This window comes from Mesobacillus jeotgali (assembly GCF_014856545.2).
Lineage (GTDB): Bacteria > Bacillota > Bacilli > Bacillales > Cytobacillaceae > Mesobacillus.
The window spans coordinates 4,511,305-4,835,561 of the sequence record NZ_CP109811.1; the positions used below are offsets into that span (position 1 = coordinate 4,511,305).

General features: G+C 43.8%; 287 protein-coding genes, 3 tRNA genes, 5 pseudogenes and 1 riboswitch (1 of these 296 running past the window's edge). Of the genes and pseudogenes, 73 read left to right on the plus strand and 222 right to left on the minus strand.

Annotation, left to right across the window (positions count from 1 at the left end):
- The 6 genes from fcl to FOF60_RS22905 form a co-directional block, all read right to left on the minus strand.
- Positions 1-764, minus strand: partial view of a GDP-L-fucose synthase gene (fcl, locus tag FOF60_RS22880; protein WP_192471227.1) — the 5' portion only. The gene continues 178 nt to the left of window position 1, outside the view; the window shows 764 of its 942 coding nt (coding positions 1-764); its start codon is at positions 762-764; its stop codon lies off the left edge, out of view.
- A 21-nt stretch (positions 765-785) separates the two neighbouring features.
- Positions 786-1,430 (minus strand): sugar transferase, encoded by a 645-nt coding sequence (locus FOF60_RS22885; RefSeq protein WP_225650025.1) that lies wholly within the window; start codon positions 1,428-1,430, stop codon positions 786-788.
- 46 nt (positions 1,431-1,476) lie between these two features.
- Complete coding sequence (galU, locus tag FOF60_RS22890) at positions 1,477-2,370, minus strand: UTP--glucose-1-phosphate uridylyltransferase GalU (RefSeq protein WP_192471082.1); 894 nt, start codon at positions 2,368-2,370, stop codon at positions 1,477-1,479.
- Between the two features lie 323 nt (positions 2,371-2,693).
- Positions 2,694-3,458, minus strand: coding sequence for a tyrosine-protein phosphatase (locus FOF60_RS22895; RefSeq protein WP_192471228.1), 765 nt, complete (start codon positions 3,456-3,458; stop codon positions 2,694-2,696).
- Between the two features lie 108 nt (positions 3,459-3,566).
- The gene (locus FOF60_RS22900) at positions 3,567-4,238 is read right to left on the minus strand and encodes a CpsD/CapB family tyrosine-protein kinase (RefSeq protein WP_319801594.1); all 672 of its coding nucleotides are present in this window, start codon (positions 4,236-4,238) and stop codon (positions 3,567-3,569) included.
- A 22-nt stretch (positions 4,239-4,260) separates the two neighbouring features.
- Positions 4,261-5,001 (minus strand): YveK family protein, encoded by a 741-nt coding sequence (locus FOF60_RS22905; protein WP_192471084.1) that lies wholly within the window; start codon positions 4,999-5,001, stop codon positions 4,261-4,263.
- A gap of 224 nt (positions 5,002-5,225) precedes the next feature.
- Between FOF60_RS22905 and FOF60_RS22910 the strand changes: the two genes are divergently transcribed.
- A complete protein-coding gene (locus FOF60_RS22910; protein ID WP_192471085.1) occupies positions 5,226-6,011 on the plus strand; it encodes an SGNH/GDSL hydrolase family protein in 786 nt (261 codons plus the stop codon).
- A 49-nt stretch (positions 6,012-6,060) separates the two neighbouring features.
- On the opposite strand, the gene FOF60_RS22915 is transcribed toward FOF60_RS22910, so the two are convergent.
- The gene (locus FOF60_RS22915; RefSeq protein ID WP_192471086.1) at positions 6,061-8,067 is read right to left on the minus strand and encodes an S-layer homology domain-containing protein; all 2,007 of its coding nucleotides are present in this window, start codon (positions 8,065-8,067) and stop codon (positions 6,061-6,063) included.
- 223 nt (positions 8,068-8,290) lie between these two features.
- Here FOF60_RS22915 and FOF60_RS22920 point away from each other — a divergent pair, with 223 nt between their 5' ends.
- Positions 8,291-9,079: a hypothetical protein gene (locus tag FOF60_RS22920; protein ID WP_192471087.1), complete on the plus strand. Its 789-nt coding sequence runs from the start codon at positions 8,291-8,293 to the stop codon at positions 9,077-9,079.
- 45 nt (positions 9,080-9,124) lie between these two features.
- Here FOF60_RS22920 and FOF60_RS22925 read toward each other — a convergent pair whose 3' ends face one another.
- Both FOF60_RS22925 and FOF60_RS22930 read right to left on the minus strand, forming a co-directional pair.
- Entirely contained in the window at positions 9,125-10,294 is a 1,170-nt protein-coding gene (locus FOF60_RS22925; protein WP_192471088.1) for a stalk domain-containing protein, read from the minus strand.
- A 207-nt stretch (positions 10,295-10,501) separates the two neighbouring features.
- A riboswitch (cyclic di-GMP riboswitch) is annotated at positions 10,502-10,584 on the minus strand.
- A gap of 452 nt (positions 10,585-11,036) precedes the next feature.
- Positions 11,037-14,825, minus strand: coding sequence for an S-layer homology domain-containing protein (locus FOF60_RS22930; protein WP_264647618.1), 3,789 nt, complete (start codon positions 14,823-14,825; stop codon positions 11,037-11,039).
- Between the two features lie 275 nt (positions 14,826-15,100).
- Here FOF60_RS22930 and FOF60_RS22935 point away from each other — a divergent pair, with 275 nt between their 5' ends.
- Positions 15,101-15,499 (plus strand): hypothetical protein, encoded by a 399-nt coding sequence (locus tag FOF60_RS22935; protein ID WP_192471909.1) that lies wholly within the window; start codon positions 15,101-15,103, stop codon positions 15,497-15,499.
- Between the two features lie 44 nt (positions 15,500-15,543).
- Here FOF60_RS22935 and FOF60_RS22940 read toward each other — a convergent pair whose 3' ends face one another.
- From FOF60_RS22940 to FOF60_RS22980, 9 genes are all read right to left on the minus strand, one after another.
- Complete coding sequence (locus tag FOF60_RS22940; protein ID WP_192471908.1) at positions 15,544-16,533, minus strand: hypothetical protein; 990 nt, start codon at positions 16,531-16,533, stop codon at positions 15,544-15,546.
- A gap of 113 nt (positions 16,534-16,646) precedes the next feature.
- Positions 16,647-21,086, minus strand: a complete 4,440-nt coding sequence (locus FOF60_RS22945; RefSeq protein WP_192471907.1) for a chitobiase/beta-hexosaminidase C-terminal domain-containing protein — start codon at positions 21,084-21,086, stop codon at positions 16,647-16,649.
- A gap of 129 nt (positions 21,087-21,215) precedes the next feature.
- Positions 21,216-22,295 (minus strand): S-layer homology domain-containing protein, encoded by a 1,080-nt coding sequence (locus FOF60_RS22950; protein WP_192471906.1) that lies wholly within the window; start codon positions 22,293-22,295, stop codon positions 21,216-21,218.
- 65 nt (positions 22,296-22,360) lie between these two features.
- The gene (locus tag FOF60_RS22955) at positions 22,361-24,493 is read right to left on the minus strand and encodes a 5'-nucleotidase C-terminal domain-containing protein (RefSeq protein ID WP_192471920.1); all 2,133 of its coding nucleotides are present in this window, start codon (positions 24,491-24,493) and stop codon (positions 22,361-22,363) included.
- 332 nt (positions 24,494-24,825) lie between these two features.
- Positions 24,826-27,747 (minus strand): S-layer homology domain-containing protein, encoded by a 2,922-nt coding sequence (locus tag FOF60_RS22960; RefSeq protein WP_192471905.1) that lies wholly within the window; start codon positions 27,745-27,747, stop codon positions 24,826-24,828.
- 594 nt (positions 27,748-28,341) lie between these two features.
- Complete coding sequence (locus FOF60_RS22965; protein WP_192471904.1) at positions 28,342-29,430, minus strand: glycosyltransferase family 4 protein; 1,089 nt, start codon at positions 29,428-29,430, stop codon at positions 28,342-28,344.
- On the minus strand, positions 29,408-30,892 hold the full coding sequence (locus FOF60_RS22970; protein WP_192471903.1) for an O-antigen ligase family protein: 1,485 nt from the start codon (positions 30,890-30,892) through the stop codon (positions 29,408-29,410). Before FOF60_RS22970 ends, FOF60_RS22965 begins: the two co-directional genes overlap by 23 nt.
- Positions 30,893-31,071: 179 nt before the next feature.
- Positions 31,072-31,785 (minus strand): WecB/TagA/CpsF family glycosyltransferase, encoded by a 714-nt coding sequence (locus FOF60_RS22975; protein WP_192471902.1) that lies wholly within the window; start codon positions 31,783-31,785, stop codon positions 31,072-31,074.
- Between the two features lie 18 nt (positions 31,786-31,803).
- The gene (locus FOF60_RS22980) at positions 31,804-33,081 is read right to left on the minus strand and encodes a nucleotide sugar dehydrogenase (protein ID WP_192471901.1); all 1,278 of its coding nucleotides are present in this window, start codon (positions 33,079-33,081) and stop codon (positions 31,804-31,806) included.
- Between the two features lie 263 nt (positions 33,082-33,344).
- Here FOF60_RS22980 and csaB point away from each other — a divergent pair, with 263 nt between their 5' ends.
- The 3 genes from csaB to murJ all read left to right on the plus strand — a co-directional run bounded on the left by csaB (position 33,345) and on the right by murJ (position 37,565).
- Complete coding sequence (gene csaB / locus FOF60_RS22985) at positions 33,345-34,454, plus strand: polysaccharide pyruvyl transferase CsaB (protein WP_192471900.1); 1,110 nt, start codon at positions 33,345-33,347, stop codon at positions 34,452-34,454.
- A gap of 276 nt (positions 34,455-34,730) precedes the next feature.
- Complete coding sequence (locus FOF60_RS22990) at positions 34,731-35,906, plus strand: glycosyltransferase family 4 protein (RefSeq protein ID WP_192471899.1); 1,176 nt, start codon at positions 34,731-34,733, stop codon at positions 35,904-35,906.
- Between the two features lie 135 nt (positions 35,907-36,041).
- Positions 36,042-37,565, plus strand: a complete 1,524-nt coding sequence (murJ, locus tag FOF60_RS22995) for a murein biosynthesis integral membrane protein MurJ (RefSeq protein ID WP_192471898.1) — start codon at positions 36,042-36,044, stop codon at positions 37,563-37,565.
- 92 nt (positions 37,566-37,657) lie between these two features.
- Here murJ and FOF60_RS23000 read toward each other — a convergent pair whose 3' ends face one another.
- From FOF60_RS23000 to FOF60_RS23060, 13 genes are all read right to left on the minus strand, one after another.
- Positions 37,658-38,104, minus strand: coding sequence for a HEAT repeat domain-containing protein (locus FOF60_RS23000; protein WP_192471897.1), 447 nt, complete (start codon positions 38,102-38,104; stop codon positions 37,658-37,660).
- Positions 38,105-38,202: 98 nt separating this feature from the next.
- On the minus strand, positions 38,203-40,194 hold the full coding sequence (locus tag FOF60_RS23005; protein WP_192471896.1) for an S-layer homology domain-containing protein: 1,992 nt from the start codon (positions 40,192-40,194) through the stop codon (positions 38,203-38,205).
- 211 nt (positions 40,195-40,405) lie between these two features.
- A complete protein-coding gene (locus FOF60_RS23010; RefSeq protein WP_192471895.1) occupies positions 40,406-41,407 on the minus strand; it encodes a C40 family peptidase in 1,002 nt (333 codons plus the stop codon).
- A gap of 491 nt (positions 41,408-41,898) precedes the next feature.
- The gene (locus FOF60_RS23015) at positions 41,899-43,833 is read right to left on the minus strand and encodes a S8 family serine peptidase (protein WP_192471894.1); all 1,935 of its coding nucleotides are present in this window, start codon (positions 43,831-43,833) and stop codon (positions 41,899-41,901) included.
- Positions 43,834-44,013: 180 nt separating this feature from the next.
- Complete coding sequence (locus tag FOF60_RS23020) at positions 44,014-45,420, minus strand: N-acetylmuramoyl-L-alanine amidase (RefSeq protein ID WP_192471893.1); 1,407 nt, start codon at positions 45,418-45,420, stop codon at positions 44,014-44,016.
- Between the two features lie 369 nt (positions 45,421-45,789).
- Positions 45,790-47,466, minus strand: a complete 1,677-nt coding sequence (locus tag FOF60_RS23025; RefSeq protein ID WP_192471892.1) for a DUF4855 domain-containing protein — start codon at positions 47,464-47,466, stop codon at positions 45,790-45,792.
- Between the two features lie 378 nt (positions 47,467-47,844).
- The gene (locus tag FOF60_RS23030) at positions 47,845-48,219 is read right to left on the minus strand and encodes a hypothetical protein (RefSeq protein ID WP_192471891.1); all 375 of its coding nucleotides are present in this window, start codon (positions 48,217-48,219) and stop codon (positions 47,845-47,847) included.
- Between the two features lie 221 nt (positions 48,220-48,440).
- Complete coding sequence (locus FOF60_RS23035; RefSeq protein ID WP_192471890.1) at positions 48,441-48,596, minus strand: YwzD family small protein; 156 nt, start codon at positions 48,594-48,596, stop codon at positions 48,441-48,443.
- Positions 48,597-48,991: 395 nt separating this feature from the next.
- The gene (locus FOF60_RS23040; protein ID WP_192471889.1) at positions 48,992-50,308 is read right to left on the minus strand and encodes a short-chain fatty acid transporter; all 1,317 of its coding nucleotides are present in this window, start codon (positions 50,306-50,308) and stop codon (positions 48,992-48,994) included.
- Between the two features lie 127 nt (positions 50,309-50,435).
- Positions 50,436-50,918, minus strand: a complete 483-nt coding sequence (locus FOF60_RS23045; protein ID WP_192471888.1) for a C40 family peptidase — start codon at positions 50,916-50,918, stop codon at positions 50,436-50,438.
- A 500-nt stretch (positions 50,919-51,418) separates the two neighbouring features.
- The gene (locus tag FOF60_RS23050) at positions 51,419-51,718 is read right to left on the minus strand and encodes a hypothetical protein (RefSeq protein ID WP_192471887.1); all 300 of its coding nucleotides are present in this window, start codon (positions 51,716-51,718) and stop codon (positions 51,419-51,421) included.
- Positions 51,719-51,837: 119 nt separating this feature from the next.
- The gene (locus FOF60_RS23055; RefSeq protein ID WP_192471886.1) at positions 51,838-53,079 is read right to left on the minus strand and encodes an efflux RND transporter periplasmic adaptor subunit; all 1,242 of its coding nucleotides are present in this window, start codon (positions 53,077-53,079) and stop codon (positions 51,838-51,840) included.
- Positions 53,080-53,091: 12 nt separating this feature from the next.
- Positions 53,092-53,751 carry a hypothetical protein gene (locus FOF60_RS23060; protein WP_192471885.1) on the minus strand — a complete coding sequence of 220 codons (660 nt, stop codon included), beginning with the start codon at positions 53,749-53,751 and terminating at the stop codon, positions 53,092-53,094.
- 267 nt (positions 53,752-54,018) lie between these two features.
- On the opposite strand from FOF60_RS23060, the gene FOF60_RS23065 reads away from it, so the two are divergent.
- Together FOF60_RS23065 and FOF60_RS23070 are read left to right on the plus strand one after the other, a co-directional pair.
- Positions 54,019-55,653, plus strand: a complete 1,635-nt coding sequence (locus FOF60_RS23065) for an SWIM zinc finger family protein (RefSeq protein WP_192471884.1) — start codon at positions 54,019-54,021, stop codon at positions 55,651-55,653.
- 491 nt (positions 55,654-56,144) lie between these two features.
- Positions 56,145-58,970, plus strand: a complete 2,826-nt coding sequence (locus tag FOF60_RS23070; RefSeq protein ID WP_192471883.1) for a DEAD/DEAH box helicase — start codon at positions 56,145-56,147, stop codon at positions 58,968-58,970.
- Positions 58,971-59,012: 42 nt separating this feature from the next.
- Here FOF60_RS23070 and FOF60_RS23075 read toward each other — a convergent pair whose 3' ends face one another.
- The 3 genes from FOF60_RS23075 to ssb (FOF60_RS23085) all read right to left on the minus strand — a co-directional run bounded on the left by FOF60_RS23075 (position 59,013) and on the right by ssb (FOF60_RS23085) (position 60,437).
- The gene (locus FOF60_RS23075) at positions 59,013-59,585 is read right to left on the minus strand and encodes a YdcF family protein (RefSeq protein WP_192471919.1); all 573 of its coding nucleotides are present in this window, start codon (positions 59,583-59,585) and stop codon (positions 59,013-59,015) included.
- A 236-nt stretch (positions 59,586-59,821) separates the two neighbouring features.
- Positions 59,822-60,028 (minus strand): hypothetical protein, encoded by a 207-nt coding sequence (locus FOF60_RS23080; protein WP_192471922.1) that lies wholly within the window; start codon positions 60,026-60,028, stop codon positions 59,822-59,824.
- Complete coding sequence (ssb, locus tag FOF60_RS23085; RefSeq protein ID WP_192471882.1) at positions 60,021-60,437, minus strand: single-stranded DNA-binding protein; 417 nt, start codon at positions 60,435-60,437, stop codon at positions 60,021-60,023. Before ssb (FOF60_RS23085) ends, FOF60_RS23080 begins: the two co-directional genes overlap by 8 nt.
- A gap of 260 nt (positions 60,438-60,697) precedes the next feature.
- Between ssb (FOF60_RS23085) and FOF60_RS23090 the strand changes: the two genes are divergently transcribed.
- Positions 60,698-61,132, plus strand: coding sequence for a YwpF family protein (locus tag FOF60_RS23090; RefSeq protein WP_192471881.1), 435 nt, complete (start codon positions 60,698-60,700; stop codon positions 61,130-61,132).
- 194 nt (positions 61,133-61,326) lie between these two features.
- Here FOF60_RS23090 and FOF60_RS23095 read toward each other — a convergent pair whose 3' ends face one another.
- The 7 genes from FOF60_RS23095 to spoIIID all read right to left on the minus strand — a co-directional run bounded on the left by FOF60_RS23095 (position 61,327) and on the right by spoIIID (position 66,604).
- The gene (locus FOF60_RS23095) at positions 61,327-61,599 is read right to left on the minus strand and encodes a hypothetical protein (protein WP_225650152.1); all 273 of its coding nucleotides are present in this window, start codon (positions 61,597-61,599) and stop codon (positions 61,327-61,329) included.
- A 414-nt stretch (positions 61,600-62,013) separates the two neighbouring features.
- Positions 62,014-62,436 carry a 3-hydroxyacyl-ACP dehydratase FabZ gene (gene fabZ / locus FOF60_RS23100; RefSeq protein ID WP_192471879.1) on the minus strand — a complete coding sequence of 141 codons (423 nt, stop codon included), beginning with the start codon at positions 62,434-62,436 and terminating at the stop codon, positions 62,014-62,016.
- Between the two features lie 87 nt (positions 62,437-62,523).
- The gene (locus FOF60_RS23105; RefSeq protein ID WP_192471878.1) at positions 62,524-62,784 is read right to left on the minus strand and encodes a DNA-directed RNA polymerase subunit beta; all 261 of its coding nucleotides are present in this window, start codon (positions 62,782-62,784) and stop codon (positions 62,524-62,526) included.
- Positions 62,785-62,803: 19 nt separating this feature from the next.
- Positions 62,804-63,652, minus strand: coding sequence for a flagellar hook-basal body protein (locus tag FOF60_RS23110; protein ID WP_192471877.1), 849 nt, complete (start codon positions 63,650-63,652; stop codon positions 62,804-62,806).
- Positions 63,653-63,716: 64 nt separating this feature from the next.
- Positions 63,717-64,535, minus strand: coding sequence for a flagellar hook-basal body protein (locus FOF60_RS23115; RefSeq protein ID WP_192471876.1), 819 nt, complete (start codon positions 64,533-64,535; stop codon positions 63,717-63,719).
- A gap of 327 nt (positions 64,536-64,862) precedes the next feature.
- Positions 64,863-65,867, minus strand: coding sequence for a rod shape-determining protein (locus tag FOF60_RS23120; protein ID WP_192471875.1), 1,005 nt, complete (start codon positions 65,865-65,867; stop codon positions 64,863-64,865).
- 464 nt (positions 65,868-66,331) lie between these two features.
- Positions 66,332-66,604 (minus strand): sporulation transcriptional regulator SpoIIID, encoded by a 273-nt coding sequence (gene spoIIID, locus FOF60_RS23125; RefSeq protein WP_031307660.1) that lies wholly within the window; start codon positions 66,602-66,604, stop codon positions 66,332-66,334.
- Between the two features lie 390 nt (positions 66,605-66,994).
- Here spoIIID and FOF60_RS23130 point away from each other — a divergent pair, with 390 nt between their 5' ends.
- Positions 66,995-67,789, plus strand: coding sequence for a LysM peptidoglycan-binding domain-containing protein (locus FOF60_RS23130; protein ID WP_192471874.1), 795 nt, complete (start codon positions 66,995-66,997; stop codon positions 67,787-67,789).
- Positions 67,790-68,658: 869 nt separating this feature from the next.
- Here the strand turns inward: FOF60_RS23130 and FOF60_RS23135 are convergent.
- From FOF60_RS23135 to FOF60_RS23170, 8 genes are all read right to left on the minus strand, one after another.
- Positions 68,659-69,324 carry a 3'-5' exonuclease gene (locus FOF60_RS23135; RefSeq protein WP_192471873.1) on the minus strand — a complete coding sequence of 222 codons (666 nt, stop codon included), beginning with the start codon at positions 69,322-69,324 and terminating at the stop codon, positions 68,659-68,661.
- A 396-nt stretch (positions 69,325-69,720) separates the two neighbouring features.
- On the minus strand, positions 69,721-71,607 hold the full coding sequence (locus FOF60_RS23140; protein WP_192471872.1) for a DUF294 nucleotidyltransferase-like domain-containing protein: 1,887 nt from the start codon (positions 71,605-71,607) through the stop codon (positions 69,721-69,723).
- Entirely contained in the window at positions 71,588-73,258 is a 1,671-nt protein-coding gene (locus FOF60_RS23145; protein WP_192471871.1) for a sodium:solute symporter family protein, read from the minus strand. Before FOF60_RS23145 ends, FOF60_RS23140 begins: the two co-directional genes overlap by 20 nt.
- Before the next feature lie 46 nt (positions 73,259-73,304).
- Positions 73,305-73,607 (minus strand): DUF4212 domain-containing protein, encoded by a 303-nt coding sequence (locus FOF60_RS23150; RefSeq protein WP_192471918.1) that lies wholly within the window; start codon positions 73,605-73,607, stop codon positions 73,305-73,307.
- Positions 73,608-73,778: 171 nt separating this feature from the next.
- Entirely contained in the window at positions 73,779-73,961 is a 183-nt protein-coding gene (locus FOF60_RS23155) for a hypothetical protein (RefSeq protein ID WP_167831127.1), read from the minus strand.
- 327 nt (positions 73,962-74,288) lie between these two features.
- Entirely contained in the window at positions 74,289-75,893 is a 1,605-nt protein-coding gene (gene ggt, locus FOF60_RS23160) for a gamma-glutamyltransferase (protein WP_192471870.1), read from the minus strand.
- A 108-nt stretch (positions 75,894-76,001) separates the two neighbouring features.
- Positions 76,002-78,002 carry a penicillin-binding transpeptidase domain-containing protein gene (locus tag FOF60_RS23165; RefSeq protein WP_192471869.1) on the minus strand — a complete coding sequence of 667 codons (2,001 nt, stop codon included), beginning with the start codon at positions 78,000-78,002 and terminating at the stop codon, positions 76,002-76,004.
- Between the two features lie 159 nt (positions 78,003-78,161).
- On the minus strand, positions 78,162-79,109 hold the full coding sequence (locus FOF60_RS23170; RefSeq protein WP_192471868.1) for a stage II sporulation protein SpoIIQ: 948 nt from the start codon (positions 79,107-79,109) through the stop codon (positions 78,162-78,164).
- 283 nt (positions 79,110-79,392) lie between these two features.
- Between FOF60_RS23170 and FOF60_RS23175 the strand changes: the two genes are divergently transcribed.
- Together FOF60_RS23175 and FOF60_RS23180 are read left to right on the plus strand one after the other, a co-directional pair.
- On the plus strand, positions 79,393-79,782 hold the full coding sequence (locus FOF60_RS23175; protein ID WP_319801552.1) for a VanZ family protein: 390 nt from the start codon (positions 79,393-79,395) through the stop codon (positions 79,780-79,782).
- Positions 79,783-80,079: 297 nt separating this feature from the next.
- On the plus strand, positions 80,080-81,069 hold the full coding sequence (locus tag FOF60_RS23180; RefSeq protein WP_192471866.1) for a nuclease-related domain-containing protein: 990 nt from the start codon (positions 80,080-80,082) through the stop codon (positions 81,067-81,069).
- Positions 81,070-81,130: 61 nt separating this feature from the next.
- Here FOF60_RS23180 and spoIID read toward each other — a convergent pair whose 3' ends face one another.
- The 37 genes from spoIID to FOF60_RS23365 form a co-directional block, all read right to left on the minus strand.
- Positions 81,131-82,159, minus strand: coding sequence for a stage II sporulation protein D (gene spoIID, locus FOF60_RS23185; RefSeq protein WP_192471865.1), 1,029 nt, complete (start codon positions 82,157-82,159; stop codon positions 81,131-81,133).
- A gap of 270 nt (positions 82,160-82,429) precedes the next feature.
- Complete coding sequence (gene murA / locus FOF60_RS23190; protein ID WP_192471864.1) at positions 82,430-83,737, minus strand: UDP-N-acetylglucosamine 1-carboxyvinyltransferase; 1,308 nt, start codon at positions 83,735-83,737, stop codon at positions 82,430-82,432.
- Between the two features lie 32 nt (positions 83,738-83,769).
- A complete protein-coding gene (locus tag FOF60_RS23195) occupies positions 83,770-84,489 on the minus strand; it encodes a YwmB family TATA-box binding protein (RefSeq protein ID WP_192471863.1) in 720 nt (239 codons plus the stop codon).
- Between the two features lie 364 nt (positions 84,490-84,853).
- Positions 84,854-85,090 (minus strand): DUF1146 family protein, encoded by a 237-nt coding sequence (locus FOF60_RS23200; protein ID WP_192471862.1) that lies wholly within the window; start codon positions 85,088-85,090, stop codon positions 84,854-84,856.
- Positions 85,091-85,479: 389 nt separating this feature from the next.
- A complete protein-coding gene (gene nuoN / locus FOF60_RS23205) occupies positions 85,480-87,000 on the minus strand; it encodes an NADH-quinone oxidoreductase subunit NuoN (RefSeq protein ID WP_192471861.1) in 1,521 nt (506 codons plus the stop codon).
- Positions 87,001-87,006: 6 nt separating this feature from the next.
- Entirely contained in the window at positions 87,007-88,527 is a 1,521-nt protein-coding gene (locus FOF60_RS23210) for an NADH-quinone oxidoreductase subunit M (protein WP_192471860.1), read from the minus strand.
- Positions 88,527-90,389, minus strand: coding sequence for an NADH-quinone oxidoreductase subunit L (gene nuoL, locus FOF60_RS23215; RefSeq protein ID WP_192471859.1), 1,863 nt, complete (start codon positions 90,387-90,389; stop codon positions 88,527-88,529). Before nuoL ends, FOF60_RS23210 begins: the two co-directional genes overlap by 1 nt.
- A gap of 144 nt (positions 90,390-90,533) precedes the next feature.
- The gene (gene nuoK, locus FOF60_RS23220) at positions 90,534-90,848 is read right to left on the minus strand and encodes an NADH-quinone oxidoreductase subunit NuoK (RefSeq protein ID WP_023613593.1); all 315 of its coding nucleotides are present in this window, start codon (positions 90,846-90,848) and stop codon (positions 90,534-90,536) included.
- On the minus strand, positions 90,845-91,369 hold the full coding sequence (locus FOF60_RS23225) for an NADH-quinone oxidoreductase subunit J (RefSeq protein ID WP_192471858.1): 525 nt from the start codon (positions 91,367-91,369) through the stop codon (positions 90,845-90,847). Before FOF60_RS23225 ends, nuoK begins: the two co-directional genes overlap by 4 nt.
- Positions 91,366-91,785 (minus strand): NADH-quinone oxidoreductase subunit NuoI, encoded by a 420-nt coding sequence (nuoI, locus tag FOF60_RS23230; protein ID WP_023613591.1) that lies wholly within the window; start codon positions 91,783-91,785, stop codon positions 91,366-91,368. The genes FOF60_RS23225 and nuoI overlap by 4 nt, the downstream gene beginning before the upstream one ends.
- A 43-nt stretch (positions 91,786-91,828) precedes the next feature.
- Entirely contained in the window at positions 91,829-92,836 is a 1,008-nt protein-coding gene (nuoH, locus tag FOF60_RS23235; RefSeq protein ID WP_192471857.1) for an NADH-quinone oxidoreductase subunit NuoH, read from the minus strand.
- On the minus strand, positions 92,836-93,936 hold the full coding sequence (locus FOF60_RS23240; protein ID WP_192471856.1) for an NADH-quinone oxidoreductase subunit D: 1,101 nt from the start codon (positions 93,934-93,936) through the stop codon (positions 92,836-92,838). The genes nuoH and FOF60_RS23240 overlap by 1 nt, the downstream gene beginning before the upstream one ends.
- Positions 93,937-93,939: 3 nt before the next feature.
- The gene (locus tag FOF60_RS23245) at positions 93,940-95,322 is read right to left on the minus strand and encodes an NADH-quinone oxidoreductase subunit C (protein ID WP_192471855.1); all 1,383 of its coding nucleotides are present in this window, start codon (positions 95,320-95,322) and stop codon (positions 93,940-93,942) included.
- 3 nt (positions 95,323-95,325) lie between these two features.
- The gene (locus FOF60_RS23250) at positions 95,326-95,838 is read right to left on the minus strand and encodes a NuoB/complex I 20 kDa subunit family protein (protein WP_023613587.1); all 513 of its coding nucleotides are present in this window, start codon (positions 95,836-95,838) and stop codon (positions 95,326-95,328) included.
- The gene (locus FOF60_RS23255; RefSeq protein WP_023613586.1) at positions 95,829-96,206 is read right to left on the minus strand and encodes an NADH-quinone oxidoreductase subunit A; all 378 of its coding nucleotides are present in this window, start codon (positions 96,204-96,206) and stop codon (positions 95,829-95,831) included. The genes FOF60_RS23250 and FOF60_RS23255 overlap by 10 nt, the downstream gene beginning before the upstream one ends.
- Positions 96,207-97,094: 888 nt before the next feature.
- Positions 97,095-97,502: a F0F1 ATP synthase subunit epsilon gene (locus FOF60_RS23260; protein ID WP_192471854.1), complete on the minus strand. Its 408-nt coding sequence runs from the start codon at positions 97,500-97,502 to the stop codon at positions 97,095-97,097.
- Between the two features lie 22 nt (positions 97,503-97,524).
- The gene (gene atpD, locus FOF60_RS23265) at positions 97,525-98,937 is read right to left on the minus strand and encodes a F0F1 ATP synthase subunit beta (protein WP_167831110.1); all 1,413 of its coding nucleotides are present in this window, start codon (positions 98,935-98,937) and stop codon (positions 97,525-97,527) included.
- Between the two features lie 87 nt (positions 98,938-99,024).
- Positions 99,025-99,885 (minus strand): F0F1 ATP synthase subunit gamma, encoded by an 861-nt coding sequence (locus FOF60_RS23270; protein ID WP_192471853.1) that lies wholly within the window; start codon positions 99,883-99,885, stop codon positions 99,025-99,027.
- 126 nt (positions 99,886-100,011) lie between these two features.
- Positions 100,012-101,520, minus strand: coding sequence for a F0F1 ATP synthase subunit alpha (gene atpA, locus FOF60_RS23275; RefSeq protein WP_192471852.1), 1,509 nt, complete (start codon positions 101,518-101,520; stop codon positions 100,012-100,014).
- A 24-nt stretch (positions 101,521-101,544) separates the two neighbouring features.
- Complete coding sequence (locus FOF60_RS23280) at positions 101,545-102,081, minus strand: F0F1 ATP synthase subunit delta (protein ID WP_192471851.1); 537 nt, start codon at positions 102,079-102,081, stop codon at positions 101,545-101,547.
- A complete protein-coding gene (locus tag FOF60_RS23285) occupies positions 102,078-102,596 on the minus strand; it encodes a F0F1 ATP synthase subunit B (RefSeq protein ID WP_192471850.1) in 519 nt (172 codons plus the stop codon). The genes FOF60_RS23280 and FOF60_RS23285 overlap by 4 nt, the downstream gene beginning before the upstream one ends.
- Positions 102,597-102,855: 259 nt before the next feature.
- Positions 102,856-103,068 carry a F0F1 ATP synthase subunit C gene (atpE, locus tag FOF60_RS23290; RefSeq protein WP_023613579.1) on the minus strand — a complete coding sequence of 71 codons (213 nt, stop codon included), beginning with the start codon at positions 103,066-103,068 and terminating at the stop codon, positions 102,856-102,858.
- A gap of 71 nt (positions 103,069-103,139) precedes the next feature.
- Positions 103,140-103,850 (minus strand): F0F1 ATP synthase subunit A, encoded by a 711-nt coding sequence (atpB, locus tag FOF60_RS23295; protein WP_192471849.1) that lies wholly within the window; start codon positions 103,848-103,850, stop codon positions 103,140-103,142.
- A 24-nt stretch (positions 103,851-103,874) separates the two neighbouring features.
- Positions 103,875-104,243 (minus strand): ATP synthase subunit I, encoded by a 369-nt coding sequence (locus tag FOF60_RS23300; protein ID WP_192471848.1) that lies wholly within the window; start codon positions 104,241-104,243, stop codon positions 103,875-103,877.
- Positions 104,244-104,249: 6 nt separating this feature from the next.
- Positions 104,250-104,471 (minus strand): AtpZ/AtpI family protein, encoded by a 222-nt coding sequence (locus FOF60_RS23305; RefSeq protein ID WP_192471847.1) that lies wholly within the window; start codon positions 104,469-104,471, stop codon positions 104,250-104,252.
- Between the two features lie 336 nt (positions 104,472-104,807).
- The gene (locus FOF60_RS23310) at positions 104,808-107,084 is read right to left on the minus strand and encodes a S8 family serine peptidase (RefSeq protein ID WP_192471917.1); all 2,277 of its coding nucleotides are present in this window, start codon (positions 107,082-107,084) and stop codon (positions 104,808-104,810) included.
- Between the two features lie 496 nt (positions 107,085-107,580).
- The gene (wecB, locus tag FOF60_RS23315; RefSeq protein WP_192471846.1) at positions 107,581-108,723 is read right to left on the minus strand and encodes a non-hydrolyzing UDP-N-acetylglucosamine 2-epimerase; all 1,143 of its coding nucleotides are present in this window, start codon (positions 108,721-108,723) and stop codon (positions 107,581-107,583) included.
- 12 nt (positions 108,724-108,735) lie between these two features.
- Positions 108,736-109,365: a uracil phosphoribosyltransferase gene (upp, locus tag FOF60_RS23320; RefSeq protein WP_079506306.1), complete on the minus strand. Its 630-nt coding sequence runs from the start codon at positions 109,363-109,365 to the stop codon at positions 108,736-108,738.
- Between the two features lie 178 nt (positions 109,366-109,543).
- Positions 109,544-110,785: a serine hydroxymethyltransferase gene (gene glyA, locus FOF60_RS23325; RefSeq protein WP_192471845.1), complete on the minus strand. Its 1,242-nt coding sequence runs from the start codon at positions 110,783-110,785 to the stop codon at positions 109,544-109,546.
- A gap of 147 nt (positions 110,786-110,932) precedes the next feature.
- Positions 110,933-111,499, minus strand: a complete 567-nt coding sequence (locus FOF60_RS23330) for a TIGR01440 family protein (RefSeq protein WP_192471916.1) — start codon at positions 111,497-111,499, stop codon at positions 110,933-110,935.
- Between the two features lie 48 nt (positions 111,500-111,547).
- Positions 111,548-111,988 carry a ribose 5-phosphate isomerase B gene (rpiB, locus tag FOF60_RS23335; RefSeq protein WP_167831099.1) on the minus strand — a complete coding sequence of 147 codons (441 nt, stop codon included), beginning with the start codon at positions 111,986-111,988 and terminating at the stop codon, positions 111,548-111,550.
- Positions 111,989-112,314: 326 nt separating this feature from the next.
- Positions 112,315-113,610, minus strand: a complete 1,296-nt coding sequence (locus tag FOF60_RS23340; protein ID WP_413632783.1) for a methyl-accepting chemotaxis protein — start codon at positions 113,608-113,610, stop codon at positions 112,315-112,317.
- 42 nt (positions 113,611-113,652) lie between these two features.
- Positions 113,653-114,090, minus strand: a complete 438-nt coding sequence (locus FOF60_RS23345) for a low molecular weight protein arginine phosphatase (RefSeq protein ID WP_192471844.1) — start codon at positions 114,088-114,090, stop codon at positions 113,653-113,655.
- Positions 114,091-114,193: 103 nt separating this feature from the next.
- Positions 114,194-114,748 (minus strand): manganese efflux pump MntP, encoded by a 555-nt coding sequence (locus FOF60_RS23350; RefSeq protein WP_192471843.1) that lies wholly within the window; start codon positions 114,746-114,748, stop codon positions 114,194-114,196.
- Between the two features lie 144 nt (positions 114,749-114,892).
- Complete coding sequence (locus tag FOF60_RS23355) at positions 114,893-115,936, minus strand: L-threonylcarbamoyladenylate synthase (RefSeq protein ID WP_192471842.1); 1,044 nt, start codon at positions 115,934-115,936, stop codon at positions 114,893-114,895.
- Between the two features lie 130 nt (positions 115,937-116,066).
- Positions 116,067-116,522 carry a GNAT family N-acetyltransferase gene (locus FOF60_RS23360; protein ID WP_192471841.1) on the minus strand — a complete coding sequence of 152 codons (456 nt, stop codon included), beginning with the start codon at positions 116,520-116,522 and terminating at the stop codon, positions 116,067-116,069.
- Between the two features lie 141 nt (positions 116,523-116,663).
- Positions 116,664-117,053: a KGG domain-containing protein gene (locus FOF60_RS23365; protein ID WP_192471840.1), complete on the minus strand. Its 390-nt coding sequence runs from the start codon at positions 117,051-117,053 to the stop codon at positions 116,664-116,666.
- 306 nt (positions 117,054-117,359) lie between these two features.
- Here FOF60_RS23365 and FOF60_RS23370 point away from each other — a divergent pair, with 306 nt between their 5' ends.
- Positions 117,360-117,737, plus strand: coding sequence for a globin domain-containing protein (locus FOF60_RS23370; protein ID WP_192471839.1), 378 nt, complete (start codon positions 117,360-117,362; stop codon positions 117,735-117,737).
- 14 nt (positions 117,738-117,751) lie between these two features.
- Positions 117,752-118,093 carry a cupin domain-containing protein gene (locus tag FOF60_RS23375; protein WP_192471838.1) on the plus strand — a complete coding sequence of 114 codons (342 nt, stop codon included), beginning with the start codon at positions 117,752-117,754 and terminating at the stop codon, positions 118,091-118,093.
- 265 nt (positions 118,094-118,358) lie between these two features.
- Here the strand turns inward: FOF60_RS23375 and spoIIR are convergent, their stop codons facing one another.
- From spoIIR to FOF60_RS23435, 12 genes are all read right to left on the minus strand, one after another.
- A complete protein-coding gene (gene spoIIR / locus FOF60_RS23380) occupies positions 118,359-119,060 on the minus strand; it encodes a stage II sporulation protein R (protein ID WP_192471914.1) in 702 nt (233 codons plus the stop codon).
- A 94-nt stretch (positions 119,061-119,154) separates the two neighbouring features.
- Complete coding sequence (prmC, locus tag FOF60_RS23385; protein WP_319801553.1) at positions 119,155-120,021, minus strand: peptide chain release factor N(5)-glutamine methyltransferase; 867 nt, start codon at positions 120,019-120,021, stop codon at positions 119,155-119,157.
- Positions 120,014-121,087 carry a peptide chain release factor 1 gene (prfA, locus tag FOF60_RS23390; RefSeq protein WP_192471837.1) on the minus strand — a complete coding sequence of 358 codons (1,074 nt, stop codon included), beginning with the start codon at positions 121,085-121,087 and terminating at the stop codon, positions 120,014-120,016. Before prfA ends, prmC begins: the two co-directional genes overlap by 8 nt.
- A gap of 289 nt (positions 121,088-121,376) precedes the next feature.
- Positions 121,377-121,826 (minus strand): fimbrillin family protein, encoded by a 450-nt coding sequence (locus FOF60_RS23395; protein WP_192471836.1) that lies wholly within the window; start codon positions 121,824-121,826, stop codon positions 121,377-121,379.
- Between the two features lie 305 nt (positions 121,827-122,131).
- On the minus strand, positions 122,132-122,752 hold the full coding sequence (locus FOF60_RS23400) for a thymidine kinase (protein WP_192471835.1): 621 nt from the start codon (positions 122,750-122,752) through the stop codon (positions 122,132-122,134).
- A gap of 321 nt (positions 122,753-123,073) precedes the next feature.
- Positions 123,074-123,283 carry a 50S ribosomal protein L31 gene (gene rpmE / locus FOF60_RS23405; RefSeq protein WP_041964628.1) on the minus strand — a complete coding sequence of 70 codons (210 nt, stop codon included), beginning with the start codon at positions 123,281-123,283 and terminating at the stop codon, positions 123,074-123,076.
- Positions 123,284-123,426: 143 nt separating this feature from the next.
- Entirely contained in the window at positions 123,427-124,698 is a 1,272-nt protein-coding gene (gene rho / locus FOF60_RS23410) for a transcription termination factor Rho (RefSeq protein ID WP_225650146.1), read from the minus strand.
- A 295-nt stretch (positions 124,699-124,993) separates the two neighbouring features.
- A complete protein-coding gene (gene glpX / locus FOF60_RS23415; RefSeq protein WP_041964630.1) occupies positions 124,994-125,956 on the minus strand; it encodes a class II fructose-bisphosphatase in 963 nt (320 codons plus the stop codon).
- Between the two features lie 251 nt (positions 125,957-126,207).
- Positions 126,208-127,494 carry a UDP-N-acetylglucosamine 1-carboxyvinyltransferase gene (locus tag FOF60_RS23420; protein WP_192471834.1) on the minus strand — a complete coding sequence of 429 codons (1,287 nt, stop codon included), beginning with the start codon at positions 127,492-127,494 and terminating at the stop codon, positions 126,208-126,210.
- A 308-nt stretch (positions 127,495-127,802) separates the two neighbouring features.
- Positions 127,803-128,450, minus strand: a complete 648-nt coding sequence (gene fsa / locus FOF60_RS23425) for a fructose-6-phosphate aldolase (protein ID WP_192471833.1) — start codon at positions 128,448-128,450, stop codon at positions 127,803-127,805.
- A gap of 99 nt (positions 128,451-128,549) precedes the next feature.
- Entirely contained in the window at positions 128,550-129,407 is an 858-nt protein-coding gene (locus FOF60_RS23430) for a class II fructose-bisphosphate aldolase (protein ID WP_102264606.1), read from the minus strand.
- A gap of 319 nt (positions 129,408-129,726) precedes the next feature.
- On the minus strand, positions 129,727-130,095 hold the full coding sequence (locus FOF60_RS23435; protein ID WP_041964634.1) for a response regulator: 369 nt from the start codon (positions 130,093-130,095) through the stop codon (positions 129,727-129,729).
- A gap of 199 nt (positions 130,096-130,294) precedes the next feature.
- Here FOF60_RS23435 and FOF60_RS23440 point away from each other — a divergent pair, with 199 nt between their 5' ends.
- On the plus strand, positions 130,295-130,816 hold the full coding sequence (locus FOF60_RS23440; protein WP_192471832.1) for a DUF2529 domain-containing protein: 522 nt from the start codon (positions 130,295-130,297) through the stop codon (positions 130,814-130,816).
- Positions 130,817-130,922: 106 nt separating this feature from the next.
- Here the strand turns inward: FOF60_RS23440 and FOF60_RS23445 are convergent, their stop codons facing one another.
- The 10 genes and pseudogenes from FOF60_RS23445 to FOF60_RS23490 form a co-directional block, all read right to left on the minus strand.
- A complete protein-coding gene (locus FOF60_RS23445; RefSeq protein WP_192471831.1) occupies positions 130,923-132,524 on the minus strand; it encodes a CTP synthase in 1,602 nt (533 codons plus the stop codon).
- A 256-nt stretch (positions 132,525-132,780) separates the two neighbouring features.
- Positions 132,781-133,350, minus strand: coding sequence for a DNA-directed RNA polymerase subunit delta (gene rpoE, locus FOF60_RS23450; RefSeq protein WP_192471830.1), 570 nt, complete (start codon positions 133,348-133,350; stop codon positions 132,781-132,783).
- Positions 133,351-133,467: 117 nt separating this feature from the next.
- On the minus strand, positions 133,468-133,674 hold the full coding sequence (locus tag FOF60_RS23455; protein WP_192471921.1) for a hypothetical protein: 207 nt from the start codon (positions 133,672-133,674) through the stop codon (positions 133,468-133,470).
- A 343-nt stretch (positions 133,675-134,017) separates the two neighbouring features.
- A complete protein-coding gene (gene icmF, locus FOF60_RS23460) occupies positions 134,018-137,278 on the minus strand; it encodes a fused isobutyryl-CoA mutase/GTPase IcmF (protein WP_192471911.1) in 3,261 nt (1,086 codons plus the stop codon).
- Between the two features lie 20 nt (positions 137,279-137,298).
- Positions 137,299-137,931: a TetR/AcrR family transcriptional regulator gene (locus FOF60_RS23465; protein ID WP_192471829.1), complete on the minus strand. Its 633-nt coding sequence runs from the start codon at positions 137,929-137,931 to the stop codon at positions 137,299-137,301.
- 18 nt (positions 137,932-137,949) lie between these two features.
- Complete coding sequence (locus FOF60_RS23470; RefSeq protein ID WP_192471828.1) at positions 137,950-139,089, minus strand: acyl-CoA dehydrogenase; 1,140 nt, start codon at positions 139,087-139,089, stop codon at positions 137,950-137,952.
- A gap of 640 nt (positions 139,090-139,729) precedes the next feature.
- Positions 139,730-140,860 (minus strand): acyl-CoA dehydrogenase, encoded by a 1,131-nt coding sequence (locus tag FOF60_RS23475; RefSeq protein ID WP_192471923.1) that lies wholly within the window; start codon positions 140,858-140,860, stop codon positions 139,730-139,732.
- 59 nt (positions 140,861-140,919) lie between these two features.
- On the minus strand, positions 140,920-141,771 hold the full coding sequence (locus FOF60_RS23480) for a 3-hydroxybutyryl-CoA dehydrogenase (protein ID WP_192471924.1): 852 nt from the start codon (positions 141,769-141,771) through the stop codon (positions 140,920-140,922).
- Positions 141,772-141,838: 67 nt separating this feature from the next.
- Positions 141,839-143,025 (minus strand): annotated as a pseudogene (locus FOF60_RS23485) (acetyl-CoA C-acetyltransferase).
- Positions 143,026-143,322: 297 nt separating this feature from the next.
- On the minus strand, positions 143,323-145,434 hold the full coding sequence (locus FOF60_RS23490; protein WP_192471925.1) for a (Fe-S)-binding protein: 2,112 nt from the start codon (positions 145,432-145,434) through the stop codon (positions 143,323-143,325).
- 226 nt (positions 145,435-145,660) lie between these two features.
- Here FOF60_RS23490 and cls point away from each other — a divergent pair, with 226 nt between their 5' ends.
- Both cls and uvsE read left to right on the plus strand, forming a co-directional pair.
- The gene (cls, locus tag FOF60_RS23495) at positions 145,661-146,848 is read left to right on the plus strand and encodes a cardiolipin synthase (RefSeq protein ID WP_192471926.1); all 1,188 of its coding nucleotides are present in this window, start codon (positions 145,661-145,663) and stop codon (positions 146,846-146,848) included.
- 35 nt (positions 146,849-146,883) lie between these two features.
- Entirely contained in the window at positions 146,884-147,840 is a 957-nt protein-coding gene (gene uvsE, locus FOF60_RS23500; protein ID WP_192471927.1) for a UV DNA damage repair endonuclease UvsE, read from the plus strand.
- 34 nt (positions 147,841-147,874) lie between these two features.
- On the opposite strand, the gene FOF60_RS23505 is transcribed toward uvsE, so the two are convergent.
- The gene (locus FOF60_RS23505; RefSeq protein ID WP_192471928.1) at positions 147,875-149,134 is read right to left on the minus strand and encodes a M48 family metallopeptidase; all 1,260 of its coding nucleotides are present in this window, start codon (positions 149,132-149,134) and stop codon (positions 147,875-147,877) included.
- A 187-nt stretch (positions 149,135-149,321) separates the two neighbouring features.
- Between FOF60_RS23505 and FOF60_RS23510 the strand changes: the two genes are divergently transcribed.
- The gene (locus tag FOF60_RS23510; protein ID WP_192471929.1) at positions 149,322-149,732 is read left to right on the plus strand and encodes a hypothetical protein; all 411 of its coding nucleotides are present in this window, start codon (positions 149,322-149,324) and stop codon (positions 149,730-149,732) included.
- Between the two features lie 43 nt (positions 149,733-149,775).
- Here the strand turns inward: FOF60_RS23510 and argS are convergent, their stop codons facing one another.
- Together argS and FOF60_RS23520 are read right to left on the minus strand one after the other, a co-directional pair.
- Positions 149,776-151,446 (minus strand): arginine--tRNA ligase, encoded by a 1,671-nt coding sequence (gene argS, locus FOF60_RS23515; protein ID WP_192471930.1) that lies wholly within the window; start codon positions 151,444-151,446, stop codon positions 149,776-149,778.
- Positions 151,443-151,886, minus strand: coding sequence for a YwiB family protein (locus tag FOF60_RS23520; RefSeq protein WP_192471931.1), 444 nt, complete (start codon positions 151,884-151,886; stop codon positions 151,443-151,445). Before FOF60_RS23520 ends, argS begins: the two co-directional genes overlap by 4 nt.
- A 226-nt stretch (positions 151,887-152,112) precedes the next feature.
- Here FOF60_RS23520 and FOF60_RS23525 point away from each other — a divergent pair, with 226 nt between their 5' ends.
- Positions 152,113-152,265 carry a DUF1540 domain-containing protein gene (locus FOF60_RS23525; protein ID WP_192471932.1) on the plus strand — a complete coding sequence of 51 codons (153 nt, stop codon included), beginning with the start codon at positions 152,113-152,115 and terminating at the stop codon, positions 152,263-152,265.
- A gap of 276 nt (positions 152,266-152,541) precedes the next feature.
- Here the strand turns inward: FOF60_RS23525 and FOF60_RS23530 are convergent, their stop codons facing one another.
- The 3 genes from FOF60_RS23530 to speE all read right to left on the minus strand — a co-directional run bounded on the left by FOF60_RS23530 (position 152,542) and on the right by speE (position 155,856).
- Positions 152,542-153,861, minus strand: coding sequence for a short-chain fatty acid transporter (locus FOF60_RS23530; protein ID WP_192471933.1), 1,320 nt, complete (start codon positions 153,859-153,861; stop codon positions 152,542-152,544).
- A 156-nt stretch (positions 153,862-154,017) separates the two neighbouring features.
- Positions 154,018-154,890: an agmatinase gene (gene speB, locus FOF60_RS23535; protein ID WP_192471934.1), complete on the minus strand. Its 873-nt coding sequence runs from the start codon at positions 154,888-154,890 to the stop codon at positions 154,018-154,020.
- Between the two features lie 138 nt (positions 154,891-155,028).
- The gene (gene speE / locus FOF60_RS23540; protein ID WP_102264622.1) at positions 155,029-155,856 is read right to left on the minus strand and encodes a spermidine synthase; all 828 of its coding nucleotides are present in this window, start codon (positions 155,854-155,856) and stop codon (positions 155,029-155,031) included.
- A 271-nt stretch (positions 155,857-156,127) separates the two neighbouring features.
- On the opposite strand from speE, the gene FOF60_RS23545 reads away from it, so the two are divergent.
- Positions 156,128-158,191 (plus strand): transglycosylase domain-containing protein, encoded by a 2,064-nt coding sequence (locus tag FOF60_RS23545; RefSeq protein ID WP_192471935.1) that lies wholly within the window; start codon positions 156,128-156,130, stop codon positions 158,189-158,191.
- A gap of 244 nt (positions 158,192-158,435) precedes the next feature.
- Here FOF60_RS23545 and FOF60_RS23550 read toward each other — a convergent pair whose 3' ends face one another.
- Positions 158,436-158,951 carry a YwhD family protein gene (locus FOF60_RS23550; RefSeq protein WP_192471936.1) on the minus strand — a complete coding sequence of 172 codons (516 nt, stop codon included), beginning with the start codon at positions 158,949-158,951 and terminating at the stop codon, positions 158,436-158,438.
- Between the two features lie 23 nt (positions 158,952-158,974).
- Positions 158,975-159,562: a site-2 protease family protein gene (locus FOF60_RS23555; RefSeq protein ID WP_192472029.1), complete on the minus strand. Its 588-nt coding sequence runs from the start codon at positions 159,560-159,562 to the stop codon at positions 158,975-158,977.
- A gap of 201 nt (positions 159,563-159,763) precedes the next feature.
- Here FOF60_RS23555 and FOF60_RS23560 point away from each other — a divergent pair, with 201 nt between their 5' ends.
- On the plus strand, positions 159,764-159,949 hold the full coding sequence (locus FOF60_RS23560) for a 2-hydroxymuconate tautomerase (protein WP_044392785.1): 186 nt from the start codon (positions 159,764-159,766) through the stop codon (positions 159,947-159,949).
- Between the two features lie 544 nt (positions 159,950-160,493).
- Here FOF60_RS23560 and FOF60_RS23565 read toward each other — a convergent pair.
- The 3 genes from FOF60_RS23565 to FOF60_RS23575 all read right to left on the minus strand — a co-directional run bounded on the left by FOF60_RS23565 (position 160,494) and on the right by FOF60_RS23575 (position 162,818).
- Positions 160,494-161,009, minus strand: coding sequence for a YwgA family protein (locus tag FOF60_RS23565; protein WP_192471937.1), 516 nt, complete (start codon positions 161,007-161,009; stop codon positions 160,494-160,496).
- A gap of 18 nt (positions 161,010-161,027) precedes the next feature.
- Positions 161,028-162,344: an HD domain-containing protein gene (locus FOF60_RS23570; protein WP_192471938.1), complete on the minus strand. Its 1,317-nt coding sequence runs from the start codon at positions 162,342-162,344 to the stop codon at positions 161,028-161,030.
- 252 nt (positions 162,345-162,596) lie between these two features.
- Positions 162,597-162,818, minus strand: a complete 222-nt coding sequence (locus FOF60_RS23575) for a YuzB family protein (RefSeq protein WP_082904432.1) — start codon at positions 162,816-162,818, stop codon at positions 162,597-162,599.
- A 325-nt stretch (positions 162,819-163,143) separates the two neighbouring features.
- On the opposite strand from FOF60_RS23575, the gene FOF60_RS23580 reads away from it, so the two are divergent.
- Entirely contained in the window at positions 163,144-164,010 is an 867-nt protein-coding gene (locus FOF60_RS23580; RefSeq protein ID WP_192471939.1) for an RsfA family transcriptional regulator, read from the plus strand.
- Positions 164,011-164,202: 192 nt separating this feature from the next.
- Here the strand turns inward: FOF60_RS23580 and FOF60_RS23585 are convergent, their stop codons facing one another.
- Positions 164,203-165,048 carry an octanoyl-[GcvH]:protein N-octanoyltransferase gene (locus FOF60_RS23585; RefSeq protein WP_192471940.1) on the minus strand — a complete coding sequence of 282 codons (846 nt, stop codon included), beginning with the start codon at positions 165,046-165,048 and terminating at the stop codon, positions 164,203-164,205.
- Between the two features lie 117 nt (positions 165,049-165,165).
- Entirely contained in the window at positions 165,166-166,143 is a 978-nt protein-coding gene (pta, locus tag FOF60_RS23590) for a phosphate acetyltransferase (RefSeq protein ID WP_192471941.1), read from the minus strand.
- 254 nt (positions 166,144-166,397) lie between these two features.
- Here pta and hemQ point away from each other — a divergent pair, with 254 nt between their 5' ends.
- Both hemQ and gerQ read left to right on the plus strand, forming a co-directional pair.
- Complete coding sequence (hemQ, locus tag FOF60_RS23595; protein ID WP_192471942.1) at positions 166,398-167,141, plus strand: hydrogen peroxide-dependent heme synthase; 744 nt, start codon at positions 166,398-166,400, stop codon at positions 167,139-167,141.
- Positions 167,142-167,376: 235 nt separating this feature from the next.
- The gene (gene gerQ, locus FOF60_RS23600) at positions 167,377-167,913 is read left to right on the plus strand and encodes a spore coat protein GerQ (RefSeq protein ID WP_192471943.1); all 537 of its coding nucleotides are present in this window, start codon (positions 167,377-167,379) and stop codon (positions 167,911-167,913) included.
- Between the two features lie 65 nt (positions 167,914-167,978).
- Here the strand turns inward: gerQ and FOF60_RS23605 are convergent, their stop codons facing one another.
- The 3 genes from FOF60_RS23605 to FOF60_RS23615 all read right to left on the minus strand — a co-directional run bounded on the left by FOF60_RS23605 (position 167,979) and on the right by FOF60_RS23615 (position 169,594).
- Positions 167,979-168,350 carry a DUF423 domain-containing protein gene (locus FOF60_RS23605; protein ID WP_192471944.1) on the minus strand — a complete coding sequence of 124 codons (372 nt, stop codon included), beginning with the start codon at positions 168,348-168,350 and terminating at the stop codon, positions 167,979-167,981.
- An 18-nt stretch (positions 168,351-168,368) separates the two neighbouring features.
- On the minus strand, positions 168,369-168,686 hold the full coding sequence (locus FOF60_RS23610; protein WP_192471945.1) for a YwdI family protein: 318 nt from the start codon (positions 168,684-168,686) through the stop codon (positions 168,369-168,371).
- A 218-nt stretch (positions 168,687-168,904) separates the two neighbouring features.
- Entirely contained in the window at positions 168,905-169,594 is a 690-nt protein-coding gene (locus FOF60_RS23615; RefSeq protein ID WP_192471946.1) for a uracil-DNA glycosylase, read from the minus strand.
- A gap of 165 nt (positions 169,595-169,759) precedes the next feature.
- Here FOF60_RS23615 and FOF60_RS23620 point away from each other — a divergent pair, with 165 nt between their 5' ends.
- On the plus strand, positions 169,760-170,086 hold the full coding sequence (locus FOF60_RS23620) for a YflT domain-containing protein (protein ID WP_192471947.1): 327 nt from the start codon (positions 169,760-169,762) through the stop codon (positions 170,084-170,086).
- Between the two features lie 95 nt (positions 170,087-170,181).
- Here FOF60_RS23620 and FOF60_RS23625 read toward each other — a convergent pair whose 3' ends face one another.
- The 11 genes and pseudogenes from FOF60_RS23625 to fdhD form a co-directional block, all read right to left on the minus strand.
- The gene (locus FOF60_RS23625) at positions 170,182-171,201 is read right to left on the minus strand and encodes a thiazole biosynthesis adenylyltransferase ThiF (RefSeq protein WP_192471948.1); all 1,020 of its coding nucleotides are present in this window, start codon (positions 171,199-171,201) and stop codon (positions 170,182-170,184) included.
- Between the two features lie 366 nt (positions 171,202-171,567).
- Positions 171,568-171,801 (minus strand): molybdopterin converting factor subunit 1, encoded by a 234-nt coding sequence (gene moaD / locus FOF60_RS23630; protein ID WP_192471949.1) that lies wholly within the window; start codon positions 171,799-171,801, stop codon positions 171,568-171,570.
- Positions 171,794-172,258 (minus strand): molybdenum cofactor biosynthesis protein MoaE, encoded by a 465-nt coding sequence (locus FOF60_RS23635; RefSeq protein ID WP_192471950.1) that lies wholly within the window; start codon positions 172,256-172,258, stop codon positions 171,794-171,796. Before FOF60_RS23635 ends, moaD begins: the two co-directional genes overlap by 8 nt.
- Before the next feature lie 370 nt (positions 172,259-172,628).
- Positions 172,629-174,547: pseudogene (locus tag FOF60_RS23640) on the minus strand (molybdopterin biosynthesis protein).
- 13 nt (positions 174,548-174,560) lie between these two features.
- Positions 174,561-175,793 (minus strand): molybdopterin molybdotransferase MoeA, encoded by a 1,233-nt coding sequence (gene glp, locus FOF60_RS23645; protein ID WP_192471951.1) that lies wholly within the window; start codon positions 175,791-175,793, stop codon positions 174,561-174,563.
- 31 nt (positions 175,794-175,824) lie between these two features.
- Positions 175,825-176,424, minus strand: a complete 600-nt coding sequence (locus FOF60_RS23650; protein WP_192471952.1) for a molybdenum cofactor guanylyltransferase — start codon at positions 176,422-176,424, stop codon at positions 175,825-175,827.
- A gap of 16 nt (positions 176,425-176,440) precedes the next feature.
- On the minus strand, positions 176,441-177,250 hold the full coding sequence (locus tag FOF60_RS23655) for a formate dehydrogenase accessory protein FdhE (RefSeq protein WP_192471953.1): 810 nt from the start codon (positions 177,248-177,250) through the stop codon (positions 176,441-176,443).
- A gap of 85 nt (positions 177,251-177,335) precedes the next feature.
- Positions 177,336-178,043 carry a formate dehydrogenase subunit gamma gene (locus FOF60_RS23660; RefSeq protein WP_192471954.1) on the minus strand — a complete coding sequence of 236 codons (708 nt, stop codon included), beginning with the start codon at positions 178,041-178,043 and terminating at the stop codon, positions 177,336-177,338.
- On the minus strand, positions 178,036-178,863 hold the full coding sequence (locus tag FOF60_RS23665) for a 4Fe-4S dicluster domain-containing protein (RefSeq protein WP_192471955.1): 828 nt from the start codon (positions 178,861-178,863) through the stop codon (positions 178,036-178,038). Before FOF60_RS23665 ends, FOF60_RS23660 begins: the two co-directional genes overlap by 8 nt.
- Entirely contained in the window at positions 178,863-181,838 is a 2,976-nt protein-coding gene (fdnG, locus tag FOF60_RS23670) for a formate dehydrogenase-N subunit alpha (protein WP_192472030.1), read from the minus strand. The genes FOF60_RS23665 and fdnG overlap by 1 nt, the downstream gene beginning before the upstream one ends.
- Positions 181,839-181,902: 64 nt before the next feature.
- Positions 181,903-182,696: pseudogene (fdhD, locus tag FOF60_RS23675) on the minus strand (formate dehydrogenase accessory sulfurtransferase FdhD).
- An 855-nt stretch (positions 182,697-183,551) separates the two neighbouring features.
- On the opposite strand from fdhD, the gene pdxK reads away from it, so the two are divergent.
- Entirely contained in the window at positions 183,552-184,376 is an 825-nt protein-coding gene (pdxK, locus tag FOF60_RS23680) for a pyridoxine/pyridoxal/pyridoxamine kinase (protein WP_192471956.1), read from the plus strand.
- Positions 184,377-184,751: 375 nt separating this feature from the next.
- Here pdxK and FOF60_RS23685 read toward each other — a convergent pair whose 3' ends face one another.
- The gene (locus tag FOF60_RS23685) at positions 184,752-185,108 is read right to left on the minus strand and encodes a DUF2512 family protein (RefSeq protein ID WP_192471957.1); all 357 of its coding nucleotides are present in this window, start codon (positions 185,106-185,108) and stop codon (positions 184,752-184,754) included.
- Positions 185,109-185,379: 271 nt separating this feature from the next.
- Here FOF60_RS23685 and FOF60_RS23690 point away from each other — a divergent pair, with 271 nt between their 5' ends.
- From FOF60_RS23690 to bshB2, 3 genes are read left to right on the plus strand one after another with little or no spacing between them, the layout of a single operon-like run.
- Complete coding sequence (locus FOF60_RS23690) at positions 185,380-185,529, plus strand: hypothetical protein (RefSeq protein ID WP_192471958.1); 150 nt, start codon at positions 185,380-185,382, stop codon at positions 185,527-185,529.
- Positions 185,517-185,864: a YojF family protein gene (locus FOF60_RS23695; RefSeq protein WP_192471959.1), complete on the plus strand. Its 348-nt coding sequence runs from the start codon at positions 185,517-185,519 to the stop codon at positions 185,862-185,864. Before FOF60_RS23690 ends, FOF60_RS23695 begins: the two co-directional genes overlap by 13 nt.
- Before the next feature lie 35 nt (positions 185,865-185,899).
- Entirely contained in the window at positions 185,900-186,568 is a 669-nt protein-coding gene (gene bshB2, locus FOF60_RS23700; protein WP_192471960.1) for a bacillithiol biosynthesis deacetylase BshB2, read from the plus strand.
- Between the two features lie 28 nt (positions 186,569-186,596).
- Here the strand turns inward: bshB2 and FOF60_RS23705 are convergent, their stop codons facing one another.
- Positions 186,597-186,932: a hypothetical protein gene (locus tag FOF60_RS23705; RefSeq protein ID WP_192471961.1), complete on the minus strand. Its 336-nt coding sequence runs from the start codon at positions 186,930-186,932 to the stop codon at positions 186,597-186,599.
- A gap of 200 nt (positions 186,933-187,132) precedes the next feature.
- Here FOF60_RS23705 and FOF60_RS23710 point away from each other — a divergent pair, with 200 nt between their 5' ends.
- The 3 genes from FOF60_RS23710 to FOF60_RS23720 are packed head-to-tail and all read left to right on the plus strand — an operon-like array spanning position 187,133 to position 189,552.
- The gene (locus tag FOF60_RS23710; RefSeq protein ID WP_192471962.1) at positions 187,133-187,855 is read left to right on the plus strand and encodes an ABC transporter ATP-binding protein; all 723 of its coding nucleotides are present in this window, start codon (positions 187,133-187,135) and stop codon (positions 187,853-187,855) included.
- Complete coding sequence (locus FOF60_RS23715) at positions 187,845-188,870, plus strand: ABC transporter permease (protein ID WP_192471963.1); 1,026 nt, start codon at positions 187,845-187,847, stop codon at positions 188,868-188,870. Before FOF60_RS23710 ends, FOF60_RS23715 begins: the two co-directional genes overlap by 11 nt.
- 22 nt (positions 188,871-188,892) lie before the next feature.
- Entirely contained in the window at positions 188,893-189,552 is a 660-nt protein-coding gene (locus FOF60_RS23720) for a TetR/AcrR family transcriptional regulator (protein ID WP_192471964.1), read from the plus strand.
- A gap of 315 nt (positions 189,553-189,867) precedes the next feature.
- Here FOF60_RS23720 and FOF60_RS23725 read toward each other — a convergent pair whose 3' ends face one another.
- Together FOF60_RS23725 and FOF60_RS23730 are read right to left on the minus strand one after the other, a co-directional pair.
- On the minus strand, positions 189,868-190,968 hold the full coding sequence (locus FOF60_RS23725; RefSeq protein ID WP_192471965.1) for a PQQ-dependent sugar dehydrogenase: 1,101 nt from the start codon (positions 190,966-190,968) through the stop codon (positions 189,868-189,870).
- 57 nt (positions 190,969-191,025) lie between these two features.
- On the minus strand, positions 191,026-191,886 hold the full coding sequence (locus tag FOF60_RS23730) for a Cof-type HAD-IIB family hydrolase (RefSeq protein ID WP_192471966.1): 861 nt from the start codon (positions 191,884-191,886) through the stop codon (positions 191,026-191,028).
- Positions 191,887-192,317: 431 nt separating this feature from the next.
- On the opposite strand from FOF60_RS23730, the gene FOF60_RS23735 reads away from it, so the two are divergent.
- The 5 genes from FOF60_RS23735 to FOF60_RS23755 all read left to right on the plus strand — a co-directional run bounded on the left by FOF60_RS23735 (position 192,318) and on the right by FOF60_RS23755 (position 198,216).
- On the plus strand, positions 192,318-193,625 hold the full coding sequence (locus FOF60_RS23735; RefSeq protein WP_192471967.1) for an ABC transporter substrate-binding protein: 1,308 nt from the start codon (positions 192,318-192,320) through the stop codon (positions 193,623-193,625).
- A gap of 132 nt (positions 193,626-193,757) precedes the next feature.
- Positions 193,758-194,618: a carbohydrate ABC transporter permease gene (locus tag FOF60_RS23740; RefSeq protein ID WP_192471968.1), complete on the plus strand. Its 861-nt coding sequence runs from the start codon at positions 193,758-193,760 to the stop codon at positions 194,616-194,618.
- Complete coding sequence (locus tag FOF60_RS23745; RefSeq protein WP_192471969.1) at positions 194,618-195,439, plus strand: carbohydrate ABC transporter permease; 822 nt, start codon at positions 194,618-194,620, stop codon at positions 195,437-195,439. The genes FOF60_RS23740 and FOF60_RS23745 overlap by 1 nt, the downstream gene beginning before the upstream one ends.
- A 24-nt stretch (positions 195,440-195,463) precedes the next feature.
- On the plus strand, positions 195,464-196,489 hold the full coding sequence (locus tag FOF60_RS23750) for a LacI family DNA-binding transcriptional regulator (protein WP_192471970.1): 1,026 nt from the start codon (positions 195,464-195,466) through the stop codon (positions 196,487-196,489).
- A gap of 74 nt (positions 196,490-196,563) precedes the next feature.
- A complete protein-coding gene (locus tag FOF60_RS23755; protein WP_192471971.1) occupies positions 196,564-198,216 on the plus strand; it encodes a glycoside hydrolase family 13 protein in 1,653 nt (550 codons plus the stop codon).
- Between the two features lie 52 nt (positions 198,217-198,268).
- Here the strand turns inward: FOF60_RS23755 and FOF60_RS23760 are convergent, their stop codons facing one another.
- Complete coding sequence (locus FOF60_RS23760; protein WP_192471972.1) at positions 198,269-198,757, minus strand: GNAT family N-acetyltransferase; 489 nt, start codon at positions 198,755-198,757, stop codon at positions 198,269-198,271.
- Between the two features lie 234 nt (positions 198,758-198,991).
- On the opposite strand from FOF60_RS23760, the gene FOF60_RS23765 reads away from it, so the two are divergent.
- A complete protein-coding gene (locus tag FOF60_RS23765; RefSeq protein ID WP_413632913.1) occupies positions 198,992-200,359 on the plus strand; it encodes a YjiH family protein in 1,368 nt (455 codons plus the stop codon).
- Between the two features lie 50 nt (positions 200,360-200,409).
- Here FOF60_RS23765 and FOF60_RS23770 read toward each other — a convergent pair whose 3' ends face one another.
- Both FOF60_RS23770 and FOF60_RS23775 read right to left on the minus strand, forming a co-directional pair.
- Positions 200,410-200,817 (minus strand): hypothetical protein, encoded by a 408-nt coding sequence (locus tag FOF60_RS23770; protein WP_192471974.1) that lies wholly within the window; start codon positions 200,815-200,817, stop codon positions 200,410-200,412.
- A gap of 53 nt (positions 200,818-200,870) precedes the next feature.
- Positions 200,871-201,968 carry a PRK06851 family protein gene (locus FOF60_RS23775; protein ID WP_192471975.1) on the minus strand — a complete coding sequence of 366 codons (1,098 nt, stop codon included), beginning with the start codon at positions 201,966-201,968 and terminating at the stop codon, positions 200,871-200,873.
- 347 nt (positions 201,969-202,315) lie between these two features.
- Here FOF60_RS23775 and FOF60_RS23780 point away from each other — a divergent pair, with 347 nt between their 5' ends.
- The 8 genes and pseudogenes from FOF60_RS23780 to FOF60_RS23815 all read left to right on the plus strand — a co-directional run bounded on the left by FOF60_RS23780 (position 202,316) and on the right by FOF60_RS23815 (position 209,234).
- Entirely contained in the window at positions 202,316-202,762 is a 447-nt protein-coding gene (locus FOF60_RS23780; RefSeq protein ID WP_192471976.1) for a c-type cytochrome, read from the plus strand.
- A gap of 21 nt (positions 202,763-202,783) precedes the next feature.
- Positions 202,784-204,654 (plus strand): annotated as a pseudogene (gene nosZ / locus FOF60_RS23785) (Sec-dependent nitrous-oxide reductase).
- A gap of 135 nt (positions 204,655-204,789) precedes the next feature.
- On the plus strand, positions 204,790-205,353 hold the full coding sequence (locus FOF60_RS23790; protein WP_192471977.1) for a hypothetical protein: 564 nt from the start codon (positions 204,790-204,792) through the stop codon (positions 205,351-205,353).
- Entirely contained in the window at positions 205,350-206,663 is a 1,314-nt protein-coding gene (gene nosD, locus FOF60_RS23795) for a nitrous oxide reductase family maturation protein NosD (RefSeq protein WP_192471978.1), read from the plus strand. The genes FOF60_RS23790 and nosD overlap by 4 nt, the downstream gene beginning before the upstream one ends.
- The gene (locus FOF60_RS23800; protein WP_192471979.1) at positions 206,660-207,457 is read left to right on the plus strand and encodes an ABC transporter permease; all 798 of its coding nucleotides are present in this window, start codon (positions 206,660-206,662) and stop codon (positions 207,455-207,457) included. The genes nosD and FOF60_RS23800 overlap by 4 nt, the downstream gene beginning before the upstream one ends.
- On the plus strand, positions 207,454-208,125 hold the full coding sequence (locus tag FOF60_RS23805) for an ABC transporter ATP-binding protein (protein ID WP_192471980.1): 672 nt from the start codon (positions 207,454-207,456) through the stop codon (positions 208,123-208,125). Before FOF60_RS23800 ends, FOF60_RS23805 begins: the two co-directional genes overlap by 4 nt.
- Positions 208,122-208,484 (plus strand): FixH family protein, encoded by a 363-nt coding sequence (locus tag FOF60_RS23810; protein ID WP_192471981.1) that lies wholly within the window; start codon positions 208,122-208,124, stop codon positions 208,482-208,484. The genes FOF60_RS23805 and FOF60_RS23810 overlap by 4 nt, the downstream gene beginning before the upstream one ends.
- A 6-nt stretch (positions 208,485-208,490) precedes the next feature.
- Positions 208,491-209,234 carry a hypothetical protein gene (locus FOF60_RS23815; RefSeq protein ID WP_192471982.1) on the plus strand — a complete coding sequence of 248 codons (744 nt, stop codon included), beginning with the start codon at positions 208,491-208,493 and terminating at the stop codon, positions 209,232-209,234.
- A gap of 328 nt (positions 209,235-209,562) precedes the next feature.
- Here FOF60_RS23815 and ybaK read toward each other — a convergent pair whose 3' ends face one another.
- Both ybaK and FOF60_RS23825 read right to left on the minus strand, forming a co-directional pair.
- On the minus strand, positions 209,563-210,051 hold the full coding sequence (gene ybaK, locus FOF60_RS23820; RefSeq protein WP_192471983.1) for a Cys-tRNA(Pro) deacylase: 489 nt from the start codon (positions 210,049-210,051) through the stop codon (positions 209,563-209,565).
- An 81-nt stretch (positions 210,052-210,132) separates the two neighbouring features.
- Positions 210,133-211,473 (minus strand): UDP-glucose dehydrogenase family protein, encoded by a 1,341-nt coding sequence (locus FOF60_RS23825; RefSeq protein ID WP_192471984.1) that lies wholly within the window; start codon positions 211,471-211,473, stop codon positions 210,133-210,135.
- Positions 211,474-211,651: 178 nt separating this feature from the next.
- On the opposite strand from FOF60_RS23825, the gene FOF60_RS23830 reads away from it, so the two are divergent.
- Complete coding sequence (locus tag FOF60_RS23830; RefSeq protein ID WP_192471985.1) at positions 211,652-213,187, plus strand: FAD-dependent oxidoreductase; 1,536 nt, start codon at positions 211,652-211,654, stop codon at positions 213,185-213,187.
- Positions 213,188-213,358: 171 nt separating this feature from the next.
- Here the strand turns inward: FOF60_RS23830 and FOF60_RS23835 are convergent, their stop codons facing one another.
- Complete coding sequence (locus tag FOF60_RS23835; protein ID WP_192471986.1) at positions 213,359-214,258, minus strand: NAD(P)/FAD-dependent oxidoreductase; 900 nt, start codon at positions 214,256-214,258, stop codon at positions 213,359-213,361.
- A 197-nt stretch (positions 214,259-214,455) separates the two neighbouring features.
- Here FOF60_RS23835 and FOF60_RS23840 point away from each other — a divergent pair, with 197 nt between their 5' ends.
- Positions 214,456-215,517, plus strand: a complete 1,062-nt coding sequence (locus FOF60_RS23840; RefSeq protein WP_192471987.1) for a hypothetical protein — start codon at positions 214,456-214,458, stop codon at positions 215,515-215,517.
- Between the two features lie 229 nt (positions 215,518-215,746).
- Here the strand turns inward: FOF60_RS23840 and pgmB are convergent, their stop codons facing one another.
- Complete coding sequence (pgmB, locus tag FOF60_RS23845; RefSeq protein WP_192471988.1) at positions 215,747-216,415, minus strand: beta-phosphoglucomutase; 669 nt, start codon at positions 216,413-216,415, stop codon at positions 215,747-215,749.
- Between the two features lie 226 nt (positions 216,416-216,641).
- Positions 216,642-218,933, minus strand: a complete 2,292-nt coding sequence (locus FOF60_RS23850; protein ID WP_192471989.1) for a glycoside hydrolase family 65 protein — start codon at positions 218,931-218,933, stop codon at positions 216,642-216,644.
- A 229-nt stretch (positions 218,934-219,162) separates the two neighbouring features.
- On the opposite strand from FOF60_RS23850, the gene FOF60_RS23855 reads away from it, so the two are divergent.
- Entirely contained in the window at positions 219,163-219,531 is a 369-nt protein-coding gene (locus FOF60_RS23855; protein WP_192471990.1) for a heme-copper oxidase family protein, read from the plus strand.
- A 54-nt stretch (positions 219,532-219,585) separates the two neighbouring features.
- Here FOF60_RS23855 and FOF60_RS23860 read toward each other — a convergent pair whose 3' ends face one another.
- Positions 219,586-221,694: a choice-of-anchor J domain-containing protein gene (locus FOF60_RS23860; protein WP_192471991.1), complete on the minus strand. Its 2,109-nt coding sequence runs from the start codon at positions 221,692-221,694 to the stop codon at positions 219,586-219,588.
- Positions 221,695-221,894: 200 nt separating this feature from the next.
- Entirely contained in the window at positions 221,895-223,100 is a 1,206-nt protein-coding gene (locus FOF60_RS23865) for an MFS transporter (protein ID WP_192471992.1), read from the minus strand.
- Positions 223,101-223,286: 186 nt separating this feature from the next.
- Here FOF60_RS23865 and FOF60_RS23870 point away from each other — a divergent pair, with 186 nt between their 5' ends.
- Complete coding sequence (locus tag FOF60_RS23870) at positions 223,287-224,120, plus strand: hypothetical protein (protein ID WP_192471993.1); 834 nt, start codon at positions 223,287-223,289, stop codon at positions 224,118-224,120.
- 37 nt (positions 224,121-224,157) lie between these two features.
- On the opposite strand, the gene FOF60_RS23875 is transcribed toward FOF60_RS23870, so the two are convergent.
- Both FOF60_RS23875 and FOF60_RS23880 read right to left on the minus strand, forming a co-directional pair.
- Positions 224,158-226,389, minus strand: coding sequence for a histidine kinase dimerization/phospho-acceptor domain-containing protein (locus FOF60_RS23875; RefSeq protein WP_192471994.1), 2,232 nt, complete (start codon positions 226,387-226,389; stop codon positions 224,158-224,160).
- Entirely contained in the window at positions 226,367-227,059 is a 693-nt protein-coding gene (locus FOF60_RS23880; protein WP_192471995.1) for a response regulator transcription factor, read from the minus strand. The genes FOF60_RS23875 and FOF60_RS23880 overlap by 23 nt, the downstream gene beginning before the upstream one ends.
- 143 nt (positions 227,060-227,202) lie before the next feature.
- Here FOF60_RS23880 and FOF60_RS23885 point away from each other — a divergent pair, with 143 nt between their 5' ends.
- A complete protein-coding gene (locus FOF60_RS23885; protein WP_264647619.1) occupies positions 227,203-227,526 on the plus strand; it encodes a hypothetical protein in 324 nt (107 codons plus the stop codon).
- Between the two features lie 96 nt (positions 227,527-227,622).
- On the opposite strand, the gene FOF60_RS23890 is transcribed toward FOF60_RS23885, so the two are convergent.
- Positions 227,623-228,087 carry an HAD family hydrolase gene (locus tag FOF60_RS23890; protein WP_192471997.1) on the minus strand — a complete coding sequence of 155 codons (465 nt, stop codon included), beginning with the start codon at positions 228,085-228,087 and terminating at the stop codon, positions 227,623-227,625.
- 61 nt (positions 228,088-228,148) lie between these two features.
- Here FOF60_RS23890 and FOF60_RS23895 point away from each other — a divergent pair, with 61 nt between their 5' ends.
- Complete coding sequence (locus FOF60_RS23895; protein ID WP_192471998.1) at positions 228,149-228,688, plus strand: dihydrofolate reductase family protein; 540 nt, start codon at positions 228,149-228,151, stop codon at positions 228,686-228,688.
- Between the two features lie 17 nt (positions 228,689-228,705).
- Here the strand turns inward: FOF60_RS23895 and FOF60_RS23900 are convergent, their stop codons facing one another.
- Together FOF60_RS23900 and FOF60_RS23905 are read right to left on the minus strand one after the other, a co-directional pair.
- The gene (locus tag FOF60_RS23900; RefSeq protein ID WP_192471999.1) at positions 228,706-229,686 is read right to left on the minus strand and encodes a DUF4179 domain-containing protein; all 981 of its coding nucleotides are present in this window, start codon (positions 229,684-229,686) and stop codon (positions 228,706-228,708) included.
- On the minus strand, positions 229,664-230,197 hold the full coding sequence (locus FOF60_RS23905; protein ID WP_192472000.1) for a sigma-70 family RNA polymerase sigma factor: 534 nt from the start codon (positions 230,195-230,197) through the stop codon (positions 229,664-229,666). Before FOF60_RS23905 ends, FOF60_RS23900 begins: the two co-directional genes overlap by 23 nt.
- Before the next feature lie 137 nt (positions 230,198-230,334).
- Between FOF60_RS23905 and FOF60_RS23910 the strand changes: the two genes are divergently transcribed.
- From FOF60_RS23910 to FOF60_RS23920, 3 genes are read left to right on the plus strand one after another with little or no spacing between them, the layout of a single operon-like run.
- Complete coding sequence (locus FOF60_RS23910; RefSeq protein ID WP_192472001.1) at positions 230,335-231,384, plus strand: alpha/beta fold hydrolase; 1,050 nt, start codon at positions 230,335-230,337, stop codon at positions 231,382-231,384.
- The gene (locus tag FOF60_RS23915; protein ID WP_192472002.1) at positions 231,381-232,253 is read left to right on the plus strand and encodes an alpha/beta fold hydrolase; all 873 of its coding nucleotides are present in this window, start codon (positions 231,381-231,383) and stop codon (positions 232,251-232,253) included. Before FOF60_RS23910 ends, FOF60_RS23915 begins: the two co-directional genes overlap by 4 nt.
- A gap of 9 nt (positions 232,254-232,262) precedes the next feature.
- Positions 232,263-232,637 carry a VOC family protein gene (locus FOF60_RS23920; RefSeq protein WP_192472003.1) on the plus strand — a complete coding sequence of 125 codons (375 nt, stop codon included), beginning with the start codon at positions 232,263-232,265 and terminating at the stop codon, positions 232,635-232,637.
- Positions 232,638-232,675: 38 nt separating this feature from the next.
- Here FOF60_RS23920 and FOF60_RS23925 read toward each other — a convergent pair whose 3' ends face one another.
- Positions 232,676-233,551 carry an SGNH/GDSL hydrolase family protein gene (locus FOF60_RS23925; protein ID WP_192472004.1) on the minus strand — a complete coding sequence of 292 codons (876 nt, stop codon included), beginning with the start codon at positions 233,549-233,551 and terminating at the stop codon, positions 232,676-232,678.
- A gap of 272 nt (positions 233,552-233,823) precedes the next feature.
- Here FOF60_RS23925 and FOF60_RS23930 point away from each other — a divergent pair, with 272 nt between their 5' ends.
- Positions 233,824-235,080, plus strand: a complete 1,257-nt coding sequence (locus tag FOF60_RS23930; protein WP_192472005.1) for a GGDEF domain-containing protein — start codon at positions 233,824-233,826, stop codon at positions 235,078-235,080.
- Between the two features lie 659 nt (positions 235,081-235,739).
- On the opposite strand, the gene FOF60_RS23935 is transcribed toward FOF60_RS23930, so the two are convergent.
- From FOF60_RS23935 to FOF60_RS23955, 5 genes are all read right to left on the minus strand, one after another.
- Positions 235,740-236,120 (minus strand): peroxiredoxin family protein, encoded by a 381-nt coding sequence (locus FOF60_RS23935; RefSeq protein WP_192472006.1) that lies wholly within the window; start codon positions 236,118-236,120, stop codon positions 235,740-235,742.
- A 17-nt stretch (positions 236,121-236,137) separates the two neighbouring features.
- The gene (locus FOF60_RS23940) at positions 236,138-236,485 is read right to left on the minus strand and encodes a DsrE/DsrF/DrsH-like family protein (RefSeq protein ID WP_192472007.1); all 348 of its coding nucleotides are present in this window, start codon (positions 236,483-236,485) and stop codon (positions 236,138-236,140) included.
- Positions 236,486-236,648: 163 nt separating this feature from the next.
- Entirely contained in the window at positions 236,649-237,146 is a 498-nt protein-coding gene (locus tag FOF60_RS23945) for a cupin domain-containing protein (RefSeq protein ID WP_192472008.1), read from the minus strand.
- Between the two features lie 114 nt (positions 237,147-237,260).
- Complete coding sequence (locus FOF60_RS23950; protein WP_192472009.1) at positions 237,261-238,109, minus strand: KPN_02809 family neutral zinc metallopeptidase; 849 nt, start codon at positions 238,107-238,109, stop codon at positions 237,261-237,263.
- Between the two features lie 227 nt (positions 238,110-238,336).
- Complete coding sequence (locus tag FOF60_RS23955; protein ID WP_192472010.1) at positions 238,337-239,464, minus strand: NAD(P)/FAD-dependent oxidoreductase; 1,128 nt, start codon at positions 239,462-239,464, stop codon at positions 238,337-238,339.
- A gap of 289 nt (positions 239,465-239,753) precedes the next feature.
- On the opposite strand from FOF60_RS23955, the gene FOF60_RS23960 reads away from it, so the two are divergent.
- Positions 239,754-240,926: an MFS transporter gene (locus FOF60_RS23960; protein WP_192472011.1), complete on the plus strand. Its 1,173-nt coding sequence runs from the start codon at positions 239,754-239,756 to the stop codon at positions 240,924-240,926.
- Between the two features lie 51 nt (positions 240,927-240,977).
- Here FOF60_RS23960 and FOF60_RS23965 read toward each other — a convergent pair whose 3' ends face one another.
- A complete protein-coding gene (locus tag FOF60_RS23965; RefSeq protein WP_192472012.1) occupies positions 240,978-242,603 on the minus strand; it encodes an ATP-binding protein in 1,626 nt (541 codons plus the stop codon).
- Between the two features lie 192 nt (positions 242,604-242,795).
- On the opposite strand from FOF60_RS23965, the gene pepF reads away from it, so the two are divergent.
- Positions 242,796-244,601, plus strand: coding sequence for an oligoendopeptidase F (gene pepF / locus FOF60_RS23970; protein ID WP_413632914.1), 1,806 nt, complete (start codon positions 242,796-242,798; stop codon positions 244,599-244,601).
- 35 nt (positions 244,602-244,636) lie between these two features.
- On the opposite strand, the gene FOF60_RS23975 is transcribed toward pepF, so the two are convergent.
- From FOF60_RS23975 to FOF60_RS24000, 6 genes are all read right to left on the minus strand, one after another.
- Positions 244,637-245,233 (minus strand): hypothetical protein, encoded by a 597-nt coding sequence (locus FOF60_RS23975; protein ID WP_192472014.1) that lies wholly within the window; start codon positions 245,231-245,233, stop codon positions 244,637-244,639.
- Positions 245,234-245,247: 14 nt separating this feature from the next.
- Positions 245,248-246,423, minus strand: coding sequence for a ParM/StbA family protein (locus FOF60_RS23980; RefSeq protein WP_192472015.1), 1,176 nt, complete (start codon positions 246,421-246,423; stop codon positions 245,248-245,250).
- Between the two features lie 723 nt (positions 246,424-247,146).
- Positions 247,147-247,488 carry a zinc ribbon domain-containing protein YjdM gene (locus FOF60_RS23985; RefSeq protein ID WP_192472016.1) on the minus strand — a complete coding sequence of 114 codons (342 nt, stop codon included), beginning with the start codon at positions 247,486-247,488 and terminating at the stop codon, positions 247,147-247,149.
- A 212-nt stretch (positions 247,489-247,700) separates the two neighbouring features.
- Positions 247,701-250,784 (minus strand): efflux RND transporter permease subunit, encoded by a 3,084-nt coding sequence (locus tag FOF60_RS23990; RefSeq protein WP_192472017.1) that lies wholly within the window; start codon positions 250,782-250,784, stop codon positions 247,701-247,703.
- Positions 250,785-250,964: 180 nt separating this feature from the next.
- Positions 250,965-251,150, minus strand: a complete 186-nt coding sequence (locus tag FOF60_RS23995) for a hypothetical protein (protein WP_192472018.1) — start codon at positions 251,148-251,150, stop codon at positions 250,965-250,967.
- Positions 251,151-251,200: 50 nt separating this feature from the next.
- Positions 251,201-251,350, minus strand: a complete 150-nt coding sequence (locus tag FOF60_RS24000) for a hypothetical protein (protein ID WP_192472019.1) — start codon at positions 251,348-251,350, stop codon at positions 251,201-251,203.
- Positions 251,351-251,558: 208 nt separating this feature from the next.
- Here FOF60_RS24000 and FOF60_RS24005 point away from each other — a divergent pair, with 208 nt between their 5' ends.
- A complete protein-coding gene (locus FOF60_RS24005) occupies positions 251,559-252,551 on the plus strand; it encodes a DUF3231 family protein (RefSeq protein ID WP_192472020.1) in 993 nt (330 codons plus the stop codon).
- A gap of 48 nt (positions 252,552-252,599) precedes the next feature.
- Here FOF60_RS24005 and FOF60_RS24010 read toward each other — a convergent pair whose 3' ends face one another.
- Positions 252,600-254,999 carry a S8 family serine peptidase gene (locus FOF60_RS24010; protein WP_192472021.1) on the minus strand — a complete coding sequence of 800 codons (2,400 nt, stop codon included), beginning with the start codon at positions 254,997-254,999 and terminating at the stop codon, positions 252,600-252,602.
- A 439-nt stretch (positions 255,000-255,438) separates the two neighbouring features.
- Here FOF60_RS24010 and FOF60_RS24020 point away from each other — a divergent pair, with 439 nt between their 5' ends.
- Complete coding sequence (locus FOF60_RS24020; protein ID WP_192472022.1) at positions 255,439-256,668, plus strand: dicarboxylate/amino acid:cation symporter; 1,230 nt, start codon at positions 255,439-255,441, stop codon at positions 256,666-256,668.
- Positions 256,669-256,721: 53 nt separating this feature from the next.
- On the opposite strand, the gene FOF60_RS24025 is transcribed toward FOF60_RS24020, so the two are convergent.
- From FOF60_RS24025 to FOF60_RS24040, 4 genes are all read right to left on the minus strand, one after another.
- Positions 256,722-257,384, minus strand: coding sequence for a hypothetical protein (locus FOF60_RS24025; RefSeq protein ID WP_192472023.1), 663 nt, complete (start codon positions 257,382-257,384; stop codon positions 256,722-256,724).
- 302 nt (positions 257,385-257,686) lie between these two features.
- The gene (locus FOF60_RS24030) at positions 257,687-258,646 is read right to left on the minus strand and encodes a PDR/VanB family oxidoreductase (protein WP_192472024.1); all 960 of its coding nucleotides are present in this window, start codon (positions 258,644-258,646) and stop codon (positions 257,687-257,689) included.
- Positions 258,647-258,666: 20 nt separating this feature from the next.
- The gene (locus tag FOF60_RS24035; protein WP_192472025.1) at positions 258,667-259,125 is read right to left on the minus strand and encodes a dimethylamine monooxygenase subunit DmmA family protein; all 459 of its coding nucleotides are present in this window, start codon (positions 259,123-259,125) and stop codon (positions 258,667-258,669) included.
- Positions 259,122-260,072 (minus strand): heme-dependent oxidative N-demethylase family protein, encoded by a 951-nt coding sequence (locus tag FOF60_RS24040; RefSeq protein WP_192472026.1) that lies wholly within the window; start codon positions 260,070-260,072, stop codon positions 259,122-259,124. The genes FOF60_RS24035 and FOF60_RS24040 overlap by 4 nt, the downstream gene beginning before the upstream one ends.
- Before the next feature lie 307 nt (positions 260,073-260,379).
- On the opposite strand from FOF60_RS24040, the gene ahpC reads away from it, so the two are divergent.
- The 6 genes from ahpC (at position 260,380) to FOF60_RS24070 (ending at position 265,674) form a co-directional block, all read left to right on the plus strand.
- Positions 260,380-260,943, plus strand: coding sequence for an alkyl hydroperoxide reductase subunit C (gene ahpC / locus FOF60_RS24045; protein ID WP_192472027.1), 564 nt, complete (start codon positions 260,380-260,382; stop codon positions 260,941-260,943).
- 13 nt (positions 260,944-260,956) lie between these two features.
- The gene (gene ahpF / locus FOF60_RS24050; protein ID WP_192472028.1) at positions 260,957-262,486 is read left to right on the plus strand and encodes an alkyl hydroperoxide reductase subunit F; all 1,530 of its coding nucleotides are present in this window, start codon (positions 260,957-260,959) and stop codon (positions 262,484-262,486) included.
- A gap of 231 nt (positions 262,487-262,717) precedes the next feature.
- A complete protein-coding gene (locus FOF60_RS24055) occupies positions 262,718-263,248 on the plus strand; it encodes a DUF6431 domain-containing protein (protein WP_225650527.1) in 531 nt (176 codons plus the stop codon).
- A 44-nt stretch (positions 263,249-263,292) separates the two neighbouring features.
- Positions 263,293-264,648, plus strand: a complete 1,356-nt coding sequence (locus FOF60_RS24060; protein ID WP_192473827.1) for a DDE-type integrase/transposase/recombinase — start codon at positions 263,293-263,295, stop codon at positions 264,646-264,648.
- Positions 264,641-265,441, plus strand: a complete 801-nt coding sequence (locus FOF60_RS24065; protein ID WP_192473828.1) for an ExeA family protein — start codon at positions 264,641-264,643, stop codon at positions 265,439-265,441. The genes FOF60_RS24060 and FOF60_RS24065 overlap by 8 nt, the downstream gene beginning before the upstream one ends.
- Positions 265,438-265,674 carry a DUF5348 domain-containing protein gene (locus tag FOF60_RS24070; protein WP_192473829.1) on the plus strand — a complete coding sequence of 79 codons (237 nt, stop codon included), beginning with the start codon at positions 265,438-265,440 and terminating at the stop codon, positions 265,672-265,674. The genes FOF60_RS24065 and FOF60_RS24070 overlap by 4 nt, the downstream gene beginning before the upstream one ends.
- A gap of 540 nt (positions 265,675-266,214) precedes the next feature.
- On the opposite strand, the gene FOF60_RS24075 is transcribed toward FOF60_RS24070, so the two are convergent.
- From FOF60_RS24075 to FOF60_RS24120, 10 genes are all read right to left on the minus strand, one after another.
- A complete protein-coding gene (locus FOF60_RS24075; RefSeq protein ID WP_264647710.1) occupies positions 266,215-267,735 on the minus strand; it encodes a malate:quinone oxidoreductase in 1,521 nt (506 codons plus the stop codon).
- A 196-nt stretch (positions 267,736-267,931) separates the two neighbouring features.
- Positions 267,932-268,468: a GNAT family N-acetyltransferase gene (locus FOF60_RS24080; RefSeq protein ID WP_192472693.1), complete on the minus strand. Its 537-nt coding sequence runs from the start codon at positions 268,466-268,468 to the stop codon at positions 267,932-267,934.
- 172 nt (positions 268,469-268,640) lie between these two features.
- A complete protein-coding gene (locus tag FOF60_RS24085; RefSeq protein ID WP_192472694.1) occupies positions 268,641-269,213 on the minus strand; it encodes a PIN domain-containing protein in 573 nt (190 codons plus the stop codon).
- Positions 269,210-269,959, minus strand: a complete 750-nt coding sequence (locus FOF60_RS24090) for an ImmA/IrrE family metallo-endopeptidase (RefSeq protein WP_192472695.1) — start codon at positions 269,957-269,959, stop codon at positions 269,210-269,212. The genes FOF60_RS24085 and FOF60_RS24090 overlap by 4 nt, the downstream gene beginning before the upstream one ends.
- A 5-nt stretch (positions 269,960-269,964) precedes the next feature.
- Positions 269,965-270,315: a helix-turn-helix domain-containing protein gene (locus FOF60_RS24095; RefSeq protein WP_192472696.1), complete on the minus strand. Its 351-nt coding sequence runs from the start codon at positions 270,313-270,315 to the stop codon at positions 269,965-269,967.
- 198 nt (positions 270,316-270,513) lie between these two features.
- Entirely contained in the window at positions 270,514-270,855 is a 342-nt protein-coding gene (locus FOF60_RS24100; RefSeq protein WP_192472697.1) for a hypothetical protein, read from the minus strand.
- A 3-nt stretch (positions 270,856-270,858) separates the two neighbouring features.
- Positions 270,859-272,835: an AAA family ATPase gene (locus FOF60_RS24105; protein WP_264647620.1), complete on the minus strand. Its 1,977-nt coding sequence runs from the start codon at positions 272,833-272,835 to the stop codon at positions 270,859-270,861.
- Positions 272,835-273,023 (minus strand): hypothetical protein, encoded by a 189-nt coding sequence (locus tag FOF60_RS24110; RefSeq protein ID WP_192472700.1) that lies wholly within the window; start codon positions 273,021-273,023, stop codon positions 272,835-272,837. Before FOF60_RS24110 ends, FOF60_RS24105 begins: the two co-directional genes overlap by 1 nt.
- Positions 273,010-275,127, minus strand: a complete 2,118-nt coding sequence (locus FOF60_RS24115) for a DEAD/DEAH box helicase family protein (protein WP_192472701.1) — start codon at positions 275,125-275,127, stop codon at positions 273,010-273,012. The genes FOF60_RS24110 and FOF60_RS24115 overlap by 14 nt, the downstream gene beginning before the upstream one ends.
- A complete protein-coding gene (locus tag FOF60_RS24120; protein ID WP_192472702.1) occupies positions 275,124-275,660 on the minus strand; it encodes a hypothetical protein in 537 nt (178 codons plus the stop codon). The genes FOF60_RS24115 and FOF60_RS24120 overlap by 4 nt, the downstream gene beginning before the upstream one ends.
- A 432-nt stretch (positions 275,661-276,092) precedes the next feature.
- Between FOF60_RS24120 and FOF60_RS24125 the strand changes: the two genes are divergently transcribed.
- Complete coding sequence (locus FOF60_RS24125) at positions 276,093-276,887, plus strand: DNA-methyltransferase (RefSeq protein ID WP_192472703.1); 795 nt, start codon at positions 276,093-276,095, stop codon at positions 276,885-276,887.
- 64 nt (positions 276,888-276,951) lie between these two features.
- On the opposite strand, the gene radC is transcribed toward FOF60_RS24125, so the two are convergent.
- The 4 genes from radC to FOF60_RS24145 form a co-directional block, all read right to left on the minus strand.
- Positions 276,952-277,461, minus strand: a complete 510-nt coding sequence (gene radC / locus FOF60_RS24130) for a RadC family protein (protein ID WP_192472704.1) — start codon at positions 277,459-277,461, stop codon at positions 276,952-276,954.
- A 34-nt stretch (positions 277,462-277,495) separates the two neighbouring features.
- Positions 277,496-279,106, minus strand: a complete 1,611-nt coding sequence (locus FOF60_RS24135; protein WP_192472705.1) for a recombinase family protein — start codon at positions 279,104-279,106, stop codon at positions 277,496-277,498.
- Between the two features lie 260 nt (positions 279,107-279,366).
- Positions 279,367-280,938: a DNA primase family protein gene (locus tag FOF60_RS24140; protein ID WP_192472706.1), complete on the minus strand. Its 1,572-nt coding sequence runs from the start codon at positions 280,936-280,938 to the stop codon at positions 279,367-279,369.
- A 22-nt stretch (positions 280,939-280,960) separates the two neighbouring features.
- Positions 280,961-281,491, minus strand: a complete 531-nt coding sequence (locus FOF60_RS24145; protein ID WP_192472707.1) for a hypothetical protein — start codon at positions 281,489-281,491, stop codon at positions 280,961-280,963.
- A gap of 230 nt (positions 281,492-281,721) precedes the next feature.
- Here FOF60_RS24145 and FOF60_RS24150 point away from each other — a divergent pair, with 230 nt between their 5' ends.
- The 4 genes from FOF60_RS24150 (at position 281,722) to FOF60_RS24165 (ending at position 284,428) form a co-directional block, all read left to right on the plus strand.
- The gene (locus FOF60_RS24150) at positions 281,722-281,922 is read left to right on the plus strand and encodes a helix-turn-helix domain-containing protein (protein WP_192472708.1); all 201 of its coding nucleotides are present in this window, start codon (positions 281,722-281,724) and stop codon (positions 281,920-281,922) included.
- Between the two features lie 178 nt (positions 281,923-282,100).
- Positions 282,101-283,456: a hypothetical protein gene (locus tag FOF60_RS24155; protein WP_264647621.1), complete on the plus strand. Its 1,356-nt coding sequence runs from the start codon at positions 282,101-282,103 to the stop codon at positions 283,454-283,456.
- Between the two features lie 276 nt (positions 283,457-283,732).
- Entirely contained in the window at positions 283,733-283,939 is a 207-nt protein-coding gene (locus FOF60_RS24160) for a hypothetical protein (protein ID WP_192472710.1), read from the plus strand.
- Positions 283,940-284,200: 261 nt separating this feature from the next.
- Positions 284,201-284,428 carry an HTH-like domain-containing protein gene (locus tag FOF60_RS24165; protein ID WP_192472711.1) on the plus strand — a complete coding sequence of 76 codons (228 nt, stop codon included), beginning with the start codon at positions 284,201-284,203 and terminating at the stop codon, positions 284,426-284,428.
- Between the two features lie 144 nt (positions 284,429-284,572).
- Here the strand turns inward: FOF60_RS24165 and FOF60_RS24170 are convergent, their stop codons facing one another.
- Positions 284,573-285,718 carry a phospholipase D family protein gene (locus FOF60_RS24170; RefSeq protein ID WP_264647622.1) on the minus strand — a complete coding sequence of 382 codons (1,146 nt, stop codon included), beginning with the start codon at positions 285,716-285,718 and terminating at the stop codon, positions 284,573-284,575.
- Between the two features lie 148 nt (positions 285,719-285,866).
- Between FOF60_RS24170 and FOF60_RS24175 the strand changes: the two genes are divergently transcribed.
- The gene (locus FOF60_RS24175) at positions 285,867-286,673 is read left to right on the plus strand and encodes a hypothetical protein (RefSeq protein ID WP_192472713.1); all 807 of its coding nucleotides are present in this window, start codon (positions 285,867-285,869) and stop codon (positions 286,671-286,673) included.
- A 123-nt stretch (positions 286,674-286,796) separates the two neighbouring features.
- Here the strand turns inward: FOF60_RS24175 and rlmH are convergent, their stop codons facing one another.
- The 24 genes from rlmH to FOF60_RS24295 form a co-directional block, all read right to left on the minus strand.
- Positions 286,797-287,276, minus strand: coding sequence for a 23S rRNA (pseudouridine(1915)-N(3))-methyltransferase RlmH (rlmH, locus tag FOF60_RS24180; RefSeq protein ID WP_192472714.1), 480 nt, complete (start codon positions 287,274-287,276; stop codon positions 286,797-286,799).
- A gap of 89 nt (positions 287,277-287,365) precedes the next feature.
- A complete protein-coding gene (locus FOF60_RS24185; RefSeq protein ID WP_413632784.1) occupies positions 287,366-287,536 on the minus strand; it encodes a CxxH/CxxC protein in 171 nt (56 codons plus the stop codon).
- A 335-nt stretch (positions 287,537-287,871) separates the two neighbouring features.
- Positions 287,872-289,104, minus strand: a complete 1,233-nt coding sequence (locus tag FOF60_RS24190; protein WP_192472715.1) for a S1C family serine protease — start codon at positions 289,102-289,104, stop codon at positions 287,872-287,874.
- 183 nt (positions 289,105-289,287) lie between these two features.
- A complete protein-coding gene (locus tag FOF60_RS24195; RefSeq protein ID WP_192472716.1) occupies positions 289,288-290,082 on the minus strand; it encodes an MBL fold metallo-hydrolase in 795 nt (264 codons plus the stop codon).
- A gap of 6 nt (positions 290,083-290,088) precedes the next feature.
- Positions 290,089-290,883 (minus strand): two-component system regulatory protein YycI, encoded by a 795-nt coding sequence (locus tag FOF60_RS24200; protein WP_192472717.1) that lies wholly within the window; start codon positions 290,881-290,883, stop codon positions 290,089-290,091.
- Entirely contained in the window at positions 290,870-292,183 is a 1,314-nt protein-coding gene (locus FOF60_RS24205; RefSeq protein ID WP_192472718.1) for a YycH family regulatory protein, read from the minus strand. Before FOF60_RS24205 ends, FOF60_RS24200 begins: the two co-directional genes overlap by 14 nt.
- A complete protein-coding gene (gene walK, locus FOF60_RS24210; protein ID WP_192472719.1) occupies positions 292,180-294,000 on the minus strand; it encodes a cell wall metabolism sensor histidine kinase WalK in 1,821 nt (606 codons plus the stop codon). Before walK ends, FOF60_RS24205 begins: the two co-directional genes overlap by 4 nt.
- Positions 294,001-294,008: 8 nt before the next feature.
- Positions 294,009-294,719 (minus strand): response regulator YycF, encoded by a 711-nt coding sequence (gene yycF / locus FOF60_RS24215; RefSeq protein WP_192472720.1) that lies wholly within the window; start codon positions 294,717-294,719, stop codon positions 294,009-294,011.
- Positions 294,720-295,002: 283 nt separating this feature from the next.
- Positions 295,003-296,481 (minus strand): M23 family metallopeptidase, encoded by a 1,479-nt coding sequence (locus FOF60_RS24220; RefSeq protein WP_192472721.1) that lies wholly within the window; start codon positions 296,479-296,481, stop codon positions 295,003-295,005.
- Between the two features lie 382 nt (positions 296,482-296,863).
- A tRNA-Phe gene (locus tag FOF60_RS24225) sits at positions 296,864-296,936 on the minus strand.
- Positions 296,937-297,233: 297 nt separating this feature from the next.
- Positions 297,234-297,305 (minus strand) — tRNA-Glu (locus FOF60_RS24230).
- A 40-nt stretch (positions 297,306-297,345) separates the two neighbouring features.
- Positions 297,346-297,421: transfer RNA gene (locus tag FOF60_RS24235), tRNA-Lys, on the minus strand.
- Between the two features lie 319 nt (positions 297,422-297,740).
- On the minus strand, positions 297,741-299,030 hold the full coding sequence (locus FOF60_RS24240; protein WP_192472722.1) for an adenylosuccinate synthase: 1,290 nt from the start codon (positions 299,028-299,030) through the stop codon (positions 297,741-297,743).
- 215 nt (positions 299,031-299,245) lie between these two features.
- The gene (dnaB, locus tag FOF60_RS24245; RefSeq protein ID WP_192472723.1) at positions 299,246-300,610 is read right to left on the minus strand and encodes a replicative DNA helicase; all 1,365 of its coding nucleotides are present in this window, start codon (positions 300,608-300,610) and stop codon (positions 299,246-299,248) included.
- A gap of 121 nt (positions 300,611-300,731) precedes the next feature.
- Positions 300,732-301,181, minus strand: a complete 450-nt coding sequence (rplI, locus tag FOF60_RS24250; protein ID WP_192472724.1) for a 50S ribosomal protein L9 — start codon at positions 301,179-301,181, stop codon at positions 300,732-300,734.
- The gene (locus FOF60_RS24255) at positions 301,178-303,151 is read right to left on the minus strand and encodes a DHH family phosphoesterase (RefSeq protein ID WP_192472725.1); all 1,974 of its coding nucleotides are present in this window, start codon (positions 303,149-303,151) and stop codon (positions 301,178-301,180) included. Before FOF60_RS24255 ends, rplI begins: the two co-directional genes overlap by 4 nt.
- 30 nt (positions 303,152-303,181) lie before the next feature.
- On the minus strand, positions 303,182-304,123 hold the full coding sequence (locus FOF60_RS24260) for a YybS family protein (protein WP_192472726.1): 942 nt from the start codon (positions 304,121-304,123) through the stop codon (positions 303,182-303,184).
- 456 nt (positions 304,124-304,579) lie between these two features.
- Positions 304,580-304,816: a 30S ribosomal protein S18 gene (rpsR, locus tag FOF60_RS24265; protein ID WP_079507585.1), complete on the minus strand. Its 237-nt coding sequence runs from the start codon at positions 304,814-304,816 to the stop codon at positions 304,580-304,582.
- Between the two features lie 50 nt (positions 304,817-304,866).
- Positions 304,867-305,352, minus strand: coding sequence for a single-stranded DNA-binding protein (gene ssb / locus FOF60_RS24270; protein ID WP_192472727.1), 486 nt, complete (start codon positions 305,350-305,352; stop codon positions 304,867-304,869).
- 78 nt (positions 305,353-305,430) lie between these two features.
- Positions 305,431-305,718 (minus strand): 30S ribosomal protein S6, encoded by a 288-nt coding sequence (gene rpsF, locus FOF60_RS24275; protein WP_192472728.1) that lies wholly within the window; start codon positions 305,716-305,718, stop codon positions 305,431-305,433.
- A gap of 523 nt (positions 305,719-306,241) precedes the next feature.
- Entirely contained in the window at positions 306,242-307,342 is a 1,101-nt protein-coding gene (gene ychF, locus FOF60_RS24280) for a redox-regulated ATPase YchF (RefSeq protein ID WP_192472729.1), read from the minus strand.
- Positions 307,343-307,733: 391 nt separating this feature from the next.
- On the minus strand, positions 307,734-309,734 hold the full coding sequence (locus tag FOF60_RS24285) for a molybdopterin-dependent oxidoreductase (protein ID WP_192472730.1): 2,001 nt from the start codon (positions 309,732-309,734) through the stop codon (positions 307,734-307,736).
- A gap of 83 nt (positions 309,735-309,817) precedes the next feature.
- Positions 309,818-310,012: a DUF951 domain-containing protein gene (locus FOF60_RS24290; RefSeq protein ID WP_192472731.1), complete on the minus strand. Its 195-nt coding sequence runs from the start codon at positions 310,010-310,012 to the stop codon at positions 309,818-309,820.
- Positions 310,013-310,029: 17 nt separating this feature from the next.
- On the minus strand, positions 310,030-310,938 hold the full coding sequence (locus FOF60_RS24295) for a mechanosensitive ion channel family protein (protein ID WP_192472732.1): 909 nt from the start codon (positions 310,936-310,938) through the stop codon (positions 310,030-310,032).
- A gap of 364 nt (positions 310,939-311,302) precedes the next feature.
- Here FOF60_RS24295 and yyaC point away from each other — a divergent pair, with 364 nt between their 5' ends.
- Positions 311,303-311,935, plus strand: coding sequence for a spore protease YyaC (gene yyaC, locus FOF60_RS24300; RefSeq protein ID WP_192472733.1), 633 nt, complete (start codon positions 311,303-311,305; stop codon positions 311,933-311,935).
- A gap of 43 nt (positions 311,936-311,978) precedes the next feature.
- Here the strand turns inward: yyaC and FOF60_RS24305 are convergent, their stop codons facing one another.
- From FOF60_RS24305 to rpmH, 11 genes and pseudogenes are all read right to left on the minus strand, one after another.
- On the minus strand, positions 311,979-312,689 hold the full coding sequence (locus tag FOF60_RS24305) for a DUF554 domain-containing protein (protein ID WP_192472734.1): 711 nt from the start codon (positions 312,687-312,689) through the stop codon (positions 311,979-311,981).
- A gap of 69 nt (positions 312,690-312,758) precedes the next feature.
- Positions 312,759-313,608 (minus strand): annotated as a pseudogene (locus FOF60_RS24310) (ParB/RepB/Spo0J family partition protein).
- Complete coding sequence (locus FOF60_RS24315) at positions 313,601-314,362, minus strand: ParA family protein (protein WP_102264747.1); 762 nt, start codon at positions 314,360-314,362, stop codon at positions 313,601-313,603. The pseudogene FOF60_RS24310 and the gene FOF60_RS24315 overlap by 8 nt, the downstream one beginning before the upstream one ends.
- A 539-nt stretch (positions 314,363-314,901) precedes the next feature.
- Positions 314,902-315,795 carry a nucleoid occlusion protein gene (gene noc, locus FOF60_RS24320; RefSeq protein ID WP_192472750.1) on the minus strand — a complete coding sequence of 298 codons (894 nt, stop codon included), beginning with the start codon at positions 315,793-315,795 and terminating at the stop codon, positions 314,902-314,904.
- A 190-nt stretch (positions 315,796-315,985) separates the two neighbouring features.
- Positions 315,986-316,702 (minus strand): 16S rRNA (guanine(527)-N(7))-methyltransferase RsmG, encoded by a 717-nt coding sequence (gene rsmG, locus FOF60_RS24325; protein WP_192472736.1) that lies wholly within the window; start codon positions 316,700-316,702, stop codon positions 315,986-315,988.
- Between the two features lie 147 nt (positions 316,703-316,849).
- A complete protein-coding gene (mnmG, locus tag FOF60_RS24330) occupies positions 316,850-318,730 on the minus strand; it encodes a tRNA uridine-5-carboxymethylaminomethyl(34) synthesis enzyme MnmG (protein WP_192472737.1) in 1,881 nt (626 codons plus the stop codon).
- A gap of 110 nt (positions 318,731-318,840) precedes the next feature.
- Positions 318,841-320,226, minus strand: a complete 1,386-nt coding sequence (gene mnmE, locus FOF60_RS24335) for a tRNA uridine-5-carboxymethylaminomethyl(34) synthesis GTPase MnmE (RefSeq protein WP_192472738.1) — start codon at positions 320,224-320,226, stop codon at positions 318,841-318,843.
- Positions 320,227-320,942: 716 nt separating this feature from the next.
- Positions 320,943-321,563, minus strand: coding sequence for an RNA-binding cell elongation regulator Jag/EloR (jag, locus tag FOF60_RS24340; RefSeq protein WP_192472739.1), 621 nt, complete (start codon positions 321,561-321,563; stop codon positions 320,943-320,945).
- Entirely contained in the window at positions 321,560-322,333 is a 774-nt protein-coding gene (gene spoIIIJ, locus FOF60_RS24345; RefSeq protein ID WP_192472740.1) for a YidC family membrane integrase SpoIIIJ, read from the minus strand. The genes jag and spoIIIJ overlap by 4 nt, the downstream gene beginning before the upstream one ends.
- 162 nt (positions 322,334-322,495) lie before the next feature.
- Positions 322,496-322,858, minus strand: a complete 363-nt coding sequence (rnpA, locus tag FOF60_RS24350) for a ribonuclease P protein component (RefSeq protein ID WP_192472741.1) — start codon at positions 322,856-322,858, stop codon at positions 322,496-322,498.
- A 180-nt stretch (positions 322,859-323,038) separates the two neighbouring features.
- Positions 323,039-323,173, minus strand: coding sequence for a 50S ribosomal protein L34 (gene rpmH / locus FOF60_RS24355; protein WP_013059930.1), 135 nt, complete (start codon positions 323,171-323,173; stop codon positions 323,039-323,041).
- Positions 323,174-324,257: the final 1,084 nt, after the last annotated feature.

The following is a 324,257-nucleotide window of genomic DNA, read 5'->3' on the forward strand; positions in this document are numbered from 1 at the left end:
GCTGCTTTGACTTTCTCAGCTAATTCTTTAATAGCAATATCTTCTCCAACACCAATATTTACAATTTCATTTCCTGAGTATGTGTTCATAAGATATACACAGGCATCGGCCAGGTCGTCAGCATATAAAAACTCACGTTTTGGCGTTCCCGTTCCCCAAACCTCTACAAATGGTTTATTGTTTTCTTTAGCTTCGTGAAACTTTCTTATTAATGCCGGTAAAACATGGGAAGTATGCAAATCAAAATTATCATTTTCACCATATAAGTTTGTTGGCATTACTGAAATATATTGTGTACCATATTGACGGTTATATGATTCACACATTTTAATTCCGGCAATTTTCGCAATGGCATATGGCTCATTAGTTGGCTCAAGCTCTCCTGTGAGAAGATACTCTTCTTTTAAAGGCTGTGGAGCCATTTTCGGATAAATACATGTACTTCCTAGAAATAAGAGTTTCGTTATGTTATTTCGATAGGCAGCATCTATAATATTTGTTTGGATAAGAAGGTTGTCTCGAATAAAATCAGCAGGATAAACATTATTAGCGATAATGCCTCCAACTTTTGCAGCAGCCAGAAATACAAACTGTGGTTTTTCTTCTGCAAAAAAGCTGTCAACAGCATTTTTGTCACGCAGATCCAATTCTTTGCTTGTCTTATATACAAGATTTTTATAGCCTGTTTCCTCTAATCTTCTTACGATTGCTGAACCAACGAGTCCTCGATGACCAGCAACATATATTTTAGAATCTTTGTTCATCATTCTTATTATACCTCATTTCTAATATGCATCTTTAGATCCGAACAAAACTAGCACTGTCTTTATTATGATTTTTAAATCATAAAGAAGCGTTCTTTTTTCGATATACTTAAGGTCTAGTTCGACCATTTCATCAAAACCAAGACTATTGCGCCCACTAACCTGCCATAACCCAGTACACCCAGGTGTGACCAACAATCGTTGTTTGTCATAGTTTGAATACAATTCTACCTCTCGAGGAAGTGGTGGTCTAGGACCAACCAAACTCATCTCACCCTTAAGCACATTAAAAAGTTGTGGGAGTTCATCAATACTAGTCTTTCTAATAAACTTGCCTACCTTTGTAATTCTAGGATCATCTTTCATTTTAAACATGGCGCCTGAGACTTCATTATATTTTAATAACTCTTTTAATTTCTCTTCAGCATCATAAACCATAGATCGAAATTTATACATCTGGAATTCTTTACCGTTCAGACCAATTCTTTTTTGGGTAAAAAAAATCGGTCCTTTTGGGTCTTCAATTTTTATCAGTATAGCAACTGCTATAAAAACAATACTAAGTATTAGTAAACCAAAAATTGACCCGACGACATCAACTATTCTTTTTGCAAAAAGATAACTTGATGGAGTATTTTTTACAATATCGCTGTTTTCAACAAGCAAATATTCTTTCTGTGCATAATTAGACACTTCTAGCCCTTCTTTCACTTTATAGCTTTATAAGATCTTTTTCATGAATGGAAATCAATTCTTTCATGTAGTCTAGGACATCTACTTGAAGATCCTCATGCTGTAAAGCAAACTCGATTGTTGTTTTTATAAAGCCAATTTTTTCACCAACATCATACCGTTTACCTTCAAAGTCATAAGCAAATACTCTTTGAATTTGATTCAACTGCTGAATCGCATCTGTTAGTTGGATTTCTCCGCCTGCTCCTTTTTCTTGCTTATCCAGGAACATAAAAATCTCTGGAGTAAGGATATAACGGCCCATAATAGCAAGATTTGATGGCGCAGTACCAGGTGCTGGTTTCTCCACAAAATTATCAACCTGATAGCGGCGATTTTCCTGTGTTAATGGATCAATGATCCCATAGCGATGGGTTTCGTTATCTGCAACCGTTTGAACACCAATCACCGAGGATAATGTTTCTTCATATTGATTGATAAGTTGCTTTAAGCACGGAGTTTCACTCTGAACAATATCGTCACCGAGTAAAACAGCAAACGGCTCGTCGCCTATGAAATTGCGGGCGCACCATACTGCATGTCCTAATCCTTTGGGCTCTTTTTGGCGAATATAATGAATATCAGCAAGATTTGTAGAATAGCGGACTTTGTCCAGCAATTCCACTTTTCCTTTTTCCAACAAGTTTTGCTCTAATTCCTGCGCAAAATCGAAATGGTCCTCAATTGCACGTTTCCCTTTTCCTGTAACGATAATAATATCTTCGATCCCAGACTCAATAGCCTCTTCCACTATGTATTGAATGGTTGGTTTATCTACAATCGGCAGCATTTCCTTTGGCATTGCCTTAGTTGCTGGTAAAAATCTTGTTCCAAGTCCTGCGGCAGGGATAATGGCTTTCCTTACTTTCTTCACGAATATTCCCCCATACGTAAATTTTGATTGACTAAATATCGCTTTTGATAACTAAAGCATCAACGGCAAAAAATAAATATCTAATGAAAACACACATGTATTAACATGTTCTTTCATTAGATATCTATTGATAAAAAATTTAATAATGGGCATCTAACCCGCCCTCACATCATGCTATCGACAACTCACGTGTCTAAGGATGCTTCAAGACATCCCACAGCATGATCGAGTGCCTCCATGGGTAACGGGCAGGAGGCATCGCCGGTCAGTTAAACTGACATGGATGTATTTTAACTCTGGTTGCCCAATTCACATACCTTGTCTTAGAATATCCCCAGGAATTTTTTCTTTTTGACATGTTGAGGGACTTCTCTGTATACATTCTGTGCTTCAACTAGTAACTCTGCGTTCTCCTTCAACAGGTACACCATATCCATTCCATAGCGGGATTCTATATGATCAAAGGCACTCACCATATGGAAAGCACGGTTTGTGAGATTGTGAGCGTCCGAAGCGATAAAATGAATGAGGTTTGCTTCAATTAATTGTTCTGAAAAGCTCTTTACCTTCTTGCCGAACTTGCCGCTGATGCTGGAAGCTGTCAATTGAGCGAGAGCTCCTTTTTTAATGAATTGATATAACATATCCGGCTTCTCGACAATTTCCTGATTGCGTTCAGGGTGGACAATGATCGGAACCAATCCTTTGAGCTGGATATCAAATAATAGCTTTTCTGTATATCTCGGCACATGGCCAGATGGCAATTCAATGAATATATATTGTGTTCCATTGAGCGTCTGAATTTCACCATTATCCAATCCCTTGATGATTTCCCCGTGGATTGCCGGTTCTTGGCCCTGCAATACTTCCAATGGAATCCCTTCTTTTCGTAACAGAAGGTTTAATATCTCCGTTTTTTCTTTGATCGTCTCTTTCGGGTTATCATATCGTCCATTTTTATGGTGGGGTGTCGCGATGATTGTTTCAATTCCTTCTTGGACTGCCACTTTTGCAAGTGCAACAGAATCCTCCAGAGTTCTTGCCCCATCATCAATTCCTGATAATATATGACAATGTATATCGATCACCATCAACACTCCCTTCCAATAGAATGGTAGATTAATAGGCCTTTTATCATATTACCACCGACAAAATATACGGTAAAGGGTGTATATTGTCGGTTTTTGTCGACTATACTATTTTTTTGCGTAATAATAATAGTAATCTGAATCAGTTAACTTTTTATTGTTTAGAACAGCTCCAAGAAGCTTTCCTTTTGATGAAATCAAAATTTCTTTTGCCTTTGCTGCTTCCTCGATTTCCGTCTTGCCGCTTGAAACTACCAAAATGACTCCATCACATTTATTGGCTAGAATCTGGGCATCGGCAACTGCCAATACCGGAGGGGTATCGAAAACGACATGATCAAACAATTCCATCGCCTGTTTCAAGAATGTGTCCATAGACACAGAACTTAATAGTTCTGCAGGATTGGGCGGTACCGGTCCGCTTGGCAGAATAGAGAGATCCGGAATACTCGACTCTACGAAGGCTTCTTCCAATGTCTGCTGCTTTGTTAGTACGCTAGTCAATCCAATCGTGTTTGTTAGATTGAAAGTGTAATGCACAGTCGGTTTCCTTAAGTCAGCATCAACTAACAGCACTCTCTTTCCTTGCTGAGCAAATGTAACAGCCAGATTGGCCGCAGTGGTGGATTTTCCATCCCCTGGTCCTGAAGATGTTACCATGATTGTGTTTAAATCTTTATCTATGGAGGCAAACTGGATATTCGTTCTGATTGTCCTGTACTGTTCAGTAATTGGAGATTTTGGATCCAGTGCCGAGACAAGCTTCCGACGATTATCCATTGACATCTTTTTGTTTTCTTTTCTAAGAACCAATAGACTCACCCCTTACTCTAGCATTTCTGCTGCTACCTCTGCTTTGCAGATGCGATTCATCAATTTGGGCAATTACTCCAAGCAACGGAAGCTCTAATGTCTTTTCGATATCCTGCTCAGTTTTGATGGTATTGTCGAAGTACTCTAGTAAGAAAGCTAGTCCGACACCCGCCATCAATCCGACTACCATCGCAATCGCAATGTTTAACAACGGCTTTGGTTTGATCGGGGATTGATTATCGACTATAACTGCTTTAGCCAGAATGCTGACATTATCTACTTTCATGATGTCGGCTATTTCCCTGGTGAACACCTCAGCAATTTTATTGGCGATCATTGCCGCCTGGTTGGCGTCAGGGTCCTGTACTGAGATGTTAACAACCTGTGAATTCTGTTCACTTTGAACGGTGACTTTCCCGTTTAGCTGAGCTGTAGTCATATCCAGATTTAAATCATCAATGACAAGGTCCAGAATAGCCGGACTTTTGATAATGACATTATATGTGTTGATCAATTGAAGGTTAGTCTGTACTTCATTATAGTTGTACATGGTTTGCTCATTCTTCGATTGGTTGACGAGCAATTGTGTCGACGCCTGGTAGATAGGGGTTAATAAAAAGAAGCTGATAATGCCGCTCACGGTAACAGCCAAAAGAGTGATTACTGCTATTAAACCAATTCGCTTCTTTAATGTTTGCAGTAATTCTCTTAAACTAATTGTCTCTTCCATTACAATCCTCCAGTTTTTTATAAAAAATCCCTCATAATAATACCATATTTTATTGAATAATTTGTTGTATATTGTCATAATTTTAATAAGGATGTAATTTGACCTCTTACTTGAAATAGTTTAACAGGTATTTATAGTTAATTGAAAGGTATATTTTGTAACTGGAAATAATTAATAGTTTAGTATTACTATTAAGTGAGGAATTAACTAGTTTGGAGGTTGTTATGAAGGTATTATTTACTACCCTGCTCGCTATTGTGTGTATGGGTGTGCTGCTATGGGGAAATATCCACTGGACGCAGAAGACTGCCGTATCAGGAAGTAATGATGCCAGCCCTTCTGTCACTGCAACTAAAAAAGCACCAGTAGAAGGTGACCCGACTGATAGTTTAACACAGTTAACTGAAAATTGGCCTACAGAAGCTGCTGAGAGTTTTGAAAAGGCAATTGAGGAAAAACGCATTTATAAAATTTTATTGGTTGGTTCTCCGGCGCTTGGCGATGACCAGACAGGCTGGGCAGCATCTACTAAAGAACAATTGATTGCTGCATATGGTGAAGAGAATATGGAGGTTGAAATTAGAACCTACAGTTTAAGTTCTCTAGGCTTTATTAATGAAGATGGCGCTGAACAGATTGCGAATGCACAGGCGGATATGGTGCTGTTTGAACCATTCACCTTGATGGATAATGGTGAAGTGTCTGTTGAGAATTCGCTGGCAAATCTCCAGCAGGTGATGGACGAAACATTGGAAGCGAAACCTGAAACTGCGTTCGTGCTGATGCCGCCACACCCTATCTACAATGCGGTTTATTATCCAAAACAAGTAGAAGCACTTAAAAACTACGCAGAGGAAAATGAGATTCCTTACCTCGATCACTGGCAAGCATGGCCAGACTATCAAACAGAAGAAATCAAAGATTACATCTCATCAGACAACAGCCAGCCGAATGAACAAGGACATGAGGTTTGGAGTAAATATGTAATTGAGTATTTAATAAGTAAGTAAAAGTGACAGACACCTTTCATTAAACTGGAAGGTGCCTGCCACTTTTTGTTTATTTATCTAATAGTTCTGCTGATACTAGGAAGTTCGCGAGGATGGCGGCCATTTCATTACGCTGTGTGTAGCCGTTTGGATCGAATGTGCTGTTGCCTTTTCCTTTAACGATTCCCGCCTGGTATACTGCCTCGACACCTGCTATTGCCCAAGACCCTACCTGGTTGGCATCTTTGAAATCTTTGAGTGTCTTCGTTTTATCCAGCTGGCTGAAGTCATACTTAACGAATGAGATCTTCATTGCGCGTTCAATCATGGCTGCTGCCTGGGCACGGGTGATTTTTTCGTTTGGAGCGAATGTACCGTCGCCCATCCCTTTAATCACACCATACTGGACTGCTGCTGTAAGTTCACCCGTTTTGGCAAACCACTCGATTCCTTTCACATCCTTGAAGCTTCCATCATATTTTTCAGTTGGAAGACCAAGTGCTCTCACTAAAAGAACGGCAAATTCTGCGCGGGTCATATGCTTGCCTGGTTCATATTCACCAGTTGCTTTTCCATATACAATGTATTTGGAAGCTAGTGTTTCGATATATTCCTTTGCCCAGCCACTCTTGACATCCTTGAACGTTTTGCTGTTTTCTACGATTGTGTATTCAGAGTTTGTCAAAGACTTGACTGTAGCTGTCTTGCCGTCAAACAATGTCGGGATAGCCGAGAATGTTCCATTTGAATTCAATCTCACGGCAACAGACTTAGCTTTATTGAAATCTTTGTCGCCGGTGATTTCACGTTCGACATATTGTGAGAACTTCGTGATGGATTCTTTCTTTGTCCCTGCAACAGCTTCAATTGTAAAGTCAATTACATCAGAAGCAAGGTTAAGGTCCTTGACTGTTTTGTTTACTGGGTTTACAGAGATGTTGATTTTCACATTATCCGCTGTTGTGCCTAGCTTTGCAGCAAGTTCAGCGATGTTAATTTCAGAAGCAGGTATCTTATATGATGCTTCAGGAGTTGAAATTTCGATTATAGTATTTTCATTCTTCTTTACTGCTTCAGTAAACAATGAAGCCGGAACTTCAGCCTTTGCTTTTTCACCTGATGCAGCTGCTTCAAGGACAACTTCGACAGTATCCTTTTCAGCAGTGATTATGGAAACGATGTCGGCTACCTTTTCAGGCATAACCTTTGTTATCACCTCTACCTTGCCAGAAGGGTTCTTTTCACGGACCACTTCTGCAGCACCCTTCGGAAGTGAAATGACAGTAGGGTCTTCGTTAGTTGGTGGTAATGTATTAGGATTGCCTGCACTATATGCCGCGTCAATGAACGCGTCACGAAGGATTCCCTGCTCAGCGCTTGTGATGATTCCTTTGCTGACAAGCTTATTATTAATGCGATTTTTTATTTGGAATAGACCTTCCAGATTTGTCCCTGTCTTTGTCGCCAACTTCGTATTGAGTTCAGCGTATTTTGCTTCCTTGATCAATTCATCACGGATTTCGACAGCAATGGCCTCGATTGAGCCATTCTCCAACGCCTCTAAAATATCCGCTAGTGGCTTCTCCCACAGTTTTTTCTCGGCATCGACAATGAATTCAAGAATCAGGTCAATGGATCCTGCTCCCATAACCGATTCAAACGCCTGGCCTTCTGCTGAATTTTTGAATGCAGTGTAGTTTGTGCTAATTGTTGATTCGTTCGCGTCATATAGAAGTGTCGCTAGTTTCATAGCGATTTTTTCAGCTGTCACGCCATCGCTCAACTGGCTGTTCACTTTTTCAGAAACAGCTGATGAAATGACTTCCGTCCAGTCCTGTGTGGTGAACTTCGCAGGATGCTTAAAACCAGCTGCTGCTTTATTAAAGATTACCTCCTGATCAGGAGTGAACTGGCTGTAAATAAGAGTGATACGTTCAATCGCTGCTGTGTCCGATGCAGTTTCTCCAGCATGGACTGTTGTAGTAAGTAAGTGGCTAGTTGGTGCGAGTGGCGATAGTGCAATTGATGCAGCAATGATCGCTTTGATTGCCTTGTTGCTGAATGGATACCTTTTCATTTCTGTCTTCCCCCGTGATGTTATTGGCCCTATCTTTCTTGTGTCTATGTAGAGTATAAATACGAGATTATGATACTAGTTTTTTTTGGTAGATACAACGGAATTTTCTATTTTGCAAATATTCCCTTTAACCATTTTCTAGAACTCGTTCCTTTTCTCGACAGATTTATGGTAATATTTAAATGTTTTTACGAATGTTAATCAAAGGAGAGAACACCTAAGAATGAAAAAGTCACTTAAATTCGCTATTATCCCGGTCCTGATCCTGCTTGCGGGTACAGCAGGTGCACTATATTATTTTTTAAATGTGAAAGAATACGATGTAGCCGATGAAAAGGTAGACGAGATTACGAAGACTGAATACAAGGTTGCCTTGCCTGATTTGGGCAGTTTGGGAGATGGGATAGATGGTGGAAGTGATGAGAACAGGGATGACACTGGCTCTGAAGGTTCCGAGGCGGCTTTGGCTGATACTGTTAGTAATAACAAAGCTGCGGTTGCTGATACTGGCAGCAGGACTGAAGCTGGGACAGGCTCTCCTTCTAATATAGAGCGAGAAGCAAGTGTGACCAAAGGCAAGAACATTGATGGTGACACAACGAAAAATGAAAAAACAGAAGGGAAAAAAAGAAAGACTGACGGAGCTAAAAAGCAAGATGTTACAGCCGAAATGATAAAGGCAGCGTACCGTCCATCATTCGAGGCGCTCGAGGCACAAGCAAATGCGAAAATCGACTCACTGATCAGTACAGCTTATTCAGAATACAACACGAAAAAACAGAACGGTGAATCTATCTCAATCACTTATTTTTACCGGAAATACATCTCAGCCGGCAAGGAGCTAGAAGCAAGCACTGACGAAACGTTCAATTATTTATACGAATCCCTGCTTAAGGACTTAAAAGCAAAAGGCTTCAGCGCATCCGAAGCAGCCGAATTCACGACACAATATGAAAACGCAAAAGCAGCACGCGAAACAGCATTGATAGAGAAAGCGAGATCAGTGATGTAAACACAGTGAGGTACCTTCCAGTTTACTGGAAGGTACCTGTCATGTTTAATGCATCAATTCCGGTGGGTTTTTCATTCCTTTTTTACTTATAGCTATATAGATATCACCATGAACGCGGACTTTGAACCATCTGTCGTCAAATTTATACCATTTATCACCGAAAGGCACTACATTAGGTTTAGCTGGCTTATTCAATTCCCCAAAGATGTACTTATAATTATCAGGGAAGTATAAGCGTAGCATCTCTCTTGTAATCGCAGGGTGATAATGATAAAACGCTGACTTTTGATCGTCCCATCCCTTCATGGATATACTTGCCTCGACACCGTGTTTTGTAGGAATAGTATCAAAATAAAAAGTAGAGTATATTAAATCTTTACTGCCAGGTAGATATGCATGGAACAAGCCCGCCTGCGTTTTTCCTTTTTTGTCCCTCAATGCCACCATGCCATAACTTGATACTAAATAATCCGCAATTGACTGACCTTTTGAGGGTCCTTTTCCATCCGCAAACCTTGCCGGGGTATACGAAGTGACATGTTCTCCTTTTACCCATCCTGTGCTGCCTCTGTAAACGACTTGATAAAACCCTTCTTTGGAAGCTATGATCCTGAAACGGTAGGGATATTCAATATATCTCATTTTACGTGCCTTAGTAGAAGGCGCGGCGTACACAGCCGCATATTTTGTTGTCTTTTGCTTATCTTGTGGTAGGTAGGTTTCTTCATGAGAATAACCATCCAGGTAAAGCTTTATGGTTGGATTAATACCGTCCTTCGGCAAAGGCCCGATATAATAAGTTTTTGTCATCTCCCTATAACCAACAGCTGTTTCGTAACCTATCATGTTAAAGAAGCTAAAAGGAACATATTGAACACCATTTATCAATTTAGGACGGGCCTGGTTCCCGCTTGCTTCCCGGAGTTCCTTTTGGACACCATCAATCGTAATATAACTCTTTCCATTTGTGATCTCTACGACATGATCACTTAGTTGAATTCTAGTCGTTCTATAGGAGTGGTCATACTCAAATGTATCACCCATCAGCTTAATTACATTATGCAGAGGTATATAAACTATTCCACCCTCTGTTAATGTTTGTTCTGCAGCCTTTCTGTTCACGAATACATCAAGTTCTGCGGCTTTCACTCCTGGATTAAAAACGAAGGAGATAAACATAATCATACCTAATGCGATAAGTCCTTTTTTAACCATCTAATATCCTCCCTTTTACAAAAAGTTACTTCATTCTTCCATATCCCAATTGACATCCGCAGTTAAATAGTCGCAATTCATTACCCAAGCCTATTTTTGGTTTTTGTCTCCTTTGAAATTATTTTGCCTTTTTAGTCTGTACTAAGAGGTAGCGGACAATAAAAATAACCCGATTAATAAAATCGGGTTGCACCAAACAAAATTAAAATATGCAACCCGACGATCATAGCCATTGCCTTAGACTCGTAGCTTTGCGTCCCACCCTTTCGAATGGTTTGCCAATATATTCTATTAATTTAAATATATGAAAATATACCCAGAAAGTAAAGGGGTTTAAGTAAATATACCTAAACAACAGGCACCCCAGTTACTGGAGGTGCCTGTTGTTTTATCAAGCATTAATGAATCTTTGATATCCCCATATAAAGTATAAAAATACAATTACCAGGATAAGAACAAGATAGCCTAGCTGAACAAAGACTTTTTCCTTTTTCCTGTTTAGAAAAATGGCAATCAACACAGGAAGGGTACTGATAAGATAAAGTATGGCCAGAATGGAGAACTTTATCCCATCCCCTAAATTTGATATAAAGATCATGACCACTGCGAATAAAAGTACTTCAGCTATTCCCAGGCTCATCAACGCGGCAATAAGATAAATCAAACCTGTTTTTTTATTTATCGGGACCAGCTACTCTCTTATAAATTTACATCAGAGGAAGGTGGCATATACCTCCCGCGACTATTTACTATAAGGATATTCATAGATCATCATTTCCTGGATGTAAGGATAGAAGTAATCCAGGCTATGTGCATCAACTGGGTCATTCTTATCGTGAGGGTAAGGGAATTCTAATGCCATCCCTCCCATGCGCTGTCCTTCCATTGCTTTTTCAGCCAGCCTGAGCATATCTTTGTCAATGCTGTAATTGAAGACCACTTCACGGTATTCCTCATTGTTCAGTTTCCAGAACGGAATAGGAGAAGAAAACAATTTCACCCAGGTTGCAGCATTGAATAGCTTTACTGGGAAGTAGAAAGCTGCATTATACGTTCTCGTATTTTGATAGTGATCAAGATTTAAGGAATACGAGACTTTTTCTTCCTGCTTTTTGCTCAATTCTACTTCATCGACTAAATCTTTTTCATAGATTTTATATGATACAGTTTGCGCCAGGTACCCTCCCAGTGAATGACCTGTAATATAGAATTTCGCTGAAGGATATTTCGCAATTACTTCTGCTGCAAACTTGTATGCTTCTGGCAACTGGTAATGGTAGTTCAAGAGGCCAATACCTCCCAAATTCCCGATCCAGTCATTTTTATTATCCCATTTGGCGATGTTATCCGATCCCCGGTAGACGATGACAATATTATTTCCTTTTTTATAGGCATGGGCACCAAAGCCGCTGCTTGAGGTGTTATTATCAACGGCTTTCACCAGATTCCAGTCGCCTACATCCGTGTTTGGATTCGCAAGGCCATGCTTTAAGCGAATGGTCCAATCGTAGCCAATATCCACCACATCCGGCTTGCCATCTACATACCTCTTCAAATTGATATATGACATATCACTCATGATCAAAGTGGTCTTTGGCAGAATTTCCGGAATCTGCCTCCGGGCTGGCAATTCAGATGCATCCGGGAATGTATCTTTGTCCGTGTCTACTTTTAATGGATCGGAAATGGTCACAAAATAGCCGCCATTCATTGGGATATATTGTGTAGTTACTTCCTCTCCATCTTTAAGGCCGTCTCCATCTGTATCCGGATCCTCATAGTCTGTCTTCACCAATTTTCCGTTTCCTAGACGCATACCTTTTTTCTCAAGATAATCAGGCAGACCATCTTCATCTGTATCCTTGGTATAATCAATTGTCTCTTCCGCTGTTTCCTCTAATTGTTTTTCCAATTCATCTGCCTGTTCAGCAAAGAAGTACTTACCGCCTGTTTCGGCTGCGATTTTCTCAAGCAGATTCTGATTGACCCCGTTTCCAAGTCCAATCGTATAAATGATCACCTGATTGTCTTTTGCAAATTGAATTGCTTCATCATTCCAATAGCCATCCCCGTCTGTCAAGAAAATGACAAACCTTAAGTGATCTGGATTTCCATTGTTTTTTATTTCCTCAACCGCTTCCATTACACCATTGTATAAATTTGTTCCACCTGAAGAGTTTATGGTATCAATTGCGTATTTTACCTCTTGCTTGTCTGTAGTCAAACTCACAAGTACCCTTGCTGAGCTATCAAAATCGACTACTGCTGCTCTATCTTCCTCTTTTAGTTTATCAACAAATTTCTTAGAGGCAACCTTTCGAATTTCCGATGGATCATTTCCGTAGCTTCCTCCCATACTTCCAGAAGAATCAATCGAAAACACTACATCAATATTCTTTACCTTTCCGCTTTGATCTAAATCCGGTGGTCTGATTTCTGTAGCCCATGCTTCATCCCATTTCGCTTTATTCAATAGAATATATTTGCTGAAATGCGTGACTTTCGCTGTTACCGTATTGGTTATCGGGTCATGAGTTTGACCTTCAAGCATTTCTAGACGCTGGGCTTCTTCATTATAATAGTAAATAGCTGGGTCAAAGCCTTCTGAAACTACTGCTTCAGCATACTGAAAACTCATGATCACTTCGTCAAAACTTACTAGACTATTGAAATCGTAAGGAGCTCCAATATACCCAGGGATATTCTCGTCAATAAATGCATCTTCATCCTCAACCTTTGTAATCGTGATTGAATTTGCATCTATCGCCGGCCCCGTCATCTCTATTGATGGGGAAACAAGTGGATCTTTTTCCGTTTCCTCTACAACCGTTTCATGCACAATGATTTCTTCTCCATCAGGGGTTCCATTTCCATCTGTATCTTTTTTAAGCGGGTCGAAACCAAGCGGCTCTTCTTCCCCATCCAGGAGACCATCTTGATCGGTATCGGCAATTAATGAATCTGTCTTCTTGGCCATCTCTTCTGGGTCTGTCAATCCATCTAAGTCTGTGTCCTCTTTTAGCGGGTTAGTACCCAATTCATATTCCCTTAAGTTTGAAAGTCCGTCAAAGTCACTGTCTTCCTCGCCATCCATCGTCCCATTGTCATTAGAATCTTTTTTCAATGGATCAGAGAATAACACTTTCAATTCATATGAATCTGACAAGCCATCTTCATCAGTATCATTCTTCATCGGGTCTGTAGTCAATGTAATCTCTTCATGGTCTGGTAGGCCATCCTTATCGGAGTCCATGTCCATCTTCAATTCAACAGTATTGGAAAAACCGCCTTCCTCCGATTGTTGATACGCTTTAACTTTATAATAATATGTTTTACCCGGCTCAAGTTCAGCGTCTTCGAACTTAGTCCTATCGACTCCATTCACTGTTTGGATAAGCGTGAAATTCTGATTATCCTCACTTCTATATACTTTGTAACCTAGCACTTGTTGAATTGAGTTCCAATTCAATGACCATATTGCGGCTCCTGATTCACTTCTTACCCATTCTCCATTAAGAGCAGGTGACGAAATTGGTGCAGGTACTGGAGGCCCTGGAGTCACTGGAGTATCCTCCAATTTTTCGACTGCTAGAACAATGGTTTTGTCAAAACGATATACATCACCAGAGCTTAGCTTTGTTTCGATTGTGGCTGTGATGGTGTAGTCTTTTGTTGTGTTTTGCTGGGCATTGAACACAGCACTTTTCTTGTCTTCAGTTGGAGTCAGCTTGCCTCCGGTTGTCTTCCATTCTACTGCATACTCTCTTGTATCCTGGTCCAGATATTTCACAGATAATGTGGCATCCTGGAAATAATATGGTTTTTCCACATCAGCCGAAAGCAAGAATGCCTTTTTCACGAATTCCTTTTCTGCTGATTGTTCTGGATTGGTCGGAGGTGTATCTATCTTTTTGACATAATTAATATAGCGTGACATAAAAAGGGAGAATTGCAGCCTTGTGAGGTCATCCCCTGGACGGAAGGTTCCATCTCCGTAGCCTGTTGTGATTTTGTTAGCAGCAATTGCTTTGATGTAGCCATGTGCCCAATACGACGCTGGTACATCTTTAAATGTCTCTTTATAAGTATTTGGCGTTTTCAATTTATATGCCTTCGCTAGGATTTTTGCCATCTCTCCGCGAGTCAGTTTTCCCTGCGGATCGAACTGGCCATCACCTTTTCCGCTGATGATTCCTTCCGCTACAGCGGCCGCTATGACATCAAATCCTGGATGGCCTTTTTTAATGTCCTTGAAATGTGGATCTGGACGATTTGACGTGTCCAGCTTCATCTCTCTTGCCAGCATCATGACTGCCTGCAGGCGTGTGATTGGCAGATTCGGTCTAAAAATATTGTCAGCATAGCCATTAATGATACCTAACTCTACCAATTGACCTATTTCTTTTTGGTACTTCGGTAAATCCTTAAACCCCTTTTGCGGGCTCGCAAATGCTGCAGCAGCTATTGATTGAACCATCAACAGCACAACTAAAAACACTGCTAAAGCCCTTCTGATATTCCCATTCCCCACTTACATTCCTCCTAGATTTTTGGTTTTTTGTTCCAAATAATACAGTTCTATATCTTATCCTAATTTCCTTCAGTATTTTAGGTCTTTTTGAGTAATTTTCCATATTTTCAGTTTGTTAAAAGGGGTATTTGAGGTAACAGGCACCTCGCAGTTAAACTGGTTTGTATCTGTTTTTAAAACATAAAAGATGAGAGAAATTAAAAAAAATAATTTTTCCTACAAATATATGATAATGTGAATCTATAGAGACTTAAGGAGGGGAGAATAGTTCTATAATGAAAAATTACTTATTTATTGCTTTTCTTACTGTTTCAACTCTTCTAGCAGCCAAACCAGGAGTTTTGAATCAACCTTCAAATTCAAATGACTATTACAATGAAAAAGAATTCATACATCAGATTAACTTAACAAATCCTCCCAATGAAGACTTATTAATAAGTGATATCCAATTTGCACATCTCGAGGAGCTCAAATCATCCTCAACGGGTCTAATTCGCATGTCATATCCTAATCAGGAAGATAAGGTTGATAGCGATTTCGGAAAGACTGTTATAGAAAACCTAATCGAGAGTAGCTTTACCATTGACTCTGGTGAAGGAGAATCTTTTGAAGATGATCATGTATATAATGATTTGAATATGCTCACAATCACAGTTTCTCATTATAGTTATTAAGTACTTGAACAAAGTACAGGCACCTCCTAAAAGGGAGGTGCCTGTTACTTTGTTATATATTTTCCAAAATCACTTGGAACGTCTGGTGGGTTGTCCATGCTGATGCGGTGGGCAATCATGGTTCCTACTTCTGGATAGAAGTGGTGCCCGTCGAAGTAGTTGGAGGTGTCTTTTGTAACGGTGTTGATGTCCATGAAGTTATAGACACCGCCGAATACTTCGGTGACTTCACTGAGCCACTTTTCATAATGCGGATAGGCACCGGAGTTGATGAGTGCCTGGAACAACGGCTCTGAGATCGGCGTTGTGAACACGATGAATTCTGTGTCCGGGTTCTTGTCTTTTACATTTTGCAGAATTTTTTTGTAGTTCGGATTGTATTCATAATCTCCATAGAAGGTTGTCGTAAATTTCTCTACCTTTTTTTGCAGCTCTTCGTCTGCTTCCTTTTTTGAAAGTCTGATCGTGCTAGCGACATTCTGCCGATCATAGGTCCGCACGAATACAGGTTCATCTTTAATGGAAGCTTTAAAGTTATAACAAGAATACCTAGTTAAATCATAGGAAATGATATTTTTCCAGCGAACGAATGGCTTGTCCAGTGTGCTGGCATACGGTTCGATTGATAATGGTGCCTTGCTCTCAGCCAGGCTTGACTTAAAAAAATCCAGCCCAATGATGACTGTCTTGATTTCTTTTGTGCTGTTCTTTTTTGCAAAGTCGATATAACTCTCATATTCTTTTACCGACATGTTCGCCACTGAGTAATTGTATACGTCCATGCCTTTGAATTCATGCTGATCGATATAGGTGCTGCGGCTGCTGCCTATTAATAATGTATCGACGCTGAATGGCTGGAATTTAATTCGATTCGTTTTTTGCTGGCGTTCATTGATCGTGTCCTGCACATCATTGAACTCATGTTTTCCACCATACATCCACATTGGGTCCATCCAGTAATTGAAACCGCCAATGCCGGCGACCAGCACAATCAGAGTCAACACCAGCCTGACCGCCCACGCTTTGTAAGTCATCTATTTTCACCTAATTACGTCTGCTAGATTTTAGTCTTGATAATTATACAATACAAGATAGTTTACGTATAGACGAAAGGCACCTTCCCACGAATGGGAGGTGCCCTTAAGTTTTAGCTTGCTGTTTCCCAAATTAGGTCTGCCCATTCTGGATGGTCGATGAATGGGTTTCGGTTTTTTTGCCAGTTTTGGTAGATGGTTTCATTGCGGCGTTTTTCGAATTCATCTACTGGGTCTTGTTTGTGCCACTCTAGCAAGGTTGTGAGTTTGCCGTGAAGTGGTGCTGGAGAGGTATTGACTGTGTCTGATAGTTCCAGGTCCAGTTCTCCATTTCCTTCGTAACGAACGGCCATATAAAATAGCATACGGGCAATATCACCCTTCACCCGATTAGGCGGTTCCCATGAATCTCCGTCATAGCGGCACTCGGTACATTCATTGTGAATTGAGCCGCCATTGTCGAAATCTTTGTTACCACGGCTGCTATTGACGGATGCATCCGTAGGTCTTAGGTGATGGATATCTGTTCCTGGTCCAACCGTAGTCCCGAAGTCTCCGTGGGATTTAGCCCAGACGTGTTCCCTGTTCCAGTCATCTGCGTTGCCGCCATTGGTTGTCTTGGCTTGAGATCGCCCTGTATATAACAGGATAACATTGTCCTTATTATTAGGGTCTTCATCCGTTTCCTTCAAAGCCTCCCATACCTGGGCATAGCTCAATTTCTCCTGGACCTTGATAATGTTATAAAGAGCAGACTTTAAGTCTGCTCCCGTTTTGCCATAGGCCGAATCGTAGTAACTGCTTGTTTCAGGAGTCTGGTCTTCTTCAGGGATGAATGGGGAAGAAATTTCTTTCCCCATTGAATCCGTGAACTTGATTCCAGACGTGTCAACTCCGTCAGTGACAGTCCATTTCACTACATTTTCTGCACCTTTGATTTCTTTTACATTGGCATTATCAATGACTACTTCTTTGACAGCTGCACCACTTAGGTCAATTACAGTATCCTGTTGAGCAGGAGAAATTACCACTTTCGTATTTTCAAGTCCATCTCCTTCAACTTTCGCTGTTTTCTTCAGCCAGATACCTTCACTGATTACAGATGTGCTATCTACTTTGATATAGCTGTTCGGTGCCCCTACAACTAGCTTCTTAGTCTTGAAACCAGTCAGATTGTATACCTTGTTATAAACTACTGGTGCTTTCAAAGCCGTCTGGATAAGAAGCGGATCATGGTCACTTCCACGTCCATGCTCTTCCATGAATCCAGAGTTGATGTGAACCATGCTAACTCTAGTCGCGGCTTCCAAATTCTTCGTTACAAGGATATGGTCAAGTACTTGTGCATTACCCTGGTAAGAATATGAATATCTTTGGTCTGCAGGTACTTTTTCAACCATATTCACAAGTTCGTTGCCTTTTAGAGTCTGTAAAGGATTTGAGAACTCGAAGTCATTAAAGTCACCTAATAGAATAATGTTCGCATTAGGATCCTTTGTTTTTACATCTTGAACGAATCCATTCACGACTTTCGCAATTTCCATGCGCTGTACTTCACTCTTTAATACAGGCGGCTGATTTTTACCGAATAACGGCTGGTCTCCGCCTTTTGAGTTGAAGTGGTTTGCTACAACAATAACGCTCTCACCCTGGAAGTTGAATTGAGCTGCAAGAGATTTGCGGCTGTCTTCGAATGCAGGGTTTGTTGGATCAATACGACCTGGGTTCAATGTCAGCTTTCCATTTTCAAAGCCCACTGCTTCTTCAGCAGTTCCTTTTGGTGCTTCCATTAATTCAACACGATCTTCATTGTAAAGGAATCCAACACGGATGTTACCGCCAGGCTGGCCTCCGTCAGTCTTATCTACTGGCGCGATATCAGTATACGTATATGTTGGACCGCCAAGATCTTTGATTGTTTGGATCAATAGTGCAGCACTAGCAGATGCATCTGTTGTACCGCTGTCTGTTGGACCGTCATTGTCCTGTACTTCAGTCAGGCCAACGATATCAGGCGTCTTCATATTTTTTACAATTGCCTCAGCAAGCTTGGTAACTTTTGCAGCGTCCACCTTTGGTGAGAAGTTTTCCACGTTGTATGAAGCAACTGTCAATTTGTCTGCTGCCGGCACGATTGATGTGATTTCACGTTCGTTCGAGCCTGCTACTAATTCAGGAAGATTGGCTTTATTCGTTAATAGCTTGTAGTTGCTGTAACCATAGCTCATAACGCCTGTAATAGAGCCATTGAATTGATCTCCCATTTTTGCAATGAAGCTTTCATCGTTCATGTCGACTGTAATTCTTTCAGGATTGAAGTCACCTTCAGATATACGCAATCCACCATCTGGAATGTTTGCATCCATTGTTCCTGGGATTACGACTACTTCACCATACTTCTGTGGTGCTACAACTTTTGCATCGTCAACCCGAACAAGCATGCCTTCTAAACTTTCATAGAAGTCAATTGCATCTTCTGCTGGATCAAAAATAGCCAATCCATCGTTGTCAATTACTTCGGTTGGAGCTGTGCGGTCAACACCAATAACCACTGGAGCAGGAAGAGTTTCACCGCTGCGGACCTTTTCAACCGTAGATGCAGCAATTTCTGTAGAAGGAAGATCTACCTGGTAACGGTCATCATATCCTTCAATAAAATGCTCTTTGATTTGACCAGAGACTTTTACTACATCTCCAGGAACTAGTCCATGCCCACTTTTATAAACAAGGATGCCATCAGATGTTGCGTCGTTTCCATCACCCTCAAGGTCCTGGATATAGACATCATTCTTGCCTAGAACGTAGGTTACAACACCTTCTACATCATTTACATTTAATCCCTCATATTTAGAGAAGTGACGTTCGCCCTGAATATCATAAATGCGGACAACGTCCTTTTGAATGATGTAGTCATACGTATAAACCTTGCTGCTTGTCAGGCCTTCTTTTACAGCAAGAGCCTTGATTGTCATATCTGCATTTACTGTGATTGGTGCACTATACACTGGGCTGCTGGCTGTTGGTTCACTGCCATCAGTCGTGTAGTGAATAGTTGCGCCTTCTGTATCTGTAGATAATGTTACTGAATCACCAGCTTGAACGAAGCCTGCACCAGGAGTTGCTACTACTGGGCGAACAAAGCTCGGATCAAGAACAATATCAGCTTCCGTCCTAGGAATCAGCTGGTGAACATCACGATAAGCGCCAAGAACGCCTGTGATTGAATCATAACTAGTGTCAACTTCTAACCATTCTTGAGTTCCTGGACGAAGCTGGTAAGAGTCGCCGTTTGCGTCAACAGCCGTATAGTTTCCGCTTGCGAAGCTCTCAACCTTTGATTTGCCTACTTTAACCAGCATTGCTTCATACTGTTCTGTAAGCTGCGCTGCAGTCAATTCTTTAGCAGCCGGAATTTCTTTTTGGCCGAGGACTTTGACATTCTCTGAACTTACTTCCAATTCTAAAAGCGAATTGTAGTCAACTACTTCACCGAATGCTTCCACTTCATCACCAGGCTGTACACTGACTGAACCGTATAGTACGATACCGGCATTTTCATCCTGGATGTAGATGTTTTTGCCGAGTACTGCTGTTACAACACCCGATGTAAGGGCAAAATCACCAGGGTTCATCGTTCTTACTTCGGAAATTGTTTTAAGGCTTAGAACAGTGTAAGTGTATTCTGCGACGTCACTGTTTTCCATACTATCTGCTACAGCAATTGCCTTGATTGTAGTATCTGCTGTGATTGCGATTGGAGCTGAATATACTGTTGATACAATTGTTGGCTCAGAGCCATCAACTGTGTAGTAAATTGTTGCGTCTTCAGTTGTAGTCGTTAATTCTACTTCAGTACCTGCTTTTACTGCTGAAGATGGTACGGAAGCAGTTACAGCTGAAACTTTTGTAGGCTCTTCGGAGGGTGCACCCGCCATTGTGTGGGAGCCGATGTGTTCATAAGTATTCTGAGGATATGCATCCCACTCCGTTTCTGGGACAAACACGTCAGAAATATTTGTGTCGCCGGAAGTAACTGTACTCTTACGTACAAGCGTCATCTCAGCAGTTTTTGCTTCAGTACCCCATGATGATCCTGGGTCAAAACCTACTTGTCCAAAAGAATCAATAACTGTTCCACTATGTTTTAAAACAAGTGCATCATCACCATTGTAGAATGTAATTGTGTGGGTCATATCCCCTAAATCCTTCAGTGCAGGTTCCGCACTAGCATTCACAATTACAAATGTTTCTCCATTGGCAAGTGTTGTTGAGATATCCGTTTGCTTTGAGAAATCTAAGGTTGTCCCAACAGTCTGATTACCATTGGTATAGAGCTCCAGGCTGTATTCAGTCAGATCTACAGCTTGACCGGTACCATTATATAGCTCTATTGCTTTATTGCTGTTCGAACCTTCCACATACTCAGAAATGATAAGGTCACTAGCAAGTGTAGCTGCTTTTACCTGTTGAGCGATAAACGGCAAGAACAGGTTAACCACTAAAGCCAGTGTTAATAAAATGCTTAATGACTTCCTTTGTGATCGGTTAATCATTAATTAAGTCTCCTTTTGAAGAAGTTTTTTTGTATTCCAGAAGATGATAGCCACCTTTTCAGTGGCATTTTTCGACAGGTCTAAAGTCTGACTTTTCACATAACAAAAGATTCTTTTTACATTTTTAAATTAATCTTCTAAAATTGTATCCCCTTCAACTGTTACGTTGAATAATACTACTTCTGTATTACCTTTTAAATAAAGGTCACCCTTTACTGTTGCGTTTTCTAACTTTTCAACTCCAGTTACATCAACTCTTACATCTCCGTAAAAGACTTTTGGATTCTCTGCTGTACCATTGAAGTTCGCTGGATTGACCATTGCCGGACCTGTAGCCCCTCCGCCTCCATTTCCAGCAACAGGTATAGTAAACTCAACAACCCCAGTCACCTTAATACCCTTGAATGTTAAAAGCGTATATTTTGTTCCTTCCTGCTGAATGGATGTCTTTAGCTCTACTGTTACTTCAGCAGAAGATGAACTTATGATTTTAGCTTCTATTACTTCTAATCCATTATCGAAAACAAAATCAGAAGCTTTAAGATCTGTTACATCGTCTTTAAGTTTCAGATGAAGTGTGGTGCTATCCACGGACTGTATACTTAAGATTTCCGATATCACTACATCTTCTTTTGAGGACTTATATAAAAAGATCCCAAAGTCGCCACGTTTTACATTGGCATTGATTCCAAAGTTTTCTGCAGACATCCCTTTGGCAACTCCATTAGCAACAAGAGCTTGAACGGCTGGCTGGTAATTCTTTGGAACATCTTTGAATGACAAATCTGTCCCACCTTTTAAATCAAATCCTTTTTGAATCCAGATTGCCACTTCTCCACGAGTGATTGGACTGTTGGAATCAAATAGCGTTTTTGTTTTACCAGAAGTGATTCCTGCTGCTTTTAGCGCGTTGACTGCAGCTTGTCCGCGGTCAGGCACATCCTTGAACCCAGAATTGGGAGCCTTATCTGTATCTAGGCCCAACACCTTAGCTGTTAAGATGGCGGCATCAATTCGTTTGATTTGCTCACTTATCCCAAACGAGGAGTCACTCATTCCCTTTGCCCCTTTTGATACAAGAAAGTCAATTGAGTCAGCATATCTTGGTGTAACATCAGAAAAATCAGCTGCTGCTGATGAGAAACCTGCTGATGCAACCATTAAAGCTGTCGCAGCTATTGCTACCATCTTGCGGTAAGACTTCTTCATTTACACAAGCCTCCTATGGTGACTAAGCACCTTCCAGTATACTGGAAGGTGCTTGTCACTTATCATTATTTCTGTGTATCTACAATTCTGCCTTCAACTTTTGGTTCAATTGTTTCAAATTGAGTCAAGTAGTCAACGAACATTTCGTAATCTACGAAGCCTGGTTCGCTTACGCGGCCTTCTGCATATGCGTTTGCGAACATTTCGTATCCATCTCCGCCTTTTGCAGTGAATGTGTTTGTAGCAACAAAGTAGTTTTTAGTTAAATCTAGCTCTGTGAACGTTCCATCCACACCTTTTACTTCCACTTTAACGACTCTTTCTCCAGCTGGCTTGCTGCTGTCATAAGAGAATTTCATTCCTGAAATATGCAGGAATGCGCCGCTTTCCTTAGGAGCCTGGCTTACGCTGTGCTCAAGGGCAGCTTTGATTTCAGAACCTTTAAGGTTCATGATGCCTAGTGTGTTACCGAATGGCATTGTTGTTAAAACTTCACCCAATGTAATATCGCCTTCATCGATTGAAGCACGGATACCACCGCCGTTTGTTACAGCGATAACAGTCTCAGGGTTGATTGTCTTAGCTTTTGCAAGCATACCATCAGTGATCAGGTTACCAAGATTGGACTCCTGAGTACGAACGACTGCACGGTCTCCTTCAAGCTTGACTGCAGCAGATGTTCCGATGGACTGGTTTTGAAGCTCAGTCACTTTATCTTTGAAAGGTTTTACTAACTCTACAGCTTTTACATCTTCAGCTTTGTCCTTAAGGGCTACTAGCTCACCAGCATATCCAGTGATTGTTCCCCAGTAGTCAAACTCAACATCTAAAGTACCTAGCAAATCGCTATATTGGCCAGCTTGTACAATTAGAGTAGGCTCATCTTTTTCAATAAGCTTTGGCTCTGTAAGTTTTGTATGTGTATGTCCGCCAACAATGATATCGATTCCGTCTACTGCTTCAGCCAGTCTAAGATCATTATCATATGCAACATTATCGTCATAGCCTAAGTGTGAAAGGGCGATGATTTTATGGATTCCCTCAGCTTCGAAAGCAGCAACCATTCTTTCTGCTTCTTCAACATAATTGCTGAATGTAATTTTGCCAGGACTTGAAATATCCTTTGTTTCTTCTGTTGTTAATCCAAAGATACCAACCTTCTGGCCATCGATTACTTTTACGATACCATCATAGATCTTACCATCTTCGATTTTCTCGCCAATAGTTGCTGTTGCTTGAAGACCATTAAATAGAGCATCTTTTGAGAAGTCAACGTTAGAGCTGACAAATGGGAACTGTGCTCCTTTTACAAACTCAGAAAGGGCCTTATGTCCCTCTGCACTTGCGCCAAGGTCGAATTCATGGTTTCCGAAAGTCATAGCATCATAGCCAAGATAGTTCATTAATGCTAAATCAGCTTGTCCCTCGAACTCGTTAAAATATAGAGTACCAGAGAATGCGTCCCCTGCACTTAGCAATAGAGCATCAGGGTTTTCAGCACGAACTTCTTTAACTGCTGTTGCTAGTTTAGGAGCTTTATCTACATATCCGTGAGTATCATTCGTATGCATTAATGTTAATGCTAGGTCTCCATTTTCAATTGCTTGAGCAGCCTTGAATAGGAAGATTGCATAATCGCCGCGCTTAGCAATTTGATTAACACCAAAGTTAGTATTAGAGAAGCCTTTAGCTACTTCGTTAGCAACCAAAGCTTGAACAGAAGCTTCATAGTTAGAGCTTACATCCTTAAAGTTAAAATCCGATTGACCAAGCAATCCGAATCCTCTTTCAATCCAAATAGCCAATTCTCCACGAGTGATGTAGCTATTGGAACCAAAACTAGTAGCATTCTTTCCGGATGCAATGCCATAGAATTTCAATGCATTTACAGCATCCTTCGCACGATCAGGAACATCCTTGAATCCAGCCTCGGGAGCGCTTACATCATTAAGACCAAGAACATTAGCCAAAAGAACCGCAGCGTCAACACGCTTAATCGACTCATTCACACCAAAATATGTAGAAGATTTACCGTTTGCACCTGCACCTACAACGAAATCAACCGCATCAACATAACGGCCTGATACATCTTTAAAGCTTGCAGCATCTGCAGCAGAAACTGCCGGTGCAACCGCTGACGCAACCATAGCTGCTGTTGCTGCAGTCGCAATGAACTTACGGGAAGACTTAGATACCATATCCATTCATTCTCCTCTTTTCTTTGACTATTTGTGGCACTCGCTGACTCAAGGAACTCATAATCTCGTATGATGATAGAATCAGAGACACCCACAACCATTGTACCAAAAAAGCGGGAGGAACTGACAAATTATTTTCTTTCTTTATAATTTGTTTACAATTTCGACATCTCAATTTTAAAGATCTACTATTGGATTACTTCGTTTCTTTCTGGTATATCAAAATTAGGATGAATCAATCATTTTTCTATCATTCTTATTTTGCATTTAATAACTTTTACAAAGGCAAAAAAGAACCCGTTACAAAATAACGGGTTCTTTCTTTAAGAAAATTATTTTACGATAGTTACTTGGATTTGAACCGGAGCAGAAAGCAAGTTGCTTTCAGAAGCAGCACCAGTTACTGCATTTTCGCCATCAGCATATACTTTATCGATTACAAGTGTAAATGTACCTTTGTAACCAGAAGTGATGTCTAAAGCGTTAGCAATATCTGCATCAGAAACAGTGATTGGAGCAGTTACTCCATTACCATTGTAAGATACATTGCTAGCGTTTGTGATTTTACCAGAGAACTTCAACTCTTGGCCATCAACAAACACTGGTCCATATCCGCCAACTTCAGTAGAAGTAGCAGCTAAACCGTATTGAAGAGCACCGAACGGTACTACATTTCCATCTTGACCTTTTACAGTGATAGCAGGCTTGATTGAGTACCCATCAGCACCAGCTTTTACTGCTACCAATTCAGTTCCATCAACTACGAATTCACCAGCGTTGATTTTACCAAATACTAAGTCTTTCGCTGTTAAAGAAGTTACTTTGCTTAGATCAACAAGGATTGGGCTTGTGTTTACAGTTACTGACTTAGGAGCAGCAAATGTGTTCTTGTATGCGATAGTTTCAGTCGCATAAGTTCCATTGTTTTGAGTAGTGCTTAGTCCGTTATAATCTACTGCAACAGCAACAGATAGGTTTCCAGTTTCAGTTAGGTACTTATAAGCATCAGCTTTGAAAGTAACGTTAGCTTTACCAGAGCCTTTAGTTGTTGAGTCAGAAGATACAGCATCAGCAACAGTAAACCACTTAGCAGCAGCTCCACCAACTGATAGATCAAGGTAGTTAGATACATCAGCAACACGGTTACCGTTAGCATCTAGAGCAAACGCAGTGAAAGATACTGTGTTAGTGTCAAGCTCGTAGGATTTTACAGCGTTAGCATTAAGTTCCTTCGTGCTTGGAGCTATTTCATAAGCAACAGCTTTCACAGCAGGATTAACATCTTTGTAAACAACTGCAATTTTCTTTTGAGACACAGTGCCGTCAGCTTTATGATATGTTACTTTTACGTCAAAGTTTGTAACTGTTTGGTTTGCAACAGCTGTTAAAACTAAGTCGCTTCCAGAAACAGCCAATTCTACAGGGTATTGACCATTTCTTAGCTGGTCCACAGAAACAACTAACTTGCCACCAGTTCCATATGGGTTAGTGATTTCGAATTTGCCATTTGCTACAGGTCCAACAACTGCAGTAGAAGCAAGGTCATGCTTATTACCATTTGTATCTTCCCATCCTAGTTCAACCGTTTGTTGGTTAACGTCTTCTTGAGCTGCACCAAGTTGAGTTTGGTCAGACAAAGTTACAGAAGTAGCACCAACATAAGCATCCTTGAATACTGGAGCAGCTTTCACTTCAACAGCAACAGTCTTTGAGTAAGAACCCTTTGTGATTACAATGTTAGTTGTTCCCACGTTGTGGCCAGTTACATATACACCATTTCCGTCACGTGTAACAGTTGCAACAGTTGCATTTGAAGAAGTTACACTGTAAGAAGTGTCTGCAAGATCCAATTCAGCAGCCATTGGGTTAGTATCAGAATCGTCAGCGAAAACGTGTAGGTAGTGGCTAGTGCCATCAGCGTATAGAGATGTCTTTAGACCTTTACCAAGTTTTGCATCCAACTCGTATGCAGCTGTGTTTGCATAAGTTTCATGGCTTCCACTCTTCACGAAATCTCCATCCTCTAAATAGTTAGAAGAAAGATCTGAGTTTGAGCTAGTTGACTCAAGGAAGAATCCTGCTACATCACCAGTTGTTGCTGGTAATTTAACTTTCACTGCATATTCAGAAGTCTTGAAAGTTGTGCCGTCTTTGTATTGTACTGTAACGCGAACTTTTGCAGTTTCACCAGCATTACCTACTACATCTCCATCAGTTTCAACAACAGAAGTGTTTGTAGATTCAACTGCAGAGATTTGGTAAGCTTCTGTATCAACAGTTTTACCGTTAGAATCTTTAACAGTTACATAGTCTTTGATATTTTCGCCTTTAGCAAATTCAGTTTTAGTTAGAGTAACAGCTTCAATCTTTGTAAGTTCATATTTGAAAGAAACTTTTGCAGATTCAAGAGCTTTATCGCCTTTTACAGACTTAACGTCTTTAACTGTTACTTCGTAAGTTTCACCGTCAACAAGGTCACTTGTTAAAGTTAAAGTAGCTGTCTTTCCATCAGCACTTAAAGTAACTTTCCCAATGTTCATACCTTTGTTGATTGCGAAGTTAGTGTGGTCTACCGCTGAAATCGCAGTATTGAAAGTTACAGTTACTTCGTTGTCAGCAGTTGAAACTGCACTTACAACCTCAGGAGTTTTCGCTACTTCAGCAGCTCTCTTAAGGAAGATTGCAAGATCACCACGAGTAATGTTCAATGCAGTACCGAAAGTTTCTGGAGTTTTACCAGTTGTGATTTCGTATGCATATAGTCCGTTAATATATGGTGCATAAGCGCCCATGTCAGTGAATGGAGCTTTCTCGTCAGTAGTTAGTTCGTATGCTCTTGAAAGCATGATTGCCATTTCGCCACGTGTTACGTATGCAGATGGCGCGTAAGAAGTTTCAGACTTACCTGAAACGATTCCCTTAGCTTTAAGAACAGATACAGCTGCATCATAGCGAGTGCCTGCAGTATCAGCGAAACCTGAAGCTGGTGCAGAAGCAGTGTCAAGCTTAAGAGCTTTTGCAAGCCAGATAGCCAGGTCGCCACGCTTGATGTTGTCGTGAGTTCCGAAAGTAGTCGGAGTAGTACCTTGAGTGATGTTGTTGTCAACTAGGTAGTCAACAGCATCTTTGTACTTTGGTGCTACATCTTCGAAGTTTGATGCAGCGCCTGCAACTGGAGCGATTGCAGATGCAACTAGAGTTGCAGTAGCAGCAGTCGCCACAAATTTGCGGTAAGATTTTGGTTGGTATGCCATTTTGTGTTTCCTCCCTGTTTTGTAAATAAGTTTTTTCTTGGTGCCTCCGGATTGGTAAGATCCGGATTTGAAACGTGTTGTAATAGTTTTATAGTCTATCTCTTCTGTTACCTCTAACTCTGAGAGTCGTTTTCACTGTCTATGTATTACGGAAAATCATTATCTCTCTTAATAGGAAAATAGACAGAAGAAAATAGGTTTACTATACATGTAAACTATTTTACCAAACTTGGTTGATATTTCAACCTTTTTTTACAAATTTCTCCCTATAAAACATATTTCTGCTAGAAAAATAGCTTTAAATCCCTGTTTATGGGCTATTTACCAGCACAACACAAGATGATTATACTACTATTATTCTATTTTTGGAAGATTTACCATGGAAGAATATTGCGAAAACTTCATAGTAATTATTTCCACTTACTAAGACGGAAGGCACAGGGAATAAGTTTCAGGATATTACCGAAAAATTTACTATGTAATTTTTCGAACTTTTCACACAAGTAACTTCTGCCCAAACAAAAAACATGCAGGGTTCCCTACATGTTTTTGGCCCACAAAGATATAACTATGAGTGAATCTTTGGGAGTATGCTTAAATTTTTTTATAAGTTTTTTCTGTGCTTTTTGCCAGCTGGTCGATGGAATAGAGCCTGGATGCTTTTTCGTACAGATTATTCCCGAGTTCAGGAAGGTTCGTTGTATTGATTGCTTCGGTAACGGCTCCTGCCAGTGCTGCTGAGTCTTTGATTGGAACGACCCAGCCTAATGATGGATCGGAAATAAGATCCTTCACTCCGCCGACATCTGTGGAGATGACCGGTGTATGCGCGCGGGCTGCTTCAAGGATGACGAGCGGGAAGCTTTCGCTATATGAAGCGAGCAGTTTTACATCTGAAAGGCACAGATAGGAATGGACATCCTGCTGAAAACCAAGGAAGCGGACGTTTTCTGTTAAACCCTTGTCTCGGACTTCGCGTTCGAGGTCTTCCCTTTCCGGACCATCGCCGATGAGCAGAAGTTTTACGTTTGGTTTTGTTGCCAAAACTTTTTTCAGTGCTTCAAACACGACGGTGTGTCCTTTGATCGGATGCAGCCTTGCGACCATGCAGATGACAAAATCATCTTCTTTTAGTTGAAGGTCTACCCGTGGCAGCTTGCACTGCAGCTTTTCATCAAAGGAAATGCCGTTATAAACCGTGGTGATTTTTTCAGCACGAAGTCCGAAGCCGACGAGCATTTGTTTGAAGCGTTCGGAAACAGCGAAAAAATGGTCGATCTTCTTGATGACCGTCATATTGATTGTCGTGAAAATCTTTCCCTTGATGCCGCCTTTGATGAAATCCTGGGATGGGTCGCTGTGAATGGTGCTGATCCATTTGAATGGAATGGTTTGGCGTACGAAATAGGTGAATAAATTGGCGCGCGGGCCATGTGTATGGACAATCGAAATCTGATTGTCTTTGATTGTTTGCTTGATTTTGCTGATGACAGAAAAATCGTAGCGGGATGACTGGCCGTACACGATGACCGGGATCCCCATTTGCCTTGCTTCTTCTGATAGTTTCCCTTCCTGGAAAACTCCGAGCAGGACTTCCGTATCTTTCAGGTTCTTCAATAAAGAAAGCAGGTGGTTTTTGGAACCACCTGTTTCTCCGCCGCTAATGAGATGAAGGACTTTCATTTTTTCCCCACCCTTTATAATTGATGCCGTGCGTGATGGCTGCGAGCATCATAAAGAAATAAGTTGTGAATGTCTTGTCTTCCCAGATATTGTAGAGAACGCCTACGACATAGACACCGATCAGGACAGCAAGCACAGCTGTTGCCTGGCTGGTGTCTTTTCGCTTTTTCCAGAGGAAGAAGAGCATTCCGAGAAGGAATACGGCAAACAGGATGACACCTGCAGCCCCTGTTTGGGCGATGATCTGGATATATTGATTATCAGAATAGATATTGTGTCCAATTCCATATTCTTCGTAGATTGGCGATCCATTGCCTTTTGCCGCGGAATCACCGAATGTGGCGAAACCCGTACCGATTACGGGGTGATCTTTAAAGATTTCAAAGCCTTTATTGACGATGAACAAACGTCCGGTTGTTTTACTTAGCTCAACTGTGGACATTTCAAAGGTTTCTCTCATGCGTCGTTCTTCATCAGAAGGCTGGTCTTCTTGTCCTGGATCTTCAGGTGTTACATTGCGTTGAATATTTTCTCCAACTCCAGCGTTTTTAAAATAGTTCGTCGCCTGTGTCACTGGAATGTTTATCAATATGATCGACAGAACTGCGGCAACAAAAAGTTTGCCTGTGCGCTGCCAGTTTTTTGAAACAGCCAGGTAAACGGCCAGGGCGATGACAAAACCGATCCATGTTCCCCTTGAGTAAGTAAGAGTAATGACTCCAAACATCAGGATCATCCCGATATTGAGGATGAGTTTTGTTTTGCCGGCGACAAATTGCTTTAGATAGATCGTAAGCATGACAGCCAATGATAGATATACTGCCAGCACATTCGGGTTATCAATCAGTCCGTAGATGCGGACGCGGTTATTATAGGAAAGCGAACGACCGACCCATTTTTCCGGCATAAGATAGGATCGAAGCGACATTTTTTCGACTAGCCCATGAAGGCTGAGAAGTATCGCCATCATGAAGGTTGTCCAAAGGAATTTTAGGATGTCTTCCTTTGTGATATCAAGACGTTTTACAACGTAGTAAACAATATAAGTAATAACGAATGCGCGAACTTGGAAAATGATGACTCCAGGTTCCACGCCTGTGATGAAGGCTGAAATGGCTCCGACTGCAAGGAAGCCGAAGAAGGCCCACTCGAAGATTTGGAACTTGAACAGACTTTTGAAGTTGCCGGTGCGAATTGCCGTGAATGCTACATTCGCGAACCCGGCCAGGATGATGAGATCCCCGACTATTTTTAGTGAGGGGTTGATCTCGATTAAAAATGGTCTTGTCGGGAAATACAAAAGAAGCATTAAGAGTCCATTTTTAGGTGATATAAGTGCATATAATGCTAAAATTGCTGCTGCCCCAAGTCCAGTGATGGTACCAGGGAATAACAAAGCCACTACGAGAACCGGCAGGGCAATGAAGATGAACGGAAAATCTCTCCAGGTTATCGAGTTCATTCGAAAATTCCTTTCTCGTGCTTAATCGACATAGATGATATAAGTTCATGTTTTTTGACGAATTTTGTCTGACTTTTTAAATTATAAACAGGTTTTGTTCATGTTTAAAGTAGTTTTTCCAATTTCGGGCAATTTAAAAGGCTTGAATAGTTAGTTCAAGCCTTTATTTTCGTTCTGTATTATTTTGCGCTGAGGATCCTTGCCAGGAATTTTGGCAATGCGAGCTGGCGCTTGAAACGTTTTGGTTCTTTTAACAGGCGGTACAGCCACTCGATGCCGAGCTTGCGGAAAAATAAGGGTGCGCGCTGGACTTTTCCTGAAAAGACGTCAAAGCTTCCGCCGACTCCCTGGAATACTTTTACGTTCAGCTTCCCCATGTTCTCGCGGATCCACAGCTCCTGCTTCGGGCTGCCCATCGCGACAAACAGCAATTCAGCTTCTGAAGCGTTGATTTTATCAACAATCTTGTCATTATCTTTTTCATACCCATTTTCATAGCCGGAAATCACCAGGCCAGGGTATTTTTCTTCAAGCTTTTGCTTTGCTGTTGTGACGACTTCTTCTTTTGCGCCGTATAGGAAGACCTTGTGGTTCTCCTCAGCGGCAAAGCGGATCAGCCTGTCCATCATATCGACACCAGTCACACGGGAGGAGATGTTGCCGCCCTTCATTTTCGAGGCAAGCAAAATTCCTACCCCATCTGGGATCTGGTAGGTGGATGAGTTGATCAGTTGGCGAAGCTCTTCATTTTTTTCAGCGGCCATGACCTTCTCAGGGTTGACTGCGATAATCGTGGATTGCAGGCCTGCCTTCATTCGTTCACGCAGGTCTGCAATGATTTCTTCGTAATTATAAGGCGAAACATCGACGCCCAGGTAATTTTCTTTTTTCATGGCAAGTATCAAACCCTCTTAGAGCTGGATTGGTTTCAGTCCTGACAAATCACCGATTCTGTATAAAGTAACATAATCGTTATCAAGGTTTGTGCAGTTCTTCGTATCGAAGACGACTGGTGTCTTCATTTTGGAAGCGACAAGTTTGCTGTCTAGCGTCTTGAATTCGTTGTGGTCAGCCAAAACAACGGCAACATGGGCTTCATTCAACGCATCCTCTAATGAAAGAAGCGGGAATGTCACCTGATCCTGCTGGACATGCGGGTCATGTGCCACTGTTTCGAAACGCGGGTTGCGGGCCAGCAATTGATAGATCTCGATTGCAGGACTCTCACGCACGTCATCGATGTTTCCTTTGTAAGTTAAGCCCAGGACAGCAATTTTCGGCTTTTCAATCTGGACCGTCAGTTCTTCGATTTTTTCTGTTACGAATTCTGGCATTGAATTATTGATATCACGTGACAGCTTGATCAGCACAGATTCGTTTCGTGCTTTTTCAACGATGAAATATGGGTCAACTGCCAGGCAGTGTCCGCCTACCCCTGGTCCAGGCTGGTGGATATTGACGCGCGGATGCTTGTTGGCAAGCTCGATCACGTCGTGGGCATTGACGCCTAATTTCGCACTGATTTTAGCAAGTTCATTTGCAAGCGCTATGTTCACATCACGGAATGTGTTTTCCATCAATTTGGACATTTCCGCTGTGAGGGCTTCCGTTTCGATCACGTCACCTGTTACGATCGCGCGGTATACGTCTGCAGCCTTTTTAGCAGCGACAGGAGTTGTTCCGCCGACAATACGAGTGTTTTCGATTAACTCGATTAAGATGCGGCCTGGAAGCACGCGCTCAGGGCAGTGTGCAAGGAAAATGTCGTTTTGCACGTCATGTCCTGCTTCTTGAAGGATTGGCGCGACGACATCGTCCATCGTTCTTGGCGGGATGGTCGATTCGACAATGACAACATCGCCTTTTTTAACGAAAGGAACGATCGCCTTCGTTGCGTTGATGACGTAATCGACATTCGCCGTGTAATCGTGGTGAATTGGCGTTGGCACCGCGATGATGAATACGTCTGCTTCCTCAGGTGTGAGGGATGCGCGAAGCTTGCCTTTTTCAACGGCTTCTTTAACGAGCTCAGGTAGCCCGACTTCTTCAATTGTTACATTTCCATTATTTAAAGAGTTCACTACACGTTCGCTGACATCGACTCCGACAATATCATAGCCGGCTCTTGCAAAGATCGCAGCGGTTGGCAGTCCGATATAACCTAATCCAATGACACAAATCTTTTTCATTAAAAGGACCTCTCTTTTTAAGGCAGTTAATTATAGGTATTTATTGTGATTTTCTGATCAATCTAGCTTTAATTTCTAACATAGTATATCAAATCTTGTCAAACCATGCACCCTTGAACATTGAATGGTTTCGGTTATAATGTTAAAATATTGTTTAGCTTTTGGGTGCTTCGATTTTCGTTCGGCACCTTCTTTTTTTTACAGCTTATTACGCTTATGTTTTACCAACGCAATACTTTCTATATTAAGGAGGAGCAACTTCTTTGAAAATTGTCATCTCAGGATTTTATGGTCTCGGTAATACTGGTGACGAAGCCATACTTGAATCCATTGTCGATAACTTGCGCGAGCATTTGGACCAGCCAGAAATTACCGTATTCTCTTTATCACCGGAACAGACAGCAAAGGAACATAATGTCAAAACCGTATACCGCGGCTGGCGCCATGATTTTAAAGGTAAGGTCAAGGCTTTGAAGGAAGCTGACCTGCTGATTTCGGGCGGCGGCGGTTTGCTGCAGGATACATATCCTACCCGCTTTATTTTCGGTCCCCTTCCGTATTATTTGTTGATTGTCTTTTTGGCCAAGCTAGTCGGGACGAAGGTCATGTTCTTTTCCCAGGGGATTGGCCCAGTAAACTCAACATGGGGCAAGATTTTGATGAAGGTTTTTGCCAATATGGCAGACTTCGTGACGGTACGTGATCAGTTCTCAAAGGACCTGCTTCATAAATTGGGTGTTAAGCGCCCTGAGACGGTTGTGACTTCGGATATCGTGTTCGCTTTTCATCCGAAAAAGGACACAGCTGCAATGGACAGCCTTCAGTTAGAGCGTAAGGATAACCTTGTTGCCGTTTCTGTCCGTCCGTGGTTTGAAAAAGTAAAGCAATTTGAGCAGATTGCTGAAATTCTCGATCACTGGATCGAAGCCCGCGATATCACGCCGGTGTTCGTGCCGATGGAAGGCCATCACGACGACACGGCCAGCAAAAATGTATTGAAGCATATGAAGCATGCTGATAAGTGCCATATCCTTGGAACGAATTTCACACCTAATCAATACTTGAACTTCATCGGCGAATGCCAGATCACGATCGGCATGAGATTGCACGCATTAATTTTCTCCACGCTGACAGGCGTGCCGCATATTGGGTTAAGCTATGACAAAAAGGTCGAAAGCCTGCTCAAGCGCAGCGGCATGTGGCAATTCTCCGCCGTGCTCGAAGAAATGAACGTCGAAGAATTAACTAAGAACGGGTTAGAGCTCCTCGACAACAGGGAAAAATACAGCAAGATCGTTGAAGGCAATGCCGCTGAGATGCGCGTCGAAGCCGTTCGGAATGTTGATTTGTTGAAGGAGAACTTTGGTAAGTAATGAGACCGAGACATGCGAGACATGGGGACGGTTCTTGTGTCGCACCTTGTTAAGTTTTTACCATCGCGACTTAGAGGCAGTTCTAGTGTTCCCCGACCGGCTCTGCTGGTTGGTAACATTCAGTGTCGGTTCTGCTGATTCAATTTGCAAATAACATGATGTGAAAAAGCCCTGGAAATACTGTGTATATTGACCTGTATATATAGTAGGGATTTTTTATAGATAGATACTTCTAGAACTATTTTTCATCGTCAAAATAACCCAGGAGGTGCAATTATGAAAATTCTTATTGCCACCGCTTATGACTACCCGCACGCTGGCGGGCTATCGACTCACGTTGCGACATTAAAGGCGGGACTTGAGGAGCGCGGACATGAAGTGGATGTCCTTTCATTCACGGATGTGGCGCCAGTAGTCCGCAAAATGTACGCACAGGGACCGAGCTTTGTGATCAACAAAGTGAAAAAGGGCCGCGGAATCCTTTGGAGCCACTATGCGCGAAAGAACCTGCTGAAGGCTCTTATTTTAAAAAACAAGAACAAGAATTATGACATCATCAATGCCCAGGATCCTTTCACTACCCTGGCTGCGCTGGAAACGGGAATTCCTGTTGTTTCGACTGTCCATGGTTACATGGCTTTTGAGGCTGTCAGCAAAGGTTCAATTGATGAAGGCAGTCCGGAAGCAAACGAAATGCAGGAAATCGAAATCAAGGCATACCAAAATACCCGTAAGATCATTACGGTTGACCAGCGCCTGAAACAATATGTTAAGGATGTATCTGGTGTTGACGGATTCGCGATCCGCAACTTTATCGATATCCACAGCTTCAAGCCTGATAAGGATAGAAAAAATGCGCTTCGTGATCAGTACGGTGTCTCCCGTGATGAAAATATATTGTTCGTGCCGCGCCGTTTGACGAAAAAGAATGGGGTCATCTATCCGGCGCTAGCCATGCCTGCCGTGCTGAAGGAATTTCCAAACACAAGGTTAATCTATGCAGGAAGCGGCGAAGCGTTGTCAGAAATCAAGAAAATTGTTGCTGAAAATGGACTTGAAGACAGGGTTGACCTGCTTGGTGCTGTGGCACATGACAAGGTTAAAGATTACTATGCGCTTGCCGATGTCGCGCTTGTGCCGAGTGTCCACTCTGCCGGTGTTGAGGAAGCGACTTCGATTTCCGCGCTTGAAGCGATGGGTTCGGGTTCACCGCTGGTCGCCTGTGCAGTTGGCGGCCTGAAGGAAATCATCGAGGATAAAGAAGATGGCCTGCTCGTTGAGGAGAAGAACGTCCAGGAACTTGCGGAAGCGATCATTTTCTTATTAAAGAATCCTGAAAAAGGTGAGGAATTTGCCGCCAAGGCTCGTCAGAAGATTGAAGAGGAATACTCTCATCTTGCGGCTGCTGAGAAATATGAAGAAATCTATTTGAGCGCTTTAGGCCGTAAATAGTTTTTTGTGAGCAGGATTACTGATATGATATAGTTTGAAAGAAGTAAGGCGGCATTGTTTCGCCTTACTTTTATTTAGGCTGTTTTTGGGTAGAGCTTTGATGAAAATTCTTTTATAGAAAGTGACTGAAATGATATGGCAGGATTGAAAAAAACGGCCATTTGGATCACCCTCCTGGCTCTGGTCCTTAAGCTGTCAGGTTTTTTGCGGGAAAGTATCATTGCCAAAGAGTTCGGGGCGAACCACTATACAGACGGATATTTGCTGGCTTTTTCTTTTATTACGCTCGTAGTGGCGATGATTTCCGGCGGGTTCAATAATGTATTCCTTCCAATGTACGTGCAAAAGCGGAAGGAAAGCCCGGAGGAGACGGAGCGGAATGCGAACGGCATTTTGAACGGCACTTTTTTAGTATTCCTTGGAGTGACCATCGCGGGTTACTTCCTAGTTCCTTATATTGTTCCGTTGATTTATGGCAATATGACGGAGACGACAGAAGAAGTAGCCGTTGAAATCACTCAGTTCTTTTTCCTGTTCATGAGTTTGATTGCGGTCAACGGGATTCTCGAGTCTTATTTACAGGGACGTCGGGTGTTTGTGCCTACGCAGGTTTCTAAATTGCTGGCAACCTTGATGGGTGCCGTTTTTGCGCTGTTGTTCTCCGATCAATGGGGAATCTACAGCTTGGCATACGGTTTTATTTTCGGAACCTTCCTCGGAATGGTTATCCAGTTCTTTTTCCTTTTTAAGAATGGGTATAAGTGGCAGCCAACTGTTAAGGTAGAGAAAGAATTCGGCATGGCTTTCCTTGTTCTGCTGGCGCCGGCATTGCTGAATTCGGTTGTTGGGCAGATCAATATGTTCGTGAACAAGTCGTTTGCTTCGGGTACCGAGGTGAGCGGTGCTGTTACCTACTTGAACAATGCCTCCTTGCTGGTGAGCATCCCACAGGCGATTTATGCGACAACCGTGGCGGCGATCATTTTTACCTTATTGTCTGAACAGGTGGACAACCACAAAAAGTTCCAGGGCACTGTATTCATGGGCATGCAGATCACGCTTGTTACATTGCTGCCGATTGCGGTTGGCCTGCTGCTCGTTGGTAAGGAAGCCATTTCGTTTGTATACGAGCGTGGTCGCTTTACGGCGGAGGATACACAGAATACGTATATTGCACTTGTTTATTATATTCCTTTGATTGTTACTCAGGGCTTGCAGTACATTGTTTCCAAATCGATGTACGCCCGGGGCAAAACAGCGATTGTGCTGAGGATCAGTATTACGACGATTGTATTGAACCTTGTCTTCAACTGGATTCTCGTTGGGCCGTTCGGATATCCAGGGCTCGCGCTGACGAGCTCACTCGTTTCGATTTACTATTTGGGAGTTTCGACGTTTGTCGTCTATAAGGATTTTGACCGAGAAGAGCGATTAAGGCTGGCCAAGCTGTTTGCAAGAGTCATCCTGCCGACTCTGATCATGGCAATTCCAATTTATTTGATCAAACAGTTTACAACGATTTCCGAACTGTACTCGCTCATTCAGCTAGGCATTTTAGTGCCGCTCGGTGTAGTGCTTTATGCAGCTGGAATTTACTTCTTCTACCGAGAAGGCTTCAGGCAGCTGCTCGGGATATTGCGTAAGAAGAAATCAGCTTGATATTGATATTTGTTTCTTTTAACACATTAAAGCGGTGGGGGTCTGACCCCCACCGCTTTAATGTGTTGATGTGTACACTTTTTTGACGCGATCTAAATAGGCCATTTTTTCTCCCAGGCCATAGAAGCTCTTCTTCTTACATACTCATGTTCATCCTTCACAAACTGTCTGATTAGGTTACGGGTTTCCTCGTTATTTGATGCAATTTCACCAAGTCCAAATGCAATCTGCCATCTTGTATCAGGGTCTTCATAAGTTACCGCATGGCGAGCAATGGCTATCAGCTGTTCTGGATGTTGAATGAGGAGTTCTAAGATATTTTCACATTCATTATCCCGAGCGAGGATATAGAGGAAGTTATCCAGTATATCATGGTCCCATTGACTTACTGGGATACCAGCGACCAATTCAGCAGAATCCTGATAAATGGATTCCCAGCGGAGATACTCCGTCTCCCACTCACCAGCAGGTGCCGTTCGTGTGTGTTTACTCGCCCAGAGCCTGAACTCATTTACCTGCCCCATGAACTCCTTTTCCAATGAAGAATCCTCCCATCGATACAGCTAGTTTATTCAACAAGATTTTAACACAGTAAAGCGGTGGGGGTCAGACCCCCACCGCTTTACTGTGTTGAAGTTTATTTTACGATTGGCAGGTCTGTGATCAGGTCGGAGCGGATGTAGACTTCGTTCTGCGCTGCTGCGTCTGACATGATCTTGAGCCATTCGTAGTTGTCTGTGTGCTTGACGGATCCTAGGATTGCTACTGGTGATCCTGTGTTTTTATTTGCATATACTAATGCTGATTCTGTTCCAGGATTTACTCTTGCGTTTACTCCATCGACTGTTGTTTGGCCGATACGATATGCACTTGCGCCACGGTCTTTTTTCCCTAAGAACATGTCGACTCTATGCATATGACCGGCAATTTTTTGTCCCCAGAATGGATCTGAAGCGTATTTAACGTTAAATCCGCGAGCCTTGTTTCCTGTGGCAGCGCCGTTAGCGTGTGAACCGACAGGATTGATGTAGTTCTTGTTCAAGTATCGATCTGCAAGAGCATCAATGGCTTCATTTGGTGTAGTAAATTGTTCAGCAAGATCTGTGTTGCTGTCATACGCTTTAATTCCGAACAGGTTATTCCGCTCCAATGCATATTTGCTCATGCCAAAGTCACTTTCATGCATGGCCATTCCAAGAATAAGCAAGGCATTGATATTATGCTTCACTTCTGCTTCTTTCAGGTATGCTCCAAGCCCTTTGATTTTGCTCGCTGTTGTAGCGTTCTTATATCTTGCGAAAGTTGTTGGATTCGATGTGAATAGCGCCTCTTTTTCAGCTAGGACACTATCAATATACCTATTTAACTCTTCGGCAGTGTATACAGTTTCAGTACGGGCCGGTAAATAGTTGAAATACTGATAAGCAGTTCCCACTACGTTTCCAGTCGTATTCATGAACTGGCCGCCATCCCAGCTATAATAATTCTGACCTTGAGCCATGAAGCTAGGTGCAAATCCCATTGTATAGGATACATATGATTTTTTTACAGGGTCAAAGATCGAGTGGACTAATTCACCCTTAGAGTTAACAGAATAGTAGTTTCTGCCTTCGATTAGTTGTAAAGGAACCATCGAAACCTCTTCATGCTTGACGTAGACTGTTTTGCCCGCAAGAATTACTTTTACATAATTCTCTGTAGCATCCACGTATTTCATTTCCTGTCCAGCTGGCAGGTACGTAAATGAAGATGATAAACTAGAATCTTTGTATATATAAGTCAATGCTTTGCCAAGAACAGGCTTTGACCAAACCAGTCCAGCATTCATTTCTACTATTTGCTCATTAACGGTTACTACCTGGTTATTTGCTGTTGCTGCTGTTTTAGCTGCATCAAAGCTTGAATAAGTTTTAGAGCTGTAAACTAGTTCACCATTTGACTGGATAGTAGCCACTTTATAACCCGCTGCTCCTGCTTCACCTGGTTCTTCAGGAATTTGTGCTTCTTCCATTTTGTTTAGCATACGATAGATAAAAGCAGCTGCTTCCTGGCGAGTTGCCGTCTTTTTAGGCAAGAACTTGTATGTACCATCGCCATTTGAAAGACCCTTTATCAAACCATCCCTTGAGTTTTTAGCGACAGCCATTTTGAAATTGCTGTTGATTTCATTTGCATCGGAAAAATTCAACACTGCGTCTTCACGAGAAATTTGCATGTAATTAAACGCTCGGTCTATCATCGCCGCTGCCTGTTCTCTTGAGATCTGCTCATTTGGCCCGAAGGTTGTAGGTGTGTATCCCATGATAATACCCGCTGCTGTGGCACTGTTAATGCCATGTGCTAGACCAGATGATAGCGGGACATCAGAAAACACATGCGGACCTTCAGGTAATTTAAGTGCCCGTGAAATAAATGTCGCAAACTGTCCGCGGCTCACATTAAGATTCGGTTTATAGACGCCTTCTCCATACCCTTGGATCACTTTTTCAGCAATCATCGCGCGCATTTCTGTCTCTAAGGCACTGCCTGTAATATCGTCCTGTGCATAAGCCTTTGGCTGCTGATACGACAATAAACTGCTCACTGTCAACCCGAAAGTCAAGGCGAGCACACCAAATTTCTTCCTCATTCTTTTACCCCCAGATGTAATTTGCCTATTTTTCTGACAATTTTCTCTCTCATTCTACCAATTTATTTACAATTATAATAGACAATTTTCGAATATTTTATAAAATGGTCAAAAACTACTGTCTATTAAGTTTCTCACTTTATATATCGGTCATATTGCTTATTTTTTTAGACAAAATCCTATAGAAAAAGCTGGGAAATATCTTCCCAGCTTATCTTGCGTTGATAGAATTATAGATTGATGCGGCAAATGTCGCACGAGTTGCTTTCAGTGATGAGCCGTATGTGCTGCCGCTAAAGATTGTCGTTGTGTCGATTTTATGCATTGTCAAAATTGCATCATATGCCCAATAGCCAGGTGCAACGTCTGAATACGGTGCGCTTGCTGCTTGAATACCATGGTTGCTTAGCTTGAATGCTCTTTGGACGATTTTTGCCATTTCTGCTTTTGTCATATTGTTGTTTGGACGGAATGTTCCATCAGCAAACCCGCTAATGACTCCAGCTTCCTTGATTGCAGCGATATCAGCTGCGAATTGGTAGTTAGGCGAGACATCCTTGAATCCGTCAAGGGATGCAGGCTTCAGCTTTAGCACACGATTGATGATGGCTGCAGCTTGTCCTCTTGTTACCGGCTGTTCCGGCTGGAAAGTCGTATTGTCAATGCCTTTAATGACGTTTTGGTTGCTTAACGTACGTACAGCTTCATATGCCAGATGATCCTGCGGTACATCCTGATATTCCCCTGGCTGAAGGTTTACTTCTTCCAAAACTCTTTTTGCTCCATAGAATTTTGGTCCCCAATAGGAGCTGTCAAGTGAGTCTATTTTTATACCCTTGCTTGTCGTTGCACTTAGGAATTGATTGTCGCCTATGTATATCCCGGAATGGGTAATTCCCGCTTTATTATATGTTTTTTCGAAGAATACTAGATCGCCTGGTTGAAGTTCTGATTTGGAAACTGCTTTCCCGACGTTATATTGATCAGCAGAAATCCTTGGCATATCCACGCCTACTTGGTCGTAAACATAACCGATATATCCAGAGCAATCGAATCCGCTTGGCGTTGTTCCACCATAAAGATATGGAACTCCTATATATTTGTGTGCGATTTCTACCACTTGTTCTTGTTGTGTTGCTGCCATGGCTGTTTGGAATGGGATCATCGATAGTATTAGCGCTGCCAAGATTAGCTTGGATATGAACTTCTTCATCAGTACACCTCTGCCTCGTTGATTTTTTTGGAAGAAAATATCGTATTTTGCCTCATTGAGGCTATTTTACCAGAATATGAATGTTATAAATTTTACGGTTATATTACAAATCTCGCAAAATCGGTTTACAGTTTTGTAGAAAGGGTAATTATACTTGGTTCTGATGGTATTATTGTATTTAATTAATGAAGAACTTCGAGGTAGGTTTTGTTGGTACCTGTGAGTTACCATCTTTTACCCCTCGACAAAGTTCGACATTTTTTGCTATAACTTATATAAGTTAAGATTTTGGTTGGTAATCTATTTTGGGCTGCCAATCAGCCATTTGTTGACACCGATCTGGTAAATCGGTGTCTTTTTTTGTCGAAAGCGAGGGATTATCCCCTGGAAGAATAAAAGGCGCACATGAATTACTTCATGTGCGCCTTTGTTTATTGTTGGGCTTTAACACACTAACGCACCGGGGGTCAGACCCCCGGTGCGTTAATACTTTACTTTAGTGCTGGATTGTTGGCTTTGGACAGGAAGACGGAGTAGGTGGATCTTTGCATTTTTTCGTTTGGTTTGAAGGTTCCGTCTGTGTATCCTGTTGTGATTTTGGCTGCTGCTAGATTGTAGATTTGCTGGTAGCCGGCCATTCCTGCTGGGACGTCGCTGAAGCTTCCTGTTGGTGCGTTTGGCAGTTTGTATGCTTTCGACAGCATGATCGCCATTTCAGCGCGTGATACATATTCATTCGGGCGGAAGGTTTTGTCTGCCCGGCCGCTGATAATGCCTTGTTCGTACGCTGATTGTATAAATCCGGATGCGAAGCTGCTGCTCGGTACATCGGAGAACCTTGTCGCTCTTTGTGTGCCATTCAGCCCAAGCGCTCTGCCCAGCATGGCTATCGCTTCTGCCCGGGTCACATTATTTGCAGGATGCAGCTGGTTGAAGGCGTCCCCTTTTAGTATATTCACTGAATATAGGTACATCATGTTCCGGCTGTACCATACTGAGTTATCGAGGTCGGGAATCACCGGACTGGAAATCGATACAATCGTTTCATTTACTTTATCCCTAAGCATGGTTCCATTGAGCCATGGATAAATTGTATACTTTATTGATCCGCTTTTGCCATAATCCTCAAACGAAGCGGAAGTTGCTTTATTCGCGATTAACCTGCCATCTCGATAGACAGAATATGCTTGATACTTCTCTAATACAGGCTGCATATTAAGCTTGAGGGAACCCTTCCCTCCAGTGGTAAAGGTAATAGGTGCCTGAGACTGGTCTACAGGAACCTTGTCAGTCTGGACAAGTCCGAAACCATATAAACGATCTCTTCCCGCCATGCCCAGATCCTTCGCGTTTTTTTGTAAAAGAGAACGAATTTGATCATTCGTATAGCCTGGAAATTTTTCTTTATAGAGCGCGGCCATACCGGCAACGAATGGAGCTGCCATCGAAGTTCCGCTCATGGAACCATACCCTGATTTCACAAGGCTTGTTGGGATGGTGGAGTAAATCATTTCTCCTGGAGCCGACAGCTCGATTTCCTGGCCTGTTGCTGATGAAGATGATCTTCGATTATCTGACTTAGTTGACGCTACTGCGATAACGCTAGGGAATTTCGCAGGATACTCGACGTTTTCTTCACTTCCTGAAAAAGTCCCTTCATTCCCTGCCGCAGCGATGACCATGATTCCATTTGCATTGGCCTTGTCCACCATCGCCTTAATTCCCATGTCAGGATATGGTGTCGTCAAACTCATGTTGATAATATGAACACCCTTGCGAATGGCCCAATCGATGCCGGCCATGATCGTGGAGGTTGTGCCGTCACCATTGCCATCAAGTGCTTTTACTGCATAAATCTCCGCACCAGGAGCGACACCGACTATGCCAATATCATTGTTTTTCGCAGCAATGATCCCCGCTACATGTGTGCCATGTCCATTTTCATCAAGGTATGATTTACTGCATGCATTCACACTGATAGAGTCATCCAGCGTACAGACTCCCTCTTTAACAGACAGGTCGGGATGGCTGGAGTCTACTCCAGTATCAACAATGGCCACTTTTACCCCTGCCCCCGTTAAAGTAGATGGCACTTTGGCAGTAAGACTGATATTCGTGTGTCCCCAGGGGGTGGTTTGTGCGCTTGATTCAAACTTATTCTCTTTTTGAAAGCCGGTAATCTTACCAAGAGAAAGTAGCTCCTCAAGCTTTGCTAGTTCCATCACTACTGTGGCCGCCTTAATTGAAGCATAAGACTGAACGAGTTCCCCGCCATTTTCCTCAATCATTTCAAGGGCCATTTCGTCATTAAAGAATACTATGTAACGTTCCGGCTCAGCTTGCAGGTCGATAGTGGAAGCAAAAGATGGGACAGCTGCCGAGGTGATTAATACTAAAGTTAACAGTGAAGCAATCCAGTTTTTCATGCCATTTCCTCGTTTCCTTGAAAAGTCCCTTCTACTTAAAAAGCACAAGTGCCTTGTTCAGCCCTGACAAGCGCTGGAGCAAGACACAAATCGAAGTATAAAATGATTATACTAGAAAAGGAGCCTATTATAAGACTCCTTTCCTATTTTAATAGGTTCATATTATAAATCAATAAATAACTAATTCACATTATTATATAAATACGTTACGTTATAACCTTTTGCTTTGTAATAATCAAGAATGCCGAGGTAAATGGCTTCTGCTGCTTCCTGGCGCCACCATGCGGATGCAAGTTTCTCGTTATCTTTCTTATTATCAATAAATCCTAATTCCACTAGAACTGCAGGCATTGAGTTTTCACGGAGAACATGATAATCGCCATGATCGATTCCACGGTCGTACAGCTTCCATGCTGCCAACAGGCGATTCTGGATTGCCGCTGCAAGTCTTTTACTATCGGAATGGTACGGGTTCGTCGCTGATGTACCATAGTAATAAACCTCGGTACCGTTTGCCGATCCATTAAAGGCATTCGCATGAATGCTGACAAAAGTATCTCCGCCGACACTCTTCGCCAAGCTAACGCGCTGGGAAAGCGTTAAGTACACATCTGTTTCACGCGTTAACTTATAAGAAAAAGGCGTTTTAGCTAAAAGAGCTTTTACTTTAAGTGCTGTATCAAGCACGACTGCTTTTTCCTGGATTCCGTAACCTGATGCTCCAGGATCCTTCCCGCCATGACCAGGGTCAATGATGATCATTTCCTCATTCAAAGGTGTTGATGCAGGCAATGGTTTGTTCATGAAAGAAGGGTATGTGCCAGTTAGGTAAGCACCGTGCACAAGTCCTTCAGCTTCTGCTGAACGTATAAAAACCCAATCTCCTACTCTGTAGGCTGCTTCTACCTTAGTCGCGATCGGCAGCTCATGGACAATAGTGAAATTTGTCGATGGCCCCGTCCGGACATTCAGCGAATCTGCCTTGATCTGCAAATCTCCACCAAATTCAACTTGAGCGTTGATTCGATATTTATAATTGACCGCTCTCGCTAAAAAGACTGAGAAATCTGCTCTTTTAATTTTCAGGTCATAACCAAAGTTCCCTGGTGAGATCCCCTGGGCAATTCCTTTTTCCATAAGTGCATTTGCCGCTGAAATGGTATCCGATCCTCCATAGCCAAACGCTCTGTTAATGAGGAGGGCCATTTCTCCCCGCTTTACGGGTTGTTCCGGCCGGAATGTTCCGTCCTGATAGCCTGATATGATACTCTTTTCGACTGCTGACTGTATGTAGCCTGAAGCAAAACTCCCAGGGTCCACATCTTTGAACATCGTCGCTCTTTTCGTTCCGTTGAGGTTAAGCGCACGTCCAAGCATTGTAGCAGCTTCGGCTCGCGTCACCTCTTTATTAGGGTTAAAATAACCCCCTGTTCCATTGACTATATTTCCACCGGCAAGGTAACTGATTTCAGGATAAGCTCGATGCGAACTATCTACATCTAAAAAGGCAACAGCCGCTTCAGAGCTATTCGCTGTAAATGGCAGGATCAACAAAGCTAGTAAAATACTTGTGACAAAACGCTTCATTCGTCTGCTCCTTTCGTCTTTTTTTTACATTTTAACACATGGAAAACGTGCCTGAATCATCCAATTTAGCTAGAAAAAGGCGAAACATGTTACAAAAATTAGGAGAAAAAGAGTTAATTACTGATTTATCAACGTTTTCAAGACCTGAAAATGGAATAATTTACATGTTTCATATTAGTTGAAATTGGGGAAATTATTATATTTGGCTGTATTGGAAGAGTCTGGAGTAAAAAATAACAATATTTTCATGAAAAAATCCGCCTATTTAGCTATTAAAGCTCCTTGCCCGGTGGCTATTTTACTAGTGACAGGCAACTGCTATTAAATGGAAATCAACTTCCGATAACTGGCAGGTGCCTGTCAATTGTTTTATTGATATGCCAAACTGCTGAGTAATTGATAGGCCTGGTAATAGGCTGGCTGATTCCAGTATTTGACCATTCGGTCTACCATTCCTACACCTTGATAGACGATCAGGCTTTGGCCAGGAAGTTCGTATCTGTGGGCCATTTCAATGTATTGTCTGAAGTTCTGCAGCCCGGCTTCCATCTGGTGTGGGCCGTATTGGTCGATTTCAAGATTGATCCCGCTTCCATATATTTGGGCTTGCAGGAAGGCTCTGTGAAGGCGGGCTTCAGTATCGGTTAGTTTCAGCCTGAACGCATTTGGCTGAAGGTATGCTCCATCAAAGCCATAATTTTTCCAGTGCTCGAAGTTAGATGATGTAGCATGCGGTGAGTAAATGAACGCTCTGTCTCGTTCATGGATTTCATCCGCGACCCTGGTAATCATTTTCTCGTCTTCACGGTGCCCCATCGTTTCACTTAACCAGTAATAGCCCTTGAAATTAAGATTTTCGTAAGCTGCTACATCCCAAAGCATTTCAGTCTGGTCAATGTACCAGGAAACGATTTTCTCACGTTCCGACATGGAATTCGGATGTTCGTTTCCTTCGAGATCGACGATGGATCCCCCCATTTTAGGGTAAGGGATGGCGATATAGACATTGACCGTTTTGCCTAGGCCTTTCGCTGCTTCATTCAGGTTATTAAGCCCTCCTGCTTCGTCAAAAGTCTGACTGAGGTACCACCACCAATCTGAATAATTGGCGTTATTTTTAGCATGGGCCCCGAACTCACCTCCAGGATAGCTCCTCCCTAGAAAAATAAAGCTCTCGAATAAAGTGCCCCAGCTTCCATTTGGTGTGATATATGGCCTGAAGAATTCTGGAGTGAACATTAGATTACGCTCTGCGCCATTATAGATGAGTGTGCCGTTACGGATGCCTGTCTCGTTCAGTGCTCCTGTTTGTTCAGAAAAAGAGACCATTGAATTGCTCACTGGGTGAACGGTCGCTTTCGGATAGGTCATAGCCAGGCTGATAGCTTCCTCAGAATCTCTTACTGTGTGCAGTGTGATTCCATCCTGTTTAACACTGTACTCCAATGGCTTGCTGTAAATCCGCGCTAGGAATATCGAAAATTGAAGTCTGTTCACAGGCATATCCGGCCTGAACGTGCCATCGCTGTACCCGGTCGTTACATCATTGGCAGCAATTGCATCTATGTAAGGATAGTATGGAGATGATTGAGGCGCATCTGTGAATTTCGATTGCCCCTTCCCTTCATATTCAAAACCGACAGCAAGAGCTCTCGCCATATCTTTTCTTGTCAATGGCTCGCTTGGCATGAATTGACCGTTATCCAAAGTGAACATCCCTTTTTCGAGGCTGGCAAGAACCTCTTGATATCCCCTTGTCGTAACAAACATATCTGCAGGTACCGTTGCGGTTTCCCCTTGTGCCGTTAAATTCATTGCCCGTCCCATCATGACGGCTGCGTCAAGTCGGGTGATCGTCTCATTCGGTAAAAACTTTCCTGAAACCCCTCTGATTACTTCCTTTTCGGTAAGGAACTTAATTTCGTGATATGCCCAGTGGCTTCTGGTCATATCGGAAAATTCTGTTTCCGCGGCGGCTGCCTGTGTTGCAAACAAACTGCTGATGCCCATCAGACCGCCCATAAGTAATACTGCTAGTTTTTTCATAGTAGGTACCTTTCTTATTCTCACTATTTTTATTGCTCGATAATATTATTATCGACAGACACTGTAAAATTTTAACACAACTAGGGGTATTTCTTAGTATAAGTTTCCATTTTTTAATGACAGATAGAAAGAGATTAAGGTTACGGTTAGGGATAAATGCTATACAGGAATACTTTAGTGGCGGGGTTGGAAAGAGGTTAAGCTTAGGCGCTGTCGCGTGAAAATGAGGACTAAAATGCAGAAAAGACAGCCCGCGTTATGCGGACTGCCCGATTAGAAATATATATGGCAAGCTTCATGATTACACATGAAAGTTATGATATGTCGAGTCTTGTATCAGGTTCGCAATGCAACTGTATATTCCTGCTCACGATGTGCTTAGTTTTTGTAAGTGTCGATGATGTACTTCGCTTCCATCTTGCATGAGTAATCGAACTCTTTACCATGCTTTGTTTGGAGCTCTTCGATTTCTTCAATCTGTGCCGGAGTCGGCTCTTCATTAAAGACTTTCTCGATTGTTTCATTGATTTTAACAGCAAGTTCTTCATGGAAAACCGGATCAGCTTTCATTTCCTCACTGAGCTGGCTGTACCATGATGAAGAATTGATGATATATTCTCGCCATTCCTTAATGAAATCATTAAGGTTATACTTATTTTCATCCCAGCCAATTCTGCTCATATATTGCTCAAATGACTTAGAAATAGACCTGGAAATGCTAATTTTTATACCTGGAGCAAGATCTTTTAACATCCTATTTAAGGAACCCCCTAAACAAATACTATACTGCACAAAAGTAACATAACTACAATATCATAACTTCATACATAAATACAAATCGACATCATTCAACAGTTTATGGGGGTCAGACCCCCGGGGCTTTAAAGTGATAAAGTATGTTTTTCTCTAACTCTGTATAATAATAAAAAAAAGCAAATGGATATGCCTTTATAATGGCCTTCCATTTGCCTGGTTTATTTGACTACGGTATTTTTAAGATCGTTTTTGAGGTCTTCTACGATCTTGGCTACGGTGATCTCTTTTTCATTCATGCCTTTTTCATAAGCCCTCTTGATTACGTCAAAGAAAAGCTCCTGATTATATTCTGACTGCTTCAACTGTTGTTCCAATGACAAGACCCTCCTGATTACATTATGAATATCATATATAAAACTATTGAAATTGTAAATATAATTCCAGTTAATATATTTGTGAACAATTTTCTACTATTATAGTAGAAAATCTTTTCATACATATTACAGCCAGTTAACAATTAAGCACTCCAAAATTGAAATTAATTACCCTCTTGCTTTAAAGTATGAATTCCTTATTAAAAGGCCACTAAAATAGGCCTGTCTACTTACCATTTCAGGAACAATTGTATGTTAGTCCTTCCCTTTACCTCTTAAGTTAGTTATGTAAACATTTTTTCATGCATAGAGAACTACATGTCTTTAACGCATTAACCCGCCGGGGGTCAGTCCCCTGGCGGGTTAGTGCGTTATTGGGTTGCTGCTTTTTGGTGTTAATACAAAAACAACATGAGTACGGTTGTCAGTGCTCCAACCCAGATGGCAAGCAGAAAGCAGTAGCCCATGATGTGACGGATGTGAAGGCCTACGACGCTTAGAATCGGCAGTGCCCAGAATGGCTGTATTAAGTTGGTCCATGCGTCCCCCCATCCTACAGCCATTGCAATTGTCGCTGGATCCACGCCTAATGCCATACCTGCTGGAACTTGAAGCGGACCTTGCAGTGCCCATTGCCCGCCGCCTGAAGGGGCCAGGATATTGACTAATCCCGCTGCCCAATAGGTGAAGATATCAAAGGTTTCTTTAGTGGCAATTGAAGCCATTCCATCAATGATCGCTTGACCAAGGCCCGAACTGCCAAGTACTGCAATGATCCCGGCATAAAACGGAAATTGCAGAATAATTGGCGAGGTGGAACCTGCTGCTTCTTTAAAAGCCTCGCCGAACTGTCCTAGTGACCTATGGAAGAATAAACCTAATGATAAAAACATGATATTAATAATATTTAGATCAAGGTCACGCCCATTTACGAATTCCATGACCACATAAAAGAGACCAATTAGTCCTATGAGTATTCCCAAAACAGGGGTTCTTTCTAATTTAAGTGCAGGTGTATTTTCCTCAACATCCCCTGAGATTTTCTTCTTCGCCGGAACTTCCTTAGCAATATAAGGCTTTATATTTGTTTTTGGAGCCATTAGACATATGAGAATAGGCATCGTGACGAACAAGGCAAGAAAGATAATAATCGTAGACAAGCTAAAAATTGTTTCTGAAGTTGGTATAACTCCCATTACATCTGCCAGAAAATGATCCGGGGTAGCGACCGTCAAACCAATTGAACTTGATAATCCTGCAGTGTACAAGACTGTAGGTGAATATGCAGCCGCAACCAATAGCGGGAAGTGAGCCTGTTGATTTCGCTTTCCCACCTCTCTTACAAATATCGCTCCGACGACAACCGCAAGCCCCCAGTTGATGTAATACGCGCAAGCTGAAATCACAAATGTTAAAACATATGCTTTATTCGGGGTGCTTCCAAAGGAGGCAAGATATTCGAGCCCTTTTTTCACAAAAGGAACAGATGCCAATACCATGCCAGTCAACAAAAGAAGCACCATTTGCATGGTAAAAGCTAGATACACCCAGAAACCATCACCGAATGACTTGATTAGATCAGCTGGTTCTGTAGGGTTTGTAAAAAAGCCTATGACAAAAACGAATAATGTGAGAAGGACTGCAATGACAAACGCATCTGGCAAATAACGCTGGACTCCCCTGGACAGACGATCAGCAACCGAAGATAACATCCTATCAATCACTCCTTTCTTTTTTATAAAGTATATTTTCATTTAGGCAAAAGATGTCCCACTGAATAAGTTATTTCCCTTTAACGCATTAACCCGCCGGGGGTCAGACCCCCGGCGGGTTAATACGTTAGTGTTTTAAAACACGTTTGGCGCCCACGTATTTTGTTTTCCAGTATTTTGAGTCCATTGATTGGATGGAGACTCCTTTTGATACGGTTACGGCAATGAATTTACCTTTTTCCAGATAGATTCCTGCGAAGGAAACTCCTTTGCCACTTGTATTAAAGAAGACCAAGTCGCCTTCCTTCAGTTCTTTTTTACCGACTGCTTTGCCAGTTTTGTATTGCGCCAGTGCAGTTCGAGGTAATTTAATGTCTGCGGCTGAGTGGTCAAAAACATATTGTGTGAAGCCTGACGCATCGAATCCTTTTTTAGGATCCACACCACCCCATTTATATTTTACCCCCTGGTATAGCTTCGCTACTTCCGTTACCTCCTGGCCCCATGAAACGCTTGCACTTGCTTTTTGCCCCATTGATCCTAAGAAAGCCAGAGAAGCAATTGCAAATATGACCAACCCAATAAAAAATCTTTTTGTTACTGCGCCCATCTTTCCATTCCCCCGATTACTGTATGTTTTGGTTTACATACTGTTAGTCGGAGGATTTCCTGCCTTCGTTTCAGGGAATCGCGCGACAATAAACTCAACTTGTTTTTACATAATCAGCCTTTAATTCAATATTTCCCCCTCTTCAATGAGGCGAATTCACCCGATTGGCTTCTTCATTCGACAAAATTCTATTTTCCTCAAATATACCTTTGGAAATTTGTAGAAACTTGTTTTGTTTATTTTTTTGAAAAAGGCGGTATAAGAGGAATACAAAAATGAAATCCCAAAAAAATACATTACAAAAGGAGTGTTTTACATGAAGGTCAAAGCAGGAAGCTGGAGTATGTTAAGTCAGGAACAGAAGCTAATTTTATTAGAAGAGATCAGCAAGAAGGGACGAAAGCGGAAAGACAATGAGTGATAACCGTCGATATAAACAAGTGCCTGACCCCAGGAATTAACAACTTCTTAGATATGGATGTCAGGCACTAATATTTTTGTTAATTCAAATTCTGCTTCATTACAGGATACACTTTCACTTTGATCCAGAGAACAAACAGGACAAATGGAATGTTAAACAGCAGGCCCGCTAGCAGGAGCGGTCCATAGAATACGGCCCCGATTACAATGACAAAGGTGTACAGAAGCGGAATTAGGTAGACTGGTAGAAATAATATATTCATATAGACGAGAGACATATAAGTTGCTTTTGCGCGGTTTGTATCCGCATCTTTAGCATGCCCCCAGCACTCCTTGATCTCCTCCAAAGTCCGTTTAACCACATCAAAGAAAATCCTCAACACACTCCCCCCTTATAAAACATTTCGAATTTGAAATTCACCTTTAGATAAAGAACGCTTTCACACACTAAAGCAGTGGGGGTCTGACCCCCACTGCTTTAGTGTGTTGAAGCCTCTTTTTATCTTTTGAAGAAGCCTACCATTATGGATTTGAATATTTCTTTACCGGGCTCTTTATTGAATGTTTTTTTGTTCAGGATGCTTGGTTTTAGTTTGCTGAAGAATGGGTCGCCTGCTTTTTGGATTGCTTCTGGGTTTTTGACGACTAGTTCTCCTGGTTTGGCGCCTTTTTTCACTTCGACTTTGCCGTCGAGTGTCAGTCCTTTGGAGATCTTCCGTTTTTCCACTTTACCTAGCTCATTCAGAACATAGATGTAACTTGCTTTCTTCGTCTTTTCTACTGCTTCCTCAGGGACCGTTGCTGCATTCACGACCTGGTCGGTAACGACGGCAACCTCGACGTGCGTCCCTTTTATGAGGTCTGCCTGTTCATCCGTCAGCTCGACTTCATACGGGAAGCGGCTTTCAGTCTTTACTGATGGATCCTGCTCAGGATAGCTGGCGATGCTTGTCAAGGTTCCCTTTACATTCCCCTTGACCAGGTCCGATTTTACGAAGACCTCCATCCCCTCCTGGACTTCCTTCAAATCCTTTTCGGTAAATGCCCCCTCAACTTTGGGGTTGTCTGAAATAATGGTCAGGATGGGATTATTCAAATCATAGTTAATCTTCTTCACGGTGCCGGCCACTTCGCTGTTAATGCCAAGCTGGTCACCGCTGTCCTGGGAGTTTAATGTGTCGTCATATTCATCGATTTCAGCTTGGATCCTCGTTTTCTCACTCTTCTTATCGTAAATTTCTTTTTCAATCGAAACGTTCATAAGTTCGCTGTTGGAAGACCCGCCTGTATCAGATGTCCCATCACCGGCAACCGGAATGCTGTTATCTGTTGCTGATTCAGATACCGATAACAAGTACTCAAGCTGCTGGATCTGTTCGTCGATCAAAGCTGCTTCCCTTACAAGCTGTTGCTTCTCCATTTCCAGCTTGTCCCGCTCTGCTTCATTGCCGTCACCAGCATATTCGTACAAAGGACTGCCGACGTCCACCGGGTCGCCCTCTTTTACCAGGAAGTTCTTAAAGCCCCCTGGAGTGTCTTTGTAATAGACATGATGCTCCTCGACAGGGGTAACGACTCCCTCCGCCTGCAAGGTTTTAGTTAAGCTCTCTTTTCCGGTCGCTGTCCATTTGTTTATATAAGAAGAGCGCACCGCTTTGCTGTCATCTTTTAACGCCAGGTACAGATTTCCCGAAATAAATAGAACGCCTGCCGACATTAAGATCAGTGATTTCTTTTTCATCAGTGCACCCCCTTATAGAATTTTTTCGAATTGGATGAACGAAAACAGCGCCGAGAACAGCCAGAATATCAGATTGATTCCAATTACCAGTAACAGGACAATCCCCGGACGTTTCCCGGTAAGCATTTTGATGTACTTGTATTCTATAAAAATAGCCCAAATTTTGAATAGTGTAATAGCTGCCAGAAAATAGATGATGAAGTCATTATTCGTTATGTATTGTGCAATCACGCCCAATGAAAACGGTGAGGACGTTTTAATCAGCCCAATCCCCGTTGCGAGCGGGATGTTGATCACTTTTTCCAAAAGAAGAACAGGCATAACGTATAGCTGGACAGTAACAAATTTTTTCAGCTCAATATCTGAAAAAGTCCAGAAAAACAATGCCGGAATGAAAATCACCGCAACACCATAAAACAGGCCCCAAATCAACTGCCCGATCATGAACAGCAGTTTTTGAAGTTCATAATTTTCCCTTGAAACTGCAGTCAGATTTTTCGACAAATATTCAGAGCCGATGCCAAAATAAGCACTTATGCCAAAAATCAGTCCGCTAAGCAGGACCAGCATCGTCGTATTCTTCCAAACTCCAGGAACATACTCTGAATCTCGTAATTTATATGTATATAAATCAGGATAAAAAAGGCCGCGAAGCACATGTATTCGGTTCATCTTATGTCCCCCAGATTTTACTTGTATAGTTCATTTTATATGAAAAAAACCAAAAACCAAAATGAAAACCGCCGAATTTTTGAAGAATTACTAAAAAATTGTCAAAACGGGACGTTGGTCACTACTTCATTCAACAATACCAAGAGTAATCCCTGCATTTTTTAAATTGTATATCCCCCTCCTCTAACCACCTTTTTTTGGGTATAATAAAAGAATATGTTTTTTTGGTATTGAATTTAGAAATGCTGCATGAACGGAGGAATACCTGTGGCTGTCATACCTGATCACCAGGCACCGATTTTTAAAGAAGCTGCCGCAAAACTGAATACGATGCTGAAACCCGAGGTCGAGGAGGATGCGCGCCTTGTTCAGAAAGGGCTGATGCTCTATCGCCAGGGGACGGTCCACCATCTGAAGTATATGGTGAAGTCGATCTGGGCGACGGTCCAGGACGTGACCCCGGTTCGTGTATACATAAATGTTTCAGATCCTGAGGAGAGCAGCTGCACCTGCCCTGCTAATTCCTTCTGCCGCCATCGTTTGGCTGCGTTTTTTCAGGCATACAGTGATGTTTCGAGTGTTTCGGACTGGGTCGAAACCTGGCGCAAGCCTGCAAAGGAACAGCTGAATGCGGAAAAATGGGGACTGCAGCGCGCTAAGGATTTGGTAAAAAAGGATACCCGGGCTGGACATGATTATGAGAACTGGGCTGCTTCCTTTCGGGAGAGCTTCGAGGAGATCATCAGGGGTCAGGGCGAACCGAAAGCCTATGTTGTGCCTGGATTGTTCAGGTCCTATATTCGCCGCGTTGAGGTATCCGCTCCGCTGGAGGCCGTTTGGAAAAACCTTTATCTGATCGCCGCGTCGGTCCATTCCTTCAATTTGCTCACAGAATTGGCAGGCGAACTGAGACACGATGAAGAGTCGACAATGGATCGCTATTACCGGCCGCTGTTCGAGGATTTGTTCAATGATGCTGAAGAATACGTCGAGCGCCTTGCATATGGGACGATGCCGTTTTCGTTTGATTCTTTTTTGGAAAAACTGAAGGAAGAAACAATCGGTTTGACGGTGCCCGATGCCACTGTTGGCTATGACCGAATTGATTTATACCGTTTATTATGGGAGAAACTTTTCAAAAATGGCAGCTGGCGTGATGCCGAGCGGATGCGTCTTGAAAACTTTGGCGATGACAAGCGGGACCTGATCGAGGAAATTGCTTTGATCCATCAGCTTGTTTTAGCGAAGCAGGACGGAGAGGCGTTGAAGCGATTCACTGCTCTCCCTGTCGGCTCCCTTCCATATATGTTTTATTGGCTCGACGGTTTCCGCGTGCAGCGCGAATGGAACCGGATGGGCGCTTTCATTGAATATCTCGTCCAGCAGCTGCGGAATTACCTGAAGCTCCTGGGTGATTATTACGCTTGTAAAAAATTCACTCGTTATGCGCTGAAGCTCGTTGGGACGTATACGCGTGAGATTGGCCGCGGCGAGTTGTACGACCGGGCGCTGGCACAGGCGATGCCATACAGCTTTTACGAATATGAAGATTCCTTATTTGAAAAAGAACAATATGAACAGTGGGGCGAATTGCAGTCTTACTTCGGCTTTGAATATAATTCGATTTCAAGCGAGCGGATTAAAGTTTTACAAAAAGCAGCTCCTGAGGTATTGATTCCGCTGTATCACCAGATGATCGGCGATCTAATCGAGATGAAAAACCGCAGCAGCTATAAGCAGGCCGCACGCTTGCTGAAAAAACTGCGTACGGTCTATAAAAAACTGAAGCGCGTTCCAGAATGGGAAGAGTTTTTCGGAAAGCTGCTCGTGAGGACGAAACGGCTGCGCGCCTTCCATGAAGAATGTACACGGAGCAAGCTGATTGAGGTGGAGGAAGCATAGGGACGTATCTTTTGCTCCTTTAGTTTAGAGAAACGAAGGAAGCCTAGGGTGAGGCGCACCCCACTGCTCCTAGTTTGAAGCAATGGCGGCACTTTTTCCGATGAAATCATAATTATGTGTCATCCATCGGACTCATGGTGACCTCTTTTTTGGTGCAAATCGCTTTTTCGCGTCTCCATCGGGGCAATGGCGGCACTTTTTCGGATAAAATCACAATTATGCGCTATCCACCGACCTTATGGTGACCTCTTTTTCAGTGTAAACCGCTTTTTCGTGGCTCCATCAGGGCGATGGCAGCACTTTTTCAGATGAATTCATAATTATGCGCTATCCACCGACCTTATGGTGACCTCTTTTTCAGTGTAAACCGCTTTTTCGTGGCTCCATCAGGGCAATGGCGGCACTTATTTCGGTTTAAGCGCAATTATGTGTGTTCATAAATGTAGCCCCTGTAAAAAAAACAAACTCCCCAATCAAAGGAGGTGCTTTTGATGCTTGAGATTAAGCAGATTCATATAGATGTGATGCCGGTTGCGGGTGGGCGGTATTTTTTGAGTGCTGAGGACTTTGATGGTTTTGACCTTAAGATCTCTGAATGGAAGAAGCTGCTCTTTTTCCGCCATAAGGAGAGTTACTTCGGGACGATGCTGGACTCGGAAAAATGGGGTCCTGCCGAGGGAGTGACTTTGAGCGCCTGGCAGCTGGTGACGCTGTTCGGTGAGGAGAGCTTCAACCGGCTTGTCGAGTGGGAATGGGATGACCTGGGCGATATCTGCCTGTCGACGGCCCATGCGATTTATGATGCGATCCTCGCGAAGGAATGGCATCCTGATTTTACCCAGCTTGATGGCGAGGATTTCCGCTGGAAGCTTCCGGTGAGTGTGCTCGATGAATTTCATGAGCCATTCTGGGAGGAAACGTTGAAAATCAATGACGGTGAGCTTCTCGTGCGGAATTTCGTGGCGGACCTATTCCATCATGCGCTCGATTCTTACTTCCATGAAAACGAGACGATGAAGTATCTGCTTGGAGACAAGCTTGATGTTCTGCGGAAAAAGCAACTATCAGCTTCGCAGCTGGCTGCTTATTTTGACGAAGACCGATGGCTTGAGTGGATTGGCCTGAAGGAAAATCCGGCGCCGTTTTCAATCGGAATGCGTCTCGAAGAACCAATCGATGATCTTGGTGATTGGAAGCTCGGGTTATTTTTGCGCGGCAAGGATGAACCGATGCTGATTGAAGCACGCGATTATGAAAGCTATCCTGCTGGCTGGGACTTTTTCAGCGATAAGATTGAGGATGAAGAAAAGCGGCTTGCATCGATTTTCCCATGGATTGAGGAAGATGGCCGCCTGAAGTCCACCCTCACTGAGGATGAAGCGTGGATGTTTTTAACCGAAGCGAGCGAAACGCTGATTGCGCTCGGCATTGAAATCCTCCTTCCTTCCTGGTGGGAAGCGATCAAGAATGCGAACTTGAAGGTGAAGGCACGCTTGAAGGGACAGACTGGCTACCGCCGCTCGTTTGTCGGCTTGAATGCTATGCTTGATTATGACTGGCGTTTTTCAATGAACGGTGTGGACTTGAGCGAGGATGATTTCCAGCGACTGGTGAATGAAAAGCGCCGGCTTGTTTATCTGAAGGGCCGCTGGATCAAGCTTGACCATGGCTTCATCCGCCAGATCCAGGATTTGATGAAAAAGGCCGATAAGGAAGGCCTGCACATCCGCGACCTGCTGCAGCAGGAGCTGTCTGATGAGGAAGAAGGCAGTGAAGGACTCGAGGACCCAAGAGCGTTCGCGAAAATCCAGATCGAGCTGAACCGTCACTGGAAGCAGATGATGAAGCAGCTCTCGGAAACGAAGGAAATCCCGGATATGCCGGTGCCTGCCGGCTTGCATGGTGAGCTGCGCCCGTATCAGAAGCTCGGCATGAACTGGCTGCTGTTCCTGCGGAAATATGGATTTGGCGCCTTGCTTGCCGATGACATGGGGCTCGGGAAAACGATTCAGCTGATCTCTTATATCCTGTCGGTAAAAGAGCAGGAAAACGACGATCACTCTGCATTGATTATCTGCCCGACTTCCGTTCTCGGAAACTGGCAGAAAGAGATTGAGCGTTTCGCTCCGGACTTGCGCGTCCACCTGCATTACGGGCCAAACCGCCTGAAGGGTAGCGCTTTTACCGAAGAAGCCACAGCCTCTGATATTGTGCTGACATCCTATGGACTGACGCACCTCGATTTCGATGAGCTTGAAAGCATTGAATGGAGCAGCATCGCGATTGACGAGGCACAGAATATCAAAAATGCCGATACGAAGCAGTCGCGTGCGGTGCGAAAGCTGAAGGGCAAGCACCATATCGCCCTGACCGGAACGCCGATGGAAAACCGCCTGTCTGAGCTGTGGTCGATTTTCGATTTCACGAATCGCGGCTATCTTGGCAGCGCCGGGCAGTTCCAGAAGCAGTTCATCCTGCCGATTGAAAAAGAAGACAAGAAGGAAAAAATCAGCCAGCTTCAGTCGCTGATCAAGCCGTTCCTGCTGCGACGGACGAAGAAGGATGAAGAAGTGGCGCTGAACCTGCCTGACAAGGTCGAGCAGAAGGAATACTGCCCGCTGTCTGCCGAGCAGGCTTCGTTATATGAGCAGCTTGTGAAGGACACCTTTGCGCAGATCGAGACCTTGTCGAGCTTTGAGCGCAAGGGCTTGATTTTACAGCTGCTGAGCAGGCTGAAGCAGCTGTGCAACCACCCTGCTTTATATCTGAAAGAGGAGAATCCGAAGCATTTGGTCGATCGTTCTGCCAAAATGGAGAAGATGATCGAGTTGGTGAGCGCCGTCCTCGAACAGGAAGAAAGCTGCATCATTTTTACTCAGTATATCGGAATGGGTGAAATGATCCAATCCGCGCTGAAAAAGAAATTCGGCATTGATGTACCGTTCCTGAACGGCAGCCTGCCGAAGACGAAGCGTGATGAGTTGATCACAAAATTCCAGAACCGCGAGTTCCCTGTGTTCCTGCTGTCGCTGAAGGCTGGCGGCACCGGGCTTAACCTGACCGCGGCAAACCACGTTGTCCACTACGACCGCTGGTGGAATCCGGCCGTCGAGAACCAGGCGACTGACCGCGCCTACCGCATTGGGCAAAGCCGCTTTGTGCACGTGCACAAGCTGATCAGCACCGGAACGCTGGAGGAAAAAATCGACGCCATGCTCGAGAAGAAGCAGTCGTTGAACGACCAGATCATCCAGAGCGACAGCTGGATAACCGAGCTATCGACCGATGAATTGCATGAGCTGGTGTTTTTATCATAGTACCATCACCAGGCCACGAAGCTTTTGCTTTGTGGCTTTTTTTTACCTAAAAGGCAAACTAAAAATATAGCCGATATAGAAAAACAACTCTCGCATGAAAAACCGAACTTTACTATCCAGTGACTTATACACAGAAGTTTGTGTCGGGGATGAGTAGGATTCCTCCATTCCAGTGTTTTTGGCCATTAGCATGGCTCTTTTCATATGTAAAGGATCGCTGACAATCGTAAATGTCCTGAAGTTTTGCTGAACTGCAATTTCATAAGCGTAGGTTAAGTTCTTTTCCGTAATTCTTGATTTCGTTTCAATCAGGATGTCCTCCGGGTTAACATTGTTTTTAATAGCATACTTCCTGGCAACCTCAGACTCTGCGTACATAGCGCCCTCACCCTTGCCGCCGGTAAAAATGATCTTATCGACGTACCCATTCTCATAAAGCCAGATTGAATGATTGACCCGCTCGCGCAAAACAGGAGATGGCTCATCACCCCAGGCAGCAGCACCAAGCACCACAGCCACATCCGTTTTCACATGTTGAATCTTATTACTGAAAGACCAAATGCTGAACGCCGAATAGCTGATGAAAATAAATAGGACTAGTATTATGGCAAGCATTAATCTGACGCCGATTTTTTTGGTCAATTGAAATCAATCCTTTGGCAGGGTGTTTTTTCTCCATTTTAGAAGGATTATCCAGTTTATTCAAATAAATAGAAAAAAACCGGCTATAAAAGCCGGAAGCAATATTGAGGGTATATTGGAGATCGGGTTATTGAATTTCTCTCTTAAAGATCCTTTTTGAGGCTATTATGAGGAAAATTCACAAGTGATGTAAAAAATAATTCCGTTCATTATTTTCTTACGTATTCTTTTCTACTTGAATTTGGTCGTGGCGGTTCGGCAATGAAGGAGTAGACGCGATTGATCTGCTGTTCTTTGGAAGCGGTTTCGAGCTGGCGGACACGCTTGGTGAGTTCGTCGATCTTCTCATTGTTTTTTCCAACCATTTTAATCAGGCTGACAAGCAGCTTTTCGATTGAGTCGGTTTCATTATGCAAATGGAAGCTCCTCTCTCTGCGGTGCTGCTGGTACAGTCTGCGGCTGTTGAGGTGGTTGTGAAGCTTGCGGCGCTTCCCTCGTACTGGCCGGTTTTGTGCTTAAAAACCTTACTCCTTCAGCAACGACTTCAGTCACGTAGACACGTTTACCTTCCTGGTTATCATAGTTCCGCGTTTGGATGCGGCCGGTGACTCCAAGGACGGAGCCTTTTTTACAATAATTCGATGTGTTTTCTGCTGTTTTTCCCCAGAGGATGCAGTGGACAAAATCTGCTTCAATTTCGCCGCTGGCATTTTTGTAATGCCGGTTCACCGCAAGCGTTATATTCGATACCGCCTTGCCATCGGGTGTGTACCTGAGGTCCGGATCCCTGGTCAGCCTGCCGACTAGCGTTACTTGATTGATCACTTTTTCATCTCCTTTCTCCTTGATATCCCGATGATATTCCTTTTTAGGGCTGCGGTAAAATGGCGAAAATCGTGATTTGCCTGTAAAAAACCGAGTCAAACAGTCATGGGAACCCCGGATAATTGAGTTTTCTAACCATATCACCCTGCCAAAAATGATTTTTACCAATTCTGAAATTTTTCTTTCGACAAAATGGCTTTTTTTCGTTTTCGATTCATACTGTGTTATAATTTGGACAAGAATTACGGGAGGTGGTTGACATGAAGACGTTTAAGTTGATTTCAATGCAGCTTGCTGATGATGATTCTTTAGTGGATATCGAAATGAAAGACGGCCTGATTATCAATAAAGAGGATGAGAAAGGAACCTGGCTCGTCGAGGTTTTTGCTGATCATAAATACATTCCGTATTTCCAGGATGCTTGCGACAATGACAAAGAAATCATCGTTCAAGTCGTCATCACCAAACGGGAGAACGACCCGGCAGCCTTTTTGACCAAAGTTTGCTGCGTGAAGAAGCTGAAGACTCATGCCAGCATCCTCTTAACAGGCAAGCTCACCAAGCCGAAGAGCGATTATCCTGAAAAACTGCTGGAGTATCTGCTTGATAAAGGATTCAAGGGCGAGGAACTGCTTGCAGAATTCAAGGAAAAAATCATAACAAGGCCGCAGATTTTGCAGCCGAAAAAAGTGTAATGAAACTCCCGCTGACAGGCTGGAGTTTTTTTTTGCGAAAAAAGAGTGGCTAATTATAGTGGCAGGAATGACTGAGGGTTTCTCTGGGTATAACCCATTGGAGCTCTCCTTATCAAAAATAAATAGGCAGAACTGGCCCGTGCTTTTCGAGGTAAAATAAATGGGCAGGAATTTTCACACCTGCCCTTTTACCATTATTGATCGTTATTGTCTTCGTCGTTCATATCAAGTTGATCTTCAACAGCGTCTTCGCCTGGCTCGTTGTTGTCCTCCATCATGTCACCGTCGTTTTCAGTGTTGATGTCGTTGTTTTCGCCGTTGTTGTCATCCATCATGCCGTCATCGTCGACATTGCCGTTGTCATCCGCCGGATTCTCGATGTCCACATCATCATCTGGAGGAGGATCCTGGTCATTCGCACAGCCTGCAAGGAACATAGCCGATAGCAATGAGCCACCGATTAACATTAATAGCTTTTTCTTCATGAGTAAAAGCCCCTTTCATTAATAGGTATTTTTGAGACCTGTTGCACGGGTCTGCTGTTATATTGCCCACCAATGAAAAAAACTTGCATGTTTTTTTGTAAAAATTACCCGTTTTTTATGCAGATAAATTTTTTCGTGACATTGTCCAGAGGTTATGGAGCATAGTTTATCGAAAATAACATCGTTTTCCATAAAAATTGGACCTCTTATGGAGCTGGTAAAATTATTCTCTTAGTTTTAGTCGATAATTTCTCAAAAATGTCCGTTATTCTCCCGAAACTCATCGTGAATCTTTCACTTATCTTCCAAAATCTCTCGAAAACCGCTCGGAATCTCTCGTTTTTCCTAATTATGTAAAAAAGAACCCACCATGACGCGTTGGGTCCCCTTCTAAACTTATTTAATCGCAAATGTAATCTCTGCTTCACAAGCCAGCTCACCATCTACTGTAGCGACGGCTTTTCCTTTTCCAATCGGCCCGCGCAGCTTGATCATTTCCACCTCAAGGCGAAGCTGATCGCCTGGTTTAACCTGCCTTTTAAAACGGCAGTTGTCGATGCCGGCGAAGAAGCCGATTTTGCCGCGGTTTTCTTCCAGCTTCAAAACGGCAACTGCTCCAACCTGCGCCAATGCTTCCACGATCAGCACACCGGGCATGACCGGGTAATCAGGAAAATGGCCGTTGAAGAATTCTTCGTTTGCTGTTACATTCTTGATGCCCACTGCTCTTTTTCCTTCTTCGATTTCGACAATTTTATCAACAAGCAAAAATGGATAGCGGTGCGGGATGATTTCTTTGATTTGGGTAATGTCCAACATTTTTAGTACCTCCTACTAATACTTACTAACTATTGTACTAAATAAACCAAATAAAAAGGAAGGGAAATCTCCCTTCCTTCTGAAAAATTATTCTCTGTTAACCAGATCAATAATATGAGTCCAAGTTGACTTTTCAAAAACATCCTTCGCTTCGCCCCCGCCCATCACGGCATAACCGAACATGGCGCCCAGCACGATGCTTGCGGCTAACAGAAGGATCACAATCATAATCCGAAGCCAGATCGGAATAAGGCGAACCCGGATTCTTTTCTTTTTTTCGCGTGTCTTCTTGTTCTTTTTCACTTCTTCACGCGTTATTGCTTCTTGATTATTCTCGTTCAAAGCCATTTTGATTGTTCTTCCCCTCTTAACGGATTCCATTCACTAGCCCGAGCATTTGATCGGCCAATGTAATCGATTTTGAGTGGAACTGATAGCTCCGCTGTACATTGATTAAATCCGTCATTTCTTTACTCATATCTACATTCGATTGCTCGAGGACACCTTGCTGGATGGCGATTTGATTCCTCAGAGGGCCTGTCAGGTTCGTCATGACCTCTTCCTCCGTTACGCCAAGCTCAGCCAGATTGTCTGGCAATCCAAGCAGATTCGCCCCTTTTTGCTCTAAAAATTGAGGCTTATTAATCAATACTACACCAAGATTCACTTCTTGGCTTGTCCCATTGTACATTTCCGCTGTTAAAAGGCCTGATTGATTGATATTAAACTTTTTGACATTCCCAGTTATAGTGATTGGCTGGTTGTTCTCGTCAAGAATCGCATGCCCATCACTATTGACAAGCATTGACTCATTATCAGATAGCGGCGACAGGTAAAGTGCACCGTTACGTGTCAATCGCATCGCTGAGCTGCCATCCTCATTCTGGACCATCGCACGGTAAAATTGGCCTTCTGCCGTAAAAGCAGTATCCAACGGCCTGTCCGTCGTCTTGATATTGCCTTGCGTCAGATTCATCTGTATCTGGCCTAATCTTGCCCCATTACCCTGGCGAATATTAAATGGTGTCAGCCGGTTCTGCGGCTCAAGCGCATTATTAGGCTGGTTGCGATATTCCTGTACAAGCAGGTCGGTAAAAGACGCTTCCCTGCGCTTGTATCCGGCTGTATCGACATTTGCCAGGTTGTTGCTGATCATGTCCATCTGCTTTTGCAGCTGGGATAATGTATTGGTTGCGGTAAACATTGTTCTGTTCATATTTTATACCTCAAACCGCTTTCAGTATAGGAGAGCGATTCCTTTTAAAATTTGATCCAGAATTCTATAGCCTTCCGATTTCGTTCGCAGCCTTTTCCATGCTTTTATCATAAGCCTGGAGAATCTTCTGATTCGCTTCGAACGCTCGATAAGCTGACATCATGTCGGTCATCGTCCTGCTGATATCGACGTTGGATTGTTCAAGGAAACCTTGCTGAGTCCTGAACTGAACACCCGCAGTGCCAAAAGCAAACGGCAATTCGCCGCCATCTTCTGTGCGGAACAGCCCGTCGCCTTCTTTTACCATCCGCAGCGGATTATTCGCATAAGCAACACCAAGTGTAGCACTCTCGCCATTTTCACCTGTCAGGATCCCGCCTTCCGAGACTGTAAAACGGTCACTCGAGAGCTGGATAGGCTGGCCAGCTGAATTCAGCACATAGTGGCCGCTGCCAGTCGTCAAATACCCTTGCGCATCAATCGTGAAATTTCCATTCCTTGTATAACGAACTGTACCGTCCGTGTTTTGCAAAGTAAAAAACACCGAGCCATTATCAGGCATATTTATATCAAGCAGCGCCAAATCCGTCTTCCGTCCCGTTTCGCGCAAATCACCCTGGATGAATTTCGGAACCGCTTCCTGCATGTATACACCTGTATTGATTGTGCCAATCTCCCTGTTGAACGGCAGATTCAAGCCATTCTCTGTCGGGATTTGCTGCTTGTCGAAGCGCTGCAGCAGCATTTCCGGGAACGCCCGCATTCCCGCCTGGTCGGCTTTGTATCCCGGCGTATTGGCATTTGACATATTATTCGTCAGCATTTCCGTCCTGCGCTGCTGTGCAAGCATACCGGAAGCTACTGTATAAAAACCTTTGAACATAGTTCCACCTCACGAAAAGCGCAAGCGCCTTGGTCATCCCCGACAAGCGCTGGAGGGCCGACCGGTGAAGTCGTTCTTTGACTTCATTGGGCGGACCGAAGCGACCTCGAGGGGATAGGCGCTGGAGCTAGACAGTTATCTAATTTTAAATTCTATAACAGGGAATTTTTTCACTACTCTCTATTATAAGAAATATATCGGCAAGAAACATTAAAAATTTGCAGGAAAATGTAGGATTTTGGGTTTTATTCCAGAAAAATTGGGTAAAACCGAAAAAAAATCTGGAATCCTTCAGCAGTTTTACCGAAGCAATTCCAGATTTTTGTTTTAGACGATTCTGCGTCGACCTGCGATCCGGTCGATGTTATCAAGCATGATTCCTGTGCCGATAGCCACGCAATCCATTGGGTTATCGGCAATTAACACCGGAACCTTCAATTCTTCCTGCATCAACTGGTCGATGCCGTGAAGCAAGGCACCGCCGCCTGTCAGAATGACACCGCGGTCAATGATGTCAGCGGATAATTCAGGTGGAGTTTTCTCAAGCACTGTTTTAGCCGCTTGTACAATCACAGCAACTGATTCCCTTAATGCCTTTTCGATTTCTTCGGAACGAACCGTAATCGTGCGCGGAAGTCCGGATACCATATCACGGCCGCGGATTTCCATTTCCTCACTGCGGCTGCCCGGGAAGACAGTTCCGATTTGAATTTTGATATTTTCAGCTGTTCTCTCGCCGATTAACAGCTTATATTCACGTTTAATGTAATTTAAAATTTCAGCGTCGAATTTGTCGCCGGCCATTTTAATCGATTGAGACGTAACGATGTCTCCCATTGAAAGGACAGCTACATCCGTCGTGCCGCCGCCGATATCGACAACCATGTTCCCGCTAGGCTGGAAGATATCCATGCCAGCGCCGATTGCCGCAACCTTTGGCTCTTCTTCAAGGTAAACCTTCTTGCCGCCGCTCTTTTCAGCTGCTTCCTTGATCGCTTTCTGCTCCACGCTCGTAATGTTCGTCGGGCAGCAAATCAGGATGCGCGGCTTGGAAAGGAAGCCTTTTACGTTCAATTTATTGATAAAATGTTTAAGCATAGACTCCGTTACATCGAAGTCCGCAATAACCCCATCCTTCAACGGGCGAATCGCTACGATATTGCCAGGTGTACGCCCAACCATCTTGCGCGCCTCTTCCCCAACAGCCAAAACCTTGTTCGTGTTCTTATCAATCGCCACAACAGACGGTTCATTCAAGACAATTCCTCGACCTTTAACATGGATCAACACATTGGCTGTACCAAGGTCAATCCCGATATCCCTTGCAAACATTTTGCTTTTTCCTCCTTGACAAATGGCTGGCTGCGGCTGATTAAGCCTCGTGATCTCAGCTGACGAAAAGCCTCATCTATGTAAAAATAGATCGCGATGTCCGAGAATACACAGACGCTGCCGCAATCTGCGAACCATATTCTACCCTAATTGTTTATTTTATCACAACAATGTTAAATAAGTAACTTCCAGCTGAAAAATTTGAAACATTTTGTTTAAATTTGTCACAATTAAAAGGTTGAATAATTCAGAAGCACTTGTTCAAGTGGATAAAGAGGTCTTGTCCGTTTTTCCCCTTGATAAAAAGGCGGCAGCCTCCGCTATGTATTAAAGCAGAATCATACACGCCTTTTGTGGCGATGCCCGGCTTTTCTGGATCTAAGCTGGGCATTTTTCATTCTTATGTCGGCAAATTTCACAATGCTGAATTACGGTCCCTCCAATCTGTCTGTTTCAACCTTTCTTCATTTAACCGGCTCTTCTTCCCTTTCCTCTTTGCGGTATTTCATTTTCGTGGCTTCGCCGCCTCTCAGGTGACGGATCGATTTATGATAATCAAGGATTTCTTTTACTTCATTGGCAAGGTCAGGGTTGATCTCAGGCAATCTTTCTGTCAGGTCTTTATGGACTGTACTTTTGGATACGCCAAACTCCTTCGCTATGACACGAACTGTTTTTCTCGTCTCCACGATATACTTTCCAATCTTGATTGTTCTCTCTTTGATGTAATCGTGCACACCACTCGCCCTCCCTAAATTGGATGTGAGAAGTGTGAAATGAGACTCGCTTTTATCGGCTAATATTGCATTCCGCAAAAATTTCGCTGCGGCAGAAGGTTGGTCCTTCTGGATATTACTAAGATTAATCATGTCCCCGGCTGGATTCTCATATTGTTCAAACGATTCCTCACCTCAAACACTCTCTTTGTCGGTTTGTAACATTTTATTAGCTTGGTTGAGGATATATGCACGAAAAAAGCAATAGGGACAAGGTATTGTAAAGTTTTTTGAAAAATTCAACTATTTTAAGCAGAAAAACTTTCCTATATACCCATTTTTATGTACACAAAAACCTGTTTCTTCCCGAATTTCTGTTGAGGAGTGAATTTTTATTGGGGGAGAAGAGACTTGATTACCTACAGACAGACTAGAAAACAGAGAATCAGAGAGCAAAAACGCAAAGTAACCTTAAAAAGGAACAGAAAGCTGATCGGTGCAGCTGTAGCCGGTTCGGTGGCTGCGGGATTGCTGCTTGGTTTCGGCCAAAAGAAGACAGATGCGGTCGGATCCTTTTATACCGTAAAGAAGGGCGATACACTATACAGCCTGGCTAAGGAATTCGATACATCGGTTGAGATGCTTCAGGAAGTGAACTCACTATCAACAGATTTCATAAGAGCCGGACAGCAGCTGGAGGTACCTCTCGAGGCTGAAGCGGGTGTTTATATTGTGAAAAAAGGAGACACTTTGTTCTCCCTGGCAAAAAAATACGGGGTAACCGTGAAGGATTTAAAAAAGGAAAATAAATTAGTCAGTGATTCTATTTATGTTGGACAAGCCCTTTCAGTACCGACTCATGGTTTCGAAACTGCTGAAGGAATTTACATCGCCAATCCAGGGGATACGCTGTTCAATATCTCCCAGCGATTCGATGTCAGCTTGAAAGAATTAAAGCAGGCTAACGGGTTGAAGGAAGACATGGTGCTGATTGGCCAGCAGCTCGTCATTCCCGGTGAAATTGAATTCATGGATGCAACCATTTCCGGGGCAGCCGATAATTTCACTGTTGAGTTCGAGTCCGACGGGGATGCAGTTCCATTGAAGGTTTCCTATAAAACAGCACGGAAATATGAGGAGCTTGCTGGGCAGCGGGTCCTCGCTTCTTATAAAAATGGTGCGTTGATTGATATGCAATTAAATTGAAATGGTTAGAAAAAGATGCTTGGAGTACAGAGAACTCTAAGCATTTTTTTGCGCTCTAAAAAGGGCATCCAGTCATTATTTGTCCATAGAATTATTTATGAAAAGATAAATAGTGTAGTATACAAATGTCAAAAAAGATACCATATACAAGTTGGAGAAATCCGTTTCACCATAAACCAAGTATGTAAAACCTATCCAGCCCAATACTCCACTTAGAATCATGAAGAAAATATGCTTAAGATAATCGACAAATTTTCCAGTTGCAGGAACAGGGTTCATTACCACTGAATATATAACTCCCCCTATTAAAACCAATGGAATCACAAAGAATACCATCGATATCAAACTCGTCAGTAACGTGGAGAACACTACCTTTTTTAGCCTATTTCCTATCATATTTCCTTTTGCCCCCATACTAATTACAAATAGTATCCAGAACCCCTCAGGATTTTTAACTATACACATTTTAATATATTCAACTTAACATATCGACTATTGGCGTTATGAAACTCTTAATTAATGGTCTCAATAATGGAATATCAACCAAAGAAAAGAGCAGTTCCATTCCTTTTGAACTGCCTTGTCGTAATTCATAACAATTTCCCAAGACAAAGAGGAAAGCTGCTATCACCCATTCATAACTGCATTGATCACATATCTCTGGGAGATTTACATTGTTTTCAATAAACTGCTTCAACCTCGTAGCGCTAACCGATATGCCTAGTTTCCATCAAACCTGCGTCGCACGTATCGCCAGACGATATACATTATTTCCAGTAAAGCGCATTAACCGCGTATCGCTAGCCGATATGCATTGTTTCCAGTAAAACTGCATGCGCCCTATCGCTGTCCAATATGCCTTATTCCCATTAAAACTGCATCGAACGCGCCTGGCTTTCAGTGGCCTTAACGAGCTCGCCCCAGGTGGAATGTCCTCGGTCCTTGAACTGCTGCAGCAATTCGGTGAACAGATAGGCTGTGGTCAATGCATCGCCTACTGCGCTATGGCGGTCATATATACGTGTGCCAAATGCCATCGCATATCGCTCCAGGTCACGCATATCGTAGGACGGGGCTATGAATCCGATTAAATCGAGCGTATCGATGGTGAACAGTTTTTTTAGCGCCAGCTTTTCACGCTTCAGTTCACTTTTCAACACAAGGTGATCGAAGCCGACATAATGGCCAACAAGGCATACTGCCGCGTGTGACCCAACGTAGTCAAAGAAATCATGTATCGCCTCTGCCGCCACCGGTGCTCCAGCAACTTTTTCATTCGTAATGGATGTCAGCTCAATTATTTCCCGAGAAATTTGTCGCTCCGGGTTTACATATGTCTGAAAACGGGCATTTTCCATCACTTTCATCCCACTTACCGGAACAGCACCAATTTCAATCAGCCGGTCTGTGGTCGCCACCTGGAATCCAGTTGTCTCTGTGTCGAAAACAATAAAAGTCAAATCATCGATTCTAGTCGATAAAGGGATTTTTTCGTACGTAAGCGGGCAGGAAATATTCTTTCGTTGAAAAAACATACAAGCCTCCTCTCAAAGTGCCTGTCTTCAAGTTTCTAACTGACATCAATGTCTATAGCTTCTCCGCCAGATCTCAACAGGTTTCTCTCTATATAAGTTGAACTAGAAAGTTTACCTTTTCATTTCGCTCCAGGTGCTTCGCTTTCCGCGGGCGGCCTGGGAGCCTCCTCGGCGCAAGCGCCTGTGGGGTCTCCCACTGACCTTTTATCCCGCAGGAGTCTTCGCACCTTCCGCTTCATTCAATGGGTAATTCTTAAGTTCAACTTATATAATGAGCGGGGGCCGTACCTGTCACCAACAGAATTTTGCCGAATCTCTTTCTAGTGACCGTCGCCGTGTATCACCACCTAGATATCGCATATTCCCTGGTCCCCATCATTCCAGGCCCAAAACCCATTACACCGAAAATCTAGCAAAAACCATTCCCTGCAGTTCGCGAAGTGTTCGCAGGCTCAGGATGAGTTCATCCTTTTGTCTGGTAGACATGGTGGTGAATGATAGGATGGAGCTCCCACCTTTATTTCCCCACCTTTGCCTGATATAAAGGTCAAGCACATGGTTGAAAGCCTCTTTTAAATCTTCCGCGAATCCTTCGGTAAAAATCCCTTTGTCTTTCAAACTAGCGATCTTCTCCAATGGTGTTCCAGGGATTCCTCCGTAATAGAGCGACAGGATTTGCAGGCTGTGGTGGAAGGGGAACAAAATCTCTTTTTTCATATCGATGCTTTTCCGGCCGAGCTTGAACAGGGCACGGATCGGTTCGTCCAGCGTCGGAATTTCCTGCTCTCTTTCGGCCTGGACCATCCGGTAAAGGAAGATTTTCGAACGGTCGAGCAGTTCGGCGATTTTTGCTTCGAACTCCTTGTCTAACGCTTCACTTCCTGCCACGAAACGATAGGAAAAGAAGTTATGTGCCAGTAGCAGGTTTTCATTTGTGGACTGCAGCATCCATTTGCGTACGCGATCCTGCCACTGTAGCAGCGTTCCCCTCCACTGCTCCTCACTCGACATCATCAAGCCCTTGCAGCGCGAGTAGCCGGCTGCCTCCAGCTTTGCAGTGATCTCTGAACCCAGTTTTTCAAAATAGCCATGCTCATTCGTATCCCCATACACAAGGAAATGATCCTGGTCTGTCAGCATAAATTGTTCCCCGCGGCCGGCAGATCCCATTAAATAAAACGCAAACGGAGCAGGTGGCTCAAGCCCTTTCTTGCGGAGTGCCGCAAGAGACAGCTCGACTGCCCTGCCGATCAATCTGTCGTATAGCTTTGTGATGATATCCAGCAATGCTATAGCCGGAACACGGTCTCGCAGCAGCGTTTCGGTCATTTCATAGATTGCTGCCTTTACCTCAGGCAAATTGTTTTCATCGGCCTCGTCAATCTTCTTTATCGTCCTCATTACACTGTCATTCTTTTTCCGGAGCAAATCGGTCAGTGTGACTACCCCGGAAATCTCCCCCTCATCGACCACGGGCAGATGCTTGATACCGTTCAGTAAAATTTTAGATAAGGCATCGTAATAGTAAGCGAACCTGGATATCGTCACAGGATTTTCCGTCATCACCAGCCTGGATGGACTGTCAAATGGAATGCCCTTTGAAACGACCCGGCCTACGATATCCCGTTCTGTTATGATTCCTTTCAGCTCACCATCCTCGACCACCAGTACAGAACTTGTTTTACTTCCAGCCATTCTTCGCGCTGCTTCCTGAATGCTCGTGTCAGGAGTAACGGACGCGATTTTATCACTCATCAGATCCTGAACCCTTGCTAAAATCGTTTCGCCCTCGCCAATTCCCCTGGCCATTTTGACCTGCTCGGCAAGGGACCCGTACACATCCCTCAGCCTGATTGCGACCTGGGCCAGCAGGTAGTCATGGACATCCTGGTCTTCCCACCTTTTTGCCAGTACGGAAAAAGGGATTAGCAGTGCCCGGACTTCATCTGCAGCCCTTACTCCGACATTTGCCTGCGTTTTTTCGGCACTCGTCAACCCAAGGAACTCTGCCAGACTTGAAAACCCTACAATTTCGCCTTTTCGGGTGACTTCAAGAACTTCCTCCTGTCCGGCAGCATTCTTCACGACCACCTCGGCATTTCCCTGTAAAATCAACAAAAGCCCCTGACGAGTCGTGTCCGCCTTGAGCATCATTTCGCTTTTTCCATAGGTAAGAGTTTCACATTCCTCGACATGGGAAAGGGCCGTGCGTTCCTCCACCCCCTGGAATAGGGGGTGGAACTGCACAGCCTTCCAAATTTCCTTATACTGATTTTGTTGCATCGTCATTCATCCAAACTTCGCCGTTCTTATAGGTCATCTGTTCAGGATAACGAAGGTCGAGTACTTCCTCCTGAATTTTTTGCGAAGGTGCTGGAGTAGCAAGCGATACAATGACATTCGCAAGGATTGCAGCTGTAGCGCCGAATACGCCGGCACCTGTGTCAATGATGCCAAGGATCGTGAAGCCGCCATACTTTGCCGCGAAAATGTATCCCAATGTCACCGCAAGACCGACGAGCATACCTGCAATAACACCCTGTGAATTTGAACGCTTCCACCATACACCAAGGATCAAGGCCGGGAAGAAGGTTCCGCTTGCCAGAGCGAAGGCCCATGCAACGATTTGCGTGATTGCTCCAGGAGGATTAAGCGCAATGATTCCGGCAAACAATGTAGCGACAACGATAGAAATACGCGCTACATTCAGACGTGTTTTTTCCGTAGCGTTTGGCTTCATGACACGGTAGTATATATCGTGCGCAAAAGCCGAAGAAATCGCGATCATTAAGCCGCCGGCAGTTGAAAGAGCCGCGGCCATAGCGCCTGCCGCTACAAGTCCGATGACGAATACGCCAAGGTTTGCGATTTCCGGTGTCGCCATAACTACGATATCGTTTGAGATGATCAATTCACTCCACTGTAGGACACCGTCGCTATTACCATCGGCAACCTGCAGCTTTCCTGTATCAACCCATGTTTTCGTCCAGGCAGGAAGCTCACTGATTTTGCTGCCGGCAACCTTTGTCATCAGGATAAAGCGTGAGAATGCCGCGTAAGCAGGTGCTGACAGGTAAAGCAAGCCGATGAAGAGAAGTGCCCATGCACCTGACCAGCGTGCAGCCTTCATCGTTGATACCGTATAGAAACGGACGATGACGTGCGGAAGTCCCGCCGTACCGGCCATCAATGTAAACATAAGAGCAAGGAACTGCCATTTCGTGCCGTTAGTGAATGGCGCGAAGTACTCGGAGATCCCAAGTTCACGGTCGAGCTCACCCATTTTGCCAACCAGTTCACCGTAGGAAAGCCATGGAAGTGCACTGCTAGTTATCTGGAGAGACATGAAAATGACCGGAATCAAATAGGCAATGATCAAAATGATATATTGTGCAACCTGTGTCCACGTAATCCCCTTCATACCGCCGAAGGCAGCATAAGTAGCGATCAGGACCACACCGATCATCGTGCCGAGCTTCGCATCGATTTCGAACAGTCGCCCGATTACCACACCGGAACCGGAAAGCTGCCCGATCGAGTAGGTGAAGCTGATGATGATCGTTGAAATGGCCGCAATGACGCGTGCCGTGTGGCTGTTGTATCGGTCACCGATAAATTCTGGAACCGTGTAGCGGCCATACTTCCTGAGCTGTGGCGCAAGCAGGAAGGTCAACAGCAAATATCCGCCCGTCCAGCCCATGATATACGCAAGGCCGTCATAGCCGAGCAGCATGATCGTACCGGCCATCCCGATGAAGGAAGCGGCACTCATCCAGTCAGCGCCGATCGCCATCCCATTAAAAATTGGCGGAACGCCGCGGCTGGCAACGTAGAAATCGGACGTCTGCTTAGCTGTATTGTAAATCGCAATCCCGATATACAAACCAAATGTAGCTAATATAATAGATAATGAGACCAAGAATTGTGTATCCAAAGTTCTCCCCCTTATTCAAACGCTCTTTTTTACTTTCTCCGTGACTTTAGTGATCCAGGCTCTTTCCTTCGCTCAGCTTGACGTTCTTCTCCTCATCGATTCCATACTTCTTGTCGATGCCATCGCTAAGTTTGGCGTTGACAAACAGCAGAATGATGAACGTGACCACTGCCCCCTGCGCTCCCATGAAATAGTGGAACGGGAAGCCGCCGATTGAAATCTCGCTCAGTGGTTCGGCAATCATGACCGCGCCGAACGAAACGAGGAACCAGACGATGAAATAGATGATCATGTTACGGGTTTTTTCACGGAAATACGCGTCAGCAACTGACTTATCAATTTTCTTCACATTTACACCCCTTTGGTTTTGCTTATCCCCTTTGTATAATCCTTCATGAATGACAGACACAGCCTTACATTGAAAGCTTTCTTCACTCCCTTATTTTTATAAATTTTAATTATATGAACCTTGCGCCAGGCAAAGTTGATACTTATGAAAATGAATTTAACTTTGAGTGAATTAACTTAAGCTGAAGATGAATTTAACCGTTTCAAAAAATGGAGCCGGTACCATGATGATTTGGATGAGGAAGTAGAGAAATATGCTCAGGAACGGGACTGCCAGGTAAATTAACTTGTTTTTTCTTAAACCCATGAAAAGGCTTATGCCGGTAATCACCAGCAGGCCAATTAGAATGATCACGTTGATTCCTCCTGCGTAAAAGTTTTTTGCATATATATGAATAATTATTTATTTAACTAAATCTTTAGAAAATTTAATTTAATTATCCATATAATGTCCAGGCAGGTCAATACGTTATTTTTAAAAAATGTAATCGCTTTCTGTGTCGATATTTTTCAGACCGTGGGAAATACGTTAGTCACAGTAAGGGTTTGACGGAGTCTAAGGTATGGGAGTTTGTCGAAAAAAATTTTTTAGCTTGTTTCCATAGAATTGCTCTGTTTGTAATGATTTTCAGAATAGTAAAAGGAACACTCGCCTTTGAGTGTTCCTTCATAGGAATATAATTTACCAGCAGGCAATGGCGCCGTCGGTCCGCATTTCGGTTCCGCCGGTCAGGACGCCGGTTTCTGGATTGCGGACAATGACCTGGCCGCGGCCAAAGCTTCCGCCATCATATGCTACCTTCAACTGATGTCCGCGTGCCGCAAGCTCCTTGACGATATGATTTGGGAAGTTGTGCTCGACTTCGATTTGCTTGCCGCTGATCCACTGCCAACGCGGTGCATCAAGTGCAGCCTGCGGATTCAAGCCAAAGTCGATCATATTCATTGCCACCTGGACATGTCCCTGCGGCTGCATATAGCCGCCCATCACGCCAAACGGGCCGACAGCCTGGCCATCCTTTGTGATGAAGCCGGGAATGATCGTGTGGTATGTCTTTTTGCCCGGAGCCAGCGCGTTCGCATGATTCGGGTCAAGCGAGAAGTCATGACCGCGGTTTTGCAGGCCGATTCCCGTGCCAGGAACGACAACACCTGAGCCGAAGCCCATATAGTTGCTCTGAATGAACGAAACCATATTGCCTTCGCCATCGGCAGTCGACAGATACACCGTTCCGCCTTTAGGGAGCTGGCCAGGTTCAGGCATTCTCGCTTCATCGGAAATTTTCGCACGAGCGTCCTCCCCGTACTCTTCTGACAGGAGGTCTGCTACCTTCGCCTGCATTGTCTTAGGGTCGGTCACATATTCCTTGCCATCCGTGAACGCCTGCTTCATCGCTTCCAGCTGAAGATGGACACCCTGGACGTCATCGCGATGGGTAAACTCGTATCCTTTTAAAATATTCAATGCCATCAAGGCAACGATTCCTTGGCCGTTCGGCGGGATTTCCCAAACGTCATGACCGCGGTATGAAACAGAGATCGGTTCCACCCATTCAGGATGATAGTTTTCAAGGTCGGATTTACTCAGGAATGCTCCTGCTTTTTCAGAGGCTTCAGCGATTCTATCAGCCAGCGCACCCCTGTAAAAGCTTTCCCCATTCGTTTCGGCAATTTCCTGGAGTGTGTTCGCATGGTCCTCCGATTTCCACATCTCGCCTGCTTCAGGAACTCTGCCATCAGGAGCGAAGACACGGAACCACTCATCGTACTCCTCGCCCTGGAAGCGAGTCTTGTAGGCATTATAAGCACCCTTCCAATATTTTGCGAGAATAGGAGTCAGCGGGTACCCATTGCGCGCATAATCAATTGCTGGCTGCAGCACTTCCGTAAGCGGCAGGCGCCCAAATTTTTTCGATAACTCCGCCCACGCTGACGGCGCTCCCGGTACCGTGACCGGAATCCAGCCATGCGAAGGCATTTTTTCATGGCCAAGCTTCTTCACTTTTTCGATTGAAATCGATTGTGGAGCAGGACCGCTCGCATTCAAGCCATATAGCTTGTCTTTTACCCAGACAAGCGCGAACGCGTCGCCGCCAATGCCGTTGGACGTCGGCTCCACAACCGTCAGGCATGCCGCCGTTGCGATCGCAGCATCAATCGCGTTTCCGCCCTTTTTTAAAATATCAAGCCCTGCCTGCGCAGCAAGCGGCTGTGACGTAGCAACCATCCCCTTGCGCGCCACCGATGCCATCCGCTGAGAAGGATAAGGATATGTATGCAAAGACATTTTGATTCCCCCTAGTAATTTTCGTCTTACGAAATATTATATCAAAATAATTGAAAATTCTAAACAAAAATCCAAAAACAAAGCCCGGCCCGAATCGGCCGGACTTTCCTACATTCCATTCTGAAGTCTTAATTCATAAAATTCCTTCACTCGGGTCACGACATCCTTTGACCCGGAATCCTCGATCATCATTGCGACGATCATATCGGCGGATTGCGGGTTATAGGCGACGAACCACCCGAGCTCCCGGCCCTTATCGCCCTGCTTTTCCTTGATTTCTGCTGTGCCCGTTTTACCGGCGAGCGGATAGTTGGCGATCAGGCCATTGTGTGCTGTTCCTTTAGGATCGGTGATGACCTTTGTCAGCATGTTGCTTAGAGCCGCTGCATTGGCTGGGCTGACCAGGCCTTCCTGCCAGATTTGTCCCTGTTTATCTTCCATATTCAAAATTGGTTTAATGAGGTTGCCCTCGTTGACGAATGGTGAATACGTCGCTGCAAGATGCAGAATATTCATTTCAACCTGCCCCTGCCCATAGGCAGAGTCCGCCAGGCTGATTTCGCTGTCAATCTTGCCGATTTGCGACGGCTCGATCGGATAGAGGTATTCCGGCTGATCTTCAAAGCCGAATTTCTTCAACCCTTCTGTAAAAGTATCCTGACCCATTCCGAGCGCTGCCCTCGCAAAGTAAATATTATCCGAATAGACCAGCGCTTTTTCGAGGTTGATGCTGCCTACCACATTGGAATATCTCGTCACTTTATAGCCGCCCCATGAAGCGTCCTTACTCCACTGTTTCCCGGTGATTTCAAAAGCAGTATCCAACTGGAGCTTTCCGCTCTCAAGGCCGATTGCCGCTGTGATCGGCTTGATTACAGAGCCCGGCACATAAGTCATCTTGAATCTATTAAGCGTCGGCATGAGCGGATTGTCTTCTAGCATTTTCCGTCTGTTTTGCGAGATTCCGAGTGCCATTTCATTCGGGTCGAACCCGGGCGAGCTGACCAATGCCAGCGTCTCACCTGTGGTCGGATTGATGGCCGATGCTGTGCCTGCTTTTCCTTTTAGCTGGTCGTATAATTGCTGCTGTGCGACAACATCGATCGTCAGCTGGATATCCTTCCCATTTTCCACTGGCTTTTCAGCAAGCGTCTTGACCGTTCCATCCTCTTTTACAATCGAGATTCTGACTCCGTTTGTTCCTTTTAACTGTTCTTCGAGAACCTGTTCAAGGCCGCGGCGGCCGATTAGGTCGGTTGCGGTGTAGCCTTTACCCTCCAGTTTTTCCAGGTCATCGGCGAGGATTGGGCCGACATACCCGATCAAATGGGACAATGCCTCTCCGTATGGATACTCACGGGCACCGACCATCTGACTTGTCACGCCATTAAGTGCAAATAATTTTTCATGAAGCCCTTTATCTGTCTTCGAAACTTTTTTCAGCGGCACGAACAATTCAGGTTTTACCCAGCCGGCATTCATTGCCTTGTTGATTTGCTCCTCCGACATGTCGAGCAGCTCCGCAAGCTTGGTGATTGTCTGCTCTTTTGGCTCCCCCAACTTGCCAGGGACCACTCCGATCTGGACAGCCGTCCCATTGATCGCGAGTCCATTCCCGGCGCGGTCAAGGATGCTGCCGCGTTCTGCCTGAACATTTTTGAAGCTGATTTTATCCCCTGCTTCGAGCTCTGGGAAAATGTACGTCGTATTCCAGTCGACATACCAATTGGTCTCATCTTCACGTTCTTCTTTTACAAGAGCAGCATTATGGTCGAATTCGATTGGACCAGCAGCGCTGTTCATTTTAGCCGAAAAAGGAAGTTCTGCATTTGCTTCATGCTCCTGCTCTTCTTCAGGCTGATTGTAGCTGACCTTCAGCTCGCCGATCTCTAAATCTTTGTAAATTTTATTATAGCGAGAGACGAAATCCTCCTTGGAGATGGAATCCTTCGCTTTTTCTGATAAAAATCCATACATCTCATCAAACTTTTGATCATTCCAGAGCTTTACGTATTGGGAAAACCGTTCTTCGGGAGTCGGCTCCTTGCTGCAGCCGGAAATGATGGCGGCAATGACAACCGACAAAAGTATTAATAGTACCCGTTTCATATGTATCCCTCCTCTTGTCTGATTTTACCATACAATTTCCATTTAGATAAACCTCCGGCTTTCTTAAAAATTTCTATTTCAATACATTAGAGCTATTCTGATTAATCCAATAAAAAAACCCGCCTTTATAGCAAGGCAGGTTCGAGAATTTAGATTTTATTAAGAGTTGGTTGAAGTGTCAGAGTCAGTTGAAGAGTCTTTGTCTGTATCTTCTCCTGCATCCTTATCTTCGTCTTTTTTATCAGAGCCGCCTTCAGCAGGCTTGTCTTCCGCTGGAGTTGTGCCTTCAGCGTCTTCCTCTGATGGAGTTGTGCCTTCAGCGTCTTCCTCTGAGCTTCCTTCCACATCTTCTTCGGCAGCATCTTCAGACTTGCCTGCATCTGCATCAGAAGAAGCTTTCTCTTCTGTCACATTTGCGTCCTGCAATGCGCTTAGAGGCTTGTTGAAGTACTCATGCGGATTGACTGGTACATTGTCCTTGCGGATCTCAAAGTGAACGTGGTTGCCAGCCTTCTCATTGATCAAGCTTGTTCCGGATTTCGCAATGACTTGTCCTTGCTCAACCTGGTCGCCAACCTTAACTTGGTAGTCTTTCACTGACTGATATTGTGTTACAATACCTTTGTCATGCTCGATTTCAATGACATTTCCAAGCACTGCGTCTTCCATGACATTTTTGACGGTACCGCTTAGTGATGCGATTACATCAAATTCCTTGCCATCTTTTGAAGCAATGTCTAACCCAGTGTTCGGATGGTACGTATTATCATAGAACACTAGAGCTGCTTCTTGCTCAGCCGCGTCGCCGTCATTGTCATAGAATTGCATTTGGACGACTGCATCGTCTTCATTCACCACTGGCATTACAAAGTTCTCCATCGCGCGGTTCACTTCAACTGCTGGCTGGTCATTCATCTTTTTGCCAGGCATGTCAGTCGCTTTGTATTCCGACTGATCCAGCTGATCGGTTCCGCTGTTTTGATACCATAGGACACCAGTTAGAATGATTGCGGCACTAGCAATATAAACTGTTGGATACACCCACCGCTTCTTGAAAAAGCTGTTCTTGCTTTTGTCTTGAGAAGATCTTTTTTCTTCCTCTCTCATTTTCATCACCTCAGCAATCAGTTTGAACAGAAGCGAAAAAATATATACATAGAGTTGAAAAATTTTTTACTGCTTATTTTTCGACAAAGGTAAGGATTTTATGCAAAAAAGTTTTTTTGGTGGGTTTTGGGGATTGAGATACAGTTGATTCGGGGGTTCCGCAATGACGAGTTACTACTATAACAAGTCTGTTTTTATCAATGTACGGGTTACTACTATAAAGTGAGGTATCACCATGAAAAAGTTATTAGTATGGTTTTTACGCATTCTTCCGCTGTTCTATATGGCGGCTATCTGGATCATGTCCAGCAATCCTGCTGATGCATTGGTCGAGCTGCCCAATCAGGGCGTGGATCGTTTTATAAAAGAATCACTCCATCTTGTAGAGTTCGGGATTCTGTATGTGCTGCTTGTTCTGGCCGCGTTAACGACCGGGCGCTTTACACCGGTAATGAGCTTTGCTTTCATGGGCGTGGCGATCCTGTACGGACTGCTAGACGAGGTTCACCAAAGCTTCGTCCCGTACCGATCCGCAACTGTGATTGATTTTATAAAAGACGTAATTGGGGTTTTAGCGGCCTCACACTTCATCCATCATGCATACTTCAGCGGCAAGTTCCCGCGGCTGGGGAGGGTTTTGCGTGGGATTGAGGAGAGAGTTCGGGGATATTAGCTGGGGTTAGTATTTAGATTGTAATTATTTACGGTTTTTAAGGGGCTGGCCTTGTTAATGGGGCTGGCTTTTTGTGTTTTAGTAGTGACTCATTTCTCCAACCGTTAAAAAAAGTGCTGCAACCGTTAAATTTTTTTGCTCAACCGTTAAATTCCTCGCTACAACCGTTAAATTATTGCTCCCAACCGTAGAATTAATAGTTCTGACATAAAACTTTCATAATAAAACGGTTATTTCGGTAGGTATTTTCAGTGTAGATAAAGAATTCAAATGAAAACTAATAAGGAAGTGACCAAATTGATTGAAAAAGGAAGGACATATCCCATCCGTCTTCTCATGTATGAGGCTTTAATGGAAAGAATTAAACCAAATCATCCAAAAATCCCACTAATTGAACAAGATTACAAAGCTCGACGCGCTGGATATAAGGGTGAATTGCAAACGGATTACCGCCTGAGTTTTTTACCCGAAAAAGGGTTCCATATTTTTCGTGATTTACGCCTCCTAGATGGAGAATGGCCTTTCCAGATAGATACCCTCATCCTAACTCTTCGTTATATCCTACTAATTGAAACAAAAGCCTTTTCCGGAACCCTTTTCTTCGACAAGCATTCCGAACAAATGATTCAAACAAAGAATGATCAGGAGAAATCATACGATAATCCCATTAACCAGGTTCGTATGCAAGCATGGCATTTGAAAGGATGGCTGCAAAACCATAAGTTCACTGTCCCTCCGATATACCAGTTTGTAGCCATCAGTAATTCCTCTACCATTATCAAGGTGAGTGACCGCTCCCTGAATAATATAATTGTGAAAGGTGATGTATTATTAAGCCGCGTTCTTCAAATCGACGATACCACTTCAAATCCAAACTTTACTGATAAAGAAGTAAAAAAGCTATCCAAGTCACTTTTAAAGAATCATACTCCTCACTACCCTGACATTCTTAAACAATATTCACTTACCCCGGATGATCTCCAAAAAGGCGTACAATGTCCGTCTTGTTTATCATATGGAATGAATCGCGAAAAATGGGTCTGGCGTTGTCCGGTGTGCGGGCATAAGTCCAAAAATGCTCACCATAAGACTGTAAAAGAGTTTTTCCTCCTTATTAGTCCAACAATTAAGAATCAGAGGTGCAGAGAATTTTGCAGCGGCATTTCATCAAAAACAGCCAGTGATCTTTTAATTTCATTGAATCTCCCCTTCACAGGCATGACTAATGGCCGCATCTACCACATGCCACCAGACATCGAAACGTTCTTTAATCCTGCGAAAAAATAAATTTCCTACGCACAGCCAATCGCGCTAAAAAGCCAGGGCGCTTTTTGCCCTGGCCTGGTAATTATTTCTTCGCTGTCACCTTCGTCAGCATGCTATCGGCTTCGCTGATCTCAACGCCTTTGTAGTAGTGCTTGACGATGTCTTGATAGTTCTTTCCTTCGGTGGCCATGCCGTTGGCTCCGTATTGGCTCATGCCGACGCCGTGGCCGAAGCCTTCGGTGGTGATGACGACGTTACCGCCTTTTAATTCCCAGGAGAAGTCGCTTGAGCGAAGGCCTAGTTTTTCACGGACTTCTTTACCTGTGAGGACTTTGCCCCCGATATCGATTTTCGCAACGCGGTTGCCTGATGTTCTTGAGATGACCTTGCCGATCTCCGGACTGTTCGGCAGCTTGACGCCAAGCTTAGATTCGACCTCGGCTACGGTCATCACGGACTGGCTCCGGAACTTCGGCGATTGCAGATCCCATGGGCTTTCTACACTCCGCAAATACGGCAGCGAGTTTGACCAGTATTCCTCTGAGTTCTCCGTAAAGCCATTAGAGGTAGAGAAGAAGGTAGCATCAATCGGTGAGCCGTCATAGGTGAGTACCTGGCCATCAGTGGCTTTCACAGCCTCTGCAATCTTCTTCATTTTCCATTTGTAGTCGACGCCCCATTGCTTTTTCAATTCTTCTTTATTTTTAAATACCTGGTGGATCTCTGTATCATTCAACTGAGCGCCTTCAGGTACGCCTACTTTATTGGGGCTCAGCATTTGTTTTACATAATAAGTCCTTGCCGACAGTGCCTGTGCCTTCAATGCCTCCAGCTCGAACTCGGCGGGCATTTCAGCAGCAACGACACCAATCAAGTATTCATCAAGCGGAAGCTTTTCGGTTTTTGATAGAGCTGTCCTGTAAACGGCTACCTCAACAGCAGAGTCTGCGGTCGGGACAGCAGCAGCATCCTTCGCTTCGCTTTGCAGCTCTTCCCCCAGCTTTCCGCCTGCCTTTTCTTCCATAAAAGGGAGGACGAGCAATGATGGGATCAGTAGTGTGACGGCGAATAGAATTGCAGCTAGTACGATGAGTGGTTTGAATTTTAACATAGAAAAAGCCTCCATTATGAAATTTCACGGTCGTTAACCGTCTCATTCCATTCATATGGAGGCAGACAAGCTTTTATGACAGATTTCGAAAAAGCTCTGTATTTGTATATTTTCTTTTAAAACGTTCATAATAAGTCGGTCGAAATTGGACAGATATTTTTAAAATAATGCCAACCAAAAATCAAAAAACCGCAGAACTATACGTTAAAGCACAATTCTCCGGTTCATTGAGTAGTATTCTTAATGGTTCATGTCTGAGACTAAATTAGCTTATGCGTTCATGTCTGAGACTAATTTATCAGTTACTGGCTGTTCTTCTACTTCGCTTACGCGTTCGATGTCGGCCCCAAGTGCAGCAAGCTTATGATGGAAGTTCACATAGCCGCGATCCAGGTGGTAAAGCTCTGTCACGCGAGTTACTCCATCTGCTACAAGTCCAGTCAGGATCAGTGATGCTGCGGCACGCAGGTCAGTTGCTGCCACTTCTGCTCCCTGAAGGTTTGATGGTCCGTTCATGATAACAGAACGTCCGTCGATTTTGATGTTTGCGTTCATGCGGCGGAATTCTTCCACGTGCATGAAGCGGTTTTCGAAAACAGTTTCCGTGATCATGCTTGTGCCTTGAGCGCGCAACAGCAATGCCATCATCTGGGATTGCATATCTGTCGGGAAGCCAGGGTGCGGCATTGTCTTGATGTCTACTGCTTTCAATTTTTCAGGCCCGATGACACGAAGGCCCTCTTCTTCTTCAATGATCGTAACGCCCATTTCTTCCATCTTGGCAACCAATGAAGAAAGATGTTCAGGTACAGCGCCTTTTACAAGGACGTTGCCGCCAGTGATGGCAGACGCAACCATGAAGGTTCCTGCTTCAATACGGTCAGGAATGATATTGTGGTCAGCACCGAACAGTACTTCAACACCCTCGATTTTGATTGTGCCAGTGCCGGCACCTCTGACCTTCGCTCCCATTTTGTTCAGGAAGTTGGCAAGGTCGACGATTTCTGGTTCTTTTGCGACGTTTTCGATGATCGTTGTGCCTTTTGCAAGGACAGCCGCCATCATAATGTTTTCCGTAGCTCCTACGCTAGGGAAATCAAGGTATATTTTAGCTCCGTGCAGACCATTGACTGCTTCAGCTTCGATAAAACCGTTTCCTACCTTGACAGTCGCACCCATTGCTTCAAAGCCTTTAAGGTGCTGGTCAATAGGACGGGAACCGATTGCGCAGCCGCCTGGCAGCGCTACGCGAGCACGGCCATTCCTGGCTAGCAGGGATCCCATTACCAATACAGAAGCACGCATTTTTCGTACATACTCAAAAGGCGCTTCTATCTTTAACTCTCTGGATGCATCTACTGTAATCGTGTTATTTTCAAACTCCACTACGGCGTTTAAAGAACGTAATACTTCGTTGATGGTATATACATCGGAGAGAGTTGGCACATCACGAATTACGCTTTTTCCGTCACTTGCTAATAATGTTGCAGCGATAACAGGCAAGACGGCATTCTTAGCTCCTTCAACCTTTACAGAACCGCTTAGCCTTTGTCCGCCGCGGACGATGATTTTTTCCAAGTGTATTCCCCTCCGCGTCCAATTTCTCTATATTAATATTCAATCGTTATGATGGGTGTGCCAACTACGAGGGTAGTCTTTGCGCCCAATCGTTCAGTTTTCCGTAATCCAAGCTGCATATTCATCTCATGTTCATTGCTCAGTGACTTGTCGAATAAAGGCGAAACGGCGGATGTGGAAATGAATGTCTCCTCTTCCAATCCTTCGACTTCCTCCGCTTTAAAAGCCTTTAGCAATTTACTTTTATAAACAGGTAAAGCCGATTTTATCTTATCATTGAACTCGCCTTCAATACAAGAGAAAGTTGTGGCATTTCCTCGAAAAATGTCAAATATTCTGCCTGGTAAATTTTTGTTTAAAAAGGTTTCTGTATTTTTATTCCAGTAGCGACCTCTGACCTCATACATGACATACGTTTGTATCGGCCCGTTTGTGTCCGTAGAAACAATTTTAATTTTTTCCTGAAGTTCTGGAGAGTTCGTTACGGCTGTAATTTCTCCATCGCTCCCTTCCCATGTCCAATTTGGAAGCTGAGCCTTCAAGTCCCTTACCAGTCTGTCGACATTTTCTTCTTCCAGGGTTTCCCTTGCATATACCGACCACCCAGTGATCAAAATATTTTCGTCCTGCAAAACTGAGGCCAGAGTTTTTATTTCGTGATTAGCGTCAGCTACAGTCGTCTTATTCCCAGCTTGAAGCACAATAAAACCAATAATGCCAAAAATTGATAAAATAAATGGAATCTTCTTCATATGTCTTTCACTCTCCCCTTATTACCATTCTTACCAGGAGAGCAAATCGCATACTTGGGAATTCTCGTCACTTTTTGACATCATTCTATGTACCAACTTGGCCGGGTGTTTATCGTTTGTGAAAAAATAAACATGCTTATGCAAAAAAACAAGCACAAAGCCAATTTTACTCAAAATAAATCATTTTGAAAACATGTATGAAGACCTAATTTTTTACCAATTTGTTTAGACTTTACAGTAATGTATGACAAAAAGTCCAAAATGCGTGCAGTAATTGCTGGTTTCTCTCCAGAAAAGTTCTACTTTCAGAAGGCATAATGCCACTTCTTAAGTGGAAAGCACAGTAATATTTTCGAAAAGACCTTTACTGAAAAATCATCGGGAGCTGCTGTGACCATTGGAGGTAATCAAGGAAGAAATTACTTACTGTGGATCCCAGTGCGATGGAAAGTAGGATGTATAGAACGCGAGCTTGAAGAACATGATTAGCTCTGAGCAATTTATCAAACTGCAGTGCCTGAAGGGCCCACCATGAAAGCGCAATAAAAATCAAATGTGTAAGAATGCTGGTAAGCGCAAAACCGCCAAAACCTGTTATCATAAATCGTCCCCCCTTATCATGTTTATTTTAACATAAACGCGATGATTACCTGTTATATAGACGTTTCAGAAACGGGAAAGTTTCATGTTCTTGATTGTCTCTTTTGGGCACATGTTTCTCCTTCTTGTCATTGTCATTATTGATTCCTCTTCTGAAGGGCACAGGTTTTCCTTTCTTGTGACGGGCACATGTTCAACCTTCATGTGACCGTAGTTCCCAATTGCCTCTTTCAACGGGCACAAATTAAAAAACTGGCCTGCTATTAAAGCAAGGCCAGCTGAATTTACCCCTTTGTTTCCATGAATTGATTTTCCCCAAAATCCAAACATGATTGGTGCTTTTTCGAGCTTACTACCCAATTATCAAAGCAATAAGTTAACGAAAAGAGCTTATCTCATAAAATCAACGAACTGGTTGAAGTTGCTGTGCATGAAGTCGATGGCCAGGTTTGGCATGACTCCGAACAGGATCGTTCCGACTACTGTGATCAGGATGACGGCTATTGTTCCTGCTGGCAGTTGGATTTTTTCGTCGCTTGCTGCCGGGCGGAAGAACATTTGCGTCATGACTCCGAAGTAGTAGAAATAGGATACGACTGTTGTCGCGATCATGATCGATACAAGGACGTAGTGTGCCTGGTCGACCATTAATGCTCCCAAGAAGATGTTTAGCTTACCGATGAAGCCTGCTGTACCTGGGATTCCTGCGAGTGACAGGATGAAGATTCCCATTCCGACAGCTAATAAAGGCGAGCGGCGGTAAAGACCGGCAAAGTGGCTGATATCTTCTGAGCCAGTTTTCATTGTGATAACCTGGATCACGGCGAATGCACCTAAATTCATTAGTACGTAGGCCAGCATGTAGAACCAGATGGCATCGAATGTCACGAATGACATGGCAGTCAATGCGACAAGGATGTAACCGGCATGCGCGATACTTGAGTAGGCGAACATCCGCTTGATATTGCGCTGTCTTAAGGCGACGACGTTACCAATGATCATTGTTGCCCCAGCCAGGAATGCGATGTAATCCTGAACTGCGAACAGCAGCGGAATTGGCTGTCCGTCTTCCTGTGCGACAGGAATATAACCGAAGATCGATAACAGGATACGAAGGATAATCACAAATCCAGCTGTTTTCGAGACAACGCTTAGGAACGCAGTCACTGGAGTTGGTGCTCCTTCGTAAACATCCGGTGCCCACATATGGAATGGCGCGGATGCCAGCTTGAATGACAGGCCGACGAAAATCATGAAGAATGCCAGTCCAAGAATGTAGATGTGCTGCGGGTCATTCAGGCCGCCAAAGACTTGAGCGATTTCTCTCAAGTTTGTTGATCCGGCGATTCCGTACACATAGCTCATACCGAACAATGTGATCGCGGAAGAAATTCCGCCATTAATGACGTATTTCATAGCCGATTCATTCGATTTCAGATTGCGCTTGCGCATTCCGGCAAGTACATAAGACGGAATGGACAGCAATTCAAGGCCGACAAACAATGTGATCAAGTCGCCGCTTGATGCCATGAACATTGTACCAAGCAGTGCTGTGAGGAACAGGTAGAAAAATTCTCCCTTATATTCCTCAAGTCCGTCATTCGTCCGGTAGTCGATCGCCAACAGCATGACGAGTGCTGCTCCCAGAAGAAGGATCAGCTTGAAAGCGATGGCGAATGAATCCAATCGGAATGTATCGTATAAAATGGATGTTGTTTCGGTACCAATCAAGGTAACAAGTGAAACCAGCGCCAATACCACACCTGCAAAACCGACCCAGCCAAGGACTTTTCGGTCAACATGCTTTGGCATGAATAAATCAGCGACTGATAAAAGTACAATAATTCCAAGGATGATGAATTCCGGAGTCATCGTCCCCCATTCAAATGATAGAAGTGTATCTAAATCCATCCTTCATCACCCCCCTATTCCCATCATGATAGTCTCTAATGTTGCCTGAAGCGGTTCGCTTAGAACAGCTGGATATACACCGATCAAAACGATCAAGCCGATAAGCACCAAAACTGGAGCCCATTCAAATGAGCGGATATCAGAAATTCCAACGAATTCGCGCTCTGCAATGCCATACGTGATGGCGAGGACTGCGCGCAGCAGGTAAACGGCTGTCATGATGATGCCGATTGTACCGACCGCTGCAAGGATTGGCATTTCTTCGAATAGTCCAAGGAATGCCATGAATTCGCTGACGAATCCTGACATGCCAGGCAATCCAAGCGATGCCATCGCGCCTGCAAGCAGGAAGCCTGATGCAAGCGGCATTCCTTTTGCCATGCCGCCAAGGTTGGCAAGTGTTGTCGTGTGTGTGCGTTCATAAAGCACACCGACAAGGAAGAACAGTAATGCTGAAATCAAGCCGTGTGATACGACCTGGAAAATAGCACCTTGAATTCCAGCTTCATTTAATGCTCCAAGTCCGATTAAAACGATCCCCATATGGGAAATAGAAGAGTAAGCAAGGACCATTTTGAAATCTGTCTGGATAAAAGCAAGGAATGCTCCGTAAAGCAGATTGATAACACCCAGTACTGCAAGCAGCACGGCTAGTTCCGCGAATTGTTCTGGGAAGATCCCCATCCCGAAGCGGATCAAACCGAATGCACCAATCTTCAGCAAGATCCCTGAGTGAATCATGACGATGGATGGCGGCGCTTCAACGTGGACGCGCAGCATCCAGCTGTGCAGCGGGAAGATTGGCAGCTTGACACCAAATGCGACAAGCAATGCGATCAATAATCCCATTTTCAATGAATCGGAAACCGGCGCGAACAACGGCGCGTTTTCTGTGTTCATCATGACTGACAGCATTTCGATATTGGATGTGCCTGTTCTTGCAAATAGCACCATTATGACGATCAGCAAAATTGCTGAGCCAAGTCCGTTATAAATCAAGAAGCTGTAAGCAGCCTTTTCTCTTTCGTAATAGCCCCATTTTCCAATCAGGAAGAACATTGGGATCAAGGTAATCTCGAAGAAAAGGAAGAACAGGATCAAGTTTTGTGATGTGAATACTCCCAGCATCCCGATTTCGAGAAGCAGGAACAGCATGTAGTAGCCTTTCCATTCTTTTTTGATATGGAAGGATGCGATAGCCGCAAGCGTCGCGATTACTGCTGTGAGAACCACCATGATCAAACCGAATCCATCAATTCCTAGTTCGTAATTCACTGTGAACATGCCGGATTGCTCGGCACCCTGGCCTCCGAATTGGATCCAGCGGAATTTTTCCGAAAAATTAGCGAGATCATTGCCGCCGCGATACGAAAAGTATGCGATCAGCGCAAGGATCAATGACGGCAGCGTTGCCAGTACGCCAAGCATTTTGATGCCTGATTCATTCGCCTTTGGCATGAATGCCAAAAGCAGGATTCCTAGTAAAGGGGAGAATACCAGCAAGGTAAGAAAATAGTTGAAATCCATTATAAATACCCCCCTGTCAGCGCATAGATGACAATCAGGACTGCAAGGCCGACAAAGGCGATTGTGCCGTATGTCTGTACCTGGCCGTTCTGGATTTTCGCACCGGTTTTGCCAAGTCCCTGGACAGCTGCTGTTGTCAGCTTGACGAGTCCCTCAACAAGGAATACCTCAATGAAGCGCAGGAACAAGCTAATCGCTTTAACTCCAAACACGATGCTTTGATTGTAAATTTCATCGATATAGTACTTATTTTTCACGATGCCATAGGCAAGTGGCGCTCTGCTGGACAGCCAGTCGCGTGAAATTGACTTCTTGCTGTACATCATCCAGGCAAGCAGGATGCCGAGCAAGGAGACAACTGTAGCGACAATCATGATCCAGGCTGGGCCTTCGATATGGCCGTGGCCAAGTGCTTCGTTGCCTTCAACGAGCCAGTCTCCAAGGAATGTGCCAAACCAAGGTGTATTGACATAACCAGCTACAACAGCCAGTACAGCCAAAACTACCATAGGCAAAGTCATGACGGATGGCGATTCATGGACATTCTTCATTTCGCTGCGCGCTTCACCGGAGAAGACCATGAAGAACAAGCGGAACATATAGAATGCTGTGAAGAATGCCGCGATCACTGCCAGCCAGAACAAAGGGTAATTGCCACTTGCCCATGCAGCGATCAAAATTTCATCTTTACTGAAAAAGCCTGAGAACAATGGGACACCACTGATTGCCAGTGTTCCAATTAGGAACAGAGGTCCAGTGAACGAAAGCCTTTTCCAAAGCCCGCCCATTTTTTCAATATCCTGAGTATGTACAGCATGGATAACGCTACCTGCTGCAAGGAATAACAATGCTTTAAAGAAAGCGTGAGTCATCAAGTGGAATACTCCGGCAACATAACCGGCAGAACCTAGAGCAAGCATCATATAGCCAAGCTGGCTGACAGTCGAGAATGCAAGAACACGCTTGATGTCAGTCTGGACAAGGCCGATTGTTGCCGCAAAAATCGCTGTGAAAGCACCGATGATTGCAACAGTCAGCATAGCTGTTTCACTCGCATTGAACAGCGGGAACAGCGATGCGACTAAGTAAACACCGGCCGCTACCATCGTTGCTGCGTGGATTAACGCAGAAACTGGCGTCGGACCTTCCATCGCGTCTGGAAGCCATGTATGAAGCGGGAACTGACCTGATTTACCAACCGCTCCGATGAAGATCAGGATTGCAGTAAGGGTAATCATCGTTCCGGAAATCGCGCCTTCTTCAACCGCAGCAAAGATTTCATCATATTCGAAGCTGCCAGTTTGCCAGAATAAGAGAATCATCCCGATCAGCAGCCCGACATCCCCGATACGGGTCATGATGAAGGCTTTCTTTGCAGCCGCTTTGGCGCTTTCTTTGTAAAAATAGAATCCAATCAACAGGAATGAACCTACACCGACCAATTCCCAGAAAATATAGGTCTGCAAAAGATTCGGCGAGATTACAAGACCAAGCATTGCAAAAGTAAATAGTCCGAGATAAGCATAGAAAACCGGGAAGCGCTCATCACCATGCATATACCCTTTTGAATAGGTATGCACAAGGAAACTGACTAGAGACACGATCACCAGCATCAGTGCGTTTAATTGATTTACTTCAAAGCCCGCAGTAAGTTCCAGATTCCCTATTGTCAGCCATACGGCTTCAGCTTTGAATGTAGACTCCGAGAAGCGCTCGATCAGCACAAGGATGGAGTATACAAGAGAGGCAAGCGTCGCAAGAATCCCAACGAATGCGCTCGCTTCTTTAAGCTTTTTACCGAACAGCAGCAGGAATAGAAAGGATACAAGCGGGAACAGCGGAATGAGCCAAGCATTCTCCATTAATATCACAATCCCCTTTTTTGAACGCGCGCTATCTATCATATATACGCCCGTCAGATTGAGGCCCGTCTTTCACGGGGCAGTCCAGCTACAGAAATCTTCTGATTTTAGCGGCAAATGCCGTCTATGAAAAATCCATCAATCCTAATTTTTCAGCTGATTCATTTCATCGATATTGACCGTTCTGCGGTTGCGGTAAAGCGAAATCAGGATCGCCAGTCCTACCGCTACTTCCGCTGCTGCCACCGCAATGGAGAACAGCGCGAAAACCTGGCCAGTAATCGAAGGATTCACTCCGTATTTACTGAAGGTTACCAGATTGATATTGACCGCATTCAGCATCAATTCGATGGAAATCAGCACAATAACCGTGTTCTTTTTTGTCAGCGCACCGTAAAGGCCGATGCAAAAAAGAATAAGTGCAAGTGCCAGATAGGCTGAAACCGGAACAGAACTCATTCCTGATCACCCTCCTTTTCGTCATCCTTGCGCGCCAATACGATCGCACCGACAAGCGCAGCAAGCAGGATCACGGATGTCAGTTCAAACGGGATGATGTATTTCGAATACAGCGATACCCCGATTTGTTCTGTGTTATTTTCATGCAGTGTATTTGGCACTGCTTCGAAATTCAAGTCGTAAATTCCGAAATAGACAGCTGCGCCAAAGCCAAGTACGCCCAGCAGTAATGCAAGCTTGCGGAGCACCCCGCCTTTTGGTTCAGCTTCGTCCCCATGGTGGCGGGTAAGCATGATTCCGAACAGCATCATGATCGTGATGGCGCCGGAATAGATCATTACTTGGATGACCGCCAGGAATTCAGCGGACAGCAACACATAAATACCTGCAATACTGACGAATGTAAAGACGAGCGCTACGACCATGTGGATGACCTTGGTGAGGTTCAATAAAAGCACGCCGCCGATTACCGCCACTAAAGCAAGTGACATAAACGCAAAGAATTCGCCTGTTAACGTCATGCTTTATTCACCTTCCGTATATTCTCATCGTTTTCGTCAAGCCATTCCAGGTTCTTGAATAAGTCATCCCGGCTGTATTCAGCAAGCTCAAAGTTGTTCGTCATGATGATCGCTTCAGTCGGGCAAACTTCTGTGCACAGGTCACAGAGGATGCAAAGTTCGAAGTTGATATCATACGTATCAATGATCTTGCCTTTTTTCGTTGGATCAGGATGCTTTTTACCAGTCAAGTTAATGCAATCGGTCGGGCAAATATTGGCACACTGGTTGCAGACGATGCATTTTTCAGGATAAAACTTCTGGATCCCGCGGAATCTGTCAGGAAGCGGAATCGGTTCGTTTGGATAATCGTAAGTCAGCTTTTCGCGAGTCAGTTGTTTAAGGGTATAAGCTAATCCTTTAGTCCATCCTAGCACGTAATTCACCCCTTTAATGCAGGAAGCAATGCTGCTTCCGTTCCTATTTTAGAAAAAATTCTTTAATCAAAGCAGTAAGGAAGATGTTTGCCAGCGCAACCGGCAGAAGCACTTTCCATGCGAACTCCATCAATTGGTCTGCGCGGATACGCGGGAACGTAGCACGGAACCAAATGAGGATATAGACCACCAGGCTGAACTTGAGCGAGAACCATACAGCTCCTGGAATGAAGCCAAGGAACGGCAGCGGCAGCCAGCCTCCAAGGAATAATACAGTGATCAACGCAGACATTGCGAACATATACACATATTCAGCAAGCATGAACATCGCCCAGCGGAAGCCAGAATACTCTGTGTGGAAACCGGCAACAAGCTCGTTTTCCGCTTCTGCAAGGTCAAATGGAACCCTGTTCAGTTCGGCTGTAGCAGCAATAAAGAACACGATGAACGCGATTGGCTGCCATAGGATGAACCAGCCATTGTCACCTTGTGCTGCAACAATCTCATTGAGGTTCAGGCTGCCTGTCAACAGGACGATTCCAAGCACGCTCATGACAAGCGGGATTTCGTAGGAAATCATCTGTGCCGCAGCACGCATACCGCCAAGCAATGAGTACTTGTTGTTGGATGCCCAGCCTGCCATCAGCATGCCGACGATTGTCAGTCCTGAAATGGCGATGTAATAAAGGAATCCGACATTCAAGTCAGCGAATTGCAGTTTGTCAGTCAAAGGAATCGTCGCCATGACCATGAAGGACGGCGCGAACGCGATGACCGGCGCGATAATGAACAGCGGCTTATCCGCTGCTTTTGGAATTAAGTCTTCTTTTACAAGTAGCTTCACAACGTCGGCAACGGATTGCAACAGCCCCCATTTACCGCCGACATGGGATGGACCATAACGGCCCTGCATGAAACCAAGCACTTTCCGCTCTGCTAGAATCGCCATCGTTACGAATCCAAGGATTACGAACAGCAGGACGACAGCCAGGACGAAGAAGATGCTGAAGTTCATTAGGCCTGCGCTTGATTCGAGTAGATCCTGAACCATTATCCGTCTACCTCCCCAAGAACGATATCAACCGCTCCTAAAATAGCAATCAGATTTGAGATGCTTTCACCTTCAAGCAGTTTAGGGAGGATTTGCAGATTGTAGAAGCTCGGTCGTCTGAACTTGAGACGGTACGGCTCTTTTTTGCCATCGCTGGAAATATAGCAGCCGATTTCGCCCCTGGAGCCTTCGATCCGGACAAACGCTTCCCCTTTTGGAGCCTTGATGATTTTTGGAACCTTGGCTATGATTTCTCCGTCTTTCGGGAATTGCTGCACAGCCTGTTCGATGATTTTAAGAGATTCTTCGATTTCACCCATCCTTACATGGTAACGGGCAAGCGCGTCGCCTTCTTCGCGAGTGACAATGTCAAAATCGAAGCGGTCATAGATTGAATACGGCTCATCCTTGCGCAGATCCCACTTCACGCCTGTTGAGCGCAGGTTCGGTCCGCTCAATGAGTAATTGATTGCGTCTTCCTTTGTATATGTACCGATGTTTTTTGTACGGTTAAGGAAGATTTCATTTCCTGAAACTAATTGGTGGTAGCCTTTCAGCTGACCTCTCAGGTAAGGGACAAACTCTGCCACCTTTTCAATCCAGCCTTCCGGAGCATCCCATTTAACGCCGCCTACACGCATATAGTTGAACGTCAGACGAGCACCTGATAATTCATTCAGCAGGTTCAGGATCATCTCACGGTCACGGAATGCATAAAGCAATGGGCTTGTCGCACCGAAGTCGAGGATGAATGTTCCCCACCACAGCAAGTGGCTGGCAACCCTGTTCAATTCCATCGCCAGTATCCTTAGATACTCGGCGCGTTCAGGCACCTGTAAACCCATCATCGTTTCGACTGCATGGACGATTACGTAGTTATTCGTCATTGCCGAAACGTAGTCCATCCTGTCTGTATATGGAATGATCTGTGTATATTGCAGGTCTTCGGCAAGCTTTTCTGTCCCGCGGTGCAAATAACCGATAACCGGTTTTGCTTCAACGATAATTTCACCGTCAATTTTCAGAACGAGGCGGAATACACCGTGTGTACTAGGGTGCTGCGGGCCCACGTTCAAGAGCATTTCTTCTGTGCGTATCACGGGCTACACCTCCACATCATACGGTTCATAGTCTTTTCTTAATGGGTGGCCTACCCAGTCTTCACCAAGCATGATGCGATGGAGGTTTGGATGGCCTTCGAATTTGATGCCAAGCAGATCGTACGCTTCACACTCCGGCCAATCAGCGCCTGCCCATAAAGGCTGGACGGACTGGGTAACAGGTGCATCGCGGTCAAGCTTGACTTTCAACGCAACAGACTGCCTGTTTTTGTATGAGTACAAGTGAACATACACTTCCATATGTGTCTGGAAATCAGTGCCGTGCAGCTCTGATAGGTAATCGAAGCCTAATAGTTCGTTGTACTTCAGGAATTCAGCCAGTCGGTAATAGGATTCTTTCTTTGCGACAAGCGTCGGGACATCTTTTGAAAGAGGATTAATATACGAATCTTCCAAAATATCATCACCAAGGTTGTCGGTAATCGCTTTTACATATTTATCCAAGTAAGGCTGGTTTGGAGATGGCTTTTGCTCTTCAACAGGTTCTTCTGCTCCTGCCTTTGAGCCAGCTGCTGACTTCGCCTTTGCTGCTGCGGCTGCTTTTGCCTTCGCTGCTGCAATCGCTTTCGCTTTCTCGTCGTCAGCTGATCCTCCGCCGGCTGCGGCTTTGGCTTTTGCTGCTGCGGCCGCCTTTGCTTTTGCTACGGCTGCGGCTTTCTTTTTCGCCAGATCATCATCGTCCGTTGAAGCGTCTGCTTCTCCGCCTGCCTCCTGAGCTTTCCTTTTCGCTGCCGCTGCTGCCTTTGCCTTCGCTACGGCTGCGGCTTTCTTTTTCGCCAGGTCATCGTCGCCTGCTGGAGCATCTGTCTCTCCGGCTGCGCCTGCCTCCTGAGCTTTTCTTTTCGCTGCCGCTGCTGCCTTTGCTTTTGCTACGGCTGCGGCCTTCTTTTTCGCCAGATCATCGTCGTCGCCCGCTGTAGCTTCAGGCGCTGCAGATTCTTCAGTGCTTTCCTCTGCCTGTCCGGATGCCTTCATTTTTGCAAGAGCGGCTGCTTTTGCTTTTGCTGCGGCTGCTGCTTTTTTCTTGGCTAATTCAGCGTCCTGGCCTTCTACCGGAGCCGATACTTCCTCTTTGGATTCCGATGCTTCGTCAGCCTGGCCATTCGCCTTCATTTTTGCCAGTGCAGCTGCTTTCGCTTTCGCTGCTGCGGCGGCTTTCTTCTTGGCAAGTTCGGCGTCATCACCTGCTGGTGCTTCTGCCTTTGCCTCGGTTTCCTTCACTTCAGGTTCTGCGACTTTGTCGGCAACCTCTTTCGGGTCGTTTCCTTCCCCTGCCTGTTTAGCAGCCTGTCGCTGCTTCGCAAGCTCCTTTGCCTTTTCGGCTGCTTCTCTCTTTATCTGCTCTAAATCCTTTTCCCCGCTCATCGGTTAGATCACCTTCTTCCCGGTTTTCGCCTCATAACGGATTTTTTCTTTTAATTTATTAATCCCGTAAATCAATGCTGCTGGATTCGGCGGGCAACCCGGTATGTAAACATCGACCGGCACGATCTGATCGACACCTTTTACAACTGAGTATGATTTTACATATGGACCGCCTGCTGTCGCGCATGACCCCATCGCGATTACCCACTTTGGTTCTGCCAGCTGGTCGTACAGCCTGCGGACAGTCGGAGCCATTTTCTTCGTAACAGTGCCTGAAACAATCATGACATCGGACTGACGAGGCGAGTTCCGGTAAAATGTCCCGAAACGGTCCAGATCATAGTGAGCTGAACTGGATGCCATCATTTCAATCGCGCAGCACGCAAGACCAAAAGTCATTGGCCACATCGAGTTGCTGCGGGCCCAGCCTTTTACCTGCTCAAGAGTTGTCACGAATACATTCCTTTGGAGTTCTGCTACTTCTTCAGGTGAGAAATCATCCAACTTTAAATCCATTTTAGCACCTTCTTTTTCCATGCGTAGATGAGTCCGATAAGAAGCATTACGACGAAAATCAGCATTTCGATCAATGCGAAGATTCCCAGCTTCTCATAGGCGACAGCCCATGGATACAAAAACGCTGTTTCTACATCAAAAATAACGAACATAAGAGCAAAAACATAATAACGGACATTAAACTGGACCCGCGCATCGCTGAACGGTTCCATCCCGCTCTCGTAGGTGGTATATTTCCGCTCGTCCTGCTTGTATTTCGGCCGCAGAAGCTTAGCCGCAAACAAGGCTACGATCGGAAGCAATACCCCGAGACATAGGAACACAAAGACTATCAAATAGTTATTTTGATATAGATTCAACTGCTCCATGCCCATCCCTCCAATGTTGTGAAATTTTCATACTTTTTAATCTTGTAACCGATAACAATTATACCATTGTTACAATAGTGTGTCGACAAGCCTTTGAACAATCTGGCAACCTTCTTCCAAGCCTTTTTCAATAGAAAAATAGTTTCTTGATTGAGCTTGTATAGACGGGAGGAAAGAGGGTCCCCTTTCATACTTAGTTGCATGGAAGACAATATATTCTTACTCTTTTGCCCAGGCCTTTTTCGAGCGCCTGCCTGGTTGGAGGGTGCAGCCTCCGAAGCATGCGCTTTTAACGGTAAAACGCAGCAGACAATCGGTTACATTCTATATTAAATACAATTTGGATTAAGTTGTCAGTGACGTTTGTCAACATTGATAAGTTCTGTGACAGCGTAGTTTATGGCGGAATTGTGGACTTTTGGTTAGGGGGAGTTTTAGAGGGTAATTATTTAGGAGTTGAGTGGTGAATTGAGTGTTGAGTGATGCTTGGGCCAATGAATTGAGCGATGAGTAAAGAATTGAGTGGTGAATTGATCTCTGAACATGGGTTTTTTTATTAAGACAGCCGAAATTTGAGTTCACACTTGAATTATCAGCATAATTTCCAGGCTAAACATTGATAGTAATATGTTTTATAGCGAAAAATTGGTTTTTATAGCGAATTTTTAGTTTTTATAGCGATTATTTAATTTTTATAGCGAGTTTTTAGTTTATATAGCGACTTTTCTATTTATATAGCGAAACGGAATCTGCTCCTAGATTTGTAAACTTTCTGGAAGCGTCATTTGTAAATCACCTGGCAGCAACACAACAAAAAATCCACCGCCGCCCCTTACTCTACATAATAAAAACACCCCCCAGCAGCGCCGGAGGGTGTTAATCTTAAAATTAAATTCTGCGTTCTGCAACTGAAATACGATTGATCGCACGCTGCAGGGCAAGTTCTGCACGCTTGAAGTCGATGTTCTCCTGCTTTCTTTCATGCAGGCGCTGCTCAGCGCGTTCTTTTGCTTTTAATGCACGTTCAAGATCGATTTCAGATGATTGTTCTGCAGATTGAGCAAGGATGGTTACCTGCTCAGGACGGACCTCGAGGAAGCCGCCGCTGACTGCAATGAACTCACTATTGCTGCCATTTTTCAAACGGACAGCGCCAATTTGTAGCGGTGCAACCATAGGAATGTGGCCTGGCAAGATTCCAAGCTCGCCTGTGCTCGCTTTTGTGCTTACCATTTCAACATCTGATTCATACACCGGCCCATCGGGAGTAACAACACTGACTTTAATCGTCTTCATTTTTTACCCTCCTGGTCCGTTATTAGACCTCTACACCCATACGTTTTGCATTCTCGATAACTTCTTCGATTCGGCCAACTAGGCGGAATGCATCTTCTGGAAGGTGGTCATATTTGCCGTCAAGGATTTCAGCGAATCCTTTAACTGTTTCTTTAACTGGCACGTAAGAACCTTTTTGTCCTGTGAACTGTTCGGCTACGTGGAAGTTTTGTGACAGGTAGAACTGGATGCGGCGAGCGCGGTGTACAGTTAGCTTATCTTCGTCAGAAAGCTCATCCATACCAAGGATCGCGATGATATCCTGAAGTTCTCTGTAACGCTGTAATGTTTGCTGTACGCGACGAGCTACTGAATAGTGGTCTTCGCCAACGATTTCAGGTGTCAATGCACGTGAAGTCGAAGCAAGTGGATCCACCGCAGGGTAGATACCCATTTCAGAAAGCTTACGCTCAAGGTTCGTTGTTGCATCCAAGTGAGCGAAAGTTGTAGCCGGAGCCGGGTCAGTGTAGTCATCGGCTGGTACATAGATCGCCTGGATGGAAGTAACAGAACCTACGTTAGTAGATGTGATACGTTCCTGCAATTTACCCATTTCAGTAGCAAGAGTCGGCTGGTAACCTACCGCTGATGGCATACGGCCAAGTAGGGCAGAAACCTCAGAACCTGCTTGCGTGAAACGGAAGATGTTATCCATGAAGAAAAGAACGTCCTGTCCTTGCTCATCACGGAAATATTCAGCCATTGTCAAACCAGTCAGGGCAACACGCATACGTGCTCCTGGCGGCTCGTTCATCTGTCCGAATACCATCGCTGTTTGCTTGATAACGCCAGAGTCAGTCATTTCGTGGTAAAGGTCATTACCTTCACGTGTACGCTCACCAACACCTGCGAATACGGAGATACCGCTGTGCTCTTGAGCGATGTTGTTGATCAATTCCTGGATAAGAACAGTTTTACCTACACCGGCACCACCGAACAATCCAATCTTACCACCCTTGATATATGGAGCAAGAAGGTCAACTACCTTGATACCTGTTTCAAGGATTTCAACCTCAGTTGAAAGCTGTTCGAATGTTGGAGCTTCCCTGTGGATTGAATCGCGGCGTGCATCAGCAGCAACTGGAGCGTCAAGGTCGATTGACTCACCCAATACGTTGAATACACGTCCTAGTGTTACGTCCCCAACCGGAACGGAGATTGGAGCACCTGTATCTAATACTTCCACGCCACGCTTAAGGCCGTCTGTGGAAGACATCGCGATTGTACGAACTGTGTCATCGCCTAAGTGAAGGGCTACTTCAAGAGTTAGTTCGATGTTCACATCCGCATCGCTGGTTACAATTTTCAAAGCGTTATAGATCTCTGGAAGATTGCCGCTTTCAAACTTAACGTCAACAACCGGACCCATAACCTGGAGAACGCGTCCTTTGTTCATCTTGTTCCCTCCTATCGTACTAGTTGAAATATATACATCATGATGGGATGCGGCATTAAGCCACATCCCCGATTGTCATTGAAAAATCTATTCGAGTGCTGCAGCTCCACCGACAATTTCGGTGATTTCCTGGGTAATAGCAGCCTGACGCGCACGGTTGTAGCTCAAGCTGAGGGAATTGATCAGCTCTTTCGCATTGTCCGTTGCGTTTCTCATGGCTGTCATACGAGCAGCATGTTCACTTGCTTTACTGTCAAGCAGTGCTCCGTAAATCAAGCTTTCTGCATATTGCGGCAAGAGAACTTCCAGGATCTCCTCAGCGTTCGGCTCAAATTCGTAAGAGGTAAGCTTTGTTGAAGCGCCGCCAATATCCGTTAACGGAAGCAGCTTCTTATCTGTTACTTCTTGAGCGATCGCGCTGACGTAATGACTGTAGTAAATATATAATTCATCAAATGATCCATCTGAGAACATGCCAACTGTATTGCTGGCGATATCCTGGATTTCCGCGAAGGACGGCTGGTCTGCAATGCCGACGATGTCTAGGACAACGTTCATGCCACGGCTTTGGAAAAAGTCACGGCCGACACGCCCGATCGCGATAATCGCAAACTCATCATTTGATTTATGGCGTTGCTGGATCGTCTGGTAAACCTGGCGAAGGACGTTACTGTTGTATGCCCCTGCAAGTCCACGGTCAGAAGTGATTACTAGATATCCCGTCTTCTTGACTGGACGGCTGTTCAGCATTGGGTGGTTGGAATCCTTGCTGCCCATTGCGATTGAGGCAGTCACTTCCTGGATTTTTTCCATGTAAGGAACGAATGCTTTCGCGTTCATGACTCCACGGTTCCATTTAGCTGCGGATACCATCTCCATTGCCTTGGTGATCTGGCTCGTCTTTTTAGTCGAAGTAATACGGTTTTTTATATCGCGTAAAGATGCCATTTCGGTTCTCACCACCCTTTTACATAGATTGTTAGTCCAAGGTTAAGCAGGACCAGCCAGTGGCTGGCTCTGCATCACATGTCTAGCTCCAGTGCCTAGCTGATCGAGGCACTTCCGCTTTTCAAATTACTCAGAAACTGCAAACGTCTTTTTGAAAGCGTTGATTGCAGCACTCATATCGTCGTCTGAAGGAAGTTCCTTCGTTGAACGGATATGATCTAACACTTCTGTATGGTTGTGGTCTAACCATGAAAGGAATTCACCTTCGAAGCGGCGGATATCCTGCAATGGAATATCGTCAAGGAAGCCGCGAGTCAGTGCATATAGGATCGCAACTTGCTTTTCAACAGCAAGCGGCTTGTTAAGATCTTGTTTAAGTACTTCTACCGTACGGGCACCGCGGTTAAGTTTTGCCTGAGTTGCTTTGTCAAGGTCAGAACCGAACTGTGCGAATGCTTCTAATTCACGGTATGAAGCAAGGTCAAGACGCAATGTACCAGATACCTTCTTCATCGCTTTGATTTGAGCGGATCCACCTACACGGGATACAGAAAGACCTGCGTTGATCGCTGGGCGTACGCCAGAGAAGAATAGGTCAGACTGCAAGAAGATCTGTCCGTCTGTGATCGAGATAACGTTCGTTGGAATGTAAGCAGAAACGTCGCCTGCCTGTGTTTCAATGAACGGAAGTGCTGTGATTGAACCAGCGCCTTTAGCGTCGCTCAACTTAGCAGCACGCTCTAGTAAGCGTGAGTGCAAGTAGAATACATCCCCTGGGTAAGCTTCACGACCTGGAGGACGGCGAAGCAGCAAGGAAAGTTCGCGGTATGCTGCCGCTTGTTTTGAAAGGTCATCATATACGACAAGAACGTGCTTGCCATTGTACATGAATTCTTCACCCATCGTTACACCAGCGTAAGGAGCAAGGTATAAGAGTGGTGCCGGCTGTGATGCTGATGCTGTAACAACGATAGAGTAATCTAACGCGCCGTGCTTACGGAGAGTTTCAACTGCATTACGTACAGTTGATTCCTTCTGTCCGATTGCAACGTAGATACAGATCATGTCCTGGCCTTTTTGGTTAAGGATTGTATCGATCGCTACAGATGTTTTACCAGTCTGGCGGTCACCGATGATCAATTCACGCTGTCCGCGGCCGATTGGCACAAGAGCGTCGATCGCCTTGATACCAGTCTGCAATGGCTCATGAACGGATTTACGATCCATAACGCCTGGTGCACCGTACTCGATAGGACGAGTTTTTGTTGTGTTGATTGGACCCATGCCATCCACTGGCTGTCCAAGAGGGTTTACGACGCGGCCGATAAGCTGTTCCCCTACAGGAACCTCCATGATGCGGCCCGTACGGCGTACCTCGTCACCTTCGCGGATGTCCGTGAAAGGTCCAAGGATGATGATACCGACGTTATTTTCTTCCAGGTTTTGTGCCATACCCATAACGCCGTTTGAAAATTCAACAAGTTCTCCAGCCATGACATTGTCGAGGCCATGAGCACGGGCGATACCGTCACCAACACTGATAACTGTACCCACATCACTCACTTGAATTTCCGACTGATAATTTTCGATTTGCGATTTTATCAGCGCACTGATTTCTTCAGCTTTGATGCTCATGAGTTTCACCCCTATCTACGAATCTTAGCCTAGCAATTTACGTTCTAAGCGGTCTAGCTTGCCGCGCAAGCTGCCGTCAAAAATGCGGTTTCCAATGCGAAGCTTAATGCCTCCAAGCAAATTGGAATCTACAATGTTTTCAATATGAAGTGCCTGTTTGCCAACCTGCGGTGCGAACGAAGCTGAAAGTGCTTCAGCCTGCTCAGCCGTCAAAGGCTGGACACTATAAACTTTTGCTTCAGCCACGCCTTTTGCATCATTTGCAAGGGCGATGAACTGGTCAGCAACGTCTGCGATCTGGTCTTCGCGGTGGCGGTCAACCAGGATCATCAGTGTATTAAGGACATATGTGCTTACAGATCCGAAAGCTGTCTTTAAAACCTCTTTCTTCTTCTCATTCGGAAGCTTTGGAGACTTTAAAAAGGCAGTCAACTCCGGATTGTTCGCAACAACTTCTTTTACAGTGCGAAGCTCTTCCTCAACCTGTGGTAGAGCCTGCTTTTCAGAAGCGAGTTGAAAAAGTGCCAGGGCATAGCGCTTTGCTACTGTCGAGTTGCTCATCGGGCATTACCCGCCTCTTGAATGTATTCATTGATGAGCTTTTCCTGGTCAGCTGCAGAGATTTCTTTCTCGATCACTTTAGAAGCAATCAAGACAGATAGTGAAGCAACTTGCTCGCGGATTGCCGCAACAGCCTGCTCCTTCTGCTGTTCAATTTCAAGCTTCGCAGATTCTTTGATTCTTTCAGATTCAGTGCGTGCCAGTGCAATGATTTCATCACGCTGAACGTCTCCCTGTTTCTTTGCGTTTTCAATTAGGCCCTGTGCTTCTGTGCGTGCCTGCTTAAGCATTTCACGCTGTTCTTCCATAAGTTTCTGTGCTTCAGCACGGCTCTTTTCAGCCGCTCCGATTTCGCCAGCAATATGCTCTTCACGTTCCTTCATGATGCCCATCAATGGACCCCAAGCGAACTTCTTAAGCAATGCTAACAAAACAAGGAACATAACAAGCTGGAACAAGATGTCACCAGTGTTAAGGCCGGCAGCCGCTCCCAATACAAAATTCATTGTTAACACCCTCGATTCACTCCCTTCAAGAGTTGTACCATGATTAAAAAAGGTCCAACATGCGCTATCTGGCTTAAAAGCCAGTAGCTCATAGCCAACGCATAAGGCTTCCCGTTCCTAACCCGGGGCTTGCCCGATTTTATTTCAAACGATTGCTTACATTCAAATTCAGGTATGCTCCGCGCCGGATTGAACCGGCACAAAGCCTACATAATAGAATGGCGAAGGTTCGCGCGGAATGATCTTCGCCATCTTTAGTTCTTATTTATTAACCACCAATAACCATGAACGCGATAACTACAGCGATGATTGGAATCGCCTCAACCAATGCAACCCCGATGAACATTGTAGTTTGAAGCATACCGCGAGCTTCTGGCTGACGAGCGATACCTTCTACTGTACGTGATACGATCAAACCGTTACCAATACCTGCACCAAGTGCTGCCAAACCGATTGCGATTGCTGCTGCTAAAAGACCCATTATAAAGTTCCTCCTTTAATGTATGAAAAAATGTTTTTTTAAGTTTTGTTCATTAAATGAACAGGTATATATTAATGGTCATGACTCACTTTATGGGAGAGATAAACCATCGTTAACATAGTGAAGATAAATGCCTGGATTGCTCCGACGAAAACGGAGAAACCTTGCCATACAAGCATCGGAAGTGCTGCGGCCAAGTGTCCACCTACTCCGGTTGCGAGGCTGGCTGCAAGCAGACCCAACAGGATCTCACCTGCGTAAATGTTACCGTAAAGACGAAGACCAAGAGTGAGCGTATTCGCGAACTCTTCAATGATCTTGATCGGGAACATGAACCAAAACGGCTTAAAGAATTCCTTGCCGTATTCGGCAGTCCCTTTAAGTTTGACGCCATAATAATGGGAAAGTCCTACCACCATGACTGCAAGAGTCAGTGTGATGACTGGGTCAGCTGTCGGTGATTTCCACCATAGGTAATTGTCGTATACGACAGAGAACGGCAGTCCCAGCATGTTGGAAACAAACACATACATAAGCAATGTGATTCCAAGGACGTGAAATCTTCCCCCATCCTTCCAGTCCATCGTGCTGTTGATGATCCCTTTGACGAAATCCATAACCCATTCCATGAAATTCTGTATTCCCGTCGGTTTCATCGCAAGCTTACGAGTGGAAAGAACTGCAATGATGAAAACAACAGCAGATGCCACTGTGATCATCAGCATGTTTGCTAAGTTAAAAGTAAGCCCAAATAAATCTAATAATGGAGCTTCATGATGCATCAGTTAATTCACCTCTCTTCCCCGCTATTTACGTAAAAAAGACTGGACAAAAAAATCTATCATAATGACAATATAAGCTGTCATTAATCCCAAAATCGTAAATACAAGGTCAATGCGATCAGGGTATTCCATCGCAACGATTACAGCAAGCGCACCTGTCGCAAGCCTCGACAACGAGCCGAGCGAGCGCACCTTCTTCCCCTGTACCACCGAATCCCCGAAGTTGTTCATTTTCCTCGCAAGCAGCCATAAATTAAAAAGGCTCAGGCTTGTACCAAAGATCAACCCAGCAAAAACAGATTGATAGCTTGTAAAGCCGTACCCGAGTACGTATAAAGACAACAAGGTGAATATGTATTTGCGCTGACGAATAAACAAGTCCTGTATTTCCATAGATGGCTAGTCTCCCGAAAAGAAGTGTTGGATGAGGCGGAGCATGGCATAAACACCTGCCGCCAATCCGATCAGCAATCCGAATATTAAGAAAAGTGGCTCTGTACCAAGGGTACGGTCAAGCCATCTTCCGGAGAAAATGCCAATTAAAATGGAGCCTACCAATTGAGATAGTATAGCGGACATGAGTGCCATCGCTTGAAAAGGGTGGCGGTTGTTTCGGCGCATAAAAAACGCATCCTCACATTAGAGAATGGGAGCTTCAGGGGGTGAAAAATCATTTTTCGAAAAAATAATATTTTCACTAAAAAAAGCTTGCATATCAACGTTGAAAACCTTATCATTTTATGCCCTTTGTAAGCATACAATAGGCAATTGTCAATGTCAATCCATTGGGGTGAAAAAATTCACAAAGTTTTCACTGTGAATATATACCATTATCCCTATTTTAGTATTATATTATAAAAACTTCGGTTTCCGTGATTTTTTTCCCGAAAAATGAAGTTTTCAAGATGCGAATTGTATTAAGAAATTCAAAAAAAATAATAAAAAGCCGGGAAGGAATCACCTTTGTCCGGCCGCTGTATTTTTACTTATGAAAATCATTGCGTCGATCGTGCTCTCCCGCCCTTTCTTTCTTGCAAAAACCTTCGCAAGGTACATTCCTTCATCCGGCAGATTTTCCAATGGTATTTCTTTTCCGACCATTCCCTTTTCAAGCTTCCTTCCCCAATCAAGGAACCCGACGAAGCGGTATTGGTCCGGATCAAATAGAGCGATGCCAAACTCTTCAGCTCCACCAGGTAAATAGACTTCATAGCGATACGCTTCCCCATTATCCGCCGGCGCGAAGTCGAAGCCCATCACCCGCGGGTAGTCCGGTTCTTCTACAACGTAAATATATGGAATCCTGATTTTATTTTTTCCATCATCTATAAAAAGTCCCCCGTCATGGATTTTATCTTTCAGCAAGGCAGGGTTGGCTATCATCGCGAGCTCCATGACTTTTGCTTCGTTCGGTTTCAGCGAAAAGCTCATTGGCAGCTCCCACTCGATCCCCTTTTCCTTTTTTGGAATGGAAAATGAATAGGTTTTTATTGCTGTACCTGTATTTTTGACTGTCAGCTTCGCACTGTGCCGGTGCATGTTATCGGCAAGCTGGAATTTGCCAAATTGCAGAGACCCCGGAATGATCAGGCTTTCGGTGTTTATTGCTGCCTCCAGCTGGATTCTTCCTGCCCCTTGTTCGAATGTCCGATATCTCTTGCCTTCACGATCGGTAATATCCTTGGCCGTGTTCATGATGGCTGCCTTGATTTCAGCCGGTGACCAGTCTGGATGCGCCTGCTTGATCAGGGCTGCTGCTCCTGCAATATGGGGCGCTGCCATGCTTGTTCCCTGAAGCGGGAGGTATCCTCCTGGAATCGTACTGTTGATCGCCACGCCGGGCGCAACAATATCCGGCTTGATTTCCCAGGTGACCGTTACCGGGCCGCGGGAGCTGAAGTCAGCAAGAATATCTTTTTCTTCTATTAAATTCATGCGAATCAGCATCGAATTTTTATCGAGCTGTTTTTTAAGCGCCAGTCCTTCTTCTTTACTGATCGCAGCCACGGGAATCGGCATCCTCTCTTCCAGGTTGCCAAAGAACGTTCCCTTCGTATTGTTATAGATGATCACCCCGATTGCTCCAGCTTCAAATGCGTTCTTCGCTTTTTCGGTAAAAGTAAGCGTCCCCCGTTCGACGAGTACAATCTTATCTCTTACACCTTTCATTTCCTCTTTCGTACCCAGTCCTGCAAAAACAAGATTTTCACTCTGGGTAATATTCCAATTGTCCGAGCCCTGTAATAGTTCGAGCCTTATTTCCTTAGATATGCCTGGGGCGTTGAGATACGGCACATTCATCGGAGGAGTTGACGCGCCAACCGAGATGGCCTTTGATGCGGTGCCTGGCGATCCTACAGTCCACCGATTAGGACCAGAATTTCCCGATGAAGTGACCGCGACGATTCCTTCGTCCACCGCCTTGTTAAGCGCCAGACTGATGGGCAGGTCCGGACCATTGACATCATTTCCGAGCGATAGATTGAGGATATCGACTTTATCCTTGATCGCTTCATCAATGGCAGCGATGACTTGCTCTGTAGTGCCGCTTCCTCCCGGGCCAAGCGCCCGGTAGGCAACCAATTTCGCATCAGGAGCGATTCCTCTCATCCTGCCGTTCGCCGCGATGACGCCAGCCACATGCGTGCCGTGCAGAGTGCTTCGAAATCCGGCGCCCTTCGTTTCCATCGGGTCATCATCTCCATCAACCAGGTCATGCCCCCCGGCAAAACTCCTTCGCAAGTCAGGGTGATCATAATCAATTCCTGTATCGATTACCCCGATTGTTATACCCTTTCCTGTCAGTCGATTGCCTTTTTCATCGAGAATTCCATGGACCGCTTCCGTTCCAATCAATTCAAAATGATCGATAAAGCTATCGCTGCGTTTGTATGGGGTTGGCAGATGGGCTGAGTTCTCCACCTTGTACGTATTCACTTCAGATAAAAGTTGGATGTCATTCAACTCTTTTAATTTTTGAAGCTCGGAAACTGGCCCCTTAACAGAGTATCCAGTGACCGCATGCGTGAAGATGCGGCGGAGCTTTGTATTCTTGAGCTTCTTTAGCTGAGAGTGGATTTCTTGCTCTTTGGGCTGGCGTTTCGTTAATACAATCGCTACTTTTTCTGTTTGGGGATCTTCCTGAGGAATCGGCGGTAGCTGCAGTTTTTGCGGTTGTTGAAAAGCAGCGAGTATCAGGATAATGGGAAAAATGATTAAGATCGTACGCTTCATCAAGACGGAATCCCCCTTTTTCCGTTAGCGTTTCAATTAATGGGTGCTAATATACGGAGGTGATTTTTCCAAAAGTAGGGTGAACGTGCAATTATGCTTAATGTTCGTGCAATTATGGTAGTTTTTCGTTCAATTATTTTAGTTGAGTGTGCAATTATTACTGGGTTTGGTGCAATTAGTGAATTTATTTGATTTTAAAATTTTTCCAGCTGACGTTTGGGTTGAAGTTTTTTACCAAATATAGGATGACGGCACGATTATTCTCAAGTTTTGGGCAATTAATCAGATTTTTCGGGAGATTATTGTGTTTAATCAGGAGAATATCGATGAGTTTTGGGCAATTATCTCGTGGATGGGATTTAAAAAATTATCCAGCAGTCGTTTTTGTGTTATTCCAGCCAAGATTTAGAGCAATTTACATCTACTTTTACCAAGTAATCCCCTGCTCCAAAGAAAAACACCCCTTTTTTTAAAAAAAGAGGTGTCTAAAAAGTTCTTATTTATATTGTTCAGGACGATTTTCGGTGCGCTTGAAGTAGTATCGAATTGCTTCGCAAATTCGTTCTGATGCGCGTCCGTCACCGTATGGGTTTGAGGCTTTGGCCATTTTTTCATATGCTTCCTGGTCTGTCAGCAGTTCTGTTGCCATTTGGTAAATTGGCTGCTCTTCGTTTCCAGCTAGCTTCAATGTTCCTGCCTCGATGCCTTCTGGACGCTCGGTTGTGTCGCGAAGAACGAGTACAGGCACGCCTAATGACGGCGCTTCTTCCTGCACACCGCCTGAATCAGTCAGGATGAGATGCGCGCGTGAAGCGAAGTTATGGAAATCAATGACGTCAAGAGGCTCGATCAGATGGATGCGCGGGTCATTGCCAAGCACTTCATCAGCCAGTTCACGGACCACAGGATTCAAGTGAACTGGATAAACAACTTGTACATCACGCTGTTCGTCAACGATTCGCTTGATGGCACGGAACATATTGCGCATTGGCTCACCAAGGTTTTCGCGTCGGTGTGCAGTCATCAGGATCAAGCGGTCATTACCCAACTTATCGAGAACTTCATGCTGATAGGTTTCTTTTACCGTCGTCGTTAGTGCATCGATGGCCGTGTTGCCGGTTACGAAGATATTTTCTTCAGACTTGTTTTCCTGCAGCAAATTAGCCGCCGATTTGGAAGTCGGAGCGAAGTGAAGATCTGCCATGACTCCTGTCAACTGGCGGTTCATTTCCTCAGGGAATGGAGAATACTTATTCCACGTTCTCAGGCCTGCCTCGACATGGCCAACAACAATCTGGTTATAATACGCCGCAAGACTCGCCACAAACGTAGTTGTCGTATCTCCATGCACAAGCACGATATCCGGCTTAACTTCCTTCATTACTTTATCCAGGCCTTCCAAACCTCTTGTTGTTACATCAATCAAAGTTTGGCGATCCTTCATGATGTTGAGGTCGTGGTCTGGCGTGATATTGAAAATGTTCAGTACCTGGTCCAGCATTTGGCGGTGCTGGGCGGTTACCGTAACGATTGATTCAAAGTGTTCAGGGTGTTTCTGTAATTCGAGGACAAGCGGAGCCATTTTAATTGCTTCCGGGCGTGTCCCAAAAATTGTCATTACTTTAATTGGCTTAGTCAATTCAAACACTCCTTATTTTGTCCCGAATAAACGGTCTCCTGCGTCTCCTAGTCCAGGTACGATATATCCGTGGTCATTCAGCTTTTCATCGAGGGCAGCGATGTAGATATCCACATCTGGGTGCGCTTCTTTAACCGTTTCTACCCCTTCTGGAGCTGCAATCAAACACATGAACTTGATGTGCTTCGCGCCGCGCTTTTTAAGAGAGTTGATCGCTTCTACAGCTGATCCGCCTGTCGCAAGCATTGGATCGACGACGATAAAATCGCGCTCCTCAACGTCGCTCGGAAGTTTTACATAGTATTCAACCGGCATCAATGTTTCCGGGTCGCGGTAAAGTCCGATATGTCCCACCTTCGCAGCCGGGATCAACTTCAGGATGCCGTCAACCATTCCGATGCCTGCGCGAAGAATCGGGATGATGCCAAGCTTCTTGCCTGATAGTACTTTCGATTTTGTCTTCTCGACCGGTGTTTCAATTTCAATTTCCTCAAGCGGCATGTCACGCGTGATTTCGAACGCCATCAGCGTTGCTACTTCATCTACAAGCTCGCGGAACTCCTTCGTGCCTGTGCTTTTTTCGCGGATATAAGTAAGTTTATGCTGGATCAATGGATGGTCAAATACGTATACTTTTGCCATGTGTATCGCTCCTTTTAAAGGTAAATGAGTTGTGGACACCTGTCTGTTATATGTAAGATCTGTTGAATCACACTTCGTCTAATTTTACAGAAAAACATGCGTACAAGCAACCGCTACCGCTTAATGATTTTCCCCTGAAAAAGCGGCCCTCATTCATGGAGGACCGCCGGGTAAAATCTTATCTCTCAGGATATAGTTCAAACTTGCTAGTTAGCTCTTCGACGCGATTCTTCGCTTCTTCCAGCTTCGCTTCGTCTTCGTGATTTTTCAATGTGAAGGCGATTAGTGATGCAATTTCGTCCATTTCTGCATGTCCGAAGCCGCGGCTTGTGACTGCGGCTGTACCGATACGGATTCCGCTTGTAACGAATGGGCTTTCTGGATCAAATGGAATCGTGTTTTTATTGACGGTGATGCCAATATCATCAAGAACTTTTTCCGCTACTTTTCCAGTCAGGCCAAGTGAACGCAGGTCAACCAACAGCAAATGGTTGTCTGTACCGCCCGATACAAGGTCGATACCTTCCTTCTTCAAGCCCTCAGCAAGGCGGTTGGCATTGGAAATGATATTCTGTGCGTATTCTTTAAAAGAATCCTGTAGCGCTTCGCCGAATGCAACTGCTTTAGCCGCAATGACGTGCATAAGCGGGCCGCCCTGGATACCAGGGAAGATGGATTTATCGATTTTCTTCGCGAATTCTTCTTTGCAGAGGATCATTCCGCCGCGCGGGCCGCGAAGTGTTTTATGAGTAGTCGTTGTGACAAAGTCAGCATACGGCACTGGATTCTGATGAAGGCCTGCTGCGACCAATCCAGCGATATGCGCCATATCGACCATCAGGTATGCGCCCACTTCATCAGCGATTTCTCGGAATCTCTTAAAGTCGATCGCTCTCGGATAAGCACTTGCACCGGCAACGATCAGCTTCGGCTTATGTTCGCGAGCTTTTTCAAGAACGACATCATAGTTGATCGTATGAGTATCTTCGTCGACACCGTACTCAACGAAATTATACTGGACGCCGCTGAAGTTGACCGGGCTTCCGTGCGTCAGGTGCCCGCCATGGGAAAGATTCATCCCAAGTACCGTGTCTCCTTGCTCAAGAATCGTGAAATAAACCGCCATATTGGCTTGCGCGCCTGAGTGCGGCTGGACATTGACATGCTCTGCGCCGAAAATTTCCTTCGCGCGGTCGCGGGCAATGTTTTCAGCAACATCGACGTATTCGCAGCCGCCATAATAACGGCGGCCCGGATAGCCTTCTGCATACTTATTCGTTAGTACAGACCCCTGTGCCTCCATTACGGCTTCGCTGACAAAGTTCTCTGATGCAATCAATTCGATTTTCGTGCGCTGACGCTTCAATTCATCCTGCATTGCAGCGTATAGCTGGCTGTCCTGCTGTGACAAGTGCTTCACTTAAGTTCCCCCTCTTATATGTATTGCTTGTTCCGTTATTAGAAAATTCATTCTTATTTTAGCCGATATTATAATGAAAGGAAAGGATGAAGGTAAAAGTAGATCTGTTTATCAGGCCTGTGTTTTTCCTCCATTGCCTTTCCCCTGTCAGCAAGATTCGTTTTCTTTTGTTTGCTCGTAAACTGCCCTGGCGCCGCCGATCAGCTTCGGCCTCGTCTTCGCCAGTGTCACATGGGCATGACCGATGCTTTTTTGGTTCACTCTTACTGGCACAGCGACATGCTTCATTTGCATGCCAATCAGCGTATCGCCAATATCAATGCCGGCGTCAGCCTCGATGAACTCGACGACCACAGCGTCTTTGAGATTTTTATAGGCGTAAGCTGCCATTGCGCCGCCCGCATTTCTCACTGGGATGACCGTCACTTCTTCCAGCTGTTTTCGGTCGGCCGTTTCTCGCTCGACGACAATCGCACGGTTCAAATGCTCGCAGCACTGGAACGCCAGCTGGACGCCGGTTTTCGCCTGCAGTTCACGGAGCTGGCTGAAGACCATTTCCGCCACCTCATCTGTTCCCGCTGTGCCGATCCGCTTTCCAATGATTTCACTCGTGCTGCAGCCGACGACCAGCACCTGGCCTTTTTTCAGCTGCACCTGTTCATTAAATTCAGTAAGGATGGAGTTCAATTCTGCTTTCCACTGTTGTATAGACAGTTGTAACGCCTCCTTTACATTGGTATTTGATAGTCCTTAGGTTGGGAGTTATTTATTTTCATACTCCTTAATTTTACCGACGCGGTTTTCGTGGCGGCCGCCTTCGTACTCTTCCGAAAGCCAAACGGCTGCGATTTCACGCGCCAATCCTGGTCCGATTACCCGTTCGCCCATTGCCAGGACATTGCTGTCATTGTGCTGGCGTGTTGCTTTTGCGCTGAATACGTCATGCACGAGCGCGCAGCGGATTCCTTTTACCTTGTTTGCGGCAATGCTCATGCCGATTCCTGTTCCGCAAATCAGGATCCCCTTGTCAAACTCACCGTTCGCCACTTTCTCGGCAACCGGAAGCGCATAGTCTGGATAATCAACAGATGTACCGCATTCGCAGCCGAAATCTTCATACTGAATATTCATTTCGTCCATCAAATTCTTAATTTCTTCGCGGATATTCACTCCGCCATGGTCTGAAGCAATAGCAACTTTCATTGTAAAATCCTCCTATGTATTCCCGGCGTGCGGGGCGATCAAATCTATCGTTATTTTCTCATATTCGGTTCGATTTATAAAGAAAACGGGTCATATTTTGCCATCCCGCTACTAATGTCTCATATATTCTAGCAAGGAATTAGTTTTTATAGCGAAAATAACTTTTTTATAGCGAATTTTGAAATTTTATAGCGAAAAATCATTTTTTATAGCGATTTTTTCATTTTAATAGCGAAATTCTGGTTTTTATAGCTAACTGGAAATTCGGCTTCATTTTTTCCAGTTTTTAAAAAAACCACAGCCTCATTCAGCTGTGGTCCAAAAAACTATAACGAAAACTTCGTAATCGTGCCTTTTAATTTTTCCGCCTGAGTTTTCAGGTCTACCGCTAACTCTTCGACATTAGCGATGACTTCTGCCTGCTGTTCGGCTGCTGATGCCACGCTGAGTGCACCGGCTGAGGTTTCTTCGGCGATTGCCGCCATTTCTTGCGATTGGGTAGATGTGTGCTGGATTGTTTCCATTTGAGTTTCGACCAGCGCGGCGATTGCGTGGATGACGTCTGCCATCTCATGAATCGTGGATGTCATCGCGTCGATCACCTGGTTCGTTCTCTCGCCTTTTTTCGCTTCTCCGTTCGCCGTTTCAACCTGTCTGCCGATCTGGCCGACAACGTTCTGAACTTCAGATTGGATGTTCTGGATTAGTTCAGATATTCCCTGAACTGCGCCCGCGCTCTGGTCAGCAAGCTTCCTGACTTCTTCGGCGACGACAGCAAATCCTTTTCCGTGCTCGCCTGCACGAGCTGCTTCAATTGACGCGTTCAAGGCAAGCAAGTTGGTTTGCGCCGCAATATCGCCAACAAGCTGGATGATTTGCTCCACTTTTGTCGCGTTTTCTTCCAATCGTTTGACCGTGCCAAGCGATTCACGGTTGTCATTTGCCAGTGTTTCGATGCCGGAAATCAGCGAGTGAATCGCATTCTTCGATTCCTGCAGGTCTTTGACCATTTCCACGGAAATGGATTCAGATGTCCGCGCTTTTTCCTGGACATCCTCAGCGATGCGAATGACTTCATCCACAGACTCAGCAGTTGTCTGTGTCGACAACGCCGAAGAATCAGCTCCCGCGGCAATCTCTTTGATTGTTGTCGAGATGATTGACGCCTGCTCCGATGCTGCCGCAGATTGTCCGGATATCTGGATGACTTTTTCATTTGTTTCCTTGAAGTTGCTATCAATTTGGCTGACCATTTCACGCAAGTTTGCGAGCATATTGTTGAATGCCAGACCTAATGAGCGGATTTCGTCATCAGATTTCGAGACTTCCGCATCCTCGCCAATTTCACCCTGCGCTGCTTTTAAAGCGGACTGCTCTAGCTTTTGCAAAGGCTTGATGATCAGGCCGGCAGCCATATACGCTAGCAGACCTGACCAGAAAATCCCCATTCCAAGAACTGCTACAGTATAAACCACCGAACTGATTTCAATGAAATTTTGAACGTAAGGATACAGGAAATAAATAAAAAATGCGCTCGTTGAATAAGTGATGATCGCCAACACAGTCGTCAGCATGACCATTTTCTTTCTTAATCCCATTTTGTAGCTACGTTTAGACCCCACTGATAATCCCCCTGAAAAAATAATAAATATTCCTCAAGGGTTTTATCGGATTTTATCCAGGATTCTTTCGATACTTTTTTGAATTTCTTTAAAAGCTTCACGATAAATTTGTTCATTTCCGCCGAACGGATCTGCCACATCCAGGTTTCCCGCTTCATCAGCAAATTCTTTCAATGTGAAAATTTTGTCCGCAGCGTATGGATATTGGCTCATGACCAGCTCTTTATGGCTCTGTGTCATCGTCAGAACGAGGGTTGCCCAATCGATTTCATCCTTTGTTAACATCGAGGAGCGATGATCATGGCTGATATTGTTTTCCTCGAGCACGGTCTTCGCGTTTGCAGAAGCCTCGGCACCATTCGGGGCGTATACTCCTGCCGATTTCACCTCTACTCCAGGCAGCTTTTTGCTTTTTAAAATCGCTTCCGCCATAGGGCTGCGGCATGTATTTCCGGTACAGACAAATAAAATGCGCGCCATGCTTGTCCCTCCTGTGAATAACTTTTCTCTATTATATGATAATCGTTCAGCAATTTCATTTTCTGCAAAAAAATACACCTGACAAGCAGGTGCGTTAAAAGTTTTATAGCGGAAGAAGCAATTTGAGCCCAAATGCAAGCAGAATGCTGCCGCCTAATGCTTCACTGTATGTACCAAGCCATCCCTGCACTCTTTTTCCAATCAGGAGGCCCGCCCACGTAAGGACCATTGCCGCAACTCCAAAACAAATCAGAACAAGCAGCGTCCTTGCTCCGTAGATCCCAAGGGTTAATCCTACTGAAAAACTGTCAAGGCTGACGCTGAGGGCAAAAATAAATAAACCCTTGCCAACCGGAGTGATCACGCTTGTCTCATCTTCCTTGAAGCTAGCCCAAATCATCTGGACTCCCAGCACAATCAGGAGCAGGCCGCCAATATATCCGGCTATTGCTCCGAACTGCTCGGACAAAAATCGCCCTGCCACCATTCCTAGCAGCGGCATCCACACATGGAACAAACCAATTGTGACGCCAATTTTAAATATATGCCTTTTCGTCAGTCTGATCATGCCCATTCCGAGACCTACGGAAAATGCATCCATTCCCAACGCGAATGCCATCAACATCAGTGTGAATAATTCGCCGGCTATTGCTGTCATGTCTTCGCCCCCTCGGACTTGCTAATTCAGCATATGCACGTCCAATAGGATTTAGAAGCATGGAATTTTCCGGTCTCGAAATGATAAAATCACAATCGCAATACAAAAAGCGCCTCATAATCTGAAGCGCTTCTCTTAAATGTATTATTTTTTAATAATCGGCAGGCCGGATGCCTTTGACAGTCTGTTCATGATGGCCTGGCCGACGCCATGTTCCGGGAAAATTTCGCCGAAAATGATATTGAGTTCTTCCTGGTTGAAGGCACGGAGTGTGTCATAAAGAGCTTCTGCCACTGTTTCCAGTTTTGCTCTTTCACCGCAGGCAATCACAATATCAGCGTCATAAAACTCTTTGTTTTCCTTCGTTGTCATCACGCCGACTGTCAGGCCTTCGCTCCGCTTTTCATTGACGAGCTGCTGGATTTCTTCCCTTGCTCCGTCAACAAGATAGAATGGAGCATTCGGTGCATAGTGGCGGTATTTCATCCCTGGAGATTTTGGCGCCTGGTCTGAATCCTTCAGGGCCGGATCTACCGAGACTTCTCCTACTACTTCTTCCAGCTGTTCCTTCGTGACGCCGCCCGGCCTTAAAATTGCCGGAATCACGCCCGTACAATCGACAACTGTGGATTCAAGGCCAACGCCGGTCGCTCCGCCATTGACAATCCCGGCAATCCGGCCGGTCAAATCATCGGCAACATGATCAGCAGTCGTGGGGCTCGGCTTTCCTGACAGGTTTGCGCTTGGTGCAGCCAGCGGTAAGCCTGATGCTTCTATAAGCGCCAGAGCAACCGGATGGTCCGGCATCCTGACGGCAACTGTGGATAACCCAGCCGTTGCTTTTTCTGAAAGCACGCCAGCCTTTTTTTCCAAAATAATGGTCAAAGGACCAGGCCAAAAAGCATCCATCAGCACTTTTGCCTGATCGGGGATTTCTTTTACAAAGGAATGAATTTGCTCGCGATTGGCAATATGGATTATCAACGGGTTATCCCCAGGTCTTCCTTTTGCTTCGAATATTTTTAAGACAGCTTCATCGCTTTTGGCGTTCCCGCCAAGACCATAAACCGTTTCTGTCGGAAAAGCGACGACTTCATTTTGCTTCATTTTTTGTGCAGCTTCAATGATTTGTGGATATGTTTTTAAATTATCCACATTCTTATCCACTGTCCACATTTGTGTTTGCATGTACATCCACCTTTTACTTCTCGCTATACTAGTCTATTTCTATGAAAGTATAAAAGAAGAATAAGCAGAACTCAAGTTTTTATCCACAAATTGTGTACAGTTTTAGCGAATCCGTGGATAACTTTGTGGATTAATCCACAATCCACAGAATTATTTTCATAATTGCAGAGTTATCCACAGTTAGAGCTTGTTTTAAATGGCTTTTTTCCAGAAGAGAATCGGGAAGCTCTGATTGGTTTACCATCTCAAATCCCAGATTGCTGAAGAAAGAAACCGCGCTCATCTTGTTCGTAACCAGATAAAGCTCTTCAAGCTCCTGATTTTTCGCTGTCAGGAATGCCCGTTTAAAAAGAAGCATCAAATCCGGCTGGCCGATTTGCGGGGACACGACAAATGAGCGAAGCAAGCCTGCTTGATCCACTGGCTCTACTCCAAGGCATGCCTTAAGCTCTCCTTCCTGGTTTTCCATAAGCGAAAAGTTTTGGATTGAGTCATTCAATCCTTCCGGGCTTACTCCAGCCTCTGTTAAAAAAGCCTCCAACTTAGGTAAATCCTCTTGATTCGCACTCCTGATTTTCCACGTCATATCTATCACCTCAAAAATAAGATTCTAGTAAATAGATATGAGAGACATGAAAAAGTAGAACCTAAAGAGGACAAAAAGAAAACACGGCAGCCTCCAAAGCTGCCGTGCATTCTTAATTTCCAGGCTTTCTAAGCCAACTGATTAGTTATTGTTGTTGTTATTGCGGGCATTGCCGCCTTTTTCACCGATTTCTTCATAGAAGCTTCGGTCATGATTGTTGGAAGTCGCTTCGCCGCCTTTACGGCCGATTTCCTGATAGAAGTCCTTGTCGTGGCTTTCGGATGTTGCTTCGCCACCTTTTTTACCGATTTCCTGGTAGAATTCGCTGTCATGGCTTTCAGCAGTAGCCTCTCCGCCTTTGCGGCCAATTTCCTGATAGAAATCTTGATCGTGATTGTTGGAAGTTGCTTCGCCGCCTTTACGGCCGATTTCCTGATAGAATTCGCTGCCATGGTTCTGGCTTGTTGCTTCGCCGCCCATGCGTCCTCGTTCTTCACGTGACATCTTATCATTATTATTGTTTTTAGCCATTATTACTCATCCTCCTTGAAATCTAAGTTTTGATGTTACACTACTTTAAATATCCGGATTCTCCCATCATGAAACTATTATCCGGGGAATGTAATATGCTTGTTCGAATAATGTAATATTTTTGGAAATTCCGACAGCCATTTTTCCTCTTTTACCAAGTATTTCTTAAGAGAAGCTAGCTAATGTTTCCTAGCTTCTCATAGTGAAAAATTCATAAGTGAGTGATTTAAGTCACTATGTCGGTCATTTTGTATGGTTATAATAAAGGTAATCAATTGAAAACCTTTCTCAAAAAGGGGGTACGAGATGGAAATCAAAACAATATATGAAGCGGTTGGCGGAGATCAATCAATCCGGAAGATTGTCGATACCTTTTATCCAAAGGTATACGAAAATGAGGAACTCAGCCCCTTGTTCGAGGGCGATATGGAGGAAATCAAGCGGAAGCAGTGGATGTTCCTCACGCAGCTGACCGGCGGCGGTGCCCTTTACAGCGAGGAATTCGGGCCGCCTAATATGAGGGTGCGGCATATGCCATTCGAAATTACACCGGTTCGCGCCCAGGCATGGCTGAAGCTGATGCACGAAACATTGACGGAAACAGGCTTGATTGAAACCGACGGCGGGAAGGCCCTGTTCGAGCGTCTGAGCCAGATTGCACCTATTATGATCAACAGACAATAAGGAGGAATTTTACGATGGAAAAACAGTCACTGAAACAATACCAGGAATTCAGCGAAGAACGTTTTACGAAAAGAATTGTATTTAAAAAAGGTGACAGCACCGTGTTCCTGCTGAACTTCATGCCCGGACAGGAGCTGCCTAAGCATAAGCATCCAGGTACAGAAGTGTTCATTTTAACCATGCAGGGCGAAGGCACTTTCATTGTCGACGGAGAAGAGGTCGTGGCAGCAGCAAACGAAACCGTCCACCTGGGCGGCACCGAAGAACTTGCCTATAAAAATACCGGATCAGAGCCAGTCTCACTTTATGTGATGCTCAACAAGATTCCGGATGAGAGGTTTGCGCAGAATATTTAAAGAACAGAACTCTAGATAGCAGTCGATCATGAGTGGATAATCCCCAGTTGGTCGAATAATTCTGTAATGTGGTCGAATAAATAGAAAAAGTGGTCGAATTATTTATAAATCCGCCAAATTAATTCAAAATGTGGTCGAATTATCCGAAAATGTGGTCGAATAAATTCTATCGGCGAAAAAAGGCACCTCATTTAGCTCGATATATGGCCCTGTTAATTAATGTTCTGTTAAAAAATAGCCCCTGCAGCCATCGCAGGGGCTTATTTTATCCGAAAATCCTGTTCCAAATCTCGACGAGGAAGAAAGATACCTCAACTTCTTCTTCTTCTCCGCCTTCATATACCTTTTTCTTGCCTTTTTTACTATCTTTTTTCTCATCAGCAAGCTTGGCATCAGCAGACTCGTCTTCTGCGTCCGCTTTTACATCGCCTTTGCTGTCATTTTCATCGAAGCCTTCGCTTGTTGCTTCACCGTTTGAGAAATCAAGGAAGCATAGCGGCGGATAGAGGACGCACCACCAGTTTGCGCCTTCACCTTCGCCAAGTGTAATCAGGATTGCTTCGTATTCACCTGCCGGATAGAGGAACTGACCATATAATTTAGTAGGAAACTGGACTTTGTCAAACTCCGTTTTTACAGATTGATTAGAGCCTTCAGCTGCAACAACTCTTTCCGCGATTGCCTGGATTTCCGGAAGCCTGGACTTAATGACTTCCCTCGCTGCCTCGATTGACGTCAGCTCCTGGACCCATGTCGTGATTTCTTTGTTCACTTCATCGCGGATCAGGCGTTTGATATTCTGGTCCTTTTCCAGATCGCTGTCGGCAAGGATCCTCAGGCGGATCGCCTCGTTCGGGATGACCATCGCTTCCTTCGCGGTCACTTCATTTTTTGGTGTATATAAACTTAAAATAGTACCTGCACATAGTAATAATATGTATATAATAGCGGCTGATTTTTTCATCATCATCTCTCGCACCGTCCCTTCACTAGTAAACAGTGTGGACAGTTTGATAGATTCTTAAACTAGTAATTTTGAAAAAAAAATGGACCCCTTTTTATCAGGAGCCCAACTCAGCGAAAACCATCCGGTCCTTGCCATTAATATCAAAAACAACCTCAACATTGGCATGCGGGAAGGTTTTTTCCAGCAATCCTCGTACCGCTTCACCCTGGCCAGCGCCGATTTCAAACCCAACCAATGCTTTTTCTTTTAAAACAAGCGGAAGTTCGTCCATGAAGCGGCGATACAGGTCCAATCCATCCTCGCCTGCAAAAAGCGCCATATGCGGTTCATGCTCAGTGACGATATCAGACATCCACTCCTGGTCTGCAACCGGGATATATGGAGGGTTTGAGATGACGGCATCGACCTTTTTCCCTTGTGAAATGAGCGGCTGGAGCAGGTCTCCATGTAAAAACTCGATATCCGCACCAAGTTCGCTGGCATTTTTCCGCGCCACCTCTAGTGCATCTTTAGAGAGGTCGACCGCTGTTACCTTCAACTCTGGTTTTTCCAGCTTCAAGGTAACTGAAATCGCGCCGCTACCGGTGCCGACATCGACAAGGTCGATTTCATTTTTTCCTGGAAAAAGCATTTCAAGACGCTGAATCGTTCCTTGCACAAGTTCTTCCGTCTCAGGCCGGGGAATCAGTACATGCTCATTCACAATGAAGCGGCGGTCGTAAAACTCCTCGCTGCCAATGATATATTGAATCGGCTCCCCGGCAGAATGCCTTTTTACAGCGTTCTGGAACTCGGTCCATACTTCGCCATCCAGTTCATCGCGCATCTTCATCAGCATGGAGGTGCGGGACAGCCCCGAATAGTGCCGCAGCAAAAGCTCACGGGCAAATTCCTCACGATTATGTTCTTTTAAAAAAGAAGAAGCCCAATTGAGGGCTTCAAATATTTTCAAATTAGTCATTGTTCGCACTCTCAAGTCTTTGAGATTGGTCTTCCATAATTAGCGCTTCGATGATCTCATCCATCTTGCCCTGAAGAATCTGGTCAAGCTTCTGGATCGTCAGGCCGATACGGTGATCGGTCACGCGGTTTTGCGGGAAGTTGTACGTACGGATACGCTCAGAGCGGTCCCCAGTACCTACAGCAGATTTACGAACCTGGTCATACTCCGCCTGTGCTTCCTGCTGGAACTTGTCATAGACGCGGGCACGAAGTACCTTCATCGCCTTGTCTTTGTTTTTATGCTGAGATTTTTCATCCTGGCACGATACGACGATTCCAGTTGGGATATGCGTCAGACGTACCGCTGACATTGTCGTGTTAACAGACTGTCCGCCGGCACCGCTGGACGCGAATGCATCAAAACGGATGTCTTTATCATGCAGCTCGATTTCCACTTCTTCCGCTTCAGGAAGACAGGCAACAGTAGCTGTCGAAGTATGGATACGGCCGCCTGATTCCGTTTCCGGAACACGCTGGACGCGGTGCGCACCATTTTCGAACTTCATTTTGGAATAAGCGCCATTTCCATTGATCATGAAGATGATCTCTTTAAAACCGCCCACGCCAGTCGTGCTGGCATCGATGATTTCCGTTTTCCAGCCTTGTGATTCCGCATAACGGCTGTACATCCTGTAAAGGTCGCCGGCAAACAGAGCAGCTTCATCGCCGCCTGCAGCGCCGCGGATTTCCATGATAACGTTCTTGTCATCGTTAGGATCTTTAGGGATCAGAAGGACCTTGATGCGAGCTTCAAGCTCCTCGATTCGCGGCTCCAGCTCAGAAATTTCTTCCTTTACCATCTCGCGCATCTCAGCATCGAGCTTTTCCTCGAGCATCGCTTTTGCATCTGTCAGCTGCTCTTTAACTTCCTTATATTCACGATAAGCCATGACAGTTTCCTGGATGTCAGACTGCTCTTTTGAATACTCGCGGAGCTTTTTGGAGTCATTGACAACTTCCGGGTCACTCAATAGCTCATTCAATCTTTCATAACGATCCTCTACTGCTTGAAGACGATCAAACACGGACATTCACCTCTATTTTAATATCCTTTAAAATGGATTATTACTCTATTCACGGTTATATTACCGGTTATTCAATAAGTGCAATTACATAGCATAACATTCTAATTATAGTATAGGTGACACCCTCAGTCAAAGCCATTGTGAATAGAAGAGTGCAAACGCCTTGGTCAGCCCTGGCAAGTGCTGGAGCTAGACACTAATCTAAATTAAAATAATTTGGAGCGCACTTGTTCGATACAACGGAAAAAGCATGCCCTTTTATGAGAGCATGCTGCTGCAATGCAAACTTCTATTGAATATCAACGTTAATGTCATAGCGTGGCAATGCTCTTGCCAGCTTTTCCTGAAGTGTCTTTTGTGCATTTTCACGATCTTTTCTCGTCACGCGGCCTTGGAGTTGTGCGGTTACGTTCATTTCACCGCCGTTGATCCAGATCGTGCCCGGCTCATAGCCTGCATCAGAAATGACATCCTTCGCCTTTTGGACGTCCTGGGAAAAACTATAGTGGTTTTCATTATCGGTATTCAGCAAATTCGGATTCTGGTCGGTCATTGTCATGCCGTCATCCTGGTCCCTCGTGAAATTCGGACCGTCTCCTTCGCGGACACCGTCACCCTCTCTATTCAGATCCACGCCAGCCTGGTCTTCATCCTTGTCATAAACTGATTCGGTATTATCCTGGCCACATCCAGCGACCATAATCACAGCAAACATAAGCAACATGAGTAATTTTTTCAAATTATGGCACCTCCCGTGGTTAAGTTGCCCTTTTCAGAGGCATTTCATGCGTTTTCGGTAAGAATGCAGCTTAATTTGATTAAAATAGGACTTTTTCACTTCAGAATCTTTAACTGGAAAAATTATTCTCTTACTCAGCAGCAATAATTGCACCGTACAGGGCCATAATTACGGTTTCAAAACCATTAATTGCACATTCAACGGTAATAATTACACCAAAAAGTTACGTAATTGCACTTTAATCCAATATAAGGAGAAATTCAGACATAAAAAAATCCCCCCGCTCACGGGAGGATCAAATCATTTTATGTTAAGCTTTCAGTCGTTTTCTCGATTTTCAGCTCGTTTGGTGATTTAGGTACTTCATGGTGATGTCTGCATCGTGGTTCGTAGGATTCAGACGCGCCAACGAGGATGATTGGGTCATCATAAGAGGCTGGCTTGCCGTTGATCAAACGCTGTGTACGGCTAGATGGCGATCCGCAGACTGCACAAACAGCCTGAAGCTTGGTCACATTTTCGGCAACAGCCATCAGCGCAGGCATCAACCCAAATGGCTCGCCGCGGAAATCCTGATCCAGGCCGGCAACGATAACACGGTAGCCGCTGTCTGCAAGATGCTGGACAACCGGAAGGATTTCATTATCAAAAAATTGCACTTCATCAATGGCAATGACATCGATATCAGGATTGATATGCTTAAAAATATCAGTAGAGTTGGCAATAGGCTTTGCAGTAACTGCAGTTCCGTTGTGTGATACAACCGATTCTTCGCTGTAGCGGTTATCAATCGCAGGCTTGAATACAGCAATTTTTTGCTTGGCGAATTGAGTTCTGCGCACGCGGCGGATTAGTTCCTCGGATTTACCCGAAAACATGCTGCCGCAGATCAATTCGATCCAACCGCTTTGTTTCATAACGTACATGGTCGGCCTCTCCTTCCTCAGTGGAAAAAATGAATCGCTCATGCGCTTTTGGCGCTGGAGCGGGCTTTAAACAAAAAGCTGCTTTCGTAGAATTACGGCTTTTTCATGCCATAAAGGTACGAAAAAAGCCTGATTAAAAGTTCGACACTTTTTTCAGCTTTTTCCATTATAACAAAAATCAGTGCTGAATCCAGACACATTAATAAAGTTCACAAAATAAATTTATGTACCCAAAACACAGGCAGTTTTTCAAAAAAAGCAAAATAAAAAACAGGCAAGTCACAAAGCTTCTTGCCTGTTTGGTGGTTTCTTATATTACTATTACTGGTTGTTTTTAAGACCGTATTTCTTGTTGAAGCGGTCAACACGTCCGCCAGCTTCAGCAAACTTCTGACGTCCAGTATAGAATGGGTGGCACTCAGAGCAAGTTTCAACGCGAATCTCGTTCTTTACAGAACCAGTTTCGAATTCGTTACCGCATGCGCAAGTCACCTTAACTGTTTTGTAGTTTGGATGAATTCCTGATTTCATTCTTTTCATCTCCTTCCGCCCTGAATCATATCCGAAACAGAGTTATAATCAACGGTTATACCGTTATTGGAAAAACACACTGACCTCATTATAACAAGTCCATCTATATATTTCAAGTCAGTTTTTCAACCCAGAATCTGGAACTATGAACGCTTGGTATTGCCTTTCATTTCCTCACCAAGGACAGCGAAGAAATCTTCATTCGACTTGGATAATCTTAGCTTACGAAGGAATTTTTCCGCGAAATCCGGGGAGTCCGACATCGATTTGCGGATAGCCCACAGCTTGTCCAGATGATCCTTTGGAATAAGAAGTTCTTCTTTACGCGTTCCTGATCTGCGGATGTCGATTGCCGGGAAGATCCTTCTTTCAGCAAGTGAACGATCCAGGTGAAGTTCCATGTTTCCAGTTCCCTTAAATTCTTCATAGATTACGTCATCCATACGTGAGCCTGTATCTACAAGCGCGGTCGCAAGGATCGTCAAGCTGCCGCCTTCCTCGATATTACGGGCAGCACCGAAAAAGCGCTTCGGACGGTGGAATGCCGCAGGGTCAATACCACCGGACAATGTACGACCGCTTGGCGGGATGACAAGGTTATAGGCACGGGCTAGACGAGTGATGCTGTCCATCAGGATGATGACGTCGCGCTTGTGCTCAACAAGACGCATCGCGCGCTCAAGCACAAGTTCAGCAACCTTGATGTGGTTTTCAGGCACTTCGTCAAAAGTGGAGCTGACAACATCGCCGGCAACAGAACGTTCAATATCCGTTACCTCTTCCGGACGCTCATCGATCAATAGAACAATCAGTTCTGCTTCCGGATGGTTTGTCGTAATGCTGTTGGCGATCTCTTTTAAAAGCATCGTCTTACCAGCCTTTGGCGGCGCAACAATCAAGCCGCGCTGGCCAAATCCGACCGGAGCGATAACATCCATGATCCTGGTTGATACATGTTTATGAGTCGTCTCCAGTTTCATCATGCGGTCAGGATACAAGGGAGTCAAGCCTGGGAAGTGGACCCTTTCCTTCGCCGATTCAGGGTCATCTCCATTGACTGCCTCAACCTGGAGCAAGCCGAAATAACGTTCATTTTCTTTTGGAGGACGGACTTTACCCGAGACTTTATCCCCGTTCCTTAAATCAAAACGGCGGATCTGCGAAGCTGAGATATAGATGTCCTCAGAGCTTGGCGAGTAATTGATTGGGCGCAGGAAACCGAAGCCTTCTGACTGGATGATTTCCAGGACACCTTCCATGAAAAAATAGCCCTGCTGTTCAGCACGTGCTTTTAAAATAGCAAAAATAAGTTCTTTTTTCGTTAATTTGCTGTAATAAGAGACTTTATACTCCTTTGCGAGTTCATAAAGCTCTTTTAATTTCATATTTTCTAAGCTTGAAATATTTACTTCCATAATGTCACCACGCCTTAAAATATTTCGATTTCCCCCATAAAAAATGTATTAAGAATATCAGCGTATGGATGGAAAAAGAAGAAATGAGTTACCTTTGAAGGTTGTAAGAAGGAATTAATGAAGGTGTACAACTGATTTGTGTTCATTCTAATAAACATGAGTATTAAAACAATTTTCATTTTACCCTTAAACAGGAAAAATAATCAATCTTTTTATTTAGTCGCTCCCTTTGGCTGCATCATGCGGCAAAGGGAGCTTTTTTGTAAGGGTTTACGATTCTTTTAAAAAAATAATATTATTTCATTACTAGGTGCGGCTTTTTCTTCAGGCTGTGCTGTCCTTCGATGAAGCGGACTGTGCCTGATTTTGCTCGCATGACGACTGAGTGGGTTGAGCCATAAGAGCCTTTGAATTGGACTCCTTTAAGCAGCTCGCCATCTGTTACACCTGTTGCTGCGAAAATGGCATCGTCGCCACGGACGAAATCTTCCATAAGGAGGACTTTATTGACATCGATGCCCATTTTTTTGCATCGCTCGAGCTCAGCATCATTTTGCGGAAGCAACCGACCCTGAATTTCTCCACCGAGGCTTTTAAGAGCTACTGCAGCGATGACACCCTCTGGTGCTCCGCCTGAACCGAACAGGATATCCACTCCGGTAGTATCGAACGCCGTGTTGATTGCGCCAGCTACATCTCCGTCATTGATCAATTTGATCCTTGCTCCTGCCTCACGAAGCTGGGCAATGATATGTTCATGGCGCGGACGGTTCAATACTGTCGCCACAACATCTTCAATATCCTTGTTCTTCGCTTTAGCCACAGCCTTCAGATTATCAAGAACAGAAGCATTGATATCGACCATTCCGACTGCTTCAGGACCAACGGCTAGTTTATCCATGTACATGTCCGGAGCGTGAAGCAGGTTGCCGTTATCCGCTACCGCCAGGACTGCAAGGGCGTTCCAGCCGCCTGATGCTACAATGTTCGTTCCTTCCAAAGGGTCGACGGCAACATCCAAACGCGGACCATAGCCTGTCCCAAGCTTTTCACCGATATACAGCATCGGTGCTTCGTCCATTTCTCCTTCACCGATTACGACTGTGCCTTTCATCGGGATGGTGTCGAACACATCTCTCATTGCCGAAGTTGCAGCATCGTCAGCTTCGTCTTTTTTTCCGCGTCCCATCCAGCGGGCTGAAGCAAGCGCCGCCGCTTCTGTCACGCGGACAAGCTCCATCGTCAAGCTACGTTCCATATGATCATCCCCTAATCATGAAAGGGGCTAATGCCTACCAAAAAAGTATACCTCTCAATCCCTTCCTATTCAGCCCGTTCCAATAATCAGCTTTCTCCTCGTTAACCGATTATGTCTCGGAACTGCTTAGGAAACGGATTTAATACTGCCGCAATTGGCGGCTAGATGACCAATTAGGTTATACTATTCTGCGTTTTTGATAAACAATAGCACCGCTTTTTGTATTGTACAGCTCTATTGTACTATACTTTTTATGATTTTTTTATCTCTTCTTGTTCTTCAGAGGTCAGATCTTCCCGCCAAATTGTGGCACCGAGTCCATTGAGCTTTTCAACGATATGGCTGTAGCCGCGGTCGATATGGTCGACACCGGTGATTTCGGTGACTCCTTCAGCCATAAGTCCGGCAATGACAAGCGCCGCTCCGGCACGGAGGTCACTGGCCTTTACTTTAGCTCCCTGAAGCTTAACCGGCCCGCTGATGATCGCCGATCTGCCCTCGACCTTGATATTCGCATTCATTCTTCTCAGTTCGTCGATATGCTTGAAGCGTGCGCCATATATTGTATCTGTCACGACACTAGAACCCTCAGCTCTCGTAAGCAGCGCAGTGAATGGCTGCTGCAAATCGGTCGGGAAGCCAGGGTAAACAAGCGTCTTGATATCGATTGCTTTATATTTATCCGCAGGCGCAACATAAATTTGCTCGTCGCTTGCTTCAATTTTAGCACCCATTTCCTTCAGCTTGGCCACAAGTGATTCAATATGCTGAGGAATAACATTATCGATCGTCACACCATCACCAATAGCAGCGCCAAGGATCAAGTACGTCCCTGCCTCAATCCGGTCAGGTATGATTGTATGTCGGCAGCCATGAAGCTCGTCAACGCCATCGATGCGGATGACATCCGTTCCCGCGCCTTTAATTTTCGCACCCATATTGGTTAGTAGGGTTGCTACATCAATGATCTCCGGTTCTTTTGCTGCATTTTCAATGATTGTGCGCCCTTTTGCCCGGACAGCAGCAAGCATGATGTTGATCGTCGCTCCAACGCTGACGACGTCAAGATAAATCCTCGCACCACGAAGCTCGTCAGCACGCAGGTAAATCGCGCCTTGTTCGTTCGTCACGCTTGCACCAAGCGCTTCGAATCCTTTTATATGCTGGTCAATCGGCCTTGGGCCCAAATGGCAGCCGCCGGGCAGTCCGATGACAGCCTTTTTGAAACGGCCCAGCATCGCTCCCATTAAATAGTATGAAGCTCGCAGCTTTTTCACTTTTCCATTCGGCAAAGGCATGGAAATCATGGAAGACGGATCCACCGTCATTTCATTGTTCGAGAATTCAACAGAACCGCCGATCTCCTCCATCAAGTCCTTGAGCATATGAACGTCGGAAATATCCGGCAAACCTTCAATGGTCACAGGCGATTCAGCTAAAATCGTTGCTGGGATTAAGGCCACTGCACTGTTTTTCGCGCCGCTGACCCGAACAGTCCCTTTTAAAGGATAGCCGCCTGCAATCTTAAGCTTTTCCATTTTTGACTCCCTTCTAAGCCGTGATGTATTAAGGTCAAGCTGGAGATGCAAACTTTTTACAGCTAAGACCGATATAGGCTCTACTTAGATTTGATTGAATACCGAAATCAACTAGGTATATTTTTCCATTAAAAATATTCAGATTCCGGGAGTTTTCTATTCCTTTAGTTTACACGATATTCCCAAAATCATGTAATAAAATGCAAAAAAGTTTAAATTGGGTAAAACTTCCTAATGCGTCACTTTAATACTTTAAACTACTGGGGGTCTGACCCCCAGTGCTGTAATGCGTTAATGTGTGTTACAAATTACTGCCCGCGTGATTCCCAATCTTTCAGGAATGCTTCGATGCCTTTGTCTGTTAGCGGGTGGTTGAACATTTGCTGGATGACTTTGTATGGTACGGTTGCGATGTGCGCGCCTCTTAGTGCTGCGTCTGTTACGTGCTGTGGGTGGCGGATGGACGCGGCGATGATTTCTGTGTCGATGCCGTGGATGGTGAAGATGTCGGCAATCGTTGAAATCAGGTCGAGTCCGTTATGGCCGATGTCATCCAGACGGCCAAGGAATGGGGAAACGTATGTAGCTCCCGCTCTTGCTGCCAGCAATGCCTGGTTCGCACTGAAGACCAATGTTACGTTTGTCTTGATTCCTTCTTTTGAAAAGACAGAGACTGCTTTCAATCCTTCTGGTGTCATCGGAACTTTAATTGTGATGTTAGGAGCGATTGCAGCTAGCTCTTTACCTTCTTTGATCATGCCTTCTGCATCTAGCGCGATGACTTCCGCACTGACAGAGCCAGGAACTAGTTCAGTGATTTCCTTCAAGCGGTCTTCAAACTTCACATTCTTCTCTTTTGCCACGAGTGATGGGTTGGTTGTAACCCCTGATAAAATTCCAAGTGTATAGGCCTCGCGGATTTCTTCCATATTCGCAGTATCGATAAAAAACTTCATTTGTAAACGCCTCCAGTCGACAAAATTTTCAAACACATATAAATGGACAAAAACCGCCTTATTGTAAGGCGGTTTAATTATAACAAATTTTTATTGCTATTACGCTTTGTTGGAGGAACCGAATTCGCGCATTTTGCCGATTACAGTTTCCTTGATTGCGTCGCGAGCTGGTCCAAGATATTTACGTGGATCATACTCGTTAGGCTTTTCAGCCAATACCTGACGAACAACCTTAGCTGAGGCAATTTGGTTTTCGGTATTAACGTTGACTTTAGCTGTACCGAAAGAAATAGCTTTCTGGATATCTTTTGTAGGGATTCCAGTTCCGCCGTGCAATACTAATGGTACGCCGGCAGTCTTGTTGATTTCTTCCATTTCCTTGAAACCAAGGTTTGGCTCACCTTTGTAAGGGCCGTGAACAGATCCAAGTGCAGGAGCCAGGCAGTCGATGCCAGTGCGCTGAACAAGTTCTTCACACTCTTTAGGATCAGCATAGATAACTCCGTCAGCAACGACGTCATCTTCCTGTCCGCCAACTACTCCCAATTCGGCTTCTACAGAAACGCCTTTTGAGTGAGCGTATTCTACCACTTTTGAAGTGATTTCAACGTTTTCCTCGAAAGGACCGTGAGAAGCGTCAATCATGACAGATGTGAAACCAGCATCGATTGCTTCTTTACATTTATCAAAGCTTGAACCATGGTCTAAGTGGATTGCGACAGGAACTGTTGTTTTGTAGTCCTCCATCAGTCCTTCTACCATTTTTACTACAGTTTTGAAGCCGCCCATGTAGCGTGCAGCACCTTCGGAAACACCAAGGATAACTGGTGACTTCTCAGCTTCTGCAGCCTGAAGGATCGCTTGAGTAAATTCAAGGTTATTTAAGTTAAATTGCCCAACAGCGTAGCCTTCCGCATTCGCTTTTTTCAGCATTTCAGTCATTGAAACTAAAGGCATATCATTTCCTCCTTCATTATGATCAATCGTCTTTTGACTATGCTACCCTTTAAAAGGTTTTCCTTCTCTGCTTTTGATTATGTACCCGAGATGGCATTCATCAAAACGAAATGATCCTGTGGAATTCATAAGTATCATACCAAAAGAAAATCAGAATTGCCATTGTTCTAGCCTTGTTTTTGCAAGTGTCATAAAAATGCTATAAAGCAAGCGCTACCAATAGTTTCACTAGTCTGGAAACTTGGATTTTCTCTACTTTTTAAAAGGAAATGCCCTCTGAAAGTTCGAGAGGGCATTTCTATGTAATCCTGTATACAATTTACGAAACGGTTTGTGAGTATTTCTTTACAGCTGCCCGGATGTCGTCGATATCGAATGGTTTGGCGAAGTGTGTCAGCGCCCCCAAATCCATTGCTTCCTGGATCATATCGAGCTCGCCGTAGGCGGTCATGATGATGACGCGGATATCCGGATCGATTACCTTCATTCTTTTTAGAATTTCAATTCCATCCATACCAGGGATTTTCATGTCCAAAAGAACGAGATCCGGTGGATGCTTTTTCACGATATCCAGGGCCTGGACGCCATTTGCAGCCTGATACGTTTGATAACCTTCTTTTTGCAGCACTTCATTAAGTAGAATTCTGATGCCAAACTGGTCGTCTACAATAAGTATTTTTTCTTTCATGCCGCCTCTTCCCCCTAATAAATGTAGTATGTTGTTAAATGTATTTGTCCAGGAAACGGTTTCGTCTTATCCCCATTTACACAATTCGTTAAAAAGCTTGAAATTCCTCCCATATTTTCAAACATATTTTTCGACAGATGCTTTTTCATTTCCATTGTAGTACTTTATAATCAGTATTGGCAAAAACGGAGGTGCTGTTATGTTAAAAATGTTTTCGACACAGCTGACAGGTTTGTTCAACAGACTTCAGGAAAAAGAAGAGTTTTCAATCGAGGATGGAGCACGCTTGCTGGCTCAAGCTGCAGCTGGTGAGGGCACGGTTTATATTTATGGTACAAAGGAGATGCAGGCAGTTGCCCTTGAAGCCGTCTATGGCGAGGAGCCGCTGCAATCAGCTGCGATTTTCACAGAGGAAGTTGATCTTGAGGCTGCTGATCGCGTTCTGATTGTAAGCCGGTACGCAGATGACAAAGAGGCTGTGGAAGCAGCACGTGGTTTACAGGAAAAAGGGATTCCATTTGTGTCCATCTCCACTATCCGCGACGATCAAGAAGCTGAAAGTCTCGATACTATGGCTGACGTGCACATCGACTTAAGGATCAAAAAAGGCCTTCTGCCTGATGAAATGGGCAACAGAGTCGGCTATCCTACTTCCATCGTCGCATTATTCATTTACTTCGGGTTGAAATTCACGATTGAGGAAATTTTGGAGGAGTACTAACAGAGCGGGTCTTGGACAACCGGTATTAAAATGGATCCAACTAAAAATCCCATATAAACACAAAAAAGCCGGTGATTCCACCGGCTTTTTACTTATTTTCCGCGGATTATTTACGTGACTTGATTGATGCTTCGATGAAGTCCCTGAATAATGGCTGCGGGCGTGTTGGTCTTGATGTAAACTCAGGATGGAACTGGGATGCCAGGAACCATGGGTGGTCCTTCAGTTCGATGATTTCTACCAATCGGCCATCCGGGCTTGTACCAGAGAATAGAAAGCCTGCTTTTTCCATAGCCTGGCGATATTCATTGTTGAACTCATAACGGTGGCGGTGGCGCTCGTAAATCAAATCATCGCCATATGCCGCGAATGCTTTCGTGTCTTCACCAAGTTTACATGGATACAGTCCAAGACGAAGTGTTCCGCCAAGGTCTTCGACATCCTTCTGTTCTGGAAGAAGGTCGATGATCGGATATGGCGTGCTTGGCATGATTTCCGCAGAGTGAGCGTCTTTCAGGCCAAGAACATGGCGTGCGAATTCAACGGATGCCAGCTGCATGCCCAGGCAGATTCCGAAGAATGGCACTTTGTTTTCACGAGCGTATTTGGTAGCAAGGATCTTCCCTTCGATACCGCGGTCACCGAATCCACCTGGAACAAGGATGCCATCAACGTCGTTCAGCAATTCAACGACATTCTCTTCTGTTACTTCTTCAGAGTTTACCCATTTGATTTCAATATCGCTGTCAAATGCGTAACCTGCATGCTTCAATGATTCAACCACTGAAATGTAGGCGTCCTGAAGCTCAACATATTTTCCGACAAGTGCAATTTTTGTTTTACCAGAAAGATGCGTTACTTTCTCAACAAGAGCATTCCACTCTGTCATGTCCGCTTCACCGCAATCGAGTTTGAAGTGGTCGCATACAAGCTGGTCCATCTTCTGCTCCTGCAAGGCAAGAGGAATTGAATATAATGTATCAGCATCTGCAGCTTCGATTACCGCTTCCTTATCGATGTCACAGAATAGAGCAATCTTATCCTTCATGTCCTGTGAAATTGGCATTTCTGTACGCAGAACAATGATGTTAGGCTGGATGCCAAGGCTGCGAAGTTCTTTTACGCTATGCTGGGTTGGCTTCGTCTTCATTTCACCAGCCGCCTTGATATAAGGAACCAATGTGCAGTGAATGTACATGACATTGTCACGGCCAACATCGTTCTTGATCTGGCGGATCGCTTCAAGGAACGGCAGTGATTCGATGTCCCCTACTGTACCGCCGATTTCAGTGATGACTACGTCGGCGCCTGTTTCTTTTCCAGCACGGAAAACGCGGTCTTTGATTTCATTCGTGATATGCGGGATAACCTGCACTGTTCCGCCCAGGTAGTCCCCGCGACGCTCTTTTTTCAAGACAGTTGAATAGATTTTTCCTGTCGTCACGTTAGAATACTTATTAAGATTGATATCAATAAAGCGCTCGTAGTGGCCAAGGTCCAGATCCGTTTCAGCTCCATCGTCTGTAACGAAAACCTCGCCGTGCTGGTAAGGACTCATTGTTCCTGGGTCCACGTTGATGTATGGGTCGAATTTCTGGATTGTTACGTTCATGCCCCTATTTTTCAGCAATCTGCCAAGAGAAGCTGCCGTGATCCCCTTACCTAATGACGAAACTACGCCGCCTGTTACAAAAATATACTTTGCCATTGTGTAATCCCCCTCATCAAACAGTTTGTACAATATGTACCTGTTTAATTGATTTATTAAAAAAATTTTTAACGATCTCATTGGTCTGCTGTTTATGATGCAAACCTATTTGTATGGGGGGTTCTGGACAAAATAAAAAAAAACGCCCCACATACATAGTATGGGGAGCGTTTTGTTGCTGTTTTACATAATCGTCCTTTTTTAAGGAGCCCAAAAAGTATTCTACAGCCGGTATTGGTAAAAGTCAAGCTGTTAATTACAGTTCTTCGTCCTCGTCATCTTCATCTTCCAGTGCCAGCTCTTCGTCTTCTTCTTCGTCTTCCAACAACTCGTCATCGTCCTCGAAATCGTCAGTGTCTTCAAGATCCTCATCGAATTCTTCATCATCATCATCATCGTCATCATCCAGGGCATCATCGTCGTCTTCATCAAATTCGTCGATGTCATCAAAGTCAAGATCTTCCTCATCGATCTCATCGAACTCGTCAAGGTCGAGGTCATCCTCATCCACTGCCTTCTTCGACTTCTTCTTCTTAGGCTTGACTGTCGTGACATTGTCTTCTTCGATTTGGTCAACAGGATACCAGACGCGAAGTCCCCAGCGGCCTTCACCCTGGGACATGAAACGTCCATCTATGTTTATATCTGTATAGAACTGAACCATTTTTTCGCTTACATCGGCCTCGTCCAACTTAAGAATGCTCTTGATTTCAGCCATCAGCTCTTGGAACGTGATCGCTTGCTTCTTTTCTTTTAAAATTTCGTAGGCAACTTCAATCAATGACATTTCTTGAAGCTCTTCTTTTGAGTATTGACTTAAACTCAATCTTCGCACTTCCTTTCTCTATTCCAGGCCTTACCCGGCCCTGCGTCCGAAAACAAGGAAAATATCCCAGAATGCATATTCTACATTATAAACAAATTCTAAACCTTTATGCCAGTTTTATCTGTCGTTTTCTTGCCTTTTTTCACTTTCATCGTCCACTTTCCCGCTGCCAGTCCTTTTTCGCTTTTTAAGCTGGGCATATGCCATGAAAAAGAAGACAATCGAAAGAATGAAAAACGATATCGCACCGAGCTGACGCTGGTAAAGATAATACATGGCTGCAGCTGCCATGACAGCTCCTGCCGTTAACAACACAGATCTCACAAATTTCACATCCTGAAGTAGGTCGTATGTATTAGCTGATACCTAGATTATATAAGATTATTTGGTAAATGATATGAAAATTTTCTATAAAAGCTGTGATTGCATGATGTTTTTTCCGGACCAAACCTCATCTTACATTCTTGCTCTCTTGAAAAAACTGGTACAAAGCAGCAATACCTAATGCTATTTTACGAAAAAGAGCTTAACAAAATGCAAGATGGCTCATAGTTTTCCTACAAGCCACCTTGCCCAATCCAGGTCCATTGCAAAATTTCTAATGCCACGTCCTACTTTTATACACAATCTCTAATGATTTTAAACAAGCCATATACTTATGCTGCTTTTACATATTCCTGCGGAACTGGCCGCCTACTTCATATAGCGCCCTTGTGATTTGTCCAAGGCTTGCGTATTTTACCGTTTCCATTAGTTCAGCGAAAATGTTGCCACCGCTGACGGCTGTTTCTTTCAGGCGCTTTAGTGCATCTTCGGATTGATCCTTGTTTTTGCCTTTGAAGGCTTCAAGGTTTTGAATCTGGGTTTCTTTTTCCTCTTTCGTCGCTCGTGCCAGCTCCATCTTGTCGATTTCTTCCTCGGATGGAGGATTTGGATTCAGGTATGTGTTCACACCGATGATCGGCAGCTCCCCTGAATGCTTCTTCATCTCATAGTACATCGACTCATCCTGGATTTTTCCGCGCTGATACTGTGTTTCCATTGCGCCAAGCACGCCTCCGCGGTCATTGATCCGTTCGAATTCCTGAAGGACTGCTTCCTCTACCAAATCCGTCAGCTCTTCGATGATGAACGCACCCTGCAGCGGATTCTCGTTCTTCGTCAAGCCGTGCTCCTTCGTGATGATCATCTGGATGGCCATCGCGCGGCGGACGGATTCCTCAGTCGGCGTTGTGATTGCTTCGTCATAAGCATTTGTATGAAGCGAGTTGCAGTTATCATGCAAAGCCATCAATGCCTGAAGTGTCGTACGAATATCGTTGAAGTCGATTTCCTGTGCGTGAAGTGAACGTCCGGAAGTCTGGATATGATACTTCAGCTTCTGGCTGCGCTCATTTGCGCCATACTTGTTCTTCATGACTGTCGCCCATATGCGGCGGGCAACACGGCCAATCACAGAATACTCAGGATCAAGACCGTTTGAGAAGAAGAAGCTCAGGTTTGGCGCAAAATCATCGATGTTCATGCCTCTGCTCAAATAGTATTCAACATATGTGAAGCCATTTGATAGCGTGAAGGCCAGCTGCGATATCGGGTTCGCTCCTGCTTCGGCAATATGATAGCCGGAAATCGATACAGAATAATAGTTCCGGACCTTTTCGTCGATAAAATACTGCTGAATATCGCCCATCATTCTTAACGCAAATTCAGTAGAGAAGATACAAGTATTCTGTCCTTGGTCTTCTTTTAAAATATCTGCCTGCACCGTTCCACGAACGGTCTGGAGCGTCATTTCCTTCACTTGCGCAAACTCTTCGTCATTCAGCTTGCGCCCTAGCTCTTCTTCCTTCTTTTGTACCTGCTGTTCAATTGCCGTGTTCATGAACATGGCCAGGATGATTGGCGCCGGTCCGTTGATCGTCATCGACACGGATGTTGATGGATGGCAAAGGTCAAATCCTGCATACAGCTTTTTCATGTCGTCAAGCGAACAAACGCTGACCCCGCTCTCGCCGACCTTGCCATAAATGTCCGGACGGTAATCAGGATCTTCTCCGTATAAAGTCACAGAGTCAAAAGCTGTGCTCAATCGCTTCGCGTTGTCGTCCTTGGACAGGTAATGGAAACGGCGGTTCGTCCGTTCCGGTGTCCCTTCACCAGCAAACTGGCGCTTTGGATCCTCACCCTCACGCTTGAACGGGAATACGCCCGCTGTATACGGGAAGCTTCCTGGTACGTTCTCAATGTATACCCAGCGCAAAATTTCACCATAGTCCTTGTACTTTGGCAATGCCACTTTAGGGATGCTTAAACCTGAAAGGCTCTTAGTCCTTAGCTCAGTGACGATTTCCTTATCGCGGATCTTCGTCACGAACTGGTCAGCACTGTACTTTTCCTTGAGGGATTCCCAGTTTTCGAGAATATATTTGGATTCAGGAGTCAGCTTCTTTTCCACTTCTTCCTTCAATACTTCAAGTGAGGAAACTACTTCGCTGTTTGTTTCTCTTTCTTTTACCACCTCGATTGTACCTTCCAGCTGGAACAATCTGCGGGCAAGGTCTGCCTGCTCGGCTGCATGTTTATGGTACCCGCGAACTGTTTCCGAAATTTCACGCAGGTAGTAACGGCGGTCGTTCGGGATGATGACATTCTGTTTTTCGACTACTGCACTGGTAGAGAAGGATGTCGTCCAGTCTGTGCCTGCTTTTTCATTGATTTTATTGACGAGGGCTGCGAAAAGCGCGTTTGTGCCCGGGTCATTGAACTGGCTGGCGATTGTGCCATACACAGGCATTTCATCAAGGTCTTTGTCAAAAAACATATGGCTGCGCTGATACTGCTTCTGCACCTGGCGTTTTGCATCCTCTGAGCCCTTGCGCTCAAATTTATTAATGACAATCAGGTCTGCATAATCAATCATGTCTATTTTTTCAAGCTGTGAAGGCGCACCGAATTCGCTTGTCATCACATACATGGAGACATCGCAGACATCGGTGATTCCAGCATTGCCCTGTCCGATTCCGCTTGTTTCGACGATGACCAGGTCAAAGCCTGCTGCTTTGACAACATCGATCGCATCTTTAATTGCCAACGACAATTCTGATCTGGATTGCCTTGTCGCAAGGCTGCGCATATAAACGCGCGGAGAGAATATCGCGTTCATGCGGATCCGGTCGCCCAGAAGTGCTCCGCCTGTTTTTTGCTTAGTAGGGTCTACAGATAAAATTGCTACACGCTTTTCAGGAATTTCATTGATAAATCTCCTGATCAGTTCATCCGTCAATGAGCTTTTACCAGCTCCGCCTGTACCCGTGATTCCAACAACCGGAACAGATTTTGACAAGGTCTTTACTTTTTCCATCAGTGTTTCAACAGCCGCAGCTGTTTCTTTTTCCGAACCGACATGCTGCTCGGCAAGCGTAATCAGCTTGGCTACTGCATTCGGGTCCCCAGCCTCAAGCTTTTCGATTTCCTCGACGCCTTCTGGAGTAACTGTCGGGAAATCACATTCCTTGATCATCTGTTCGATCATGCCATTAAGGCCGTATTTCCGGCCGTCTTCCGGTGAAAAAATCCGGGCGATTCCGTATTCATGAAGCTCTTTTATTTCCCGCGGAATGATGACGCCGCCGCCACCGCCGTAAATGCGGATATGTGATGCTCCTTTTTCCTTCAAAAGATCGTACATATACTTAAAATATTCTACGTGGCCGCCCTGATAGGAAGAAATCGCAATCCCCTGTGCATCCTCCTGGATTGCGGCATTGACGACCTCCTCAACAGAACGGTTGTGGCCAAGGTGGATGACCTCGCCGCCCAGTGACTGGATAATCCTGCGCATAATATTGATTGAGGCATCATGACCGTCAAACAAGCTTGAAGCTGTCACAAAGCGAATATGATTCTTTGGTTTATACATTTCCGGCATACTCATTTTGTTCCCCCTGTTCATAATATTTCCGACCCCTTTATCCCCTTAAAAAGCAGTTCGGTCTGCAGCTCTGTATACTCTTCAAGCGTATACAGCTTTCTTAGCGCCCAGCGGCGGAATCCCCACATCTGCCCCTGAACGAAAATATCATGTGCGATGATTTTGACGTGTTTCTCATCCAGGTCAAGCTCGCCATTTTCGACGCAGCGCTGGATGACATCCTCAAACATCCCCACCATCTCGATTTCTTTTTTCAGCACGTAAGGAAGGGCATCCTTTGTCAGCGATTTAACTTCCTGGTACATGACAAGCACTTCATCCTGCAGATCGTCCATTACTTTGAAGTAATTGGCGATCCCGACCTTCAGGCTCTCAAGCGTTCCCTGGTTCGTATCAAGATTTTCCTGAAGGCGGTCGCGGACCTCGTCATAGATGCTGTCACAGACAAGATAAAGCACATCTTCCTTCGTACGGATATATTCATAAAGGGTGCCGATGCTAAAGCCTGAAGCCCGGGCAATCTCTCTGGTCGTCGTTCGGTGGAAGCCCTTCTGCTTGAAAAGGGTTACGGCCCCTTTGATCATCTGGTCGCGCCTTTTTTTCACAAGACGCTCATCTTTTACCGACGCCTGCACTTCTCGCTTTTTCATCAACATCTACCCGCCTTGTTATTTCGTCAGCATCCTGGAGATTACGAGGCGCTGGATTTCCTGAGTTCCTTCATAGATTTGCGTGATTTTCGCGTCGCGCATGAAGCGTTCAACCGGATAATCCTTCGTGTATCCGTAGCCGCCGAATACCTGGACAGCTTCAGTTGTCACCTTCATCGCAGTGTCGCCGGCAAACAACTTGGACATCGCAGATTCCTTGCCGTATGGAAGACCTTCAGACTCAAGCCATGCCGCCTGGTAGGTTAATAGCCTTGAAGCCTCAACAGATGTTGCCATATCTGCAAGCTTGAAGCCGATTCCCTGGTTCGCCGCAATTGGCTTTCCGAATTGCTGACGCTCTTTCGCATAATCCACTGCAGCGTCAAGCGCACCTTGAGCGATTCCAACCGCCTGTGCAGCGATGCCGTTGCGGCCGCCATCAAGCGTCATCATCGCGATTTTGAAGCCTTCGCCCACTTCGCCAAGGATGTTTTCCTTCGGAACGCGGCAATCTTCAAAGATGATTTCTGTTGTTGGAGATGAACGGATGCCGAGCTTTTTCTCTTTCTTGCCGACAGAGAATCCAGCGAAGTCGCTTTCAACAATGAATGCAGTTGTTCCCTTATGCTTGCTTGATGGATCAGTCAATGCAAACACAACATAGATATCCGCTACACCACCGTTTGTGATGAAGATTTTTGAACCGTTAAGCACATAGTGGTCGCCGTCTTCTTTTGCCGTCGTTCTCATTGCACCTGCATCTGAACCGCTGCCCGGCTCAGTAAGGCCATATGCACCGATACTTTTTCCTTCAGCCATTGGTCGCAGATATTTTTGCTTCTGCTCTTCGTTTCCGAACTTGTAGATCGGCCAGCCAGCAAGCGATGTGTGCGCGGACAGCATAACGCCTGTTGAAGCACAAACACGTGACAGCTCTTCAACTGCGATGCAATAAGCAAGATAGTCAGATCCGATGCCGCCGTATTCCTCAGGCCACGGAATACCAGTCAGGCCAAGTTCGGCCATCTTGTCAAAAATCTCGCGGTCAAAGCGTTCCTCTTCATCACGCTCTGCAGCTGTCGGAGCCACTTCATTCCTTGCAAAATCACGGACCATTTTTCGGATCATTTCATGTTCTTCGGATAATCGAAAATTCATTTTTGTTTCCTCCGTTACTGTTGGATTAGTTTATATAGGTAGCTGTTACATTAACTTGCTAATTCCCGGATTTTCTTGACTACTTTGATGCTTCCACTGCCAAACCTGTCACGATTACGAGTTTTTCTTGACAGCTTTTCGCCTTTTACACCCAAACCTGTCACAATTACGGGGTTTTCTTGACAGCTTTTCGGCTTTCACACCCAAACCTGGCACGATTACAGGGTTTTCTTGACAGCTTTTCGGCTTTCACTCCCAAACCTGTCACGATTACGGGCTTTTCTTGACAGCTTTTCGGCCTTCACTGCCAAACCTGTCACGATTACGGGTTTTCTTGACAGCTTTTCGGCTTTCACACCCAAACCTGTCACGATTACGAGCTTTTCTTGACAGCTTTTCGGGTTTCACACCCAACCTGTCACGATTACAGCGTTTTCTTGACAGCTTTTCGGCTTTCACACCCCAAACCTGTCACGATTACAAGGTTTTCTTGACAGCTTTTCGGCTTTCACACCCGAACCTGTCACGATTACGAGTTTTTCTTGACAGCTTTCCTGCCTTCAAACCCAAACCTGTCACGATTACGAGTTTTCTTGACAGCTTTTCGGCTTTCACACTCAAACCTGTCATAATACCAGCCTTACAACTGCTTACTAATAACAATCTTCTGAATCTCGCTTGTTCCTTCGTAGATTTCGGTTACTTTGGCGTCGCGGAAGTAGCGTTCTACCGGATAATCCTTTGTATAGCCGTAGCCGCCGAATACCTGGATGGCTTCTGTGGTGACTTCTACTGCTGTGCGTGATGTGAACAGCTTTGCCATGGAGGCTTCTATTCCGCACTTTTGACCTTCTGAGCGTAACTGGGCAGCGCGATAGATTAATAGTTTTGCAGCTTCGACGGATGTTGCCATATCGGCCAGTTTGAAGCCGACGCCTTGCTGGGCAGCGATGGGCTTGCCAAATTGGACTCTTTCTTTTGCATAGTCAGTAGCCGCTTCCAAGGCTGCTTCGGCAATCCCAAGAGCCTGGGCGGCAATCCCGATTCGCCCGGCGTCGAGGTTGCTCATCGCGATTTTAAATCCTTCGCCTTCCTGGCCAAGCAAGTTTTCTGCCGGCACCTTCATGTCTTCGAATGTCAGCTGGACTGTGCGTGAGCCGTAAAGACCCATTTTGTGCTCATCCTTGCCGACGATAAAGCCTGGAGTGTCTTTTTCTACGATAAAAGCGGATACACCTTTGGTGCCAGCTTCCGGATTAGTCGAAGCGAACACAATATAGACGTCTGCTTCGCCGCCGTTGGTGATGAATACCTTCGAACCGTTCAACACATAGTGCCCATCCTTCTTGACTGCACGTGTTTTCAAGCTGGCCGCATCCGATCCGGCGCTTGGTTCTGTCAGACAGAACGCCCCGAGATAGTCGCCTGCTGCAAGCTTAGGCACATATTTCTTCTTTTGCTCTTCCGTACCAAAATACAAGATCGGATTCGTTCCGACGGATGTATGGACGGAAAGGATGACGCCGACCGTGGCGCTGACCTTTGAGATTTCATGGATCGCGATGATGTAGGAGATGAAATCCATCTCCGATCCGCCATACTCTTCGGGAACCGGGATTCCCATCAGGCCAAGCTCGCCCATCTTTCTTAAAATCTCTCTCGGGAACTCGCCCTCTTCCATCTTTTCAACAAATGGTGCAATTTCGGTTTGCGCGAAATCCCGTACCATTTTGCGCATCATTTCCTGCTCTTCTGTAAATCTCAGATTCATTTTTAACCCTCCCCGCGTCCAGACAAAAATTTATGTAAGGACGGATTCACGAAAAATTATCACTCGTACGTGTAGAAACCGCGGCCTGATTTTTTGCCTAACCAGCCTGCTTTTACATATTTCCTTAACAACGGGCAAGGGCGGTATTTGTCATCGCCAAAGCCTTCGTGAAGTGTTTCCATGATGTAGAGGCAAGTATCAAGGCCGATGAAGTCTGCAAGTGTCAGCGGTCCCATTGGGTGGTTCATGCCAAGCTTCATGACTTCGTCAATTGCTTCCTTCGTCGCTACACCCTCGTATAATGTGTAGATCGCTTCATTGATCATCGGCATCAGGATGCGGTTTGAAACGAAGCCTGGGAAGTCATTGACTTCAACTGGGACTTTTTCCAATGTTTTGGTGATGTCTTCGATTGTTTGATAGACTTCATCAGCTGTCGCCAGTCCGCGGATGATTTCAACGAGCTTCATGACAGGCACCGGATTCATGAAGTGCATGCCGATGACTTTTTCCGGACGCTTTGTCGCTGCAGCGATTTCCGTGATTGGCAGTGATGATGTATTGGAAGCAAGGATTGCATGTTCAGGTGCAATTTCATCAAGCTGGGCAAAGATTTTCGCTTTGATGTCCATATTCTCTACAGCCGCTTCGATAACAAGGTCCGTTTTTCCGGCATCTTGGAGATCAGTTGAAGCAGTGATTCTGCCAACAATTACATCCAACTGTTCAGCTGTCATCCGGCCTTTGTCCACCTGACGGTTAAGGTTTTTCTTGATGCCAGCCAGACCGCGTTCCACAAAATCTGGCTTAAGGTCATTTAAAAAAACGTCGTACCCTGCATGTGCGCATACTTGTGCAATACCTGAACCCATTTGTCCTGCACCGATTACCATAATTGTTTTCACACTCATTATATTTTCCTCCTAAATAAGTACTGTCGATGGAGGGCAACTCTCACCTTGCCCTCCTATCAATTTCTTATTGCTTCGGGACCTCGATCATCACTGCGTCTCCCTGGCCTCCGCCTGAACAGATGGCCGCAATGCCGACCCCGCCGCCGCGGCGCTTCAGTTCGTGCATCAAGGTCAGATGATGCGTGCCCCACTCGCTCCGATTGGGTGTCCGAGTGCGACCGCACCGCCGTTCACATTGATTTTTTCAGGATCGAGGTTCGCTATGCGGCCGCTTGTCAATGCGACTGCTGCAAAGGCTTCATTGATTTCGAAAAGATCGATTTCTTCAAGTGACTTGCCTGTCTTCTTCAACAATTCGTTAATGACAATCCCTGGAGTTTTCGGGAAATCCTTCGCCTCTGTCGCGATGGCTGTATGCCCAAGGATGACTGCCTGCGGCACCCTGCCTTCACTCTTGGCGCGTTCTTCGCTCATCAATACGAGGGCAGCCGCACCGTCATTGACGCCTGGTGCGTTTCCTGCCGTGATCGTGCCATCTGAATTGAATACAGGACTGAGCTTTGCCAGCTTCTCAAGCGAAGTATCCTTTCTTGGCGCTTCATCATGCTGAACGAGGATTGGGTCTCCCTTGCGCTGCGGGACTTCAACAGGAACGATTTCTTCAGCAAGCTTTCCTGATTCAATCGCTTGGATTGCTCTCTGGTGGCTGCGGTAAGACCACTCATCTTGTTCTTCGCGGCTGATTTCATATTCTTTCGCTACTTCATTTCCGTAAGTGCCCATGTGGACTCCCTTGAAGCTGCAAGTCAATCCATCGTGAATCATCAAATCCTTCACCTGGCCGTCGCCCATCCTGAATCCCCACCGTGCTTTCGGAAGAATGTAAGGAGCATTGCTCATTGACTCCATTCCGCCAGCAACGATGACTTCTTCTTCTCCTGCGCGGATAATCAGGTCGCCAAGTGTCAGGCTGCGCATACCGGATGCACACACTTTGTTGATGGTCTCTGTCTTAACTTCCCATGGAATTCCTGCTGCTCTTGCTGCCTGGCGTGAAGGAAGCTGTCCCTGGCCTCCCTGCAGGACGGAGCCGAGAATGACTTCTCCGACATCCTCCGGTTTTACTTCTGCACGGGACAAAGCCTCTTTAATGGCGATTCCGCCAAGCTGGCTTGCTGTAAAGCTGCTGAGCGCTCCTCCCATCTTGCCGATTGGAGTTCTTGCACCTGCTAAAATAACTGTCTTTCCCATTGCCATCTCTCCCTTTCAATCTATTAATCTTTGAAATTGAAAAATAAATCTCTTTTCCAGTGTCTTTGAGTGACTGAACGCTCGCTCGAAACTGGTCCAAAAAAATATGCAAGCAGTTGTCTTGTTATGAGGTTCTTAGGTGGTTTCTTGCTGAAGGATAATGTAAGCGCTTTATCATATTATTCATTTTACTTTAAAAATAGTAGAAATTGAAACACTTTGCTAAAAATTCTGTCTTATGTCGAATTTTTACTGTGAGTCAACTTCTACTATTCATGTTTTAAGTATTAAATTGTATTAAGAAACAAGCGGTTTAATCTCACCAAAAACGGATTTTTCAAGTAGTTCTGCTACGTCTAGTGTATCGACGTTTTCTTCTACTTCCTTCGCTTTGGTTCCATCGGAGAGCATTGTCAGGCAGTATGGGCATCCGGAACTGATGACGGATGGGTTCACTGCAAGGGCCTGTTCTGTACGGGATACATTGATTCTGTGTCCTGTTTCTTCTTCCATCCACATCAAGCCGCCGCCTGCGCCACAGCACATTGCCGTATCGCGGTTGCGTTCCATTTCCTTTAGATCCACTCCTGGAATCGCTTTGAGGATATCACGCGGTGCGTCATATACTTCGTTATAGCGGCCAAGGTAGCAGGAATCATGGAAAGTGATTGTTTCGTTCACTGCATGCTTCGGAACGAGCTTTCCTTCTTTCACTAATTGCGCCAGAAGCTCAGTGTGGTGGTAAACCTCGCCTTCAAAGCCGAAATCAGGATATTCATTCTTAAAGATATTATATGCGTGAGGGTCGATCGTCACGATCTTCTTCACTTCATTTTTCTCGAATTCTTCAATATTCTTTGTCGCAAGCTCCTGGAATAGGAACTCGTTGCCAAGGCGGCGTGGTGTATCACCAGAGTTCTTTTCCTTGTTTCCAAGGATAGCGAACTTGACGCCTGCTTCGTTCAATAGCTTAGCGAACGAAAGGGCAATCTTCTGGCTGCGGTTGTCAAAGGAACCCATCGCGCCAACCCAGAATAAGTATTCGAATTCTTCGTCTGCCTTTTTCATTTCTTTTACCGTAGGAATGACAACATCGTCGCGAAGCTCGCGCCAGTTTTCCTTTTCCTTACGGTTCAAGCCCCATGGGTTGCCCTGGCGCTCGATATTCGTCATAGCACGCTGTGCGTCAGCATCCATCTTACCTTCAGTCAAAACAAGGTAACGGCGAAGGTCGATGATTTTGTCAACGTGTTCGTTCATGACCGGACATTGGTCTTCACAGTTACGGCAAGTTGTACAAGCCCAGATTTCTTCTTCTGTGATAACATCGCCAATCATGCTTGGGCTGTAAGCAAGGCCTGCAGCAGCTTCATTCGCACCCTGGCCGGCAGCCGCCAAAGCGAGCTGGTTGCCCTTTGTGTTGGAGAAAGCAAATGTCGGCACCCATGGCTGTTTTGAAGTGACAGCTGCACCCGTAAGTGTCAAATGGTCACGCAGCTTGACGATCAGGTCCATTGGCGACAGCATTTTTCCAGTGCCTGTTGCCGGACACATATTCGTACAGCGTCCACATTCTACGCAAGCATAGAAGTCGATCATCTGTTCATAATTAAAATCAGTGATTTTACCTGCACCGAATGTTTCCTGTGTTTCATCTTCAAAATCGATCTTTGTAATTTTTCCAGGTGAATCAACCCTTGTTAAATAAACATTGGCCGGTCCGGCAATCAAGTGAGCATGCTTGGACTGCGGTACGTACACCAGGAACGCAAGCAGGAATAATAGGTGAATCCACCATGCGATATAGAAAATCGTGATGGCAGCTGCCTCAGGAATTCCGCTGAATGCTGCCGCAATCAGAGATGCGACCGGTTCAGTCCAAGTTCCTTCATGGCCATGCCAGATCATGCTCATTCCGTTTCCGAGCAATACAGAAAGCATTAGTCCGCCAATGAACAGAAGTACAAGTCCATTTTTAAAGCCGCGCTTCAGACGGACAAGCTTTTCTACATATCTGCGGTAAAAAGCCCATACAACCGCTACTAGAATCGTAAGCGTAACGAGTTCCTGAAAAAACGTGAAACCTGGATATAGAGGGCCTAAAGGCAAATGTGAGCCAGGCTTGATTCCTTTCCAGATAAAATCAATTGCTCCAAACTGGACAAGGAGGAATCCATAAAAAAACATAACGTGGATCGCACCGCTTTTCTTGTCCTTTAATAGCCTTTTCTGGCCAAATACATGGACAAGGATTCTTCTCCAGCGATCCTTGATATCATCATCAAACTCTGATTTCTTGCCGAGCTTGATGTACTCGATTCTCGTCTTTACCACGTATACAAACAAGCTGACAGCGTAAGCGGTTACAAGTAAGAACGCGATAAGATTAATCCATAGCAGACCGTTCATAAAAATCATTTACCCCTTTCGATGCTGATTTTTGGATGGAAAATTTTTAACCAAACAAATTTTCTGAATATACCTTTAACTACATTATATAATGAATGAGCATTCAGTCAACTCATTTCCTATCATTTCTGAAAATTGTTTACACTTCCTCTTTTACAGGAACTTAACATATATGAAGCGATTTCGGCAAAAATAAAGGAAATACTTTTAAGGGAGCCGGATTGCTATGGATTTTGGATGGATTTTGATTGCAATAATAGCTGGCCTTTTCCTCTGGGTCTACGTTGATTTCATGCTCGGCAGAAAGAAGCATCTGGCAAACGCGAAAACAAATACACTGCCGGTCCGGGAAAGCAACCTTGCCATTTTTGCCGAAGGCCCTAAATTGTTCGAGGATCTTTTTTCCGAATTAAAAAACGCAAAGCAGCACATTCATATTTTGTTTTATATCGTCCAGGATGATAAAATCAGCCAGAAATTTCTCTCCATTTTAAAACAAAAAGTTAAGGACGGGGTCGAGGTGCGCCTTATGGTCGATTGGGTGGGCAGCGGACTGAAGCGCAAGACGATTAAATCGCTGAAGGCTGCCGGCGTGGAATTCGCTTATTCCCAAATGCCTAAATTGCCGTTCTTATTTTACTCGTCCCAGGTGCGGAACCACAGGAAAATCACCGTCATTGACGGAAAGATCGCTTATCTCGGCGGCTTCAATATCGGCAATGAATATAACAATCAGGATCCAAAGCTGTCGCCATGGCGCGATTATCACTTGAAAATGACCGGGGAAGGCGTTACCGATCTGCAATCAGAGTTCCTTGAAGATTGGCGTGCAGCTGCGAAGGTCAACTTGCTGCAAAATAAAGCCTATTTCCCTTCCCTCGAAAAAGGCACGATCCGTCAGCAGCTTGTTCCAACTGAAGGCATTCTTCTGGAGGAAATGATGTCAGACCTGATCAGCAATGCAAAGACTTCGATTTTTATTGGGACACCGTATTTCATTCCGAGCAAAAGGGTATTCAGCTTATTGCGGGATGCAATCAAAAGAGGTGTTTCAGTGACGGTTCTTGTCCCGCTCGTTTCCGACCATGCCCTTGTTAAAGAAGCTTCCTATCCTTATCTGAGGACTCTTATCAGGGATGGCGCAGAGGTCTATCAGTATTTAAATGGCTTTTATCATTCAAAGGCCCTGCTCGTGGATGATACGGTTTGTGACATTGGCACCGCCAATTTTGATAAAAGAAGCATGTTCTTAAATTATGAATTGAACTGCCTGATTTATGATGTTGATTTTATCAAAAAAATTAAGCTGATTCTGACAGAAGATATCCTGAACTCAAGGAAGGCCGCTTTGGATGACTTCACCCGTTCCTTGCTGAAGGAAAAAGCCGCGAGTACCATTTCCTATTTTTTATAATGAACCGGCCTGCTCGACAATAAAGGAGTGTCGCTATGATTATTCGGTTGGGCTATGTATCCACCTCCATCAGCCTGTGGGATGCATCTCCATCCAAGGCACTTACATTCGCCCGTTATGGACAGCTGCCTGAAGACGAACGGCGTGAAAAGCTGCTTTCCGTAACCTACCAGAACCTTGTGAATACAGAAAGAATGATTCATTACAATATCGCCCACGATATACCTTTGTATCGGTTCTCAAGCTCGATTGCCCCGCTGGCGACCCATCCGGAGGTCATGTGGGATTATGTCACGCCGTTTCGCGACAAATGGCTCGAAATCGGTGCATTGGTGAAAAAGCATGGAATCCGGACAAGTTTCCACCCAAATCAATACACGCTGTTCACTTCTCCGAGGGAGGAAGTGACGGCTAATGCAATCATCGATATGGAATACCATTATGGCATGCTCGAAGCAATGGGACTGGAAAACGAAGCGCTAATCAACATCCATATTGGCGGGGCATATGGTAACAAAGAAGAAACGATATTGCGCTTCCATGAAAACTTCGCCAAACTTCCAGAGCATATCAAAAAAATCACCACACTTGAAAATGATGATAAAACGTACAATGCAGAAGAAACACTCACTGCCTGTTTGAAAGAAGACGTCCCCTTCATGTTTGATTATCATCATCACATGGCGAATCTTTGTGAGGAGTCTTTGGAAAAACTGCTTCCCGATGGCTTCACAACCTGGGAACGGACTGGTTTGAAACCTAAAATCCATATTTCTTCCCCTAAAACGGAAAAAGCGTATAGATCGCACGCGGATTACGTTGACCCTGAATTCATTCTGCCATTGATCGATATCCTCCGTGGCATCGGCCAGGATGTCGATTTCATGATTGAAGCGAAGGAGAAGGATAAAGCTGCTTTAAAACTGGTTGAGGATTTGGCCAGTATCCGCGGCGTGAAACGGATTGGCGGAGCTGTGTTGGAGTGGAAATGAGCTGAAGGCTGCTGGACCATCCAGCAGCCTTTATTTAATACATATTCAAAACGTACCGGTAATTTTCGATTACTTCCTCTTGAATCCTTGTTTGCTGCGTTTCAAGTTCCTTCTGCATCATTGCTAAGGTACCCTTGCCTACAGCTAAAGAAGTAGGAGCAGCTTTCAAGTTTTCAAGCAGGTTGATGCGGTAAGCTGTCGGCGGGTGAGTCGAATCCAGTTTAGATGTCTCATGTTGTGCAAGACGGGAGAGCCGCTCTTTCTCACGGTCTGGCATTATTTTTATTTGCTCATGAACAGCATGAAATAAATTCATTGTGTTTTTCCGCACCGCTAACTCCCTTATCTTTAGATAAAAGGTATCAGCGTATTGGAATTTTTCCATTGACGAGATTAAATATTTATAGCCTACTGCTTTTGCAGCCCTTTCATCGGCTAGATACTCACCCTTCTGGGAATCGTCAAACAACAGGTGTACGAGTAATAAGAATATTGAGTAAGGGATTAATGCAAGAAATGCCATAAAATAGTATACAGGTATTTCAAAGAATCCCATGCTGTCATATTCATCGATTGGCACAGGATTTAAAAGCTCATACCATGTCTGCAGCGTATATAAGGCAGTTCCAATATAAAATGATCTTGTTAAATCACCATTTGATATATGGCCAAATTCATGTGCGAGGATTGCCAGCTGCTCTTCCGGTTCCATAATAGAAAATAACGGCAACCCTATCTTAATGATTTTCCTTCTTCTCCAGCCAACTTGTACTACTGATGCATTGAATTCATCATCAATAATGATTCCATCAATCCTTTTTACCTGCATAGCATCAGCTAATTGGTCCACAGCCTCGAATAAAAACGGAAATTCCTGACGGGAAATCAAGTGCTCATCTTTGTCCAGCTTTGGCACTCTTGGCCTGGCCAGCCAGGCTATACCCAAAAGAATTAAACCTGCCGCGATGAACATGAAATGATCGTTTTGAAAGATAAGAAAGTATAAGCCCAGTAAAAATAAACTGATGCTAATTAAGTGAACAATCGTGGCTGCCATGAAAGCTAGGCTTTTTGAAAAAGAAATCCTCTGCCGTAATTCCTGTTGGGAAACCAGTTCTTGAAAAACTTTTTGACCCCGCTTATTTCCCAGCTTTTCATATAAAGCATTTAACTTTGAGCCCGTCTTTTCTGATGGTGAGTGATCCATATTATATCCGCAATCACACCATGAAACATAGCCTTTATTGAACGGTATAGCTGAACTGCAGTCAGGACAGACATATTCATTATGCAAAATACTTATTTCCCCCAACTCCCAATCTGTTGTATATATTGATATAGTAAGCTATTAGCAGATTATTGGAAATATAAAAAATTATAGTATTAACTGGTATTTTTTTACTTAATCAGGAGTAAAAGTGCAAATAATAAAAAAATGGTAAAATTAGTGTATTAACCTGATTTTAGGAGGTCGTTGCGGCGTGACAAAAACAGCCAAGGACCCTCGCTCAGCACGTACTATCCGGGAGAGAATGAGCGACATTTTATACAATCTGGCTTTTGTTGTTCCTATTGCCATTGTTGGTTTATTAATTGGCTTGATTAGCGGTGGGGGAGGAGAACTTTTTGTAAAAAAAGGATGGAATCCCATGATCATTTCAGGCTTTGAAATTTTAATAGACTTTTTGTTAATAGGACTGTATTTATTTCTGGGAATAGTGAGCTTAAAGACACTTTGGTTCCTGTTTAAAGAAAGAAAAGCAGGAAGAAGTTATTTTTCTTCTAAACTTAACAAGGTCATTGAAGTTGTCCTCATCTTCGTTTTACTAGGAGGGCCAGGAACTTTATTTCTCTTCCTTGCTCTTTCCGGGTTAATGACGATCCTATTATAAAAAGGCATAAGCCCCTGGTTTGAGGAGCTCATGCCTAAGTTTTTTACATCTTCTCCGGAGCCGAAACCCCAATCAACTCAAGTGCATTCTTTAAAGTGATCTGCGCTGTCTTGATCAGCGACAGGCGGGCCACTGTTCTTTCTTTATTCTCCAGATCTAATACTTTTTCAGCGTTGTAGAAGCTGTGGAATACGGATGCCAGTTCGAAAATATAGTTGGAGATTCGATGCGGCATGCGCTTCTGGGCTGCTTCGGCAACGGCCAGCGGGAATTCGCCTAATTTCTTAAGCAGGTCGATTTCCTTCTCGGACTGGATATGCTTGAAATCTGCCTCGATGTCAAAAATCAACCCTTGTTCTGCAGCAGAACGCAGGATACTGTTGATACGGGCATGCGCATACTGTGCGTAGAATACTGGGTTTTCATTTGACTGGGATACGGCTAGATCAAGGTCGAAGTCCATATGAGTGTCTGCACTTCTCATTGCGAAGAAGTAACGAACGGCGTCCAGACCTACTTCATCAATCAGGTCACGCATTGTGACAGCCTTTCCTGTACGCTTGCTCATCTTCATCTTCTCGCCGTTTTTGTAAAGATGGACGAGCTGGATGATTTCAACTTCAAGCGCCTCGCGATTATAGCCAAGCGCCTGGATCGCTGCCTTCATACGAGGGATATAACCGTGGTGGTCCGCTCCCCAGATGTTGATCAGCTTTTCAAAGCCTCGCTCCAGCTTGTCCTTATGGTAAGCGATGTCCGGTAGCAGGTAAGTGTACGAGCCATCCTGCTTGATCAGCACGCGGTCCTTGTCATCGCCAAGCTCTGATGAACGGAACCATGTCGCGCCATCCTCTTCGTAGATATGGCCATTTTCACGCAATGCATCAAGTGCAACGTCAATTTTGCCATTTTGATATAGAGAAGTTTCCGAGTACCAAACATCGAATTTAACACGGAAGTTTTCAAGGTCCTGCTTCAGCTTTTCCATTTCATATTTCAAGCCGTACTCACGGAAAGCATCGAAGCGCTCCTGGTCGGATACATTCACATACTTATCGCCAAACTCTTCAGCGAGAGTATTCCCGATGCCGATGATATCAGCACCATGATAGCCATCCTCAGGCATCGGCTTTTCCATGCCAAGCGCTTGGAAATAACGGGCTTCAACAGACAGCGCCAGGTTATTAATCTGATTTCCGGCATCATTGATATAATACTCGCGGGAAACATCGTATCCAGCCTTTGCAAGCACATTGCAAAGTGAATCACCGACAGCTGCGCCGCGTGCATGGCCAAGATGAAGGTCGCCAGTCGGGTTGGCAGAAACGAACTCGATCTGGATCTTCTGGCCATTTCCTACCTTCGATTCACCATAGTTGTCTCCTGCTTCAAGGATTGCCGGAATCAAGTCCGTTAAATAGCTGTTATCCATGTAAAAATTGATGAAGCCAGGTCCGGCAATTTCAATTTTCTCGATGGATGCCTTGCTTTTATCGAAGTTCTCGATCAGCTGCTCTGCAATCTGTCGTGGGGCTTTTTTCGCCACTCGCGCAAGCTGCATCGCCATATTCGTGGAGTAATCCCCGTGCGCTTTTTCCTTAGGCGTCTCCAGGATTACCGCCGGAATCTGGTCTTCCCCTGCAAGGCCAGCTTTGATGATCGCCTGCTTGATTTCTTCCTTCAGCTTCAATTGAACCTGTTCAACTATATTCATTTGCCTTCCTCCTTATAATTGATCGTTAAATGGTATGTACCTGCACTCGCGCCCTGTATCGCCATATCATACAGCAAGTCCACATGGCCCTCCTGCTTTGTCTCGTTAAAATCAGTATCGAGCCGCTTCGTGAGCGCCGAGGTCTCGAGAAGACCATATTGGGTCTTATAATTCCCCGGAGTTTTTTTATTCAGCAGAAAATGAAGCCTCATCTTGATCGCGCCGCTGCGCAAAATCAGCACTTCGTCCCCTGATATCTTAACCGTCGTATTGACATCTCCTTCCTCCGTCACTTCATCATATTGGAGGTAAGAGCTGTTCGCCTTTGTATAGTATCGGCCAAAAGTGGTCAATTCAAAAGTTTCCTTCTCTTTGCCACTGTAAATCGCCGTTTTTACCGTCACTTTGACAGGAATCTGATCAGCGGGTTTACTAGACACCGTTAACACGCCCTTTTCTTATCCAGCTTCAGCACTTTGCACATTTGGCCAAATAGCTGAAGCTTTTCTTCTTCATTATAACTTTATAAGTATAAATATTCTCCTTTGAAAGTGCAAGGTTCGCAGGGATTTGCATGGTTATTTAAGCTGGAAAAATCAGTCTTTAGGATTAGCCCAACACCAAAGCGGGTATTGATTATCAAAACCTTTTAAGGAGGTGGCCTACATGAAGATCGAAGTTAAATGCGAAGTAGAAAACTGCAAATATTGGGCTGAAGGCGATCAATGTGTTGCCGATTCCATCCTTGTAGTAGCGAATACCGGAAAACAGGCACTAAATGAACGTGAAACCATTTGTGATACATTCGAAAAGATGTAATAAACCGAACTGGATGGCGATTTGGCTATCCAGTTTTTATTTTCTGGCCAAATTTTAGGCAAGACTCCTGATTTTTTCGAATCGCATTGTTTTTATTCGTAAATTTCGAAGTTTATTCGAAAAAAAACTCATTTATTCGCAAACTAGCTGGTTTTATTCGCAAACTAGCTGGTTTTATTCGCAAAAAACCACCATTTATTCGCAAACTGGAAATTCCACAAGGTTTTTTCCAGCAAAAAAGGAGAAGCCCTCAGCTCCTCCTCATTAATCTTCTATTTAGAAAAATAGCATTCCAACCGAGATGATCACCCCAGAAACAATCAGCATCAGCACACAGTACCCCATGATGTCTTTTGCCTTGAGTCCGGCAATCGCCAGTGCAGGCAGTGCCCAGAATGGCTGAATCAGGTTGGTCCACGCGTCGCCCCAGGCAACGGCCATTGCCGTTTTCGGGATGGATACTCCCAGTGTCTGGGCTGCTTCAAGCATGACAGGTGCCTGTACCGCCCACTGTCCACCGCCAGATGGAACGAAGAAGTTCACCACACCTGCACTCAGGAAGGTGAAGAATGGGAAAGTGAATTCATTTGAAATCGACACAAAGCCCTCTGACATGACCGCGGCCAGGCCAGATGCTGTCATCATTCCCATGATTCCTGCGTAAAAAGGGAATTGAATGATAATCCCGCTCGCTCCTTTTACCGCGTTCACGACCGCCTCAAGGAAACGCTTTGGCGTGCCATGAAACAGGATCCCAAGGAACAGGAACAGGAAGTTGACGATATCAAGATTCAGCTTAAATCCGTTTGTTGCAAAATAGTAAAATAGAAAAACAAGGCCAAGAATACCAATCAACAAAGAAATGATTTTGCTGTTTTCCAGTTTTTCAGCAGGTGTCATCGCTCCCTGCTCAATTGTTGCTGCCTGAACATCCGCGTCAAGCAATGCAGGGTCAACTGTCACGGTAAGATCCTTACCAGGCATCATCAAGCGGTTAACCACAGGCAATACAATAAGCATAATTAAGATAATCAGAAGATTGAAGCCGGCAAAAATGGTCTGATCTGTCGGGATAATACCAATCAAATCCTGCGAGAAGTGGCCTTCCGTCGCAATTGTCAGCGGAATTGACCCGGAAATACCGCCATGCCAGACGATGAACCCTCCGTAAGCGCTTGCAATTAACAGCCTATAGTCTACATTTTGAACCCTTTTCGCCAACTCTTTCGCGAAAAGAGCACCAATAACCAGACCGAAGCCCCAGTTGATCAAGCTTGCAATCATCGATACGACAGTAACAATGATAATCGCCTGCCCTGGTGATTTTGCCAGCGAAGCAAGTGAGCCAAGACCCTTTTTAAAAATATGGCTGCTTGCGAGAACATGACCTGTCACAAGGACAAGCACCATCTGCATCGAGAACGTCAGCAAGCTCCAAAAGCCGCCTCCCCAGTGCTGTGCCATCTGGTACGGACCGCTGTCGGTAAAAATAAGGCCTAACCCAAATACAACAAAAGTTAAGATGATGACAAAAAGAAACGGATCAGGCAAATACCGCTGCATGATGCGGTTGAAAAAAGAAACCAATGTTTTCATCCTTTTTACCTCCTTTTTAGTGATTACTCACATAATCATTATATTTTCTATATTGTTCTGAATATTCCTTCTTATAAAAGTAACTATTAGTAACAGGTCATTATTTTTTCACAAATAAAAACCGCTCCCTTTTAAAAAAGAGAGCGGCTGATAAAATTATTTTACAAACCCAAGCAACATTTCACGGATGATTTTGCTTGCAGTGTTTGCGGTCATTTCGGATGTATCATAGATTGGAGCGACTTCGACAAGGTCAGCTCCGACAACGTTCACACCGGAGTTTGCGATCGCATGGATTGATGCAAGCAGCTCCTTGGAAGTGATTCCGCCAGCGTCAACGGTTCCTGTCCCAGGCGCATGTGCAGGATCAAGGACGTCAATGTCGATTGTGACATATACCGGACGGCCGGCAAGTGTCGGCAATACTTCCTTTAAAGGTTCAAGAACTTCAAACTTGGAAATATGCATGCCCACTTCCTTTGCCCACTCGAATTCTTCCTTCATGCCAGAACGGATACCGAATGAGTACACATTTTTAGGGCCAATGTGCTCAGCAATCTTGCGGATCGGCGTTGAGTGCGACAATGGTTCACCTTCATAATGTTCGCGAAGATCTGTATGTGCATCAAAGTGGATGATGGCAAGGTCTTCATACTTTTTCGCGACTGACTTCATGACCGGCCAGGACACCAGATGCTCTCCGCCCATGCCAAGCGGGAATTTCTCTTCAGCCAAAAGCTTGTCCACGTATTCCTCAATCAAATCAAGACTCTTTTGGGCATTGCCGAATGGCAGCGGAATATCTCCTGCATCGAAATAGTTCAGATCAGCCATCTCGCGGTCAAGATAAGGGCTGTACTCTTCAAGGCCGATCGATACCTCGCGAATACGAGTCGGGCCAAAGCGTGAACCAGGACGGTAGCTGACAGTCCAGTCCATAGGCATACCATAAAGGACCGCCTTGCTTTCCTGATAGTTTGAATGGCTGCCGATAAAAACATTGCCAGAATAGGCTTCATCAAAACGCATATCAAGCACCTCTTTCAAAAAATGTTTTATTACGAATTCAAAAAGTTCAATATCAATTCGATAAATGTCTAGCTTTTCACAATAAAATGGCCCCCGGATTTACCGGGAAGCCGTATTGAATATTTGAGCTAGAATTAATTATTTTACAAGGTCGCCAACGAATTTAGGCAATACGAAAGCGGCTTTGTGAAGTTCTTTCGTGTAGTACTTTGTTTCGATGTCGTGGAAGCGGTCTTCGCTCACTTCAAGCGGGTCATGCTTCTTTGATCCAAGTGTGAATGCCCACATTCCGCTTGGGTATGTTGGGATATTCGCGATGTAAAGGCGTGTGATCGGGAAGATTTCCTTCACATCCTTTTGGACATTGCGGATAAGGTCAGCCTTGAACCATGGGTTGTCAGACTGTGCAACGAAAATTCCATCTTCCTTCAATGCTTTTGAAATTCCAGCGTAGAACCCTTTTGTGAACAGGTTTACTGCCGGTCCGACTGGTTCAGTAGAGTCAACCATGATGACATCGTACTGGTTGTCGCTTTCGGCGATATGCATGAAGCCGTCGCCAACCTGGACATCAACGCGCGGATCATCAAGCTTGCCTGCGATTTCAGGCAAGTATTTTTTAGAGTACTCGATTACCTTTCCATCGATATCAACAAGAGTCGCTTTTTTCACGCTAGGGTGCTTTAGCACTTCACGGATTACGCCGCCATCGCCGCCGCCTACTACTAGTACATGCTCAGGGTTTGGGTGAGTGAATAATGGAATATGCGCAACCATTTCGTGGTAAACGAACTCATCTTTAACAGAAGTCATGACCATGTCATCAAGAAGAAGCATATTGCCCCACTCTTCTGTTTCCACCATATCAAGCTTCTGGAATTCTGTCTGTTCTGTATGTAACGTCTTGTTCACTTTCATTGTGATACCAAAGTTCTCTGTCTGTTTTTCTGTAAACCAAAGACCCATTTTTCTTCCTTCCTTTCGGCAAAAAAATTTCCGTTATGATGCGGCGAATTTCAGGTGATGGACTGCTGAACTGTCCAATTTTATATTGTGCAAGCATGACGCTTTCATATTATTTTTTATGTTTCCCCAACATCACAAATACAAACATCAGAAAAAGTATAGTTGAATCTAGCAAAAATGCAAGCAAAATTTAATTAACTTTGATTCTATGTTTAAAACCTGTTGTTTTTTTTCATACTGATATTATCTATCTTTTTGAGGGGGAAGCAGTATGGAGCTGATGACAGACCAGCGGTTTCGCAAGACAATTAAATATTTGCGTGCTTTGATCTTTTTCGGGCTTGCGGGGCTTGCACTGGCGACAATCCTCTATTTTTCGCTGATTGGCTACGCGAAGCTTCAGGGACCGCCTCCCCTGGCTGTACCGCAATCAACTTTGTTTTTTTCAGATGATGGAACGGTGATTGGCGAAAGCCACTCCGGCCAGAAGCGCTATTGGGTGGCGCTCAAGGATATCTCGCCTCATTTGATTAATGCAACGGTTTCTATAGAGGATAAAACCTTTTTTACCCATAATGGGTTTGATTATAAGCGGATTGCCGGTGCTGCGCTTGCTGACATAAAGGCAATGGCCAAGGTCCAGGGTGCGAGCACGATTACCCAGCAGTATGCAAGGAACCTCTACCTTGAACATGACAAGACGTGGAAGCGGAAAGCGACAGAAGCGCTATATACTTTGCGGCTGGAGATGAATTATTCCAAGGACGAGATCCTGGAAGGCTATTTGAATACGATTTATTATGGCAATGGTGCGTACGGGGTCCAGGCAGCGAGCCGTTATTATTTTGGCAAGGACGCGAAGGACTTATCCCTGGCGGAAGCTTCCATGCTTGCGGGAATTCCGAAAGGCCCGAGCATTTACTCTCCTTTCGCTTCTATGGAAAAAGCAAAGCAGCGTCAGCGGACCATTTTAAGTACGATGAAGGCAAACGGTTATATCACCGAACTTGCCGCTCAAAAAGCGAGCATTGAAAAACTGAAGCTTGTCGGAGAGCACCAGCATTCCCGGATTGGAGCGGCGCCATACTTCCAGGATGCTGTCCAGAATGCGCTAAAGAATTCATTAAATTTTGATGACCGGACCATTTCGCTCGGCGGATTGAGGGTCTATACGACACTTAATCTTGATCAGCAGGAAATTGCGGAAAAGTCGATGGATAAAATGATTGCTTCCGATTCGGAAATCCAGGCCGGCTTTGTGGCTATGAATCCGAAAAATGGACATGTGGTTGCGCTTGTCGGCGGCAGGAATTATGAAGACAGCCCGTTCAACCGTGCTGTACAGGCTGTCAGACAGCCGGGATCGACCATGAAGCCGATTCTGTACTATGCGGCACTTGAAAATGGCTTCACTCCATCTTCCACAATGAAAAGCCAGCTGACGACGTTCATGTTCGATGATGGACGCTCAGAGTATACGCCGCACAATTTTAACAATAAATATGCCGAGGATGATATTACGATGGCTCAGGCTTTGGCATTGTCGGATAATGTATACGCCGTGAAAACCCACCTGTTCCTGGGAGAGGAAACTCTCGTTGAAACAGCGAAGCGTTTTGGCATCAAGACGGACATGGACAAGGTTCCATCACTTGCCCTCGGCACATCCGGTGTAAGGGTGATTGATATGGCCAACGCCTACAGTATTCTGGCGAACGGCGGCAAGAAAGTGGAACCCGTGCTGATCAAGAAGGTCGAAAACCATAAAGGCGAAGTGATTTACGAGTACAAGACTGAGAGAGAAGAGGTTTTGAAGCCCGAACTTGCCTCGGTGATGACCCATATGCTGACAGGCATTTTTGATAAAAAATTGAATGGCTATTCTTCCGTAACAGGAAGCACGCTGATTAAAAAGATGACAAGACCGTACGCAGCCAAGTCTGGAACGACGGAAACAGACAGCTGGATGATTGGCTATACCCCTCAGCTCGTTTCCGCCATATGGACAGGTTACGATAAAGGAAAGCCAATTGAGCTGACAGTGGAGAAATCCTATGCGAAGAATATCTGGATGGATTTTATGGAAAAAGCATTGGATAATGAGCCTGCGAAAAAATTCAAGGCAGCAAAAGGGACTGTAGCCGTCTATGTTGATCCAGCAAATGGCATGCTCGCCTCTGATGGATGCCCTGTAAAAAGGCTGACATTATTTGCTGCAGGAACAGAACCTACTGAATACTGTACAGACCATTTGGACCACGAGGAACACAAGGAAGAAAAACCTGAGCCAGATAAGGAAAAGAAACCATGGTACAAAAGGATTTTCGGACTATAGAGGAGCCTTCTATAACATAATGTGTCAACAACAATTATCTCACTATAATAAGGGAAACCTTAGCGTCAAGGCCAAAAGAAAAACCCCGGAAGCAAGCCTCCGGGGTTTTTCTCGTCCTAGCATAAAATGTGTTTTACGCTGTTATCAGTTTACTTTTTTTATTGCATTTGAGCAAGCCAGATATTGTCACTTGCTAAGAAGTGTCACAATTTAGACAAATTATTAGGAAAATAATCCAAATATATTAATTGGCCAGTAAGTCGTTTTTCAGCTTATCTTCAGACCGTTCCCACATTCCTGAATCATGTTTTTTCAGGAAATCAGCAAGGATCTGTTTGGATTTTTCATCCATATGATCCACGATGATATGGCGCTTGATCGACTTATCAAGACGGTTCACATGCTCCGGCAGCGACTTATAGCCCCGGCGGATTTCACGGTTGACGGTCATTTCGCAGGCAGTGACACCAGCGTAATAAGGCCCCTCTTCCTTCCTGTCAATTGTCACCCAGACAACCCAGTAAGGCTTTGCATCAGGCACTTCATTTCGGTCAGGAAGAAACTTAATTCCTTTCTCGACATCACTCCGCGCATGCATTGCACCCACTTCTACAGCTGCCTCTCCTGCATCGACATCAATGATGACTGGCGAAACATTATCAAGTGTGAGAACACCTTTCCCAAAACCCTTATGGCCATCCATCGGGTCATTTTTAATGATATTGAAGCCAATATTCTTCTTGCCCTTTTTTTCTTCCATGTTGGAAACCTCCTTAAAATATATCAGAAAAATAGATTGTATATTCCATCCGTCACAGCCGGAATTAAATAGTAGAAAATCGGCTGAATTGTATATTGATCGAGCGGCGTGATGACCAGGATCAAGAAAATGATCGAGCCGTACGCTTCATACTGGGTCATTTTTGCCCTGATATCCGCTGGTGCCAGATCCTCGATGATCCGGTAGCCATCAAGCGGCGGAAACGGCAATAAATTGAAGACGAAAAGCATCGCATTCAGCCCGATGAAGATATTGAGGAAAGTCAGGAAAAATTCCGGAACCCCAGGTGCCAGTCCAAGCATGACAAATATGTACCAGATGGCAAATGCCAGGAAGACCAGAATAAGATTGCTTACTGGCCCGGCAACAGACACAAGCACTCCGGCCAGCTTCGGATTTTTGAACATGAAACGATTGACCGGAACCGGTCTTGCCCAGCCGAATCCAGCGATGAAAATTAAGATAGTCCCAAGCGGGTCCAAGTGCTTGATTGGATTCAGCGTCAGCCGCCCCTGTCTCTGGGCAGTCGGGTCGCCAAACTTATACGCCACCCAGGCATGCGCGAACTCATGGACCGCAAAAGCGATCATCAGCGCCGCTGCTACAAACGGAATTTCCTCTAACGAATAGGGTAAGCTCACATTCCATTCCCCTTTTTAATCTTTTCCTTAAAGTATAACTCATTCTGGTTTGAATGTGAAAAAGACAATCTCTCACCGGACTTGCGAATTTCCGCGAATTATGAAAAACTCAATTTAGAATCTATCAACCATTTCAAGGAGGCAATACATATGCCATACGTAACAGTTAAAATGATTGAAGGCCGCACAGAGGACCAAAAGAAGGCACTAGTTGAAAAAGTAACCGATGCTGTCAGCGAAACAACAGGCGCGCCAAAAGAGAAAGTCGTCGTGTTCATCGAGGAAATGTCAAAGAACCACTATGCTGTCGCAGGCAAGCGATTGAGTGACGAATAGAATGGATTTAAAGCTCAGAGGATTCTGGGCTTTTTGCTTTCTTGTGACCGTGATCCGCGATTTTCCCTTTTCACGGGCACAAGATTCCCTTTCTTGTGACCGTGATACGCGGTTTTCCCTTTTCACGGGCACATGTTTCCCTTTCTTGTGACCGTGATCCGCGGTTTTTTCTTTTCACGGGCACATGTTTCCCTTTCTTGTGACCGTGAATCACGGTTTTCCCTTTTCACGGGCACAAGATTTCCTTTCTTGTGACCGTGAATCACGGTTTTCCCTTTTCACGGGCACATGTTTCCCTTTCTTGTGACCGTGATACGCGGTTTTCCCTTTTCACGGGCACATGTTTCCCTTTCTTGTGACCGTGAATCACGGTTTTCCCTTTTCACGGTCACAAGATTTCCTTTCTTGTGACCGTGAACCATGTTTTCCTCTTTTCACGGGCACAAACTGTATACTGCCTAACTAACCCCATCTTCCACATAACAAAAAATCGAGCACAAAACCGTCTATTAGGTCCCATACTCGATTCATAATAAAAATCCTCTTATGCCAACAATTGCCTGGACTTATTTTTCAAACTCGCAATATACGCGTAAGCTTCGTCGATTTCTTCGTCGGTGTATTTCTGGCTCTTTTTCACGGTCTGGATTTTTTCCCGGACCTCGGCTTCTGGTAAGTTATCAAAATACAAAACAGTTGAAACGAGTTCAAGGAATCTTGCATTCTGGTCGTTGATATCGGTCAAGCAGTCACCAAGGCATGGCATCTCGACGCTGTTCTCTCCGAGGAATTCCTGGCCTGCTTCGGTCAAGGTATAGCGGTACTGGTAATAGCCGCCCTTCTTTTCTTTCACTTCGTCCAAAAAGCCCATGTTGCAAAGCTCTTCCACTCGCAATGTCAGTTCTTCTGAATATGGTCCGTAAAAATGGAACTGGAATCGTTCCTGGAAAGGAAACTCCATCTTTTTTGCGATATAGATCATTTTCTGCAGCTTTTTTCTGCCGATGACCTCTCCGGAAACTGAAATGGCATGTATGATTTTAGCGTGGTCTTTTAACAAAACGCGTCAACTCCTGTATCAAATGGTCCCATTGTCTAAGTTCAGCTCAAGAATCTGTGCAATCTTTTCAATCTCAGGGCGTGCCTTCTCCTTTTCCAGGAAATCGGAAGGATAATATAGTTTATGGTCTGTTCGCCTTTTACCAGATATGGCATCGACAATCTCAGACTCGCGCGACAGCTCACGGATTTCCCCGTTCTTCTTCAGCAAATGGATCGGAAGCCGTTCTTCCTCTTCACCCGGACGGTAAAAATCATAAGGCAGGTCTGATGATGAGTCGACAACCAGGTAATATTCTGGATCTAATCCCGCCTGCTCGAATAACACAGAAAGCTGAGCCAGCTTCTTGTATTCTTTGGCCGGGTCGAACTCGACGTATTTAAAGAGATTACGGTTATTGAAGCGGCGGCACAAATCGCTCAGGATTGCGTCCTCTTCTTCCTCCCAAATCTGGAAATAGTAGAGGAATACGGCTTCATCCAATTTTAAATAGTCTTGCAGTGTCATACGATCCTCAAAGATTGAGTAAAAATGGTGCGGTTTATGTTTAAAAGTGTAGTTTTGCTCATGAAGGTGTTTGGCACGGTGCAGGATTTTCGTCAGGATGACCTCGGCACTTCTTGTCACTGGATGGAAATAAACCTGCCAGTACATCTGGTAGCGGCTCATTATGTAGTCCTCGACAGCATGCATCCCGCTCTGCTTAATGACGACCTGGTCCTCACGCGGGCGCATGACGCGCAAAATCCGTTCCATATCAAAATGTCCGTAGCTGACTCCGGTAAAATAGGCATCCCTTTGCAGGTAATCCATCCTGTCAGCGTCTATCTGGCTCGAAATAAGGCTGATGACAAGCTTGTTTTCATACGTTTTTTCAATAACCTCAGCGACCTTTTTCGGGAAGTCCGGCGCCACTCTTGTCAGCACCTGATTCACTTCGGTATCGCCAAGAATGATTTCCCTTGTAAAATCCTCATGGTCCAGATCGAATACCTTCTCGAATGAATGCGAGAACGGCCCATGGCCAAGATCGTGGAGCAGGGCTGCACATAGTGAGAGCAGTCTCTCTCCTTCGTTCCATTCCGGACGGGAAGCAAACGCATTGTCCACAATCCGGCGCGTAATTTCATAGACGCCCAGTGAATGATTGAAGCGGCTGTGTTCAGCTCCGTGGAAGGTCAGGTACGTTGTGCCGAGCTGCTTGATCCTTCTCAGACGTTGGAACTCCTTCGTCCCGATCAAATCCCAGATCACCCGGTCACGGACATGGACATAGCGGTGTACTGGATCTTTGAATACTTTTTCTTCAAGTAATTTTTCTTCCGAATATCCCATCGTTCTCCTTCTTCCTGATTAGCTTGTTTTTATTATAGCCTGTTTCGTTCGTCAATTCATCTCGATTTTCTGCAAATTTTTACAAAAATTGCATGTCTGATTGTCTTACTACCTTTAATTCCAACATTCATGGATTTATAAACAAGATTGTAGTTTGCAAGTTTCCCTGGAAAAAAAATCACCTCTAAACGGTTGTTTAAAGGTGTGATTTATTTAGGCTTTTCGGAAGCCGTTATATGAAAGATATAAAAACTACTTAAGTTTCTTCTGGACTTTTTCCATCAGCTCTTCTTCAGTCAGTGCAGCTACTGGCCGGTTGTTGACGAATGCGAATGTTTTTTTTCTGCCTGGTCCGCAATATGACTGGCAGCCGATGTCGACAGTCGCTTCAGGATCCAGCTGTTTCAGCTTTGGAATCAATGTTTTAAGGTTTACGGCCTGACAATCGTCGCAAACACGGAATTCGTTTGCCATTTAGGACAACCCTTTCTATAAATACTGTCCAGCTCCAGCGCCAGTCTCATCCATTCACAAGCATCTCCCTGCAAAATCAGGAAAGCCTGTCTCTAAATATGGCGCCTCCGCTTTTCGTTTTAGACTAAAGCGTATTTTACCTCTTATTTAAAATGAATGCAAGCTGTTGAACAGGACCTATTGCTTATCTATTTAAATGAAAAACACGTATTTTAGGCAAAAAATCTACTATCCTTCCATTTTATGATGTATAAGCTTTCCAATTTCCGGACAAGATTGAAATATAAGTTTCAATGTTGACCAAAGTAAAAGGGAGTTGAAGAAAATGAAGACACGCCAGGATGCCTGGACGGAAGAGAATGATTTATTGCTAGCTGAAACCGTGCTGCGACATGTAAGGGAAGGCAGCACACAATTGAACGCATTTGAAGAGGTGGGCGACAAGCTTGACCGCACTTCAGCCGCCTGTGGATTCCGCTGGAACGCAGTCGTGAGGCATAACTATGAAAAAGCACTGCAGCTTGCGAAAAAGCAGCGAAAACAGAGACAGAGAATCCTAGGAAAAGACCAGGGAGGCAAAAAGAAACTGCTTTACAATCCTCCGGTGCCTGCGCTGGATGAAAGTTTGACAGGTTCTCTACCAGCAACGGACCAGCCAGAAGCTCAGCCAACCTTCGACCTGTCCATGCTTGAGCAGGACGACAAACAGCTTGACGCAGTTCTCATGGCTGAAATGCAAGATTTAGTGAACAAGAATCAGGAACAAAAGGATTACTCTACTGAAGCCGCTGTGGAAATGGCAGAAGTGCCTGTCCGGGAGACACAGCCAAGAGTAACCCAGACAACCCAAACATCACCTGCCCGGCATACAGTTCCGCCAACAGGCCTGACAATGGGACATGTCATTGCCTACCTGCAAAGCCTGAACGGCTCAACGCTCCAAGTAGATATTTATAAGAGCGAGAATGAAAGATTGAAGCGTGAAATTCATAGTTTAAGGAAACAGAACGAAGAGCTTCAGCAAAAGATAAGCAGGCTTGAGGAAAATACCAACACAATGCAAGAAGATTACGAAACTCTGATGAAAATCATGAACCGTGCCCGAAAGCTGGCTCTGTTTGATGAAGAAGAGCGCCCGGCAACGAAGTTCAAGATGGACCGCAACGGCAACCTCGAAAAAGTGGCCGAATAGAAATCTAGTTTATAAATAGATAGATGGCAAATGGAGAAGAAATGGCAACAGCCCCCTCTTAAGCTCTTAGGAGACTTTAAATTGGTACTGGTAGTAAATAGATACTTAGGTTTCCAAAGAGCCTAAAAAAAGCCGGAAAACATGGTTTCCGGCTTTTATATATTTCATTTAGATGGTCATGCCTCCAGCAGGTCACTCCCGTGGCTCAAGAAATTTCTCATTCCGTTCGATGACCCGGTTGTAGTAATGATCAAACATCTCAATCTCATGGCTGTCCAGATAGCCTGATACCAGTTCATTGCTGTGGGCGTTCAGGAATTTCAAAAACCGCAGCATCACATCCTGAATCGTCATTTCTGTTCCGAACAGTTCAGATAACGATGCCATCACTTCTGGCTGGACCTCCGGATAGATGAATTTAGTCTGCTCTCCTTTTTTAGAGCGGGCATAAAATTCACGGATCAGTTCAGCTCTCTGGCTGCCGCTCCCGGTGACACAAAGATAAATCTGCACGGCGACCCCTTTTTTCAGGCGGCGCTGCGAAATTCCGGCAAACTTTCTTCCGCCAATGCTTAAATCATAGCTTCCCGGACAATATGACTCAGAAATCTCCCTTGCCTCTATATTTTTATTAAAATCAGCAAACATTTCCTTGATCAATAACCACATAGCATCATAGCCGCGGTTGATATCAATTCCTTTTTCCTTCTCAGGCAAAATGAGAGATAAGTTCAGGACTCCTTCATCAAGCACAACAGCAAGTCCCCCAGAGTTGCGGACAATATATTGATAGCCCTGCTCTTCAAGATAATCCAGTCCATCCTGGAGATGCGGGAGACGTGTATCCTGGATGCCGAGGACGACCGTGTCATGGTGAACCCATGCTCTTGCCGTAGCCGGTGACAAGCCTGTGCCGACCGATTCGCATAATGTATCATCCGTCCCGAATGACTGAAGAGCATGGAAGTGTGCACCCAGGACCGACTGGTCGATCAACCTCCACTTATCCTGACGCAATAAATTGAGCGCCTCATCCATCGTGATTTCCTCTTTTCTTTCTGTAGCTTTATCGTTGATATTATAGCACATAGGGCTAGAGCGGCTAACACTGCAAAAAAGCCGATCGAAAAATCCGACCGGCCAGAATTCTTTATTTTACTTGCTTAGTGCCTGTGCTGCGGTGATCAATGCCAGCTTGTATACGTCTTCCTCGCTGCAGCCGCGGGACAGGTCGTTTACTGGACGGTTCAGACCTTGTAAAATCGGTCCTACTGCTTCAAATCCGCCTAGGCGCTGAGCAATTTTATAGCCGATATTGCCTGCTTCAAGGCTTGGGAATACGAAGACATTGGCATTACCCATGATGACTGAATCCGGAGCTTTCTTTTCCGCAACGGATGGAACGAATGCTGCGTCAAACTGGAACTCGCCATCAACAATCAATAGCGGGTCACGAAGCTTGGCTTCTTCGACTGCTTTTGAAACTCTTTCCGTTTCAGGAGATACAGCTGAGCCTTTTGTAGAAAAGCTTAGCATTGCCACGCGCGGTTCGACGTCGAACATTCTTGCTGTCTTCGCACTTTCAACCGCGATCTCTGCAAGGTCCTGGCTGTCAGGCGCGATATTGATTGCACAGTCAGCGAATACATATTTCTCATCTTCGCGTACCATGATGAAGACACCCGAAGTCTTGCGCACGCCTTCCTTCGTCTTGATGATCTGCAATGCTGGTCTTACCGTATCCGCAGTAGAGTGTGCCGCACCGCTGACAAGACCGTCTGCTTTGTTTGAATACACAAGCATCGTGCCGAAGTAGTTTTCATCGAGAAGAATTTTGCGAGCCTGCTCTTCTGTCGCCTTCCCTTTCCGACGCTCTACGAATGCAGCGACAAGCTCATCCATCATCGCGAAGTTAGCAGGGTCGTAAATCTCTGCCGCCTCTAGCGATACATCCATGTCGGCTGCTTTTGCTTGAATCTGCTCAATATTGCCTACTAAAATTGGTGTTAATACTCCGTCTGCTGCCAGTCTTCCCGCTGCTGCCAGAATTCGTTCGTCGAGGCCTTCCGGAAACACGATCCGTAAATTTTGTCCGCTTAATTTGGCTTTTAAGCCTTCAAATAAATCACTCATGCTGACTCCTCCTTTAATCTATACTTATAGCATACTTTACCAACCTTAAAATTCAAGAATGTTACCGTTTACACCTCTGAAGTCTTTTTATTAAAAATTTTCTAGCATGTTTTCCTGCCCCTTTTACTATTTGCAATCTTTAACAAAATATCCTTTTTCCGTTCAGTATAAACAAACCAGGTTTTATAAACATGACGAATGGAGAAACTATGATATGATATTGGTATATTGATGATTTTTAGGAGTGATATAAAATGACTGAAGCAGCAGTGACTTTGGATGGCTGGTATTCCCTTCATGATTTCCGTACCGTCGATTGGACAACCTGGAAGATGCTCCCGGCAGAAGAGCGCCAGGAGATTATCCAGGAATTCCTCGGCCTTGTTGAAAAGTGGAATAAAACACAGGCAGAAAAACAGGGAAGCCATGCCCTTTATACTATTGTTGGCCAAAAAGCAGATTTCATGATGATGATCCTGCGCCCAACTATGGAAGAATTGAATGAGATCGAGACTGAATTCAACAAGTCTAAGCTTGCTGAATACACAATTCCTGCTCATTCTTATGTTTCCGTTGTCGAACTGAGCAACTATCTGCCAGCAGGCGAAGATCCATACCAGAACCCGCAGATCCTTGCGCGCCTTTACCCTGAGCTTCCAAAGGCGAAGCATGTTTGCTTCTATCCAATGGACAAGCGCCGTCAGGGCGAAGACAACTGGTATATGCTTCCGATGGAAGACCGCCGCAACATGATGCGCAGCCACGGCATGATCGGCCGCCAGTATGCTGGCAAAGTTAAGCAGATCATCACTGGTTCTGTAGGCTTTGATGACTACGAATGGGGCGTTACATTGTTCGCGGACGATGTCCTTCAATTCAAGAAGCTTGTATATGAAATGCGTTTTGACGAAGTCAGCGCACGCTATGGTGAATTCGGTTCTTTCTTCGTAGGAAACCTGCTTGAAGAAGACCGTGTAGCTGAATACTTGAACGTCTAAAATAAAAAAAATGAATCCCCAGGCATTTGTCTGGGGATTTTTGTGTGAAATTTCAACTCTAGAAAAGAGTTTTGTATTAAAATGTTCGAGTCATAAAATCAGGCTTCCTTCATATGTATTGAAGTGAGGATTCATTTTACTTGTACTCTCAACCTGTAAAAGCTCAACTTCACCATTTACATATATAAAGGTGAATTTGATGGAAAGGAAAAAATACTTTGAAGGAGGCTACACAATGACTCAATATAATAACCCATACTATAACTACAGAACCTATCCGCAAATGTATCAGCCGTATAGCGGCACTGAAGAACAGGCAACTGCTCAAGGCCAAATGGGACAGATGGCGCAGATGGGACAAATGGGACAAATGGGGCAAGCAGGATTCCCACAAGCAACACCTTTCCCTGCCCAGTCTGGCGGTGCCATGCCAGGTGTGGCAGGTGGTGCTATGCCAGGTGCAGGAGCAGGTGCCCAGGTCCCGGGTATGCTTCCAATTGAAGCTTCTTATATTGAAAATATCCTTCGCCTGAATAAAGGCAAGCTCGCTACCGTCTACGCTACTTTTGAAAACAACCAGGAATGGAACGCGAAAATTTTCCAGGGGATCATCGAAGCAGCCGGTAGAGATCACCTCATTCTCAGTGACCCGCAAACAGGTAAACGAATTTTGATGCCAATGATATACCTTGATTACGTCACTTTTGATGAAGAAATCGAGTACGATTATCCATTCGGCGGAGCGGGATTGACTGCTTATCCACCGAGATAATAGGAATCTAAAAGGAGCACACCAATACGGCGTGCTCCTTTTCTCTGTCTTTAAAACTGTTTTAACTATAAATACTTCACAGCCGCAATCATCAGCAATACCCAGGCTGCCAGGAAGGATAAACCGCCAAGCGGGGTAATTGCACCTAGTACGCTTATTTTTGTGACACTCAAGACATACAGGCTGCCGGAAAACAATACAATGCCAATTAGCATCAGCCAGCCGGACCAGGATAGAAGAGCACTAGCCGGAAGCTTCCCTAAAAGAATTCCTATGATTAAAATTCCGGTCGCATGGAACATCTGGTATGTAACGCCTGTTTTCCATGTTTCTAAATATTTTGGCTCAACCTTGCCTTCAAGTCCATGTGCCCCAAATGCTCCAAGCCCGACTGCCAGGAAAGCATTGATAGCTCCAATCAATATAAATAATTTCATCACTTTCACCTCTTAAAATTAGAAATCGAAGAGCGAGTCTCCGTTTGCACTATCTTCCATTTCCAGCTTCTTTGGCTGCGGAATCATGGCAGACTGCTGGTTTATCGGCATCTGCTGCTGAGGAATGCTATGCTGTGGCGGAATAAAAGGCTGTGCTGCCTGTTTCACAGGTTCAGCATACCCTCTGCTATGCTCTGACGGCTCATCAAGGACAAGCTCGCAAAGCGTTTTGATCGAATAGATCCTTTCACGCTTTATTGCTTCCGATTCCGCAGATTTTGCCCGTTTTAATTCCTCTTCCATTTTCAACAGTAATTTTTGCAGTGAAATATTCATCGACTCACCTCCATAGGGTGTTATATATGTATATCTTGAAAATCAGTTAATGTTTATACCGTTCCATTCTACAACAATTCACACGTTTTTTCGACTTTAGGAATAATGCCAGGCCCAAACATTGTTGCTTCGAATCTGCCCTCGTGTAAAAATCATGACAGTTCCACGTGGAACATGTCGTTTTTTGCCCATATAAAAAACTCTGGTTTCCCAGAGTTTTAACCTTCCAGTTTTTCAATCTGCCAGTCGATTTCATGGTCACCCTGTTCTCTCAGCAGTTCGTTCACCTTGGAAAATGGCTTGCTGCCGAAGAAGCCTCTTCTGGCTGACAGCGGACTTGGATGGACAGACATGATGATTTTATGTTTGTCCTCATCAATCAACTTCAGTTTACTTTGTGCCGGCTTGCCCCAGAGAATGAATATCACCGGCTTTTCACGCTCATTCAACAGGGTGATCACTTTATCGGTAAAATGTTCCCAGCCTTTTCCCCTGTGTGAATTGGCTTCCCCTTCCCTTACTGTAAGGACCGTATTTAATAAAAGCACTCCCTGGTCTGCCCATTTTTTCAGATAGCCATGGTCCGGAATCTCACAGCCAAGGTCACCATTCAGCTCCTTATAAATATTCCGGAGCGAAGGCGGGATCTTGACACCAGGTTTCACCGAAAAGCTCAAGCCATGGGCCTGCCCGTGGCCATGATATGGGTCCTGTCCAAGAATCACCACTTTTACGTCCTCATAATCGGTGAACTTCAAAGCATTAAATATATCATCTTTTTCTGGATAGACTGTCTTAGTGCGATATTCTTCAATTAAAAACTCTCTCAAATCCAGATAGTAGGCCTTTTCAAATTCCTCAGCCAACAGCGGCTCCCAGCCATTATTTATAAGTGCTATTGCGAACATCTCCCTTCATTTCTATCAAACTACCCGTTTTCTGAAACTATATGTGAACAATTCCCAGCATGTTTAAAAGTGCCTGTACCGGTTATATAAATAGTGTAGACGGTGAAGGCTAAAAAAGCTTCCCAAAACTAGTATAGGCAATAAAACTATAAGGAGGAAGATACTATGATGAAAGTAGAAGTAGTAGAAAACGGAGTCCAAGCTACAGAAAAAATCAACTCTCTTGAAGCTGCAGGCTTTGGCAAAGAAAATATTTATGTCTTCGCACATGATGAAGATCGCAGCAAGCATTTGACAGATGCTATTGAAACAGGCGACATGGGCTTCAAGGAGCAAGGTTTCTTTGATTCCATCGGAAATATGTTCAAATCCCGCGGAGACGAGCTTCGCAATAAATTTGAATCCCTAGGCCTTTCCAAGCAAGAAGCTGAACAATACGAAGTTGAACTGGATAAAGGCCGTCTTGTGCTAGTGGCGACTGACGAAAAGTAATCAACTTGGGACGTAATAGCATAACCGATCCATAGAGATCGTTTATATAGAAACCCCCTGCCGATTTGGCAGGGGGTTTGCGCGTGTATAGGGATTTATCCGAAAAATCTTTGATAGATGCTCCGTGCCTGAGCCAGGTCCTTTGTTCCATGAATGAGAGCACGTCCATCCTGGAAAATAACCATCCTGTTGTCAACCATGTCTACGGATACCAGGTATGGATTTCCCTTAACCTGATAGCCTAAATCCCTCATTTTTCCAGCGGTTTCCTGCAGGTTAAGCTGCTGCTGCTTCGGCGGCCTGATTTGGACAGTATCGCGTCCGCATAGAACCGTCGTCTTGGTCATGTTCTCCACATTCAAATAAGGATATTCAGGCCGTTCACCGCAACTAAGGCACCCCGGGTCCTTCGCTTTGGACATTTTCATGCTGGTGTACTGGTTTCGCCATAAATCAAAGCTGACGAATGACGTTCGCACGGCATCCCAGTCCTCAACAAGGATTTTCAGCGCTTCCGCTCCCTGATGGGCAATGACCATCTGCACAGCTGGTCCGATAATGCCTCCTGTATCACAGGTCATCCCTTGCAGCGGAACGGTTTTCAGCAAACAGTTCAGGCATGGCGTTTTCCCAGGAATGATCGAAAAACTCATGCCGAAGCTGCCAACGCAGGCACCATAAATCCAGGGAATCTGGTATTTTTGCGAAATATCATTAATCGCCATCCGTGTTTCAAAATTATCCGTGGCATCGATGATTAGGTCGACTCCATGAACAAGCTCGGCCAATTTTTCAGGAGTAGCATCGGCGATATAGGCATTGATTTCAACATCCGAGTTGATCGCTCTGAGCCTTTTTTCCGCCGCCGCGGCCTTCGGAAGTTTCTCGGCAACATCTTCCTCTGTATATAATTGCTGTCGCTGTAAGTTACTCGCTTCAACATAATCACGGTCAACAATCGTCAGCCGGCCAACACCTGCCCTTACCAGCAGCTCAGCATTGCCTGAACCGAGCGCTCCGGCACCAATCATCAATACATGCTTGCTGCGGATTTTCTCCTGTCCGGCCTTGCCAATTGGAGGAAACAGCGTTTGACGTGAATATCTTTCTGACATGGGTTACCCCTCCTTGTAAGAAAAGCGCAAGCGCCTTGGTCAGACCCGACAAGCGGTGGAGGGCCTGGCAGTGAAGTCGTTCTTCGACTTCATTGACAGGACCGAACTTGAAAAGCGGAGGCGACTGCCCAACTCCGACAAGCGCTGGAGGGCCTGGCAGTGAAGTCGCTCTTTGACTTCATTGGCAGGACCGAAGCGTCTCGAGGAGTTAGGAGCCGCAGCTAGACAAGCGTCTCGAGGGGCTAGGCGCTGGAGCTAGACACTAATCAGAGTTTAAAACTTCACTTAGAAAATAAGAAAAGCACAAACGCCCTGTTCCATCGACCATCAAGTCAACAGAACGGGCGCCGCAGTTGCTATGTCGGATCAACCGCCAGATACAGGCGGAATGAAGGCGATTGTATCTCCTTCTTTAATGACTTCATCGTGGGATGAAAATTCTTCGTTGATTGCTGTCATTGATGTATCGAGCTTTTGTACACCGTACTTATCAGCAACCATTTCTTTTAACTCAGCAACCGTTTTGCCGGCTGCTTCGATTTCCACTGATTCATGACCTGCTTCGTCTCTTAGGTGGGCAAAGAATAATATTTTATTCATTGAGATCCTTCTCCTCCGGTTTCCCTGTCGGATATGGGACAGTTTCTAGTTGATTGCCGATCCATTCCTCGCCATCTTCCCAATGCTCTTTTTTCCAGATTGGGACGATTTCCTTGATGCGCTCGATTGCATAGCGATTCGCTTCATAGGCATCGTTGCGATGCGGTGTGGATACAGCGATCACCACGGCGATATCCGTGATGTCGAGCTTGCCGACGCGGTGCGTAATCGCAACCTCGGCACCATTCCAGCGCTCCTGGATTTCCTTACCGATTTGCTCCAGCTTTTTCACTGCCATCGGCTCGTATGCTTCATATATAAGGTAAAGGGTTTTTTTGCCCTTTGTCAATTCACGGACAGTGCCAATGAAAGTTGTGATTGCTCCCGCTTCACGCTGGACCACTTTATCAATGACAGATTGAACGTTGATTGGATCTTTCGCTATTTCATAATTCATCAAAATCACCTCAATAAACTGATCCGGGTCAGATTTAATATTTTTACGGACACTTTTCTCGGATTCCGCCTCCGATTTATCCGTTAGAGCCCTCCTATCGGACACTTTTCTCGGATTCCGCCTCCGGTTTGTCCATTTGAGCCCTTCTATCGGACACTTTCACCGGATTCTATCCTCGGTTTGTCCGTTAGAGCCCTTCTATCGGACACTTTCACCGGATTCCGCCTCCGATTTGTCCATTAGAGCCCTTCTATCGGACACTTTCGCCGGTTTCTGCCTCCGGTTTGTCCGTTAGGACCCTTCTATCGGACACTTTCACCGGATTCTGCCTAAAGTTTGTCCGTTAGAGTTCTTCTATGCACAGCTATGTTTAAAAATAAACCGGCTCTGGGTTTTCGACGACGGCGTAGCCGCCGATTTTGGCGACTTCGGCTTTGAAGGCTTCAGACTGGATCACGTTCCTTAACCAGATACCCTTTTCGCTATCGAAAAATGCCTTTGTCATCAGTAAATCGTAGTTTTCATCAGAGACCGGGATGAAGTCAAGGCCCATAGCCCTGGCTGCCGGGAAGATGCCGAGGCTGCCGCATTGTCATTTCCTTTTACTTCAGCGGCGACGCTCAGATGCGAGAACATTTCACGGTCATAGCCGTTCACATCGTCTGCTGACAAGCCTGCTTCTTTTAACAATAAATCAAACAATATGCGAGTGCCAGCGCCCTTTTGCCTGTTGGCATAATCTATGCCCTTTTCGGCAAGGTCGCTGACGTTCTGTATTCCAAGCGGGTTGCCTTTTGGAAGCAGCCACCCCTGGGTTCTTTTTAAAAATGGATAAAGGACTGCGCCTTGCTCCGCAAGGAATTTCCTTACATAGGTAACATTATATTCTTTTGTCTCCGGGTCCAGCAAATGAATGCCCGCTACATGGGCTTCCCCTTTTCTGATTGCCATTAAACCGGCCATGCTGCCAACATGGGAAGAAACAATTTTCATGTCGGTACGCTGCTTCTTGAGTTGGGAGGACAGAAGGTCAATCGTCAGATCATGACTGCCGCTGAAGACGATTGCGTTCTTGATCTCTTCGACAGGCCGGTACAGTTCGACCTCGACAACATCTCCTTGTTCGTATCCCAGCTCCTCAGGCGGTACGACGAGTAAACCGTCTGCACGTACAAGCGACATGGTGACGCCCGCTGCGCGTGTCAGCGGATTGGCGACAAATTGCCCATCCACATAGCCGATATTCATTCGGACAAAGTCCTCCGCCCCCATTGTGGAGACGATCCTGCGGCCAAGCTTTACCTTGAGCTTTGGCCTTTCTGGTTCCGGTACACCTAGATATTTACAAACGAGCGGTCTTACAAACCACTCAAGTGCCATGTACGCGGAAACTGGATAGCCCGGTACACCGACGACTACCTTATCTTTAATTTTCCCGAGAATGACTGGCTTACCCGGCCTTGTTGCGACTCCATGGGTAAAAACAGTGCCAAGCTCCTCAAGAATATGAACTGTATAATCTTTTGACCCAGCGGATGATCCGGCATTGATGACGACGATATCCGATGTCTCCACCGCATTCAGGAGTGCTTCCCTGATTTTTTCCGGCTCATCCTTCACGATTGGATGCAAATACGGGTTGCCGCCCCAATCATCTACATAGTTGCTGAAAACCGTTCCATTGAATTCAATAATCCGGCCTGATGACAACGATGCGTCTGCGCTGACAAGCTCATTTCCAGTCGGGATGATGGTCACCAGCGGCTTTTTGACAACCGCTACCTCGGTGACCTGGGCTGCAAGAAGCGCCCCAAGATCCGCAGGCCGCAGTCGATGTCCCTGTGTGAACAGCATTTCCTCCTGGACGATATCCTCGCCAATCGGGCGGATATGCTGCCATGGTGTGGCCGGCTCAATGATCTCAATCGTCTCATCGTCAATGACCTGGATGTTTTCCACCATGATCACGGCATTATATTGAGGCGGTATCGCATTACCGGTATCAACGTATGCGAATTGCTCGCCTTTTTTCAAATGAAGAGGGTGCTGTTCATGCGCTTCATACGTATCCTCGGCATTCACAGCAACGCCGTCCATCGCGGATGCATGGTAAAAAGGCATCGAGACATTGGCGAAAACAGGTTCAGCAGTAATACGTCCAAGTGCAGCGGCAGCCGGTATCCACTCTTTTTCCTGAGGCAGGTCGAATGCGGCCAGCACTTCATTCCTGGCTTTTGCTCTCGGCTTGTCTTCAAGATAAATTTTTCGATTATAGCGTATCTTATCCATGATGCGGCTCCCCCTATCTTGTCAAAATGACTGGAACGTATTCGCCTTGAGAAATTCCTTCTTTTTCGGATACAATCTCGACGATTCCATCGCTTTTTACCAATGTCGTAATCAGGCCTGACTTGCCGATGATCGGCTCTGCCCACCATTCTCCACTCTTTTCCTCAAGTCTTACCCTGATATAATCAGATCTTCCTGGTGAAGAGGCTATGTTTTTTACAATCCGGGCAAAAATCCGTTCAGGCTTATGCTCGATTTTCTCGCCCTTCAGCCTTCTGAAAACCCTTTCGCCAAACAGCTTAAAAATGATCATCGCAGATGCTGGATGACCCGGCAGTCCGATGACGGGCTTTCCGTCCGCAACAGCGAGGATTGTCGGCTTCCCTGGCTTGATAGAAATTCCGTGGACAAAGACGCCCGGATCTCCAAGAGACTGGATGACTTCGGTTGTATAGTCCTTCGCGCCGACTGAGCTTCCACCGGATAAAATCAGGCAGTCAGCCTGTTCATACAATTCGCGGGCTTTCTGGGCGAATTCCTGATATTCATCGCGTGTGATTCCGCCATAAATTAGTTCGATATCCCACTCATTGACCAGGCCCTTTACGGTCAAGTAATTGATATCGCGGATTTGTCCTGTTTCAAGTGTTTTTGTTTCAAAAGGAACAATTTCGTCCCCTGAAGAAAGGTATGCAGCCTTCAGCTTTCGGTAGACTTTCACCTCGGAAACACCAAGTGCCGCCAGTGCTCCAAGCTCCTGCGGCCGCAATCTTGTCCCTTCAGATAACAGGACTTCACCTGCTTTGATGTCTTCACCTTTCCTGATGACATTCTCACCCGGCGCGATTTGCTTGTACGTATTCAACAGCCCGCCAATTTCCTCGCAATGCTCGATCATCAGCACGCTGTTACTGCCCGGCGGCAGCATTCCGCCTGTCGGTACGTAAATAGCCTCGCCTCTGCCTACCGGCTTTACCGCTTCCTCGCCCATATGGACTTCGCCGGCTACATTCAAGAAGCCTGGCATCGATTCGGAAGAACCATATGTGTCACGGGCGATGACGGCATAGCCATCGACGGTGGAGCGGTCGAAACCAGGAACATTCTCGCACGCAGTGACATCCTCTGCCAGGATGTAATGAAGCGCCTCATCCAGCAGACGGATTTCGGTTTCCGTGATCTTGCCGATTTTCTCATCAATTAACGCAAAGGTCTCCTCAACACTTTTCACTTTGAAAAATTGCATGCTGACTTACTTCCTTTCTAGCACCTGAAAACTATTCTCCGGACTCCGCCCATTTTCTTGCATTTTCATACTCTTCTGGATGATTCATATTGTAAAAGACTCGATCAAGGCTGCCCTCGAAATAAAGCTGCAGATCTGTGTCATCGAGGAAGCGAACATTCAGCTTTTCAAGCATGTGCCTGATCCTCAAATTTCCTTCTTCAATGCAGGACTTAGCCTCTCGCGAGATCCGTTTCTGGTATGCGGCAAAAAGCGGATGCTGACGGCCATGACTTACCGGCACGACCGCATCGTGGTGCTTAAGCGCTTTTACAAGGCTTGAAGCAAGCTCAGCGGATACAAATGGCATATCACAGGCTACAACGAAATTTTCCTCATAGTCTGATGCCTCAAGCCCTGCATGGATTCCCGCGAGCGGTCCGGAACCCGGATACTGGTCTGTTACAATTTTTATATTTAAAAACTGATAGGTTTCAGGATCATTCGTTACTAGAATTATATCATCAAATACGTGCTGTAACTCATCCTTAATTCTTTCAATATTCGTTTTTTCATGAAATTTCAGGAGAGCCTTATTTGTTCCCATCCTGCTAGATTTGCCGCCTGATAAAATGATCGCTCCGGCTTTCATCCCACAGCACCTTCTTTTAGTTTGTCTGTTTTGTTTCTCCAGCAGATTTATATCCATGCTCCTGGGCAACAAAATCCAAATGGATAGTGTTCAGGTCGAGCATTGCTGGTGTTGGCTTTACGATATATTGTCTTGTATCGATTACTTTAGTATACCCTTTGCATTCTTCACAAATCTGGATTTGCGCGGCTGATTCGCCTTCGATTGTCAGGATTTTCACTGTTTCATGATCGTTATTTCCGCAATGTGAGCAAGCTACGCGGCGGTCATTCCAGTGAGCCGAACAACGCGGGCAGTGGAGTACTTTCTTTCCTTCTCCCTCAAGCTGTGCAAGGCGTACAGGTTCTCCGCATACAGGGCAGCCAGCGCCGTGTACACCGTGATGAATTTCATCCTGGACCTTGGCAGCAGTCAGCTGAAGGTATGGACGTAGCACTGTTTCTGCAACGAATTGCGGAATCCAGCCATCCAGCTCATTTTCCTCAGCAAAACTGGCAAAGTAAATATAGTTAAAAGCAAATGCTTCATCGATCCATCTCTTAGCTGTCTCTTCATCCATAAGACTTTTAATAGTCTGCATCGAACTTTCTATCTCTGGTTGATACTTCGATAAAAGCCCACCTATATCCTCTATCCACTGTAAGAATAGGGAAATATCAAAATCAATAGCCGCTAACGCAGTGACAGGCACTCCTGCCTCCATCGCAGCTTTATCAATCTTGGGACGGACACAGTCAGGATCCAGAGATGTCTTCCATTGTTCCTGCAATTGAATGATATCCTTCTGCAATTTCTGATACTCTTTTGAGACAACGGACTTTTTCATTGCTGCAGCCCCTCTTTCGCTCTATTATTCTAAATTTTGAAGGGAATGGAGCCCTGTCAGAGCAGCCATTCCCTCTATTAATGTTTTACGCGCCTTTTTTCTTGTTCTTGTTTTTATCAAGGTCAGGGAAATTGCCCTTCTTGACTTCTTCTTCATACCATTCTGTATAGTGGTCCTTCGCCCACTCAGCAGGAACCTCACCTGTAATGACTCCAGTGTATCCCGGTCTTGAGTTTTTGTGGATGACACTCAGATAGATATGGCCGACCACTACCGCGATTGCCAGACCGAAGCCAACGTTATGGGCAACATATGCCCACTGGACGACCGCTTTCGGGAACAGGTCCGGGAACCACATTGGGAAGCCGGAACCGATAATTAGGATCGCAGTCAGGATCTGGATGATTGAGTTGATTTTCTCACCAGCGTTGAAGAATGTTTGTTTTACATGCTTGAACTTAAAGCCAAATAGTTCTTTGACGAACTCAGTGAAAAACTGGATATCTCTTTTTTTCCAAGTAACAAGCTCTTTTCCCCAGCGCAGGAACCCCTTAGGATCCATGATCAGCCAGATGAAAGTAGGCGTAATGAAGGCGATCGCGAATATCCTGTGAAGCAGGCGCGCTCCTTCTGGTCCGCCTAGTACTGGATAAAGCCAGTCAAACCACTCTGTATACATTGGCAGGGCCGTGATATACAGTGCAAAGAATGAAAGGGCGTTCACAGCATGTGCGATAACAAAACCTTTCGAGAAACGCTTAACCTTCACACCTGAATACTGCGTATTACTCATGGCTGCCACCTCCATCCTCTTCATGGCCTTTGCCTTCTTTATTGAATAGCTTGTTGGACACGAATGCCCCTACAAGCGCCATGCTTGTTGCTCCAAGCATCATCTTGCCGATTGGCTGTGCGTAGTCCTTCCAGACAACAGCTGATGTTGGAACCTTTGGTTTTTCAGGAAGCCCGTAGACAGATGGTTTTTCAGCAAGTACATAAACAGTGTGTGTACCGCCGACTCCTTCTGGGTTGTAAATCATTGCGTTCGGATACTTATCCTTGATTTCGCTCAGGCGCTTTTCAGCCTTCTTGAGCATTTCTTCTTTCGTGCCAAATTCCATTGCGTCTGTATGGCAGGTAGTGACACAAGCAGGCTGCATGCCTTCTTCAAGACGATCGACGCACATTGTGCATTTCTGCGCCTTCTTGTATTCCTTGCCGTTTTTGTCTTTGTAAGTCGCCAGCTGGACAACATCGAATGGGCAGTTCTGCACACAGTAGCCGCAGCCTACGCATTTGTCCGTATTGACATCCACTGTTCCGAAATCTGTGTAGTGCATGGCTTCTTCAGGGCAAACCTTAACGCAAGCCGCTTCCGAGCAATGGAAGCATGAAGAATGGCGGAAAAGGTAGTCCAGATTGCCTTTTGAATCTTCGTGTTCAATGAATGACAGGACGTTCCATGTGTTTGCTGTTACCTTCGCATGAGACTGGACGCTGCCCTGGAACTCTTCCGGCTCAGCCGGAAGATCGTTCCAGTTTTTGCAGGCGACCATACAGGCGCGGCAGCCGTCACACTTGGTTACATCGACATATTTAATATACTCCGCCATTAGTCAGCCCTCCTTATATCACAGAGGAATGCCTTATATTCAGGAATGGTCGTATTCGCATCCCCGATATGAGGTGTCAAGCGGTTTGCTGTATCCCCTGTTGCAATTCCTTTATAGCCAAAGTGCCAAGGCATGCCGACCTGATGCACCTTCTTGCCGTTCATCATATGAGGCTTGAAGCGCTTGGTAACCATTGCATAGGCTGTGATATCACCACGGGCCGAGCTGACAATGATTTTATCTTTGTTCTTGATGCCTTTTTCCTTTGCGAGTTCTTCACTCATTTCAATATACATATGGCCTGACAGCTCGGACAGCCATTCCTGATTACGTGTCATCGAACCAGACTGCCAGTGCTCAGAAACCCTGTAAGTTGTACCGACGATCGGATATTTCTTGCTGTCGCCTTTCAGGTTGAACTCGCCCTCAATGATGACAACTGCCGGGTTGATTTCCTGGCTAGAGAAGGTATTTTTCACCGGGCTTTCAAACGGTTCATAGTGTTCAGGGAACGGACCGTCATTCAGCGTTGGCGCGAATAGACCTCCGACTCCGCCGTTGATCATGATGAACGGATTCGTTCCGCCTGCATCTGAAGGTGCTACTGTTGGCTTGAAGTCAGGAATGTCATTTCCAGTCCATTTCTTCTGGCTTCCATCCCACCAGATGACCGCTTTTTTGTCGCTCCATGGCTTTCCGCTTGGATCAGCAGATGCACGGTTGTAAAGGATTCGGCGGTTCGCAGGCCATGCATATGCCCAGTTCAGGAAGTTCCCGCCGCCAGTATCCTTGTTGTCACGATTCTTGGAGCGGTTCTTGCCTTCCTCTGGATAGAAGCCTGAATAAATCCAGTTACCAGAGCTTGTTGTACCATCATCCTTCAGGTCGCCGAAGCCTTTCAAGAGTTGTCCTGTTTTCAGGTCATAGCCATTGATTTCCTTTGCGACAAGGTCGATATCCGGATGGTGGCCTTCACCATAGTTCCAATACAACGCATTGATCTGCTTGGCTGCAGCTGAACTTTCATTTTGATAAAGGGCCTTGATATTCTTGACCAGCATGTGAATGATTTCCAAGTCAGCCAAAGATTCTCCTTTTGGATCAATCGCCTTCCAGCGGTATTGCATCCAGCGTGAAGAGTTAGACACACTGCCCTCTTTCTCATAAGAGCTTGCTGCCGGCAGAAGGAAAACTTCTGTATCGATCTTCGATGGGTCACTGCCCGCTTCCTCTTGCCAGAAAGCAGATGTTTCGGTTTCCCAAAGGTCAACCGCTACCATCCATTTAAGATTTGACAGCGCTTCTTTTTCCTTGCCTGCATTCGGGCCGCCGACTACAGGGTTTGTTCCAAATAAGAACGCGCCTTCCAGTTCGCCTTTATACATAGCATTGAACAAATTGATATGCGAGTAGTTCTTGTTTCCTTTCGGAAGGTACTGGTATCCAAATTCGTTCGCTTTTGTCGCATTCGGGCCATACCAGGCCTTCAGCATACTGACTAGGAACTTAGGTTTGTTGCTCCAGTAACCGCCAGATGGTGTTTCCTTTTTGTTGTAGCCTTCTAATGTCGCATGCTCAGGGATTGCAGTTGGCGTTCCAACATATCCTGGAAGCAGGTGATAAAGCAGAGCAAAATCAGTGGATCCCTGTACATTGGACTCTCCGCGCATCGCGTTGATTCCGCCGCCAGGCAGACCGATATTTCCAAGCAGCAATTGGATGATTCCAAAAGCACGGACGTTCTGTGTTCCAACCGTATGCTGGGTCGTACCCATCGCATACATGATCGTACCGGATTTGCCAATCTTGCTTGTTGAACAGAAAGTCTCACAGACTTTCAGGTAATCTTCTTTTGGTGTTCCTGTTACCGCGATTACTGAATCGACATCATAGCGTGAGAAATGCTTCTTCAGCAGCTGGAATACAGATCGCGGATGTGTAAGGGTTTTATCCTTTTTCGGATTGCCTTCTTCGTCTGTTTCAAAAGCCCATTTCGTTTTGTCATACTTGCGGGTTGCTTCGTCATACCCGCTGAATAGTCCATCATTGAACTCAAAATCTTTTTTTACAATGAAAGATGCATTTGTATATTCAGCAACATACTCTCTGTGGATCAAGTTATTCTCTAACGCATAGTTGATCATTCCGCCCATGAAGGCAATATCCGTTCCTGAGCGAAGCGAAGCATAGACGTCAGCCTTTGATGAGGTCCTCGTGAAACGAGGGTCAACAGAGACGATTTTGCCGCCTTTTTCTTTCGCTTTAGTCAACCATCTGAAAGAAATTGGGTGATTCTCGGCAGGATTCCCGCCCATGATCAATGCACAATCGGTATTTTGCAGATCGCTCCAATGGTTTGTCATTGCTCCACGCCCTACTGTAGGTGCCAGACCGGCAACCGTAGAACTGTGTCATATTCGTGCCTGGTGTTCGAGATAAACGACGCCAAGCCCTCTCATCATTTTCGCAAGCAGATAAGTCTCTTCATTATCAAGAGCTGCTCCGCCTAAGCTCGCAATGGCTTCGGTCTTATTGACAAACATGCCATTTTCTTTCTCAATGAATGTTTTGTCGCGTGTTTCCTTCGTACGTTTTGCAATTGTTTCATACATCCAGTCCCAGCTTTTCTCTTCCCATTTCTTGCTGCCAGGAGCTCGATATAATGGCTTTGTTAAGCGTTTTTCAGATGTGTAGACTTGTCTGATTGTTGTACCTTTACTGCAAAGTGTACCTTCGTTGACTGGGCTATCCGGATCCCCTTCCGTATAAACCACAGTATTGTCCTTTGTGTGTACCAAGATTCCGCAGCCTACGCCGCAGAATGCACAAATGGTTGGTGTAACAGTAGCTTTGGCAATCTTGAGTTCTTTTGATTTTGCATGGACCTCTTTTTCGTTAAAGCCCAACTCGACAACCGCCAGGGTCGCCGCAGTGGCACCTGACAGCTTCAAGAACTGCCGGCGATTCAGGTTGATTTCAACCATCTCTCTCTCTCCTTCCCAATAGTTGCTTAGAACATCCCTAATCCCACAGGTGGTGTCAATTCAGTACTTGCTGGGCTTCCCCCCTTTCAAGTAAATCCTCAGAGGCAGCCGCCGGAGTTAAATCATCATTAATCCTCCTGGCAGATGTATAGACAGTCGCCATTTTTCCTCTCAAGTAGCCAACGACCTCAATGTTGAGGAAGCGGGCCAGCTGGATGGCCTGCTTTGTGGCCGCAGTACGCGAGCCAATGACGGCAAAACCAAATTTAGCAGCTTTTGAGAGCATTTCATATGAAACCCTTCCAGTCGTCAAAAGGACGAGACGGTCAGGCTGCAAACGCTTTCGAATTGCGTGGCCAATAATCTTGTCAACAGCATTATGCCTGCCGATATCTTCCCTGACTTCAATGCTACCATCTCGAGGATGATACAGGCACCGTGCATGCCGCCCGTTTCAAGGTATAGCGGCGAATTTTGCGCAAATTCCGCGCGTTTTTTCAACAAATATGTCATCGAATAGGTTTCATCGGAATTCACTTTATTGAACTTCTTGACATCCGTCATCGAAAAGAAGGTCACTCCCCGACCGCAGCCGGCTGTATAATGCTTCTTTTTCGAAAACATCTGCTCAGGATCAAAGGAATTGCATAATGCTACATCCAATGTTCCGGTCTTTTCGTTGAATTGGACGCTGACAACGTCCTCCGGCCCATCAATCAAACCTTCTGAAAAAAGGTAGCCATAAACCCAGTCTTCCAAATCTTGATTTGTCAGCTGGAATACCGCAATCTCATACCCATTCAGCTTCAGGCTGATTGGATATTCTTCAGGACAGCCTTTCTTGATCATGTTCTTCACCCCTTATCTGGTACTTCATCCCCGGGCTCCGCTGCAACTATCGACTTCTTCCCTTCCATCATCGGTGTGATGGGATTGAAAGACTGTTATGAATCTTGCAAGCTATATTCGGTTCATTAAAGTTAGGCTCTGTTAAATTTGACTGTTGATTTTCGTTCCAGGCGCTTCGCTTTCCGCGGGGAAGAATTATGAAAAAGCCCAACTGCCGGCTTTTTCATAATTCTTCCTTGCAGTCGGGGAGCCTCCTCGGCGCTTCAAGCGCCTGCGGGGTCTCCCCATGACTTGCTCATCCCGCAGGACATTGATTGTGCTTCCTGCACCTGCCCACGCACGATGAAAATGCGTTAGCATTTTCGGAGGAGTCTTCTCGCCTTCCACTACAATCAACAGGATGTAAAGATCAACATTGGGTTATAACAGAGCCAAAAGTTAAGAACCTTATATTAAAAAAACATTCCACTATGCAAAGAGGGTTAATACCCCTATGCCTTTAATGTACTGGAAATTACATGGTTGTAACCGTTTCAATTGTTACAATAATATAGATGAAAATTGTCTATTTTTTAACAAACTCTTAAATTGAGATTTTTTATTTACGAAAAATCCCTAGTGGGTCAATTTTCACATAGTCAACTGTAATTCAATTTATTTTCCCTCAGTAACATTCATCACGTCAAAGCACTAATGCCACAAAATCGTCAAAAGTTAATTTTAACCAACTTAAAAAAGATACCAATCCAATCCTTTGTCTAAATCTATAGAATTGGTATAATCATAAGAAAGTGATGAAGGTGACTTGTCTTGTTCTAATGAGCAGTCACCATTCTTAAAATGGAGGTAGTATAGATGAGTTTGAAAAAGGTGTTAACAATCGCGGGTTCCGATACAAGCGGCGGCGCTGGCATCCAGGCTGACCTTAAAACCTTTCAGGAGCTGGGCGTATATGGAATGACCGCTCTTACCACGATTGTGACAATGGATCCTAAAAATCACTGGCATCATGAAGTTTTCCCACAGCCAGTTGAGCTTGTCGAAAAGCAGCTTGAAACGGTTCTTTCCGTTGGAATAGATGCAATGAAGACAGGTATGCTCGGAACAGTCGAGATCATCGAGCTATCTGCACGTAAAATCGATGAGCATAAATTGGACAGGGTAGTCATCGACCCTGTAATGGTATGTAAAGGGGAAGACGAGGTTCTCATGCCTGAAAACACAGATGCAATGAGAGAATTGCTTCTGCCAAGAGCAACAGTTGTCACTCCGAACCTGTTTGAAGCATGGCAACTCGCTCAAACCGGGCCAATCCGTACAATAGATGACATGAAGGAAGCAGCGGTAAGAATCCATGATCTAGGCGCGAAGAACGTTATGATTAAAGGTGGAAACAAGCTGAACCACGAAAAAGCAGTGGACCTTCTATATGATGGAAAAGATTTCACTCTTTTCGAATCCGAAAAGGTCGAAACAAGCTTCACACATGGTGCAGGCTGCACATTCGCTTCCGCGATCACTGCACAGCTGGCAAAAGGCAAAACAGTACCTGAAGCATTGGAAGTGGCGAAGGGATTCATCACCGAAGCCATCAAGCACGGCTTCAGGCTGAATGAATATGTAGGCCCAACCGCACACCTCGCGTACAACAAGTACGCAGGCGGCAATCGCGGGGAATAAAAGGCAAAACAAAAAGAGGCTGCCTCCAAAGCTCATTATTTTGAGCTTTCGGCAGCCTCTTTTTTCTGTTACTGAATGATATAGACATTAAACGGCATGCTTTTGTGCGATAGAGTCTTTCTAATGGACACTTTTCCGGGAATTCCTCATGCGTTTGTCCGATAGAGACCTTCTAATGGACACTTTTCCGGGAATCCCTCATGCGTTTGTCCGATAGAGACCTTCTAATGGACACTTTTCTCGCAAACCTTCATGAATTTGTCCGATAGAGACCTTCTAACGGACACTTTTCTGGGAATCCCTCATACTTTTGTCCGATAGAGACCTTCTAACGGACACTTTTCTGGGAATCCTCATACTTTTGTCCGATAGTTACTATATCTTCCGATTAATACGAAGAACCCGATCTGCCATATAACTGTGGAAGAACCATTCACCAGAAGCGATCAATACGGAAGCAAATAGAGCAGCGAAAACAATACCATTACTTTGCTCGAACAACATCAACCCAAGTCCCCATATCACGAAAAATGAAAGGGCCAGGTCGGATAAAGAGGCGGTAAGATTGCTTGTTTTCGGAAGAATAAACAAGTCACCGGCAAGATAGGAAATCGCTCCAAGAACGAGCGTAATGACGAGAATATCTCCGATCCCAGCAAAACTCCCTATTAATAGAAGAAGAACTGCAAATGTCATGATGCCTTTTATCAATAATGCCTTTGCATGGTTCATAAGCTCCCTCCTTTTCCTTCACTATTTCCATTTGCTTTCCTGATTAAACACTTTATGTAAAACTCGCTTACATGCTCACTGTTTTTGTATATTTCCAATTAAAATAGGTAATTTTCATTTTTGATTAGATAAATCATGGGCCTTCCTCAATAATCTTCTAAGCGTACATTTCGCTTTTAAAAGTATTTTTTAGTAATATAGGTATTATTGATTTTTATAAGAAAAGTGCAAGCGCCTTGGTCAACCCCGACAAGCGCTGGAGGGCCGACCAGTGAAGTCGTTCTTTGACTTCATTGGGCGGACCGAAGCGACTCGAGGGGTTAGGCGCTGGAACTGGACATTCATAGAAGGCCATTCATTCGGCTATTATAAACTGAAAACTTCTAAGCCCAGGAAGGAGGAACAAAGATGGATCCGGTGATTATATCCGAAGTCCAGGAAGCCCTGGACCGTTTTAAAGACAAAGAAGTCTATATCCATTTAGAAACAACAAATGGAGCATACGCATCCCACAACAACGAATCATTCTTCTCATCAGGCGCTTATATCCGCAATGCGAAGGTAACCTATGAACGCGCGAAGATAACTGGTGAAGGCCCTTATCGGACTGGTTTGAAAATACCTTTTGGCTGGGTTTATGCTGAAGGAATCACACACTTCGAAATTGATGACAAAGGAAGGCTGCTGCTTGCCGGCCATGATTTTAACGGAAAGCTTGCCGTCGCCCTTGAAATAAGTGAAACACCGTTCGAATAAGTTATTTGGACTTGGCTGAAAGGAGAGATTTTACGATGGAAAAAGAAAGGCATGTTCTTGTCGTGTTCCCTCATCCTGATGATGAGGCATTCGGTGTTTCCGGAACAATCGCATCCCATATAAACATGGGAACGCCTGTCACATATGCCTGTTTGACACTTGGCCAGATGGGGCGGAATATGGGGAATCCCCCGTTCGCAAACCGGGAAACCCTTCCTGCTATACGGAAAAAGGAATTAAAGGACGCTGCGCGCGCGATGGGAATCAATGATTTGCGCATGCTCGGGTTCCGTGACAAGACGGTCGAGTTCGAGGATGAAAATATGCTGACCAACCTGATGTCTTCATTGATCACCGAATTGAATCCTTCGCTTGTCATCACCTTCTACCCCGGCTACTCCGTCCACCCGGACCACGAGGCAACCGGTGCAGCTGTGGTGCGAGCAGTTGAAAAAATTCCTGAAGCAGACAGGCCGAAGCTCCATTGCGTAGCGTTCTCACGAAACTGTGTCGAAGAGCTTGGCGAGCCGGATATCGTTTATGATATAAGTGCTGTCGCAGACATCAAGCTTGATGCAATCCGTGCACACCGCTCCCAGACTGAGCTGATGCTGGAAGAAATGGCTGATAAACTGAAGGAAAAAGATCCAAAAACATTGGCGTGGCTCAACAATGAACGCTTCTGGACCTATAAGTTCTCATGATTAAATCCACCTTATTAAGGTGGATTTTTCACTTTCGTTCATAAACTCCCTCAATCATCAAGCCTTTTACGAATACAACCTTATCCTCCGGCTCCCCTTTAATCTTCCACACCGATTCCTTGAATCCGAGAAACTTGCTGTTATCGGTCTTGCCAATCAAGCGGTCAATTTCAAAGGTTTTCTCGCCATTCACATAATATTTTTGATACGTTTCATAGCCTCGATGGAACTCTTTGTCTTTATGGACTATTACTCCGTCTGTTTTATTCATGTACACATCCAAATTCGCATCATAGAAATACAGGCCCGCTATCAGCAGAACCGGAACAAGAATCAGCACCAGACGCTTCTTTTTAAAAAACAAGAGATCACTTCCCCTATTTTAAAAATTTTCAGTTATCTCTACCTCGTATGATAGCACATAAACATCGAATAAGATATTTGCATAATGATGTAGAATTATAGATTAATTTGTGAGTGATTACTCACTATACAAAATCAAATAATTGCGATATGATCTGAGTGAGTGATTACTCACTTTTATAAAAGGATGGTGAAGGTCCTATGATTGTATCAATCAAAAACGTAAGTAAAAGTTATGGCAAACATAAGGTTTTAGAGAATATCAATCTAGAGATTGAGAGCGGAGAAATTTTTGGACTGCTTGGTCCCTCTGGAGCAGGAAAAACTACGCTTGTCCGGCAGCTCGTTGGGCTTGAAATGCCGAGTGAAGGTGAAAATTTTCTTTTCGGCGAAAAACTGCCTTCCTTAAAGCTTATTGAAAGGATTGGCTATATGGCCCAATCGGACGCACTTTACACTGAATTATCTGCGAAAGAAAATCTTGAATTCTTTGCTTCCTTGTTCGGGCTCAAGGGCACGCACCGGAAAAAACGTATTTTAGAAGTATTGCAGCTTGTCGACTTGTCTGATCATCTAAACAAACTGGTAACCAATTATTCTGGCGGCATGAAGCGTCGTCTATCGCTCGCTTCCGCACTGCTTCATGAGCCAGAGCTGCTGATCCTCGATGAACCGACTGTCGGCATTGATCCTGTTCTGCGCCAGAGCATTTGGTCAGGTTTCTATGATTTAAAGGCAGAGGGAAAGACGCTGATCGTTACAACACATGTCATGGACGAAGCCGAAAAATGCGACAGGCTTGGACTGATTCGAGATGGACGTCTGATCGCGGTCGGCACTCCTGCAGAATTGAAGGAAAAGACTGGGTCTGCCAGCGTTGAGGAAGCATTTTTAGCATACGGAGGTGTCCAGCATGAGAATTAGAGCTTTAGTGATCAGGATTATCCGGCAATTCCTAAGGGATAAAAGGACACTTGCAATGATGCTTGTCGCCCCGCTCCTGATCCTGACGATGCTCCACCTTGTTTTTAACGGTGAAAACTATGTTCCAAAGGTCGGTTTTGTGGATGCTCCTGCTGTTGTAATGGAGAAGCTGGACCTCGAGGATGCCACAGTGAAAGAATATGACTCTGCAAAAATAGCAAAAGAGGATGCTTTGGTACGAGAAATTGACGGGTATATCACCTTTAATGGCCCTATAATAGATAAAATCGTTTTAGAAGGAAGCGACCCAACAGTTAATGGTTCGGTTATTAAATGGATCCAGCAAGCAACGAAGCCATTGACGCCATCACAGGGAAATCTGGCTGTCGATTATCTTCATGGCTCAGATGATATGGGACAGTTCGATTATTTCGGACCGGTTCTATTAGGGTTCTTCGCTTTCTTTTTCGTCTTCATCATATCCGGAATCTCTTTTTTAAGAGAAAGAACAAGCGGTACACTGGAAAAATTGCTGGCGAGCCCACTGCGGAAATGGGAAATCGTCATTGGCTATGTCCTTGGCTTCGGAATCTTCACGATGCTGCAGGCGACGCTGATTGCCTGGTATGCCATCTATGTCCTTGGAATGCTGATGGAAGGTTCCTTTGTCTATGTGTTAGTGATCACTTTAATGCTGTCAATGACAGCACTGACGCTCGGTACACTTTTGTCCGCATTCGCAAACAATGAGTTCCAGATGATTCAGTTCATCCCGATCATCATCGTACCGCAGTTCTTCTTTTCCGGACTGATCAATCTCGATACGATTTCCGATTGGCTGAGCTGGCTGGGGCCAATTACGCCGCTCTATTATGCTGCCGAAGCACTGCGTGATATTATGGTAAGAGGATACGGATGGGATGCCATCTACGGAAATATGCTGATGCTGGCCGGATTTTCAGCACTGTTCATCTTCCTTAATATTTTGGCATTGCGGAAACACCGCGCAGTTTGACCACGGGCGAAAGGAGCAGCACATGAGTGACCAAGACTTAAACATTGATGAACTAATCGATGGCGAAGACCTGACCGAGAAGCAAAGGAAAATCATCATATCGGCGATTGAATCCTTTGCCGAAAAAGGGTTTTCCGCCACTTCAACCAGCGAAATCGCCAAAAAGGCAGGCGTTGCTGAAGGTACGATTTTTAGGCATTATAAAACGAAAAAGGATTTGCTGCTGGCAATTGTCGCTCCAGTAATGGCAAAGTTTGTGGCACCTTTTATCATAAAAGACTTGCAGAAGGTTCTTCATCAGGATTACGAGCATTTTGAAGATTTTCTTACTGCCATGCTTTTAAATCGCCGTGATTTCCTTGTTAAAAATCTTTCAACTGTTAAAATCCTGGTGCAGGAAATTCCGTTCCACCCTGAGTTAAAGGAATTGTTCAAGGAGCATATCGCCCTAAAAGTATATGCTCAATTCATAAAGCTTGTTGAGTATTATCAGGCAAAAGGCCAGATCATGGATATTCCGGCCTACAGCGTGTTTAGAATGACATTTTCAACAATTTTTGGCTATTTGATTGCACGATATATGATCCTGCCTGAAGCAGACTGGGATGATGAAGCAGAAACAGAGCGGACAATTCAATTCATCATGCATGGATTGGCAGGACCGAACAGCAGCAAAAAATAAACCGGGCTTGGGTGCCCGGTTTTTTATTGTGGAGACTGGAAAAAATCATCGATAATTTCCAATTCGCTATATAAATTGAGATTTCGCTATATAAATTGAGATTTCGCTATAAAAATCAGATTTTCGCTATATTATTCGATTTTTCGCTATATAAATGGGATTTTCGCTATATAATTGAAATTCTCGCTATAAAAAAAGATTCTCGCTATTCCCTTCATATTATGGTTTTCTTTTTATCGATAAACCAGCCTATCTTCTAGGTTTTTAGAGCTTTTTTTATGAAACTGCTTTAGAAATCAATAAAATCTCACTTAATTATCGCAATTCATCAACTTTTACCCGATAAAGCTTGTCATCGCCCTCACCCGGAGTGCCGCGGCCGTCGGTATTATTGCTGATAAAGTATAGATTACCGTCTTCAACGATGACATCGCGGATTCGGCCTAATCCTGTGACTACTTCCCTTGTAGTTTTGGCCGCAGGATCAAACTCACGGAGCGCGTTGCCTCTCAGGGTAGCCACATATAACTTCCCGCCATGTGCCACCATCCCTGATGGTGCCCATGTATTGCTTCCTGAATGGAAAATTGGCGTTTCCATGCCCTGCTTCGTGTCATCACCGGTTATCTCCGGCCAGCCATAGTTTTTGCCTGCCTTGATCAAATTGATTTCATCCTGTGCGGATGGGCCGTGTTCGCTGGCATAGAGCATTCCATCCTCCGACCAGGCCAATCCCTGCGGATTGCGGTGACCATAGCTGTATACGTAGGAACCTTCAAATGGATTATCTGCCGGAACCGATCCATCAAGATTCATACGGAGGATTTTGCCGCCAAGTGAACCTAGATCCTGGGCGATTTCCGGATTGGTTGCCGCATCGCCTGCCGTGGCGTAAAGCTTTCCGTCCGGGCCGATTTTCAGCCTGCCTCCGTGATGGAAGCGTCCACTCGGGATGTTATCGAGCAGCAGCTTGCCTTCCACCCATTCATCATTTTTCAAAATCAGTTCGACAATCCGATTGAACTGCCCGGTGCCATTCTCGTATGTATAATAAGCAAATGCCTTGTTGGACTGCTCGAAGTCAGGAGCAAGCACAAAGCCAAGAAATCCAGCTTCTGCCGCCTGGGACAATTCCTTTTTAAAAGAAACCTTCTGCCGCTCCGTGCTGCCGCCCTCCACTTTTACAATCGACCCCGGGCGTTCGCTCAGATAAAATGTTTCGCCGCTTTTATTGATGGACCAAGGCACTTCCAGATTTTCCGCGACAACCTCAAGCTGGTCTGCCTGGGCAACAGCCTCTTTGCCTTCTTCTGGTTTTGGACCACCTTCACCTGCAGGCTTTGTTTCATCGCCACCGCCAGAACAGCCTGCCATCAACATCAGCATTGCCAGTAACACATACAAGACTCTTTTCATGACACCCTCTCCTTGGTTTTCATAACGTTTTGAAAATCAATCTTGCGCAATCAAAATTCAGCCTTCCAACACCTTCATGATCGCTTTTCCAACGCCGCTTTCTTCATTCGACAATGTCACTTCGCCGCATAAAGCTTTGATTTCCTCTGCAGCATTGCCCATTGCGACCGGTTTGCCGACTCTTTCCAGCATCGATACATCATTGAAATTGTCGCCAAGCGCCATCGTTTCCTTCATGGTGATTCCTCTTGATGCTGTGAATTTTTCCAGAGCTACCCCTTTTTGAGCGTCCAGGCTTGTGATTTCGATATTCTCACGGCCAGATGAACTGACCGCAAGCCCGGTGATTTCCTTCAGGCCATTTCTTGCAGCACCAAGCTTGGCATCATCCAGCGAAAAAGCAAGCAGCTTGTAAATTTCATATTGGTCGTCCTCGAATAATCGGTCATAATGTTCGATCTTCGTAATCAGTCCTTTATGCATCCTTTCTTCGGCAGCTTCAGCAATTTTTTCAATCGGCACTTCAGGGTTTGCGGTTGAAAAAATATCAACGATAATCGAGATTGCCTTGTCCTCATCTTCAGTGAAGGTACCTTTGTTTGTGTAAACCTCAAAATACACGCCGCTTTCCACAAGCCTTAATGCAGCCTGTCGGGCCTTCGCTTTGTTCAACGGACTTGAAGAAACGATTTCCCCATTCTCGGAACGGACCTCGGCTCCATTTACACAAATCATCGGCAGTTTTAGGCCGGATTCCTCAAGCACGAACCTCGCTTCCTGATAGGAACGGCCGGTTGCGACCACAACCTCGATTCCGCTCTCTTTTGCTTTTAAAACTGCTTCCCGATTCTCATCAGTGATCTGCTGGGTGGCAGTCAAGAATGTTCCATCCATATCTGTTGCTATGCACTTAATCATGTTTTCACCTTCAGTTATTTTTTTCAGTATTAACAACCATGATAGACCTTCAAACACATGACAGCAAATAATACGTGTATATACTAATTTTCCAATTATTATGACCATGAAGTATCCCTTCAATTCAGCCTTAAACTAATAGTCTATAAATTTAATTATCTTAAAAACTTACATATTGTCATTGTAAAATTCATATGCTATTATGAATCCGAAGCTGCAATCGTTTGCATATATGGGTAGCATTAAGGTGTCATTCGTAAAAACCCAGTTAAATCAATGTTTTTACTATCCACACTCCTAATATGTAAGCGTTTTAAAGGTGTTGTATAAAATCAATTTCAGCAAGAGTTTTATGCAAAAATATGCAAACGCTTTCGGAACGCATGTGGTTGCATGCAAAAAAAATATAAATATTTGGGGGTATCTCAACAATGAAAGCAAAAAAGCTATTTCCAGCAGTTCTTTCTCTTGGACTTTTGATTGGCGGAGGTCTTGCAGGATGTTCATCAGGCGATGACAAGACATCTGGAGAAGGTGGAAAAGACGGCGAAAAAGTAACCGTTGACATTTTCCAATTCAAGGTTGAGTTCAAGGATCAGTTCGAAGACATCGCAAAAGCTTATGAAGAAGCTAATAAAGATGTGGATATCAACATCACAACTGTTGGCGGCGGCGAGGATTACGGTGCTGCACTTAAATCCAAGTTCGCTTCAGGCAATGAACCAACCATCTATAACGTAGGCGGACCGCAGGACGTTGCAGACTGGGAAGATAAGCTAGCTGACCTTTCTGACACAGATGCTGCAAAAGCTGCTCTTAGCGGAACTCTTGAAGGCGTAACAAAAGACGACAAAGTACTTGGACTTCCATATAACCAGGAAGGATATGGCTTCATCTATAACAAAGCAATTTTTGAAGAAGCAGGAATCGATCCAAAGAGCATCACTAGCTACAGTGCTTTAGAAGAAGCTGTTAAGACTCTTGACAGCAAGAAAAAAGACCTTGGTCTTACATCTGTATTTGCTCTTCCTGCAAAAGAAACTTGGGTAACAGGACTTCACCTGTCAAACGTGTTCCTTGCACCTGAATTCGACCAGAACGTCATCAACGCTTTCGAATCGAAGGAAGTTACTTTTGAACATGGCGATGCATTCAAGAAGATTCTTGACCTGCAAAACGAATACTCTGACCAGCCTACTGTAAGCCTTGACTATGCTAAGCAGGTTGAAGAGTTGTTCTCTACTGGCAAAGCGGCAATCATCCAGCAAGGTAACTGGGTAGCAGGTTCAATCGCAGGTATCGATGAAGAGCTTGCTAACAGCGGCGTAGGCATCCTTCCAATCCCGGTTGAAGGCTACAAAGAAGATTCAATCCCAGTTGGCGTGCCAATGTACTGGGCTGTAAACAGCAACAAGGACGAAAAAGAAGTAGCAGCAGCTAAGGCATTCCTTGATTGGTTATATACTTCTGAAGAAGGTAAAACAGCTGTAATCGAAGACTTCAAATTCATTCCTGCTTATGAAGGATATGATGCTGGCAAGATCTCTGATCCACTTGCAAAAGAAATCTATGAATACTCTTCAGCTGGCAAAACATTGGCTTGGACATTCATGGGTTACCCAACTGGATGGGGACAAGAAAAGCTTGGAATCAACATCCAAAAATATGTGAGCGGCGAAATGACTTGGGACGAATTAGTAGAAGAGTCTTCCAAAGCTTGGGCGGAAGCTCGTAAGTAATAAGTGTTAACTAAAGAAGGAAACAGAACGGCCGCGGCTGTTTTGTTTCCTATCTTTTTTCCTTGAAGCGGTGCTCCATTTGCTTCGGAAAATTTACTTCCCCTGATATCACAAAGATAGGAGGATTTACAGATGCGAAACCGGAACCTCTGGTACTGGCTTTTCCTGGCTCCCGCTCTGCTCGCGCTTGCTGTCGTGGTCATTTTGCCGCTGGCATTCGGTGTGTACTACTCATTTACTGACTGGAACGGGATCAAGACACCTTCATTTGTAGGCCTTGAACATTATAAAGCGCTTTTTGCTGAGGAAGAATTCAGAGATGCATTATGGTTCACAACAAAGTTCACTGTTGTTTCCGTGTTCCTGATCAACTTCTTCGGCCTTTCACTTGCATTGCTCGTCACCCAAAAATTCAGGACGAATAATATCTTGAGAACGATTTTCTTCATGCCTAACCTGATTGGCGGACTGATCTTAGGATTCATCTGGCAGTTCATTTTCACAAAAGTTTTCGCGAGCGTCGGAGAACTGATTGGCGTCGAAGCTTTGGAGGGATGGCTGTCCACTGAAACAACGGGCTTCTGGGCAATGGCGATTCTGATGAGCTGGCAGATGGCCGGTTACATCATGGTCATCTATATTTCATTCCTGGAAGGAGTGCCGCAGGAATTGCTTGAAGCAGCAGAAATTGATGGCGCGAACAGCTTCCAGCGTTTTTATCACGTCACTTTCCCGCTGGTCATGCCGGCGTTCACAGTCAGTTTGTTCCTGACACTTTCCAATTCGTTCAAGCTTTATGACCAGAACCTGTCACTCACTGGCGGCGGTCCATACAATTCGACACAAATGGTCGCGATGGAAATTTTCAAAACGGCATTTGTGGAAAACGCGATGGCATTCGCACAGGCAAAAGCGGTTATTTTCTTCCTGATCGTAGCGGCTATTTCGCTTACACAGGTTTACATCAATAAAAAACGGGAGGTCGAGATGTAATGAAAAAGAAGAAGCAGAGCAGAATCATTCTTGAAATTCTCGGCATCATCCTTGCCCTGATCTGGCTTTCCCCGTTTTACTTGATGATCGTCAACTCTTTTAAAACAAAAAGAGAAATGTTTGAGGATACCTTAAAGCTTCCGGATGTTTTTTCATTTGAGAATTACACAGTTGCCTTTGAGCGTTTGGATTTTCTAAAAACCTTTTTCAACTCTGTACTGATTACAGTGCTGGCTGTGGCTGTCATCATCATTTTTTCATCAATGGCCGCTTATGCCCTTTCAAGACGCGGCGGCAAAACCAGCGGGATTATCTTCATGCTGTTTGTCGCAGCAATGCTTATTCCTTTCCAGTCTGTCATGATTCCACTGGTGTCGATTTTTGGTAAGCTTGAAATGCTGAACAGGGGCGGACTGATTTTCATGTACCTTGGTTTCGGCGCAAGCTTGTCCATTTTCCTATATCACGGAACATTGAGCGGAATTCCGAAATCGCTTGATGAAGCGGCAACAATCGATGGAGCGAACCGGTTCCAAATTTTCTGGCACATCATCTTCCCGATGCTAAAACCGGTGTCCGTTACAGTGGCCATCCTGAACATCATCTGGATCTGGAATGACTACCTGCTTCCTTCCCTTGTCATCAATAAGCCGGGAATGGAAACAATTCCGCTTAAGATGTTCTTCTTCTTTGGGGAATATACTAAACAATGGCATCTGGCACTGGCAGGACTGACGATCGCGATCATTCCGGTCATCATAATTTACTTCTTCCTCCAAAAGCAAATCATCAAGGGAGTTTCAGAAGGCTCGGTAAAATAATCGATACTATAGGAGAGACGACCAATGGCAGTCACAATCAAAGATGTAGCGAAGGCAGCCGGTGTGTCACCATCTACCGTTTCCAGGGTGATTGCCGATCACCCTCATATCAATGAAGGAACGAAGAAGCGTGTACGGAAGGTGATGGAGAAACTGGGGTACCACCCGAACTTCCAAGCACGCAGCCTGGTGGTAAGGAGTACTGAGACAATCGGTATCGTTATGCCAAATTCGGCTACCCAGGCATTGCAAAATCCATTTTTTCCCGAGGTCATTAGGGGTATCAGCATGAAGGCCCATGAACATCAATTCGGGGTGTATTTAACGACTGGCATCACGGACGAGGAAATCTTCCAGCAGGTGGTATCGATGGTGCAGGGCCGCAGGGTTGACGGCATCATCCTATTGTATTCAAAGACGGATGACAAAATCATGAACTACTTGCTGGAGCGTAATTTTCCCTTTACTGTCATAGGCCGCCCCAGCAGGAACGCTGAGCGGATCACCTATGTCGACAATGACAATATTTATATTACCAAACAGGTTACTGACTACTTGATCAAGCTGGGGCATGAAAAAATTGCTTTCATCGGTTTCAATTTAGAGCATGTTTTTACAATCGACCGGCTGGAGGGTTATAAGCAAGCCCTGCACGAAGCTGGCATCCCATTTGACGAAAAATATATTATCCACGAGCAATGCTTAAAATCTGAAGGAAAAGAAGGCATCACCAGATTTCTTTCCTCACATGAGCCGCCTACTGCCCTGGTAGTGGCAGATGATTTTACCGCCATCGAGCTTATGAGTTATTCCGAGGAACTGAATATCAAGGTGCCGGAAGAAATCTCAATAGTAAGCTTCAATGATGTACCGCTCGCGGAACATATGAAGCCGCAACTGACTTCTGTTAATATTGACATCTTCCAGTTAGGTTTCGAAGCGGCTAACTGTTTAATAGAAATCATTAAAAATCCGGATGCACTGCCTAAGAGAGTGACAATCCCGGCGAAAATGATAGAGCGAAAATCATGCAGTCCAATTCATAAGTAGCTCTTGGACAGCACAAAATGACTAATGTAAAATAACGGAATACATCAGGATCAAACAAAGAAATGAGGGTTCAAATGAAACACAAATGGTGGAAAGAGGCTGTTGCCTATCAGGTATATCCGAGGAGCTTTATGGATTCAAATGGCGACGGCATCGGCGATTTGCAAGGAATGATTTCAAAGCTTGATTACTTAAAGGATTTAGGGATTGATGTGATCTGGATTTGCCCGATGTACAAGTCCCCTAATGACGATAATGGCTATGATATCAGTGATTACCAGGATATCATGGATGAATTCGGGACGATGGAAGACTTCGACCAGCTGCTAGCTGAGACGCATAAACGCGGCATGAAGCTGATTATCGATCTTGTTATCAACCATACGAGCGATGAGCACCAATGGTTCATCGAGTCCCGTGAATCCAAGGATAGCCCGAAGCGTGACTGGTATATCTGGCGCGACGGCAAGGATGGCGTTGAGCCGAACAACTGGGAAAGCATCTTCGGCGGCTCTGCCTGGGAGTATGATGAGAAGACAGACCAGTACTTCCTGCACATTTTCTCCCGCAAACAGCCTGATTTGAACTGGGAAAATAAAGAGGTCCGTACAGCATTATACGATATGATTAACTGGTGGCTCGATAAGGGAATCGACGGTTTCCGTGTCGACGCGATCAGTCACATCAAAAAAGAAGAAGGCTTTAAGGACATGCTTAATCCCGAAGGACTGCAGTATGTTTCTTCTTTTGACAAGCATATGAATGTTGACGGAATCCAGACATTCCTCGAGGAATTGAAGGAAGAAACATTCTCTAAATACGACATCATGACAGTCGGCGAGGCAAATGGCGTCAGCATCGAGGAAGCCGATCTTTGGGTCGGAGAGGAACAAGGCAAGTTCAATATGGTATTCCAGTTTGAGCACCTTGATCTTTGGGACTCTGAAAAGAAGGCACTCGACCTGGCAAAATTGAAGAAAACTTTTACCCGCTGGCAAAAAGGTCTTGAAGGCCACGGCTGGAATGCATTATTCATCGAAAACCATGATAAAGCGCGGATCGTTTCAACCTGGGGTGATGACAAGGAGTACTGGCGCGAAAGTGCGACAGCCCTCGCTGCTATGTACTTCCTGATGCAGGGTACGCCTTTCATCTATCAAGGCCAGGAAATCGGCATGACCAATGTCCAGTTCCCTTCAATCGAGGATTACGATGACGTCGCGATCAAGAACCTTTATAACATTCGCCGCGAAAACGGTGTGCCGCATGAAGAGATCATGGATTTCATCTGGGCCACAAGCCGCGACAATTCCCGGACGCCGATGCAATGGTCAGAAGCTGACAATGCCGGCTTCACAACAGGAAATCCTTGGCTTGGCATGAACCCAAATTACACAGAGATCAATGTCGAAGCCCAGCTTAAAGACCCGAACTCCATCCTTCATTTTTACAAAAAAATGATTGAAATGAAGAAGGCTAATGAAATTTTCACTTATGGCACATACGATTTGGTTCTTGAAGACCATGCACAAATCTATGCTTACACAAGAACATTGGACGGCAAGCAAGCCCTGGTCATCTCAAACATTTCCGGCGAGCCAGCAGATTTCGAATTCAATGGATTCCCGCTTGAATCAAGCAAATTGCTGCTGAACAACTACAAGGCTGAGGAACAGGAAGCTGCATTCACATTGAAGCCGTATGAAACTAGAGTATATTTGAAGTAATCTTTAAAGGGAGTGCCTGATATGACGGCACTCCCTTTTATTTTTCCACATCTTACCTAACAACAAAGGTCTGATAAAAAACCTCTTCCCCGTCCTGCACTTCTGTGTGTTCTTCAAATTCGATTCCATGCTGCTGGTAGATTTTATTCCAAAAACGGACTGCGGGCTTGTTCTCGACAAGCTGAGAGATGTAAAAGCTTCCTTTGTTCTGACTAAATATCTCAGCTACGGCTGCTTTTGCGACCCCTTTTCCGCGATATGGGTGGAGAATAAAGAAGTCATTGATCACTTTATCTACTTTTGACGTAAAGGGTGCTTCAAGAATCAAGACGAACCCTGCCAGTTTTCCGCCGGCGATAATGAAGTATGGAGTGACTCCTTCTTTTTCCCATACAAGCGAAAATGAATCAAACTCGAAGCGGCCAGAATCACTGATCTGCAATCCCTCTGTATAGGCGGATAAATCATGCAGGTAGAGTGAATATAAATTATGCAATACTTCCTTTTTATCTGAGTTGATTACTTTCAAATTTACTTTCATTCAATATACTCCCTATCTAAATGAGGTAATAGTCCTATTAAGAATTCACGCAAAATAGGAGGAATCCTGCTGAAAAAAATTGAATTTTACATGAGGGTGGCGGATTGACGTTTAGCTTGCTTGCTTTAGGAGAATATAACACAGGAAGGAATTGGGGAGAGAAAAGTATTGGCAAAACAGGGGTTATGCATTAAAATAATTTTTGGCTTATAAATATGTATTCTTAAGGGTGAAATCATTTTGGAAAAACCATTACGTAAAAGAAGATCTACCGGGGACTTTTTAGCATTTATCATCCCCTCATTAATAGGAATATTTTTCTTTATGTTACCAATCTCCTATAATGGAGAAATCACGATACCAATCGCCGTCTTATCCGGATGGCTCCAGGACTTGCTTGGCGGAACGCTGCCTGCGATCATGACTGTGATCATTGTCCTGACGTTAATCGGAACATTATTGATTAAAAGCGTTAGACCAGAAGTCCTTAATCGCAATCATTTTCTTAAATCTTTATTCGATGTTCCAACTGTCTGGCTCGTTGCCCGTATACTAGGAGCTATTTTTGCAGTTATGACTTTGTTTCAATTAGGACCGGAAGCAGTTTGGTCAGCTAACACAGGCGGACTGCTGCTCAATGACCTTTTGCCAATCCTTTTCTCTGTGTTTCTTTTTGCAGGATTGTTCCTGCCTTTACTGCTGAACTTCGGTTTGCTTGAATTGTTCGGCACCTTGATGGCTAAAATCATGCGCCCAATTTTCACTTTGCCTGGCCGTTCTTCCATCGATACTCTAACGTCATGGCTCGGCGATGGCACAATCGGGGTCCTCCTGACAAGCAAGCAATATGAAGAAGGCTATTATACTAGAAGAGAAGCAGCTGTCATCGGAACAACATTCTCTGTTGTCTCAATCACTTTCAGCCTGGTCGTCATTTCCCAGGTAGGGCTTGCTAAAATGTTTGTACCATTCTATTTGACTGTAACACTGGCTGGTGTGGTTGCAGCCGTCATCCTTCCGCGAATCCCGCCTCTTTCCAGGAAGCCGGATACGTACTATGTGGAGCAGAACAACGACTATTCTGAGGAGAATATCCCAGATGGCTATACACCTTTCTCCTGGGGTATGGCACAGGCTGTTGAAAAAGCCAGCAGCAATAAAAGCTTCAAGGATTTCCTGCTTGCCGGTGTACGCAATATCCTTGATATGTGGATGGGTGTTGCGCCAATCGTCATGGCTCTTGGAACACTGGCGCTGATTGTCGCTGAATACACGCCAGTATTTCAATGGCTTGGAATGCCGTTCATACCGCTGCTTGAGCTGATGCAGGTACCTGAGGCGAAGGCAGCATCAGAAACATTGATCGTCGGCTTTGCGGACATGTTCCTTCCTTCCGTTATCGGTGCTGATATCGCGAGCCCGATGACAAGGTTCATTATTGCGTCGGTTTCCGTTACACAACTGATCTATATGTCTGAGGTTGGCGGACTGCTGCTTGGATCGAAAATTCCTGTCAGCTTTGGGGAATTGTTCATCATTTTCCTTCAGCGTACGCTAGTGACATTGCCAATCATCGTATTGGTTGCGCATATTATTTTTTAAGATAACGGTAAAGTGGAGCCCCTGATTTTCAGGGGCTCCATTTGTTTTTTCTAGCACTGGAATGACCGGATCTGTCTCAAATCCATGCCGTAGTAAACCCATCCGCGGCGGCGGCTCCATCTCCATCCGGCAATGGAATTGCGGCCGAGGAAGATTGGGTAGAACCAGAAGCTTCTGCCATCGATCAGCCAGATATACGTAAAGCGATACATGCATCTCCTGATTCCGCCTGGGTCGACTGCGAAGGCTGTCATCTGTTCTTGAGGGACATAGGCTGGCGGTGGTGTTGTCGGCGGCCCTCCTGCCTGGCCTCCGCCTGGTGCACCGCCGGGACCTCCAGGGAATCCGCCAAACGTCCTCAAGTCTTCTTGCTGGTAAAAGCCATTATTAAAGCCATAATCATCCTCAAATTGCTGATTCTGCGCATATGGGTTGAAGTTATTATAGTACAAACTCATATCCCCTCTCTAAAAGTCTTCCTTGTAATGTATGCAATACGCCCAATTCGGTGCTAATTGGCACTCAGGCTTTCCATTTCTTTTTGAATCTGGCCGGTGATTTTATCTACCTTTGAAAAATCCATGGCTTCGATGTAGATGGCCTCCAATTGGTCACGCAGTTCTTTTGCCTGGGCCAGTGAGGCGATCGCTTCACTCATCTTCGCTTTATACCTTCCGCCGACATCCTTAATCTCCGCCTCATATTTTTCATCCGTACCAGGAGTAATTAATTCTGTATACATATCAATGATTTCATCTGTCTCTCTTTCCGGAAAATATTCATGCGGAGCGGTGCTGTCAAAAATCGCGAAGTCTAACTCGCGGACAATAACCATATCCAGGCTGTGCGGATCAAATCCGCAATGATAGACTTCAACATCATAACCGCGTGACTGTGCCTCGGCTGCCAGCTTTTTCAGCATGGTCGACTTTCCAGAGCCTGGCCGTCCTTTGATGAAGTATCTTTTACCCACTGTTTCAGTCAGGTTCGGAACGAAGTCGACTGCGCCAGCCGGAGTGGCAGCACCGAGGAATCGGTCGTACACCCGGCCGCTTCCTTCTGAAGATGTACTGTCTCCAAAGAATTGATTCATCAATCTGTTTGTCAGCTCATTCGCCTTATCGAAGTCCATGTTCTCAATGTAGATTTTTTCCCATTCGTCATGAATTCTCAGTGCTTCGGCAAAAAGACTGTAAGCAGAATTAAATGCCTCACTGATTTCCCCACTAAGCTGCTGAATTTTCTCCTTATGTTCCTGAAGCTTGGCGGAATTCCACGCTTCACCCAGATTGATGTACTCCTCTACCGCTCCAGGAGCTTTCGGTTCGATAACATGAGGAGCCGTCCCGTCAACGATTCCGGCATTCAATTCAGGAATCAGCACACCATCGATTGATTTATTGTCTGATGAACAATACAGGAATTGAACATCATAGCCTTTTTCAAGCCATTCATTGCCGATCTTTTTCATGAGCGAGGATTTTCCTGTTCCTGGTCCGCCCTTCAATATGAATAGCCGGGACAAGCCCTGCAAGCTGGAATCATATAAGCTGTAAAATCCGCGGGCCGTGTTGCCGCCGGCAAAATAGTTCAGGATTTTTCCTGACATTTAATCGCACTCCCTCCAACCGTTCGTATAAACGGCAATTTTTCGCTTCCTCCTTACTATATGCAGGGAATTTGTTCTGGGTGATTGCCCAGATCACACTCCAAATTTGTCTATTTTGAAAACTATTTCCCGGGCAAGTGATGTTCTTCACATCCCATCACAGTGCTTTCACAAATCATTCACTATAAACACAAAGAAGTGTGCAGTAGGTCACACTTCTGTTTTTTTCAAAAAGTTAGGATGTAAGTGTGAAAGGTTCCTTTCGAAGTCACGTCTGAATTTATCCTGCATTATTGTCATCATGTTTGCGAAAAGAACCTTGGAAAACAAATCAAGGGGGGAAAAAAGTGAATAAACCTATTATCCATTTCATCATCAGTGCTCTTCTTGGACTCGGAATTGGTTATATAGCCTTCGATGTCATTCCCGGAAACGACGGCCAGGAAAAAGAAGTAACGGCTGTCAATGAGTCTTCAAAACCTGAAGAACCGGCCAAGGAAGAAAAAGAGTCGACTGAAACTACTTCCACTTCAGCTGGCGAGGAGAACATCCTTCAAGCGAAAGGCTGCCTTGGATGCCACTCTGTAGAAGCCTTAAACCTTACAGGCGGAGCAACCGGACCAGATCTTTCCGGTGCCTTCACCAATGTCGAGGGCAAGCACGGCAAAGCGATCGATGAATTCCTTAAAGAACCTACTTCAGCAGTCATGTCCGGCGTAATCGGCGGCAACCCGCTGACGGAGGAAGAAATAAATCAAGTAGTTGAAATTCTGAAGGAAGCTTCAGAAAAATAAACCAAAGGTGGTGCAGTGTTAATGAAAAAATGGGTTCCCGCAGCTTCCGGGCTGCTTGCCGGCTTCATGGCGGCAACTGTATTCTTTGCTGATTTTTCAACAGGACCTAAAGGAACGGCAAGCAATGACACCGCAAACAAGTCAAATGCTGAAAAGGTCTATGTTCCTTATGGCGAGCTAGACGAGTACTACATGCTTTCATCAGGCGGCCATTCAGGCCAGCTATTTGTATACGGACTACCTTCCATGAGGAAGATCCGTACTGTACCAGTATTCACGCCGGATCCGCCACTGGATATGGATTTGACACAAAAACAAAGGAAATGCTTGGCGGCTATACTTGGGGCGATTTCCACCACCCGGCCATTTCTGAGACAGATGGTGAATATGATGGCAAATTCGTGTTTGCAAATGATGTCGCCAACAACCGCATTGGGGTAGTCGATTTAAGCACATTCCACACAGCCGATATCATGGAATTGCCAAATATGGGCGGACCGCACGCAGGTACATTCGTTACTCAGAATACAGAATATATCATCATGCCTACCCGCTTCTCGGTTCCGATTGGAAAAGAATACGCTCCATTGGATGAGTTTGAAGAGAAGTATAAAGGCGTCGTTTCAATGGTCACTTTCGACCAGGAAAAAAAGAAGCTCGACATGGCTTACCAAATCATGCTCCCGCCATGGTCCTATGACCTTTCCGACGCTGGCAAGAAGATGTCTGGCGACTGGATTGTCATGACAACTTACAACACAGAATTCGCAACAACGAACAACGAAATCAACGCATCACAAAATGACCGTGACTACATCGTCCTGCTGAACTGGAAAGAGCTTGAGAAGAAAGTGTCAGCTGGTGAGTATGAAGAAGTCAATGGCGCGAAAATGATCGACCCTCGCAAACACAAGGGTTCAATTTACGCAGTACCAGTTGCAAAATCACCGCACGGCGTTGACGTCACTCCGGACGGAACACGCTTCATCGCGTCTGGTAAGCTGGCACCGTTGATGACTGTGTTCTCATTCGAAAAAGCGTTTGAAGCCATCAAGTCTGGCGATTTTGAAACGGAAAAGTTCGGTATTCCAATTTTGCCTTATGACAAGGTTGTAGAGCGTGAAGTGGATCCTCCAGGAGCATTGGGACCTCTTCACACTCAATTTGATGACAAAGGCCATGCATACAATACAATGTTCATTTCTTCTGAAATCGTTAAGTGGAAAATCGACACTGGTGAAATTGTTGACCGTACTCCTGTCCACTACTCACCAGGGCACTCAACAGCAACGGAGGGTGACACTGCATCTCCGGATGGCAAATGGATTGTATCTCTGAACAAAATCGCGAAGGACAATTTCCTTTCAGTTGGACCGTCACACCCTGAATCCATGGAACTGATCGATATTTCCGGCGACAAAATGTCCCTGACTTACACGGCTCCGGTCGATCCTGAACCGCACTACGCGCAGACGATCCACCGTGACAAGATTAAGACAATCAAGATTTACGAGAAAGATGAAAACCGCGAGCACTCCGTTTGGAAACAGGAAGACACAAGGATCGAGCGCAAGGGCAATGAAGTCCATGTATATGGTATCGCCATGCGTTCCAAATTTGTCTTTGACGCAAAAGCAGAGCGTCCAGATGAAATCAAGGTTAAGCAGGGCGACAAGGTGGTTATCCACTTAACAAACATTGACCTTGACCAGGATATCACCCACGGCTTCGGCATTATGGACCACGACCTGAACTACGAAGTCCAGCCAGGCCAAACAAGCACAATTGAATTTACCGCTGAAAAAGCTGGTACATTCCCAATTTACTGCACAAACTTCTGTTCAGCACTCCACCAGGAAATGAGCGGCTACCTGTTAGTTGAACCAAAGTAACCTGGCAGAGGCTGAATATGGAAAAGGGTATTGAGTTTTCAGCCGATACCCTTTCTCCCTTTTTAAAAAGTTTTAAGTCTAGAAATTTAGCAGCTCAGAATGACGCTTGCAGATTTCTTTTAGGAGATGATTCAGATGGCAAAGAAATTATCTGCTGGTTCTATGGCTAGTCTTATCGGGGCTGCAGCATTGATTTTTGCCTCTATCAAATTCCCCTGGTGGGGGATGAAGTTTTACGCACCGCAATATATGGAAGGGCTCGATATCATTGTTTATCCGACTAAGCTTGACGGAGACATCGATATTGTTAACGGCTTGAATCACTACATTGGCATGGCGCCCTTCAGCAATGAAAGCTTTCCTGAGCTGCAATATCTGCCTGGCCTGATCATGGGGCTTGCGGCAATCATTATCATAGTCGCTTTATTAAGAAGAAAAAGCCTTCTATATGTACCGGTCGGACTGCTTGTAGTCGGAGGTGCCCTTGGCATTTACGATATGAAGCGCTGGCTCAAGAAATTTGGTACAGAGCTTGACCCTAAGGCACCAATCGAGCTTGAACCATTTGTTCCGCCGATTATTGGAGAGAACATCCTTGCGAACTTCGTCACACACAGTTATTTCACAACAGGATCCTTCCTGCTTGGAGCAGCCTTCCTGCTTACTCTTCTGCCATTCTGGCTGGAGCGTCGCAAATGAACAGGCTATTGATTTTATTTGTTGGGATAGGCGTCTGGATTTTATCCACCCTGCCTGTCTCGGCAGATGCCTCCCTGCAGCAGTTGATTGATGAAACTCCAATAAACGGTGAACTGATTTTAGAGAATAAGCAATACGATGGCAATATCGAGATTACGAAACCAATTACGATTATCGGCAAAAATGACACAACGATCCGCGGCGACGGAAAAGGAAATGTTGTCCTGATCAAAGCCTCCAATGTCACGTTAAAGAACTTAAAGATTGAACACGGCAGCCTGAACAGGAGCTCCGACGAGGAATATTCGGGGATCCGCACGATGGGAGAGCATAATCAGTTTATTAATCTAGTTATCCACGATGTTTACCATGGCCTCTATATTAATAGTTCAAAACACACTCTTGTAAAAAATGTAGAAGTCACCGGGCAAGGCACAGGAAAGCTAGGCAGCCAGGGAAATGGCATCCAGCTTGTGCGCACGTCCAATAACATTATTGAAGATTCCACTATTTCCAAAACACGCGACGGCATCTATGTCGAATACGCCGATAAAAATGAAATCCGCAATAACTATGTAAGTGAAACACGCTACGGCCTGCACTATATGTACTCAAACGATAATACTTTTTACAAAAACCGTTTCAATAAAAACACGGGCGGTGCAGCAATCATGCACTCCCAGAACATCGTGTTGAAGGAAAACCAATTTTCTTTTAACCAGGGATCCCGTTCATTCGGGCTCATCATCCAGACCAGCACCAGCAACACCATCCTGGATAATGAATTTTACCTGAACCAGCGCGGCATTTACCTGGAGCAGTCCACGCAGAACAGGATTGAGGGAAACAAGTTTTTCCACAATGACATCGGTGTGGAGCTATGGACCACGTCCACTTCCCAGGTATTTACGAAAAATTATTTCGAGCAAAACATTGCCAATGTCCTGACGATTGGCGCTGAATCTTATAATCAATGGAATCTAAACGGGATGGGCAACTACTGGGGCACAGAGCTCTCGGTCCTCGACCTGGACCAGAACCAGATTGGCGACTCTCCTGTTGAATATAGATCATCCCTTTACAAACTAGTAGAGGATAATGAACTGGCTTACTTATTTTTAAAAAGCCCGGCCATCAAAATCTATGAAAAAATCAATGAAGTCTTAAGCACCCAGAAAGTGATGGTCGTCGATGAATCCCCGCTGATTGAGCAGGAAAAGGAATCCGCCCCATGGATGCTGCTTTTCATTCCGACAATCGCGATTGCGGGATGGATTTTTACCAAAAAGAGAAGGAGTCGTTTATCATGAACTACATTTGGAAGGAATGGCTTGAACAGTCACGCGGGAAAGGCCTCTGGCTCGGCCTGGTCATGGTCATGCTGACTTCCATCTTCCTGTTGATGGAAGCACGCTCATATCCAGATGAACTCGGATTTGACGCCTTTCTTCTCTCGCTATATGACATGAATATATACCTTGTCCCAATCTTCGCTCTCTTCATTTCCTCGTTCTCGATTTTCCAGGAAAAAGAGCTGAAGACATCGATGATCCTGCTGACGAAAAAAGAATCAAACCGCAGCCTGTTGCTAAAGAAATCCATCGCAATCCAGGCGGTCGTCATCGGCGTCTTTGTCGGCTGGTACTTTGTTCTCGCCATCGCGATGAAATGGTTTCTGCAATTCCAATTAACCAGCTTCATTTATTTCCTCATAACAGTTGTTGTACTGCTGCTGATTTTCAACCAGCTCGGGCTGTTTTTGGGAAACATGGCCAATACAAAGATGCAGTTGATCGGCGCCACCATTTTTACATGGTTCCTGTTCGTCTTCCTGATCGACCTGGCTTTCATTCAGTACGTACCTTCTGTATCCTATGAAAATGTCAAACTGTTCTCGTGGCTCTACTTCCTGGACCCATTGCACACATTGCGCTTTTTCCTGGAGACATCTCTTGGATTATTCTCGCTGAACAATATGTCACGACTGATGGAAAAAATGATCTGGATGGCCCCGTGGAAGTTTCTCTTGATTGACCTGGCCTTCTGGATGATCCTTTTCTTCGAGCTCTCGATCCTGTTCCGCAGCAAGGGGGAAAAATCATGATTGAAATCAAGAATCTCTCACAATCCTATAAAAACAAGCAAGTCTTGAAAGATATCAGTTTAACGATTGAGAAAAATGAATACTGTGCACTTGTTGGAAGGAACGGTGCCGGGAAGTCGACACTGATCCGGTCCATTCTCGGTTTGCAGCCGGTAAAAAAAGGCTCGATTATGCTGGGAGGATTTCCAAATTCGAAAGGAGACTGGAAAAAAATTGTTTCCTATCTCCCCGAAAAATTCCACCTCTATCCTCATCTGACTGGCGAAGAGAATATGCGCTTTTTCGCATCGCTCGGAAGCGGTGAAATTGATGAAAAGAAGATCGAGGAAAAGCTGAAGATGGTTTCTTTATGGGAGGACCGGCATAACCAGGTGAAGGGCTATTCCAAAGGAATGCTCCAGCGCCTAGGGCTCTGTGTCATGCTTTATTACGATACAGATGTCTTGATCCTCGATGAGCCGACAAGCGGCCTGGATCCACTTGGGCGCGAGGAAATCCTGCAAATACTGAAATCCCTGTCCGGAAAGACGATATTTATGGCATCGCATCATATGGATGAAATCAAGCAAATCTGTAGCCATGTCGCTTTCCTGGAAGATGGCAAAATGACAAAATACACCGTTGATGAATTCCTGAATGAACACTTAAAAGGAGCGGATTACAAATGAAAAAATTACTTCCAGTCTTTATGTTCCTAATGTTGTTTCTTGCAGGCTGCAGCTCAGGTTCAGATTTTGAAATTAATTTAAAGGAAGCCCCTAAATATAAGGCTGGCGAAAGCTATCCTGTCGTCATTGAGGTTTTGCAGGATGGAGAGCCCGCTGCCAAACTGGATTTCGTTGCCTATCTTGAAATGGCCAAAATGGACCATGGGACCATTGAGCTTGATTTTGAGGATAAAGGAAATGGTGTTTATGAATCCAGTGTTGAATTGCCGATGGCCGGAGAATGGATTGCCAATATCGAAGGAGAAGGCGATGGCTCTGCTTTTGAACATGTGATTACATTCGAAGTGGAAAAGGAATGATCAGGCATGAAACTTAAGACACTACTGATGTTCGTGCTGCTTGTTGCCGGTTTGATTCTTGGAGGCTGCCAGCAGGAGAAACAAGACGCTGTGGCTGATGTTAGTTCAAGTGAGCAAAAACAAGAATCTGTGGCTGGGGTCAGCCCAAGTGAGCAGAACGCAGAGGAATCCTCGAAGGACGGTTTTCGGGCAGATGATAAAGTAGTCACCATTAATGGCAAGGTGCTTTCGTATGAGGACCTGCAATTTTACCAGCTGATGAACAAGGTCGATATCGAACTGAACCGCGCTGCAGATGAAAAGAACCTTGAAGGTGAAGAGCTGAAGGAAAAACTCGCCTACTGGGATGAACAGCTAAAGTATCATGATAATTTTAACGTGAATCTATCAAAAATGATGGAGCAGCATACCATGTATCTGCTTGCCAGGGAAAAAGGATTGGACGCAGAAGCTGATTTGGTGGGCAAGACAGTCAAAGAATTCCAAGCCAAAGTCGCACAGAACGAAGCCGCATCACAGCTTGTCTCTGACTTCCCTTCAGATGCGTACCAGAACCGGCTGAACAACTACTTCACCGAAAAGCTGCTCACACTGCAGATTTACGACACCTTAAAAGCCGATGTCTTAAAAGAGAAGCCTGATGCTTCCGAAAAAGAAGTCGCCTATGACACAGCCAAAAACTATGAAGGCCTGTATCAATCGCAAATCGCCAGTTTGGAGATCAAAATCAACGCAGCTGATCGTAGATAGTTCAGTAAAATGGAAAACAGCCTGTGCTCATAGCTAAGGCTGTTTTTGGATTGGAGAGATAGACCTTCTCACAAATATTTTGCTATTCTTCAAGAAGCTGTCTGACTTATAGTGACAGCTTTTCGGCTCTCGCACCCAAACCTGTCACGATTCTGGAGTTTTCTTGACAACTTTTCGGCTTTCACATCCAAACCTGTCACGATTCCCGCATTTTCTTGACAACTTTTCGGCTTTCACACCCCAAACCTGTCACGATTCCGAGGTTTTCTTGACAACTTTTCGGCTCTCACACCCAAACCTGTCGGAACCGTCACCTGATCCGGCATGGTTAACCTTTTTTCACCGTAACCAGGTCGGCATACTTCCCTTCAGTCGCCTGGATCAGTTGCTCGGGCGCCAATTCGACCTGGAAGCCGATCTTCCCTGCACTGACGATGATGGAATCCAACTCCTGGGCGCTTTCATCCAAGAACGTAGGATAGTTTTTCTTCATGCCGATTGGAGAACAGCCGCCGCGGATATAGCCGGTGAATTTCTGAATGTCCTTGACCGGGAGCATTTCCACTTTCTTTTCGCCTGCTTCCTTCGCTGCCTTTTTCAGATCGAGCTCGGCTTCGACAGGGATGACGAAGACGTATAAACCCTTGCTTGCCCCCACTGCCACAAGCGTCTTGTAGACCTGTGAAGCTTCGCGACCAATTTTCCCGGCCACAGCAACACCGTCAATCTTGCCATCCTTCGAGTCATAAGTCAGAATCTCATACGGCACCTTCTGCGTGTCGAGAATCCGCATTGCATTCGTTTTGACCTTAGCCATCCTGGTTCCTCCTTGATTGAAGGTATTTAGGATAATTTTACCTTAGAGAAGGTGACCGATTCAATCACGTTCTCTTCAGGCTTAGCTCTGAAGTCCGGAGTTTTCCAGATTCCTATTCACATTAACCGCCTTCCTGCCAACGGAAACATACGTTAAACCAGCTGACTCCGCCTCGGCCAGGTCATAGCAGTTCCTTCCGTCAAAAATAACCGGCTCACGCATGAATAGTGGGAAACGCTCTAAATCATATTGGGCGATTTGCGGCCACTCGGTCATGATGAAGACCACATCAGCCCCTTTAATTGCACCATCCACTGTCTCTGCATAGTAAAGCCTGCTGCCAAAAAGGTCTGCGACATTGCCGTAAGCAACCGGGTCATAGACAGAGATGTCAGCCTGAGCTTCCAGCAGACGGACAATCAGCTCAACCGCTGGCGCCTCGCGAATGTCATCAGTATGCGGCTTGAACGCGAGGCCAAGAACAGCCACCCTTTTTCCCTGAAGATTTCCAAGCAGTTCGCAGGCTTTATAAAACAGCTGCTGCTTTTGCCTGCTGTTCACCTCGATTACGGACCGGAGGATTTTAAAATCATAATTATAGTAATCTGTCAGCTTTTCAAGTGCCTTTGTATCCTTTGGGAAGCATGAACCGCCATAGCCAATCCCCGCTTTTAAAAATTGGCTGCCGATCCGTTCGTCCATGCCCATTCCTTTTGCGACATCTTCAATATTTGCGCCTGTGTGCTCACAAAGGTTGGCCACCTCATTGATGAAACTGATCTTTGTAGCGAGAAATGCATTGGAAGCATACTTAATGAGCTCTGCACTGCGGATATCTGTCTGCAAAATAGGCCGTCCAAAAGGTTTATATAAGCCAGAGACCGCACGGCCCGCCTCATGATCGTCTGACCCGACGACAATCCGGTCTGCATGGAATGTATCAAGAATCCCCGAGCCTTCACGCAGGAACTCAGGGTTTGAAACGACTTTCACCTGGATCTTGTCCGGAATGTTCTCTTGAAGCTTCTTATAAACCCTCTCATTTGTCCCTACCGGCACGGTGCTTTTAATGACTATGACTGCATCTCTGTTTAAATTCAAGCCAATTTGATCAACCGCTGCCTCCAGGTATTCAAGGTTCGCCGACCCGTCCTCATTTCCAGGCGTCCCGACAGCGATAAAAAGGTAATCCTTATTCTTATAGGCCAATTTCGCATCGAATGTAAAACGAATGCGGCCTTCTTTTAGATTCCTTTTGAGCATCTCTTCAAGGCCAGGCTCATAAATTGGGCATCTCCCTTCAGAAAGGGCAGCAATTTTACTTTCATCTATATCAAAACAAGTTACACTGTATCCTATTTCAGCAAAACAAACTCCGGTGACAAGGCCAACATAGCCTGTCCCGACAACTGTGATTTCCATATTGGCCCTCCATTCTGTTGCTCTTATTTTATCACGTTGCGGTTCCTTCCTTCTTCAATTCGCTCTATTTGGCAAAAACTTGTTCATCCGGATTATTAACGGGTAAAGGAAAAATAGCATGATTTTCACTAAACAAGGAAAAATTAGTTATTATGAAGAATTTTAAGGAGGATTGTTGATGAACGATTATACTTCAAAGCTGCCACGTTTTCCTGAACCCTACTGGCGAAAAACCGCCGAGCTGCCAACATCTCCAAAGCTGCAGGAGGATTTGAAGGTCGATGTCGCTGTCATTGGCGGCGGGATTACCGGATTGACCTCTGCCTATTTGCTTGCCAAGGCTGGGGTCAAGGTTGCCGTCATTGAAGCTGGCTCTATATTGAACGGCACCACCGGCCATACAACCGCTAAAGTGACCGCCCAACATGGTGTCATTTATGATGAGCTGATCAGCCATCATGGGGAGGAAAAGGCACGTCTTTATTACCAGGCCAACTATGATGCGATGCAATTTGTCAAAAACATTGTAAAAGAGCAGCAAATCGACTGTGATTTATCTGTTGAGGATGCCTACATCTATACGAATTCCGAAAAGGAAATGGAGAAGCTGTTAAAAGAGTTCAAGGCATATGAAAAGCTTGGTGTAGACGGCAGTGAGTATGTATCTGAGGTTCCACTGCCTGTGGAAGCAAAAGCAGGAATTGTGATGCGCAGCCAGGCGCAGTTCCATCCGCTTAAGTTTTTAAAGCATCTTGTTGAACGTTTTACAGAAATGGGAGGCCAACTCTTCGAGAATACAACTGCTGTGGATATGGAGGAAGGCTCTGAGCCTGTCGTTACAACCCGCGATGGCCATAAGGTGCGCTGCAAGCAAATGATCGTCAGCACGCATTATCCTTTCTATGATTTAAAAGGGTTCTATTTTTCAAGAATGACTCCCGAAAGATCCTATGTGCTTGCGGTAAAAACCGAGAAGGAATTTCCGGGCGGAATGTTCATCAATGCCGAGCAGCCTACCCGCTCGCTCCGTTATACTGATTGGAACGGTGAAAAAATCGTCTTGTTTGGCGGTGACAGCCATAAAGTCGGCCATAAAACGAATACGCACCAATACTATGAAGCACTCGAGGCATTCGCCCAGCAGACATTTGGCGTAAAGGAAATCCCGTTCAGATGGTCTGCGCAGGATCCTGTTCCTTTCGATAAGATTCCATTTGTCGGCCAGTACTCAACAGCGACAGACAATATCTATGTAGCAACCGGCTATCGCAAGTGGGGAATGTCCAATGGCATCAATGCCGCCATCATGTTAAGCGACCAGATCCTGAAGAAGGATAACCCTTATAAAGAGGTATTTGATCCGCAGCGTTTCAAGGCAGATCCTGAACTGCGCAAAATCATTTCAACTAATGCACACATTGCGAAAACCCTTGTGAAAGGAAAGCTGGAACGCCCATCAACCCAGGCGACATCACTTGAAAATGATGAGGGCGCATCCGTGACAGTAAACGGGAAGCGCGCCGGCGCCTATCGCGATGAAAACGGCCAGCTGCACGTCGTCGATACAACATGTACCCATATGGGCTGCGAGCTCGAGTGGAATAACGGCGAACGTACATGGGATTGCCCATGCCATGGCTCCAGATTCTCCTATAAAGGAGATGTCCTTGAAGGTCCAGCCGAACTGCCGCTGAAAAAAGTTGATTTTGAATAAACGAAGCCGCCACTCATATTTGAGTGGCGGCTTTCATTATGCCCAAAATGAATTTATTGAGTTGTTTACAACTGGGATTATCTTGCTCCCAACATGGAATATATCGCCCTCCCAACCGAGATTACTTCGTTATAGACCCAGCTAAACAGGAAATAAGCACAACACTAATCACTATCCCTTATCCGCTAAAAGTGTCTTATGAATCCAAATGCTTGCCTGCATGCCGTCTCCCATTGCAATCGTTGTCTGTTCCGAATGAGCGACTACGTCACCTGCAGCCCAGACGTTCTCGACGTTGGTCATTTTGGTCCGCGGATCCACTAATACATGCTTGTTTTTATGAAGTTCGACTCCGAGCTGTTGTGCGAGCTGCGATTTCACTTCATTGCCGCCAAAGGCCATGAAGCCGCGTTCTGAAGTCAGCTCCTCACCGTTTGCAAGCGCAACTCCCCTGAAGTCAGGACCGTCCGCCAGCACTTTTTCAATCGGCCCTTCCACATACTTAATGCCTTTTTCCTTCAATGCTGCCATTTTTTTCTCATCCACTTCTTTGTTTTCGTGATTTACATAGGTTAGTTTATCCGTGAAATAATTCAGGGTCAGTGCCATATTCGCACCAGGATTACCCGACCCCATCACGATAGTGGACTTGTCCTTCACTTCATGGCCGTCGCAATCCGGACAAATATACACACTGATTCCAAGCGTCGGCATCAGCTCAGGAAATGGGGGAATCCGATCCATGACGCCAGTAGCCAACAGCATAGTCTTCGCCTTGTATGTGTCGCCGCTCTCTGCCTTGACTTCGAATCCATTCTCCATCTTTTCGGCACTTTCAGCCTTGCCAATCACGAATTCCACACCATATTGCTCAGCCTGCTTGCGGCCGATTTCTCTTAAATGCGGTCCACTTACTCCATCCGGATAGCCAAGGATATTATGATAGCTCTGGCATATCGCCGACCGGCCATCACCTGCATCCAGAACCATGACATTATGATCATATCTTCCAAGCTGAATCGCCGCCTGGAGCCCGGCAATCCCGCCTCCAACTATTAGGCAATCATACATACCGATCCACCGCCTTCTTAAAAAGTATCATAATAGCATGTTTCCCTTTTTAACGGGGGTGTAATCCGGTTTATTTCTACTTGAAAATCTACAACTAATTTTCTCAATTTTCCTATAAACACTTGTTTTGTCGAACGCCCCTAAATTACTACTTTAGCACTATGAAATCAGGTATAATGAAAACGAGGTGGATAATAATGACAAATACTATCGCGAAAAAATCAAGATTACTGCTTTATGTAGTTTTAGCCTCTTTGATTCTATCAACAAATTTCATTCTGTACCGTACATCGATGTTCGGCCCAGTACCCGAGGGTGCTGTTATCGGTTCCCTGCTGGACCTGTTGATCATTTTGCCTCTCCTGACGTACTTCATGGTCATTCGCAAAAGATATTCGCTGAAATATATGGGGATTGTCATCTTAGCGGGCTTTGCTGCCGCCTACTTCATTGTCCCTCAGCAGCATCTATCAGATTACCCCTTCCTTCCCTATCTCTTGCTGGTTTCGGAAGGCGCATTCCTGTTGTTTGAGCTCTATATAGCCTACACCGCCATCACAAGGCTGCCAAAATTGCTTAAAGAGTATAAGACCCTGGCCAGCAAGAATTCGTTCTTTCTTTTCAACATACGGAAAGCTGTAGAAAAAAGCCTGCCAGATCATAATGCGGCCAAAATCCTTGTCACCGAGTTTTCTATGTTTCATTACGCTCTGTTCTCTTGGAAAAAGAAAGTTCAGATTGATCATGGCATTGCTTTTACCTATCATAAAAAAACAAGTGTGAATGCTGTCTATATCATGATCATCCATGCCATCGCGATCGAATCGGTAGGGCTGCATTACTTCCTGCACAGCTGGAATCCAGTTGTTTCCTATATCCTGCTGTTCCTGAACATATACGGCATTCTGTTCATGCTGGCCGAGCTTCAGGCCACACGCCTGACCCCATACCTGCTGACAACGGACCATTTGTTATTGCAGACAGGTTTTTCAAGTTCGATGCACCTGCCTTTAAGCAATATCAAGGTAATCAAACATTATGAAGGGCCGGAAAAATTCAGCAAGAAAGAGCAAAAAGGACTTTTTGATGCCAGAGTGCCAGATTTGATCCAGGAAAAGCCGATGTTTGAAATCTTGCTGCATGAGCCGCAGGATGTTCATCTCATCTATGGATTGAAGCGAAAAGTGGACCGAATCGTCTTGAATGTCGACGACTCAGATGTTTTTTACCATGAATTACAGCGGTCACTCCCTGAGTGATCGCTTTTTTATTGCTACATTTCCCAAGCAATATTAATAATCTGCAGATAAAGACGATAATCTCTCAAAAAAGAGCAATAATCTCTTAGTTAAAATCAATATTCTCTCGGTGAAACATGTTATTCTCCCCATGTATGCCTGTAATCTCTCACTCAGGTGATATATTCTCTCATTTATCCAAAAAAGTAAAAACCCAGCCGCACAAAAGCGACTGGGTTCCAATACTCTATTAGCCATTATATACTTCAACGATTTTTTCCAACGAAAGCTCAGCCGTGCTCGCATAGACGATATCGGCATTTTCGAAGCTTTCCTTTGGACCGACAGCAACAGCGAACATTCCGGCTGATTTGATCGCCTTTACCCCTGCTGCGGCATCCTCGACACCGATACATGCTTCTGGCTCAACACCAAGCATTTCTGCAGCGCGAAGGAATACTTCAGGATGCGGCTTGCCGTTCACGACTGTTTTCGCGTCAACAATGATATCAAACTCGGATTTCATTCCAAGCGACTCCATCACGGTGAACGCATTTTTGCTTGCTGACGCAAGGCCCAGCTTAAGACCTTTTGCCTTGATATCCGAGATCAATACCTTGATAGCCGGCAGCAGGTCCTCAGGAGTGATATTCTGGATCAAAGTCAGGTAATGCTCATTCTTCTTCTCAGCTAGTGATTCTTTTTCCTGAGCTGAAAAATCCCCGGAACGGCCGCCAAGCTCAAGAATTTTTTCGAGGGAATCCATCCGGGATACACCCTTCAGCTCCTCGTTATCTTCGCGGGTAAAAGTTATGCCCAAATCCTCAGCCAGCGCCTTCCACGCTAAAAAGTGGTATTCCGCAGTATCCGTAATGACCCCATCAAGGTCGAAAATGAAAGCTTTTAGTAGTCTAGTCATGATCAAACTCCTTTCACGATTCTTTCTCATCTTCACGATACACATTTTTGCGGTGATTTTTAGACATTTTGATTCCATTAACACTCTAAAATGTCCATTAAAACCTGTTTCTTAGACATTTTGATTCCATTAACAATCCTAGATGTCTATTAAAACCGCCATATGGTGCCGCACGGTCTCTTTATTGAGAGAGACCTTCAGGATTCCCCAAAGATCTCTCTGCTGCTTATTTCAATTTTACAGAAAGCTCGCCATCTGCAGGGATCGTTACGTCTTCACCGTATAGCTTCATGGCAAGTTCTGGGCCTTGCTGCGTGAGGACGACGTTTTCCTGGTTCACTTCTACCTTAATATAGTGGTCGCGGTAGATGATGTTGAAACTGTACTGGTTCCATGCTTTCGGGATGAACGGTGCGAATGACAAGGTGCCTTCCGCTGTGCGCATGCCTGCGAAGCCTTGGACGATGCCCAGCCATGCACCAGTCATGCTTGTGATGTGCAGGCCGTCTTCTGTATCGTTATTGTAGTTATCAAGGTCAAGGCGCGCCGTGCGGTTGTACATTTCGTACGCCTTTTCTTCCATGCCAAGCTCTGCTGCAAGTACTGCGTGGATACTTGGTGACAATGATGACTCATGGACCGTCATTGGCTCATAGAATTCAAAGTTGCGGCGCTTCTCTTCTTCCGTGAACTCATGGTTGAAGAAGTATAGGCCCTGTAGTACGTCCGCCTGCTTGATGAAGCAGCTGCGCAGGATTTTATCCCATGACCAGTTCTGGTTGATCGGGCGATCTTCTGCTGAAAGCTCATCCACCGTCATCAAATCTTTATCAAGGAATGTATCGTGCTGGACGAATACACCTTTTTCTTCATCGTAAGGGAAATACATTTTCTCGATGATATCCTGCCATTTCGCAAGCTCGGCGTCAGAGAACTCAAGGCCTGCGAGGCGGTTCTCATGGCCACTCTGCTTAAGAAGCTCGATGACTTCAAGCGTGTATCGCAATGTCCAGACAGCGATACGGTTTGTATACCAGTTGTTGTTGACATTGTTTTCGTATTCATTCGGCCCTGTTACGCCATGCATCATGTAGACGTTCTTAGACTTGTTGAAGTGGACGCGGTCTGCCCAGAAACGGGAGATGCCCGCAAGCACGTCAATTCCGTATTCATGGAGATAATCTTTATCTCCTGTGTAATTTACATAGTTATAGATCGCGTAGGCAATCGCACCATTTCGGTGGATTTCCTCAAACGTGATTTCCCACTCATTGTGGCACTCGACGCCTGTAAAAGTAACCATTGGGTAAAGCGCACCCTTCAGACCCTGCTGTTTCGCATTATGGTAGGCACCATCAAGCTGGTTGTGACGGTAAATCAGCAGGTTGCGAGAAACCTCGGACTCTGCCGTAGAAAGGTATAGCGGGATGGCGTAAGCCTCTGTATCCCAGTAAGTTGCACCACCGTATTTTTCACCTGTAAAACCTTTAGGTCCGATGTTCAGACGTGAGTCTTCACCATAGTATGTCGAAAATAGCTGGAACAAGTTAAAACGGATGCCCTGCTGTGCTTCATCATCGCCTGCAATCTCAACATCAGCGATATTCCAACGGCTCAGCCAGCCATTCCTGTGTTCTTCCAATAGCTTATCAAAACCTTTTACAATGGAACGCGCAAGCACTTCGCGACCTTTAGAAACAAGCTCGCTAGCTTCGTAATCACGGTCTGTTGTAACAGCGACATACTTGTAAAGGGTTACAGTTCGCCCCTGCTCAGCTTTCACTTCAATGACATTTTCAACGTACTCTTCTTTTTCGTTGATTTCCACTTTTGCCACACTGCCTTCGACAACCGTTTGCATAGTTGTCGCCACCTGGAAAGTTGGAGTTCCGAATGGATTGTCTTTTGTCTTCATCACAAGGCTGCCGTTATGTTCTGAAGCATCCCTGCTCACTTCATACCAGAAGTCCTCATCATAGTTGGAATCTTCGTTGCGCACGTCCCCATCAAGGTAAGGAACGAAGGTAACGTTTCCATTATAGTTCTTGGCAGTAACTGAATACTTGATCGCAGCCAGTTCTTTGTCAGCAACCGATAGGAAGCGAATGACTTCCACTTCTGTTTCCTTGCCGTTCTGGACGACTGTAAAACGACGTGTCAAGACACCATGCTGCATATCAAGCTCTCGATAGTAATCGCTTACTTCAGCGTTGTGAAGATCCAATTCCTCTCCATCAACCAATACCTTGATGCCGATAAAATTCGTTGAGTTAATCACCTTGCCAAAATAGTGCGGATAGCCATTTTTCCACCAGCCTACACGTGTTTTGTCCGGAAACCAGACTCCTGCAATATATGAACCTCGATGAAAGTCTCCAGTATATGTTTCTTCTAAGTTTCCGCGCATGCCCATATGGCCATTTCCCAGGCTCATGATGCTTTCCGCAAGCCGGAAATCCTCTTTATGCAAGTCCGTTTCGACGATCTTCCAGCTATCAATTCCAAATAATCTTTTCATAGCTTTTATCTCCTTTTAGAAGTTGTACAAACGTTTGCACTATTATATCATGAATTTCTGCAAAAAAGATAAAACCAATGGTGATATTTTTGTGTCATGCTGAACTTATTATTATTTTACTATTATATTCTGGCAAAAATAATTTTCACCTATTTAGTTAGTACATATGTTATAAATTTTCAGAAAACTAATATAATCTAAAAGTACTAATTAAGGGAGGAGGAAAAATATGAGCATAAGATTTTTCAAGGTAGCTGCGGTTTATTTTGTTATTGCTATTATTTTAGGGATTATTATGGGCATCGTGCATGATTTCACCTTAACGTCGGTTCATGCACATTTAAACCTTCTGGGCTGGGTTTCAATGGCTCTATTCGGGACGATTTATTATCTTTTTCCAAGAGCCGGGAACAGCAAGCTTGCCAGCACTCATTTCTGGCTGCATAACATCGGGGTCCCAGTCATGCAAGGCGGGATTACTTTATCCATGCTGGTAGGAGGTGTCATCTTCACCGTCTTTGCCATCCTTGGATCACTGGTCGTTGTTATCGGGGGCGTTCTCTTCTTGGTCAATGTGTTTAAGCATGTTAACGCATAACATCTGTAAAAAGACAAAAAGCTGCAGCCATCAAATTGGCCGCAGCTTTTTCGCTTATTTCTTTCCTTTTTTCTCACTTAATTGAACTTCATAGCTGAAGTCTACCGGGTTCTTATCATCTGCAGGTGCTGCATAGCTTGTGATCATGAAATTTTTGCCGTCTTTGAACAGCTGTCTTAGCTGCAGGGCATCTTCCTCAGTTACATTGAACGGATCTACCGTAACAACCTTGTAGACAGGCTTTTTGCCAGCAGCTTGTTTTTCATTAATGAAGGTTACTGTGTACTCTACGTACTTGCCTAAAATCTCGTTCATTGACGTGAATGCCTCAGTAGATGAACCGTCCTGGCTGAAGCCGATTTCCGGGATTGAAACATTATCAATGAACCACCCAGTGTCGTTATAGCCCCAGTCAGTCAGATAACGGAAAGATACAAGCACTTTTTGTCCTGCATATTCGCTTAAATCGAAGCTTTCACTTGCCCATTCTTTTACGTTTCCAGTGAAACCTGGCACGTTTTCCTTGATCTTAGGATAGCCCTCTTCCACTACATCAGATGTAGTATTCTCATTCTCAAGGCTTGTCCATGTCTCTCCACCGTCCGTTGACACCTGGACAACCCCAAAATCCCAATGCTCTTCGATATCAAGATAATGGTCAAAGTTCAATGTAGCGTCAGCGACATTGGAGAGATCTGCTTCAAAAATCAATGTATTGTCTGCCTCATCTCCCTGGTTGCCCCAAAGAACTTGGTTTGCAGCATCTGTCGGATCGGCCACTGATTTCCACAATGTTGGCAAGAAGTCGATGCCAGCGAATGAAATGCCGTCAATTTTATCCTGGAATTTGAGCTCCTTGAAATCCCCGCCCCATGCTGGAACGCCATCTTTTTCAAATTGCAGGGCACCTTCAAAATCAACTGTATAGCCACGCTTCGTACCATCGTTGTCTACAGTTAGGTCACGGAGGTTGATGCTGTCAAAGTTATATAAGCCTTCGCCAGGCTGGTTGCTGTCAAGCGCCAATGCTGTAATGAAGTTTTGGTATACCTGTGTGAAGTCTTCTGTATAGCCATGCTTCGCAAGCGTTTTGTTCACGCCGTCAATGCCGATTACATCGCTCGTAGCAAGGTCACGGATGAATTCTTTGCCGTATTTGTCATTCATATAAAGTGTGAAAAGATATACCTGTCCGTAATCGGCAATTGTTTCTGGTCCAGTTTCAGCTGTACGGTGGTCATCCCAGTTCACAAGTGAATTTTCCGGGTGGTCAAGGTAGAAATTGATAGAACGGTCATCATGTCCGTATCCGCCAAGGTACTCAGAGAACGTGGACATACCTTCGTTGATCCATGTTTCTTCCGCCGAGTCATTATCCGCATGGATCAAGTGCTGAAGCTCATGGATTGTTGTACCAAAGAACGTGCTCTCCAGGCGTGTTTCCCAGCTGTTTGTATCGATTGTGATGATATTGCGGTCCATGTAATTCTCCAGTGTCTGCCAGTAAAAGCCGGCAACGAAGAACGGATAGTCAGGATTCGTATAGTTATCATCCTGGATGTTATCGACCAGCATGACGACTTTATCGCTGCCTTCATAGTAGCCATCAGGCAAGCCTACCATCCCTGGCAGTGGAGACTGCGATCCATCATGATGATCCGGTGTACCAAAAAATTCAGTCGCCTTTGGGTAAATATTGCTGTCAAACTCATCACGAAGCTTGTCCACTTGTTCCTGTGTGACTACATGGGCAGGTCTTGGATCGCCCTCAGGGAAACCAAGGTTATTCGCTACCCAAATCTCGACATTTTCACCGACACTGCGAAGCGTGAAATCTTTGAACTTCAAGTTCCTGTTCAAAAATTTCTTCGTTCCCCCATCGTAACTAAAAGTACTATTTGCAGAGCCGCTTTCACTTCCTGCATTTTCATCAAACTGAATTCCTTGCGCTTGTTCCTTAATAGATTGCTCCGCTTTTTTCAAGAAGTCTTCATCCTTGGAAAGCTGGTCCAAACGGCTGTCAATATCAACCCTGTCCCCATATCTTTCAATATCCCATTTAGCTGTTGTCGCGGCATCAGCTTCCGGTACAGATACAGCTGGTGCAACTAGTGAAAGAGCCAAAGCTCCTGTTGTTAAGATTGATAGTATTTTCGATTTCATCCTCTTTCTCCTTTCGTGCTACGAAATAACTATAAAAATCTTAACATGCTAAATTTTCAGAAATAAGAGAATTTATAACTATATTTAGAACTACATTTTCACTTTAAACTCCAGAAAGGGACTTACTTACCAGGCAATATGGCATGCATCAGAAAAAAAATCGTCCGCCAAATGTTCTGGCGGACGATTTTTCATTTTTATTATGCAAGCTCTTTCTGCTTCGTTTCCGTACCCCAGAAGAATACTGCGGCGGCACCAATGAGAATAGCTATGCAGAAAATCGTGAAGATGGCTGTAATCGATAAATTTTGCGCGGACAGATAAGGGACCATCAGCGGGCCGACGATTCCGCCGATGCGGCCAAAGGATGCGGCCATTCCTGCACCGGATCCGCGAATTGTTGTTGGATATTGTTCCGGTGTATAAGCGTATAACGCTCCCCAGGCACCCAGGTTGAAGAATGACAGCAGGACACCCGCAATAATAAGCAATGCAAGCGAGTCTGCCGTCCCGAAGAAATAGGCGCTCAGTGCTGTTCCTATTAAGTAGACAACCAGCACGAACTTCCTGCCGGCTCTTTCAATCAGCCATGCCGCTGTAAAATAACCCGGCAGCTGGGCAAGTGTCATGATCAGTACATACTGGAAGCTCTTGATCAAAGTGAAGCCCTTCATGACCATCACGCTTGGCAGCCAGAGGAACATTCCGTAATAGGAAAATACGACACTGAACCATAAAATCCAGAGCATGGCCGTTTTCTTGAAGTGTTCCCTTGACCAGACTTCAGCGATGCTCTCTTTCATTGTGAGCCTTTCTTTTTTCGCGACTGCCAGGTACCTTGGTGAATCAGGAAGATTTACACGAAGGTACAGGGCATACAATGCTGGCAGCGCACTAAGAATCAGTGCCATTTGCCAGCCGAATTTCGGGATGACAAAGTAGGAGATCAACGCCGCGACAAGCCAGCCTGCAGCCCAGAAGCTTTCGAGCAGGACAACGACACGTCCCCGTTTCTCAGCAGGCACACTCTCTGCAACAAGAGTAGACGCTACAGGCAGCTCTCCGCCAAGCCCCATTCCTATAAAAAATCTTAGCAATAAAAAGAATGACAAAGTGGTTGCCATCGCGGAAATCCCGCTTCCGACCGAGAAAAGTAATAACGTAATAATAAAGACATTCTTTCGGCCGATCCGGTCAGCCAGCAAACCAAAGACAAATGCCCCGACAGCCATTCCGATTGAGTTCACACTGCCGATCCAGCCCATTTCTTTGCCCGTCAAATTCCAGTCTACCTGCAATGCAGCGATGATAAAGGACAAGATCCCCACATCCATCGCATCGAACATCCAGCCAAGACCTGCAATTCCGAGCAGCTTCTTTTCCGAAATTTCCTCAGTTTTTTTCATATAACCCTCCTACACCATTGCAGCGATACAAATAGTTTCCCTAAAATTGTTAGTTTTAACATAACGATTCCGATGCTACTTAATATTACCATGTGTCTTTACAGTAGTCATGATAAAAGTAAGCCGTAAATAATTTCAGAGAATAAGCGGACATTATAAATACAATCTTGAAAAGGTGGATGTATTTTGAGAAAAAACCGGCTCGTTAAACAGAACTCCATACCCTTTCTGCTGCTTGCAGTCATTCATGTTCTGCTTTTTTTCATATTCGCCAAACGAAGCCGCCAAAAGAATATTTGGATCCTCTTGCTTTCAAATATAGGAATGGCCTATCTATTTGAGTATCCTGTCCTTAATTTGTTTAAAGGATATTCTTATAAACCTTACATCCTCAAAAAACGGGCCCATGACCAGATTCTTGGCGCAATCTTTTCCCAGGCATTATATGTTCCCATTACCGCTACCCTCTTGACTCTGAATGACAAGAATCGGTACTGGAAGCTTGGCAGCACACTGTTTTATTATGCAATTGAAAAGTATTTCCTGCGTTTAAAGATCTATAAAGCGTATTGGTGGAAGCCTTACTATACTGTATTTTTCATGAATATTTACTTTTATATCAGCGACTGGTTTTACAAAGCGCTGAACGCGAAAAAGGAATGGGCGCTGGTCATTGCCCAATACTTGTCGACTGAAGTAATCGGGGTTACATTGCTTTATATATCTGCGGTCAAAAGGCAGGTCAGGTTTGGCCGCGGGCTCTATCATTCATGGCGCGAGCACTTTATCCTTGCGCCGCTCTATAGCTTGATCCGTTCCATCTTCCTTGTTAAGTATTCATCAAAACCTGGATTGATGCCAAGACTCACCATGTTCCTGGGCTCGTTCCTCGCCGATATGATTCTCGAACGGACCGGCCTGTTGAAACTGCGCTTAGACAAGCTCTGGAACCTTGCTTTCCATGTAATCATGGTCGTTATTTCAAGGTTTTTATATTTAAGCATACGCCAAAAAAAGTAGAAACCCCCTCTGCATAGCAAAGGGGGTAAATTCTGGTTTAAGTTAGTTTTTCAAGGATGACTGTCACCTTGAACAGGTCACCGTCGACTTCTATATCAAGCGAGCCATTGTGGAGATCGATGATTGATTTGGCGATTGCCAGACCAAGCCCGGATCCTTCTGTATGACGGGATTGGTCGCCGCGTTTGAATCGTTCAAACAGCTCGTTCAAATCTTCGCCCAACTCGTATTTCGTGATGTTTTTAAAAGTAAGCACAACGCGGTTCTGCTCCTCTTTTACCGAAATGTATACCCTCGTATTCTCAAGTGCATATTTCAAGATATTTCCGATGAGATTATCGAAAACCCTCCATAGCTTTTGCCCGTCAACATAGGCATAAACAGGCTGCTCGGGCTGTGACACGCGCATCTGCAAGGACGACTGGCTCAGTGCCTCATTATGCTCGGCCAAAGCCTGCTGCAGCAGCTGGTTGAGATCGACCTTTTCCTTGTGCAGCTCGATATTGCCGCTCGCCATTTTTGTCGCCTCGAACAGGTCATCGATCAGCACCTTCAGCCGCTTGGATTTCCGGTCGAGGATTTCGATGTAGGAATCTCGGTCCTCCTGAGCGAGGTCAGGCGTTTTCAGAAGCTCTGTATACGTGATGATTGATGTCAGCGGAGTCCTGAGATCATGGCTGACATTCGTGATCAGCTCCGTTTTCAGCCGCTCGCTTTTAGCCTGTTCCTTGTGGGAGACATTTACCGTGTTCCTAAGGTCATTGATATTAGCCGCGTGTTTCGCGATCGCAGATTTCCCTTTCACCGGTATGTCCGCACCAAGATTGCCCGCCGCGAGCTCTTCTGTATGCTTCAAAACTTTATTAAGGTAGCCCGCTTTCCTCATGATGAAGATGAAAATTGGAAGGCTTATCACCCCAAAAGCGAAAGCAATGACAATTATATCTCCTCCGCCCGCTGCAAGGACGGCAACAAAAAGCATGCCCATTCCAAATGCAATCCCGAGGATTATTAGCAGCTGCAGCCCAATGCTCTTGACTATGAACGCATCAAGTACTGCGTAATAACCTTTTACCAATAGGCTGTTCCTGGCATCTTCCTTCAGCTGCTGCCAGTCATTCCGATATTCCAAAAGGAATTTCAGCTGGACCCATCCGAATGCCAGTAGGGAAGCGGCAGCTATTAAACTGATGATCAGCTCGATAAGTGATGAGAAAATATCTGAATGGTAATAGACAAATTGTTCACTGATCAGCGTCATCGATAACAATAAGAAAACTCCGGTCAATAAAAGCATTACTGCCCTTACATCCAGCGGAATCCTGCCATAAAGAGGCTTCATGTGTTCAAATGAGCCGAACACTGTTGCCGGTTTTCTTTTTGCCAGAAAATAGCTGATGATCAGCGCTCCGATACTGGAAATCAGATACCCGATAAAAAGCATCTGCCGTTTCTGATAGTCTTTATAATTGCTGACGGCAAAGTGTTTGTCAGGTGCCTGTTTCGATAATCCGATTTGTCCCGTAAAATCACGGTTTTGCTTACGCAAAATTTCCTCGGCCACCTCATTATATGGCATGAAATTCTCGATATGTCCTGTGTAGGCAATGATGTTTTGCAGCGCCGTGTAATCCTGGACAAAATACATTTCTTTATTATTCATAATGTTAGAAACGGATTCATTTTTACCAAGATTAAGATTCGTGAAGACCGCGTCAGTATTCCTGTCTTTTATATAGTATTTGTAGGCTTGCTCAAGGTTTAGGAATTCATGGCGGTATTCCTCCAGTTTGAGGAAAAACTCGTCGATGTTTTTTTCCTTTTCCTTGACCACTTTAGCCCTTACATATTCATCGCTATTGAAATTCTCCGTTATATCCGCGACTTTGGCGTCTCTTTCCTTTTTCAGCGCTTCTTCGACGGCTTTATTGCCAGAATTGATCGCCTCTTGAATTTGACCCTCATATTGCATGCCAATGCTGGAGACTTGATCTCCAAGATTACCGTACCGCATCCGGTGTTCCTCGATTTCTTCTTCGGATACGGTGATTTCCTCTTTCATTTCTTCTTTTGTCATCGTATTCAATTCATAGACATGCAGCAGAGTGACAAAATGATTCATTTGGTTGGCATATTCCTCAGATTCTAAGTAATCGCCCTGCATGAACTGACTTCCATTTCCCAGCGCTGAAAATAAACCGCTAAGCCCGTATGCAATAAGAAGCACCCAGGTGACAAACAAATACTTACTTTTCGATTTTATATCCAATCCCCCACACCACCTTCAAAAATCTTGGATTCTTCGGATCGATCTCTATTTTCTCGCGGATTTTGCGGATATGGACCGCCACAGTGTTTTCGGCATTGTAGCTTGGTTCCTTCCATACACGCTCATATATATCATTGATTGAGAACACTCTCCCGGCGTTCGTCATCAGCAGCTCAAGAATCTTGTACTCGATAGGAGTCAATTTGACTGGTTCCCCATGTGCTGTGACTTCCTTTGAGGATTGGTCGAGTGTCAGGCCGTTCAGGTCGATGACTTTCGCTTTCCCCTCATATGTACCAAGCGTGACATATCTCCTCAGCTGGGATTTTACCCGTGCAATCAGTTCGAGCGGATTGAACGGCTTCGTCACATAGTCATCCGCACCGACCTGAAGCCCGAGGATTTTATCTGTATCCTCCGCTTTAGCGCTCAAGATGATAATCGGGATATTCTTGCTTTCACGAATCCGGAACGTTGTCGTAATCCCGTCCTGACGAGGCATCATCACATCGAGCAAAATTAGGTGAACAGGCTGCTCATTCAGCTTCTCAATCGCTTCGATACCATCCGCTGCTTTAATCACCTTGATTCCTTCATTCTTCAAATAAATCTCGATCGCATCACGGATCTCTTTCTCATCATCAACGACCAGCACATTGTATTGTTCCATTAATAAACCCCCTTCCCTTACAGGCAAGCTTCGATATTGTTTATTCTAGACAGTGAACCTTAATATTCACCGAGTATAAATCTTAAGATTTTCTTAATAATGGTAAAAGTGGTGTGTGAATCTATTATATATTTTTATGAAGGATGAGAGAAAAGGTAATTTTGAGGCGTTTCACTCATAACATTGGAGATTTCCCGCAGAGAAAACCGGCTCAAGCTCCTAAAGTTGGGCCGGTTGGAGGTGAAAAACAATTTTTCATTGAAAAGCCAAGAAGTTTTGTGGCTTTTTTCATTATGGAATTTTTTATTGGCGGTTTTCACAACTTTATTGGCGATTTTCAAATTTTATTGGCGAAAAAATTAATTTATTGGCGATTTCACCCTACTTATTGGCGAAAATCAAAATTTATTGGCGAACTGGAAATTCCCGGCGTTTTTTTCCAGTTCAAGCTCCGGTTACTTGGGTAGTGTTTTCTTCCAGTTCAAGCTTCTGCTTCTTGCACAGCACTTTTTTCGAGTCCGCCCGATTAATTGGACAACACTTTTTTTCCTAATCCAACCCAATCACTTGCGCAACGTTGCAATCATCCGCTTAGGATTCAACAGCAAATCCAGGGCGTCATTAATGTTTTCAATTACGATATCGCTTTTCAGCAGTGTTGCCGTTGCGCAGCCTTCTCTTCCAGTTATAGCAATCGCAATGTCTGCAGTTTCAAACATAGCTTCATCATTGGCCCCGTTACCCACACAAATCACTCCATCAAGGTTACTAACAAACTCCCCTTTTTCAGAAGTGTGGTCATTGGATTGAAGGACGTGCACATTAACCGGCAGCCCGATGCATTGCCCAGCAACGGATCCATTCGTATCTGCTGTTATGACATGAACCTCCACGTCTCTGCTTAACAGCATGATTCTTTCGGCCACGCCAGGAATCAACTCGCCGCCAAAAGCAATGGTTCCGTTAAAATCCAAAACAAGGTGATGAATAGTAAATTGGCCTCTGCCAGGGAAGGTCAATGCAAGCATGAATAGCCCCCCTCATTTCTGATAGAATATTGTTATTATACACCTGCATGGAGGTTGTTAGATGAAAAAGAGCAATGTCATACTTTATATCGCTTTGAGCCTTGATGGCTTTATTGCCAGGCCGGATGGGGCTGTTGACTGGCTGGATGGCGTCGAAGGTGAAGGAGACAATGGATACGGTGAATTTTACAGCCAGGTTGGAACTGTGATTATGGGGCGAAAAACGTATGAGGAAGTTCTGAAACTGACCGACGAGTTCCCTTATGCTGGTAAAACTTGTTACGTTTTATCCCGACAGACACAGAAAAGTAACTCCCATGTCACGTTTACAGACGAGGAGCTGGAATCCCTTGTTTCCCGCTTGAAAAAAGATTCCGACGGGTCCATCTGGCTTGTCGGCGGGGGCCAGCTTGTGAAGCAATTCCTTGAAAAAAGGCTAATCGACGAACTCGAGCTGTATATTATACCTAAATTGATTGGCGAAGGAATCCCACTTTTCCCTGAAGGTACACCTCCTGCAGATTTCGAATTGACCGAAACCGGCCAACTCGGTCAAATTGCGAAACTGAAATATAAATTGAAAACGAATGGCGCTGGATGATGTCCAGCGCCATTTTTTTACAGGTCGATTCTAACAGGTTCAAGCTCCTCTCCCGACTCCAATATCGGACGAACCTCCATAAAATCAGAAGCCGGAACCATTGGAATCGTGATCCGCCTTTTCTCGGTCACCATCCCATTTTCGGTATTCTTTTCCAGCTTTACATCCGAGGTTCCGCCGATAATTTGTTCTCCTTTGCCATCAAACAGGTTGATTATCACCCTCTGGCTGCCCCCCGGATAGCTCAATGTATATTCAATCGCGGTCGAAGATGTTCCGGTAATCAGCTTTTTGAAAATGACCTTAATCGGACCAAGTTCACTTGCTTGTCCGAGGTTAACTGTTTCAAACGGTAGCTGGCTGATCGGCACGTCAAAATTCCACTTTCCTTTTTCATCCTTCCAGCTGTCACTGATTTCTCCGATTCCAATGATGTTGAATGGCAGTGTTGTGTCAGCAGGCAGTCCCGCTATTGGATAGCTTAACTGGACATGGCCTTTGTAGCCTCCCTCAACAGGCAGCAGTTTGACCAGTTCCATAGTTTCTTCGATGTTCTGGTCCCGGTCAAAAATTTCATAGAATGCATAAATCTCGTCTTCATCACCTTTTATGTCGCCCTTTACATCAAAGGTGACACCAATCATTGCTCCGTCATAATAGGCATCCGTAACCGTCACATCTATTCCGTCAAAAGCGGCCTTTTCGTTCAGCTCAGTGATAAGCTCTTGCGAGGCCAGATTTCCAGCAACCTTGTCGTGTTCATAAAGCTTTGCCAGGAAAGGAATCTCAGCCATAACGCTCGCCATTGATGGGAACAAGAATCCTGATGTGATGAAAAGGACCGCAGCTGCTGCTGAAACAGCCGCGACTTTTAAAAGCGGTCTTCGTTTAGGCTTCATCTTACTCCCTTTCTTTACACCAGCCTTAATCGCATTAGCGACATCTTCCCTGGGCACTTCAATCTGGTCGACCGATTCAAGAAATGTTTTCTTTTCCATCGTGCTCGCCTCCCAATCTATTTTTCAATTCCTTCCTGCCCCGCTGCAGATAGGTTTTGACCGTATTTTCAGGTGTATCCATCATTCTTGCAATCTCACTTATTGCCAGGTCATGATAATAAAACAGGATAATCGCCGTCCGATGCTGTTCCTTTAAGTGAGTAATAGCCTCCATCAAATCAAGATTCTCTGCCACCTTAAGGTCACTTTTTGAAGGAAGTTCTACTAGTTTCTCTACTGGCAATTCTTTTTTTCTTTTTTTCAAAACATCGTAAGCGCAATGGATTAAAACCCTTGTCAGCCAGGTTAAAAAGTATTGATCATTCTTCAGCTGTCCGATCGCCTGGAATGCTTTGCAGGAGGTTTCCTGGACGATATCTAGAGCGTCCTCCCTGTTCCCCGCATATAAAAAAGCGGTTCTATATAATCGCTCACTATGTATAATCAGCAACTCTTCAAACGCTTTACCATTTCCCTTGACTGCTTTCTTCACAAGCTTTGCTTCTTTCATGCCCTGACCTCCTTTCACTCTTTTAGAGCATAATCAGGTAAAAAAAGTTTCAACTTTTCCGAGATATTTTTCTAGTCCTAAAGTAATATAAGTAATAAATGGAAGTTTACTATAGAATTTACCGAAAGAGGTGACATATGGGCTTTTTCTTTCGCAAGCCTGACTTTTACATTCCTGAAGGCGGAATAGACAAGCTTGAAAATATTACACTTGGCGGATTCCAACAGACCATCCTCATCCAGTCCTGCTCACCCAAGAATCCTGTTCTGCTGTTTTTACACGGTGGCCCTTCCATGCCTCTGCCTGGCGTCTCTTCCAGAGGAAAAAACTATACTGTCGCTACCAACACCAAAGAGCTGGTTAAGCACTTTACCGTTGTCTTTTGGGACCAGAGAGGCACAGGCAAATCCTATCACAAAGATATTCCGCAAACATCCATGACCTTCGAACAACTTGTATCCGATGCAGCTGAACTGACAGACTTTTTAAGAGAAACATTCCATCAGGAAAAAATCTTTCTGGCCGCTCATTCGTTCGGCACCTTGATTGGCATGTACCTTTTGAACAAACAACCTGGTAAATTCCACACCTATGTAGGCATCTCACAGATTATCAGCTGGACTGAAAATGACCGGGCGGGCCTTGCCTGGTTGAAAGAAGAAGCCAAGCGGCGCGGTGATTATAAAGCGCTGAATGAGCTGGAGGCAGTTGGCGAACCTCCTTTTGTCAAAGGCTATAAGCAATGGGGGATTTTACGGAAATGGCAGATGAGATACAGTACGATGGTCTACCAGGATGACAACATCAAGCACCCCGGCCTGGCAAGGGTATCCCTTGGCATGCTCACTGCAAAAGAATATGTATTGGCCGATGTGTTTCACTCTTTTTACAGTGGATTCAAGCTGATTTATACCGACGAATTCATCCGGAATATTCCGAATATTAATGTGCAAAAAGAGGTACCATCAGTTGATATTCCTGTCACCTTCATCCATGGCAGGAAAGATGTCCATGTTCATGCCCATTTTGCTGAAGACTATCTCAATACCCTGAAAACGAACCACGAGAAGAAATTCATATGGATGGAGAAATCGGCCCATCTCTTTCACCCCGATGATACGGCACTGATCGAACAGCACCTTATCAATGAATTAAGTCATATTAAAGCAGAGGTTATCAATCTATGAAAACTATCTATAAAAGCCCGGAAGGCAAAGAGCGGATACTCGGCCAGTATGAAGAGTATCTCACCCAGTTCGATTCACTGATCAAAAGGGATTATGTGACGACAAGATTTGGGAGCACGCATGTACTGGTAATGGGGAAGGAAAACGGAAAGCCTTTATTTATTTTTCAGGGCGGTAATTGTATCAATCCTGTCACCCTTTCCTGGTTCAAAGGCTTGCTGGGGGAGTATAAGGTCTACGCACCTGACACGATCGGCCATCCGGGATACAGTGATGAGACGCGAATCTCTGCTTCTGACGAAAGCTTTGCCCAATGGATTGCCGATTTGATGGACCATTACGGGATTGAAAAATGTGCATTCATCGGCCCTTCTTACGGGGGCGGCATCATCCTCAGGCTTGCTGCATTTATGCCAGAAAGAATCCATTGTGCTGTCCTAGTCGCACCTGCTGGAATCGGCCTTGGCTCAAAGCTTAAAATGATCAAGGAAATCCTTGTCCCGATGGTTGTTTATAAAATAAACGGATCTGCCCAAAGCCTGCGCAAAATTGCTGATGTGATGTCCTCCAATAGCATGAAACAGCTGGATGAAAGCATTATCGGCAATATTTTCAAACACACAACACTTGAACAAGATATGCCGAAGCTGACGACTGCGGAGGAACTGAGAGATTACAGTGCCCCGACCCTTGTCATAACTGGAACAGAGGATGTGTTTTTCCCAGGAAACAAAATTTCCCAAAAATTACAAGGGATTTTAGGAGCCGAAATAGAATTGAAAAAGTACCAGATGGGACATTTCCCAGCTCCCACGCATCTTGAACAAATCGATACAGATATAAAGGAATTTTTGAATAAACATTACTAGGAGGCAATCATGCACTCAAACCCAGTTCAAAAAATCGGCCAAATTGGAATACCAGTAAAAAACATTGAAAGGGCCACTGCTTTTTACCAGGAAAAATTAGGGCTGTCGTTATTGTTCAATACGGATACGATGGCGTTCTTCGACTGTGAAGGCGTCCGCCTTCTGTTAACCCTTCCGGAAAACAAGCAATTTGCCCATCCCAGTTCAGTCATCTATTTACAGGTTGCAGATATCAAGGCTAAATATGAAGAGCTTTCAGCTAGTGTACAGTTCATTGGGGAGCCGCATGTTGTTGCTAAGATCGGCGGCACGGAAACATGGATGGTGTTTTTTAAGGACACAGAGGAAAACACTCATGCATTTATGAGCGAGGTTTCTGCATAAACAACAAAAAGGATACTGCCGCTCACGCAGTATCCTTTTTACTGGATTGCCTTCAATTCATTTTTTTTCAGGAACAGTTCAATTTGATGAGCCGCCATCATCCCTGCCGTACTGTTCAAATGCATTCCGTCTGTGAGCAGCAAGTATCCATTCCGGGCCGATATGCGATCCAGGCTGTAGCCGTAAACGAATCGCTCGATAACCGCCTTTTCGTACAGCTTCGTGCTGTTTTTCAGCGATCGCCCTCGCGTATGACCTTTACCTTTTAAATAAGCCTTCAATTTTTCGTTAAAAGGAAGGTAAGATACATTGGATACTTCCGCAATTTTTTTGATGACCTCATTGTACTGGTCAATTTCCTTATTCGCTTTCGAGAAAAGATTCTCACCCACTACCGGAAGTGATAATAACCCTATTTTTGCATGTGTTTCTGCTTTCAGCCTTGCCACAATGAGAGCAAGATTCTTTTCGTACACCAATAATGAGGGCTTTTCTAATTGCTCTGCAAGCTTAATATTCATTTTGGCAAACTCAGGGGCAATTTTAGCAGAGGCATCGTTCAATCCGACGAGAATTACTATATAATCCGGCTGGCAGGCAATCACATTGTCCAAACGCTGCAGAACATCATAAGCCGTACTTCCATTGACTCCTGCATTGATGAACTGATAATCCACGCAGCTGCGCCTCCTGGCTGCGTCATCGACAAAATTGTAGCTGATGTTTCCATGTACAGCATCTCCGCCAATGACAGCCACCAGCTTCTTGCCTTCCTGGCGATACCCTTTTTCCAGAAAAGCTTGCGGATTGTTGGACGGCAGCTGGTTAATCCGGCTCTTCCGCTGAAAATACAGCATTGAACTTAGAGCAGCTAACAATAAAAGGACTACTATCCCACCATAAATAAGATCCATATATAACCCCTCTCTTAGAAAGTTTATTAATTAAAAATTCTGAATTTATATAATAAGATTATTCGACAAACCATGTGAAAATCCCTGTCACGGGAATATTTCGATGAACAAAAATCTTTTCTTGCCGATATTTCCATTATAGCCTTTTATGTTATGCAGCAGACAAAATAAATGGTACAAAAATTTACACAAATCAAAAAAATTACTTTGCAACTAGATTTATATTTAGGATAAAATTAATGGTAGAGTTTGGGAAAGGGGATTTTCTGCCTATGCTAAAAGCTAGGTTATATGACTTTTCATTGTTTTTCACTGCTATCGCCGTGGCTTTTGGATTAGGTAGTTTTGCTCTAGATAAAAACACATTTTTTATAGCATTGTTTATCTATTGGTTCTTTTCTATGCTTTATAACCATTTACGAATCACGGCCAAAAGCGGAGCAACGAAATTCGACTATGGCATTAATTACAGTTTGTCATTTGGGATATTTGCCGGTCCGCTAGGCTTATTCATATTTGAAGCTATCTATCGTTTTACGGTTTACATTTCAAAAAAGACCTCCAAAACAGCTGATGAAACTGAATTTTGGGATATGTTCTACAATATAGGTGCCCATGTATTGATCTACTCCATCGGATATTATTTATTTCAGATTGGATATCCGCTTTTCGAAGGTATTCCATTCGGATTCTGGATCCTGATGTGCACCCTGGCTCTGCTTACAATATTGATATCCATTACATTTCTATTAACTGCTTTTCATATCCTGGGAGAAATCAGGAACCTGAAGGAGGCAAGCCAATTTGTCCGCCAAAGCATCAATTGGCTGGACCTTGGCAAAACGGCTTTCACGAATGGATTGCTGTTGCTATTGCTAGAACAGCAGCAATGGGGAATGGTGGTCGCTTTATTCATTCTTAACTATCTTGTCAGTCGTTCTTTCCATTCGAAGTCACAAATGATCAAGAATAAGATTGAACGGGACAAGTTCGAGCAAATGGCCTATACAGATTTCCTGACAGGGGTTCCGAACCGTGCTTTCATGGATAAAAAAATGTCCGAATTAAACCAGTCAGGTGAGACAGTCGGCATTGTCGTTGCCGATATCGATAAATTCAAGCTGATTAATGACTCCTATAACCATGCTGTCGGAGACCGGGTCATCCAGCATTTTGCCAACACCCTTAAAACCTATTTATCCGAGAACGATTATGTCTTTCGCAGCGGCGGAGAAGAATTCACCTTGATTCTCAGGGAGAGAGCCTTCAGAGAGACAATCGAGCTTGTGGAAAAAATCCGTCTTGGAGTCGAAACAAGCTCAGTCGAGGTCGATTATCAATCAAGCAGACACGATGTTACCATCACCTCTTCCTTCGGGCTATATTACTTCAAAGTAAATCAATATACCTCCATGGAAAAGGGCTATATCTACGCCGACCAGCTGTTACTGCAATCGAAAGAACTCGGCAAAAATAAAGTCACCTTCAAGGACGAGCTTGCCCAGCGTGCTCCAATCAGTGCTATGTAAAAAGACAGAGAAACGGATTCTCTGTCTTTTTTTGTGTGGACTGGCAGTTTTGAGTTCTGCTATTTTTACAGCTTTTCGCCTTTTGGCACCAAACCTGTCTAAAGTTCCCTCATCTTGTGACAGCTTTTCGCCTTTTGGCACCAAACCTGTCTGAAGTTCCTTCATCTTGTGACAGCTTTTCACCTTTTGATGCTGAACCTGTCTGAAGTTCCCTAATCTCGTGACAGCTTTTCGCCTTTTGGCACCAAACCTGTCTGAAGTTCTTTCATCTTGTGACAGCTTTTCACCTTTTGGCACCGAACCTGTCTGAAGTTCCCTTATCTCGTGACAGCTTTTCGCCTTTTGGCACCAAACCTGTCTGAAGTTCCCTCATCTTGTGACAGCTTTTCGCCTGTTGATGCTGAACCTGTCTGAAGTTCTCTCATCTTGTGACAGCTTTTCGCCTTTTGGCACCAAACCTGTCTGAAGTTTCCTCATCTTGTGACAGCTTTTCTCCTTTGCACGCCAAACCTGTCACAATAACGAGCTTTTCTTGACTGCTTTTCCGCTTCGCCCCCCGAACCTGTCACAATTACTTTTTTTCTTAACAACTTAACTTGCTTGCGCCTTAAACCTGTCTATATCAACCCGCTAGTCCAGCCTGCAACCCCTTGTTATTTTTAAAAATGCATAAATAAATCCGCGGATGCTGCTTCGTTCAGCAGCCATTTGATTGGCACTTGTTCTGCCGGATGGATGAATTCAAAATGATCGTTCACGTCCATATCTACCACATACAGCTGGGCCCCCATTTCTACGGCGATCCCGAGCAGGTCATGAACAGAAGATACTCCAAAGTCATTCAACGCATTTGATAAGTATTCAAGGTCTTCGGACGGGACGGAAACATACCGTTTATCCAGGATATTGACTCCCCTGCGGGAAAATGCGAGGATGACATCTGCACCTGATGACGCAGCTCCTACGGCCACATTCAAAGGTGGATAAGCCGACTCCAATTCATCATGCAAAGCCATTACCACTACTTTTTTCTTTTCCATCAGCTCTTCTCCCTCCATTAGTAACTTAGCACTGCATCCGCCTTGTAGGCAGTCTCTAAAAAGGTTGCAACACCTGACAGTTCGGCACCCTCAACCAGTTCCAATCCATCGGCGATCAGCACGTTCATCTGGCACCCGAAAAATTTAATTCCTTGATCCATTGCCTGCTGCATTAATTTTTGCAAATCCATATTGTGAGTTCTCTCCATGACCTTCGCATACCGTTTATCTAGGACTCGGGCTCCATCTAAATCAAAGAAAATCGATACCTCGTTCTTTTCCTCAGCGTTTTTGAGCGCTTTTTTCAGAACATAAGGGACATTGGAACTCAATGAAACGAAGTAAACAAATTTCTTATTTGCCATGTGGCTTCCCTTCCTTCAGCTCGTTTATTTCTACAACTAATTATGCTGTCCAAATGATGGATGAATCTTACCCTTATTATATACCCATATAGGTATATTTAAAAACAAAATAAAACAGCAGCCTGGTTCTTCACACCAAGCTGCTGCCTGTCTCTTTAACTAATTATTTCACCCATTTATGAAGCAGGGGTCCTGTTTCACCGTAAACTGGATCTGTCTCTGGCACTGGCACGTTTTTGATTTGGGATAGTGCCTGTGCCCTGGTTCCAGGGTCTTCTTTTTTCAAATCAGGACTCCGGCCGTTTGGATAGGCGCCTACGACGGCAAAATCCTGGCTGCTGTCGACCTTCTTGTGGCCGGTACCCGCCGGAAGGACGATTACATCCCCTGCTTTAAGCTCAAGTCTCTCTCCGCTGTCACCGCCGATTTGTACGGTGGCACTGCCGGACTTTACGCCAAGCACTTCGTGGGTATTGGTATGATAGTGATGATAATCGTAAATATCACCCGTCCAGGTGCCTGTCCAATTATGCTGCTCGAATTGTTCCTCCATGCTCAAGTTATCGTCAAAAACACCCTGATAGACAATGACCGGCAATGTCGGGTTATTTGGAATATCACCTGTGTCCTGTGCAAAAAATGAATGTACTTGTGTTCCCATTGTGGAATCTGCTCCTTTCTTTTAACGTATTTGAATGATACTTTTAAAAGTGAAGTGCCCACCACAATTTTCTTTAATGTGGCATGAGCCAAAATGGCCTATGCTTATCTCTACCTAAAATTCTCTTGTGTTAAACGTATCGCCTTCTTTAAGGTTGCCAGCTTTATAGCCTTTATAGAACCAGCTTTTTCTCTGCTCTGACGTTCCATGTGTGAAGCTTTCCGGCACGACATAGCCCTGGGATCGCTTCTGAATCGTATCATCTCCTACTGCACTGGCAGCATTCAGCGCTTCCTCCAGGTCACCTTCTTCGACTACACCCATTCCCTGTGCATGGTGAGCCCAAACGCCTGCTAAATAATCGGCCTGAAGCTCAAAACGGACTTGATATTTATTAAATTCTGTCTGGTCCAAACGACCGCGCAGTGAATTCAGCTTATCGGTGGTTCCCAGTAATGTTTGCACATGGTGTCCTACTTCATGCGCGACAACATAGGCCATCGCAAAGTCACCAGGTGCCTGGAATTTTGTTTGAAGTTCATTATAAAAACTAAGGTCTATATAAAGTTTCTGGTCACCCGGACAATAAAATGGGCCTACCTGCGATCCAGCCATTCCACAGGCTGACTGGACACTGCCGGAATACAAAACAAGTGTTGGCTCTTGATACTCCATTCCCTGTTCCGCAAATACCTCGGACCATACTTCCTCTGTATCGGCAAGAACGACTGAGACGAATTGGGCCAGCTCCTCCTCCTCAGCTGTCTGCTCATAAGGGGCAGGAGACTGGTTACCGCCATTCGTCATATTGTTGACGACATCCCCCATATCGCCTCCGCCAAGGAATGTCATGATCACTAACAGGATAATCCCGCCAAGGCCGCCGCCCATGAGCATGCCTCCGCCGCCCATTCCTCTTCTATCTTCCACATTGCTGCTCGCTCTTCTGCCTTTCCATTGCATGATGTTGGCTCCTTCCCGCTATATACTAAACATTGATATACAATCTATAATGAATGTCCTTAGTGTTATACCCGCTATGAAGCGATTTATTTGCCTTTCTGTGATTATTTTTTTGGTATGTTACTAGTATTCCGGGCAGAGCAAAGCTTTCATTAATTGTTCCTCCACAAACAAAAAAGCAAGAAGAGCCCCCTCATTAAAGGTACTCTTCTTGCTTTTTTCATTGCCTAGGAAATATTGTCACTGATGGCGGCAGAGATATCGTACTGCTCGAGGTATATTTCGAGGTCTTCTCCTGCAGCCAGTTTGGCTAGCTGGACACCCAGATAGGGTCCGACTGTCAGGCCTGATGCTCCTAGCCCATTAGCAAGGAATAGATTTTCATAGCCCGGGACTGCCCCAATGATTGGCAGGAAGTTCGGCGCGACTGGACGGAACCCCACTTTTGTTTCGAGATATGTTGCATTTGCCAGGCCTGGTGCGACCGATATTCCTTTATCGATAATTTCATGCATGCCGCCGAGAGTCGGACGGCGGTCAAATCCCTGCTCGTCTTCATGCGTTGCACCAATGACAACCCTGCCTCCATCGAACGATAGAATATACTGGTTATTAGGAGGCATGACGACAGGCCAGCTGCCGGTCTCAGTATCCTCCAGCATTAGATGGATGATTTGTGCTTTTTGAGGAGAGATATTCAGCTTCTTCCCAAGTGGTTCCAGCAGCTCAGGTGCCCATGCCCCTGCAGTCAGGATGATACTGTCGGCTTCATATTTTGTGTCCCCTGCTCTAACACCAGTCACTTTTCCGCGAGTGTACTCTAATTCAGCATCTCCATTTACCATCAAAGCTCCATGTTTTTTGGCAGCATTCAGAAGAGCATCCCGCAACAGGCGTCCATTTACGCGGGCCCCGCCGGTTACATGCACAGCTGAATACTCTTCTGATAAGGGCGGGAAAAGCTCATTTGTTTCTTGCTGATCCAACTGCCTGATCTCTCCGATTTCTGGCGCATCTTCTCGCCTTACTGTCGCTCTTTCTTCCATTTTTACAAGTTTTTCATGATCGTAATGAAGGCTAATTGCGCCTACACGCTGATAGCCTGTCTCCTTCTCGCCGTCCTCTTCAAGCTGATCAATCAGTGACGGGTAAAAGGCCGCCCCATTCTTTGCGAGGAAATACCAGGCCTTATTTCTGCGCTGGGTCAGCCAGGGACAAATGATTCCAGCCGCGGCATCCGTCGCCTGTCCCGGCTCTCCCCTGTCAATAATCGTTACATTCTTGCCTTCCTTTGCTAAGTGATAAGCTGCCGATGCTCCTAGTATCCCAGCCCCGATAACAATATATGTTTTCATCCCTACACCTTTTCCGTAATAGATTCTTGATATCATTTTACAGAAATAATGCGACAGACTCAAAAACATCATTTTCTTAAATTTACACCTTAGCTCCTTTACAAAATTTTGAATTATATATCCTAAAATACCGAATGCTAATCTTCTAGAGACGTCAACGGACCCTTTTTAAAAATAGTTTCTACTATCGAAAAGTAATTTTCGCTATACCTCGGGGGTTTCTGATATAATTTTTATTATTGTGTACTTACGGCAATGATACTGTTGAAATAATGGAGTGAATATAAAGATGAACACCAAAAAGGCTCTGCCTATTTTATTTTTAGTCATGTTTCTCGTTATGGTCGGCTTTGGAATTATCATTCCGGTCATCCCTTTTTACGCTGAAGAAATCGGGGCAACCCCCACTCAACTAGGATTGTTGATGGCGGTCTATTCCCTGATGCAGTTCATATTCGCGCCAATGTGGGGCCGAATCTCCGATAGGATTGGCAGAAAGCCTGTCATCATGATTGGCATACTTGGGCTGTCCCTTTCATTTTTCTTGATGGCCCTTTCCACTGAGCTTTGGATGCTGTTCGCGGCCAGAATCATTGGTGGATTTTTATCTTCGGCTAATATGCCGACTGTCATGGCCTATGTCGCAGATATCACATCTGAGGAAGACCGCGGAAAAGGCATGGGAATCATCGGTGCTTCAGTAGGACTGGGGTTTATTTTCGGTCCGGCAATCGGCGGTGTCTTTTCGCAAACTAGCCTGAGCACACCTTTTTACCTTGCAGGAGCAACTTCGCTCGTTACGTTCCTGTTCGTTACTTTCGTCCTGAAAGAATCACTAACACCTGAACAGCGCAGTATTCAGGAAAAGGAAAAAACCTCATTGCTAAAGGCTTTGGGCGGACCGCTTTCTATGTTATTTCTGCTCCAGCTGTTCGTTTCACTTTCTCTATCCGGACTCGAGGCAACCTTTGCTTATTTTGCTGCTGAAAAAGCAGGGCTGGGTTCCGTCGAATTAGGATATATTTTCATGATCATGGGTCTTGCAGGTGCCATCGTACAGGGAGGACTAGTCGGCAGATTGACTAAGAAGCTTGGCGAGGGTATTGTCATCCAGCTGGGCATCGTCATTTCTGCGGCAGGCTTCGGGTTGATCCTCCTGACAGAAGGATTTGGGACTGCAGCATTGTTCCTGACCATTTTTGGAATAGGAAATGGGTTGATTCGCCCAAGTGTATCCTCATTACTAACCAAAAAATCAACGACCGGTCATGGCGGCACGACTGGCTTGCTTTCATCCTTTGATTCCCTCGGCAGGATCATTGGACCTCCATTAGGAGGATGGCTGTTCTCGATTGCCATTGGAATGCCTTATATTTCTGGCATTGTTTTATCAATGATTGCCTTGGTTTTGTACCAATTCTATCAAGCGCGAACAAAAACTTCCCATTCGTTAGACCAATAATGACAAAAAGGAGGATGGCTTATTTACCATCCTCCTTTTATTTATAGTTACTTAATTGATTAAGGGGAGTTTTATTTCAACCAAGGTCCCAATGTTTAGTTTACTATGATAGGAAATAGTACCATTGTGCTGTTTAATGATTTTATGGCAAATCATCAACCCAAGACCCGTCCCTTTCTCCTTCAATGTGTAAAATGGCTCTCCTAAGCGCGGAAGCAATTCTTCTGGAATCCCAAAACCTTCATCTTGAACAGAAATAATGCACTCACCATCTATCCCCTTTTGCAGTTTTATATCAATATGTCCGCCCTTCGGCATGGCCTCCATTGCATTCTTAAAAATATTCAGGAACACTTGCTTGATCTGGTTTTTCTCGCATGTTATGAAGAAATCTGCACCCAGATAACTACGGCTGAATTGTATATTTTTCATATTAGCCTGCGGAGATAAGAATTCGACTATATGATCGATCAAGTCACACAAGTTGGCCCGGTTAAGCTGGATAGCTTGCGGTTTTCCTAAAGAAAGCATTTCACTTGTTATTATTTCGATTCTTTCTAGTTCACTTAGAAGTAAGTTATTTATTTCATTCGATCCATTGTCTTTTCCATACAGCTGGACAAACCCCTTTATTGTCGTAAGGGGATTCCGTATTTCATGGGCTACCCCTGCTGCCAGTTCTCCCACGATCGATAGCTTTTCGGATTGCAAAAGAATCTCTTCCGATTTTTTGCGTTCAGAAATATCCCTGCTTATGATCACAATGTGCTCAATTGATTTCCCATCATTCATAACAGGCATGCAGCGGGACTCAAAATCAATCCACTTGCCATTTTGATGCTCGAAGCGGAACTCTACTGGCAGTGATTTCTTATTCTTCATGATCTTTGTGATTGTTTCCCTGAATTTCCCTACGTCATCTGGATGAATGACCTTACATATTTCTATTTTTTCCAGCTCCGCAACCTTGTAACCCAGCACCACCTCGTGTGAGGGAGAAAAGTAACTAATAGCATGCTCTTTATCCATTACCATGATGAGATCTGAGGTATTTTCGGCAATGAGGCGGTATTTTGATTCACTTTCCTCCAGCGTTTGCTCCATCCTCTTTCGTTCTTTAATAATTCTGTATAACTTTTCATAGGACTCGATCAATAATCCTCCAATAAGTACTCCTATTGAAACAAACATTAAGTATTGAAGGTGGAACAGTGGATTGTCTTTAATTATGTTTAAAACGATCGGTACAGTAATAATATACGTGACTATGTAAGAACACAGAAAGATCATGTATCTTCTGACTGGTCTAAAATGTATAGTGAACTTGTGAATTACGATAAAAACGGCCATAACTACTAACCAGCCAACTATTGCAGGAAACCAGTTATCAGATACTATTAACCTGGCCGTCAATGCAAAAGTGCTGGCAATCATGCCTGCACCTGGTCCGAGGTAAGCAAAGACCAAAATGATTACGGCATAGCGGATATCATATGAGTAACCTTGATCCTGGAAAGATAAGCTAACAAGCAAGGAGGAAACAATCCCTGCATATAGACTTACCCAGAATCGAAGCTGCTTGAGTGGCTTAAGATTCAGATAAGAGCGAATTACCAAAGGAGTACTGACCATTAAAGAAAGCATTGAAAGATTAATTATGTAATCTATTATAATCAACTGGCTCCCACCTAAATTAATTCCAAATTTACTAATATCATAAACCAGAGATTACACCTTTTCCATAAAATTTATAGAAGATACCCTTTGATATTTTTAAAATTTTTAAAATAATTTAACTTTAACTTAAATTATTTCGAGTATCGTAGTAATATTAACTTATAAAAGGAGGAGATTAATTTGGCTAAAACGATGGAAAAGCGCCTTTCCCGCTCTGAAGTCCCTGTTGATATGACATGGAATCTTGATGATTTATTCTCATCTGACCAGGAGTGGGAGGCTGAACTGAAAGAGATTGAAGAGGACGTCAAAAAATTCGGCGGCTTTAAAGGCAGCCTGCATACAGAACCGAAGGCACTGCTGGAATGCCTTACTGCTCAGGAAGAACTGACGAAAAAGCTGGTAAAAGTACGTACATATGCTAGCCTGAAACAATCCGCTGATGGCACAGACCCATTGAATCAGGCAAATTCCGCCAAAGTAGCAGCCATTGGCACACAAGCTATGTCTGCTCTATCATTTATTTCTTCTGAAATACTTGATTTCGAGGATGGTAAAATCGAAGGATTCCTTCAGGAAGAACCAGATTTGGAACCTTTTAAAAAGAACTTATTAGAACTATTAGAAACCAAAAAGCACAAATTATCGCCAGAAACAGAAGAAGTACTGGCTGCGCTTGGCGAGGTCCATTCTGCTCCTTATAATATCTATGGAATGGCTAAACTTGCCGATATGCAGTTCTCCTCAATTCAGGATGAAGAGGGAAATGAACTGTCCGTCTCTTTCGCAGTATTCGAAAGCCGATATGAATTTTCACCTGACACCTATGTCCGCAGAAAAGCATATGAATCCTTTGTTTCGACACTGAAACAATATAAAAATACAATTGCCGCCACCTATGCAACTGAAGTCAAGAAACAGGTTACACTGGCAAAGCTCAGAAACTATGAGTCCGTTACCGATATGCTTTTGGAACCGCAGCAGGTTACACAGGAAATGTACAATAATCAAATTGATATCATTTACAAGGAACTGGCACCGCATATGCGCCGTTTCGCCCAGTTAAAGAAGAAGGTGCTGGGGCTGGACAAAATGATGTTCTGTGACCTGAAGGCTCCTTTTGATCCTGAATTTGATCCTAGCATCACCTATGATGAAGCGCGCGACCTGATTACAGAGTCCTTAAAAGTAATGGGCCCTGATTATACCGCCATGATTGAAAAAGGCTTTGATGAAAGATGGGTGGATCTCGCTGATAATGTCGGTAAATCAACGGGTGCATTCTGCTCTAGCCCTTATGGTTCACATCCATATATCCTAATCACATGGGCTGACAATATGCGCGGCTGCTTTACACTTGCCCATGAATTCGGCCATGCCGGACATTTTTACCTGGCGAACCAAAACCAGCGCATCATGAATGTCCGCCCTTCCATGTATTTCATAGAAGCGCCTTCTACAATGAATGAGATGTTGCTCGCACAGCATCTTCTCGAAAAAAATAAAGATGATGCCCAAATGAGCCGATGGGTCATTCTTCAGCTCTTAGGAACGTACTACCATAACTTTGTCACGCACCTGCTGGAGGCAGAGTACCAGCGCCGTGTATACGCCCATGCTGAAGCTGGCAAAGCCCTGACGGCTAAAACCCTGACTGAAATCAAAACTGATGTCCTTGAAGGCTTCTGGGGCGATACTGTGGAAATCGATGAAGGAGCCGGCCTGACCTGGATGCGCCAGCCTCATTACTATATGGGCTTATATCCATACACTTACTCTGCTGGTTTGACCGCCTCGACTGCCGTATCACAGCTGTTCAAGGAAGAAGGCCAGCCTGCCGTAGACCGCTGGCTCGAGGTGCTCCGTGCGGGCGGCACTATGAAACCGCTCGACTTGCTGAAGCATGCAGGATTGGATATGTCGACACCGGAACCTGTCCGAAAAGCAGTAGCTTATGTCGGTTCATTAATTGATGAATTAGAACAATCTTACCAATAGAAGTAGAACCCATGGGACATTCCCATGGGTTCTGCTTATTTATTCATTTTAGCAAGGAAATCCCCAAGAAGGTCATCCAAATCCTCTTCCTTCTCTTCGCTATCCTCTTCCGGTGACTCGGTCTGCTTGATTGATTCCCACACAAACGAATCAAGGTCATCATCATCCAGAGCATTGCTCTCAGCCGTTGAAGCAGTCTCTTCTATATACAGTGAGTCCTCTGCTGCAGTTGATGCCGGAAGATCCATCTCTTCTTCCTGAAGATACAGAGCTTCATCAATTTCTGTTGACTTGCTATTCAAGGATGCAAGCAGTGCTGTGGCCCGTATTGGGTCTGTCAGCAGGTGATATACGATATTGCCCAGCAAAGCTTCTGAATGCTCATGCTTGATCCAATCCCGTTGCGATTTGCTGAGATTGCGCGGGAGGGGAATGGTAATCGTCTCGCGTTCCCTCGAATATGAATTCCCTACACCTTGCAGGACAAAATCAGCAATCTTGCTGGAAAAATTCCTTCTCTCGGTTTCTTTCAATTTTTGAAGATGCCTTAAAATATGGTCAGGTGTATCAGAAGGAACGCGGAACGATAGTGCCTGTCCTCTTTTAATCTCATTTGGGTTGGTTTTTTTCATAGAATCACCTTATTTTAGCTTTTAACAGGTTCAGAAGCGGCTTTGCTGCTCTTCTCTGATTTCTTAACATAATCCATGATGAGCTTGTAGTAAGCATTGGCCATCATCCAGATGCTCTCTTTTTCATCCTCAAAGAATTCAATGTTATAGCCATCCAGATTATTGTTCAATGTCTTAATGTAATCCTTTAGGACGGTTGCGCCGCCGCCGACAAAATAGCAGATTTCAGTCTGAGAGTTTTTAGCCCAGACATTGCGAAGCAGGCGGTATTGCTTTTTAGCCAGTTCAAGAAGGATACGATCAGTGATATCATGGACGCTTGTCCGGCTTCCCTTAACCATGATATGGTTGCGGTCATTCTTGCGCGTGATGATTTCTACTACATCTGTTCGGCTGTCCAACTCCACACCATGCTTGCTGCGGATTTCTTCCCTGATTTGTTCCAATGCCTCAGAAACACCAAGATTGAAGCCCTGCGCTTTGTCATCATCAACATTGCGGTTCTTGATGACAGCGATATCAGTAGATAATCCGCCGATATCCTGGATCAGGATCCTTCTATCAATTAAATCCTTGTTGATGATTTTAAGGCTGTTATCCATTACTAGATTGATATAAGCAGCGAAGCCCTCAGGGTATACCTTCACTTCATCAAATTTAATATTAACTTTCAAACCCTGGTATTTAGGCGTTACGAGGAACTCAACCTGATGGACGGACCCAACTAGTTTAGAACGGTAGCCTGCATCTTTCCCTTCCTTTACTTCACGAAGTGGCAGTCCAGTCCCTAGTGTATAGTTTGCATCGATGACATTCTTGCTTTTTGAAAAAAGCTTCGCATTATCTTCATTGACTGCATCCAATGCAAGAGTAGCAAACAACATAACTAAAGTCTGGTCTTCCTCGGACTTGCTGCTTCCCGGATCTAGTTCTGTCGCATTATCACTTTTAGTCGCCAGATTGCCAACACGATAAATAGCGTTATTTTCCTTCAGGGCAGGGGAGTGGACACGAATATGGATTCCATCAAGAGGATCTTTCGTATCAAGCTCTTCGATACCGATGACAGGACGGTCTTCTGTGTCCCTTGCTACGATATTAGGAATATTTAACTCATTATCAAATTCTCCAAAAATAGCTTTAATAGAATCGTTACCAACATCAACAGCCGCAATTCTAGATTTCGTCATTTCTATCATTCCTTTTCATTAATCTAAGTTTATGTATACTCACTTACTATTTTAAAGGTAAAGGTAAATAATAGATACTGCAAGCAGAACAAGTAAAAAGAAATATAAATGTAAACATGTAAACATGCTGTAAACCTTAAGGCTCATTGTATACACAATTGTACACATTGATTACAAAGTTGTTTACATGTTGATTTATAGGTATGTATACAACTTTGTATACACGTAAACGTTATTGTACACATCTTGTTTACAGTTTGTATACATGTTTACTTTTATGTATACAAATGATTAACGGCTACTTTTTTTCTATTAATTTCCACAAAACCCTTTCCGACTCCCCTCCCCTACCCTCTCTTTTTATTGGGAGTTTTTAAGCTAATACCGTAAAGGTTTAAGGGTATCCATAAAAAAGTAGATAGAATTCAATCTGATGTTCCGGCGGAAAATCATTATTAATATCGAACAAATTATAAAAAACGATACTGAAATTTGCGGTCGCAGTTCAGGACTAGGGTAGAAAAAGCAAAAGTAATCTCAAATTAGCTAAAAGAAATCCAGTAGCGTTTCAGTCAGTGGAGTTATATAAGAATAGGCAGACCCCCCTCCCCTATCGATATAAGGTAGGAAAATCATTGTATGATGCCGTCGAAGGATGACGAGAGAGGAAGAAGATTGCAAATTTAAAAGAATAGCCAGGTCAATGCCTGGCTTAAAGGGGGGTTATATTTTCTTAACATATTCAGATTTAAGCTTCATCGCTCCAAATCCTTCTAGTTTACACTCAATATCATGGTCACCATCTATTAGACGGATATTTTTAGCCTTAGTGCCGATTTTTATTACCGATGATGTACCTTTTACTTTAAGGTCCTTGATGACAGACACGCTGTCTCCAGTGCTGAGAATATTCCCGTTCGAATCTTTAACTATCTTACTATCTTCCCCATTAGCCATTGCAGCCGCAGGATCCCATTCATGGGAGCATTCTGGACAAACGAGCAGTGGCCCATCCTCATACGTATATACTGAACTGCATTTTGGGCAATTTGGCAAATTAGACATATTGTAAGCCCTCCGTACTCCTTTGTAATAAGCTTTATTATAGACAAGTTTTAGTAACATTCCTATGGTATTAATAGAATGGGAAAGCAAGATATCAAAAGTGTTTATAGCAGTCTGTTCATTTCAATATGGTTAAAGCATATAAACACAGTTAAGGAGATTATGAAAGGCGTAAAAGCCCCGATGATCAGTCATCCATCAGGGCTCTTTCATTAATTTTCTACAATTTCCTTACGGTTTTTCTTAAACAATTTTGATAGAACCTCGTAAACAATCGGTACGATAATCAGGGTTAATAAGGTCGAGCTGGTCAAACCGCCGATTACGGTAATCGCCAGACCTTTGGAAATCAGTCCGCCTCCGCCTGATCCTATCGCTAATGGTATTAAGGCGCCTATTGTGGCAATTGCGGTCATCAGGATTGGGCGTAAACGTGTAGCGCCTGCCTCAAGTACTGCTTCACGCATTGTCAGCCCTTCACGTTCCATATGAATGATTCGGTCTACCAGCACGATGGCGTTCGTTACGACGATACCAATCAGCATCAACAGACCCATCATGACAGAGACAGAGATGGTTTCATCTGCAATAAGCAGCCCGACAAATGAACCAATGACTGCGAATGGAAGCGAGAATAGGATTGCAAATGGTGCGACACCTTCCCGGAAGGTAACCACCAGGATAAAATAGACGATCGCAATCGCAGCAAGCATTGCAGCGCCAAGCTGTGAGAATGTTTCGGTCATATCTGCCTGAACACCTGCTACGCCAACTTCCACGCCTTTAGGCAGATCTAATTTATCGATTGCTTTTTCAGCTTCAGCAGCCGCCTTTGAAACATCCTTGCTTACGACAGTGCCTGATACAGAAGCATAGTACTGGCCTTTGCTGCGCGCCAGAGTGTTCATCGTTGTGCCTTCTTCAACCGTCACCAACTCAGACAGAGGCAAGGTCGTTCCAAGTGCTGTTTGCACTTCAGTGGCAAGGATGTCATCGATTGATTCCGGCTGTTCAGCTTGCTCTTGCTGGACGATCACATCAAGTGATTCTCCATCTTTTTCAACCGTCGTCAGAATTTCTTCCGATTTATTCGGATTGAGCATCATGACGATTTGTCCTGCTGTCAGACCATATTGCAGCAATTCATCCTGCTCAACCTTGAAGATGTACTCAACATAGGCGTCTTCTGCACTGGAGGTTACGTCCTTCAGGCCTCCAACAGTTTTCATTTCGTCTTCAACCATCTTGACAGTGCTGGTTAATTTGTCTAAATCCTCACTGTACAAGGTATAGCTGATTTCATTCTCAGGCATCGACATCCCGCCGAAGTTCTGGCTCTTCCATTCACCGCTGTGGCCAATGTTGAAGACATATTCCTCAAGTTCTTCTCTTACTTCTGAAAAGTTCTCCATTTCCGGGTCAAAGATCAGGTACATTAATGCTCCGCCTGCTCCTCCGCCCATCATGGCCGCCATCTGATCTGCCTCTTCATTGATCGATACCTGTACGATATCGATGTCTTTGCGTTTCAGCATTTCTTCTTCTACTTCTGCTACATTTTCAATGGTTTCTTCCTTAAGCTCACCGGCTTTAGGTGTGTAAGTCAGATACATGACTTTATCTTCTTCACTGCCCATGAAGCTGAAACCGATGATTGGTGTCAATGCAAGGCTTCCAGCAAGCAAGACAACAGCAATGAGGGAAGTTATGATTTTATGATTAAGCGACTTATTCAAGATACCCTTATACCAATGAGCCAGTTTTCCAACTTCCTTATGGCTGCTTTCCGTTTTCTCACTATATAACTTCTTCTTGAATAAAAAGTGAGATAACGCTGGTACGATGGTAATCGCCACTATCAGTGAAGCACCCAGTGCAAATGTCATTGTCAAGGCAAATGGCGCGAATAATTCCCCTACCATGCCGCCAACAAAAATCAATGGTGCAAATACAGCAACCGTAACGAGCGTCGACGACAAAATTGGCTTGAACATTTCAATTGTCGCTTCACGCACAAGTGCCCGGCCTGTCAATCTCTCTTCTTTCAGATGCAGGCGGCGATAAATATTTTCTACGACGACAATCGAGTCATCGATCACACGGCCAATCGCTACAGTAATCGCGCCAAGTGTCATGATATTAAGGGTGATGTCCATCCAGTTCAATAGCAGCAGGGCCATAAAAATCGAAACTGGGATCGAGACAATTGATATAATCGTAGATTTGAAGTCACGCAGGAATAGGAGGATAACCAGAATCGCGATTAATCCGCCAAATAAAGCTTTTTCAATCATGGTAAAAACAGATTCTTCAATTGGCTCTCCCTGGTCAAGCGATACTTCAATGACCAAGCCATCGATTTTGGATTCTTCTTCTTTTACTAAATCTTTCACTGCATTCACTACATCAACCGTGTTCGCCTGCTGCTCCTTGACAATCTGAAGGGCAATTGCATCTTCACCATTGGTGCGTGAAATGGATTGTACTTTACCAACAAGCTCAACTTCAGCAAGCTCGCTCAGTTTAACAAAAGGTGATGGATTGGCTGCTGACGGCGTGACCGGAATCAGCATATTTTTCAATTCTTCTGTCGTCGTAAATTTGCCATCGACGGCAACAGCCTGCTCGCCTTCTTTGAACTCAAAAAGGCCCAATGAAACGCCCAGATTGCTGGCTTGGATCATTTCCTTCACATTCGTTTCCGTTAATCCAAATTGCGCAAGCTTTGCTTCATCGTAAGTTAAATTTACTTCTTCGATATGCTGACCAGTCATGGTGACAGAAGCAACACCATCGATTTTATCGATTTTTGGAAGAAGGATTTCCTCAACGGTTGATGTAAGCTCCACAATATCCTCCGTTGAACTGCTGACACTCAATGCCGCAACTGGCATCATATTCATGCTGATCGCTGTGATGGTCGGCTCCTGAGCTCCTTCAGGCAGTGTCACCATATCCAATGCCGATTGCAAGGCACGCTTGGCCTCATCCATATCAATGCCATACTCATACTCTACCTGGATACTCGACATATTGGAGTAGGAATTCGAATAGACATATTTAACGTCTTCCAGTCCCTCTACCGCTTTCTCAATCGGGATTGACACATCTTCCATTACTTTTTCAGGAGTCGCCCCAGGATATACATCCATCACCATCAGGTATGGGATTGATATATTTGGGATAGTCTCCATGTTCATCCTTGTGCCGGAATAAATCCCTGACACGGTTATGATAATCGTAAGCAGCCATACGGCCAATTTATTTCCGAGTACAAAATTCACTAAATTTTTCACTACTGCACCTACCTCAAAATGACTTTATTGACCATAATAATGTTACTGACTGACCGGTCATTTGTCAATCCCGGAAGTACAGAAACCATAATAAAGAGCATGAAAAAATCCGCCTCGTAAAGAAGCGGATTTTTTTTCATTTACTAGGAAGAGTACAAACTTTTATATTAAGATTAGTGTCTAGCTCCAGCGCCTAACCCCTCGAGTCGCTTGTCTAGTGTCGCCTCCTAGAAACTCTGAAACTTCAACTCCGCCGGCAGAAGCAAAAAGCGCTTCTTTGTCGGAGTCTCCAGTTTCTGCGTTTCTGGGCAGTCGGCTATACTTTTCGGTTTCGGTCCGCCAAATGAAGTCAAAGATCGACTTCATCAGTCGGCCCTCCAGCGCTTGTCGGGGCTGACCAAGGCGCTTACGCTTTTCTATTCATCATCTATCTCGCCGTCACCGATTTCATCTTCTTCCTCGACATCTTCTATCTGTTCCCCTTCCTCAGGCGGTGCGTCATTGCCACAGCCAGTTACAGTGAACATGGAAATGGCCAATAATAACATAAACAATAGCTTTTTCATTTTCATTCCTCCTTTGAAAAAAGTATTTCCAAGGCTTAATTTTTCTATGTAATTCGCTACGCAAGAATTTACTCTAATCAAAAATTGAATTGCCCAGACTTGATGTCTGGTTTTAGATGAATATTGAAATTAATCTCAAAATTAATTTATTTCGTGTAATAAATATCAGTAAAAGATTAACAATAATACCAAAGGAGTGACTGGTCCCATGAGTGGAACAAATGTAGAGCTTACCTCAACTGAAATATCGAATATATGGTCTTCCTATTTGAAAAGCAGTATGGAGTTGAGGTTTTTTCAATATTTTAATGCAACTGCAGAGGATCATGAGGTAAAAAATATAGTAGAAAAAATGATGGAGTTTTCACAAAAAAGTCTTGAAGACCTTGAGGTAATTTTCAAAAAAGAAAACCTGACGACTCCATTGGGCTTTACCGAAAAGGATGTAAGGCTGGACGCGGATAAAGTATTTTCAGATACTTTTATTTTATATATTTGCCATGACTTAACGATGTTGTCACTAAGTACATATCCAAGCGCATTCCCTGACTGCACCAGGAAGGATGTCAGGAATTTTATTCAGGGTGCGATAGAATTCACTATTCAAATCCAAAATGAAATCACAGACTTAATGCTATCCCAGGGAATCTACCTGAAATCTCCTCAGGTGGCGATGGACCATACAGTCGATCTGGTAGATGAGATGAAATACCTCAACGGCCTATTCGGCGGCTCCCGGCCGGTGAATGCAGCAGAAATCGCGAACCTGTCAAGAGTCATCCACCGGGCCCGTTTTTCTAAGATGATCCTTGTTACATTTAGCAAACTGGCGTCCCACAAGGATGTAAAACAGCATTTCAGCAAAGGAAGAGATGCGCTTGAAAAAGTCCTGGAAACGCTGGGAGATGTCTTTGAAAAGGAAAACATCCCCTATTCAGCTTCTGGGGATTATAATATGTTCGATGTGAGAAATTCGCCTTTTTCTGATAAACTGATGCTGTTTTTCGTGAATACTTGCCTGGGAATGTTCTGCTTCATCATGATCAACCAGGCGCTGACCTCCAGTTTAAGGACAGATATCGTCACCAAATTCACGATGATATCCACCCAAATGAAGAAGTTTTACGGAAAAGGCCTGCTCCTGACCATCACAGAAAAATGGCTCGAACAGCCGCCACAGGCTTTGGATCGGAAGGTATAAAAAAAGGATTCCGACTGGAATTAAACCAGAGGAATCCTTTTTGGTTTCTTATTCTTTTGTTACTAGGTAGGCTTTATACTCAGTAACGCCTGCTTTTTCTACGTATACACCAAGTACCCAGTCTCCGTTAGGGAGGTCGATTCCACCCTGGACAGTACCATCCCATAAGAATTCATGGTATGGGGTCGGAGCATTGGTGAATGTTCCTAATGTATCAACATAGCCGCCAATCTTTCCATCAGGAGTTAATACAAATAGATTATATTCCAACACTTCCGCTCCACCTGGCAAATAAGCACCTACATAATATCCACCTTCTGCCTTATCCATAAATGCCCCCGTTACACGAGGATAATCCGGCTCGCCGACGAATAGGATCGTCGGTACGTCAATCGTTACTTCACCATCGTAAATTTCGATTGTTCCTTCGTAGTAGCCTGGTTCCAATTTGGAAGTATCCACCTGAACATTGAAGTTCACCTGTTGGGATTTGCCTGCGTTCACTTTCAAGTTCTTGCTTGTCATCACCTTGATGCCGTCAGGGTTTCCAGCAAACTGTACATCAAAGCTATATGTCTTACTTTCACTTGAAAGGTTCTTGATTTCAAAACTGTTCTTTTCGACCTGCTTGCCGCTATCCTTCACGAACTTGCCAAATGAATGGCTGCCTGGAGCGACAAGAGTTTCTGTATTCAAAGCATCTACAATACGGATGCTTCCTGCACCCTGAGAGTTATGAGCATAAGCTTCACCAGTAGCTGGATCAATTACATCTACTGCAGTATTCATCAATGCAGCTTTCACATCATCTGTACCCCATTGAGGATTCTTCTGCAACAGCAATGCAGCTGCACCCGCTACGTGTGGTGAAGACATACTAGTACCTTGTAATGCAGCATAACCGTTACCAGGGAAAGTACTTACGATGTTCACGCCAGGAGCTGATACATCCGGCTTGATCATCCAAGAAAGTGTTACTGGACCTCGGGAAGAGAAGTCAGCCATTGTTTCGTCTACCCAATTAGAGAATTCGATATTGAATGACACTTTGTTATTGCCCTCTTCTAACTCAGCTAGTAATTTTTGACCGTCTGAAAGCTCTGTTTTAATAGTTGGTATTGCCATTCCAGGAACGTCCGCATGTTCACCAGCAACATTGTTGAAAATAATTGCTCCAACAGCGCCCGCATTCTTCGCATTTTCTGCCTTATCAACGAATGCAAATCCGCCGCGGCTAATCAATGCAATTTTCCCTTCAAGGTCTTTCCCTTCGAAGTCACTTTCAGCACCTAGACCCACATATACAAACTCATATTCCTCTCCATTTAACGCCAACAATTCAGCGTCAGAAGGGAATCCCATGACTTTTGCTGTTGGATATTCTACACCCTCAGAAGTGGATAGAGCGGCAGTATATTCATTATAAGGCAATTGTGTAGCCCCAACAGAAATCGCATCACGGGAAGTACCAGGCGATCCAACTGTCCAGTTGTTCGGACCTGCATTTCCGTTTGAAGTGACAGCTACTACGCCTTCAGCCATTGCCCAATCAAGCGCAATTGAAGTTGCCCAGTCAGGGTTGTTCAATGAGTTTCCTAAAGACAGGTTCATGACATCAGCGCCATCTTGAACTGCTAATTCGATACCTGCTACTACATCTTCAGTCGAACCGCCATCTGGACCAAGTACACGGTAACCTAACAAATTAGCATCTGGAGCGACCCCTTTGATTGCTCCATTCGCAGCAACCGTACCAGATACGTGCGTACCGTGATATTGGGTAGCACCTTCCTGCGGATCATTATCATCATCTACAAAGTCATACCCTTTGTAATCCCCAAAAGCGTGAGCAAGATCAGGGTGCGTATAATCAACCCCCGTATCGATTACCGCTACTGTTACACCTTCACCTGTAAACCCTGCATCCCATGCATCATTCGAACCGATGAATGGAGCACTGTTCATCATATTCGGGCTGAATTCCTCAGCAGAAATTTCTTCAGCCGAAATGACATCCGCTGTGTAGTGAACATTCGGATATACCGCCTTTACGCCAGGCAGAGCTAATAGTTTAATAATTTCATTTGCTGGAAGTTTCGCAGAGAATCCAGAGAATACATAATCATACTCCCTTTTCACCTCTGCATCTTTAACGGAGTTCTTTAATGCACCAATTACTTTTCCTCGTTCAGACTTCAGGCTGGCCTTAGTCTGCTTCTTTCCTTTATGCTTCGCTTCTACAATGGACTCTGCTTTTAGCTCGACAATGACCGAAGTCGGCCTGCTAGAAGAGAGTTCAATATCCCCGAAAATTTCTGCTAAAGGCAGCTCAGTCAGTTTCGTTTGTGAGGTTGTCCCTCCATTTGCTGCTGCCCCAAAGCCAAATGTTGAAAAAATCATGACGAATGCTACTACTGTAAGTAATACTCTTGGAAAATACCTCTTCATTCCTTCGCCTCATCCTCTCTCGTAAAATAATCAAAACCCTCACTCTTCTGGACTGAATTGACACCTCCTTAGGTAAAAAGAGTGAGTATGTATCTAGAAAATCCCTTACCTATTACTAATTAACTAATCTTTCAAGATACCCTCTAATAAATTAAACAAAAATTCTGACTATTATCACCAAAAAAATTAACATGAAAACCTATCGTAAACGATTTAGTAACAAACTCTGCTAAAAGGCACATCTATTCGCCGGCATACGCCTTCCCGCTTTGACAAAATTCATTTTCCTAAAGAGATCTTACTTGGTCACATCTTCCCAAGTTCACTATTGTCTGTTTCTGTTAACAAGTGTAGTTTATTATTAAGTAGAGTTTTTTGGACATTAACAAAAGTATTATGTTGAAAACAATTTTTATAAAAAAAGAGGCGATACAAGAAAGTGAATATTTGGCATTCATACAAAAACTCATCTTTTATTTTAAAAATGACAGTCGGCTTTGTACTTGGTATAGTAGCTGGTGTTTTATTTGGGGCTGAGGCTGAGGTTTTCAAACCTTTTGGAACGCTGCTTATAAAGTTGCTTAACCTCATTGCTACGCCTGTAGTATTCCTGACGGTTGTGCTGGCAGTCAATCAAATGAATCCTGCGCAATTAGGCAGGACCGGAGGGAAGCTGGTGCTTTATTATGGGGCAACGACAGCAGCGGCCGTCTTGATCGGCCTCGGACTTGCGCTTTGGATCAATCCGGGGAATTCCCTTTCACTGCCTGATGCATCAGTTGAGAAGCCTGCGACACCTTCCATATCAGACGTGATCTTCAATATTGTCCCAGATAACTTCTTTTCGGCTTTTACGTCCGGAAATCTAATGGCCATCCTGTTCCTGGCCATCATTATTGGCTTTACGATTTCGGGAATGAGATTTGCTGATGAGGAGAAAATCCAAAACTATGGAGTCCAGCTGCAAACATTTTTTGAAGCGGCGAATGAATTGTTCTTCAGGATTTTAAAGGGCATCCTCCTGTATGCACCAATCGGTATTTTTGCGATAAGTGCTTCGACATTCGGCACACAAGGTTGGGATACATTAACTTCGCTATTGGAGTTTACTGCGGTATTCTATATCGGAGTCATCATTCTGTGGGTCTTTGTTTACAGCGGGACCTTGAAACTATTCAAGATTCCGGTCAGAAGCTTTTTTGCTAACACAAAGGATGCTTATACAACAGCTTTCTTCACATCCAGCAGCATTGCCTCTTTGCCAGTGGCGATTGAAAGCGCAAGGAAGGCGGGCATCAGCGAAAAAATGGTGAATTTCAGTTTACCTTTGGGAGCTGTATTCAATTCTGATGGAGGTGCGCTTCGGATGGGCGCCTCAATTGTCTTTGCTGCCAATGTAACAGGTATCAGCTTCTCGCTGACTGATTTCATTACCATCGTCCTGATTGGGACGCTCCTTTCCATTGGTACAGCAGGCATCCCTGCCGCAGGGCTGGTGACTTTGTCAGTCGTGCTGACGATGTTTGATTTGCCGCTGGAAGTCGTTGCACTGATTGCCGGCGTCGATGCCATCATCGGGATGGCCGGAACAGCATCGAATGTTGTAGGAGACGTCGTTGGTGCAGCAGTTGTCGATCAATCCGAAAAGAAGGCTGAAATGGCTGGATAGTAACTGATTAAAACCGCATCTTATGGGATGCGGTTTTTTCTCATTCCAAATACTTATTCTTTGTTATTATTCAAATTGCCAATTAGAGAATCGATTTTAGCAGCTGAAGCTTCGGAAACTGTTTTTTCAATATGAAGCATCGCGGAGAGTACGTATATGAAGGCCTCGTACATCGGGGATGTTTGTAATTGGTGAGCGAAGAGTGGATGAAAATGTACGCCCATATCTTTTCTGGCTTCATAATCAAAATGATAGAAATCGGTAACCGGGAAATAAAGTCCGTCTCCCATTGGCATTAAGGTTCCGACCACAACTTCTCCAACTTTTACAGGAACTGCAAGAGAATCCACCACGATTACATCTATCAGCTTCTCTTCCAGCATGTCCATGACAATCAGGACATCATCGTTATACTTATACACAATAGCGTAAAACTTTGTAACCGCTTGATCGAATGTTTTCATCCACGATTCCAAAATAGGCTGGCTCTTAAAAATTTGTTTATGCGTGTTGATATATTCATCGATACATGTGCTGCTGAAAGATAATTTTGATTCGCAGGATAGCCGCCACCAAAATAGATTTTGCAGCAAAGCAGCTTCCTTTTCCTCCATTACATCCATATTCTCCATCAGTTTCTTGAGAAACGATAAATATACAGGGTAGCATTCTTTTAATGCAAACACCGTGAAGTCGTTCCACACTTCGTTAACCATTTCTTCCTGTAACTCTCTGGATAACGGATGGTCAGCCCGAAATTTTTTTCGTCCTGGTTCCTGTCTGTAAAAATTCGACAACATTGCTTTTCATAATTTCACCACCTTTAGATTTTTTCGGCTGTTTTCGCATTGATTGTTGCTTTTCGTTCATGATCCTAAACTGAGATCGTAGGTGTAAAAGCAAACAAAGTTTACGAAAAGAGCTTTATTCTTTTACTAATTTGCTAAAACAGCTAAAAACCCTCTTGTCTATTTGGTGAACAAAAAAACCAAATGTACAAATGACATTTGGTTCTCCATTATAATTCCAATATTAAATCTCCCTTCCCGCGTGAAACGCAGCTTAGCATCATGTGATTGGAGCTCTGCTGCTCTTCTGTCAGGAAGGAATCGTAGTGGCTGATCTCCCCTTCTGCTACCTTCACCTCACATGTACCGCAGCCGCCGACCCTGCAGGAATACGGGACATCAATGCCATTCTCACGAAGGACATCGAGCAGCGATTGGTCTGCAGGCACATCCAGATGCTTGCCGCTCTGGGTCAATGTAACTGCAAACGGGACTGAATCCTTCATTACAGGTGGCGAGAAGCGTTCATAATGAATATTAAACGCAGGATAGCCATAGCTTTTGGCTGCACCAGTGAATTCATCGATCATTTTTTCCGGCCCGCAAAAATAAACATGTGTGCCGATTCGATGATCAGTTAGAAGATTCGGAGATAAGCGTCCTGGATTCTCACCTTTTGAAAAATAAAAATGACATTGTCCAGGGTAAACCTGGTTCAAATAATCGAAAAACGCGCACTCTTCTTTTGATTTAGCTGCATAATGCAGCTCAAAGGATTGGTTTTGTTCAGTAAGATCAGCCATCATCGATAAAAAGGGCGTGATTCCAATACCTGCTGCATAAAAAACATGATGCTTGGCCTGAAAACTCAAAGGAAAGTGATTTTTCGGGTAGCTGACCTTTAACACATCCCCTTCAGAAACATGGTGATGCCAGTATTCAGAGCCGCCAGTTGAAGGTTCTGCTAGCCTTACTGCGATTTCAATCAAACCGGGTTCAGACAGGTTAAAAACTGAATATGATCTCTCCAATGTCGCTGATTTCTTCGGCAAATAAGTGGTGATATGCGATCCCCCGCTGAAGGGTGGCAGCTTTGATCCATTAAGCGTCCGCAGAGTGAACCTTTTAATTGTCGCTGTTTCTTGTTTAATTGATTTTATCCGTACGTCCAAAGTGGAATTCCGTTGCAACCTAGGCTCCACCTCCTATTCTATTTGATACTTACATAGCCGAGATAGGCATCCAAACGGCGTGAATAATGGTCCGACACTTCGAGTTCCTGGCCGCAGTGTATGCAAGTGACATGCGTTTCATCCTCCACTTCACTTTCAGAGTGGCAAGTGCAGCAGACCAGTCTCTTTTTAGCAGATCCAATAGTGAGCAGCTGCCAGTCGTGTTCGGAAAAACCTGCCTTTATGGCTTCCCCTTGCATCCTTTTTACAAAATCAGCCTTGCCTGAAATGTAGAGATACGCGCCCATTTTCTGCTGGCTGAACCATTCGTCCACAAATCCTTCTTCGCTTTCTTCCGAAAAAATTTGAAAATCAAATGGCACATTCTCATCCATTGCCTGGCGAACGAGAATATATAAAGACCTTGCCCCTTCCGAATCTGCACAGAATAAAAACTTTCTCTTACCTTCCATCAATGAAGAATGATCTTGAATCATCTCTTTTTTAATTCCCCTTCCAGATACTCCAGGACAACATCACGGTAGAGAGATATGCCCTTATAGTCAGCGATGAATTCCGGAAGTTCTTTGAGGATCGCCGAAAACTGCTTTAGCCATGCTGTATGCTGAATGAAATCCTCCAGCGCAAGCATATGGGTATGAATCGTAAATAAAATTCCATTGCTTTTTGGCAGACGGAATAATTTTTGGACTTCCACTCGAAGATGTACCAGCTCGCCTACATTTTCTTTGGTCACTTTTTTACGAGCCTGTCCCCACTCGGCAAAGGTTTCGAGGGATGTATCCAAGCGGTTTCCTGCCATCAGTGACCAGTTTTTCCTCCACCATGGACTTCCTGGCTCGATTCTCATTAAAAACTGGAGGATCCGTTCATCAAGGGACTCCGATTTGAAGCCTGGAATCGGTGTATGTATTTCTTTGAAGGACATGCCAGCATCAAAATACAATGACCAATTGGCCGGGAAGCAAAGCTGGCCAGCATCCAGAAATAAATCTCCGTCCCGCTGCATCATCAGGATCAAGTCTTCCTGGACATGCCGCCCCACAAAATCCAGGGGCTCCATGTTCAATGTAGACTGATCACCAAAAGTGAAAGATTGTTTTTCACCCGTTTGCTGGTTTGTGAATATCCAATGATCATCATTGGTAACAAGCTTGAATGTTTCAGGATAATATTTGGCCAGCTGGTGCAGGATTAAATCCAAAGCTTCCCACTGGGCACCCATTGTATGGGGTTCTGAGTAATAACAGCGCTCGGGATGCTTTTTCAGCAGCTCTCTTTTCAAATTCATTTCCTCTATATAAGATTCCGTCACTTCGATGGCAATTGGTGGATTTAATGGAATTGCATTGTTAGAATATCTATAGACATCATGTTCACCAAATGGATAAGGAAATACGCGGTTTTTCTCAGTGGAGACCATCCTATCCCCTCTTTTCTGAATTTTTCATCTATCTAATACTATACATAAGTTTGCTGATGAATTCATTACAAGGGCGAAAGTTGGACAAGCTTATAGATGGCAAGTTATAAACTGCGGTATAAATGTGTCTTTTTTCTGAAAAAATGATGAAGTATTAAAAGCCGGAGTTTATCACTTGACACTTAATAGGTTTTATATAATAATCGTTACTGTATTAGAATTATTCTAGTTTACCGAATAGTTAACTGAACTCAATCAGTGAAACTATTTCAAAAAATAATTCAACCATTCAAGGAGGAAATTAATCATGGCATTAATCGGCACTCAAGTTTTACCATTCACAGCTAACGCATTCCACAACGGAGAGTTCATCACTGTTACTGAAGAAAACCTTAAAGGCAAGTGGAGCGTAGTTGTATTCTACCCTGCTGACTTCACATTCGTATGCCCAACTGAGCTTGAAGACATGCAAAACGAATATGCTACATTAAAAGAAATGGGAGCTGAAGTTTACTCTGTATCAACTGATACTCACTTCACTCACAAAGCATGGCATGACCACTCAGAAGCTATCGGCAAAATCGAGTACATCATGATCGGCGACCCTTCACAGAAGATCTCTCGCAACTTCGACGTATTGAACGAAGAAGATGGTCTTGCAGAACGCGGAACTTTCATCATCGATCCAGACGGCGTTATCCAAACTGTTGAAATCAATGCAGGCGGAATCGGCCGTGACGCTAGCCAGGTAGTAAGCAAGCTAAAAGCAGCACAATATGTACGCAACAACCCAGGTGAAGTTTGCCCTGCCAAGTGGAAAGAAGGCGGAGAAACTCTTAAGCCAAGCCTTGATCTTGTAGGAAAGATTTAAGGGGTACACTCCCATGTTATTAGACGCAGAAATTAAAGCACAATTAGCCCAATATCTTCAAATGATGGAGGGCGATGTGCTGCTTAAAGTTAGCGCAGGATCGGATGATGTATCACGAGACATGCTGGCTTTAGTAGACGAATTGGCAACAATGTCATCCCATATTAAAGTGGAGCATGCAGAATTAGAAAGAACACCTAGCTTCAGTGTCAACCGCCCTGGTGAAGACACTGGCGTGACTTTCGCGGGCATTCCTTTAGGACATGAATTCACTTCATTAGTCCTGGCTCTATTGCAGGTTAGCGGAAGAGCTCCTAAGGTAGACCAGAAAGTCATCGATCAGGTAAAAGCGATTAAAGAAGAATATCGTTTTGAGACTTATGTCAGCCTCAGCTGCCATAACTGCCCTGATGTGGTGCAGGCCTTGAACCTGATGAGCATTTTAAACCCTGGCATTTCCCATGTCATGATTGATGGCGCAGCTTTTAAAGATGAAGTTGAAAGCAAGCAGGTCATGGCCGTGCCAACAGTCTTCCTGAATGGTGAAACATTCGGAAGCGGACGTATGTCCCTAGAAGAAATCCTTGCAAAAATGGGTTCAGGCCCTGATGCATCTGAATTGAACGATAAAGAACCTTACGATGTCCTTGTTGTCGGTGGCGGACCAGCTGGTTCGAGTGCGGCAATCTATGCGGCTCGTAAAGGAATCCGTACAGGAATCGTGGCAGAGCGCTTCGGCGGACAAGTTATGGATACTTTGGGCATCGAGAACTTCATCAGTGTGAAGCATACTGAAGGTCCAAAGCTTGTCGCTAGCCTTGAAGAGCATGTGAAAGAGTATGGCGTTGACATCATGAACTTGCAGCGTGCAAAACGCCTGTCGAAAAAAGATCTAATTGAGCTTGAACTTGATAATGGTGCAGTCCTTAAGAGTAAAACTGTCATCATCTCTACTGGTGCCCGCTGGCGCAATGTCAATGTACCAGGAGAAGCTGAGTTCAAGAACAAAGGTGTTGCTTACTGCCCTCACTGTGACGGTCCATTGTTCGAAGGGAAAGATGTTGCGGTAATCGGCGGAGGAAACTCCGGTATTGAAGCAGCAATCGACCTTGCGGGTATTGTAAAACACGTTACAGTCATCGAGTTCAACCCTGAACTTAAAGCTGACCAAGTTTTACAAGACCGACTGCACAGCCTTCAGAACGTTACAGTTGTGACGAACGCACAGACAAGTGAAATTACCGGAACAGACAAAGTTAACGGTATTACGTACATCGACCGTGCTACAGGTGAAGAACACCATGTTGAATTGCAAGGTGTATTCGTCCAGATCGGCCTTGTACCGAACACAGAATGGCTTGGTGACACGCTTGAGCGCACTCGCTTTGGTGAGATTGTCGTAGACAAGCATGGTGCCACAGACCTTCCTGGCGTCTTCGCTGCAGGCGACTGCACGGACAGTGCCTACAAACAGATCATCATTTCAATGGGATCAGGTGCAACCGCAGCATTAGGTGCGTTTGATTACTTGATTCGTAACTAATATAAGACCGCTTTGCTGCTAGATGTTTTTGACATCCTTAAATTTCCGAAAGTTGACGGTATTGCCTGTCCAGAATTAGTCGATTATAATGTCCGTATATAATTCGAAACATTTCGACATTTATTCTGGAGAAAGGAAAAGACGTCCCCCATAATGTATAACTGCGCCAACAGTTATACAGGAGACGTCCCACAAAAAAGTATATGGTTATTGTATCAGATTATCAGCTGATTGAAAACACTCTTACTGGAGTTTTTAGTTAGGGGTGCGGGGAGGATCCCTTCCCCTTGCTGTGGTAAAGACATGTTGGTTAGAGGTACAAAGAATCGAAAAGCCAAGGATCATACAGGTCAGAGTAAAACATATAACATCCGAAGAATGCAGTGCACCAATTGTCAGACCATCCATCATGAACTTCCAGATTTATTGATTCCTTATAAACGCTATGAGGCTGAATGTATCGAAGACGTTCTTACGAACCCATCCACCCACATTGTTGCTGCCGAAGATTCCACTCTTTCAAGATGGCACGGTTGGTTTCATCAATTAATGGATTATTGGATCGGCTGTTTGAACTCCATCATGATCAGGACCAACCAGGGAAAGATCCCCCAGGATGTTACGTCCAAATGTTCAGGGACCGCACTTCAAAGGATAGGACGCTTGGTAGGAGATGCCAATGGATGGCTGACAAGAATTGTCCGGCCCATCGCAAATATAAATTTATGGTTACACACCCGTTCCGCATTCATTGTCCAATAGAACCTGATTTACACTCGTGATAGACACAGAGAGGAGAATGTATCATGAGTGATCATAAGAAATCAGAAGAATTGGCAGTGCAGCGTTTTCAGCTGATATCCCCTTTATTGGCAGAGGGGCTTGACGCTGGGAAAGTAAAGGAGTTAAGAGACCAGATAGCGAAGGCTAGCGGTCTTTCTGAAAGAACCATCAGGCGATATTTGGCTCAATTTCAGGTAGATGGGTTTGGAGGACTAAAGCCGCAAGGAAGAAAAGGTGCTCAAAAGTCTGAGGCTATCCCTCCTCATTTATTGGAACAGGCAATCCTTCTGCGTAAGGAAGTGCCGAGCCGGAGCGTGGCTCAAATCATACAGATACTCGAGTGGGAAGGGTTGGCTGAACCAGGGCAGATCAAAAGGTCAACGCTCCAGGAAAAGCTCACTGAAAAAGGTTACAGCACACGGCATATGCGACTCTACTCCCAGACAGGAGTAGCTGCCAGGAGATTTCAGAAGCGACATCGCAACCAACTCTGGCAATCAGATATCAAGTATGGCCCTTACCTGCCAATTGGTCCGAATGGAATGAAGAAACAAGTATATCTTGTCGCCTTTATCGACGACGCCACCAGATTTGTGCTTCACGCAGCTTTCTACCCTACTTTGGATTCAAGGATCATTGAAGATGCCTTTCGGCAGGCCATACAAAAGTATGGTGTTCCAGAAGCTGTTTATTTTGATAATGGAAAGCAATATCGAACCAAATGGATGTCGCGTACCTGCTCAAAAATAGGCACCCGCCTTACATACACAAGGCCATACTCAGCTGAATCAAAAGGGAAAATTGAACGCTTTAACAGAGTAATAGATTCATTCATAAGTGAGGCTGTCATCGAAAAACCCAATACACTTGATCGTCTGAATGAGCTTTTCCAAGTGTGGCTGACAGAGTGTTATCAGAATAAGCCTCATTCTGCACTTGGGGAGAAAATCAGCCCGGAAACGGCATTTCGTTCAGATAAGAAAGCGATTCGGTTCATCGATCCGGATACGTTGAGTAATGCATTTCTCCATTGTGAAACGAGGAAAGTTGATAAATCAGGATGCATCAGTTTCATGGATCAAAAATATGAGGTGGGCCTGACATTCATTGGACGACAGGTTGAAGTTGTTTATGACCCTGCGAATATCGAGGAGCTAACCATTGAGTTCGAGGGTCATATTCCATGGAAAGCCAAGAAGCTGGTCATTGGGGAAAGAGCTGGGAAGCGTCCTGCATTACCTGAGCACCTGCAGGTGCAGGATGTAGAATCTTCAAGACTATTAAAGGCAGCTGAACGAAAGAACCAGGAACGTCAAACTGAACAGAAACCTGCCGTGACCTTCCGTGCCGTTTGGAAGGAGGATGATTCTCGTGTTTGAAGCCTTCTATGAAATGGATTACACACCTTTCGCCAGAGATCTTCCGACTGATCAATTGTATGATTCCTCGATGATGCAAGAAATCCTTGGAAGGCTGAAGTACACAGCTGAAAGACAGCTTTTCGCCGTTCTGAGTGGGGATAGTGGTACTGGAAAGACTACGACCATCCGTAAGTTTGTGGACAAATTGGATAAAAGGAAATTCCATATCCTTTACCTGTCTGACTCTAAGTTAACACCTCGGCATTTTTACAAAGGTCTTCTGGAACAGTTAGGCTCCGAAGCGAAGTTTTACCGGGGAGATGCAAAACGGCAGCTTCATCGTGAGATTGAATTAATGAAAGGCATACGAGGGCTACAACCTGTGGTGGTAGTGGATGAAGCCCATCTTCTGGACCGTGAAATGCTTGAAGAGGTTCGTTTCCTACTGAACTTCAAAATGGATTCGCAAAGCCCGATGGCGCTTATCCTTGTCGGTCAAAGTGAATTATGGGATCGACTTCGGCTCCAATCATACGCAGCCATACGCCAAAGAATCGATATCCAATTTCAGCTAGGACATCTCGATCGTGCCCAAGTTGAAGAATATGTTTCTAGGCACCTTCGTTATGCCGGAGTTGACCAACCAATATTCTCTGACGGGGCTCTCGATGAAATCCATCGGTTTTCTGGTGGTGCCGCAAGGCTCATAGATAAACTCTGCACGCATAGTCTACTCTATGGCTCACAAAATGGCCGAAGGATCATTGACGACCATATGATCAAGCAAGTCATCCAGGGTGAACTTTCATGAAAAGCCGTTGGAAAGAAATGAATTACAATGAAGAGTTGGATTGTTGGGTTGTATTTTGGGGGGACAATGCTGGTTATAAGATGCGATGTGGAGAATGGTTTGATCTTCATCTAGGTAATGGCAAGACTCTTTCCTGCCGTCTGGAACTGGGTAGGGATTGGTATATTTTCACTGGTCGTAACGACGTAAAGTTCTATCTTAAGAAAAACGAGACGTACCAAGTTGACTTGTAAAATCGTTGGGAAGCAGGAAAACTGCCTCCCTTTTCATTTTGGACAGGAAATCCGTCAGTTTTCGGACAATTAGTACCATCAATTTCCGGACATTGTAGAACGTCATTAACAGCTAGAATGGCAGTGGAGCGGTTTTTTTGTGTTGGTTCCCTAAAGTTAGGTTTTTTGAGGTCAACACCTCCACCGTTATGAATAGTTGGGGTTTTCTTGACAGTTTTGAGCTCTAACACCTGTAACCTGTCACGATAACGAGGTTTTCTTGACAGCTTTGAGCTCTAACACCTGAAACCTGTCACAATAACGGGGTTTTCTTGACAGCTTTGAGCTCTAGCACCTGTAATCTGTCACAATAACGAGGTTTTCTTGACAGCTTTTAACTCAAGCACCTGTAACCTGTCACAATAACGAACTTTTCTTGACAGCTTTGACCTCTACTCCTGGAAACCTGTCTGAATGATAGCTTTAACCCAACAAAAAAACCTTCAATCCAACTCGGATCAAAGGTTTTTAGTCATCTCTCAGTCTACTTCCATAGACAAATCAGCTATATACTCTTTCTTTATCACTTAGGCTCAGTATCTCTGCCGTGGATTCATGAATTTCATGGAACAACTCAGGATTGTCCACTAATGACACTCCATACGAAGGTACCATTTCTTTGATTTTATCTTTCCATTCGAACATTCTCTCTGGGAAGCATTTCTCCAGCACCTCAAGCATGACATTAACCGCAGTAGATGCTCCTGGGGATGCTCCTAGCAATGCGGCTACAGAGCCGTCAGAGGCGCTTACAACCTCTGTGCCGAACTGCAGGGTCCCTTTGCCTGTGTCGGTATCCTTGATGACTTGTACACGCTGTCCTGCGACGACGATACTCCAGTCCTCGCTCTTGGCATTGGGAATGAACTCACGGAGTTCTTCCATCCGTTTTTCATGAGAGAGCATTACCTGCTCAATGAGGTACTTAGTTAATGCCATTTCTTTCATGCCTGCAGCCAGCATAGTCACTACATTATTTGGTTTAACAGAACCAATCAAGTCCAGATTCGAACCTGTTTTCAGGAACTTCGGCGAGAAGCCGGCAAACGGTCCAAACAGCAAGCTCTTTTTGTTATCGATAAATCGTGTATCCAAGTGTGGCACAGACATCGGAGGAGCGCCTACCTTGGCTTTTCCGTATACCTTTGCATGGTGCTGCTCGACAACCTCAGGATTGTTGCATACCATGAATAATCCGCTCACCGGGAACCCGCCAATTTGCTTGGATTCTGGAATACCCGTTTTTTGCAGCAGAGGCAGACTGCCGCCTCCACCACCGATAAAAATGAATTTCGCATAATGGGATTCTGTTCTTCCGCTTTCAAGGTTCTTTACCTTTACTTCCCATGTCCCATCGCTGGCACGTTTGATATCTTTTACACTATGTCTATAGTTAATCTCAACGTTCTTACTTTCCAAATGCTCGAACAACATACGAGTTAACGCCCCAAAGTTAACATCTGTTCCTGATTCAATTTTGGTTGCCGCTATCGGATCATTAGATGTACGGCCCTCCATTACTAAAGGCATCCACTCCTTCAGCTTTGCTGGATCCTCAGAATACTCCATCCCTTGGAACATAGGTATATCTGAAAGCGCTTTAAATCGTTTTTTCAAAAACTCAACATTTTTTTCCCCTTCTACTAAACTCATATGAGGCAGCGGCCTGATAAAGTCCTGGGGATTGCGAATCAAATCGCTCTTTACAAGATGAGACCAGAATTGTCTTGAGATCTGAAACTGCTCATTTACGTTAATTGCTTTGCTAATATCTATTGAACCATCCGATTTTTCAGGTGTGTAGTTAAGTTCGCACAATGCGGCATGGCCAGTACCTGCGTTATTCCACTCATTCGAGCTTTCTTCGCCTGCTGAAGCAAGTTTCTCAAATACCTTGATTTCCCACTCTGGTGCTAACTCTTTCAGTAAGGATCCCAACGTCGCACTCATGACTCCGGCACCAATTAAGATAACGTCTGTTGCTTTCTGTACGTTGCTCATTATACCCTTCCTTGTCCATATATTTGAGTAGGCGCGCCAGCATATATACAACTTATGTGCACACCTTGATCGTTCGTTCAAACCTTAACATATTCAATTATAATGATTTATAGTTTGAAATTTCTACTATTTACTGATTATTATAAACTATTTTTCCATAGTAAAAAAGTGAGAAGTTGCTATATAAGGTTTAAGAATGACATGTCTATATGGGTTTTTATAAAATATAGCCCATTTCTATACGTACTTCTTTTTTCACTACATCTTCATTTGAATAAGAGATCGTATTGAATCCAATCAAATCGAATCCGCTTTTCATATAAAATTGGATAGCCGGATAATTAGAGGTTTGCGTTTCTAGATTAATCGCCCTTACGCCTAACTCAGCTGCTCTTTTCTTAGCCACTTCAATTAAACTTCTGCCAATCCCCTTTTTCTTAAAACGATCATCTACATATAGGTCATGAATTAATAAGGTATTATTCCATTCCATGTGTTGTATTACCATAACAGCAGCTTCTTCTTCACCAAACTCCGCCAAATAAACTTCTGACCCTTCCTTATAAGGTTCGAAAATTTCTTCTTCAAACCTTTTCACAAAAGGAAATTCAAATCTTTCTTCAGCCAATGAGAAGTTCCAACCATTATTCTGTCGTCCTATATGGATTTCATAATATTTTTCTGACGTATATTTATATACTACTTTTTTCCCTGCAGGAAAGTCTTTTAGATAGATTTGCCGAATCGTTATCACTATAATTTCTCCTGACTTTATTTAAAAATCTCACCTACTTATGGTAAGGTTCACCGTGGTAGTTTTAACGGTAAACTAGAAATGGAACAGATAAAGGATTTAAATAACTATCCTGCCCTGTTCCACTATAGTTTAAACCAAAAATTCAAGAATTCTTTAAGTCTAGTCATTTTTACTTTTCCAGGTCGTTAATGAATCTACGATAAGATTCTTCAAAATTGTAAGAAGGTAGCTTTCTTTTCCTATTTTTCATTTCAAGCCATATTCTTTCTCCTTCATCCAATAGAATCAACTCTCGAAAGTGAGCTAAACAGAGTATATCATCAGTAGATATTAGCCCAATATTATTATTATGACAATATGTTTTTACATCGTTTAAATTATTGCTTAGAACTGTACCTTCTTTAAAACGAGCAAGAGACATTGCAGCTGCTTCCCCTTTCCCAAGAGGCCTGGGGTCGTTGTCGGTTGAAGTTAACTTCAAAAACTCGTTACTCTCATCAGTACCTACCATTATATCTAATATTTTTATCTTATTATTAGCTATTTCAGTAGATAGTGTTTCAGGAACCCAGGAGTAATTAGAGAATGCTTTCAATTTATCTAATTCTTCTTTTACTTGTCGAGGTATGTAAATGTTATCTCCAAAAATTGAATATAATACATCTAATCTTCTAGCCCAAATAAATGAACTTATACAATCAGTATCAAAAATAAAAGGAGGAATCTCTGAAATAGATCTCATTCATTTTCCTCCTCGATCATATCAAAATCACCAAATAACACATCTGCTAATCCAGCCTCTAAAAGTAATTCTTCATACTTAGCATCAGAAATCAGACCTTTCTCTAAAGCTACAAGTGCCTTTTCTGCATAATCTGAAATAATTTTCTTTTCATTAGTTGGTAGGTATAAGCTTATATCCTTCCCTATTTTTAAGGCTTGTTTAATAACACCTGGTTTTAACTCCTGGGCTCTATGATTTGATAAAATTTGCATTTGTTTTAATCTATTTAGCATTGCATGATGACTAATGTTAAAATGTTGACCCAATTCAATAACATCATTAATATTTAAGTTTGTAATGTTCGATTCCATTCTATTAATTTGAAAAAGAACTGCTTCATCTGGAGCTAGTAAGTTTGCCGCAAACATGTCTGCTTTAAATTCAGAGGGCGATCTTTCATCAAATTGTCCCACTTTACATGCCCTTCCGTTTAGCTCAGTATCAAATCTAATATGATATAATTCATGTGCTCCAGTGAAAGATTGATGTCCTTTACTCTTTGCTGAATTTATAAATACAATTTCATTCTGTCCATTTCTTAGAAAAAATCCTGATATATCACTTTCAACAGGTTCGATAATTAAATTTATTCCAGAATCTCTTAAAATTTCTCTTATGTCTATACTACTAAAAGGACTAATCCCAAATTCTTTCCTAATATCTGAAGCTTGTTTTTTACATTTAATAATCCAGCTTTGACTCATATTCTTCACCTTTTAGATAAAATATTTTCAATCCAGTTTAGATTTTTTAAAAAAGTGTGCGACCTAGCTAGAATTTCTAAATCTTTATCATCTAGACCACTTGCTCGGAATGCTAATTCCACTGAATTTGAACTTGCATCTACTTCACTATTAGATAGAAAATACCCAGTTTCATACCCATATAAATCGGATAATTTATTTAGTGTAACCAAGTCGATCTCTCTAGAACCTGTCTCGTAATAGGATATTTGTTCACGTTTTACACCTAAGTAACTTGCCACTTTGGATTGAGTCAGGTCACAAGATTCCCTTGCCAATTTTAGTCTTAATCCCAAATTAGCGTAAAGAGTTGACATTCGGATTTCTCTCCTTCAAATAGTTTTTGTTTTTATTATATCTTATGATATTGTAACATATACGTTACAACCAAATAAATAATTTTATTTCTAAATGTATTAATAAGCAAGCATAGATGGATTATCTAAAAATCTTTCTACTTCATTTCTAAATTAATAAAAAATACCGTCCATAATTATTGAACGGTATTTAGTATATTAGATAGTTAATTTTAAGATACTGAAATCGTCTTCTTCCATCTTTTTAGCAATTATCCTAAAACCCTCATTAAAGAGTGATTCAACTGCTCTATAAGGGGCTGTCACTTCAGGAAAGAGAGCTTGTATTAATGCTTTAATCTCCCCGTCTGCATCAAAACTTCCAACATTCCAGATTGTTTCTGTACTTTCAGAACCTGTAGGTTTAACATTATTATTTATTGCTACTGACATTGCAAGCTTTGCAATGTCCATACGATCATTAAAAAAGCCACTTTCAAGTAAAGTCATCATTGTTTTTCTATTTGATTCTGTAAGTCCTATGGTTCGTTTATCTTCCACAAACTAGACCTCCAATCTTTTAACTATTTTAGTATGTCTTGCTGATATTCTTTCGAGTTTATATTCCTTTTTAAGTCCACCTAATAATATTCTTCTTGCAGTTTGCGGCTTTAGTTCTCGTTCATATACTAATAAAGCTACCTGGTTGGCCATTATTGGTAATGAAGCAACCACGTTAGTTGTATGAGTATCATCCAATCTTCCAAAAGGCGAGTCCATTATTATTGGTCCTTGAAGCGGTGCATTTTTCTGCAAAGCTCCCATTAGTGACAAAGCAACAATATGTTCAGCACCTGCAGATCTGATTGGTATAATTTCTCCATCTTCATGTACAATAGTTAACCCATAACTCTCATTTATGGAAAGACCAACATATTCATTCTCACTGGTTAAATTGACAAATAGCTCCGAAGCATCTTTTTCTACCTTTTTTCTGAGATTATCTCTATAAACAGAAACAGCTTCAGCAAATAGGTTGTATAAATCACCATATAGTTCCCTTCTTTTACGTTCATTTTGAATATCGGCTCCACCCTCTTGGCTTAACCTTCTTTCTAGCTTCTCAATATCAGCTAGTTTCTCATTAAGGATTTTTTCTTCTTCTTTAATTGCATCTTCAGTTAATGTTGTTTCTTTTATATTTTTTTCATAATCGGAACGTTGTGTTCTAATATTCTTTGAATCAATACCTGTAATAGATTCATTAATTTCATCTATCTTATCTTTTTTATTAGCAATTTCAATTCGGTACTCTTCAATGCTGTCACTTAATTCATTAACAAGATCAGCACTGTTATTTGTTTGAAATGACTTTAAAACTGCATTCATTTGAATTAAACTATTTATATCCTCATCTTCTTCGGAATCGTTTATATTATAACTTTCAAATGCTTCCCGTAGCTTCATTTCCGTAGAAGTATCAACTTCTCTGTAACAAGTTGGGCAAGATCCTTCCTGAATAGCCTTCATTAAATTATTTGCAATTTCTTTAGAAACAGCCATTTTAGTTTGTCGATCTTTAATTTCTTGAATTCTTCCTTCTAATCCTTCTCTAACTTCAGATATTTTGTTAGATAAACTACCCCTCCATATATTAGACATAACATCCTTAATTCTGAGTTCCTTCTCTTCAAGTTTTTTAGAAAGTTCCTTAATTTCAGAATCCAATCTATCTCTTTCATCCAAAAGACTTTCTGCTCTTTCAAATCGTCTTAATTCCTCTTCAAGCCCGAGTTTATCACCTTTTAACTCCTCTAATAAGACTTTAAGTCTATTTATCTCTGATTGATGATATGAACATTGTTCATTAAGTTCTTCTAAATGAGTACCTAGCTCTCTTGTCTTTTGATCTTTTTGAGCAGCTTTTGACTCTTGTTTTTGTGCTTCTTGATGCAAATGTTTTAAGTCACCTCGAGCATTTTGGAGAATTGGTACCCCCAATATTCTTTCAATTGCATCCTTGATTTTTTTTCCCATATCACTTTCATCACGAAGAAGATCTTCATATTCTTGTAAAAGCTCTCCATCAAATAGAAAGAATCTTGAAACCTGTTCTGGCATAACCCTTCCTAGAACTACATCTTTTTCGGTTGGACTTAAAAAATTTCCATCTCTTCTTAAAAATGATTCTTCTTTGTAGTCATAATCACCCTTTGGTTCTTTAACCCCTGATCGAGGAATTAATTGTCTTGTTAATTCATAATTTATCCCTTCATGGGTAAAATTTAAGACAACTTTAAAACCAAATTCACCTTCAACTCCACTTTCCCAATTACTCATGTCATGTAAAGATACTACTCTAGATCCACGACTAAGAACTTTTCCGAAAAGTGCATATCTAAAAGCATTCAATAAAGAAGTTTTTCCTCTCATATTCTCTCCATATACAATTGTTACTCCTCCATCTTTAGGAAATTCAATTGTATTTACTTCTTTATAAGGACCAAATCTTTCTATATCAATTCTATTTAGTATAAGCATTACTCTCCCCCATTTAAGCTTTCTTCTACTACTTTACTAATTTTTTTAAAGATATCTGTTCTTTCTTCCACTGCCTCTGCTTCTATAAGTAAAATCTTTTCTACAAGGTCTTTTGAGAGATTAGGGTATTTTTCGCTCCTTATCTCTTCAACAGTTTTTAACAGATCTTCTATACTATTCTTCATCATCTTCAAACCCTTTCTCTGATATTGATTTGTAATCTAATCCGAGATGAAGTAGAATGCGTCTTAACTCATATATTGAACTAGGATTTTCTGCACCTTCACCAAATTCTATTGCTCTTGCTATCTCACTTTCAATTAGATTAAGGCTATCATTATCTTGGATTGATCTAATATTTGGTCTAACAACAACATCATGGATGAAAGATAATAATTTTCCACTGGATCTTCTCAGCACTCTTCCTCTTCGTTGAATGAACTCTCTGGGGTTTTTTGAAGAAGCTAATATTAATGCATGTGAGACAGCTGGTATATCTACACCTTCATCAAGACATCTAATACTTACTACAATGCCTCCGTTCATCTCAAAAAACTTTAGTGTTTGTTCTTTGTCACCTTGCATTGAAGAATGATACTCCATTGCATTAAATCCATTAAGATTAAGTGCTGTTAATACATCATTTAATTGTGTTTGTGAGTCACAATAAACTATCCATCTTTGACCCTCTTGAAAATTCTCAGATATAATTCTAACTGCAATTTCAACTTTTCTTTGAGCAGATTTTATTACACGTGCCCTCTCAATTAACATATTTTTCAATCTATTTTCTAGATTATTATCCTGTACCTGTTGACTTGAATTAATAGCATAGGCTTTTTTTATTCTATTTGTGATAAGATCCCATTGTTCCTGCTCTTGGTCTGTTAATTCAATGCTATGAACAAAGTACATATATCTAGTTAATGCTCTAGATTTAATAGCATCTTGTAAAGTAAAAGGAGGTGGAATGACTCCATTAAAATAATTAAATATAGCTTGTGTTCCCTCAGGATCTCCCGCTCTTCTTGGTGTAGCACTAAGTCCTAATCTGGGTCCACTATTTAATTTGAAGATATTTCTATTTTGATTACTTCCCATTCGATGTACTTCATCCGCTACAATAAATAAATGTTCTCCTTGGCGAATGGAAGCAAGAAATTGTTCGCTTGATGCGGTTTGTAACATAGCTATTATTATTCTCGGTTTTGCGCTCTTTTTACTCCATGCTGATAACAAATTATTTTGTTTCCAGCGGGTATTGCCTCCGCCACAAAGAAGTACTTGAGGTTCCAGGTCCTCAAAAGTTGTCCTAACTTCTTCTGCCCATTGTTTTAACAGTAATTCACTTGGAACTAATATTAAAGGTGTTTCTTCCCTTTGAAGGGAATCTCGGATAGCGCATAATGCAGTAAATGTCTTTCCACTACCAGTGGCATGCTCAAAGATCCCTCGACGACCAGAGTCTATCCAATCTAATAGGGCTTTCGTTTGGTGGGGCCTTGGTTTTCTTCCACCAGGTTTAATATCGGCTGATAATTGATTTCCCATGTTCAATTCAGTAACAATTTCATCAACCAATTCTGGCCATTCAGAAGTATCGATATCCTTTAGCAATTCTTGGCGTACTACATCTGGGAAATCAATAACTTCTGTACTTGTATATTCATCTTTCCAAAGAGAACTGAAATACTTTTTTTCTTCTTCTACTCGTAGTCTATCCCTTTCACCATCCCAAGTAACATAAACGTCCACAGATTCAATATTTCCATCATTAGCTAATCCACTATAAGTTTCATTCATAGACCCTTTAAAGACCACACTATTATTTTCATTATCAGTAAAAATACCGACCTTATCATGGAAAATTCTTTTGTGTCTTGGATCCAGTTTGTCCTTTATAAAGGCAATTTTAATATCAATAATGCCTAAGGCAACTAATGCTGCTAAAACCCTCGCTGGTTTGTGGAGATAGGGATTTTGAAATAGATCTTTTACCTCTTCTAGCAATTCTGATGTTTGCCTTTCTAGACGTTCGATATAACCTTCTTCAACAGCTTCTATATCAGCTTTTGAGATTACAGGGGAACAAATAATTCTCATCTTCCCACCATTATTAACAAAGTTCTTTAATGAATTCCAAGCTATAATATAAATAGTACTGCTAAAGAAACCAACTGCTCTATCGTAATATTTTGACCGCCCCATTACGGGCAAATAAAATTCAGCAGCAATATCATTATCCCCCTTATGATATGCAGGAAGTAAACTTAACTCAGATAGATTGCTCATACTAGCCCTCCTATTAATCTTTGTCTAGTTATCTGCATTCGTAGCATTAGAGCCTCACTCAACTTGTTTGATGGGGATGTGATAACTATTTCCGTACCTTGTCCCCGAATTCTTCTCTCCTGCTGAGCCACTTTTCCAGCAAAGGCTTCGTAAACTGTTTCCGCTCTTACTTGTATATTCCTAGAATAAGAGAAATTTGGATACATCCCTGAATCCCAAATACAAAATACATCAAGTTCGGAATGGTATCCTGCTACGATAACGATCCTTCCACCTGATGAATCAAAAGAAGCTCTTTCTCCTCTCCCTTGCCCTGGTATTATTAACTGAATTTTATGTTCCCCCATCGTTCTTCCACCAGGAGGATGAGTAAGATTATAAAGGTATAATCTTATATATCTAGGTAATGGCATCTTACAATCTATTTCTAAAGGCTTTTGGTCGAGGTCTGTATAATCTATAACTTTTTCTCCTAAAGCATTAATGAATGCAGTATGGAGTTCTTTGTTTGTAAGCCTTTCTCTATCAGACATTTTAATCCCCTTTTCAAGAATCTGGTTATATAAAAATCGGCTAAATTATCTATATATAAATAATAAACTATCTGGTAGTTTAAAGGAAGTTGAGTGGTAGTATTAATTTACTACTTTCTATGGAAACTATTGTATTTTCTTTGAAAATTACCACTTGTAATTATTTTTTTATAAATATATAATTATAGGAGCTCTTTCAATGGAGGCCTAAAATTGTGGATACTAATTTAGAAAATAATTTAGAAAACAGTACAAAAGTAAAAAAAAAGAAAAGCAGCAGTTAGAAAATTAGTTGAAGAAGATGTAGTATATAACAATATTGAGAATAAAACATTAGGCAAACCATACTACCAGACAAGTTTAGGTAAAGCGTATCATGGGGACTCATTAGAATTATTAAAAAAACTCCCTGATAGCTCCATTAACCTGGTTATGACATCTCCACCTTTTGCATTAGTTAAGAAAAAAAAATATGGTAATGTTTCGTCAGAAGAGTACCTTGATTGGTTTAGACCATTTATTAAAGAGATATATCGTGTGCTGACTAAGGATGGAAGTTTTGTTCTAGATATAGGAGGTAGTTGGGTGAAGGGTTCACCGACTAAATCATTATATCAATTTGAACTAATGATAATGATAGTGAAGGAATTTGGTTTTCACCTTGCTCAAGATTTTTATTGGTATAATCCTTCCAAACTACCTACGCCTGCAGAATGGGTCACCATTAGAAGAATCAGGGTAAAAGATGCTGTTAATACAGTATGGTGGTTTTCGAAAGCGGAATTCCCTAAAGCTAACAATAAAAATATATTAAAGCCTTATTCAAAATCAATGGAAGATCTATTAAAAAATGGTTATAAGCCTAACCTTAGACCTTCTGGACACAACATCTCAGATAAATTTCAAACAGACAATAAAGGAGCAATTCCTCCAAATTTAATAGATTTAGCAAACACCGAAAGTAGTAGTACTTATCTAAACTTATGTAAAAATTACAATCTAGAGGCACATCCTGCTAGATTCCCAATAGCACTCCCTGAGCTATTTATTAAGTTTTTAACTCATGAAAATGATATAGTATTTGATCCTTTTGGTGGAAGTAATACTACAGGAGAAGCATGCGAAATTAATAACAGAAGATGGCTTATTTCTGAATTGAATGAAGACTACCTAAAAGGGTCTATGTTTAGGTTCAACAGTCCTTTTAGTACATTAAATAATTTATAATCCCACCTTAGCAGGTGGGATTATTTTATTATAGTAAACTTTTTGCTTTAATATAGGAATTTATTTATAGATGACCTTTTTCCTTAAGGGAAATAAATTTGTCTGAGCACACAATTAGATGGTCTAAAACGTCAATACCAATAATCTTTCCTGCCTCTACTAACCGCTTAGTTACCTCAATATCTTCCCGACTTGGTGTTGGATCATTACTAGGATGATTATGGGCAACTATTACAGATGCAGAATTTGAAAGAATAGCTGGTTTCAGTACTTCCCTTGGATGTACAATACTTGCATTTAAACTACCTATGTGACAAATATTTATCGCAGTTGGTTGATTCTTCGTATCTAAACAAACAACTATAAAATACTCTCGATCTACTTCAACTAGGAATTGTTTTAATAATTTATAAGCATCCTCTGGCGATCTAACATTTCGATCTGGATAAAGAAAACTATTCTCTTTTACTAGCTTTAGGCTAACGATATTCACTCTCTTAGCGGGTTGCTTTTGGAATTGATCCATTTCTAATAACCTTAATTGTTCATTTTGTGTCGGTAAATAATTTTTCATTTTAGCATCCTCCATGATATATTTCAGTGTTTGGCTATAACACTAACGTGAAATTAAAAGAGGACAGATCTTCATCTGAAGATCCGCCCTCTTTTTCACCTAATAATTGATTTTTTGTTTTTCTATCAAAGTGTAATATTATTGATTGAACTTCTCTATTTATATTTAAAGTAATCTTATCAATCACTAGATTTAAGATAATTTTTTTCTTATCGTGATTAGCATTTCTAATAATATCGTTAAAATTATTCATTAAATTTTTTACCACATTAAAGTCAATTGGTTCTGAATTATTTAATCGAAGTTTTTCTTGAATGGACTCTTTAAGTTTTCTTTTGATTTCAACTTCTTCTGAAATAGTTCCAAGCCTATGTGACAAGTCCTCTTTAGAAATCATACCGTCCTCATATAACTCAAACCATTTACTCTTTTTACTGTCATACCCATGAATGTCTTTTTCAATTTGCAACAGTTGCTCCTCTAAGGGCTTTATCGTGCTTTTTCTTTTGCCATTTAAATTATTAACAATATCTCTTAATATATTTTCATTCAACAAACTCTCTTGTATTTTATTAAAAACGAATTCTTCTACCTTATCTGCTTTTACACTATTTGACCTACATGCAGCAGTACCTTTATTTCTCCAGGCACCACATTGATAGTATCTGTGTATGACATAGGTCCCATCCTTATGCTTTTTCTTTACCCGTCCTGCAACCATTGAGGACCCACAGGCAGGGCACTTTAGTAAACCAGTTAAAGGGTAAGAGCCACTATATATTCTATTAGGCTTATTTGACCTTTGACTATATAATTTTTGAACTTTTTCCCATAAATCCATAGTAATTATTGCATCATGCTCTCCATCAACAATTATAGGGTTATTATTTATCCCCTTTCTCCTCTTCTCACTCCAATTTTCTCTACGGTTATATCTAATCTTCCCAATATATATAGGATTCATCAGTATTTCTTTTACTGCATTTATCGAGAACATGTTTCCCTTTTTTGATTTATACCCCAGCTTATTAATATGATTTGTTAGACTCTTTAATCCCCTCCCTTCAGAGTATAATCTAAAGATATCCCTAACAATAAATGCCTCTCTATCCACCACCTCTAATTTTGTTTTATTATCATCTTTTTCACTCTTTACACTGATATATCCCAATACCTGACCACCATTCCACTTGCCAGATCTTGCTCGTTGTTTCATTCCCATTTTTACGTTATCTACTATGGTTTCTCTTTCAAACTCACCTATAGATGCTAATACATTCATCATTAACCTTCCTTGTGGAGTTGTTGTATCAAAGTGTTCTGAACAACTTTTAAAGTTAACATTGAATTTGTTTAATTCTTCAACTATCTTTAATAAATCTAAATGATTTCTTGCTAATCTGTTCGTTTTCCATACCCATACTTCATCAAACTTCTTTTCTTTTGCATCTTTAAGAAGTTGTTGAAGTTGCAGCCTTTTCTCAATAGATTTCCCGCTAATTCCACGATCAACGTAATAAGTCGTTACTTGCTTACCATCTAACTCAATCCGTTTTCTTACACTATCGATTTGTGCATCAATAGAATACCCTTCTTCTGCCTGCTCAGCAGTAGATACTCTTGCATAGATGACTGCTCTAATCATTTTCGTCACCAACCTTTAATGATAGTACATCCAATAGCACCTCGCTTATTAAAGAAATTAGTATTCCGTATGTCTTATGCTGTTCTATATGATTTTCCACCTGGTTTCCTCCTCGGTGAGCACAGAAATATCTTATTTCAATCCCGCTCTAATTTATAATATATAAATAAATATTTCTTAAAAACTAACTCTCTATCAATGAATACTAAACGCATAAAATTAATAGGATTTATAGATTTATTTACTGAATTAACCCCTTTTTAGGTGCCATTTTCATCTAGCTTTAAACCAATATATCCATTTAAATTTTCTCCATTTAAGCGAAATCTACTATGAATAATACCCTTTATTTGCTTCAAGCTCTTGTGAAAGGCTTTTTCATCAACAGGGATTATCCCCTTTTCATAACAGTATTCTCTGTATGCTTCCTCTAAATAAACTGTGTGTATTTTATACCTTGGGTCTTTTATACATTGCTCGTCAATAAACGTCTGTACACTGTTGTTTTCTCGTAAATAATCATTATATATATCTTCAACTTCATCACAGCTAGTAAAAACGTAATTGTTTTCAATTAATCTTTTTAGCCCATCTAAAGCCCACTTTACAATATACGACTTTTCATCAATTAGCTTATTTACTAAATTTATGTCTTGTCTTCTTTTCTCAGTTGGAAAGTTGAATGGTACTATAATTAATCTGTCTGAAAATGCTCTTGTTTTGTCTAAACCCACTATTCTAGGTAACTCATTTCCAGCAAATAAGAGAGCAGCTTTATTTGTAAAACTAAAAGGGCTTATATTTTTTTCTTCAGCGAGTATAGTGTCATTACCAGACACCGCCTTAATAATATCAGTCCTTTTAAGATTAATTTCTCCTGTTTCACCACAACAATTCAGCTTTTTTTTGTATAATTTTCCTAACCTAAATTTCTCACTCATATCATGTAGGCTTAGATTAGTACAGAACTCTTTTCCTACTATTTCCTCAAGTAGATTTATTACTACTGATTTTCCACTATCTTTTGGACCTACAAAATAGAGGATTATTTTTAAATCCCTAATATCAGAGAGGACATATCCGAAAATTTCCTGAAGTCTATTGTACAGATACGGATTTCCTCCAGTTATACTTCCCATAAATTTTTCAAAAGTTTTCCCTCTTGTAGTAAATCTATCTGGATATTCTGCATTTACAAAGTTTGTAAAGCAATAGTCTAATGATTTTTCATATATAATTCCATCTCTTGCATCAACAACACAGTTTAAGAAATTTATAAAAGTCTTATTACTGTTCAGGATCTCTTCTTCTATCACTAACTCCTCAAAGGAATGAAACCAATTTACTATTTCCCTAATTCTTCTACTAGTTATTGAAGGCTTATATTTTAAAGGTGTAATTTTCCTTATGATTGTTTCTGCTAATTGAGGCGTAACACCCTGATAATAACCAAGCTTCCTTTCCCCATAATATAAATTACCTTCCATAAGCAAGAAGTTATTTTCGTCTGACAAAAGTCGAGCAATCTTAAAATCTGAAATACTATCAGTCTTGTTCTTATTCAATTTATTATCAATATCTTGGAGAATTTCACTATTAATTAATTCATCTTTATCGGCATTTTTAAATTCAGCCTGTGTTTCTTCTTGTTTATATATTCTAATATAGCTTTTATTTTCAGTTTCTCGATGGATTCCTATAAGGTTTCCTCTAAGTCCATCTATGTTTTCCCCTAAAGAAATTCCTTTTTCATGATTTATATAATCAGCCAGTCCACCTTGTATTGTATTATCTAATAATGGAATATTACTGAATCTAGATTTCTTGCCCAATTTCCGCTACCTCCTTTCAGTATTAATTGGTGCTCATATACGGGGAAATAATTTCCCGAGTAATACCTCTTAGTAGGCGTTTAACTGGTTCATTATTTGCTGTGATAACTTCTCTTATAATTTCGGTTCTTTCACTATCAAAACTACAAAATGTCATACAGGACATTTGCATATCTTCCCAATAGATCAGGATTGAATCATCCATTGTCATTTCAGTCTTAGATGAAATTTTTATAAAATCCTCACTGCTATTATTAATTCGGTAAAACACCTTGTACTTATTATTCTTCCTACAATCAACTGCAATCACTATTTCTTCATTAAAGCTAAAATCCTCAATATTAGAGTATTTAATTTTGTTATTATCAAAAAAGCCAATAATTGAGACACCTTTCTTTTCTTTTTTCAATATTAGAGCTGAAAATGGATTAATTTGAGCTTGGGTAATACCAACTAAACTTGAACCCTTCTCATTAATTTTTAATGCGAAGTATTTATCAGGTGTTGTTTGGCATTCATTTAATAATTCATGTACCTTCTTTAAGTTCTCCAAATTTGATCTCTCCTTTTAATTTTTTTGAGGTTTACCACAACTAGATTATATAAAGGGATTCCTACCATTGAATACATAGAGGATAATGCAAATTTTTTTAAAACAAATTTGCATCATCAACTATATTCACCTTTTTAAATATATTGTGTTACTCTGAGAGGTTAATGAAGAGCAATAGTAATCAAATATAATGAACATAAATATAAAAAGAAGCATAGGAGGTTCTATGTATGTATGATATCGAAAATGAAATTCTAACTGTTGAGGATTTAATGGAAATACTTTATGTGGGAAGAAACTATGCCTATAAGCTTTTAAATTCTGGTTCTATTAAGGGATTCAAAATTGGCAGGACATGGAGGATACCGAAGTCATCAATAGAAGAGTTTATAATTAATAGCTGTAAATCACTGAATAAGCAATATAAATAACTACTGTTCTGGCTGTTCTGGGTGTTCTATCTATTCTTCTTTCTTTAGTAAAAAGAAAATAATAAAATAAAACAGGTAGCATGTTCCATTTTATATCTTAAAGATATTGTGAATTAGGGTGAACAGCTAGAACAGACCGAACCAAATAAAAATATAGAAAGAACCTAAAGGTGAGTAGATGAAAAACTTTAATGATCAATTACAAGAAATAATTGATAGATTGAATCCAGCCTTTCAGCATTTACAAGAAAACGAAAAAACCTGTACTTCAGACCTTATATCCAACTTACTAGGAATAAACTGTAAAAGGACAAACAGTGTTCAAGATATAATTAACAGTATCTATTTTGAAGGTGTAACTTTCGACTTTTTTAATTTAATACTCTCAAAGTTGAGTATTTCTCCCATCCTAGAAAAAGAAACTTCAATTGGATATACACCATACCGTTTTTTTAATAACAAATCGGAAATTAACTATGTTCCGATTAATCCATCTAAACGAAAAATGGCTAAATTTCGTAAGTATCTAATTGAAGATTTAAGGATGTTATTACTAAAAGATGCTGTTTTAAATTTGGTTGCAAATTATTCTAAAAAAATTTATGGTGATCATGAAGAAAGGTTGTTTCTTGATTATGCAAATTTTCAAGAGAGAGTTCTTAAACTCGCATATAGGCTAGATTTTGATGAAAACAAGCTTAGAGGCATAAAAACAACAATTAAGCAGTATAGTGAATTTATTCATTTCAAAGCACCTAAAGTCTCATTTCCTTTGATGGCTTACGCTTTGTGTAAATCATATGATGATTTGCCTATCCATAACAAAAGAAGCAAGTTCTACTTAGTTAGAGGAAAAAACATGGCATTAAAAACTCCAGGAAGAAATATTTACGAAGCGGAAACTGTATTAGATGGTGCTCAAAAAACCTTTAAGGGATTCAGTAAATACTTAAATGATTATTGCAGCAGTTACTATCCAACAAATGAATCATTATCTATATTTTTATTTAACGAAGTTACAAAGTTACTTGATTTACACATGTTGTTTGTGGACTTTCATACGAGAGCAATTGGTCAAAAATATGATGATTCTAAGGAAGCAAAACTTCAGTTAGATGGACATTTTGAATCATTTTCAAAGTTAAGCTTAATTAAACCCCTTGGATTAAAGTGTTATCTTATTAATACTCTTATTGAAAAAAATATTTATTCAGATACTACTTTATGGTTAGCCTTGAATAACCTATGCACTATTATGACTATTTATATTTGTTGTGTTATTGAGGAGAATAAACTTGTAGAGGAACACGATGCTATTAGCATGGATCACTACTTATATAAACACTTACATGAAGAAGAGCCGTATGACATTGATTGGATCATAAATACATTGAGTATTTATGATATAGACAGTCCTGAATTAAAGGCAGCATATTTTTATGCTTATAAGAATTTATATAAGACAACCTTCCAAAATAAAAAAATAAATATACTTATGAAAATTATTAAATCATTTAGTGTGTTCCTTATATGATCCTAGACTCACTAGTGGACTGTCTATCAGCATAGACATCAAGATAATAATATATATATGACAATCACGTCTTTACCTTTATAGAATAAATATAAAAATTGGTCAACTTCATTAGAGTTGACCAATTGTATTTTGCAATTAAAAATGGTGTTTTTGGCAGTATGTTTTTTGAATGTAAAAAAGGTTACTGTGTTCACAAATGAAACCCTTTGATATAATGCGGATAGAATGAAAAATACGAATTACATTAATAATTTTTTTGAGGAGGGAATTTTGATGATACATACGAAAACGCCTGCAGGAACTTACGATGAGAATGATTATTGGACTGTTTCATACATTGACACTCGATCAGACAATCCTGATGATTACAAAGAAGTAGTTCGTGAGTATGGTGATTGTGATAATGCTTACGAAGATTATTGCTATTATAAAAATAAATGGTGGGCAAAAGACTGCAGATATGAGCACCATAGAAGATAAACCGAACTATAAAGAAAATTTCCGATAAGATTGGAGTATAAATTCCAGTTTATCGGTGAGCTTGATTTGAAAGTACATAAAGACATTTCGGTGTCTTTTTTTATTTCATCGCCTATTTTTCCACTCAGACCTTATTATTATGTCTTCCACTAACCGCTCCCTTATCTACAATAAGAATTATCTTTATGGTTTTGAAAGGAATTTATAGCTCATTGTAGAATTTTATAATTTAAAATTTAAAATAGATTGGAGCATCTCATTATGTCCATCACTGAACTAGGAGATATTTTAAGAAAAATGTACACTAATGCACCAGATAAAGAGCAGGCCACTTTTATACATCTTTTTGGAATTAAATATGGAGAGCTAATTTTAAAAAATAACTATAGTGCATCTGAAATTGTAAAAGCGTCTGGAATAAATGATTCTTATAAAACTGAAGTTAGGAAAGGTATTAACCTTTCGAAATACGTTATTTCTAAAATTTAGTTATATGAAAAATAAGTAACTAGCCTAGCAAAATATTGCTAGGCTATTTCTTTAGAGGTTTTCAAAGTGTCTAAATAACATCTACTCCGTGAATTTTAAACAATGACTCTAATCGCTGCATAATGTAATCTTCTGCTTTTTTGGTTATTTGTATATGTGACTTTTGCTGTGTGTATATATTATCTTATTAAAGTTATCTTTATGATTAGGATATAAATCTGTATTTAGCTCTCTGGCAAGTTCTCTTAGTGAAATACCATACTTTATAGGACCTTTTAAAAATCGACCTTCCTCCAACTCAACAAAATATGGATATCTTCCATGATCAACTGTATTAAAAGGAGCATTTCCGTGAATAACATTTTCCTTTTTATAACCTGATGTTCTTGCATATCCGACTATAATAGGAGTTCCATTACCATCAATATCATTAGTAACCATTGTCATAAATAAAGTTTGCCCACTTTTTATACCAGAAGGCGCTTTTGGGAAAAAAGTACGTTTAAAATGCTCCTTTCTTCTCCTTTCTAGAAAGGTTAGATTATTTGGAATACGATTTTCACTGTTACCTTCAAACTTTAGCCAAATTCCTGTATTTTGCTCCCTTATCTTTTCTTCCAAACCTTTACTATTTAGTATTTCTTCAATAAAGTCTGAGATGCTACCTTCTTTGGGTTGGGAGTCATGGGAAGGCAGTTTTGCACCCCATTTTACAGGATTAGGTTGATTAACTACTGGGAAGGAGTTTTTACCAGGTTTCTTTTGATCAAAAGCTCTTTGGGCAACAATCTTATCACATATTCTTTTTTCCTCTGCAATCTTCTCTTTTGTTACTATCCAATCTCCTGACTCCTTTATCTCGCTTAGTAAACATTCAAAGTAATTAATACATTCTTCACTAAATAGTATTTCGTCTTCCATAAAAATTCCAAACTCATGATTCTTATAAAATCCATTAAAAGTAAAGTTAGCAGATCCCATGATTACGGATTCCTTATCGAATATATAGAGTTTAGTATGAAGTTCTTGTAGAGCATATACATTTACTCCAGCATTAATGAGAAGTTCTAATCCAGTAATACTACTTGCTCTATTAATAAAATCTTCTCTGTCGAATCGTGTTATTAATGTACATTCAACTTTATTGTCAAGATCTCCAATATTCTCTGTTAATGCTTTTGCTGTTTTAAATCCAATAAAGGGTGAAATTATTCGAACTTGCTGCTGAGCAGAATCTAATAACGAAAAGAATGTCAACCCAAAATCTTTGTCTAAAAAGCTAATTGACACAATGATCTCCTCCCCATTTTATCAAGTTATTAAAAGAAATATTTTACATTTTAATCTTAGCATAATTTATTTTGCTTTTGCAATATTTGTTTTGCTGTTGTATATTTTTAATTAGCAAGCAAAGCCAAAATATTTTAGGAGGAATTTCATGAGTAGAATTGAGTATCATCTTGATCGTATAGCTACTGCCCTTGAATCTATTTCTAAAAACCTAAGTGTATCATCACAAGCAGAAAAAAAGTTTGAGAATGAAATGCACTCAATAACTAATTCTGAAGCTAATTTTATTACACATTCACCCATGTTGCCTGAGGAAGAATTTTTTATAAACACTACTAACATTTATTTAGATGAAACTAAACGTAAGTTTGATGAGGGACTTCAAAGGAAAAGTGCAGTAAAAGTTTCTCAAAATCTTATACCAATGCAAATTGGTTTTCTTGAAAGATACTTATCGGGTTTTACAGTACATGAACATTCGAACGCAGTATTAGTTATTAAGCGAGAGGAAACTCCTAAAGCACTTTTTAGGTTCTATACTGATTTAGGGTTCCATAGAGCTGACCACTGGAAAAAAGATATATCTAGTATTCTTAGAATTGCAACTGAACTTAATATACCTCATAAGCAAATTTATCTTATTGTAACTTCAAACCTTAATGGACTTGATAATAACCATGTTTGTTCATTATTAGATATTAAAATAAGTAATAAAGAAATACTTGACCCCTCTAATCAAGAAAAACTGGAGGAATATGATAAATTATATATTCAATCCTTTGGAGATATCCTCCCTAACCCAAGTAACCAAATATATTTTTTAACTGGAGCACTACATCCTAACGTTGTGGCTGAGGATATTTTTACAAATAGAAACATGCCAGTTAATTTAAAAGAATACCCATGGATAACAACTCCTCTATTCAGCATTTTTAATAAAATACAACAATTGTGACATATTAGCTTATAAATAGAAACAAAAAGGAGAAGGGAAATCACCATTAGATGATTTCCCTTCTTACTTTTTTAAGTGATCTTTTTTCTTTAAATAAAACTCTTTATTTAGATAAGTTTACCGTTATTTATGGTACGGTTCCCCACGGTTTATCCTGTAAGCCCGATAAATTTGCTCAACGAGGATCAGCCGCATCAGCTGGTGCGGGAAGGTCATCTTCGAAAAGCTTAGCTGTTCATCTGCCCTCTTTAGGACTTCATCACTCAGTCCCAGAGATCCTCCGATAACGAAAGCGACTTTGCTTTTTCCGTACGTCGCCAGTTTATCGAGGGTATCTGCGAGCTCTTCTGATGATTTGAGTTTTCCATTAATAGCTAAAGCGATAACAAATGTATCCTGGCCAATTTTCGCGAGTATCCGTTCGCCTTCTTTTTGTTTGACCTGGATCATTTCAGTATCGCTTAATTCCTCAGGTGCTTTTTCATCAGGCACCTCGATGACCTCCACTTTTGCATAGCTTCCCAGCCGTTTTAAATATTCCTCAATACCTTGTTTCAGGTATTTTTCTTTCAATTTGCCAACCGTCACGATTGAGATATTCACAGTCATCCCCACTTTACAAACAGTTTACGAACAACTTATCAACAGAAGTTATCCACATATTCACATCGATATCCACATTTAGTAGGCGATCATTCGTTCGCCACAATATATATAGCAGGTTGTCCACAGTATCCACAGACAAACTCGGACTTATCAACAGCTTCCAACTTTGTTAATTGAGGTGCAGTTTCAAACTCATCGACCGCTTCATCCAGCGCCAATTCTACATGTTCACCGCAGCAATACTTCATAAAACTCATCCTTTCGGCTTCTTTTTATATCATTATCATTTGCTTAAATTGACTTTTAAATTTATCCACAATGACCATTTTAACATACGAAAAGCGCAAGCGCCTTGGTCAGCCCCGACAAGCACTGGAGGGCCTGACAGTGAAGTCGTTCTTTGACTTCATTGGCAGGACCGAAGTGTCTCGAGCTGCTCAAAGCTAACGCTTCTCGCAAGATACTCACGGATGTCCTTTCAGGGATGAAAACTGGCTAGGCGCTGTAGCTAGACACTATTCTTAATACAAAATTTATACTTCTTATTAAAAAAAACAGGAAGCATTCCGCCTCCTGTCATGTTCTATAACTCTTATAGTGTTTCTCCGCCGAGTTTCATTGTCGTTTCTTCTAACTGGCCATTTCGATAATATTTGATTTGCATCTCATCGCCAACCTTCTTTTTATTGTAAAGGTGCTTGCGAAGATCAACAACATCCCGGATTTCCTCGCCATCCATTTCAATAATGACGTCATACTCCTTTAATCCTGCCTGTGCCGCTGGTGAATTTGGCTGTACGCCTCTGATAGCGACACCATAGTTCACATCCTTAGGAAGCTTCAGGGTGTTCTGCTGGTGGTAAGAGGAAATTTCATTGACTGATGCCAACTCCACGCCCATGAATGGCCGCTGTACTTCCCCTGTCTTCTCAAGATCTTCGATGATTGGCGCAGCGTAATTGATTGGAATAGATAAACCGATTCCTTCTACAGCACTCTGAGCAATTTTCATCGAGTTAATGCCCACCACCTGGCCATCGATATTAATCAAAGCTCCTCCACTATTTCCAGGGTTAATGGCTGCGTCTGTCTGTAAAACTTCTGCCTGCCAATCGGGCGTTCCGTCCTGATTGATATCGACTGGAATCGCCCGTTCTAAACCAGAGATAATTCCCTGCGTAACGGATCCCGAAAAAGTAAGTCCGAGCGGGTTACCGATTGCGATAACTGGTTCACCTGGTTTCAAGTTGTCAGAGTTACCGAATTCAGCAACGACTTTTATCTTGTCGGCGGGGACTTCCAATACAGCCAGGTCAGTCCAGATATCGCTTCCTAAAAGCTTGGCAGGTATCTTCGTTCCGTCTATCAGGCTGACCTCAAGTTCGGAGGCTTCCGCCACAACATGATGGTTTGTGACAATATAGGCTTTGTCACCTTCCTTTTTATAAACCACGCCAGATCCTGTGCCGCCTGATTCCTGGGATTGCCCCCAGAAGCTTGTACTTTCCTGGATATTCGTAATCCCTACTACTGCATCTCCTGCCTTGTCAACTGCTTCAGTGATTTGCGAGTAAACATCAATCGATACATTTTTCTTAGTTGTATTGCCTGCTTCGCTTTCTTCAGCAGGCTCTTCATCTGTTACTGCTGTTTGATTTTTAGGTTCTATGTCATATGGCAGCACATCCAAGTTAGATAATAAGGGAATCGAGAAGATCACCAATAATGCACCTATGACTGCGCCTGCCAGGCTGGCCCAGAAGCCGCCCTTCCTGCTATTTTGCGGTTTATACCGGCTTTGATAATCTTGATCATAATAACCCAATGTCCACCAATCCTTTCATTGACCAATAGAAATGCTAGTTATTTTTATATAGATTATTATACTATCAGTAACGAAAATTTCTAAATCATAAGCCCTTCTATTCACCTGGAAATTAAAAAGGAGCAAAGGCATTCTCAGAATGCCTTCACTCCTTTACCTATAAATTCATTGCCCATAAACAAGTTAAATGGCTGTCAAAGGGGTTGGGGTCTTTGGATCTGTATCAAGCAAATCGAACTGCTCCCCTACTAAGATGCCTTTGCCTTCCAGTGTTTGGGTGACTGACATCCTTGCAAGGTCCTTCATATTGTTATCTGTGCTTAAATGAGCCAGATAAATCCGTTTTGTATTGTCCCCTGCCACTTCGCTCATGGCGACAGCTGCATCCTCATTCGAGACATGGCCATAATCGCTAAGGATCCGGCGCTTGACGCTCCATGGATATCTTCCCATTCTCAGCATCTGGACATCATGGTTGCTTTCAAACACATAGGCATCAGCATTGGATATGATTCCTTTCATCCGGTCGCTGACATAGCCTGTGTCTGTGATAAGCACCAGCTTTTTGCCTTCTTTATGGAATACGTAGAACATCGGCTCGGCCGCGTCATGTGAGACACCGAAGGATTCGATATCCAGGCCGCCGAAGGTTTTTACGGTTTCCATTTCAAAAGAGAATTTCTGCTCAAGCGGGACTTCCCCAATCAAGCCGTCCATCGCTTTCCATGTTTTTTCATTCGCATAGATTGGCAGCTTATACTTACGGGCAACGATTCCTATGCCTTTTATATGATCGCTATGTTCATGCGTCACTAATATACCTGAGAGGTCCTTCATATCACGGCCAATTTGCTTGAATAATGTATCCATCTGTTTGCCGCTCAATCCGGCATCCACTAAAAAGGATTGGCCCTCCGTCTCCACATAGATCGCATTTCCCGTACTCCCGCTGGCGAGAACACTAAAATGCAAACTCATATCTCTTCACTCCGTCATTTTATTTTCTCCGTCAGACAACGGGATGACCCGGCCTTCGAATGCATGTACAAAAAGGTTCTCCTTGCCATTAACTTCAACTCTCCACGTCGGTGTCACGACATGTGATGCAGTCAGTGAAACAAGAGTGGAATATCCTAATTTAAAATCGGTTATTTCACTCTTCGGCTTGATCAATCCTTTTTTATATAGAGTTTCCAGTGCCCTTAGTGGCGGCAGCAATTCTTCTGCATCCGAGAGCTCACTGATGATCTCCACATACGTTTGCTTATACGAAGTCACTTCATTATTTTCATTGAAATAGAACGTCAATTTCGCATTGCTGTTATAGTAAAATGTCTTATTGTCATGTTCTTGGTAATAAGTGATCGTTTTTTCCTCATCATTCTTATTCCAGAACTTATACTGTTCACCAGCGAAAATATTCGTTTTTATAAAATCGGACAGCTCAGCCGGCTGGAACTTGCTCGTTAATTTAAACGGCTTTTCCAGCTTAGCTTCGATAGAAGTCCCATCCCCAAGGCTGACTGTCTGTCCTTTGATCTTTGCCATTTCCTCGGTTGTGAAAGTTTTTGTCCTGACACTCAGATACTGTTCTTTCTTTTTGATATCAGGAAGTTCAACATAGGTGATATCATCATTCTTCAGTTTTTCCTCCAGGGTCGCTTCCTTTGGGATCTCATACTGGGCAGCATCCCTCGTATTCATGAACTGATATACAAGATAGACATCGAGGACGAGGAACGTAAGAATAAAGATTGTCTTGATCCTACTCCAATCCATTATTCAATTCCTCCTCCCAGATCAGCTGCCTCCACTGCTGATCATATAAATAGAACCAGCCTGGCTCCAACAGGATCAAAGAATTTTCAGGTCCCTGGGTCATGTAATAGCCTGGCATAAGGTTTTGCAGCAGCTCCAGCTTAAAATCCTTCTTGCTTTGCAGGTATTCCAGCGCTTCATATCCAGACGGCAATGTCTTTGTAACGACTTCCGGATTCAACGGCAGCTCTAGATGGAATCCAGGGCGTACATATCTGCTGATTTCCGATTGTCTCCATTGTTGATAAATCTCGGACATTCCTATCTGGTTGAACACAGGATATCCTTCCTTGCTGTAAAGGCGGAATAGAACATTCTGGTTAAAATCATCCTTATAAACATAACGGTAAGTCTCCGTCCAGCCGCCATGACTATTCACGAACTCAATGCTTTTCTGTAAAACATTGTTCGTGCCGATAACCGAATCACCGGACCGGACCGGATTCACGTAGTTGATCATATTGGTTTGCGTATCCACGATCATTTTGCTGGCATCATCGGTGTATTCCTCCACGCCATCAACCATGCTGCGCTGTACAAAGCTCGGATCCGCGAATAGCGCATCCTTGAATTTTTCTGAATCCAATGGATTTTGGTAATAGGTATGCATCACCATATTCACTTCTTCGGTTGGCAGATAGATCTTCCTAATGTCTGAAACTGTATATAGGAAATATGGTGTCAGCCTTCTTGAAGAATCATAGTATTTTTTTGTAAAACTATTTATATAGGAAGGACTGACATTGCTGACATAGACTTCCTGGTTTTTTTGCGAGTAAAAATAGACAATCCCCTCTTGTTTCTGCTCTGTTTCTGAATTGATAATGATCCGGTCAAAATCAAACTTCGGGATATCCTTCTCGTCAATATTCAATACTCTTTTATAGAGTTCAATTGGTACTTCATCTGGAAAAATAATCTCGGTATTGTCTCCCTGGGCTATTTTTTCATTAAATTCACTGATCCGCCCGGGATACTGTTCCATATCAAAGTACTTCCATTTCGAAATGACACCAATGATATTATCAATATAGCCATTGTCTACAGAGCCAAACTGTTTACCGCCTGCATGATAAATAATCTGGTGCGGCTTAACGATTTTCTTAAGTTCCTTCTGTGTAGCAATATTGACTTCCTCAACTGTTTTTTGATTATTGACTAACTCATAATCCGGCTGGTAATTCCAAATATTCCAGGTTAAGAAACCACTCAGAGCAACGAGAAATGCTAAAATAACAGATTTTATATTTTCATATGTCATGACCAATCATCCTCTGCACTCCGGTCATAAGGAAGAGTAAATTGAACGGTTGTTCCTTTGCCTTCTACACTTTCCGCCCAAATTCTACCGCCATGGGCATTGACCATTTCCTTGGCAATTGCCAGTCCGAGACCTGTTCCCCCAAGTTTTCTGGTCCTGGCTTTATCGACACGGTAAAAACGGTCGAAAATTTTATCAAGATTATCTTTCGGGATGCCAACACCTTCGTCAGAGATGCTCGCAACAATCTGGTCATCCAGCTCTTTCACTCTGAATGTGATCGTCCCGCCCTCTGGAGAATACTTCATCGCATTAGAAATGATATTGTCGAGTACTTGCGTGATTTTATCTTCATCTATTTCTACGAAAATCGCATCCTCTGTGATTTCCCTTTTGAAAGAAACATTTTGTTCCTTTGTCATTTCGAATCGGTCAATGATCCTGTTAAAAAAGACCGGGAAGTTGACCCATTCCTTTGAAAGGCGATAATCCACACTATCCAGCTTTGAAAGCTGCAGCAAATCGTTAACAAGCCGGATCATCCGCTCCGTTTCACCTCTGGTAGTCTCAAGGAAGTTTGGAGCGATTTCCTCATCTCGCCATGCTCCTTCCGCTAACGCCTCAAGATAGCTGCGCATCGTTGTCAGCGGAGTCCGTAGTTCATGGGAAACATTCGCAACGAATTCACGTCTCTCCATATCAATTTTTTCTTGTTCTGTAATATCGTACAGGACAGCAATCAATCCATTCACAAAGCCGCTTTCCTTTTGAATTACAGAAAAGTTTGCCCGAAGGATAAATGGCTTGCTTTTGGTGCTGTAATCAAGGACGATCGAGTCCTTCTCCTGCAGTAAATCTTCGAAAGTATAATTTTCATCCAGACCGAGTACCGAAACCAACGGCTGGGACAGCACTGTTTCACGTGGAACACCCAGCATTTGTGTGGCAGGGTCATTGATTAGGATGATGCGGCCTTTTCGGTCGGTAGAAATGACACCATCTGTCATGTAGGAAATGACCGAGGAAAGCTTTCTTTTCTCTCCTTCAGTTGTTGCCTGTGCCTCTTGCAATTTTTTTGTCAGATTATTGAAAGTGATCGCAAGTTGGCCAATCTCATCATATCCATAAACTTTTACCTTCCTGGAAAAATTGCCGCGCGTCATGGCCAGCGCCTGTTTGCGCATATCCGATATCGGCCTCGTGATCGTCTGTGCCAGCAATACGCCCAAAATGGCTGTAAAAATCAGGGCAATGGCTGTTCCTGTAGCCAGGATTTTATTAATATCATTCATCTGTTTAAATATATCCTCGATCTGGGCTACAAGATAAACAGCACCGATTGCTTCACTGTTATGCATGATAGGTGTGGATAGTACCCAAACCCTGTCATTACCTTTCAACTGGATGCCATCTTCATCTTCTTCAAAGATGATCGAACGCTTGATTTTGACATCAGGCGTCCTCTGTCCGACCATCCCCTGATTACTAGAGCTTGATGTACCGAGTACTTTGAAGCTGCTCCCGTCAATTACCCTAATTTCAGAAATATCATTGGGTTTATAATCTCTTAAAATCTCCCTGATCGCTTCCTCTTTCGTAGGGTCTTCCTTCCCGCGCTCCTTGACCAGCTCTTCCTGTATATCATAAACCAGCAGGTCCACACGGGATTTTATAGAATCCTGGTAATTCGTCATCAGGGTCGTCTCAAGTTTGCGGACAAAGTAAACTCCGATGATTTGCATGGCAACCAGAATAAGCAGGACATATATAATCACAAATTTAAGATGAATGGATCGAAAGAAACCTACCTTTTTCATCCCTGTCCTTACTCCTGCTCAGAATTTCTCAAATAGTATCCTACTCCTCGTCTTGTCACGATCCATGTCGGGTGGCTAGGATTATCCTCAATTTTTTCACGCAGACGTCTTACCGTTACATCTACTGTTCGGACATCTCCGTAGTAGTCATAGCCCCAAACTGTTTGCAGCAAGTGCTCCCGTGTCATGACTTGTCCAATATGCTTGGCAAGATAATGGAGAAGTTCGAATTCACGATGCGTCAATTCGATCGTTTCGCCTCTTTTGGAAACAACATAAGCATCCGGGTGGATCGTCAAGGAGCCAACTGTAATTTCATTGGATTCTTCCTGTTCATCTTCTTTGGTTGCAATCTGCTGATGACGGCGCAGGTTTGCTTTTACCCTGGCAATCAATTCTCTTGTGCTGAATGGCTTCGTGACATAATCATCCGCTCCAAGTTCCAGTCCGAGCACTTTATCAATTTCCGAATCTTTAGCAGTCAGCATGATAATCGGCATCTCGTATTTTTTACGGACCTCACGGCAAACCTCCATGCCATCACGCATCGGAAGCATGATATCCAGCAGGATCAAATCTGGCTGAACTTCCTCCACCATTTCAACTGCCTGATTCCCATCATATGCACAGTAAACATCGTAACCCTCTTTTTTAAGATTGAACTGTAAAATATCTGCAATTGGTTTTTCATCGTCTACTACCAGTATCTTCTTCTCCATACCAATTCTCCTTTTAAGCCAAATTGACAATCATATATGAATAATTCTTCTCTCTTTAAAAAAGCTATCTTATCTATTTTACTTTAAAACAGAGAAAAACTGAATTTATCTGTTATATAACTTCTAATTCTTCTCTTCCCAATTGTACCAATCCTGCCCATAACAATAAACTGACAGGATTATTTCATGTTCAGTATTTTAAAGCTCCTTACTCATCACTTCCAAAAGGCAAAACAACTAATGAAAAAAGTCCCTAGTTTGACTAGAGACTTTTACTTATAGGTTAACGCAATTTAGACAAAGGATCGATAATCTTGCCATTGTGATATACCTCAAAATGAAGATGGATACCGGTGGAATTACCTGTCCTTCCCATGACGCCGATTTTCGAACCGCTAGAGACAGACTGACCTACGCTTACTGAAATAGATGCAAGGTGAGCATACATTGTACGGTAGCCGTTTTGGTGATCGATGATGATTTTATTGCCATATCCATCGCCCCTGTTACCAGCGTATACGACTCTTCCATTATCAGCAGCCTTGATTGTATAGTTGCTCGGCCTAGCGATATCGATTCCTTTATGCATCCTGCTCCAACGATACCCCTGGCGGCTGGATACATACCCTCCATTTGTCGGCCATACAAAGGTTCCATCTCCACGTGAAGGAACAACCTTTGTACCTTTAATGATGATTTCCTTCACAGGCTCTTCAAGTACAGTTTCCTTGATGACTTCCTTCTTGGTTACTCTGCCATTTTGTTCTGACACTGAATAGGTAACACCATTCATGCCAACTTTACCTTCCTGCTGCTTCTTCGTATCTCCCTTGAACATGGTTGAGTCTTTTTTGACTTCTCTTTCGAAAGGCACTTCTTTTTGTTCGTAAACCTGGCGATTGACAACGACTTCAACGAAAGGCTTCAACACAGTCACATTTAATTCCTGGCCTGGTTTCAGCACAGAGTCTTCAGTAAGGCCTTCATTCAAAGTAAGCAATTCAGCAAGCTTCAGGTTATGTGAATTGGCAATGCTTCCTAACACATCCCCTTCTTTAACCTGGTACTTCTGTTCCTCTAAAGTACCCTTTTTAAAGAGCTGGATAGCTTCCTCTACAGAAAGTACTTTTTCAGGATCAACTTTTTCGTCCGAATGTGAAACTTCTTTAGTTAAATAAACGTCTAATATACGAGTTTCATTTTCTTTTACTTCGGGTACTGGTAGATTAGGAGATTCTTTTCTGCTCTCCACCTCAGCTAGTTCTTCTTCAGTAACATGTTCAAGCTTTAATGCCTTAAGGACTTCTTTTGCAGCTTCAGCATCTTTTACATATGCTACTGGGTTTTCACCAATCACAAGAGCTGACGCATCGGCCTGGACAGTCATCTCGTCTTTAAGCACTTCGATTACTTCACTTGTATTTGCGTTGGCAGCTGAGCTGAACACCTGCTCAGGAATAAAAGATACGTCTAAACCAAGCTCGATATCAAGGTCAGCGTATTCCTGCTTCACGGATGCCAACTTGTCTTCCACCAGCTGTTCTACTTCTGATTTATCTGCTACAGTTCCTACAAATTTATCATTTACATACACATAATACACGGTTGTTAAGTCAGACTCAGCCGCAAGTGCAGCATTTCCTGCACCAAAAGACAACGCAGCTACAGTTACTGCAGCCATGATCGACTTTTTAATTGCTGGCTTCATCTCTCTAGATGTTTTGCCGGCAAGATTGGACAGCCTATGTTTAAAATTATTCATCCTGATCCTCCTACAACGGTCAAACACTATTAGTCTAGTTCTAAATAACTATAATCTGATAATTGTACCTTTTTACTTTACCATATAATGTATCAATGGGAAGACTAGTCTTCATTATGTAACAAAAATGTATAATAGCTGACATTTAATTACGATTTTTGTCAGTAAAATGGTATTCTGAATCGATATATTTTCCTATCCTAGAAAATGAAAATAAGTAAAAAACCTAGTAATATCAGGGTATTCTCCTACTTTAGGAGGATTATTATTGAAGATTGTTGTTAATAGCAACACAAACATGTTAAAATAGGAAATTCACATTTACATTACAAGAATATTACAAAAAAAGAGAGCATGTCATATGACACGCTCCCTTTTTTAATGGCTCAGGACGGAATCGAACCGCCGACACAAGGATTTTCAGTCCTTTGCTCTACCGACTGAGCTACTGAGCCATGATAATAAGTGATCCCTAAACTTTAATTGGTTTAGGTCCTTTGCTCGAATGACCTTGCGGTCTTTCTCGCAGGTTGCCGCTGAAGCTGAGTCAAAGATGTGAGCAACCTGCTCTACCGACTGAGCTACTGAGCCATGATAATAAGTTGTTCCCTAAACTTTATTTAGCTTAAAACTGTGCTCAAAAAACCTTTCGGTTTTTCTCGCAAGTTGCCGCAGATGCTTATTCGGAGAAGCAAGCAACTGACTGAGCTACTGGGCCAAGATAATACTACTCAATTAGTTATGTAATAAAGTGACCCCTACGGGATTCGAACCCGTGTTACCGCCGTGAAAGGGCGGTGTCTTAACCGCTTGACCAAGGGGCCCTATATAAAGTTGATCTTTTTCGCTGTCGAGAAAAAGACTTGGTGAGCCATGAAGGACTCGAACCTTCGACCCTCTGATTAAAAGTCAGATGCTCTACCGACTGAGCTAATGGCTCGTATTAAAAATTATCACATTTTGTCGAATTAGTGACAACGTTGTTTATATTACCATAGCATTTTGTTGTTTGTATATGTTTTTTTAAATTTTTTTTGCTTTTTTCTTTAAAAATATATTTTTCTTCGCAAACAATGCTCTTATTGTTTAAATTTAATGCTGTTTATCTATCTGGACTCTATAAAAATTGTTTATTTCAGCGAAATCACATAATATTTCCACGAAACAGGAGATTAATTCCGCGAACTGGAAAACAGCTGGTTTATTTTACTAATAATAAAAATCCCCCGCTCTTGAAAGAACGAGGGATTTGTATAAAATTATGATCTCCAAGGGCTGCGCACGACATTTGTCTGAGTGCGGTCCGGTCCGACTGAGAAGATGGACAATGGAATGCCTGTCAGCTGTGAAATCCGTTCTAGATAGTGTCTTGCGTTTTCTGGCAATTCATCGAGTGATTTTACACCTGTGATGTCTTCTGTCCAACCTGGCAGTTCTTCGTATACAGGTTCACATTCTGCCAGTGTCTTGAGGCTAGCCGGAAACTCTTCGATCAACTCGCCTTTGTAGCGATAAGCTACACAAATCTTAAGCGTTTCGATTCCTGTCAAAACATCAATCGAGTTTAAAGATAGATCCGTGATTCCGCTGACACGGCGGGCATGGCGGACGACGACGCTGTCGAACCAGCCGACGCGACGCGGACGGCCTGTAGTAGTGCCATATTCACGGCCGACTTCACGAATCTGGTGACCGATTTCGTTGTCTAGCTCTGTAGGGAACGGGCCATCACCGACACGCGTTGTATATGCTTTAGATACGCCGACAATATGAGTGATTTTCGTCGGGCCTACTCCTGAACCAATTGTCACACCGCCGGCAACTGGGTTAGATGAAGTAACAAACGGATATGTACCCTGGTCGATGTCGAGCATGACTCCCTGTGCTCCTTCAAACAGCACTCGGCGTCCTTCGTCCAACGCATCGTTCAGCACGACGGATGTATCGACAACATAATCCTTGATTTGCTGTCCATATTCAAAATACTCATCCAAGATATCTTCAAGCTTGAAGCCTTCTGTTTCGTAAATTCGTTCAAGCAGGCGATTCTTTTCTTCGAGATTTCGGGAAAGCTTTTCCTCAAACACTTCACGGTCCAACAAATCTGCAATCCGGATTCCGGTACGTGCAGCCTTGTCCATATATGCAGGGCCGATTCCCTTCTTGGTCGTTCCAATTTTATTGGCACCCTTGCTTGCTTCTTCCACCTCATCAAGCTTCAAGTGATACGGAAGGATGACATGCGCGCGGTTGCTGATGCGCAGATTGTCTGTCTTAACATCTTTATCGTGAAGATAAGCGAGCTCCTTCACTAACGCTTTTGGATCCACAACCATTCCGTTGCCGATGACGCTGATTTTATCATTATAGAAAATTCCTGATGGAATTAAATGCAATTTATATGTTTCACCATTGAACTTAATTGTATGTCCGGCGTTGTTACCTCCCTGGTAACGGGCAATCACTTCGGCATTTTCTGATAGGAAGTCTGTAATCTTCCCTTTTCCTTCGTCTCCCCATTGTGTCCCTACTACTACTACGGATGACATATAAAAAGCACCTCCAAAGGTATACGGTTATTTTTTTCCGTTCCAAACATATAAAGTTTACCAGTAAACATAACCAAAAGTCAATTAAACACGAACATTAAATTTATATTTCGTTTAATTCGTTCGTGTAAATCCGCATGCTATATGGCCTCCCCAAAGGCTCTGCTAGATTATGGAGATAAAAAAAGAGAATCAACCTATACGGTCAATTCTCATTATGCCCCTGGTGGAGCGTACGATTCGTCATATCGATTCTCAATATTGACGAATTTATTGTATTCTTTTACGAATGCCAGCTTTACGGTTCCTACCGGGCCGTTACGCTGCTTGGCAATGATGATTTCAATGATGTTCTTGTCTTCAGATTCCTTGTCATAGTAGTCATCACGGTAAAGGAAGGCTACGATATCGGCATCCTGCTCGATCGAACCGGATTCACGGATATCTGACATCATCGGACGCTTGTCCTGTCGCTGTTCCACACCACGGGAAAGCTGGGACAACGCGATTACAGGGACCTGCAATTCACGTGCCAGCTGCTTGAGGGAACGGGATATTTCGGATACTTCCTGCTGGCGGTTTTCGCCGGCACGGCCGCTTCCAAGAATCAGTTGCAGGTAGTCAATCATGATCATGCCCAACCCTTGTTCCTGCTTTAAGCGGCGGCATTTTGACCTGATATCAGTAATTTTGACACCTGGAGTATCATCAATGAAAATCCCTGCATTCGACAGGCTTCCCATTGCCATGGTCAACTTGCCCCAGTCTTCATCATTCAGGGATCCTGTACGCAGCCTCTGGGCATCGATATTTCCTTCAGCACAAAGGACACGCATGACAAGCTGTTCTGCACCCATCTCCAAACTGAAGATCGCGACATTTTCCCCTGTCTTTTTCGCAACGTTCTGAGCGATATTCAAGGCGAAGGCGGTTTTACCAACAGAAGGACGGGCGCCAACGATAATCAAATCATTTCGCTGAAAGCCTGCTGTCATACGGTCAAGCTCGGTGAATCCCGTCTCAAGGCCGGTGATATCCCCTTTTCGGTTATGCATTTCCTCGATATTATCATATGTCCTGACCAGGACATCCTTTATATTATGGAAGGCTCCTCCGCCTTTGCGCTGGGCAACCTCCATGATGTTTTTTTCTGCTTCGGCGAGCAATGCTTCGACTTCATCCTCACGCATATAGCCATCTTCAGCAATGCCTGATGCTGTGCGGATCAGCCTTCTCAACAGTGATTTTTCTTCTACGATTCTAGCATAATACTCTATATTAGCAGCCGTCGGAACGGATGCAGCCAATTCACTTAAATAGCTGACGCCTCCAACATCTTCAATCAGCTTGGATGAGGCCAATTCCTCAGTGACGGTCACCAGGTCGATGGCTTTGCCTTTATCATTCAAATCCAGCATGACATTGAAAATTTTCTGGTGTGCTACACGGTAAAAGTCATCTGGTAATAAAATTTCTGAAGCAAGAGTTAAAGCTGATGGCTCTAAAAATATTGCGCCAAGTACGGCTTGTTCCGCTTCCATGTTTTGCGGCGGAAGTCGATCCGCGAATAATTCACTCATCTGCCAGCCCCCTTACAAAATTGACTCTCTCGTCTAATTGAAAAAAGTGATCAGCAGAACCGATCACCTATTTCTGTAACTATATTATTTTATCATGTTTACGGCTATATGGAACTGTAAATTATTTTCCTTCTTTTACATGGACATTCAAAGTTGCCTGCACATCTTTATGAAGCTTGACTGGAACCTTTGTGTATCCAAGTGTTCGAATTGCATCCGAGAGCTCAATTTTACGCTTATCAAGCTTGATACCGTTGTTTTTTTGCAGTTCATCAGCAATCTGCTTGCTAGTGATTGAGCCGAATAGACGTCCGTCTTCGCCAGATTTCGCAGATAATTCTACTGTAACTTTTTCCAGCTTTTCCTTTAATGCTTTCGCATCTTCAAGCTCCTGCTGAGCCATTTTCTCTTCTTTCTTTTGTTGAGCGCTCAGGGAACTCATAGCGGCCTGATTTGCTTCAACTGCAAGACCCTGTTTAATCAGGAAATTGTGTGCGTAGCCATCTGCCACATTTTTGATTTCGCCTTTTTTACCTTTTCCTTTAACGTCCTTCAAAAAGATTACTTTCATTCTTTTTGTCCCCCTTCTAAATAATCATCTATTGCATTTTGTAAAAGTGTTTCTGCCTCATCCGTAGTTATATCATACATTTGTGTCGCAGCATTGGTTAAATGCCCGCCACCTTCGAGATTTTCCATGATCACCTGGACATTGATGTCGCCAAGCGATCTTGCACTGATGCCAATGGTATCCTCAGATCTTTTTGAGATGACAAATGACGCTGACACTCCATCCATCGTCAACAGTGTATCTGCAGCCTGCGCTATCAACACATGATCGCAGTATACATCGTCCGCGCCTTTTGAGATGACAATGCCATCCCGGTAAAAATAAACATTCTCTATGATTTTCGCTCTTCTGATATACGTATTAATATCTTCTTTTAAAAACTTTTGGACCAAAATGGTGTCCGCACCATGGCTGCGCAGATAGGAAGCAGCATCGAATGTTCGGGCCCCGGTCCTTAGAGTGAAGCTTTTAGTATCTACGATGATTCCCGCCAACAAAGCAGTTGCCTCAAGCATCTGAATTTTACCGTTCTTCGGCTGATATTCCAGTAGCTCTGTCACGAGTTCAGCTGTTGATGAAGCATAAGGCTCCATATAAACGAGCAGAGGATTTTTAATGAATTCCTCTCCCCGGCGATGGTGGTCAATCACGATGACGTTCTCAATCCGATTCAATAGTCTCTCATCAATCACAAGAGATGGTTTATGAGTATCGACAACGACAAGCAATGTGTCATCAGATGCAATTTCATATGCTTGCTCCGGAGAAATGAATCTAGAGTAGAGAGATTCATTATCCTTAATCTCATCCATCAGCCGTTGCACACCTGTATCAATCTCATTTTTATTATAGACAATAAAGCCTTCACGCTTATTCATCTGCGCTACTTTAAGAATCCCTATTGCCGAACCGATGGCGTCCATATCAGGGTTCTTATGTCCCATGATTAAGACCTTGTCACTCTCGACCACCAATTCCTTCAATGCGTGAGAAATGACGCGTGCCCTAACCCTTGTCCGCTTTTCAACAGGATTTGTCTTGCCGCCATAAAACTTAACTTTGCCATTAGGCTGTTTGATTGCCACTTGGTCACCGCCGCGCCCCAAAGCAAGATCCAGGCTGGACTGTGCCTGAGTTCCGAGCTCAGGAAGCGATGAATATCCTGTGCCAACGCCAATGCTCAAAGTTAATGGGACATTTTGCTTCGATGTCGTTTCCCTTACTTCATCAAGGATCGAGAACTTCCCCTTTTCCAGCAGCTGAAGGATATGCTCACTAAAAACAGCGATGAATCTTTCTGAAGAAACCCTTTTAAGGAATACCCCGTTATTGGTCGCCCATTTATTTAAAATGGAAGTGACAAGACTGTTCAAGCTGCTTTTAGTCTGGTCATCCATTCCCTGAGTCAATTCCTCATAGTTATCAAGATAAATGATTGAAATGACCGTGCGCTCATCATGGTACATTTTTTCGATTTCTGCCTGTTCGGTCACATCGAAAAAGTAGAGCAAGCGTTCCTCAGGTTTATGTATCACCCTGAACTTCCGGTCGTGAAGAGTGAGGATATCAGTTTCCACCTCTTGTTTGATCAATGGAATGACTGCATCGGCAACATCATAAAGAGATTTGCCTACAAGAGAGTCTTCATTGAAACATGCAGCTATGAAAGGATTTGTCCACTCAATATAATAGTCATCATTAACCAGCATGATCCCAATGGGCATTTCCATCAGAGCTTCTTCGCCGACTTTTTTTACCCGATAAGACAGCGTGGAAATATACTCTTCCGTTTCTTGTCTTATTTTATGATTCACTTGAAAAATCAAATATATCAACAGGCCAGTGAGAATGAACCCTGCTGCTCCTATAATCCAGTTATAGTAAGACAGAAATCCAATCAGCACCAGTGTTACGGCCATCAATCCATACAATGGATAACGTATTTGCCGCCTCTCTAAATAAGAAGGCATGTGCTCAGCTCCTAAAGCGTTAGTTTCTGATTACTTCTTCTCCCCAAGACGTTTTCTTAAGTCAAATCCTAAATCAATTATACCTAATATCCTCACAATATAAAGAACAAATGGCAGGAGGAAAATCAGGACAATAACGACGATTGGAACAGCTTTAGGATACTTTTTAATATGTGTTATATAAAACACCAATGAGACCCCTTGGAGAACCATCAGCATCTGCAGGATGAATGTAAGATTGGAAATCACCCAGAACCAGTAAGTTCCTTTTTCCGGCTGCATGATCAATGCTGCAATCATCGTAATGAGATAGTACCATAAGATACTCTTTGGCAGATTCAATTCCCTGAACGGAGGCCAGGATGGCACCTTGATCCCAAACCGCTTCAAGAATGGAAACGAGGCAAGCTGAAGCAGGAAGACAATCAAAAATGAGGCCATGACGAACATGCTTGGCATAAGTACTTCCATCATATCGACCATTGTTTCGAATTGCTCAATGAGTTTCTCATCAGGGGCCTGACCCATTTGTTCCAGTATTTTGATCGCCTGGCCGGTTGAGGCACGAAAAGCCTCCATTAATTCCTCGATAATATTAATTTTAAAGAAAATGACCGACAACGCATATTGTGCCACTAAATTCAAAAGAAACACTAGGGAACCGGCTATGTATGCAGCAAACCTGCTTTTCCCTTCCCTGACCATGTATCCCATCACAGCACCAGTCGTCCCATATGCCAATGCAAGCGGGATTGCCAGAAGGGACCCTAAAATCATCGATAAGAATACAGCTGCGAGCGTAAAAACAGCAGTACTTTTCCCGTCATACTTAGCACCGAAAAATAAGAATGGCAAAGAAAGAAAGAGGTTCACAATTAACCCCAGACCAGGTATATAAAAAGTGATCAATAATAAAACCGCAAAAATCGCCAACAGGATAGCCCCTTCTGTCAGCTTGTATGTATTCTTCATAATCCACCTCACCGAAATGCGTAAGCGCCTTGGTCAGCCTCGACAAGCGCTGGAGGGCCTGACAGTGAAGTCGTTTTTTGACTTCATTGGCAGGACCGAACTCGAAAAGCGAAGGCGACTGTTCAACTCCGACAAGCGTTGGAGGGCCTGACAGTGAAGTCGCTCTTTGACTTCATTGGCAGGACCGAAACGTCTCGAGGAGTTAGGAGCCGCAGCTAGACAAGCGTCTCGAGAGGCTAGGCGCTGAAGCTAGACACCGAAATGCGTAAGCGCCTTGGTCAGCCATAAGAGTTCAAGCTAGATATTATAACAGTTTCCTGAACGTAATTAGCAACCGTTTTTAAAATTACCGATAAGAACTATTTTAGCTTCTAAACTCCTGACAAGCAAACGAAGTGCCATATAGATAATATAAAAGGCAGCGGGAATGCCCCGCTGCCTTTTAAAATCCGATCATTATTCGCCTGAAACGTATGGCAGTAATGCCATTTGACGAGAACGTTTGATTGCAACTGTCAATTTACGCTGATATTTAGCGCTAGTTCCAGTTACACGGCGTGGTAAAATTTTACCGCGCTCAGAGATGAATTTTTTAAGAAGATCAACATCTTTATAATCGATTTTAGTGATTCCGTTTGCTGTGAAGTAGCAAACCTTACGGCGTTTTGCACGTCCGCCTCTGCGTCCACCCATTGCCATGGTCATTTCCCTCCTTGTGTATTCTATTTCAAGTCCGAGTTATATTAGAATGGAAGATCATCATCTGAAATGTCGATTTGGCCGCCACCTGCAAATGGATCTTCATCTGTTTTTGTATAACCTTGGTTTTGTCGTTGATTCTGATTCCCGAATGGGGATCCTTGATCATTTTGACGGGAATAACCGCTATCCCCTCTGTCAGAAGACTGTCCTTTTGGCTCAAGGAACTGAACACTCTCAGCAAGAACTTCTGTAACGTATACACGCTTACCATCTTGTCCTTCATAGCTGCGAGTTTGAACGCGTCCATCAACACCTGCAAGGCTGCCCTTCTTCAAGAAGTTTGCAACGTTTTCGGCTGGACGGCGCCATACCACACAGTTGATGAAGTCAGCTTCTCTTTCCCCCTGCTGGTTGGTAAATGAACGATTTACCGCAAGTGTGAAAGTAGCCACCGCAACTCCATTCGGTGTGAAACGTAATTCAGGATCCTTGGTCAAACGGCCAACAAGAATGACACGATTCATCATCAGAATCAACTCCTTCCCCCCAGCATGAATGTTCCATATGAAACATCTTCCGCTGAAAGCTTATATTTATATCATTAATTATTCTTCTTCTTTAATTACGATGTGGCGAAGGATATCTTCGTTGATCTTAGCAAGACGAGAGAATTCCTCAACTGCTGCCGGAGTAGCATTTACCTTTACAAGCTGGTAGTAGCCATCACGGAAATCATTGATTTCGTATGCTAGGCGGCGTTTGCCCCATTCCTTAGCTTCTGAAATTTCCGCACCGTTTTCTGTAAGGATTGCGCTGAAACGCTCAGTAAGAGCCTTTTTAGCTTCCTCTTCAATGTTTGGGCGGATGATGTACATAACTTCGTACTTTCTCATCACTGTCACCTCCTTTTGGTCTAAGCGGCCCCATTACAGGGCAAGGAGTAATTGATTAATTACTCACAAGATGAAATTATATCACAGAACATATTCAATGGCAATGCTATGTATAGAGAATCTACTTTGCCTATTTCTATGTGATAGATTTCCATAACAAAATACTAACATATGTTCGCATTTTTGTCCATGCTTAGTTATTTGAAAATAAAAAAATGAGGGTGTCCCAAAAGGTTAAGTCTTTTGGGAACCCTCTTTATTGTGGGACGCTTGTAAAATTGGTCCGTTGATTTTGGTTCCAGGCGCTTCGCTTTCCGCGGGGCCGGAGGTGAGCCTCCTCGCCGCCATTGGCGTCTGCGGGGTCTCACCTGTCCAGCTGTTCCCGCAGGACATTGATTGAGCTTCCTTGAACCTGCCCACGCACGATAAAATGCGTTAGCATTTTCGGAGGAGTCTTCGCGCCTTTCACTACAATCAACTCAACTTCCTACCTATGTTTTGTTTGGATCAGCTCAAAAATGAATTATACATTGAAACGGAAGTGGATGATGTCTCCGTCTTTTACTTCGTATTCTTTACCTTCTAGGCGTACTTTACCAGCTTCCTTGGCTGCTGCCATGGATCCTGCTGCAAGAAGGTCATCGTAGTGGACTGTTTCTGCACGGATGAATCCACGTTCGAAATCAGAGTGGATGACACCGGCACACTGAGGTGCTTTCATTCCATGGCGGAATGTCCATGCACGGACTTCCTGGACGCCGGCTGTGAAATAGGTTGCAAGTCCAAGCAGACTGTAAGCCGCACGGATCAATTGGTCCAAACCTGATTCTTCGATGCCTAGTTCCTCTAGGAACATTTGCTTTTCTTCGCCTTCAAGCTCAGCGATTTCTTCCTCGATTTTGGCACTGATGACGATTACTTCTGCATTATCTTTTCGTGCAAACTCGCGGACTTGCTGTACATATTCATTTCCGCTTGGATCTGCGACATCTTCTTCACCTACGTTGGCAACATAAAGCATCGGCTTAATTGTAAGCAAATGAAGTTGTTTTACAATTTTCATTTCTTCTTCTGTAAATTCAACCGCGCGCGCTGGTTGCTCAGCTTCAAATGCATCGCGCAGGCGAGCCAGAATTGGAAACTCGATAGAAGCTTCCTTATCCTTTTGCTTAGCCAATTTCTCAACACGGCCAATTCTTTTTTCAACTGACTCCATGTCAGCAAGAATCAATTCCAGGTTAATAACCTCAATATCGGAAATTGGATCTACTTTACCTGCAACGTGAGTGATATTGTCATCTGCAAAACAGCGGACAACCTGACAAATCGCATCCACCTGACGAATATGAGAAAGGAATTTGTTTCCAAGTCCTTCACCTTTACTCGCCCCTTTTACGATTCCGGCGATGTCAGTGAATTCGAAAGCTGTCGGTACAGTCTTTTTCGGCTGTACTAGCTCAGTTAATTTAGTTAAACGATGATCAGGAACCTCAACGATTCCGACATTCGGGTCAATCGTACAGAACGGATAGTTGGCTGATTCAGCACCAGCCTGTGTGATCGCATTAAACAATGTAGATTTCCCAACGTTAGGAAGTCCAACAATACCTGCTGTTAAGGCCATCCATGTCACTCCTCTATTTAAAAATGTATCTATTCAAGCAAGAATCACCTAAACGATTTTTTCCTCTCACAATTATAGAGATTACGAAGGGAAAAGACAAGCTTATAAGAAAAGCGCAATCACCTTGGTCAGCCCCGAAAAGCCCTTCAAGGCCCGACAGTGAAATCATTCTTTGACTTTCGTCATGAACGGTACCCTTATAGAGACAGATTTGCTTGCTTAAGGGTATCTTTCTCCTTGAACGGAACAAGATTTCAAGTTTCTGTATATGAATCATGGCTCTTGGCGTCCTCATGCCCGTATTTTTCAACATTCTAACACCAATGTTGCCTGTCCCTATTCTCCAAAAAAGAAAAACCACACTCTCAATGAAAGTGCGGTAAAACGATCATTATTCTTTTTCAATTTTTTCAATGTTGACGAGGCAATCATATAGTGTGCTGCCGAGGCCGTTGTCTGATTCCCTGCTGGATGTGAGCTGGTTGACGGAGCCGCCGAATCGTGCGCTCAAGCCTTCATCAATATTCACCGTTCCTGGATGGGCCATTTTTAAAATCGAAACGGTCCCCTTCAGTTCGCCTCTATCATTCCATACCCGGACATCGTCCTGATCCTTTAAACCCTTTTCAGCAGCCACGCTGCCAGCAATCTCGACTTTCACATACGGCTCTGGCTGGAACAGGTGGAAATGCTGAGAATGGTTTGAACGCAGCGGGTGGATTGTCAGCAAGGTATATGGATATTTCTCTGCCAGCTCGGGATTCGTCCACTTTGTCTCCGTTGGCAGTGACAGTTTGATCCTGCCATCAGCAACTGCAGAAGATGTGAATTCATACATGCCGCTTGGCGTTTTGAATCTCCTGTCTGCCCATGGTATTTTATCCACGGGAAGCTCCGCGAATCTTTCCACACGAATTTTATCAAGGCTGATTCCCTTTGCAGTCAGTGATGCGAGACCCATCTCAATGAATTCTTCTCTTGTATAATCAAACTCGTCACCGAAGCCTAATCTAGCCGCTAGTTCAGCCCAAATCCATGCGTCCGGCTTCGCTTCCCCCGGCGGTTCGACCAGCTTCGGGCCGTGGTTCACATAATGATGGTACATAGAAGAGTAGTAAACATCTTCTACCTCAAAAGCTGTCGCAGCCGGCAGCACATAATCCGCCAGCTCTGCTGTATCCGTCATGAACTGGTCAATAACCACCAATGTTTCCAGCGATTCAAATGCCTTTCGCACTTTGTTTGTATCTGGTACCTGTGTCAGCGGATTTCCGCATGTAACGATTCCCATCTTTACCACAGGGTCTACTGCCGACAAAATCTCCTCTGCCTGCCTCATCATTGTAAATGTACGTGATGAATTCTTCCGTTCTGGTATGGACATGTTCTGATAGTCAAAGCTTTGCCCTACCTGTTTGTTCGCATAGTTGGCACCGCCGCCTGGGATGCCGATGTTGCCGCTGACAGCGACCAGTGCGTCCAGCAGCCTGATCGTATTCCCGCCATTTTCATAGCGCTGCATACCAAGTCCCATGATGGTCGATACCGGCTTATCAGCATATACCTCGGCAAGATGGGTGATGATGTCAGCCGGTACTTCCGTCACTTCACTGATATAGTCTAAAGAAACGCTATCGAGCAATGCGTTCAAGCCTTCGAACCCTGCCGTATGATTCTCCAGGAACTCGCCATCCTGTAAACCCATCCTGAGCAACTCTTTCATGATGCCCGCCGCTAAAAGTCCGTCAAAACCTGGCTTGATAGAGATATATTCATGTGCCAGCTTAGCTGTTGCATTATAAATAGGATCAATCACATAGATTTTCGTCCCATTCTTTTTCGCAGCCTGGAGGTTCTGGAAAAGATGCATATTCGTCCGGGCGACATTCCTTCCCCAGATGACGACATGTTTGCTGTTTTTCAAATCCTCTGGGGCATGGCTGTAGGCATCGCCAAAATCCCAGTTCTGCGCCTCAATACCCGCTCCCCAGCAGATTGAACCGGTTAATTCAGTCACTCCGCCATATAGATTGAAAAAGCGGCTGTCAAGATTGGTGAGCAAACCGCCGTTAGCGTAATCATGGCTGTGCAATACGGAAGTGGTACCAAAATATTCTTTATAATAAGCCAATTTTTCAGCAATCTCATCGAGCGCCTGCTCCCAGGAAATCTGCTGGAAACTGCCGTCTATTTTTTTCAGAGGATGGAGCAATCGGTCTTCCGCATTCGCCCTGTTCTCAAGCATCCTCCCGCGTCCGCAAATTTTCCCCTGTGTAATCGGATGATCTGGATTGCCTTCGACCTTGGTTACCTTTCCGTCTTCAACGGTAACAAGGAAACCGCAGCTGTCCCAGCAATTCAATGGACATGCTGAATGATGTACTGTCGCCACTTCCTCATCTCCCAACGTTCTCTCTATATGTCATTAATTTTATCTATAAGAATAATACAAGAAGGCAAAAAAAAGAAGCAGGATTATTCACCCTGCTTTGATAAAATCTTCTTTACTTTTCGTGTGAACTCTTTTCTCGGAATCAAGACACTGTGCTCGCAGCCTTCACACTTGATCCGGAAATCCATGCCAAGGCGGATGATTTTCCACTTGTTGGTGCCGCAAGGATGTGGTTTTTTCATTTCAACAACATCATTAAGTTGAAACTCGTGCTCCAATTTTAAAACCTCCTTGTTTATTTACCGAATTCTTTTTGCTCTCCGCCTTCCTGACGTGAGTACATAACCATTCTTGGGAATGGAATTTCAATTCCGTGCTGGTCCAATAGAAGCTTGATGTCCTTGCGGAGCTGTCTTCCGATATACCAATGTTTCATCGGCAGTGTTTCCGCGACGATCCGCATCACAACTTCTGAAGCGCCAAATTGCTGGACACCTAAAAGCTCGGGTGTCTTTACCAGCTCTGGATACTTTTCAGTTGTGGTTTCAAGATAATCCTGCAGTACTTTTTCAGCGTATTCAATATCCCCTTCATAAGCAATTCCTATATCGAGAACCGAAACACTGTTATAAACTGAGAAGTTGGTGACTTCTATGATGCTCCCATTAGGGAGGATATTGATTTCCCCTGTAAAGCTTTTAATCTTCGTCGTCCGCAGCCCAATTTCCTCTACTGTTCCTTCAAATTGTCCGATCCTGACATAATCACCCACAGAAAACTGATCTTCAAAAATAATGAAGAAGCCGGTGATGATGTCTTTTACGAGACTCTGAGCACCGAAACCGACAGCCAAGCCGACAATCCCGGCACCGGCAAGCATTGCCTTGACATCGATTGTCAGCGCCGCAAGAATGGACATGATCGCAATAAAGTAAACGACATACTTCAGGACATTTTCGAGCAGCTTCATTAAAGTCATTTCTCGCCGTTCAGAAACTTTGATTGGTCCCCTTGTTTTCATCTTGAAAAAGTTCTGGATCGCAACCTTGCCAACTCTGATCAGCAAACCTGAAATAATCAGGATCGCCAGGATTTTCAGGGCACTTTCCCCAATCGCGAACCAGAGCTCTTCATCCATCAGCTTTTGACTGAGTTTATTTAAAAATGCTTGTGTTCTGGTCAGACTTTCTTCCGTTTTAGTCATAATTTCACCCGCCTGTAAATTTCACGCTTACATTATCATACTTTATGTAACAAAGTAGAAGATTTCATACAAGCACAATCATTTTAACAAGTTTTATAATGTAGTTAAAGAAGGCTGTTTCTGTAAGATGATGGTATAGGAGTCCTCTACTTTAGAACAGTATATTATTATTTTAATATAGAATAATCATTTTGCGATAGAGCCTAAACCATTACTAATTCTTTTAAAAAAGATAAGTCCTTTTTCCTCCGAAAGAGATTCACTGCTCCAAAAGACCCTGTTTAAATCTTTCTGTTTACAGGTATGTATAGATTACAAAAAAAGACCGTATACTGATAGTACGAATTTTTAAGGAGTTGATCCAATGAATCTCAAAAACCATTTTTTCGAGCGGAGAAATAATGTGGCAAAAATTAACCATGAAGATGAGCTTGCTGCCGAAAAGCTGGCTTCTGAAATCCTGGACCATTTGCCTAATTTCAGCACACGCCCAATTGTTTTTGTCTGTATTGGAACTGACCGCTCTACCGGTGATTCATTGGGTCCGCTAATCGGAACGCTTCTCGAGGAAAAAGAAATTGCGCCTTACCATGTATATGGAACTCTCGATGATCCGATACATGCTGTCAATATGGATGCTAAACTGGCAGAAATCAAAGAAAAGCATTTCAATCCTTTTATTATTGGCATAGACGCCTGCCTGGGCAGATTAAAAAGCGTCGGGTCGATCCAGGTAGGCGATGGGCCCGTCAAGCCGGGTGCCGGAGTGAATAAGGAACTTCCTGAAGTCGGCAATATGCACATAACCGGCATTGTCAATGTCAGCGGGTTCATGGAATTCTTTGTTTTGCAAAACACAAGATTGAATCTCGTCTTAAAAATGGCGAAAACGATCGCGAACGGTATCTCCGAGAGCAGCCAGCAGCTCTCGAAAAAACAGGATTGGCCGAAACTAAATTGGGATCTAGAAACCGAGCAACCAACAGTTGCTGAATAAAGTGCCCGAAAATGCCTGGAGGCTATCCAGGCATTTTTTAATTTTATAACCCAATCATATAATGTGAAATGGTAACAAGCACGCCAGTAACAAGGATACCTGGCAGGAGATTCGCAACCCTGATCTTCGTCAATCCAATCAGGTTCAGGCCGATAGCAAAAATCATGACGCCGCCTGTTGCAGTCAATTCCAGAATGAAGCTGTCCATCAAGGCCTGCGGTATAAACTTATCAATTTGTGTTGCGAATAACGCGATTGTACCCTGGTAAAGCATTACGGGAATCGCTGAAAAAAGAACACCAATACCAAGTGTAGTAGTCAAAATCAAGGCAGTGAAGCCGTCAATGATTGCCTTTGTATATAGGACATCATGGTCGCCGCGGATTCCACTGTCTAGAGCGCCAATGATGGCCATCGCGCCAATGACAAAAATCAGCGTTGCTGTCACAAATCCTTGTGAAATACTGCCTTCCCCTTTTGACCCAAGCTTTCTTTCGAGCCAGTCTCCAACTGAATTCAGCTTATCCTCCAGCTTCCAGGCTTCCCCAAGGACCGCACCAATCACAAGGCTTAAAATGACGATCAGGAAATTTGCACTTTTAAAGCCCATTTGCAGGCCCAGCACCATGACAGCAAGGCCGATACCATGCATGACAGTAGCTTTCATATTTTCAGGGATTCTTGTCAATAGCCTGCCCAGCAAGGTACCTACAATAATTAATAAACCATTTACAATGGTGCCAAGTAAAAACATATTGTTCACCTATCTTCAGATTTTGTATGAATACGTGTATGTAAAAAAAGAAGCCATCAAATTGATAGCTTAAGAGTTTTGCTGATCTAAAAGTTCCAGAATTCGTTCGAGATCATCCTTTGAGAAAAATTCTATTTCAATCTTCCCTTTGTTTTTAGATTGTTTGATGTTTACAGTTGTGCCGAAACGCTCTCGAAGCGTCGTTTCCCGTTCACGGATGAAAACATCTTTTGTCACTTTTTCTTTTTTTTGTTTCACGTGGAACAACTTCGTTCATCTGCTGGATCAGCTGCTCAAGCTGTCGGACATTCATTCCATCCTTAAGGATTTTGTCCACCAGGATCGGAAGCTTGTCCTTCTTCCTTAAGCCCAGAAGCGCGCGCCCATGCCCCATTGATATCTTGCCATCTGAAATCAGCTGCTGGATCTTAGGCGGGAGCGACAGCAAACGTATATGATTTGCAAGATGCGGTCTGCTTTTGCCCAGTCTTTTCGCTAACTCTTCTTGTGTGAGCTTCAGCTTTTCAATCAAGGTTTGATAGGCGATTCCCTCTTCAATCGGATTCAGGTCTTCACGCTGAAGATTTTCCAATACGGCAAGCTCCATCATTTGCTGTTCATTCAATTCGCGGACAACTGCCGGAACTGTTTCGAGCTTCGCTTCCTTCGCTGCACGGTAACGTCTTTCTCCAACGACAATTTCATAGCCTTTGATCGTTTTCCTGACAATAATCGGCTGAAGGATACCATGTTCCTGAATTGATAGTTTCAATTCCTCGATCGCTTCCGGCTGGAAAACTTTCCGTGGTTGATAAGGATTCGGCCTTATTTCTTTAATGCTTATTTCCTGGACCTTCTCTTCTTTTTCAGCTTCCATATTAAAGAAAGCATTCAATCCTTTACCTAAGCCTTTAGCCATTTGCAACCACTTCCTTTGCAAGATCTAAATAAACCTCTGCCCCGCGGGACTTTGGATCATAAATGATAATTGGCTCTCCATGGCTTGGAGCTTCACTCAATCGGACATTCCGTGGAATGACTGTCTTATATACCTTGTCCTGGAAGTACTTCTTCACTTCCTCGATGACTTGGAGACCAAGATTCGTACGTGCATCAAGCATAGTAAGCAGGACACCTTCAATCTTCAAATCCTGGTTCAAATGCTTCTGTACAAGCCGGACAGTATTCAGGAGCTGACTTAGTCCTTCCAGTGCATAATACTCACACTGGACAGGGATGATGACGGCATCTGAAGCCGTCAAAGCATTCAGTGTCAATAAACCAAGGGATGGCGGACAGTCAATGATAATATAATCAAAACGATCCTTCACTTCCTCGAGAGCCCGCTTCAAACGAACTTCCCTTGAAATTGTAGGGACAAGCTCAATTTCCGCTCCTGCAAGCTGGATCGTTGCAGGAATTGTATATAAATTTTCTACCGCTGTTGGATGGATTACATTCTTAGCTTCAACATCGTCAACAAGAACATCATAGATGCATTGCTCTACATCCGCTTTCTCAATCCCCACACCGCTCGTAGCGTTTCCCTGAGGATCCGTATCGACAAGCAGCACTTTTTTTCCTATGTATGCCAGGCATGCACCAAGGTTCACTGATGTAGTCGTCTTGCCGACTCCGCCTTTTTGATTCGCAATCGCGATGATTTTCCCCACATTGTCACCTTCTTTCAAACCCGTAAAATTGTCTATTTTTAGCTTTAAGCAAAAAAAATGCATTATAAATAAGGCTTTTCCCAGCAGTTCCTGAAAAAAATTACCGAAAAAAGACAATCATGTATTCTATTTTATCATGAATCAAGATAGTTGATAGAATTTTTATTCAAAAGTAATATTCCAGTAATATGAAAGCTTATTTACTAATAAGCACTGTTATCTAACTGCTTACCGGATTGAATTTTTCAAACAGGCTCTGTTAAAGTAGGCTGTTGATTTTCGTTCAAGCTTCGCTTTCCGCGGGGCTGGCGCTGAGCCTCCTCGTAGCTTCGCTCCTGCGGGGTCTCATCTGACCAGCTGATCCCGCAGGACATTGATTAGCTTCCACGAATCCGCCCACGCACGAGGGAAATGCGTTAGCATTTTCGGAGGAGTCTACGCGCCTTCCACTACAATCAACAGTGCTTAAAATAACAATGGGCTTTAACAGAGCTTTCAATAAAAAAACGGGAGACAGTTTGTCCCCCGCTAGCAATCTATTATTTCTTTTTTGGTATGCGAATCGTGAATTGATAGAACTCTTCAAACTCTTCTTCTTCTGAATCGAGATTGATGCCGCTGTCGGAAACCATTGTCAGTGACTGGCGGATGGTATTGACGGCAATCCTCATATCCTTGCTGAATGCCTTCCGCTTTGGCTTTGGTTTCTCTTCATTCTGACTCAGCAGCTTTACGACGCGTTCCTCCGTTTGTTTGACATTGAGGGCTTTCTCAATGACCTCTGCCAATAGCTGCACCTGCAGCTGAGGGTTTTTTAACGGGATTAACGAACGGGCATGACGTTCTGTAATCAGCTTATTCAAAAGCGCATCCTGCACTTCCTGCGGAAGCTTAAGCAATCGCAGCTTATTCGCAACAGTTGATTGACCTTTTCCCAGCCTTTGCGCCAAGGCTTCCTGGGTAAGGTTGTGAATTTCCAGTAATTTACCATAAGCCATTGCTTCTTCAATCGGTGACAGCTCCTCACGCTGGAGGTTCTCGATTAAAGCAACGGATGCCGTTTCGGAATCGGATAAGTTCTTAACAATTGCAGGAACTTCCTCCCACTCAAGCTTTTTCATCGCTCGCCAGCGGCGTTCACCTGCGATGATTTCAAACCGATCCTGATCGAATTCCCGGACGACGATTGGCTGGATTACTCCATGTATGTGAATGGTACGGGCCAATTCCTCAATTTTTTCATCATCAAATACAGTTCTTGGCTGGTATCTATTTGGAATAATATGGTCAATCGGAATTTTCTTTATTTCTTCATTTTCTATGTTGTCGATATCCTCAACCGTCTGTTCTTCCACTTGGTTCTGTTCTTCCATTTGATTCCGTTCTTTTTCCTTTTCCCCAAGGCCAAAAAAGCGCGAAAAAGAAGGCTTCATCACCCTACACCACCTTTATGAACTCCCTATTACATATTCTCTATAAAAATGACAAGTTCCTGCCTATAGAATCTATTATAAACTAAATTCATTTTTCAAAATAGACCAAAGAGCATACGCGAACATGGCCGGTTTCATCAACCGTGCACCTCAGGTCTTTGACTGGAGGTGCTGCGGATGATGGGTGCCTCTATTCAATCGGCGTTTTATTCGGAGTTCCCGGTTTTCTTGGGTACTTCTTAGGTGTTGCTTTTAGTTTGTTAATGATTAAAATATTCCGTTCGCTTTCTTCCACCGGCAAGGTGAATGAATGAGCGGATTCCAGCTTCCCGCCAAGGACAGCGATTGCTTTTTCGCCAACCTGCAGTTCCTCTCCTGCCTGGTTGCCCTTCATGGCGACGAATGTTCCGCCTACTTTCACCAGCGGGAGACAAAGCTCGCTTAAAACTGACATCCTTGCAACTGCCCTTGCCATCACAACATCATATTTTTCACGATGAGAAGGATTTTGTCCGAATGTCTCGGCACGATCGTGAATGAAAGTCGTTCCTTCCAGTCCCAATTCCTTCGAAAGCTGCTCCAGAAACGTAATTCGCTTATTCAGGGAATCAACAATCGTCACCTTGATTTCCGGGAAGGCAATTTTAATCGGGATACTTGGGAAACCGGCACCGGCACCAACATCACACAAATTGAGCGGCTTGTTAAAATCAAAATAAAATGCTGCGGAAACGGAATCATAGAAATGCTTCAAATACACATCAGGCTTTTCTGTGATCGCAGTTAAATTCATTTTTTCATTCCACTCGACGAGCATTTGGTAATACTTTTCATATTGCTCCATTTGCTTCTGGGAAAGCTCAATTCCCTTTTCAGCGAGCAAAGCTTTAAATTGATCTGTATTCATAAGCCAACCCTTTCTGTCCTTGCTGGTGATTTCATAAGAAAAGCGCAAGCGCCTTGGTCAGCCCTGACATCTCGAGGGGCTAGGAGCTGGAGCTAGACACTAATCTATGTGGCAAAATTATACTTTCTCCAATTAAAAAATTTTCGATTAGATCCGTGCAATCCGCCCTTGTTCCAAATAGACAAGCAGAATAGAGATATCAGCAGGGTTCACACCTGAGATTCTCGATGCCTGTGCCAAAGTTAACGGACGTACTTCTTTTAATTTTTGGCGGGCTTCTGTCGCCAATCCGGAAATTGCATCATAATCAATATTTTCTGGGATTTTCTTGTCTTCCATCTTTTTCAGCCTTTCAACCTGCTGAAGAGATTTCTCGATATATCCCTCATATTTGATTTGAATTTCTGTCTGTTCTTCTGTTTCAAAATCAAGTTCGCCAGCTGCAGGAACAAGCTGCTTGATATGCTCATAAGAAACCTCAGGACGCTTCAATAGATCGGAGGCACGGATACCATCCTTCAGCTCACTGCCGCCAAGTGAACGGATCAGTTCCTGAACCTCGGCTGTCGGTTTGATGATGATCGATTGCAGGCGTTGTTTCTCTGCTTCAATACCTTCTTTTTTCGCTAAAAACTTCTGATAGCGTTCTCCGGTAATCAAGCCAATTTCGTAGCCCTTTTCAGTCAAGCGAAGATCTGCATTGTCATGACGCAGAAGCAGGCGGTATTCGGCTCTAGATGTCAATAGACGGTACGGTTCATTCGTTCCCTTTGTCACGAGATCATCGATCAGTACACCGATATACGCATCGGCGCGGCTCAAGATGACTTCCTCTTTTTCCAACGCTCTTCTGCCGGCATTGATCCCAGCCATGATTCCCTGGCCGGCAGCCTCTTCATAGCCAGAAGTACCGTTGATTTGTCCTGCAGTATAGAGATTTTTAACCAATTTCGTTTCCAGTGTTGGCCACAGCTGCGTCGGCACGACAGCATCATACTCAATCGCATAGCCGGCACGCATCATTTGTACTTTCTCCAGGCCAGGAATGGTCTGAAGGATTTTATGCTGGACTTCTTCAGGCAAGCTGGTTGATAGTCCCTGCACATACACTTCCTGAGTGTTCCTGCCTTCCGGCTCAAGGAAAATCTGGTGGCGCGGCTTGTCATTGAAGCGGACGACCTTATCCTCGATGGATGGGCAGTAGCGCGGGCCAGTACCCTTGATCATTCCGGAATACATTGGCGAGCGGTGCAGATTGTCATCAATCAGCTGGTGTGTGCGCTCATTCGTATATGTCAGCCAGCAAGGAAGCTGGTCTGTGATGTATTTTGTCGTTTCATAAGAAAATGCACGGTGGACATCGTCACCAGGCTGAATTTCTGTTTTTGTATAATCAATACTGTCGCTGTGCACACGTGGCGGCGTTCCCGTTTTAAAACGGACCAGGTCAAAGCCAAGCTCCTCGAGATGTTCCGAAAGCTTGATTGACGGCTGCTGGTTGTTTGGGCCGCTTGAATATTTTAATTCGCCGAGGATGATTTCCCCGCGCATATACGTGCCAGTCGTGATGACGACTGTTTTCGCGCGATAAATGGCTCCAGTCTGCGTAATGACCCCTTTACATTCTCCATCCTCTACGATCAGGCGCTCAACCATGCCCTGTACCAATGTAAGGTTCTTTTCATTTTCCAGCGTCTTTTTCATTTCATTTTGATAATCGAATTTATCAGCCTGGGCCCTCAACGCACGTACTGCAGGTCCCTTTCCTGTATTCAGCATCCTCATCTGGATGTATGTTTTATCAATATTGCGGCCCATTTCGCCGCCCAATGCGTCAATCTCCCGTACAACAATACCCTTTGCAGGTCCGCCGATTGACGGGTTGCACGGCATGAACGCAATCATATCAAGATTGATGGTAATCATCGCGGTTTTCGCACCCATGCGTGCTGGCGCAAGGGCCGCCTCAACGCCCGCATGGCCGGCACCAACTACAACCACATCAAAATTTCCGGCTTCATAACCCATCCTGCTGCCTCCTTTTATGCTCCATTCAAATACCTTTATAGTCCAAAAGCGCTACACCAAATAAATCTAGTAGCAAGAGATAATGTTTTATGAAAATAGTTTCTTTTCTATTACTTCCCTAAACAGAACTGGGAGAATAACTGGTCAATCAAGCTTTCATGGACACTTTCTCCAATGATTTCGCCAAGCAGCTCCCAGGAACGAGTCAGATCGATCTGAACGATATCGATTGGAGTTCCCATTTCGACACCCGAGATTGCTTCTTCTATTGAATGGACAGCCTGATTCAGGAGTGCAATATGGCGGCTGTTCGAAACATACGTCATGTCTCCCGATTCAATCGCACCTGAGAAGAACAAGCTGGATATCGCTTCTTCAAGCTCATCCACTCCCTTGTCCTCCAGCAATGAAGTTGTTACAAGGGAATACTGATTCGCAAGCTCCTTCACCTGGTCCATATCGATTTTTTGCGGCAGGTCGGTCTTGTTGACGATGACAATCACGTCCATCCCCTCAACCGCTTTGAAAATGTTCCGATCCTCTTCCGAAAGCTCATCCGAATAGTTCAGAACGAGCAAGATTAAATCCGCTTCCTTCAATACCTGGCGAGAGCGTTCGACGCCGATTCGTTCAACGATATCCTCAGTTTCACGGATTCCCGCTGTATCAAGGAGTCGTAAAGGAACACCGCGGACATTCACATATTCTTCGATGACATCGCGTGTGGTCCCTGGTATATCAGTAACAATCGCTTTGTTTTCATGCACAAGGCTGTTAAGCAGCGAAGATTTCCCTACATTCGGGCGGCCAACTATGACCGTGGACAATCCTTCACGGAGGATTTTTCCCTGCTGTGATGTTTGCAGAAGCTTTTCAAGCTCCCCTTTTACATACTTCGCCTTCTCCAAAAGCATATTATGCGTCATTTCTTCAACATCGTCATACTCCGGATAATCAATGTTCACTTCGACATGCGCAAGAACTTCTAAGATTTCCTGGCGCAGCTTCTGGATCAGCCTAGATAGGCGTCCTTCCATCTGGCCAAGCGCCAGGTTCATCGCACGGTCTGTTTTCGCTCTGATCAAGTCGATGACTGCCTCAGCCTGGGAAAGGTCGATCCGTCCATTTAAAAAAGCCCGTTTTGTAAATTCCCCCGGCTCCGCCAGTCTCGCTCCCTGATTCAGAACAAGCTGGAGCACACGGTTTACAGAAACAAGACCCCCATGGCAGTTGATTTCGACTACATCCTCTTTCGTGAACGTTTTCGGCCCTCTCATTACAGAGACCATTACTTCTTCCGCGACTTGTCCAGTTTTCGGATCAATCAGATGGCCGTAATGTATTGTATGCGAGGCCGCCTCACTCAGCTTCTTGCTGCCAACCCCTTTGAACAGACGATCTGCAATTTCAAAAGCCTGATCACCGCTTAAACGGACAATCGCAATCGCACCCTCACCCATCGGCGTAGAAATCGCCGCAATCGTATCAAATTCCATTTGCTCACCCCGCTTTTCCATAAAAATTATTTATATCAAAAAAGATTAAAGTTTGTTTTCTACAAATTACTAGAATACCACATCACTTTAGCGAAAAAAAGAAAGGAATACTTTCAACTCTGAATTTATCCACAACTCATTAAATAAACTTATTTAATTTTAACTTATCCACATGTGAATAACAATAAAACCAAATGAGGAAATAAATGATTTTTATTTATGTTGTGGAAAAATCGATTTGGTTTAGTTAGATGGAGGAAGGATTGGCGAATGGGAATTGTCTGAACAGAAGAATTGGAGTTGAATTTTGATTTTAATTTACAGCGTACTAATGAATGCAAAATGGACTTCTATGGAGTTGGAAGTTTGTACTGATGACAAAAAGTGATAGTTGGTAATCAAGTTTTTAAATTGGAAAAAATCCATGATAATTTCCAGTTCGCCAATAAAAACGAATTATCGCCAATAAACTAGTCATTTTCGCCAATATAATTCATTTTTCGCCAATAAATCTTGATTATCGCCAATAAAATTGTGAAAACCGCCAATAAGTTTATTTATTGAACAAATAAAATTGCTGCGGGTACTGAAAATAGTTAAATTCCGCTCTTCTGAAGCGTTTATGCAGTTCACCCAACTCAAAATGCGCCATATTCTTTAAAAGTAGCGCGCAAAAAACCCCGAACCAGCGCTGGTTCGGGGTTTTTCACTCATTATTACTTCGAAGGCGCGATCACAATATGTCTATGTGGTTCAGTGCCATCGGAATAGGTTTTGATTTTCTTATTAGACATCAATGCAGTATGAATCACTTTGCGTTCATACGAAGGCATAGGTTCGAGTGCAACGGTCTGTCCGGTTCTGACTGCTTTTTGCGCTAGGCGTTCGGCCAATTGTACGAGTGTATCATTCCTGCGCTGGCGATAGTCCTCCGCATCAAGCAAGACAGTAGCATACTGTTCAGAGTAACGGTTCATCACAAGCTGGGTCAAAAATTGCAGGGAATTCAGTGTTTGTCCTCTTTTTCCGATCAGCAAAGCGATCTTCTCGCCTGACATCGTAAAGAGTACTGTTTTCCCTTCCTTCTTCACATCAACTTCAATTGGAGCTCCCATTTGCAAGCCAACCGATTTCAAATAATTTACGGCTTCTTCAACAGCATCAATTTTCACTGTCACCTTGACGACAGCCGGGCGTGTGCCGAAAAGTCCGAAAATCCCCTTTTTGCCTTCATCAATTACATCAATTTCTGTGCGGTCTTTGGTAGTCTTTAATTGAGCTAAAGCGGATTCTACTGCTTCGTCGACATTTTGTCCTGTAGCAGTTACCTGTTTCACTTTTTTGCTCCTCCCGCATTGCCGGCAGCAGTTGCCTTAAGATCCGGCCCTTTAATAAAGTAAGTTTGAACAATCATGAATAAGTTACCGACTACCCAGTACAATGAAAGTGCCGCTGGGAAGTTGATCGCGAATACAATGATCATGATTGGCATCAGCCATAACATCATCGCCATCTGCGGATTTGCTTCCTGGCCAGCCATCATCATTTTTTGCTGGATGAACGTTGTAGCACCTGCGACTAACGGCAGGATATAATATGGATCCGGTGAACCAAGGTCGAACCAGAGGAAGTTATGCTCGGCAATTTCCCTTGTCCTTGAGATCGCATGGTAGAAACCAATCAGGATCGGCATCTGGACGATCAGCGGGAAACAGCCAGCAAGCGGATTGACACCATGCTTCTGGAAAAGCGCCATCGTTTCCTGCTGCAGCTTTTGCTGAGTTTTCTGGTCCTTCGAGCTGTATTTTTCCTTAAGCTTCTGCATTTCCGGCTGTAAAGCCTGCATTGCCTTCGAGCTCTTTGTCTGTTTGATCATAAGCGGCAGAATCGCAAAACGGATGATCAAAGTAACAGCGATAATCGATAATCCGAAGCTGCCCCAGAGCCATTCAGCCATCTTGACGATTAACAAGGACAATGGATAAACAATGTATTCATTCCAAAAACCCTTGCTTTCCTCAGTGATTGGCTGGTCATACTCCATACAGCCTGTCAGCACGGTCATCACTAAAAGCAAGCCCATTATCAATAATATTCTTTTTTTCAAGCTTCATTTCCTCCTAACTTCCCGGTACGTTCATTTATTTTCAATAGTTTGTCCCAAAATTTATGTACATTTAGCTTTGCCAGCACAATGCAATCAAGAGTATTTTAACATCTTTTATAGGGAAGCGCTTTTAAAAAATGCAATTCGGCAAATATTTTTGCCTCACCCATTATCTCCAGGTTTCGGCTTCTTCAAAACCTTTCCGACCTTCAATACATGCTCCAGGCTTTTCTTCACTTCATGCATGTCCATTTCAGCAGTTGGCTTTCGGGCGATGATGATGTAATCATTCCCGGTTTGGACGCGGTCCTGGAATTCATGGAAAGATTGCCTGATATATCGCTTGATTTGGTTGCGCATGACGGCATTTCCGATTTTTTTGCTGACTGACAGCCCGATGCGGAAATTCTCCTGGTCTGTTTTCTTTAAGATATAGACTACGAATTGCCGGTTCGCAACAGACCTACCCTTTTTAAAAGCCTCTTGAAATTCTTTATTTTTTTTTACTCTGAAGTCTTTTTTCATCTATAACACCTTCAATTCTCTATGGATCCGTTTTTTAGGGATCTTTTAAAAATGGCTCCACCGGGATTCATTTTATACAGTATTTCCAAAAACAAATCCCATAAAGCCCATTCGCCAGTAATTCCAGCTCCCAAAATAGTATTGCCCAAAGAGAAAAAAGACCACTGACATTTCAGTGGCCTAAGCTGATAATACTTTTCTTCCTTTGCGACGACGGCGAGCAAGAACCTTACGGCCATTTGCACTGCTCATGCGGGCACGGAATCCGTGAACTTTGCTGTGTTTACGTTTATTTGGTTGATAAGTGCGTTTCATATATGTTACACCTCCCTGAGGAATAGCTGTTACAGACAGTCTTTGTAATTATAAAGAGGTGCAGCGTATATTGTCAAGTGCCTATTAGGAAATCGGCGGCATTGGCAAAATTTAAGTTCCTTAAAGTCCATGATTTAATTCGTTCTCTTAAAAAGATCTCGGCTTGGTAAGTTTGGCTGTTGATTTCCGTTCCAGGCGCTTCGCTTTCCGCGGGGAAGAATTAAGAAAAAGCCCAACTGCCGGCTTTTTCAAAGATCAAATTCTTCCTTGGAGTCCGGGAGCCTCCTCGGCGTTAACACGCCTGCGGGGTCTCCCGATGACTTGCTCATCCCGCAGGACTTTGAATTAGCTTCCTCGAACATGCCCACGCACGATGGAAATGCGTTAGCATTTTCGGAGGAGTCTTCGCGCCTTCCACTCCAATCAACCGGTTTTCAAAACTTACTATACTTACTATTGTATAAAGACATTTTATTCAGCAGTACGGATCATAAGAATTTTTGCACTGACATCAAAACCATTAAAGAAGAATATTTTCCGTCCGCAAAATAAATATTAATCCCAAAAATCATCCGCTTTTTTTCTCTTTCCAGCGGCCTGTGGACAAAAATCGACACGTTTTTTATTATCCACAACCCCTTCTGACAGCTTTTACACAATTCAAGTGCCTGTGGACAATTAATCTCCACAGTGATAGTGTATTGTGGATAATGTATTAAAAAGCGTTGCGCCATGCTAGATTATCTGATATTATATTTGTGTTTTCACTCTTAATAATTCGATAACGAAAATATACTTATCCACAAATTGTGGATAAGCTGTGGATAGGTTATTCAGGCCTGTTGTAAAACTTTGTCCACAGAAAGTGGATATTGTCGAAAAGCTTCATTTCTTCCTTATTATATATTTTTCCACATTAATAGTTTTGTATATTTATTAATTCAGGGGTTGTACAGCATGTATAACCTTTGATTTTGTGCTTTTCTAGCATGGATACAAAAGATGAAATATGAAACTGTGAGTGCAAAAAGCAGCCAGATATAGAGAAAAATGCGTAAAACGACTAGAAAAGGAGGGATAATTG

What these genes read in the sequence shown, in the direction of transcription:
- yyaC (WP_192472733.1), top strand. Translation starts at nt 311,303, where the DNA reads ATGAATCTCAAAAACCATTTTTTCGAGCGGAGAAATAATGTGGCAAAA.
- FOF60_RS24010 (WP_192472021.1), bottom strand. Translation starts at nt 254,999, where the DNA reads ATGAAGAGGTATTTTCCAAGAGTATTACTTACAGTAGTAGCATTCGTC.
- FOF60_RS24125 (WP_192472703.1), top strand. Translation starts at nt 276,093, where the DNA reads ATGACATCTCCACCTTTTGCATTAGTTAAGAAAAAAAAATATGGTAAT.
- rpsR (WP_079507585.1), bottom strand. Translation starts at nt 304,816, where the DNA reads ATGGGTGGACGCAGAGGCGGACGTGCAAAACGCCGTAAGGTTTGCTAC.
- FOF60_RS23750 (WP_192471970.1), top strand. Translation starts at nt 195,464, where the DNA reads ATGGCAGTCACAATCAAAGATGTAGCGAAGGCAGCCGGTGTGTCACCA.
- FOF60_RS23310 (WP_192471917.1), bottom strand. Translation starts at nt 107,084, where the DNA reads ATGAAGCGTACGATCTTAATCATTTTTCCCATTATCCTGATACTCGCT.
- bshB2 (WP_192471960.1), top strand. Translation starts at nt 185,900, where the DNA reads ATGGAAAAAGAAAGGCATGTTCTTGTCGTGTTCCCTCATCCTGATGAT.
- ychF (WP_192472729.1), bottom strand. Translation starts at nt 307,342, where the DNA reads ATGGCCTTAACAGCAGGTATTGTTGGACTTCCTAACGTTGGGAAATCT.
- FOF60_RS22940 (WP_192471908.1), bottom strand. Translation starts at nt 16,533, where the DNA reads ATGACTTACAAAGCGTGGGCGGTCAGGCTGGTGTTGACTCTGATTGTG.
- mnmG (WP_192472737.1), bottom strand. Translation starts at nt 318,730, where the DNA reads ATGGGTTATGAAGCCGGAAATTTTGATGTGGTTGTAGTTGGTGCCGGC.
- FOF60_RS23045 (WP_192471888.1), bottom strand. Translation starts at nt 50,918, where the DNA reads ATGGGCGCAGTAACAAAAAGATTTTTTATTGGGTTGGTCATATTTGCA.
- FOF60_RS22915 (WP_192471086.1), bottom strand. Translation starts at nt 8,067, where the DNA reads ATGAAAAGGTATCCATTCAGCAACAAGGCAATCAAAGCGATCATTGCT.
- FOF60_RS23090 (WP_192471881.1), top strand. Translation starts at nt 60,698, where the DNA reads ATGAAGACGTTTAAGTTGATTTCAATGCAGCTTGCTGATGATGATTCT.
- FOF60_RS23830 (WP_192471985.1), top strand. Translation starts at nt 211,652, where the DNA reads ATGAACGATTATACTTCAAAGCTGCCACGTTTTCCTGAACCCTACTGG.
- FOF60_RS23225 (WP_192471858.1), bottom strand. Translation starts at nt 91,369, where the DNA reads ATGACGTTAACAGGCGAATTCTTTGCGTTTATGTCACTTGCTTTAGTG.
- nuoK (WP_023613593.1), bottom strand. Translation starts at nt 90,848, where the DNA reads ATGAGTTCTGTTCCGGTTTCAGCCTATCTGGCACTTGCACTTATTCTT.
- FOF60_RS23915 (WP_192472002.1), top strand. Translation starts at nt 231,381, where the DNA reads ATGAAAACTATCTATAAAAGCCCGGAAGGCAAAGAGCGGATACTCGGC.
- FOF60_RS22905 (WP_192471084.1), bottom strand. Translation starts at nt 5,001, where the DNA reads ATGGAAGAGACAATTAGTTTAAGAGAATTACTGCAAACATTAAAGAAG.
- FOF60_RS24060 (WP_192473827.1), top strand. Translation starts at nt 263,293, where the DNA reads ATGAGTGATCATAAGAAATCAGAAGAATTGGCAGTGCAGCGTTTTCAG.
- FOF60_RS23920 (WP_192472003.1), top strand. Translation starts at nt 232,263, where the DNA reads ATGCACTCAAACCCAGTTCAAAAAATCGGCCAAATTGGAATACCAGTA.
- FOF60_RS23660 (WP_192471954.1), bottom strand. Translation starts at nt 178,043, where the DNA reads ATGAGTAATACGCAGTATTCAGGTGTGAAGGTTAAGCGTTTCTCGAAA.
- FOF60_RS24120 (WP_192472702.1), bottom strand. Translation starts at nt 275,660, where the DNA reads ATGTCTGATAGAGAAAGGCTTACAAACAAAGAACTCCATACTGCATTC.
- FOF60_RS23110 (WP_192471877.1), bottom strand. Translation starts at nt 63,652, where the DNA reads ATGAACAGAACAATGTTTACCGCAACCAATACATTATCCCAGCTGCAA.
- rnpA (WP_192472741.1), bottom strand. Translation starts at nt 322,858, where the DNA reads ATGAAAAAAGACTTCAGAGTAAAAAAAAATAAAGAATTTCAAGAGGCT.
- FOF60_RS23805 (WP_192471980.1), top strand. Translation starts at nt 207,454, where the DNA reads ATGATTGAAATCAAGAATCTCTCACAATCCTATAAAAACAAGCAAGTC.
- nosD (WP_192471978.1), top strand. Translation starts at nt 205,350, where the DNA reads ATGAACAGGCTATTGATTTTATTTGTTGGGATAGGCGTCTGGATTTTA.
- FOF60_RS23095 (WP_225650152.1), bottom strand. Translation starts at nt 61,599, where the DNA reads ATGTTAATCGGTGGCTCATTGCTATCGGCTATGTTCCTTGCAGGCTGT.
- FOF60_RS23935 (WP_192472006.1), bottom strand. Translation starts at nt 236,120, where the DNA reads ATGGAAAAGAAAAAAGTAGTGGTAATGGCTTTGCATGATGAATTGGAG.
- FOF60_RS23775 (WP_192471975.1), bottom strand. Translation starts at nt 201,968, where the DNA reads ATGTCAGGAAAAATCCTGAACTATTTTGCCGGCGGCAACACGGCCCGC.
- FOF60_RS24200 (WP_192472717.1), bottom strand. Translation starts at nt 290,883, where the DNA reads ATGGATTGGAGTAGGATCAAGACAATCTTTATTCTTACGTTCCTCGTC.
- FOF60_RS23040 (WP_192471889.1), bottom strand. Translation starts at nt 50,308, where the DNA reads ATGTTATCTTCGGTTGCTGATCGTCTGTCCAGGGGAGTCCAGCGTTAT.
- FOF60_RS24090 (WP_192472695.1), bottom strand. Translation starts at nt 269,959, where the DNA reads ATGAGTCAAAGCTGGATTATTAAATGTAAAAAACAAGCTTCAGATATT.
- FOF60_RS24175 (WP_192472713.1), top strand. Translation starts at nt 285,867, where the DNA reads ATGAGTAGAATTGAGTATCATCTTGATCGTATAGCTACTGCCCTTGAA.
- glpX (WP_041964630.1), bottom strand. Translation starts at nt 125,956, where the DNA reads ATGGAACGTAGCTTGACGATGGAGCTTGTCCGCGTGACAGAAGCGGCG.
- atpA (WP_192471852.1), bottom strand. Translation starts at nt 101,520, where the DNA reads ATGAGCATCAAAGCTGAAGAAATCAGTGCGCTGATAAAATCGCAAATC.
- FOF60_RS23950 (WP_192472009.1), bottom strand. Translation starts at nt 238,109, where the DNA reads ATGCAATGGAAAGGCAGAAGAGCGAGCAGCAATGTGGAAGATAGAAGA.
- FOF60_RS23055 (WP_192471886.1), bottom strand. Translation starts at nt 53,079, where the DNA reads ATGAAAAAGAAATCACTGATCTTAATGTCGGCAGGCGTTCTATTTATT.
- fabZ (WP_192471879.1), bottom strand. Translation starts at nt 62,436, where the DNA reads ATGTTGGACATTACCCAAATCAAAGAAATCATCCCGCACCGCTATCCA.
- FOF60_RS23995 (WP_192472018.1), bottom strand. Translation starts at nt 251,150, where the DNA reads ATGAAGTCGATCTTTGACTTCATTTGGCGGACCGAAACCGAAAAGTAT.
- FOF60_RS23005 (WP_192471896.1), bottom strand. Translation starts at nt 40,194, where the DNA reads ATGAGGAAGAAATTTGGTGTGCTCGCCTTGACTTTCGGGTTGACAGTG.
- FOF60_RS23025 (WP_192471892.1), bottom strand. Translation starts at nt 47,466, where the DNA reads ATGAAAAAACTAGCAGTATTACTTATGGGCGGTCTGATGGGCATCAGC.
- FOF60_RS22960 (WP_192471905.1), bottom strand. Translation starts at nt 27,747, where the DNA reads ATGGCATACCAACCAAAATCTTACCGCAAATTTGTGGCGACTGCTGCT.
- icmF (WP_192471911.1), bottom strand. Translation starts at nt 137,278, where the DNA reads ATGCCGGAAATGTATAAACCAAAGAATCATATTCGCTTTGTGACAGCT.
- FOF60_RS23885 (WP_264647619.1), top strand. Translation starts at nt 227,203, where the DNA reads ATGAGAGAAAAGGTAATTTTGAGGCGTTTCACTCATAACATTGGAGAT.
- FOF60_RS24295 (WP_192472732.1), bottom strand. Translation starts at nt 310,938, where the DNA reads ATGACTAAAACGGAAGAAAGTCTGACCAGAACACAAGCATTTTTAAAT.
- atpB (WP_192471849.1), bottom strand. Translation starts at nt 103,850, where the DNA reads ATGCATCATGAAGCTCCATTATTAGATTTATTTGGGCTTACTTTTAAC.
- FOF60_RS23865 (WP_192471992.1), bottom strand. Translation starts at nt 223,100, where the DNA reads ATGAAAAAAACTGAGGAAATTTCGGAAAAGAAGCTGCTCGGAATTGCA.
- FOF60_RS23955 (WP_192472010.1), bottom strand. Translation starts at nt 239,464, where the DNA reads ATGAAAACATATATTGTTATCGGGGCTGGGATACTAGGAGCATCGGCA.
- FOF60_RS23170 (WP_192471868.1), bottom strand. Translation starts at nt 79,109, where the DNA reads ATGAGAGAGGAAGAAAAAAGATCTTCTCAAGACAAAAGCAAGAACAGC.
- FOF60_RS23480 (WP_192471924.1), bottom strand. Translation starts at nt 141,771, where the DNA reads ATGAGTGTGAAAACAATTATGGTAATCGGTGCAGGACAAATGGGTTCA.
- rplI (WP_192472724.1), bottom strand. Translation starts at nt 301,181, where the DNA reads ATGAAAGTAATCTTTTTGAAGGACGTTAAAGGAAAAGGTAAAAAAGGC.
- FOF60_RS23585 (WP_192471940.1), bottom strand. Translation starts at nt 165,048, where the DNA reads ATGGATGAGGCGCTCAATTTATTGCGTCAGGATAAGTGGAGGTTGATC.
- FOF60_RS23445 (WP_192471831.1), bottom strand. Translation starts at nt 132,524, where the DNA reads ATGGCAAAGTATATTTTTGTAACAGGCGGCGTAGTTTCGTCATTAGGT.
- FOF60_RS23060 (WP_192471885.1), bottom strand. Translation starts at nt 53,751, where the DNA reads ATGAACCGAATACATGTGCTTCGCGGCCTTTTTTATCCTGATTTATAT.
- FOF60_RS23420 (WP_192471834.1), bottom strand. Translation starts at nt 127,494, where the DNA reads ATGGAAAAGCTTAAGATTGCAGGCGGCTATCCTTTAAAAGGGACTGTT.
- FOF60_RS22975 (WP_192471902.1), bottom strand. Translation starts at nt 31,785, where the DNA reads ATGAAAAAAGAAAATTACCTGGGCGTCGATGTTTCGCCTTATAATTAC.
- FOF60_RS22925 (WP_192471088.1), bottom strand. Translation starts at nt 10,294, where the DNA reads ATGGTTAAAAAAGGACTTATCGCATTAGGTATGATTATGTTTATCTCC.
- FOF60_RS23135 (WP_192471873.1), bottom strand. Translation starts at nt 69,324, where the DNA reads ATGTTTTTTCAACGAAAGAATATTTCCTGCCCGCTTACGTACGAAAAA.
- gerQ (WP_192471943.1), top strand. Translation starts at nt 167,377, where the DNA reads ATGACTCAATATAATAACCCATACTATAACTACAGAACCTATCCGCAA.
- FOF60_RS23375 (WP_192471838.1), top strand. Translation starts at nt 117,752, where the DNA reads ATGGAAAAACAGTCACTGAAACAATACCAGGAATTCAGCGAAGAACGT.
- FOF60_RS24095 (WP_192472696.1), bottom strand. Translation starts at nt 270,315, where the DNA reads ATGTCAACTCTTTACGCTAATTTGGGATTAAGACTAAAATTGGCAAGG.
- rpmH (WP_013059930.1), bottom strand. Translation starts at nt 323,173, where the DNA reads ATGAAACGCACTTATCAACCAAATAAACGTAAACACAGCAAAGTTCAC.
- rpiB (WP_167831099.1), bottom strand. Translation starts at nt 111,988, where the DNA reads ATGAAAGTTGCTATTGCTTCAGACCATGGCGGAGTGAATATCCGCGAA.
- spoIID (WP_192471865.1), bottom strand. Translation starts at nt 82,159, where the DNA reads ATGTTAAAATTCAAACCACTCATCGTACTAGCTGCAATTCTATTCGCC.
- nuoN (WP_192471861.1), bottom strand. Translation starts at nt 87,000, where the DNA reads ATGGATTTAGATACACTTCTATCATTTGAATGGGGGACGATGACTCCG.
- FOF60_RS23475 (WP_192471923.1), bottom strand. Translation starts at nt 140,860, where the DNA reads ATGAATCTGAGATTTACAGAAGAGCAGGAAATGATGCGCAAAATGGTA.
- FOF60_RS23440 (WP_192471832.1), top strand. Translation starts at nt 130,295, where the DNA reads ATGTTAAAAATGTTTTCGACACAGCTGACAGGTTTGTTCAACAGACTT.
- pta (WP_192471941.1), bottom strand. Translation starts at nt 166,143, where the DNA reads ATGAGTGATTTATTTGAAGGCTTAAAAGCCAAATTAAGCGGACAAAAT.
- murJ (WP_192471898.1), top strand. Translation starts at nt 36,042, where the DNA reads ATGGCAGGATTGAAAAAAACGGCCATTTGGATCACCCTCCTGGCTCTG.
- FOF60_RS23770 (WP_192471974.1), bottom strand. Translation starts at nt 200,817, where the DNA reads ATGAGTTTGTACTATAATAACTTCAACCCATATGCGCAGAATCAGCAA.
- ahpC (WP_192472027.1), top strand. Translation starts at nt 260,380, where the DNA reads ATGGCATTAATCGGCACTCAAGTTTTACCATTCACAGCTAACGCATTC.
- FOF60_RS22950 (WP_192471906.1), bottom strand. Translation starts at nt 22,295, where the DNA reads ATGAAGAAGTCTTACCGCAAGATGGTAGCAATAGCTGCGACAGCTTTA.
- FOF60_RS22980 (WP_192471901.1), bottom strand. Translation starts at nt 33,081, where the DNA reads ATGAAAAAGATTTGTGTCATTGGATTAGGTTATATCGGACTGCCAACC.
- FOF60_RS23620 (WP_192471947.1), top strand. Translation starts at nt 169,760, where the DNA reads ATGATGAAAGTAGAAGTAGTAGAAAACGGAGTCCAAGCTACAGAAAAA.
- FOF60_RS23545 (WP_192471935.1), top strand. Translation starts at nt 156,128, where the DNA reads ATGGAGCTGATGACAGACCAGCGGTTTCGCAAGACAATTAAATATTTG.
- FOF60_RS23790 (WP_192471977.1), top strand. Translation starts at nt 204,790, where the DNA reads ATGGCAAAGAAATTATCTGCTGGTTCTATGGCTAGTCTTATCGGGGCT.
- FOF60_RS24220 (WP_192472721.1), bottom strand. Translation starts at nt 296,481, where the DNA reads ATGAATAATTTTAAACATAGGCTGTCCAATCTTGCCGGCAAAACATCT.
- FOF60_RS23245 (WP_192471855.1), bottom strand. Translation starts at nt 95,322, where the DNA reads ATGAGCGGGGAAAAGGATTTAGAGCAGATAAAGAGAGAAGCAGCCGAA.
- FOF60_RS23580 (WP_192471939.1), top strand. Translation starts at nt 163,144, where the DNA reads ATGAAGACACGCCAGGATGCCTGGACGGAAGAGAATGATTTATTGCTA.
- FOF60_RS24005 (WP_192472020.1), top strand. Translation starts at nt 251,559, where the DNA reads ATGAGTGGAACAAATGTAGAGCTTACCTCAACTGAAATATCGAATATA.
- FOF60_RS23195 (WP_192471863.1), bottom strand. Translation starts at nt 84,489, where the DNA reads ATGAAGAAGATTCCATTTATTTTATCAATTTTTGGCATTATTGGTTTT.
- FOF60_RS23570 (WP_192471938.1), bottom strand. Translation starts at nt 162,344, where the DNA reads ATGGGATATTCGGAAGAAAAATTACTTGAAGAAAAAGTATTCAAAGAT.
- FOF60_RS24305 (WP_192472734.1), bottom strand. Translation starts at nt 312,689, where the DNA reads ATGTTTTTACTTGGCACCATTGTAAATGGTTTATTAATTATTGTAGGT.
- FOF60_RS23305 (WP_192471847.1), bottom strand. Translation starts at nt 104,471, where the DNA reads ATGCGCCGAAACAACCGCCACCCTTTTCAAGCGATGGCACTCATGTCC.
- pdxK (WP_192471956.1), top strand. Translation starts at nt 183,552, where the DNA reads ATGAGTTTGAAAAAGGTGTTAACAATCGCGGGTTCCGATACAAGCGGC.
- FOF60_RS23030 (WP_192471891.1), bottom strand. Translation starts at nt 48,219, where the DNA reads ATGTTAAAAGATCTTGCTCCAGGTATAAAAATTAGCATTTCCAGGTCT.
- FOF60_RS23730 (WP_192471966.1), bottom strand. Translation starts at nt 191,886, where the DNA reads ATGATTAAGTGCATAGCAACAGATATGGATGGAACATTCTTGACTGCC.
- FOF60_RS23365 (WP_192471840.1), bottom strand. Translation starts at nt 117,053, where the DNA reads ATGGCTAAAAACAATAATAATGATAAGATGTCACGTGAAGAACGAGGA.
- FOF60_RS23070 (WP_192471883.1), top strand. Translation starts at nt 56,145, where the DNA reads ATGCTTGAGATTAAGCAGATTCATATAGATGTGATGCCGGTTGCGGGT.
- FOF60_RS24115 (WP_192472701.1), bottom strand. Translation starts at nt 275,127, where the DNA reads ATGAGCAATCTATCTGAGTTAAGTTTACTTCCTGCATATCATAAGGGG.
- FOF60_RS23880 (WP_192471995.1), bottom strand. Translation starts at nt 227,059, where the DNA reads ATGGAACAATACAATGTGCTGGTCGTTGATGATGAGAAAGAGATCCGT.
- FOF60_RS24240 (WP_192472722.1), bottom strand. Translation starts at nt 299,030, where the DNA reads ATGTCATCCGTAGTAGTAGTAGGGACACAATGGGGAGACGAAGGAAAA.
- FOF60_RS23210 (WP_192471860.1), bottom strand. Translation starts at nt 88,527, where the DNA reads ATGGATTTCAACTATTTTCTTACCTTGCTGGTATTCTCCCCTTTACTA.
- FOF60_RS22955 (WP_192471920.1), bottom strand. Translation starts at nt 24,493, where the DNA reads ATGGTATCTAAGTCTTCCCGTAAGTTCATTGCGACTGCAGCAACAGCA.
- FOF60_RS23175 (WP_319801552.1), top strand. Translation starts at nt 79,393, where the DNA reads ATGGCGGCTATCTGGATCATGTCCAGCAATCCTGCTGATGCATTGGTC.
- atpE (WP_023613579.1), bottom strand. Translation starts at nt 103,068, where the DNA reads ATGGGTCTTTTAGCAGCAGCAATCGCAATCGGTTTGGCAGCACTTGGT.
- FOF60_RS24105 (WP_264647620.1), bottom strand. Translation starts at nt 272,835, where the DNA reads ATGCTTATACTAAATAGAATTGATATAGAAAGATTTGGTCCTTATAAA.
- FOF60_RS24195 (WP_192472716.1), bottom strand. Translation starts at nt 290,082, where the DNA reads ATGAGTTTGCATTTTAGTGTTCTCGCCAGCGGGAGTACGGGAAATGCG.
- FOF60_RS22990 (WP_192471899.1), top strand. Translation starts at nt 34,731, where the DNA reads ATGAAAATTCTTATTGCCACCGCTTATGACTACCCGCACGCTGGCGGG.
- FOF60_RS23350 (WP_192471843.1), bottom strand. Translation starts at nt 114,748, where the DNA reads ATGACAGCAATAGCCGGCGAATTATTCACACTGATGTTGATGGCATTC.
- FOF60_RS22920 (WP_192471087.1), top strand. Translation starts at nt 8,291, where the DNA reads ATGAAAAAGTCACTTAAATTCGCTATTATCCCGGTCCTGATCCTGCTT.
- FOF60_RS23720 (WP_192471964.1), top strand. Translation starts at nt 188,893, where the DNA reads ATGAGTGACCAAGACTTAAACATTGATGAACTAATCGATGGCGAAGAC.
- FOF60_RS23890 (WP_192471997.1), bottom strand. Translation starts at nt 228,087, where the DNA reads ATGCTTGCATTGACCTTCCCTGGCAGAGGCCAATTTACTATTCATCAC.
- rpsF (WP_192472728.1), bottom strand. Translation starts at nt 305,718, where the DNA reads ATGAGAAAGTACGAAGTTATGTACATCATCCGCCCAAACATTGAAGAG.
- FOF60_RS22965 (WP_192471904.1), bottom strand. Translation starts at nt 29,430, where the DNA reads ATGAAAGTCCTTCATCTCATTAGCGGCGGAGAAACAGGTGGTTCCAAA.
- FOF60_RS24025 (WP_192472023.1), bottom strand. Translation starts at nt 257,384, where the DNA reads ATGGTTAACGAAGTGTGGAACGACTTCACGGTGTTTGCATTAAAAGAA.
- FOF60_RS23685 (WP_192471957.1), bottom strand. Translation starts at nt 185,108, where the DNA reads ATGAACCATGCAAAGGCATTATTGATAAAAGGCATCATGACATTTGCA.
- nuoH (WP_192471857.1), bottom strand. Translation starts at nt 92,836, where the DNA reads ATGGTTCAGGATCTACTCGAATCAAGCGCAGGCCTAATGAACTTCAGC.
- mnmE (WP_192472738.1), bottom strand. Translation starts at nt 320,226, where the DNA reads ATGGAATTTGATACGATTGCGGCGATTTCTACGCCGATGGGTGAGGGT.
- glp (WP_192471951.1), bottom strand. Translation starts at nt 175,793, where the DNA reads ATGCAATTTTTCAAAGTGAAAAGTGTTGAGGAGACCTTTGCGTTAATT.
- ggt (WP_192471870.1), bottom strand. Translation starts at nt 75,893, where the DNA reads ATGTCTTTGCATACATATCCTTATCCTTCTCAGCGGATGGCATCGGTG.
- moaD (WP_192471949.1), bottom strand. Translation starts at nt 171,801, where the DNA reads ATGAATAAAATATTATTCTTTGCCCACCTAAGAGACGAAGCAGGTCAT.
- FOF60_RS23550 (WP_192471936.1), bottom strand. Translation starts at nt 158,951, where the DNA reads ATGGAAGAAAAAAAGGGCAAGAAGAATATTGGCTTCAATATCATTAAA.
- noc (WP_192472750.1), bottom strand. Translation starts at nt 315,795, where the DNA reads ATGAAGCCTTCTTTTTCGCGCTTTTTTGGCCTTGGGGAAAAGGAAAAA.
- FOF60_RS23490 (WP_192471925.1), bottom strand. Translation starts at nt 145,434, where the DNA reads ATGAACGGTCTGCTATGGATTAATCTTATCGCGTTCTTACTTGTAACC.
- FOF60_RS23525 (WP_192471932.1), top strand. Translation starts at nt 152,113, where the DNA reads ATGAAGATCGAAGTTAAATGCGAAGTAGAAAACTGCAAATATTGGGCT.
- FOF60_RS23930 (WP_192472005.1), top strand. Translation starts at nt 233,824, where the DNA reads ATGCTAAAAGCTAGGTTATATGACTTTTCATTGTTTTTCACTGCTATC.
- FOF60_RS23650 (WP_192471952.1), bottom strand. Translation starts at nt 176,424, where the DNA reads ATGAAAGCCGGAGCGATCATTTTATCAGGCGGCAAATCTAGCAGGATG.
- pgmB (WP_192471988.1), bottom strand. Translation starts at nt 216,415, where the DNA reads ATGACTAGACTACTAAAAGCTTTCATTTTCGACCTTGATGGGGTCATT.
- FOF60_RS23010 (WP_192471895.1), bottom strand. Translation starts at nt 41,407, where the DNA reads ATGAAGAAGTTCATATCCAAGCTAATCTTGGCAGCGCTAATACTATCG.
- FOF60_RS23105 (WP_192471878.1), bottom strand. Translation starts at nt 62,784, where the DNA reads ATGGCTTTGAACGAGAATAATCAAGAAGCAATAACGCGTGAAGAAGTG.
- FOF60_RS22970 (WP_192471903.1), bottom strand. Translation starts at nt 30,892, where the DNA reads ATGAACTCGATAACCTGGAGAGATTTTCCGTTCATCTTCATTGCCCTG.
- FOF60_RS23015 (WP_192471894.1), bottom strand. Translation starts at nt 43,833, where the DNA reads ATGAAAAACTGGATTGCTTCACTGTTAACTTTAGTATTAATCACCTCG.
- walK (WP_192472719.1), bottom strand. Translation starts at nt 294,000, where the DNA reads ATGAAAAAGGTAGGTTTCTTTCGATCCATTCATCTTAAATTTGTGATT.
- FOF60_RS22935 (WP_192471909.1), top strand. Translation starts at nt 15,101, where the DNA reads ATGAAAAATTACTTATTTATTGCTTTTCTTACTGTTTCAACTCTTCTA.
- FOF60_RS23925 (WP_192472004.1), bottom strand. Translation starts at nt 233,551, where the DNA reads ATGGATCTTATTTATGGTGGGATAGTAGTCCTTTTATTGTTAGCTGCT.
- dnaB (WP_192472723.1), bottom strand. Translation starts at nt 300,610, where the DNA reads ATGAGTGAATTATTCGCGGATCGACTTCCGCCGCAAAACATGGAAGCG.
- spoIIR (WP_192471914.1), bottom strand. Translation starts at nt 119,060, where the DNA reads ATGATGAAAAAATCAGCCGCTATTATATACATATTATTACTATGTGCA.
- speB (WP_192471934.1), bottom strand. Translation starts at nt 154,890, where the DNA reads ATGCGTTTTGATGAAGCCTATTCTGGCAATGTTTTTATCGGCAGCCAT.
- FOF60_RS23825 (WP_192471984.1), bottom strand. Translation starts at nt 211,473, where the DNA reads ATGGAAATCACAGTTGTCGGGACAGGCTATGTTGGCCTTGTCACCGGA.
- FOF60_RS23355 (WP_192471842.1), bottom strand. Translation starts at nt 115,936, where the DNA reads ATGCAAACACAAATGTGGACAGTGGATAAGAATGTGGATAATTTAAAA.
- FOF60_RS24185 (WP_413632784.1), bottom strand. Translation starts at nt 287,536, where the DNA reads ATGAGTTTTATGAAGTATTGCTGCGGTGAACATGTAGAATTGGCGCTG.
- FOF60_RS23560 (WP_044392785.1), top strand. Translation starts at nt 159,764, where the DNA reads ATGCCATACGTAACAGTTAAAATGATTGAAGGCCGCACAGAGGACCAA.
- FOF60_RS23530 (WP_192471933.1), bottom strand. Translation starts at nt 153,861, where the DNA reads ATGAAAACATTGGTTTCTTTTTTCAACCGCATCATGCAGCGGTATTTG.
- uvsE (WP_192471927.1), top strand. Translation starts at nt 146,884, where the DNA reads ATGATTATTCGGTTGGGCTATGTATCCACCTCCATCAGCCTGTGGGAT.
- FOF60_RS23835 (WP_192471986.1), bottom strand. Translation starts at nt 214,258, where the DNA reads ATGTATGATTGCCTAATAGTTGGAGGCGGGATTGCCGGGCTCCAGGCG.
- hemQ (WP_192471942.1), top strand. Translation starts at nt 166,398, where the DNA reads ATGACTGAAGCAGCAGTGACTTTGGATGGCTGGTATTCCCTTCATGAT.
- FOF60_RS23755 (WP_192471971.1), top strand. Translation starts at nt 196,564, where the DNA reads ATGAAACACAAATGGTGGAAAGAGGCTGTTGCCTATCAGGTATATCCG.
- prmC (WP_319801553.1), bottom strand. Translation starts at nt 120,021, where the DNA reads ATGACTAATTTGAAAATATTTGAAGCCCTCAATTGGGCTTCTTCTTTT.
- rsmG (WP_192472736.1), bottom strand. Translation starts at nt 316,702, where the DNA reads ATGAATACAGATCAATTTAAAGCTTTGCTCGCTGAAAAGGGAATTGAG.
- FOF60_RS24110 (WP_192472700.1), bottom strand. Translation starts at nt 273,023, where the DNA reads ATGATGAAGAATAGTATAGAAGATCTGTTAAAAACTGTTGAAGAGATA.
- yycF (WP_192472720.1), bottom strand. Translation starts at nt 294,719, where the DNA reads ATGGAGAAGAAGATACTGGTAGTAGACGATGAAAAACCAATTGCAGAT.
- radC (WP_192472704.1), bottom strand. Translation starts at nt 277,461, where the DNA reads ATGAAAAATTATTTACCGACACAAAATGAACAATTAAGGTTATTAGAA.
- FOF60_RS23465 (WP_192471829.1), bottom strand. Translation starts at nt 137,931, where the DNA reads ATGAAAAAGCGAGAAGTGCAGGCGTCGGTAAAAGATGAGCGTCTTGTG.
- FOF60_RS23115 (WP_192471876.1), bottom strand. Translation starts at nt 64,535, where the DNA reads ATGTTCAAAGGTTTTTATACAGTAGCTTCCGGTATGCTTGCACAGCAG.
- FOF60_RS23710 (WP_192471962.1), top strand. Translation starts at nt 187,133, where the DNA reads ATGATTGTATCAATCAAAAACGTAAGTAAAAGTTATGGCAAACATAAG.
- FOF60_RS23435 (WP_041964634.1), bottom strand. Translation starts at nt 130,095, where the DNA reads ATGAAAGAAAAAATACTTATTGTAGACGACCAGTTTGGCATCAGAATT.
- speE (WP_102264622.1), bottom strand. Translation starts at nt 155,856, where the DNA reads ATGGGTCTTTGGTTTACAGAAAAACAGACAGAGAACTTTGGTATCACA.
- FOF60_RS23860 (WP_192471991.1), bottom strand. Translation starts at nt 221,694, where the DNA reads ATGAAATCGAAAATACTATCAATCTTAACAACAGGAGCTTTGGCTCTT.
- FOF60_RS24000 (WP_192472019.1), bottom strand. Translation starts at nt 251,350, where the DNA reads ATGAAAAAGCTATTGTTTATGTTATTATTGGCCATTTCCATGTTCACT.
- FOF60_RS24040 (WP_192472026.1), bottom strand. Translation starts at nt 260,072, where the DNA reads ATGGTCTCCACTGAGAAAAACCGCGTATTTCCTTATCCATTTGGTGAA.
- FOF60_RS22900 (WP_319801594.1), bottom strand. Translation starts at nt 4,238, where the DNA reads ATGGATAATCGTCGGAAGCTTGTCTCGGCACTGGATCCAAAATCTCCA.
- FOF60_RS24165 (WP_192472711.1), top strand. Translation starts at nt 284,201, where the DNA reads ATGTCCATCACTGAACTAGGAGATATTTTAAGAAAAATGTACACTAAT.
- FOF60_RS23605 (WP_192471944.1), bottom strand. Translation starts at nt 168,350, where the DNA reads ATGAAATTATTTATATTGATTGGAGCTATCAATGCTTTCCTGGCAGTC.
- FOF60_RS23985 (WP_192472016.1), bottom strand. Translation starts at nt 247,488, where the DNA reads ATGTCTAATTTGCCAAATTGCCCAAAATGCAGTTCAGTATATACGTAT.
- FOF60_RS23815 (WP_192471982.1), top strand. Translation starts at nt 208,491, where the DNA reads ATGAAACTTAAGACACTACTGATGTTCGTGCTGCTTGTTGCCGGTTTG.
- rpmE (WP_041964628.1), bottom strand. Translation starts at nt 123,283, where the DNA reads ATGAAATCAGGAATTCATCCAAACTACAAAACAGTTAAGGTGACTTGC.
- fsa (WP_192471833.1), bottom strand. Translation starts at nt 128,450, where the DNA reads ATGAAGTTTTTTATCGATACTGCGAATATGGAAGAAATCCGCGAGGCC.
- FOF60_RS23020 (WP_192471893.1), bottom strand. Translation starts at nt 45,420, where the DNA reads ATGAAGCGTTTTGTCACAAGTATTTTACTAGCTTTGTTGATCCTGCCA.
- FOF60_RS23270 (WP_192471853.1), bottom strand. Translation starts at nt 99,885, where the DNA reads ATGGCATCTTTACGCGATATAAAAAACCGTATTACTTCGACTAAAAAG.
- FOF60_RS22945 (WP_192471907.1), bottom strand. Translation starts at nt 21,086, where the DNA reads ATGATTAACCGATCACAAAGGAAGTCATTAAGCATTTTATTAACACTG.
- FOF60_RS24205 (WP_192472718.1), bottom strand. Translation starts at nt 292,183, where the DNA reads ATGACATATGAAAATATAAAATCTGTTATTTTAGCATTTCTCGTTGCT.
- FOF60_RS23120 (WP_192471875.1), bottom strand. Translation starts at nt 65,867, where the DNA reads ATGTTTGCAAGGGATATCGGGATTGACCTTGGTACAGCCAATGTGTTG.
- FOF60_RS23940 (WP_192472007.1), bottom strand. Translation starts at nt 236,485, where the DNA reads ATGGCAAATAAGAAATTTGTTTACTTCGTTTCATTGAGTTCCAATGTC.
- FOF60_RS23250 (WP_023613587.1), bottom strand. Translation starts at nt 95,838, where the DNA reads ATGGATTTAAAGTTGGATGATTTCTCACCTGAAGAAGTAGCAGAACTC.
- FOF60_RS23975 (WP_192472014.1), bottom strand. Translation starts at nt 245,233, where the DNA reads ATGAAAAAAACCAACCCAAATGAGATTAAAAGAGGACAGGCACTATCG.
- FOF60_RS23725 (WP_192471965.1), bottom strand. Translation starts at nt 190,968, where the DNA reads ATGAAAAGAGTCTTGTATGTGTTACTGGCAATGCTGATGTTGATGGCA.
- atpD (WP_167831110.1), bottom strand. Translation starts at nt 98,937, where the DNA reads ATGAACAAAGGACGCGTTCTCCAGGTTATGGGTCCGGTTGTTGACGTT.
- FOF60_RS24135 (WP_192472705.1), bottom strand. Translation starts at nt 279,106, where the DNA reads ATGATTAGAGCAGTCATCTATGCAAGAGTATCTACTGCTGAGCAGGCA.
- FOF60_RS23360 (WP_192471841.1), bottom strand. Translation starts at nt 116,522, where the DNA reads ATGACGTGGAAAATCAGGAGTGCGAATCAAGAGGATTTACCTAAGTTG.
- FOF60_RS22910 (WP_192471085.1), top strand. Translation starts at nt 5,226, where the DNA reads ATGAAGGTATTATTTACTACCCTGCTCGCTATTGTGTGTATGGGTGTG.
- FOF60_RS23300 (WP_192471848.1), bottom strand. Translation starts at nt 104,243, where the DNA reads ATGGAAATACAGGACTTGTTTATTCGTCAGCGCAAATACATATTCACC.
- FOF60_RS23945 (WP_192472008.1), bottom strand. Translation starts at nt 237,146, where the DNA reads ATGGGAACACAAGTACATTCATTTTTTGCACAGGACACAGGTGATATT.
- FOF60_RS23665 (WP_192471955.1), bottom strand. Translation starts at nt 178,863, where the DNA reads ATGGCGGAGTATATTAAATATGTCGATGTAACCAAGTGTGACGGCTGC.
- FOF60_RS23715 (WP_192471963.1), top strand. Translation starts at nt 187,845, where the DNA reads ATGAGAATTAGAGCTTTAGTGATCAGGATTATCCGGCAATTCCTAAGG.
- FOF60_RS23905 (WP_192472000.1), bottom strand. Translation starts at nt 230,197, where the DNA reads ATGAAAGAAGCAAAGCTTGTGAAGAAAGCAGTCAAGGGAAATGGTAAA.
- FOF60_RS23255 (WP_023613586.1), bottom strand. Translation starts at nt 96,206, where the DNA reads ATGGAGCAGTTGAATCTATATCAAAATAACTATTTGATAGTCTTTGTG.
- FOF60_RS23470 (WP_192471828.1), bottom strand. Translation starts at nt 139,089, where the DNA reads ATGAATTTTCGATTATCCGAAGAACATGAAATGATCCGAAAAATGGTC.
- FOF60_RS23140 (WP_192471872.1), bottom strand. Translation starts at nt 71,607, where the DNA reads ATGCAACAAAATCAGTATAAGGAAATTTGGAAGGCTGTGCAGTTCCAC.
- FOF60_RS23745 (WP_192471969.1), top strand. Translation starts at nt 194,618, where the DNA reads ATGAAAAAGAAGAAGCAGAGCAGAATCATTCTTGAAATTCTCGGCATC.
- nuoL (WP_192471859.1), bottom strand. Translation starts at nt 90,389, where the DNA reads ATGGAGAATGCTTGGCTCATTCCGCTGTTCCCGCTTGTATCCTTTCTA.
- FOF60_RS24160 (WP_192472710.1), top strand. Translation starts at nt 283,733, where the DNA reads ATGATACATACGAAAACGCCTGCAGGAACTTACGATGAGAATGATTAT.
- FOF60_RS23610 (WP_192471945.1), bottom strand. Translation starts at nt 168,686, where the DNA reads ATGAATATTTCACTGCAAAAATTACTGTTGAAAATGGAAGAGGAATTA.
- FOF60_RS23980 (WP_192472015.1), bottom strand. Translation starts at nt 246,423, where the DNA reads ATGACGAAATCTAGAATTGCGGCTGTTGATGTTGGTAACGATTCTATT.
- FOF60_RS23695 (WP_192471959.1), top strand. Translation starts at nt 185,517, where the DNA reads ATGGATCCGGTGATTATATCCGAAGTCCAGGAAGCCCTGGACCGTTTT.
- upp (WP_079506306.1), bottom strand. Translation starts at nt 109,365, where the DNA reads ATGGCAAAAGTATACGTATTTGACCATCCATTGATCCAGCATAAACTT.
- FOF60_RS23075 (WP_192471919.1), bottom strand. Translation starts at nt 59,585, where the DNA reads ATGCTTGCCATAATACTAGTCCTATTTATTTTCATCAGCTATTCGGCG.
- FOF60_RS23910 (WP_192472001.1), top strand. Translation starts at nt 230,335, where the DNA reads ATGGGCTTTTTCTTTCGCAAGCCTGACTTTTACATTCCTGAAGGCGGA.
- FOF60_RS23655 (WP_192471953.1), bottom strand. Translation starts at nt 177,250, where the DNA reads ATGAAAAAGTCCGTTGTCTCAAAAGAGTATCAGAAATTGCAGAAGGAT.
- rho (WP_225650146.1), bottom strand. Translation starts at nt 124,698, where the DNA reads ATGGAAGTAAATATTTCAAGCTTAGAAAATATGAAATTAAAAGAGCTT.
- FOF60_RS23165 (WP_192471869.1), bottom strand. Translation starts at nt 78,002, where the DNA reads ATGAAACGGGTACTATTAATACTTTTGTCGGTTGTCATTGCCGCCATC.
- FOF60_RS24255 (WP_192472725.1), bottom strand. Translation starts at nt 303,151, where the DNA reads ATGCCTTCTTATTTAGAGAGGCGGCAAATACGTTATCCATTGTATGGA.
- FOF60_RS23400 (WP_192471835.1), bottom strand. Translation starts at nt 122,752, where the DNA reads ATGTACGTTATGAAACAAAGCGGTTGGATCGAATTGATCTGCGGCAGC.
- FOF60_RS23800 (WP_192471979.1), top strand. Translation starts at nt 206,660, where the DNA reads ATGAACTACATTTGGAAGGAATGGCTTGAACAGTCACGCGGGAAAGGC.
- FOF60_RS23855 (WP_192471990.1), top strand. Translation starts at nt 219,163, where the DNA reads ATGAGCATAAGATTTTTCAAGGTAGCTGCGGTTTATTTTGTTATTGCT.
- FOF60_RS23260 (WP_192471854.1), bottom strand. Translation starts at nt 97,502, where the DNA reads ATGAAGACGATTAAAGTCAGTGTTGTTACTCCCGATGGGCCGGTGTAT.
- FOF60_RS24260 (WP_192472726.1), bottom strand. Translation starts at nt 304,123, where the DNA reads ATGAAGAATACATACAAGCTGACAGAAGGGGCTATCCTGTTGGCGATT.
- FOF60_RS23850 (WP_192471989.1), bottom strand. Translation starts at nt 218,933, where the DNA reads ATGAAAAGATTATTTGGAATTGATAGCTGGAAGATCGTCGAAACGGAC.
- FOF60_RS23895 (WP_192471998.1), top strand. Translation starts at nt 228,149, where the DNA reads ATGAAAAAGAGCAATGTCATACTTTATATCGCTTTGAGCCTTGATGGC.
- argS (WP_192471930.1), bottom strand. Translation starts at nt 151,446, where the DNA reads ATGAATATAGTTGAACAGGTTCAATTGAAGCTGAAGGAAGAAATCAAG.
- FOF60_RS23900 (WP_192471999.1), bottom strand. Translation starts at nt 229,686, where the DNA reads ATGGAAAAGAAAACATTTCTTGAATCGGTCGACCAGATTGAAGTGCCC.
- FOF60_RS23810 (WP_192471981.1), top strand. Translation starts at nt 208,122, where the DNA reads ATGAAAAAATTACTTCCAGTCTTTATGTTCCTAATGTTGTTTCTTGCA.
- FOF60_RS23575 (WP_082904432.1), bottom strand. Translation starts at nt 162,818, where the DNA reads ATGGCAAACGAATTCCGTGTTTGCGACGATTGTCAGGCCGTAAACCTT.
- FOF60_RS24155 (WP_264647621.1), top strand. Translation starts at nt 282,101, where the DNA reads ATGAAAAACTTTAATGATCAATTACAAGAAATAATTGATAGATTGAAT.
- FOF60_RS23280 (WP_192471851.1), bottom strand. Translation starts at nt 102,081, where the DNA reads ATGAGCAACTCGACAGTAGCAAAGCGCTATGCCCTGGCACTTTTTCAA.
- FOF60_RS23960 (WP_192472011.1), top strand. Translation starts at nt 239,754, where the DNA reads ATGAACACCAAAAAGGCTCTGCCTATTTTATTTTTAGTCATGTTTCTC.
- FOF60_RS24150 (WP_192472708.1), top strand. Translation starts at nt 281,722, where the DNA reads ATGTATGATATCGAAAATGAAATTCTAACTGTTGAGGATTTAATGGAA.
- FOF60_RS23635 (WP_192471950.1), bottom strand. Translation starts at nt 172,258, where the DNA reads ATGAATTATGAAATAGCGAAAGATCCAATCAACGTTCAATCTGTCATT.
- ssb (WP_192472727.1), bottom strand. Translation starts at nt 305,352, where the DNA reads ATGATGAATCGTGTCATTCTTGTTGGCCGTTTGACCAAGGATCCTGAA.
- FOF60_RS23625 (WP_192471948.1), bottom strand. Translation starts at nt 171,201, where the DNA reads ATGTCAGAAAGATATTCACGTCAAACGCTGTTTCCTCCAATTGGCAAG.
- FOF60_RS24070 (WP_192473829.1), top strand. Translation starts at nt 265,438, where the DNA reads ATGAAAAGCCGTTGGAAAGAAATGAATTACAATGAAGAGTTGGATTGT.
- ahpF (WP_192472028.1), top strand. Translation starts at nt 260,957, where the DNA reads ATGTTATTAGACGCAGAAATTAAAGCACAATTAGCCCAATATCTTCAA.
- FOF60_RS23760 (WP_192471972.1), bottom strand. Translation starts at nt 198,757, where the DNA reads ATGAAAGTAAATTTGAAAGTAATCAACTCAGATAAAAAGGAAGTATTG.
- FOF60_RS23200 (WP_192471862.1), bottom strand. Translation starts at nt 85,090, where the DNA reads ATGATAACAGGTTTTGGCGGTTTTGCGCTTACCAGCATTCTTACACAT.
- FOF60_RS23735 (WP_192471967.1), top strand. Translation starts at nt 192,318, where the DNA reads ATGAAAGCAAAAAAGCTATTTCCAGCAGTTCTTTCTCTTGGACTTTTG.
- FOF60_RS24035 (WP_192472025.1), bottom strand. Translation starts at nt 259,125, where the DNA reads ATGATTCAAGATCATTCTTCATTGATGGAAGGTAAGAGAAAGTTTTTA.
- cls (WP_192471926.1), top strand. Translation starts at nt 145,661, where the DNA reads ATGGATTTTGGATGGATTTTGATTGCAATAATAGCTGGCCTTTTCCTC.
- FOF60_RS24085 (WP_192472694.1), bottom strand. Translation starts at nt 269,213, where the DNA reads ATGAGATCTATTTCAGAGATTCCTCCTTTTATTTTTGATACTGATTGT.
- ybaK (WP_192471983.1), bottom strand. Translation starts at nt 210,051, where the DNA reads ATGGCTAAGGTCAAAACGAATGCAATGCGGATTCTCGACACGCAGAAG.
- FOF60_RS23555 (WP_192472029.1), bottom strand. Translation starts at nt 159,562, where the DNA reads ATGATCGCTTTTGCGGTCCATGAGTTCGCGCATGCCTGGGTGGCGTAT.
- FOF60_RS23370 (WP_192471839.1), top strand. Translation starts at nt 117,360, where the DNA reads ATGGAAATCAAAACAATATATGAAGCGGTTGGCGGAGATCAATCAATC.
- FOF60_RS23615 (WP_192471946.1), bottom strand. Translation starts at nt 169,594, where the DNA reads ATGTTCGCAATAGCACTTATAAATAATGGCTGGGAGCCGCTGTTGGCT.
- pepF (WP_413632914.1), top strand. Translation starts at nt 242,796, where the DNA reads ATGGAAAAGCGCCTTTCCCGCTCTGAAGTCCCTGTTGATATGACATGG.
- FOF60_RS23740 (WP_192471968.1), top strand. Translation starts at nt 193,758, where the DNA reads ATGCGAAACCGGAACCTCTGGTACTGGCTTTTCCTGGCTCCCGCTCTG.
- FOF60_RS23430 (WP_102264606.1), bottom strand. Translation starts at nt 129,407, where the DNA reads ATGCCTTTAGTTTCAATGACTGAAATGCTGAAAAAAGCGAATGCGGAA.
- FOF60_RS23840 (WP_192471987.1), top strand. Translation starts at nt 214,456, where the DNA reads ATGACAAATACTATCGCGAAAAAATCAAGATTACTGCTTTATGTAGTT.
- FOF60_RS23345 (WP_192471844.1), bottom strand. Translation starts at nt 114,090, where the DNA reads ATGGCGCGCATTTTATTTGTCTGTACCGGAAATACATGCCGCAGCCCT.